Annotated in this window: 349 protein-coding genes and 1 riboswitch; of the genes, 155 read left to right on the forward strand and 194 right to left on the reverse strand. The window is 66.3% G+C overall.

Features of this window, described 5'->3' with window-relative positions:
* Window positions 1-131: 131 nt before the first annotated feature.
* From RA164_RS14810 to RA164_RS14820, 3 genes are all read right to left on the reverse strand, one after another.
* Window positions 132-359: a YdcH family protein gene (locus RA164_RS14810; RefSeq protein WP_329741604.1), complete on the reverse strand. Its 228-nt coding sequence runs from the start codon at window positions 357-359 to the stop codon at window positions 132-134.
* A gap of 290 nt (window positions 360-649) precedes the next feature.
* Window positions 650-1,312 (reverse strand): hypothetical protein, encoded by a 663-nt coding sequence (locus tag RA164_RS14815; protein ID WP_329741605.1) that lies wholly within the window; start codon window positions 1,310-1,312, stop codon window positions 650-652.
* Window positions 1,309-2,034 carry a DUF4398 domain-containing protein gene (locus RA164_RS14820; protein WP_329741606.1) on the reverse strand — a complete coding sequence of 242 codons (726 nt, stop codon included), beginning with the start codon at window positions 2,032-2,034 and terminating at the stop codon, window positions 1,309-1,311. The genes RA164_RS14815 and RA164_RS14820 overlap by 4 nt, the downstream gene beginning before the upstream one ends.
* 82 nt (window positions 2,035-2,116) lie before the next feature.
* Here RA164_RS14820 and RA164_RS14825 point away from each other — a divergent pair, with 82 nt between their 5' ends.
* Window positions 2,117-3,241: a PilT/PilU family type 4a pilus ATPase gene (locus RA164_RS14825; RefSeq protein WP_329741607.1), complete on the forward strand. Its 1,125-nt coding sequence runs from the start codon at window positions 2,117-2,119 to the stop codon at window positions 3,239-3,241.
* A gap of 56 nt (window positions 3,242-3,297) precedes the next feature.
* On the opposite strand, the gene maiA is transcribed toward RA164_RS14825, so the two are convergent.
* Window positions 3,298-3,966, reverse strand: a complete 669-nt coding sequence (maiA, locus tag RA164_RS14830) for a maleylacetoacetate isomerase (RefSeq protein ID WP_329741608.1) — start codon at window positions 3,964-3,966, stop codon at window positions 3,298-3,300.
* Window positions 3,967-4,100: 134 nt separating this feature from the next.
* On the opposite strand from maiA, the gene RA164_RS14835 reads away from it, so the two are divergent.
* The 10 genes from RA164_RS14835 (at window position 4,101) to RA164_RS14880 (ending at window position 16,491) form a co-directional block, all read left to right on the forward strand.
* Entirely contained in the window at window positions 4,101-5,261 is a 1,161-nt protein-coding gene (locus RA164_RS14835; protein WP_412731113.1) for a phosphoglycerate kinase, read from the forward strand.
* A gap of 5 nt (window positions 5,262-5,266) precedes the next feature.
* Window positions 5,267-5,902: an HAD hydrolase-like protein gene (locus RA164_RS14840; RefSeq protein ID WP_329741610.1), complete on the forward strand. Its 636-nt coding sequence runs from the start codon at window positions 5,267-5,269 to the stop codon at window positions 5,900-5,902.
* A gap of 253 nt (window positions 5,903-6,155) precedes the next feature.
* Window positions 6,156-6,863 (forward strand): FadR/GntR family transcriptional regulator, encoded by a 708-nt coding sequence (locus RA164_RS14845; protein ID WP_329741611.1) that lies wholly within the window; start codon window positions 6,156-6,158, stop codon window positions 6,861-6,863.
* A 5-nt stretch (window positions 6,864-6,868) separates the two neighbouring features.
* A complete protein-coding gene (locus RA164_RS14850) occupies window positions 6,869-7,801 on the forward strand; it encodes a 2-dehydro-3-deoxygalactonokinase (protein ID WP_329741612.1) in 933 nt (310 codons plus the stop codon).
* Entirely contained in the window at window positions 7,795-8,418 is a 624-nt protein-coding gene (locus tag RA164_RS14855; RefSeq protein ID WP_329741613.1) for a 2-dehydro-3-deoxy-6-phosphogalactonate aldolase, read from the forward strand. Before RA164_RS14850 ends, RA164_RS14855 begins: the two co-directional genes overlap by 7 nt.
* 138 nt (window positions 8,419-8,556) lie before the next feature.
* Complete coding sequence (gene dgoD / locus RA164_RS14860) at window positions 8,557-9,705, forward strand: galactonate dehydratase (protein ID WP_329741614.1); 1,149 nt, start codon at window positions 8,557-8,559, stop codon at window positions 9,703-9,705.
* Between the two features lie 5 nt (window positions 9,706-9,710).
* Entirely contained in the window at window positions 9,711-10,478 is a 768-nt protein-coding gene (locus RA164_RS14865; protein WP_329741615.1) for an SDR family NAD(P)-dependent oxidoreductase, read from the forward strand.
* Entirely contained in the window at window positions 10,475-11,380 is a 906-nt protein-coding gene (locus RA164_RS14870; protein ID WP_329741616.1) for an SMP-30/gluconolactonase/LRE family protein, read from the forward strand. The genes RA164_RS14865 and RA164_RS14870 overlap by 4 nt, the downstream gene beginning before the upstream one ends.
* A gap of 59 nt (window positions 11,381-11,439) precedes the next feature.
* A complete protein-coding gene (locus RA164_RS14875; RefSeq protein WP_412731046.1) occupies window positions 11,440-12,831 on the forward strand; it encodes a sugar porter family MFS transporter in 1,392 nt (463 codons plus the stop codon).
* An 807-nt stretch (window positions 12,832-13,638) separates the two neighbouring features.
* Window positions 13,639-16,491: a TonB-dependent receptor gene (locus tag RA164_RS14880; protein WP_329741617.1), complete on the forward strand. Its 2,853-nt coding sequence runs from the start codon at window positions 13,639-13,641 to the stop codon at window positions 16,489-16,491.
* Here the strand turns inward: RA164_RS14880 and RA164_RS14885 are convergent, their stop codons facing one another.
* A complete protein-coding gene (locus RA164_RS14885) occupies window positions 16,492-16,623 on the reverse strand; it encodes a hypothetical protein (RefSeq protein WP_329741618.1) in 132 nt (43 codons plus the stop codon). It abuts the gene before it with no gap.
* A 91-nt stretch (window positions 16,624-16,714) separates the two neighbouring features.
* On the opposite strand from RA164_RS14885, the gene RA164_RS14890 reads away from it, so the two are divergent.
* From RA164_RS14890 to RA164_RS14905, 4 genes are all read left to right on the forward strand, one after another.
* Window positions 16,715-17,920 (forward strand): glycoside hydrolase family 27 protein, encoded by a 1,206-nt coding sequence (locus RA164_RS14890; protein ID WP_329741619.1) that lies wholly within the window; start codon window positions 16,715-16,717, stop codon window positions 17,918-17,920.
* Window positions 17,921-18,001: 81 nt separating this feature from the next.
* Entirely contained in the window at window positions 18,002-18,856 is an 855-nt protein-coding gene (locus RA164_RS14895) for an aldose 1-epimerase (protein WP_412731047.1), read from the forward strand.
* Window positions 18,857-19,040: 184 nt separating this feature from the next.
* The gene (locus RA164_RS14900) at window positions 19,041-21,902 is read left to right on the forward strand and encodes a beta-galactosidase (protein ID WP_329741621.1); all 2,862 of its coding nucleotides are present in this window, start codon (window positions 19,041-19,043) and stop codon (window positions 21,900-21,902) included.
* A gap of 345 nt (window positions 21,903-22,247) precedes the next feature.
* Window positions 22,248-23,600: a DNA polymerase Y family protein gene (locus RA164_RS14905; RefSeq protein ID WP_329741622.1), complete on the forward strand. Its 1,353-nt coding sequence runs from the start codon at window positions 22,248-22,250 to the stop codon at window positions 23,598-23,600.
* Window positions 23,601-23,621: 21 nt separating this feature from the next.
* Here the strand turns inward: RA164_RS14905 and RA164_RS14910 are convergent, their stop codons facing one another.
* Window positions 23,622-25,769, reverse strand: coding sequence for a beta-agarase (locus RA164_RS14910; protein WP_329741623.1), 2,148 nt, complete (start codon window positions 25,767-25,769; stop codon window positions 23,622-23,624).
* A 71-nt stretch (window positions 25,770-25,840) separates the two neighbouring features.
* A complete protein-coding gene (locus tag RA164_RS14915; RefSeq protein ID WP_329741624.1) occupies window positions 25,841-27,175 on the reverse strand; it encodes an APC family permease in 1,335 nt (444 codons plus the stop codon).
* 225 nt (window positions 27,176-27,400) lie between these two features.
* On the opposite strand from RA164_RS14915, the gene dinB reads away from it, so the two are divergent.
* From dinB to RA164_RS14930, 3 genes are all read left to right on the forward strand, one after another.
* Window positions 27,401-28,450: a DNA polymerase IV gene (gene dinB, locus RA164_RS14920; RefSeq protein WP_412731114.1), complete on the forward strand. Its 1,050-nt coding sequence runs from the start codon at window positions 27,401-27,403 to the stop codon at window positions 28,448-28,450.
* A 59-nt stretch (window positions 28,451-28,509) separates the two neighbouring features.
* A complete protein-coding gene (locus tag RA164_RS14925; RefSeq protein ID WP_329741626.1) occupies window positions 28,510-28,971 on the forward strand; it encodes a MarR family winged helix-turn-helix transcriptional regulator in 462 nt (153 codons plus the stop codon).
* A gap of 144 nt (window positions 28,972-29,115) precedes the next feature.
* Window positions 29,116-29,541, forward strand: coding sequence for an organic hydroperoxide resistance protein (locus tag RA164_RS14930; RefSeq protein WP_329741627.1), 426 nt, complete (start codon window positions 29,116-29,118; stop codon window positions 29,539-29,541).
* Window positions 29,542-29,604: 63 nt separating this feature from the next.
* On the opposite strand, the gene RA164_RS14935 is transcribed toward RA164_RS14930, so the two are convergent.
* On the reverse strand, window positions 29,605-29,931 hold the full coding sequence (locus tag RA164_RS14935) for a hypothetical protein (RefSeq protein WP_329741628.1): 327 nt from the start codon (window positions 29,929-29,931) through the stop codon (window positions 29,605-29,607).
* Between the two features lie 119 nt (window positions 29,932-30,050).
* Here RA164_RS14935 and RA164_RS14940 point away from each other — a divergent pair, with 119 nt between their 5' ends.
* Together RA164_RS14940 and RA164_RS14945 are read left to right on the forward strand one after the other, a co-directional pair.
* Entirely contained in the window at window positions 30,051-30,626 is a 576-nt protein-coding gene (locus RA164_RS14940; protein WP_329741629.1) for an RNA polymerase sigma factor, read from the forward strand.
* A complete protein-coding gene (locus tag RA164_RS14945; RefSeq protein WP_329741630.1) occupies window positions 30,623-31,087 on the forward strand; it encodes a hypothetical protein in 465 nt (154 codons plus the stop codon). The genes RA164_RS14940 and RA164_RS14945 overlap by 4 nt, the downstream gene beginning before the upstream one ends.
* A gap of 68 nt (window positions 31,088-31,155) precedes the next feature.
* Here the strand turns inward: RA164_RS14945 and lpdA are convergent, their stop codons facing one another.
* The 10 genes from lpdA to RA164_RS14995 form a co-directional block, all read right to left on the reverse strand.
* Window positions 31,156-32,916 carry a dihydrolipoyl dehydrogenase gene (gene lpdA / locus RA164_RS14950; protein ID WP_329741631.1) on the reverse strand — a complete coding sequence of 587 codons (1,761 nt, stop codon included), beginning with the start codon at window positions 32,914-32,916 and terminating at the stop codon, window positions 31,156-31,158.
* A gap of 20 nt (window positions 32,917-32,936) precedes the next feature.
* On the reverse strand, window positions 32,937-34,028 hold the full coding sequence (locus RA164_RS14955; protein WP_329741632.1) for a mechanosensitive ion channel family protein: 1,092 nt from the start codon (window positions 34,026-34,028) through the stop codon (window positions 32,937-32,939).
* Window positions 34,029-34,041: 13 nt separating this feature from the next.
* On the reverse strand, window positions 34,042-35,679 hold the full coding sequence (gene aceF, locus RA164_RS14960) for a dihydrolipoyllysine-residue acetyltransferase (protein WP_329741633.1): 1,638 nt from the start codon (window positions 35,677-35,679) through the stop codon (window positions 34,042-34,044).
* Between the two features lie 294 nt (window positions 35,680-35,973).
* Window positions 35,974-36,852: a mechanosensitive ion channel family protein gene (locus RA164_RS14965; protein WP_329741634.1), complete on the reverse strand. Its 879-nt coding sequence runs from the start codon at window positions 36,850-36,852 to the stop codon at window positions 35,974-35,976.
* Window positions 36,853-37,381: 529 nt separating this feature from the next.
* Entirely contained in the window at window positions 37,382-38,605 is a 1,224-nt protein-coding gene (locus RA164_RS14970; RefSeq protein ID WP_329741635.1) for a low temperature requirement protein A, read from the reverse strand.
* 140 nt (window positions 38,606-38,745) lie between these two features.
* The gene (locus RA164_RS14975) at window positions 38,746-39,177 is read right to left on the reverse strand and encodes a hypothetical protein (RefSeq protein ID WP_329741636.1); all 432 of its coding nucleotides are present in this window, start codon (window positions 39,175-39,177) and stop codon (window positions 38,746-38,748) included.
* A gap of 108 nt (window positions 39,178-39,285) precedes the next feature.
* Window positions 39,286-40,050: a DUF2884 family protein gene (locus RA164_RS14980; RefSeq protein ID WP_329741637.1), complete on the reverse strand. Its 765-nt coding sequence runs from the start codon at window positions 40,048-40,050 to the stop codon at window positions 39,286-39,288.
* Window positions 40,051-40,191: 141 nt separating this feature from the next.
* Window positions 40,192-40,746, reverse strand: a complete 555-nt coding sequence (locus RA164_RS14985; protein ID WP_329741638.1) for a hypothetical protein — start codon at window positions 40,744-40,746, stop codon at window positions 40,192-40,194.
* Window positions 40,746-41,033 carry a hypothetical protein gene (locus tag RA164_RS14990; protein WP_329741639.1) on the reverse strand — a complete coding sequence of 96 codons (288 nt, stop codon included), beginning with the start codon at window positions 41,031-41,033 and terminating at the stop codon, window positions 40,746-40,748. The genes RA164_RS14985 and RA164_RS14990 overlap by 1 nt, the downstream gene beginning before the upstream one ends.
* 10 nt (window positions 41,034-41,043) lie before the next feature.
* Complete coding sequence (locus tag RA164_RS14995) at window positions 41,044-41,505, reverse strand: hypothetical protein (protein ID WP_329741640.1); 462 nt, start codon at window positions 41,503-41,505, stop codon at window positions 41,044-41,046.
* A gap of 220 nt (window positions 41,506-41,725) precedes the next feature.
* Here RA164_RS14995 and RA164_RS15000 point away from each other — a divergent pair, with 220 nt between their 5' ends.
* Window positions 41,726-42,139, forward strand: a complete 414-nt coding sequence (locus RA164_RS15000) for a universal stress protein (RefSeq protein ID WP_329741641.1) — start codon at window positions 41,726-41,728, stop codon at window positions 42,137-42,139.
* A 118-nt stretch (window positions 42,140-42,257) separates the two neighbouring features.
* Window positions 42,258-43,079, forward strand: a complete 822-nt coding sequence (locus tag RA164_RS15005) for a ferritin-like domain-containing protein (protein ID WP_329741642.1) — start codon at window positions 42,258-42,260, stop codon at window positions 43,077-43,079.
* Between the two features lie 21 nt (window positions 43,080-43,100).
* On the opposite strand, the gene RA164_RS15010 is transcribed toward RA164_RS15005, so the two are convergent.
* The 3 genes from RA164_RS15010 to RA164_RS15020 all read right to left on the reverse strand — a co-directional run bounded on the left by RA164_RS15010 (window position 43,101) and on the right by RA164_RS15020 (window position 45,349).
* Window positions 43,101-43,556 carry a DUF6491 family protein gene (locus tag RA164_RS15010; protein WP_329741643.1) on the reverse strand — a complete coding sequence of 152 codons (456 nt, stop codon included), beginning with the start codon at window positions 43,554-43,556 and terminating at the stop codon, window positions 43,101-43,103.
* 60 nt (window positions 43,557-43,616) lie between these two features.
* Window positions 43,617-44,372 (reverse strand): hypothetical protein, encoded by a 756-nt coding sequence (locus RA164_RS15015; protein ID WP_329741644.1) that lies wholly within the window; start codon window positions 44,370-44,372, stop codon window positions 43,617-43,619.
* Between the two features lie 77 nt (window positions 44,373-44,449).
* Window positions 44,450-45,349 carry a LytTR family DNA-binding domain-containing protein gene (locus tag RA164_RS15020; protein WP_329741645.1) on the reverse strand — a complete coding sequence of 300 codons (900 nt, stop codon included), beginning with the start codon at window positions 45,347-45,349 and terminating at the stop codon, window positions 44,450-44,452.
* 144 nt (window positions 45,350-45,493) lie between these two features.
* On the opposite strand from RA164_RS15020, the gene RA164_RS15025 reads away from it, so the two are divergent.
* The 4 genes from RA164_RS15025 to RA164_RS15040 all read left to right on the forward strand — a co-directional run bounded on the left by RA164_RS15025 (window position 45,494) and on the right by RA164_RS15040 (window position 49,846).
* Entirely contained in the window at window positions 45,494-47,326 is a 1,833-nt protein-coding gene (locus RA164_RS15025; protein WP_329741646.1) for an FAD-binding oxidoreductase, read from the forward strand.
* Between the two features lie 106 nt (window positions 47,327-47,432).
* Window positions 47,433-48,695 carry an MFS transporter gene (locus RA164_RS15030; RefSeq protein WP_329741647.1) on the forward strand — a complete coding sequence of 421 codons (1,263 nt, stop codon included), beginning with the start codon at window positions 47,433-47,435 and terminating at the stop codon, window positions 48,693-48,695.
* Between the two features lie 87 nt (window positions 48,696-48,782).
* Entirely contained in the window at window positions 48,783-49,451 is a 669-nt protein-coding gene (locus RA164_RS15035) for a glutathione S-transferase family protein (protein WP_329741648.1), read from the forward strand.
* Between the two features lie 77 nt (window positions 49,452-49,528).
* On the forward strand, window positions 49,529-49,846 hold the full coding sequence (locus RA164_RS15040) for a hypothetical protein (protein WP_329741649.1): 318 nt from the start codon (window positions 49,529-49,531) through the stop codon (window positions 49,844-49,846).
* Window positions 49,847-49,934: 88 nt separating this feature from the next.
* Here RA164_RS15040 and aceE read toward each other — a convergent pair whose 3' ends face one another.
* The 5 genes from aceE to rsgA all read right to left on the reverse strand — a co-directional run bounded on the left by aceE (window position 49,935) and on the right by rsgA (window position 57,853).
* Window positions 49,935-52,628, reverse strand: a complete 2,694-nt coding sequence (gene aceE, locus RA164_RS15045; protein WP_329741650.1) for a pyruvate dehydrogenase (acetyl-transferring), homodimeric type — start codon at window positions 52,626-52,628, stop codon at window positions 49,935-49,937.
* A 188-nt stretch (window positions 52,629-52,816) separates the two neighbouring features.
* Window positions 52,817-55,108, reverse strand: coding sequence for an NADP-dependent malic enzyme (locus RA164_RS15050; RefSeq protein WP_329741651.1), 2,292 nt, complete (start codon window positions 55,106-55,108; stop codon window positions 52,817-52,819).
* 193 nt (window positions 55,109-55,301) lie between these two features.
* The gene (locus RA164_RS15055; protein WP_329741652.1) at window positions 55,302-56,567 is read right to left on the reverse strand and encodes a flavohemoglobin expression-modulating QEGLA motif protein; all 1,266 of its coding nucleotides are present in this window, start codon (window positions 56,565-56,567) and stop codon (window positions 55,302-55,304) included.
* Window positions 56,564-56,791 (reverse strand): hypothetical protein, encoded by a 228-nt coding sequence (locus RA164_RS15060; protein ID WP_329741653.1) that lies wholly within the window; start codon window positions 56,789-56,791, stop codon window positions 56,564-56,566. Before RA164_RS15060 ends, RA164_RS15055 begins: the two co-directional genes overlap by 4 nt.
* Window positions 56,792-56,797: 6 nt before the next feature.
* Window positions 56,798-57,853, reverse strand: a complete 1,056-nt coding sequence (gene rsgA, locus RA164_RS15065; protein ID WP_329741654.1) for a ribosome small subunit-dependent GTPase A — start codon at window positions 57,851-57,853, stop codon at window positions 56,798-56,800.
* A gap of 151 nt (window positions 57,854-58,004) precedes the next feature.
* Between rsgA and RA164_RS15070 the strand changes: the two genes are divergently transcribed.
* The 3 genes from RA164_RS15070 to grxD all read left to right on the forward strand — a co-directional run bounded on the left by RA164_RS15070 (window position 58,005) and on the right by grxD (window position 60,856).
* Window positions 58,005-59,249 carry an aminotransferase class I/II-fold pyridoxal phosphate-dependent enzyme gene (locus tag RA164_RS15070; protein ID WP_329741655.1) on the forward strand — a complete coding sequence of 415 codons (1,245 nt, stop codon included), beginning with the start codon at window positions 58,005-58,007 and terminating at the stop codon, window positions 59,247-59,249.
* A 9-nt stretch (window positions 59,250-59,258) separates the two neighbouring features.
* Window positions 59,259-59,864 (forward strand): SGNH/GDSL hydrolase family protein, encoded by a 606-nt coding sequence (locus RA164_RS15075; RefSeq protein WP_329741656.1) that lies wholly within the window; start codon window positions 59,259-59,261, stop codon window positions 59,862-59,864.
* 86 nt (window positions 59,865-59,950) lie between these two features.
* Window positions 59,951-60,856: a Grx4 family monothiol glutaredoxin gene (gene grxD, locus RA164_RS15080; RefSeq protein ID WP_329741657.1), complete on the forward strand. Its 906-nt coding sequence runs from the start codon at window positions 59,951-59,953 to the stop codon at window positions 60,854-60,856.
* A gap of 65 nt (window positions 60,857-60,921) precedes the next feature.
* Here the strand turns inward: grxD and RA164_RS15085 are convergent, their stop codons facing one another.
* Window positions 60,922-61,713: an AMP nucleosidase gene (locus RA164_RS15085; RefSeq protein ID WP_329741658.1), complete on the reverse strand. Its 792-nt coding sequence runs from the start codon at window positions 61,711-61,713 to the stop codon at window positions 60,922-60,924.
* A gap of 189 nt (window positions 61,714-61,902) precedes the next feature.
* Here RA164_RS15085 and RA164_RS15090 point away from each other — a divergent pair, with 189 nt between their 5' ends.
* Together RA164_RS15090 and RA164_RS15095 are read left to right on the forward strand one after the other, a co-directional pair.
* Window positions 61,903-62,847, forward strand: coding sequence for a DegV family protein (locus RA164_RS15090; RefSeq protein WP_329741659.1), 945 nt, complete (start codon window positions 61,903-61,905; stop codon window positions 62,845-62,847).
* Between the two features lie 64 nt (window positions 62,848-62,911).
* On the forward strand, window positions 62,912-63,550 hold the full coding sequence (locus tag RA164_RS15095; RefSeq protein ID WP_329741660.1) for a DUF4124 domain-containing protein: 639 nt from the start codon (window positions 62,912-62,914) through the stop codon (window positions 63,548-63,550).
* A gap of 117 nt (window positions 63,551-63,667) precedes the next feature.
* Here RA164_RS15095 and RA164_RS15100 read toward each other — a convergent pair whose 3' ends face one another.
* Window positions 63,668-64,450 carry an SDR family oxidoreductase gene (locus RA164_RS15100; RefSeq protein WP_329741661.1) on the reverse strand — a complete coding sequence of 261 codons (783 nt, stop codon included), beginning with the start codon at window positions 64,448-64,450 and terminating at the stop codon, window positions 63,668-63,670.
* Between the two features lie 81 nt (window positions 64,451-64,531).
* Between RA164_RS15100 and RA164_RS15105 the strand changes: the two genes are divergently transcribed.
* Both RA164_RS15105 and RA164_RS15110 read left to right on the forward strand, forming a co-directional pair.
* Window positions 64,532-64,753 (forward strand): hypothetical protein, encoded by a 222-nt coding sequence (locus RA164_RS15105; protein WP_329741662.1) that lies wholly within the window; start codon window positions 64,532-64,534, stop codon window positions 64,751-64,753.
* Window positions 64,754-64,818: 65 nt separating this feature from the next.
* The gene (locus tag RA164_RS15110) at window positions 64,819-65,649 is read left to right on the forward strand and encodes an ABC transporter ATP-binding protein (RefSeq protein ID WP_329741663.1); all 831 of its coding nucleotides are present in this window, start codon (window positions 64,819-64,821) and stop codon (window positions 65,647-65,649) included.
* 57 nt (window positions 65,650-65,706) lie between these two features.
* Here RA164_RS15110 and sppA read toward each other — a convergent pair whose 3' ends face one another.
* Entirely contained in the window at window positions 65,707-67,596 is a 1,890-nt protein-coding gene (gene sppA / locus RA164_RS15115; protein WP_329741664.1) for a signal peptide peptidase SppA, read from the reverse strand.
* Between the two features lie 66 nt (window positions 67,597-67,662).
* Window positions 67,663-69,066 carry an MATE family efflux transporter gene (locus RA164_RS15120; protein ID WP_329741665.1) on the reverse strand — a complete coding sequence of 468 codons (1,404 nt, stop codon included), beginning with the start codon at window positions 69,064-69,066 and terminating at the stop codon, window positions 67,663-67,665.
* Between the two features lie 117 nt (window positions 69,067-69,183).
* Here RA164_RS15120 and RA164_RS15125 point away from each other — a divergent pair, with 117 nt between their 5' ends.
* Window positions 69,184-70,338 carry a DUF3667 domain-containing protein gene (locus RA164_RS15125; RefSeq protein WP_329741666.1) on the forward strand — a complete coding sequence of 385 codons (1,155 nt, stop codon included), beginning with the start codon at window positions 69,184-69,186 and terminating at the stop codon, window positions 70,336-70,338.
* 447 nt (window positions 70,339-70,785) lie between these two features.
* Window positions 70,786-72,960: a primosomal protein N' gene (locus RA164_RS15130; protein WP_329741667.1), complete on the forward strand. Its 2,175-nt coding sequence runs from the start codon at window positions 70,786-70,788 to the stop codon at window positions 72,958-72,960.
* A 92-nt stretch (window positions 72,961-73,052) separates the two neighbouring features.
* On the opposite strand, the gene rpoH is transcribed toward RA164_RS15130, so the two are convergent.
* Window positions 73,053-73,910: an RNA polymerase sigma factor RpoH gene (rpoH, locus tag RA164_RS15135; RefSeq protein WP_329741668.1), complete on the reverse strand. Its 858-nt coding sequence runs from the start codon at window positions 73,908-73,910 to the stop codon at window positions 73,053-73,055.
* 538 nt (window positions 73,911-74,448) lie between these two features.
* Here rpoH and RA164_RS15140 point away from each other — a divergent pair.
* The 3 genes from RA164_RS15140 (at window position 74,449) to RA164_RS15150 (ending at window position 77,843) form a co-directional block, all read left to right on the forward strand.
* Entirely contained in the window at window positions 74,449-75,771 is a 1,323-nt protein-coding gene (locus tag RA164_RS15140; protein WP_329741669.1) for an ABC transporter permease, read from the forward strand.
* Between the two features lie 25 nt (window positions 75,772-75,796).
* Window positions 75,797-77,026, forward strand: coding sequence for an ABC transporter permease (locus tag RA164_RS15145; protein WP_329741670.1), 1,230 nt, complete (start codon window positions 75,797-75,799; stop codon window positions 77,024-77,026).
* 142 nt (window positions 77,027-77,168) lie between these two features.
* Window positions 77,169-77,843, forward strand: coding sequence for a Fe2+-dependent dioxygenase (locus RA164_RS15150; protein ID WP_329741671.1), 675 nt, complete (start codon window positions 77,169-77,171; stop codon window positions 77,841-77,843).
* Window positions 77,844-77,864: 21 nt separating this feature from the next.
* Here the strand turns inward: RA164_RS15150 and ung are convergent, their stop codons facing one another.
* The 5 genes from ung to RA164_RS15175 form a co-directional block, all read right to left on the reverse strand.
* On the reverse strand, window positions 77,865-78,584 hold the full coding sequence (gene ung, locus RA164_RS15155) for a uracil-DNA glycosylase (RefSeq protein ID WP_329741672.1): 720 nt from the start codon (window positions 78,582-78,584) through the stop codon (window positions 77,865-77,867).
* A complete protein-coding gene (locus RA164_RS15160) occupies window positions 78,581-79,423 on the reverse strand; it encodes a response regulator (RefSeq protein WP_329741673.1) in 843 nt (280 codons plus the stop codon). Before RA164_RS15160 ends, ung begins: the two co-directional genes overlap by 4 nt.
* A gap of 115 nt (window positions 79,424-79,538) precedes the next feature.
* The gene (gene ftsX / locus RA164_RS15165; RefSeq protein ID WP_329743569.1) at window positions 79,539-80,489 is read right to left on the reverse strand and encodes a permease-like cell division protein FtsX; all 951 of its coding nucleotides are present in this window, start codon (window positions 80,487-80,489) and stop codon (window positions 79,539-79,541) included.
* A gap of 29 nt (window positions 80,490-80,518) precedes the next feature.
* Window positions 80,519-81,196 (reverse strand): cell division ATP-binding protein FtsE, encoded by a 678-nt coding sequence (ftsE, locus tag RA164_RS15170; RefSeq protein ID WP_329741674.1) that lies wholly within the window; start codon window positions 81,194-81,196, stop codon window positions 80,519-80,521.
* A 111-nt stretch (window positions 81,197-81,307) separates the two neighbouring features.
* Window positions 81,308-83,074 carry a DEAD/DEAH box helicase gene (locus tag RA164_RS15175; protein ID WP_329741675.1) on the reverse strand — a complete coding sequence of 589 codons (1,767 nt, stop codon included), beginning with the start codon at window positions 83,072-83,074 and terminating at the stop codon, window positions 81,308-81,310.
* A 430-nt stretch (window positions 83,075-83,504) separates the two neighbouring features.
* On the opposite strand from RA164_RS15175, the gene trxA reads away from it, so the two are divergent.
* The 6 genes from trxA (at window position 83,505) to RA164_RS15205 (ending at window position 90,482) form a co-directional block, all read left to right on the forward strand.
* The gene (gene trxA / locus RA164_RS15180; RefSeq protein ID WP_329741676.1) at window positions 83,505-83,831 is read left to right on the forward strand and encodes a thioredoxin TrxA; all 327 of its coding nucleotides are present in this window, start codon (window positions 83,505-83,507) and stop codon (window positions 83,829-83,831) included.
* Between the two features lie 145 nt (window positions 83,832-83,976).
* The gene (gene rho / locus RA164_RS15185; protein ID WP_329741677.1) at window positions 83,977-85,710 is read left to right on the forward strand and encodes a transcription termination factor Rho; all 1,734 of its coding nucleotides are present in this window, start codon (window positions 83,977-83,979) and stop codon (window positions 85,708-85,710) included.
* A 150-nt stretch (window positions 85,711-85,860) separates the two neighbouring features.
* Entirely contained in the window at window positions 85,861-86,526 is a 666-nt protein-coding gene (locus RA164_RS15190; RefSeq protein WP_329741678.1) for a response regulator, read from the forward strand.
* Window positions 86,495-88,006: a sensor histidine kinase gene (locus tag RA164_RS15195; RefSeq protein ID WP_329741679.1), complete on the forward strand. Its 1,512-nt coding sequence runs from the start codon at window positions 86,495-86,497 to the stop codon at window positions 88,004-88,006. Before RA164_RS15190 ends, RA164_RS15195 begins: the two co-directional genes overlap by 32 nt.
* Window positions 88,007-88,072: 66 nt before the next feature.
* Window positions 88,073-89,440, forward strand: coding sequence for a glutamate--cysteine ligase (locus RA164_RS15200; RefSeq protein WP_329741680.1), 1,368 nt, complete (start codon window positions 88,073-88,075; stop codon window positions 89,438-89,440).
* A 100-nt stretch (window positions 89,441-89,540) separates the two neighbouring features.
* Window positions 89,541-90,482 (forward strand): hypothetical protein, encoded by a 942-nt coding sequence (locus RA164_RS15205; RefSeq protein ID WP_329741681.1) that lies wholly within the window; start codon window positions 89,541-89,543, stop codon window positions 90,480-90,482.
* Between the two features lie 115 nt (window positions 90,483-90,597).
* Here RA164_RS15205 and dcp read toward each other — a convergent pair whose 3' ends face one another.
* The 3 genes from dcp to bioD all read right to left on the reverse strand — a co-directional run bounded on the left by dcp (window position 90,598) and on the right by bioD (window position 94,046).
* The gene (gene dcp / locus RA164_RS15210) at window positions 90,598-92,820 is read right to left on the reverse strand and encodes a peptidyl-dipeptidase Dcp (protein ID WP_329741682.1); all 2,223 of its coding nucleotides are present in this window, start codon (window positions 92,818-92,820) and stop codon (window positions 90,598-90,600) included.
* A 139-nt stretch (window positions 92,821-92,959) separates the two neighbouring features.
* Window positions 92,960-93,310 (reverse strand): hypothetical protein, encoded by a 351-nt coding sequence (locus RA164_RS15215; protein ID WP_329741683.1) that lies wholly within the window; start codon window positions 93,308-93,310, stop codon window positions 92,960-92,962.
* A 61-nt stretch (window positions 93,311-93,371) separates the two neighbouring features.
* Entirely contained in the window at window positions 93,372-94,046 is a 675-nt protein-coding gene (bioD, locus tag RA164_RS15220) for a dethiobiotin synthase (RefSeq protein ID WP_329741684.1), read from the reverse strand.
* 311 nt (window positions 94,047-94,357) lie between these two features.
* Here bioD and RA164_RS15225 point away from each other — a divergent pair, with 311 nt between their 5' ends.
* A complete protein-coding gene (locus tag RA164_RS15225; RefSeq protein WP_329741685.1) occupies window positions 94,358-94,849 on the forward strand; it encodes a GAF domain-containing protein in 492 nt (163 codons plus the stop codon).
* 20 nt (window positions 94,850-94,869) lie between these two features.
* Here RA164_RS15225 and yihA read toward each other — a convergent pair whose 3' ends face one another.
* Window positions 94,870-95,496, reverse strand: a complete 627-nt coding sequence (gene yihA / locus RA164_RS15230) for a ribosome biogenesis GTP-binding protein YihA/YsxC (RefSeq protein ID WP_329741686.1) — start codon at window positions 95,494-95,496, stop codon at window positions 94,870-94,872.
* 175 nt (window positions 95,497-95,671) lie between these two features.
* On the opposite strand from yihA, the gene RA164_RS15235 reads away from it, so the two are divergent.
* From RA164_RS15235 to RA164_RS15255, 5 genes are all read left to right on the forward strand, one after another.
* Complete coding sequence (locus tag RA164_RS15235) at window positions 95,672-96,427, forward strand: c-type cytochrome (protein WP_329741687.1); 756 nt, start codon at window positions 95,672-95,674, stop codon at window positions 96,425-96,427.
* Window positions 96,428-96,493: 66 nt separating this feature from the next.
* The gene (locus tag RA164_RS15240; protein WP_329741688.1) at window positions 96,494-97,372 is read left to right on the forward strand and encodes a thiol:disulfide interchange protein DsbA/DsbL; all 879 of its coding nucleotides are present in this window, start codon (window positions 96,494-96,496) and stop codon (window positions 97,370-97,372) included.
* A gap of 99 nt (window positions 97,373-97,471) precedes the next feature.
* On the forward strand, window positions 97,472-98,137 hold the full coding sequence (locus RA164_RS15245; RefSeq protein ID WP_329741689.1) for a thiol:disulfide interchange protein DsbA/DsbL: 666 nt from the start codon (window positions 97,472-97,474) through the stop codon (window positions 98,135-98,137).
* A 54-nt stretch (window positions 98,138-98,191) separates the two neighbouring features.
* Window positions 98,192-98,983 carry an endonuclease/exonuclease/phosphatase family protein gene (locus tag RA164_RS15250; RefSeq protein WP_329741690.1) on the forward strand — a complete coding sequence of 264 codons (792 nt, stop codon included), beginning with the start codon at window positions 98,192-98,194 and terminating at the stop codon, window positions 98,981-98,983.
* A gap of 2 nt (window positions 98,984-98,985) precedes the next feature.
* The gene (locus RA164_RS15255; protein WP_329741691.1) at window positions 98,986-99,396 is read left to right on the forward strand and encodes a hypothetical protein; all 411 of its coding nucleotides are present in this window, start codon (window positions 98,986-98,988) and stop codon (window positions 99,394-99,396) included.
* On the opposite strand, the gene RA164_RS15260 is transcribed toward RA164_RS15255, so the two are convergent.
* Together RA164_RS15260 and RA164_RS15265 are read right to left on the reverse strand one after the other, a co-directional pair.
* Window positions 99,322-100,911 carry a glycoside hydrolase family 17 protein gene (locus tag RA164_RS15260; protein WP_329741692.1) on the reverse strand — a complete coding sequence of 530 codons (1,590 nt, stop codon included), beginning with the start codon at window positions 100,909-100,911 and terminating at the stop codon, window positions 99,322-99,324. The two genes, RA164_RS15255 and RA164_RS15260, sit on opposite strands and share 75 nt — an antisense overlap.
* A 228-nt stretch (window positions 100,912-101,139) precedes the next feature.
* Window positions 101,140-104,058, reverse strand: coding sequence for a TonB-dependent receptor (locus RA164_RS15265; RefSeq protein ID WP_329741693.1), 2,919 nt, complete (start codon window positions 104,056-104,058; stop codon window positions 101,140-101,142).
* A gap of 680 nt (window positions 104,059-104,738) precedes the next feature.
* Here RA164_RS15265 and RA164_RS15270 point away from each other — a divergent pair.
* From RA164_RS15270 to RA164_RS15290, 5 genes are all read left to right on the forward strand, one after another.
* Window positions 104,739-106,832 carry a transglycosylase SLT domain-containing protein gene (locus tag RA164_RS15270; RefSeq protein ID WP_329741694.1) on the forward strand — a complete coding sequence of 698 codons (2,094 nt, stop codon included), beginning with the start codon at window positions 104,739-104,741 and terminating at the stop codon, window positions 106,830-106,832.
* Window positions 106,829-107,767, forward strand: a complete 939-nt coding sequence (locus RA164_RS15275; protein ID WP_329741695.1) for a complex I NDUFA9 subunit family protein — start codon at window positions 106,829-106,831, stop codon at window positions 107,765-107,767. Before RA164_RS15270 ends, RA164_RS15275 begins: the two co-directional genes overlap by 4 nt.
* Window positions 107,768-107,845: 78 nt before the next feature.
* Entirely contained in the window at window positions 107,846-109,072 is a 1,227-nt protein-coding gene (locus RA164_RS15280) for a multifunctional CCA addition/repair protein (RefSeq protein ID WP_329741696.1), read from the forward strand.
* A 108-nt stretch (window positions 109,073-109,180) separates the two neighbouring features.
* On the forward strand, window positions 109,181-110,875 hold the full coding sequence (locus RA164_RS15285; RefSeq protein WP_329741697.1) for a glycosyltransferase family protein: 1,695 nt from the start codon (window positions 109,181-109,183) through the stop codon (window positions 110,873-110,875).
* Window positions 110,876-110,897: 22 nt separating this feature from the next.
* Window positions 110,898-111,455 carry a YfhO family protein gene (locus RA164_RS15290; protein ID WP_329741698.1) on the forward strand — a complete coding sequence of 186 codons (558 nt, stop codon included), beginning with the start codon at window positions 110,898-110,900 and terminating at the stop codon, window positions 111,453-111,455.
* 99 nt (window positions 111,456-111,554) lie between these two features.
* On the opposite strand, the gene RA164_RS15295 is transcribed toward RA164_RS15290, so the two are convergent.
* Window positions 111,555-112,748, reverse strand: a complete 1,194-nt coding sequence (locus RA164_RS15295) for a class I SAM-dependent methyltransferase (RefSeq protein WP_329741699.1) — start codon at window positions 112,746-112,748, stop codon at window positions 111,555-111,557.
* 147 nt (window positions 112,749-112,895) lie between these two features.
* Entirely contained in the window at window positions 112,896-115,058 is a 2,163-nt protein-coding gene (locus RA164_RS15300; RefSeq protein WP_329741700.1) for a TonB-dependent receptor, read from the reverse strand.
* 175 nt (window positions 115,059-115,233) lie between these two features.
* On the opposite strand from RA164_RS15300, the gene RA164_RS15305 reads away from it, so the two are divergent.
* The 3 genes from RA164_RS15305 to RA164_RS15315 all read left to right on the forward strand — a co-directional run bounded on the left by RA164_RS15305 (window position 115,234) and on the right by RA164_RS15315 (window position 117,696).
* Window positions 115,234-115,941 carry a hypothetical protein gene (locus tag RA164_RS15305; RefSeq protein ID WP_329741701.1) on the forward strand — a complete coding sequence of 236 codons (708 nt, stop codon included), beginning with the start codon at window positions 115,234-115,236 and terminating at the stop codon, window positions 115,939-115,941.
* Window positions 115,942-116,011: 70 nt separating this feature from the next.
* Window positions 116,012-116,758, forward strand: a complete 747-nt coding sequence (locus RA164_RS15310) for a pteridine reductase (protein WP_329741702.1) — start codon at window positions 116,012-116,014, stop codon at window positions 116,756-116,758.
* 110 nt (window positions 116,759-116,868) lie between these two features.
* Window positions 116,869-117,696, forward strand: coding sequence for a 20S proteasome subunit A/B (locus RA164_RS15315; protein ID WP_329741703.1), 828 nt, complete (start codon window positions 116,869-116,871; stop codon window positions 117,694-117,696).
* A 3-nt stretch (window positions 117,697-117,699) separates the two neighbouring features.
* Here the strand turns inward: RA164_RS15315 and RA164_RS15320 are convergent, their stop codons facing one another.
* The 7 genes from RA164_RS15320 to tsaD form a co-directional block, all read right to left on the reverse strand.
* The gene (locus RA164_RS15320) at window positions 117,700-118,647 is read right to left on the reverse strand and encodes an alpha-E domain-containing protein (RefSeq protein ID WP_329741704.1); all 948 of its coding nucleotides are present in this window, start codon (window positions 118,645-118,647) and stop codon (window positions 117,700-117,702) included.
* Window positions 118,647-120,092: a circularly permuted type 2 ATP-grasp protein gene (locus RA164_RS15325; protein ID WP_329743570.1), complete on the reverse strand. Its 1,446-nt coding sequence runs from the start codon at window positions 120,090-120,092 to the stop codon at window positions 118,647-118,649. Before RA164_RS15325 ends, RA164_RS15320 begins: the two co-directional genes overlap by 1 nt.
* 121 nt (window positions 120,093-120,213) lie before the next feature.
* Window positions 120,214-120,699, reverse strand: coding sequence for a 2-amino-4-hydroxy-6-hydroxymethyldihydropteridine diphosphokinase (gene folK / locus RA164_RS15330; RefSeq protein WP_329741705.1), 486 nt, complete (start codon window positions 120,697-120,699; stop codon window positions 120,214-120,216).
* Window positions 120,699-121,967 carry a mechanosensitive ion channel family protein gene (locus RA164_RS15335; RefSeq protein WP_329741706.1) on the reverse strand — a complete coding sequence of 423 codons (1,269 nt, stop codon included), beginning with the start codon at window positions 121,965-121,967 and terminating at the stop codon, window positions 120,699-120,701. The genes folK and RA164_RS15335 overlap by 1 nt, the downstream gene beginning before the upstream one ends.
* Window positions 121,968-122,193: 226 nt before the next feature.
* On the reverse strand, window positions 122,194-123,057 hold the full coding sequence (locus RA164_RS15340) for a DUF6159 family protein (RefSeq protein ID WP_329741707.1): 864 nt from the start codon (window positions 123,055-123,057) through the stop codon (window positions 122,194-122,196).
* Between the two features lie 69 nt (window positions 123,058-123,126).
* Entirely contained in the window at window positions 123,127-123,486 is a 360-nt protein-coding gene (folB, locus tag RA164_RS15345) for a dihydroneopterin aldolase (protein WP_329741708.1), read from the reverse strand.
* Window positions 123,487-123,517: 31 nt separating this feature from the next.
* A complete protein-coding gene (gene tsaD, locus RA164_RS15350) occupies window positions 123,518-124,543 on the reverse strand; it encodes a tRNA (adenosine(37)-N6)-threonylcarbamoyltransferase complex transferase subunit TsaD (protein WP_329741709.1) in 1,026 nt (341 codons plus the stop codon).
* Window positions 124,544-124,640: 97 nt separating this feature from the next.
* Between tsaD and rpsU the strand changes: the two genes are divergently transcribed.
* The 4 genes from rpsU to RA164_RS15370 all read left to right on the forward strand — a co-directional run bounded on the left by rpsU (window position 124,641) and on the right by RA164_RS15370 (window position 128,121).
* A complete protein-coding gene (gene rpsU, locus RA164_RS15355; protein WP_008208668.1) occupies window positions 124,641-124,856 on the forward strand; it encodes a 30S ribosomal protein S21 in 216 nt (71 codons plus the stop codon).
* A 160-nt stretch (window positions 124,857-125,016) separates the two neighbouring features.
* Complete coding sequence (locus tag RA164_RS15360; RefSeq protein WP_329741710.1) at window positions 125,017-125,463, forward strand: GatB/YqeY domain-containing protein; 447 nt, start codon at window positions 125,017-125,019, stop codon at window positions 125,461-125,463.
* A 211-nt stretch (window positions 125,464-125,674) separates the two neighbouring features.
* Window positions 125,675-127,405, forward strand: a complete 1,731-nt coding sequence (gene dnaG, locus RA164_RS15365) for a DNA primase (protein WP_329741711.1) — start codon at window positions 125,675-125,677, stop codon at window positions 127,403-127,405.
* Window positions 127,406-127,488: 83 nt separating this feature from the next.
* Window positions 127,489-128,121 carry a DedA family protein gene (locus RA164_RS15370; protein WP_329741712.1) on the forward strand — a complete coding sequence of 211 codons (633 nt, stop codon included), beginning with the start codon at window positions 127,489-127,491 and terminating at the stop codon, window positions 128,119-128,121.
* Between the two features lie 46 nt (window positions 128,122-128,167).
* On the opposite strand, the gene mgtA is transcribed toward RA164_RS15370, so the two are convergent.
* The 6 genes from mgtA to RA164_RS15400 form a co-directional block, all read right to left on the reverse strand.
* The gene (mgtA, locus tag RA164_RS15375; RefSeq protein ID WP_329741713.1) at window positions 128,168-130,816 is read right to left on the reverse strand and encodes a magnesium-translocating P-type ATPase; all 2,649 of its coding nucleotides are present in this window, start codon (window positions 130,814-130,816) and stop codon (window positions 128,168-128,170) included.
* 153 nt (window positions 130,817-130,969) lie between these two features.
* On the reverse strand, window positions 130,970-131,179 hold the full coding sequence (locus tag RA164_RS15380) for a hypothetical protein (RefSeq protein WP_329741714.1): 210 nt from the start codon (window positions 131,177-131,179) through the stop codon (window positions 130,970-130,972).
* Window positions 131,180-131,476: 297 nt separating this feature from the next.
* Window positions 131,477-132,379, reverse strand: a complete 903-nt coding sequence (gene cyoE, locus RA164_RS15385) for a heme o synthase (RefSeq protein WP_329741715.1) — start codon at window positions 132,377-132,379, stop codon at window positions 131,477-131,479.
* On the reverse strand, window positions 132,376-133,554 hold the full coding sequence (locus tag RA164_RS15390; RefSeq protein ID WP_329741716.1) for a COX15/CtaA family protein: 1,179 nt from the start codon (window positions 133,552-133,554) through the stop codon (window positions 132,376-132,378). The genes cyoE and RA164_RS15390 overlap by 4 nt, the downstream gene beginning before the upstream one ends.
* Window positions 133,554-134,126, reverse strand: coding sequence for a hypothetical protein (locus tag RA164_RS15395; RefSeq protein WP_329741717.1), 573 nt, complete (start codon window positions 134,124-134,126; stop codon window positions 133,554-133,556). Before RA164_RS15395 ends, RA164_RS15390 begins: the two co-directional genes overlap by 1 nt.
* Window positions 134,113-134,862 carry an SURF1 family protein gene (locus RA164_RS15400; RefSeq protein WP_329741718.1) on the reverse strand — a complete coding sequence of 250 codons (750 nt, stop codon included), beginning with the start codon at window positions 134,860-134,862 and terminating at the stop codon, window positions 134,113-134,115. The genes RA164_RS15395 and RA164_RS15400 overlap by 14 nt, the downstream gene beginning before the upstream one ends.
* Before the next feature lie 59 nt (window positions 134,863-134,921).
* Between RA164_RS15400 and RA164_RS15405 the strand changes: the two genes are divergently transcribed.
* A complete protein-coding gene (locus tag RA164_RS15405; RefSeq protein WP_302072923.1) occupies window positions 134,922-135,137 on the forward strand; it encodes a twin transmembrane helix small protein in 216 nt (71 codons plus the stop codon).
* Between the two features lie 127 nt (window positions 135,138-135,264).
* Here RA164_RS15405 and RA164_RS15410 read toward each other — a convergent pair whose 3' ends face one another.
* The 5 genes from RA164_RS15410 to RA164_RS15430 form a co-directional block, all read right to left on the reverse strand.
* Window positions 135,265-136,152 (reverse strand): cytochrome c oxidase subunit 3, encoded by an 888-nt coding sequence (locus tag RA164_RS15410; protein ID WP_329741719.1) that lies wholly within the window; start codon window positions 136,150-136,152, stop codon window positions 135,265-135,267.
* A 65-nt stretch (window positions 136,153-136,217) separates the two neighbouring features.
* Window positions 136,218-136,397 carry a hypothetical protein gene (locus tag RA164_RS15415; RefSeq protein ID WP_329741720.1) on the reverse strand — a complete coding sequence of 60 codons (180 nt, stop codon included), beginning with the start codon at window positions 136,395-136,397 and terminating at the stop codon, window positions 136,218-136,220.
* Between the two features lie 16 nt (window positions 136,398-136,413).
* Complete coding sequence (ctaD, locus tag RA164_RS15420; protein ID WP_329741721.1) at window positions 136,414-138,030, reverse strand: cytochrome c oxidase subunit I; 1,617 nt, start codon at window positions 138,028-138,030, stop codon at window positions 136,414-136,416.
* 58 nt (window positions 138,031-138,088) lie between these two features.
* Complete coding sequence (gene coxB, locus RA164_RS15425; RefSeq protein ID WP_329741722.1) at window positions 138,089-139,027, reverse strand: cytochrome c oxidase subunit II; 939 nt, start codon at window positions 139,025-139,027, stop codon at window positions 138,089-138,091.
* 21 nt (window positions 139,028-139,048) lie between these two features.
* The gene (locus tag RA164_RS15430; RefSeq protein ID WP_329741723.1) at window positions 139,049-139,534 is read right to left on the reverse strand and encodes a DUF2244 domain-containing protein; all 486 of its coding nucleotides are present in this window, start codon (window positions 139,532-139,534) and stop codon (window positions 139,049-139,051) included.
* Window positions 139,535-139,735: 201 nt separating this feature from the next.
* Between RA164_RS15430 and putA the strand changes: the two genes are divergently transcribed.
* Window positions 139,736-142,924 carry a bifunctional proline dehydrogenase/L-glutamate gamma-semialdehyde dehydrogenase PutA gene (putA, locus tag RA164_RS15435; RefSeq protein ID WP_329741724.1) on the forward strand — a complete coding sequence of 1,063 codons (3,189 nt, stop codon included), beginning with the start codon at window positions 139,736-139,738 and terminating at the stop codon, window positions 142,922-142,924.
* A gap of 87 nt (window positions 142,925-143,011) precedes the next feature.
* On the opposite strand, the gene RA164_RS15440 is transcribed toward putA, so the two are convergent.
* The gene (locus tag RA164_RS15440; RefSeq protein WP_329741725.1) at window positions 143,012-143,419 is read right to left on the reverse strand and encodes an ArsR/SmtB family transcription factor; all 408 of its coding nucleotides are present in this window, start codon (window positions 143,417-143,419) and stop codon (window positions 143,012-143,014) included.
* A gap of 108 nt (window positions 143,420-143,527) precedes the next feature.
* Here RA164_RS15440 and RA164_RS15445 point away from each other — a divergent pair, with 108 nt between their 5' ends.
* Window positions 143,528-144,274: an SDR family NAD(P)-dependent oxidoreductase gene (locus tag RA164_RS15445; protein WP_329741726.1), complete on the forward strand. Its 747-nt coding sequence runs from the start codon at window positions 143,528-143,530 to the stop codon at window positions 144,272-144,274.
* Window positions 144,275-144,374: 100 nt separating this feature from the next.
* Window positions 144,375-145,790: a coniferyl aldehyde dehydrogenase gene (locus RA164_RS15450; RefSeq protein ID WP_329741727.1), complete on the forward strand. Its 1,416-nt coding sequence runs from the start codon at window positions 144,375-144,377 to the stop codon at window positions 145,788-145,790.
* A 117-nt stretch (window positions 145,791-145,907) separates the two neighbouring features.
* Here the strand turns inward: RA164_RS15450 and RA164_RS15455 are convergent, their stop codons facing one another.
* Window positions 145,908-147,344 (reverse strand): OmpP1/FadL family transporter, encoded by a 1,437-nt coding sequence (locus RA164_RS15455; protein WP_329741728.1) that lies wholly within the window; start codon window positions 147,342-147,344, stop codon window positions 145,908-145,910.
* A gap of 196 nt (window positions 147,345-147,540) precedes the next feature.
* On the opposite strand from RA164_RS15455, the gene RA164_RS15460 reads away from it, so the two are divergent.
* Together RA164_RS15460 and RA164_RS15465 are read left to right on the forward strand one after the other, a co-directional pair.
* A complete protein-coding gene (locus RA164_RS15460; RefSeq protein WP_329741729.1) occupies window positions 147,541-147,834 on the forward strand; it encodes a YcgL domain-containing protein in 294 nt (97 codons plus the stop codon).
* 60 nt (window positions 147,835-147,894) lie between these two features.
* Window positions 147,895-151,359 carry an ankyrin repeat domain-containing protein gene (locus RA164_RS15465; RefSeq protein WP_329741730.1) on the forward strand — a complete coding sequence of 1,155 codons (3,465 nt, stop codon included), beginning with the start codon at window positions 147,895-147,897 and terminating at the stop codon, window positions 151,357-151,359.
* Window positions 151,360-151,407: 48 nt separating this feature from the next.
* Here RA164_RS15465 and RA164_RS15470 read toward each other — a convergent pair whose 3' ends face one another.
* A complete protein-coding gene (locus RA164_RS15470) occupies window positions 151,408-153,246 on the reverse strand; it encodes a monovalent cation:proton antiporter-2 (CPA2) family protein (protein ID WP_329741731.1) in 1,839 nt (612 codons plus the stop codon).
* A 114-nt stretch (window positions 153,247-153,360) separates the two neighbouring features.
* Here RA164_RS15470 and RA164_RS15475 point away from each other — a divergent pair, with 114 nt between their 5' ends.
* On the forward strand, window positions 153,361-154,146 hold the full coding sequence (locus RA164_RS15475; protein ID WP_329741732.1) for a glutaminyl-peptide cyclotransferase: 786 nt from the start codon (window positions 153,361-153,363) through the stop codon (window positions 154,144-154,146).
* Between the two features lie 36 nt (window positions 154,147-154,182).
* Here the strand turns inward: RA164_RS15475 and RA164_RS15480 are convergent, their stop codons facing one another.
* The 3 genes from RA164_RS15480 to hemB all read right to left on the reverse strand — a co-directional run bounded on the left by RA164_RS15480 (window position 154,183) and on the right by hemB (window position 157,414).
* Window positions 154,183-155,130, reverse strand: a complete 948-nt coding sequence (locus RA164_RS15480; RefSeq protein ID WP_329741733.1) for an alpha/beta hydrolase — start codon at window positions 155,128-155,130, stop codon at window positions 154,183-154,185.
* Between the two features lie 155 nt (window positions 155,131-155,285).
* Window positions 155,286-156,338 (reverse strand): dihydroorotase, encoded by a 1,053-nt coding sequence (gene pyrC / locus RA164_RS15485; protein ID WP_329741734.1) that lies wholly within the window; start codon window positions 156,336-156,338, stop codon window positions 155,286-155,288.
* An 83-nt stretch (window positions 156,339-156,421) separates the two neighbouring features.
* Window positions 156,422-157,414, reverse strand: a complete 993-nt coding sequence (hemB, locus tag RA164_RS15490) for a porphobilinogen synthase (RefSeq protein ID WP_329741735.1) — start codon at window positions 157,412-157,414, stop codon at window positions 156,422-156,424.
* A gap of 476 nt (window positions 157,415-157,890) precedes the next feature.
* Between hemB and glk the strand changes: the two genes are divergently transcribed.
* Both glk and RA164_RS15500 read left to right on the forward strand, forming a co-directional pair.
* Complete coding sequence (gene glk / locus RA164_RS15495) at window positions 157,891-158,910, forward strand: glucokinase (protein WP_329741736.1); 1,020 nt, start codon at window positions 157,891-157,893, stop codon at window positions 158,908-158,910.
* Window positions 158,911-158,992: 82 nt separating this feature from the next.
* Window positions 158,993-159,676, forward strand: coding sequence for an HAD family hydrolase (locus RA164_RS15500; RefSeq protein ID WP_329741737.1), 684 nt, complete (start codon window positions 158,993-158,995; stop codon window positions 159,674-159,676).
* Window positions 159,677-159,718: 42 nt separating this feature from the next.
* Here RA164_RS15500 and RA164_RS15505 read toward each other — a convergent pair whose 3' ends face one another.
* The 3 genes from RA164_RS15505 to secB form a co-directional block, all read right to left on the reverse strand.
* A complete protein-coding gene (locus RA164_RS15505; protein WP_329741738.1) occupies window positions 159,719-162,739 on the reverse strand; it encodes a DEAD/DEAH box helicase in 3,021 nt (1,006 codons plus the stop codon).
* A 104-nt stretch (window positions 162,740-162,843) separates the two neighbouring features.
* A complete protein-coding gene (locus tag RA164_RS15510; protein WP_329741739.1) occupies window positions 162,844-163,869 on the reverse strand; it encodes an NAD(P)H-dependent glycerol-3-phosphate dehydrogenase in 1,026 nt (341 codons plus the stop codon).
* A gap of 15 nt (window positions 163,870-163,884) precedes the next feature.
* Window positions 163,885-164,391 (reverse strand): protein-export chaperone SecB, encoded by a 507-nt coding sequence (secB, locus tag RA164_RS15515; protein WP_329741740.1) that lies wholly within the window; start codon window positions 164,389-164,391, stop codon window positions 163,885-163,887.
* A gap of 290 nt (window positions 164,392-164,681) precedes the next feature.
* On the opposite strand from secB, the gene rpmB reads away from it, so the two are divergent.
* The 3 genes from rpmB to RA164_RS15530 all read left to right on the forward strand — a co-directional run bounded on the left by rpmB (window position 164,682) and on the right by RA164_RS15530 (window position 165,754).
* Entirely contained in the window at window positions 164,682-164,918 is a 237-nt protein-coding gene (gene rpmB, locus RA164_RS15520) for a 50S ribosomal protein L28 (protein ID WP_329741741.1), read from the forward strand.
* An 11-nt stretch (window positions 164,919-164,929) separates the two neighbouring features.
* Window positions 164,930-165,097: a 50S ribosomal protein L33 gene (gene rpmG / locus RA164_RS15525; RefSeq protein ID WP_302071823.1), complete on the forward strand. Its 168-nt coding sequence runs from the start codon at window positions 164,930-164,932 to the stop codon at window positions 165,095-165,097.
* A gap of 132 nt (window positions 165,098-165,229) precedes the next feature.
* Entirely contained in the window at window positions 165,230-165,754 is a 525-nt protein-coding gene (locus RA164_RS15530) for a DUF3016 domain-containing protein (protein WP_329741742.1), read from the forward strand.
* A gap of 86 nt (window positions 165,755-165,840) precedes the next feature.
* On the opposite strand, the gene RA164_RS15535 is transcribed toward RA164_RS15530, so the two are convergent.
* On the reverse strand, window positions 165,841-167,034 hold the full coding sequence (locus tag RA164_RS15535; RefSeq protein ID WP_329741743.1) for a DesA family fatty acid desaturase: 1,194 nt from the start codon (window positions 167,032-167,034) through the stop codon (window positions 165,841-165,843).
* A 168-nt stretch (window positions 167,035-167,202) separates the two neighbouring features.
* Here RA164_RS15535 and RA164_RS15540 point away from each other — a divergent pair, with 168 nt between their 5' ends.
* The 6 genes from RA164_RS15540 to RA164_RS15565 all read left to right on the forward strand — a co-directional run bounded on the left by RA164_RS15540 (window position 167,203) and on the right by RA164_RS15565 (window position 172,286).
* Window positions 167,203-167,955, forward strand: a complete 753-nt coding sequence (locus RA164_RS15540) for an ABC transporter ATP-binding protein (protein WP_329741744.1) — start codon at window positions 167,203-167,205, stop codon at window positions 167,953-167,955.
* The gene (locus RA164_RS15545; RefSeq protein ID WP_329741745.1) at window positions 167,952-168,737 is read left to right on the forward strand and encodes an ABC transporter permease; all 786 of its coding nucleotides are present in this window, start codon (window positions 167,952-167,954) and stop codon (window positions 168,735-168,737) included. Before RA164_RS15540 ends, RA164_RS15545 begins: the two co-directional genes overlap by 4 nt.
* Entirely contained in the window at window positions 168,737-170,092 is a 1,356-nt protein-coding gene (locus RA164_RS15550) for a GldG family protein (protein WP_329741746.1), read from the forward strand. The genes RA164_RS15545 and RA164_RS15550 overlap by 1 nt, the downstream gene beginning before the upstream one ends.
* Window positions 170,089-170,583, forward strand: a complete 495-nt coding sequence (locus tag RA164_RS15555) for a hypothetical protein (RefSeq protein WP_329741747.1) — start codon at window positions 170,089-170,091, stop codon at window positions 170,581-170,583. Before RA164_RS15550 ends, RA164_RS15555 begins: the two co-directional genes overlap by 4 nt.
* A gap of 27 nt (window positions 170,584-170,610) precedes the next feature.
* On the forward strand, window positions 170,611-171,438 hold the full coding sequence (gene mutM, locus RA164_RS15560) for a bifunctional DNA-formamidopyrimidine glycosylase/DNA-(apurinic or apyrimidinic site) lyase (protein WP_329741748.1): 828 nt from the start codon (window positions 170,611-170,613) through the stop codon (window positions 171,436-171,438).
* Between the two features lie 248 nt (window positions 171,439-171,686).
* Window positions 171,687-172,286, forward strand: a complete 600-nt coding sequence (locus RA164_RS15565; protein ID WP_329741749.1) for a nitroreductase family protein — start codon at window positions 171,687-171,689, stop codon at window positions 172,284-172,286.
* A gap of 73 nt (window positions 172,287-172,359) precedes the next feature.
* Here RA164_RS15565 and RA164_RS15570 read toward each other — a convergent pair whose 3' ends face one another.
* Genes RA164_RS15570 through RA164_RS15580 form a run of 3 tightly spaced genes read right to left on the reverse strand, consistent with a single transcriptional unit; the run spans window position 172,360 to window position 175,221 of the window.
* Window positions 172,360-173,127 (reverse strand): hypothetical protein, encoded by a 768-nt coding sequence (locus RA164_RS15570; RefSeq protein ID WP_329741750.1) that lies wholly within the window; start codon window positions 173,125-173,127, stop codon window positions 172,360-172,362.
* Window positions 173,128-173,185: 58 nt separating this feature from the next.
* Window positions 173,186-173,836 carry a thymidine kinase gene (locus tag RA164_RS15575; protein WP_329741751.1) on the reverse strand — a complete coding sequence of 217 codons (651 nt, stop codon included), beginning with the start codon at window positions 173,834-173,836 and terminating at the stop codon, window positions 173,186-173,188.
* A 53-nt stretch (window positions 173,837-173,889) separates the two neighbouring features.
* Window positions 173,890-175,221 carry an NAD(P)/FAD-dependent oxidoreductase gene (locus RA164_RS15580; protein ID WP_412731048.1) on the reverse strand — a complete coding sequence of 444 codons (1,332 nt, stop codon included), beginning with the start codon at window positions 175,219-175,221 and terminating at the stop codon, window positions 173,890-173,892.
* A gap of 118 nt (window positions 175,222-175,339) precedes the next feature.
* Between RA164_RS15580 and RA164_RS15585 the strand changes: the two genes are divergently transcribed.
* The gene (locus tag RA164_RS15585; protein WP_329741753.1) at window positions 175,340-177,319 is read left to right on the forward strand and encodes a UvrD-helicase domain-containing protein; all 1,980 of its coding nucleotides are present in this window, start codon (window positions 175,340-175,342) and stop codon (window positions 177,317-177,319) included.
* Here RA164_RS15585 and RA164_RS15590 read toward each other — a convergent pair.
* On the reverse strand, window positions 177,309-177,545 hold the full coding sequence (locus RA164_RS15590) for a hypothetical protein (RefSeq protein ID WP_329741754.1): 237 nt from the start codon (window positions 177,543-177,545) through the stop codon (window positions 177,309-177,311). The genes RA164_RS15585 and RA164_RS15590 overlap by 11 nt on opposite strands.
* Here RA164_RS15590 and RA164_RS15595 point away from each other — a divergent pair.
* Both RA164_RS15595 and RA164_RS15600 read left to right on the forward strand, forming a co-directional pair.
* Window positions 177,483-178,961: a tetratricopeptide repeat-containing sulfotransferase family protein gene (locus RA164_RS15595; RefSeq protein ID WP_412731115.1), complete on the forward strand. Its 1,479-nt coding sequence runs from the start codon at window positions 177,483-177,485 to the stop codon at window positions 178,959-178,961. The genes RA164_RS15590 and RA164_RS15595 overlap by 63 nt on opposite strands.
* Window positions 178,958-180,601, forward strand: a complete 1,644-nt coding sequence (locus tag RA164_RS15600) for a tetratricopeptide repeat-containing sulfotransferase family protein (protein ID WP_329741756.1) — start codon at window positions 178,958-178,960, stop codon at window positions 180,599-180,601. Before RA164_RS15595 ends, RA164_RS15600 begins: the two co-directional genes overlap by 4 nt.
* Before the next feature lie 55 nt (window positions 180,602-180,656).
* Here the strand turns inward: RA164_RS15600 and RA164_RS15605 are convergent, their stop codons facing one another.
* Together RA164_RS15605 and RA164_RS15610 are read right to left on the reverse strand one after the other, a co-directional pair.
* A complete protein-coding gene (locus tag RA164_RS15605; protein ID WP_329741757.1) occupies window positions 180,657-183,539 on the reverse strand; it encodes a TonB-dependent receptor domain-containing protein in 2,883 nt (960 codons plus the stop codon).
* Between the two features lie 278 nt (window positions 183,540-183,817).
* A complete protein-coding gene (locus RA164_RS15610; RefSeq protein WP_329741758.1) occupies window positions 183,818-184,837 on the reverse strand; it encodes an AI-2E family transporter in 1,020 nt (339 codons plus the stop codon).
* Between the two features lie 181 nt (window positions 184,838-185,018).
* Between RA164_RS15610 and RA164_RS15615 the strand changes: the two genes are divergently transcribed.
* From RA164_RS15615 to plsB, 3 genes are all read left to right on the forward strand, one after another.
* Window positions 185,019-185,939 (forward strand): 5'-nucleotidase, lipoprotein e(P4) family, encoded by a 921-nt coding sequence (locus tag RA164_RS15615; RefSeq protein WP_329741759.1) that lies wholly within the window; start codon window positions 185,019-185,021, stop codon window positions 185,937-185,939.
* Window positions 185,940-186,217: 278 nt separating this feature from the next.
* Window positions 186,218-187,198, forward strand: coding sequence for a hypothetical protein (locus tag RA164_RS15620; RefSeq protein ID WP_329741760.1), 981 nt, complete (start codon window positions 186,218-186,220; stop codon window positions 187,196-187,198).
* 35 nt (window positions 187,199-187,233) lie between these two features.
* Entirely contained in the window at window positions 187,234-189,867 is a 2,634-nt protein-coding gene (plsB, locus tag RA164_RS15625) for a glycerol-3-phosphate 1-O-acyltransferase PlsB (protein ID WP_329741761.1), read from the forward strand.
* A 43-nt stretch (window positions 189,868-189,910) separates the two neighbouring features.
* Here plsB and RA164_RS15630 read toward each other — a convergent pair whose 3' ends face one another.
* The 4 genes from RA164_RS15630 to RA164_RS15645 are packed head-to-tail and all read right to left on the reverse strand — an operon-like array spanning window position 189,911 to window position 193,057.
* The gene (locus RA164_RS15630; RefSeq protein ID WP_329741762.1) at window positions 189,911-190,867 is read right to left on the reverse strand and encodes a c-type cytochrome; all 957 of its coding nucleotides are present in this window, start codon (window positions 190,865-190,867) and stop codon (window positions 189,911-189,913) included.
* Window positions 190,864-191,532, reverse strand: a complete 669-nt coding sequence (locus tag RA164_RS15635) for a c-type cytochrome (protein ID WP_329741763.1) — start codon at window positions 191,530-191,532, stop codon at window positions 190,864-190,866. Before RA164_RS15635 ends, RA164_RS15630 begins: the two co-directional genes overlap by 4 nt.
* Window positions 191,529-192,482: a substrate-binding domain-containing protein gene (locus RA164_RS15640; RefSeq protein WP_329741764.1), complete on the reverse strand. Its 954-nt coding sequence runs from the start codon at window positions 192,480-192,482 to the stop codon at window positions 191,529-191,531. The genes RA164_RS15635 and RA164_RS15640 overlap by 4 nt, the downstream gene beginning before the upstream one ends.
* Before the next feature lie 38 nt (window positions 192,483-192,520).
* Window positions 192,521-193,057, reverse strand: a complete 537-nt coding sequence (locus RA164_RS15645; protein WP_329741765.1) for a DsrE family protein — start codon at window positions 193,055-193,057, stop codon at window positions 192,521-192,523.
* A gap of 134 nt (window positions 193,058-193,191) precedes the next feature.
* On the opposite strand from RA164_RS15645, the gene ubiE reads away from it, so the two are divergent.
* Both ubiE and RA164_RS15655 read left to right on the forward strand, forming a co-directional pair.
* Window positions 193,192-193,941 carry a bifunctional demethylmenaquinone methyltransferase/2-methoxy-6-polyprenyl-1,4-benzoquinol methylase UbiE gene (gene ubiE, locus RA164_RS15650; protein WP_329741766.1) on the forward strand — a complete coding sequence of 250 codons (750 nt, stop codon included), beginning with the start codon at window positions 193,192-193,194 and terminating at the stop codon, window positions 193,939-193,941.
* Window positions 193,942-193,952: 11 nt separating this feature from the next.
* On the forward strand, window positions 193,953-194,588 hold the full coding sequence (locus RA164_RS15655; RefSeq protein WP_329741767.1) for a Pr6Pr family membrane protein: 636 nt from the start codon (window positions 193,953-193,955) through the stop codon (window positions 194,586-194,588).
* Window positions 194,589-194,594: 6 nt separating this feature from the next.
* Here the strand turns inward: RA164_RS15655 and RA164_RS15660 are convergent, their stop codons facing one another.
* Window positions 194,595-195,287 carry a glutathione S-transferase family protein gene (locus RA164_RS15660; protein WP_329741768.1) on the reverse strand — a complete coding sequence of 231 codons (693 nt, stop codon included), beginning with the start codon at window positions 195,285-195,287 and terminating at the stop codon, window positions 194,595-194,597.
* A 25-nt stretch (window positions 195,288-195,312) separates the two neighbouring features.
* Window positions 195,313-196,233 carry a DMT family transporter gene (locus tag RA164_RS15665; RefSeq protein WP_329741769.1) on the reverse strand — a complete coding sequence of 307 codons (921 nt, stop codon included), beginning with the start codon at window positions 196,231-196,233 and terminating at the stop codon, window positions 195,313-195,315.
* 126 nt (window positions 196,234-196,359) lie between these two features.
* On the opposite strand from RA164_RS15665, the gene RA164_RS15670 reads away from it, so the two are divergent.
* The 6 genes from RA164_RS15670 to RA164_RS15695 all read left to right on the forward strand — a co-directional run bounded on the left by RA164_RS15670 (window position 196,360) and on the right by RA164_RS15695 (window position 202,430).
* On the forward strand, window positions 196,360-196,854 hold the full coding sequence (locus RA164_RS15670) for an Lrp/AsnC family transcriptional regulator (RefSeq protein ID WP_329741770.1): 495 nt from the start codon (window positions 196,360-196,362) through the stop codon (window positions 196,852-196,854).
* A 51-nt stretch (window positions 196,855-196,905) separates the two neighbouring features.
* Window positions 196,906-197,859 (forward strand): prolyl aminopeptidase, encoded by a 954-nt coding sequence (pip, locus tag RA164_RS15675; protein ID WP_329741771.1) that lies wholly within the window; start codon window positions 196,906-196,908, stop codon window positions 197,857-197,859.
* 130 nt (window positions 197,860-197,989) lie between these two features.
* Entirely contained in the window at window positions 197,990-199,282 is a 1,293-nt protein-coding gene (locus RA164_RS15680) for an APC family permease (RefSeq protein ID WP_329741772.1), read from the forward strand.
* Window positions 199,283-199,507: 225 nt separating this feature from the next.
* Window positions 199,508-200,662 (forward strand): DUF6624 domain-containing protein, encoded by a 1,155-nt coding sequence (locus RA164_RS15685; protein WP_329741773.1) that lies wholly within the window; start codon window positions 199,508-199,510, stop codon window positions 200,660-200,662.
* A gap of 4 nt (window positions 200,663-200,666) precedes the next feature.
* Entirely contained in the window at window positions 200,667-201,653 is a 987-nt protein-coding gene (locus RA164_RS15690; RefSeq protein WP_329741774.1) for an alpha/beta fold hydrolase, read from the forward strand.
* A 201-nt stretch (window positions 201,654-201,854) separates the two neighbouring features.
* Window positions 201,855-202,430 (forward strand): sterol desaturase family protein, encoded by a 576-nt coding sequence (locus RA164_RS15695; protein WP_329741775.1) that lies wholly within the window; start codon window positions 201,855-201,857, stop codon window positions 202,428-202,430.
* A gap of 9 nt (window positions 202,431-202,439) precedes the next feature.
* On the opposite strand, the gene RA164_RS15700 is transcribed toward RA164_RS15695, so the two are convergent.
* The 5 genes from RA164_RS15700 to ttcA all read right to left on the reverse strand — a co-directional run bounded on the left by RA164_RS15700 (window position 202,440) and on the right by ttcA (window position 207,094).
* Window positions 202,440-203,012 (reverse strand): methyltransferase family protein, encoded by a 573-nt coding sequence (locus RA164_RS15700; protein WP_329741776.1) that lies wholly within the window; start codon window positions 203,010-203,012, stop codon window positions 202,440-202,442.
* Window positions 203,013-203,117: 105 nt separating this feature from the next.
* Complete coding sequence (locus RA164_RS15705; protein ID WP_329741777.1) at window positions 203,118-203,888, reverse strand: M48 family metallopeptidase; 771 nt, start codon at window positions 203,886-203,888, stop codon at window positions 203,118-203,120.
* Between the two features lie 132 nt (window positions 203,889-204,020).
* Window positions 204,021-204,938 carry a recombination-associated protein RdgC gene (locus RA164_RS15710; protein WP_329741778.1) on the reverse strand — a complete coding sequence of 306 codons (918 nt, stop codon included), beginning with the start codon at window positions 204,936-204,938 and terminating at the stop codon, window positions 204,021-204,023.
* A gap of 66 nt (window positions 204,939-205,004) precedes the next feature.
* A complete protein-coding gene (locus RA164_RS15715) occupies window positions 205,005-206,207 on the reverse strand; it encodes an amino acid aminotransferase (protein WP_329741779.1) in 1,203 nt (400 codons plus the stop codon).
* A gap of 5 nt (window positions 206,208-206,212) precedes the next feature.
* Window positions 206,213-207,094 carry a tRNA 2-thiocytidine(32) synthetase TtcA gene (gene ttcA / locus RA164_RS15720; protein WP_329741780.1) on the reverse strand — a complete coding sequence of 294 codons (882 nt, stop codon included), beginning with the start codon at window positions 207,092-207,094 and terminating at the stop codon, window positions 206,213-206,215.
* A gap of 98 nt (window positions 207,095-207,192) precedes the next feature.
* Here ttcA and RA164_RS15725 point away from each other — a divergent pair, with 98 nt between their 5' ends.
* Window positions 207,193-207,399, forward strand: a complete 207-nt coding sequence (locus tag RA164_RS15725) for a YdcH family protein (protein ID WP_329741781.1) — start codon at window positions 207,193-207,195, stop codon at window positions 207,397-207,399.
* Between the two features lie 13 nt (window positions 207,400-207,412).
* On the opposite strand, the gene pssA is transcribed toward RA164_RS15725, so the two are convergent.
* The 10 genes from pssA to RA164_RS15775 form a co-directional block, all read right to left on the reverse strand.
* On the reverse strand, window positions 207,413-208,813 hold the full coding sequence (pssA, locus tag RA164_RS15730) for a CDP-diacylglycerol--serine O-phosphatidyltransferase (protein WP_329741782.1): 1,401 nt from the start codon (window positions 208,811-208,813) through the stop codon (window positions 207,413-207,415).
* Between the two features lie 79 nt (window positions 208,814-208,892).
* The gene (locus tag RA164_RS15735) at window positions 208,893-209,486 is read right to left on the reverse strand and encodes a hypothetical protein (protein ID WP_329741783.1); all 594 of its coding nucleotides are present in this window, start codon (window positions 209,484-209,486) and stop codon (window positions 208,893-208,895) included.
* Window positions 209,483-209,977: an RNA polymerase sigma factor gene (locus RA164_RS15740; protein WP_329741784.1), complete on the reverse strand. Its 495-nt coding sequence runs from the start codon at window positions 209,975-209,977 to the stop codon at window positions 209,483-209,485. The genes RA164_RS15735 and RA164_RS15740 overlap by 4 nt, the downstream gene beginning before the upstream one ends.
* Before the next feature lie 5 nt (window positions 209,978-209,982).
* Entirely contained in the window at window positions 209,983-210,735 is a 753-nt protein-coding gene (locus tag RA164_RS15745) for a hypothetical protein (protein WP_329741785.1), read from the reverse strand.
* Between the two features lie 59 nt (window positions 210,736-210,794).
* Window positions 210,795-211,571: a sulfite exporter TauE/SafE family protein gene (locus tag RA164_RS15750; protein ID WP_329741786.1), complete on the reverse strand. Its 777-nt coding sequence runs from the start codon at window positions 211,569-211,571 to the stop codon at window positions 210,795-210,797.
* Window positions 211,572-211,598: 27 nt separating this feature from the next.
* A complete protein-coding gene (locus tag RA164_RS15755; protein WP_329741787.1) occupies window positions 211,599-212,606 on the reverse strand; it encodes an HlyD family secretion protein in 1,008 nt (335 codons plus the stop codon).
* A gap of 26 nt (window positions 212,607-212,632) precedes the next feature.
* Entirely contained in the window at window positions 212,633-212,833 is a 201-nt protein-coding gene (locus RA164_RS15760; RefSeq protein WP_329741788.1) for a DUF1656 domain-containing protein, read from the reverse strand.
* Window positions 212,823-214,949, reverse strand: coding sequence for an FUSC family protein (locus tag RA164_RS15765; RefSeq protein WP_329741789.1), 2,127 nt, complete (start codon window positions 214,947-214,949; stop codon window positions 212,823-212,825). Before RA164_RS15765 ends, RA164_RS15760 begins: the two co-directional genes overlap by 11 nt.
* A 3-nt stretch (window positions 214,950-214,952) precedes the next feature.
* Window positions 214,953-215,447 carry a MarR family transcriptional regulator gene (locus RA164_RS15770; protein WP_329741790.1) on the reverse strand — a complete coding sequence of 165 codons (495 nt, stop codon included), beginning with the start codon at window positions 215,445-215,447 and terminating at the stop codon, window positions 214,953-214,955.
* Window positions 215,448-215,650: 203 nt separating this feature from the next.
* A complete protein-coding gene (locus RA164_RS15775) occupies window positions 215,651-216,067 on the reverse strand; it encodes a DUF4156 domain-containing protein (protein ID WP_329741791.1) in 417 nt (138 codons plus the stop codon).
* A 349-nt stretch (window positions 216,068-216,416) separates the two neighbouring features.
* On the opposite strand from RA164_RS15775, the gene RA164_RS15780 reads away from it, so the two are divergent.
* The 7 genes from RA164_RS15780 (at window position 216,417) to RA164_RS15810 (ending at window position 221,370) form a co-directional block, all read left to right on the forward strand.
* Complete coding sequence (locus RA164_RS15780; protein WP_329741792.1) at window positions 216,417-216,623, forward strand: hypothetical protein; 207 nt, start codon at window positions 216,417-216,419, stop codon at window positions 216,621-216,623.
* Between the two features lie 34 nt (window positions 216,624-216,657).
* Window positions 216,658-217,125 carry a tRNA (uridine(34)/cytosine(34)/5-carboxymethylaminomethyluridine(34)-2'-O)-methyltransferase TrmL gene (gene trmL, locus RA164_RS15785; RefSeq protein WP_329741793.1) on the forward strand — a complete coding sequence of 156 codons (468 nt, stop codon included), beginning with the start codon at window positions 216,658-216,660 and terminating at the stop codon, window positions 217,123-217,125.
* Window positions 217,126-217,173: 48 nt separating this feature from the next.
* Entirely contained in the window at window positions 217,174-217,836 is a 663-nt protein-coding gene (locus RA164_RS15790; RefSeq protein ID WP_329741794.1) for a ubiquinone biosynthesis accessory factor UbiJ, read from the forward strand.
* Complete coding sequence (ubiB, locus tag RA164_RS15795) at window positions 217,833-219,485, forward strand: ubiquinone biosynthesis regulatory protein kinase UbiB (protein WP_329741795.1); 1,653 nt, start codon at window positions 217,833-217,835, stop codon at window positions 219,483-219,485. Before RA164_RS15790 ends, ubiB begins: the two co-directional genes overlap by 4 nt.
* Before the next feature lie 80 nt (window positions 219,486-219,565).
* Entirely contained in the window at window positions 219,566-220,276 is a 711-nt protein-coding gene (locus RA164_RS15800; protein ID WP_329741796.1) for a pseudouridine synthase, read from the forward strand.
* Window positions 220,277-220,360: 84 nt separating this feature from the next.
* Complete coding sequence (gene arfB / locus RA164_RS15805; RefSeq protein ID WP_329743571.1) at window positions 220,361-220,783, forward strand: alternative ribosome rescue aminoacyl-tRNA hydrolase ArfB; 423 nt, start codon at window positions 220,361-220,363, stop codon at window positions 220,781-220,783.
* A gap of 68 nt (window positions 220,784-220,851) precedes the next feature.
* Entirely contained in the window at window positions 220,852-221,370 is a 519-nt protein-coding gene (locus RA164_RS15810) for a 1-acyl-sn-glycerol-3-phosphate acyltransferase (protein ID WP_329743572.1), read from the forward strand.
* 77 nt (window positions 221,371-221,447) lie between these two features.
* Here RA164_RS15810 and RA164_RS15815 read toward each other — a convergent pair whose 3' ends face one another.
* Entirely contained in the window at window positions 221,448-222,458 is a 1,011-nt protein-coding gene (locus RA164_RS15815) for a LysR family transcriptional regulator (protein WP_329741797.1), read from the reverse strand.
* 145 nt (window positions 222,459-222,603) lie between these two features.
* Here RA164_RS15815 and aceB point away from each other — a divergent pair, with 145 nt between their 5' ends.
* Window positions 222,604-224,196 carry a malate synthase A gene (gene aceB, locus RA164_RS15820; RefSeq protein WP_329741798.1) on the forward strand — a complete coding sequence of 531 codons (1,593 nt, stop codon included), beginning with the start codon at window positions 222,604-222,606 and terminating at the stop codon, window positions 224,194-224,196.
* A gap of 106 nt (window positions 224,197-224,302) precedes the next feature.
* Complete coding sequence (aceA, locus tag RA164_RS15825) at window positions 224,303-225,598, forward strand: isocitrate lyase (protein WP_329741799.1); 1,296 nt, start codon at window positions 224,303-224,305, stop codon at window positions 225,596-225,598.
* Between the two features lie 74 nt (window positions 225,599-225,672).
* Here the strand turns inward: aceA and RA164_RS15830 are convergent, their stop codons facing one another.
* From RA164_RS15830 to RA164_RS15860, 7 genes are all read right to left on the reverse strand, one after another.
* Window positions 225,673-227,487, reverse strand: a complete 1,815-nt coding sequence (locus RA164_RS15830; protein WP_329741800.1) for a sensor domain-containing diguanylate cyclase — start codon at window positions 227,485-227,487, stop codon at window positions 225,673-225,675.
* A gap of 451 nt (window positions 227,488-227,938) precedes the next feature.
* On the reverse strand, window positions 227,939-229,753 hold the full coding sequence (locus RA164_RS15835; protein ID WP_329741801.1) for a sensor domain-containing diguanylate cyclase: 1,815 nt from the start codon (window positions 229,751-229,753) through the stop codon (window positions 227,939-227,941).
* Between the two features lie 23 nt (window positions 229,754-229,776).
* Entirely contained in the window at window positions 229,777-230,076 is a 300-nt protein-coding gene (locus RA164_RS15840; RefSeq protein ID WP_329741802.1) for a hypothetical protein, read from the reverse strand.
* A 198-nt stretch (window positions 230,077-230,274) separates the two neighbouring features.
* Window positions 230,275-231,099, reverse strand: a complete 825-nt coding sequence (locus RA164_RS15845) for an SAM-dependent methyltransferase (protein WP_329741803.1) — start codon at window positions 231,097-231,099, stop codon at window positions 230,275-230,277.
* Window positions 231,100-231,220: 121 nt separating this feature from the next.
* Window positions 231,221-233,008: a cation:proton antiporter gene (locus RA164_RS15850; RefSeq protein WP_329741804.1), complete on the reverse strand. Its 1,788-nt coding sequence runs from the start codon at window positions 233,006-233,008 to the stop codon at window positions 231,221-231,223.
* Window positions 233,009-233,255: 247 nt separating this feature from the next.
* Window positions 233,256-234,755 carry a YifB family Mg chelatase-like AAA ATPase gene (locus RA164_RS15855; RefSeq protein WP_329741805.1) on the reverse strand — a complete coding sequence of 500 codons (1,500 nt, stop codon included), beginning with the start codon at window positions 234,753-234,755 and terminating at the stop codon, window positions 233,256-233,258.
* Window positions 234,756-234,896: 141 nt separating this feature from the next.
* A complete protein-coding gene (locus RA164_RS15860; protein ID WP_329741806.1) occupies window positions 234,897-235,154 on the reverse strand; it encodes an accessory factor UbiK family protein in 258 nt (85 codons plus the stop codon).
* A 184-nt stretch (window positions 235,155-235,338) separates the two neighbouring features.
* Between RA164_RS15860 and glnK the strand changes: the two genes are divergently transcribed.
* Window positions 235,339-235,677, forward strand: coding sequence for a P-II family nitrogen regulator (gene glnK, locus RA164_RS15865; RefSeq protein ID WP_329741807.1), 339 nt, complete (start codon window positions 235,339-235,341; stop codon window positions 235,675-235,677).
* 20 nt (window positions 235,678-235,697) lie between these two features.
* Here the strand turns inward: glnK and RA164_RS15870 are convergent, their stop codons facing one another.
* Both RA164_RS15870 and gpmA read right to left on the reverse strand, forming a co-directional pair.
* Complete coding sequence (locus RA164_RS15870; protein WP_329741808.1) at window positions 235,698-236,240, reverse strand: DUF1453 domain-containing protein; 543 nt, start codon at window positions 236,238-236,240, stop codon at window positions 235,698-235,700.
* 122 nt (window positions 236,241-236,362) lie between these two features.
* On the reverse strand, window positions 236,363-237,106 hold the full coding sequence (gene gpmA / locus RA164_RS15875) for a 2,3-diphosphoglycerate-dependent phosphoglycerate mutase (RefSeq protein WP_329741809.1): 744 nt from the start codon (window positions 237,104-237,106) through the stop codon (window positions 236,363-236,365).
* Window positions 237,107-237,252: 146 nt separating this feature from the next.
* Here gpmA and RA164_RS15880 point away from each other — a divergent pair, with 146 nt between their 5' ends.
* The gene (locus tag RA164_RS15880) at window positions 237,253-237,903 is read left to right on the forward strand and encodes a DUF4097 family beta strand repeat-containing protein (RefSeq protein ID WP_329741810.1); all 651 of its coding nucleotides are present in this window, start codon (window positions 237,253-237,255) and stop codon (window positions 237,901-237,903) included.
* A 99-nt stretch (window positions 237,904-238,002) separates the two neighbouring features.
* On the opposite strand, the gene hemF is transcribed toward RA164_RS15880, so the two are convergent.
* Window positions 238,003-238,935, reverse strand: a complete 933-nt coding sequence (hemF, locus tag RA164_RS15885; protein WP_329741811.1) for an oxygen-dependent coproporphyrinogen oxidase — start codon at window positions 238,933-238,935, stop codon at window positions 238,003-238,005.
* A 136-nt stretch (window positions 238,936-239,071) separates the two neighbouring features.
* Here hemF and RA164_RS15890 point away from each other — a divergent pair, with 136 nt between their 5' ends.
* Genes RA164_RS15890 through RA164_RS15900 form a run of 3 tightly spaced genes read left to right on the forward strand, consistent with a single transcriptional unit; the run spans window position 239,072 to window position 241,826 of the window.
* On the forward strand, window positions 239,072-240,265 hold the full coding sequence (locus RA164_RS15890) for a beta-ketoacyl-[acyl-carrier-protein] synthase family protein (RefSeq protein WP_329741812.1): 1,194 nt from the start codon (window positions 239,072-239,074) through the stop codon (window positions 240,263-240,265).
* A complete protein-coding gene (locus tag RA164_RS15895) occupies window positions 240,262-241,059 on the forward strand; it encodes a beta-ketoacyl synthase chain length factor (RefSeq protein ID WP_329741813.1) in 798 nt (265 codons plus the stop codon). Before RA164_RS15890 ends, RA164_RS15895 begins: the two co-directional genes overlap by 4 nt.
* Window positions 241,056-241,826, forward strand: coding sequence for a glycosyltransferase family 2 protein (locus RA164_RS15900; protein WP_329741814.1), 771 nt, complete (start codon window positions 241,056-241,058; stop codon window positions 241,824-241,826). Before RA164_RS15895 ends, RA164_RS15900 begins: the two co-directional genes overlap by 4 nt.
* Before the next feature lie 55 nt (window positions 241,827-241,881).
* Here RA164_RS15900 and RA164_RS15905 read toward each other — a convergent pair whose 3' ends face one another.
* Window positions 241,882-242,784, reverse strand: coding sequence for an LpxL/LpxP family acyltransferase (locus RA164_RS15905; RefSeq protein WP_329741815.1), 903 nt, complete (start codon window positions 242,782-242,784; stop codon window positions 241,882-241,884).
* A 126-nt stretch (window positions 242,785-242,910) separates the two neighbouring features.
* Window positions 242,911-243,180, reverse strand: a complete 270-nt coding sequence (locus tag RA164_RS15910) for a phosphopantetheine-binding protein (RefSeq protein WP_329741816.1) — start codon at window positions 243,178-243,180, stop codon at window positions 242,911-242,913.
* A gap of 162 nt (window positions 243,181-243,342) precedes the next feature.
* Here RA164_RS15910 and RA164_RS15915 point away from each other — a divergent pair, with 162 nt between their 5' ends.
* Window positions 243,343-244,266, forward strand: a complete 924-nt coding sequence (locus RA164_RS15915; protein ID WP_459553951.1) for a chorismate transformation enzyme, FkbO/Hyg5 family — start codon at window positions 243,343-243,345, stop codon at window positions 244,264-244,266.
* A 48-nt stretch (window positions 244,267-244,314) separates the two neighbouring features.
* On the opposite strand, the gene glmU is transcribed toward RA164_RS15915, so the two are convergent.
* The 21 genes from glmU to tal all read right to left on the reverse strand — a co-directional run bounded on the left by glmU (window position 244,315) and on the right by tal (window position 266,694).
* Window positions 244,315-245,691, reverse strand: a complete 1,377-nt coding sequence (gene glmU / locus RA164_RS15920; protein WP_329741818.1) for a bifunctional UDP-N-acetylglucosamine diphosphorylase/glucosamine-1-phosphate N-acetyltransferase GlmU — start codon at window positions 245,689-245,691, stop codon at window positions 244,315-244,317.
* 94 nt (window positions 245,692-245,785) lie between these two features.
* Window positions 245,786-246,310: an energy transducer TonB gene (locus RA164_RS15925; protein WP_329741819.1), complete on the reverse strand. Its 525-nt coding sequence runs from the start codon at window positions 246,308-246,310 to the stop codon at window positions 245,786-245,788.
* A 153-nt stretch (window positions 246,311-246,463) separates the two neighbouring features.
* Window positions 246,464-246,889 carry a F0F1 ATP synthase subunit epsilon gene (locus RA164_RS15930; RefSeq protein WP_329741820.1) on the reverse strand — a complete coding sequence of 142 codons (426 nt, stop codon included), beginning with the start codon at window positions 246,887-246,889 and terminating at the stop codon, window positions 246,464-246,466.
* Between the two features lie 95 nt (window positions 246,890-246,984).
* Window positions 246,985-248,418 carry a F0F1 ATP synthase subunit beta gene (atpD, locus tag RA164_RS15935; protein ID WP_329741821.1) on the reverse strand — a complete coding sequence of 478 codons (1,434 nt, stop codon included), beginning with the start codon at window positions 248,416-248,418 and terminating at the stop codon, window positions 246,985-246,987.
* Between the two features lie 124 nt (window positions 248,419-248,542).
* Window positions 248,543-249,460: a F0F1 ATP synthase subunit gamma gene (gene atpG / locus RA164_RS15940; protein ID WP_329741822.1), complete on the reverse strand. Its 918-nt coding sequence runs from the start codon at window positions 249,458-249,460 to the stop codon at window positions 248,543-248,545.
* Window positions 249,461-249,502: 42 nt separating this feature from the next.
* Window positions 249,503-251,053 carry a F0F1 ATP synthase subunit alpha gene (gene atpA, locus RA164_RS15945; protein WP_329741823.1) on the reverse strand — a complete coding sequence of 517 codons (1,551 nt, stop codon included), beginning with the start codon at window positions 251,051-251,053 and terminating at the stop codon, window positions 249,503-249,505.
* Between the two features lie 112 nt (window positions 251,054-251,165).
* A complete protein-coding gene (locus tag RA164_RS15950) occupies window positions 251,166-251,699 on the reverse strand; it encodes a F0F1 ATP synthase subunit delta (RefSeq protein ID WP_329741824.1) in 534 nt (177 codons plus the stop codon).
* 3 nt (window positions 251,700-251,702) lie between these two features.
* Complete coding sequence (locus RA164_RS15955) at window positions 251,703-252,173, reverse strand: F0F1 ATP synthase subunit B (protein WP_329741825.1); 471 nt, start codon at window positions 252,171-252,173, stop codon at window positions 251,703-251,705.
* A 77-nt stretch (window positions 252,174-252,250) separates the two neighbouring features.
* A complete protein-coding gene (gene atpE / locus RA164_RS15960; RefSeq protein WP_329741826.1) occupies window positions 252,251-252,550 on the reverse strand; it encodes a F0F1 ATP synthase subunit C in 300 nt (99 codons plus the stop codon).
* 45 nt (window positions 252,551-252,595) lie between these two features.
* The gene (gene atpB, locus RA164_RS15965; protein WP_329741827.1) at window positions 252,596-253,408 is read right to left on the reverse strand and encodes a F0F1 ATP synthase subunit A; all 813 of its coding nucleotides are present in this window, start codon (window positions 253,406-253,408) and stop codon (window positions 252,596-252,598) included.
* A 3-nt stretch (window positions 253,409-253,411) separates the two neighbouring features.
* On the reverse strand, window positions 253,412-253,777 hold the full coding sequence (locus tag RA164_RS15970; protein WP_329741828.1) for a hypothetical protein: 366 nt from the start codon (window positions 253,775-253,777) through the stop codon (window positions 253,412-253,414).
* 210 nt (window positions 253,778-253,987) lie between these two features.
* On the reverse strand, window positions 253,988-254,377 hold the full coding sequence (locus tag RA164_RS15975; RefSeq protein ID WP_329741829.1) for a phasin family protein: 390 nt from the start codon (window positions 254,375-254,377) through the stop codon (window positions 253,988-253,990).
* 141 nt (window positions 254,378-254,518) lie between these two features.
* A complete protein-coding gene (gene queD, locus RA164_RS15980; RefSeq protein WP_329741830.1) occupies window positions 254,519-254,893 on the reverse strand; it encodes a 6-carboxytetrahydropterin synthase QueD in 375 nt (124 codons plus the stop codon).
* A gap of 27 nt (window positions 254,894-254,920) precedes the next feature.
* Window positions 254,921-256,165 (reverse strand): glycoside hydrolase family 57 protein, encoded by a 1,245-nt coding sequence (locus RA164_RS15985; protein ID WP_329741831.1) that lies wholly within the window; start codon window positions 256,163-256,165, stop codon window positions 254,921-254,923.
* Window positions 256,162-257,481, reverse strand: coding sequence for a glycosyltransferase family 4 protein (locus RA164_RS15990; protein ID WP_329741832.1), 1,320 nt, complete (start codon window positions 257,479-257,481; stop codon window positions 256,162-256,164). The genes RA164_RS15985 and RA164_RS15990 overlap by 4 nt, the downstream gene beginning before the upstream one ends.
* Window positions 257,482-257,608: 127 nt before the next feature.
* Window positions 257,609-258,361 (reverse strand): 6-phosphogluconolactonase, encoded by a 753-nt coding sequence (pgl, locus tag RA164_RS15995; protein ID WP_329741833.1) that lies wholly within the window; start codon window positions 258,359-258,361, stop codon window positions 257,609-257,611.
* A gap of 30 nt (window positions 258,362-258,391) precedes the next feature.
* Window positions 258,392-260,710, reverse strand: a complete 2,319-nt coding sequence (locus tag RA164_RS16000; protein ID WP_329741834.1) for a glycoside hydrolase family 15 protein — start codon at window positions 260,708-260,710, stop codon at window positions 258,392-258,394.
* A complete protein-coding gene (gene zwf / locus RA164_RS16005) occupies window positions 260,707-262,152 on the reverse strand; it encodes a glucose-6-phosphate dehydrogenase (protein WP_329741835.1) in 1,446 nt (481 codons plus the stop codon). The genes RA164_RS16000 and zwf (RA164_RS16005) overlap by 4 nt, the downstream gene beginning before the upstream one ends.
* A gap of 113 nt (window positions 262,153-262,265) precedes the next feature.
* Window positions 262,266-263,321 carry a phosphogluconate dehydrogenase (NAD(+)-dependent, decarboxylating) gene (gene gnd, locus RA164_RS16010; protein WP_329741836.1) on the reverse strand — a complete coding sequence of 352 codons (1,056 nt, stop codon included), beginning with the start codon at window positions 263,319-263,321 and terminating at the stop codon, window positions 262,266-262,268.
* Window positions 263,318-265,624: a glucose-6-phosphate isomerase gene (pgi, locus tag RA164_RS16015; RefSeq protein WP_329741837.1), complete on the reverse strand. Its 2,307-nt coding sequence runs from the start codon at window positions 265,622-265,624 to the stop codon at window positions 263,318-263,320. Before pgi ends, gnd begins: the two co-directional genes overlap by 4 nt.
* The gene (gene tal, locus RA164_RS16020; protein WP_329741838.1) at window positions 265,621-266,694 is read right to left on the reverse strand and encodes a transaldolase; all 1,074 of its coding nucleotides are present in this window, start codon (window positions 266,692-266,694) and stop codon (window positions 265,621-265,623) included. The genes pgi and tal overlap by 4 nt, the downstream gene beginning before the upstream one ends.
* Window positions 266,695-267,215: 521 nt before the next feature.
* Between tal and RA164_RS16025 the strand changes: the two genes are divergently transcribed.
* The 5 genes from RA164_RS16025 (at window position 267,216) to RA164_RS16045 (ending at window position 276,527) form a co-directional block, all read left to right on the forward strand.
* On the forward strand, window positions 267,216-269,543 hold the full coding sequence (locus RA164_RS16025; protein ID WP_329741839.1) for a TonB-dependent receptor: 2,328 nt from the start codon (window positions 267,216-267,218) through the stop codon (window positions 269,541-269,543).
* 154 nt (window positions 269,544-269,697) lie between these two features.
* On the forward strand, window positions 269,698-272,121 hold the full coding sequence (locus RA164_RS16030; RefSeq protein ID WP_329741840.1) for an alkaline phosphatase family protein: 2,424 nt from the start codon (window positions 269,698-269,700) through the stop codon (window positions 272,119-272,121).
* 40 nt (window positions 272,122-272,161) lie between these two features.
* The gene (locus RA164_RS16035; RefSeq protein ID WP_329741841.1) at window positions 272,162-273,553 is read left to right on the forward strand and encodes a cytochrome-c peroxidase; all 1,392 of its coding nucleotides are present in this window, start codon (window positions 272,162-272,164) and stop codon (window positions 273,551-273,553) included.
* Between the two features lie 373 nt (window positions 273,554-273,926).
* On the forward strand, window positions 273,927-274,799 hold the full coding sequence (locus RA164_RS16040; RefSeq protein ID WP_329741842.1) for a GGDEF domain-containing protein: 873 nt from the start codon (window positions 273,927-273,929) through the stop codon (window positions 274,797-274,799).
* A 105-nt stretch (window positions 274,800-274,904) separates the two neighbouring features.
* Window positions 274,905-276,527, forward strand: a complete 1,623-nt coding sequence (locus RA164_RS16045) for a tryptophan halogenase family protein (RefSeq protein ID WP_329741843.1) — start codon at window positions 274,905-274,907, stop codon at window positions 276,525-276,527.
* A 16-nt stretch (window positions 276,528-276,543) separates the two neighbouring features.
* Here the strand turns inward: RA164_RS16045 and RA164_RS16050 are convergent, their stop codons facing one another.
* On the reverse strand, window positions 276,544-277,383 hold the full coding sequence (locus RA164_RS16050; protein WP_329741844.1) for a helix-turn-helix transcriptional regulator: 840 nt from the start codon (window positions 277,381-277,383) through the stop codon (window positions 276,544-276,546).
* Window positions 277,384-277,476: 93 nt separating this feature from the next.
* Here RA164_RS16050 and RA164_RS16055 point away from each other — a divergent pair, with 93 nt between their 5' ends.
* The gene (locus RA164_RS16055) at window positions 277,477-278,385 is read left to right on the forward strand and encodes an SDR family oxidoreductase (protein ID WP_329741845.1); all 909 of its coding nucleotides are present in this window, start codon (window positions 277,477-277,479) and stop codon (window positions 278,383-278,385) included.
* Window positions 278,386-278,414: 29 nt separating this feature from the next.
* On the opposite strand, the gene RA164_RS16060 is transcribed toward RA164_RS16055, so the two are convergent.
* Together RA164_RS16060 and RA164_RS16065 are read right to left on the reverse strand one after the other, a co-directional pair.
* Window positions 278,415-279,791 carry a sigma-54-dependent transcriptional regulator gene (locus RA164_RS16060; RefSeq protein WP_329741846.1) on the reverse strand — a complete coding sequence of 459 codons (1,377 nt, stop codon included), beginning with the start codon at window positions 279,789-279,791 and terminating at the stop codon, window positions 278,415-278,417.
* A gap of 9 nt (window positions 279,792-279,800) precedes the next feature.
* A complete protein-coding gene (locus tag RA164_RS16065; protein WP_329741847.1) occupies window positions 279,801-281,567 on the reverse strand; it encodes a sensor histidine kinase in 1,767 nt (588 codons plus the stop codon).
* Window positions 281,568-281,831: 264 nt separating this feature from the next.
* On the opposite strand from RA164_RS16065, the gene RA164_RS16070 reads away from it, so the two are divergent.
* The 10 genes from RA164_RS16070 (at window position 281,832) to RA164_RS16115 (ending at window position 290,150) form a co-directional block, all read left to right on the forward strand.
* Window positions 281,832-282,938 (forward strand): porin, encoded by a 1,107-nt coding sequence (locus tag RA164_RS16070; protein WP_329741848.1) that lies wholly within the window; start codon window positions 281,832-281,834, stop codon window positions 282,936-282,938.
* A gap of 1 nt (window position 282,939) precedes the next feature.
* Entirely contained in the window at window positions 282,940-283,440 is a 501-nt protein-coding gene (locus RA164_RS16075) for a type 2 periplasmic-binding domain-containing protein (RefSeq protein ID WP_329741849.1), read from the forward strand.
* A 188-nt stretch (window positions 283,441-283,628) separates the two neighbouring features.
* Entirely contained in the window at window positions 283,629-284,435 is an 807-nt protein-coding gene (locus RA164_RS16080) for an iron-containing redox enzyme family protein (protein ID WP_329741850.1), read from the forward strand.
* Window position 284,436: 1 nt separating this feature from the next.
* Window positions 284,437-285,096: a tetratricopeptide repeat protein gene (locus RA164_RS16085; RefSeq protein ID WP_329741851.1), complete on the forward strand. Its 660-nt coding sequence runs from the start codon at window positions 284,437-284,439 to the stop codon at window positions 285,094-285,096.
* Window positions 285,097-285,108: 12 nt separating this feature from the next.
* Entirely contained in the window at window positions 285,109-285,255 is a 147-nt protein-coding gene (locus RA164_RS16090; RefSeq protein WP_329741852.1) for a hypothetical protein, read from the forward strand.
* Complete coding sequence (locus tag RA164_RS16095) at window positions 285,252-285,572, forward strand: lipid-A-disaccharide synthase N-terminal domain-containing protein (protein WP_329741853.1); 321 nt, start codon at window positions 285,252-285,254, stop codon at window positions 285,570-285,572. Before RA164_RS16090 ends, RA164_RS16095 begins: the two co-directional genes overlap by 4 nt.
* Complete coding sequence (locus RA164_RS16100; protein ID WP_329741854.1) at window positions 285,566-285,847, forward strand: lipid-A-disaccharide synthase N-terminal domain-containing protein; 282 nt, start codon at window positions 285,566-285,568, stop codon at window positions 285,845-285,847. The genes RA164_RS16095 and RA164_RS16100 overlap by 7 nt, the downstream gene beginning before the upstream one ends.
* Before the next feature lie 36 nt (window positions 285,848-285,883).
* Window positions 285,884-287,410, forward strand: coding sequence for an ArnT family glycosyltransferase (locus RA164_RS16105; protein ID WP_329741855.1), 1,527 nt, complete (start codon window positions 285,884-285,886; stop codon window positions 287,408-287,410).
* Window positions 287,411-287,444: 34 nt separating this feature from the next.
* Entirely contained in the window at window positions 287,445-289,376 is a 1,932-nt protein-coding gene (asnB, locus tag RA164_RS16110; RefSeq protein WP_329741856.1) for an asparagine synthase (glutamine-hydrolyzing), read from the forward strand.
* Window positions 289,377-289,619: 243 nt separating this feature from the next.
* Window positions 289,620-290,150 (forward strand): acyloxyacyl hydrolase, encoded by a 531-nt coding sequence (locus RA164_RS16115; protein ID WP_329741857.1) that lies wholly within the window; start codon window positions 289,620-289,622, stop codon window positions 290,148-290,150.
* 25 nt (window positions 290,151-290,175) lie between these two features.
* Here RA164_RS16115 and RA164_RS16120 read toward each other — a convergent pair whose 3' ends face one another.
* From RA164_RS16120 to RA164_RS16150, 7 genes are all read right to left on the reverse strand, one after another.
* Window positions 290,176-292,305, reverse strand: coding sequence for an FUSC family protein (locus tag RA164_RS16120; protein WP_329741858.1), 2,130 nt, complete (start codon window positions 292,303-292,305; stop codon window positions 290,176-290,178).
* A gap of 12 nt (window positions 292,306-292,317) precedes the next feature.
* On the reverse strand, window positions 292,318-293,847 hold the full coding sequence (locus tag RA164_RS16125) for a DHA2 family efflux MFS transporter permease subunit (protein WP_329741859.1): 1,530 nt from the start codon (window positions 293,845-293,847) through the stop codon (window positions 292,318-292,320).
* Window positions 293,848-293,883: 36 nt separating this feature from the next.
* Window positions 293,884-295,416, reverse strand: coding sequence for a DHA2 family efflux MFS transporter permease subunit (locus tag RA164_RS16130; RefSeq protein WP_329741860.1), 1,533 nt, complete (start codon window positions 295,414-295,416; stop codon window positions 293,884-293,886).
* A 45-nt stretch (window positions 295,417-295,461) separates the two neighbouring features.
* The gene (locus RA164_RS16135) at window positions 295,462-296,658 is read right to left on the reverse strand and encodes an HlyD family secretion protein (RefSeq protein WP_329741861.1); all 1,197 of its coding nucleotides are present in this window, start codon (window positions 296,656-296,658) and stop codon (window positions 295,462-295,464) included.
* A gap of 10 nt (window positions 296,659-296,668) precedes the next feature.
* Window positions 296,669-298,153 (reverse strand): efflux transporter outer membrane subunit, encoded by a 1,485-nt coding sequence (locus RA164_RS16140; protein ID WP_329741862.1) that lies wholly within the window; start codon window positions 298,151-298,153, stop codon window positions 296,669-296,671.
* Between the two features lie 35 nt (window positions 298,154-298,188).
* Complete coding sequence (locus RA164_RS16145; protein WP_329741863.1) at window positions 298,189-298,647, reverse strand: MarR family winged helix-turn-helix transcriptional regulator; 459 nt, start codon at window positions 298,645-298,647, stop codon at window positions 298,189-298,191.
* Window positions 298,648-298,828: 181 nt separating this feature from the next.
* Window positions 298,829-299,068: a hypothetical protein gene (locus tag RA164_RS16150; RefSeq protein ID WP_329741864.1), complete on the reverse strand. Its 240-nt coding sequence runs from the start codon at window positions 299,066-299,068 to the stop codon at window positions 298,829-298,831.
* Between the two features lie 279 nt (window positions 299,069-299,347).
* Between RA164_RS16150 and RA164_RS16155 the strand changes: the two genes are divergently transcribed.
* Window positions 299,348-300,208, forward strand: a complete 861-nt coding sequence (locus RA164_RS16155; protein ID WP_329741865.1) for a helix-turn-helix transcriptional regulator — start codon at window positions 299,348-299,350, stop codon at window positions 300,206-300,208.
* 22 nt (window positions 300,209-300,230) lie between these two features.
* On the opposite strand, the gene RA164_RS16160 is transcribed toward RA164_RS16155, so the two are convergent.
* Together RA164_RS16160 and RA164_RS16165 are read right to left on the reverse strand one after the other, a co-directional pair.
* On the reverse strand, window positions 300,231-301,091 hold the full coding sequence (locus tag RA164_RS16160) for an alpha/beta hydrolase (RefSeq protein WP_329741866.1): 861 nt from the start codon (window positions 301,089-301,091) through the stop codon (window positions 300,231-300,233).
* A gap of 93 nt (window positions 301,092-301,184) precedes the next feature.
* Window positions 301,185-303,218 (reverse strand): S1 family peptidase, encoded by a 2,034-nt coding sequence (locus RA164_RS16165; RefSeq protein WP_329741867.1) that lies wholly within the window; start codon window positions 303,216-303,218, stop codon window positions 301,185-301,187.
* Between the two features lie 191 nt (window positions 303,219-303,409).
* On the opposite strand from RA164_RS16165, the gene RA164_RS16170 reads away from it, so the two are divergent.
* Window positions 303,410-307,837: a DEAD/DEAH box helicase gene (locus tag RA164_RS16170; RefSeq protein WP_329741868.1), complete on the forward strand. Its 4,428-nt coding sequence runs from the start codon at window positions 303,410-303,412 to the stop codon at window positions 307,835-307,837.
* Window positions 307,838-307,946: 109 nt separating this feature from the next.
* Here the strand turns inward: RA164_RS16170 and RA164_RS16175 are convergent, their stop codons facing one another.
* The 8 genes from RA164_RS16175 to RA164_RS16210 form a co-directional block, all read right to left on the reverse strand.
* Window positions 307,947-308,954 (reverse strand): DegV family protein, encoded by a 1,008-nt coding sequence (locus RA164_RS16175; protein ID WP_329741869.1) that lies wholly within the window; start codon window positions 308,952-308,954, stop codon window positions 307,947-307,949.
* 285 nt (window positions 308,955-309,239) lie between these two features.
* The gene (locus RA164_RS16180) at window positions 309,240-309,770 is read right to left on the reverse strand and encodes a DUF2894 domain-containing protein (protein WP_329741870.1); all 531 of its coding nucleotides are present in this window, start codon (window positions 309,768-309,770) and stop codon (window positions 309,240-309,242) included.
* Complete coding sequence (locus tag RA164_RS16185; protein ID WP_329741871.1) at window positions 309,760-310,428, reverse strand: OmpA family protein; 669 nt, start codon at window positions 310,426-310,428, stop codon at window positions 309,760-309,762. The genes RA164_RS16180 and RA164_RS16185 overlap by 11 nt, the downstream gene beginning before the upstream one ends.
* On the reverse strand, window positions 310,425-312,521 hold the full coding sequence (locus RA164_RS16190) for a DUF802 domain-containing protein (RefSeq protein ID WP_329741872.1): 2,097 nt from the start codon (window positions 312,519-312,521) through the stop codon (window positions 310,425-310,427). Before RA164_RS16190 ends, RA164_RS16185 begins: the two co-directional genes overlap by 4 nt.
* Window positions 312,522-312,532: 11 nt before the next feature.
* Entirely contained in the window at window positions 312,533-313,186 is a 654-nt protein-coding gene (locus RA164_RS16195; protein ID WP_329741873.1) for a DUF3348 domain-containing protein, read from the reverse strand.
* Window positions 313,187-313,279: 93 nt separating this feature from the next.
* The gene (locus tag RA164_RS16200) at window positions 313,280-313,651 is read right to left on the reverse strand and encodes a nuclear transport factor 2 family protein (protein ID WP_329741874.1); all 372 of its coding nucleotides are present in this window, start codon (window positions 313,649-313,651) and stop codon (window positions 313,280-313,282) included.
* Window positions 313,652-313,784: 133 nt separating this feature from the next.
* Window positions 313,785-315,368 carry a S10 family peptidase gene (locus RA164_RS16205; protein WP_329741875.1) on the reverse strand — a complete coding sequence of 528 codons (1,584 nt, stop codon included), beginning with the start codon at window positions 315,366-315,368 and terminating at the stop codon, window positions 313,785-313,787.
* Window positions 315,369-315,461: 93 nt separating this feature from the next.
* A complete protein-coding gene (locus RA164_RS16210; RefSeq protein ID WP_329741876.1) occupies window positions 315,462-316,307 on the reverse strand; it encodes an EamA family transporter in 846 nt (281 codons plus the stop codon).
* Window positions 316,308-316,492: 185 nt separating this feature from the next.
* Between RA164_RS16210 and RA164_RS16215 the strand changes: the two genes are divergently transcribed.
* Together RA164_RS16215 and RA164_RS16220 are read left to right on the forward strand one after the other, a co-directional pair.
* A complete protein-coding gene (locus RA164_RS16215) occupies window positions 316,493-317,095 on the forward strand; it encodes a DUF2239 family protein (protein WP_329741877.1) in 603 nt (200 codons plus the stop codon).
* A gap of 79 nt (window positions 317,096-317,174) precedes the next feature.
* Window positions 317,175-318,461: an MFS transporter gene (locus RA164_RS16220; RefSeq protein WP_329741878.1), complete on the forward strand. Its 1,287-nt coding sequence runs from the start codon at window positions 317,175-317,177 to the stop codon at window positions 318,459-318,461.
* Between the two features lie 3 nt (window positions 318,462-318,464).
* On the opposite strand, the gene eda is transcribed toward RA164_RS16220, so the two are convergent.
* The 4 genes from eda to zwf (RA164_RS16240) form a co-directional block, all read right to left on the reverse strand.
* A complete protein-coding gene (gene eda, locus RA164_RS16225) occupies window positions 318,465-319,112 on the reverse strand; it encodes a bifunctional 4-hydroxy-2-oxoglutarate aldolase/2-dehydro-3-deoxy-phosphogluconate aldolase (RefSeq protein WP_329741879.1) in 648 nt (215 codons plus the stop codon).
* A 46-nt stretch (window positions 319,113-319,158) separates the two neighbouring features.
* Window positions 319,159-321,006 (reverse strand): phosphogluconate dehydratase, encoded by a 1,848-nt coding sequence (gene edd, locus RA164_RS16230; protein WP_329741880.1) that lies wholly within the window; start codon window positions 321,004-321,006, stop codon window positions 319,159-319,161.
* Between the two features lie 67 nt (window positions 321,007-321,073).
* Complete coding sequence (pgl, locus tag RA164_RS16235) at window positions 321,074-321,769, reverse strand: 6-phosphogluconolactonase (RefSeq protein WP_329741881.1); 696 nt, start codon at window positions 321,767-321,769, stop codon at window positions 321,074-321,076.
* Window positions 321,769-323,241, reverse strand: coding sequence for a glucose-6-phosphate dehydrogenase (gene zwf / locus RA164_RS16240; protein ID WP_329741882.1), 1,473 nt, complete (start codon window positions 323,239-323,241; stop codon window positions 321,769-321,771). Before zwf (RA164_RS16240) ends, pgl (RA164_RS16235) begins: the two co-directional genes overlap by 1 nt.
* A gap of 190 nt (window positions 323,242-323,431) precedes the next feature.
* Between zwf (RA164_RS16240) and RA164_RS16245 the strand changes: the two genes are divergently transcribed.
* Both RA164_RS16245 and RA164_RS16250 read left to right on the forward strand, forming a co-directional pair.
* A complete protein-coding gene (locus tag RA164_RS16245; protein ID WP_329741883.1) occupies window positions 323,432-324,184 on the forward strand; it encodes a GntR family transcriptional regulator in 753 nt (250 codons plus the stop codon).
* Window positions 324,185-324,319: 135 nt separating this feature from the next.
* Complete coding sequence (locus tag RA164_RS16250; protein WP_329741884.1) at window positions 324,320-325,867, forward strand: tetratricopeptide repeat-containing sulfotransferase family protein; 1,548 nt, start codon at window positions 324,320-324,322, stop codon at window positions 325,865-325,867.
* 131 nt (window positions 325,868-325,998) lie between these two features.
* On the opposite strand, the gene RA164_RS16255 is transcribed toward RA164_RS16250, so the two are convergent.
* Window positions 325,999-329,160: a TonB-dependent receptor gene (locus tag RA164_RS16255; protein ID WP_329741885.1), complete on the reverse strand. Its 3,162-nt coding sequence runs from the start codon at window positions 329,158-329,160 to the stop codon at window positions 325,999-326,001.
* A 364-nt stretch (window positions 329,161-329,524) separates the two neighbouring features.
* Window positions 329,525-329,758, forward strand: a riboswitch (cobalamin riboswitch).
* A gap of 134 nt (window positions 329,759-329,892) precedes the next feature.
* Here RA164_RS16255 and btuB point away from each other — a divergent pair.
* Window positions 329,893-331,800: a TonB-dependent vitamin B12 receptor gene (btuB, locus tag RA164_RS16260; protein ID WP_329741886.1), complete on the forward strand. Its 1,908-nt coding sequence runs from the start codon at window positions 329,893-329,895 to the stop codon at window positions 331,798-331,800.
* Between the two features lie 270 nt (window positions 331,801-332,070).
* Window positions 332,071-335,241, forward strand: coding sequence for an efflux RND transporter permease subunit (locus RA164_RS16265; protein WP_329741887.1), 3,171 nt, complete (start codon window positions 332,071-332,073; stop codon window positions 335,239-335,241).
* Between the two features lie 115 nt (window positions 335,242-335,356).
* Here the strand turns inward: RA164_RS16265 and glnA are convergent, their stop codons facing one another.
* The 4 genes from glnA to RA164_RS16285 all read right to left on the reverse strand — a co-directional run bounded on the left by glnA (window position 335,357) and on the right by RA164_RS16285 (window position 339,441).
* Window positions 335,357-336,766: a type I glutamate--ammonia ligase gene (glnA, locus tag RA164_RS16270; RefSeq protein ID WP_329741888.1), complete on the reverse strand. Its 1,410-nt coding sequence runs from the start codon at window positions 336,764-336,766 to the stop codon at window positions 335,357-335,359.
* Between the two features lie 198 nt (window positions 336,767-336,964).
* Complete coding sequence (locus tag RA164_RS16275; RefSeq protein WP_329741889.1) at window positions 336,965-338,266, reverse strand: ammonium transporter; 1,302 nt, start codon at window positions 338,264-338,266, stop codon at window positions 336,965-336,967.
* Window positions 338,267-338,340: 74 nt separating this feature from the next.
* On the reverse strand, window positions 338,341-338,679 hold the full coding sequence (locus tag RA164_RS16280) for a P-II family nitrogen regulator (protein ID WP_329741890.1): 339 nt from the start codon (window positions 338,677-338,679) through the stop codon (window positions 338,341-338,343).
* Window positions 338,680-338,733: 54 nt separating this feature from the next.
* Window positions 338,734-339,441 carry a TorF family putative porin gene (locus RA164_RS16285; protein ID WP_412731049.1) on the reverse strand — a complete coding sequence of 236 codons (708 nt, stop codon included), beginning with the start codon at window positions 339,439-339,441 and terminating at the stop codon, window positions 338,734-338,736.
* A gap of 691 nt (window positions 339,442-340,132) precedes the next feature.
* Between RA164_RS16285 and RA164_RS16290 the strand changes: the two genes are divergently transcribed.
* Window positions 340,133-340,927, forward strand: coding sequence for an undecaprenyl-diphosphate phosphatase (locus tag RA164_RS16290; protein ID WP_329741892.1), 795 nt, complete (start codon window positions 340,133-340,135; stop codon window positions 340,925-340,927).
* A 160-nt stretch (window positions 340,928-341,087) separates the two neighbouring features.
* Here RA164_RS16290 and RA164_RS16295 read toward each other — a convergent pair whose 3' ends face one another.
* On the reverse strand, window positions 341,088-342,095 hold the full coding sequence (locus tag RA164_RS16295) for a LysR family transcriptional regulator (RefSeq protein WP_329741893.1): 1,008 nt from the start codon (window positions 342,093-342,095) through the stop codon (window positions 341,088-341,090).
* Between the two features lie 146 nt (window positions 342,096-342,241).
* Here RA164_RS16295 and RA164_RS16300 point away from each other — a divergent pair, with 146 nt between their 5' ends.
* From RA164_RS16300 to RA164_RS16310, 3 genes are all read left to right on the forward strand, one after another.
* On the forward strand, window positions 342,242-343,516 hold the full coding sequence (locus RA164_RS16300) for an efflux RND transporter periplasmic adaptor subunit (RefSeq protein WP_329741894.1): 1,275 nt from the start codon (window positions 342,242-342,244) through the stop codon (window positions 343,514-343,516).
* A 179-nt stretch (window positions 343,517-343,695) separates the two neighbouring features.
* A complete protein-coding gene (locus RA164_RS16305; RefSeq protein ID WP_329741895.1) occupies window positions 343,696-346,881 on the forward strand; it encodes an efflux RND transporter permease subunit in 3,186 nt (1,061 codons plus the stop codon).
* A gap of 148 nt (window positions 346,882-347,029) precedes the next feature.
* Window positions 347,030-348,493 (forward strand): TolC family protein, encoded by a 1,464-nt coding sequence (locus tag RA164_RS16310; protein ID WP_329741896.1) that lies wholly within the window; start codon window positions 347,030-347,032, stop codon window positions 348,491-348,493.
* On the opposite strand, the gene RA164_RS16315 is transcribed toward RA164_RS16310, so the two are convergent.
* The 5 genes from RA164_RS16315 to RA164_RS16335 form a co-directional block, all read right to left on the reverse strand.
* Window positions 348,490-349,587, reverse strand: coding sequence for an AI-2E family transporter (locus RA164_RS16315; RefSeq protein WP_329741897.1), 1,098 nt, complete (start codon window positions 349,585-349,587; stop codon window positions 348,490-348,492). The two genes, RA164_RS16310 and RA164_RS16315, sit on opposite strands and share 4 nt — an antisense overlap.
* Window positions 349,588-349,658: 71 nt before the next feature.
* A complete protein-coding gene (locus RA164_RS16320; RefSeq protein ID WP_329741898.1) occupies window positions 349,659-349,949 on the reverse strand; it encodes a hypothetical protein in 291 nt (96 codons plus the stop codon).
* Window positions 349,946-350,446: an ABC transporter ATP-binding protein gene (locus tag RA164_RS16325; protein WP_329741899.1), complete on the reverse strand. Its 501-nt coding sequence runs from the start codon at window positions 350,444-350,446 to the stop codon at window positions 349,946-349,948. The genes RA164_RS16320 and RA164_RS16325 overlap by 4 nt, the downstream gene beginning before the upstream one ends.
* Window positions 350,447-350,475: 29 nt before the next feature.
* On the reverse strand, window positions 350,476-350,841 hold the full coding sequence (locus RA164_RS16330) for an ElaB/YgaM/YqjD family protein (protein ID WP_329741900.1): 366 nt from the start codon (window positions 350,839-350,841) through the stop codon (window positions 350,476-350,478).
* A gap of 74 nt (window positions 350,842-350,915) precedes the next feature.
* The gene (locus RA164_RS16335; RefSeq protein ID WP_329741901.1) at window positions 350,916-351,071 is read right to left on the reverse strand and encodes a DUF1328 domain-containing protein; all 156 of its coding nucleotides are present in this window, start codon (window positions 351,069-351,071) and stop codon (window positions 350,916-350,918) included.
* Window positions 351,072-351,317: 246 nt separating this feature from the next.
* Between RA164_RS16335 and RA164_RS16340 the strand changes: the two genes are divergently transcribed.
* Together RA164_RS16340 and RA164_RS16345 are read left to right on the forward strand one after the other, a co-directional pair.
* Entirely contained in the window at window positions 351,318-352,790 is a 1,473-nt protein-coding gene (locus RA164_RS16340) for an AAA family ATPase (protein ID WP_329741902.1), read from the forward strand.
* An 11-nt stretch (window positions 352,791-352,801) separates the two neighbouring features.
* Window positions 352,802-353,014, forward strand: a complete 213-nt coding sequence (locus RA164_RS16345) for a DUF3820 family protein (RefSeq protein ID WP_329741903.1) — start codon at window positions 352,802-352,804, stop codon at window positions 353,012-353,014.
* Between the two features lie 42 nt (window positions 353,015-353,056).
* Here RA164_RS16345 and RA164_RS16350 read toward each other — a convergent pair whose 3' ends face one another.
* From RA164_RS16350 to RA164_RS16380, 7 genes are all read right to left on the reverse strand, one after another.
* A complete protein-coding gene (locus RA164_RS16350; RefSeq protein WP_329741904.1) occupies window positions 353,057-354,559 on the reverse strand; it encodes a sensor histidine kinase in 1,503 nt (500 codons plus the stop codon).
* Entirely contained in the window at window positions 354,516-355,268 is a 753-nt protein-coding gene (locus tag RA164_RS16355) for a response regulator transcription factor (protein ID WP_329741905.1), read from the reverse strand. Before RA164_RS16355 ends, RA164_RS16350 begins: the two co-directional genes overlap by 44 nt.
* Window positions 355,269-355,308: 40 nt before the next feature.
* Window positions 355,309-356,826 (reverse strand): alkaline phosphatase family protein, encoded by a 1,518-nt coding sequence (locus tag RA164_RS16360; protein WP_329741906.1) that lies wholly within the window; start codon window positions 356,824-356,826, stop codon window positions 355,309-355,311.
* A gap of 98 nt (window positions 356,827-356,924) precedes the next feature.
* The gene (locus RA164_RS16365) at window positions 356,925-359,318 is read right to left on the reverse strand and encodes a TonB-dependent receptor (protein ID WP_329741907.1); all 2,394 of its coding nucleotides are present in this window, start codon (window positions 359,316-359,318) and stop codon (window positions 356,925-356,927) included.
* A gap of 144 nt (window positions 359,319-359,462) precedes the next feature.
* A complete protein-coding gene (locus tag RA164_RS16370; RefSeq protein WP_329741908.1) occupies window positions 359,463-360,470 on the reverse strand; it encodes a YheT family hydrolase in 1,008 nt (335 codons plus the stop codon).
* Window positions 360,467-361,243, reverse strand: a complete 777-nt coding sequence (locus RA164_RS16375; RefSeq protein ID WP_329741909.1) for a lysophospholipid acyltransferase family protein — start codon at window positions 361,241-361,243, stop codon at window positions 360,467-360,469. Before RA164_RS16375 ends, RA164_RS16370 begins: the two co-directional genes overlap by 4 nt.
* Window positions 361,244-361,331: 88 nt before the next feature.
* A complete protein-coding gene (locus tag RA164_RS16380) occupies window positions 361,332-361,841 on the reverse strand; it encodes an Lrp/AsnC family transcriptional regulator (RefSeq protein WP_329741910.1) in 510 nt (169 codons plus the stop codon).
* 147 nt (window positions 361,842-361,988) lie between these two features.
* On the opposite strand from RA164_RS16380, the gene phhA reads away from it, so the two are divergent.
* Window positions 361,989-362,885, forward strand: coding sequence for a phenylalanine 4-monooxygenase (gene phhA / locus RA164_RS16385; RefSeq protein WP_329741911.1), 897 nt, complete (start codon window positions 361,989-361,991; stop codon window positions 362,883-362,885).
* 27 nt (window positions 362,886-362,912) lie between these two features.
* On the opposite strand, the gene RA164_RS16390 is transcribed toward phhA, so the two are convergent.
* From RA164_RS16390 to RA164_RS16425, 8 genes are all read right to left on the reverse strand, one after another.
* Window positions 362,913-363,602 carry an RES family NAD+ phosphorylase gene (locus tag RA164_RS16390; RefSeq protein WP_329741912.1) on the reverse strand — a complete coding sequence of 230 codons (690 nt, stop codon included), beginning with the start codon at window positions 363,600-363,602 and terminating at the stop codon, window positions 362,913-362,915.
* A 151-nt stretch (window positions 363,603-363,753) separates the two neighbouring features.
* Complete coding sequence (locus RA164_RS16395; protein ID WP_329741913.1) at window positions 363,754-364,146, reverse strand: MbcA/ParS/Xre antitoxin family protein; 393 nt, start codon at window positions 364,144-364,146, stop codon at window positions 363,754-363,756.
* Window positions 364,147-364,231: 85 nt separating this feature from the next.
* Window positions 364,232-366,040: a chloride channel protein gene (locus tag RA164_RS16400; protein ID WP_329741914.1), complete on the reverse strand. Its 1,809-nt coding sequence runs from the start codon at window positions 366,038-366,040 to the stop codon at window positions 364,232-364,234.
* A gap of 122 nt (window positions 366,041-366,162) precedes the next feature.
* Window positions 366,163-367,926, reverse strand: a complete 1,764-nt coding sequence (locus tag RA164_RS16405) for a DUF885 domain-containing protein (protein ID WP_329741915.1) — start codon at window positions 367,924-367,926, stop codon at window positions 366,163-366,165.
* An 88-nt stretch (window positions 367,927-368,014) separates the two neighbouring features.
* Window positions 368,015-368,719 carry a helix-turn-helix transcriptional regulator gene (locus RA164_RS16410; RefSeq protein WP_329741916.1) on the reverse strand — a complete coding sequence of 235 codons (705 nt, stop codon included), beginning with the start codon at window positions 368,717-368,719 and terminating at the stop codon, window positions 368,015-368,017.
* A gap of 32 nt (window positions 368,720-368,751) precedes the next feature.
* Window positions 368,752-369,276 (reverse strand): cupin domain-containing protein, encoded by a 525-nt coding sequence (locus RA164_RS16415; protein WP_329741917.1) that lies wholly within the window; start codon window positions 369,274-369,276, stop codon window positions 368,752-368,754.
* A 58-nt stretch (window positions 369,277-369,334) separates the two neighbouring features.
* Window positions 369,335-369,544, reverse strand: a complete 210-nt coding sequence (locus RA164_RS16420) for a hypothetical protein (protein WP_329741918.1) — start codon at window positions 369,542-369,544, stop codon at window positions 369,335-369,337.
* A 10-nt stretch (window positions 369,545-369,554) separates the two neighbouring features.
* The gene (locus tag RA164_RS16425; protein ID WP_329741919.1) at window positions 369,555-370,160 is read right to left on the reverse strand and encodes a DJ-1/PfpI family protein; all 606 of its coding nucleotides are present in this window, start codon (window positions 370,158-370,160) and stop codon (window positions 369,555-369,557) included.
* Window positions 370,161-370,366: 206 nt separating this feature from the next.
* On the opposite strand from RA164_RS16425, the gene RA164_RS16430 reads away from it, so the two are divergent.
* On the forward strand, window positions 370,367-371,389 hold the full coding sequence (locus tag RA164_RS16430; RefSeq protein ID WP_329741920.1) for a class 1 fructose-bisphosphatase: 1,023 nt from the start codon (window positions 370,367-370,369) through the stop codon (window positions 371,387-371,389).
* A gap of 63 nt (window positions 371,390-371,452) precedes the next feature.
* On the opposite strand, the gene RA164_RS16435 is transcribed toward RA164_RS16430, so the two are convergent.
* A complete protein-coding gene (locus RA164_RS16435) occupies window positions 371,453-372,328 on the reverse strand; it encodes a 2OG-Fe(II) oxygenase (protein ID WP_329741921.1) in 876 nt (291 codons plus the stop codon).
* 111 nt (window positions 372,329-372,439) lie between these two features.
* A complete protein-coding gene (locus tag RA164_RS16440) occupies window positions 372,440-374,500 on the reverse strand; it encodes a M3 family metallopeptidase (RefSeq protein WP_329741922.1) in 2,061 nt (686 codons plus the stop codon).
* A 118-nt stretch (window positions 374,501-374,618) separates the two neighbouring features.
* Here RA164_RS16440 and RA164_RS16445 point away from each other — a divergent pair, with 118 nt between their 5' ends.
* Both RA164_RS16445 and RA164_RS16450 read left to right on the forward strand, forming a co-directional pair.
* Entirely contained in the window at window positions 374,619-376,337 is a 1,719-nt protein-coding gene (locus tag RA164_RS16445; RefSeq protein ID WP_329741923.1) for a patatin-like phospholipase family protein, read from the forward strand.
* A gap of 40 nt (window positions 376,338-376,377) precedes the next feature.
* The gene (locus RA164_RS16450; RefSeq protein WP_329741924.1) at window positions 376,378-376,911 is read left to right on the forward strand and encodes a gamma carbonic anhydrase family protein; all 534 of its coding nucleotides are present in this window, start codon (window positions 376,378-376,380) and stop codon (window positions 376,909-376,911) included.
* Window positions 376,912-377,002: 91 nt separating this feature from the next.
* Here RA164_RS16450 and RA164_RS16455 read toward each other — a convergent pair whose 3' ends face one another.
* Entirely contained in the window at window positions 377,003-378,772 is a 1,770-nt protein-coding gene (locus RA164_RS16455; protein ID WP_329741925.1) for a peptide-N4-asparagine amidase, read from the reverse strand.
* A 142-nt stretch (window positions 378,773-378,914) separates the two neighbouring features.
* Window positions 378,915-379,739 carry a shikimate dehydrogenase gene (gene aroE / locus RA164_RS16460; RefSeq protein ID WP_329741926.1) on the reverse strand — a complete coding sequence of 275 codons (825 nt, stop codon included), beginning with the start codon at window positions 379,737-379,739 and terminating at the stop codon, window positions 378,915-378,917.
* 141 nt (window positions 379,740-379,880) lie between these two features.
* Here aroE and RA164_RS16465 point away from each other — a divergent pair, with 141 nt between their 5' ends.
* Window positions 379,881-380,135, forward strand: a complete 255-nt coding sequence (locus RA164_RS16465; protein WP_329741927.1) for a hypothetical protein — start codon at window positions 379,881-379,883, stop codon at window positions 380,133-380,135.
* Between the two features lie 173 nt (window positions 380,136-380,308).
* Here RA164_RS16465 and RA164_RS16470 read toward each other — a convergent pair whose 3' ends face one another.
* The gene (locus RA164_RS16470) at window positions 380,309-381,793 is read right to left on the reverse strand and encodes a RimK family protein (protein WP_329741928.1); all 1,485 of its coding nucleotides are present in this window, start codon (window positions 381,791-381,793) and stop codon (window positions 380,309-380,311) included.
* A 203-nt stretch (window positions 381,794-381,996) separates the two neighbouring features.
* Between RA164_RS16470 and RA164_RS16475 the strand changes: the two genes are divergently transcribed.
* Window positions 381,997-382,473, forward strand: coding sequence for a GNAT family N-acetyltransferase (locus tag RA164_RS16475; RefSeq protein ID WP_329741929.1), 477 nt, complete (start codon window positions 381,997-381,999; stop codon window positions 382,471-382,473).
* On the opposite strand, the gene mtlD is transcribed toward RA164_RS16475, so the two are convergent.
* Window positions 382,470-384,656, reverse strand: a complete 2,187-nt coding sequence (mtlD, locus tag RA164_RS16480; RefSeq protein WP_329741930.1) for a bifunctional mannitol-1-phosphate dehydrogenase/phosphatase — start codon at window positions 384,654-384,656, stop codon at window positions 382,470-382,472. The two genes, RA164_RS16475 and mtlD, sit on opposite strands and share 4 nt — an antisense overlap.
* 503 nt (window positions 384,657-385,159) lie before the next feature.
* Window positions 385,160-385,849, reverse strand: a complete 690-nt coding sequence (locus tag RA164_RS16485; RefSeq protein WP_329741931.1) for a hypothetical protein — start codon at window positions 385,847-385,849, stop codon at window positions 385,160-385,162.
* Between the two features lie 113 nt (window positions 385,850-385,962).
* Between RA164_RS16485 and lptM the strand changes: the two genes are divergently transcribed.
* The 9 genes from lptM to RA164_RS16530 all read left to right on the forward strand — a co-directional run bounded on the left by lptM (window position 385,963) and on the right by RA164_RS16530 (window position 393,692).
* Entirely contained in the window at window positions 385,963-386,187 is a 225-nt protein-coding gene (gene lptM / locus RA164_RS16490; RefSeq protein WP_329741932.1) for an LPS translocon maturation chaperone LptM, read from the forward strand.
* A gap of 13 nt (window positions 386,188-386,200) precedes the next feature.
* Window positions 386,201-387,049 (forward strand): diaminopimelate epimerase, encoded by an 849-nt coding sequence (dapF, locus tag RA164_RS16495; RefSeq protein ID WP_329741933.1) that lies wholly within the window; start codon window positions 386,201-386,203, stop codon window positions 387,047-387,049.
* A 70-nt stretch (window positions 387,050-387,119) separates the two neighbouring features.
* Window positions 387,120-387,806 (forward strand): DUF484 family protein, encoded by a 687-nt coding sequence (locus RA164_RS16500; RefSeq protein ID WP_329741934.1) that lies wholly within the window; start codon window positions 387,120-387,122, stop codon window positions 387,804-387,806.
* An 8-nt stretch (window positions 387,807-387,814) separates the two neighbouring features.
* Window positions 387,815-388,720, forward strand: a complete 906-nt coding sequence (locus RA164_RS16505) for a tyrosine recombinase XerC (RefSeq protein WP_329743573.1) — start codon at window positions 387,815-387,817, stop codon at window positions 388,718-388,720.
* 127 nt (window positions 388,721-388,847) lie between these two features.
* Window positions 388,848-389,417 (forward strand): ATP-dependent protease subunit HslV, encoded by a 570-nt coding sequence (hslV, locus tag RA164_RS16510; RefSeq protein ID WP_329741935.1) that lies wholly within the window; start codon window positions 388,848-388,850, stop codon window positions 389,415-389,417.
* A gap of 67 nt (window positions 389,418-389,484) precedes the next feature.
* Entirely contained in the window at window positions 389,485-390,825 is a 1,341-nt protein-coding gene (gene hslU / locus RA164_RS16515; protein ID WP_329741936.1) for an ATP-dependent protease ATPase subunit HslU, read from the forward strand.
* Window positions 390,826-390,862: 37 nt separating this feature from the next.
* Complete coding sequence (locus RA164_RS16520; protein WP_329741937.1) at window positions 390,863-391,477, forward strand: hypothetical protein; 615 nt, start codon at window positions 390,863-390,865, stop codon at window positions 391,475-391,477.
* 165 nt (window positions 391,478-391,642) lie between these two features.
* On the forward strand, window positions 391,643-392,539 hold the full coding sequence (rbsK, locus tag RA164_RS16525) for a ribokinase (protein ID WP_329741938.1): 897 nt from the start codon (window positions 391,643-391,645) through the stop codon (window positions 392,537-392,539).
* Between the two features lie 76 nt (window positions 392,540-392,615).
* Window positions 392,616-393,692, forward strand: a complete 1,077-nt coding sequence (locus RA164_RS16530) for a threonine aldolase family protein (protein WP_329741939.1) — start codon at window positions 392,616-392,618, stop codon at window positions 393,690-393,692.
* 34 nt (window positions 393,693-393,726) lie between these two features.
* Here the strand turns inward: RA164_RS16530 and mnmE are convergent, their stop codons facing one another.
* The 4 genes from mnmE to rpmH form a co-directional block, all read right to left on the reverse strand.
* Window positions 393,727-395,070 carry a tRNA uridine-5-carboxymethylaminomethyl(34) synthesis GTPase MnmE gene (gene mnmE, locus RA164_RS16535; RefSeq protein WP_329741940.1) on the reverse strand — a complete coding sequence of 448 codons (1,344 nt, stop codon included), beginning with the start codon at window positions 395,068-395,070 and terminating at the stop codon, window positions 393,727-393,729.
* 74 nt (window positions 395,071-395,144) lie between these two features.
* The gene (gene yidC / locus RA164_RS16540; RefSeq protein ID WP_329741941.1) at window positions 395,145-396,881 is read right to left on the reverse strand and encodes a membrane protein insertase YidC; all 1,737 of its coding nucleotides are present in this window, start codon (window positions 396,879-396,881) and stop codon (window positions 395,145-395,147) included.
* A gap of 61 nt (window positions 396,882-396,942) precedes the next feature.
* Entirely contained in the window at window positions 396,943-397,323 is a 381-nt protein-coding gene (rnpA, locus tag RA164_RS16545) for a ribonuclease P protein component (protein WP_329741942.1), read from the reverse strand.
* Between the two features lie 14 nt (window positions 397,324-397,337).
* Window positions 397,338-397,472 (reverse strand): 50S ribosomal protein L34, encoded by a 135-nt coding sequence (gene rpmH, locus RA164_RS16550; protein WP_008211413.1) that lies wholly within the window; start codon window positions 397,470-397,472, stop codon window positions 397,338-397,340.
* Window positions 397,473-397,679 lie beyond the last annotated feature (207 nt).

Raw genomic sequence — 397,679 nt, forward strand, 5'->3', positions numbered from 1 at the left:
GATCCGTGATGATAACCGAGCCCCCGTCGGCAAGCGTTTCACACGCGCTGACCCTGAAACGCTCGCGGCCCCGCCAACCTTCCATTCCGGAAAGGCCGCGGGGCCGCGTTACAGGATCAAGCCGTGCCGTTTCAGTGGATGAGGTGCGCCTTGGTGTCCCACATGCGCTGCAGGCGTTCCTTGGCCTGGAGCTTCTCGCGTTTCATGCCCACCAGGGTTGCATCATCGATGGGAAGAACGCCGATTTCGGCATCATGCACCTTGCTGTCGAGCTCCTTGTGGCGCTGGTAAAGCCGGCGGAATTCCGCATCGGCCTTCATCAGGGCTTCGACATCGTCACGCGGCTGGCTTTCGAACATATCCGACCTCCTCGCAATGGGACGGCGGGCGCCTGACCGGGGCGCCCTGAAAACTGGAAAAGCACGCACCCGCCCGCGCACCGCGCCTGCCACGGCAGATTCGGTGTACCGGAAATGGAAGGGGACTGGGGCATATTTCAGGTCGATGACCCGTGCGGCACAAATGCCCCACGGGTATTCGACCCTACTCCCCGGCCGTGACGTGCGCAAGCGTCATGCGACAGTCCGACCGCGCCCGTCAATTCGCGTGAAAAACGCGTAAAACCAGAGGCTTGGAGTGCCTGCCAGAATCAGTGCTGTGCGTCGTGATGCAGCTTCTTGGTCTTGTGCTTTTCGCTGGGCGCAGACGTCGTGCCGGCATCTTTCTGCAACTGCGTGCGCATCGCGCGCGCCGCCTCGGCAGCCAGGGCGGCCTCGTGACGGGCAGCCCGGGCGACGCGACTCTGCGCCGCGGCCAGTCGGCGGGCACGCTCGGCCTCGGCCTGCGCGGCCTGGGCCTGGCTGGCTGCCATTTCGCCCTGCTGCTGCAGGCGCACGGTCTCCTGCTGGGCCATCTGGTATTGCATGCGCTGGAACTCCAGTTCCTTGCGCGCCGCATCCGCCTCGATCTGGCTCCGCTGCAACAGCAGCCGGTCATGCTCGCTCGAAAGGTGGCCGAGCTTGGCCTGGGCGGCGGCCAGTTCGGCCGATGCGCGGGCCTGATCGACACTGCGTTCGGCCATGTACAGCGCATGCGGCCGCTCGTGCGAGCTGGCATCGGCCAGGTTGGCGATGGCATTGCGGGCCAGCGCCTGCTCGGCCTGCGCGTAACCGCCCAGGGTCGGGTCGCTGGACAGCTGGCTCAGGCTGTTGGTCAGGCGCGTGATGTCCATGTCGTCCTTGCGCGCCATCGCCGAACCACACACGGCCAGTCCCAGCAGCATGGTGGCGAGCAGGAAGTAAAACCGCTTCATGGCTGGCCTCCGGGGTTGGTCGAGGAACTGCTGGCCGGCGCCGGGGGCGGCGTATTCTGGCTTGCATCGGGCATGGTCTGGAAACCGTTGCCCTGGGAGATCGGGGCACCCAGCACCGAAGCCGACGGCGCCGGCATGGTCTGCTGGATCGGCGCCTGCGCCGGCAGTGCCGACGAAGCCGGAGCCGCCGGCGCTGCCGTGGCAGCCGGCGCGGCGGCAGACGACGCGGATGCCGGCTGGCCCGCCGCAGCGGCGGCGGCAGCGGCCTGCTGCTGCGCCAGCTGAGCCTGCTGGGCCGCTTCGTGCTGGGCGTTTTCGGACTTGGCTTCCGCGTTCTCCGCGCTCAGCCGCTGATTGGCCTGGGACTTCTGCAGAATCAGCGCACGCGCCGCACCCAGCTGCGCCTTGGTACGGGCCAGCACGGCGTCGGCATTGGACTCGGCAGCCAGGTCGGCGGCCTGCGTGTACTTGCGGTTGGACATGGCCATCTGCGCCAGCTGGAACTTGTCCTGCGCGTTGCCCAGGTCGACCGGGTCATAATCGGCCGCACCGGCCTGGCGGGCCGACTGCAGTGCCGTTTGCGCCTGATTCATGGCAGCATCGGGCGGCGGCACGCTGGCGCAGCCGCCCAGTGCGAGCACCACGGCAGCAAGCAACAGGCCGGCTGCCGTTGCCGCATCGCGGCGGCGGCACCCGGGCAACAGGGTGAATCTGTGGGCCATCACTCAGTCCTTATCCCATATCAAGGCATATTGTGGAAGGGCATAATCCACGATTGCAACGCGCACAAACAGGGGTCACACGGTGGATATCGGTTACTTCCTCAAACTGATGGTCGACAAGGGCGCTTCGGACATGTTCCTGTCCACCGGCGCGCCCGTGAACATCAAGGTCGAGGGCAAGCTCTACCCGCTGGGAAATACCGGCCTGCCCAGCGGCATGGTGAAGAAAATCGCGTATTCGCTGATGGACGAAGGGCAGGTTCCGCAATTCGAACGTGACCTGGAACTGAACATTGCACTGGCGGTGAAAGAAGCTGGCCGCTTCCGCATCAACGTGTTCAAGCAGCGCGGCGAAGTGGGCATGGTGATCCGCGCCATCAAGAGCGAGATCCCCAACATCGACCAGTTGCAGCTGCCCAGCATCTTCCGCGAGCTGATCATGGAGCCGCGCGGGCTGATCCTGGTGGTCGGCGCCACCGGCTCGGGCAAGTCCACCACCCTGGCGGCGATGCTCGACCACCGCAACTCCAATTCGCCCGGGCACATCCTCACCATCGAGGACCCGATCGAATACCTGCACCGGCACAAGCGCTCCATCGTCAACCAGCGCGAAGTGGGGCTGGACACGCACAGCTATCACGAGGCGCTGAAGAACGCGATGCGCGAGGCGCCGGACGTGATCATGATCGGCGAGATCCGCGACACCGACACGATGGAGGCGGCGATCGCCTTCTCCGAGACGGGCCACCTGTGCCTGGCCACGCTGCATTCCAACAATGCCGACCAGACGCTGGAACGCATCCTCAACTTCTTCCCCGAGTCGGCACACAAGAACGTGCTGATGAACCTGGCCCTGAACCTGAAGGCCGTGATCAGCCAGCGCCTGGTGATCGGCAAGGACGGACGTCGCCTGCCGGCGGTCGAAGTGCTGCTGAACACGCCGATGATCCGCGACATGATCCGTCGCGGCCAGGTGCAGGACATCAAGGAAGCGATGGACCGCAGCCTGCAGGAAGGCATGCAGACCTTCGACCAGTCGCTGTACAAGCTGTACAAGACCGGCCGCATCGAGCTGGACGAAGCGCTCGCCAAGGCCGACTCGCGCGACGGCCTGTCACTGAAGGTGCGCCTGGCCGAAGGCGGCGGCAACGAAGCAGCCGGCGCCGACGTGGAATTGAGCAACGACCCCTACGGCATGGGGTTCTGAAAGCAGGCGTGAGCGAAGAGGAGTGAAGAGAATTCGCGCAGCTTTTCTCTCACTTCTCACCCCTCGCTCTTCGGCGCATCCGCCTGCGCCTCCGGCACGGCGGCACGGAACGCCTCCAGTGCGCCGCAGGCTTCGTCGATACGCCTGATGGTGGGGTAGTCGTCCATCGGCAGACCCCAGCGACGCGCGTTGTAGCACTGCGGCACCAGGCAGGCGTCGGCCAGCCCCGGCGTGTCGCCGTGGCAGTAGCGACCGGTGGCCGGGTCCCGCGCCAGCATGGTTTCCAGGGCACCGAAACCGGTGGCGATCCAGTGCTGCATCCACGCGGTGACCTGTTCGTCCTGCGCGCCGAATGCCGCACGCAACTGCTGCAGCACGCGCAGATTGCCCAGCGGATGGATGTCGCAGGCCACGGCCTGCGCCAGCGCACGTACCCGGGCCCGGCTGCGCGCGTCACTGGGCAGCAAGGGCGTCTCGGGATACATCTCTTCCAGGTATTCCATGATCGCCAGCGACTGGGTGAACGTGCGCGCCCCGTCGCGCAGGCTGGGCACCAACTCCTGCGGGTTCAGCGCGGCATAGTCGGGAGCATGCTGCTCGCCGCCATCGCGGACCAGATGCACCGGGCGGCCTTCCCATGCCAAGCCCTTCAGGTTCAGCGCGATGCGCACGCGGTACGCGGCGCTCGAGCGCCAGTAGCCGTAAAGTACGAGTCCGGACGTCATGGGCCACCCCCTCTGGTCGAAAGCACGCAGTGTAATTTGCATCGCCCCGGAGCGGGCAGGACAATGCTCGGCTCTGGCCGCCGCCGCGGCCCCGCCGACCACCCACGGGAGTTTCCGACGTGACCGTCATCCGCATGAGCGACCTCGACCTGCGCGGCAAGCGCGTGCTGATCCGCGAAGACCTGAACGTGCCGATCGACGATCAAGGCCGGATCACCTCCACCCAGCGCCTCGACGCCGCCCTGCCCACCATCGAGGCCGCGCGTGCTGACGGCGCGAAGGTCATGGTGATCTCCCACCTGGGCCGCCCGAAGGAAGGCAGCTTCGACGAGGCGTCCTCGCTGGCACCGGTCGCCACCTGGCTGGGCGGCAAGCTGGGCACACCGGTGCGGCTGGTCCGTGACTACCTCGACGGCGTGGACGTCGCCGACGGCGAGGTGGTGGTGCTGGAAAACTGCCGCATGAACGTGGGCGAAGGCAAGGACGACGAAGCGCTGGCAAAGAAGTACGCGGCGCTGTGCGACATCTTCGTGATGGATGCCTTTGGCACCGCGCACCGCGCGCAGGCGTCCACCCACGGCGTGATCAGGTTCGCCCCGGTGGCCGCGGCCGGCCCGCTGCTTTCGGCCGAACTGGACGCCCTGGGCAAGGCGCTGGAACAGCCAGCGCACCCACTGCTGGCCATCGTGGCCGGCTCCAAGGTGTCCACCAAGCTGACCCTGCTGGAGAACCTGATCGGCAAGGTGGACCAGCTGATCGTGGGCGGCGGCATCGCCAACACCTTCATCGCCGCGATGGGCCATTCGGTCGGCAACTCGCTGGTCGAGGCCGACCTGGTAGACGCCGCCAGGAAGGTCATGGCCGATGCCCGCCGGCGCGGCGCCGAGGTGCCGATGCCGGTCGACGTGGTGGTGGCACCGGCGTTCTCTGCCAACGCCCCGGCCACGGTGAAGGCGGTCGATGCGGTGCAGGACGACGAAATGATCCTGGACATCGGCCCGGAGACCGCGAAGCAGTACGCCGAACTGATCGCCAAGGCCGGCACGGTGGTCTGGAACGGCCCGGTCGGCGTCTTCGAATTCGACGCCTTCGGCAAGGGCACCGAGACGCTGGCGCGCGCGATCGCCGCCTCGAAGGCGTTCTCCATCGCCGGTGGCGGCGACACCTTGGCGGCGGTGGACAAGTACGGCATCGCTGCCGATGTTTCCTACATCTCGACCGGTGGCGGCGCCTTCCTCGAGTTCCTCGAAGGCAAGGAACTGCCGGCGGTGGCGGCGCTCAAGGCACGCGCCTGAATCCCATGCTCTGCCTGTTCGACCTCGACGGCACGCTGATCGATTCGGAACCGGGCATTACTGCCTGCATCCATTACGCGCTGGACCGGCTCGGCGTTCCCACGCCCGCCGACCTGCGCGGATGGATCGGCCCACCCCTGAGGCACAGCTTCGCGCCGCTGCTCGACCACGACAGCGCACGCATCGAGACGGCCGTGGGGTTCTACCACGAGCGCTTCGCCACACAGGGCTGGCGCGAACACAAGGTGTACCCCGGCGTGGCCGCATTGATCGAACGCCTGCGTGGCGCCGGGCACCGCCTTGCCGTGGTCACCAGCAAGCCGCTGCAGCACGCCACCCCCATCATCGAGGCCCTGCCGTTCGGCCGCGCCTTCGACAAGCTTTACGGCCCCGACCCGCGTAGCGCGCATAGCGAAAAAGCCAGCATGATCGCCACCGCACTGGCCGATTTCGGTGCGGCGCCCACGGCGACTGCGATGATCGGCGACCGCCACTTCGATATCGAGGGTGCGGTCACCAACAGCGTCGCCGGCATCGGCGTACTCTGGGGCTTCGGCCATCGCGAGGAACTGCAGCAGGCCGGCGCACAGGCCATCATCGCCACGCCCGAGGCACTCGGCGACTACCTGCTGGGCAACTGAGCCTGCGTCCCTGTCGATCACCACCTGCTGCACGGCGGCAGGCGATCGCGTACCTGTGCGCGGTATCTTTGGCGAGCCTTGCTGCAACGCACTTCCACAGCGCGAAACAGATGACGCTGCACAAGCAACCTGATATAAGATAAAAAGTATTACAAATAAGGGCGCAGACTTGGCCGGCGCGACGCCGGAGCCTGCGATGGGGCAACGAAGCCGGCTGCGACCACCGTAGCGGCCAGGTCTTAAGGAGAGGGGCGTGGTGAAGCCGATAGCCGTGCGGAACCTGCACAACCAGGTAGTTCACGAACTGGGGCGCCTGATCGTCGGCGGCGAACTGGTGCCCGGAGAAGTCCTGCCGCGGGAGGAACTGCTGGCCGAACGCATGAGCGTGAGCCGTACCGCACTGCGCGAGGCGATGAAAGTGCTGTCGGCCAAGGGGCTGATCGAGTCGCGTCAGAAGACCGGCACCCGCGTGCGCGACACCATCCACTGGAACCAGCTCGACGCCGACGTGCTGGCCTGGCGCTGCGCCTCGATGCCTACCGAGGATTTTGTCGAGAAGCTGGTCGAGATGCGCGAGATCATCGAACCGGCTGCGGCGGCCGCAGCGGCGCGGCGGCGCAGCGCGGAACAACTGGCACGCATCGAGACTGCCTACGCGGCGATGGACGCGGCCACCACGCTGGAGCAGTGGACCGAAGCCGACCTCGCCTACCACGAGGCCATGCTGCACGCGACCAACAACGAACTGATGACTTCGCTGTTCTCGGTGATCGAAACGGCGCTGGGCACCTACTTCACGTTGTCCGCACGCACCGCCACCAACTTCAAGTATTCATTGCCTCACCACAAGAAAGTGCTCGATGCGATCCGCCGGCACCAGCCGGAAGTGGCACGTCAGGCGATGAACAAGATGGTGACCGACTCGCGCAGCAACATCCGCCGGCACACGAGGAAAGCCTGAACGCGATGAACGGCCTGATCGGACTCGACTGGGGCACCTCCAGCCTGCGTGCCTACCGTTTCGACGCGACGGGCCACATCGCGGAGACACGGGCCCGCCCGTGGGGTATCCGTCACCTGCCGGCAGGCGGCTTCGACGCGGCGCTGACCAGCATCACCGAAGGCTGGCCCGCGTTGCCGCGGCTGGCCTGCGGCATGGTCGGCAGCCGTGGCGGCTGGCAGGAAATGCCCTACCTCGACCTGCCGGCCGACGCAGCGCAGCTTGGTGGCGCCATCGGCACCCTGCGCGCGGCCGATGGCCAGGACGTGAACCTGGTGCCCGGCCTGCGCGACCCGCATGGCCCGGACGTGATGCGCGGCGAGGAGACCCAGCTGGTCGGCGCACTGACGCTGGACGCCGCTTTCGCGGCAGCTGCCACCTTCATCCTGCCCGGCACCCACAGCAAGTGGGCGCGGGTACGCGACGGCGCCGTCGTCGCATTCCGCACGCTGATGACCGGCGAGCTGTACGCCGTGCTTCGACAACACTCGATTCTCGGTGCCGGCGGCGCCGAAAGCGTCGACAGTCCCGACGCTTTCGCACGCGGCGTGGTTGCCGCACGTGACAGCGCTGCGGCCGGCGCGTTCAGCCGTCTGTTCTCCGCCCGCGCGCTGATGCTCGATGGCGTGCTGGAAGCCGCTGCCGTGCCCGACTATCTGTCCGGCCTGCTGGTGGGCGAGGAATTCCGCGCCGCGCTGGCCGACGGGCTGGCCCGGCGCGACCGGCCGTTGCAGCTGATCGGCGACCCCGTCCTGTGCGAGCGCTACCGTCGCGCCGCCACGCTTTTCGACATCGACCTGGCCCCATCGCTGGAAGACGCCGCGGCCCACGGCCTGTGGCGGCTGGCGGCACAGGCCGGCCTGGTCCGGCCCGTTTCCGAGGTAACCCAAGCATGCTGACTCCCTGGCTTTCCCCGCTGCCGCTGGTGGCGATCCTGCGCGGACTGCGTCCCGACGAGGCGGTGGCCACCGGTCGCGCCATCGTCGATGCCGGCTTCCGCATTTTGGAAGTACCGCTCAACTCGCCGCAGCCGACCGACAGCATCGCCCAACTCGCCGCAGCACTGGGCAACGACGTGCTGGTCGGCGCCGGTACGGTGATGTCGCCCGACGACGTCGCCGCGGTGGCCGCTGCCGGCGGGCGACTGATCGTGATGCCGCATGCCGACGTCACGGTCATCCGTGCCGCCAAGGCCTCCGGCCTGCTCTGCGTCCCCGGCGTAGCGACGCCGACCGAGGCGTTCGCGGCACTGGCCGCCGGTGCCGACGGCCTGAAGCTGTTCCCCGCCGAACAGGCCGCCCCGGCCGTACTGAAAGCCTGGCGCGCGGTACTGCCACGCGACGTTCCGGTACTGCCGGTGGGCGGCATCAGCCCCGACAACATGGCGCCATGGGTTGCCGCCGGCGCGGCCGGTTTCGGCATCGGCTCGGCGCTGTTCGCACCGGGACGTTCGCTCGACGACACCGCAGCACGCGCACGCGCCTTCGCACAAGCCTGGCGCGACCTGGCGACATGATCGCGGAACGCGCCGCATCACCGTCGACTGGCCGTATGGCCCCACCCTTCACCGACCTTTTTTCCATCGTCTTTCCATGGCTTGCGCGCCGACAACTTGTGGCGCGGAGCGCTTGAAGATCACCAGCAGGCTCCCAGCATGAAGATCACCGCGATCACCACCTTCCTTGTTCCGCCGCGCTGGCTGTTCGTGCGCATCGATACCGACACCGGCCCCAGCGGCTGGGGCGAACCGGTTGTCGAGGGCCGCGCACACACCGTGGCCGCCGCCGTGGAAGAGCTTTCCAGCTACCTGATCGGCAAGGACCCGCGCCATATCGAAGACCACTGGAGCGTGCTCTACCGCGCCGGCTTCTACCGCGGCGGACCGGTACTGATGAGCGCCATCGCCGGCATCGACCAGGCGCTGTGGGACATCAAGGGCAAGGACCTCGGCAAGCCGGTGTACGAGCTGCTGGGCGGCCCGGTGCGCGATCGCATTCGCGTGTATTCCTGGATCGGCGGCGACCGTCCTGGCGATACCGCACGCGCCGCGAAGGAAGCGGTAAGCCGCGGCTTCACCGCGGTGAAGATGAACGCCACCGAGGAAATGCAGTACGTCGACACCCATGACAAGGTCGAGCGCGTGCTGGAAAACGTGCAGGCCATCCGCGACGCCGTGGGGCCGAACGTCGGCATCGGCGTGGACTTCCACGGCCGCGTGCACAAGCCGATGGCCAAGGTGCTGATGCGCGAGCTGCTGCCGTACAAGCTGATGTTCATCGAAGAGCCGGTGCTGTCCGAATACCTGGAGGCGATTCCCGAGCTGGCCGCGATCTCGCCGGCACCGATCGCGCTGGGCGAGCGGCTGTATTCGCGCTACGACTTCAAGCGTGTGCTGACCACCGGCGGCGTCGACATCATCCAGCCCGATCCCTCGCATGCCGGCGGTATCACCGAGACGCGCAAGATCGCGGCGATGGCCGAGGCCTGGGACGTGGCGGTGGCGCTGCACTGCCCGCTCGGACCGATCGCACTGGCCGCCAACCTGCAGCTGGACGCGGTCTGCCACAACGCCTTCATCCAGGAACAGAGCCTGGGCATCCACTACAACGCCGCCAATGACCTGCTCGACTATGTCACCGACCGCAGCGTATTCGCCTACGCGGACGGCTATGTGAGCATGCCCAGGGGCCCCGGCCTCGGCGTCGAGGTGAACGAGGAGTACGTGATCGAGCGCGCCAAGATCGGTCACCAGTGGCACAACCCGGTGTGGCGCCACCAGGACGGTAGCGTGGCGGAGTGGTGAGCACGATGACGTCTTCCTATGCGACCTACCCCAGCCTGCGCGACCGCGCCGTCCTGATCAGCGGCGGCGCCACCGGCATCGGCGCGGCCTTTGTCGAACACTTCGCCCGCCAAGGCGCCAGGGTGGCCTTCCTCGATATCGACGAGGCCGGTGCTGAGGCACTGCTTGCCGGTCTCGGCGAGGTGGCGCACACCCCGGCATTCTTCCGTTGCGATATCACCGACCTCGATGCGCTTGAGAGCGCCATCCGCGCCGCGCGCGCGCATGTCGGCCCGATCGCGACACTGGTCAACAATGCCGCCAACGACGTGCGCCATGCACTGGCCGACGTGGACGCAGCCGGCTTCGAGCGCAACGTAGCGGTGAACCTGCGCCATCAGGTGTTCGCCACCCGCGCAGTGATCCCCGACATGCAGGCCCTCGGCGGTGGCTCGATCATCTGCCTGGGTTCGACCGGATGGATGAAAAAGAACAGCGGCTACCCGCTCTACGCGATGGCCAAGGCCGCCATCCACGGCTTCGTCAACGGCATGGCCCGCGAGCTGGGACGGCAGAACATCCGCATCAACGCGCTGGTGCCCGGCTGGGTGATCACCGAGAAGCAGCGCGCGCTGTGGCTGGATGCCGAGGGCGAGGCCGAGATCGCCCGCGTGCAGTGCATGCCCGGCTACCTGATGGCCGATGACCTGGCGCGCGCCGCGCTGTTCCTCGCCGCCGACGACAGCCACATGTGCACCGGCCAGGATTTCATCGTCGACGGCGGCTGGGTATGAACGGTACCGCTATCCGGGCCGTGGTGGACGCGGGCAACGTGCTGGGTGAAGGCGTCACCTGGTGCGACCGCGCGCAGGCCCTGTACTGGACCGATATCCAGGCCGCCACGCTGTGGCGTTACACCCCAGCCGACGGCGAGACGCGGCAATGGACCCTGCCCGAACGCCTGGGCTCGTTTGCCTTGTGCGAGACGGACGGCTGGCTGCTGCTGGCACTGGCCTCGCGGCTGGCGTTCTTCCGTCTTGCGGACGGTGCGCTGCACACGCTGTGCGAGATCGAACCCGGACTGCCCACCCGCAGCAACGACGGTGCCTGCGACCGCCAGGGCCGCTTCGTCTTCGGCACCCTGCACGAACCGCAGGACGGTGGCGCGAAGCAGCCGATCGGCAGCTTCTGGCGCCTGGATGCCGACCTCACCTTGCGGCGCCTGCCGCTGGAAGGCGTGGCGATCAGCAACAGCATCGCCTTCAGCCCCGACGGCGGCACGATGTACTACTGCGATTCGCCGACCCGTTCGATCCGCTGCTGCGACTATGGCGACACGGTGAGCAACCCGCGCACCTTTGTCGACCTGCGCGGCATGACCGGCGAACCGGACGGCTCGTGCATTGATGACCATGGTGGGCTGTGGAATGCCCAATGGGGCATGGGCCGGGTGGTGCGCTACCGCGCGGATGGCCGTCCAGACCGCATCGTGCTTGTACCCGCACGCCAGCCGACCCGGCCCGCCTTGGGCGGTGCCGCACTCGACACGCTCTACATCACCAGCGCCCGCGACGGCCTCGACGACAAAGCACTGGCCGCCGACCCGCAGGCCGGCGCGCTGTTCGCCGCATCGGTCGGGGCGCATGGACTGCCTGAACCACGCTTTGCGGGCAAACCGCCGGCTGATCGGGCATGATCCATATCTCGTAGCCATCCAATAGAGCCGCCCAGACGGCAAATCACGGGGAGAGATCGATGAATGCCACCACCGCAACTCCGGTTGCCAGTCACTCGAAGGCCACCGCGGTCTTCGTCTGTATCCTCGCCGCGTTGGCGGGCCTGATGTTCGGACTGGACATCGGCGTGATTTCCGGCGCGCAGCAGTTCATCCAGAAGGAATTCGCGGTCAGCGACGAAACCATCGGCCTGATCGTCAGCATCATGATGGTCGGTGCCGCCGCCGGCGCGCTGATCGCCGGCTGGCTGTCGGGCCACCTCGGGCGCAAGCGTTCGCTGATTCTCGGCGCGGTGCTGTTCGTCGCCGGCTCGCTGCTGTGCAGCGTGGCCTGGACACCGGACGTGCTGATCGCGGGCCGGCTCGTGCTGGGCGTGGCGATCGGCCTGGCCAGCTTCACCGCACCGCTGTACCTGGCCGAGATCGCGCCGGAGTCGATCCGCGGCGCGATGATCTCGCTGTACCAGCTGATGATCACCATCGGCATCCTGGTCGCCTTCCTTTCGGATACCGCTTTCAGCTACTCGGGCAACTGGCGCTGGATGCTGGGCGTGATCGCCATTCCCGGCGCGCTGTTCCTGCTGGGCGTGGTGTTCCTGCCCTACAGCCCGCGCTGGCTGATGATGCGTGGCCGCAAGCCGGAGGCCGAGCACGTGCTGCACAAGCTGCGCGGCAGCCTGGACACCATCCAGAAGGAAATCGCCGACATCGAGGAACAGCTGAAGACGCCGCAGCGCGGCATCCACATGTTCTTCCAGAACTCGAACTTCCGCCGCTCGGTGTATCTGGGCGTGCTGCTGCAGGTCATGCAGCAGCTGACCGGCATGAACGTGGTGATGTATTACGCACCGCGCATCTTCCAGGGCATGGGCTACGACACCGCCTCGCAGATGTGGTTCACCGCGGTGGTGGGTCTGGTCAACGTGCTGGCCACCTTCATCGCCATCGGCCTGGTCGACCGGCTGGGCCGCAAGCCGATCCTGTATGTCGGCTTCGTGGTGATGGCGATCGGCCTCGGCGTGGTCGGCACCATGATGCATCTGGGCATCCACACCCACGCCCAGCAGTTCTTCACCGTCGGCATGCTGCTGATCTTCATCGTCGGCTTCGCGATGTCGGCCGGCCCGCTGATCTGGACGCTGTGCTCGGAAATCCAGCCGCTCAAGGGCCGCGACTTCGGCATCGGCTGCTCCACCCTCACCAACTGGGTCGCCAACGCCATCGTGGGCTGGTCGTTCCTGCCGCTGCTCAACAGCATCGGCGACGCCAAGACCTTCTGGCTCTACGCCGCCTTCAACGTGGTGTTCATCGGCCTCACCCTGTGGCTGGTGCCGGAGACCAAGGGCGTCACGCTGGAACAGATCGAGCGCAACCTGATGGCCGGCAAGCCGCTGCGTCGGATCGGGCAGTAACAAGGCCCGGAGAGATGAGAAGAAGCCTGCCGATCGGCAGGCTTCTTTTTTTGTGCCGAATCAATCGAACCGGCTACACAGACTTGCGACAAGCATGCTGTTGCCCGGGTTCACCTATTGATTGCTGCCAGTCACGCAACGCCGTCACTGGTTGACTCCTGATAGACGCCAGTGACCAGGGCCGCCAGCCAATCCGGCGCTCGAACTCCTGCAGCCTGACTCCACCGCCATCCATTGAGACTCACGTCTCTGGACTATGGCGTTCGGCGGCATCCTGCACCACCGGGCGGCCCATGACAAAAACTGGCCGTCAAGCTCCATACGACTGCCATCCCTCCCTCGTCAACGGGTAGCCCGCCGGACTCCAGGCACAGCCGCACATTCGGCGCCCCTCGGCACACTGGGACCACGCCCCCCCCGCAAGACTCATAAGTCCATACGCACCGCGATTCTGGGCATGTGCTGGCTCATCTGCAGGCTACCGATGCACATCGCGCCAGCTAACAAGCGAAAGCGGCATATGGATGTTGCGGCGCAGCTTGACGCCATACGATCAAATCGTTTTATCTTAAAATACTACTTAATGATGAGCGATACGAAGGAGCCGCTCAAAGTAGCTTGGAAAGGTTCTGTTGGATTTGCTTCAAAACTAGTGAGTAGCCGCCACATAGCAGCGGCATCTGAATCGCGCGACTGAGGGGTAGCACGACTCGATTCGAACAAAAGGCCTGGCGCCGCGCGACACCAGGCTCATCGTTCACGAATTCACATACATGTCCACGAGCATTTCGCATTTAGGGGAAATCCATGCAACGAACAAAACTGACGTTCTCAGTGTGCCAAGCACTTGCCATCATGGCGGGAGCCGGCGTACTCGGCTATAGCATGCCTAGTTATGCGCAGACCGGCGCATCCGCCGCCGCCCCCAGCGCATCCGTCACGTCTTCCCACAAGACCACGAGTACCAAGAACAACAAGAAGAAGAAGGTGGTCAATCTGACGGCGATCAGCGTCACGGGCCAGCTCGCGGCGATTCAGCGTGCCGAATCCATCAAACAGAATGCCGTCAACGTCGTCGACTCCATCTCTGCGGAAGAAGCAGGCAAGTTCCCGGACCCCAATGTCGCCGACGCACTGCAGCGTGTACCGGGCGTATCGGTCAATCGCAGCGGTGGTGAGTCCAGCCAGATCGCAATTCGAGGCTTCGGCCCCAACTTCGTCGCGGTGACGATCAACGGCCGCCAGATGGCTACTGCTTCGGGTTCACGCGCTTTCGATTTCGCGGTGCTTCCGTCGGACATCATCAGCGTCGCACAGGTCAACAAGACTTCGTCCGCTGATATCTCGGAGGTCGATATCGGTGGTGTCGTGAACATCCAGACAGCACGACCGCTGGACTTCAATGGCTTTCACGCAACAGGCAGCGTTGCAGGCGTCAACAACAATCTGACCGGAAGCTGGTCCGGGAAGACCACACCCAATGCATCGGGCCTCGTCGGCTGGACGAATGCGAAGCACACCTTCGGCTGGTTGATGTCAGCGCAGTACTACAGGCGTGACGATACTCAAATCAACACCCAGGCAAGCTCCTGGTATGCGAACCAGGACATTTCAAAGCTTTCCGGGTTGAGCAACCCCAACTACACGCATGTCGCCATACCGGAGACGCTGGCAAACAACGTCATCAACGAGCAACGTACGCGCAAGAGCTTCACCGGCGCCATCGACTGGCAACCGATTGATCGCCTCACCATCCAGTTCGACACCCTATATGCGAGCTACCACATCAATCCGCTGGAGCACGAATTCGGCGAGTACGGCAACGCAGGCGACATCCAGTCACTCACCACGGACAGCAACAACACCGTGTTGAACTATGTTCGGAAAAATACCGGCACGATGTCGAACGATTATGTCGTTTCCTACAATCCAAGCGACGAGTTCATGCAGCAGAACGGATTGAACTTCGCATTCAATGTCGACCCTTCGACCACGGTCACACTGGACGTTTCCAAATCCAAGGCATGGAACAAGCAGAGCCCCAACGGATACTTCTCGGTGATCGGCACACGCAATGTTGGCGTCAATCCGACCTGGACAAACAATGGCAACAGCAGTCCACCGAGCTATACCAATATCCTTTCCACCACCAACATGGGGGATCTGTATGCGCACTGCTGCAATGAAGGCGGCCAATCCAACAATGTCACTGACGGCATCACCGAATATCAGCTGAACCTCTCGAAGGATTTTGAGAGCGGACTTCTTTCCACTTTGGAATTCGGCGTACAAGAAAACAAGCAGTACAACAAATCCGTCCAGTGGGTTACTCCCCAGGGCATACTCTGCAATGCCTACTGTGGTTATGCGGTGTCGGTGCCTGCCAGCGCCGTCGGCGCCTATATCTACACACCACCTTCGCCAATCAGCGGCGTTTCGCAGCCGGGCCTTCCAAGACAGTGGATTCAGTACAACGCCCTGGAATACATGAAGTGGCTGACAACCCCCGCGGCCTACAATCAGCTGACTCCGGACAAGCGTGCGGCCCTGCTTGCGGCACTTGCCCAATACGGCAGCTTCGGACCCAAGCTCAATCCGGGCAGCTTCAACGAAGTGCAAGAAACCGACAAAGCCGCTTTCGTCAAGGCTGTTTTCGAAGGCTCGATGTGGGAGATGCCATGGACTCTCGATGTCGGTGCGCGATATATGCACGTGAGCTCCGTATCGCAGGCGATCTTTCAAGAGCCCATTAGCTACTACGTCGATCCCAATGACAGCAGTGCGAGCCAGGTCACATTCGGACCATTGAAGCCGCAGTCCGCGACCGGCGGTTATCACAAGTGGCTCCCTTCCATCAACTTCAAGCTGAACTTGCTTGACAACCTGATCTATCGTCTGGCGTTCTCCAAAACGCTGACTCCTCCGGCACTGAACAATCTTTATTACAACCAGAGCTTCGGTACTCGTCCGGAATCGCTGACGATCTCCCAGGGCAACCCCAATCTTCAACCGTATACATCGATCAACTACGACACCGGCCTGGAGTGGTACATCAACGACTCCAGCTATTTGGCAGTTGAAGGTTTCTACAAGAAGGTCAGCAACTTCAGCACGATCGTAAGCACTCCCGTACAGTTCCTCGGCCAAACATGGTCACTGAGCGAACCGATCAACCTGAATTCGGCAAATATCTATGGTGAAGAACTGACCTTCAACTATCAGTTCAATCATCTTCTTCCCGCACCGTTCGACGGCCTCGGCATGGCCTTCAACTACACGCACGTCAGCAGCAGCGCCAATCTCAATCCTGGAACGATTGCCGCCTCCGGCAAGTTTGCAGTACCGGGTATCGGTGATTCGGCGAACCTCAGTGGGTACTACGAAAAGGGCCGCTGGCAAGTGCGCCTGGCCTACAACTGGCGCGGTAAATATCTGGAAAGTCTCGCTTATGGATCAGGTGCCCAGCCCGCCACGCGTACCGCCTATGGAGAGCTTGACCTGAGTGCTAGCTACAAAATCAACCATCACGTCTCGCTGTTCGTGTATGGCACGAATCTGACCCAGTCGCATCTTTACGACTACTCCGTGTATCCGAACCGTTTCCTGTACGCGGAAGCTGACGGCACGGTGTATACCGTGGGCATACGCGGCACATTCTAACTAATGGCGCTCCCCAGCCCGTGCGCCGGTTCCAGGTACCGCTTCGGAACCGGCGTCTTTTACTTCTGCAACGGATACTTCGTCATCTGCATGCCAGAGCATCCCATCGACCATGGCCAGCTTGAATTCCATGACCACCGTGGCAGCGCAACGACATGAATGTGTCTAGGCACGAACACTCCGGCATCTGCCGACCTCATCACTACAAGGTGGAGAGAAATCGATGAATCGCTTCCTACGCTGCTTGCCAAAGGCGGCAACACCGCTTGTCATTACCATTACGATCGCTATGGGTGCTACACCCGTCATGGCCGCACAGAGCGCACCCGCGCTGCCACAGATGGGCTTCAACAACTGGAACTCCACTCACTGCCGCCCTGCATTCAATGAAAAGATGATCCGGGGCATCGCCAATAAATTCATAAGCCTTGGTCTGCGCGATGCAGGCTACCGTTACGTCAACATCGACGACTGCTGGGCCAACTGGAAGCGTGACAAGAACGGCAGGCTCGAAGCGAACCCCAAGCGCTTCCCGAGCGGCATCAAGGCCCTGGCCGACTACATCCACAGCAAGGGTCTGAAGTTCGGCCTGTATTCGAGCGCAGGCACTTCCACCTGCCAACCATTGGAAGAGAACCGTGGATTTCCTGGCGGTCTGGGACACGAGAAACAGGATGCCGCGACGTTCGCGTCCTGGGGCGTGGACTACCTGAAGTACGACAACTGCAACAACCAGAATGTCCCTGCGTTGAAGCGCTATACCGCGATGGCTGAAGCACTTCGTGCGACTGGCAGGCCTATATTCTTCAGCGTGTGCGAGTGGGGCGAGAACAAGCCGTGGCTTTGGGCCGGAAAGCCACCGGTCGACGCTGGATCGTGGCGCACCACTGGTGACATCAGCGACAACTACGCTTCGATGTTGAAGAACTTCAAGCAGAACGTGGTACTCGCCAAATACGCCACACCTGGCCACTGGAATGATCCGGACATGCTCGAGGTGGGCAACGGCGGCATGACCGATGTCGAATACCGCAGTCAGTTCAGCCTCTGGTCGATCATGGCCGCACCACTACTCATTGGCACCGACCTGCGCACGATCAAGCCGGACGCGCTGAAGATTCTGCTCAACAAGGATGTGATCGCGGTAGATCAGGACCCGCTGGGCGTACAAGGCAGACAGGTGAGCGACACGAATGGCATCCACGTCATCGTCAAGCCACTCGAGGGTGGCAGTGAAGCCGTGGCGGTATTCAACGAGACCGATACTGCACGCAAGGTGAGCATAAGTGCCTCCGAGATAGACCTGAAGAAGGGTATGAACTATCGCTTCCGAAATCTGTGGACGCACAGGGCTCGGACGGGCGACGGCTCCATCAAAATCGACCTCCCAGCGCATGCGACTGCGATGTATCGCATCAGCCGCCTTTGAAATGCAGGCGATGACTGATTCGCACATGCCTCCACGCCGTAGTGACCCATCGTGCTGCAAATAAAAAACAGGTCACTCAGTGTGCAGGTCCTTGCCGAAGCCGGCGGTGGCATCGCCGGCTTCGACTGGCATGGCCGCAACGAACCGATTTCCTTGATGCGACGTTACAAGCCTTCAGGGCATCGTATCGACCCCAACCAACTTTCCTGTTTTCCCCTGGTGCCCTGGAGCAATCGCATCTCCGACAACGGATTCGAAGTGGAAGGCCGCTGGATACCTTTGTCGAGCAACCGCGAAGATGAACCCTGGCCCATCCACGGCAGTGGCTGGCAACGTGCATGGCAAGTGACGTCACATACAACCCACGAAATAAGGCTTTCCCTGACGCAGCGCTCTGCCACGGCTTATTGCTACGAGGCGAGTCTGCAATACACCTTGCTCGAAGACGCCCTGCAGGTCGATATGGCTGTCACCAACATCGCCTCGCTATCGATGCCCTTCGGGCTCGGACTGCACCCATTTTTTAACCGTGGCGACAGCGTGCGCTTGATGGCGCCGGCATCCAATGTTTGGCTCAATAACGGTCAAACGCCTCTGCCGACCCAATATGTCGATATTCCACCGGAGTGGGACTTTCGCGCCGAACGCGCATTACCGGAACAAGGTATCGACAATGCCTTTCAAGGCTGGACGGGCGAAGCTGTGATCCATTGGCCTGGATCGCAGCTTGGGTTGCGGATCGACGCCGGAACCGATGCTTTCGTGCTCTATACGCCAGCCGACCGCGACTTCTTCTGCTTCGAACCGGTCGACCATCCCATCAACGCCGTGCATCTTCCAGGAGGACCGGACAAGCATGGGATGACGATGCTTTCGCCACGAGCCACGCTTCAACGTCGATTCGTGTTCAGCGTGCTCGATATGCCGAAAGACTGATCGGAACGGATAAGTTGCGCATGAAATTTCTTTCTACTGCCACGAACTACTGCCACGAACACTTTCATCAACTCTCACCATCAGGCATCGCCCACTTCGCTGAAACACACGTCGATGAATCAGCAGCGTCCCGAAGTGCAGGTGCAATGTCAGATCGATTGATCTTTATATGAGGAAGATGGCAATGACGCGTACTCAATGGATCAAGGCTGCACTGATCGCCAGCAGCCTCGCGCTCACGGCGGCGGCCCCGGCCAGCACCGACACCAGAGCGGCAGCATCCGCACCGAAGACCCACCGCATCACCTTCGACAAATACAGCTTCCTGATCGACGGCAAGCGGACCTATATCTGGTCGGGCGAATTCCACCCCTACCGGCTGCCGAGCCCCGGGTTGTGGCCGGACATCTTCCAGAAGATGAAGGCGGCCGGGTTCAACACCGCATCGATCTATTTCTCCTGGGGTTACCACTCGCCGCGCGACGGCCAGTACGACTTCAGCGGCGTGCGCGATCTCGACAAACTGCTCGACGACGCACGCGACGCCGGCATCTACGTGATCGCTCGTCCCGGTCCCTACATCAACGCCGAGGTCGACAGTGGCGGCTTCCCGCTGTGGCTGACCGAGAAACCGGTCAGGAACCGCAGCCCGGACCCGGCCTACCTCAAGCTTGCCGACCAGTGGATGACGCAGATCGACCGTATCCTCGCCCGGCATCAGCTCACCGACGGGCGCGGCACGGTGATCGCCTACCAGGTCGAGAACGAGTACTACAACGGCTCGCCTGCGGGCCGTGCTTACATGCAGCACCTTGAGGACAAGGCGCGTGCCGACGGCATCACGGTGCCGCTGGTCGGCAACCATAACGCCACCTTCGTCACCGGTAAGGGCGCCGTCGATGTCAGCGGCTGGGATTACTACCCGCAGGGCTTCGACTGCTCGCATCCGTCGCAGTGGAAACCGGCGCCCGACATGGCCGCACATCACTTTGCCGGCGAGCCGCTGTTCACCGCCGAGTTCCAGGGCGGCGCGTTCGACCCGTGGGGCGGTCCGGGCTATGCCAAGTGCGCGCAGCTGATCAACGACCGCTTCGCCAACGTCTTCTACAAGGAAAACATCGCTGCCGGGGCCACGGCCCAGAATTTCTACATGCTCTACGGCGGCACGTCGTGGGGCTGGCAGGCGATCCCGCAGAACTACACGTCCTACGACTACGGTGCCGCCATTACCGAAGGGCGGCAGTTCGACCCCAAGTATTACGAGGACAAGCGGATCGGCTATTTCCTCCACGCCGTCACGCCGATCACCAAGACCAACCCGATGCAGCCGGGACGGCTCGACGACCCGCGCCTGATCGACCGGGCACGGATCAATCCGGACACCGGCACGCAGTTCCATCTGGTGCGCCACGGCGACACCACCGCGTCGAGCGTCGAGCAGGCGCACCTGACGCTGTCATTGAAGGAAGGCCGTTTCAGCATCCCGCAGCAAGCCGGCACCACGCTCACCATCGATGGCCGCGAGAGCAAGCTGCTGCTCGCCGACTACACGTTCGACGCGACCCGGATGATCTATTCGACGTCCGAACTGATGACCATCGCGACCATCGGCAGCCGCGATGTCGCCGTGCTCTACGGTCGTCATGGCACCGACGGCGAGACCCTGCTCGGCTTTGCCGCCAGGCCAAAGGTGACCGTGCTTGCAGGTCATGTGACATCGCACTGGGAACAGCATGGACTGCGGCTGGACTACCGACATGACGGCCTGGCGCAGGTGCTGATCGAGGGCGGCAGCAAGCCGCTGCTGCTGCTGATCGGCGACAACCGGGCCACCCAGTCGATCTGGCGGCAGGACACGTCACGCGGTCCGGTGCTGATGATCGGCTCGCACCTGCTTCGCAGCGCACATTACGACGACGGCACCCTCGCGCTGACCGGCGATGGCGACAGCGACACCCATGCATGGCTGTTTGCCGGCGATGCAAGCCGGGTCACCTGGAACGGTCGCCCGCTGTCCGCCACCCGCACGGCATCCGGAGCCCTTGCGCTGACCCTGCCGGCACCGCGACCGGTCGTGCTGCCGACACTCGACCACTGGACGCGCCGCACCGGCGCGCCGGAGATCGCCCGCAACTTCGACGACGCCCATTGGAAGATCGCCAATCGCACGACCACCAGCAGCGTCACCAAGCCCGGCACGCTGCCGGTGCTGTTTGCCGACGATTACGGTTTCCACACCGGCAACACCTGGTACCGCGGCCACTTCACCGTCAACACCGGTCACGTCGCCCCTACCGGGCTCAAGCTCAAGGTCATGAGCGGCGGCAAGGCGGGCGCCTTCACGGTGTGGCTCAACGGTCATTTCCTCGGCAGCGTGACAGGCAGCGAACTGGGCGCCTTCAGCTTCCCCAGCCGCATGATCGTGCCGGGTGACAACGTCGTCTCGGTACTCACCGTCGACATGGGACACGAGGAGGATTACGACTCCACCGGCGAGAACCGCACCGCCCGCGGCATCGTCTCGGCCGAACCGGTCGGAGCCACGGCAAACGCGATTACCTGGCGACTGCAGGGCGCGATCGTCGACGAGAGCCCGCTGCGTGGTCCCTACAACTTCGGCGGGCTTTACGGCGAGCGCAGGGAATGGCCGATCAAGCCCGGCAACCCGGCCGACTGGCACCCCGCCACGCTGCCGGCCGACACCAGCACGCCCGGGGTGACCTGGTATCGCACCAGCGTTCCGCTCGACCTGCCCAAGGGCCAGGACACCTCGCTGGGTCTGCAGATCAAGGACCCGCCGGGCCGGCACTATCGCGCGATGATCTTCGTCAACGGCTGGCAGATGGGCAATTACGTCGCCGACCTGGGACCGCAGCACCGCTTCCCGATTCCCGACGGCGTGATCGACCCCCACGGCAACAACAACATCACCATCGCCGTGTGGAAGACCGATCGCACGCCGGGCGGCCTGGGCCGCGTCTCGCTGGTCGACTTCGGCTCGTACACCTCGCCGATCGACGTAAGCACGATCCCGGCGGGGAAGTGACATGCCCGGAGCATCGCGCTGCAAGACAGGCATCGGAATGAAGCCGCCTGCACTTGTCGCGCCGATGCTCCCGGGCACCCCGGCACCGGCGGTCAAGGGACCGTCCGCCGCAGATCCCGGACAGGGCATCTGCGGCGGCACCCGGTCGCCAACCCGGTCCATCGCGGACATGGCCAGCTGATATTCGAGCAGCCGGCCAAGGCGATCGCGGTTGTCGCCATCGTGCACAAATTGCGCTACCGGCAGGCGCGGCCAGTGCCGTGCCTGCCGGTAGCCAGTAACGGCTGTCTCTGCCTGCGCGACAGGAGCAAGCTATACATACCGGACCGCCCCGGAATCCGTGTCATGAGCCTGCGCAGCCTGTTCGTCGACTTCAACAGCTATTTCGCCTCGGTCGAGCAGCACGAGACGCCGTCGCTGCGCGGCCGGCCAGTGGGCGTGGCGCCGGTGGACGCGGAAACCACCAGCCTGATCGCCGCCAGCTACGAAGCCAAGGACCGTGGCGTCGGCACCGGCACGATGGTGCGCGAGGCACGGCAGCGCTGCCCCGGCATCGTCATTGTCACGGCACGCCCGGACCGCTACGTGGCCTGGCACACCACGCTGAAGCAGGCGATCGACCGCGCCATTCCGATCGCCCACGTCGGTTCGATCGACGAAATGGCGTGCGAACTGATCGGCCGGCAACGCCAGCGCGAAGTAGCCGAACAGATCGCCCGGCAGGTGAAGCACGAGATCGCCAAGGTCGCGCCTGGCGGTGCGATCCGCTGCTCCATCGGCATCGCGCCCAACGCCTTTCTCGCCAAGACCGCTTCGGACATGCACAAGCCCGATGGGCTTACCGTGATCGAGCAGGCCGACCTGCCCCAGGCCCTGCACGGCCTGGCACTGCGCGACCTGTGCGGCATCGGCGCGTCGATGGAAGCACGCCTGCAGGCCGAGGGCATTTTCACCGTGGCGCAGCTCACCGCCGCCTCGAAACTGCTGCTGCGACGTGCCTGGGGCGGCATCGAAGGCGAACGCATGTGGAGCCTGCTTCGCGGCGCCTGGCTGACCACGCCCGAAACCGAACGCAGCTCACTCGGTCACTCGCACGTGCTCGGCCCCGAACTGCGCCACCCCGAGGGCGCCCGCGCCGTACTGAAAAAATTGCTGGTGAAAGCGGCGATGCGGCTGCGCCGCGACGAACTGCTGGCCGGCGCCATGGCGGTGCGCATCCGCTTCGTCGGCATCGACGCGCGCTGGGAACGCGACCTGCGCTTCGAACCCACCGGCGACAGCCGCGAACTGCTGCATCTGCTGACCATGGCGCTGGACGGCCGCCATCCCGGCCGACGTCCGCTGCCCGGTCCGGCGCGCGCGGTGCCGCTGTCGGTCAGCGTCACCCTGTACCAGTTGGTCGAACGCCGGCACAGCACCGGCTCGCTGTTCGCGCCTGCCACGCAGCGCCCCGGCGTCGACACGGTGGTCGACCGCATCAACGCGAAGTTCGGCCTCAACAAGGTCTACTTCGGCGGCATGCAGGCCGCGCTGGCACAGGATGCCGCGCCGATGCGCATTCCCTTCAGCCGCATTCCCGATGCCGGCAGCGAAAAGGAAGCCGAACACAACGCGCTGTGGCTGCAATCGATCAACCGCTTCAAGGCCATCGCCGAAGGCAGTCACCGGCAACGCGAGAAGGAACGCAATCCGCGTTGACGCGACAACCGACTGCCACGGCTAATGTCGTCCCAGACCGTCCTGCACACGCCGGTTGGTCTGCCGCACCGCTTTCACGAAACCGGCGAATGGTAGGTCGGTGACGCCGACCAGGCCGATGTGGCTGTTCTCGCCGTCGAGCAGGCGCCCGGCGACGGGTTCGTCCACGTATTCGAACCAGTGCGCACCGACGATCAGGGGATCGGCCGCGGCGGCCTGCACGTAGCGCGCATAGGCCTGTCCGCGCTGAGCTTCGGTCCACACCGACGCCACGCCCTTGCCGAACGGCCCGCGGTCGTCGGAGCCAAAGTGGAATTCGGTGATCAGCACCGGCTTGTCCAGCCGGCGCAGCGCAGCCTCGTCGAAGCCGTGTTGCGGCAGGTCGGCGTAGATGTTGAAGCTCACCACGTCGCAATACCGCGCGCAGGCCGCCACCGCTTCCGGCGTGTTGACCGCGAAGCGGCCGCCCAGGAACAGGTGATGCGGGTCGTCATGATGGATCGCCTGCGCCACGATGCGGAAATAGGTGTCGGCGTAACGTCGCAGCCATGCGCTGTAGTCGCCGGCGATGGCCGGATGCGCCGCGTCCGGCAGCGGCGCCGCGAAACCGGCAGCGTCCAGCGCCTGCCACGCACCCAGTGCGATGCCCCAGGCGGCGGCCAGTTTCTGCGGCGTGCCGTACTCTTTTTCCAGGTCCGCGATGAACGCCTGCTTGGCCGGGCTGCGCGGCCCGCCGCGCAGGGTGCCCAACGCCAGCCCCCAGCGGCCTTGCGGGCCGATGCTGGCCCAGGCCAGTTCGTTGTCTGCGAAGTAGCCGAGCAACCAGGGATCGTTGCGCACGCCCCGCGTCGCCTTCGCCACGGCGGCGGCCGCTGCCTGCGCGAAACGCGGGTCGAACGGATCGGGCATGCGGCCCCAGTAGTCGTAGCCGCTGGAGACATGGGCGAAATCGCCCCGGATGTTGATCGGCAGTGTGTACGCCAGCCGGTGCATCACGCCCAGTGCCGGGTCGCTCCAGTTGCCGAGCGTGTTGAACCCCCAGGCCTTCAGACGTTCCAGGGTCAGCCGGCGCCAGGCATCCAGCCAGCCGGGGCCGTCGATGCGGTAGAGGTTGGCGGCATAGAAGTCGAACCAGCGGCCATGGTTGTCGCCCATGCCCGCACTAGCGCCGCTGTCCGGCCGACGATCGTCGCCACGCCCCCAGAACGCGGCCCACGGTCCACTATCCGGCGGCAGGTCGCGGAACATGTAGGCACGTCCCTGCACATAGCTGCGCACCTGCTGCGCCGCCACGGCATTCACGCCCAGCGAGAAGAAGCCATGGCCGTCCGGTGTCACCAGCCACCAGCGACCGTCACGTTTCTGTGTGTGGAACCAGCCGGTCCTGCGCAGCAGGACATTCCGCAGCCCGCCATAGACGTCCAGGTCCTTGCCGGATTCGGCCAGCTCCGCTTTCAGCGCTGCAGCGGCCTTCGCGTGGGCGGCGCGCAGGGCCGCGTCGCTGGCGATTTTCTGCGGCCAGCTGCCACGCGTGTACTGGCCGTAGCGATCGACGATGTCGGCATAGGCCGCATGCAGCACGGCATCACCAGGCACCGTGCCCAGCCGGCCCAGCAGCAGCGTCTGTGCTGCCTGTGGCGCAGGTATCGACAGCCGCACCGCATGCACCGCCGCGAGGTCGATCGCGCCCCGCACCGTGGTCGCCAGCAGCATCGGCTGCCCGTGGTCGTCGAACGGCATCAGCGGCCCGACCTGCATGCCGAAGCGACGCGGCGAGATGGCGTGCAGCGGCACCACTACTGTCTGCGGCGGCCCGGCAGGCACGCCGACGGTGGTATCGAGATGTTGCCCCGACCCGCTGTCCACCGCGATCTGCACGGTGACCGCCCACGGCATCGCGTTCTGCAGGCGCAGGTGCAGTTCGCCCTGACCGCGCCAGTTCCATGTGCCGGCGTCGGGCCGGATCGTCAGCTGGGGATGTGGTGATGGCTGGAACACATAGCGTCGCTGCAGCACGCCGTCATTCGCGCGTTCGGGTGCTGTCACCGGCGACACCTGCTGCAACCCGACCCGTACCGATGACGTCGGACCGGCCAGGTCGACCCACTGCGTGGCCGAAGCCGGCGCTACCAGCCACATACCGAGCACACATGCACCGAGCCACTTCATGCCATGCATCACCGGACACCTCCGCGACGGAATCGATCGGGCATGTCTGCGCATGCCCCGAACCTTGTCTGTCAGTGCGCGCTGCGTCGCTGCCAGACTCGCCACAATGCATACACCGGCAGGCCCAGCGCGATGATCAGCAGGCTCATGCCGGCGTCCCCCGGCGTCTCGATCGTGGTGGCCACGATCACTCCCAGCACCGTCACCACGAACAGCAGCGGCAACAACGGAAACAACGGCACTCGGAACGGCGCCGGCTCGTCGACGAACTTCCAGCGGTACCAGAACAGCGTGCCGATACCGAACGCGTGACCGAGCCACTCGCCCACCGTGGTGTAGTCGACCAGCTGGCCGAAATTGCCCCACAGCGTGAGCACGACCGTCCATGCACCCAGCACGGCCAGCGCCACCTGCGGCGCGCGCGTGCGGCGGTCGATGTAACCCACGGCGCGAAACAGCATGCCGTCCGCCCCCATCGTCTGCAGGACCCGCGCGCCACCGGCGATGGCGATGCTGCAGTAGCCGAAAGTGGAACAGGCGATGCCCACTGCGATGACCTTGGCCCCGGTGCTGCCGAAGAGGTGACTCACCAGGTCGGCCGCCGGCGCCTGGCTGGCGGCAAGACCCGCATGCCCCAGCCCCGCCAGATAGGCCACGTTGGCCAGTACATAGGCCACCACCACGCCGGTCATGCCCAGCGCCAGCGCCCGTGGCAGGGTGCGCTGCGGATCGCGCACTTCGCCGGCCAGGTCGTTGAGGTAATGGAAGCCGCCGTAGCTGAACAGCACCGGCAGCAGTGCGCCGACGAAGGCGCCGCGCGATGCAGGATGCACGGTGTCCGCCGCCAGCACGCCACCCAGGTGACCGTGTGCCAGTGCCAGCCCTACCGCGACCAGCAGGGCGATCGCGCCCAGCTTCAGCACTGCGAAGATGTTCTGCATCAACGCGCCCGCGCGGATGCCGAACAGGTTGACCCCCACGATGAACACGATCGCCGCCACCGCCACCGGCTTCAGCCACAGCAGCGGCAGGCCGATGGCCTCGCAGAAATAGTCGGCGAAAGTGGTAGCCACCGCGGCCACGCTGCCGGGGTAGTTGATCAGCGCCATCGTCCAACCGAACAGGAAGGCCGGCACGTTGCCGAACGCCTCGCGCAGGTACAGGTAGATGCCACCCGCCTGCGGGCGCCGCGAACCCAGCTCGGCGTAGCACAGCACCCCGGCCAGCGTGAGCAGGCCGCCCAGCACCCACAAGGCCAGCAGCGGCAAGCCGGACGAGGTGCGTGCAGCCACCGTGGCCGGTGTGCGGAAGATGCCGGCGCCGATCACGCCGCCGATCACGATCATCGCGCCGTCCCATACGCCGAGACGGCGCAGGTAGGCGTTGGGACTGGTTTCGGTCGTCATCCGGCAACCATGCCTGAGCAGAGAGGTTTCGACCAGTCCCGACGGCGCTGTGCGTGACAGATGTCGGGAGCGTCCGTCCGCCGACGGGCCCGCATGCCGCAGCCACGCTGTGGACGGTTCGCAGGGGTGCGGTACGTTGTCCGGCATCGCGTCGATCTAGAATCGATCATCCCCGTCACACCGAAAGCCGTGAGTTCCCAGCCCCGCAAGATCATCCATGTCGACATGGACGCGTTCTACGCGTCGGTGGAACAGCGTGACGATCCCTCGCTGCGCGGCAAGCCGGTGGTGGTGGCCTGGCGCGGGGCGCGTTCGGTGGTGTGTGCCGCCAGCTACGAGGCGCGGACCTTCGGTGTGCGTTCGGCAATGCCGGCGATTCGCGCCGAACGGCTATGTCCGGATGCTGTGTTCGTGCCTCCCGACTTCGCGCGCTACAAGGCCGTGTCACGGCAGATCCGCGAGATCTTCGCGCGCCATACCGACCTGATCGAACCGCTGTCGCTGGACGAGGCCTATCTCGACGTCACGGCGAACCGGACCGGCCTGCCCTCGGCCACCGCCACCGCGGAAGCGATCCGCGCGGCGATCCGCGCGGAAACCAACCTGACCGCGTCGGCGGGCGTGGCGCCAAACAAGTTCCTGGCCAAGATCGCCTCGGACTTCCGCAAGCCCGACGGCCTCTTCGTGGTGCGCCCGCACGAGGTGCTGGAGTTCCTCACGCCGTTGCCGGCGAATCGCCTGCCCGGCGTGGGCAAGGTGATGGAAAGCAAGCTCGCCGCGCTGGGCATCGCGACCGTCGGCGAGCTGCGTGCGTTCCCGGCCGGGGAGATGGAAGAACGCTTCGGTCGCTGGGGCAGGCGCCTGCACGAGTTGTCGCTGGGCATCGACGAACACCCCGTGACGCCAGACCGGCCAACCCTGCAGGTATCCGCCGAAGATACCTTCGAGCACGACCTCAGGCTCGACGAACTGGAGCCGCACATCCGCCGTCTGGCCGAAAAGGCCTGGGCCGCACACCAGCGCGAGGCACAAACCGGGCGGGTGGCCCGCACCGTGGTGCTGAAACTGAAGACTGCCGATTTCCACACCCTCACCCGCAGCCTGACGCCATCCAGCCGGCCGTCGTCCGTGGTCGAGCTGGCCGATATCGCCTGCGCGCTGCGCAGCCGGGTGGAACGTCCCGCCGATAGCCGGTACCGGTTGGTCGGCGTGGGCCTGGCCGGCTTCGTCGATGCCGACAGTTACGCCGCCCAGCGCGACCTGTTCGATCAATAGAAACTCCACGAGACAACCATAGCTTGCAAATAAATAGTGCGCTATGTATATTGCGCACCATGACGACACGCCCCGCCACCACCAGTACCGATTCGCCTCTGCGGCTCGACCAGCAGGTGTGCTTCGCGCTGTATGCGGCCAACCTGGCGATGGGCAAGCTCTATCGCAAACTGCTGGCCGAGCTTGACCTTACATATCCGCAGTATCTGGTGATGCTGGTGCTGTGGGAGCGCGACAGCCTGACGGTGTCGGAGATCGGTGAACGCCTTTTCCTGGATTCCGCCACGCTTACGCCGCTGCTCAAGCGACTGCAGGCTGCCGGCCTGCTCGACCGCGTGCGTTCGACCCAGGACGAGCGCCAGGTCGTGATCAGCCTGAGTCCGGCCGGACGTGCACTCAAGAAACGCGCCAGCGCCGTACCCGGCGAAGTGTTGTGTGCATCCGGCTGTGAACCTGACGCCCTGCGCAAGCTCAAACGCGAACTCGACAAGCTGCGCGGCCAGATCGCCGCCACCCCTTGATGGAACCGGACTTCCGCATTCTCTTCCGGTCATATAAATAGTGCACGATTTATTATTGCGCAACATCTAACGGAGACGAGCCATGCGCCTCCGCAAGCACCTGATCCACTGCCTGACGCCTTTCACCCCAACGAGGTCACCACCATGTCCATCGAAAAAGTCCTGTATCGCGCCCACGCCAAGGCCACCGGCGGTCGCGACGGCCACGCCACCTCTTCCGACGGCGTGCTCGACGTCCAGCTGACCGTGCCGAAGGAGCTCGGCGGCAACGGTGCCACCGGCACCAATCCCGAGCAGTTGTTCGCCGCCGGCTATTCGGCCTGCTTCATTGGCGCGCTGAAATTCGTCGCCGGCCAGGAAAAGCGTGTGCTGCCGGCCGACACCACCATCGAGGGCACCGTGGGCATCGGCCAGATTCCCACCGGCTTCGGTATCGAGGTCGAGCTGAAGATCCATGTGCCCGGCCTGCCGCGTGAGGAGGTGGAAGCGCTGGTGCAGAAGGCGCATGTCGTGTGCCCGTACTCCAACGCCACCCGCGGCAACATCGACGTGACGCTGACCGTGGTCTGAGTCCGCGTTACTGGATGACAAGGAAAGCCCGGGCAAGCCCCGGGCTTTGTGCGCCTTCGCGAATCAGCGCAAGCGGCGCGAGATCGCGAAGAACGCCAGGTTGCCCAGACCCGTGGCGCCGGCCAGTACCGCGACCATGCCCGGGGTGACATCGTGCCAGCCGAACCACTGGATCAGCCCGAAGCCCAGCGCCACCGACAGCAGCACGATGCCCCAGCGCAGCGAAGACAGCCGGCGGCGCAGCTCCTCGTCGCGCAGCATCGCGTCAATCAGTTCGGTCGAGCCACCGGACTCGACCATGCGGCGGCGGACGATCGCCTCCACGCAGACCTTGATCGCGTAGGCGATGGCGACAAACAACGAAATCGGGACCAGAATGCCGAGATCCATGAACTTCTCCTGATGGCAGGTGGAAATGGGTAGGTTCGGGAACATGGATACAGCCCGCCGCCGGACGGTTGCAGCACGCGAGTTGCAACCGCAGCCCTGTTGCCTGCATCAGATGTCGCATGGATGACATCCACCACCCCGACCGCGCGCTGGTCGACGCCGTGCTGGCCAACCGGCCGGGGGCGTTCGAGCGCCTGGTCCACACGCACCAGCGCCTGTGCTGGCATCTCATCCTGCGCATGGTGCGCGACCCGGAAGATGCCCGCGAACTTTGCCAGGACACGTTCCTGCGCGTGCACCAGTGCCTGCACCAGTACCGCGGCGAGTGTGCGCTTAAGTCGTGGATCGGCCGCGTGGCCTACCACCTGGCCCTGCGCCACCTGCAACGCAAGCGCCTGCCGCTGGCCGGGACACACGACGACGACGGCGTGGCCCTGGTGGAAAACATCGGCGACGGCTTCGACCTGGAAGCCGCCTGCGCGGACGCGGAGATGTTGCATCACCTGCATGAGGCGATCGAGACGCTGCCGCCCTTGCAGCGCACCCTGCTGACGCTGTATCACCTTGAGGAGCTGTCGATTCCGGACATCGCCGAAATCACCGGCCTGCCCGTCGGCACCATCAAGAGTCATTTGTTCCGGTCGCGCCTGCGCGTGCGCGACGCACTTGCAACCCGGACAGGAGTTGCCGCATGAACCACGACGACAAAGCTTCGCTCGACCCGGCGCAGGAGCGCGAATGGCAGGCACAGGAACGCGCCCTGCGTGCCGAGCGGCTGGGCCTGGACCCGCGCGGCGACGATGTCCGCGTGCGCCGCTACCGCGTGCTGTCGAAAGCCCTGCGCCAACCGCCGGCGGAAGCCCTGCCCGCGGACTTCGCTGCGCAGGTGGCTGCGCTGGCAGCACCCGCCACGCAGCCCCGGAAAACCCGCCATGGCGCACTCGAAACCGCCCTGCTCACCAGCCTGCCGGGTATCGCCGTCGTCGCCGGTGCGGTGGCGCTGGGATATGACGCGCAGGCATGGCTGCCCGCCGTCCGTGTGGCCGTGCCGGCGGTCGACCCGCAGTCGCTGCGCTGGCTGCTGGCGCTTGGTGGCTGCCTGGGACTTTCCTGGCTGCTGGAGCGCTGGCAACGGCATCGGCAGACGAACAGCTGAGTGCCGGCTCCGTCAGCCACGAAAAAGCCCGGGCGAACCCGGGCTTTTTCAATGCCGGCATGCCTGGCTTACTTCTTCTTTTTCGGTATGTAGAGGTCGGTGATCGTGCCTTCGTAGACCTCGGCCGCCATGCCCACCGACTCGCCCAGGGTCGGGTGCGGATGAATGGTGAGGGAGATGTCGGCCGCTTCGCTGCCCATCTCGATCGCCAGCGCCAGCTCGGAGATCAGCTCACCCGCGTTCACGCCGACCACCGCACCACCGACGATGCGATGGGTTTCCTCGTCGAAGATCAGCTTGGTGAAACCTTCGGTGCGGGCGATGCCGATGGCGCGACCGGAAGCCGCCCACGGGAACTTGCCCACGCCGACCTTGAGGCCCTTTTCCTTTGCCTCGCGCTCGGTCACGCCGACCCATGCCACTTCCGGGCTGGTATAGGCCACCGACGGGATCACCCGTGCGTCGAAATGGCTCTTCTCGCCAGCCACCACTTCGGCAGCCACATGTGCCTCGTGCACCGCCTTGTGGGCCAGCATCGGCTGGCCGATGATGTCGCCGATCGCGAAGATGTGCGGCACGTTGGTACGCAGCTGCGTGTCGACGTTGATGAAGCCGCGCTCGGTCACCGCCACGCCCGCCTTGTCGGCGCCGATCTTGTTGCCATTCGGCGAGCGGCCCACCGCCACCAGTACGCGATCGAACACCGCGGTCTCGGGGATGCTCTCGCCCTCGTACTTCACCTCGATGCCTTTCTTGGTGGCCTTGGCCTCGGTCACCTTGGTCTTGAGGTGGATGCCCTTGAGCTTGCCGCCAAGACGCTTGGCCAGCGGTTTGACCAGGTCGGCATCGGCGCCGGGGATGATCTGGTCCATGAACTCGACCACGGTCACTTCACTGCCCAGTCCCGAATACACGGTGGCCATTTCCAGGCCGATGATGCCGCCGCCCACGACCAGCAGTTTCTTCGGCACGTCCTTCAGTTCCAGCGCGCCGGTGGAATCCATGATGCGCTCGTCGTCCCACGGGAACGCCGGCAAGCGCACCGCCTGCGAACCGGCGGCGATGATCGCCTGCTCGAAGCGGATCAGCTTGGTACCCTCGGCCGTCACCACTTCCATTTCGTGCGGCGAGACGAAACTGCCGGTGCCCTGCACGGTGCGCACCTTGCGCTGCTTGGCCATGCCGGCCAGACCGCCGGTGAGCTGGCCGACCACCTTGGTCTTGAAGTCGCGCAGCTTGTCGATCTCGATCTTCGGCGCGCCGAAGCTGACGCCATGCGAGGCCATCGCCTCGGCCTCGTCGATCACCGCCGCGGCATGCAGCAGCGCCTTCGAAGGGATGCAGCCCACGTTGAGGCAGACGCCGCCCAGCGTCGAATAGCGTTCGACCAGCACGGTGTCCACGCCCAGGTCGGCAGCGCGGAAAGCGGCCGAATAGCCACCGGGACCGGAGCCCAGCACAACCAGCTTGCACTCGATATCGGCGGTCCGGCCGGACGCGCCGGCAGCCTGCGGGGCCTTGACCGCAGCCGGCGCAGGCGCGGCTGCCGGAGCGGCGGCGGGAGCAGCGGGTGCCGGCGCGGTTTCGCCGGCCGCCTCGAGCACCGCGATCACGGCGCCTTCGGACACTTCATCGCCCAGCTTGACCTTGAGCGCCTTGATCGTGCCGGCCGCCGTCGACGGAATCTCCATCGTGGCCTTGTCCGATTCCAGGGTAATCAGGCTCTGGTCCTTGGCGACGCTGTCGCCGACGCTGACCAGGACTTCGATGATCGGCACGTTCTCGTGACCGCCGATGTCGGGAACCTTGATTTCGATGGTGTTGGCCATGGTTAGTTTCCTTGGGTTTCTCAGGACGCCGCAGGGGGGGCGCCCGAATCTCTGGCAGATGAGTCACCGGCCTGGTCGGCCCGTGTCTCGGCAATGTCGCGGACGACGTCACGCACGGCATCGTTCTCGCCTGCGCCGCCGCCAACCGGCCCCGGCCTGGGGCCGGTCACCGGGGTGGCCCAGCTGCGCACGTGCAGGTCGCGCTGGGGGAATGGAACCTCGATCTCGTATTTTTCCAGTGCCGTGTGCAGTGCCCAGTTGTAGGCAGCCGTCACGGAACCGGGATGACGCGTGGCGTCGGCATCCAGCCAGACCACCAGCTGGAAATCCAGCGAGGAGTCGCCGAACCCGACTAGCCACACCTGCGGCGCGCGCGGGCCTTCCATCGACAGCGTGAACGGCACCTCGGCGGCGGCTTCAAGCGCGGCCTTTTTCACCAGCTCCTTGTCGGTGCCGTAGGCCACGCCGAAAGGCACCTTGATGCGACGCGAAACCTCGCGCAGGGTCCAGTTCACCACGCGGCCGTTCACGAACTCCGAGTTCGGCACCAGGATGTCGATGTTGTCGTTGGTGCTGACGCGGGTGGCGCGGATGTTGATGTCGCGCACATGGCCGTGCAGACCCGACGACAGCTCGACGAAGTCGCCCACCTTGAGGCTGCGCTCGAACAGCAGGATCAGCCCCGAGACGAAATTGTTGAAGATCGCCTGCAGGCCGAACCCCAGACCCACGCCCAGGGCCCCGGCGAACACCGTCATCTTGGCCATCGGTATGCCGGCGATGCTGAGCGCCCACAACGCTCCGACCACCATCAGCAGATAGTGCAGCAGACGCTCGACCGTGTAGACCGACGAACGATTGATGTGCTCGTGCCGCTCCACGTAGCCGTGCAGCAAGCCCTTCACCACCCGTGCCACCACCAGGAACGCCGCGAACAGCAGCAACGCACCCAGCACGGAACCGACGGTGACGTCCACGCCACCGAAGTGGACGCCCAGGCTCAACCACTTGCCGATCTGCCCGATACCGTGGCGCACCGTGTCGGGCACCATCGCAGCCGGCGCGGCAAACCACACCGTGCTGCCGATGATGTCGGGCGCGGCACGCGTCATCGCCCCTCCGTGGTCAGAGCAGCAGACGGCGGATGTCGCCGAGCTGCCGTGCCACGAACACGGCGAAGCGCGCGGCCAGCGCACCGTCGATCACGCGATGGTCGTATGACAGCGACAGCGGCAGCATCAGGCGCGGCGCGAACTCCTTGCCGTTCCACACCGGCTTCATGGCCGCCTTGGAAACACCGAGGATCGCCACTTCCGGCGCATTGACGATCGGCGTGAACGCCGTACCGCCGATGCCGCCCAGCGAGCTGATCGAGAAGCAGCCGCCGGACATGTCGGCCGGACCGAGCTTCTTGTCGCGCGCCTTCTTCGAGATCTCACCGAGTTCGGCGGCCAGTTCCAGCAGGCCCTTCTTGTCCACGTCGCGGATCACCGGCACCACCAGGCCATCGGGCGTGTCCACCGCGATGCCGATGTGGAAGTACTTCTTCAGGATCAGCTTCTCGCCGGTATCGTCCAGCGAGGCGTTGAACTGCGGGTATTCCTTCAGCGCCGCCACCACCGCCTTCATCTGGAACACCAGCGGGGTGACCTTGAGGTCCTTGTTCTCGGCACCGAGCTGCTTGCGGAAAGCCTCCAGCTCGGTGATGTCCGCATCCTCATGCTGGGTGACGTGCGGGATCATCGCCCAGTTGCGCGCCAGGTTGGCGCCGGAGATCTTCTGGATGCGCGAGAGCGGCTTTTCCTCGATCTCGCCGAACTTGCTGAAATCCACCTTCGGCCACGGCAGCAGGTTCAGGCCGCCACCGGCGGCAACGGTACCGCCCTGCACCGGGCGCGCCCCCGAGGCCAGCGCATGCTTGACGTAGGCACTGACGTCCTCGCGCTGGATTCGGCCGCCACGACCGCTGCCCTTCACCTGATGGACGTCCACGCCCAGCTCGCGCGCGAAGGCGCGCACCGCGGGGCTGGCGTACGGCGCATCGCCCGGCATGACCAGGCCGGCATCGACCGGCGGACGCGGAGACGCGGCCGACGAGACGGCGGCCGGTTCGGCCCTGGCAGGCGACGGCGCGAGTGCGGGGGCCGGCGCAGCCTTGGGTGCCTCGGCCGGCGCGGGAGCCGGAGCCGGGGCAGCCGCGCCTTCGGCTTCGATCAGCGCGATCAGTGCACCCTCGGAAACCTCGTCGCCCACCTTCAGCTTCACGTCCTTGACCGTACCGGCAAACGGCGCGGGCACTTCCATCGTGGCCTTATCCGATTCCAGCGTGATCAGGCTCTGGTCCTTTTCGACGCGGTCGCCGGCCTTGATCATCACCTCGATCACCGGCACGTTCTCGTGACCGCCGATGTCGGGCACATGTACCTCGCGGACAGCCGGGGCCGATGCCGGCGCTGCGGCAGGAGTCGGCGCCGGGCTGGGAGCGGGTGCGGCAGCCGGGGCCGGCGCGGGTGCCGCAGCGCCCTCGGCCTCGAGCACGAGGATCAGCGCGCCTTCGGAAACTTCGTCACCGACCTTCAGCTTCACGTCCTTGACCGTGCCGGCGAACGGCGCAGGCACTTCCATCGTGGCCTTGTCCGATTCCAGCGTGATCAGGCTCTGATCCTTCTCGACCCGGTCGCCGGGTTTGATCATCACCTCGATGACGGGCACGTTCTCGTGACCGCCGATATCGGGTACGCGGACTTCTTTAAGGTCGGCCATGGGTTCTCCTGCGGATCAATGGCGGCCGCGGGGGATGGCGGTCGCAAGGCTTCCATGATAGCGAACCGGCCAGCGTTGCGGGTGCTTCTGGACGTCCAAATCATCCATCCGCATACGTATGCACGCGGAGTGGGGGCGCATCGCATGCGGCAAGCCCAGTCACGACAAGGCCTGACAGAGTCCGCAGGGAGTGCAGAGGCATCCGGCGACAGATTTCTCCTACATCGTCCGACCGGGCCGGAACGCCCAACGCGCGCGCAGCAGCACGCGCCAGGCGACCTCATGCGTGCCTGTTCAGCTGCCCTGCTGTGCGCCGACCGGCAGCACGCCCTGCACCACGGTCAGTTCACGCTGCGGGAACGGAATGCTGATGCCCTTGTCGTCGAAGCGCTCCTTGATCGCGCGCAGCAGATCGGTCTGCGTCGCCCAGATATCCGCACTGCGAGTCCACGCGCGGACCACCAGATCGACCGAGCTCTCGCCCAGGCCCTTGGTCCAGACACCGGGCTCCGGGTCCTTCAGGATGCGCGGGTCGGCCGCGAACAGTTCGCGGATCTCCGCCATCGCCGCACCGATGTCGTCCTTGTAGCCGATGCCTACGGTCAGCTCGAAACGACGCCGGCCGCGACGGTTGTAGTTGGTGATCGCATCGCCGCCCACCTTGCCGTTCGGCACGATCGCCTCGCGCCCGTCCGGCAACAGCAGCTGGGTGTGCATCAGGTTGATGTTCTCGACCGTACCGTCCACGCCGGCCACAGTGACGAAGTCGCCGACCCGGAACGGACGAAAGATGATCAGCAACACACCCCAGGCCAGGTTGCTCAGCGAGCCCTGCAGGGCCAGACCGACAGCCAGGCCGGCGGTACCCAGCGCGGCCACCAGCGGAGCCGACGGCACGCCAAGCACGCCCAGCGCCATCACCGCCAGCAGCGCAACCAGTACACCATAGACAAGATTTCGCAGGAATCCGACCAAGGTGGAATCGAACTTGGCGCGCCCCATCGCACGCTCGGCGAAATTCGCGAGGCGCCGGGCCAGCCAGATGCCGATCACCATCAGGACCAGCGCACCCAGCACATTCATGCCGATGCGCACGGCAATGCCGACGTAATAGGAAACAGTGCCTGCCGCCGCATTCGGCGGGATGAGGCTGGCGGGTAGAAGAAAATGCATGAATCACGTGCTCCGTGGAACGAATACCCGTACAGCCTAGCAGCGCAGGCATGAAGCGCACGCCTTCACCGGCACGCCAAAGAAAAACCGCACCAGCCGGCCAGGCATGATGCGGGACGTCCGTGCGCACAGATGGGGCGCACCCTGTCTTGGGGAGTTCGCCGACGATCGCTGAAACCGGTACGCGCAGTGGGCCGGCGCGTCCACGGTGGTTTCAGCGGCATCAGCGCATGGCGCGTTGCCTTGCCGAGTTGTCAGCGTCCTTGTGCGGGACGATCAGCCGAGCGGAGCGCCATCCGGCAGGCGAGCGCTTCGCTTTCGTTGCAACCCCGGCTGAAAGTGATACCGCCGGATTCGACGTGCACGTCGTCGCTGCTGTTGACGCCACGCATCCATCCTGTCGACAGGTTCGGTCCGATGCGCCCTGGGAACATGGGCCAGCGGTCATGCCCTGCCATCAGTCACGCACCTCGCACGGCACGAATGGCAGGGTGGGTCGTGACCGTACCGATCGGCGACGGCAATCGGTTCAGGCGTGCGGCTCGTCCGACGCCAGCTCGCGGCGCACCGAACGCAGCGAGGCGCTTTCCCACGCCGCCACCAGCACCAGCACCGCCGTGGTCGCCATGAACACGTCCGCCACCGTCAGCTTCTGTGCCAACAACGCCAGCAACCCGAGCAGCGCCAGGCCGACCATGTGGGAGAGCGGGAAATACGTGCTGTTGACGGTCTGCTTGAAGAGTGCGTTGCCCAGCAGATACAGCCCAGGCCCACCCAGCAATACCGCGAACGCGCCCGCGGCGGGCACCGCGTGCGGATGACCGAGCGCAAGGTCGTCGGCCACCGCGGCAACGATGATGCCCGCGACGATCAACAGGTGCAGGTAGGTGTAGGCCACCCTCGCCTGCCGACCGGGATCGGTCGAGCGCCGGATCGACCGGCTGCCCCGCTCGGCCCCAAGGTCGAAATAGATCCACCACATTGCCACGCTGCCTATAAAGCCGCCGACAAAGGCCTGCACGGTCGCGGCGTTCCAGCCCGCCTCGGCAAAACTGCTACCGGTGGCCAGCACCGACTCGCCCAGCGCGATGATCACGAACAGACTGCAGCGCTCGGCCAGATGCCCGCCTTCCACGTCCCAGTCGGCGGTGGTCGAGCGCCCCATGCCCGGCACCCGGAACCCCACGGCCGGCCCGAGGTATTCCACCATCAGCGCCGCCACCCAGCAGGCGGCGCGAAGCGGACCGTCGTGCCAGCCACCGGTCAGCCAGAGCACCCCGGATACCGAAAGCCAGAGCAGGATGCGCCGGAAATTCCGCGTGTTCGCCGGTGCCGCATCGCCCAGTGCCCACAGCGTGAAAAGCGTGCGTCCGACCTGCATGAACACATACGTCACCGCGAACAGCAGACCGTGTTCGCCGAACGCCTCGGGCAGTGCCGTGGAAAGCAGCAGGCCCGCCAGCATCATCGCCAGCAGCAGCAGCCGGACCGCCGGCCGTTCCGGATCCAGCCAGTTGGTCACCCAGCTGGTGAACACCCAGACCCACCACACCGCCAGGAACAGCAGCAGTACCTGCAGCGCCCCGGTCGCATCCAGCCGGTGCAGCAAAGTGTGCGACAACTGGGTCACCGCGTAGACGAACACCAGATCGAAGAACAGCTCGATGCTGGTCACCTTGTGATGCCCGGCCGTCTGACGTCGACGCATCAGACCGGCGGGGCGGGACACACTGGAAGCAGAGGTGTCGCTCATCGACAGCTCCTGGCGGGACACGCGCCATCTTTATCACGCCGCCATCGCAACGACCATGCCCAGGGCAAGGCAGTCATCGGCGGCGAGGAACCGGTGCCTGAAGAACGAGTGAGAGGAGTCGTCTGGACCGAACGCCCGCGTCAGGCGCCCGCCGCGCGTGCCAGCAGGCTCATGTCGCGATGGATCGCATCCAGCCGCGGCCATTGCCGGTCGAGCAGCGGAACGGCATCTTCCGGCGCCTGTGCCAACGCCGCTTCGAAGCTGCGCAGCAGGGCTTCTTCTTCGCGCGCCAGCAGGCGGATCCATTGCGCGTCGGTGCGCGGCGGGGCGCGCCAGTGCCATGTATCGACCCGACGCTGGAAACCCTGTCTCCAGCCGGATGGCGATTCCGGCTGGGCACGTCGATGCGTACGCCACTCGGCGATCAGCTCGTCCAGCAGGTCCGCATTCTCCGTCAGTACCGTGCGCAACCCGGGTTCGCTCACGGCATCGACGGCACGCGCATAGTCCGCACGCAGTCGCAGGCTGCGACGGATCAGATGGCGCCAGGGATGCGGCAGGGCGGGCGACACGCGGTCACTCCAGTGCGTGGTGAAACCGGGCGCCATCTTTGCGCGTGACCGCTTAGCCCAGGATTAATCCCGGCAGGCACCCCGACAGGCATCGGCAACGCGCAGCTGTCATGGCGCGCCTGCGTCCGTCACCTGCAGCAGATCCAGCATGCGTCCGTCGCCCGCCGGTAGGCCTTGCTGCAGCGTTGCCAGCTGCCGGATATCCGGGCACAGCGCCGCCACCTGCGGACGCAACACATTCATCCGCTGGCGCAGAAGCGCCGGACCGTCGGTCGCCAGCGCGGCGGCCCGATCACGCAACTCGGCTGCCCGCTGCAGGTCACCGCCCATCGCAGCCGTGAGCGCCTGCCGCCCGAGATCGGCAACGATCAACGGCACGATGTCGGAAGCCAGCTCCTGCTCGTACTGCTCGGCCACGGCTCCGTGCCAATCGTGCGTGCTGTAGCTGGCAGCGATGCGCTGCTTGAGGCTGACCGCATCCGCCGCCAGGCGCTGGTCCAGCTCGACGCGGGTCGCCGTATCCAGGCCAAGACTGGCCGCCTGGGAGCGCACCGTCTGCACCGCCACGTCGACCCCGTGGTCGGCCACTGCTTTCACCCGTGGCACGAGGGCTCGGAGCAGGCGCTCGAAGCGGGCCAGGCGCACGCGCTCGCCCGCGCTCAACGGCACGGTACGACCGTCCACGCGCAGCACTCCGTCCTGCAGCCGGACCCGCTGCGGTGCGGGAGAGGCACGATCGAACAACAGGTACGCGGGCACCACCGTTAGGTCATAACTGCTGCTGACATGACAGGTCGTCGCCAGATCCTGCGCATGCAGCGGCAGGACCAGCAACAGCGACAGCACGGGCAACATCACACGCAACGGACGCATCGGCGTTTCCAGGGGCACAGGTGGGTGCATGCGTAACGAGCGGTACGCCAACCGCCGCTGAATGTGCCCGGCCTGGCCGTTCGATCAGATCATTCAGCGGCCGCCACGCAGGGTCGGCAGCGGCTGCAGCGGGCTCGACGTTCAGCGACGCCGATGGAACTGCGCGCGGACCTGCGGCTGCCCCAGTCGCCAGGCCAGCCAAGCCAGCACCGGAATCGCGGCGAACTTCAGGCCGAGGCCGATCCGGTAACTGCGTCGCGCGTGGTCGAGCAACGCCTGCAACGCGAGCGTGGCCTGCGTACCGTCGGCGACCGCCATGTCGCTGGCCGACTGCACGAATTCATGCCAGCGCTCGAACATCCACACACCGCTGAGCGCCGACCATGCCGCCAGCACCACCGCCGCCACCTGCAGCGGAACCCGCGACCACGCCTGCTGCAGAATGCCGCCGGCACACAGCACGATCAGCACGAAAGCCGCCAGTAGATAAGCGATGTCCCAGGCCAGCTGCTGATGCAGGGAGGCGGTCACCGCCGGGCGCGGAGCCACGTTCGCATGCAGCAATGCCCACACGCCCTGCGCATGATGCACGTACTGCAGGCAGCCGAATGCCGACAGCAGCAGCACCAGCCACAGCACGATACGCCAGACCGAGAATTTGTTTGCGGAGGCACCCGTGCGCATCGTGAATGGCATCAGGAATACACCTTCTCGAAGCGCCAGGAATGTGACTCGAACCCAACCAGAGAAATGGCGTACCTGGCATGACGCTGTCCACCCATCGATGTCAGCGCGCCTTCGATGGCAACCGGCGAGGTTGGCAAAGCCGGAGCGCCGGACAGCGTCGTCGGCAGGACCCGTGCAATCGATAGGGAATAGCGGTGTATCACGGGCTCTCCGGTCAGCACATCAATAAACGCAAACCCGCAGTTTACGCCGGCGAACAGCAAAAGGCGCCCCGCAGGGCGCCCTTCGTGTTTCATGATGACAGGATCAGCGGCGAGTGATGGTGAACTTGCCGACCGATATACCCAGATTCACGCCTTCACCGGTACCGGCCAATGCCAACGAGGTGGTGCCCTTGGTCAGCACCTGGGCAGTGCCGCTCTTGACCACGCCCGCCTCGGCACCCGCCTCGACATAACTGCCGAACACGTCGTTGATGCTGCGCACGTGACTGATGTCGCCCTTGCCGTCGTCGATACGGAACTTGCCGGCGGTAAGACCACCACCGACCACGCTGATCTTCACCGGCGCCGTCTGACCGTTGTTGCAGGTGATGAAGCCCTTGCCTTCGGCATGCTTGTAGATCACCGACCAGCCGGACAGGGTGAATTTGAGATGGCATGCCACATCGGCCGATTCGGCGGCCTGTGCCGGCGCGGCTGGCAAGATCGTCATCGCGCCAGCGCACAGCAGCAGGGCGGCGGTCAGTCCAAGGGTGTGCTTGCTCATGGGATCGTCTCCTTGTGTGCGGCGTCATCGCCGACTGTCGATCAGTTTTGGCCGGGCAAGGTGAACGCTCGTACAAGAGACCCCGATATCGTTCAGCGTCGACGCAACTATGTGATGAAAGCGTCCATAGCGGACCCGGCGCTTTGTGTTGATCATTCGCTAACAACCCATCGCGCACACTTGCGCACGAACCCGCAACACATCGCAACGAGGAAACAGCATGCTGAAACATCTACTGGTCGGCTACGACGGCTCCGAATCATCGCAACAGGCCTTCCGACTGGCGATGGAAATGGCCCGCGCGAACCAGGGGCGCGTCCTGGTCGCATCGATACTGCAGGTCGTCGAAGGAGGCGATACCTGCGCCCTGATGATGACCGAGACGGCCGAGCAGCGTACCCGCGACCTGGTCGACGAACTGAAGGCGATCGCCCCCGACACTTCGAGCCTGGTCGATGCGGAAATCGCCTTCGGCAGCCCAGGTGACGTGCTGCTGAGCCTGGTCAAACAGCACCACATCGATCACATCGTGATCGGCCACACCGGCCGTGGCACGCTCGCGCGCTGGTTGCTCGGTTCGGTGTCCGACGATGTGCTGAGCCGTGCCCACGTACCGGTGACCGTGGTCAGATAAGTCACCGCAGACCGAGTCGGCGCATGTTCATGCGCCGACATTTTCAGGCCTTATGCTTCCCGACTGGATCTTTGGCACCTGGACGCTTTGACCCCGGGTGCACGCACGGGAGCAATGCTTGGACTACAACCCGACCTCATCCTGGAATGTCGAGCGTCTCGACTTCACACGCATCGATGTCGCCCGGGTGCGACACGACGAGGACATGTTCCTGCTGGTCTGCAGCGCATCGTTCGTGGAGAGCGGATCGGACCTGTACACCCGCAGCCTGATCGCACACTTCGAGCGCGACCGGGAGCTGCGCGACTGGCTGAGCCAGCACTGGGAACGCGAGGAATTGCAGCATGGCCGCGCACTGGCCACCTACGTGCGCCACGTCTGGCCCGAATTCGACTGGGACGGCGCATTCAAGGGTTTCTTGGCCGACTACGGCGCGATCTGCACTGCCGCCCAGCTCGAATCCAGCCGGGGCCTGGAACTGGCCGCCCGCTGCGTGGTGGAGACCGGCACGGCCAGCCTGTACCGCGCCCTCAACGACCTCGCCGACGAACCGGTGCTGCGCGAACTGACCGGCTGCATCAAGAGCGACGAGGTGCGCCACTACAAGCACTTCTACCAGCACTTCCTGCGTTACCGCGAGCAGGAAGGGCTGGGCCGCTACCGGGTATTCCGCGCGATCCTGCGGCGGGTCAACGAAATCCGCCGCGAAGACGCCGACATGGCACTGCGCCACGTGTTCAACCAGTGCTACCCCGGGCAAGGCGTGGACGAGGTGGCCTTCCGGCGCGTTGCCGCACGCACGCAGGCGCTGCTGCGGCAACACATGCCCGCCGAGATGACCATGAAAATGCTGCTCAAGCCACTGGCCTTGCCGGCACGGTTGCAGAACGCGCTGGAACGTCCATTGACGAGCCTGAGCAGGAAGCTGTTCCTGGCCTGACCTGCAGCCGGCGCCGCCGCTTCAGTCGCTCTTCGGCGCGGCCGCCGGCCGCGGCCTGCTGTCGATTTCGCGCTGTTTCGCCTGCTCGATCTTCAGCTTCGACACGTCGACCGGTCGGATATGCATGATGGTGCAGGGAATGTATCCCCGCCCCGTATAGACCCGGTCGAAGCGTGCCGACACCTGCCCGATGTACGAACTGAGGCCGATCGCATTGGCAAACTCCAGATTCTGGCAGGCGCCATCCAGATCGAGCAGCCAAGCCTTGTCCGGCCGGGTGTAGACCACCAGCCGGGTCTCGCTCAGCGGCTCCCACGACCACATCGGCGCGAAGAAACGGAAGCTGTCCACCGGCGCGCCTGCAGCCGCCTCGTAAGCGGCCAGGCGTTGCTGCTCGCGTTGTGCAAGCGGCACGCTCGAACAGGCGGCGACCAGGCCCGCCAACGCAACGGCGATCGTCAGACGCATACGTGACATCACGGTACCTCCTGGGGGAACCCTGCACACAACGCGCCAATCCGTCCGGCGTGTACGCGGTTATTTGCGCTTGGCCGCGTGCTTGTGCATGGTCACCTTCTGCCATTGGGATGGCTGGAAGCCTGCCACCTCGTAGGTGAGCGTTTCGTGCTTGTCGCCATCCTGCAGGACCACGTCCATGGTGATCTTCTTGGTCTTTTCCAGCGCATCAATGAAGGCCTGGTCATCGCGGATGAACACCGCCGGCTCGCCGCCGTCAGGCCGGTAGGCCCTCAACTTGCGATGCTTGCCATCGAAGGTGGCCGGAATCAGGCAGTTGCCCTTGCACGCGAAACCCTTGCCGCTGCCGAACAGGAACACGCTCTGGCCCCAGTCCGAGTGCCGGCGCAGCACCAGACGCACGGCATCATTGCCGGCCGGCGTGCTGCTGTAGATCGCGGCCGTGGACTGCGTACCGCCCTCCATCGGCCCCACCTGGTAGAGCCACAGTCCCTGCAGGCGGCGCGTCTCGCTGACAGCCTGCCAGCGCTTCTGCACCGCCGGTAGGCTCTGCGCCACTTCCTTGGCTGCCGCAGTGCCCGGGAAGCGGTCCTCGATGTCCTGTCCCAGCGACGAGGCCATCTGATCGTTCTTGATCTTCAGCAGCTCGCGGTAGGTGGACAGTTCCTTGGCGGCCTGCGCCTCTTTCGCCTTCGCCTGCGCCTGTGCGGCAGTCATCGAGGGCGCCCCGCTGCCCTGCTGCGAACAACCGGCCAGCGCCAGCACACCGCATACGGCGGCTGCCGTGAGAGAAAGACGAAAGGTCGACCTGATCATCGCTGCTGCACCCATGCGCGTGAAAAACAGCGCCTAGCTTGGAACGAGCCACCGCCGCAGCGCAACCGGCGCGACGATCAGGCCGCCGGCACCGGCTGGCCGAAGCGCTCGCGCAGCGCGCCGCGATAGCGACGGCTGCACGGGATCGTCGCACCATCGCGCAGGTGCAGCCGGGCATCACCGGTATCGAGCGGCTCGATCTCGGCAAGGTAGTCCAGGTTCACGGCGTAGCTGCGGTGCACGCGCACGAAACGCGCCGGATCGAGCCGCTCATCGATGCCGGCCATGGTGGCGCGCAGCGGGTAGTCGCGCCCGCAGACATGCAGGTTCACGTAGTTGCCAGCAGCCTGCAGCCACTCGATCTCGCTGGCGTTGACCAGGAATTCCTTGCCCAGCTTACGCACCAGGAAGCGCTCGGGCCGGTCTACCGGTTCCACTGGCGGCCCCTCGTCCGGCTCGGCGAGCAGCCGCGCCTCACCCTGCCAGCGCATCAGCACCAGCCGCCAGAGCATCACCATCGCGATGATGAAGAAGTAGGTGCGGATGTCCTTTAGATATTCGTAGCCGAAGTCGGGCCACCAGGCGCCACGCTCGCCTGGCCACCAGGCGCCGAACTGGTAGCGCTGGCCCATCGCGGCGTAGGCGAGCTTGCGCACTGCCACCATGCCGGCCACGTGGCACAGGCTGAAGGCCACGCTGGCGACTAAATGCCGCGCCAGATTGCCGGCCCAGCGGTCCCGCTGCAGCGGCCAGCGCCGCAGCGCCAGCAGCACCATCGGAATCAGCAGCAGGATCAGCAGCGCGCTGCTGCCCTCCCATACCCAGGGCTCCCAGCCGGGCAGGCGCGCGTTGTCGATCCGTGCCACCACGCCGTTGAACACGGTGTTGACCAGCACCAGCAGCACCAGCGCCGCGATGCCCGCCGGCCGCCGCCAGCGCTGGAAATCCTGGTAGGTGAAGCCGGAGCGGGTCTGCATCCGCGGCATTCTACGCGCCGCAGCCCACCCCTGGCCTCCGCCGTTCGTCCCAGCGGCGGCGCCGCCCGTCATCTGGCGATGGATCGGGGCCGCCGTCCGTTCCAGCATGGGCCTCCCGACGTCTCTGCTCCGGAAGGATTCGCCATGAATCGACGCGACCTGCTCAAAGCCGCCCTCGCCGCCCCACTGCTCCCGCTGCTGGCGCGGGCGGGCGCCCTGCTTCCCGAAACCGTCGGCGCCATCGGCGGCATCGGCGGCCCGGCAGGGCGCACCCTCGCCCGCATACGCCCCGGGCAGGCCAGCTGGCCGGCATCCGCCGAATGGGACGCGCTGCGCCGGGCCGTGGGCGGCCGGCTGCTGCAGCCGGTCTCGCCGTTCGCCCATTGCCCGTCCGACGCCTGCAGCGCGGCCCTGCACCAGTTGGACAACCCGTTCGCATTGGGGGACGACCCTGCGCTGACCCAGACCAGCGGCTGGGCCGACGCCTGGACCTCGCGTCCCAGCGCCTGGGCGGTGGCGGCCGAATGCACCGCCGACGTGGTCGCCGCGGTGAACTTCGCCCGCCAGCACCGCCTGCGGCTGGTGGTGAAGGGTGGCGGGCACAGCTATCAGGGCACGTCCGATGCCCCCGATTCGCTGCTGGTCTGGCCGCGTCACATGAACAAGGTGACGCTGCACGACGCCTTCGTACCCCGCCACGGCGCCGGCCAGGTGGCGCCGGTGCCGGCGGTGACGCTGGAGGCTGGCGCACTGTGGATCGATGCCTACCACGCCGTCACCACCCTGGGCGGACGCTACGTGCAGGGTGGCGGCTGCACGACGGTCGGCGTGGCGGGCCTGGTGCAGAGCGGCGGCTTCGGCAGCTTTTCCAAGCGCTACGGCAGCGCGGCCGGCAACCTGCTGGAGGCCGAAGTGGTCACTGCCGACGGCGTGGTGCGTGTGGTCAACGCCCACAGCGAGCCCGAACTTTTCTGGGCCATCAAGGGCGGCGGCGGCGGCAGCCTGGGCGTGGTGACCCGGCTGACCCTGCGCACGTTCGACCTGCCCGATTACTTCGGTGCCGTCTTCGGGCGCATCGAAGCCGCCACGCCGGATGCCTACCGCGCGCTGATCCGGCACTTCGTGGCGTTCTACCGCAAGATGCTGTTCAACCCGCACTGGGGCGAGCAGGCAGGCTTCCACAACGGCAACACCCTGAAGCTCGCGATGGTGTTCCAGGGCCTGACCGAGGCTGAGGCCAGGCAGACTTGGGCGCCGTTCCTGGCCTGGGTGAAGGCGCGGGGCGAATACACCGTCAGCGAACCACTGGCGGTCGCCGCGATTCCCGCGCGCCATTTCTGGGACGCGGACTACTTTCGCCGGCACGCGCCGCAATATGCCGTGCCCGACAACCGCCCGGGCGCGCCCGCCTATCACATGGTCTGGCGCAACGACGTGGACCAGGTGGGCTGGTTCATCCACGGCTACCGCTCCGCCTGGCTGCCCGCCGCCTTGCTGCGGCCTGCACGTGAAGCGGAGCTCGCCGATGCCCTTTTCGCCGCCTCGCAGCAGTACGACTTCGCGCTGCACTTCAACAAGGGCCTGGCCGGAGCCCCGGCCGACGCCGTCGACCGCGCACGCGACACCGCCACCCACCCGCACATGCTGGACGCCTTCGCGCTGGCGATCTGCGCTGACGGCGGAGCGCCCGCGTTCCCCGGCATGCCGGGCCCCAGCCCCGACCTGACCCGTGCACGCCGGCAGGCCACGAAGATCGACCACGCCATGGATGCGCTGCTCGAGGTCGCACCGGATGCGGGCTCGTACGTGTCCGAGAGCGACTATTTCCTGCGCGACTGGCAACAGCGTTTCTGGGGACCGAACTACCGGCGCCTGGCTGCCGCCAAGCGCCGCTACGATCCCGACGGCCTGTTCTTTGTGCATCACGGCGTCGGCAGCGAGGACTGGAGCGCGGACGGCTTCACCCGGCAGCGCTGAAGCGCGCATGCCGGCGTGCCGGCAGCGTCCGTCCGGTTTGCGGACGGACGTCCACTTGTGGCGCCTGCGCCAGCACCGATAATAGGCGCGCCCCGCAAGGATTCCCATGTCGCTCCCGTCCACGCCTTCGTCCGCGCTGCTGCGCAAACACCCCGCTTTCATCGCGTTCTGGTTCTCGCGCATTGCCTCCGGCTTCGGTTTCCAGATGCTGTCGGTGGCGGTGGGCTGGCAGGTCTATTCGATCACCGGGCGCGCCTTCGACCTGGGCCTGATCGGACTGGTGCAGTTCATCCCCTCGGTACTGCTGGCGCTGCCGGCCGGGCACGTGGCCGACCAGTTCGAACGGCGGCGGGTGGTGCTGATCGGGCAGATCGTGGAATGGACGGCCATCGTGCTGCTGGCCGCGCTGACCCTGCTCGGCCGCATCCACGAGCTGGGCATCCTGCTGCTGGTGTTCGTGATCGGCGTGGCCAAGGCCTTCGAGGCGCCGTCGATGCAGTCGCTGCTGCCGGCGCTGGTGCCTACCTCGATCCTGCCGCGCGCGGTGGCGGTGAGCGGCTCGGCGTTCCAGATGGCGATGATCCTCGGCCCCGCGGTGGGCGGCCTACTCTATGTGGCCGGGCCGGGCGTGGTGTACCTGACGGCCGCCGCGCTGTACCTGATCGCAGCGACCATGATGGCGGTACTGCGTTACGAACAGGCACCGCCGAAACGCGAACCGGCCACGATGAAGACGCTGTTCGCCGGCGTGCATTTCATCCGCGAGCGCAAGGACGTGCTGGGCGTGATCTCGCTGGACCTGTTCGCGGTGTTGCTGGGCGGCGCCACCGCGCTGCTGCCGATCTTCGCGCGCGACATCCTGCATACCGGCCCGTGGGGCCTCGGCCTGTTGCGCGCGGCACCGGCGGTGGGCGCACTGCTGATGTCGGTGTGGCTGGCCCGGCACGAGATGCAGCGCCGTGTGGGCATGATCATGTTCGTCTCGGTGGCCGGCTTCGGCCTGGCTACGCTGGTGTTCGCCGTATCGACCATGCTGTGGCTGTCGCTGGCAGCCCTGTTCGCGCTGGGGGCGTTCGACATGGTGAGCATGGTGATCCGCGGCTCCCTGGTGCAGCTGGACACGCCGGACGCCATGCGTGGCCGCGTCAATGCGGTGAACTCGATCTTCATCAACACGTCGAACCAGCTCGGCGAGTTCGAGTCGGGCATGCTCGCCGCCCTGGTCGGCGCGGTGAACGCGACGCTGCTGGGCGGCATCGGCACGCTGCTGGTGGTGGGGCTGTGGATGGGCATGTTCCCCAGTCTGCGGCGCAGACAATCGCTGCATGTGGCCACCGGCGATACGGAATCCAGTGCCGAAGTGATCTAAACGGCCATCGGCAACGTAACGGAAGCCATCACGGTCGCATCCCCGCCTGCCAGACCGGCAGCAGCGCCGTGAGCACCGGAGCCTGCCTTGATCGTCGTCCATCATCTGAACAACTCCCGCTCACAACGCGTCCTGTGGCTGCTGGAGGAGCTGGGCCTGCCGTACGAGATCAAGCGCTACCGGCGCGACCCGAAGACCATGCTGGCACCGCCTGAACTGCGCGCGGTGCATCCGCTGGGCAAGTCGCCGGTGGTCGAGGACAGCGACCTGGTGCTGGCCGAGTCCGGCGCCATCGTCGAGTACCTGGCCGATCGCTACGGTGCCGGCACCCTGATACCGGAAACCGGTACGCCAGCACGACTGCGCTGTACGTACTGGCTGCATTACGCCGAAGGCTCGGCGATGCTTCCGCTGATGTTGAAACTGGTGTTCCGCAGGGTCGAGAAGGCTCCCGCGCCATTCTTCGTCAGGCCCGTCGCACGCAGGATCGCCGCCCAGGTGCAGCAAAGCTTCATCGATCCGCAGATCGCGCTGCATCTGGATTACATGGAAGGCGAACTCGGCAAGACCGACTGGTTCGGCGGCGACCATTTCAGCGTGGCCGACATCCAGATGAGCTTCCCGCTGGAAGCCGCTGCCGCACGCGGGGGCCTGGACGCCACCCGGCCGCGACTGCAGGCCTTTCTGGAGCGTATCCACGCCCGCCCCGCCTACCGCCGCGCGCTGGAGCGGGGCGGCGAGTACGTCCTGGGCTGAGCGCTCACCCGCGCTGTTTACGTGTGGCTCACGCGGAGGCTGGCACCGTGGGCTTCCAACGAACAAGGAGCCTGCGCATGAGAAGGCAACGTGAACTGGAAAGCCACATGGAAGATCTCGGCGACCGTGTGCGTCGCCATGTCGACGACGCCAGCGACGCGGCGCGCGGCTGGGTGAGCAAGGGCCGCAATGCGGCAGCGCGCTTCGGCAACCGCGACTACGGGCGGCGCATCTCCAACGCGGCAGGAGACTTCGCCGACGAAGCGAACTACCGGTACCGCCGGTTGCGTCGCCAGGTGAAGCGCCACCCGGTCGCCACCACCGCCATCGTGGCGGGCACGGTCGGCGCCCTGCTGTTGTTGTGGCGTGCCTTCGGGCGCACCGACGAGGAATGATCGCCCCCTGTCGCACCGCCAACGAAAAAGCCGCCCGGATGGGCGGCTTTTTCGTTGCTGATCCAGATGGCTCAGACCAGACAAACACTCAGACCGTCAGCGGGTTGGGCTTGTCCGGATCGAGCTTGTACTCCTTGATCGCACGGGCCACGTCCTTAGCATTGACCTTGCCGTCCTTCGCCAGCGCCGACAGCGCTGCATGGGCGACCCAATAGCGGTCGACCTCGAAGAAATCACGCAGGTGCGCACGGGTGTCGGAACGACCGAAACCGTCCGTGCCCAGCACCGTGTAGCGCATGCCGTCGGGCATGAACGCACGGATCTGGTCCGCGTACTCGCGCACATAGTCGGTGGCGGCCACGGCCGGACCCTGGTGACCTTCCAGCAGGCTGGTCACGTACGGCACGCGCTGCTTGGCTTCCGGATGCAGGCGGTTCCAGCGCTCGGCGTCGAAACCGTCGCGGCGCAGCTCGATGAAGCTGGGCACCGACCAGATGTCGGCGCTGACGCCGAAGTCCTTCTCCAGCAGCTCGGCGGCAGCGATCACCTCGCGCAGGATGGTGCCGGAGCCCATCAGCTGAACGCGCGGCTCGCCCTTCTTCGGCTTGCCCGCATCCTTGAACAGGTACATGCCCTTGAGGATGCCCTCCGCGCTGCCTTCCGGCATGTCCGGATGCGCGTAGTTCTCGTTCATCACGGTGAGGTAGTAGTAGTGGTCCTCCTGGTCCTGGAGCATGCTGCGCACGCCGTCCTGCAGGATCACCGCTACCTCGTAGGAGAAGGTCGGGTCGTACGACTTCACGTTCGGGATCGCACCGGACATCAGGTGCGAATGGCCGTCCTCGTGCTGCAGGCCCTCGCCATTGAGCGTGGTCCGGCCGGCCGTACCGCCAACCAGGAAGCCACGCGCACGCGAATCGCCGGCAGCCCAGGCCAGATCGCCGATGCGCTGGAAGCCGAACATCGAGTAGTAGATGAAGAACGGCAGCATCGGCACGTTGCTGATGCTGTAGCTGGTTGCCGCCGCCATCCACGCGGCCATGCCACCCGCCTCGGAGATGCCTTCCTGCAGCACCTGGCCCTTCTGGTCCTCGCGGTAGTACAGCAGCTGGTCGGCATCCTGCGGGCGGTACTTCTGGCCGAACGGCGCATAGATGCCGATCTGGCGGAACATGCCTTCCATGCCGAAGGTGCGCGCCTCGTCGGCCACGATCGGCACCACGCGCGGCCCCACCTGCTTGTCACGCAGCAGCAGGTTGATGCCGCGCACGAATGCCATGGTGGTGCTGATTTCGCGCTCGCCGGTGCCCTTGGTGATCTGCTCGTAGGCAGCCAGGTCGGGGGCCTTGAAGCTCTCGTCGGCCTTGCGGCGACGCTGCGGCAGGAAACCGCCCAGCGCCTTGCGGCGCTCGAGCATGTACTGCACCTCGTCCGAGTCCTTGCCCGGGTGGTAGTACGGCACGTCCTTGAGCTTGTCGTCGGGAATCGGGATGTTGAAGCGGTCGCGGAAGTGCTTCACCGCCTCCTCGTCCAGCTTCTTCTGCTGGTGGGTCGGGTTCTGCGACTCGCCGGCCGCGCCCATGCCATAACCCTTCACCGTCTTGGCCAAGATCACCGTGGGCATGCCCTCGGTGTGCACGGCGGCGTGGTAGGCCGCGTACACCTTGTGCGGATCGTGACCGCCACGGTTGAGACGCCAGATGTCGTCATCGGACAGGTTGGCCACCATCGCGCGCGTCTGCGGGTACTTGCCGAAGAAATGCTCGCGCGTGTAGGCGCCACCGAAGGCCTTGCAGGCCTGGTACTCGCCATCGACGGTTTCCATCATCAGCTTGCGCAGCGTGCCGTCGGTATCGCGCGCCAGGAGCGGATCCCAATAGCTGCCCCAGACCAGCTTGATGGCGTTCCAGCCGGCACCGCGGAACACGCCCTCGAGCTCTTGGATGATCTTGCCGTTGCCGCGCACCGGGCCGTCCAGGCGCTGCAGGTTGCAGTTGATCACGAAGATCAGGTTGTCCAGCTTCTCGCGGCCGGCCAGCGCGATCGCGCCCAGGCTCTCCGGCTCGTCGGTTTCGCCGTCGCCCATGAAGCACCAGATCTTGCGATCGGACTTGGGAATCAGGCCGCGATGCTCCAGGTACTTCCAGAACTGCGCCTGGTAGATCGCCTGGATCGGACCCAGACCCATCGACACCGTCGGCACCTGCCAGTAATCCGGCATCAGCCAGGGGTGCGGATAGGACGACAGACCGTGGCCCTTGCCGGCCACTTCCATACGGAACAGATCGAGCTGCTCCGTGCTGATGCGGCCTTCCAGGAACGAGCGGGCGTAGATGCCGGGGCTGGAGTGGCCCTGATGGAAGATCAGGTCGCCCGGATGCTCGGCGCTGGGTGCGCGCCAGAAATGGTTGAAGCCCACGTCGTACAGGGTGGCGGACGAGGCGAAGCTGGCGATATGGCCGCCCAGCTCGCCCGGCTTGCGGTTGGCGCGCACCACCATCGCCATGGCGTTCCAGCGGATCAGCGTGCGGATGCGCCACTCCATCGCCGCGTCGCCCGACATCTTCGCTTCGTTGGCGGGGGCGATGGTGTTGACGTATTCGGTGGTGGGATCGAACGGCAGGTAGCCGCCGGAGCGGCGCGTGGTGTCGACCATGCGCTCGAGCAGAAAATGCGCGCGCTCGGTGCCGTCATGTTGGATCACCGCATCGAGCGAGTCGATCCATTCGCGGGTTTCGGTGGGGTCGATGTCCTGGTTGAGGATATCGTCGAGCTGATCCATGAAAGATTCTCCACGGCGCCATGCGGCGCAGCTGCTGATGTAAGGAGGCCGCCACCGGGGAATGCGGCAGTCTGACAACCAAGTCTAGCCCCCACGCGCGCGCCTGCCAATTAGACGTCCGTCCGTATAGCTCCATGCGCCCACGCATGGAAGCGCGCCAGCCATGCGGCCGGACGCGCTAGGAAAAATCACCCTCGCCGTTCGCCTTGTGCGGCACGGATCTGCGCATCCACGGCGGCGATCGCGGTCATGTTGACCACGCGGCGCACGCTGGAGGCCGAGGTGATGATGTGCGCGGACTTGTCCACACCCATCAGAATCGGACCGATCGCCACCCCATCGGTCATCACCCGCACCATGTTGTAGGCGATGTTGGCGGCATCCAGGTTGGGCATCACAAACAGGTTGGCCCGGCCCGACAGCGTGGTGCTGGGGAAGATGCGCCGGCGCAGCGTTTCGTCCCATGCGGTGTCGGCCTGCATCTCGCCGTCCATGTCCAGCTTGGGCGCGCGCTGGCACAGGATTTCGCGCACCTTGCGCATCTTCGCTGCACTGGCATTGTCGTGGCTGCCGAAATTCGAATGCGACAGCAGCGCCACCTTCGGCTCGATGCCGAACAGCTTGAGGCGATAGCAGGCCTGCATCGTGGCCTCGGCGATCTGCTCGGCACTGGGGTCGCACTGCACGTGGGTGTCGAGGAAGAACCACGCGCCCTTGTCGTTGATCACGCCGGTCATCGCCGAGGTGCACTGCACGCCCGGGTCCAGCCCGAACACGCTGCGCAGGTAGCCCAGTTTCTTGTGGTAGCGACCGACCAGACCGCAGATCAGCGCATCGGCCTCGCCACGCTTGACCATCATCGCGGCAATCAGCGTATGCCGCGAACGCATCAGGTTCTTGGCCGCGTCGGGGGTCACGCCACGGCGCTCCGTCATCGCGTGGTACTGCTGCCAGTACTCGTTGAAGCGCGGATCGTCGTTGATGTTGGTCAGCTCGAAATCCACGCCCTCGCGCAGGCGCAGGCCCAGCCGCTTGATGCGCATGTCGATCACGTCGGGACGACCGATCAGGACCGGGAAGGCCATCTTCTCGTCCACCACTGTCTGCACGGCGCGCAGTACGGTCTCTTCCTCGCCCTCGGCATAGACCACGCGCTTGCGGTCGGCGCGTGCACGCTCGTACACCGGCTTCATGATCAGGCCGGTGCGGTAGATGAACTGGCCCAGTTTTTCCTTGTAGGCGTCCATGTCGGCAATCGGGCGCGAGGCCACGCCCGAATCCATCGCCGCCTGCGCCACCGCCGGCGCCAGCATCACCAGCAGGCGCGGGTCGAACGGGCGCGGGATCAGGTATTCCGGGCCGAAGGTCGGGGCTTCGCCGCCATAGGCGCCGGCCAGGTCGCCGGCCTCCATCCGCGCCAGCTCGGCGATGGCGCGCACGCAGGCGGTCTTCATCGCCTCGTTGATGGTGGTGGCACCCACGTCCAGCGCGCCACGGAAGATGTACGGGAAGCACAGTGCGTTGTTCACCTGGTTCGGGTAATCCGAACGCCCGGTGGCGATGATGCAGTCGGGCCGCACCTGCTTGGCGTCTTCCGGCGAGATTTCCGGGTTCGGGTTGGCCAGCGCCAGGATCACCGGACGGTCGGCCATGCTGGCCACCATTTCCGGCTTCAGGATGCCGCCCGCGGACAGCCCGAGGAACACGTCGGCGCCAGCCACGATCTCGGCAAGCGTGCGCTTGTCGGTGTCGCGCGCGTAGCGCTGCTTGTCCGGATCCATCTGGTCGCGACCGGTATAGAGCACGCCCTCGCGGTCGTAGGCCAGGATGTTCTCCGGCTTCAGGCCCAGCGCCACCAGCATGTCCAGGCAGGCGATGCCGGCCGCCCCGGCGCCGGCCGTGGCCAGCTTCACGTCCTCGATCTTCTTGCCGACCACTTCCAGCGCGTTGAGCACGGCTGCACCGACGATGATGGCGGTACCGTGCTGATCGTCGTGGAACACCGGGATCTTCATCCGCTCGCGCAGCTTGCGCTCGACGATGAAGCACTCCGGCGCCTTGATGTCTTCCAGGTTGATGCCGCCGAAGGTCGGCTCCATCGCGGCGATGATGTCGACCAGTTTGTCCGGGTCACGCTCGGCCAGTTCGATGTCGAACACGTCGACGCCGGCGAACTTCTTGAACAGCACGCCCTTGCCTTCCATCACCGGCTTGCCGGCCAGCGGACCGATGTCGCCCAGGCCCAGCACCGCGGTGCCGTTGGTGATCACCGCCACCAGATTGGAGCGCGCCGTCATCTCGCTGGCTGCGTTCGGGTCGTCGACGATCGCCTCGCAGGCATAGGCCACGCCGGGCGAATAAGCCAGCGACAGGTCACGCTGGGTCAGCAGCGAGGTGGTCGGGCTGACAGTGATCTTGCCGGGGCGAGGATGACGGTGATATTCGAGCGCAGCGTGGCGCAGGTCTTCGGAGTGAGCCATCGGAGATGTCGGTTCGATGCGTAAGGAGAGGAGCCGCAGCCTCGCGGCGCGCGTCATGGTAGCACCTGGACACGGCATCCCGGACGCAAAATCACGCATCCGATGGCGCGATTCACATGCGAAACATCAGCGGCGGAAAAGACATGCAGCAGGCCCGCCGAGCGCGACCAGGAAGCCGCGCCCGGACAACGTGTCACACGCTGGCGGACAAGGTCTCCGGCTCCACGCGACCCATGCGGATGCCGTTCACGAACACCGAGAACGCCAGCTTGCCGGCCAGCCCCTGCGTCTGCTGCATCCAGGGCGGCAGCCAGCGCGGCGGCGCCAGGGTGCCGTCGAGGAAACAGGGCTCCAGGCTCAGCACATCCGCCAGTGCAAGCTTGCCGGCGAACAGGTAGCGCAGCAGGTCCATGCGCCGTGCGCGGAATGCCCAGCGGAAGAAGGTGTGCACCGTGAGCAGCCCCGACAGGTAGACATTGTCCTTGGCGAAGGCCGAGCCCCCGCTGACCGGCACGCCACGGAACACCCGCTGGGCGGACCGGAAGCTGTCGGCCACGCCTTGCCCACGTTCGTGGAAGAACCGGTAGACCTCGACGAAATCGGCACCATTGAGCGCCAGGTCGATCGCCAGGATGCGCAGACTGATGCGCTTGAGCCGTGCGATGTCGATGGCTCCCGACATCAGCTCGGCAAACACCGCCAGGCCTTCCTGGGTCGCGGTGACGCGTGGCGAGGTACGCGCCAGCGAGCCCAGCAGCGGCTGCGCGCGGCCGTTCAATGCGGTCAGCGAATGCACGAACGCCTCGTGCGCCAGCAGCTGGTGCCGGTCGTATTCGCTGAAACAGGTACCGCCGCGCAGGCGGATCCGGGTCGCGCCGGCGGCCGCCTTGGCGGTCAGCTCGGGATCGATGGTCACAGCGATCGTGCCCGGCCCGAAGAATGCGTCCAGCGCTGTGGCCAGCTCGTCGCGCAAACTGGCGGCCGGAATCTGCGCGCCGGCCTCGCGGCCGGGAAGGTCCGCACCCAGTTCGTCGGACAGCTCGACGAAATAGCGCGCCGCGTCCAGATTGCTGCGATCGCTACCGGGAATCGGGTCACCCGGCCTGCCGTACAGCGTGATCGAGGGTGCCGTGACGCCGCTGCTGCCGACCGCCTCGAGCATGCCGGCCGCGATACGCCAGGACTCGGCCGTGCGGCGCAGATAGGTGCACAGCGGGTCATCGCCGTCCGCGGCCTGCTCCACGGCGGCCAGCTCGGCCCGCGCCTCGGCCAGATCGGGACGCCGGTAGTCGACCTCGGGCAAGCTGTAACGTGCCTGTGCGTAGTCGGCGATCATCCGCTGCTCCAGCGACGCCGGCCAGGCCACCGTGCCAAGAATGTGGATGCCGCGCACCGCGGCGAGCAGGCGCCGGTCGAGCTCCGCGCAGCGTTGCGACAACGCGGCCGCGATGCCGCTCATGGCCGCTTCCTGTCGCTCTTGCGCAAGGTCCACCGCGCCATCGACGCGGCCAGCAGCGACATGGCGGCGGCCGGCACGATCACCAGCAACGGGCCATCCCGGTGTGCGATATCCCGCCAGGCGCCGAAGGCGACAAGCATGCCCAGCAGCAGCATGCCGATGCCGAAAACCCATGACATGCCCCCGGATATGCCCGAGGTCGCGCCGGCTCCGCCGCTGCGCATGGCCGGCTAATCCCGCTCGCGCTTGCCGCGTGGGCTGTGCGGCCGCTCGACCGGGCGGCCGCCGCGCTGCCGGCGCAGGCGCGCCTCCAGGGTGGCGGCCTGTTCCTCGCGCTCGTCGCGCAGCTTGAGATAGTTGCGCCAGCGCTCAGGTGCCAGCTCGCCGCTGTCCAGGGCGGCCTGCACGGCACAACCGGGCTCGCTGCCATGACCGCAGTCGGCGAAGCGGCAGCTCTCGGCCAGCTCCTCGATATCGGCGAACAGGTCGAGGTTTTCCTCGCCGGTGAGCTTCAGTTCGCGCATGCCGGGCGTGTCGATCAGGCAACCGCCCGAGGGCAGCGGCAGCAGCGCACGGTGCGTGGTGGTGTGGCGACCGCGACTGTCGTGGGCACGCACCGCACCGGTCGCCATCTTGTCGATGCCCAGCAGGGTGTTGGTGAGAGTGGATTTGCCGGCACCGGACGAGCCCACCAGCACCGCGCTGTCGCCCGGTTGCAGGTACTGCGCAAGCACCGCCACGCTGGCCGGGTCCTTGCCGTTGATGGCATGGATCGGCGTGCCCTCGGGCAGGCGTTCGCGCAATGCGTCGATGCGCCCGATGGCATCCGCGCTGGCATCCAGCTTGCTCAGCAGCACCACCGGCTGCGCGCCGGAATCCTCGGTCAGTGACAGATAACGCTCGATCCGCGCCGGATTGAAGTCGCCGTCCAGCCCGGTCAGCACCAGCACGTAATCGATGTTGGCGGCGATCAGCTGGCGCTCGTAGCGCTCGCCGGCGGCCGCGCGCGACAACACTGTGCGCCGCGGCAACACCCGCACGATATGCGGCGGCTGCCCCGGCTCGACCTCCACGAAATCGCCGACGGCCGGACGCTCCGACGGGTCCAGTCCGCGCTTCAGGAAATGGCCGGCCGGCTGCGCGCCGAAGCTGTGTTCGCCATCGTGCAATTCATAGCCGGCGCGGTGCTGGGCGGCGACCCGTGCAAGCCGCAGGCCGTCCGCCGGCAGGGGGCCGTCACGCCAGCCGATACGGCGCAGACGCTCGATGATCTGGTGCTCCGTCATGACGACGATCTTGCCTATTCACGGGTTGACCGAGAATAGCCCGGAATCACACTCCGCGTCGCCCCGCCAGCCCTCGCGCTGCAATGCATCACGCTGCTAGCATCGGCGCGCCGGCGATGGTGCCGGGCAAGCATCGTGAAGGATCCCGGCGTTGTCAGCGATAAGTCCCAGCACGCACCTGGCGGATGTGCGATACGAAATCCGCGGCGCCCTCACCCGCCGCGCCCGCGAGCTGGAAACCGCGGGGCACCCGATCATCAAACTGAACATCGGCAACCCGGGCCGCTACGGTTTCGAGACACCGGCCCATCTGCGCGAAGCGATCGCCAGCCACCTGCGCGACAGCGAAGCCTATGGCCACGAACAGGGCCTGGACGAGGCGCGCGCGGCGATTGCGGCACAACAGCAAGGCCGGGGCGCACGCCATGTGACGCCGGAGCGCATCTTCGTCGGCAACGGCGTCAGCGAGCTGATCGACCTGAGCCTGCGCGCCCTGCTGCAGCCGGGCGATGAAGTGCTGCTGCCCAGCCCCGACTATCCGCTGTGGAGCGCCGCGACGATCCTCAACGGCGGCTCGCCGCGCTACTACCGCTGCCTGGCGGAAAACGGCCACCTGCCCAACCCGGACGAAATCGAAGCCCTGATCACCCCGCGCACACGCGCCCTGGTCCTGATCAATCCGAACAACCCCACCGGCGCGGTATATCCGCATGCGCTGCTGGAACGCATCGTGGCAGTGGCGGCACGGCACGGCCTGCTGCTGATGGCCGACGAGATCTATGACGAGATCCTTTACGACGACACGCCATTCCAGCCGCTGGCCGAAGTGGCCGGTGAGCACCCCTGCCTCAGCTTCGGTGGCCTCAGCAAGGTCTACCGTGCCTGCGGCTACCGTGTCGGCTGGATGAGTCTGTCCGGCCAGCCGGCGCACAGCGCCGAATACCGCGACGCGCTGCAGCTGCTGGCTGCGTTGCGGCTGTGCGCCAATGTCACCGCGCAATGGGCGGTGCCCGCCGCGCTGACCGGCAGCCCGACCATCCAGGCGTTGACCGCACCCGGCGGCCGCCTGCACGAGGCCCGCCGGGTGGTGCTGGAAGGCGTCGCTGCCAGCGACTATCTCGACGTGGTCGAGCCGGCCGGCGCGCTGTACGCCTTCCCGCAGGTCCGCGCCGACCGCATCGAGACGTTCGACGACCAGGCCTTCGCCCTGCGCCTGCTGGACGAGGAATCGGTGCTGGTCGTCCCCGGCTCCAGCTTCAACGTGACCGCCAGCCGCCACCTGCGGCTGACCCTGCTGCCGCAACCGGCCGACCTGGCCGAGGTGTTCGTGCGCATGGAACGCGTGCTGGCGCGGATGGCGGCCGCGCAGTCCGAACGCATCACCGCCGCGGCCTGAACGACCACCATGAGCCTGCGCTACCTGGCCTTGGGCGACTCCTACACCATCGGCGAGGGGGTCGCCCCCGACGGACGCTGGCCCGAGCAGTTGGCACGGCGCCTGCGCGACGCGGGCGTGCCGCTGCAGACACCACGCATCCTGGCCACCACCGGCTGGACCACCGACGAGCTGTCCGCCGCAATGGATGCCAGTCGTCTGGAGCCGCCATACGACCTGGTCAGCCTGCTGATCGGCGTGAACAACCAGTACCGCGGACGGACCGCGGATGACTACCGCGCGGAATTCCGGCGCCTGCTGGCGCGGGCGACCGGACTGTCCGGCGGGCGTCCCGGGCGCGTGCTGGTGCTGTCGATTCCGGACTGGGGCGTGACCCCGTTCGCCCGCCAGGAAAACCGTGACAGCACGCGGATCGGCGCCGAACTGGATGCCTACAACGCGCTGGCCCGCGACGAAACCTGCCGCCACGGTGCGCACTGGGTCGACATCACCCCGATCTCGCGGCAATGTCCCGCGCTGCTCGCCACCGACGGCCTGCACCCCTCGGCGGAGCAATATGCCCGCTGGGCCGAAGCCGCCCAGAATGCCGCCCGCGAGGCACTGCAGTCGTCCTGAGCCGGCGTCGTCCGACCCGCGCTTGAAGCCGACCCGCTCCGCCGGCATATCGGCGGTATCATTGCGTTTCCCTGCCGGAGTCCAACATGTCCCTCGACACCCCCACCCGCGAACGTATCGAAACCCTGCTCAACGACCACCGCGTGGTGCTGTTCATGAAGGGCCACCGTGCGCAGCCGATGTGCGGTTTCTCCGCCGCCGCGGTCAACACACTGAACGAGCTGCTGCCGGACTACCACACGGTCAACGTGCTGGACGACCCGGCGATCCGCGAGGGCATCAAGGAGTTCGGCCAGTGGCCGACCATCCCGCAGCTCTATGTGGACGGCGAACTGGTTGGCGGCGCCGACATCATCCGTCAGATGTACGGCAGCGGCGAACTGCACCAGCTGTTCGGCGCGGCCGCACCGGACCGCACGCCGCCGGAAATCACCATCACCGACAAGGCCGCCGAGGCGATCCGCCAGGGCACCGCGAACGCCGAAGGACTGGCGCTGCATCTGGAGATCGGTCCGGACCACAGCGCCGGCTTCCAGCTCGCGCCAGCCAGCGAGCATGACATCGTGGCGCATGCCAACGGCCTCGAAGTGCACTTCGACCCGGCCAGCGCGCAGCGCGCCAAGGGCATCGTGATCGACTGGGTCTCCACCATGCAGGGCGAAGGCCTCAGCCTGAAGTTTCCCGGCGCGCAGGACGTGAAGTCGCTGGACGTGCAGGAACTGGGCCGCCGGCTCGATGCCGGCGACATCGTGCTGGTGGACGTGCGCCCTGCCGCCGCCCGCGCCATGCTGCCCGCGCTGGCGCAGGCCCGCATCCTGGAAGACGAAGGATACGAGGCCATCGCCAACCTGCCCAAGGACACCCCGCTCGCCTTCATCTGCCAGCGCGGCATCTCCAGCCAGGGCGTGGCCCAGCGCTTTGCCGCCCACGGCTTCAGCCAGGTGCACAACGTCGAAGGCGGCATGGAAGCCTGGAACGACCAGATCCACTGAACCTTCAGAAGCAGGCGTCACTGTGCAGGCAGGGGCCGTCGGCCCCTGCCTCGGCATGGCGGCCATCAGTCGACGTCGATGTCTTCCTCGAAGCGCAGGTGTTTCACGCTGCGCCCGTTGCGCCGCACCAGTTTCAACGCCTCGATGCCGATGCGGATGTGCGACTCGACGAAATTCGCCGTGACATTGCGGTCGCTGAGCTCGGTCTTCACGCCCTCGGGAATCATCGGCTGGTCCGACACCAGCAGCAGCGCACCGCATGGAATCTTGTTGGCGAAACCCGCCGCGAAGATGGTGGCGGTTTCCATGTCGATGGCCATGCAGCGGGTTCGCCGCAGGTAACTCTTGAAGGCGTCGTCGTGCTCCCAGACACGGCGGTTGGTGGTGTACACCGTGCCGGTCCAGTAGTCGTGCCCCAGGTCGCGGATCATGGTCGAGACGCCACGCTGCAACTGGAACGCCGGCAGCGCCGGCACCTCCGGCGGCAGGTAGTCGTTGCTGGTGCCTTCGCCGCGGATCGCCGCGATCGGCAGCACCAGATCGCCGATCTGGTTCTTTCTCTTCAATCCGCCGCATTTACCCAGAAACAGCGCCGCCTTCGGCGAAATGGCACCGAGCAGGTCCATTACGGTCGCGGCATTCGGGCTTCCCATGCCGAAATTGATCAGGGTGATGCCATCGGCCGTGGCATTGGGCATGGGCCGATCGCGACCCTTCACCTCAACGCCATGCCATTCGGCGAAAAGGTCGACGTAATGGCCGAAATTGGTCAGCAGGATGTGCTGGCCGAACTGCTCCAGTGGCGTGCCGGTATAACGCGGCAGCCAGTTGGAAACGATATCGTGCTTGTCTTTCATGGAATCTCTTGAGGTCGGCACAGCAAACCGGTCGCTGTGCGTTACCGGCGACGCCACGCCGGCGAATTGCCAAAAGATCGTGCGCACATCATAGACGCAGCAGGCAGCCGGCTGCATTCATTTTTGCGGATTCGCTCCACCGGTGTCGCGTGTTAAGGTTCGCCCCGCTGATCAAAGGGGGAACAAGCCATGCGCATGGGTGTAGCAATTGATGCATCCTGCGACCTGCCGCAGGCATTTCTTCAGGAGCATGACATCACGGTCATGCCCATCGTGGTGCGCGTCGACGATGCAACGTTCAAGGACGACCGTGCAACTGCCGAGATCCAGCGCTTCCTCGACCTGAAACTCGGTAGTCGCAGTCATTCGGCAGAAACCGTGCCCTGCTCGGTCGAGGACGTGCAGCAACTGTTCCTCGAGAAGCTGGTGCTGGAGCGGGACTGCGTGTTCTGCCTGACCATCAGTGCGACCCGCAGCCCGATCAACGAGCACGTGATCAAGGCCAGCTTCAACGTGCTGAAGAACTACCGCAGCGTACGCGAACCCGCCGGCATCAGCGGGCCGTTCCTGATGCGCATCGTCGATACGCGGACCATGTTCGCCGGCGCCGCACCGGTGATCGTGGAAGCCACGCGCCTGATCGCGGCCGAGCAGCCGCCGGCTGCGATCCGCGAACGGCTGGCGCACATCGCCAACAACGCCTACGGCTACATGCTGCCGCGCGACCTGTACTACCTGCGTGCCCGGGCCAAGAAGAAGGGCGACAGCAGCGTGGGCCTGTTCAGCGCGGTGCTGGGTTCTACACTGGACATCAAGCCGATCCTGCGCGGTTATCGCGGCGAAACCGGACCCGTCGGCAAGGTCCGCGGGTTCGAACAGGGCACGCAGGCGCTGTTCGGCTACGCCGCCAAACGGGTCCACGCCGGACTGCTGGTGCCTGCGGTATGTGTGAGCTACGGCGGCGACCTATCGGAGCTGGCCGAGCTTCCGGGCTACGAGCGGCTGCGTTACGCCTGCCAGGAATGCGGTGTCGAACTGCTCGAAGCCCCGATGAGCATCACCGGCATGGTCAACGTGGGCGAAGGCGCGGTGACGCTCGGGTTCGCGGCCGAAGAGCACGTCGTCGACTTCTGAATACCGTGACGCCGCGACCGATCGTCACGGTGTCTCGCCGGCACAACGCGCATAGAATGACCGCATGATCCGACCTGGCATGCTGCTCCTGCTGGCCCTGGCCGTTGCGTCGCCGGCAACGGCCACGACGGTCTACAAGTGCGTCGCCGGCAACGGCCAGGTGAGTTACCAGGGCACGCCCTGCCCGTCCGGCCAGAAGCAGCACACGCTCCAGTTGGTCAATCCACCACCGATCGAACCGGCGCCCGCGACGTCGTCGCCCGCTGTCGCGCAGCAGCAGGCCATGCCGACCAGCGCGCCGCCACCGGAACCGGCGACCCCGGTCACGCCACCACCGCAAATGTATCGATGCGTGCGCGCCACCGACGGCACGACTTACCTCAGCACGAACGGGCACCCGGCTCCGTACCTCGCGCCACTGGGCATGCTCGGCATCGTCCCCAGCTCGTTGGCCCAGACCTACAGTGCCGCCAACCACATGGGACACGGCAAGGTCACCGCCGGCCTGGTCGCCAGCCGCTACACCACGGTGCGCGACGACTGCCGCGCACTGAGTCCACGCGAAACATGCCAGGCCCTTGAGGATGCGTACAACGCCAACCAGGCCAAGCTCTTTCGCGCCTTCCACGACCAGGAAGCGAGCCTGAAGCAACGCCAGACCCAACTCGAATCGGAGCTCACGCACTGCCCCGGCAGCCACTAGTTCCGGCACGTTGCGCACTCTTTGCGCAATGCGATCCAAGGCGTTGTTACGCAAGGCGACCCGCGGATTGTCCACAGGCTTTTCACCAGGGTTTCCCCAGACGCTGTGGAAAACCCTTCAGAAGCCGTAGTTGAGAAATCCGCCGTCCACCGCCACCACCTGCCCGGTGATGTAGCTGGCAGCAGGCAGACACAGAAAGGCGATCGCCGCGGCCACTTCCTCCGGCTCGCCGATCCGACGCAGCGGCGTATGGTCCAGCACCTCGTCGAGGTAGTCCTCGTCCGCCAGCGCCGGCTCCGAGCGTTGCGTGCGGATATACCAGGGCGCCACCGCGTTGACGCGGATGCCGTCCACCGCCCACTCGACCGCAAGGTTGCGGGTGAGCTGGTGCAGCGCGGCCTTGGTCATGCCATAGGGCGACCCGGTGCGCACGTGGGTGACACCGGAAACCGAACCGACATTGACGATCGCCGCATGGGCGTGCTGCACCAGCTGCGGGTGTGCCAGCCGGCACATCTCGAAGGCGGAAAACAGGTTCTGCTCGAAGATCGAACGATAGTCTTCCGGCCGGTAATCGAGGGTCGCAGCCGGCCGGTTGCCACCCGCGTTATTGACCAGCAGGGACAGCGGCAGCCCCAGGTCGGCAACCCAGTCGAAGACCGCCATGCGGTCTTCCGCGTCACCCAGGTCAGCAGCGAAGCCCAGCACGTCGACCGATGGAAAATCGTCCGCCAGATCCAGCCTCACCTGCTCCAGATAATCCTCGTCGCGCGCCACCAGCAGCAGGTTCGCGCCCAGCCCGGCCAGCTCGCGCGCCACGGCGAGACCGATGCCCTTGCTGGCACCGGTGACCAGTGCGGTATGTCCGTGAAGTTGCCAGGCATCGGAGCGATTGTTCATGCATCAAGCTTACACGAACGGCTTGTCCGGCCGGTGCCGCAGCGACACACTTGGGTGCACCGACGAGATGGGGAACACACGATGAAAATCGCACTTCCGTTGCTATGCGTGACAGCGCTGGCGGCCTGCTCCGGCAAACCCCCGGCACCCCGCACCGAGACCGCTAGCCAGGCGCATGCCGCTTCCACATCCGCGCCCTGGGACGCGATGACGCGGGACGAACAGCGCGCCCGCGATGTGCAGACGCTGGTCAACAAACAGGCCGCCCGGCAGAACAAGCAGATCGAGCAGCAGACACAGTAGATATGCCCTAATCATTTGGACGTCCAAATCTTGCAAGCACGGGTGTTTGCGGGCATGGTTCCGACATGACAACCGACAACGCCGTTCGCGCAGACCCGGCCAGTGCGCCACTACTCGATATCGACAAAGCCAGCGTTATGCAGGGGAATCGGCTGATCCTCGACCGGCTGACCCTGCGGGTGAACGCCGGCCAGCACACCGCGATCCTCGGACCGAACGGGTCGGGCAAGTCCACTCTGGTGAAACTGGTTGCACGCCAGCTCTATCCGCTGGCACGCGGCGACGGCCGTGGACAGGTTCGCATCTTCGGCCGCGAGCGCTGGAACGTATCTGCGCTGCGCGGCCTGCTCGGCATCGTGTCGCCCGCCGTACAGCGCGACTACACCAGCGACATTCCACTGGAAGCGTTCGACGCGGTGATCTCCGGGTTCTTTGCCGCACGCGGACTGGGACTGGATCACCGGGTCACCGACGGCATGCGCGAGCGAGCCCGCGAAGCGCTGGAGCAGCTTGATGCGGGCCACCTTGCCGGTCGCGAAATGGCCAGCCTTTCGACCGGCGAGGCCAGGCGTGTGCTGATCGCGCGCGCGCTGGTGCACCGGCCTCGCGCGCTGCTGCTGGACGAACCATGCGCCGGCCTCGACCTGGCCAGCCGCCGCCGCTTCCTGGAAAGCCTGCGCGCGCTGGCCCGCAACGGCACCACGCTGCTGCTGGTCACCCACCATATCGAGGAAATCCTGCCCGAGATCGACCAGGTGGTGCTGCTGCGCGATGGCCGCGTGCAGCATCAGGGCAGCAAGGCGGACACGCTTGCCGATGCCGCGCTGAGCGAAACCTTCGGCATGCCCATCCATGCCCAGTGCCGGGGCGAGTGGTACACAGCCGCCGTCGACTGAGCTGGCCGGATCATGCCCGGCGCGTCCATCGGGGACGCACCGGACACCGCTCACCGGTCAATGCGGCGTGCAGAAACAGTAGGCGTAGATGTTCGGCTTGCCGGGCTTGGCCTGGCGCAGCAGGGCAAGATCCGGCGCCATTGCGTTCACCTGCGCCAGCCAGCGGGGCAGGCGGATGCCGTAGCTTTGCAGGGCCGAGACCATCGCATTGCGCCGCAGGCTCAGCATGAACCGGTCGAAGGTGCCCAACGGCGGCTGCATGTAACGCACCGGATAATGCGCCCCCAGCTTGGCCAGACTGGCGGCGTCGGCAATGGCCGTGCCCAACCCGCCGAGCTGGTCGACCAGACCACGCTGCAAGGCCTGCTTGCCGGTCCAGACGCGCCCCTGCGCGATCGCATCGATATCGGCAAAGCTCTTGCCGCGGGCGCTGGCCACGCCACCGACGAAGTCGCGGTACCCCTTGTTGATGATCGCCTGTATCACCCCGCCCACTTTGGGATCGAGCGGGCGCGTGATGTCGAACGCGCCGGCCATCGGCCCGGTTGCCACGCCGTCGCTGACCACGCCGAGCTTGGCCAGTGTGTCGGGCACCGAGTAGTACATGCCGAAGATGCCGATCGAACCGGTGATGGTGTTCGGTTCGGCCACGATGCGGTTGGCGTCCATCGATATCCAGTAGCCGCCACTGGCCGCCACGTCACCCATCGACACCACCACCGGGATACCCGCCTTGCGTGTCAGCTCCACTTCGCGACGGATCTGCTCGGCGGCAAAGACTTCGCCACCGGGAGAATCCACCCGCAACACCAGGGCACGTGTGTGCTTGTTCTCGCGCGCGGCACGGATCAGCGCAGCGGTGGATTCGCCACCGATCTCGCCGGGCGGCTGCCGGCCGCCGCTGATGTCGCCCTGGGCCACCACGACCGCCACACCGGGCGACAGCAGGTCGCGATTCACGGGCAGGCTGGCCATGTAATGCGTCATGTCGACGGCGCGTATGCCATAGCCGCGCGGACCGGCCGGCACACCCTGCTTGCGCAGCATGGCAATCAGCTGGGCGCGGGTGGCGATGCCATCGATCAGGTGCTCGTCAAGCGCGAGTTTGGCCAGATCCCCATCGGTGCTGGCGATCTTGGCCGGCAGGTCGTCGACGTCGCTGCGCAGGGTGGCCGGGTCGATCCCGCGCAACGCCCCGACCTCGCTGAGATACTCGTCCCATAGTCCGCCCATCCAGTAGCTGTCGGCCTCTTTCGACGCAGCCGAGGCATGGTCGAGGATGTACGGCTCGGCCGCGCTCTTGAACTGCCCCACCCGGAACAGGTGCACCTGCACCCCCAATTTGTCGAGCAGATCCTTGTAGAACAGCCGGTAGTCCGACAGCCCGGTGATCATCAGCTCGCCCTGCGGATCGAGCAGCACGCGGTTGGCATGCGCCGCCAGGTAGTACTGGTACTGGTCGAGACTCGGCGCCCACGCGATCACCTGCTTGCCGCTGGCACGGAAGCGATCGAGTGCGGCCCCGACCTCGCGCAGCGCGGCGAAACCGCCGCTGCGCAGCTGACTGGGATCGAGCACGATGCGACTGATGCGCGGGTCCTTCGCCGCGGCGTCGATCGCCGCGACCAGGTCTCGCATGCGCACCTGCTTCGGCGCCTCGCCCGACAGGCTGGCCAATGCACGCTGCAACGGCTGCACGGTGTACTGCTCCACCAGCTGCCCCTGCGGCCGCAGCACCAGCACGCTGTGGTCCAGCACCTTTTCGTTCATGTGGCTGCCGGCGTAGATGCCCAGCACCAGCAGCAGGATCAGGCCCAGTACACCGAAGAACACCACGTTGATGATGATCAGCCGCACCGCGTTGATACCGCGTCCGAACGTGCGCATGAACGCCCAGAATCCATTCGGCCGCCCTGGCCGGCGAAGAGGCGGTGGAGGCATGAGCATGATCCTTGCTGAGGAACGGCCAGCCTACCTGCTCACGCCACGGCCGTCAGCTGTCCAGTCGCGAGCTCAGGGCAAGGGCGGAATGCTGGGCAGTTCGTCCAGGCGGCTTTCGCCGACGAAGTGCGGATGCCGTGAGCTGCGCCAGAAGCGGGTGAACAGCAGCACGGCCGCCACGGTCAATCCGGCGATCAGGCCCATCCACATGCCGCGCGCGCCCAGGCCGTGACGGAAAGCCAGCCACCAGCCCACCGGCATGCCCACACCCCAGTAGGCGAACAAGGTGATCGCCATCGGCACGCGGGTATCCTTCAGCCCGCGCAGGGCGCCGTTCGAGACCACCTGGATGCCGTCGGAGAACTGGAACAGGCCCGCCAGCACCAGCAGCCGCGAGGCCAGCCCGATCACCCGTTCGTCGTGGGTGTACAGCGACGCGATGAAGTGGGGCGCGCCCAGCATCAGGCCGGCCGACAAAAGTTGTGAAACCAGGGTCAGGCCGATGCCGCAGAAACCCGCATAGCGCACCCCCATCGGATCACCCCGCCCGACCGCATGCCCCACCCGCACGGTCGTCGCCATCGCCAGGCCCAGCGGAATCATGAAGAATACCGAGGCCACGTTCAGGGCCACCTGATGGCTAGCCACCACGTCTTCGCCCAGCCGCCCGATCAGCAGCGCCGTGGCCACGAACAGCCCCGCTTCGGCCAGCAGGGTCACCGCCATCGGCAGGCCGATATGCAGCAGATGACCGATCGGCTTCCAGCGCGGCCACTCGAACCGGTCCAGCAGACCCAGTCCGCGGTAATTGCGATGGCACAGCACATAGGTGGCGAAGCCGAGCATTTCCAGCCACAACGCGATGGCCGTCGCGATGCCGCATCCGCGCGCACCCTGCGGCGCCAGCCCCAGCTTGCCGAACATGAACACGTAACCCAGCGGCACCAGCAGGAACAACCCGCCGAAGCTGAAGTACATCGACGGCCGCGTCAGCGAGAGTCCCTCGGACAGGCCGCGCAGAGCGAAATAGCAGGTCAGCGCCGGCGCTCCCCAGCTGATCGCATGCAGGAACTCGTTCACCGACACGTCTAGCGTTGGCGTCACCCCGATCAGCTGGATCAGCGGTTCGGCATGTCGCACCGCGAACCACAGCAGCCAACCCAGCGTCAGCGCCAGCCACAGCGCCTGACGGAATACCGCGCCGATCTCGTGTCGCCGCCCCGCACCATCCAGCTGGGACACCGACGGCGGCACCGACATCATCACGCCGATACCGCTGACCACTACCAGCGACCAGATGCTGGCACCGATCGCCACCGCGCCCAGCACATGCGCACTGTAGTGGCCGGACAGCATCGCATCGATCACGTTGCTGCCGATCGCGGCAAGCTGGGCCAGCATCAACGGAAGCGCGAGGCGCACGGTGGCGCCGATCTCGCGCACCATGCGGGTACGATCGGAAAAAATGGAGGTCATGGCAGCCGGCTCTTGAGCTGCGCGATTGTACCCGACCGGCGGTCCAGGGCTGCCTCCGCCGGACCCCTTGTGCCAAGATCGCGCGGCACGTCGCATGCATGCAATGGGGAAAAGGGAATGATGGAGCCGACGACGATCGAGGGTCTGCACTGCGCCAACTGCGGCGAGTTGCTCAAGGGCGAGTTCTGCCATCACTGCGGGCAGTCCGTGCACAGCGTGCTCAAGCCGGTGCACCACACCGCCGAGGAGATCGTCGAGACAGTGCTGCACGTCGACAGCCGCATCTTGCACACGCTGCCCGCACTGTTCCTGAAACCCGGCTTCCTCACACTCGAATACTTCGCCGGCCGGCGGGTACGCTACATCGCGCCGTTCCGGCTGATGTTCGTACTGTGCCTGCTGACCTTCTTCGTGCTGCATCTGGTCACCAACGAGAAAATATCGCGGACCTTCGAACAGCGGCAGACGACCGTATTGCTCGACCATGGCCAGGCGTTCGCACAGGCCAGCAATGCCGACGACGTCCGCAGCATCCTGCAGAACAAGCTCGACGCACTGAATGCCGTGCAGACTTTCGGCGACAGCAGCACATTCGCGCAGGCCGCCAAGGCCAAGCAACAGCTGCTGGAGGCCGCCAACCGGCGATTGGCCGAACTGCACGCTCCGCCCCTGCCGCCGTCTTCCGTTGCCGCGGAAGGACACCAGACATCATCGTTCGACCATCCGATCAAGCCGATCCAGATCGGCTGGCTGCCCGGCTTCGCCAATCAGCGTCTGACGTCCATGCTGCAGCACCTCAGGGACAACTGGCACACCTATCAGCACGGCGATCCCGTCAGCAGCGAGGCCGCCAAGGAGCGCATGATCAGCGGCGTGTTCGGCAAACTGCCTGGTGCCATGCTGGTGCTGGTGCCGGTATTCGCCTTGCTGCTGAAGCTCTTCTATCTGTTCAAGCGCCGGCTGTACATGGAGCACCTGATCGTGGCCCTGCACAGCCACGCGTTTCTGTTCCTGTGGCTCTTGCTGTGTACCCTGCTGGCCCTTCTGGCAGGTTGGCTGGAGCCGCATGCCGCCTGGACGGCCTACCCGTTCAACTGGCTAGAACGCATCCTGGTGCTATGGGCCCCCGTCTATCTGCTGCTGATGCAGAAGCGGATCTACCGGCAAGGCTGGTTGATGACCGTCGTGAAGTACTGGTTCATCGGCTGGCTTTATTTCTGGTTGTTGCTGGTCGTGCTCCTGGTCGCCGGAGCACTTGGCATCGCGCACTGACAAACAGCTGTTCGAACGCCGTCGCCGCGCCAGGCGAGATCGTTCGACACCAGGCTGCATGACTGGGAAGCCTCCGCTCCGGACCAGGGTTTTGCACAGCGAAACCTACTTGACACACGGGCTTGTCAAGCCCTGGAAGCATGCATGACGTTGTTTTGATGGCCCATGCAAGTCATTGATTGAAAAGCTTATTCATGAATGATTAAAACTTGCGCAAGCCGTCCCCGGGACCGCCCCCATGCGCCTTGGGACATGCTCTCCCCGTTACATCCACAGACTTATCCACAGCTTTTGTGGATAAGCTGAAAACCTGCGGAGACAGAGTGACTTATCGGTCTTTCATGAATTCGTCACGAGCTATCGGCGGCAAGCGCCCGCCGAGTGAGCTGGTTGCATGCTGACAGCGCCGTGCAGCGGCACGCTACACTGAGCCCTTCCGAGGTTTGCATGCCAGCCGTACTCCGCGTCGCCCTGCCGGTCCCCCTGCCCACCCTGTTCGACTATCTGCCGCCCGCCAACGGGCAGGCGGCTGTCGGCTGCCGTGTACTGGTGCCATTCGGCCGCAGCCGCATGGTCGGGGTGATCGTCGAAGTGGCCTCCGGCTCCAGTGTCGGCCATGCGCGTCTGAAGCCCGCACTGCGGATCCTCGACGACGAGCGATTGCTGGACAGCGAACTGATGCAAAGCCTGGCCTGGGCCGCCGAGTATTGGCTGGCCGCGCCTGGCGAAGCCTACGCCAATGCGCTGCCGCTGGCGCTGCGCGAAGACAAGCCACTGCCCGCCATCCACCACGAGGCATGGCAGCTGACCCTGGCCGGACGCAGCGCCATCGATGCCGGCAGTCGTCGCGGCGGCAGTCTGGCCTTGTTGAACGCACTGGCAACCGGGCCACTGGCAGCCGAGACCTTGACCGACCAGTTGCCCGGCTGGCGAGCTGCCGCCCGTCGTCTGGCAGAGAGTGGCCTGATCGAGCGCATTGCGCAGCACGTCACGACTGCCACGCCGACCGCACCGGGGCCGCCCCTCAGCAGCGAGCAACAGACCGCGGTCGACAAGGTCGCATCCGCCTTCGGTCGCTTCCAGCCGTTCCTGCTGGACGGGGTCACCGGCAGCGGCAAGACCGAGGTCTACCTGAGCCTGATCGCCAAGGCCCTGGCACAGGGTCGGCAGGCCCTGCTGCTGGTGCCGGAGATCGGGCTGGCGCCGCAAACCGTCCGCCGCCTGCGCGAACGGCTTGGCGTCCCGGTCGAAGTGCTGCATTCCAATCTCTCCGAAGGCGACCGCGCGCGCGCCTGGTTGCGTGCCGGCCAGGGCGAAGCGAGGGTCATCCTCGGCACCCGTTCGGCGATATTCACCCCCCTGCCGCAGGCCGGGCTGATCGTGGTGGATGAAGAACACGACAGCGCCTACAAGCAACAGGACGGCTTCCGCTACCACGCACGGGACCTGGCCATTGTGCGTGCACGGGCATTGGGCATACCGGTAGTCCTGGGATCGGGCACGCCATCGCTGGAGTCGCTGGCCAACGCCGACGCCGGCCGCTATCGCGCACTGCATCTGCGTGCCCGTCCCGGTGCCACGCGACCACCGCAGGTACAGATCGTCGACATGCGCGCACAACGGCTGGAACACGGGCTTTCGCCGACCCTGCTCGCGGCCGTCGCCGAGACCGTGGCGCGCGGCGAGCAGGTGCTGGTGTTCCGCAACCGCCGGGGCTATGCGCCGGTGCTGCTCTGCCATGCCTGCGGCTGGCACGCCGAGTGCCCGCGCTGCGAACATCCGATGACCGTACACGCCGGACGACGCAGCCTGATCTGCCACCACTGCGATAAGCGGATGCCTTTGCCAGAGCACTGCCCCGCCTGTAGCGCCGGCGAACTGAAACCCCAGGGTCAGGGCACCGAGCGACTGGAGGAGGCACTCGTCGCACGCTTTCCCGACGTACCGGTCCTGCGCATCGACCGGGAAACGACGCGCCGCCGCGACAGCTTCGAACAACTGCTGCAGAACCTGCGCGACACAGCCAGGCCGACCATCCTGGTCGGCACGCAGATGCTGGCCAAGGGCCACGACCTGCCCAACCTGACCCTGGTCGCCATTGTCGGCGTGGACGAAGGCCTGCACAGCCTCGATTTCCGTGCAAGCGAACGCCTGGCGCAGACCGTCGTGCAGGTGGCCGGTCGCGCGGGACGGGCGTCGAAACCCGGCCGGGTGCTGTTGCAGACCCACCACCCCGATCACCCGCTGCTGCGCCAACTGCTCGCCCAGGGTTACGCCACCGCCGCCCGCGAGCTGCTGACCGAGCGGCAGCTAGCCCAGTTACCGCCGTACGGCCACCAGATCCTGCTGCGTGCCGAGGCCATGCAACGTGCCGCCGTCGACAGCTTCCTGGCCGAGGCGGTCGCGATACTTCCGACGAGCCACGGCCTGCAACTGGCCGGCCCCATGCCCGCGCCGATGCCATTGCGAGCCGGCCGGCACCGTGGCCAGCTTTTGCTGGAATCGCAGAGCCGACAGGCCCTGCACGCCACGGCACGCCCCTGGATGATCGCGCTCGCGCAATGCCCCGCCTCGCGCAAGGTGCGCTGGTCGCTGGATGTGGATCCGATCGATCTTTACTGAAGCGGGGGTGCCGTCTCGCCACAACGGCCATCAAAAACGGAGACGGCCCGCATGCGGGCCGTCGATGGAACGTCTGCTGCAGAAGAAACGGCTCAGGCGGCGAACAGCCCGCGCATCTTCTTCATCGCATTGGCTTCGACCTGACGGATGCGCTCCGCCGACACACCATACTCATCGGCCAGATCCTGCAGCGTCGCCTTGTCCTCATTCAGCCAACGGCGCTGGATGATGTCACGCGAGCGGTCATCCAGATTCTGCAGCGCAGCCGAAAGCGTCTCCATCTGGTTGTCCGCCTGGTCGGCATCGGCCACGTTGTCGTAGGGATCGGCACCTTCGTCGATCAGGAACGCTTCCGGAGCCGGCTTGGCGTCGTCGTCGGCATCAGCCGGCGCCTCGAATCCGATATCGCGGCCGGACAGGCGCGATTCCATCTCGCGCACCGTGGCTTCCGGCACGCCCAGGTCCCTGGCCACCACGCGCACTTCCTCGGCATTCATCCAGCCCAGGCGCTTCTTGCTCTTGCGCAGATTGAAGAACAGCTTGCGCTGCGCCTTGGTGGTGGCCACCTTGACGATGCGCCAGTTGCGCAGGATGAACTCGTGCATCTCGGCACGGATCCAGTGCACGGCAAAGCTCACCAGCCGGACACCCTGGTCCGGATCGAAACGCTTCACCGCCTTCATCAGGCCGATGTTGCCTTCCTGGATCAGATCCGCCAGCTGCAGGCCGTAGCCCGCATAACCACGCGCGACGTGCACCACGAAACGCAGGTGCGACATCACCAGCTTCTTGGCTGAAGCCAGGTCGTCCTGTTCCTGGTAGGTGCGCGAGAGCGACTGCTCTTCTTCCTGGCTGAGCACCGGAATCCGGTGCACGGCCGAGATATAGGCGTCCAGGCTCCCGACCACGCTGGGGATCGGGAAATTGGCGGTCATCAGGGCTTGAGACATGTACGGAACCTCCTGAATGAGGGGTCAGCTTAGCACTCTGGTACTTCGAGTGCTAAAGGTCGCGAAAGTTCCCGCCACCCATTTAATAAACCAAATAGTACACGAAATGTATCTGCATGTCGAGATGTCCGTCGGCGCAATGGAGCAATGGCTGACGAACTCCAAACGCAAGCTCTCGCGACATGCCCTCAGACACATGTTTTACGGGTAACGGCCACGGGCAGATGCGTGTCGAGGAACGCGTGCACTCCCCCGCACTGATCCGGGAAATGCCCGCTACGCCGCTGGGCGCAAAGCGAAGCGCTGATCCGGCCAACTAATGGAAAGCGCCAACAGATTTTTCCGGTTTCACCATTGTCGCGCGCCACACCAAGCCCTCGGCGGACTTCGCGGACAGGTCCCGATTGACTGGACCTTGGCAGAACATGCCAAACTCCAGGCATCGGGGCTGCGCACCGGGTCGAATCGGTCAGTGACTGGAATCACTGCTGGCCACGGGTGCGCAGAGGAGTTCCAGGCAGCCGACCGAGGGGGTTTGATGATTGGGTACTATCTGGACTTGGCGCTCAACAGCGTCAAGCGCACGCCGATCCTTACTGCTTTGATGGTGCTGGCGATCAGTCTGGGCATCGGCGCCACCATGACGATGCTGACCGTGCTGCATGTCATGACGGACGACCCCATGCCCGGTCGCAGCGCGCATCTGTATACCCCGCATCTCGACCCCTTGCCGCTCAAATTCACGAGTATCGCGACAGGCCGTGATGTCTCCGCGAACCTTACATGGCCGGATGCCATGGCCTTGCTCCAGGCGCATCGCGCCACGCGGCAGGCAGCGATGGCGGGCGGCCATCTGCTGGTACGTTCCGCAGATGACGGCGCGAAGGTCCGCCCGTTCTATGCAGACGGCCGTTACACCACGAAGGACTTCTTCGACATGTTCGGTGTGCCGTTCGAACACGGTACCGGCTGGACATCGAACGACGACGCGTCGAGCGCGCATGTGGTTGTGCTGGCGGACTCGCTGGCACAGAAGCTGTTCGGCAGCCATGACGCCATCGGCAAGATGGTGCAACTGGGCGACAAGGATTTCCGGGTGATCGGCGTGACCGCGGACTGGCAGCCTTCGCCGATGTTCTATGCCGACGTCTCGTCCGACCACTACAGCAAGGGCGACCAGTTCTTCCTGCCGCTGTCCACCGCTGCCGACCTGGACCTGGACATCAACGGCAACATGGACACCTGGGTCGTCAGCCCTAGCGACGACTACATGCACAGCCCGACCGCGACCTGGCTGCAGTTCTGGGTACAACTGGACACCCCGGCACAGGTCGCCGCGTACAGGCGGTTCCTGCGCAACTATTCCGAACAGCAACGGTCGCTGGGCCGCTTCCAGCGACCGGCCAGCAATGCGAAGCTCTACAGTCTGATGGGCTGGCTAGCGCACGAAAATCTGGTTCCTGACGACGTCCGCCTGCAGCTATGGCTGGCGTTGAGCTTCTTGTTCGTCTGCATGGTCAATATCGTGGCGCTGCTGTTGGCCAAGTTCCTGCGTCGCAGTGGCGAAATCAGCGTACGCCGCGCACTGGGTGCCAGAAAGCGTGACATTTTCGTGCAGTTCGGCATCGAATCGGCGCTCATCGGCCTGGGCGGCGGCATGCTGGGCGTGTTGATCGCAGAACTGGGCCTGTGGAGCGTGCGGCATCGCCCCGACGACTACGCCCACATCGCACGAATGGATCTATCGATGCTGCTTCTGACCCTGGTGCTTGCCGTTGTCGCCAGTGTGCTGGCCGGCTTGTTGCCTGCGTGGCGAGCCTGTTCCGTAGCACCCGCACTGCAATTGAAGAACAGCCACTAGTCAGCTCGCACAGCACAGGACAATCATGGAATTGCGTCCGATCATCTCCAGCCTCAGGCACCACGCGCTTACAGCCGCCCTGTTGACACTGCAGGTTGCCCTTACCTGCGCCATTGTCTGCAACGTGGCCTTCATGATCGCCAGACGCATCCAGCAGGTGTCGATACCGACCGGCATCGCGGAAAACGAGCTGTCCGTCATCCGCAGCCATGGCACCGGCACGGACGATAATGCCGTTAATGCCGTTGCCCAGCACCAGACCGACCTGGCGGCGCTGCGCGCGATTCCCGGAGTCAGGTCGGTGGCGGCGGTGAGCTATGCGCTGCCCCTGAACAGGCAGGACGGGTTCGGCCTGGTCTGCACCACCCCGCAGCTGTCCCTGCACAGCAAGAGCTGCCAGATATCCAGCTTTTACGACGGCACACCCCACCTGATCGACACACTGGGCCTGCATCTGACCGCAGGCAGGGATTTCCGATCCGACGAATTCGTCTCGAAGGACAATGATCATCCTCACGTCGTGATCATCAGCCGTGCACTGGCCGACAGGCTGTATCCCGGCCAGGACGCCGTGGGCAAGATGCTTTACATGGGCAGGGGCCCCAACGCCCTTCAGGTGATCGGCATCGTCGCCGACTTGTTGCGCCCCCGACTGCGCGGCCCCGGCCAGAATCACCTGAGCCTGATCACCTCGCAATTGCCCAACAGCAACCGCGATACCTATGTGCTGCGAAGTGCGCCCACGGATCGGGAACGCATCCTGCAAGCTGCAACGAAAGCACTGTTCAAGACAGATCCCACCCGCATCCTCGATCCCAAGTATGTGCGGACGTTCACCCAGATTCGCGCCGCCTACTTTCAACGCGACACCACCATGATCGGCCTGTTTGTCGCGTCCGCCCTCGGCCTGCTGTTCGTCACGGCGCTGGGGATCGCCGGGCTGGCCAACTTCTGGGTACAGCAGCGACGGCGCAGCATCGGCATCCGTCGTGCCGTCGGCGCGACACGCAAGGACATACTCCGCTATTTCCAGACCGAGAACTTCCTGATCGTGACGACCGGCGTGGTGCTGGGCATGGCACTCGCGGTCACGCTGAACCTGCAGCTGATGAAGCACTACGAATTGCCCCGCCTTCCGCTGTGGTACCTGCCCATCGGCGCACTCGCACTGGAAGCGCTTGGCCAGATGGCTGTGTTCTTTCCGGCACGACGCGCCTCGCGCGTGCCGCCGCTGGAGGCCATCAGAGGACAGTGACCGGCCGCCGACGTGGTGGCCACACTCGCAAGCATGGGGCTGATGCGATCTAAGGCCGCATCTCCCCGCCTGATGCCCACCACCCTACAATGGGAAAACGTATTGCGCCCATCATGGGCTGGCCCAGCAAGGGGAGAGCGGCTTGATCATCTGTGTACCCAACGTCCTTAGCGCCCAGGAGCTGGCCACCATCGGCGGCGAACTTGAGCGTGCCAGTTTCGTGGACGGCTCGACCACCGCCGGTTGGTCGGCCCGCGAGGTCAAGCGCAACCAGCAGCTCGACTTCAGCTCCGCCGACCACACGCGGCTGGCCACCATGGTGCGCGAGGCATTCATGCGTAATGCAATGCTGCAGGCAGCCACCCTGCCCTCGAACCTGACCCAGGTACTGTTCAACCGTTACGCCAGCGGCATGCACTATGGACCGCACGTCGATGCCGCGGTGATGGGTCCGATGGAAAACGCGGTCCGCACGGATATCGCCATCACCATCTTCCTGTCTGATCCCAAGTCCTATTCGGGCGGCGAACTGACCGTGCTGAGCAACGGGCTGGGCTACGAGTTCAAGCTGGAAGCGGGTTCGGCCATTGCCTATCCGGCAAATACACTGCATCACGTCAAACCGGTCACCCACGGCGCACGCAACGCGGCCATCATCTGGGTACAGAGTCAGGTACGCGACCCCGCCAAGCGCGAAATCCTCTGGGACCTGGCCAATGCGAAGCACCAGGTCTTTACTCGCGAGGGCAAGAGCCCGACCTTCGACGCCGTCAGCAAGTCCCACGCGAACCTGATGCGCATGTGGGCGGAAACCTGACGCGGTTCCGGCAGATCCGGCTCAGGCGCTGCCGGCCTCGTCGGCCAGCGCAGCCCGCGACGGCAACGACCAGTCGATCGGCTCGCGGCCTTCCGCCTCGAGATACTGGTTGGCCGCCGAGAAGTGCCCGCAGCCGATGAATCCGCGGTGGGCCGACAGCGGCGACGGATGTACCGATTTCAGCACGCAGTGCCGGTTGCGGTCGATCAGCTGCCCCTTGCGCTGCGCATAGCTGCCCCACAGCATGAACACGATGCCCTCGCGCTCACGGTTGAGCGCGTCGATCGCCGCATCGGTGAAGCCCTCCCAACCCTTGCCCTGGTGCGAAGCGGCTTGCCCCCGCTCCACGCTGAGCACCGAGTTGAGCAGCAGCACGCCGCGATCGGCCCAGGGCGTCAGGCAGCCATGGTCGGGCGGCGCAGTACCCAGGTCGCGCTGGATCTCCTTGAAGATGTTCACCAGCGACGGCGGCGACGGTACCCCGGGACGCACCGAAAAGCACAGGCCATGCGCCTGGCCGGGGCCGTGGTAAGGATCCTGCCCCAGGATCACCACCCGCACCGCATCGAACGGCGTATGCGCGAAAGCACTGAAGATTTCCGGGCCCGGCGGATAGATCACCTTGCCGGCGCGCTTCTCGCTCCGCAGGAATTCGGCCAGCGCCCGCATTTCCGGGCGCTCCAGATAATCGCCGATACGGGCTTTCCAGGAAGGCTCCAGACGGATGTGGTCGCCGCTCACGCCGCCAGCTCACGCTTGCGCAGATGCTGCGCGACGCGCAGCTGGAACAACAGCTTGGTGATCAACAGCGTCTCCTCCACCGGCTTTTCCACCAGATCATTGGCACCGGCCTTGAGCAGGGCCGCCTGGTTGGCCGGATTCTCGTCGCCGGTCATGACCAGCACCGGCAGCTTGCCCTTGCCGTAGTCGAACTGGTTGCGCACGTGTTCGAGCAGGTCGCCGCCGGTCAGCTCGCCTTTCAGGCTGACGTCGGTGAGTACCACGTCGGCACCGACCCGCCCCTGCGCGCGCTCGGTCTCGAGCAGGGCCAGCGCGTCCTCGACGCTGACCACGTGGCGAACGGTCAGGCCGATCTTCTCCAGCATGCGCCGCGTGGCCAGCGCGACCACCCGACTGTCCTCGACGTAAAGCACCGTGCCCTCGGCCGAGTTGTCCGGCCGCACATAGCCGCGTATGAATTCGGCCAGCGCCTGGAAGCCCAGCGACTTGTCGAAGTAGTCGGTGACATCCTCGCCGAGGCTGCGTCGATGCAGCCGCGCGTCCACGTCGCCGGACACCACCACGATCGGCACGTAGACCTGCGGCGCCGACTCGCGCACGTAATGCGCCAGCTCCAGCCCGTCCATGTCGGGCAAGCGCAGCGCAACGGTGATGAAATCGAATGTGCCCTCACCGAGCAGGCGCTTGGCCTCCTCGCCGCTGCCACTCTCGACGACCTCGGCCTCGGGCAGCTCGGCGCGCAGCACACGCACGATGAGCTGCCGCACCACCCTGGAACCATCGACCACCAGCACCTTGGGTGCGGCACTGGCCATGTGACTGCTGATACTTCCGCCCATCCCCTATCCACCCGCCTGTTACGGACGTCCGTGCTGACCTGCCCCGCATCGACGTCATCCCGGCGTCGGCGCATCTCCACCGGCACCGCACACGGCGCCGGCGAACGTGCCTATTTCATGCTGCCCGGCGCAATTGCCAGGCACTGACCAGTCGCGCGCCCAGCCAGCCAAGCACGCCTGCGGCGACCGGCACGGCCAGCAGCAACCATGGCGGAAGTCCGCCGATATGCAATGCACCGCCGTACGCCTGGCTCAAGCTGGCGACCGGCCCTGCCAGCGCCAGCTCGACCAGCAACGCCAGCACCACGGCCAACATGCCACTGAACAGGCCATACCAGATGCCGGCGTACAGATAGGGACGGCGCACAAAGGCTCGGCTGGCCCCGACCAGCATCAGCACGCCGATCTCGTCAGTGCGGCTGGCAATGTCCACGCGCACCGTATTGCCCACCACCAGCAACGCTGCCAGCGCAAGCAGACCGGCGAGGATCAGCACGATGCGGTTGCCCACGTCCAGCAGCGCATCCAACCGCTGCCGCCAGGCCCCGCTGTCCTGCACCATGTCGACGCCGTGCAGTCCGCGCAGATCGGTCGCGAGACGACTCACGCCTGCCGCGTCCAGACTGTCCCTGGGCTGCACCTTGAGAACGTATGGCAAGGGATTGTCGTCCAGCGACTGCAGCGCGCTGGAGAAACCCTGCATCCTGGACAACTCGTCCAGGCCTTGCTGCGGGGTTTTCACCGTGACCCCCGCGACGTCGTCGTTCGCTTCGATCTGCTTGGCCAGCAACTGCGCCACACTGCCGGGCTGGCCGGGCTGCAGGAACACGCTGATCGCGGGGTTGCGGCCCAATGCGTCACCGAGATGCTGCACATTGCCCAGCAGCAGATAGAAAGTCAGCGGCAAGGCCAGTGCCAGACCCATCACGGCAATCGTGAGCAGGGTGCCGAACGGTCGCGACGCCAGTCGTCGCAGGCTCGCCGCGGCACTCCAGCCGTGGTGCTCGCGCCAGCTCGCCAGCGGCCGGGCACGGGTGTGGCGACTCTGTTCGCCGTCTTCCGGCACGCCGCCGGATGCAGTATCGACAGGCGCGCTCACAGCACCTCCTCGGCCGCCACGTCCGCCACCAGGCGGCCATGATCCAGTACCACCACGCGCTTTCTCATGCGCTTGATCAACGGCAGGTCGTGACTGGCGACCAGCACCGTGGTGCCTACCTTCTGGAAGCCGGCGAACAGTTCCATGATCTCCACCGCCAGTTGCGGGTCGAGATTGCCGGTGGGCTCGTCGGCGATCAGTACCGCCGGCCGCGTGACGATCGCACGCGCGATGCCGACCCGCTGCTGCTCTCCGGTGGACAGGGACACCGGCAGCTGTCGCTCATAGTCCAGCAGCCCCACCTTTTCCAGTGCGGCACGCACCCGGCGCCCGCGCTCCTGTGGCGTGATGCCGCCAATCACCAGCGGCAGCTCCACGTTGGCGAACACGCTGCGGTCCATCAGCAGCCGATGATCCTGGAAGACCATGCCGATGCGCCGGCGCAGCTTCGGAATTCCGGGCGCATGCACCTTCGCCAGCGGCTGACCGTCCAGCACGATATGACCATGCGTGGGCCGCTCGATCAGCGCCAGCAGCTTCAGCAGCGTGCTTTTGCCGGCACCCGAATGGCCGGTGACGAAGGCCATCTCGCCTTCCGCCACCTCAAAGGAAAGCTGCGAGAGCGCCTCATGGCCACCCTCGTAGCGCTTGCTCACTTGATCGAAGCGGATCACCGCGTGTCCCCGAACCCTAAGCCCGCAATGCCGCCAAGGATACGGGAGCACACGTGAAACCAGAACCATGCAGGTCGCATTCCGTCGATCCCGACGGGCGACCGCGACGGCTCAGCGTCCGCTGAACAGCCGGCCAAGCCGACGGAACAGACCGGGCTTCTTGGCCGGCTTGGCAGCACCGGGCTGCACCTCGACCTGACGCGAGGGGCGATGATGACCGTCGGCAGCAGCAGGTTGCTCCTGTACCGGACGCTCGGCACTACCGGAGCGCCGGCCGCCGCGCGTGCCTTTGGCTGGAGCAGCCGGTGTGGCGGCCGGGGTCGGGGTACCGGCATGGGCTGCGGACTGCTCGGCGCCCGTCTCGTTGCGCCGCCGGCCCCGTCCACCGCGACGGCGACGGCGCTTGGGCGCGCCGTCCGCCGACGTTGCCTCGGCAGGGTTCGGCGACGCCTCGCCAGTCACCCCAGCCGGCACGCCCTCGGCGGCCGTTTGCTGTCGTGCCTCGGATGCATGGTGCGCCTCGCGGGGCTTGTGTCCGTCGGACGCGTTGCGACCGCCACGGCCACCACCGCCGCCGCGACGACGCGAATTTCCGCTGCGCCCGGAGGGCTTGGCATCGCCACGCGCTTCCACCTTGTCGCCGAACGCAGCGCTGTCGGCAGCCGCCGCGGCCGCGAACTCGGGATCGACCTCGCGCGGCTTGGGCATCACCAGCATGTCCGGCTCGATCGTGGCCACCGGGATCTTCTGACCGATATAGGTCTCGATGTCGGGCAGGCTCATCGCGTAGAGGTCGCAGGCGAAGCTGATCGCGTCACCCTCGGCGCCCAGTCGCGCGGTACGCCCGATGCGGTGCACATAGTCCTCGGCATCCTGCGGCAGGTCGTAGTTGAAAACGTGGCTGACCTCGGGAATATGCAGGCCGCGCGCCGCCACGTCGGTGCACACCAGCATGTCGAGCTGGCTGTCCTGGAAACGCTGCAGCAGCTTCTGGCGCTTCAGCTGCGGCACGTCGCCGGACAGCGCGCCGACCCGGTAGCCCTGGCGCTTCACCCGCTCGGTAATGCGCTCGGCGGCAGCCTTGGTGTTGACGAAGACGATGCTGCGGCTGGGCTTCTCGCGCTCCAGCAGATTCAGCAGCAACGGCATCTTCTCTTCCTTGGCAGGGAAGTAGACCACCTGGCGGACCCGGTCGGCGGTGACGTTCTCGGTTTCCACCACCAGCTTCTCGGCTTCGTGCATGTGCTCGTAGGCTAGCTCCAGCACGCGGTGGCTCAGCGTGGCCGAGAACAGCAGCACCTGGCGCTTCTCGCGCGCCGGCAGGCGACGGAAGATGTAGCGCACGTCCTTGATGAAGCCGAGGTCGAACATGCGGTCGGCCTCGTCCACCACCATCACCTCGACGCCGTTGAGGCTGAACACCTGCTGCTTGTAATAGTCGAGCAGGCGGCCGGGCGTGGCGATGATGATGTCGCAGCCGTCATGCAGCTGCTGGCGTTGCTTGTCGTAATCGACGCCGCCGTAGATCAGCGCGGTCTTCAGCCCGGTATGGCGGCCGATGTTGCGCGCGTCCTTGTCGATCTGGATGGCCAGTTCGCGGGTCGGCGCGATCACCAGGGCACGCGGGTCGCTGTCCTTGCGCTCGGCCACGGCCGGGGTGGTCAGCAGCCGGTTCATCAGGGCGACCAGGAAGGCGCAGGTCTTGCCGGTGCCGGTCTGTGCCTGTCCGGCCACGTCGCGGCCGGACAGTGCCACCGGCAGGGTCAGTTCCTGGATCGGCGTGCAGCGCGTGAAGCCGGCCTCGTCCAGGCCTTGCTGCAGCAGCGGATGAAGGTCGAAATTGGCGAAGAAAGTATCGGTGAGTACGGTCTGTGACATGTAAGTGATGACTTGAGGCGGGTGGCCGACACGCGGCGCGCCCGGTTCGCGGGCCGAACGACCCGGAACGGGTGAATGGATGCGGCGCAGCACGGCGGCGGTGGCGCCCGGGCCCTCTTGAGGTGGCTTTCCGGACGACCGCGACGACCGCGGGCAGCGCCGCACGACGTGGACAGGTTCCCGCGTCGGCCCCGCTGGCATTGGCGAGGCGGCTGCACCGTCCAGCCGCCTCGCCAATGTCAACGGAACCATCCGCCCGCTGCCCTTGAATCGCTTGAATCGCGCCCCGAGTTACGCTGGAATGGAGGCCTGCCGCAACGGCATCCCTTTCATGAGATACGGCCGCTCTTGCGCAATCCGGGCGCCTGAGTGTAGCTGATGCCGGCCGCGTGGTCGTCATTCCCCCTTTACGCCCTCCACGGAGATCCCGATGAGCGACCTGATTACCCATGTAAGCGACGATGCCTTCGAACAGGAAGTGCTCCAGTCCGAGACCCCCGTGCTGCTGGACTTCTGGGCCGAATGGTGCGGCCCGTGCAAGGCCATCGCACCCGTTCTCGACGATCTGGCCAAGCAGTACGAAGGCAAGCTGCGGATCGCCAAGATCAACATCGACGACAATCAGAAAACGCCCCGCACCTATGGTGTACGCGGCATTCCCACCCTGATGGTGTTCAAGAACGGCAAGGTCGAGGCCACCCAGATCGGCGCCGTCAGCAAGGGCCAGCTGGCCCAGATGATCGACAAGGCGCTCTGACGCCCCACCCGCCGCGCCGCTTTACGACGCCGCGCGGCGGGTGTTAGATTCAGCAAGACCGTCGGGACCGTCCTGTCCCCTGCGCGCTCCGCGCGACGCTCAATCCCTCCTTTTTTCATCAACGGCGCCCCGCAGAGGTTTGCCCGTGTCCGATATCGAAAGCCAAGAACCGACCGACGCCCAGGGCGCCGAAGCCAAGCCTGCGAGCGAACCCCGCCCGCGCGCCCCGCGCAAGACCGCCGCCAAGGCCAGCAAGCCCGAGCAGGCCAGCCTGCCGGTAGAGCCTGCGGCCCCCGCGCCAGCCCCGGCAGCAGCGCCGGCCCCGGCACCGGCAGCAGCACCCGAACCCGCTGCGCCCGCGCCATCTGCGGAAAGCGCTGCAGCACCGGCATCGGAAGCACGCGAAGGCGGCAATCCACCGCCCGCGTCCCAGGGCAACGGCAATAGTGGCGGCAACGAGCGCCGCAACGAGCGCGATGGACGCGGCCGCCGCCGCCGCCATGAGCGCGGCCAGCGCCAGGGCAACCCGGGCAATCAGGGCAACGGCCACCCGCGCAACCCGCACGGCCTGCCGATGGACGACGACGAGAACGCCGACGCCGGCAGCAACGACCGCCTGATCAACCTCACCGAACTGAAGCGGATGAAGGCGCCGGAACTGCTGACCTTCGCCGAATCGCTGGGCATCCGCGAAGGCGTGGCACGCCAGCGCCGCCAGGACGTGATCTTCAACATCCTCAAGGCGCACGCCCGCTCCGGCGGCGGCATCTGGGCCGAGGGCGTGCTGGAGATCCTGCAGGACGGCTTCGGCTTCCTGCGCTCGGCCGACGAAAGCTACCTGGCCGGCCCGGACGACATCTACGTCAGTCCCAGCCAGATCCGCCGCTTCAACCTGCGCACCGGCGACTACATCACCGGGCGCGTGCGCCATCCGAAGGAAGGCGAGCGCTACTTCGCCATGCTGCGCGTCGACGACATCAACGGCGATCCGCCGGAGGCGTCGAAGAACAAGATGCTGTTCGAGAACCTCACCCCGTTGTTCCCGCGCAAGGCCTACAAGCTGGAGCGCGGCAACGGGTCGAGCGAGGACATCACCGGCCGCATCCTCGACCTGATCGCACCGATCGGCAAAGGCCAGCGCGGCCTGATCGTCTCCCAGCCCAAGTCGGGCAAGACGATGATGCTGCAGAACATCGCCCAGGCGATCCAGTACAACCATCCCGAATCGCACCTGATAATCCTGCTGGTCGACGAGCGACCGGAGGAAGTGACCGAGATCGCCCGCACCGTGCGCGCCGAGGTGATCAGCTCCACCTTCGACGAGCCGGCCGTGCGCCACGTGCAGGTGGCCGAGATGGTGATCGAGCGGGCCAAGCGCCTGGTCGAGCACAAGAAGGATGTGATCATCCTGCTCGATTCGATCACCCGCCTGGCCCGCGCCTACAACACCGTGGTGCCCAGCTCCGGCAAGGTGCTCACCGGCGGCGTGGACGCCAATGCGCTGCAGCGCCCGAAGCGCTTCTTTGGCGCCGCCCGCAACGTCGAGGAAGGCGGCTCGCTGACCATCATCGCCACCGCGCTGATCGACACCGGCTCGAAGATGGACGAGGTGATCTACGAGGAGTTCAAGGGCACCGGCAACATGGAAGTGCACCTTTCCCGCCGGATCTCCGAGAAGCGCGTCTACCCGGCCATCGACATCAACCGCTCCGGCACCCGCCGCGAGGACCTGCTGATCGATCCGGACCTACTGGCCAAGATCTGGATCCTGCGCAAGTTGCTGCATCCGATGGACGAGCTGGCCGCGATGGAGTTCATGCTCGACAAGATGAAGAACACCAAGTCCAACGACGAATTCTTCAACTCGATGAAGCGCTGAACACCCTGCGCACGCTGCGAACCACGAGGCCGGCCCCATGCCGGCCTCGTCGTTTCCGGATCGCGCATTTTGCCGCGCCATGATGTCGGACAGTCACGCCGGGGCGGTCCGGCTGCTAGCATCTGCGCTTCACATCCACCGATGGTCACCATGCGCATACTGCTTGTCGAAGACGACTCCCTGGTATCCGACGCCATCACCCGCGGCCTGTCCTCGGAGGGCTACGTGGTGGACGCTGTGGACAACGCCGAAGGCGTGCCCGCGCGGCTGGCGATCACCCATTACGACCTGGCCATCGTCGACCTCGGGCTGCCCGGCATGGACGGACTGGCCCTGGTCCGTCATCTGCGCCGTTCGGGCAGCTCGCTGCCACTGCTGATCGTGACTGCCCGCGACCGCCTGGACGACCGTGTCAACGCACTCGACCTGGGCGCCGACGATTACCTCACCAAGCCCTTCGCGCTGCCGGAACTGGCCGCGCGCTGTCGCGCCCTGATCCGCCGCGCCGGCGTGGCCGGGTCCAACGAACTGAATGTCGGCGCGCTGCGCATCGACCTGGCCGGCAAACGGGTCACCGGCACCGATGGCAAGGCGCTGGACCTGACCCGGCGCGAATGGTCCATCCTCGAATGCCTGAGCCTGCACAGCGGCCGCGTGGTCAGCAAGGAGCGCCTGATGCAGGCGATCCTGGGCGGCGACGAGGAAATCTCCGGCAACGCGATCGAGGTCCACGTCTCCCGGCTGCGTGCCAAACTCGGTTCGGATGCCACGGTGCGCAGTATCCGTGGCCTGGGCTATCGCCTTGAAGACGCCTGAGCGCAGCTTCACGCCCAGCATCCGTACCCGCCTGCTGGTCTACCTGCTGCTGCCACTGCTGGTGGTCATGGCCGCCAGCATCTGGATCGATCACCGCACCCTGGTTTCGCCGGTGTACGCCGCATTCGACCGCATGCTCACGCGGACGACCACCGAGATCGCCTCGCACATCACCCGCGGCCCGGACGGACGACTCGCCGTCCACTGGCCCCCGCAGCCGCCGTCGCACTATGGCTGGCACCCGCATCCCGACCCCGATGACGGCGACAGGCCGCCGTTCTTCCACATGCCGCTGTTCGGACATCCGCCTGAGCCACACCGGTTCCGGCCACTCGAGCACTTCCGCTTCCGGGTCAGCGCGCCGGACGGGCGCACGCTCGCCGGTACGCCCGACCTGGCCATCGCGCCGATCGGCAGACACGGCAGCGGTTACCTGGATACCGATTACCACGGCATGCCGGTACGCGTGCTCAGCATGCGTGCGACGGTGGCCGGTCAGCCGGTGGTGATTTCCGCCGCCGAATCCATGCTCTGGCGCAACCGCGTGATCAATCGCCTCGACCTGATGATCGGCATCAGCGACGGTCTGCAGCTGCTGCTGGTGCTGGCCATTGCCATGTTCGGCATCACCTTCGCATTGCGCCCGTTGCGCCGCCTGCGGGAAGAGATCGCCAGGCAGCCGCCCGAGGGACTGAAGCCGCTGACCATCGAACCGGTGCCGGCCGAGGTGCGCCCGCTGGTCGCCTCGTTCAACGGCATGCTGGTCACGGTGCGCGACTCGACCCGCGCCCAGCAGCACTTCCTGACCAATGCCGCCCACCAGTTGCGCACCCCCCTGACCGGCATCCGGGCCCAGCTCGACGTGCTGGCGCGCGAGCATGACCACGGCCCGCAGCACGCACGCATCGAAGCCATGCAGGAAGGCATCGACCGGCTGGCCCATACCACCAGCCAGTTGCTGGCGCTGGCGCGGGCCGAACCGTCGGCCCATCGCTCGGGCGACTTCACTGCATTGCAGTTGCCGACCCTGATCGGCGCGGTCGTCTCCACCATGCACGACCGCGCACTGGCCCGCGGTATCGACCTGGGCGCCGACTGTCGGCCCGCCCAGGTCGAAGGCATCTACTGGCTGCTCCACGAGCTGCTGGTGAATCTGGTCGACAACGCGATCCGCCATGCTCCGACCGGGGGCCAGATCACGGTACGCTGCGGCGTGGACGAAAACAGGCAGCCGTATCTGGAGGTGGAAGACGATGGCCCCGGCATCCCTCCGGCCGAGCGCGAACGGGTGCGCGAGCGCTTCTACCGCGCCAGCGGCCAGGGTCAGGGCAGCGGCCTGGGCTTGGCCATCGTCGAGGAGGTCGCCCGCCTGCACCAGGCGTCCCTGTTCATTCTCGATGGCGCGGAAGGCGGTGCACGCATGCGGGTGGACTTCCCCGCATCGACCGATCAAGGCGCAGCCGCCCGCCAACCCGGCTGACCGGCCGCACGTTGAATCCGCGTCGGCCGCCCCCATGCTGAGCGCTTCCCTGTAGAGGAATCCCCCGTGTCGATACCCAGCGCCGTGAAGAGCACCCCGATCCAGGGTCGTCAGCAGCTTGTCGACTACCTTGCCGCCGGGGAAAAGCCACGGGAAGCCTGGCGCATCGGTACCGAACACGAGAAATTCGGCTTTCGCACCGACGACCTGCGTCCGCCTGCCTTCGAAGGGGAACACGGCATCCGCGCGCTGCTCGAAGGCATCGCCAGCCGCTACGACTGGGCGATCGCTCGCGAAGGCGACGCGCCGGTCGCGCTGTCCCGAAACGGCGCCTCGATCACCCTGGAACCGGCCGGCCAGCTCGAACTTTCCGGCGCCCCGCTGGAAAGCATCCACCAGACCTGCTGCGAGGTGAACTCGCACCTGGACGAAGTGCGCTCGGTGGCCAGCGACCTCGGCCTGGGCTTTCTCGGCATGGGCTTCCAGCCCAAGTGGCGGCGTGACGAGATGCCCTGGATGCCCAAGGGCCGCTACAAGATCATGCGCGAATACATGCCCAGGGTCGGCCAGCTCGGCCTGGACATGATGACGCGCACCTGCACCGTGCAGGTGAACCTGGATTTCGCCACCGAAGCGGACATGGTGCGCAAGTTCCGCACCAGTCTCGCGCTGCAGCCGATCGCCACGGCACTGTTCGCCGACTCGCCGTTCACCGACGGCCGGCCGAACGGCTACCTGTCCTACCGCTCGCACATCTGGACCGACACCGACCCGGACCGCACCGGCATGCTGGACTTCGTGTTCGAAGACGGCTTCGGCTACGAGCGCTACGTCGATTACATTCTCGATGTGCCGATGTACTTCAGCTACCAGGACGGCCAGTACATCGACCTCGCCGGCCAGGACTTCCGCCGCTTCCTCCGTGGCGAGCTGCCCTCGCTGCCGGGCGTGCGCGCCACCATGAAGGACTGGGCCGACCACCTCACCACCGCCTTCCCGGAAGTGCGCCTGAAGCAGTATCTGGAAATGCGCGGCGCCGACGGCGGACCGTGGAACCGCCTGTGCGCACTGCCGGCGCTGTGGGTCGGTCTGCTGTACGACGACGAAGCGCTCGACGCGGCCTGGGACCTGGTCAGGGACTTTACCCGCACTGAACGTCATGCGCTGCGCGACGGCGTGCCGGAGCATGCGCTGAAACTGCCGTTCCGCCAGGGCACCGTGCGCGACCTGGCGCGCGAAACGCTGAAGATCGCGGCGCACGGCCTCAAGCGGCGCGCCCGACTCAACCGCAATGGCGCCGACGAGAGCATCTTCCTGGAGCCGCTGATCGAAATCGTCGAAGCCAACCAGACCCCTGCCGAACGCAAACTGGAACTGTTCCACGGCGCATGGAACGGCAGCGTCGATCCTGTGTTCCGGGAGTTCGCCTACTGACACTGACGACCGGTCGCGCCCGGCTGCGACAGTGCGCCACGCGGCAAACCATGGACCATGGTCTAGACTTTGCGACTTCCTCTGAACCGTTGTCCTCCCCATGTCCAACCACGCGCCCGGCACCCGCCTGCTGGCAGGTGCGCTATTCCTGATCCTGCTGGTCCTGCCCCACCGCGTCCTGGCCTGTGCCTGCGGGTGCGGCATCTTCCAGGTCGGCACCACCGGCATGTTGCCGACCACCATGCAAAGCGGCACCACGATCTACGCCCGCTTCGACGAACTGGACCAGAGCAAGGACTGGTTCGGCGACAGCAGCGCGCCCGCCAATGCCAACAGCGACCGGCACATCCGCACTCTGTTCCAGACCTTCGGCCTGCAGACGCTGTTCGGCCGTAACTGGGGTTTGCGGGTCGAGGTTCCCTACTGGCAGCGTCACTTCACCACTGCGGGCGATGCTGACCAACTCGCCAGCTATGACCATGGCGCACTCGGCGACATCCGTGTCACCGGCAGCTACACCGGCTTCTCGCCCGACCGCTCGACCGGCCTGCTGTTCGGCCTGAAGCTGGCCACTGGCGACTGGACGTACGCCCACTTCGACCGCGATACCGAGATCGGCACCGGCACCACCGACCTGCTGCTGGGCGGCTATCACCAGTGGCGGTTCGGCGCCAATGCGGGCTGGGGTGGCTTTGCGCAAGGCATGGTCGACCTTCCGACGGCAGGCCGTGCCGGCTACCGGCCCGGCAATGAGCTGGATGCCGCACTGGGCGTTTACCCTGTCGGCTGGAACCTGGCTCCGCGCATCCATCTCACCCCGATCCTGCAGGCACTTGTCTCGCTGCGCGACCACGATCGTGGCAGCGCTGCCGACCCGGCCAACAGTGGTTACCAGCGGGTACTGGCCTCACCTGCGCTGGAGCTGCAATGGTCCCGCCTGCGGGTGGATGCAAGCATCGCCGCGCCGCTTTACCAGCATGTGCGCGGCCACCAGCTGGTGGCTCCCTGGCAGAGTTCGCTGACCATCAGCTACATGCTGTAAATGCCGCCCGCCGGCATCGCTGCACCACGGATGCGATACCCCACAAAAGCACAGGCCCGCCATGAAGGCGGGCCTGTGTACGACTGATGTGTACGACTGAAAAGCGACGGATTGCTTACTTCTTCGGCGCGTCCTTCAGACCGCGGTCGATCAGCATCGGCTCGATGCTGGGGGCCTTGCCGCGCCAGTCCTTGTACATCTTCGCCAGGTCCTCGGTGTTGCCGCGCGAGAGGATCATGTCGCGGAAACGCTGGCCGTTGGCGCGGGTCAGGCCACCGTGCGCCTTGAAGTCCGCATAGGCATCGTCCGCCAGCATCTCGGTCCACAGATAGGCGTAATAGCCGGCGGCATAGCCGTTGCCCCAGATGTGCTGGAAATAGCTGGAGCGATAGCGCGGCGGCACGTAGCTGAGATAGACACCGTCCTTCTTCAGCGATGCTTCCTCGAACTTGTCCGCATCCTGCTTCGGCGCGCTGGCCGGCAGCATGTGCCAGTTCATGTCGAGCAGGGCCGCGGAGACCAGCTCGGTCATGTCGTAGCCCTTGTTGAACATGCCGGCCTTGCGCATCTTCTCGACCAGCGCCTTGGGCATCGGCTTGCCGGTCTTGTAGTTCACCGCGTAATGCGCGAACACCTTGGGGTTGGTCGCCCAGTGTTCGTTGAACTGCGAGGGGAACTCGACGAAGTCGCGGGCGGTGTTGGTGCCGGAAAGGGTCTGGTATTCCTCGTCGGCAAACATGCCGTTCAGCGCGTGCCCGAACTCGTGGAACATGGTGATCACGTCATCCATCGACAGCAGCGCGGGCTGACCCGGCGCGGGCTTGGTGAAGTTGGCGACGTTGTAGATCACCGGCTTGGTGCCGAGCAGCTTGGACTGGTAGACGAAGTTGTCCATCCAGGCACCGCCGCCCTTGTTGTCGCGCTTAAAGTAATCGCAGTAGAACAGCGCCAGAGGCTTGCCGTCCTTGTCGTAGACCTCGAACACGCGCACGTCTGGCTGGTACACCGGAATGTCCTTGCGTTCCTTGAAGGTCAGCCCGTACAGCTCGTGGGCCGCATAGAACACGCCGTTCTTGAGCACGTTGTCGAGTTCGAAGTACGGCTTGAGCTGGTTCTCGTCCAGGTCGTACTTGGCCTTGCGCACCTGCTCGGCGTAGTGCTCCCAGTCCCACGGCTGCAGCTTGAAGGTGGGCTTGTGCAGCTTGGCCTGGTCCTTGTCGATCTGCTTCTGAATCTCGGCAGCCTCGGCCTTGGCGCGTGCCACCGCAGCAGGCGTCAGCTTGGCCATGAACTTCATCACCGTGGCGGGGTTCTTGGCCATCTGGTCCTGCAGCTTCCAGGCGGCGTAGTTCGGGAAGCCCAGCAGCTTGGCCTCCTCGGCGCGCACCTTGGCCAGCTTCTCGATGGTGTCGCGGGTATCGTCCGGACCGCCCTTCTCGGCGCGGTTCCAGGAGGCTTCGAACAGCGCCTTGCGGGTCGCGCGGTCATCGAGGTCGCGCAGCAGCGGCTGCTGGGTGGTGTTCTGCAGCGGCAGTACCCACTTGCCGGTCAGGCCACGTGCCTTGGCGGCCTGCGCTGCGGCATCGATCTCGGCGTTCGAAAGGCCGGCCAGCTGGGCCTTGTCGTCGATCACCAGCGCGCCGTCCTTGGTGGCGGCCAGCAACTTGTTGGTGAACTGGGTGCTGAGCGTGGAGTCTTCCTGGTTCAGCTTCTTGAGCTTGGCCTTGTCCGCGTCGGACAACTTGGCACCGGCCATCACGAAGTTGCGGTGGACCACCACCAGCAGGCGCTGGGATTCGGGGTCGAGCTTCAGCGAATCGCGCTCGTCGTAGACCTTCTGGATGCGCGCGAACAGCTTGTCGTTGAGGTAGATCGCGTCCTGGTGCGCGGCAAGCCTGGGCGCTTCCTCTTCCTGCACCTTCTGCAGGGTCGGGTCGGTATTGGCGCCGGTGACGCCGTTGAACACCGCCATCACGCGGTTCAGCAGCACACCGGTCTTCTGCAGCGCCACATAGGTGTTCTCGAAGGTCGGCGGTGCCGGATTGTTGGCGATCTTGTCGACTTCGGCGAGCTGGCGCTTCATGCCCTCATCGATCGCCGGCTGGTAATCGCTGTCCTTGATCTTGTCGAACGGCGGCGCCTGGAACGGCAGCGTGCTGGCGGTGAAGAACGGGTTGCTGGCCGTGGCGTCGGCCACCGGTGCGGCAACGCTGGCCGCCTTGGCCGGCGCGGTGGAAGTCGGGGCGGGTGCCTTCTTCGCGGCGTCGCTGGAGTGCGGCTGCGAACAGGCGGCAAGGGCAATGGACGTGGCGATCACGAGCAGGCGCATGCGTGGCATGAAGGGTTCCTTTCATGAAGGCGCCCGCATGGCGGACGCGGTGAGTCGTAAACCTTCGACTGTACCCACCGCGTGCCGATCTTCCAAGGGCGAGCGCGGCAACGCCGCACTCGGCCAGTGTTTACGCGCCGCGACGCATTCAGGCCGCGCGCACGTCGTGCAGCTGCCAGTCGGCGCCGATAAGCCAGTTCAGGCGCTGGCGCAGCAGGCTCATCGGCAAGCTGGTGACCACATCCACGTCCACATGCAGGTCGGCCACCTGCGCGCGCACCTCGGCCTGCGCATCTGTCGCACCCAGTGCGGGGTCGATCTCGGCCGGATCGGGCTGCAGCGCACGCCAACGCTCGAACAGGATCGGGCTGCGCAGGGACTCCTGCAACGCGGCGGCGAAATCACCGGGACCGGCGCCGTCGTAGCTCAGCGAGGGCTCGCTGCCGCGGGCATGCGCCAAGTTGGCGACAGACAGGTAATAGTGGTTCCGGCTGATCATGCGTCCTCCTTGTGAATGTATCCATGAGCATGCGGCGGGCCAGGCATGCCAGGCGTGAATATCAGGCCTGCAGCACGGCCAGGTCCAGTCGCCCGGCGGCATCCGCCGGCGACACCCCGTGCGGAAGGATACCCATGCACGGTGCCGGCAACAGCTCGCGCAACGTGGCGATGTTCTCATCGACCGCATCCATGGCCGGATCGATGCGGTTACCGATCCAGCCGACCAGGCGACAGCCGTCCGCGACAATCGCTTCGGCACTGAGCAGCGCATGACTCAGGCAGCCCAGCCGCAGACCCACGACCAGTACGACCGGCAAGGCCCATTCCCTGGCGATGTCCGAGGCGAACAGTCCGGGCGCCAGCGGCACGCGCCAGCCGCCCACACCTTCGACCACGACGGCGTCGTGCGCGTCGCAGAGCGCCTCGAACGCGGCATGCAGCGGCGGCAATGCAATGGTGACGCCCTCATGCGCCGCTGCCAGATGCGGCGACAGCGGCTCGCGCAGGGTCACCGGATTGATGCTCGCATAGGGCAGCCTGGAATCGCCGGCCGCCAACAACGCCAGCGCATCCTCGTTGCGCAGGCCTTCGGGCGTTTCCTCGCAGCCGCTGGCCACGGGCTTCATGCCGCAGGCACGGCGACCGTCCGCGCGCAAGGCGTGCAACAGGGTGCAGGAGGCGTGGGTCTTGCCGATGCCGGTATCGGTACCGGCGACAAACAGTCGTGTATTCATTGCGGGTGATGGCATGTGTTGAAGGCGATGCCGGCACGGTCGGTCCCGTCGAGACGCCTGCAGAGCCGGCAGTGAAATCGTGGATGCGGCGAGCGGAATGTACAGCAGTCGCTCCGGAATGTCGGACAGGCTCCGTTACCCATCACCTCGGGCATCAATCACCAACGACACCGGGGTGCATGCACCGCATGACCCACGAACAGATCCGGGGAGCCGACCACGAAGCCCGGACCGTGCCGGGCCCTGCTCACCGCATCGCCCACCAACACGAAGCAGGCATAATACGGCCATTGTCCACACCGCCGAACCCCATGTTCGAGATCGCATCGCATACCTACGCCAGCAAGCTCGAGCACTATGCCGACCTGGCGGACCAGGCCCGCGGCCTGCTCGCCGGCGAGCACGACCTGATCGCCAATGCCGCCAATTTCAGTGCGCTGGTATTCCACAGCCTGCCCGACCTGAACTGGGCCGGCTTCTACCTGTATGACGGCAGCGAGCTGGTGGTCGGCCCGTTCCAGGGCAAGCCGGCATGCATCCGCATCGCGCTTGGCCGCGGTGTCTGCGGCGCCGCGGCGCAGTCGCGCCAGACCCAGCTGGTGCGCGATGTCCATGCCTTCGACGGCCACATCGCATGCGATGCCGCTTCGCAGTCGGAGATCGTGGTGCCGCTGGTGAAGCCGGACGGCAGCCTGCTCGGCGTATGGGACGTGGACAGCCCACAGGTCGCACGCTTCGACGACGACGACCGCGCCGGTATGGAAGCGCTTTGTGCCGTGTTCATGGACGCGTTTCGCGACTGAGCCGCCAGCGCCTATGGCTGTTATGCACTCGCCTGGTCGATACGACGACGACCAAGCAGCGCCACCACGGCCTCCCGCGCATCGTCCAGCCCGGTGCCCGCCGTCGACGAGAACGCCTGCACCGTCACGCCCTCGCCAAGCCCGCGGCGAATCGTCGCAAGCGATTGCGCGGCCTGGTTGCGCGACAACTTGTCGGCCTTGGTCAGCAGCAGATGACACGGCAGCGCGGTCGCTACGCAGAAGTCCAGCATCATCTGGTCGAACGCCTTCAGCGGATGCCGGATGTCGGCGATCAGCACCACCCCACGCAGGCTCTGTCGTCGGTGCAGATAGGCATCGATTTCGTGCTTCCAGTGCTCGCGCAGATCTTCCGGCACCTTGGCGTAACCGTAACCGGGCAGGTCGATCAGCCGCGCGGCGCTGCCATCCACCTGCAGCGGCAAGGTGAACGCCACCATCTGCTGGGTCCGTCCGGGCGTCTTTGACGTACGCGCCAGGCCCTTGTGGCCGGTCAGTGCGTTCAGCGCACTGGACTTGCCGGCGTTGGATCGCCCGGCGAAGGCCACCTCCGCCCCAAGGTCGGCGGGCAGTTGGTTGATACGATGGGCGGCGAGCGCGAATTGCGCGCCTTGAAGCGGGTTTGGCATGGTTTGACCGGTCGCGGTGGCACAGAGATAATCCAAGAGCTCTGCCAGTCATGGCGCGCAAGGCACTTGGGCGCGCTGCACAGCCACTAGCAGTTTTCCTGGAGACAAGTGTATGAGTTTTCGGCCTGCCGGTTCCCGATCCGTGCTTGTCAGCGCTGTCGCACTCCTCCTCGCCATGTCCACCGGCACGTTTGCCGCGACCGGAGCCAAACACCCGACCACCCAGCCCACCAGCGCCAGCACGGCCGCCAAGCCGGCTGCGGCCAGCAGTACGGCGACTGCCGCCGCGGCTCCTGCTGCCGCGGCCAGCACGACCAGCACGGCCGTCGCCGACCTCAAGCCCGGTGACCCCAAGGCTGGCCAGGGCAAGGCTGCCGCCTGCGGCGCCTGCCACGGCATGGACGGCAATTCCACCGATCCGCAGTACCCCAAGCTGGCCGGGCAGAATGCACAGTACATCGTGCACCAACTGGAAAACTTCAAGAGCGGCAAGCGGCAGAACCCGATCATGCTCGGCATGGCCACACCGCTGTCCGCGCAGGACATGCGCGATATCGCCGCCTATTTCGCCAGCCAGCACGTGAGCCCCGGCGTCGCCGACACGGCCCTGGTGGCCGAGGGCGAAAAGGTCTATCGCGAAGGCGACACCAAGCGCGGCGTACCCGCCTGCATGGCATGCCACAGCATGGACGGCAGCGGCAATCCGGGGGCGATGTATCCACAGCTCGCCGGCCAGCACGCACAATACGTCGAAGCCCAGCTCAAGGCCTGGCACGACGGCACCACCTGGGGCAGCGACGCGCACTCGCAGATCATGCCGATGATCGCGAAGAAGCTCGACGCCCAGGAAATCGCCGCCGTGGCCAGCTATGTCGAAGGCCTGCACGCCACCGGCTCCATCGCTGCACCGGCCTCGGCCGGCGCGCATTGATCGATATCGGGACCGCGATGCCTGCACGGCCCGCGGCCCATTCACGTTGAATCCAGAGGTAAGTTCATGCTGAAGCGTTTGCCGTTCCTGTGCACTGCCCTGCTGGCGCTCGCCGCCTGCAGCAGCCACAACAGCGACCAGACCGCCGCACCGGCGCCCGCACCGGCCGCGACCACCACCGCAGCCACTGCCGCCAGCACGGCCGCACCGGCCGCCGCTGCAAGCGCCAGCACACCGGCGGCCAGCAGCAGTGCCGCACCGGCAGCCAGCGCCTCCACCGCCAGCGCGCCCGCCAAGCCGCCGGCACCGGCCGAGCCGTTCGTCGACAACGGCAAATGGGTGGAAGGCAAGAACTACTTCCTGATCCAACCGGCACAGCCGACCGACCAGCCCGGCAAGGTGGTCGTCACCGAGGTCTTCTCCTACGCCTGCCCGGCCTGCAATGCCTTCCACCCATGGTGGGACCGCCTGGTCGCCAGCATGCCGTCCAACGTGGTGGAAGAATATGTACCCGCCTCGTTCCGTCCCGATGAGAACTGGCCGCTGTTCCAGCGCGCCTATTTCGCTGCGAAGGCGCTTGGCGTGGCCGGCAAGACCTATGACGCGATGTTCGACGCAGTGTGGAAGACCGGCGAACTGGCCTCCGACGATCTCACCACCGGCCGGCCGAAGCCGCAGTCCGAATGGCCCACCCTCAAGGACGTCGCCAAGTTCTACGCCAAGTACGGCGTCAAGCCGGATCAGTTCATCGGCGTGGCCAACTCCTTCAGCGTGAACCTGCAGATGAAGCGTGCCGACGACCAGATCAAGGCCTTCGGTGCCGACGAGACCCCGACCATCGTGGTGAATGGCAAGTATCGCCTTACGCCGATCAGCGCCGGCAGCTACAGCAAGACCATCGAGCTGGTGAAGTGGCTGGTGGCCAAGGAAACTGCAGGCAAGTAAGTCTCACGCTGCGCCCGACCTGCTCCGGGCGCAGCGTCCTATCCCCCGTCCCTTTCACGACCAGCGGCGTGCGCCCGCCGCCACCGCGGAGATTTCCCCATGTCCATACGATTCGCTTCCCTGCGCACGCTCATCCTGCTCGGCGGCTTGCTGCTGGCCAGCGCCTGCAGCGCCGCCACCCCGGGTACCGCTGCCGCGCCGTTCACCAACGGCAACCAGTATGTGACCCTGCCACAGCCGTACCAGCGCTACAGCAAGGCGGGCAAGGTCGAAGTGGTGGAGGTGTTCTCGTATGCCTGCATCCACTGCGCCGAGTTCGCGCCCTACGCCGAAAAGCTGCGCAAGTCGCTGCCGCCGGGCGTGGTGTTCAAGCTGGTGCCGGCGCCGTTCAACCAGTACTGGCTGCCGTTCGCACGCGCCTACTACGCGGCCGACAAACTGGGCGTGGTGTCGCGCACCCACCTGAAGCTGTTCCGCGAAAAATTCTTCCAGCACTACCCGCTGAACTCGCTGGACGACCTGGCCGACTTCTATGCGCGCGAGGGCGTGAAGCGTGATGAATTCCTGCGCATTGCCAACTCGCCGGAAGCCACCGCGGCGATGAAGGCCGATCTGGCGCTGATCCAGAAGTGGGGCGTGGACGGTACGCCGACCATCGTGGTGGATGGCAAGTACCGCAGCGCCAACGTCGCCAACTACGCCCAACTGGTGACGCTGACCCATTGGCTGGTCAAGCGCGAACTGGCCGCAAAGGGTGGCAAGTAAGCCGCCCTCGACCTGTTCACACCCGGCACGGCCCGCGCGGTGTAACGTGAACCGATGAACCGCCCCGCTTCTGCGCCCGCTGCCGTCCGCCGCCTGCGCCTGCTGAGTTGCAACATCCTCGCAGGCGGCAGCGTGCAGCGTTACCACGAATACGTCACGCGCAGCCTTACCGCCGTGCTGCCGGGTCGCAGCAAGCTGGACAATCTCGACCGCCTTGCCGGCCTGCTGCCGCAGTTCGACGTGATCGGTCTGCAGGAGGCCGATGCCGGCAGTCTGCGCTCGGGCTTTCTCAACCAGACGCGCTACCTCGCCGAAGCCGCCGGCATGCCGTACTGGAGCCACCAGCCGAACCGTGCGATGGCCCGGGTAGCGCATTCGGCCAACGGCCTGATCAGCCGGCTGCAGCCGGTCGAAGTGATCGACTATCCGTTGCCTAGCCGCATCCCCGGCCGCGGCGCCCTGCTGGCGCGCTTCGGCAACGACGACGACGCACTGGCCGTGATGATCGCCCACCTCTCGCTGAGCGCGCAGGCACGGGCGAAACAGCTCGGCTTCATCGCCGAGGTGCTGCAGGATCATCCCCGCGCGGTGCTGATGGGCGACCTCAACACCGATGCGCAAAGCACCGAGATGCAGCAGCTGTTCGCGCGCTGCAACCTGCAGCCACCCGCGCAACCCACGCCAACCTTTCCGAGCTGGCGGCCGCGCAAGGCGCTCGACCATATCCTTACCTCGCCATCGATCGGCGTGGACAAGGTATGGACCTTGCCGCGCGCCTTCTCCGACCACCTGCCGCTGGCGGCCGAGATTCTCCTGCCACTGGCTGCTCCGGCCGCACGCCGGTGACCATGCGCCAGACCACGCGACTGGCCCTGCCCTGGCTGCTGGTGATCGTGGCCGGCCTGCTGGCAGCCTGGCTGCGTTACGGCCTGGTGCAACCGCCTGAACTGGCGCACCGCTGCACTGCCGGCAACGGCCCGGCATGGTGCCTGCTGCGCCAGTGGGCGGTGACGGGCTTCCTCACGTATGCGTTCGGCTGGGCCGCGCTGGCGGCGGCCGTGCTGGCACTGTGCTGGCCGCGCATCATCGCGGCCTGGCTGGCCGCCGCGCTGGGCGCATTCGCGCTTTTGATGTACTGCCCCGAGGGCGGTGCACTGGCCCTGTTGACCGGCAGCCTGCGTCTGCTACGACTCCAGGCGCGACGTCCGGCAGTCCTGCAGCACAGGCAGCGCGATCGCCAGGCACAAGCCCAGCCATAGCCACGTCGATACATTCTGGCCAAGCGACTGCAGCACCATGATCGCGCCCAGCACAACTACCGCCAGGCCAAGGAAACGCTGCTCCAGTGACGGCCTCGCTGCGACCGGCCGCAGCAGCGCAAGCAGCAGATAACCAACGCACGGCAACGCGAACAGCCCCAGTGGAAAATCGCGATAGCGTCCGTCGAACACCTCCAGCAGGCTGTAGAAGGCGAGCCCGAACAGCCAGACAAAACGCCACCCCGCCCCGGGTGGGTGCGGACTGCGCATGCCGGCCAGCCCACTCGCCAGCGACTGCGCCAGCAGCACCCCCGTCAGCAACGACAACAACCAGGCCACACCGGCAAGCAGCCAGTCCCAGCCATCCACACAGGCATAGATCATCTGGCGTGCCTGCCAGGCCAGTGCGCAACCGCCGGCAAGGCCCGCGAGCACCAGCGCGGCCCAGCCACGCATGCCATGCCAGTCGCGGCGGCGGCCTGCCGACAACGTGAACAGCAACGCGCCAGCCGCGGCGGCAAGCCAACCCAGCCACCAGTCGGGATCTTCGGTCACCGGTCCGCGCATCGGAAACTTCGGCCGGGCATGTGCATCGAAAATGCCCCAGTAGCCGCCGACGGTACCTTCCTGCACTCGCTTCCAGGGCTGGTCGAAGGCTTCGATCACGTTGTACGGCATCTTCACCTTCGCCGCATAGGCGAGGAACTCGCGCAGGTAGCGCGCCTCGTTCACCACGCTGGGCACCGCCGCCCCACGCGGGCGCCCCTCGCTGGGCCAGCCGGTCTCGCCGATCATCACCCGCTTGCCGGGAAACGCGCGCTGGATCCGCGCGTAGACATCGGCCACGTGACGCACCGCATGTTCGGGCGATACCGGATCGTTTTCCCAGTAGGGCAGGATATGGATGGTGAGGTAATCCACTGCCCTGGCCATCTGCGGATAGCGCAACCAGTCCTCCCACACATCGGCGTAGCTCACCGGTACCGATGCCGGGATCGCCGCACGCACCTGGCGGATGTAGCGCGCCAGCACCTTCGGCGCCAGCTCGGTGCGCAGCAGCACTTCGTTGCCCACGATCACCCCGCGCAACACGTCCGGATGCGCGCGGGCATTGGCGATGCCCAGCGCGATCTCGCGCGCATTCGCCCTGGCATCGGCATCCAGCCAGATCCCCATCAGCACCTTCATGCCATAGCGCTGTGCGATCGCTGGCACCGCCGACAATCCCTGACCCTGCGAATACGTGCGCACGCAATCGAAACGCTGCGACAGCACACGCAGATCAGCCGCGATGCGCGCCGGGCTGATGAACGCATGCGGGTCATACGGCGTTTCCCCCGGCAGCCGGTATGGGGCGTACGACACGCATGCGATGCGCGTCGACGGCGCGTCGGGAAGCATCACCGGACGCCCCAGCGACCACCACCATGCCAGTCCCGCCGCCGCGGCCAGCACCAGCAACAGCCAGGCCAGCCGCATGGCCTGGCGAGATGGATTCACGGGCGATGGCGACATGGCGCTCCCGGGGCGCGTCGATGACAAGCCAGCTTAGCAGCGTGCCCCGGCGCAGCCTGAAACTCACCATGAATTGCGCTCGCGCGGGAACACCGGTCAGGAGCTCCCATGTTCCCCCGACGTCACACCCATCCGGGTACGGCCAGCCCCGCAACCTTCTTTTCCCGCAGGGATGGCGCGGTCCACTCGAAAGCAAGGCGGCACCGTTGTTGCGGTGCCGCCTTGGCTTTACAGCTTATAGCTGACGCCGAACAGGACGGTACGCCCCCAGGTGTCATACTCGAGCGGCATGCCAACCTGCACTCCATTCGGTAGACCCGAGACCTGTTCCGAACGGAAGGGCGTGTTGGTCAGATTGCTGATTTGAAGAAGCAGTGAGAGCCCCTTGTACCGGCCGCTGGAGAAGTCGTAGCTGGCCTGGAAGTCGGTCTCCTTGTTCGACAGGATCTTGGTGTAACCCAACTGGTCGAACAGGGCGACCGCCTCGCCCGTGTACGAGGAACGATAGCGCTCCGCCACTCGAACCGCGAAGCCGTTCCTTTCGTAGTACAGCGTCAGGTTGGCGACCTTGCGAGACAGGCCAGGCAGTGTCTTGGGACCACCCGGAATACTGGCCAGCGTGCTCTGTGGGATCGAGCTGTTGGTCAGCGAGAAATTGGCCTGGGCCCCGAAGCCGTCGAGCGCATCGGCCACCATTCCGCCTTCCAGACCACCCTGCAGCTCCAGGCCTTCCATGCGGCCACCGGTACCGTTTTCCGGCGTAGTGAACGAACCGATATTGCTGGTGGGTGTCAGCGTCGGGTTGGTGTTGGTGTAGCCGGAGAAGTCGTAGTTCACGACCGTCTGCGTGTAGATGTAGTTCAGCAGATTCTTGTTGAACACATCGACGCCGACATAGCTGGCCTTGCCGAAATACTTCTCCCAGGAAAGATCGGTACCGACGGCAATGTAAGGCTTGAGGCGCGGATTGCCACCGCTTCCCGACCACAACACCCGGCCGGCCGCCGGGCCGCTGGTGATCTGCGACACGCCGGCCGAGCTGGCGACCTTCTCGTCGTCGATCCGGCCACGCGCCATCTCCTTTGCGAAACCAAAGCGCAGGTACTGACGATTGCCGAGATCGGCCACCAGGTTCAGGCTGGGCAGGACATTGTTGTAGGTCGTACCGCCCCTGAGCGTGCCAGCCACCTGGCTGCCGGTGGTCTGGTAGGCCACCGACGACTGGTCGGTATGCACGTACTGGACACCGACATTGCCGCGGATCGGCACGTCGCCGAGCATGGTGTCGACGTTGAGCATCAGGTAGCCCAGCGGCACCTTTTCTTCAACGGAGTAGTTGCGGTTCCAGTCGTTCTGGCCATTCTTCTGGGTCAGGTAGAACTGGCTGGCCAGTGCGCCCAGCACACTGTAGTTGACGATGCCCGGAATGCCGCCGTAGCCCAGCGAGGTCGAGCCATACAGGTTGCCGGAATTGATCGGCATACTGTAGGTATTGCTGTAGGTCCCCTGGGTGGAACCGTTGCCATTCAGCCAGGCAAACAGCACATTCGCATTCTTGGTCTTCTTGCGATCGGAATAATCGAAACCGATGTCGACGCTGTCGAAGATCCAGCCCATCTCATGCACGAAGTCCAGACGCACGGACTTGATCTTGTCGGTCTGGTGGTCGAACTCCTCGCGGCCGTTGTAGCCGTAGTTGTCCGGATCGGTGAACACGACATTGGACGGGTTGGCGAGATTGACGCCTGGCGAGAAGGTTGGATAACCGTAACCGGTTGGCAGATTGAACTGCGCGTTCATCGTGCCGCCGTTGGCCAGGCCCGTGAACAGGTAGGCATCGTGCAGGTTCACACGGGCGCTCGAATACGACAGGTCGGTGGTCGTCGACCACCCGCCGGGTAGCTTGAACTCGTTCTTCCAGCCCACCGAGAACAGGTGGTCCTTCTCGTGGGTGTCCTCGTTCTGCATGATCGGCTTCAGCCCGTTGAGCGTACCGGAGGTGATCAGCGGATACGGCTGGAAGCTGCTGGTTCCCGGATTACTGTAGGAAATGCCGTCCCACGGCGTACTCGACCACTGCAGGCCATTGATATAGCTGCGCTTGTCGAACGTCGAATAGAACAGGTCCAGCGTGGACGTGAAGTCGTTGCCGGGTTGCCACTCGATCACGGACATCAGGCTGTTGCGCAGCTGGTTTTCCGAACGCGCGCGCAGTTGCATGCCCTCTTGGGTGAGCGCGTTGTCGGGAAGCCCCGCCGTGTGCGGCCCTCCCCAGTTCTGGTCGATGCCAGCCGAGCCATTGTCGACGCTCCACCACCAGGACTGGTACTGCTTCTGCTGCACTGGGGTCGCCAGCTGCGCGAAGCCGACCGCCACACCCAGGGTGTGATCCAGGAACTGGTCGATAAAGGAAATGCTGGCGCGATGTCCGGTATTGGCGGAGGCCGCGCCCGCATGCTGCGAACCGTTCGAATTCCACTCGCCGCGCAGGTTGGCGGCCAGCTCCATCTTCTTGAAATCCAGCGGCCGGATGGTGTGCAGGTTGATCGTGCCAGACAGGCCCTGGCCGACCAGAGTGGCGTCCGGTGTCTTGTACACCGTCACGCCACTGATCAGTTCAGCTGGGTACTGGTTGTAGTCCACGCCGCGGTTCTCGCCGGTGGACGCCTCCTCGCGGCCGTTGAGCGTCGTGCCGACAAAATCGGACGACATGCCACGGATGGAAATCTTGTTGGCCATGCCGTCGGCGCCACGCTGGGTGGCCAGCCCGGGCAACCGGGACAAGCTTTCAGCAATGCTCGCATCAGGTAGCTTGCCGATATCCTCGGCAGTGATCACTTCGACGATGTCGTCGGAGTCCTGCTTGATCTGCAGCGAGTTCTCGATGCTGCCGCGAATACCCGTGACCACCACCGCATTGAGGGTGGCGATCGGTTTCTTCTTCGCTTTCTCCTTCTTGGCCTGAGCCGCGCTGGCGTTGCGGGACTGCCCGGCTGCTGCCAAAGCACCCTGTGGCGCATCAGCGGCTGCAGCTGCAGCTGCAGCTGCACCGGACATCGTGATGAGCAGGCAGGCCACCGCCAACGGACACCGACGCAAGCCATGCCGACGCGTGCCCGTCGGCTGATTAAACCTAGAGTTGTCCATGATCCCTCTCCGCATCCGTTCTCATGAATGATTTTCTGCGATGACCGCCCGCACGAGTCGACAGGCGGATTCCTTCCGCAACCAACTGGCTCCACTGTCAAACCAAATGAAAATCACGCCTGCGCTTTCGATCCCCCTGCAGACTCCTTTCGCCGACTTTTCGAAACGGAGTGAGCGTCACTCAAAAAAGTCAACGTCGGTGGCGCTAGCTTTACATCGCAATGCATCGCCTCGCAATGAATCCCGCACCACAAAACACCCTGACTCGCTGTGTACGGCACCGGATTTACGGATTCTTCCGACACCCCAAAAGCGGGCTCACGAACCGAAGCTTTTGATGGCCATCACCGATATCGCAGCACGCGTGGCACAACAATGGCCATGCGCACCGGTCCAGCCAGCAATGAAGCATGACAACCTGAGTGGAGGCTAGGTCCGCGCTGCAGCCCCGTCGGGCCACGGCACATGGCGCTCGCGGGTGATGCGCAAAGGGCGATGCTGGGCATCAGCCAGGCAAACCTCAACGCCAAACGACAGGGCCCGGCGAGGCGAGTTCATAGGCGGCAGTGGCATGGTGCTTCCTGCGTGCACCGGCGGCACACCGGCCTGAAAGTGTGTCCCACCGCAGCCTGATACGTCCCATGAATTACACTCGCGCGGGAACACCTGCAGGAGCACCCATGTTCCCCCGACTCCCCGTCAAAAACCGCGCTCGTCACCTGCTGACCGTCCTGTTTGGAAGTGTCTGGCTGACCGCCTGTGCCACCGCGCAATCGAGTTCACCCGCGGCTCATTCGCTGGATGCCGAGCGTGCCGCCTTCAGGCAGGCATGGGATGTCGCCAGCCGGGAGGGCGGCGATAGCTGGCGCCCGCTGGCCAGCGGCCTGCACGACTACCCGCTGTACCCGTACCTGCCGTTCGCCGCGCTCCAGCACGACATCCGCCAGGTCGACCTGGCGACCGTGCAAGCCTATCTGCAGAAGTATCCCGGCCTGATTCCGGCCGATGACCTGCGCCGCGAGTTCCTCGAAGAACTGGCGCGCCGCAAGGACTGGGCGGGATTCCGCACGCTGTACCGCCCCGGCATCAACCTCACCCTTGCCTGCGACGCGCTGCAGGCCGGCCTCGCCGACGGCAAGAAGCTCGACTTCCAGCGCGACCTGGCCCAGTTGTGGTCGCACCCCAGCCTGCCGGGGGCGTGCGACCCCGTGTTGCAGGCCGCCCACGACCAGGGCCTGCTGACCAACGCCCGGTTGTGGTCGCGCATCGACGACGCCGTCGACGCCGGCCGCGGTGGCACGGTGGCCGAGCTGGCGGCCTGGCTGCCCGCGCATCAGGCCGAGACCGCCCGCAAACTGGCACTGGCACTGCGCAACCCCGCCGCCGCCGCGAAAGCCGCAACCGACTGGCCCGACACACCGCGCCTGCGCCGCGCCGCCGCCATCGCGATCCGGCGCCTGGCTTACCGCGATACCGATAGCGCCGACAGCGCCTGGCAGAAGCTGCACACCCGCTTCCGCTTCACGCCCGCCCAGCGCGACGACATTCTGCACGCGTTGGCGCTCTACCACGCGGCCGATTTCGACCCCGGCTCGCTGGCGCGCCTGATCGCACTGCCCGCAGCCGCACAGAGCGACGCCACCCGCGCCTGGCGTGTGCGCCTGGCCCTGGCGAAACAGGACTGGGCCGCCGTGCTGGCCGCCATCCAGGCGATGCCGCCGGAACAGCAGGACGACGGCCAGTGGCGCTACTTCCGCGCGCGCGCCCTGGGTGAACTGGGCCAGGCCAATGCCGCCCAGTCGGTGTATCGCGCGCTGGCGCAGCAGGCTACCTATTACGGCTTCCTCGCCGCCGACCGGATCGGCGCACCGTATGCCATCTGCCCGCAACAGCCGCCCCATGAACCGCAACGCGAGCGCGCCTTGCTGGACATGCCGGGGCTGGAACGCGCGTTCGAGCTGTACGCGGTGAACCTGCCCCGCTATGCGCGCAGCGAATGGAACCGGGCACTGCGCGACAGCGACAGCACCACCCGGCAGCTGGCGGCGGAACTGGCCCACAGCAAGGGCTGGTACGACCGCGCCGTGTTCACCTTCAGCCACGGCGACATGCTGCATTACTACGACCTGCGCTTTCCGCTGGCACGGCAGGACGGCTTGGTGGCGCAGGCCAGACAGGCCGGCATCGACCCGGCCTGGGCCTACGGCATCCTGCGTTCGGAAAGCGCATGGGTGACCGATGCGCAGTCGGGTGCCGACGCGCGTGGCCTGATGCAGCTGCTGCCCAGTACCGCGGCGGCCGTGGCACGCCGCAACGGTCTGGCCTGGAGCGGCGGCGACTCGCTGTACGACCCGGCCGTCAACATCACCCTCGGGACGCGCCACCTGGCCGAACTCGCCGCACGCTTCGGCAATGCGCCCTGGCTGGCCAGTGCGGCCTACAACGCCGGCTCGGCCAAGGTGCGGCAGTGGGTCGAGGCCCGCGGCCAGCTCACCCCCGATGTATTCATCGCCACCATGCCGTACAAGGAAACCCGCGAATACGTGGCCCGCGTGATGGCCTTCAGCGTGATCTACGACTGGCGCCTGCATGGCAATGTCGCGCCGATGAGTTCGCGCATGCCTGCCTATGTCGACCCACCGGACACCCCAGCAGCCATGATAGCCGCACCGGCCCAACCCGCGCGCAAATCAGTCGTCTGCCCCACCGACCAGACGCCCGCACCGGCATCCTCGGTAGCCCGCCCCGCCAGCAGCGGCACGGTGCAGCCATGAAGGCACGTCAGCTGGTCGTGCTGGGCGGAACCGGCTTCGTGGGCAGCCACCTGCTGCCACGTCTGTCCGCCCAGGGCCACCGCATCACCGTACTGTCACGCAATCGCGAACAGCACCGCGCGCTGGCCGTACTGCCGGGCGTGAGCATCCGCAGTGCCGACATCTACGACGACGCAGCGCTGCGCAGTGCGCTGGCCGGCGCCGATGTCGCGATCAACCTGGTGGGTATTCTCAACCCGCACGGCATGAACACGTTTCGCCGCACCCACGTAGACCTGACCCGCCGCCTGATCGCCGCCTGCGTCGACAGCGGCGTGCCCCGCCTGCATCAGATGAGCTCACTGAAAGCAGGCCAGGGACTGTCCGACTACCTCAAGACGCGCGGCGAGGCGGAAGCGTTGGTCAAGGCTTCCTCCCTGCACTGGACGATCTACCAGCCCAGCGTGATCTTCGGCGAAGGCGACGGCCTGGTCAGCCGGTTCGCCGCGCTGCTGCGGCAGGCGCCGGTATTGCCGCTGGCGCGTGCGCAATCGCGCCTGGCACCGACCTGGGTCGGCGATGTGACCGAGGCGATCGCGCGCTGTGTCCGCGACGACCACCCGGCGCGCGGACACAGTTACGAACTGTATGGCCCCGAAGTGCTCACGCTCGGCGGGATCGTGCGCGCCATCCGCGATGCCGCGGGCCTGCATACGCCGATCCTGCCGCTACCCGACAGCCTCGGCCGCCTGCAGGCCCAGGTCGCCGGCATGCTGCCCGGAAAGCCGTTCTCGATGGACAACTTCCGCTCGCTGCGCACCGACTCGGTCGGCAAGACCGACGGCTACGCCGCGCTCGGCATCGTGCCCCAGCCGTTTACCCCATGGCTGCCGCTGCTGCTGCAGGGCGCCGCACGCCAGCATCGCCTCGACGACATGCGCAAACGGCAGCGCTGACACGGACGCCACATCCAGGCACGCGGCGGCGCCGGCAGATCGCCTCCGCTGCGCACGCGCCATGCCACAATCCCACGCATGGATATCTATCTCGTCGGCGGCGCGGTCCGCGACAAGCTGCTGGGACGGCCGGTGGTCGATCGTGACCATGTCGTGGTCGGCGCCGGGCCTGATGAGCTTCTGGCGCGCGGCTTCAAACCGGTAGGCAAGGACTTTCCGGTGTTCCTGCATCCGGATACCGGCGAGGAATATGCGCTGGCGCGCACCGAGCGCAAGAGCGGACGCGGCTATCACGGCTTCCTGTTCCAGGCCGACCCCACGATCACCCTGGAACAGGACCTGGCGCGGCGCGATCTCACCATCAACGCCATCGCCGAAGACCAACAGGGCACATTGGTCGACCCCTATGGCGGCGTAGCCGACCTGCAGGCCCGCGTGCTGCGGCATGTGTCCAACGCCTTCGTGGAAGATCCGGTGCGCCTGCTGCGGGTGGCGCGCTTCGCCGCGCGTTTCGCCCCGCTGGGTTTCCGCGTGGCCGACGAAACCATGGAACTGCTGCGGCAGATGGTGCATGACGGCGAGGTGAACCACCTGGTGCCCGAACGGGTTTGGGCGGAAACGCGTCGTGCACTGGGCGAAGCGCAGCCTTCGGCCTTCCTGCGCGTGCTGCGCGAAAGCCATGCGCTGCGCGTGCTTTTCCCCGAAGTGGACGCACTCTACGGCGTACCGCAACGCGCCGAGTATCACCCCGAGATCGATACCGGCATCCACCTGGAAATGGTGCTGGATGCCGCCGCCGCGATCGCCCCTGGCGACGACCTCGTCGGCTTCTGCGCGCTGACCCACGACCTCGGCAAGGCACTTACCCCCACCGACGAACTGCCGCGCCACATCGGTCACGAACTGCGCGGCGTGGCACCACTGCGCGGACTGGCGGCACGACTGAAGGTTCCCACCGAACACCTTGCGCTGGCGGAGATCGTCTGTCGCGAGCACCTCAACGCGCACCGTGCACTCGAGCTCAAGCCGGCCACCGTGCTGCGCCTGCTGGGTGCGCTGGATGCACTGCGCCGGCCGCAGCGACTGGATGCCTTCCTCGCTGCCTGCCTGGCCGACAAGCGCGGGCGGCTGGACCACGAACACGACGATTACCCGCAAGCCGATTACCTGCGCCGCGCCCGGGACGCGGCCAACGCCATCACGGCGGCACCGTTTGTCGCGCAAGGCATGCAAGGCCCGGCCATCGGCGCAGCCATGGAACGGGCGCGCATCTGCTCGATTGCGGCGGCCAAGACCGCCCCCTGAAACATTGCCCACACCAGTTGGCGCCCGTTCAATGCAGCCATGACAAATGGCTGCGCATTGCCCAGACTTGTCAGCCATCAAGTTGCCACCCGCCCCGGAATACATCCTATGCAGGTCCAAGGAAGACTGGCCGCACTGCGCCGCGAGCATCCTTTACTCGCATTGTCTCTGGCCCTCTCGGGGCTGTGGCTGCTTCTCTATTCGCCATTGCTGTTCAGTTCCCACGTACTACCGTGGGATGCGATCGACGAGTTCTATCCCACCGCATATTTCAACGCGCACAGCCTTCGCATGGGGCTCGCTCCTTGGTGGAATCCCTATATTTACTCGGGCTTCCCACAAATTGCGGACCCTCAGGGCATGCTGTTCTCGCCGCTATTGATGGCATGGATGCTGTTGCGGCAAGCGCCTGGTGCCCACTGGTTCACATGGGCCGTAGTTCTGCATCTGCTGATGGGGGGCCTCGCTATGCTGGCGCTGTTGCGCCGAAGCGGCGCTCGCGACTTCGGCGCACTGACCGGGGCGATGGTATTCATGGCCGGCGGCGTCGCCTCATCGCGGCTCGAGCACGTTCCCATCGTGCTTGCCTATGCCTATGCACCCGTAGCGCTGCTTGCGCTACGCCACTTTCTCGCCGAACCGGGCCTGCTCCGTGGACTCTTGCTTGGCCTGGCCGCAGGGGCGTTGGCCACGAACCTGGTGCAGGTTGCCTACCTGTTCGCACTGATGATCACCGGCTATGCGCTCATCGCTAGCTTATGGCACTGGCGTCATTACGGTACCCAAACGCGCTGGCGTTACGGCATCGGGATGATCGCAGCCGTATGGCTGGCCGTCTGCATTGCCCTGCCGCAATTGCTGTTCAGTTGGGCCTTTATCAGCTTGTCCAACCGGAATGTGATGCCGCTGGCGGCCTCAGCAACCTCATCCCTGCCGCTGCGAAGCCTGGTCAGCCTGCTTGACCCCAATGTATGGCATGCACTGAGTGGCCCCTACACGGGACCTGCCGACCGCGTCGAAGCATACTTTTACATCGGCGTCATGCCACTGCTGGTGCTATGCGGATTGGGAGCCGCGTGGCGATGCCCCGCACAGCGGCGACAACTGCTGTTTTTCGCCATCGTTGCCGTCGTGGCGACTCTTTACATGCTTGGCCTGCATGCGCCGTTCTACGGCTGGCTGTACCGCTGGATGCCCGGCATCCAGCATTTTCGCAGACCATCGGATGCGGCCTATCTGCTGAACTTCGCCCTGGCGATATTTACCGGCCTGTCGGCCAGCCATTTCAGGCTGGACTCGAAGCGGTACGTCGGCATCTTGCTGATCATCGCTACCATCGGGCTGGTGTGGGCCAGCTCGCAACTGCACGGTACCGAATCGCCATGGCGGGCTCATTCGCTGATTGCAGCACTCTTTGCCGTACTCGCCTGGTGGCGACTGCAACGCCTCGGAAGCCGTACCCGCACGGCGACATGGTTATTGCTATTACTGGTCGCCGACTACAGCTGCTTCAACCTCAACGGCAGTTTCAAAAGCTACCACAACATGGCACGCATGGTTCATGCGCGACGATACGGCAACTTTCCTGGCGCACCAATTGCAGAATGGGCATGGGTTCCTGAAGCCTCGCATCGAGACTATCGATGCACATGTATCCTGGGACAATTACGTCGTGTTGCGCGACATCCCTTCGACACAGGGCTACAACCCACTCCACTATGCGCTGTACAACCAATGGTATGGCGCCCGGGACAACGGCAACCTGCCACGCGTCGATACCCCGTACAACCCATCTCCGGCTAGCCCTCTCAGTGACCTGTTGAGCGTGAACTATCTAGTCAAGGGCAAGACGCCTCAGGCAGCACCCTGGTCGCCTCCATCGGGTTACGTGCTGGTTTTCTCCGGGAAAACCACCGATGTGTGGCGCAATACCCGCGCCTACCCACGATTGCTCACGCCAGTCCGGGCAACCATCACCGCTCCTGGCAATGCCCCCGCTCCGCGGACCTTTGCCGAGACGAACTTTCGCAACCTCTTGTGGCTCACGCCGCGTGACGACGCCGACGCCCGCACGGCCCAGGTAGCGGCAACAACCTGCATCGGACGTATACGAGTGCTCTCCGCGCAGGCCAAGCCCACCCGTATTACGGTGGAGACACAAGGCAACGCCCCCGGTTGGCTGGTGCTCGGTGACATCGACTTCCCTGGATGGCAGGCTGATGTCGACGGCACTACGACCCCGATCCATCGCGCCAACACCATGTTCCAGGCTGTATGCGTCCCGGCCGGCAATCACACGGTCACCTTTGCCTTCCATCCCTGGCATATGGTGGCCCTAGCGATGCGCCAAGCATTTCATCAACGCGGCAACCGATTTCTATAACCGACGTATTCAGCGCTGGCGCCTGTCCAGCTTGTGCCCCACCCACACCAGCACATTCGCGCAGCGGCGCGCGCAACAACTACAGCGCCAGCGTTTAGCTCAAAGACGTCCGCCCTGGTCAGCCGCCAGCAGCTCGGTCGATAGCGGCAGGACATCCAGACCACGCGCCAGGAGCATGGCCTGGAAGCGTTCGCCCATCTGGTCCGGCATGGTAAGCCGCTTCACTTCCTGCGCCAGCCGATAGCGGACGGCTTCGTCAGTCGCCTGAAGATAGGCGTCCTCGAAGGCCTGCGGCAGTCCGCTGCCGATCAGGAACTGGGATTGCGGCAGATAGGCGGCCACACCGAACCCTGCGCTGTTGCCGGCCTCGGCCAGCGCGGTGAAGTCGACCGATGCGGTGAGGTCGTTGAGGCCCGGCAGCCACAGCGGGTCTGAATGTGCATAGTGGCGGTAATGCGCCATCAGGGTGCCGTCGCGACGTTCGGGCAGATAGAACTCGCGACGCACGTAACCGTAGTCGACGAACAGCATCACCCCATGGGTCAGCGTGCCGGCCACCGCCTGCATCCAGTACGGCAGCTGCGGCAGCACTTCCGAACGGTAGCCCTCGGCGAACGGCTCTCCAAGATCGCGCTCGACGTGACGCACGGCACCAGCGACCAGCGCATCCGCCGGCCGATCGACGCGCAGCAGCGCGCCCTCGCCGCTCAGCGCCACGTGTTCCTCGTAGACCTCGCCCTCGCGGATCGCGAAACGGGTGGTCGGCAGGGCGTCGATCACCTCGTTGGCGAACAACACGCCCCGCCATTCCTGTTCGGGCGGACGGTCCAGCCAGGCCACACGCGCCGCCACGGCCGGCGGCAACGTTGCGGCAAGACGTTCGCGCTGCCGCTCGCGCAGGTCGGCGCTAGGCTCCAGGATCAGGTAACGACGCGGCATCGGGCCGTCGGTATCGAATGCTTTCAGCACGGCTTCGGCAAATGCGCCGCTGCCACCGCCCAGCTCCAGGAAATCCGCATCGTCTCCCAGCGCGTCAAGCACCGGACGCAGCGTGTTCGCCACGCAGCGCGCGAACAGCTCGCCCAGCTCCGGCGCGGTGACGAAGTCGCCGGCTTCGCCGAACTTGGCCTTGCCCGCGCTGTAATAGCCCAGCCCGGGCGCATACAGGCAGCGCTCCATGTACTGCGCGAACGACAACGGGCCCTGCGATACGATCAGCTCGCGTACGTGCTGCAGCAGTCGCTCGGAGTGGTCGCGCTCGTCGGCGCCGGGTTCGGGAAGGCGGGAGGACATGCGTTGCGCCATCGTCTGCAAAGACGTCAAGGATAGCCGATGCACCCGCATGCCCACCTGCATGACCGGCAAAGCGACGCCCGTCACCGGCAACGCTCCCGGGGGAGCGGGGCGCGTTGCCGGTGATGGGACGTCAGGGGTGAACGGTCAGAAGTCCTTCTGCAGGCTCAGGTACAGGCCACGCCGTGGCCCGAACTGCGGCGCACCCACGCCGATGCCGGTACCGTCGCGCAGCTCGTAGCTGCGATCCAGCGCATTGATCAGCGCCAGCTGGGTGTGCAGCTTGCCCGTGCTCCGGAAGTCGAAGTCGTGGGACACGCTGAGGTTGAGCTGGAAATAGTCCGGCATCGAGGCGCCGTTCGGCACCGAGCTGTCGCGGCGCAGGCCGGTGCCGAACAGGTAGTCGGCGCCGACGCGCGTGGCATCGCCCAGCGCGTAGTTGATGCCGCCGGACGAGGTATACGTCTGGTTGTGGTCGAGGAAGATGTAATGGTCGGCGATGTAGGCCAGGTCGACCGGGTCGAAGTTGTACTGGCTGGTGATCACGCGCTCGCCCATGGCCTGGCTGGCGGCGAAGTTGAAGTAGGCGCTGAGCGGACCGCTGTCGTAGTTGGCGGTGAACTCCACGCCCTTCACGCGCCCCTTGGCGTAGTTGAAGGTGGAGTACACCAGCGCCGCACCGAACTGGCCTTCGTCCTGCAGCCGGTGCACCCGACGGTAATAGGTGTCCAGCCCCAGCGTGAGGCCGTTGCCGAACTGCTGCTGGACGCCGGCGTCGAAGTAGTCGCTGCGCTCGGCCAGCGGCGTGTTGTCGCCGTTGTCGGACAGCGCATTGGTGGTGCCCGCGAACTTCTGGATGTTGGCGGTGGTGATCGCCTCGGTGGCCGGCGGCGTGAAGTAACGCGAATAGCCCGCGTGCAGCGTGGTGTTGGCGCCAGCCTGGTAGACCAGGCCCAGCCGCGGGCTGAGCTGGCTTTCGGTGCGGAATGCCTTGTACATGTCGCCACGCAGGCCATAGTTCACGGTCAGGTTCTGGCCGATGCTCCATTCGTCCTGCACGTAAGCCGACCAGGTCTTGGCGACAACACGGTTGGTGTCGATGATGTCGAGTGGGGTGGTGCTGGTCTGGTTGCCGGCGGCATCGGCCGGGAATACCCATGAGTCATTGACGCTTGGCGCACTCTCGTAGCTGCCGTACAGGCCATAGCGCAGGGTGTGGTCGTCGCCCAGCGGCGTGGCGAAATCGGCCTGCATCGTGCTGGCGCGGTTGCTGCGGGAAATGGCCGAGGCCACGCCGTTGAACATCAGGTCACCGACCACGTCCGGCGAAAAATCGAGACTGGAATAACGCTGGCCCAGCGAAACCTGATAATCGGTCGCTCCCAGCTTGCCCTGCAGCGACAGTACGCCGAAACGCGTCTGCTCCTGCTGCTGTTCGTTGAGATTGGCCGAATTGAAGCCGGTGCGGTCCAGGTACTGGAAGGCCGGCTGCTGGTTCGGGTTGTCGGGAATCTCGAACCGGTTGTTGGCCATGCCGAACATGAAGCTCAGGCGCGTGTCGTTGTCGATCAGGTAGGAGATGTCGCCGAACGCCTTCACCTGGTTGGTGTGGTCATGGATGGCCTTCCGGCTGGAGGTCGGATTCTCGATGCCGGCATCGTTCTCCATGTAGTTGGCGGTCAGGAAATAGCTCCAGCGGTCGTGGCTGCCCCAGACCGAGGCGTTCGGGTTCAGCGTGCCAAACGAGCCACCGGTGATGCCCACGCTGCCGCCATTGCCAAGGTCGTGGCCGCTCTTGGTGGTGATGTCCACCACCGCCGCGGTACGCAGGCCGTACTGTGCCGGCAGGGCGCCGTCGAGCAGCTTCACGCTCTGAATGGTGCGCGCGTCCAGGGTCTGGCCGAAGCCGGAGATCGACTCGGGAATGATCACGCCATTGATGCGGTACTGCAGGTTCGCATGGTCGCCGCGCACATGCAGGCCACCATAGGAATCCTGCACCACGCCCGGCGCCTGCAGCACGACCTGGTTGAGCGGCGTGGACGCGCCCAGCGGCAGCTGCTTGATCGCCTTCTGGTTGATCACGTACTGGCTGGAGCCAGTGTCCGGCGAGAGGGCATTGCGCTCCTGATCCAGCGCTGCGCTGACATCCACCGTGGTCAGGTTCTTCGCATGCTGCGGAGATGCCGGGCTGCCGACCGCAGCGGATGGGGCCGATGGGGCGGCCACGGGAACCGTATCGGAGGTGGCGGCGAAAGCAGGCGCCCCAAAGACAAGGGCGAGACTCAAGGCGAGCGGGGTGAGTTTCATGTGGGGGAAGTTCCAGACAGGACGGGGCAACAATTGCAATGTTATAACATTGCCATCATGCCGCCATAACCGCCTGTACCGGAAGTCACATCCCGTACATCTGCTGCCGTTCGAGCGTCCTTCACACCCAATGGTCCAGCATGAGGCTCCTTTACCGCCGCCTGCTGGACACCGCATGTCCAAACCGCCCGCATCACCCACGGCCTCCCTGCCTGCCGTGATCGACCCGGACGACCCCAGCAGCCGGGTCACCCGCGCGATCCTCGATTTCGTCAGCCACATCCCCGACAGCGGGGTGCATGGCAATCCGCATCCCGAAGTGGAGGCGCGACGGCTGGCGAATCGCGCGGCCCAGTGCGCGGCGCTCACGGCCGGCTCGCTCGCGCTTCCGCCAGGACCGCTGGGCTGGCTCACGGTACTGCCCGAGCTGCTGGCCATCTGGAAAATCCAGGCGCAGCTGGTCAGCGATATCGCCGCCGCCTACGGCCGTCATGCCGAACTGGGGCGCGAACAGATGCTGTGGTGCCTGTTCCGCCACACCACCGCGCAGGCCTTCCGCGACGTGGCGGTCCGCATGGGCGACCGGCTGCTGTTCCGCCCGTTGTCGTACGGCATGATCGAGCGCATCGCCAAACAGATCGGCGTGAAGCTCAGCCGTCGCGCGCTGGGCGAGGGTCTGTCGCGCTGGATGCCGGTCGTCGGCGCACTGGGCGTGGGTGCCTATGCCTACTACGACACCGGCCAGGTCGCGGCCACCACCATCGCGATGATGAAGCAGGGCTTCGATGTGATGGATACCGCTGCGGACACGCAGCCCGCAGCCACGACAAAACACGTCCCCGCAAGGAAAGCCCAGCGTCGCGGCAAACCGGACGCGAAATAGCACCTGCAGATGACGCACCCGCCGCATTGCGGCAAGCTGCCTGTCTGAACCAACGTCGCAGGAGTTCCACATGAAGCCAGGCCAGCAGCGTCCCGTCGTGCTGATCACCGGCGCGGGCAAACGGGTCGGCGCGGCGATCGCGCGCACCCTGCACGCTGCCGGCTACGACCTGGCCCTGCATTGTCGTCGATCGGTCGCCGAGGCCGAGGCACTGGCTGGCGAGCTGGAGCAGCAGCGTGCCGACAGCACCCTGGTGCTGCAGGCCGAACTGGCCAACATCGATGCCTTGCCGGCGCTGGTCGACGTGCTGCTCGCACGCTTCGGCCGGCTGGACGGGCTGGTCAACAACGCTTCGGCGTTCTATCCCACCCCGGTCGGAACCGCCACTGCGGCCCAATGGAACGAACTGTTCGCGTCCAACGCGCAGGCACCGTTCTTTCTTGCCCAGGCCGCGACACCCGCACTGCGCGACAGCGGCGGCGCCATCGTGAACCTGGTGGACATCTACGCCGAACGCCCGCTCGCCGACCACCCGCTCTACTGCATGGCCAAGGCCGCGCTGGCGGCGATGACCCGGGCGCTGGCGCTGGATCTGGCACCAGTTGTCCGCGTGAACGGCGTGGCACCGGGCGCCGTGCTCTGGCCCAGCGAAGGCAAGACCTACGACGATCAGGACGCGCTGCTGTCGCGCACCCCGCTGAAGCGCAGCGGCTCGCCCGACGATGTCGCCGGCGCGGTGCTGTGGCTGCTGCGCGACGCGCCCTTCGTCACCGGCCAGATCCTGCCGGTGGATGGCGGCCGCACCCTGTCTGTATAGCCCTTCCGCAGCCATCTGGAGATCCCGCGATCGGCGCGGTAGCGGAACGGGGTCCGCCCGACGCGCGACCTGCAATACAATGGCTGCGAATTCCCTCGGAAGCCCGCCCCATGACTTACTGCGTCGGAATCCAAGTCGAAGAAGGCTTGGTTTTCGCCTCGGACACGCGTACCAGCGCGTCGTTCGACGACGTGCGCGTGCACACCAAGATGCACGTCTTCGATTTTCCGGGCGAGTGCAGCTTCGTACTGATGTCGGCGGGCAACCTCGGCACCACGCAGGCCGTCGTGTCGCGTCTGCAGCGCGACCTGGACGACGGCGCAGCCGTGTCCCTGCGTACCTTCCGGCACCTGTTCGAGGCTGCCGAGTATGTGGGCCGCGCGCTGGTGGCCGCCCAGGCGCAGGTATCCGTCGCCGCACAGCAGAACGGCGTCAGCGTGGAATCCACCTTGATTCTCGGCGGCCAGATCGCCGGCGAATCGCCCGGCCTGTTCCTGATCTACCCGCTGGGCAACTGCATCGCCGCGTCGCCGGAGACGCCTTACCTGCAGATCGGCGAGTCGAAGTACGGCAAGCCGATCCTGGATCGCATCATCCGCAACGACACCACGCTGGAAGACGCTTCGCGCTGTGCCCTGGTCTCGCTCGACTCGACGATCCGCTCCAACGTATCGGTGGGCCTGCCGATCGACCTGGCGCTGCTGCGCGCCGGCGAACTCAAGCTGGGCGAACGCATGCGGCTGGATGCGGACACCCCGCTGTACCAGGAGATACACGAGAACTGGTCGCTCAAGTTGGAAGCCGCCGTGCGCAGCCTGCCCCACTTTCCGTGGGAGCGAGCCGCGGGCCTGCCTGACACGCCACCGGCCCAGGCCCAACGTCCGGCCACGCCAAACGAAGAAGCGATGGCCAACCAGGCCGCGCAGCAACAGCAGTAACGGTCACCCCAGGAAATAGGACGCGCGTATCGTCTCGTCCAGGGCTGCCATCTCGATCTGCAACTGATCCATGAACGGGCCCGGACCTGCCGCGTCATGCGTCAGGCGAACCGGGTCGGCGTCGAACACCGCGCCGAGGGTGCGGTTGAGCGCCTGTCGTACCGGCTGGCGTGGCGGCATCAACGGCAGGATGCCCTGGATACGTGCCAGGCAGAACAGGATGCTGCGCGGAAACTGGTGGTCCTTCAGCAGGAACTGCAGGGCCTGCTCCGCACTGACTCGCTGGCGCAGGTGACGCCGGTACATCTGGTAGGCGGCCAGTGCCTGCAGTGCGCTCATCCACTGCATCGCGCGAAACGCCTCGATGCCTTCGTCACTGCGCGGCTGGATCAGGCCGGCAGCGGCGGCATCGATGATGCGCGAGGTCATGTCGGCCTGCTCGATCGCCGTGCCCAGCCGCAGGAACTGGAAACCGATGTCGCGGCTGACGTTGGCCGAAAGCAGCGCCGAAACACGCAGGCAGCTGTCGATCACACGGTCCAGGAACTCCTGCCGGTAGCGGCGACTGCCCGCGCGATCGGCATTCGCCTCGATATACAGGTACAGGTCGTTGATGGCCACCCAGCAGTCCTGCGGCAGCGTTTCGCGCACGCCGCGCAGCAGTTCGCGCGCGTGTCGCACCACCGCATGCAGCGACAGCTGATTGTCCTTCTCGACCAGCAGGAAGCGCACCACGTCGCCGTCGCCGGGCGCGCCTTCGGCATGGCCGCACAGGCGATCGAATTCCGCGCCCGCACCGAGCGTATCCACCAGCGGACGCCAGCTGAAGCGCGCGGCGCGCGGCAGATCCAGCTGCAGCAGGCTTCCGACATTGACCAGCCGGGCCAGGTTTTCGGCGCGCCGCACATAGCGACTGAACCAGTACAGATTTTCCGCAGTACGCGACAGCATCAGCCCACCTCGTCCATGTCGACCACCCAGGTGTCCTTGGCCCCGCCACCCTGTGAGGAATTGACCACCAGTGAATTCCGCTTCATCGCCACCCGGGTCAGCCCGCCGGTGGTCACATAGACGTCCGCACGCGAGAGGATGAACGGGCGCAGGTCCAGATGACGCGGTTCCGGCCCTTTCTCGCCAAGAATCGGCGCGGTGGACAACGACAGCGTCGGCTGCGCGATGTAGTTGCGCGGATCGGCCTCGATCAGCTTGCGGAACTGCTCGCGCTGGCGCCGCGTCGAGCGCGGTCCGATCAGCATGCCGTAACCGCCCGATTCGTTGGCCGGCTTGACCACCAGCTCGTCCAGGTGAGCGAGCACATGGGCGCGCTCGGCCGGATCCTCGCACAGGTAGCTGGGCACGTTCGGCAGGATCGGCTCCTCGTCCAGGTAGTAACGGATCATCTTCGGCACATAGGCGAACACCACCTTGTCGTCGGCAACGCCAGCACCCGGCGCATTGGCCAGGGCCACCTTGCCGGCACGCCAGCTGCGGATCAGCCCGGGCACCCCGAGTATCGAGTCGGGACGAAACACCTCCGGATCGAGGAAGGCGTCGTCCACCCGACGGTAGATCACATCCACCCGGCGCGGCCCGTACACCGTGCGCATGTGGCAGACGTCGTCGTCGTCGACGAACAGGTCGCCACCCTCGACCAGCTCGATGCCCATCGCCTGGGCCAGATAGCAGTGTTCGAAATAGGCGCTGTTGTAGACCCCGGGCGTGAGCAGCGCGATCACCGGTGTCTCGCCCGGCCGCGGCGAGAGTGCGGCCAGCGTGTCGTAGAGCTGTGCGGGATAGTCGTCCACCGGTAGGATCGCGCTGGTATCGAACAGCTCGGGAAACACGCGCTTGGCCACCATGCGGTTTTCGATCATGTAGGACACGCCGCTGGGAATGCGCAGGTTGTCCTCCAGCGCATACAGCACACCGTCGCCGTCGCGCACCAGATCGGAGCCGCAGATGTGCGCCCATACATCCAGCGGCGGCCGGATACCCACGCACTGCGGCCGGAAATTCACCGACGCCTTCAGCAGCGAGGCCGGAAACACCTTGTCCTTGACGATCTGCTGTTTGCCGTAGATGTCGCCGATGAACAGGTTGAGCGCCCGGATGCGCTGGCGCAGGCCGGCTGCGGTGCGGTCCCACTCGGCGCGGGAAATCACGCGGGGAATCAGGTCGAACGGCAGGGTGCGGTCGACGTTGCGCCCTTCCGTGTAGACGGTGAAGGTCACGCCCATGACCCGGGCCGCGACGTTCGCCGCAAGCTGGCGCTCCGCCAATTCGCGGCGACTGAGCCCCGCCAGGTATTCGACCAGCGGTCGGGCCGAGGCGCGCGGACTCCCGTCGGGACCGATCAACTCATCCCAACCAGGCGAACGATAATGGGTCCACTCCATGTCCATGCGCTCCTCCGCATCGTGCGGTCACGGGCATCAACGCCCCGGCCATATGTTGCATCGCAACATGCACGGATCGGACAAGGCCGTCAAGCGCGTTGTTATTCAGTCACTTGCCACCTTACAGCGAAACCGGCGTCAGTGACTCCTCCTGCGCACGCGGAAACGCGGCCCACAGTTCGGCCATCGTCCGGCCATCCACCGGATGCGGCAGGTCCGGCGCGATGTCTGCCAGCGGCTTCAGCACGAAGGCATGCCTGAGCTCCTTGCGCGGGATCTGCAGGTGGCCCGGGCCATCGATCACGCAGTCGTCGTACAGCACGATGTCCACGTCCAGCGTGCGGCTGCTGTAGCGCGGCTGGTCGCGGCGGCGGCCGTGACGATCCTCCAGCGCATGCAGCCAGTCGTTCAGTTCCACCGGAGCAAGCCTGGTGTCCAGGCCCACGGCAAGATTGACGAAGTCGGGACCATCGAAGCCCACGGCCCGGCTGCGGTAGGCCGGCGACACATCGATCCGGCCGAAATGCTGGCGCAGCTCGTCCAGCGCCAACGGAAGATAGCGCTGCGGCTCCAGGTTGGAGCCCAGGCTGAGATAGACACGGGCCATCACGATCCCGACAGGTGGGGAGACGGCGATTCTGCACGGCCGGCACCGAACCGCGCCAGCCCCTGCTGCACATCGTGACCGGACGGCTGCTGGTACAGACGCAGGCCGAACTCGGGCAACACGGCGAACAAGTGCTCGAAGATATCGGCCTGGATCCGCTCGTACTCCGGCCACACGGTAGTCGCGGTGAAACAGTACAGCTCCAGCGGGATGCCCTGCGGACTGCTGTCGAGCTGACGCACCATGCAGGACATCCGCGGATGGATGTCCGGGCTCGCCTTCAGATAGGCCTGCGCATACGCGCGGAACGTGCCCAGGTTGGTCAGCCGACGGCGATTGGCCTGCACGCTGTTGGCACTGCCCAGGTTGTCGTTCCAGCGGGCGACCTCCTCGCTCTTGGTCGCCACATAGTCGTGCAGCAGGCGCAGGCGCCCCAGCCGCTCGATATCGCCTTCGTCCAGAAAACGCACACTGGCCGCATCCAGATGCAGCGCGCGCTTGATCCGACGCCCACCCGACTCGGTCATGCCACGCCAGTTCTGGTAGCTCTCGCTGATCAGCTTCCAGGTCGGCACGGTGACGATGGTGTTGTCGAAATTGCGCACCTTCACCGTATACAGCGTGATGTCGATCACCTCGCCGTCGGCGGCCGCGCCGGGCACCGTGATCCAGTCGCCCACGCGCAGCATGTCGTTGGATGCCAGCTGCACACCGGCCACGAAACCGAGAATGGTGTCCTTGAAGATCAACAGCAGCACGGCCGACATCGCGCCGATGCCGGACAGCAGCAGGCCGACCTGCTGGCCGGTGATTTCGACCACGATGACCAGCCCGGCCACGATGAACAACACCAGCTTGATCAGCTGCACCAGGCCCTTGAGCGAGCGCCGGCTGCCGTGCGGCGTGCGCCGGTACAGGTCTTCCACTGCCGACAGCGCCGCACTGAGCGCCATCACCAGGAAGAACACCATCAACGCCATCATCACGTTGTCGACCATCCGCTGCCGGTCCGGCGAAATGCCGGGCACCAGCCTGATGCCGAACTGCACCACCACCGCCGGCACCATCCAGGCCAGCCATCTGAACACGCCATGGTCGAACAGCGCGTCGTCCCATTTCCATTCGGTGCGACGGGTGACCGTGCGCGCCACGCGCAGCAGCACGTAGCGACTGGTCACCCCCAGACCCCAGGCCGCGGCCAGCAGCACCAGCACGCCGACCAGGGTCGGCATACCGGGGTTTCGCAGCAGATCGTGCAGGGCATTCATGTCGTGGAACACTCCTCCGTGTGGGTCGTCGATGCAGCCACGGTAGAGCGCGGACGACGGCAGGCCATCCGGAACCACCGGAGACCCGTGCAGAAAAAGGCCGGCCGGGGCGGCACGGCGAGGGCATGGCAGCAAGCCACGCGCACCGGATCCTCAACGCGCGATGCGCCGAACCCAGTGCACTTGATGATAACGCGCCGTTCCTGCGCCGTCCCTGCGCGCCGGCTCAGGTCCTGGGCAGGAATGCGTTGTCCAGCACGTTCGCAGTGAAGCCGTCACCCGCTTCGCCGTCGGCCGCGTAGCGGTACAGCGCGGCCACGAACACCCCCTGCAGCGAACTCTGCACCAGACCTACCGCCAGCAGCCCCAGCACGGTCAGCACCAGGAACATCGCCCCCAGGCCCGCCATGTGATGGGTAAACCCATGGTAGGCGAGGAACCCGCCCAGCAGGCCGACAACCGCCATGGCCAGGAAACAGACGAAGCCGATGCCGGCATTGCCGACCATGTCCTCGCCCCAGGTGCTGCGGATCAGCGCCGTGCTGCGCGAGATCGCCTGGAAACCGCCCACGTACTCCGCCGCAAGTACCGGCACCACCAGCGCCACGGCCAGACTCCACGCCACCCCGATGAGGCCGATCACGATGCGTCCGATCAGGCCCATGCGCTCGCTCAGTACCCGCAGCAGCATGCCCACCGTCGCGGCGATCAATGCATACCCGAGGATCGGCAAGGCCTTGGCACCGGCCGCCGCCATGCCATCGCGCACCGTCACCGTCTCGCCACGCAATACGGCCAGGGCACAGAAGGCCAGCCCGGTCTGGAAAAACGTGATGATGAAGTACTGCACCACGTAGAACGCGAACGCACCCAGGTAAAGACCCGGCATGGCCGCCTCCCGCAACGTGCCCGGCGTACTGCTGGCAAGCACGCCCATGCCCGCCAGCGGCACGAAGAAACTCAAGGACACCAGCAGCAGGCAGGTGCCCGATACCAGCGGGAACACCAGCAGCGAGCGATGCGTGCGCAGTACCGCCCAGCTGGTACGCATCAGCGCGATGCCGCGATCGATCCGTTCGAAGAAACCCATGACACGCCCCCTGCCCATTGGTCCTGCGACCAGTCTAGCGACGCGTCCGGCGGCCTGCAGCCGCCCTGATCACGCAGGCCGCGTACCGCGTTCGATGCGCACGCCAACGGCCTTCGCACCCCGTACGGCGCCCGGCTTGGAAAGCTTCAGGCGCACCCAGGCCACGCCGAATTCGTCGCGCACGATCGCCGCACAGCGCTCGGCCAGCGTCTCCACCAGGCCGAAGCTGGAAGCGCCGACATATTCGATCAGACGCTTGGAGACGTCCTTGTAGTTCAGCGTCAGCGCGATGTCGTCGCTGGCGGCGGGCACGGTGTTGTCGAACGCCATTTCGATATCGAACGACAAGGTCTGTCGCACGCGGCGCTCCCAGTCGTAGATGCCGATGACGGCTTCGATGCGCAGATCTTCGATGAAAACGATGTCCATCGCTAAAGGGTCCGCGATGACGCGCCGGCGATCAAGCCGCCGGCGGCAGGGTTTCCAGGTTCCAGCGGGGCAGCACCTGCACGGTTTCGTCCTGCTGCTGCCCGGCAGCAAGCCGGATCGCGCCGGCCAGCGCGATCATCGCGCCGTTGTCGGTGCAGAACTGCAGCCGCGGGAAATAGGTGCGGAAGCCGTCCCGTTCGCCGGCAGCCGCCAGCTCGGCGCGCAGCCGCCGGTTGGCCCCCACGCCTCCGGCGATCACCAGCCGCTCGGCGCCGGCGGCATCCAGCGCGCGCCGGCACTTGATCACCAGGGTGTCGACGATGGCCTCCTCGAAACCGCGGGCGATATCGGCACGCGTCTGCTCCGACTGGTCGGACTGCTGCCAGGCCAGCAGCACCTGGGTCTTCAGGCCCGAAAAGCTGAAATCCAGTCCGGGCCGGTCGGTCATCGGCCGCGAGAAACGGAATGCCCCCGGCCGTCCCTGCTCGGCCAGCCGCGCCAGCGCCGGGCCTCCCGGGTAGGGCAGCCCCATCAGCTTGGCGGTCTTGTCGAACGCCTCGCCCGCGGCATCGTCCAGGGTATCGCCCAGAATGTGATATTCGCCGATGCCCTTCACCTGCACCAGCATCGAGTGCCCGCCGGAAACCAGCAGCGCCACGAACGGCGGCTTGGGCGGGTCGTCCTCCAGCAAGGGCGCCAGCAGGTGGCCTTCCATGTGATGCACGCCGATCGCCGGCACGCCCAGCGCCCAGGCCAATGCCCGCCCGGCGGAAGCTCCCACCAGCAGCGCGCCGACCAGGCCCGGCCCGGCGGTATAGGCCACCCCGCCCAGGTCGGCCGGGGTCAGCCCGGCCTCGGCAAGCGCCTCGCGCACCAGCGGCACCAGCTTGCGCACATGGTCGCGGCTGGCCAGCTCCGGCACCACGCCACCGTAATTGGCATGCAGTTTGACCTGGCTGTACAGGGCATGCGCCAGCAGGCCGCGGCCGGGCGCATCAGGCTCCCAGCGCAGCACGGCGACGCCCGTCTCGTCGCAGGAGGATTCGATGCCCAACACGGGCTTTGAAAAATTTCTGGTATCCACGCTATACTTCGCGGCTCGCCCTATTCAACAGGCTCGTCAGGTACGGGCCAGTCTAACACCCGGAGTCTTCATGCCTAGCGTAAAAGTCCGCGAGAACGAGCCGTTCGAGCTTGCCCTGCGTCGCTTCAAGCGCACCTGCGAAAAGGCCGGCGTGCTCGCCGAAACCCGCAAGCGCGAGTTCTACGAGAAGCCGACCCAGGAACGCAAGCGCAAGCGCGCCGCCGCGGTGAAGCGCCATATGCGCCGCCTGTCGCGCGACGTAACGCGCAAGACGCGCCTGTACTGAGCCCTGCAAGTCCGCGCCCCTGCGCGCGGACGCGGCCGCCCCGACGGGCGACCACAGGCTTGGCCAAGGCGCGTGGGCCCGCAGCCGCGGCCATAAAGCACTGCATCGGCCGGCGTTGCCCGCAAGCGACGCCGGCTTTCTGCATTTCCGGAGCACGACCATGACGCTCAAGCAGCAGCTTACCGACGACATGAAAACCGCCATGCGCGGGGGCGACAAGCACCGGCTTGGCGTGATCCGGCTGGTGCTGGCCGCGATCAAGCAGCGCGAAGTGGACGAGCGCATCGAGCTGGACGACGCCCAGACCCTGGCCGTGCTGGAAAAGATGCTGAAGCAACGCAAGGACTCGGTCAGCCAGTACGAAGCGGCAGACCGCCAGGATCTGGCCGACGTCGAGCGCGCCGAAATGACGGTGATCGAAGCCTACCTGCCCGCCAAGCTGGATGACGCCGAGCTGGATGCCCTGATCGCCGCAGCCATCGCCGAAACTGGCGCCAGCGGCCCGCGCGACATGGGCAAGGTGGTCGCCGCTGTGAAAGAGAAGGCAGCCGGCCGCGCCGACATGGCCGTTGTCTCGGGCAAGATCAAGACCCGGCTGGCAGGCTGAGCCGGTCACCGGCCCGGTGCCGGCTTCTTCACGCCCGCTCCACGCCGGCACCAACGCATCATCGCGGTGGCGCCGCCATCTTTCTCGCCATCATCAGTCCCATCAGCGGCGTGACCGGCCTCATCGCGCGACGCAGCGACCATGCGGCCAGATGTGCCTCACCGGGCTGCGAACACCCGTCAGGCACAACAGGCTCTAAACTAAGCGGCTCATGCGCGGCCTGATTCCCGACAGTTTCATCGACGAACTGCTTGCCCGCGTCGACATCGTCGACGTGATCGAGCGGCGCGTGCCGTTGAAAAAGGCCGGCCGCGAATGGACCGCCTGCTGCCCGTTCCACGACGAGCGCACGCCCTCGTTCTACGTCAGCCCGACCAAGCAGTTCTATCACTGCTTCGGCTGCGGCGCGCATGGCAGCGCGATCAAGTTCCTGATGGAGTACGAGCGTCTGGAGTTTCCCGACGCGGTGGAGGAACTGGCGCAGTCGGTGGGGCTCACCGTTCCGCGCGAAGGCGGCAACGACCGCCCGCGCGAGGACAAGACCGACCTCTACGCACTGCTGGACGCCAGCACCCGCTGGTATGAGGAACAACTGCCGCGCAGCGCCGAGGCACAGGCATACTGCAAGAAGCGCGGACTGGATGCCGACACCGTCGCGCGTTTCCGCCTCGGCTGGGCTCCGGCCGGCTACGACGGCATCATCAAGGCGCTGGGCAACAACCCGCGACGGATGGAACTGCTCGGCGAGGCCGGCATGGTCTCCACCGGCGAACGCGGCAGCAAGTACGACCGCTTCCGCGAACGGCTGATGTTTCCCATCCTCGACCGCCGCGGCCGGGTGATCGCCTTCGGCGGCAGGGTGCTGAGTTCGGAGCAGTCGCCGAAGTACCTCAACTCGCCCGAGACTCCCCTGTTCCACAAGGGCCGCGAGCTGTTCGCGCTATGGCAGGTGAAACAGGCCAACGCGAACCTGCAGCGGATCGTGGTGGTGGAAGGCTACATGGACGTGATCGCGCTGCACCAGGCCGGCCTGCCGATCGCGGTGGCCACGCTGGGCACCGCCACCACACCGGAGCACACCGAACTGCTGTTCCGCGCCGCACCCGACGTGGTGTTCTGCTTCGACGGCGACCGCGCCGGCCGCGCTGCCGCATGGAAGGCGCTGGATGCGGCGCTGCCGCGCCTGCGCGACGGACGGCAGGCGTATTTCCTGTTCCTGCCCGAGGGCGAGGACCCGGACACGCTGGTGCGCAAGGAAGGCAAGGAGGGCTTCGAGCAGCGCCTGAAGAACGCCACCCCGCTGTCGGACTATTTCTTCGCCGAACTGGCACACGACGTGGATACCTCCAGCCTCGACGGCCGCGCACGGCTGGCCGAGCGTGCACGGCCGCTGATCGCGCGACTGCCCGACGGGGCCTTCCGCGACCTGATGGCCGACGAGCTGGAAAAGCGCACCGGTGCCCGTGCCACGCTGCAGACGCCAGCCAACGCGCAACGACCACTGCAGCGACCGGTCGCCGTGCAGCGTTCGCTGGTACGCAGCGCCATCGCCCTGCTGCTGGCGCAACCGGGCGTGGCCGACACCGTGGAAAAGCCCTACCGCTTCCTGCGCCTGGACAAGCCCGGCGTGGAGCTGCTGGCCGAGCTGCTGGACACCGCCCGCGCCCGTCCAGGCATCAACCCGGCGATGCTGGTCGAACATTTCGCCGAACGCCCCGAATATCCTGCGCTGCAGAAATTGATGAGCGCACTGGTACCGGGCGAGCCGGACATGCAGGCCACCGAGTTCTTCGATGCGCTGGCCAAACTGGAACGTGAAGCCGTGGTGCAGCGCAAGGCCGAGCTTATGTCGAAGCAGCGCAGTCAGCTCAGCGACGAAGAGAAAACCGAGCTGCGCGACATCCTGTCCATTCGCATCAGCCCACTTCCGGGCCGTCCATGATCGCGCCTGCACCCGCCCCCACCACGAGACACCCGGATGCTGCAAGAATGGCCCGTGTCATGTTTTTCGTCTAAAAGACTGCAATGGACCTGCTTCAACGACTGATCACCATCTTCGCGCAGAACGGCTATCTGGCCGTGTTCATCGCGTTGATGATCTGCGGCGCCGGCCTGCCGCTGCCCGAGGACGTGACCCTGGTGGCCGGCGGCGTCATTGCCGGACTGGGCTTCGCCAACGTGCACGCCATGTTCGGCCTGTGCATGTTCGGCGTGCTGCTGGGCGACTCCGCGATCTTCATGCTTGGCCACCATTACGGCGCACGCATGATGCGCTGGCGCCTGGTGGCCAAGGTTCTGACTCCCGCGCGCTATGCGATGGTGCAGCGGAAATTCGAGCGTTACGGCAACCGCATGCTGTTTTTCGCACGCTTCCTGCCCGGCATGCGCACCACCATCTACGTCACCGCCGGCGCCACCCATCGCGTATCCACGCTGCGCTTCCTGCTGATCGACACCCTGGCCGCACTGATCAGCGTGCCGTTCTGGGTCTACCTGGGTTACCTGGGCGCGAACAACCACCAGTGGCTGGTGATGTGGATGCATCGCAGCCAGGCCAGCCTGTGGCTGGTGGTCGGCGCGGTGCTGGTGATCGCCCTGGTGCTGTGGTGGCGTTACCGGCGCCGTCAGGCCGACGAAGCCGAGGGTTGCGACGACTGACCCGGCACGCGGGCGGCAAGCACACCGCCCGCACCACACCGCTTGTCTACAGCCAGCGTCCGTAGCGACGCATGTAGAGCATCTTCATCCCCTGCGTCAGCGCGCAATAGGCAAGCACGGTCACCGCCAGCCAGCCGAAATAGGCGGACGGCATTTCCACCATGCCCAGCTTGGTGCCGACCACGGTGTACGGAATGGCCACGCCGATCGCGATGATCGCGGTGGTCAAGCCCAGCACCGGTGCCGAAGCGCTGCTCTGCAGGAACGGGATCTTGCGGGTGCGGATCATGTGCACCACCAGGGTCTGCGTCAGCAGGCTCTCGATGAACCAGCCCGACTGGAAGAACGCCTGATGTGCCGGCCCGTTGGCGCCGAACACGAACCACAGCAGCGCGAAGGTAGTGATGTCGAAGATCGAGCTGGACGGCCCCATCCACAGCATGAAACGACCGATGTCGCTGGCGTCCCACTTGCGCGGCTTGCGCAGGTATTCGACGTCCATGCGGTCGAACGGAATCGACAGCTGCGAAATGTCGTACAACAGATTCAGCACCAGGATCTGCAGCGGCAGCAGCGGCACGAACGGCAGGAACAGGCTGGCGATCAGCATGCTGAGCACGTTGCCGAAGTTCGAGCTGGCCGTCATCTTGATGTACTTGATGATGTTGCCGAAGGTGATGCGCCCCTCGATCACGCCCTCTTCCAGCACCATCAGGTTCTTTTCCAGCAGGATGATGTCGGCCGACTCCTTGGCGATGTCGGTCGCCGTGTCCACCGAAATGCCCACATCCGCCTCGCGCAGCGCCGGGGCATCGTTGATGCCGTCGCCCAGAAAGCCCACCGTATGCCCCTGACGCTGCAGCGACTTCACCACCCGCGCCTTCTGCAGCGGCGACATCTTGGCGAACACCGTGGTGCGTGCCACCAGTTCATCCAGTGCGGCATCGTCCAGGGGCTCGATATCGCGCCCCTGCGCCGAATGCTCCACGTCCAGCCCCACCTCGCGGCAGATCTTGCGCGTCACTGCCTCGTTGTCGCCGGTAATGACCTTCACCTCGACACCATGGTGGTGCAGCGCGGCGATGGCGGTGCCGGCCGAGTCTTTCGGCGGGTCGAGGAAGGCAAGGCAGCCGACCGCCACCAGATCGCTTTCGTCGGCGATGCCGTAGGCCCGGTCCGTCGGCGGCTGGCGCTTGATCGCCACCACCAGCACGCGCAGGCCATCCTCGTTGAGGCGGTGCGTCATGGTGCGGATCTCGCCGCGCAGCTCGTCCGTCATCGGCAGCACCTCGTCGCCGATACGCGCGGACTCGCAGATCGTCAGCATCTCCTCCACCGCGCCCTTGCATACCAGCAGGTGCTGACCACCCTGCTCGCCCAGCACCACCGACATGCGCCGGCGCTGGAAATCGAACGGGATCTCGTCGACCACGCGGTAACGGGCGGCCATCGGTTCCAGGTCGCGGTGCGCCAGCACGGCCTTGTCCATCAGGTTTTTCAGGCCGGTCTGGAAATGGCTGTTGAGGTAGCCGTATTCCAGCGCGTCGTCGGACTCCTCACCCGCCAGGTCGAGATGCCGCTCCAGCACGATCTTGTCCAGCGTGAGCGTGCCGGTCTTGTCGGTGCAGAGCACGTCCATCGCACCGAAATTCTGGATCGCGTTGAGCCGCTTCACCACGACCTTGCGCTTGGACATCGCCATGGCGCCCTTGCCCAGATTCGCGGTGACGATCAGCGGCAGCATTTCCGGGGTCAGGCCCACCGCCACCGACAGCGCGAACAGCAGCGCTTCCCAGAAGCCCTGCTTGTACCACTGGATGCCCAGCACGATGGGCACCATCACCAGCATGAAGCGGATCAGCAGCCAGCTGACGCTTTTCACGCCACGGTCGAAACTGGTCTGCACGCGCTCGCCCACCAGGCTGCGCGCCAGCGAACCGAGATAGGTACGCGCCCCGGTCGCCACGACCACCGCGGTGGCGCTGCCGCTGACCACGTTGGTGCCCATGTAGCAGACGGTGGCCAGGTCGAGCGGATTCGGGGTGAGGTTTTCCGGATGACGCGGGCCCGGCGCCGCCTTCTCCACCGGCAAGGACTCGCCAGTGAGGATGGCCTGACTGATGAACAGGTCCTTCGCGGTGAGCAGGCGCAGGTCTGCAGGCACCATGTCGCCCGCCCCCAGATGCACGATATCACCGGCCACCAGCTCGCCGACCGGCACCTCGATGCGCTCGCTGTGCCCGTCCGACGCACGCCGCGTCACGGTAGCCGTGTTGCGCACCATCGCCTTGAGCTGTTCGGCCGCCCGGCTCGAACGGAACTCCTGGGTAAAGCTCAGCACCGCGCTGATCGCCACCATCACCGCGATGATCAGTGGTCCGGTGAGGTCCTCGGGATCGGTCGCCAGCTGCACCCCGGCCAGCACCAGCAGGACCACGATGAACGGATTCTTGAACGCACGGAACAGCTGCAGCGACCAGTGCGGCGGCTTTTCGTGCGAGACCTCGTTGACGCCATCGCGGTCCAGCCGTTCGCCGATCTGCGTCTCGTCGAGTCCGCCCAGGCTGGTGCCCAGCGTGTCGAGCAGTTCGTCATTGCGGCGATACGCCAACTGCGTCGCCAGTACCTGCGGAGCAGCAGGTGCCCCCTTGCCGGCCACCTTGGCCACGGCCCCCTGGATGGTTTGCTTGTTCATGCCCGCTTCCGTCTGTCACTCGATCCCATCGCCGGCGCGGGCAGCGGATTCAATCCGCCCGTCCGCCTCGCCGCGGTACATGCAGCCACCTCAAGGGTGGCCGCGCGGAACACGCAGGTGGTGGAGGCCACCCCTTGCGTGGCAGGGTCTGCTTCACAGCCCCGCCGCCAATGCGTATCGCGGTGGTTCGTCGGCCGCAGCCGACGGCTGGGATTCCGCCTCGGAACGGTGCAGCTCGACCACGTTGTCGGCCGGCGCCAGCGGGGCCGGCACAGTCACGGTGCGCGGCATCGGTTCACGGCGACCGGACAGGGGAAACCGGCCTACCGCAGGCAGATGAAAAAAATCGCGAAGGAGCTTCATGGCCCATCTCCTCGTAACGGTGTCAGCGACACCGCAGGGAGAAGGCCGGACTTCCCTAGTCGAGGAAAGCGCCGGCCGACCGCTGGCGGTCGCCGCAGACGATCAGCTTGTTATGCGACGCCGGCACCCGATGCTCGCGGATGTCGACGTTGCGACTAGGGTAAACGTCCATATGCCTTGGTTAGTCAGGACAGGAAACCGATCGGGCGCAGCGCGCCGGTCGGCGCGCGAATTGTCGTGCTGCGCTGCGAAAGTGTCAAGCGGGCCGATGAAGAAATCGGGCGACCGCGCAGCGACTCATGTCGCCGCGCGGAACACCAGCGCCGAAGCCGGCGTCGGCGCCATCAACCAGTGGTCGAGCAGCAGCAACGCGAACAGCGCCATCAGATAGACCACCGAATATTTGAACACGCGCATGGCGAAGTATTCGTCCGGCGGATTGAGCAGGCGGATCGCGTAGTACAGGAAGCCGGCATCCAGCACCACCGCGCCGCCCAGATAGAGCAGGCCGCTGCATCGCGTGATCGCCGGCAGCAGGGTCACCAGCACCAGCAGCACGGTGTAGAACAGCACCTGCCAGCGCGTGTAGGCCACGCCGTGAGTCACCGGCAGCATCGGCACACCGGCACGTTCGTAATCGTCGCGGCGGAAGATCGCCAGTGCCCAGAAGTGTGGCGGCGTCCACACGAAGATGATCAGGCACAGCTGCAGCGCGAACGGGTGCAGCGCACCGGTAGCGGCGGTCCAGCCCAGCACCGGCGGCACTGCACCGGCCAGACCGCCGATCACGATGTTCTGCGGCGTGGCGCGCTTGAGGTATGCGGTGTAGACCAGCGCATAGCCGATCAGCCCGGCGAAGGTGAGCCAGGCGGTCAGCGCATTCACCAGCAACACCAGCACCAGCATCGAGGCGACACCCAGCACGATGGCGAACAGCAGCACCTGGCGCGGCCTGAGCTGACCGGTCGCCAGCGGCCTGCGTGCGGTACGCGCCATCAGCTTGTCGATGCGCTCGTCGATCAGGTGATTGAACGCGGCGGCCGAGCCCGAGGCCATCCAGATGCCGAGTGTGCCGAACACCAGCGCACGCCACGGCGGAATGCCCGGCACCGCCAGAAACATGCCGATCACCGCGCAGAACACCAGCAACGCGACGACGCGCGGCTTGGTGAGCTGCAGGTACTCGCCCACATGACTCATTGCAGGGGTCTCGCAGCGGACGTCATCAGGCGCCCCGGACGCGGCTGCGTCCGCGCAAGGTTCGCGACCAGCACGAACAACAGCAGCGCCGCGCCGCCGTTATGCATGGTGGCCACCGCCAGCGGCAACCCGAAATACACGTTGCTGATACCCAGCGAAACCTGCGCGACCAGGGCCAGCACCAGCGCGATACTGCCCAGCCGCAGGCCTCGCTTGAACAATCGCCAGGCCAGCGCGAGCAGGTAGCAGCTCACCACCAGCGCACCGGCGCGATGGACCAGCTGGATCGCGGTACGCGCCGGCTGGTCGAGAATGCCGCCCTGGTAGTCCACGCCGATGCCGCGCCACAGGATGAACCCCTGATGGAAATCGGTGGGCGGCGCCCACTGGCCCAGACACTCGGGGAACGAGCCCGGGCCGTAGCCGCAAGCCAGCGCCGCATAGTTGGACGACGTCCATCCACCCAGTGCGATCTGGCAGCCCAGCAGCACCAGGCCGATGATCACCGCCTTACGCAGGCCGGCGAGGCGATCATCGGTCGCGCCCACACCGGCGAAACGCAGCGCGACCCAGGCCAGCAGGGCGAACGTGGTCATGCCGCCCAGCAGATGCCCCAGCACCACGATCGGCTTGAGCAGCAGGGTCACCGTCCACATGCCCAGCATCGCCTGGAAAATGATCACACCCAGCGCCAGCACGCTGACCCGCCAGGCGCCGGGCCGATCCAGCATCAGGGCCGTGGCCAGCGGCAGGAAGATCGCCAGCACGGCCAGCACCGAGGAACCGACGTGTTCGCCGTGCATGTACATCGTCAGTCCCGCGGCCGCGAGTATCGCCGCGCCGATCAGGGTCAGCCGCGCCCAGCGTCTTCGCCAGGCCGCCAGCAGTGCCATGACCAGGACCGCCACGCCCAGCGTCCCGGCCAGCATGCGGTGCACCTGCTCGCGCCACGCCTTGTGCGCCTGGTACGGCCGTCCCGGAAACGCCGCATCCGCCTTCGCCACGGCCTGGGCATGCTGCGGCCAGGTCACCTGGCCATAGCAGGTCGGCCAGTCCGGACACGAAAGGCCAGCATTGGACAGGCGCACGAAAGCGCCAAACATCACCAGTCCGAACGCGAATACCGCGGCGAACAGCGACAGGCCACGCAGAACCGTGGTTGAACGATCGGACATCAGTGGATCACCTTGCGCATGTCTTGGAGCAGACCGGATACATCGAATCCGGCAGGATAACGCGACAACACGGTACCGTTGGACTCCACCAGCAGCGCGCTGACGCTGTCGGGCCTCCGCGGGCGGTACGCATCGAGCCGATGATCGACATCGGAGCCGAGCTGCCAGTAGTTCTTCATGGCCGTCACTGCCGCCGGGTCGGCAGGCGGCATGCCCACGTACAGCAGGCGCAGCCGGGACCGGTTGTTGGCAAGCATCAGGCGGGCCTTGGCCATGCCGGTCAGCGCCGCAAAGCACCGGTCGGCACACGTCGGCCCGGGCAGTGCGACCAGGGTAAGCCGTGGCGTGGCGGCACGCCACGGCCACATGCCGCCACCGTCCAGGGCCACCTGCAGGTGCTCGCTCTGGAAGTTGCGCTGCGGCAGCACCGGCAGACCATGACTCTTCACGCCCGGCTGCCAGCCGGCATGGAACAGCAGCCAGGCCGTCGCGGACGGCGCGGCGAAGATGGCCAGCACCAGCAACAGCTTCAGGCGGCCGATGCGCACGGCCCTGGCGTCAGGTCGATTCATCGCGAGGTCTCCCGGGTGCGCGCTTCTTGCGGTGCAATACCAGAAAGATCACCACCGCCACGAACGCGAAAGTGAACCACTGGAAGGCATAGGCGCGATGCCGCGCAGGCGTCATCGCGCCGAAATCGAGCCGGTGTCTGCGCATGTAGGCGGTGGCCGGCTCCGGATCGAGCACGAGCAGCCGCGGGAACAGCACATGCTGCAGATCCGTGGCAACCTGCTTCATGTCCAGGTAGATGGTGTTCTTGGGCCAGTGCGACTGGCGTGCCAGCGCGTCACCGCCCATCTCCAGGCCATGCCCGGGCGAAGGCTGGTACAGCCCCTGCAACGTTGTCGGCCCGACCGGAAGCGGTGGCGGCAGCGGCCTTCGGCGAGTGCCGTTGCCGGGCAGGAACCCGAGGTCCACCAACAGCAGCCGGCGATGCCCGTCCGGCAGGAATGGCGCATAGACCTCGATTCCCCCGCGCTCATCGTGCATCGGGTTGTCCAGCAGATAGACGCGGTCGACCAGGTAGTGCCCGTGCACCCGCACCCGCGGATACGTATCCGCCGACAGGTGGTCGACGACATCGTCGAAACGCTGCACCGGCGCTGCAGCGGCCGCGGCATACCGTCGCAGCAACCCGTCCTTGTAGTCGGCGCGGTGCAGCTGCCAGAAACCCAGTCGCACGAACAGCAGCGCGCCAGCCACGGTCAGCAGCACCGACCACCATGCCGGACGACGCATCCAGCTCACGCGGGCACCCCGTTTCGGCGGGCTATACTGCGGCGGTCGAAGGCGTTCAGGCGATACACGTGGAAACCATCTCAAAGATTGCGCTGGTGGTCATGTTCCTGGTGGTCGTGTTCAACCTCGGCCAGGCCCTCTATTTCATGATGACCGACAAGGACGACGACCGGCGCACGGTGTGGGCGCTGACCCGGCGCATTGGCCTGTCACTGGTGCTGATCGCCATGGTGATCGTCGGCTACAAGCTGGGCTGGATCCACCCGCACGGCGTCGGCCAGTAAGTCTAGCCGGCCTGCCACGCAGGCCGAAGTGCCTGCGTCACCGCGTACGGCCATGTGCCAGCCTGCAAAACGCATCGCCCGCCTTGCGGCGGGCGATGCACGTTGACGCGTACGGCACAAAGCCGAATCAGAGTACGTAGACGAAAAGGAACAGGCCCAGCCAGACCACGTCAACGAAGTGCCAGTACCAGGCCACGGCCTCGAAACCGAAATGGTGTTCCTTGTCGAAATGGCCCGCCAGTACGCGCAGCCAGATGATCGCCAGCATGATCGTGCCCAGAGTCACGTGCAGGCCATGGAAGCCGGTCAGCATGAAGAAGGTGGCGCCATACACACCGGTGTGCAGGGTCAGGTGCAGCTCGCGGTAGGCTTCCATGTACTCGTTGGCCTGGCTGAACACGAAGCAGGCACCCAGCAGCACGGTCACGCCCAGGAACACCAGCACCTTGCCACGGTGGCCTCCGCGCAACGCATGGTGCGCAATGGTGACCGTCACGCTGGAGCTCAGCAGTATCAGCGTATTCAGCAGCGGCAAGCCCCACGGCACCACCGTCTGGAAGTCGCCACCGATGTGGTCGGGCCCGTTGCCGCCACCCGCACCCCACGACGCGGCATAGTGGCTCCACAGGTACTCGTGCGTCAGCACGCCGTGCCCGTGTCCGCCCAGCCAGGGCACCGAGAAGGTCCGCAAGTAGAACAGCGCGCCGAAAAAGGCGCCGAAGAACATCACCTCGGAGAAGATGAACCACATCATGCCCATGCGGAACGACGTGTCCACCTGATGGTTGTAGCGACCGGCAAGCGACTCGCGGATGACCGACCGGAACCAGCCGAAGAACATCAGCAGGACCCCGATCGCACCGACCAGTATCACCGTCTTGCCGAACCCCGCCTCGCCCGGCTCGGCATTCAGCCAGTGCGCCGCCCCGAAAACCGTGAGGAAGAGCACCACCGCCGCAACGATCGGCCACTGGCTCTTGCTCGGTACGTAGTAGATGTCTTGCTGCTGACCCATGGCGATTTCCCGTGGATGTGCGAGTGACTTCCGGTTACCGGGCCCGTTCCGGCGTGCAAATGCGGTTAGCGCAGACCCAGATGCTGGATCCACAACAAATGGACAATCGACAACACGAAGAACGACACGGCCACCGCCCCGGCAATCATGGCCGTACGTCGCGCCCGCCGCAGACGTACGGCCTGCGACGGATCCAGCGCCTGCCGGTTCAGCGTCACGCGAGCGTTTTCGGGCTTGCCGGACATCGAACCGTCCATCGGATCAGTCCTCGACGTGCCCGTGAGCGAGCTCGTCGTCGCGGATGATCGGCGCGACCGCGAACGTGTGGTGCGGCGCCGGCGAGGGCACCGTCCATTCCAGCCCTCTGGCACCGTCCCAGACGCGGTCGGTGGCCTTCTTCTTGGACAGGAACACGCCGTGGATCAGCACGCCGACGAAGATCAGCTGCGACGCACCGAACAGGAAGCCGCCGATCGAGCTGATCATGTTGAAGTCGGCGAAGGCCACGTTGTAGTCGGCCACGCGCCTTGGCATGCCGGCCAGGCCCAGGAAGTGCTGCGGGAAGAACAGCACGTTCACCCACACCACGCTGTTCCAGAAGTGGATCTTGGCCCAGGTTTCCGAATACATCCGTCCGGTCCACTTCGGCAGCCAGTAATAGACGCCGGCAATGATCGCGAACGCGGCGCCGGTCACCAGCACGTAGTGGAAATGCGCCACCACGAAGTAGGTGTCGTGGTACTGGAAGTCGGCCGGCACCAGGGCCAGCATCAGGCCGGAGAAGCCGCCAATGGTGAACAGAATGACGAAGGCCACCGCGAACAGCATCGGTGTCTCGAAAGTCATCGAGCCGCCCCACATGGTCGCCACCCAGTTGAACACCTTCACTCCGGTCGGCACCGCGATCAGCATGGTGGAGTACATGAAGAAGATCTCCGCCCCCATCGGCAGACCCACCGTGAACATGTGGTGCGCCCAGACGATGAACGACAGGAAGGCGATCGAGGCGGTGGCCATCACCATCGCCTTGTAGCCGAACAGCGGCTTGCGCGAGAACGTCGGGATGATCTCCGAGATGATCCCGAACGCGGGCAGGATCATGATGTACACCTCGGGGTGCCCGAAGAACCAGAAGATGTGCTGGTACAGCAGCGGATCGCCGCCGCCGGCCGCATTGAAGAAGTTGGTGCCGAAATACTTGTCGGTGAGCAGCATGGTCACCGCACCGGCCAGCACCGGCATCACGGCGATCAGCAGGAAGGCCGTGATCAGCCAGGTCCACACGAACACCGGCATCTTCAGCAGATCCATGCCGGGGGCACGCATGTTGAGGATGGTCGCGATGATGTTGATCGCGCCCATGATCGAGCTGATGCCCATCAGGTGGATCGCGAACACCGTGTAGGACAAGGCATTGCTCTGCAGCGACAGCGGTGCATAGAGGGTCCAGCCGCTGGCCTCGCTGCCGCCGGGAAGAAACAGGGTGGAGAGCAGCAGCGTGAAGGCGAACGGCAGTATCCAGAACGACAGGTTGTTCATGCGCGGCAGCGCCATGTCCGGCGCGCCGACCATCAGCGGGATCATCCAGTTACCGAGGCCGACGAAGGCCGGCATGATCGCGCCGAAGATCATCACCAGCGCATGCATGGTGATCATCTCGTTGAAGAAATAAGGCTGCACCAGTTGCAGCCCAGGTTTGAACAGCTCGGCGCGGATCACCATCGCGAAGCTGCCGCCGATGAAGAACATCAGCAGCGCGAAAACCAGGTACAGGGTGCCGATGTCCTTGTGGTTGGTGGACATCACCCAGCGTTGGAAGAAGCCTTTTGGCGCGCCGTGGTGCTCATCGTGATGATCGTGGGTGGCTTCGTGGGCCATGGCCTTGCACCTCTACCTGTGATTCGTTCGCGTGGAAACGTCTCGAAATAGCGGAAGATCAACCCTGACCGGCTGGTTGCGGCGATGAGACCTGCGCTGCCTCCGGTGTGGCGGCGCTGGCGGCCGGCGACGGCGCCGCGGCCTTCTCCTTGGCTGCCAGCCACTTGGCGAAGTCCTTCCTCGACACCGCCTTCACAACGATCGGCATGAAGGCATGGTCCTGGCCACAAAGGTAGGCGCACTGACCGCGATAGACACCCGGCTTGGTGATGTTGGCCCATGCCGTGTTGATCATCCCGGGGATGGCATCCATCTGCCAGCCGAAGGCGGGCACGAACCACGCGTGGATCACGTCGCCCGAGCCGATCAGGAAGCGGATCTTGGTATGGATCGGCACCACCAGCGGGTGATCGACATTGAGCAGATAGGTGTTGTAGCCGTTGGTCTTCACCGCGTACGGATCGAGGCCGGAATCCAGCTGCCGGGTCTCGTTGCTGAGCTCGTCCAGCTTGGACATGAAGCCGACGTGGGAGATCGGCTTGCCCTGGTAGTCGAGGTAGTCGTAGCGCCATTTCCACTGGTAGCCGGTGACCTTGATGGTCATCTGCGAGCCGCTCAGGTCGTAGAACTTGCGCATACCTTCGGTGGACAGCCACGCCAGGCAGACCAGGATGATCACCGGAATCGTCGTCCAGATGATCTCGACCATGGTGTTGTGGGACCACTTCTCCGCCACCGCGCCACGCGACCTGCGGAAGCGGAACATGGCGACGAACATCGCGCCAAAGACCAGCACGCCGATGACCGTGCACACCGACAGCGAGATCATGTTCAGGTCATAGGGGATCCGCGAGTAGGTGGTCACGCCCTTGGTCATGTTCATCTGCCAGGGCACCGGGTTGGCCCGGAGCGACCCGGCCGCCAGCGCGAACATACCTGCCATCACCACCGCAATCACGTGCTTTGAGCTGTGCTGCCTGATGCCGCCAGATGTCATGTCTTGCACCTTGTGTTGGACTTACCTGTGCAGCCGGCCGTTCAGCCTGTCCAGCAGCACCTCGAGTTTCCGGGACAGCTCGACACGTTCCCCGTCGGAGAGGAAAGCACCGATCTCCAGCTCGCGCCCATGCGACGACAGTAACAGGTGACGCCGCCCGTTGCCGGACTTGAGCCGCACACGTACCCAATATGTCTGAAACTGCGTACTGCGCTTCGTCGGCAACGACTGCACCAGCAACGAAGCAGCATCCAGCACAATCCGTTCGCCACGATCGCCTGCGCGCCATGCCACGCTCAAGGCAATGGCCAAAGCGCATGCCTCCAACAAGGCGAACAGCGGCGCAAACACATTCCCCTGCCAGGCCCCCAAGCCTGCCGTTGTCAGCACCAGTGCCACCGTGACCCCGATCAGGCGACGCAGACCGCGGCGGCTCAGGGCGCGGTTGGGCTGGAGCCACAACGTCACGCAGGGCGAGCCGGGAACGGCTGGTCGAAGCACGATCATGGAAGTCCGGCGTGCCTGGAACGACCCGATAATAGGATGGGCCGCCGCAGCGGGCAAGAATGCCGCAGAAGCTTGATCTGCGACGAGTTCTTGCCGGCGCAAAACGGGGCGTGCAGGGGACCGCTGGAATGCACATGCGCGCGGGCTTTTTCTGAGCGTACAATCGCGCGATTTGCCCCACCCCCACTCGGTTTCGCCCCCGTGACACAAGCCATTCTCAGCCCCGAACTCCCTACCTCCATCGAGCCGGCCCGCGTGCGCATCACCGCCGCCTGGCTGCGCGACGAAACCGAAGCAGTCAACGATCTGCTCGCCCAGGCCACCCTCCCTCCGGCCGAGCGCGAGCTGGTGATCGACACCGCCGCCGGACTGGTCTCCCGCGTGCGCGTGCGAGCGAAGGATCAGAGTGCGGTGGAATCCTTCATGCGCCAGTACGACCTCTCGTCCGAGGAAGGCGTCCTGCTGATGTGCGTGGCCGAAGCGCTGCTGCGCATTCCGGACAAAGCGACCGCCGACAAGCTGATCCGCGACAAGCTGGGCGACGCCAACTGGAAGCGGCACCTGGGCCAGAGCGAGTCGCTGTTCGTCAACGCCTCCACCTGGGGTCTGATGCTCACCGGCCGTCTGGTCAACCTGGCCGAGGAAACCCGGCACGACGTCACCGGCGCGCTGCGGCGGCTGGTCGGCCGCGCCGGTGAGCCGGCGATCCGCCTGGCCGTACGCCAGGCCATGCGCATCATGGGCTTCCAGTTCGTGATGGGACGCAACATCGGCGAGGCGCTGGACCGCTGCGCCAAGAAGGAAAACGCGGTCTACCGCTATTCCTACGACATGCTGGGCGAATCCGCGCTTACCGCCGGGACCGCCGAGCGTTATCAGGAAGACTATCGGCGGGCAATTGCCGCGATCGGCTCCCGCGGGCCGTTCGCCAACCACACCGACGCACCATCGATCTCGGTCAAGCTGTCCGCGCTGCATCCGCGCTACGAGGTAGCCAAGCGCGAGCTGGCCCGCCGCCAGCTCACCGAGAAGCTGCTGGAGCTGTCGCAACTGGCCATGAAGCAGGGCATCGCGCTCTCCGTGGATGCCGAAGAGGCGGACCGCCTCGAACTCTCGCTCGACATCATTGGCGACGTATTCGCTCATCCCTCGCTCGAAGGCTGGAACGGTCTCGGCATCGTGGTGCAGGCGTATTCGAAGCGTACGCCGTTCGTCATCGACTGGCTGATCGAGACCGCACGTGCGACAAAACGCCGCTGGTACGTGCGTCTGGTCAAGGGCGCCTACTGGGATGCCGAGATCAAGCGTGCGCAGGAACAGGGGCTGGCCGGCTATCCGCTGTACACGCGCAAGCCGAACACCGACGTGTCCTATCTCGCCTGCGCACGCAAGCTGTTCGATGCGGGCAGCGACCTGATCTATCCGCAGTTCGCCACCCACAACGCCCATTCCATTGCCGCAGTGCATCACATCGCGCGCGGCCGGCCGTTCGAGTTCCAGCGCCTGCATGGCATGGGCACCGACCTGTATGCCGAGGTGATCGGCAAGGACAAGCTGGACGTGCCCTGCCGCGTGTATGCACCGGTCGGCTCGCACGAGGACCTGCTGCCCTACCTGGTGCGCCGCCTGCTCGAGAACGGTGCCAACACCAGCTTCGTCAACCGCGTGGTGGACGAGAGCCTGCCGGTGCGCGAGCTGGTCGCCGACCCATGCGAGACCGTGCGCGGCTTCACCTCCATCCCCCATCCGCGCATCCCGCTGCCGGTCAACCTCTACGGTGACAATTCTGTGCTTGCGCAGAACGCCACTTCGATAACTCGGAAGAATTCCATGGGCGTCAACTTCTCCAACGACAACGAACTGAAGGCCCTCGCCGAGGCCGTCAACGCCAACAGCGGTACCTGGACCGCCGCGCCGCTGGTGCCCGGTGCCCAGCCCGCCGGCCCGGTGATCCAGGTGACCAACCCGGCCGATCGTCGCCAGCACGTGGGCAGCTACACCAGCGCCGACGCTGCGACCGTCGACATCGCCCTGGCCAATGCCGTGGCGGCCCAGCCCGACTGGGACCGCCTGCCCGCCGCCAGCCGTGCCGCGATCCTCGAACATGCCGCCGACCAGCTCGAGGCACGCCGCGGCGAATTCATCGCGCTGTGCGTGCGCGAGGCCGGCAAGAGCCTGCCCGACGCCATCGCCGAGATCCGCGAGGCTGCCGACTTCCTGCGCTACTACGCCGCCATGGCGCGGCGCCTGTTCGGCCAGCCCGAACAGCTGCCCGGCCCCACCGGCGAGACCAACCAGCTGTTCCTCAACGGTCGCGGCGCATTCGTCTGCATCAGCCCGTGGAACTTCCCGCTGGCGATCTTCGTGGGCCAGGTCAGCGCAGCGCTGGCTGCCGGCAACAGCGTGATCGCCAAGCCCGCCGAGCAGACCTCGCTGATCGGCTATGCCGCGGTGAAGCTGCTGCACGAGGCCGGCGTCCCGCAGAACGTGCTGCAGTACGTGCCCGGCGACGGCGCCGTGGTCGGCGTCGCCCTGACCCGCGACCCGCGCGTGGCCGGTGTGGCCTTCACCGGCTCCACCGACACCGCCTGGGCGATCAACCGCGCCCTGGCCGCGCGCAACGCGCCGATCGCCGCCCTGATCGCCGAGACCGGCGGGCAGAACGCGATGATCGCCGACTCGTCCGCCCTGCCCGAACAGATCGTCAAGGACGTGGTCGCCTCGGCCTTCCAGTCGGCCGGACAGCGCTGCTCGGCCTCGCGCGTGCTGTTCGTGCAGCAGGACATCGCCGACAAGGTCATCGGCATGCTGGCCGGTGCGATGGCCGAGCTCAAGGTGGGCGACCCTGGCCAGCTCAGCACCGACGTGGGCCCGGTGATCGACGAGGACGCCCGGCAGATCCTGGTCGACCACGCCGCACGCATGGACAAAGAAGCGAAGCTGATCGCCGAGGCGTCGATCGACGCCGACGTGGCCGCCCACGGCACCTTCTTCGCCCCGCGTGCCTATGAAATCCCTTCGCTGGACGTGCTCAAGCGCGAAGTGTTCGGCCCGGTGCTGCACGTGATCCGCTGGAACGGCGAGGATCTGCCCAAGGTCGTCGAGCAGATCAACGCGACCGGTTACGGCCTGACCCTGGGTGTGCACAGCCGCATCGACGACACGGTGGAATACATCCACAGCCACGCGCGCGTGGGCAACTGCTACGTCAACCGCAACCAGATCGGCGCCGTGGTGGGCGTGCAGCCGTTCGGCGGCGAAGCCCTGTCGGGTACCGGTCCGAAGGCAGGCGGCCCGCACTACCTGCTGCGTTTCGCCGGCGAACGCACGCTGACCATCAACACCACCGCCGCGGGCGGCAACGCCTCGCTGCTCACCATCGGCGAATAAGCACGGTTTCCGTGGCGGGTCATTCTGACGGCCCGCCACGACACGGAAGACATGCGTTGCGGACTGCTTCGCGATCCCGACCGGCAGTCAGCGACCGCCGGTCCGCTTTTTCGCATTCGCGGCACCCGCCACCGTCTTGCGGGTGGTCCGGCGTGACGGCGACGCCTGCGTCGACTGCACCCGGTGCGCCGCCAGAATGGCGGGAATCAGACCGGGGAAGCGCTGCTCGATTTCCTTGCATCGCGTGGTGCTGCGCATTTCCACACCGGCGCGCTCGCTGTGGATCAGGCCAGCGTCGCGCAGCACCTTGAAGTGCTGCGACAGGGATGACTTGGGAATGGTGCGGTCAGACACCTGCTGCAAGGCCGTGCAGGTCGCCGCACCGTCCAGCGCCGCCAGCTTGGCGTAGATGGAGACCCGCACGGGATCGGACAGCGCATGGAGGATGCCCTCCACCGTGATGTCGTCGATCGCTGGATGAAACAGTGGACGCATGAGGTCATTTTACTCGCCCCTTGAATGCAGGCTCCATAGTTCATATATCTTGAACTACAGCAGTAAAGAACCCAGTTCGCCCACGTCATCCCACGCAGGAAACACCCCATGAACAAGCTCCAGGGCAAGACCGCTCTCGTCACCGGCGCCTCCAAAGGCATCGGCGCAGCCATCGCCAGGGCACTGGCCGCCGAAGGCGCGGCGATCGCGGTGAATTATGCATCCGACAAAACCGGCGCCGATGCCGTCGTCGCCGAGATCGTCCAGGCCGGTGGCAAGGCATTCGCCGTGCAGGGCAGCGTTGCCGACGCCGCCGGAGCGCAAGCCATCGTCGCGCAGACAGTCGAACAGTTCGGCCGGCTCGACATCCTGGTCAACAACGCCGGCGTCTACGAGTTCGCGCCGATCGAAGAGATCACCGAGCAGCACTACCGCAAGCAGTTCGACGTCAACGTGCTGGGCCTGCTGCAGACCACCCAGGCGGCTGCGAAATATCTCGGCCAGGGCGGCAGCATCATCAACATCGGCTCGCTGGTCAGCCGCATCACGCCGCCCGGCTCGGCGGTGTACTCGGCCACCAAGGCAGCGGTGGAAGGCATCACCGGCGCGCTCGCCCGGGAGCTTGGGCCGCGCGGCATCCGCGTCAATGCGCTCAACCCTGGCCTGGTGGAAACCGAGGGCACCCACAGCGCCGGCTTCATCGGCTCCGACTTTCACCACGGCGCGGTGGCGGAAACGCCGCTTGGCCGCACCGGCCAGCCACGTGACATCGCCGCGATAGCGGTATTCCTGGCCTCCGACGATGCCGGCTGGCTCACCGGCGAGAAGCTCTACGCCAGCGGCGGCATGCGCTGAGGCAACGCTGTGGCGGAGCACCTGAGCAAGGCGCTCCGCCGACATACCTGCACGCGTCCTGTGTCACCATCGTGCCTTCGCATCGTGGTGCCACCCGACCATGCCATCCGCACGCACAACCGAGCTTTCCGACACCTTGCAGCACCTGCGTAATGCGCAGTCCCGTGCGCCGATGCCCGACTGGCCGGTCCGCGCGCAGCGCCTGCGGCAACTCGAGGCACTGCTGCTGCGGCATCGCAAGCAGATCATCGACGCCATCCATGCGGATTTCGGCCAACGTCCGGCCGAGGAAACCGAACTGCTCGAGCTGTTTCCGAGCATCTCGGCGATCCGTCACGCACTGCGCCATGGCAAGCGCTGGATGAAGCCGCGACGGCATCTCGCCGACTGGTTGTTCCTGCCCGCGCGCACCGAACTGCGCCCGCAACCGCGCGGCGTGGTCGGCATCATCGTGCCGTGGAACTACCCGCTTTACCTGGCGGTCGGCCCGCTGGTCGACGCCCTGGCCGCCGGCAACCGCGCCATGGTGAAAATGAGCGAATACACCCCACGCTTTTCCGCGCTGTTCGCGGAGCTGGCGGCAGGCTGCTTCCAGCCCGACGAAGTGCAGGTCATCACCGGTGACGCCGACGTGGCACAGGCCTTTGCCGCACTGCCGTTCGACCACCTGCTGTTCACCGGCTCGACCGCCGTTGGTCACCACGTGATGCGCGCCGCCGCCGACCATCTCACCCCGGTGACGCTGGAGCTGGGCGGCAAGTCGCCCGTCATCGTGGGGCCCGGGGCACGCCTCGATCACGCCGTCGAGCGCATCCTGTTCGGCAAGCTGGTGAATGCCGGGCAGACCTGCATCGCGCCCGACTACGTGCTGCTGCCGCGCGGACAGGTCGAAGCCTTCACGACCCTTGCCCGGGCCGCAGTGGCCAGGCTCTATCCCGACATGGCGCGCAACCCGCAGTACGCCAGCATCGCCACCGACCGGCATTTCGAACGCCTGGCCGGACTTCACGACCAGGCCGTGGCAGCCGGCGCGCGCAGCGTCGCACTGACCGATGCCGCACGCGACGCCGACCGCCGCCTGCTGCCGCCGATGCTGCTTGCCGACGTGCATGACGACATGACGGTGATGCAGGAAGAGATCTTCGGCCCGCTGCTACCGCTGGTTCCCTATGACAGCCTGGATGAGGCGATCGCCTATGTCGCTGCCCACCCGCATCCTTTGGCGCTGTACCTGTTCGAGACCGACCGGACCCGCATCGACACAGTGCTCTCGCGCACCCACGCCGGCGGCGTCAGCGTGAACGACACGCTCTATCACATCGCCCAGCACCGCCTGCCGTTCGGCGGCGTGGGCTCGTCGGGCATGGGCGGTTACCACGGCGAAGCCGGGTTCCGCACTTTCTCACATATCAAGCCGGTGTTCCGGCAGGCGCGCTTCAACGGCGCGGGACTGCTCAACCCGCCGTATGGCGCACGCTTCCGGCAGATGCTGGGATGGCTGCTCGGGCGCGATTGATCCCGGCGCACCAGTCAGGCATCCACGCGGCCCGGCGCGTCCGGTCAAACGCCATGCACAAAAAAACCTCCCCGCGAACGGGGAGGTTTTTGCGCAAGAATCCGTTCGCCGTAGCGATCAGAACTTGTATTGCGCCGACAGGCTGAACAGGTTGCCGTAGTCGTTGTAGCTGCCGGTGAGCACATCCCCGGTGGAACTGGACGAACCGTCGAGGTGCGCCGCATTCACGAAAATGTGCGCGAACGAGGCATCGATCTCGAAGTGCTGGTTGGCCTTGTAGCCGATACCCACGGTGACAAACTGGCGGGTGGAATCGGGTACGCGCGGGTCGCGGTTGCTGGCACGGGTCGGGGTGGTGTCCACAGCCAGGCCGCCACGCAGGGTCAGCTTGTTGGTGAGGTAGTAGTCGCCACCGATCGAGGCGTACCAGGTGTTGTGCCAGTTGAACGGCTCGACCGTGGTCGGCTGCGCCGCATTGGCATAGTGCACCACCAGCTGCTTGAACACGTTCCACTGGGTCCAGGACAGGTCGATGCCGATGCCGAACTTCTGGGCCTGGTGCCAGTAGCTGGCCGTGGCCGTGGCCGGCGTGGTCAGGTTGGCCGTACCGGTGGTGTGCTGGAACGGTACCGCGCCATTGAGCAGCGCTGCCACCGTCGGCGTGCTGAGCAGGTAGGCCACGTTGTCGGGCACGGTGAAATTTGCCGAGCCGCTCAGCTTGTGCGTGATCTTCGAGTGGTAGTCGAGTGCAAAACGGTCGTTCGGGGTCAGCCTCCACAGGCCACCGAGCTGCCAGCCGTAGCCCCAGTCGTTGCCCTTGATGTCGGCATAGCCGTCGCTGCCCGCCGGTACAAGCGCACCGATCTGCTGCGCCAGCGCAGACGCCTGCGCAGCGGGAATCAGGCCCGCGGCCACACCCTGCTGGACCAGACCCTGGCCGACCATGTTGTAGTTGATCGCCGAAGACAGCTCGGCGCTGGTGCGCTGGGCGATCAGGCTGGCACCCAGGCTGAAGGTATCGGTCACGTCATAGGACGCCGAGAACGTGGCGTCCAGCGATTCCAGCTTGGTCTTGATCGCGTTGTAGCGGCCGACCCAGTTGCGGTCGTACTCGGTCTGGAAACCGAACGGCACGCTGAGGCCCGCACCGATATGCCAGCGCTGGCCAACCTGGGTGGCGATGAAGAAGGCCGGCACCGGCAGCGTGGTACCGGCGTCGCCGCCGTTGCCGCCGCTGATCGGGTTGCCTGCCGCATCGTGCGCCGTACCGCTGAACTTGGCACTGAAATTGATGGCCGTGACATCGGCCTGGAAATAGGTGCCGTGCAGCTCGGACATGGCCGCGGGATTGTTTGCCACGACCGAGACGTCGTCGCCCGCCGTGGCCGAGCCCGCATAGGCGCGGCCCATGGCCTTGGCGCTGTCTTCCTTCAGCTGGAACGCGCTGGCATGCGCGCTCATCGGCACACCAAGGCCCGCGGCAACAGCCAGGCTCAGGGCGGCCAGCGCGAGCGGCCGCGCCGCACCGGTGATAGGACCGAAAGACTTGTACATCGCGTGCTCCTGCAGATCGTTGGGCGACTTGGTATAAAGCAAGGATACTTGCTGCGCATTGATTCATACGCGCGTTTGATCCCCGTGGGCGGCACTCTGCCGACTCCAGCGAGGGCATGCAAGTGCGGTTGCAGCAAACGACAGACGTACAGACTGCTACCCTTCCACCCAGGTCACCCCACTCGCGGATGCCGCCATGCACAGTTATGTCTACGCCAGCCTGCGCAAGGCCGATACCTATCTGTGGCTTGCCCGACGCGACCAGTTCGACGTGATCCCGGCCTCGCTGGCATTGATGCTGGGCGAACTGCGCTTCGCGCTGGAAGTCGAGCTGACCGGCGAACGTCGTCTGCCGCACGAAGACGTGAGTGTAGTGATCGAGCACCTGCGCACCCAGGGCTGGCACCTGCAATTGCCACCGAACGCCACCCTGGCGACAGCCAACCATCTGCCTTACCAGACCGGACCGACGGATCGCCGCGACGAATGATGGTTTCTTGTTAACAAAGGATTACCGTCTGTTGTTGCAACGCTTTCTATACTCGCCGTCATGCCTCCTTCCAAATCGCACCGGCGCCCGGCGCCCTTGTTGTCTTCGCTCGCATGGTTCGTGCCCGGGTTGATCGCTGTCGCGATCGCCGCCATCGGCGCACATCCCCTTGCGCTCATTCCTCTGCTGCTGGCCAACACGCTGACCATGGCCGCCGTCTGCCATGCCATCGGATTCGATCCCGAGCCCCATTTCGGGCGGACCGTGCTGCGTCGTGGCGCGGCCCATCTGGTGATGTTCACCACCTACGCGGCGCTGGTATTCCTGCTCGTCGCTTGGCCGATGCTGTGGCTGAGCCAGCAGCACAGCCTGGGAGCGACCGTCGTGCTGGCCGCCGTGCTAGTTGTCGCGCTGGCCGTGCAGTGGCGGTTGTGGCCCGCATTCGGCCTGGTGTTCGTGTGGGACGACGCGTACCCGGCCCAGGGGCAGCATGAAGGCTCGTGGATCTTCACCGCCACCGCCCGCAGCATCGCGTTCGGACGCCACCTGTCGCGCGAGGAACGCTTTTTCAGCCACTTCCTGCCTGCCGCGCTGTCGCTGCTGGTGATGGCCTTCACCGCCATCGCGCTGAGCGGGCTTTACGGCGTGCTGCCGGCAGAACTGCGTACCGCGGCGCTGGCCGTGTACGCCATCGTCATCATGCCGCTGGGCTGCCTGATCGTGGCCAACCGCACGCTGCGCGCGCTGCTGTGCGAGGGACGCCAGGCCCATCGCGCACAGGCGCATCGACAGCAGGCGCAAGCCGCCGAACCCGCGCCCGTCGCCCTGAGCGACGAGGAACGCGCCGCCGGCACCCCGGAGCAGGCCGCCGCCCTGCTTGCCGCTGCCCGCGCCGGCGATATCGAACGCGCGCTTGCCCTGCTCGACGCCGGCGCATCGCCCGATGCCGCCCCGCTCCCGGGCGACCGTGACCAGCGCCCGGTACTGATGCTGGCGGCGCTGCTGCCGGACACCCGTCTGCTGCGCGCACTGATTACCCGCGGCGCCGACCTCAACCGTGCCAGTGGCGGACTCACGCCACTGCTGGCGGCCACCCGTGACAGCCGCGCCGGACGTGCCGACGCGGTGATGACCCTGCTCGCGAACGGCGCCAGCCCGCTGACCACCGACGCCGAAGGCAACACCCCGCTGCACGGCGCCGTGCTCAGCGAGGAACCGATCGTCGCCGCGATGCTGCTGGATGCTGCGGCACCGGTGGACGCGCTCAACCAGGCCGGCCTCAGTCCGCTGGCCGTCGCCTGCCGGGCCGCCAACTGGCCGCTGGCGAAATTCCTGCTGGAGCGCGGCGCCAAGCCGGCCCCCAGCAGCGGCGAGCCCGCCCTCGTGGCCGCCGCCGGCATTGCCGACGACGATCCAGAAGGCGTGAAGCTGCTGCTCAAGCATCGCGCCTCCGTCAACACCGTGGATGCCGACCACCGCAGCGCGCTGATGACCGCCGCCGCCGAAGGCCATGAACAGATCGTGCGGGCCCTGCATGCCGCCCATGCCGACGTGAACCTGGCCGACCGGCATGGCAGCACCGCACTGATGGAGGCTGCCCGCACCGGTGTCCCGGGCATCATGCAGCTGCTCGCCGAGGCGCAGCCCGATGCTCGCGCACGCGACAAGCACGGTCGTGACGCACTCACCCTGGCCTGCCAGTCGCCACACGCACACGCGGATACCGTGCGCGCACTGCTGGCCCTTGGGGCCGAGCCGAAAACACCCGGCAGCGATGGCCGCAGCGCACTCGACCATGCCGCTGCCGCCGGCCGCTGGGACCTGGTCGCCCTGCTCGACCCCGACACACCGCTGCCCTCCACCCTTGAGCCGGACACCCTGCTCACCGAAGGTGCCGATACCCCGGCACACCTGCTCGACGCATTGCGCTTCGGCCACTGGGCCGTCGTGTCCAGCTTTGCCACCCGCGTGCGCGAGTGGTCCCAGGCCGAGCGCGCGCAGCTGTACCTCGACCTGTCCGATGCAGGCCTGAGCACCGCGCGCCGCTGGCTGCTCGACCACGGCCTGGACGCGGAAGCCCGTCTGGCAACCGGCGCGTCCGCAGTACCGGCCGACGACGAGACAACACCGGTCACCCCAGCCGGCCTGCGTCTGTTCGACGCCCTGCTGTCGCGCCTGCCCGCATCGACCGAAGCGGTGGAGGACCTGATGGCCGCCGGCGCAACGCCCGCTGGCGCCGACCTGCTCGCGCTCGCCCTGAACCATCTGCAGGGCTCCGCACAAGGCGCCGCGCTGCCGCTGGCGATGCTGGAACGCGGTGCTGATCCGTTCGGCCCCGACGTCCAGGGGCGCACACCGCTGCACCTGGCTGCGGAAACCGGCCTGCTGCCGCTGCTGCATACCCTGCTGATGCGCGGCTGCAATCCGAACGTGCGCGATGCCAGCGGTCGCACGCCGCTGTTCGCGGCGCTGGGGCATGGCGCGCAGGCGCTGCCGCTGGTGCGCGAGCTGGTCGCCCACGGTGCCGATGCCGAGGCGATGGACGCCCATGGCGAAACCCCGCTTGGACTGGCACTGGAACACCCCGAGATCGAGCGCTGGCTCGATTGGGGCGAGTGGTCGCGCCCCAACCGTCCCCTGCGCGCCGCCGACCTGCCGGCCGCCGCCAAGATCGGAGCGGTCACCGCGGTGGAGCGCCTGCTCGAGCTCGGCTTTGCCGTGGACACCCGCGACGCGCATGGTGCCAGTGCCCTGCTTCATGCATGCGGCGCCGGCCACCACGAGATCGCGGCACGCCTGCTGGATGCCGGCGCCGATGCCGGACTGGCCACCAGCAACGGCATGACGCCGCTAGCCGCCGCTGTCGGCGCCCACCGTGAAGGACTGGTTTCGCTGCTGCTCGAACGCGGCGCACCGGTCGATCAGCGGCTTCCCGGCGAGGCCACCGCCCTGATGATTGCCGCCGCCATGGGCCATGCCGACGTCATCGAACGCCTGCTCGGCGCCGGTGCGGAACTCGGCGCGACGGACTCGCGCGGACGCGATGCCCTGCACGCCGCCGCGCAGTTCGGCTTCGAACATAACGACAGCCTGCGCGCCCGCCGCCTGTTCGATGTGCTGCTGAAGCACAAGGCCGAGGTAAACCGCGCCGACCAGGAAGGCAAGACTCCACTGTTGTTGTTGCTGGGCGCGCACATGCGACCGGGCAGTGATTGCGACGCCACCCATATCGGCGCGCTGCTGCCGGTGCTGCTGGACGCCGGTGCCCAGATCGAGCACGCCGACCAGCGCGGCGTCACCGCTCTGCACGCCTGCGCCATGCACGCCCTGCTGCCGCCGGCACGGGTACTGCTCTCGCGTGGCACCGACCGCAATGCCGCCGATGCATTCGGTCGCACCGCCGCCGATGTGGCGCGTCAGCTGGGTTATGTCGACATCGCCCACGAACTGGCACCACGCAGCGGCACCGGCGCGATTCCCAGCGTGCGGCAGACCCTGCGCCAGCCGGCACAGCCGGCGGAGTAAGCCCCATCGATCCGGGCGCGCGGCAGCGACGCCGCCCGGACTTCGCGCTCAGCTTTCGTCGGTCAGCGGACGACCGGCATCCTGTTCGCGCAGCTTTTCCGATTCGGGCGACGCATCGGCCTCGAACAGCTTTTCGAGTTCGGACAGCGCTTCGCGCGTCGTCTGCATCAGCTTGGCCTCGTCGTCGTAGACCAGGTATTGCGTCTTGATCAGTTCGGCATCCTGCCGGCGGAAGCGCTCCACCCGGTCGATGGCACGCTCGGACGACATGCCCAGCGCGACCAGGGCCATCTTGGTCATCTTCAGGCTGGAATACAGGGTCTCGCGCACCGGCTCGTCGATGCCCATGTCCATCAGTCGCCAGACGTGCTGGCGATTGCGCGCGCGCGCCACGATCTTCAGGTGCGGATACATGCGCTTGACCACGCGGGCCACGCGCAGGTTCGCCTCGGGATCGTCGTTGGCCAGCACGAAAACCTCGGCCTTGTCGGCCTGTGCGGCGCGCAGCAGCTCCGGCCGGGCCGGGTCGCCGTAGAAGATGTCGTTCCAGTTGCCGAAACGGCGCACCATGTCCATCTGCTCGATGGAGTGGTCCAGCGCCACGAACGGAATGCCCTCGGCACGCAGGATACGGCCCACCACCTGACCCATGCGACCGAAACCGGCAATGATCACGCGCGGCGCCCCGGTTTCGATGGTGTCGTAGGCGCGCGCCGGCTTCTTTGCCTTGTCGTTGCCGAGCAGCTTCGCCAGCAGGGCCACCAGCAACGGCGTCAATCCCATCGACAGGGTGATCGCCAGTACCAGCACGCCGTCCTGCTGGGGAGCGAGCAGCCCCTGCGCGCGAGCCAGCTTGAGGGTCACGAAGGCGAACTCGCCGCCGCTGGCCAGCAACACCGCCAGGCGCAGCGCATCGCGACGTTCCAGCCCGCCCACCATCCGCCCCAGCGGCCACAGCAGCACGCCCTTGACCAGCATCAGCAGGGCCGTGAGTCCGAGCACCTGCAGCGGAATCTTCAGCAGCAGGCCGACCTGCATCGACATGCCCACGCTGACGAAGAACATGCCGAGCAGCAGCCCCTTGAACGGTTCGATGTGCGATTCCAGTTCATGGCGATATTCCGAATCGGCCAGCAGCATGCCAGCGAGGAAGGCACCCAGGGTCACCGACACGCCGGCCAGCTCCATCAGCAGCGCCACCCCCATCACCACCAGCAGCGCCGTGGCCGTGGACACTTCCACCGTATCGGCCTTGGCCACGAAGCGGAACACCGGGCGCAACAGGTAACGGCCGCCGACCACCACCGCGACGATCACCCCGACCGTGCGCAGTGCCGCTGCCAGATCGAACCCATGGTGCGTCGAGGATCCCGCCAGCAGCGGTATGGCCGCGATCAGCGGAATCGCAGCCAGGTCCTGGAACAGCAGGATCGCGAAGGCCTGCCGGCCATAGGCCGAACCGGCCTCCTTGCGCTCGGCGAGAATCTGCAGGCCGAACGCCGTGGACGACAGCGCCAGACTACCGCCGATGATCACCGCCGCGCGCCCGGGCAGCCCGAACAGCGCCCATGCGACCGCGCCGATCACCACGCTGCTGGCCACCACCTGCAACAGGCCGGTGCCGAACACCGAGCGGCGCATCACCCACAACCGCTGTGGCGACAGCTCCAGGCCGATCACGAACAGCATCAGCACGACGCCGAATTCGGAAATCGACGCAATGCCGTCCACATTACCCACCAGGCGTAGCACCGACGGCCCGATCACCACGCCAGCCAGCAGGTAGCCCAGCACCGAGCCCAGCCGGAAGCGCTTGGTCAGCGGCACCGCGATCACTGCTGCCAGCAGCAGTACCACCGCCGTCTCCAGGAAATGATGTCCGTTCACGCCCGATCAGCCTCCTTCAGTCTGAGGCTGATTATTCCACGCACCGGCCATACATGAACCACGACCCGCAACACGACTCACATCCGGACCCCAACCGTGGGATCATCGGCGCCCATGAAAGCCATCTACGCTCTGCTCGCCCTGCTCGTCGTCGCCACCGCGCCATGCGCCACGGCTCACGAGTCCATTCCGGTCTACGGCTACACCGTGGTGCACGCCTACCCGCACGACCCGAAGGCCTATACCGAGGGGCTGCTCTACCTGCACGGGTACCTGTACGAAAGCACCGGCCAGGTCGGTGAATCCACCGTGCGCAAGGTGGACCTGGACACCGGCAAGGTGCTGCAGAAAACCAGCACGCCCTGGCCCGACTACGGCGAGGGAATCGCGGTATGGCAGAACCGGCTGATCCAGCTGACCTGGCGCAGCCACCAGGGCTTCATCTACGACCTCGCCACGCTGAAACCGCTGGCGCGCTTTCCGTATCCCGGCGAGGGCTGGGCGCTCACCAGCGACGGCAGCTACCTGTACATGAGCGACGGCACGCCGGTGATCCGCCGGCTCGACCCGAACACGCTGAAACAGGTCGGCAGCATCAAGGTCACCGCCAACGGCAAGCCACTGCAGAACATCAACGAACTGGAGTGGGTGAAAGGCCAGATCTTCGCCAATGTATGGCTGACCAACCGCATCGCACGCATCGACCCGGCCACGGGCAAGGTGGTCGGCTGGATCGACCTGACCGGCCTCGCACCCAAGCCCGACACGCTGGCCGACCCGGTCAACGACGTGCTCAACGGCATCGCCTACGATGCGAAGCACGACCGCCTGTTCGTCACTGGCAAATGCTGGCCTAAGCTCTATCAGATCAGGCTGACCGGACCGAAGCGCCGGAGCTGACGCTTCGCCCTGGCGGGTTCCGCCGCTGGCAGCTCATCACCGCCGTGCATCGGGAATCACCCCGATCCGGCGCATCCACGCATCGGCGAGCTTCGGCCAACCGGTAATCGGGAGCCGCGTACGGCGCAGGCCGAAGGCGTGTCCGCCATGCGCATACAGATGCATCTCCGCCGGCACGTGTGCCTTGGCCAGTGCCATGTAATAGACCAGCGCCTGGTTCACGCCGTCGACGTAGTCGTCTTCCGCCTGCACCAGGAAGGTGGGCGGTGTGCCACGCGAGACCGGCACATTCGGATTGAGCTTGTCCGCATCACTGGCCAGATGCCCCGGATAGATCGCCATCGCGAAATCCGGGCGATCGCTTTGCCGGTCCGCCGCATCCACCGGCGGATAAAAACGACGCTTGAACAGGGTGCTGGTTTCCGCGACCAGGAAGCCGCCGGCCGAAAAGCCGATCACCCCGACCTTGTGCGGATCGATGCGCCACTTCGCGGCATGGGAGCGCACCAGTCGCAAGGTCCGCTGCGCATCCTGCAGCGAAGGCAGCGACACGGCGAAATCGTCGGGCCGGCACTTGCAGTGCCAGTCGTAGGGCACGCTGGGCACGCGGTACTTCAGCAGCACGCAGGTGATGCCCTCGGAGGTCAGCCAGTCGCACACCTCGGTGCCTTCCAGATCGATCGCCAGCCCCGCGAACCCGCCACCCGGAAACACCACGACCGCAGCGCCGGTGTTCCGGCCGCTGGGTGCATAAACCGTCATGGTGGGACGTGCGACGTTGTAGACGCCGGTGATCGGGCGACCGCCATAGAGCTTGTGTCCGGTCTTGCTGTACTCGGGGCCGGGCATGCGGTGCGCATCCGGTGGCGTGCCCGGCCAGATCGGTATCTGCACATGCCCGGCCGACGGTTGCCAGGCACTACCCGCCGCATGGGCGATGCCGCCCATGGCCAGCAGACAAACCACAATGACCCAACGCTTCATGACACACCTCCGCCCCGGCACACGGCCAGGATGCATGATCAGGACGAGATACCGCGGAACCCCTCATCGCCATCATGCACGCTCACCCGGACATCCGACCGGCGCGGCTGTGCTTTTTGCGGGCAAGGACGATCACCCGCGGATGCCCCGACGGGTCAGTGCGCCGTGTGCCCCACCACCGACCACGCAATGGATTCGCCGGCACGCATCGGCTTGCAGGTCGCACCGGCCAGCGGGTATTCCTCCGGCACGGTCCAGGCCGTGCGTTCCAGCACGATGCGATCCTGGTTGCGCGGCAGGCGGTAGAAGTCCGCGCCATGGAAACTGGCAAAGGCTTCCAGCTGGTCCAGCTTGCCGGCCTGCTCGAACGCCTCGGCATACAGCTCGATCGCGGCATGCGCGGTGTAGACGCCGGCACAGCCGCAGTCGGACTCCTTCGCGGCACGGATATGCGGTGCGCTGTCGGTACCCAGGAAGAAGTGCGCATCGCCGTTGGTCGCCGCCTGCAGCAGCGCGGCACGGTGCGTTTCGCGCTTGAGAATCGGTGCGCAGAAATTGTGCGGGCGAATGCCGCCCTGGAACAGGGCGTTGCGATTGAGCAGCAGATGGTGCGCGGTGATCGTCGCCCCCACGTTGGCCGGCGCGGCGCGCACGAAGTCGACCGCATCGCGGGTGGTGATGTGCTCCAGCACCATGCGCAGCTCCGGGAAGCGCTCGCGCAGCGGCATCAGGTGGCGCTCGATGAACACGCGTTCGCGATCGAAGATGTCGATCTGGGCATCGGTGACCTCGCCGTGCAGCAGCAGCGGCAACTGGTGGCGCGCCATCGCCTCGATCACCGGATACACCCGCGACAGCTCGCGCACGCCGGACTGCGAGTTGGTGGTCGCTCCGGCCGGGTAGTACTTCACCGCGAACACGCTGCCGCTGTCCTTTGCCCGCGCGATTTCCTCCACCGGCGTGTCCTCGGTCAGGTACAGCGTCATCAGCGGCTGGAAGCGCGCGCCCGGCGGCAGCGCAGTCATGATCCGGGCGCGGTAATCCTCGGCCTGGGCCACCGTGGTCACCGGCGGCTTGAGGTTGGGCATGACGATGGCCCGCGCGAACCGCTGCGCGGTATGGCCGATCACCGAACCCAGTGCATCCCCGTCGCGCAGGTGCAGGTGCCAGTCGTCGGGACGGGTGATTTCAAGGCGCGTGGAAGTCATCGGTTCGCGTTCTCAGCAGATTGAATCGGGGCAGCATGATAAAGCCAGGAGGAAAACACGCCGGCAGTAGCGGGCGCGGTTCGCTATTCCCCGCGCAACCAGCGCGCCGCATCCACCGCGAAGTAGGTCAGGATGGCATCGGCACCGGCACGCTTGAAGGCCGTGAGGGTTTCCAGCACAACCGCCTTTTCGTCCAGCCAGCCGTTCTGACAGGCGGCCTTGAGCATGGCGTACTCGCCGCTGACCTGATACACGAAGGTCGGCATGCCGAAGGCATCCTTCACCCGGCGCAGCACGTCGAGATAGGGCAGGCCCGGCTTGACCATCACCGCGTCGGCGCCTTCGCTGATGTCCAGCTCGACCTCGCGCAGAGCCTCGTCGCTGTTGCCCACGTCCATCTGATAAGTGTGCTTGTCGCCCTTGCCGAGGTTGGCGGCCGAACCCACCGCATCGCGGAACGGGCCGTAGAAGGCCGAGGCGTACTTGGCCGAATAGGCCAGGATGCGGGTGTGGATATGGCCAGCAGCTTCCAGCGCCTCGCGGATGGTGCCGATGCGGCCGTCCATCATGTCCGACGGCGCCACGAAATCCATGCCGGCTTCCGCCTGCGCCAGCGACATCTTCACCAGCGCCTCGACGGTGGGCTCGTTCATCACATAGCCGTTTTCGTCGATCAGTCCGTCCTGCCCGTGCGTGGTGTAGGGGTCCAGTGCCACGTCGCCGATCAGGCCGAGTTCCGGATATTTCGCCTTCAGTGCGCGGGTGGCACGCTGCATCAGGCCATCGGGGTTCCACGCCTCGCGGGCGTCCTCGCTCTTCACGCCGGCGCCGGGCGACGGGAACAGGGCCAGCGCCGGAATGCCCAGCCGCACACACTCGCCTGCAAGCTCCAGCAAGGCATCGATCGACAGGCGCTCCACGCCGGGCATCGAAGGCACCGGCTCGCGCTGGCCTTCGCCCTCGATCACGAAAGCCACCATGATCAGGTCGGACGGCAACACGGTGTGTTCGCGCATGAGAGCGCGCGCGAAGGCATCACGGCGCATGCGACGCATGCGGATGGCAGGAAAGCTCATGGCGGGGACTCGTCGATCGGTACTTCGCTATTGTAACGCCGACCGTCAGGCGCGCCGCCGCCGCGGACACTTTGTCACGCCGGACCACATCCACACCGCATCAGCGGCATGCCTGCAACGCATCCGCAAGACGTCCATACGGCCATCCGTCATATCGACGATGGAACATGGCACACCAGCAGACCTGATGGCATGCATCCCGAGACGACCACGGCGCATGCAACGAGCACCCGGCCCACCGGGCACAGTCAGGCACCGCACAGGTCCCGCACGGCCTTGCGCAAGCCTGATTCCGAAAGGATGCGGGGATTGCGTACCGATATCGTCAACGTCGCTGAAATGACGCCGGACGCCGCTAAGCACGACCGCACAGGACCCGCAAACCCGACGCACGCCATGCGCATGCGCATGCTCGCCGGACTGGACGTAACGGCCACATCGCGGCACGCTGTACGGATTTCCCTGCCTGGATCGTCATGAGTTCCCAGCACGCCATCCCGACCCTGCTCGCCGACCTGGGCGGCACCAATGTCCGCTTCGCCCTGGCCGACACGGGCCATCCGAGCCCGTTGATGATGGACAGCGTGCGCCGCTACCGGGTGCGGGATTTCGAGACCCTGGCCGAGGCGATCCAGCAGTACTTCGCCGACACCGGCCATACCGCGCGCGCCGCCGTCATCGCCGCAGCGGGACGCATCGCCAACGGCGAAACGGTACAGATCACCAACAACCCCTGGGCAGTATCCGCACGCAACCTCGAACAGAAGCTCGGGTTTGGCAGGGTCAAGCTGGTCAACGACTTCGCCGCGCAAGGCATGGCGGTTCCGCTGCTGGGCACCGCGCACCTGACGTCGGTGGGCCCGCAGTCGCTGCCGCGTCGCAGCGATTCGCCGACCCAGACCTACGTGGTGATGGGGCCGGGCACCGGGCTGGGCGTGGCGGGCCTGCTGCTGCGCGAAGGCCACTGGGTGGTGCTGGAAACCGAGGGCGGACACGCCGGCTTCGCCGCGCACACCGCCGAAGACGTGGAAATCCTGCACCGGCTCAATGCGCGCTTCGGGCGCGTGTCCAACGAACGCATGATCTGCGGCAACGGCCTGGTGAACCTCTACCTCGCGCTGGCGGACATCGCCGGCCAGCCGGCCGAGCAGTACAACCCGGAAGACATCACCGCCCGCGCCGAGAGCGGCGGCGACCCGCTGTGCGTGCGCACGGTGGAAACCCTGGCTGGCATCTTCGGCAGCGTGGCTGGCGATCTGGTGCTCAGCCTGGGCGGCTGGAATGGCGTGTACCTCACCGGCGGCGTGCTGCCGATCCTGCTGCCGTGGCTGCAGCACGGCGGCTTCCGCGAACGCTTCGAGGCGAAGGGACGCTTCCGCGAAACCATGGAACAGGTGCCCACCGTGGCCGTGATGCACCCGGAGCCCGGCCTGCTGGGCGCCGCCGCACTGGCCGTGCTGGACGCAGGCTTGCCACTGCAGCCCGCGACCGACTGACCCCGGGCGGCCCACCCCACCCATCGCATCCGGGTCACGTCGCAACCCGCATACTTGTCGCCCCGCCATACCGGAGAACCCCATGTCCCGTACCCGGACCGCCCTGCTGTTCGATCTGGATGGCACCCTCATCGACAGCGTCTACCAGCACGTGCTGGCCTGGAAGGAGGCGCTGGATGCGGAGGGCATGAACCTTTCCGTGTGGCGCATCCACCGCAAGATCGGCATGAGCGGCGGGCTGTTCGCCAACATCCTGCTGCGCGAGACCGGCCTGGACATCACCGAGGAACGACTGGAGCGCCTGCGCATCCGCCACGCCGAGGCGTTCAACCGCTATCACGCCCAGGATGCGGTACGCCCGTTGCCCGGCGCACGCGAACTGCTGGCCTACCTCACCGAACAACGCATGCCGTGGGCGATCGCCACCAGCGGCCGCATGGAAACCGCCGCACACAACCTCGCCGCACTGGGCGTCGACCCGGCCAAGGTGCCGGTGGTGACCCGCGACCAGGTCCGTCACGCCAAGCCCGACCCCGACCTGTTCCTGGCTGCGGCCGAGCGATTGGGCGTGGACATCCACCACGCCCTGGTCATTGGCGACAGCATCTGGGACATGCTGGCCGCGCAACGGGCCCGTGCCCTGGGTGTCGGCCTGCTTTCCGGTGGCTACGGCCAGGCCGAACTGGAACGTGCCGGCGCATTCCGCGTCTACGACGATCCGGCCGCCCTGCTGCGCCACATCGACGAAGTGGCCGCGCGGGACTGACCCTGCAGCAGTCCGGCCTCCGCCGAAACGGACCTTGCCGGATCAGCCCGGCGCCAGCAGCGCGTCCAGGTCGTCCTGATCGAAGCTGAGTTTCTCGCGGGTGCCGCCGCCTTCCAGCACAGCCTCGGCCAGCTCGGCCTTGCGCGCCTTCATGTCCTCGATGCGCTCTTCCACCGTGCCGGTGGTGATCAGCCTGAACACGAACACCGGTTTGTCCTGGCCGATGCGATGGGCGCGATCGCTAGCCTGCGCTTCGGCGGCCGGGTTCCACCACGGGTCGTAGTGGATCACGGTGTCGGCGCTGGTGAGGTTGAGGCCCACCCCGCCGGCCTTCAGCGACAGCAGGAACAGCGGCACCTCGCCGTCCTGAAAGCGACGCACCGGTTCGGCGCGGTCGCGTGTTTCGCCAGTGAGCATCACGTAGCGGATGCGCCGCCGGTCCAGCTCGCCGGCGATCAGCTTCAACATCTCGGTGAACTGCGAGAACAGCAGCACTTTGCGCCCTTCGGCAAGCAGCGCCGGCAGCATGTCCATCAACAGGTCGAACTTGGCCGAATCGCGTACCCCGCGCGCGGCTTCCAGTTTCACCAGGCGCGGATCGCAGCAGACCTGACGCAGTTTGAGCAGCGCATCCAGCACCACGATGCCGGAGTGCTGGATACCGCGCTGGGCGATCACCTCGCGCAGCTCGTCGGCCAGGGTCAGGCGCAGGCTTTCGTACAGTTCGCGCTGCCGGCCGTCGAGCACCACGCGCCGGGTGATCTCGGTCTTCGGCGGCAGCTCCGACGCCACCTGTGCCTTGGTGCGTCGCAGGATGAACGGCGCCAGCCGGCGATTCAGCCGCGCCTGGCAGTCTTCGTCGCGCTGCTTCTCGATCGGCACCCGGTAATGCCGGCGGAACGCACCCTCATCGCCAAGCAGGCCCGGCACCGCCAGGTCCACCTGCGACCACAGTTCGCCCAGGTGGTTTTCCAGCGGCGTGCCGGTAAGACAGATGCAGCGCGGCGCGCGCAGGCTCAGTGCGGCACGGCGGGCCTGGGTGCGCGGGTTCTTCACCTGCTGCGCTTCGTCCAGCACGATCAACGCGAACCGCTGCTTGCGCAGCGTGACCACGTCGCGCGGCAGCAAGGCGTAGCTGGTGAGCACGATGTCCTGCTCGCCGATCTGCGAGAAATCGGCACTGCGCTGCGGGCCGTGCAGCGCCAGCACCTTCAGTGCGGGTGCAAAGCGCGCGATCTCCGACTCCCAGTTCGGGATCAGGCTGGTCGGCACCACCACCAGCGCGGGCTGCTCCAGCGCGCCGCGCTCCTTGAGCGCCAGCAGGTGGGTGATCAGCTGCAGGGTCTTGCCCAGTCCCATGTCGTCGGCCAGCACGCCGCCCACACCGGCCTCGGCCAGTGCATTGAGCCAGCGCAGGCCTTCGCGCTGATAGGCCCGCAGTTCCACCGTCAGGCCGGCGGGCACGGCGTCGCTGGCGCGCTCGGCGGCATCGCGCAGGCGCGCGGTGAAGCCGCGCAGTTTTTCGGGCGCCTGCAGTTCGCTGTTGCCGGGCAGCGCTTCGGCCAGTTCGTCCAGACGCCCCGCCTGCACCCGCGGCAGGTGCAGCTTTTTCTTGGGCTTTTCCAGGTATTCGGCCAGCGGCGCCAGCAGCCCGCGCAGTTCGCGCAGGCGCACCGGCACGCGTCGCCGCTCGTCCACCGGGGCATACCACACCGCGTCTTCGGGCTCGTTTTCGGCCGGCCGCAGGTTGAGCTGGTGTTCGGCCAGCGCCTGAGCCACCGCGGGCAGCAGGTTGTGGCGCTTGCCGTCCACCTCGATGCCGATCTCCAGATCGAAAGCGTGGTCGTCGGCATCCTCCACCGCATTGCCGTACCACTGCACCGGACCGTCGAGCACTTCGAACGGGAAGCTGCTGGCGTAATCGAGCTGGAAACCCTCGCCCTCCAGCTTCGGCCGCAGGGCCAGCCAGCGTGCCGGCGTGTTCACTTCCAGCGCGCCGGCATGTCCTGCGCCCGGGAACAGCCAGGCGTCTTCGGGCAGTGTGTCGGCCAGGTCCCAGGGCAGCCCCTCGGTATCCACGGCCGGGGTCAGGCCGGCGCGCTCGAGCTGTTCCATCGCGGCGAGTTCTTCGGCGCGGCGACGGGTGATCTCGACCAGGCGCCCGTTGCGCACGCGCCGCACCAGCGGCTCGCCACCACGACCGGGCAGCCGTTCGCCGGCATAGTCGAAGGCCAGCCGCGCGTAGGCCAGCGGCGGCGTGCCCGCGGCCAGCCGCGCATGCCGCGCCAGTGCATGCAGGGTGAGCACGGGCTTGGGCGTCAGTTCCTCGCGCTGGAGTTCGCCCAGCACCTGCGGCAGCGGCACGCGGTGCGCCAGGCGGCTGTCCGGCAGGGTTTCGGCCAGCGCGGGCGCTTCGTCGTACTTCAGCAGCGGCAGGTCGAGCCAGTGCGCCTCCTCGGCCGGCGCCTCGAGATGGCCCAGCTCGGCCCGCTCGGCGTCGAGGTACCACAAACCTTCCAGCCGCAGCGCGCGCTGGCTGTGGTTGAGCGCCGGCTGCAGCCGCTGGCTGCCGTCCTGCTCCAGTTGCCAGTGCCAGTTGAGCTGATGCGAACGTCCACGCGAGAGGCGCAGCCCGGCGATGCCGCCAAGGAAACACGGTGCGGTATCCAGCATCTCGGCCAGCAGGGCGTCACCCACATGTCCCGACAGCCGGGCGTAGCTGCGCCCCTTGCGCAGGGTCTGCGGCAGGCCCAGCACGGTGGTAGCCAGGCGCCGCTCGTGGGACGGCAGCAGGGTGTGCACCAGTTGCTTGCTGTCCAGCGGCGCGGGCCGGACCAGTCTGCCGTGTTCGGCGACGGTGAGCATGACCGGCGCCACGTCGAGCCAGGCACATGCCGCGCCGGCATCGGAGATCACTTCGAAAAAGAAGCCGAGCACGCCCTGCTCGCGCGACTCGGCGGCGGCCGGTGCGGCAAGCAACCGACGCCACGCCACCGGCAAGCGGGTGCCGTGCGTGGAGGCCGGGGCCGGTCCGGCGCGTTGCTTCTCGTCCGATGGCGGCATGCGACTGCGATCCGTGGGCGATGAAACTTCCGAGCTTAACAGCCTCGCGATGGTTGGCTGCAAGCGGATCGCAGGATTTCGGAAAGCGTACTGCCCTGAAAGGGTCAGCCCGCGCCGAACAGGCCTTGCGGATACTCCGGTTTGCGCTCGCGCGCCATCAGTGCCTTCAGGCCTTCGACCGGAGTCACTTCGCCATGCAGCACGGCGCGCACGCCGGCGGCGATCGGCAGATCCAGGCCGTGTTTGTCGGCCAGCCGCATGACTTCGTCGGCCGTCACCACGCTCTCGACCACCTGGCCGATCTGGCGCACCGCCTCGTCGATGGCGACACCACGTCCCAGGGCCAGACCGAGACGACGATTGCGCGAAAGATCACCGGTGCAGGTGAGCACCAGGTCGCCGAGACCGGACAGACCCATCAGCGTTTCCGGCTTCGCCCCCAGCGCCACGCCCAGTCGCAGCATCTCGTTCATGCCGCGGGTGATCAGGCCGGCCCGGGCATTCAGGCCCAGACCCATGCCATCGGCGACACCGGTGGCCACCGCCAGCACGTTTTTCATCGCCCCGCCCAGTTCGGCACCGAGCACGTCGTTGCCGGAATAGGCGCGGAAATCCGGAGCGTGCAGCATTTCGGCGAGCTGCTGCGCGAAAGCCGGGTCTTCCGAATGGACCGTGACCGCGCTGGGCATGCCGGCGGCCACTTCCTTGGCGAACGAAGGCCCGGTGATGACCGCCGCCGGGCGACCCGGCAGCTTCTCGGCCACCAGTTCATGCAGGAAGCGCCCGGTACCGGGCTCGAAGCCCTTGGTTGCCCAGGCGATCGCCGCGTCGGCATCGAGCAGCGGTGCGATCTCGTCCAGGATCGACGCGAACGCGTGGCTGGGCACCACGATCAGCACGACCCCGGCACCGCGCAAGGCGGCGCCGAGATGACTTTCGTAGACCAGCGCTTCCGGCAGCTCCAGCCCCGGCAGGTAACGCTCGTTGCGCCGAGTGGCCGCCATGCCCGCCAGCGCCGCGGCATCGCGCCCCCACAACCGGGTCGGGGTACCGTTGCGCGCGGCCAGCGCGGCCAATGCGGTGCCCCAAGAGCCGGCACCGAGGACGGCCAGGGTCGACTTTTCAGCCATGATCGACGATGGCGCTCAGCTGTTGAGGGTCGGGGCCTCGCCGCCACCCATGGCGCGGCGCTGCTGCTCGGCCGCGAACAGCGCGTCGAAATTGATCGGCTGCAGCAGGAACGGCGGGAAACCGCCTTCCAGCACGAGGTGCGAGATCATCTGGCGGGCATACGGGAACAGCAGGTTCGGGCAGTAGCTGCCGATAATGCCGGCGTGCTCGGCCTCGCTGAAACCAACGATGCCGAAGACGCCCGCCTGGTGGACTTCGGCCAGGTAGGCCGTGCGCTCGCCCAGGGTGCAGGTCAGGGTCAGGCTGAGCACGACTTCGTACTGGTCGTTGCCCAGTTCGCTGGCGGTCTGGCTCAAGTTGAGCTGCACCTGCGGCTGCTGCTCGGTCTCGCCGATTTCCTGGAAGATCTGCGGTGCGTTGGGCGCCTCGAACGACACGTCCTTCACATAGATCTTCTGCAGCATCAGCTGCGGCTGGCCGGGCTGGCCATCGGCCAGATCCAGGTGGGTGACTTCTGCCATCGGAAAACCCTCGTCGTGAATCGTTGCGGATATGCGAAAGGGTCGATTGTTCCATACATCCCCGCCCGCCGCCACGCCGTTGCGCCCTGGCGATTGCGCACAGCCCTGTTTTTGCGGGATAATGCGCGGCTCGATCCCTGCCAACCCGTCCATTCGGGTGTGCCCGCTACGCGATGCGGCTTCGGGCAGCGACGAAATGTTCCATCTCCAGCATCGCGTGGCGCCCCCGGCGTCGCTGGGCCGATGTCGCCCTGGCCAACGGGCGGTCAACAGAATCTACGGAGGTCATCATGGCCCGTGTATGCCAAGTCACCGGAAAAGGTGTGCAGACCGGCAACAACGTCTCGCACGCAAACAACAAGACCCGTCGCCGCTGGTTGCCCAACCTGCATGAGCGTCGCTTCTGGGTTGCCAGCGAAAACCGCTGGGTGAAACTGCGCGTTTCCAGCCACGCGCTGCGCACCATCGACAAGAAGGGCATCGAGGCCGTGATCGCCGAGCTGCGTGCCCGTGGTGAGAAGGTCTAAGGAGAATCGTCATGGCTAAGGGTGCAAACGACAAGATCCGCCTGATTTCTTCGGCCGGTACCGGCCACTTCTACACGACGCAGAAGAACAAGAAGAACACGCCGGACAAATTCGAGTTCAAGAAGTACGATCCGGTCGTGCGCAAGCACGTGATCTACAAGGAAGGCAAGATCAAGTAATCGATCGCCGCCTCGCAAGAAAGCCCGCCTCCATGGCGGGCTTTTTTGTGGCTGGTGCACCGTGACGCCGGAACCACGTTCCTGGTGGTAGCTTGCCGCTGACGGCAAACGTGCAGACTGCAGGAGAACGCGATGAAAAGCCGGTTTGTGATGATCGCCCCATTGCTTGCGGCCCTCGTCCTGGGCGGCACCGCCATGGCTGCAACGACGACAACGCCGAATACGGTCAGCGTGACCTACGACCATCCGGAAAATTTCTCGGAGGCGATCAAGGAGCGCAGCTTTGCCCCGTCGCGCGAGAGCGACACATACCTGAAGACGCTGCGTGTCTACATGGAAAAGCGGGCGGCACGGATACTGCCGCCCGGCGAACGCCTGGACATCGTGGTGACCGACATCGACCTCGCCGGCTCGTTCGAGCCGTGGCACGGCATACGGATGCAGGACGTGCGCATCATCCGGAGCATCTACCCGCCGCGGATCGACCTACACTTCCGCCTGCTCGGCGCGGACGGCAAGGTGCTCCGCGAAGGCACCCGCAAGCTGCGCGATCCGGGCTTCCTCGACAGCGGCATCACGACCATGCAGAACACGCCGCTGATCTACGAAAAGGTCATGATCGACCGCTGGTTGCGCAAGGGACCCGACAAGCTGTGAGCCGCAGGTTTTAGAACGGCATGCGCACACGAAAAAGCCCGCCTTTCGGCGGGCTTTTTCGTGTGCGACCGGAAAGCTGTGCGCAATCAGGCGCTGGCGAGCTTGTAGCCCTTGAGTCGCACGGCGAAGTCCTGCAGCACGCGAATGCCGCTTTCCTCGGCCTCGCGAATCCACTGCTGCAGACCCTTAAGCGACTGCTCGGCGCCACGCTGCTCCATCAGCGCTGCCAGGCGCGTACGGAACTCGCACACCGTCTTCAGGGTGGGACGCTTGGCCAGCACGGCCTGCAGGCGCGCACTGCCCTCGCTGTCCAGCCAGCGGCCGCCATCGGCCATCGCGCGGCGCAGTCGACGCGGCACAGCCTTCAGGTTGTCGCCGGCATGGGTCGCCTCTTCGCGCAGGGTCGGCACGATCACGCCACGATAGAAATCGGTCATCGCCTGGAAGCGATGGGTCAGCACGGCCTTCAGCGTGTCCGCGTCGGGCAGGTGCACGTTGGGACGCACGTCCAGCGTGGGCGCCACGCGCAGCACCTTGGCCAGACCCACGGACTGCAGCATGCGGATCGCCACCCAGCCGATGTCGAACTCCCACTTGCGCAGGGCGAACTTGGCCGAGCTGGGGAAGGCGTGATGGTTGTTGTGCAGCTCTTCGCCACCGATCCAGAAGCCCCACGGCACGAGGTTCGTGGCGGTGTCGGAGCTCTCGAAATTACGATAGCCCCACCAGTGACCCAGGCCATTGACGAAGCCCGCGGCCCAGAACGGGATCCAGGCCATCTGCACCGCCCATATCGCCGCGCCGATCACGCCGAACAGCGCCACGTTGACGATCAGCATCAGCGAGATGCCCCAGTACGGGCGACGGCCATAGACATGGCGCTCGATCCAGTCGTCGGGGGTGCCGCGACCGTACTTCTCCATGTCGTCCGGGTTGAGCGTGGCTTCGCGATACAGCGAGACGCCATCCCAGAACACCTTCTTGATGCCGTGGATCTGCGGGCTGTGCGGATCTTCCTCGGTCTCCACCTTGGCATGGTGCTTGCGATGCACGGCAACCCACTCCTTGGTGACCATGCCCGTGGTGAGCCAGCCCCAGAAGCGGAAGAAATGCGAGGGAATCGCGTGCAGGTCGACGCCACGATGGGTCTGGCAACGGTGCAGGTACAAGGTCACCGTGAAGATGGTCAGCTGGGTGACCACCAGCACGTAGACCAGCAGACCGACCCAGCTTGCGTGAACCACGCCGTGGGCAAGGAAGTTCAGAACGGCATCAAACATCGGTAAGGCACTCGAGGGGTTTAAAGGCAGTCTAGATGAGGGATTTCCGTACCCGCCAGCACGGAAAACCCTTTAATCCTAGGTCACTTGCACTTGCGCTTTCGTTAAATGAAGGAAGCGTGACCGTTGACGGTTGTTAAACAATGGGGGCGCCGTGACAATCAGGCAATGATCGCGCCAACTGCCGCTTCATCCCCCGTACTGCAACTGGACCACCTGTCACGACGCCGCGCCGGGCGCCCGGCCGTGCGTGATCTCGACCTTGAGCTGTCGCGCGGCCAGGTGCTTGGCCTGCTTGGCGTCAACGGCGCCGGCAAGTCCACCACCCTGGCCATGGTGGCCGGCGCATTGCGGCCGGACAGCGGTTCGATCCGGTTGCTGGGCGAGGACTTTGTGGAACACCCCGAGCTGGCTCGCCAGCACATCGGCTGGCTGCCCGAACGTGCCCCGCTGTGGCCGGAACTGACCGTGGCGGAACATCTTGCCGCACATGGCCGCCTGCGCGGCCTGCATGGCGCCACGCTCCACCAGTCCCGGCAACGCATCGTGGAACGGCTGGAACTACAGCCGCTCCTGCGCCGTCTCGCCGGTGCACTGTCGCAAGGCCAGCGCCAGCGCCTGGGACTGGCCTGCGCCCTGCTGCACGAACCGGCGCTGCTGGTACTGGACGAACCGGCCAACGCGCTCGACCCCGTACAGTCGGCGAGCCTGCGCAGCCTGATCCGCGAACAGGCGGCCGCGGGCACCGCGGTGATCCTGTCGACCCACCTGCTCACCGAAGTGACGGCCGTATGCGACCGCGTGGCGATCCTGCACGAGGGCACGCTGCGTCATCATGCTGCAGTGGACGACCACGACCACGGAGCACTGGAACGGCGCTTCTTCGAGATCGCGATGGCCGGTGAGGTGCGCGCCGCATGAGCATGTCAGCCGTGATGCGCCTGGAACTCCGTCGCCTGTTCGTGCGCCCGCTCGGCTGGGTGCTCGCAGCCCTGACCCTGGCCGAACTCGGCTGGCGCTTCGTACTGCTGCTGGGCAATTTCCTGGCGATGCAGGTCCGCCTGGCGGCGCTGCCCAGCGGCCCGGGCTTCACCGACATGGCCGCCGTGCCGCTGCTCAGCAGCCTGCTCACCGGCGGCTTCATTCCGTTCGGGCTAACCGAGCTGGCGCTGATCGTGGTGCCGCTGCTGGCCATGTCCAGCCTGGCCGGCGAACGCAGCAACGGCACGCTGCCGCTGCTGTTCGGCGCGGGCCAGTCGGCCCGTGCCATCGTGCTGGGCAAGTACGCCGCGCTGATGGTCTGGCTGCTGCTGTGGCTGGCACTCACGCTGCTCATGCCGCTGTCGCTGGCCCACGCCACTCATCTCGACTGGGGCAAGCTGGCGGCCGCCACGCTGGGCATGGTGCTGCTGCTGGCGGCACTGGCCGCGATCGGCATGGCCTGCTCGGCATTCGCTTCGCACCCGGCCATTGCCGCCACCGCCGCGATCCTGCTGACGTTGGCGCTGTGCTCGATCCAGCTCGGCGCGCAGACCGCCGGCGTCAACAATGGCGTAATCAACTGGCTGGCGCTGCCCACTCATCTGGAACCCCTGCTGCGTGGACTGGTATCGACCAGCGATATCCTCTGGTTCGTGTTGCTGACCCTGGTGTCGCTGGCGCTCGCGATCCGTCGCGTCGCCACCGAGAAGGAGCGCGACTGATGCTTCGCCGCGACCTGTTCCGACGCCTGGACGGCTGGCTGTTCGCCCTGTTGCTGCTTGTTGGCGCGGGCGCACTGGGATTTCTGGGCACGCAGTTCAGCCATACCGCCGACTGGACCGCGGGCGCCCGCGCCAGCCTGACACCGCAGAGCCGGGCCATCCTGCGCAAGCTGCATGGCCCGGTGCGCATCGTCAGCTACGCCAACCCGCAGGGCAGCCTGCGCCAGACCATCGCCGACTTCATCCAGCGCTACCAGCAGGTGAAGCCCGACCTCACGCTGCGCTTCGTCGATCCGGAAAAGGACCCGGCCAGGATGCGCCAGCTCGGCATCACCGTGAACGGCGAACTGGTCGTCCATTACGGCAAGCGCGAGCAGCGGCTGGATGAACTGTCCGAAGACAGCCTCACCAACGCGCTGGAGCGTCTGGCCCGCGGTGGCGACCGGCTGGTGGCCTTCGTCACCGGCGACGGCGAACGGCTGGCCGACGGCAAGGCCAATGCCGACCTCGGCACGTTCATGGGCCAGCTGGAACAGAGCGGCCTGCGTGCCGTGCCGCTGAATTTCTCGCAGGTCACCGCCGTACCGCAGGGTACCGACCTGGTGGTACTGGCCAGCCCGGCACAGGCGCTGCCCGCGGGTGAGATGAAGGCGCTGACCGACTACCTCGCCGAAGGCGGCAACCTGCTGTGGCTGACCGACCCCGGCAACCCGGTAGCGCAACCGCTGACGCATGCCCTGGGCCTGCGCGTGCTGCCCGGCATGCTGGTGGACGGCGCCGGCGCCGCGCTCGGCCTGAAGGACCCGCGCATGGTCGCGGTCGGCACCTACCCGCCGCAGACGATCACCCATGGTTTCGCGCTGGCCACGCTGTTCCCGGAGGTCTCGGCGCTGGCCGAGGCGAACGACAGCCAGTGGAAGATCCAGCCGATCCTGCGCTCCAGCGTGCAGAGCTGGACCGAGCTGAAGCCGATCGACAACACGCAACCGTCGACCATCCGCTACGACGCGTCCAGCGGTGACCTGAAGGGCCCGCTGGATTTCGGCTTCGCCCTGTCCCGCCTGTCCGCCAACCCGGACAAGACCCAGCAGCGCGTGGTGGTGATCGGCGATGGCGATTTCCTCTCCAACAGCTTCCTCGGCAACGGCGGCAACCGCGCCCTGGGCGAACGCATCTTCGACTGGCTGCTCGGCGACGACGTGCTGGTGGACCTGCCGCCACGTGGCGCACCGGACCGTGTGCTGCACCTGTCGCAGGGCGGCCTCGACGCACTGAGCCTGGGTTTCATCGCCGGTCTGCCGCTGCTGCTGCTGATCGTCGGCAGCCTGATCGCCTGGCGCCGTCGCCGCGCATGAAGCGCGCCGCCCGCCAACGGCTTGGACTGCTGCTCGGGGCTGGTGTGCTGCTGGCACTCGCGCTGTGGCAATGGCAGCGTGACCGCGCCGAGGCACCGGGCACCCTGCTTTCGCTCGATCCGTCCCAGGTCACCCGGATCGAGCTGAAGGTTGGCACGGCGGCGCCGAAGCACTACAGCCACCACGACGGCCACTGGTGGCTCGAGCATGACGGCACCGCCACGCGGGCAGACGATGCGCGCGTCACCGCACTCGCCGCCATTGCCGCGGCGCCGGTGGAGCATTGGCGCAAGGCCAGCGATTTCGACCTGGCCAGGATCGGCCTCGCACCGCCTGGCACCATCCTGACGCTGGATGGCCGAACGCTGCGCTTCGGCGCCAGTGCGGCGATCGGCTACCGCTGCTACGTGCAGGTCGGCACGCGGATCGCGCTGATCTCCCTGCGCTACATGCCGCAGCCACCGCAGGATCCGACGCTCGACCTGCATTGACCCCCCTGCTGCGGCGATAATCGTCCCGTGCCCGAACTTCCCGAAGTCGAAACCACCCGCCGCGGCATCGCGCCGCACCTGATCGGCCGACGCGTCACCGCGGTGACCCTGCGCCGCGGCGATCTGCGCTGGCCGATCCCGCGCGAAATCGCCGACATCCTGCCCGGCCAGCGCATCGATGCGGTGGAACGCCGGGCGAAATACCTGCTGCTGCACACCGTCGCGGGCAGCGCGCTGCTGCACCTGGGCATGAGCGGCATGTTGCGCGTGCTGCCGCCCGACGCCCCCGTCGGCAAGCACGACCATGTCGACATCGCACTGGAACGGACGGCCAGCGAAGGGCCGCGGGTGCTGCGCTTCACCGACCCGCGCCGCTTCGGCTGCCTGCTGTGGCAGCCGCCTGGCGCGACGCACGCACTGCTCGCCGGCCTGGGGCCCGAACCGCTGACCGATGCCTTCGACGGCGACCTGCTGTGGCATCTGTCACACGGGCGCAGTGCCGCGGTGAAGCTGTTCCTGATGGACAACGCCGTGGTGGTGGGCGTGGGCAACATCTACGCCAGCGAAGCCCTGTTCGCTGCCGGCATCGATCCCCGCCGCCCGGCCGGCAAGGTGTCGCGCGTGCGCTACGCGCGGCTGGCCGCCGAGGTGAAGCGCATCCTCGCCTGGGCCATCGAGCGTGGCGGCACCACCCTGCGCGATTTCCTGAACCCGGACGGCGCGCCGGGTTACTTCTTCCGCGAACTGATGGTCTACGGCCGCGCCGGCGAGCCCTGTCGCACCTGCGGCACGCCCATCCGCCAGGTCGTGCTGGGGCAACGCTCCACCTTCTGGTGCCCCCGCTGCCAGCGCTGACGGCGCCACGTCGTTTCCCGGGGGAAACGGAGTAACCACGGATTACCGGCTACCCAAGGCGCCCGCGCTGCCTAACATGGTTGCTGTGAATCGCACGGGCCCGTGCCTGCAGCGATGTCCTTGCGACATCGCCGGACCATCGGAAGCGCGACAACCGGCAAACCCCCTGTTTCCCGGATGCGCACATTGCGGACCGGAACCGCGCGATTCGAAGGCCGCCCCCCCCCTATTCGCCCGAGGATTTCGCCATGAGCAGCACCCTTATCGAATCGCTCAAGAAACGCCGCACCCAGTACGCACTGGGCAAGACCCTTCCGCTGGACAAGGCAGCCCTGACCGGCCTGATCAAGGAAGCCATCAAGCACACGCCGTCGTCGTTCAACTCGCAGAGCTCGCGCGCGGTGATCCTGTTCGGCGACGAGAGCGTGAAGTTCTGGGAGCTGACCAAGGAGGCGCTACGCAAGATCGTGCCGGCCGAGGCCTTCGCCCCGACTGCCGCCAAGCTCGACAGCTTCGCCGCCGGTGCCGGCACCGTGCTGTTCTACGAAGACCAGGACGTGGTGCAGGACCTGCAGGAGAAGTTCGCGCTGTACGCCGACAACTTCCCGGTGTGGTCGGAGCAGGCTGGCGGCATGGCGCAGTTCGCCGTGTGGCTGGCCCTGACCGAGGCCGGCATCGGCGCCAGCCTGCAGCACTACAACCCGGTGGTGGACGACTCGGTGCGCGCTGCCTGGAATGTACCGGCATCGTGGAAGCTGCGCGCACAGATGCCGTTCGGCTCGCACGAGGGCGGTTTCGGCGACAAGGCCTTCATGGACGACGCCCAGCGCTTCATCACGGCGGGCTGATCCCGGTCGGCTACGCCGACAGCGACACACGAGAAGGGCGGCACTGCGGTGTCGCCCTTCTCGTTCCAGGCCATCACGCCGGCCAGTCGAAGGCCACGCGGGTGTTGTTGAACTGCGGGTCGTCCATGCCGCCACCGAGGTGCGCCACCAGGCCACCGGGCAGGCCGTCGACGTCGATCGACTGACCATCGCCAAGGCGCCCGCCCAGCGCCTGCAGCTCGGCCAGTTGCAGGCACACCGCACCGGCGCGGTCGAGCTTGGCGACGGGCACGCCGTGCAGGCTGATGTCGGGACGACCGAACTTGCGCATCCCGCGGGTATGGATCCAGCTGCGCCCAAGGCCGGTATCGTCGTCGCGCAGGATCAGCAGATGGTTGCGGATCGGTGCGCCGCCTTTCACCAGGTAACGGCTCCGCCATTCCTCGGCATCGAACAGGGTGAGAATCTGCGGGTCGAGAATCGCCACGCCGCCGATATCGAGCAGGCCGGCCAGCACACCCAGCGTGTCGCGCAGGTAGCCGGTGTCGCCCTGGTCTGCCAGGGTCCCGCGCACGACCAGCACTTCGGGCGCGTCCACGGCCTGTCTGTAGGCCTCGGGCGCATCATCCTTGAACATGCGTCCAAGCTCACCCTTGAGCGGATAGCCTTCCCACTGGCGCAGCGCCGCGTGGTGATGGCTGGTCAGTTCCACGCCGGCCGGCAGCCCGGCACTGCCGTAGGCGTCCGAGGGCACACGCACCGTCTCGAATTTTCCGAACACGTAGAACTGCAGGACGATCTGCTCGTCACTGGCCTGCCAATGCGGGCGCTGCCAGGCGGTAAGAGGGGTCCGGGTACTCATGGGGATACGTTCCTTGGTTGAAGAATGCCGCCGTGGCAGGGGCCCTGGCAGCTTGCGCTCAGACCGGGGCGGAGCCGTCATCGCGGCCGCTCAGCGGCAGCACGGCCTGCTGCAGCTCGATGCGACCGCGTCCTTCGGTGATCTTCTTGAACTCGGCCCGGCTCACCGAGACATAACGGTCGTTGCCGCCGATCTCAACCTGCGGCCCGTCCGTGACGGCGCGCCCCTGCTCGTCCACCCGCACCACCATGGTGGCCTTGCGGCCGGAATGGCAGATCGTCTTGATCTCTTCCAGGTTGTCGGCCCAGGCCAGCAAGTAACGGCTGCCTTCGAACAGCTCGCCGCGGAAGTCGGTGCGCAGGCCGTAGGCCAGCACCGGAATGCCGAGCCGGTCCACCACATCGCCAAGCTGCCACACCTGCGCCCGGGTCAGGAACTGCGCCTCGTCCACCAGCACGCAGTGCAGCGGGCCGTGCGCGGCGATGTCCGCCTCGACCAGCGCCAGCAGGTCGTCAGCGCCGGCGAAACGTCGCGCGTCCGCCTTGAGGCCGATGCGCGACGCTACCACGCCCGCGCCATAGCGGTCGTCCAGCGCGGGCGTGAGGATCAGCGTGCGCATGCCACGCTCGTGATAGTTGTAGGCGCTCTGCAGCAAGGTGGTGGTCTTGCCGGCATTCATTGCCGAGTAATAGAAATAGAGCTTGGCCATGGCGCATTCCGGTTCGGACCGGCCATGGTACCGTCTCCGGCCCGCAGGCGGCTTCAGGCATCGTCCGGATCGTCGTCGAAACGCTCGCCGGCCTGTGCCAGACGGCGGCGCCGGTCGGCTCGCCAGCCCTGGCGATCGTGCAGCACGCAGACCAGGTAGATCAGCCGGAACAGCTGGATGCGCCACCACACGGCGAAGCTGTCGAACACGTCGCCGGCCAGCATGGAAGTGACGCCCTGTTCCAGCCTGAAGCGCCGACTGGGATGGCGGAACAACCACTGCATGGCCGGCCCGTTGAAGCGGTAGATGAAGAACGCGAAACGACGCATGCCGCGCCGCTGCTTTCGTTCCAGTGCACGCAGCAGGCGCTTCTCGCGACGTGGCGCACGCAGCGACGCATCGATCATCGCCGCCGCGCGCTCGGCGCCGCTCATCGCCAGGTACACGCCCGAGGAGAACACCGGATCGAGAAAGGCGAACGCATCGCCGACCAGCACCCAGCCCGGCCCGCCCATGCAGGCCGCGTCGTAGGCGTAATTGCCGGTGGCGTGCACCCGGTCATCGATCAGTTCGGCCTGTTCGAGGCGCTGCCAGAGCGCCGGACTTGTGCGCAGGGTGGCCAGCAGGAAGTCCTTGATGTTGCCGCTGCGCTGCCTCAGGTGGTCCGGCGCGCATACGGCGCCCACGCTCATCACATCGCCGGGCAACGGAATCATCCACATCCAGCCGTGCGCGAAGCTGTAGATGCTGATGTTGCCCGCATCCACGCCCTCGCGCCGTACCGCACCCCGGAAATGCCCGAAGATCGCAGCGCTCTGGTGATGGGCATTGCGGCGCTTGAGCCGACGCCGGCCGGCGAGGAAGGTGTCGCGACCGCTGGCGTCCACCACGTAGCGTGCCCTGACCCGGTAACCGTCACCCTGCTCGTCGCGGATATCCAGCCATGATTCGCGCACACCGACCTGCTCGACTGCGCGCACCTCGTGCCCCTCATACGCGTCCACACCGTTTTCGCGGGCATGCTCGAACAGTATCTGGTCGAAGTCCTGACGCGGTACCTGGAAGGCATGCGGCGGGCTGTGTCCGACCACCTCGCTGAACGCGTAGGTGTGATAGCCCTGCGGGTTGTCCGCCTCGAAATCGGCGCCGGCCTTGTACACGCCCAGCGCACGCACCTTGTCCAGCACGCCGAGCCGCTCGAAGACCGGCAGGTTCATCGGCAGCAGCGATTCGCCGATATGGAAGCGCGGGTGCCGGGCCTTTTCCAGCATGACCACCTGGCGTCCCTGGCGGGCCAGCAGGGTGGCCACGGTGCTGCCGGCGGGACCGCCGCCGATCACCGCCACATCGTACGTCGCCACGTGCGGCGCATCCTTTCGATCCATCGGTTCTCTCCCTGAATAACGCCGCCAGCCTGGCAAGGTCGCGGGTCGATTATGGCCCAGCCGGCATCTTCCGTGGCTCTGTTACCATCACCCGCCGCCTTACGTCCGGCTTCGACCCATGCTCAATCCGCAACAATTGGCCGCCGTCGAACATTGCGATACGCCGTTGCTGGTGCTCGCCGGCGCCGGCTCGGGCAAGACCAGCGTGATCACCCAGAAGATTGCCTACCTGATCCAGCGGCGGAAGCTGCCGGCGTCGAAGATCGCTGCGATCACCTTCACCAACAAGGCCGCGCGCGAGATGCGCGAGCGCGTGGGCAAGCTGATCAGCACCGAAGATGCCGCGGCACTCACCGTCTGCACCTTTCACGCGCTGGGCCTGAAGTTTCTGCAGATCGAACACGAACGCGCCGGCCTGCGCCGCGGCTTCTCGGTGCTGGATGCGGACGACAGCGAGGGCATCGTCAAGGAGCTGGCGCCCAAGGGTGCCAAGCCGGACGTGCTGTGGGGCATCCGCAACCTGCTCAGCCGTGCCAAGAACGCCGGCCTCTCGCCGGAAGAGGCACTGGCCGCCGCGCGCAGCCCGAAGGAACTGGAGGCGGCAACCCTCTACGACCTCTACCAGCAGCGCCTGGCCGCCTTCAACGCGGTGGATTTCGACGACCTGATCCGGCTGCCACTGCGCATTTTAGAAAGCGATACCGAGTGCCGCGATATCTGGCGCGAACGCCTGCGCTATCTGCTGGTGGACGAATACCAGGACACCAACGATGCGCAGTACCGCCTGCTGCGTGTGCTGGCCGGCGAACGCGGCCGTATCACCTGCGTGGGCGACGACGATCAGTCCATCTACGCCTGGCGTGGCGCCAACCCGGAAAACATCGACCAGCTCGGCCGCGACTGGCCCGAACTGCGCGTGATCAAGCTGGAACAGAACTACCGTTGCGGCAAGCGCATCCTGCGCGCCGCCAACAGGCTGATCGCCAACAACCCGCATCTGCACGAAAAGAAACTGTGGAGCGAACACCCCGAAGGCGCTCCGATCCGCGTGCTGGAGTGCAAGGATGCCGAACACGAGGCCGAAAAGGTCGCATCCATCGCCACCACGCTCGCCGAAAAGCACAAGGTCCGCTGGCACGACATCGCCATCCTCTATCGCGGCAACTTCCAGGCACGTCCGCTGGAAAAGGCGCTGCGGCTGGCGCGCGTGCCCTACCACCTCACCGGCGCACTGTCCTTTCTCGACCGCGCCGAAGTGAAGGACCTGCTGTGCTACCTGCGCCTGCTGACCAACCCCAGCGACGACGCCGCCTTCCTGCGGGTGGTCAACGTGCCCAAGCGCGAGATCGGCGCCACCACGCTGGAAAAGCTCGGCCAGTTCGCCCAGTCGCGGCACTGCTCGCTGCTGGAAGCCACCCGCAGCGATGGCGTGCTGCGCCAGCTCAGCCCGCGCCCCGCCGCCGCGCTGGCCAGCTTCGCCGAACTGATCGACGAACTCCGCAGCGCATCGCTGCATGAGTCCGCGGCCGACCTGGTCGAACGCGTGCTCAAGCGCACCGGATATGCGGCGCAACTGGCCGCCGCCACGCCCGACGTCAGCGTGCGCGAACGCAAGCTGGGCAACCTGCGCGAACTGACCGACTGGTTCCGCGCCATGCAGAAGGACGGCAACAGCACCGGCGACCTCGCCTCGCAGCTGGCGCTGCTCAGCCATGCCGACCGCGACGATCCCGGCAACGCCGTGCGCATGATGACCCTGCATGCCGCCAAGGGCCTGGAGTTCCGCTTCGTCTTCATCGTCGGCTGCGAGGACGGCACGCTGCCGCACGATGGCGCCATCGACGAGGGCCGCATCGACGAGGAACGCCGCCTGATGTACGTGGGCATCACCCGCGCCAAGGAAGTGCTGACCCTTTCCTGGTCCGCGCGCACCCGGCGCTACGGCGAGATCCACGCCAACCAGCCCAGCCGCTTCCTGCAGGAACTGCCTCAGGACGACCTGCACTGGCAAGGCAAGGACCCCGAAGCCGACAAGGAAGTCGCACGCGAAACCGCCGAGTCGCACATGGCCAAGATCATGGCTCTGCTCAATACATGACATGCATCGTGGCCATCGTGTATAGATCCATGTCGATCCGCGCCGACTCGGAACATTCGCGATGAGCCCGCAGGAAATCCATCGGCTTCTGCAGGTTGCCGGTCACGCACTGATGCATCGTGAATGGGATCGTCTCGCCGTGACGACGGACACCATTCTCCGGATGCAGCCACAACATCCGTCCGCGAGATACCTCCGTGGCGTAGCCGCCCTTGAGTTGCAGCACTACCGATCGGCCCTGGAACATCTATCGCAGGCATGCCGTCTAGCGCCACGCCAGGCATCGTTCGTGGCAGCACATGCCCGAGCCCTCGCTGCGGTGAGACAGGACCGGGACGCATTGGCCGCCGCCGAATATGCCTATGCACTAGGCCCCGAGGACCCCGATACGCTGGATCTGCTCGGGCAGGTTTTCTCTCAGGTCCGGCACTTCGAACGCGCCGCCGATGCTTATCGTGCCGCGTGCAGACTTGCGCCTGACCGGGCCGCATGTCACTACAACCTGGCCACCGTGTTCATAGCACTGGGTGATACCGATGCCGCAGAGCAGGCGGTAACCACATGCTTGCAGTGCGACCCATGCTTTTGGAGGGCTCATCTGACACGGGCCCATTTGAAGCAACACGATGCCGCCAGCAATCACGTGGCCCCGCTCGCCAGCCTGCTTGAGCGGCACGGCAACGATCCACTGGCCAGGATCTGCCTGAACTTGGCACTGGCCAAGGAATACGAAGACCTGGGCAGATATGCCAATGCCTTCCGCCACCTGGTTCTCGGCAAGACCGCCAGCCGCGAAGAAATCACCTACGAATCCGGCCAGGACACTCGACTGATCGATGCGATGATCCGGGCGTTTCCCGGCCCCATCGTCATCGAGCGAACGCACGACGCACGTTCACCGATATTCATTCTTGGCATGCCGAGAACCGGCACCACCCTTGTGGAGCGCATACTCGCCAGTCACCCCGAGGTTCGCTCGATCGGAGAACCCCAGGCTTTCGGCATGGCAGTTGGCCAGGCCTGGGGCACGCGCCCCACGTTCGCCGGAGCAGTCGATCCGACGCCGCACATGAACACCCTCGACTGGCAACTGATCGGCGACCGTTACCTCGCGATGACCGGGCAGAATGCTGACGGAGGCCGTTTCATTGACAAGTTCCCGCAAAACTTTCTCTACGCAGGTTTCATCGCGCATGCTTTTCCACATGCAAAGCTGATCTGCCTGCGCCGGCATCCACTGGATACCTGTCTCAGCAATTTCCGCGAGCTGTTCGCGGAGAAGCTACCGTACTATCACTACTCGTTCGACCTGATGGACATCGGTCGATACTACGTCGGCTTCGATCGCCTTATGTCGCACTGGCAACGCGTGCTGCCCGGACGCATTCTGGAAGTGCGCTACGAGTCACTGGTCGCCGAGCCGGAACTGGTGGTGCGCCAGTTGCTGGATCACTGCAGTCTCCCGTGGGATGCCAACTGCCTGGCTTTCGAAAGGAACGAGACGCCAGTGGCCACCGCAAGCGCCCTGCAGGTGCGGCAGCCGCTCTATCATGAAGCCGTTGGACGCTGGCGCCGCTACGAGGCGGAACTGGCCCCCCTTAGCGCGCTGCTGCGCCAATCAGGAGTGGACATACCATCGTGACCGATACGATTGCAGGAAAGCCCGGCCCTGGCGTTACCACCACCGGCCCATCCGGCCATTCCCTCGCCAGGGAGCTCGATGCCCTGGTCTCCGCTTTCAACCGACGCGCCTGGCCCGAAGCACTGCAGTTGTCCGGCCAACTCTTGAATACCGGCGCCGGGGTGCGTCAATCCACGGTCCACTATGTTGCAGGGGTGGCAAACCTGGAGCTGCAACGCATGCCTCAGGCACTTCAGTGCCTTCGCGAAGCCACACGGCTGGAGCCGGACCGTAGCGATTTCTCCGTGCAGTACGCGAAAGCACTCTCGCAGGTTCGCCACGACCGCGATGCACGCACCGAGGCCGATCGCGCACATGCACTCGGGCCCTCCGATCCGGTGACGCTCGATACGCTCGGTGTCGTCTATACGCGACTTGGAGCAAGGGAGCTGGCGGTCGAACTGTTCGCAAAGGCCTGTGCCGCAGCGCCACACATTCCGCTCTATCGTTACAACCTGGCCGTCGCCCTCATGACCGCCGGACGTATCGCGGAATCGGAAGAATCGATGGAGCAATGCATCGCTCTCGACCCGCATCACTGGTCCGCCCACTTCATGCTTGCCCAGTTGCGTCGACAGACGCCAGACAGCAACCACGTCGAACGCCTGCTGGCGCTGGTTGATTCGGTGCCGCCCAACAGCGATAGGCAAGCCATGGTCTGCCTCAACATGGCCCTGGCAAAGGAACTGGAGGATCTCGGCGACTACCCCCGTTCGCTGTCCCACCTGACCGCCGGAAAGAGGGCAAGCGGCGTACATCGACGCTACTCGTTCAAGCAGGACGAGGAACTTTTCGAGGCATTGACCGAGCGCTTTCCGACCACTTCGACTGCAGCCGAAGGCCTGCCGACCGAGGAGCCCATCTTCATCATCGGCATGCCGCGCTCCGGCACGACACTTGTCGAGCGCATCATCTCCAGCCACCCGTCCGTTTATTCGGCAGGAGAGCTGATGAACTTCGGCATGGCGCTCAAGTTTCTTGCACAGAGCCCCTCTCGACGCCTTGTCGACCCCGAAACCGTGCGACGCACTGAAGGCGTCGACATGAAACTGCTCGGGCAGACCTATCTGGCGAGCACCCGTCCCGTGACAGGGCATCTGCCGCGATTCATCGACAAGCTACCGCATAACTTTCTCTATGTCGGCTTTATCGCCCAGGCCCTGCCCAGAGCAAAAATCATCTGTCTTCGACGCAACCCGATGGACACCTGCCTGAGTAATTTCAGGCAGCTTTTTTCGCTCGAATCCTCGTACTTCGATTACTCATTCAACCTGATGGATACCGGCAGGTATTTCGTGCTTTTCGACCGGTTGATGGCCTACTGGAACAAAATGTTCCCGGGCAGGATTCTTGAAATGCAGTACGAGGACCTGGTCGAGAATCAAGAGCCGTGTTCGCGCCGCTTGATCGAATTCTGTGATCTTCCGTGGGATCCGGCCTGCCTTCGCTTCCACGAAAACAAGTCTTCGGTGGCTACCGCCAGTGCCGTACAGGTGCGCTCGCCGATGTACCGCACTGCCCTGGAGCGATGGCGTGCATACGGTGATGCACTGGACCCGCTCAGGGATCTGCTTCGCTCCTCCGGAATCGACATCGAGTGAGCAACGAAAAGCCCCGCGAATGCGGGGCTTTTCGCTTCTTCGTCACCAGGAGAATTTACTTGCTGAACTTATAGTTCGCCTCCAGGTACATGGCACGTCCGTACACGTTGTAGTTAAAGATGTTGTAGGGCGTACCCGTCGTGCCCGGATAGCTGCCGTCCTTCGGAGGCATCTTGTTGAACAGGTTGTTGACCATGAAAGACAACGACAGGTTCTTCAGCACGTTGTACTTCACACTGGCGTTGTAGATGATCCACGGCGCCAACGTCCCGTCACCGGTCTTGGCATAGCTGTCGTCCACCGAGGCCTTGTAGTTCGGCGTGCTGCCGTAGCGGTTGGCATACAGGGTGGCCGACCACTTGTCGCGACTCCATGTCAGCGAAGCGTTGACCTTCGACCTGAAATCCGTGCTCCAGCCCGGGTGACGCAGCAGGTCGATCGTCGGATCCGTCGGGTAATCCTGGTAGGTGTGCTTCAGCAGGTCCGAATAGGACAGGTTGAACATCAGCCGCCCCGCGGAACCCAGGTCCTGCAGATACTTCACCCCTGCATCGATGGCGTTCACCTCTTCGTTCGCCACGTTGAACTTCAGTGTGGTGATGTTGGTGATGTTGCCGAGCAGAGCAACCCCATTGGCCGTCTTGCCAGGGCCCCGGGTGATGTATTCGAAGGCGCGGGCACAGGTCGCGGAATTCGAATCCAGAATGCCCGCTTCGCACTGATATTCGTTCAGTGACAACTGGTCGGCGCTGACTTGGTTCACTTCGTTGCTGATGCCGAAGTGCAGATAGTCGACGTTGAACGACAGCTTGGGCGTCGGCGACCATACAACGCCGTAGGTCCAGACCTTGGCCGTGATGGGCTGCAAGGCCGGATTCCCGTATGTCTCGCCCTTGTACTGGACACTGTTGTATGGCGAGGGACAGCTGGTGATGTTGGACGGGTCGTATCCCAGGCGCGCGCAGTTGAGGTAGTCCGGAACGCTGTTGTAATACGCGCTAGGACGCTGGAACTCATCGGACAGGGTCGGCGCCTTGAACGCGGTACCGTATCGGGCACGCAACAGCAGACTGCTGAACGGCCGGTATTCGACACCGATGTTGTAGGTCTTGTGACTGATTCGCTGGTTCTGCACTCCATAGCTGTCATAGCGACCCGATATATCGAAGGTCAACTGACTGAACACCGGAAGGCGCATCTCGGCGGTGGTCGCATAACGGGTCCGGTGGCCGGCACCAGGGGTAGCACTGGTACCCCATACGTAAGGCACCATCGTGCCATTCCAGTCGACCTTCTCCAGCAAGCGGGGATCGGGGGTGATATCCCAACCCTCGTTGCCTGCCTCCGCGACCAGCGCCACGCCTGCGTCGCCGCCCGGCAGGGTGAACAGTGCATCATTGGTGAACTGCACACGCACCAGATTGTCCCAGGTCTTCGACCGGGTATCGGTGTAACCGGTGAACTTCCGGAAGTCGGAGTTCGAAACGGGATTGTAGAGACCGGCGTAATTCGGCTCGTAGACGGGATACCCGTAATAGGTACCCAGCATCGGTCCCATCACGTGGTTGGCGAAGTACGTCTCCATCGGTGTCGTGAACCGCTGGAAGTCACGATCAAGCAAGTGGTCGTCCGAATGCGTGAACGAAGCATCGTAATCCCAGTTGGACTGGCCAAACGTACCGCGGCCACCCAGGGTGAGCATGTAGGCGTTCTCGGTCTCCTTGCTCATGATTGACTTGTAGCCGCCCACTTCTTCGGGCGAGAACGCATGCTGCAACAGCATGAAGTCGTTCATGCGGGGGTCCCAGAAATAACCGCCACCCGCTGCTGCTGCCGCGACCGAACTGCCCCACCATGTGGTGCTGGCTCCGTTGGTGTATTTCTGCTCCTCGTAGGTGTAGAGCAGGTCGCCGTAAAGCTGCAGATTGTCGTTCACATCGAACGTGGAGTGTGTATAGAAATTCACCTCCTTCTTGCCCGTCGTCAGCGTGCCGTAGCCGGGGGTATACATGCTTCCACAGTAATAACCGCTGCCCTTGCGGTATTGCTTGCGCTCGGTGCCGTACCACTGACCGGTGAGGCCCGAGCAGTTGTTCGGATCCAGGAACAGGTAATGGCTGAAGTAACCCAGCACCAGGTAATCGCGGGATGCGGTCTGCGGCCCGGTACCGTCCTGGTTGAATTGCCGGGTCAGCGAGCGGTCACGCCGCCAGATCGGCTGCTGGCTCTCGAATTGCACGCCGACAAGACTGTTGAAACGCCCCTTGTGGAAGCTGTCCGCGAACGAGACGCGGCGATCGGCACCGCCACCATCGGAATCCCAGCCATAACGGAGGTCCACGGCCGGTGCATCGACATGCTTCTTCAGCACGATATTCACCACGCCGGCGATGGCATCCGAACCATAGATCGAGGACTGCCCACCCGGAAGGATGTCGATGTGATCGACAAGATCCGTCGGGATGCCGTTGAGCGAATTGAAGGTATCGCTACCGTTGTACAGACCCGGGAAGTTCCCCATTGGCCGGCCATCGATCAGATACTTAACGAAGCCGACCGGTAGCCCGAACATGCTCAGGGTCTGAGCCGTCGGTGTGAACGAGTTGGTGAACTGCGATCCCTGCACGCTGCCGGTGGCGAACGAGGACTGCTGCAATGCTTCGGCGACCGTCGCGAAACCATTCGCCTTGATGTCCTCGGCGGTAATGGTCGTTACCGGCGTGGATGTCTCTATCTCCGACTGCGGAATCAGCGAGCCGGTGACGACCACTGTCTGCAGCTTCTTTGCCTTCTTGGTTTGCGTTGCCTGCGCTTTGGCAGACGAAGCATCCTGTTGCGTGGAGACTGTCGACTGCATTCCCAAGTCATCGGCATATGCAGATGTGCAGCCAAGCGCCAAGGCCGCCACCACGGCCAGCGTGAGCTTCGATTTCAGCATTTTTGTTCCCCTAAATCCCTGTAGTTGATGAGCAAAGCCCTTGAACCGGGCTCCATCGATCGACCTGCTGACTGACTTCCCTACTCCAATTTATCGAACTGAAGCGGCGTGCATGAACCCGTAACATCCCCCGAAGGATTAAAGTCCGTGCAATCGGTTCTTAACACGGTAGTCACATTTATCGCAAGATCACGCGGCCGCGTAATGCCTCGATAGGCACCACGGCCCACTAACTAATTAATACAGTGGTTCTGCATTGCACCGCGGGCCCAGGCCAGCTACGCCAGGCCCGACGCCTCCAGCTCGCGCTTCAGGTAGGCGTAGTAGATTGGTGCGGCGATCAGTCCGCTCAGCCCGAATGCGGCTTCGAGCACCAGCATCGCCATCAGCAGCTCCCAGGCGCGGGCGCGGATCTGGGTACCCACGATGCGGGCGTTGAGGAAGTACTCCAGCTTGTGGACGAGCACCAGGAACCCGAGCGCAGCCACGCCTACCCACAGCGACACCGACAGCGCCGCGATGGTGATCGCGGTGTTGGAAACCAGGTTGCCGATCACCGGCAGCAGCCCGACCATGAAGGTGACGACCACCAGCGTCTTCGCCAGCGGCACATGGATTCCCAGCAGGGGCAGCACGCCGATCAGGAACACGGCGGTCAGCACGGTGTTGATCAGCGCGATCTTGATCTGCGCGAACACGATGTCGTGAAATGCGTTGCCGAGGCGCAGGCTGCGCTCGCGCAGCATCGCCGCCAACGGCTTCTCGTTGTGTGCAGTGCGCGTATGGCTCAACGCCACCATCGCCCCCAGCACCAGGCCGATAATGATGTGGAGCAGGGTTCGCGCGGTCTCCTTGCCGGCCATCTGCAGACTACCGGCGTGCTTCTGGGTCAACTCCGCCGCCATCGCCCGCAGCTCGTAGACGCTGTCGGGCAACCAGCGGGTCAAAGATGCCGGCAGTTGCAGGCGCGCCTTGTCGACCAGCGGCATCAGCTGGTCCTGCCACAGCTGTTCGGGATTGCCGATTTCGTGACGGATCAGACTGATGGTGCCGAGTGCCAGCAGGATCAGCAGGCCGGTTACCACGATACCCAGCGCGGCGACCACCAGCATGCGTGCGCGCTCGCCCGAAATGCGACGCCCAAGCAAGGGTACAGCCGACTGCACCAGCTCGTAGACCAGCAGCCCCGCCAACAGCGCAGGCAGCAGATGTAGCCAGAGCACCAGCAGCAGCGCAAGGCCGGCCAGGACGGCACTTGCCACCTGGACACGGGAAGAAACGGACGAAGTCGATTCCATGCGCACACCGGCTCCAGAACAGGGAAACGCCTGCAGTCTGTCAGTCAACCGGCGGCGCGGCCAGCCCATCAGCTAACGCCTGTCGTCGCAGGTTCATACGAATCCCTTGCGTCGTTACATCGGATGGTCACGTTAGACTTCGATGATGAACGCTTTCCGCGACACATCCCGAAGGTTCACCATGCCCCGTCTCCTGCCGACGTTGTTGAGCGCATCCCTGTTGCTGGCCGGCTGCGCCAGCGCGCCTGTTCCGCACCTGCCCGCGCCCGCGGCTCCAGCGGCACCGGTCCTGGCACCGAAAGCGGCTGCCGCACCGGCGCCGACCACTCCGCCCGACGACAGCCTCGACGCGGTGGCCTGGGTGCAGACCGCGCTGGAACACAACCTGGTCTACCTGGAGACCTACCGCGATGCCCAGTCGCAACTGCTGACCGCACTGCACGACCCGCACTGGGATGCGCTGGCGAAGAACGACCGCGTAGTGCCGCTGAACCGGCACCTCAAGCCCGCCGTGGTGCTGGATGTGGACGAAACCGTACTGGACAACTCGCCCTACCAGGTCCGCCTGATCAAGCGCGGCGCCGAATTCGACGCAGCCACCTGGAGCGCCTGGTGTCGCGAGGCCAAAGCCCGTGCATTACCCGGCGCGGTGGCATTCACCCAGTTCGCGGCCAGGCACGGCATCGCCGTCATCTACATCACCAACCGCGATGCAAGCCTGAACCAGGCGACCCTGGACAACCTGCGCAAGGACGGTTTCCCCGTCTCCGGCCCGGATGCCTTCCTCGGGCTGGGCATCGCGGTGCCGAACTGCGAGCAGATCGGCACCCAGAAGGGTTGCCGGCGTCAGCTCATCAGCCGCAAGTACCGGGTGCTGATGCAGTTCGGCGACCAGTTGGGCGACTTCGTCGACATCATGGACAACCGTGATGCCGGACGCGCCCAGGCCATGGCGCCGTACATGAAATGGATCGGCCAGCGCTGGTTCGTATTGCCCAACCCCACCTACGGCAGCTGGCAGCCGGCCCTGTTCAACAACGACTGGAGCCTGCCCCGGCAGCAGCGACGCCGCGACATGATCAAGGCGCTTCACGATCAATAAATTCAATAAAAACAATGTTTTTTAGAATGAAACATAAAGTGTTGCCTTAGGTTTCACGACCCGCTAACATTTGTTCCGCCGAGTCCTGTCGATCCATACCTTGGCGACACAGGCAAGGCCATTTCCCTTCCGGCTCTGCCGGCATGAGCCCCGCGAGACGATCCGTCCGTGGGGTTTTCTTTATGCGCCATCCTCCTTACCCTGCGCGCGACATCGCATCCGTTCCGGGTGTGCCATCCCGCCGGCGCTCTGGCGCCCCCAGCCGCGAGATACCTCCAATGCGCTTTCCTTCACTGCATCGCGTCCTGCTGCCTGTCGCCGCCGCCCTGGCACTGGCGGCATGCCATCACGAGAACCCTGCCAACCGCTCCGGCGGCAGCACGCCCGAGGCGATGGTTCAGGAGTCCGCGCAGCTGATCAAGGAAGGCAATTTCGCCGGCTTCTGGAAGCACGCCCTGCCGCCGGCCGACTACGCCAGCATGCGTGCCGACTGGAAGCAGCTGTCGAAAGAACAGCCACCGATGAGCCCGGACGAGCAGGCCCGCTTCATGCAGACGGTGAAGCAGCTCACCGCCCCCGGTGCGAAGGCCAAGTTGTATGCCGAGATCCAGCCGAAACTGACCCGGCTGGAAACGCAGTACAAGGACCAGGTGCCGGTTGCGGTAGGTATCGGCCAGGCCATTGCGAGCACCGCGATCGCCCAGGCCAAGAGCCTGACCGACGCCGAGAAGAAAGAAGCCAGCGACGTGCTGTCCGCCCTTCTGCCATGGGCACAGAAGGCGCCCTGGTTCGACCAGACCAAGGCCCAACAGGCCGTCGGCGTGGTCGTCACCACCGCCCGCAAGCTGGATCTGAAGAGCCCGAACGAACTGCGCACGCTGGATTTCGACGCGGCCATGGCCAAGTACGCCCAGGTCTTCGACGGCCTGAAGCAGGCGCTGGCCATCTACGGCCTGTCGGTCGACGACGTGCTGGATTCCGCCAAGGCCACCACCGAGTCGATGGATCACGGCCATGCGCATGTGCAGATCAATTACACCCTGCTCGGCAAGTCGCTGACCCTCGACACGCACATGATGCTCGACAACGGCCGCTGGTATGACCAGACCCTGGTCGACGAAGTGCGCCAGGCCCATCAGCAACTGCTGGCGCGCGAGGCGGCGGCCAAGGCGGCCGCAACGCCGGCACCGGCCGGCAGTGCGGCTCCGGCTCCGACGGCCAGTGCTGCCAAGCCGGCCAGCGCGTCAACGGCGCACTAACACGGACGCCAAGGCCAAACCGCTACAATTGACCGATGCCGACGTCCCATACCATCGCTGCGGACCACCCCGCACGCAGCCGCGTGCCCTGGTGGTTCCGCCTCAGCGGACAGCTGCTCGAACCCTGGGTCCGGATCCGCCGTGAACCGGCGGAACCGGCCAGCCTGCTGACGCCCGGCGTACCGGTCTGCTACGTGATCGAGCGCGACGGCTTTTCGGACGCGCTGATCCTCGAGCGTGCCTGCCGCGAAGCCGGCCTGCCCAGCCCGATGCAGCCGTTGACCGGCGCGCGACGACGACGCTCGGTCTTTGCCCTGGCCCGTCGCGACGGTGCCCTGCTGGGCCGCGACCGCCACCGCTCGCCGAACGAGCCGCTGGGCCAGCTGGCCCGCTCGCTGGAGGCCGACCCCGAGCGCGACATCCAGATCGTGCCGGTGTCGATCTACGTGGGCCGCGCGCCGACCCGCGAATCGGGCTGGTTCAGCGTGCTGTTTTCCGAAAACTGGGTGGTGGTAGGCCGCTTCCGCCGCCTGCTGGCGGTGCTGCTGAACGGCCGCGACACCGTCGTCCACTTCTCCGCGCCGGTGTCGTTGCGCGCGGTACTGGACGAAGGTGGCGATATCCGCCCCGAACGCTTCGCCCGCAAGATCGCCCGCGTGCTGCGCATCCACTTCCGGCGCATCCGCGCAGCGGTGATCGGCCCCGACCTGTCGCATCGCCGCACCGTGGTCGATGCGGTACTCAATGCCGAGCCGGTGCGCGCCGCCATCGCCGCCACCGCGGCGAAGGAAAAGATCAGCCCGGCCAAGGCCTGGCGCAACGCGCACAAGATCGTGCTGGAGATCGCCGCCGACTATTCGCACCCGGTGGTGCGCTCGGCATCGTTCCTGCTGTCGAACTTCTGGAACAAGCTGTACGACGGCATCACCATGCACCACTTCGACAAGGCCCGCGCCGCCGCGCCCGGCCACGAAGTGATCTACGTGCCCAGCCACCGCAGCCATGCCGACTATCTGCTGATGAGCTATCAGCTGCACATGTCCGGCGTGGTGGTGCCACACATCGCCGCGGGCGTGAACCTCAACCTGCCGGTGATCGGCCCGATCCTGCGCCGCGGCGGCGCGTTCTTCCTGCGGCGCACCTTCAAGGGCAACGCGATGTATTCGGTAATCTTCAACGAATACGTGGCGCAGTTGATCGACCGCGGCGTGCCGATGGAATACTTCATCGAGGGCGGCCGCTCGCGCACCGGCCGCCTGCTGGCGCCACGGGCCGGCATGCTGCTGATGACCGTGCGCGCCTTCCTGCGCGCGCCGCGCCGACCGGTGCTGTTCCAGCCGGTCTACATCGGCTACGAGAAGCTGATGGAAGGCAAGTCGTACATCGGCGAACTCAGCGGCAAGCCGAAGGAGAAGGAATCCCTGCTGGGCCTGCTCAAGGGCCTGAAGGTGCTGCGCCAGCGCTACGGCCACGTGTCGCTGAACTTCGGCGAGCCGATCGAACTGAACCCGCTGCTGGATGCCGCTGCCGCCGACTGGCGCAGTGCCGGCACCGACCCCGATGCCAGACCCGAGTGGCTCAACGGCGTGGTGGATCGCCTGGCCGAGCAGATCCACATCAACATCAACCGCGCCGCCGACGTCAATCCGATCAACCTGCTTGCACTGGCCCTGCTGGCCACGCCCAAGCATGCGATGGCCGAGAACGACCTGCTGACGCAGCTGGAGCTGATGAAGGCGCTGCTCGAAGACCAGCCGTATTCGGACCGCGTCACCGTCACGCCGCTCGAACCGACCGCCATCGTGGCCTACGGCGAGCAGATGGGCTGGATCCGCCGCATTGCCCACCCGCTGGGCGACGTGCTGGTGGCCGACGACGAGCCCGCGGTGCTGCTCAGCTACTTCCGCAACAACGTGCTGCACCTGGTGGCCACCGCGGCATGGGTGGCGTGCTGCTTCCTCAACAACCGGCGCATGACCCGCGCCTCGGTACTGCGGCTGGGCCGGATCATCTACCCGTTCATCCAGGGCGAGCTGTTCCTGCCCTGGGACGAGGACGGCTTCGTGGCACAGCTGCAGGCCACCATCGACTTCTTCGTGCGCCGCGGCCTGCTGGAAGCCACCGGTGAAGGCCGCGTGCTGGAGCGTGGCCCGGGTCAGGAAGATGGCGCGTTCCAGCTGCGCATCATCGCGCGCGGCCTGATCCAGGCCTTCGAGCGCTACTACATCGCCATCGCGGCGCTGGCCAAGCACGGTCCGCATGCAATCACTGCCGCCGAGTTGGAGAAGGCCTGTACGCTGGCGGCGCAGCGTCTGTCGCTGCTCAACGAGCTGTCGGCACCGGAGTTCTTCGACAAGGCACTGTTCCGCGGCTTCATCCAGAAGCTGCGCGAACGCAAGGTGGTCTGGACCGACGACGACGGCAAGCTCGACTACGCCAGTGCGCTGGAAGACATGGTGCGCGATGCCCGTGTGATCCTGGCCCGCGACATGCGCCACTCCATCCTCAAGATCACCGCGGGCGACGACAAGGAGGCGCCGCGCCCCTCGCCACCCGAGCAGCCGCCCGCCGAAACCAGCGGCACCGGCAACACCGGCAGCGAACTGCACGAACGGCACGTCGAGGCGGAACGGCACGAACACGACGCCAAGATTGCAGGCAAGCACTGACACGACTTGGCGGCCCCGTAGCGTCGTGCGGGGCCGCGGAAGCTCAATGCGCCGACGTACCCTGGCCCAGCAGCTTGCCGTTGACCACGGTGCCGTACAGCGACTGCGCCGAATGGTGGTATTTCGCGCGGGTCGCCGGAATCGAGCCGTTGAAGCGCGGGTCCTGCGGACGCTCGTGGGCATCCATGAAATAGGCCACGTCCCACGCATCCTGATCGGTAAGCGTGTTGCCGCGACCCAGCGGCATGTTCGCCTTGATGAAGCCCGCCGCGGTGTTCACTTTGTGCATGCCCGCGCCCCAGTTGAACGAGTGCGGCCCCCACAGCGGCGGGAACACGGTGCGACCGGCCACCTGCTGGCCCTGGCCGTCAGCGCCGTGGCACAGGGCGCAATGACTCTTGAAGACCTGCTCGCCGCGGGCATAGTCCGGCGCCATGGCCGGCTTGGGCAGCTTGGGATAGCCCCGACCCGGCAATGACGCGCCTTCCGGCGCGCCCTGCGACATCCAGTAGGCATAGCTTTCCAGCGCCACCAGCACCGGACTGCCAAGCGGCGGCGCCTTGCCGTTCATGCTGAAACGGAAGCAGCCCTGCATGCGCTCGCCGAAGGTATTCACGTGACCGTTCTTGCTGCGATAGGCGGGAAACGCCGGGTAGGCCGCCCACATCGGCGCCGCGTTGGCGAGCCGACCCGCATCGATGTGGCAGTTTTCGCAGCTGAGCCGATTGCCGACATAGGCCGACGCATAGGTGCCGGTTTCGGTGAAGATCCTGTGTCCCAGCGCCACTTCCTTGCCGAAAGGCGTGTCGGGAATGGCCGACAAGGGCGGCGGCACGAAACGCGTGTTCGCCGCAGCCGCATGTGCCAACGTGCTCGATGCAGCCGGCGCATGTGCGGTCGGAGCCTGGCCTTGCCGGGCCTGGCCCTGGTGGCTCCGGTCGCAGGCCGCTAGCAGCAGCCCGGCGCCGGCCAGCGCGGTCAATCGAAGCAACTGTCTCATGGACTTGCCCCTCCCTTGCCGGTCGCCGGCTGCGATGCATACCACGCGCTGATCGCCGCGATATCCGCCGCGTCCAGCTTGCTGGCAACCGTCTTCATCAAGTGCAGCGGATCGTTGTGGCGGGTGCCGTGCTGCCATGCGTGCAGCTGGTTGGCGATATACACCGCAGACTGCCCGGCCAGCGGTGGAAAGTGGTCGCCCACACCCACGCCACCGGGGCCGTGACACTGCGAGCAGGCCGGCAGCCCTTTCGACCAGCGTCCCTGCGTGGACAGCGTTTCGGCCAGCGCCTTCGACGCGGCATCCATCGGCGCCGCCGGGGCTGCCGGCGCAGGCACCGGCAGCGTGCTGTAGTAATCCGCCATGAGCTTGCGTTCGGCCGGGCTCAGGCCGCTGGCCACCGGCTGCATGGTGGCATTGCGGCGCGCTCCGCTGGCGAAATCGTCGAGCTGCTTCAACAGATAGGCCGCCGGCAGGCCAGCCAGTCGCGGAAACCCGGCAGCGGCCTGACCGCTGCCGTTGGCGTTATGGCAGGCCGCACACGGCGCCACGCCATGACCATTGCCCAGCCGGGCAATGCTGGCACCGTCCGGCTGCGTACCGGCCAGGGCGCTGGCCGTCAGCGCCCAGCCCGCCGCAAAGGCCAGCAGGCGCGGCGCGTTCATGGCTTGACGGCCTGGAAACCGTACTTGCGGTACACCGCCTGCGCGGCGGGCGACTGCATGAAGGCGAAGAAGTCCTTCGCCGCCTGTGCGTGGGGCGCGTCGGCCATGCGTGCCACGGTGTAGGTCGCCGTTACGTTCTGCGCCGCCGGAATCGTCACGGTGTCCACCGGGCGATGCAGGATGTGCTGCTGGAAATACGCCTCGGTGGCCCATACCGGCGCCGCGTCGGATTTGCCCTGCAGCACCCGCAACGGCGACTGGCGATGGTGGATGTGGGTCAGGAAGGTGCTGCCGTCCTTCACCTTAGTGACCATGATGGTGTGCACCAGCGCCTCGCCACCGGCCTTGCGGTAGCTGGCCTCGATCTGCCGCGCGATGCCCTCCCAAGCCGGATTGGGCATGCTGACGCGGACATCCGCACGGCCAAGGTCGCGCAGGCCCTCGACGTGCTTGGGATTGCCCTTGGCGACCAGGATCGCCAGCGGGTTGCGCGCATAGTCGGCGGTGGCAGCAAACCAGTGATGATGCTTCTGCCGCTGGGCAATGCTCGCTTTGCCTGCCGTGAAGATGTCCGGTTTCAGCGCAATGCGCAGGTTGCCCATGACCAGCGAGCCGGTCTCGATCTGCCTGGCCAGGATGCCCGGCGGCAGGGTCTCCACATAGATGCGCTGATAGCGCGGGTAGGCCTTGCGGAAAGCGGCCAGCAGATCGTGCACCACCATGAACTGGTTGCCCGCGAAGAACACGGTGAGCTGCGGATCGACCACATCGCCGTGCAGGTCGGCGATCGCATCCACCGGCGGCACGCTGAAGTGCTCGCCGCCCGCCGGCGGCGGATTCCACGGTGGCAGGTAATCATCATGGGCCTGGCCGGCGTAAGCACCGGCACAGGCCGCAAGCAGGGCGCCGGCGAACCAGGCGCGACACCAACGGAAAGAACGGTTCGACATGACGGTCTCCTTGGTCGTGCCTGGTCAGCCGGAATGCCTTACAGCGGCATCAGCGCATAGCCTTGCTGCTGCAACCCGATGACAGTGGTGAGCCCCGACAGCGCAATCTTGACGTCCTTTGCGATCCAGGCGTCCTGGAAGTGGCTTTCGATCACGGCCTGCCCGCACACGGCCACCGTGATACCTGCCTTGCGCAGCTGCGCAATCACCGGCAGGTTGGGATTCGCCACGCCGAACTTCGCACGGTAGTGGGCATCATCCAGGGTCAGCGCGGTCGCCGGACCATAGGCGATGGCGACGAACTTCAGATGGCTGAGCGGCACGCCCGAAGCGGCGAACAGGTTCACCGCCCGCGCCACGCGCTCCAGCGCCGGGTTCACCTGGTCGGGCTTGGCGCTCGGCTTAGTCATCGCGAACACCGCCTTGTAGATCCGCTTGCTGCTCGGCACGTAGGCGGCGTGCGGTACCTGATGAAAATCGCCGGAGGCCGTGATGGCCTGGGACGGCGCCGCGGCGGCACCCGCACCCAGCAGCAGACCAAACGCGCACACAACAGCCAGGATGGAACGTTTCATGACGGCCTCCTCCTCTGAAAATTCAGGAATGTGAGGCAACGCTACGCCCGATCAGGCGATCAGGCCACTTCATGTTGCGTATACAGCGCATAAGCCGCGCTTATGGCCGTGACGATCCTGTAGCATGGCGCCCCATGAGCGAACAGCAGACCACCCATTTCGGCTTCCGCGACGTGCCCGTCGGCGATAAGCAGAAGCTCGTCGGCCAGGTATTCACCTCGGTCGCACGTAGCTACGACCTGATGAACGACCTGATGTCGTTCGGCATCCACCGCCTGTGGAAGCGCCATTTCGTGGCGGTGAGCGGGGTACGTCGCGGCGACCGCGTGCTGGATCTGGCCGGCGGCACCGGTGACATCGCCGCGCTGCTCAAGCCGGTGGTCGGCACCGAGGGCGAAGTGGTGGTGGGCGACATCAACGCCGCCATGCTCGGTGTGGGCCGCGACCGCCTGACCGACCGCGGCCTGGTCGCCGGTCTGCGCTGGGCCCAGCTCAACGCCGAATGCCTGCCCTTCCCCGATGCCAGCTTCGACGCGGTGACCATGGCCTTCGGCCTGCGCAACGTCACCGACAAGGAGAAGGCACTGGCCGACATCTGCCGCGTGCTCAAGCCCGGCGGCCGTGCCCTGGTGCTGGAGTTCTCCAAGGTGCAGAGCGAGCTGTTCAGCAAGCTCTACGACTTCCACTCGTTCAAGGTACTGCCCAAGCTCGGCCAGCTGTTTGCCGGCGACGCCGACAGCTACCAGTATCTGGCCGAATCGATCCGCAAGCACCCGGACCAGGAAACCCTGAAGGGCATGATGGAACGTGCCGGCTTCGGGCGCGTCGAGGTCCGCAACCTCAGCAACGGCATCGTGGCGATTCACCGGGCCTACAAGCTCTGAGGCCCGGCGGCATGCGGCCTTCCCTCCGCATCCTTGCCGCCCTCAGCGCGTTGACCGGTGCATTCGCGCTGACCCTGCAATACCTGCTGTCGACGCGACTGACCACCGCGGACGGTCGCGGCTGGCTGCCCGGGCTGTGGCTGTGCCTGGGTTACTTCACCATCCTGACCAACCTGTTCTGCACCGTGACGCTGGCCGCGGCGGCGATCGCGCCGCAGGAACGGCGTGGCTGGCTGCGACACCCGGGCACCGCCACGGCAGCAGCGATTAGCATCGTGATCGTGGCGCTGGTCTACCAGGTGCTGCTGCATGCGCTGTGGCATCCGCACGGCTGGGCCCTGCTGGCCGACCTGCTGCTGCACCGGGCCATGCCGCTGCTGTTCCTGCTGTACTGGTGGCTGGCCGTGCCGAAAGCGGCGCTGGGCTGGCCGCAGATCGGCACATGGCTGCTCTACCCCGCCGCCTATTTCGTCTACGCACTGGCCCGCGGCGCGATCGACGGCTGGTATCCGTACCCGTTCCTCGATGTCGCACATCTGGGCTATGCCCGGGTACTGCTGAATGCCTGTGCGATGCTGCTGGCCTTCGTGACGGTGGCGCTGGTGCTGTTGGTGCTGAGCCGCTGGCAACACCGCCGCCTCGGCTGAAGCCGTCTAGGACGCGCGCAGGTCCTCCAGCCAGCTGCCGACGCGCCGCGCATCGGCCTCGTGTCCGGGCTCGCGCCAGGTTTCGGCCAGTGCCGCCTGGTACCAGTCGCGCATCGCGGGCAGCTCGAGCAGGCGCCGCGCATACGCCATCGACAACGGGTCGAGCGACAGGCCATAGGTCTGGATGCGGAACGCCACCGGCGCGTAGAACGCATCCACCGCAGTGAACGCCGCACCGGCCAGGAACGGCCCGCCGAAACGCGACAAACCATCGTTCCATAGTTCGGCGACGCGCGTCACGTCCGCCTGCAGTGCCGCATCATCGGGTGCGGCAAGGCGTACGCGGATGCCGCAGTTCATCGTGCAGTCGCTGCGCAGCGCGCCGAAGCCCGAATGCATCTCGGCGGCCGCGGAACGTGCCCAGGCCCGAGCATGCGGGTCGGACGGCCAGACCCCGGCGTGCTGCTCAGCCAGATACTCGGCAATGGCCAGCGAGTCCCACACCGCCAGCTCTCCATCGTGCAGGCACGGCACCTTGCCGTTGGGCGAAAACGTCCGGAACGCATCCCAGTTCGCGCCCACGCCCCCGTCGAACGGCACCAGCTTCTCCTCGAACGGCATGTCCAGCACGCGCATCAGCACCCACGGCCGCAGCGACCACGAGGAGTAATTCTTGTTGGCGATGTAAAGCGTGTACACGACAGCATCTCCCGCAGTGGATCGATCAGGACGGCTTGCATGCATCAGGCAGCGGCGACGCCGGCAGCCGCGCGCGACGACGCGCGTTCGCCAGCACCACGCCGGCGATCACCACGACACCGCCCAGCAACACTCCCGGGCCGGGAACCTCGTGCAGCCACAGCCAGCCGATCAGGATGGCGATCGGCGGCGACAGGTAGATGAAGCTGGATACCCGCGAGGCACTGGCGCGATGCATCGCCGTATTCCATGCCAGGTATCCGACAAAGCTCGGCGCCACGCCCAGCCAGAACAGGGCGCCGATCCGCGACCACGGCGCCGCCGCCAGCGCCCACGGCAGATGCCAGCCGAACGGTACCGTGCCCAGGGTGGCGGCGAAGAAGGTGAACGCAGTGACCGTCAAGCTGCCGTAGCGGGCAGACAGCGGCTTCTGCCCCACGAAATAGATCGCCGAGGCCAGCACGCAACCCAGCACCAGCAGCGCGCGCGGATCGGCTTTCACCTGCTGACCGCTGGCCAGCACCACCAGCACGGTGCCGGCCAGCGCGATGCCCAGGCCGAGCCAGGTGCGCCGGCTCAGCCGCTCGCCCAGCCACAGCGCGGACAATGCCGCCGTCGCCGCCGGCACCAGCGAAATGATGATCGCCGCGGTACCGCCGGCGATCTGCGTCTCCGCCGTATTCAGGCACAGGTGGTACGCGGTCAGGCCCACCACGCCAAGCACCGCCAGCTTTGGCAGATCGCGCCACGCCGGCAGCGGCGTGCGCCGCACCAGCAGCAGCACCGCAAAGCACAGCGACGCGATCGACAGCCGCGCCAGCGCCAGCTCGCCCGGCGAAAACGAGGGCAGCGCGTAGGCGATCGCGGCATACGCCGACGACCAGGTCAGCAGGGCCACGGCGATGCTGGTCAATGCGCCAGCATCGAGGTGCTCGGAGGTACTCATGGGGTGCTTTCCAGTGGATCGGGGACGTGGGCATCGTAGTCTTGCCGTCGATGCCGGTGAATAATGGATCACTATGCCGGCGACTCGTTTCGCCGTCGAACGAAACGCTAGTCGGAGATATGCACCTTGGCTTCGAAACCGGATCTAGACCACACCGACTGGCAGCTGCTGGAGGCCCTGCAACACGATGCCCGCCTGGGCTACGCCGAACTGGGCCGCAAGGTGCGGCTGTCCGCACCGGCAGTGGCCGAGCGGGTGAAACGGCTGGAGGAGGCCGGCGTGATCAGCGGCTACCGCGCCACGGTGGAGCCGAAGCGGCTGGGCTATGCGATCGACGCGATGGTACGGCTGCGTTGCGACGGCGGCATCTGCGCGCGCATCGGCAGCATCGTGGAAGACATTCCCGAGGTGCTCGACTGCCGCCGGCTCGCCGGTGAGGATTCCGCCCTGCTGCACGTGGTGGCCATGTCCATCGCGCACCTGGAAAGCGTGCTGGACCGGCTGCTGAAGATCCACGCCAGCGTCAGTACCACGACCCTGGTGGTGCTGCAGACGCCGCATGCCAACCGCCCGATCACCCGCACCATGTGGGATGCCGCCCGCGCCCTGTCGCGCGACTGAACGGCGCAGCGCCCCCATTCCCACTCTCCCCGACTTGCCACGGAGCACACCATGCGCCAGCTGTACCCCGAGATCGAACCCTTCCGCACCCGCCGTCTGGCGGTGGATAGGCGCCACACCCTGCATGTCGAGGAATGCGGCAACCCTGACGGCCTGCCGGTGGTGTTCCTGCACGGCGGCCCCGGCACCGGGGTGGCGCCGTACCATCGTCGCTTCTTCGACCCGGCACGCTGGCGCATCGTGCTGTTCGACCAGCGCGGCTCGGGACAATCGACCCCGTTTGCCGACCTGGTCGACAACACCACGGCACACCTGGTCGCCGACATCGAGACGATCCGCGAAACGCTGGGTATCGAGCGCTGGGCGGTATTCGGCGGATCGTGGGGATCGACCCTGGCACTGGCCTATGCCCAAGCTCACCCGGAGCGCGTGCTCGGGCTGGTGCTGCGCGGCATTTTTCTGGCCCGTGACGAGGAGCTGCGCTGGTTCAACGAAATGGATGGCGGTGCCCGCTACATCTTCCCGGAGCGCTGGGCGCACTTCCGCGACTTCATTCCCGAGGCCGAACGCGACCAGATGATCGAAGCCTACTGGCGCCGTCTGAACGACGCCGACGAAACCGTCCGGCTCGCCGCCGCACAGGCATGGAGCGACTTCGAAGGCGGTGCCACCACGCTGGAACACGACCCCGAGGGTGCGGGCGACTTCGCCGACCCGCAGGCGGCACTGAGCGTGGCCCGGCTGGAAGCGCACTATTTCCGTCGCGGCATGTTCCTGGAACCGAACCAGCTGCTGCGCGACGTGGACCGGATCCGCCGTATCCCGGGCACCATCGTGCACGGCCGCTACGACATCATCTGTCCGGTGAAGACGGCACTGGACCTGCACCAGGCCTGGCCAGAGGCCGAGCTGCGCATCGTGCTGGCCGGACACAGCGCGGCCGACCCTGCCATCACCGACGCCCTGGTCGAAGCCACCGACCGGCTGGCCGACCGTTACGTGTGAGTGTCCGCACAGGAAACCGATATCCCCCGAAAAGCCTGCGGATACGTCCACACCGGCCACAGGTCGGCATGACATGCATGCACCCCGATGCGACACTGCACGCTTTGCTAGGCAGGCGCGGGACACGCGAATGGGAAAGACGGGCGACGGCAAGCTGGGACTGTGGCCAGTGGTGGCCATCGGTATCGGCGGCATGGTCGGCGGCGGTATCTTCGCGGTACTCGGACTGGCGGTGCAGATGGCCCACGGCGGCACGCCCGCGGCGTTCGCGGTGGCGGGGGCGGTGGCTCTGCTGACCGCGTACTCGTATGCGAAGCTCTCGGTGGCGTTTCCGAGTCGGGGTGGCACCGTCACCTTTCTCGACCGCGCCTTCGGGCCGGGCATGTTCACCGGCAGCCTGAACGTGCTGCTGTGGTTGAGCTACGTGGTGATGCTGTCGCTGTACGCACTGGCATTCGGCAGCTATGGCGCCACCTTTCTTCCGGCCGCCTGGCAGCCTCTGGGCAAGCACGTGCTGATCACGCTGGGCGTACTGCTTCTCACCGGCCTGAACCTGCTCAGCGCCGAGTGGATCGGCAAGGCGGAAAGCTGGATCGTGGGGCTGAAGGTGGCGATCCTGCTGGTGTTCGTGGTTGCTGGTCTGGCAACGGTGCACGCGACACGGATCGAACCCGCCAGTTGGGCGCCGTCGATGCAGCTGGTCGCCGGCGGCATGATCATCTTCCTCGCCTACGAGGGCTTCGAGCTGATCGCCAACACCGCGCTCGACGTGCGTGACGTGCAGCGTCTGCTGCCGCGGGCGTACTACATTTCGGTCGGCTTCGTGATCGCCCTGTACGTGCTGGTGTCGCTGGTGACCGTGGGCAACCTGCCGGTGGCGCAGATCGTGGCAGCCAAGGATTACGCGCTGGCGGAGGCAGCTCGGCCCTTCCTCGGCCAGGCCGGGTTCGCCCTGATCGCCGGTGCGGCGATGCTGTCCACGGCTTCGGCGATCAACGCCACCCTGTACGGCACCGCGCGGCTGAGCTACAGCATCGCGCGCGACGGCGAACTACCGTCGATGCTGGAACGCAAGGTCTGGGGACAGCCGGTCGAGGGGCTTCTGATCACCGCCGCGCTGACCCTGGTGATGGCCAACGGTTTCGACCTGCGCAGCATCTCCACCCTGGGCAGTGCGGGCTTCCTGCTGATCTTCGCCGCGGTGAATGCCGCCAACCTGCGCTGCGCAGACACCACCGGCGGACGCCGCTGGCTCTCCACATCCGGCATCCTCGCCTGCCTTGCCGCACTCGCCGCGCTGATCGTACAGACCGCGCACAGCGCCCCCGCCAAACTGTGGGTGCTCGCGGCGATGCTCGGCCTGGCGGTGCTGATCGAAGGCGGCTACCGCCTGGCCGGCAGGACGCTTCGACTGCCGCGCTAGAGAGCCATCAGCTCAAGAGCCCTCCACCGGCAATGGCATACTTGGAGCCTGCAGGCTTGTTGGCGCGCAGCTTGGACAATGGCATCCGACTGCGCTTCAGTCTCGCCATGTCCCAGCTGGCCGAGTAGTCGTCCGCCGGAAGCGGCACTCGCGATTACGCGGATGAATTCCGCGATGACGCCGATCACACCTGTTCATTTACATGCCACGGAAGGAGCCGACCTAATGCACCGTTCCAGCTTCGCCATGCTGCTGTTGATGACCCTGACCGCAGCCTTTGATTTACATGCGGCGGAGATGAACATCCGCATCGATCCGTCGACCATCAGGCAACCGGCACTGCACCGCAGCTTGCTTGAGCTCGATCGCCAAGGACATGGCACGCTGGATAGCCCCGCGCTCACGGCGTTCAAGATGCTGATTGCCCGCTATGGCTGGCCCACGGTTCCGGCGGCAGGGCGCAAAGGCGTCGATGCAGCTGGCGACCTCGCCCTCCGTGCCAAGGGCGACTATGACTTCCAGAGCGCCCTGGAAAACGCCATGCAGTCGCGCATCGGCATGGACATAGATGCACGCGCTTTCGCACGACTCAACGATCGTATCGAAATACAACATGGTCATCCCCAGCAATTCGGCAGTCTGCTGGCGCTGGATCACGGCAAAGTCGTTACGAGCCCGCATGAGTCTGCCGCGAATGCCAATCCTTATCGCGATAGCACGGGGTTGCCGCTACTAGGCCCGTGGCTACGCCAGGTACAACGTGCTGTCGATGCCGGCAACACCTTGCAGGCCATCGTAGCCACGCCGTCGCTGGCCACGCCGTTGCACCGCGTGACATTGCCGAGGCTGCAAGCGGAGCTGGCCGCGATGGCCCGGGCCGATCAGCATTCGCGAAGTGCCTGGATGAGCACGGGATTCAAGCGTGGCTCGCCTGAAGAGGCGAATATGGAGCGACTTGATGCGGCACACCTGCAGCGGCTGCGAGTGATCCTAAAGCATCACGGCTTTCCGGATGCAACAGAAGTGGGCCGGGACGGCGTAGAGAATTTCTGGCTGCTTTCTCAGCACGCCGTTAGTGATACCCCCTTCATGACCAAGGTGCTCGATCGCGCGCGCCCATTGATGCTGCGCGGCGAACTGTCGCATCACGACTACGCCTTGATGGTCGACCGTGTTCGGGTACAACAGGGCAGGAAGCAGATCTACGGCACGCAGACATCGATCCAGGATGGTCATTTTGTCCTTTATCCTATCGAGGATGCAGCTCACCTCGCTCAACGGCGTGCCCGCATGGGGCTGATGCCAGAGGCCGAATATCTGAAAATGGGCGAGCAAATGCTCCGCCACTCCCACTCCACATCCAACGCCAGGAAATCCTGAGCCCATGTCTGCAACCCATCCGCCCCAGCGTCCTCTCTGGCAGCGCATGCTGCTGCGCCGCCTGAAGTTTCTCGCCGTCGTGGCGGTGCTGCTGGCTCTTCTGCTTGGTGGCAGCTACCTGTTCGCCCCGCGCCTGCTGATGCGCGCGGATACGGCGCGCAAGGCCATGGCCGCGCACCTGGAAGAGAAGTCGATCCAGGCTGGCGACACGCGCTGGTCGTACTACGAGGGTGGCACAGGGCCGACCATCGTGCTGCTGCATGGCTTCGATTCGGACAAGCAGGTCTGGCTGCCGGTGGCACAACTGCTGACACCGCACTTCCACCTGATCATTCCCGACCTGCCAGGCTGGGGACGTTCCTCGCGGATACCCGATGGCAACTATGACATCGATGCGCAGGCTGCACGGCTGCAGGCCTTCATGCAGGCACTTGGGGTCGGCCAGGTGCTGCTGGTGGGCCATTCGATGGGCGGCGCCATCGCCGGCGTCTATGCCGCGGAACATCCCGCGCACGTGGACGGACTCGCGCTGCTGGACAGCTTCGGCCTGAAGTCCCGCGAAAACGCCTTCGACAAGGCGGCTCTGGCGGGCCAGGACCCGTTCGCCTACACCGACCGTGCCGGCTTCGAACGTGCCCTGGCCCTGGCCTTCGACACGCCGCCGCACATTCCCGGCCGTTTCGTGGACGCCCTGGTGAAGCAGAACACCCAGCGCCACGCCTTCATCCAGCGTACCTTCGACGCCCTGCGCCAGCCGGACCAGGCACTGTCGCTGCAGAACCGCCTGGGCCAGCTGACCATGCCCGTGCTGGGCCTGTGGTGCCACGACGACCGCATCGTCGACATCTCGGCAATGGACAGCCTGCGCAGCGGGTTGACCCACGCCAGCGCGATCAGTTCGACCATGCTGATCGGCTGCGGCCACATGCCGATGCTGGAGAAGCCGCAGGAAACCGCGCAGGCACTCACCGCCTTTGCCCTGTCGCATTGAGCGTGCTTGCGGCATGATACCCACCATACCCGTAAGCATGGACGAGACCCCTGCTCACGCGGGAGTCAGCCTGACTATGGGCATCATGTAGGGCTCAAGGATGGCAGCGCCAGGGGGAATCCGTGCAACGGTTCCGCGGCAGGCGCGTTTTCTGACGAGAAGACGAGAGCTATGCAACAGCAGTCAAGCAAGCGGAACATCATGCACAGTACCCTGGATGCCATCATCCGGATGTCATCCACTCGGGCCAATTACTGGGCCGAAGTGGTGCTGGACGCCATTCTGGGCATGGTCCTGCTGGTCGCAGGCTGGCATCACAGCGACAGCCTGGCGGTCGTCGCCCTGGCCGCAGCAACTGGCCTGCTGGCCTTCAGCTTCATCGAATATTTCTTCCACCGCTGGATGTTCCATACGCGGATCCCGCTGTTCACGCAGGGGCACAACAAGCATCACGAGCATCCGCTGGGTTACGACTCGCTGCCGTTCTTCCTGCCCGCGGCGGTGCTCGGCGGCCTGACCGCGTTGTGCCTGCTGCTGCTGCCGACCGGTTTCGCGCTGGTGATGCTTGGCATGGTGACCTTCGGCTACGTCGCCTACGGGGTCAGCCATTTCGTGATCCACCATGTGCGCTTCAAGAGCGCGCTGATGCGTCGCTGGGCCGCCAGCCATCACGTCCACCATTACCACCCGCACAGCAACTTCGGCGTCACTTCGCCGCTATGGGACCATCTGCTGGGCACCCGCTACGTGCGCCAGCCACGTCAACCGCAGACCTGACGACACGCCTTAAAGCAGCCAGGGAATCAGGGCCTTCGTGCGCCGCATGTAATCCTCATAGACGGCACCGAACACTTCGCGCATCCAACGCTCCTCGTGGCGCAGCTTGTACCAGAAACTGCCCGCGACCAGGGCCAGCGCCAGCAGGTCGCGCCACTGCCCCAGTGCCAAGGCGGTTCCGGCCAGCCCCAGCAGCATGCCGGTGTAGATCGGGTGGCGTACCCAACGATACGGCCCCTGCTGCACCAGCTCGTGATCCTGCTTGACCTGCACGTCGGCGCTCCAGTTGCGCCCGAGCACCACCCGCGCCCAGCAGGCAAAACCCAGTCCGCACAGCAGCACCAGCATGCCCACACACCACCATGCCGGCGAAGCGGGCAGGAAGCGGCCGTAGAACTCGCTGGTACGTGGTCCGTGCATGAACAGGATGACGAAAGCCAGCACCATCGGCACGCGATAAAGCAGCTGCGAGCCCATGCTGTCCTCGCGTGCCGGCGCCTTCACGCCACGCGCGCTCCAGGCCCAGTAGAGCAGCCATGCGACCCAGACCAGCGCGACAGCGGTGTCGTCAACGGATGCCATGACGGATGCCCCAGCAGCGGTGAGGCCAACATCTTGCACGCTGTCGACCCGGCGATCGAGTGACGATTGTCAGCCACCTTCCGGCCACGCCATGGCCCGACCGGCTCAGTCGGCCACGTCGGCCACCAGCCGGTCCAGCTCGGCCTTCAGGCTGGAGCCGTTCACCCGCAACCAGTCGCGCTGCTCGCGCCAGTCGGGATAGAGGCTCTCCACCAGTGCCCAGAATCGCGGCGCATGACTGCGGACTCGCAGATGACACAGCTCGTGCACCAGCACATAGCGCAGCGCCGCAGGCGGGGCGAGTGCCAGCGCCAGATCGAGATTGATGCGGTCGCGCGTATCCAGGCTGCCCCACAGGCTCTTCAGCGGACGCACCCGCACGGCCGTGGGCGCCAGCCCGAGCCGCGGCACGTAACCGGCCAGCCAGCGCGACACATCACGCCGGATCAGCGCCTCGAAGTGCGAGGCCAGCAGGCCACGCGCCACCGGCAGGGCCCGGGTGTGGGGACGCGGAATGACCAGGGTCAGGCCGCCATCGAACGGCTCGATGCGCGGGTACGGCCCCTCTGCCCAGTCCAGCGTGGCGGACTCGCCGCGCAGGGGAAAGTCGACCGCATGCCCCAACCGCAGCGGCGGCAGCGGCTTCACGATCAGGTTCAGCTCGTCCAGTTTCTGCTCCAGCCACTCGGCATGGCTGCGCAGGAAGGCGCTGACCTGCGCCGGATGGGTACCATGCGGATAAGACACCCGCGCGCCCTTGGGTGTCACCGTCAGCCGCAAGCGGCGTGCACGCGGATGCGCGGCCTTCAACACCCGGATGGTGTTGCCGCGCGCCGTCGCCAGTTCCAGCCAGTCGCCTTCGAGATGCTGCGCCATGTCGTGTGCCCAAACCGCCGGTGCGCTTCGCAGGTCGAAAACGCGTCCGGGACGACAGTATGTGGGGAAGCGCCCACCCTTGCGCAAGGGTCTCGCACAGGACGGCCCGGCAGGCCTTGGCAGGCGCGAATCTCAGCCGTCGCTGGGACGCGGCAAACCGAACCATTCCTCGAGCTTGGCCAGCAGCCGCTCCAGTTCCAGCGTCAGCAGGGCGAAGCCCGCGTCCGCCTCGGCGGCGGCATCTTCGTGACTGTCGCCCAGCTCGTCGGTCACCACATCGAGGAATTTCAGCTTGCGCACCACCAGATCCTCGCCCAGCACGAAACTCATGCGATCGTCGAACACCAGGCCAAGCTGGAACACCTGCTTGCCATTGCGCAGGTGCTCCTTGACCTCGTCCGCATCCAGGTCCTGACGGCGGCACCTGGCAATGGCACCAGTGGCGCTGGCCGGGTCGCGCAGCTCGCATTCGTCGCCCAGCGCCAGGCCTGCCGGCAGGTTGCCACCGGCCAGCCAGTCGGTCATCAGCACGCGCGGACCTTCCTCCGGCGCCAGCGGTACGGCCGGAAAACTGCCCAGCGCCTCGCGGATCTGGGTCAGCGCGTTCTCCGCCGACTTGCGGCTGGAGGTGTCCAGCACCAGCCAGCCGTTTTTCGTATCCACGTAGGCGGACAGCCGCGAGTTGCGCACGAAGGCGCGCGGCAGCAGTTCGTTGAGCAGGTCTTCCTTCAGCCGCTTGCGCTCGCGACCGCCGACCTTGCGGCCTTCCTCTTCGGCGATCTTGCGCACCTTGCGCTGCAGCTCGTCGTTGACCACCGCCGACGGCAACAGCTTGTCCTCGCCACCCACGGTGAGCCAGGTGCAGTGCTTCACCGCATGGGTCAGCGCGGCCTCCTCACCCCGGCCGATCGGCGGCACAAAGCCGCGCGTGGCCATTTCCTGCGGACCGCAGGGGCGCAGGCGGTGTTCACCCAGCACCTCGTCGAGGCGCTTGAGATCGTCGGCAACGGCAGGGGAAAAGCGGAACAGCGTGAGGTTGCGGAAGAACATGCGATTTCCATGAAGATGCGAAGGCCGCCTTGCGGCGGCCATGCGCAATAGAACGAACCGGATCGATCAGGCGCAGACGGCGGCGACAGCCCGCGTCACATAGTCCAGATTGCCCGTATTCAGGGCCGCCACGCAAATGCGGCCGCTGGACAGCGCGTAGATGGCGTATTCCTCGCGCAGGCGATCCACCTGCTCCTTGGACAGGCCCGAGTACGAGAACATGCCCGCCTGGCGGTTGATGAAGCCGAAATCCGGCGCGCCCAGGGCCGCCAGCTTGTCCACCATGCCGGCACGCATCGCGTGGATGCGCTCGCGCATCGCGCCCAGTTCCTGTTCCCAGCGCGCACGCAGTTCCACGCTGCCAAGCACGCCGGCCACCAGCTTGCCGCCATGCGTGGCCGGGCTGGAGTAGTTGGCGCGGATGGTCTGCTTGATCTTCGAACGCAGCCGATCGGCCTCTTCGCGATCCGCGCCCACGAAGGACAGCGCGCCGACCCGCTCGCCATACAGCGAGAACGACTTGGAGTACGAATTCGCCACCACGAAAGCCTGGATGCCCGAGTCGGCCAGCAGGCGCACGGCGGTGGCATCGGCATCGGTGCCCTTGTCGAAGCCCTGGTAGGCCATGTCCACGAACGGCAGCAGGTTGCGCTCCTTCAGCAGCGCGATCACCTGGCCCCACTGCGCTTCGTCGAGGTCGACACCGGTGGGATTGTGGCAGCAGGCGTGCAGCAGCACCACGGTGCCGGGCTCCAGCTTGCCGAGATCCTCCAGCATGCCGGCGAAATCCAGCCCCCGCGTCGGGGCGTGGTAGTAGCGGTAATCGAGCAGCTTGAAGCCCGCGGTACGGAACACCGCATGGTGATTGCCCCAGCTCGGGTCGCTGATCGCCAGGGTGGCCTTGTCGCCAAGCACCTGCTTCAGCAGGTCAGCCCCCACCCGCAGTGCGCCACTGCCGCCGATGGTCTGCGCGGTGGCCACGCGGCCGGCTTCCAGCAGCGGCGACTCCTCACCGAACAGCAGCTTCTGGGTAGCCAGGTTGTAGGCCGGCAGGCCATCGATCGGCAGATAGCCGCGCGGCTGCTCGTCGCGCGCCAGCGCCTGTTCAACCTCGCGCACCGCCTGCAGCACGGGCACCCGGCCCTGCTCGTCGACGTAGATACCCACGCCCAGATTCACCTTGGTCGCACGCGGATCGGCAAGGTAGCGCTCGGTAAGTCCCAGGATCGGATCGCCCGGGGCCATTTCAACGGATGCAAAAAGGGACACGGCTTCTACTCGTCTTCGAATGAATGGATGGATGGACGTATGGACGTCCGATTATCGCCGGTATTGGCGTCTTCGCGACACCCCTCGGCGCGCAACGACGCGAAATCGAACAGGCTGCGGTCAGCCAGTTGCGAGGGAGCCACGCTGCCCAGCGCGCGGAAAATGGTCTCGCTGCGCCCCGGATGCTGCGCATCCCACTCGTCCAGCATGCGCCGCACCTGCCGGCGCTGCAGGTTTTCCTGCGAGCCGCAGAGATTACACGGAATGATCGGGAAGCCGCGCTGGCCCGCGTACTCGGCGATATCGTCCTCGCGGCAATAGGCAAGCGGGCGGATCACCACGTGCCGGCCGTCGTCCGAGCGCAATTTGGGCGGCATCGCCTTGAGGCTGCCCTGGTGGAACAGGTTGAGGAAAAAGGTGGCCAGGATGTCGTCGCGGTGATGACCCAGTGCGATCTTGCTGATGCCATTGGCCGCCGCCCAGGCGTACAGCGCGCCGCGTCGCAGCCGCGAGCACAGCCCGCACATCGTCCGGCCCGCGGGAATGACCCGCGTCACCGTGCTGTAGGTGTCCTGCTCGATGACATGGAACGGCACCCCGCGCTGGCGCAGGTAGTCCGGCAGCACATGCGTGGGGAAACCCGGCTGCTTCTGGTCCAGGTTGACCGCGATCAGCTCGAAGCGGACCGGCGCCTTCGCCTGCAGCGCCAGCAGCATGTCCAGCAGGGTGTACGAGTCCTTGCCCCCGGACAGGCAGACCATCACCCGGTCGCCGTCCTCGATCATGCCGAAATCGCCGATCGCCTGGCCGGTCAGCCGCTGCAGGCGCGCAGCAACGCGGCCGGCATCGCGCGACACGGGAGAAGCAAGGGCGGAATCGGCGGACATGACTCGGGACAAGCGGAAAAGGTCACCATTGTAGCCCGCTCGCTGGTTGTCATCCGGCGGCGTTACACTTGCCGACCATCGCCCCTGCCGTTCATGCCATGCAAGTCCAGGATCCTACCCAGCTTGCCCACCTGCTCGCCGAGCTGCGGGTGGAGCATCGCGACCTGGACACGGCCATCGACCGGCTCGCCACCGCCATCGGCAGGGACGAGCTGCAGCTTACCCGCATGAAGAAACGCCGCCTGCTGCTGAAAGACACCATCGCGCGGCTGGAAAGCAAGCTGATCCCCGATCTCGACGCCTGAACGGCCTCGCCTCTCACAGCAACCGGTTCACCAGCCGGTCCAGCCGGACCCGGCTCAGCCGGCGCAGCAGCCGCTGCACTTCCGGTGGATAGCGGCGCAGGCTCTGCAGCTGACGGTAATCGGCCACGGTCACGGCATGCCGGTGCAGCGCCTCGCGCTCGGCACGGTGCTGCGCCAGCAACTGGCCTGCGGGGTCGCGCAGCAGCAGCGCGTTTTCCAGGTCCAGCGCCCAGGCGCGCGGGTTGAGGTTGTGACCGGTGAGCAGGGCGTACTCGTCGTCAACGAACAGGCCCTTCAGGTGGTAGCTGTTGTCCCCGTCGCGCCATAGACGGACGACCAGCTGACCCCTTTCCAGTTGCCGGCGATGCGCACGCATGTAACGGCGCAGGTTGTTCTCGTACAGGTAAGGCAGCAGCCCGATGGTGCGGAACGGCTGCGGCGGCGGAATGTAGAAGTCGCTGGCAGTCTTGTCGCCGACCATGATGTCCACGCGGCAACCGCGCCGCAGCGCCTGACCGATCGCCACACGCACCGGCTTGGGCAGATTGAAATAGGGTGTCAGCAGCACGATCTCGCGCTGCGCGCTGCGTAGCAGCGCCAGCATCGCGGCATTCAGCGCATTCTCGGCCCGGCCGAAACCGAGCAGGGGCGTGACGGCCACCTGCCCGTCCGTCAGCGCGGGAAGCTGCGGGCGTGCATACGAAGCCTGCTGCAGCTGCGCGCGAAAGGCCCGGATGGACGGCAACAGGCTGCGCGTCGAGGGCGGATCGGGCAGGTCCAGCCGTCGCACCGCCTCGCTGCCGTGGAACTGTCCCCGCACGAACCCGGCCATGCTGTCCGCCAGTTCGCGGTCGCGGATGCAGTGATAGCGGTCCAGCCGATAGCGCCCATGCGTGGCCAGATACACGTCGTTGAGGCTGGCGCCGCTGTACAGCACCGTGTCGTCGAACACGAAGCCCTTGAGGTGCAGCACGCCGAACAACTCACGGCTCTGCACCGGCACGCCCCAGATCCGCACGCCTGCCCCGAACCGCTGCGCGTATTCCCTGTACATCGCCGCATTGCCCGGACTCTTGTGCTTGCCGATCAGTCCGCGCTGGGCACGATGCCAGTCCACATAGATGTCGATCTCCAGTTCCGGATGCCTGGCACGCGCCGCATACAGCGCATCCAGCACCTCGTGCCCTGCGTCGTCATCCTGCAGGTACAAGGCCACCATCACGATGCGCCGCGTGGCCTGCGCAATCTGCGTCAGCAGGGCCTGGCGGAACGCCGCCGGCTCATGCAGTGTCTCGATGGCCTGTGCGGGCACGGCGAATCCGGGCAGGGACTCCAGCCACGCACGCGATTTGCGGCGCAATGGCGAGACAAGACGGCGGGCGATCCGCCGGGGCGCACTGATCAGCTTGTTCATGGAGGCAGGATACGCAAAGAACGCCAGCAACAGCGGCCAAGCTTGCCTTGTTTGCGCCGATACCGGCAATCCGCCCCAGTCAGCTATCCTCCTCGCGCAACAGCGCTTCCACCTGGCGCAGCCGGCGTCGCTGCCGGCGCAGGAAGAACACGAAGAACACCAGCGCCACCAGGAAGATCGTCCCGCAGAAACCCACGTTCAGTATCAACATGTGCCGGAACGCGGGATCGTGACGCCAGCGCGACGGCGCCAGCCAGGGCGCGGCGATCGGCAAAGTGATCGCCAGCAGCAGCGGTATGCTGAGGATGTTGATCCACGCGATGCGGATACCCGCCCGCGCCCGGCGCGCAGTCAGCCGCAGCAGGTCGGACACGCTCCCGGTCGGCGCACGCCAGGTACCCCGGCGTACGCGCAGAGACAGGTACGGCGTCGGCGCGATCAGCACCACGAACACCAGCACCGCCCACAGCTTCCAGCGGGCATCCGCGGCCGGCATGAACAACACGCGCACCAGCTGGCCCGCAGCCACCAGCGAAACGAGCCATTCGAACGCGATCACCATACGCATTTGCCACAGCTTGCGTCGCACCCGCGCGCGCAGGCGACCCAGGTCGACCGGCGGCTGGCGTTGCCAGTCCTCGCCCCAGCGGCTCCAGTCGTCGTGCGGAATCATGCGGATTCTCCCAATGCTGTCTTGAGCGCCTTGCGCGCGCGGTTTAGACGCACCGCTGCGTTGTTCGCGCTAATGCCCAGCGCGTCGGCGATTTCCTGCTGGCTGAAACCTTCCAGCGCCAGCGTCACCGCTTGGCGCAGGGTCAGCGGCAGGGCGCGCACCGCGTCCTGCAGGCGCAGACGCTTTTGTTCCAGTTGCGCGTGCGACTCCGGACTGTGCGCCGGATCCGCCAGGTTCTCGTCGAGCACGTGCGTCGCGGGGTGCCGTGTACGGCCGATCACGTGGCTGGCGCCACGGTTGTGCGCCACGCGCGCCACAAAGGTCTTCAGCGCAGCCTCGCCGCGCCATGCCGGCAAAGCCTTCCACAGCGCCAGCGTCATGTCCTGCAGCAGATCGTCGCGCAGCGACGGATCGGCCTCGTAGCTCGCTGCGATGCGCGACAGCAAACCGGCATGCTCGCGCAGCAGCGTGTCGAACGCCCCCTGCCCCATCGTCCTCAGTCCGCCACGACCGGAGTCGGCACCACCGACCGCAGATCGCGCCACACCACGTACGTGCTCGCCATCGACCAGGGCACCACGAACGGCAGCATGACGAGCATAGTCCAGCCTGTGGACAGCATCAGCAGGAACAGCGCCAGATCGATCAGCAGCAACACGCCGAAAGGGGAGGCATGGCGCAGCACCATGCGCACGCTGCCGGTGATCGAGCGCCACGGTGACTGGCCGTCGAACAGCAACAGACACGGTGCCAGCAGCAGCAGGATTGACACCAGCACGCCCGGCAGCAGCAGTACCCGCATGAACGTCAGTGTCATCAACTCCCGGTGGGCCATGGCATGCCCGAGCAGCACTGCGTCCACCGCCGGCCAGCCATACACCAGCCAGGCCACAGCCTGCTGCACGGCGAACACGCCTAGCCCCCACATCGCTGCCAGCGCCAGTACCGGCCACAACTCTCGACGGCACATGCCATCCAGCAGACACGACCAGCGCAGGTGCCCTCCCCTCGCCCGTTCATCCAACCCGAGCAAGATACCCATCAGCAGAACAGGAACGACCAGCTTGGACAAGGCCACACCGATCCACGGGATCAGCTGAAGGATAGTCTCGACGAGCAGCTGCAATGCACACAGCACGAACAATCTGAATGGCGCGCGCCACCATAAGCGCAGGCCATCCAGGCACCAGTACAACGCCCGGCGTGCAGGCACTGCAGCGACCGGCAGGCTTTCGGGTACGACGGACATGGCGACAACCTCACGCGTGGTGATGACCTCTCTCCTAGTCCTCACGCGCCACCAAAAACTTACACGCGCCCTATCTCGCGCCAGAGCATGAACACGCCGACCACCGCGATCACCACCGCCAGCAGCCGGTTGAGCACGCCGCGCTTGCGCGCGAGGCGCTGGGCACCGAGTGCACCGATCCAGCCGCCCACCAGGCCGCCGGCGAGGAATTCGGCGGCGATGTGCCAGTCGATCAGGCCCGACGCAGCGTAGCTGGCCGCGGTGGTGGCGCCGAACATGCCCACCGCGAGCAGCGCCGAGCCGATCGCCTCGATCACGTCGAGACCGCCGGCGAACATCAGGCCCGGCACCACCAGGAAACCGCCGCCGATACCGAAGAAGCCGGACAACCCGCCCGCGAACAGGCCGGTGCCGCTCAGCCACGGCAGCGGATGCGGCCGGCGCACCGGCGCCCGCGAGGCGCGCGGATGCCACATCAGCGCAGCCACCACCAGCATCAGAATCGCAAAGAACACCAGCAGACGCTGGCCATCGAGCCACTTGCCGAGGCTGGCACCGGCGAACGCGCCGGCCACGCCAGCCACACCGAACACCGTCGCCTCGCGCCAGCGCACGTGGCCGGCCCGTGCATGCGGCACCAGGTTGGCGAAGGCATTCAGCGACACCGCCAGCGCACTGGTGCCGATCGCCAGGTGCGGGTCGTGCACGCCCACCACATAGAGCAGCAGCGGCGTAGCGAGGATCGAGCCGCCGCCCCCGATCAGCGCCAGCGAGGCACCGACCAGCGCACCACAGAACAGGGCCAGCAGATCGTGCGGAGCAAGGATCGCGTCCATGCCCCGTAGCCTAACGCGAGTCGCGTGTCAGTGCTTCGCGTGCGGTTTCACTTCGATCGTGGCCGTCATGCCCGCTGCCAGCACCATGCCCTTGGGCACGCTGGCGGTGTCGATGGCGATGCGCACCGGCACGCGCTGCGCCAGGCGCACCCAGTTGAAGGTGGGATTTACGTTGGCCAGCAGGTTGCTGCCGGTCGGGTTGTCGCTGTCGGTGATGCCCCGGGCGATGCCGGTGATGGTGCCCTTGAGATGCACGCCGCCGGCCATCAGCCGGATGTCGACCGGATCGCCCACGCGCAGCTGCGGCAGCTTGGTTTCTTCGAAATAGCCGTAGATGTAGTAGCTGTGGCTGTCGATCAGGGCCAGCCGGGCCACGCCGGTGGTGGCGTAGTCGCCGACGCGCACGTCCAGGTTGGTGACATAGCCGTCCGCAGGCGCACGCACTTCCGTGCGCCGCAGGTTGAGCTTGGCCACATCCACTGCGACCTGCGCCTGCTGCACGGCAGCCAGCGCCTGCTGCGCCGAGGCGCTGGCCTGCTTGCGCGAGGCCTGCGCGGCGCGCAGGTCGGCGCGGGCATTGTTCGCGGTATCCACCGCATTCTGTCGCGCTTCTTCGGAAATAACGTTGCGCTCGGCCATGCGCAGGCGACGCGCGGCCTGGGCCCTGTACATCTGGTATTCGCTCTCGCGCCCGGCAATGGCCGCCGCCGCTGCCGCAGTACCGGCGCCGGCCGCCCGTGCATTCGCCTGAGCGGCATCGAGATTGGCCTCCGCTTGCTGCAGCGCGAGTATGTAGCGCTGCTGGTCAATCACCATCAGCACGTCACCCTTGTGGACGAACTGGTTGTCCTTCACCTTCACCGCGGCCACCAGGCCGGACACATCGGGCGCCACCTGCACCACGTTGGCACGCACACGACCGTCGCGGGTCCAGGGCGAATACAGGTAGTGCTTCCACAGCGCGTGGCCCAGCACGATGGCGATCACCACCACCAGGGCAGTGAGAATGAAGCGCGGAAGCGAAGTCTTGTTCATGGTCGAAACCTGGTCTTGTACGCAGCTCAGCGAAGCAACAGCAAGGCCGCCAGACTGAACAAGCCGGCGAACACGGCCAGGCGGAACAGCGGCGGATGCCATACGAAACGGTAAAGGCCGTAGCGGCCGATCAACGAATCGATCAGCCACATCAGCAACAGACTGCCGATGAACACCGGCAGCAGGCCGGGCATCAGCACATCGGAAAGAGCGATCTCACGCGGCATGGGCGGACTCCATCGGGTCGGCCTGCTGGTAGGCCGCCATCGGCGATTCCTCGTCGCGCAGCGCACTGCGCAACTGATGCAGATAGGGGCGCAATGGTGCGGCGCCGTGGCCGGCCTCGACACAGCCCTGCAACGCCAGCTGCACGGCTTCATCGGCACTGCGCCAGCGCACCGCATCCGGCTGGCTGAACAGCCGCGCCACACGGTGCACGGCCGTATCGACCGCCAGTCGAAGGTCGGGCGACACGGCACTGTCCTGCAGCTCCCGACGCAGTTCGATCAGCGCGCGACCGCATTCATGCACAGCCAGCGCCCAGGCCAGCAGACGCCGCGCGTCCCCGCTGCCCGGCCGCGTGTGCGCGACCAGCTGCTGGAACAGGTCACGACTGACGCTTTCGAAATGCCAAGCCAGCCCGGGAAGCGGCTCGGTCGCGGCCAGCATCACCTGGCCACGCAGCCGGCGCATCTGCCGCATGCGCTGCCAGCCGCTGCCGGTCACTGCCGGTATGAACACGAAGGCGACGCCGGTCAGCGCCACGCCAGCCAACTGCGCCAGTGCATCGTTGAGGGTGTGGACCGGGTCGTAGACCATCGGGTTCTTCAACGACAGCAGGTAGACGAAACCGATCGCGTAGCCGCCGCCGATACCTGCCCAGCGCGGTCTTGTGCTCAGCCACGGGCCGATCATCAGGAACGGCACGATCACCGCCAGCAGCATCACGAAGCCGTCGCTGCCGGGCAGCATCCAGTACATCGCCACGAACGCGCAGACCATGCCGGCGGTATAGCCGATCAGCATGTCGAACGTGGACGCGAACGGGTTCGGCGAGGCGGCGAACAACCCGCTGAAGATGGTGGCGAGCAGCATTGCGCTGGCACCGTAGGGCCAGCCGCTGATCACCCAGAACACACTCAGCGTGATCATCGTCAGGAAGGTACGCAGCACCGCGACGACGGCGCCCGCATGGTCGTTGCCGCGATGGAAATGCGCACGCTCCACATTGCCACGCTGGACGCCGGCCCGCAGCGCGATCTCGGTTGTCGTGAATTCGTGCAGCTCGGAGGCGAAGCGGCGCAGCAGGGTGTCGCCGGTATCGAATTCGAGCTGAGCCGCCGGATCGGTCAGGGTGGCACGCAGCGATTCGGCGTGCACCGGCAATGCTTCGACGCAGGCGCGCAGCCGCGGCGCCAGCACATCCGGATCATGGCGCTGCGCGGGTGCGGGCGCCAGCGCCGCACCCAGCGGGCGGTACAGTGCGATCAACGCATCGGCCACCGACGTTCGCTGGTTGCGCAACAACCGGTTGATCAGGTGATGCAGTGACTGGAAGCTGGTCGACGCAGCCATGTAGTGCTGGTTGAGCAGCCGCATGCGGGCACTGCGGGCGCGTGCCTCCGGGTCTTCGAAGATCACCGAGGCGCGCAGGTCTTCCAGCTGCACCGCCGCACGCACGAATTCCAGATGTGCCTTGGCCATCTCCGCTCGCGGGATCGCCCCGCCCGTACTGCCGCGGGCAAAGTCGATGAAACGTGCGAACTGCTCGCGCGCGCTCTGCCGCAGCACCATGCGCAGGCGCTCGGGGACCACCACATCGCTGACCACGCCGGCCACGAAAATGCCGAGCAGCACCTCACTGACGCGCATCAACGCCGAATTGAACACATCCAGTGGCGAACTCACCACCGGCAACGCCACGATCGCCGCCGTGTAGCCGGCCAGCACGAAACCGTAGGCCATGAAGTTGCGGTACAGCATGGCCCCGCCCGCACACAGCGCCACCCACAAGGACAGGCTCAGCAGGAACAGCTCGCGTTGCTGCGGGAACACGCACAGCAGAACCAGTCCGCACAGACTGCCAGCCAGGGTGCCGATGCCGCGGTAGAAGCTCTTCGCCAGCACCATGCCGCTTTTCGGATGCATCACGATGGCCACGGTGATCATGGTGGTGGACGGCTGTTCCAGCCGCAGCCACATCGCCAGCCACGCGCCCAGGCACGAAGCCAGTACCGACTTGCCCACGAAGATCCAGGCGCGCCCCTCGCCGGCAAAAGCCTCGGTCAGCCACGACGCGCCCGACGTGGCCTGGGAATGCTGGTTCAGCGACGCGGACGTCATGCTTCAGGCCTCGTCGAGCCCGTTCAGGAATTTCTTCAGCAGCGTCTCCAGCTGCATGCTTTCGGCTGGTTTCAGGCAGGCCGCCTGCCGCTCCAACAGGGTGCAGATGGATGGCAGGAAAGCCTCGATCATCGCCAGGCCTTGCTTGCTCAGGGTCAGCGTGACCTTGCGTCGGTCCTCGTCGCTGGCGGTGCGTTCGATCAGCCCCTTGTCGCACAACTGACTTGTAAGGCGCGTGATGTTGGCAGATTTCTCGCCCGCGGCGTCGGCCAGCTGCGAGGGATTCAGCGAATACGCCTCGGTGCCGTACATCATCATCAGGATGTTGTACTCCGGATGGCCGATCCCCCACGGCTTGAGGATCGCATTGGCGTCGTCATGCACCCGCTTGTGGATGTGCTTGACCAGTCGCACCAGCACAGCCGGTTCACGCGGAAACGCGGGATAGCGGCGGCAGGTAACCGCCAGGCGTTGTTCGGTGAGTTCGAAGCTGCTCATTATTTAGTACATAAATGTAATATCAATATGTGAATTGTATGCCTGCCTGTTGCGCTGCGCAAGCGCACGGCCGGACCGGCCAGTGCTATATAGCGCCGGCATTCAGGCAAACGGAAACCACGACCATGCGAAGGCATCGCATGACCCCGAATGGAATTCGCTACAGATCGAACCCGCCGGACGACACCCGGGGGTGGGGCGACTCAACCGCCCTGGATCGGGTAGGTCTTGAAGGCACCCGGTGCCGACGATGCAGCGGGCGGATTGCCGGCCGGAGCCTGGCCGGTGGCCGGTGTCAGCGGACGGGTACCGCACTGGTAGGCACCCCAGGTCTGCGACCCGTCGACCGGCTGGCTCAGCGGCTTGATGGTGTCGGCCTGCATGCCGACCGCCTCGTTGCGAGCCATCACCTGCAGCTCGTCGCGCACCTTGATGCCGTTGCGGTCGATCGGCCCGACGTGATTGAGCACCGAAACCGTGATCTTGCCCAGGTCGTGACAACCCGACACGTCGCCGTTCCATGCCGTGCGCACCTCGCGCGATGCCGGCGTCGGCGTGATGCCCCAGGTGCAGCCCCCGAGCAGCAGGGCAGGGACGAGCAGCAGCACGGTCTTGCGCATGAGGGGCTCCACGAAATGACAGGCGGTATGGCGGGCGGATGAAGGCCGGCACGGCACCGGGCCCGCGACATCGTAACGCGTGGATGCGAAAGCGTCCTGTATGCCGGCTTACTTGAGGTGCCGATGCACGCTGCACGCCACACCACGGTCGGCGACGGCACCGCCCCGCATCTGCGTCCGCAACACTGTCCGGCAACGGGCGCGCACTGTCCGCGGACAGACAGTCCGCACGACAAGACCCAACAAAAAACACGCAATATCAAAAGCCTACAAAGAAGCGACACGCTGGCACGGCCCTTGCCATACCTCCAGTGCAGGCCATCCAGGCCCCCTACCCGGAGATACGGACATGAAATTCGAAACCTTGCTGCTACGCGGACTGTTCATCGCCACCCTGCTCGCTTGCTGCATGACCGTCGTCGGCATGGCACGCCCGACCACGCATACGCGTCAATTCGCGCTGGCTGCACCGGCCACCGCCGTGGTCTCGGCAAACCAGGTCGCCTGCGCACTGCCCGCCGACGGCGTGCTGTGCCCGCTGAAGCCGGTAGGCTGAGCGCACGGCGACGGTATCCGGCGATAATGGGCGGATGCTGCATGTCATCCTGTTCAATCCCGAGATACCGCCGAACACGGGCAACGCCATCCGCCTGTGCGCCAACACCGGCGCCGCGTTGCACCTGATCCGTCCGCTGGGCTTCGCGCTCGACGACACGCGACTGCGCCGTGCCGGACTGGACTACCACGAATACGCACGCGTCGACGTGCACGACAGCCTCGACGACTGCCTGTCCGCGATCGGCCATCCGCGCGTGTTCGCCTATTCCACCCGCGGCACGGTCGCGCACACCGACGCACGCTACGTCGAGGGCGACGCACTGTTGTTCGGCTGCGAGACCGCCGGACTGCCCGCCGCCGTACTCGACAGCATTCCGGCCGCACAGCGGCTGCGCCTGCCGATGCGGCCGGACAGCCGCAGCCTGAATCTTTCCAACGCCGTGGCCGTGGCCGTGTACGAGGCATGGCGGCAGCTCGGCTTCGTCGGCGCCGCCGGCTGAGTGGCGGTTCGACACCGGAAACACGGACAGCCCGGCTACAATCGCGGGATGAATGCCCCCGCTCCCAATGCCTGGCTGCCACGGCCGTTGCGCACGCTCGCCGGCCGCGCCCTGGAAACCGCGCTCAATCATGTCCTGTCGCTCGACCCCGACACCCAGCAGGCGCTGACCGCACTGGACGGCCGCCGTGTACTGCTGCATCTGCGCGGACCGGAACTTGCGCTGGCGGTCACCGTCGACGGCAACCAACTGCGGGTCGGCCCGCCGGACGCCGACGCCCCCGACGGCGGCACCCTGCGCGTCGCCTCCACGCCCGGCAGCCTGCTGGCAATGGCGCTGCGGCGCGACGACGACGGCGTGGCGCCGGGCAAGGTGGAGATCGCCGGCGATGCCGACCTGGCGCGCCGGCTGCAGAAACTGGCCGACCGCTTCGCCCCGGATTTCGAGGAAGCCTTCGCGCGCACCTTCGGTGATGTGCTCGGCGTGCCGGTGGCCCGGGCGATGCGTGCGGCACTGAGCCACGCCCGGACATCGGCCAGCCACTTCGTCGAGGATGGCGCCGCATGGCTGCGCGACGAGACCCGCGTGGCGATGGCCCCGGGCGAAGTCGAGGATTTTCTCGACGGCGTCGACCTGCTGCGCGAACGCAGCGAGCGGCTGGAAGCCCGCCTCGCCCGGCTCGAACGGCGGCTCAGGGGTACCTCCGCATGACCCGGCTTTCCGCCGTGCCGCGCCTGCTGCGCGTCGCCACCATCCTGCTGCGCTACCGGCTCGACGAACTGGTCGAGGCCACCCATCTGTTCCGCCCGCTGAAGCTGGTCCGCCCACTGCTGGGCCGTCCCGAAGTGGACGTGCGCACGCTGTCGCGCGGCGAGCGGCTGCGCCTGGCACTGACCGAGCTGGGGCCGATCTTCGTCAAGGCCGGCCAGGTCCTGTCCACCCGGCGCGACCTGGTTCCTGCCGACGTGGCCGATGAGCTGGCCCTGCTGCAGGATCAGGTGCCGGCGTTTCCCGGCGCGCTGGCAAAAGGCATCGTCGAAGCGGAACTGAAGCAGCCGATCGGACGCATCTACGCCCGCTTCGACGAAACCCCGCTGGCCTCGGCCTCGATCGCCCAGGTGCATGCGGCCACGCTTCACGATGGCCGCGAGGTGGTGGTGAAGGTATTGCGTCCCGGCATCGACGCGAAGATCGCGCGCGACGTGAAACTGCTGCGCTCGCTGGGCGAGCTGGCCCAGCGCTGGCATCCGAATGCCGACAAGATCCGCCCGCTCGACGTGGTCGCGGAAGTCGAGAAGATGTTGGAGAACGAACTCGACCTGCAGCGCGAAGGTGCCAGCGCCAGCCTGCTGCGCCGCAACTTCGCCAGCGGCGTCGATCTCTACGTGCCCGAGGTGCACTGGGATTTCACCGCCGCACGCGTGCTGACGCTGGAACGGGTGCACGGCGTGAGCTGCGACGATATCGCCGCCATCGACGCCGCCGGCATCGACCGCAAGACGCTGGCAGCCAAGGGCGTGCGGCTGTTCTACGAACAGGTGTTCCGCGACAATTTCTTCCACGCCGATGCGCACCCGGGCAACATCTGGGTCGACCCCGCACAGGTGCACGAGCCACGCTTCATCGCGCTGGATTTCGGCATCATGGGCTCGCTGCCCGAAGCCGACCAGTACTGGCTGGCGCAGAACTTCATTGCGCTGTTCGAACGCGACTACGCGCGCATCGCCAAGCTGCATGTCGACGCCGGCTGGATGCCGTCCAACGTGCGCCTGGACGAACTGGAAGCCGCGGTGCGCACCGTGTGCGAACCGTACTTCACCCGCCCGCTGTCGCAGATCTCGCTGGCCGAACTGGTGGTCAAGCTGTTCCAGACCGCGCGCCGTTTCGAGCTGACCATCCAGCCGCAGCTGATCCTGCTGCAGAAGACCCTGCTGAACATCGAGGGTGTCGGCCGCATGCTCGACCCGGACATCGACATCTGGGCGGTGGCGCACCCGGTGCTCAAGCGCATCCTGCGCGAGCGCTACAGCCCGCTGCGCACCTTGCGCGAAGTGCGCCGACGGCTGCCGGAGTGGTTCCACATGGCACCGCAATTTCCCGAGCTGGTGCACCATGCACTGCAGGCTGCCGCCAGCGGCGAACGCCGCCTGGTCGCCGACGCTGGCGCGCTCGAACACCAGGCCCACCTGATGCGCCGGCTGCTGCATACGATGGCCAGCGGGCTGCTCGGCGCCGCGCTGATCGTGAGCGCCGCGCTGCTCTGGGCGCTGGCACCGCAACACGGCCCGTGGCCGCCGCTGGGTCTTGGCGTGATTGGCCTGCTCGCATTCGCCTGGGGCTGGCGCCGGGGACGCGCATGAGAGAAGTGAGCGAAAGCCCGCCGGATGATCGGCTCTCTCTCACTTCTCACTCCTCTTCACTCGCTTCCCGCTCCATCTCCATGTCCATCGAGATCCTTTATCAAGACGATGCCCTGCTCGCGGTGAACAAGCCGGCGGGCCTGCCCGTGCACCGCTCGAAAATGGTGAACGACGCCGAGCGCTATCTGGTCGACGTCCTGCGCGAGCAGGTGGGCGGCAACGTCCATCTCGCCCACCGCCTGGACCGCGCGACCAGCGGCGTGCTGCTGGTGGCGCGGTCCAGCGAGGTCGCCGCCGCGCTGGGCGAACAGTTCATGGGCCGCGACGTGCGCAAGCAGTACCTTGCCGTGGTGCGCGGCTGGCCGGAGCCGACCGAGGCGCTGGTCGACTACCCGCTGCCCGGCTCACGTGAAACCGGGCCACGGCGCGAGGCACGCACACACTATGCGCGACTGGCCACGGTCGAGGTGCCGATCGAACTGGGTCGCTATCCGCAACAGCGCTACGCACTGGTCCGGGCCGAGCCGGAGACGGGTCGGTTCCGTCAGATCCGCAAACACATGGCGCACATCCATCACCCGGTGATCGGCGACTGCCAGCACGGGCGTGGCGACCACAACCGGCTCTACAAGCAGCACTTCGGCTGCCACCGCATGCTGCTGCATGCATGGCGGCTGGATTTCGCGCATCCCGTAAGCGGTGTCCGGATGACGCTGGAAGCACCGCTGGACGACGCCTACGCCGCGCTGCTGGCGCGCTTTGGCTGGACCCTGGATGCGCCTGCGGAATGAGTGACACATAAGGACCGCAGCATGGCGGGCGCATTTGCCGCATCGCGCCACGTGATTCCGCCACCGATCCCGTACCATCGCGCCATGCTGACGATCAGCCGCACCCTTTCCCTGCCCGAGTCCGAACTGACCGAGCGTTTCCTGCGCGCGGACGGTCCCGGTGGCCAGCACGTGAACCGCACCGAGAGCGCGGTCGAGCTGCGCTTCGATGTGGCCCATTCGCCATCGCTGCCGGACGCGGTGCGCGAACGACTGCTGGCCCGCCGCGACCGACGCCTCACCGATGACGGCGTGCTGGTGATCCAGGCCCGCCGCTTCCGCGACCAGGGCCGCAACCGGGACGATGCACGCGAGCGACTGGTGGAGATCATCCGCGGCACCCTGGTGCCGCCCAAAAAGCGGGTGGAGACCAAGCCCACCCGCGCCTCCAAGGAACGCCGCCTGGCCGGCAAGCAGCAGCGCGGCCGGATCAAACAGGGCCGTTCTCGCGACTGGAGCCGCGAGTGAGCGACGCTTTCCTGCCCGAACTGCCACCCCAGGCACCGCGCCGCCACGCCCGTTTCTGGCCGTGGCTGATGCGTCACCTGCTGCGGCTGTCCGGCTGGCGGCTCGTCGGCGAGCTGCCCGACGAACCCAGGCTGGTGGTCATCGGCGCGCCGCACTCGTCCAACTGGGACGGCGTCTGGGGCCTGATGATGAAGATCGCGTTGAACATCGACGTGAACATCATGATCAAGCGCGAAGTGATGGACAGTCCGCTCGGCATCATCCTGCGTCCGCTCGGCCTGATCCCGATCGACCGCAAGGCCGCGATCAATATCGTGGGCCAGATGAAAAAACGCTTCGCCGAGCACGAGCGGATGTGGCTGGGGATCACGCCCGAGGGCACCCGCAAGGCCGTGACCCAATGGAAGAGCGGCTTTCTGCGCATCGCCCATGCGGCCGACGTGCCAATTCTGCCGGTCTTTTTCGACTACCCCAGCAAGACCTTCACGCTGGGCACGCCGGTGCGCGCCACTGGCGACTTCGATGCCGACATGGCCCGTATCCGCGGCCTGTTCCGGAACGCGCGCGGCAAGCACCGCAACGCCTAGCGACTTCCCTGAACCGGCGCGCTGTTGATGTCCGCCGAAACTCTGCCTGGATGGGCATCGAGCCAACGCCCGGGTCTTCAACGCTCCGAGTGGCCGGACTCGTCGTAGTCGCGATGGGTCAACAGGCCCGGACGGATCAGGTCGATGAAGGCTCGCGCCTCGGCGCCCAGGAACTTGCCCTTGCGCATCACCACGCCATAGCTGCGCTGCGGGAAATAGCGCTTCATGTTGTGCACGGCCAGACGCGTGCGATCGGCCTCGGTGATGCAGATGCCGGTGACGATGGAAATACCCAGCCCCATGGCCACGTATTCCTTGATCACATCCCAGCCGCCCACCTCGATCGCCACCTGGTACGGCACCTGGTTCTGCTGGAACACCAGGTCGACCAGGCGGTAGGTGGACAGCCGTTGCGGCGGCAGGATCAAACCGTAGGGGGACAGATCGCGCAGACTCACCGCGTCCTTCGAGGCCAGCGGATGATCCGGCGGCGTGATCAGCATCGGGTCGTAATGGCGCACCGGGGCCCAGGCGATGTCGTTCGGCACGTCCAGCATCGATCCCACCGCGAAATCGGCCTTGTCCTCGCGCAGCATCGCCAGGCCGTCCCGGCCGGTGACATTGGCCAGCTGCAGCTGCACCGCCGGAAAGCGTTCGCGGTAACGGCGCACCAGATCCGGCAGAAGGTACTGGATGGTCGAGGTGCCCGCGGCAATGACCAGCTTGCCGGCCTGCAAGCCCTGCACCTTCGAATGAAAGTCACGGTCCAGCGTGTCCCAGCCTTCCACCAGCGGCCGCGCCAGTTCGTACAGTGCCTCGCCGGCATCGGTCAGGTTGATGCGGCGGCGGCGACGCTCCAGCAGCGTGGCGCCAAGCTCCCGCTCCAGCGCCTGCAACTGCAGGCTCACCGTCGGCTGCGACAGGTACAACGCCTCGGCGGCACGACTCAAGGTACCCAGCTTGACGATGGCGACGAAGGCGCGCAGCTGCTTGTGGCGATTGCCCTTGTAGTAGTAACGCGCCGCCTCGTCGTCCTTGCGGACATGCTTCCCGGGAGCCGCCCGGGCCGATTTTGCAGGTGTCCGCATCGTGATGCCCATCCTTTCAAGGCTTTCTTTTCAATACTTTGCATAAAGTATTCAAAAATTCAATATGAATAATTGAAACATTTGCTTTGTCAAACCACTTTTCCCGGACGTAGCTTCGATCCCACACCGACATGTGGAGAAGCTCATGGCCGTACCCCAGGAAAAGCTCGCTCCGGCAAGCGTCCAGATCCACGCAGACGCCACCGGCTACGAGGACATACTGACCCCGCAGGCGCTGGACTTCCTCGGCCGGCTGCACCGCCTGGTCGAGCCACGCCGGCAGGCCCTGCTCGGGGCACGGCGGCAGCGCCAGGCGCACTGGGATGCCGGCGAGCTGCCGGACTTCCGCGCCGACACCGCCGGCATCCGCGCGGCCGAGTGGATGGTGGCGCCGATTCCCGCCGCGCTGCAGGACCGCCGCGTCGAGATCACCGGCCCGGTCGAGCGCAAGATGATCATCAACGCGCTGAATTCCGGCGCCAAGGTGTTCATGGCCGACTTCGAGGACTCGTCCGCGCCCACCTTCGCCAACCAGCTCGACGGCCAGCTCAACCTGCTCGACGCGGTAGCCGGCACGCTGGAGTACACCTCGCCCGAGGGCAGGCACTACCGCGTCAACCCGAACCCCGCCGTGCTGGTGGTGCGCCCGCGCGGCTGGCACCTGCCCGAGCGCCATATCAGCGTGGACGACGAAGCCATCGCCGGAGCACTGGTGGACTTCGGGCTGTTCGTCTTCCACAACGCCCGCGCGCTACAGGCCACGGACCGTGGCCCGTATTTCTACCTGCCCAAGCTGGAGGCGATGGAAGAAGCCGCGCTATGGGACCAGGCGATGGCCTTCGCCGAGAACGAGCTCGACCTGCCGGACGGCTGCATGAAGGCCACCGTGCTGATCGAGACCCTGCCCGCCGCGTTCCAGATGGACGAGATCCTGCATGCCTTGCGCGGCCGCGCCGTCGGCCTGAACTGCGGGCGCTGGGACTACATCTTCTCGTACCTCAAGACCCTGCGTGGCCATCCCGACCGCCTGCTGCCCGAACGCGGTCAGGTGCAGATGACGGTGCCGTTCCTGAAGGCCTACTCGGAACTGTTGATACGCACCTGCCATCGGCGCGGCGCCTTCGCCATGGGCGGCATGGCCGCGCAGATTCCGATCAAGGGCGACCAGGCCGCCAACGACGCCGCACTGGCCAAGGTGCGGGCCGACAAGCTGCGCGAGGTGCAGGCCGGCCACGACGGCACCTGGGTGGCGCATCCCGCGCTGGTGCCCGTGGCACAGGCGGTGTTCGACCAGCACATGCCCGGCCCCAACCAGCTGCAGCGCTTGCGTGACGATGTCGAAGTCACTCGCGAGCAATTGCTGGCGCCGTGCACCGGCACCATCACCCGCGCCGGCTTCGACAACAACGTGGAGGTGGCGCTGCGCTACACCGCCGCCTGGCTGGGCGGACAGGGCTGCGTGCCGATCCATCACCTGATGGAAGACGCCGCCACCGCCGAGATCGCCCGTGCCCAGCTGTGGCAATGGCTGCACCACGGCGGGGTCGAATTCAGCGACCACGCACCAATCGACTTCGCCCTGTTCGACCACGCACTGGCCAGCCACGCCCACCGCCTGCGCGACAGCGACGTACCCGGTGCCGACCACGTGGACGAAGCCGCCCAACTGCTGTCGAGCCTGACCCATGCCGCCAGCCTCGGCGACTTCCTGACCCTGCCGGCCTACGACCGGCTTTGACGGAGCACCCGCCTCCCACCGGAGGCGCGCCCCTGGACCACCTGCAAGCCACTTCACCCAACCCCTCGGCCAGCCGCGGAGGGGCCCGACACCACGGAGTCATGCCATGAAGAGCACCTTGCCCACCGCCGAACAGATCCGCCTGGACTGGAGCAACAACCCGCGCTGGCGCGGCATCCAGCGTCATTACAGCGCCGAAGACGTGATCCGCCTGCGCGGCACCGTGACGGTGGAACACTCGCTGGCCCGCCACGGTGCCGAGCGCCTGTGGACGTCGCTGCACAGCGAGGATTTCGTCAATGCCCTCGGCGCACTCACCGGCAACCAGGCCATGCAGCAGGTGAAGGCCGGCCTGCAGGCCATCTACCTCAGCGGCTGGCAGGTCGCCGCCGACGCCAACGTGGCCGGCGAGATGTATCCCGACCAGTCGTTGTACCCGGCCAACTCGGTGCCGCAGGTGGTCAAGCGCATCAACAACACCCTGCTGCGTGCCGACCAGATGCATCACGCCGAAGGCAACGACAGCATCGACTGGCTGGTGCCGATCGTGGCCGACGCCGAGGCCGGCTTCGGCGGCGTGCTCAATGCGTTCGAGCTGATGAAGGGCATGATCGAGGCCGGCGCCGCCGCGGTGCATTTCGAAGACCAGCTCGCCGCCGTGAAGAAATGCGGCCACATGGGCGGCAAGGTGCTGGTGCCCACCCGCGAGGCGGTCGACAAGCTCAACGCCGCGCGCCTGGCCGCCGATGTCAGCGGCGTGCCGACCCTGATCATTGCGCGCACCGACGCGGATGCTGCCGACCTGCTGACCTCGGACATCGACGACAACGACAAGCCGTTCGTGACCGGCGAACGCACCGTCGAAGGCTTCTTCCGCACCCGGCCCGGCCTGGACCAGGCAATCAGCCGCGGCCTGGCTTACGCGCCCTATGCCGACCTGATCTGGTGCGAGACCAGCAAGCCCAACCTGGACGACGCGCGCCGCTTTGCCGAGGCGATCCACGCGCGCTTCCCGGGCAAGCTGCTGGCCTACAACTGCTCGCCCAGCTTCAACTGGCGGAAGAACCTGGACGACGCCACCATCGCCCGCTTCCAGCGGGAACTGGGCGCCATGGGCTACAAGTTCCAGTTCATCACCCTGGCCGGCTTCCACAGCCTGAACTACGGCATGTTCGATCTGGCGCACGGCTATGCGCGCCGCCAGATGAGCGCCTTCGTCGAGCTGCAGGAAAAGGAATTCGCCGCCGCCGATCGCGGCTTCACCGCAGTCAAGCATCAGCGCGAAGTGGGCACCGGCTACTTCGATGCCGTGACCCAGGCCATCCAGCAGGGGCAGTCGTCCACCACCGCACTGAAGGGCTCGACCGAAGAGGCGCAGTTCAGGCAGGCCTCGGCCGCATAAGGTTCGTTAGCGGCCACGCCACCACCAAGGCGCGACCTGTGCGCGATACCCGGACGGTATCGCGCACAGGTCTCTCACGCCGTGAAAGTGACCCGCTCTCGCTTCGTCCGCAGGCCTTCGGTCGCCTCGTCGCAGGCTTCGGTCACCACCTGGTTGCGACCGCCGTCCTTGGCGCGATACAGCGCCGCATCCGCCTCGACCAGCAGCTGTCGCAGGGTGTGCGCGGAACGGGCACTGCAGGCCATGCCGAAGCTTGCGGACACCCGTAAAGTCACCTGGTCATCGATCACCATCGGTGTCGCGGCCAGGGCTCGGCGAATGCGGTCGGCAACGCTTGTTCCGCGCTCGTGCGGACACGCCGGCAGCAGGATCCCGAACTCTTCGCCACCCAGCCGCCCCAGCAGGGCGGTGTCGCCCAGCTGCCGGCGGACGACCAGCACCGTGCGTCGCAGCACCTCGTCGCCGACCGCGTGTCCGTGCGTGTCGTTCACGCGCTTGAAGTGATCCAGGTCCAGCACTATCAGGCAAGCCGCGGAACCTTCCCGGTGCAGGCGTCGCAGGACCCGTGTCGCGGAGCTGAAGAAGTGTTCGCGGTTGTACGCGCCGGTCAGCCCGTCATGGCGGGCCATGCGGCGGAAGCGCAGCTGTGATCGCCACAGCCACAACGCCGCCAGGGATATGAAGCCGATCGCCACCAGCAGCAGCGCGATCAGCAGGCGGCTGGCTTTCTGCTCCTGGCGAGCCAGCGTCTGGCGCAGCTGCAGAATCCGGTTCCGCTTGCCCAGGGTCGCCAGCTTGAGTTTTTTGGCCTCCAGTTTCTGCCTGACCATCTGGTAGGCCAGTGCGCGCGCCTTGGCGTCGTCCAGCGATGCCTTTTCCAGCACGTCGTACTTTTCGTCGTAATCCAGCGCGGCCGCCGCATTACCGACCTTCTTTTCGGCTTCGTAGAGCACCTTGTAGGCCGCCTGCACAGTCCAAAGCGGGCTGTGTGCGCCGGTAATGGCAAGGCTGTCCAATGCGGACTGGATCGCCTTGCTCAACTCGCCCAGCTTCATATAAGCCTGCGCCCGCGTGACCGGCAGCGATGCCAAATACGGGATGTAATGCGTCTGCCGAACAGAGGGGGCGATCCGCTGCAGGAAGGTCATCGCCTGCGCGGCATGCCCTTCGTCGATCATCGCACTGGCCTGGTCCAGACGCAGTGCAGTGGCCATGCTCAGCGAACCCGAGGCAAGGCAGGTGTCGATGGCGGCATCGAACATGGGGCTGCTCGACCTCAACTTGCCCGCATAAAGCAGTGACTGCGTTTCCAGCCCGCGGCCGTAACACTGCCCCTTGGCCGACGTTATTGTCGCCTGCATCTCCCGGGCATAGGTCTGCGCCAGGCTGTACTGCCCCACCGTCACCTGATCCAGCATGGTGATGAGCGAAATCATGCTGGACATGCGGGCCCGTGCGTCCTTGACCCCGGGAAGCTCGGCCATGACGGTATTGGCCAACGCATAGGCTCCAAGGTAATCGCGTGTCCGAAAGCGCTCCTTGATTAGCTGTGCTTGCGCACGAACCACCAGGGCCGGATCGCCGGAGTGATCGATGATCCTGTGCAGTGCGGATTCGACCTTGGCGTCATCGCCGTTGGCCATCGGCTCGTGCGTGTCCAGCAAGCGCAGGTACCAGCGCTGCGTGGCTGTCAGTTGCCGCTCTTGCTGGTGCAGCTGCGCCAGCAGGCGATCGAAGCGCGGCATATCGTCGGGCCAGGCATCGTCCGCCTGCATCAACATGACCGAGGCCGACGGGGCACCGGATACCGCAGCCGTTGCATTGGCACACAGCAACATCGTCGCCACGACGACAGCATCAGCCAGGCAATGCGGCCAGCTACGTGCCATGCCCCTTGCCCGCTTAGCGGTTACGACCGACAGAGGAAAAGAGAGGGCGGGTCATCGGCACCTATCGGCACCCCTCGTGGCTCTGCCGGGAACCCGTCCGCAATCGGGACAGCAGAAGCCGGCACGATCATGCCACCGCACCTGACATCTAGACAGCAGCGCCGTTCCGGCGCCGCTCTCTGCCCGCAGCTCAACTGCGTCACACATAGCCACCCCCTTGATCCGTCATGACTGGCAACATCCGTTAGCCCGGATAAACGTAATAAGCGTTCAGCCCCGGACAGCACCACCGAAAAGTCGGCGCCCTCTGCGAATGCCACGCACGACATGCTCCTGCGTTATCGCGCAGCCTACCACCTCACATGAAACCATATGATATTGAATATCTTTTTTAACGGACGAGCCCACTCAGGAGCACCTGTCCGCACAGACAGAGCGCACGCGCCGGCATCTACACCGTGAGGGTGGCCCGCTCGCCCTCGGTTGGTTGGTCCTCGGTCGCCTCGTCGCAGGCTTCGGTCACCACCTGGTTGCGACCGCCGTCCTTGGCGCGATACAGCGCCGCATCCGCCTCGATCAGCAGCTGCCGCAGGGTGTGCGCGGAACGGGCGCTGCAGGCCATGCCGAAGCTTGCCGACACCCGCAAAGTCACCTGGTCGTCGATCACCATCGGTGTCGCGGCCAGGGCTCGGCGAATGCGGTCGGCAACGCTTGTTCCGCGCTCGTGCGGACACGCCGGCAGCAGGATCCCGAACTCTTCGCCACCCAACCGCCCCAGCAGATCGGAATCGCCCAGCTGCCGGCGGATGACCAGCACCGTGCGTCGCAGCACTTCGTCACCGACCGCGTGTCCATGCATGTCGTTCACGCGCTTGAAGTGATCCAGGTCCAGCACTATCAGACAGGCCGCAGCGCCCTCCCGGTGCAGGCGTCGCAAGACCCGTGTCGCCGAGCTGAAGAAGTGTTCGCGGTTGTACGTGCCGGTCAGCCCGTCATGGCGGGCCATGCGGCGGAAACGCAGCTGTGACCGCCACAGCCACAGTGCAGCAAGAGAGATGAAGCCGATCACCACCAGCAGCAGCGCGATCAGCAGGCGGCTGGTTTTCTGCGCCTGGCGGGCCAGCGCCTGGCGCAGCTGCAGAATCCGGTTCTGCTTACCCAGGGTCGCCAGCCTCAGCTTCTTGGCGGACACTTCCTGCTTGACTTCCTGGTATGCCAACGCCTGCATCTTGGCCCCGTCCGCAGACTCCTTGTCCAGGGCTACGTACTTTTCGAAGTAGGCCAATGCGGCGGCGTCATGGCCGGCTCGTTTCGCCACCTCGTAGAGCACTTTATCGGCTTGCTGCACGACATAGCTGTAGCTGCCGGGGCTGACAAGCGTCAGGGCAGTCAATGCGTATTTACGCGCATCGGCATCATCGCCCTGTCTGGCATAGGCCATGGCAAGGGTGACCGGCAACTGGGCAATGTGAAACTGGTACCCGGATTCACGGATGCTTGGCGCGATTCGATGCAGCAGCGCGATCGCACGCTGCGGCTGGCCATCGGCAATAAGCTGGCTCGCAATATCCAGGCGCAGCGCATTGGCAAAAATAGCCTGGTGCGACACAAGGCATGCATCGATCGCATCTGCATATTCATGGCTGCCCGAATCCAGCTTGCCGGCATACGCCAGCGTCTGCGCCTCATAAAGCCCACCCTGGCATTGCCCTTTGGCCGATGGAAATGTGGCTTTTATCTCCCGCGCATATTTCAGCGCCAGGTCGAATTGCCCCACGGAATTCATCATCTGAATGATTTCGCTCAAGGCAAGCAGGCGTGCCGCGGGATCGGTCACGCCGGGCAGGTCGGCGATCAGGGCACCCGTCAACTCGTAGGCACGATCGTAATGGCGCCTGAGGAATTCGACTTGAATCAACAGTGCCGTCGCTCGCGCCGAAAGTGCCGGGTCACCGGAATGCTCGATGATGTCCCGCAGCAATGGTGAGGCCTTCGCGTTTTGAGCCGCGAAAACCCATCGCAGCGCGTCCAGAAGCTTCAGATGCCAGTGCTGTGCGGGAGTCAGCTGCCCTGCTTGCTCGTGCAGCTGCTTCAGAATGCGGAGAAATCGGTGTTGATCGGACGAGTAGATCTGGTCGGCCTGGGACAACAGGACAGCGGTTGCCGGTGACTCGACAGGGCGATCAGTCGCACTCGCATCAATGCAGAACAAGGCCACCACAAAAACGGCGACCTGTGCACAGTAGCTGGCGACGCACCGTTTCATCAGGCATGACTACACATACGGACTCAGGACTCGTGTTCGCCTTCGCCGGTGTCGTTGTCGCCGCCATGACCCGGATGGTCATCACCTGCATCGCCATCTTCGCCTTCGTCACATCCTCCGGTGGTGGGGCTCTGCGAAGGTGGAGGGCTGGCTCTGCCACCCAACTCCTGCAATAACGCGCCTTTGTCACCGGATGCTGCTGCCACCCGCACGCCTTCACTGGCATCGAATCCATCCAATGCACGCTTCAGGGCATCGGGCGAAGCCCAACGCAACGATGCATTGCTTCCGATAGCTTCCAACAACTCGATCGTGTCGGACATATTCCCCCCGTTACTTTTATCCCTTTAGCCCTTGCGCGAAAATGAGAACCATCTTCACGGAGGACAAAACACTTGGCACATCAGGCTCGTTGATCTTTCTTTTTTTCCATCACGCTTTGCCCCATCACAAAGCCGTATTATCCTGCGCCATTGCGAAGATTAGCACTGATCTACAAGCCATGTGGGCAGCTTCAGCCCCTAATTTGACTGTATGACCGATTGATCCAGAGCAGCCAGCCGGGCACGTACGCCGTGGTTGCTGCGCAAGCGCGATGCCGGCGGCAGGATCACGGTCTCCTCGGCACTTATCGCGGTTTCCGGCAGGTCGCGGAGAGGCACGCGACGAATACGCGGCTGTTCGATCGGCAGGGTCGCACCTCGATAGATGATCACCTCGTGGTCCAGCGGGTAATCCCGGCTCAGCACGTCCACTAGCACCTGGCGATACTCGGGACCGGTGGAAAAGCGCTTCATGGAGCGGTCGCCCACCAGGCCGACCTGCCACAGCACAAGGCAGGCACAGGGGTTGAGTGGCGTTTCGTAGAAAAGCAGCTGGCTCGCTTCGTAGTGCTGGCAACCGAAGCGACCCGGATCGATGCCGACATCGGCATACAGGCAGTCTTCGGCCGAGATACCCGGTTCCATGTGCGCCGCGTAGCCCTCCGCACGCGCCTGCTTGATCACCTCGTGCGGCGACCACGCGAAGATGCCTGGGTGGCCGTAGAACACCGCGCAGACACGCTTGCCGGCGCGCACCTCGGCCATCATGACCTCGACCCATTCGCGGTAGGTGATCGCACGGGACTTGTCGCCCTTGCCGTAGTACGGCTGCAGACTGCGCACATCCGGATGCATACGCTCCAGCCACAGCTCGACGACGCCGTCGGAGAGTGCCGCGAAGACTACGTCCGACTGCTCGATATGGCTGCGTGCCAGGGGTGTCAGATGCGAGCCCAGGGTCATGCCCAGCCCCACGCAGGCGATGCTGCCGCGTGCTTCTGATGTTTCAGGCGTTTCAGGCATGGGTGCCGCGTTCAAGGTCATGAAGGTATCCGGTAGTGGAAAAGGCAGGCCTGGCGTGCACGCGCCGCAGACAGCGGCTGAAGACTATAGGCAGCTACCAGCCACAACGCCACACCGGCCATCACTCGGCGCTGGGCGGTACCAGCACGATGACCGTCCAGCCGGGGCGCGGCTCCAGTTCGCGCGTGGCCGAAGCCACGCGCAGCGCACCACGCTCCTCCAGACCGAACAGCAGCACACTGTCCGAACCGTACTGCTCGACGAAATGCGGCCAGTCGAAGGTGGCGCTGAGCCGGGTCGACTTGATGCGCCAGCCTCGCGCCAGCAGTTCGGCGAAACGCATGTGGGTCATCGCCTCATCGAACAGCGGCGGCGCCAGCAGGTTGTCGGCCAGCGCCGCGCGCTCGGTGTTTTCGTCCAGCGACAGATTGCGCAGGCGATAGACCTTTTCGCGGCCGAACTCCTGCCGGTAGTGCACGCACGCCAGGGTGTTGCGCTCGCGGTGGGTGGACATCGCCAGCAGCCGGCCGATGCCGGCAAGGTCGAGGTGGCGTTCGGCATGCGGCGAAGCCGGGTTGCCGAAGAACGTAACAAGGCCCTCCATGCGCGCACGGCGGATGCCATCCCAGTCGTCGTCGGCCAGCATCACGCGGACGTCGGCCTCTTTCAGCGCGCGCCCGACCGCGCGGGCCACCGCATCGGAGCCGAAGATCAGCACGCCGCGAGGCTCCGGCTCCGCCACTTTCAGCCACTTCGCCAGCGGCCGCGCCGTGGCGCTCTGCACCACCACCGTGCCGATGATCAGGATGAACACCAGTGGCACCAGCGCCTCAGCACCGTCCAGCCCCAGCTCGCCCAGACGCAACGCGAACAGTGCCGAGACCGCCGCAGCCACGATGCCGCGGGGCGCCACCCACGCGATCAGCGCCCGCTCGCGCCAGTTGAGCGCACTGCCCATGGTCGCCAGCACCACGGTAAGCGGCCGTACCAATAGCTGGGCCACCACGAAGATCGCGATACCCGCGCCCAGCATGCCGTCGGGCAGCGGCCACGACAGGCGCGCCGCCAGCAGGATGAAAAGGGACGACACCAGCAAGGTGGTGAGGTTTTCCTTGAAATCGAGAATGTCGTCGATATGCACGCCGCGCATGTTGCCCAGCGCAATGCCCATCACCGTCACCGCCAGCAGGCCCGACTCGTGGGTCACCGCGTTGGACAGGCTGAAGGCCAGCAGCACCAGCGCCAGCGTGGCGTAGTTGTGCAGGTATTCCGGCACCAACTGGCGACGCAACATGAAGGCCAGCAGCCAGGCCGCCAACGCGCCGATCAATGCGCCGCTGCCGACCATGGTGACGAACACGCCGATGGTATGGCCCTCCTGGCGCGACACGATCGCCTCGTAGATCAACACCGCGAACAGCGCTCCCAGCGGATCGATGACGATGCCTTCCCAGCGCAGCGTGTTGGCGACGCGTGCGGTGGGCCGCAGCGTGCGCAACATGGGCGCGATCACGGTGGGGCCGGTCACGCAGGCCAGGGCGCCGAACAGCCAGGCGATCTCCCAGCGCAGGCCGGCGATCCAGTGCGCGCAGGCCGCCAGCAGCAGCAGCGCGATCACCGCGCCATAACTGACCAGGCCGCGCACCGCGCCACCGATGCCGCGCAGTTCATGGAAGCGCAAGGTGAGGCTGCCCTCGAACAGGATCACCGCCACCGCCAGGGAAACCAGCGGAAACAGCAGGTCGCCAAGCAACGCATCGGGCTTCAGCAGGCCACTGACCGGCCCCAGCAGAATGCCGGCCAGCAACAGGAACAGGATCGCCGGCAACTTGACCCGCCAGGCCAGCCACTGCGACAGGAAGCCGACCACCAGCAAGCCGGTCAGCATCAGGCCGAGTTCGATGGGCATGGGCGATCCTTGTCGGCGGTCGGATGGGACGCCTTTATCGGAGCATGCATGCTCCGGTACGTCCAGCCGCATCGAGGAAAGGCCAAGCCCCGGTATCGGTGCGGGGGGGGAGGGGAACCGATACCGGGGTGGCGGGGGGCGCGTTCAGTTAATGAACTTGCCGGTGCAGATAATACGCGCCTACGCGGCCAAGTCAATACTTTTCAGTTCACTATTTCGCCAGTCCCGCGATACGACTCGAAACCGGTCAGAGCCGGCGGTATTGCATGGCCTCGGCCAGATGCTTGCGGTCAAGTGCAGCCACGCCGCCGTCGAGATCGGCGATCGTGCGGGCCACCCGCAGAATCCGGTGATAGGCCCGCGCGGACAGCCCGAGCCGCTCCAGCGCCGCTTCGAACCAGCGGCGCTCGGCCGCACCGAGGGCACAATCGCGCTCCAGTTCACGAGTCGTGATTTCGGCATTCGGCCGCCCCGCACGCATCAATGCATGGTGCCGCGCCTGCACGACGCGTACGCGTACGGTCGCCGAGTCCTCGTCATGGATGCTCCTGGGTGCGCCCAGCTCAGCCAGCGGAACACGCGGCACGTCGACACAGAGATCGATCCGGTCCAGCAGCGGACCGGAGATCCGCGCCAGGTAGCGGGCGATCTGGTCCGGCGTGCAATGGCAGCGCCCGCGCGCGTCGCCGGCATAGCCGCAGGGACAGGGATTCATCGCGGCGACCAGCTGGAACTGCGCGGGAAAGGTGGCCTGCCGGGACGCCCGGGAGATAACGATACTGCCGGACTCCAGCGGCTCGCGCAGTACGTCGAGCACATGCCGGCTGAATTCCGGCAGCTCGTCGAGGAACAACACCCCGTTGTGCGCCAGCGAGATTTCGCCCGGCCGGGGCTGCGAGCCGCCGCCGACCAGGGCGACCGCCGACGCGGTGTGGTGCGGCGAACGAAACGGACGGCGACGCCAGTGCATCGGATCGACCGGCTGCCCGGCCACGGACAACACGGCACAGGTTTCCAGCGCCTCGGACTCGGTCAGCGGCGGCAGGATGCCGGGCAGGCGTTCCGCGAGCATGGTCTTGCCCGTGCCGGGCGGCCCGGACATGAGCAGGTGATGCCCCCCGGTCGCCGCGATCTCCAGCGCGCGGCGCGCCTGCAACTGACCACGCACATCGATCAGGTCCGGCCCGGAACCGGCATCGTCGCAGGCCCCCGTCTGCGCCGGCGAAGCCAGGTCCTGCGCACCGCGCAGCCAGCCGCAGACCTCGGCCAGGCTGTCGGCGACACGCACATCGGCATCGCTCACCAGCGCCGCCTCGGCCGCGTTGGCACGCGGCACCACGACCCGTCGCCGACGCGCGCGCGCGCGCAGCAGCGCAGGCAGCACGCCGGAAACGCCGCGCAGCTCGCCGGACAGGGCCAGCTCACCCAGGAATTCGCAGTCATCCAGCCGCTCGCGCGGCACCTGGTGACCTGCCGCCAGGATGCCCAGTGCAATGGCCAGGTCGAAGCGACCGCCGTCCTTGGGCAACTCCGCAGGCGCGAGATTCACGGTGACCTTGCGGCTTGGATACTCGAACGCCGTATTCTGGATGGCGACGCGCACGCGATCACGGGCCTCGCGCACCGCGGCTTCCGGCAGACCGACGATACTGGTGCCCGGCAGGCCGCCAGACAGGTGCACCTCGACCATCACCTGGGGTGCGGAGACCCCTTCCTGGGCACGACTGAGGGTTACGGCCAGGCTCATGCGCTAAGGCGGAGGCCGGCAACGGGTTCGTCGCTGATCAACGCTTGCATCGAGCGACTCCGCTGGACTGCTGAGGAAATGACCGGCCCCGATCGCTCTTGGCGTGCGTAGCGACTGATCGGGGACCGCTCCCGGGCGTGGTTATTCCCCGCGGGAAGTCGCCAGGGCCTCGAGTTCGGCCACGCGCTTTTCCAGTTCGTCCACGTTGGCGCGGGTACGCGCCAGCAGCTGGCTCTGGACTTCGAATTCCTCACGGGTGACCAGGTCGAGACGGCGTAATCCTTGAGCCAGGACATCGCGGAAGTTGGCACGCAGATCCTTCTGTGCATCCGCCAGCCCTGGCGGTACCAACGACGCAAGCCGTGAGGCTATCTGATCGATATCCAGCCGTTCCATCATGGAAGGCGCCTCGAACTCGTCGGGAGGCAGTGTAGGGGTCGGGAAAGAAGAGGCACCATCGGCTCGCTCCACTGGGTGATGTAGGAATTCTCTTACACTTGGCGTACGCATGGCGACAGACCATGCGTTGACGGGCAAAATGCACTCTCGGCGTCATCGGCGGCGCCTGTATCGAGGACTATGCATGAAACTGGTGGTGGCGATCATCAAGCCGTTCAAGCTCGACGATGTGCGCGAGGCGCTGGCCGAGGCCGGCGTGCAGGGCATCACAGTCACCGAGGTCAAGGGCTTCGGTAGGCAGAAGGGTCATACCGAGCTGTATCGCGGTGCCGAGTACGTGGTCGACTTCCTGCCCAAGATCAAGCTGGAAGTGGCCGTGGCCGACGAACAGCTCGATCGCGTCGTCGAGGCCATTTCGCAATCGGCACGCACCGGCAAGATCGGTGACGGCAAGATTTTCGTCAGCAACCTGGACCAGGTCATACGCATCCGCACCGGTGAACTGGACGGCGACGCACTCTGAGCTCCCGCCCCCGCTCCGCCTCAGCCGGCCTGCGCGCGCTGGAAGCGGCGGTGATGCACAAGCAACCCGGCGAAGTAGACGATGTAGTAGCCGATCAGCAGCCCGAACACCAGCAGCGTGAGCGGGCTCGACTGGTACTCCATAGCGACAGCGCCGCCCGGCGTCTGTGCCGCCAGCGAGCCAGCCTGCTGCATCTGCGGCCAGAGCACCATGAAGCGCCACGCCAATCGCCCCAGCAGCAGGGCCACCAGTAACGCGCCGACCCACGGGTTGGGCACATAGCAGTCACCGCGTACCGGATCGACCTCGAAGCGGGTCAGGCGCAAGCCGACGAAACCCAGTGCACCGCCCAGCACCACGCCACCTGCCAGGCCTTCGGCCAGGCGTACGTCGTGGAGTCCGGCCAGCGAGATCAATACGCCTAGCGCGGCAAACACCGCCACGCGCGCGATCATCCGCTTGCGCCGGATCGGCTGGCGACCGAACTGCCGGCCGATCCGGCGCCAGACGATCAGCACCAGCAACGGCACCATGACCACATAGCTCATCAGGTGTGGGGACATCGGTCGGACCTCGTTGCGGAGAAATACCGTGACACCAGACTAGCGGACCCGGCCGGCGGGCACGATTGACGCCCGCCAGGCGGCGCGCATGACGCCTGTCACACCCGACGGCTCGCGCAGGCCTACTTCGCCTTGCCCTGGTTCGCCACTGCGGCCAGCTTGGCCTCGATCGCCGCGGCATCGCCCAGATAGTAGTGACGCAACGGCTTCAGCTCGTCGTCGAACTCATAGACCAGCGGAACGCCGTTGGGAATGTTGAGCTCGACGATGGCCTCGTCGGATATGTCGTCCAGGTATTTCACCAGCGCGCGGATCGAGTTGCCGTGCGCCGCCACCAGCACGCGCTGGCCCGACCTGATCGCCGGCGCCAGCACTTCGTGCCAGTACGGCAGCACGCGGGCCACGGTGTCCTTGAGGCATTCGGTGTCCGGAATCTGCGCCGGGTCCAGCGCGGCATAGCGCGGATCGTGCACCGCCTCGTTCGCGGAGCGCTCCAGTGCCGGCGGCGGGGTGTCGTAGCTGCGGCGCCAGACCTTCACCTGTGCCTCGCCGTACTTGGCCGCCGTCTCGGCCTTGTTGAGGCCGGTGAGCGCACCGTAGTGACGCTCGTTGAGGCGCCAGTCGGTCAGCACCGGCAGCCACATCTGCTCCAGCGTGTCGAGCGCGCCCCACAAGGTACGCACGGCACGCTTGAGTACCGACGTGTGCGCCACGTCGAAGGCATAACCTTCCTGCTTCAGCAGCGCACCCGCCTCACGTGCCTCGGCAATGCCTTGCTCGGTGAGGTCGACGTCGGCCCAGCCGCTGAAGCGGTTGTCGAGGTTCCATTGCGATTGACCGTGACGGATCAGGACGAGCTTGTGCATGGCGCGGGGTTCCGTGTGACTGCTGGGAAAAGGAAATGGTGGAGCGCCCATCCGCCGCCGTCAAATGACGACCCTGCCATAGGTCACGCTAAACCGTGCCGGCCGCGCGCGCATCATAAGCCTGCACCCATTTCATGGAGATTCCCATGCGCCGTGTCCTGCTTTCCCTCGCACTTCTGCTGCCGCTCTCTGCAGTTGCCGTCGCCCATGGCGTCGACAAGGTCAACGGCGACGTGCATGTCGCCGCCGGCCAACCTGCCGGTGACGCCAGCTCGGTCAACGGCGATGTCGACATCGCCGATCATGCGGTGGTCGACAAGGCCAGCACCGTCAACGGCGCGGTGACCCTGGGCAAGCAGGCCCGGGCCGGCAAGCTGGTGACCGTCAATGGCGCCATCCAGATCGACAACGATGCCCAGGTCAGCGGCAAGGTGGAGGCGGTGAACGGCGCCATCAGCCTGGCCGATGGCGCCCAGGTGGACGGTCACCTGTCCAACGTCAACGGCACCATCACGCTGGACAGCGCGCATGTGGCTGGCGGCATCGAGACGGTAGCCGGCGACATCACGATCGGAGCCGGTTCGCATGTCGAAGGTGGCATCCTGGTCGACCGGCCGCACAACGGCTGGTTCCACTTCGGCAGCTCGCACACGCCGGTGATCGTGATCGGCCCGCATGCCGTGGTGCAGGGCACGCTGGACTTTCGCCGTACCGTCGTACTGAAGGTGAGCGACAGCGCGCAGATCGGCCCGGTGAAAGGCGCGACAGTAGAGAAATTCAGCGGCGCCACACCCTGAGCGCAGGCAAGGCTAGGGGTGAGTGGAGAGAAGTGAGAAGTGAGAAAAAGCTGGGTCGCGGCCTGCTGTTGCTCTCGCTCACTTCTCATTCCTGGCTTATCACTCCTCGGCCCAGTCGCGTGGCCGCAGGTAGTCGGCCAGCCGCGCTTCCGGCGAACCCGGTTCCGGCTGGTAGGCGTATTCGAAACGCACGCGTGGCGGCAAGCTCATCAGGATCGACTCGGTACGCCCGCCCGACTGCAGCCCGAACAGGGTGCCGCGGTCGTAGACCAGGTTGAATTCCACATATCGCCCGCGGCGATAGAGCTGGAACTCACGCTCGCGATCGCCCCACGGGGTGTCGCGACGACGCTCCGCAATCGGCAGATAGGCATCCAAGAATCCCTGCCCCACCGCTTCGGTAAAGCCGAGGCAGCGCTCGAAGCCGCCCTCGTTGAGATCGTCGTAGAACAACCCGCCCACGCCACGGGTTTCGCCACGATGCTTGAGGTAGAAATAGTCGTCGCACCACTTCTTGTAGCGCGGATACACCTCCGCGCCGTATGGCGCGCACAGCTCGCGCGCCACCGTGTGCCAGTGCCGCACATCCTCGTCGAACGGGTAGAACGGGGTCAGGTCGAAGCCGCCGCCGAACCACCACACCGGTTCCACGCCTTCCTTGCCGGCCTCGAAATAGCGCACGTTGGCATGCGTAGTGGGGATGTAGGGATTCTTCGGGTGCAGCACCAGCGACACCCCGGTGGCGACGAAACGTCCGCCGGCCAGTTCCGGTCGATGGGCGGTGGCGCTGGGCGGCAACTGATGCCCATGCACGCGCGAGAAATTCACCCCGGCCTGCTCGAATACTTGACCGTCGCGCAGCACGCGGGTCCGCCCACCGCCGCCCGCCGGACGGGTCCAGGCGTCCTCGACGAAGCGTGCACCACCGTCGAGCTGCTCGATGGCTGCACAGATACGGTCCTGCAATCCGCGCAGGAAGGCTTCGGCCCGATCGGCCTGCAAGCTGGTCAGCGGTTGATCGATGGCATTCATGGTCGCGCAGCTTAACAAGAGGCGCCGGCCTTGCCGATGCTGCCCCCGTGCCTGCCGGTGAATGCTGCGCAACATGGCCCGCAGCGCCCTAGGCAAGCCCGCCCCGGCTGGCTAGGCTGATTCGATGGTTTCCCCGATGTCTCCACTCGCCATTTGCGCCACTACCGTGACCTCGGCACTGGGACGCGGCCTGGCGGCCCATCGGCATGCGCTCGCGCAGGAGGACGGCGGCCTGCGCCCGAACGACTTCAGCTCCGCGCCGCTGGCCTGCTGGATCGGCCGCGTCGATGGGGTCGAGGATGCACCGCTGCCTGCCGACCTGTCCGGGTGGGACTGCCGCAACAACCGGCTGGCCTGGCTCGGACTGCAGCAGGACGGTTTCGTCGAGCAGGTCCGCGCGGCACGCGCACGCCATGGCGCCGGACGCGTGGCCCTGCTGCTGGGCACATCGACGGCAGCGGTCGGCGACACCGAACAAGGCTATCGCAGGCTGGACCCCGACGGCCGCCTGCCCGCCGACCTCGATCGCCCGGCCATCCACTGTCCGCACTCGCTGGCCGGCTTCGCCGCCGCCGCGCTGGAACTGGACGGGCCCTGCCTGACCGTTTCGACCGCCTGTTCGTCCAGTGCCAAGGTGTTCGCCAGCGCCGAGCGGCTGATCCGGCTCGGCCTGGCCGACGCCGCCGTGGTCGGCGGTGTCGACAGCCTCTGCGACAGCGTGCTGTTCGGCTTCAATGCACTGGAACTGGTTTCTGCGGAAGCCTGTCGTCCGTTCGATGCCGCGCGCAGCGGCATTTCGATCGGCGAAGCAGCCGGTTTCGCCCTGCTCGAACGGGTGGCATGCGCGCCATCGGCACCGCGTCTTCTCGGCTGGGGCGAATCCAGCGATGCCCACCACATGTCCGCACCACATCCCGACGGACTTGGCGCCGCGCTGGCCATCCGCGACGCGCTGGCCCGTGCCGGACTCGATGCCGCGCAGGTCGACTACGTCAATCTGCACGGTACCGCCAGCCGCAAGAACGACGCGGTGGAAGCCGTCCTGCTGACACGGCTTTTTCCCCCTACCACGCGGGCCAGCTCCACCAAGGGCTTCACCGGGCACACGCTGGGCGCTGCCGGCATCGTCGAGGCGGTCATCAGCCTGCTGGCCATGGCGCACGACCTGGTGCCTGCCAACCTGGGAACCCGCACGCCCGATTCCGCCTGCGGTCCGCAGTTCGCATGGCAGCACGAACGACGCCCGATCCGGGTCGCCATGAGCAACTCGTTCGGCTTTGGTGGCAACAACGCCAGCCTGGTGTTTGCCCGCGCGGAAACGAATGCATGAGCGCACTCGTCGTCCATGTCGAAGGCATCGGGTTGTGGTCGCCAGGCTGGAGCGACTTCCAGGCCTTGTGTGCGCAGCCTGCAGGCAGCACAGCATGCGCAGACGCGACGGGACGCCCGCCGGCACTGACCCTGCCGGCCACCGAGCGTCGGCGTGCCTCCAGCAGCGTCCTGCTCGCGGTGGAGGTCGCCGCACAGGCTGTCGCGATGAGCGGGCGGGACCCGACCACCCTGGCCTGCGTTTTCGCTTCCGCCCACGGCGACCTGCTCACCACCGACTACCTGTGCGCCACCCTCGCGCGTGCGCCGGACGAACTCTCGCCAACCCGCTTCCACCACTCGGTGCACAACGCACCGGCCGGCTACTGGACCATTGCCAGTGGATGCCACGCGCCATCCAGCGCGGTCTGTGCCGGCCCCGCGACCGCCGGCGCCGGCCTGCTCGAGGCGGCCACCCTGACCTGTGCCGAACAATGCCCCGTGCTGCTGGTGTGCAGCGACATCCGCGGGCACGGCCCCCTGGGCGAAATCGCCGGTTGCCGACACGATTTCGGCTGGGCGCTGGTGCTGTCGCCGCAGGCCGGGCCACGCAGCCGTGCACGACTGATGTTGGGACTTCTCGACGCAGCGTCCACTTCGCCGTCACCGATCAACGCTTGCACTGGAGACACGCCGGACAACCCTTCCGCCGCCGCCCTGCCGCTGCTGACCGCACTCGTCGACGGGCATGGCGAGCTGATCCTGCCAGCGGCGACGGCACTCGGCCTGCATATACGCATGGAGCGCCCGCTATGAACCCGACCCCGCGTTGGTGCGTCATCATCCCCTGCCTCAACGAGGCGTCGACGATCCACGACATCGTGTGTTCGGTGCTCGCGCTGGGCGCGCCGCTGATCGTGGTGGACGACGGCTCGGACGACCGCACGCCCGATATCGTCGGCGCGCTGCCGGTGACCCTGTTGCGTCATCCGCAGCGCCGCGGCAAGGGCGAAGCCCTGCGCACCGGGTTCGGCGAAGCGCTGCGCCAGGGTTACGACGCGGTGCTGACCATGGATGGCGACGGCCAGCATCTGGCCAGCGACATTCCGCGTATCGTGACGGCAGCGCGTCGCTGGCCCGGACAGATCGTGATCGGCGCGCGACTGCTCGACCGCGCGCAACAGCCCGCCGGTCGCCATCTGGCCAACAGCTTTGCCGACTGGGGCATCTCATGGGCCTGCGCGCAGCCGGTTGCCGACACCCAGAGCGGGCAGCGCTGGTACCCACGCGACGTGCTCGACCTGGCCAAGCTGCCGGCCGACGGCTTCGTGCTGGAAGCGGCCCTGTTGATCGCCGCCTCGCGCGAACGCGGGATCAAGGTGATTTCGGTACCGATCGCATCGCGTTACCAGGGCACGTTCCGGCTCAGCCACTTCCGCCCGATCCGCGACGTGGCACGAATCACCGCGTACACCATCGGCCGCGTGATCCACTACGGCAACGTGCGCGAAAGCTATCGGCGCTCGCGTGCGGCGCCACGGGTCACCGATGCGGCTGACCCGTCCTCGATCACCCGACCCTGATGCGGTCACCGGTCATCGAGTCGTCGTGACAAGGCGCTGGTGCGCAGGCGAACGCTCAGGCGCCCGTTTTCCATACATCGTGGAAGTTGAACCAGTTGTACGGGTAGCTGCGCGCATAGTGCTCGACCCGCGCGACATAACGCGCGATCAGGCTGTCCAGCACGATCTCGCGGGCCTCGCGCGGGACCACCACCGGATCGGCGAACGGCTCGAACACCAGCCGGTAGCGGTTGCCGCCCAGGTACAGGCCAAAACACAGCAGCACCGGCACCTGCAGCGTGTTCGCCAGCAGCCAGGGGCCGGCCGGCCACGGCGCAGGCCGCCCCAGGAACTCGACTTGCCGCAGCGCTTCGTGTTCGCGGGCGCGGTCGGCGAGCAGCGCCACCATGGCGCCCTGGCGACAGGCCTCGGCCACCGCCAGGGTGATCGCCACGCCGCCACGCGAGGTGTCGATCACGCCCGCCCCCACGTCCGGCGCCAGCGCCTCGAGCAATTCGGTCATCGCCGGGGTCTTCTGCTTGTCCAGCAACACCCGCAGCGGTACGTCGGGCCGTCGCCCGCTGATGGCACGCAACGCCTCGAAGCTGCCCTGGTGCGAACCCACCAGCAGGACGCCGCGACCTTCGGCCATGGCCTCCTCCAGCACGGGCAGCCCGTCGATCGCAATATCGAAGCCGCGTTCGCCGTGGGCCAGCAGAAAAATGCGGTCCAGCGTGGTTGCCGCATACGCATGCAGGTGCCGGAACACCTGCCGCCAACCCGGCGGGCGGCCTAGCACGCGTTCGAGGAACTGCCTCGAGGCCGCACGTTCTTCCGCGCGCCGCAGCATGAAATACAGCGTGACCGGATACAGGCACAGCCGTCCCAGGCGGCGTCCGCCACGCAGTGCGATGGTGCGGATCAGCCACAACGCAAAGCGTCCGCCGCCCTCGGGCCGCTCACTCCAGTGACCGCTCATGCCGTCATCGCCACACCAGAGGGCTGCCGGGTTGCGGCAGAGGATACGTAACGCGGGCCGGCAAGGCCGAGCATTGTTGCGGAGCCGGACCCGCCGTCCGCCCGTCGCCACGTCGCCGGCGCGGCATCAGGCCGTCCGCTGCTGCTCGACGTAGTCACTCAGGTGACGGAGGCTGGAGAACACGCGCTGGTTGTCCGGACTGTCGGAGCGCAGCGTGAAACCGTAGCGTTTGGAAACGGCCAGCGCGATCTCCAGCGCGTCGATCGAATCCAGCCCAAGCTCGCCACCGAACAGCGGCGCGTCCGGGTCGATCTGCGACGGCTCGACGCCTTCGAGGTTGAGGCAATCCACGATCAGGGCAGCCAGTTCATGCTGCGCGGCGGTCTGCTCGGCCATGCGGGTTTCGGGACTCCGGAGACATGCAATTCGTCCCGTCGGGAACGGGCGCGGAGTGTACCATAGGGGTCTTGTCGTTCCCGGTTACACCCAATGGTTCAGGGATGTGAAGATCGACAGGTCGAATCCGACCTGCCCCGCGCTCCGCGCGTTTCCTATCGCATGACCGATGCCCGCACGCTGCTGGATAACCCCGGCACCTTGGCGGTCATCGGCTTTGGCAAAGGCACTGCCGCCGTCGACGATCCGCGCTGGCTGCGGGTCGAGCTGGAGTCCTTCGATGCGCCGGCCCCGCTGGAGCTTTGGCAGGTGGAGGCGGAGGTCGCGCACGGCCAGGTCGACGACCTGCGCTGGTCGATCGGCGGTGGCTGGCTGTTCGCCGCGATCGAGGTGGACGAAGACGCGTACGGCGGCCCCGCCGGTGCCGCACGGCACGCCTACGCCAGCCTCCGTCGCTTCCTGGGCGAGCGCAGCGAGCAGCATGTACTGCGGATCTGGAACTACATCGGTGCGATCAATCACGGCGAGGGTGACCAGGAACGCTACAAGCAGTTCTGCGACGGCCGCGCCGAGGGCCTGGGTGACTTCTTCGCCAACGGCTATCCTGCCGCTACCGCGATTGGTCATCACGGCGACGATGCGCGTCTGCAGATCTACCTGCTGGCCAGCGCGCATGCCGGCGCGCGCGTGGAAAATCCCCGCCAGCTCAGCGCCTGGCGTTATCCGCGCCAGTACGGCCGCACCTCGCCGGGCTTCGCCCGCGCGATGACGCTGCCGGCGCAGGACGTATTGGCGATCTCCGGCACGGCCGCCATCGTCGGCCACGCGTCCACCCATGAAGGCAACCTGGACGCGCAGCTCAACGAGACCCTGACCAATCTCGAAGCCCTGCTGGCCAGCGCGGACATGCCCGCCGGCTTCGATACGCACTCGCCGCTGAAGGCCTACGTCCGCCACCCTGCCGATGCGCCGCGCGTGCGCGACCTGTTGCATCAGCGCCTGCCCGGCGTACCGGTGCTACTGCTGCACGGCGACGTCTGCCGCAGCGAGCTGCTGGTGGAACTGGACGGCTGGCGTTACGCCTGAGCTGCGTGCCTCAGCCCACCGGATAGCTACCGGGCCGGGGCCGCAAACTCACGCCGTCGGCTTTTTGGTCGGCCGCCGCCAACCGCGTACGGTGGCCTGACCACCACGTGCCAGTGTCAGTTCGTGTGGCGGCGCGTTCTTGGTGATCACCGAGCCGGCCCCGATGGTGGCGCCCTCGCCGATCGTCACCGGCGCGACCAGCGCGCTGTTCGAACCGATGAAGACATCGTTCTCGATCCGGGTGACGAACTTGTTCACACCGTCGTAGTTGCAGGTGATGGTGCCCGCACCCACGTTCACGCCCTGACCGATCTCGGCGTCGCCGAGGTAGCTCAGGTGATTGGCCTTGCTGTTCCGGCCGATGCGGGTTTTCTTGACCTCGACGAAATTGCCCACGTGCACGCCGGCTTCCAGCTCCGCGCCGGGACGGAGCCGCGCGAACGGACCGATCACGCACGGACCATGGGTCACCACGCCTTCCAGGTCGCAATGGGCCAGTACCTGCGTGCCGGCTGCCAGACGCACGTCCTTCAGGCGCGTGAACGGCCCGATCCGCACATCTTCGCCCAACGTCACCGCCCCTTCCAGGATCACGCTGACATCCAGTTCCACATCGCAGCCAGTCTCGACTGCGCCGCGCACGTCGACGCGTGCAGGATCAGCCATGCGCACTCCCGCATGCAGCAGTTCACCCACCGCGCGCTGGCGATATTTCGCCTCCAGCCCGGCCAGCTGCTGCGGGTTGTTGGCGCCGGCAGCCTCGGCCGGATCGTCGCTCTCGATGCACAGCGCCGGCCGATGTTCGGCCGCGGCCATGCCGAAAATATCGGTGAGGTAGTACTCGCCCTGCGCATTGTCGCGGTCGAGCCGACCGACCCAGCGCGCCAGCGCATCGGCGTCACCCGCCAGGATGCCGGTGTTGACCAGGTTGATCGCGCGCTGGCTGTCGTCGGCATCCTTCTCCTCCACCACCGCGCGGACCCGCGCGTTACCGTCGCGGAACACGCGCCCGTAGCCGGCGGGATTGTCGACACGAGTCACCAGCAGGTTCAGCGCGGCGTCCGCTTCGACCAGACGCTGCAGCGTGGAACTGCGGATCAACGGCACGTCGCCGTAAAGGACAAGCACGCGCGCATCGCCCGGGACATCGCGCAGCGCCTGCCCGACCGCGTGGCCGGTGCCAAGCCGCTCGGCCTGCAGCACCCAGTTCAGGCCGGCGTATCCGTCGAACGCTGCCAGCACCTGGTCGCCGCCGTGCCCGTAGACCAGATGGATCGCTGCCGGCTGCAACGCCTGGGCCGTGTCCAGCACGTGCGCCAGCAGGGGGCGGCCGGCCAGCGGCATCAGCACCTTGGGTTTTTTCGACTTCATCCGCTTGCCTTCGCCGGCGGCGAGGACGATGACGTGCAACGGAGCGTGTCTCATGGGCGTCTGCCTTGACCTTTGCAAGCGGGGAGCTTCAAAGCATGGCAGACGCGGCTGCCGGCGTCACGAGCGACGCCGGACCGGCCGCGTCGACCTAGCCGGCTGCGGGAGACGGCAGATCCGCGTTCGTTGCGGTCCCGACCTTGCCGTCATGGCAGGTGAAGCTGAATTCGTAGGGCAGGCTGAACGGCTTGGTGACGGTTTCGACCGGGTGCGTGTCGCCATTGGCATCGGAAGCCCAGCGACTGATGGTCAGCGGGGAGAACGTCCATTGCATCGCCGCGGCACGCACCGCCTCGACAAAGGCAGTCGGCGCAGCTGGTGATGGCGTCGCGCGTACAGCATCCACTCGGCCATGGGCATCGACGATCAGTAGGGCCCGGAGTGTCACCCTGGCCGGACAGCGGGCCAGCCACGATAACGGATATACCGGGTCGGGATGGTCGACCGGGGTCGCGCCGATCGCGGTCGAACCCAGCGCCAGTGCATAGCGCTGCATATGGCGACCCGGCAACGTCCGGAAACTGGATTGCCCCTGGTGTGTCGATGGCGGTGCCACGACCCGCTGGCTGGCGCAGCCGCCCAGCAGCACCAGCAGAGCCGCAGTGCTTGTTCGCATGCATCGTGTCATGTTGGCTTTCCCTGCCCGTTCGTACCGCCGGCACGGCAAGGGTTGCCAATGTAGTCCATCAGCGTGCCACCGATCACCCGAAACGCAGACGCCGGCACGAGGCCGGCGTCCGGATCAGCGTCAGGCGGATGCGCGCCCGGATCAGTGCTTGAGGTTGCGGCGCAACCGCTCCAGCGCCTGCAACTGGGCCAGTGCCTCGGCCAGCTTGGCCTGGGCCTCGGCCACCTCCAACTCGTCGCTGCGGCTGGCCAGGGCGTCCTCGGCTTCCTTCTTCGCGCGCTGGGCAGCGGCTTCATCCAGGTCGGCGGCGCGCTTGGCGGTGTCGGCCAGCACGGTGACCACCTGTGGCTGCACTTCGAGAATGCCGCCGGAGACGTAGAACTGCTGGCGCTCGCCACCAGCCTGCAGCACCTCGACATGGCCGGGCTTGAGGCGGGTGATCAGCGGCGCGTGGCGGGGCGTGATGCCCAGCTCGCCCAGCTCGCCGGTGGCGATCACCATCGTCGCGTCGCCGTGGAAAATCTCGGCTTCGGCGCTGACGATATCGACACGAATGGTGTGTTCCATGACGGTTCCAGTATGGCCGGGACGCATTGCCCCGGCGTGTTGCTGCCTACGCTGCCCACCGGCCGAAACCGGCGTGGCCATCCATCATCGGTCGATCAGGCGGCCTTCTTGGCGCCCATCTCCTCGGCCTTCTTGATGGCCTCGTCGATGCCGCCGACCATGTAGAACGCCTGCTCCGGAATGTGGTCGACTTCGCCGTCCACGATCATCTTGAAGCCGCGGATGGTCTCCTTCAGCGTCACGTACTTGCCCGGCGCGCCGGTGAACACCTCGGCCACGTGGAACGGCTGCGAGAAGAAGCGCTCGCACTTGCGCGCGCGGGCCACGACCTGCTTGTCCTCTTCGGACAGCTCGTCCATGCCCAGGATCGCGATGATGTCCTTCAGTTCCTTGTAGCGCTGCAGCATGCCCTGCACGCGACGGGCCACTTCGTAATGCTCCTGGCCCACCACCTGCGGATCCAGCTGGCGGCTGGTGGAGTCCAGCGGGTCCACCGCCGGGTAGATGCCCAGCGAGGCGATCTGGCGGCTCAGCGTCACGGTGGAGTCCAGATGCGCGAAGGTGGTGGCCGGCGACGGGTCGGTCAGGTCGTCCGCGGGCACGTACACGGCCTGGATCGAGGTGATCGAACCGGTCTTGGTCGAGGTGATGCGCTCCTGCAGCACGCCCATTTCCTCGGCCAGGGTCGGCTGATAGCCCACCGCCGACGGCATGCGGCCCAGCAGCGCGGACACTTCGGTACCGGCCAGCGTGTAGCGGTAGATGTTGTCGACGAAGAACAGCACGTCCTTGCCCTTGCCGGACTCGTCCTTCTGGTCGCGGAAGTACTCGGCCATGGTCAGGCCGGTCAGGGCGACGCGCAGGCGGTTGCCCGGCGGCTCGTTCATCTGGCCGTAGACCATCGCCACCTTCGACTGCGGCAAGTTGTCGAGCACCACCACGCCGGCGTCCTGCATCTCGTGGTAGAAGTCGTTGCCTTCGCGGGTACGCTCACCCACGCCGGCGAACACCGACAGGCCCGCATGCTGGGTCGCGATGTTGTTGATCAGCTCGAGCATGTTCACGGTCTTGCCCACGCCGGCGCCGCCGAACAGGCCGACCTTGCCGCCCTTGGCGAACGGGCAGACCAGGTCGATCACCTTGATGCCGGTTTCCAGCAGCTCGTTGGCGATGGCCTGGTCGTCGTAGCTGGGTGCCTCACGGTGGATCACCCACTGGTCTTCGGCGTTGATCGGACCGACTTCGTCGATCGGGTTGCCGAGCACGTCCATGATGCGGCCCAGGGTCGCATTGCCGACCGGCACCTTGATGCCCTCGCCGGTGTTGCGTGCGATCAGCCCGCGCTTCAGGCCCTCGGTGGAACCCAGCGCGATGGTGCGCACCACGCCGTCGCCCAGCACCTGCTGCACTTCCAGCGTGATGTCGGTGCCGTCGATCTTCAGCGCGTCGTATACCTGCGGCACCTGATCGCGTGCGAACTCGACGTCGATGACCGCGCCGATGATCTGAACAACTTTACCCTGGCTCATGGATGTGCTCCGGATGGATCTTTGTGATTTCGTATCAGCGCCGACGAAGCGTCGCTCTATTTAAATAGTGCAACCACGGATGGTTGCTTTTTGATCTTGCTCTTGCAGGCATGGATGCCTGCACTCATACCGCGGCGGCACCGCCGACGATCTCCGAGATTTCCTGCGTGATCGCCGCCTGACGCGCCTTGTTGTAGCTGAGCGTCAGCGTGTCGATCACCTTGCTGGCGTTGTCCGACGCGCTCTTCATCGCCACCATGCGCGCCGCGTGTTCGCTGGCGAGATTTTCCAGCACGCCCTGGTACACCACCGACTCGATGTAACGGCCGAGCACGTGCTCCAGCACCGTCTGCGCGTCAGGCTCGTACAGGTAGTCCCAGTCGTGGGCCTGCTCCAGCTTCACGCCGGCATAGGCCGAATCGCCTGCCGTCTCCTGTGCCTTCAGTTCCGACGCTACCAGCGGCAACGGCAGCAGCGCGTCGATCGACGGCTTCTGCGTCATCGTGTTGACGAAGTCGTTGTAGGCGAGGAACACGCGATCCAGGCCATTGGCGGTATAGGCGTCCAGCACCACCTTGATCACGCCGACCAGCTGCTCCAGCTTCGGCCGGTCGCCCAGATGGGTCACGCTGCCGGTCAGGTTCACGCCCTTGATGCGGCGGAAGAACTGCACGGCCTTCTGGCCCACGGCCACCACATCGACCTGCGCGCCCTTGTCCTGCCACTCGCGCACCTGCGCCAGCGTGCGGCGGAACAGGTTGGAGTTCAGGCCGCCGCACAGACCGCGGTCGGTGGACACCACGATGAAGCCCACGCGGGCCACGCTCGAACGCTCGGTCAGGAACGGGTGGCTGAACTCCGTGCTGGCCTGGGCGACATGCGCGATCACCTTGCGCATCGAGTGCGCGTAGGGGCGCGAGGCCTTCATCAGATCCTGCGCCTTGCGGATCTTCGAGGCCGAGACCATCTCCAGCGCACGCGTCACCTTGCGCATGTTCTGCGTGCTCTTGATCTTGGTTTTGATTTCGCGTCCGCTTGCCATCGTCTTCTATCCGACAGGGACGGGCCGAAGCCCGTCTCGTGATTACCAGCTACCGGTCTTCTTGTACTCGTCCAGGCCCGCCTTGAAGCTGGCCTCGATATCGCCGTTCCAGTCACCGGTGGCGACGATCTTGTTCATCAGTTCGCCGTAGTTCTGGTGGAAGAACGCGTGCATGCCCTTCTCGAAGGCCAGCACCTTGTTCACCGGCAGGTCGTCCAGGTAGCCCTTCTCGGCCGCGTACACCGACAGCGCCAGCTCGGCGATCGACAGCGGCGCGTACTGCGCCTGCTTCATCAGCTCGGTCACGCGCTGGCCGCGGTCCAGCTGGGCGCGGGTGGCCGGGTCGAGGTCCGAGGCGAACTGGGCGAAGGCCGCCAGTTCGCGGTACTGCGCCAGCGCCAGCTTCACGCCGCCGGACAGCTTCTTGACGATCTTGGTCTGCGCCGAACCGCCTACACGCGACACCGAGATACCGGCGTTCACGGCCGGGCGGATGCCGGCGTTGAACAGGTCGGTCTCGAGGAAGATCTGGCCGTCGGTGATCGAGATCACGTTGGTCGGCACGAAGGCGGACACGTCACCGGCCTGGGTTTCGATGATCGGCAGCGCGGTCAGCGAGCCGGTCTTGCCCTTCACTTCGCCGTTGGTGAACTTCTCGACGTAGTCGGCCGACACGCGGGCCGCACGCTCGAGCAGGCGCGAGTGCAGATAGAACACGTCGCCCGGATAGGCTTCGCGGCCCGGCGGGCGCTTCAGCAGCAGCGAGATCTGGCGATAGGCCACGGCCTGCTTGCTGAGGTCGTCATAGATGATCAGCGCGTCCTGGCCGCGATCGCGGAAGTACTCGCCCATGGCACAGCCGGAGTACGGCGCGATGTACTGCAGCGCGGCCGACTCGGACGCCGACGCCACCACCACGATGGTGTTGGCCAGCGCGCCGTTTTCTTCCAGCTTGCGCACCACGTTGGCGATGGACGAACGCTTCTGGCCGATCGCCACGTAGATGCAGAAGATACCCGAATCTTTCTGGTTGATGATCGCGTCGATCGCCAGCGCGGTCTTGCCGGTCTGGCGGTCGCCGATGATCAGCTCGCGCTGGCCACGGCCGATCGGGATCATCGAGTCGACCGACTTGTAGCCGGTCTGCACGGGCTGGTCCACGCTCTGACGCCAGATCACGCCGGGCGCGACCTTTTCGATGGGCGCATTCAACTTGGCGTTGAGCGGCCCCTTGCCGTCGATCGGATTGCCCAGTGCATCGACCACGCGGCCGAGCAGCTCGGGACCGACCGGCACCTCGAGGATGCGACCGGTGGTCTTGGCGGTATCGCCTTCGCGCAGGTGCTGGTATTCGCCCAGCACCACGGCACCGACCGAGTCGCGCTCGAGGTTCAGCGCCAGTGCGAAGGCGTTGCCCGGCAGCTCGATCATTTCGCCCTGCATCACGTCGGCCAAGCCGTGGATGCGCACGATGCCGTCGGACACGCTGATGATGGTGCCCTCGTTGCGGGCCTCCGCGCCGAGCTTGAACTGCTCGATGCGGCTCTTGATCAGTTCGCTGATCTCGGACGGATTCAAGGTGGAGCTGGACATGGTCGTTATCCTAAAGATCTAGAAACGAGTTAAGAGGAGTGAGTGGTGAGCAAGAGCGGCGTGGCAGATGGCTTTCCACTCGTTTCTCACTTCTCCCCACTCTTTTCTGCTGTCAATGCGTAAGCGCGCCGGCCAGACGCTCCAGGCGTCCGCGCGCGGAACCGTCGATCACCTCGTCGCCGGTGTCGATCACCACGCCGCCCAGCAGCGTCGGATCGACAGCCGTTTCAAGCTCGATCTCGCGCTTGAAGCGGCGCTTGAGCGACGCCTTGAGCTGCTCGGCCTGCGTGGCATCCAGCGTCATCGCGCTGGTCACCTTGACCAGCAGCTGCGACTCGGACTCGCGCTTGTACTGCTCGAACAACTCGGCCACCTCGGGCAGCAACTGCATCCGCCGATGCGCCGCCAGTTCGCCCAGGAAACGGGCGAACGGCGCGTCGTCGGTCATGCCCTGCGGCAGATGCAGCGCCACCAGCTGTGCAGGCTGCACGCGCGGATCGTTGGCCAGGCTGGCCACGTGCGGATCGTTCGCCACGGCCGCGGCGAACGACAGTGCCTGCGACCATGCCGCCAGCGCGCCCGCCGCATGGGCCAGCTCGAATGCCGCACGTGCGTAGGGTCGGGCGAGGGTGATTGACTGGGCCATCGATCAGATCTCGGCGGCGAGCTGGTCGAGCAGCGCCTTGTGCGCGGCCGGATCGATCTCGCGCTGGACGATCTTGCTGGCGCCCTGCACGGCCAGCGTGCCCACGCGCTCACGTAGTTCGTCACGGGCGCGCTGTGCCATCGAGGCGATCTCGTCCTGCGCCAGCGCCTTCTGCCGGTTCACTTCGGAAATGGCGTCGGCACGAGCCTTGTCGAGGATCTGATTGGCCTGCTGCTGGGCCTTGTCGATGATCTCGGCCGCCTTCTGGCGGGCGTCGCGGATCTCCGCGGCCACCTTGGCGTCGGCGTCCTTCAGTTCGGCATGCGCGCGCTCGGCCGCACCCAGGCCGTCAGCGATCTTGCGCTGGCGTTCCTCGATGGCCTTGTTGAGATGCGGCCAAATGAAATGGACGCAGAACCAGATCAGAATGGCGAACGAGATCATCTCGCCAATCAGGGTCGCGTTGAATTGCATCGCTGCGTTACCTGTGCATGCGGATTACGGATGGCACGGGCGCCTGGCGCCCGTGCCGGACGGTTGCTGCAGACCGGTCAGTGACCGGCGGCGGCCTTGGCGGCGGCAGTGATCGCCGAGGCCAGCGGGTTGCCGACCGCGAAGTACATGGCCAGCGCCACGCCGATCAGGAACGCCGCGTCGATCAGGCCGGCCAGCAGGAACATGCGACCCTGCAGCAGCGGCATCAGCTCGGGCTGGCGGGCAGCGGCTTCGAGGAACTTCGAACCCATGATGCCGATGCCGATACAGGCACCCAGCGCGCCGAGGCCAATGATCAGGCCGATGCCGATGGCGGTAAGGCTCTCAACCTGAGCAAGATGAGCGATAAGGTCCACGGTGGTCTCCTGGAAAAGAAAAACGTTTGTTGTGATGGGTGGAAATCAGTGGTGCTCTTGGGCCATCGAGATGTACACGACGGTCAACACCATGAAGATGAACGCCTGGATCGAGATGATCAGGATATGGAAGAGGCCCCAGATGGTGTAGCCGACCAGTCCGAGACTGTACAGGGCCACACCGCCGGCGCTGAACAGGCCCGCGATCAGGATGAACACCAGCTCGCCGGCATACATGTTGCCGAACAGTCGCATCGCCAGGCTGACCGGCTTGGAAACCAGCTCCACGAGGTTCAGCGCGAAATTGGGGATCCACAGCAGCGGATTTTTTCCGAACGGCGCGGTGAACATTTCGTGCATGTAGCCGCCGAAACCCTTCGCCTTGAAGCTGTAGAAGATCATCAGCAGGAACACCGTGATCGACATCGCGAAGGTGGTGTTGATGTCAGCGGTCGGCACCGGACGGAAATGGCCAAGGCCGCACTTTTCGGCGATCAGCGGAATCAGGTCGACCGGCAGCAGGTCCATGAAGTTCATCAGGAATACCCAGACGAACACGGTCAACGCCAGCGGGCCGATCACCCGGCGGTCACCGTGGAACACATCCTTGACCTGGCCATCGACGAATTCCAGCACGATCTCGACGAACGCCTGGCCACGCGACGGCACCCCGGAGGTGGCCTTGCGCGCCTTCAGCCAGAACCACAGGCAGAAGATCACGCCCAGCACCAGCGACACCGTTATCGAGTCGACGTTGATCGACCACGTCCAGAACCCGCTGTGGCTGACACGCGGCAGCGACAGGAAGGTCAGGTGGTGCTGGATGTATGCGGTAAAACCGCCCGGCTCGCTTGCCATCATTCAACCCTTGAATCTGAATGCCATCAGATTGACCGCATAAGCCGCCACCAGCCCCGAAATGGCGGCCAGCGGCGGCAACTTGTATTGAACCAGGATCATGATCAACCCTCCGAGGACCACGATCCATTTGAGAATCAGGCCGGTAAGCAGATGCACAAGCGCACTGCCACCATTGCCCAGCCCGCTGAAGGTACGTGCCGACATCAACGCCGTACCCAGCGCCACGATGACCACACCCGCCACTGCAGCCAAGGCCTCGCGGCGCCCCCACGCCAGAAAGGCCAGGCCGACCAGCAAAGCCGCAACCAGCTGCCAGAGCAGCATGCGCAGCGCGAGGCGACGACCGGAAGCTAGACTGTTGAGCACGTGAGGTTTCCGCGCGGTTCGCACCAGGCAGTTCCAACCAGCCACGGGCTACGATTCAATCTGTTGAAGTATATCAGTGCGTCTTTTCTTGCGGCAAGCTGGACGACCGGAAACAGCATCACGCAGCGCACAAAAAACGGGCCGAACTGGGGAGTTCGGCCCGGAGGTATCGCGGAAGGGGAGAGTCGCGATCAGTACGGTAAATACGAATTACTTGGCGGCAGCCTTCTTGGCGGCGACGGGTGCAGCGGCCACGGCATCGTTGGCAGCCTGTTGCTGAGCCTGAAGGAGCGAGCTGAGCGACTCAGCCGTCTTCTGGGTCACAGCCATGATTTCGCGGCTCACCGCCACAGCCTCTTCGGCCTGGTCACGGGTCAGGCTGGCGCCCTTTTCCCAGATTCCGCGCAGCGCTTCGAGATCGCGCACTTCGGAAACCTGGGCCACGTAATCGGCGGTGCTGCGCGCCTGCTTTTCGAAAGCCTTCAGCTGAAGCTCGGTCACCTGCTCCAGCCCCTTCAGGGCCACTGCCTGCGCCTTGAAGGCGTTGTCGGTGAACTGCTTGGCGTAAGCGAAAGCTTGAGTGTTCAGTTGCTGTGTCATGGCTATGTCCCTCACAAGGGATGTCTGGGAGTGAGACAAAGCCTAACAAGCTTTTTTGTGCAATGCAATATATTTTTTCTGAACGAAGCGATTTTTTTTGAATTACGCTTTTGTTTCATATACTTGACACCGAAGCGTCAGTCATCGCGCCGCGTCAAAATCTGCTTTCGAGCAACTGGCGCCCGACGTACAGGTCTCGTGGACCACGACTTTGTCCAGACCGGGGAGGCTCGGTACCAGCTTTTGCCAGATCCAGCGCGACAACATCTCGCTGGTGGGATTCTCCAGCCCTTCGATGTCGTTGAGGTAATGGTGATCGAGCTGCTCGAACAGCGGCGCGAAAGCCGCCTTCACATCGGCGAAGTCCATCACCCAGCCCATCTGCGGGTCCGGCTCTCCCGCCACGTGGATCTCCACCTTGAAGGAGTGCCCGTGCAGGCGCGAGCACTTGTGCCCCGGCGGCACGTTCGGCAGCCGGTGCGCCGCCTCAATGTGGAATGTCTTGAAGATATGCATGCGCCCATTGTAAGCGCTTGCAGCACTTCAAAGCGGCCGCGGCGCGGGCGCACCGACACGCGCAGCCAGATCCGCCAGCACATTCATGTAGTTGATACATGCATCGTAGGGTGACTCGAACGGGCTGAAGTACTGGTGCACGTCGCCATCGGCCCAGTGCTTGGTGGACATGTAATAGGCATGGTCGCTGGTCAGCAGGCGCCGCCAGTCTTCCAGCGTGGCGACAGCATCGGCCGCGTGGCGGGCGTGATGGCGACGCACGAACGGCTCCAGCGCGAAAGCCTCGGTCAGTGCGGCACGCTGGATCGCATTGCCGTCCCAGGCGGAGATATCGCGTTCCTGATCCGCCCACGAAAACGGCGTCGGCATCGACAGGCCAGCGGCATCCGCGGGAACGTGTGCCAGCGCTTCGGAGGGCTTGATGAAGCGGAACCCTCGCCGTTTCAGCAACTCGCCGGGCAAGGCCCGCATGAAGTCGAAGATGCCGGTGTCGGCCCACTGGTGCTCGCCAAAGGTCTCGTAGTCCATGAACAGGCCGAGGAAACCGCGCCCGTGCGCCTCGGGCGGCAGTGCCTCGGCCTCGCCCTGCAACCAGTCGGCATAACGCTCGACGCTCAACGGCCAGGCTGTCCAGCGACGATCGGAAAAGCGGAATGCGATGTCATCGCTGAGCCGGTAATGCCGAGGCAGCGCCACCAGCGACGGGGCTGCCGCGAAACGATAGGGCGTGGTCACGCTGCGCCAGCCGAACAGCTTGTCGGCACCCTCGATGCACAGGCCGCCATAACCCAGCGCCGCCACCTGTGCCGCCACCGCGTCGCTGGTGATCAGTTCGGTATTGCGGAACACGCGCCCGGTCGCACCCAGCAGGCGCCGGCAGACCGCGCGATGATGGCGCACCTGAGCAGCGAACTCGCGAGGGCTGTAGAGCGCCGCCAGGCTGTGATGCGATGTCTCCGCGAGCAGTTCCACCTGCCCGGTGGCGAGCAGGCGACGGTACGACGTCAGCACCTCCGGCGCGAACGCGGCCATCTGCTCCAGCGCCGTGGCGGTGATCGAGAACGCCACGCGGAAATGCGGGCGATAACGCTCGATCAGCTCTGCCAGCAGCGCATTCATCGGCAGATAGCACTTCTGCGCCACCCGCCGAAGGATCTCGGCATTCACGGCGGCATCGAAATAATCGTGACTGTGCCCGACCTCACGGAACGGGTAGCGCCGCAGTCGCCACGGCTGATGCACCTGGAAATAGAAGCAGATGTCCAGGCTCATGCGCCCGTATCCGCACGCGCGGCCACGTCGATCTGTACCACGCGCGCATAGGCATCCGCGACGCGCTGCGCCGATTCGTCCCATGACAGGCGGGCCAGCTGCGCGCGGCCCTCCTCGACCAGTTGCCGCGCCAGTACAGGCAGGCGCAGCACGGCCAGGATCTGGTCCGCCAGCTTTTCGTGATCCCAGAAATCGACCTGCAGGCTGTGCCCGAGCACCTCGCGCACGCCGGACTGCCGCGACAGCACGACCGGCGTGCCCGCTCGCAACGCCTCAAGCGCCACCAGCCCGAACGGTTCGGACACGCTGGGCATCACCAGCAGACTGGACTGCGCCAGCAGACGATCGACCGCGCCGGGTGTCAGGAAGCCGCGGAACTCCACGCGACCGGCCAGACCAAGATCGCGGACCTGCTGCTTCAGCGCATCGAGCATGTCGCCGCTGCCGCACACCAGGAACCTGGCCGCGGCATCCAGCCGCGCGACCTCGGCCGCCGCACGCAGGAAATGGTCCGGGCCTTTCTGGAACGTGAGCCGGCCCAGGAACACCACCCAAGGCTGCCGTGTGTCCGGTTCGAACGGAGCCGGCGACGGCAGGTCTTCCGCATCGGGCGCGTTGTAGACCACGCTCACCTTGTCCGGCTCGATGCCGTAACGCGACACCAGGATGCCGCGTGTGTAATCGCTTACCGCAAACACATGATCGGCGCGCTGGCAGGCTTCCCGCTCGATCGCCGCAATGCCCGGATGGACCCCTTCGCCACTGCGGTCGTATTCGGTGGAGTGGACATGCAGGAACAACGGACAGCGCAGGCGTTCGGCAGCCGCCATGGCCGCCGGGAAGGTCATCCAGTCATGCGCGTGGACAAGATCCGCGGACACTTGTCCGGCGATCGCCGTCACGCGTTCGGCAAAATGCGCCACCTCGTCACCGAGATTGGCGCCATACAAGGCTGACGCGTCGCCCACCGTTTCGTGCCCGCCGCCTGCGGCGGGCGGGTGCGCGGGCAGCGACGCCACCGCATCCGCGGGACGCGCATACGGTCGCAGCCTTGCCGTCACCCCCAGCAATTGCGATGCACGTGACTTGCGCATCGTGCGCGCACCGTGGTCAAGCAGCCACTGCCGCGCACCGCTGACCTGCAGACGCGTATCCGCCTGCGACCGTCTGAAACGCGGCAGCACGAACAACACCTCCGCGCCCAGGTCCGTGAGCCCGCGCGCAATTCCCTGGCTGGCTTTGCCCAGACCACCGACGAAACGGGGCGGGTATTCCCAGCCAAGCATCAGCACGCGCACGGGGTCACTGCGGATCAACACGATCTCCTGAGGCAAGGGATTCGATGACAGGCACGTCCGTCAGGGGGAACGACGCGCCAATCACCACGCGGACCATCACTTCCGAACGAACACGACGCTGATGGTGAAACGCCGCCGCGAGGAATTACGACATCGGCGACAACGATGCGGCGGCCGCACGATCAAGCCACCAGGCGTAGGCATCCGCCACCGGGGCGATGTACTGCATCGGCAACTCGTCCGGGCGGTACGGGCCGTGCAGCACACGCGCAAGCACGTCGGCCTTGCCGTCGCCATCGGCCAGCAGCCACACCGCCGCCGCCGCGTTGATCACCGGCAAGGTCATGGTCAGCCGCCATTCCTGCTGGCTTTCCACGTACTGCGCACACACCGGCTGCTCGCGTTCGCGCAGGCAGGCGCAGCCCGGAAACAGCGAGGCGGTATGGCCGTTGTCGCCAATGCCCAGCAGCACCAGATCAAGCTGCGGCCACTCGCGCCGGAACACGCTGCGCAGCGTCTGTGTGTAGCCGAGAGCCGCCTGTGCCGGCTCGTCCTCGCCACGCATGCGATGGACGTTCGCCGGTGGCAACGGCGCCTTCGACAGCAGGGCATCGTGCGCCATGCGGTAGTTGCTGCGCGCCGTGTCCGGCGGTACACAGCGCTCGTCGCCAAAGAACACATGGATGCGCGACCAGTCGAGCCGATCCCGATAAGGTGATGTCGCTAGCCGCTCGTACAGCGGACGTGGCGTCCCGCCACCCGCCAGCGCCACGCTGAACCCGCCTTTCGCGGCCACCGCCGCCTGTGCCCGCGCCACCAGGGCATCGGCCACCGCGCCGATCATCGCGTCGGCATCGTCGTGCACATGCACGCGGGGTTGCGGGGATATCGAAGTCATGTGTGCGTTCCGTTCGTCCCTGGTCGTTGTCTAGGCGTGCCGGTCCGGTGCCGCCAGCGGCACCAGCTGAAGCACCCAGTCCCTGCCTTCCCAGCCCCGTTCGCCCAGGAAGCGGCGCGTGAACTCCAGTGTGCGCTGCGCGCCCAGTGATGCCACCTCGAGCCGCACGCCGTGCATGCCGAAGGCCGTGGGCTGGCTGGCGTGTTCGTCCACCTGCTTCCAGCCGTCCCGCCCAAGATGCAGCACGAACGGCGACGCGGCTTCGACAAGCAGCGTGCCCTTGCGGTTCACGGTGTGGCAAGGCACCTGATCGCGCCAGTGCGCCACCCCGGGAAGGCGCGGCCTGGCATAACGGTCGGCCACCGCACGCAGGCATTCCACGGCGTGGCCGCGATGTATCGCCACGACCAGCTTGATCAGCTCCGCGTGCGCCCAGACCAGCGGCATGGCACTGCCAGTGGGGCGCCCGGGCAACAGGTTGCGCTCGGGAATCGGCGCCGCGTCCCAGACCTGCTCGGGCAACATGCCACCCTGGCTGGCCGAGCTGAGCATGGCATCCAGATACGGTCTGGGGTCTTCGCCGGCCAGCAGGGCGTAATGCGCACGCTCGCCGCTCAGCAGCGGCCATGCGCGACCGATGCCCGTGCCATCAAAGGAGCGGCCGTCTTCGTGTTCGCCGTAGCCGTCCTGGTTGTAGCGGTGATAGTACGGGCCACCGGGCAGCTCCACCCGCAGCTCGGCGTCGACCAGCCGCGTGGTGTCGCGGATGCGCGGATCGTCCGGCGCGCGCAGGCCAAGACGGACGAGATAAAGGTATTCGAGGCCAAGCAATTGTCGCGCCGGAATGTTTTCGCGACCACGGTTGCGCAGCGCCACGTCGCCGCTGTCCGGCGTCTGTCCGGGCGGCACGATGCGCACGTAGTGCCCGCGCGTTCCGTGCTTGCGGTCGAGCTCGGTATCTCGCGCATAGGTCCAGGATTCGACCCGTGCGTTCCAGTCGTCGGCCAGCGACAGCGCGTAGGTCGCATCGGCCTTGTCCAGGAAGCCGTGTGCGGCTCCGGCCGTCAGCGCCGCGATGGCGGTGGCCAGGGTGAACGGGTTGATGCCGGCGTTTTCTTCCCAGCGGTCCTGCGCACTGAGCGGCCCGTTGCGTACCACGAAACGCAGTGCCCGGCGCACCATCACGGTGGCCTCGGGACGCAGGTCGCCCAGCTGGTCGAGTTCGTCGAGGCGCGCGGCCAGCAGCACCGGCAAGGCCGCCTCGTCGAGCTGGATGCCGGCCCAATAGGGGCGGCCATCGGCGTAGAAATTCTGCAGCCAGTGCCCGTCCGGTTGCTGGGTGGCGATCAAGTAGGCGAGCATGGCGCGCGCCTCGTCATGATGCGCGCAGGCCAGCATGGCAAAACCGGATTCCACCGCATCGCGCGGCCAGACCAGGTGATAGCCGCCGGGATCGTCGCGCGTATCGCCCCAGGGCACGCTGAGGCTGGCCACCATGGCGCCGGGGAAGTCGCGGTCGTTGTGGGTCTTCAGCACCATGGCCGCACGCCGCACCGCCTGCTGCAATGCCGGATCGATGCCTTCGCACTGCAGATGTCCGGCCCATGTCTTCCAGCCTGCCACGAACTGCTCGCGCGCAGCCTCGAAACCGCAGGCCAACGACGACAGCGCCAGCGTGCGCGCACCCTCCACAGTGTCCGCGAAGCCGAGTCCGAGTACGCCTTCGTTGTCGGCCAGTTCGCCCATCAAGGCCACGTTGCCGTTCGGCGCGCTGTCGTAATGCCAGGTCATCGCGCCGTTGTGTTCGAAATCCTGCCAGCCGTCGGATGTCCCGACATAGCCGGCGCTGGCCCGGCTGAAACCCCCGTCGGCGGCCAGCAGCAACGCGGCGCCGGGCTTCACCGCCGCCAGGCCGTGCGGCTGGACCTCGGCGGTGTTGTCGTGCCCCGATCCGTCCAGGTGCGGCGCCAGCAAGGCGTACAGCCGCAAACCCTTGCCTTCTAGCCGGTAACGCACCAGCACGACGTCGCGATGGGGATCGGCCAGCACTTCCAGCTCGAGGCGATAGCGCTCGTGCCGATGCACCACCTTGGGCAAGGGCACATCGGGTGCCGGGGTGCTGAGTTCGTACTGCTGTTCGCGCTTCACCTCGGACCAGAAATCGTCGCCCGCGACAATGAAGCCGAGGTCGCGGATCTGCGGCGTGCTGCAGGACGGCCAGTACACCTCGTCGAGGACGCCGTAGCCCAGGGTGTACCAGACCCGCCCCGGGCCGAGCGCGGTACCGACGACGTCCTTGTCGCTGCTCGACCAGGTCGGTGCGAGTCCGGGCCACCCCGGCGCGTTCACGCGACGTCCCCATCGACCAGGCTGACCGAGCGCCAATGCTGGCCACGGTCGAGCAGCCGCTTCTGCGTGGACGGCCCCTCGGAGCCGGACGCATAGAAATCGGGCGAGCCTTCCTGCCAGTGGCGCAGCACCGGTTCGAGCAGGCGCCAAGCCCATTCCACTTCATCGAAGCGCAGGAAGTGCGAGCGGTCGCCCTCGATCGCATCCATCAACAGCTGCTCGTAGGCGGAAAACTCGTTCTCGCCCGCCTGCACATAGGGCGCGCTAAGGGTGACCTGATGTCCGTCCAGCTCCAGACCGGGCAACTTGGCGTTGGCCAGCAGGTGCATGCCCTGCTCCGGCTTCATGCGGAACACCATCCAGTTGTTCTGCGCCTTCACGCCACCGGGCAGCGCGCCCGGCACGTCGTGGAACTGCACCGCGATCTCCGAGCAGTTGCTGGCCAGCCGCTTGCCGCTGCGCAGGTAGAACGGCACGCCCTGCCAGCGCCAGTTGTCGATCTCCAGCCGCAGCGCGGCGAAGGTCTCGGTATTCGAACCGCGCGGCACGCCGGGTTCGCGCCGATAGGCCGGCACCTTCTTGCCGTCCACCGTACCGGCACGGTACTGCCCGCGCACGGCATGTTCGTCGACGTTGCGCGCCGTGATCGGCCGCACCGAACGCAGCACCTCCACCTTGTGGTCGCGCAGCACATCGGCATCCCAGCAGGAAGGCGGTTCGATCGCCGTCAGGCTGAACAGCTGCATCAGGTGGTTCTGCAGCATGTCGCGCAGCGCACCCGCATGGTCGTAGTACCCGGCGCGCTTCTCCACGCCCAGCGTTTCGGCGTAGGTGATCTGCACCTGCGCGATGTGGCGGCTGTTCCACACCGGCTCCAGGAAGCGGTTGGCGAAACGGAACACCATCAGGTTCTGGGTGGCTTCCTTGCCCAGGAAGTGGTCGATGCGCAGGATCTGCGATTCATCCCAGTGCTGGTGCATCTGCGCGCGCAGTTTCTCCGCCGAGGCGAGGTCGGTGCCAAACGGCTTTTCCACCACCAGCCGGCGCCAGCCACCGCGCGGCGCGACATTAAAGCCGGCTTCGCCCAGCGCTTGCGAGGCGGTGCCGAACAGCGGCGGCGGCAAGGCCATGTAGAACAGCGTGGCGGGCGTCAGCTTGTGCTTGATGCGCTCGAGATCGGCGGGATCGAGCCGGCCACCCACGTAGTCCAGCTGCTTGCGGAAGCTGTTCCAGTTGCGCGCGCTGAAGTCCGGCGCGAAGGCCTTGAGCGCATCGTGGATATGCTTCTCGAAATGCGCGCGGGTCCAATCGTCCATCGCGTAGCCGAGAATGCGCAGGCCCGGCGTGAGACCGAGCCGGTGCAGCCGGTACAACGCGGGCATCAGCAGCCGCTGGGTGAGATCGCCGGTGGCGCCGAGAATGACCAGGGTGGTGTCGCTCATGACTGCTGCCTTCTCCTTTTTCGATGTCTCCACACGAACCGCGCCAGGCACACCCGGTCGCGGCCGCCGCTAGCCCGGGCCAGGACAGCGGCGGCGCGAGCGCGACGTGACGCTTAAGCCTTGTCGTCGGCCGCCTTCTCGTCGTGTCCGCCGAACGCGTGGCGCATTGCAGACATGACCTTGTCGGCGAACTCATCGTTCCCGCGCGAGGCAAATCGGCCGAACAGCGCCGAGGTCAGTACCGGCGCGGGCACGCCTTCCTCGATCGCGGCCAGCGCGGTCCAGCGCCCTTCGCCGGAGTCGGAAACGCGACCGGCGTAATGCGCCAGGGTGGCGTCGCGATTCATCTCGATGGCGGTCAGGTCGAGCAGCCACGAACCGATCACGCTGCCGCGCCGCCACACTTCCACCACGTCGCCCAGCGGGAAGTCGTACTGGTAGCGGTCGGGATGCTCCAGCGGCGTGGTTTCGGCGTCGACTTCCTGCTGCTGCCGTCCCACGTTGGCGTGATGCAGGATGTTGAGGCCCTCCGCATAGGCCGCCATCAGGCCGTATTCGATGCCGTTGTGGACCATCTTCACGAAGTGGCCGGCACCGTTCGGACCGCAATACAGGTAACCCTGCTCGGCCGGCGAAGGTGTGCCCTCGCGACCGGGCGAGCGCGGCGCGGTGGCCACGCCCGGCGCCAGCGCGGCGAAGGCGGGTTCGAGGTGCCGATAGGCCTCTTCGGGCCCGCCGATCATCTGGCAGTAGCCACGCTCGCGGCCCCACACGCCGCCGCTGACACCGACGTCGACGTACATGATCTTCTTGCCGGCCAGTGCCTTGGCGCGGCGCAGATCCTCGACGTAGTGCGAGTTGCCGCCGTCGATCACCATGTCGCCGGCGCCGAGCAGCGGCACCAGGCCATCGAGCACCTTGTCCACCACCGCGGTGGGCAGCATCAGCCACACCGCGCGCGGACCTTTCAGCATGCCCACCATCGCCTGCAGCGAGTCGGCGGCCTGCGCACCGGTCGCGGCGGCCGCCGCGCGTGCCTCGGGGTTGGTATCGAACACCACGCACTCGACCCCGGCGTCCTGCATCCGGTGCACCATGTTGAGCCCCATCCGGCCGAGGCCGACAAAACCCAGCTGCAAGGTGACTTCCGTTCCTTTTGCCGCACTCATGCTTCGTTCTCCCAAAGCCGGAAGCCACCCGCGAACGCATTGGCGTTGTCGCCACGGCGCACGCCGTCGGGCAGCTTGTCGAGATGATCCACGTTGCCGCCGCCGAGCACGACATAGTCGGGCTCCAGCGCGGCACGCAAGGTCGCGATTTCCTCGAGCACGTTCGCCTGCCACTTCTTCTTGCCGTGGCGCTGGCGTGCCTTCTCGCTGACGTAGTGCTCGTAGGTGTGCTTCTTGTAGGGCAGGTGCGCAAGCTCCATCGGTTCGAGCCTGCCGTCGGCGATCATCGCCGAGCCCAGCCCGGTACCCAGCCCGAGGAACAGCATGCGACCGCCCGCGTAGCTGCCCAGAGCCTGCATCGCGGCATCATTGACCAGCTTCACCGGGCAGCCGAAGGCCTTGCCGAAATCGAAACCGGCCCAGCCCTTGCCGAGGTTGAACGGTTCGCTGGCAACGCGCCCGTGCACCACCGGCGCAGGGAAGCCGATGCTCACCACGTCGTATTTCCAGCCGCGCAGACGCTTGCGCAAGGCAGCCATCATCAGCGCCGGGGTCATCTCGGGGCCGGACTCGATCTTCACTTCCTGCCGCCGGCCGGTGAGCATGGCCTTGACGTGGGTGCCCCCCACGTCGAGCACCAGCACGCGGCGGCGACTCGGCACCGGAGCCTCGCCCGCCCTGCGGCGCGCACGCCGATACCAGCGGATGGCCGCGTTGGTGGACGCGTCGTGCGACAGCGGCTTGCGCGGCGACTCGATTTCATCGGCCACGCGCAGCGCCAGCTGCTTGCCCAGCTCGACACCCCACTGGTCGAACGGATTGATGTCCCAGATCGCCGCCTGGGTGAACACGCTGTGCTCGTACAGCGCCACCAGCGCACCCAGCGCGGCGGGCGTGAGCTGCTCGGCCAGCAGCAGGCTCGACGGACGATTTCCGTCGAAGACCTTGTGCGGCACCAGCTTGGCCGGCACGCCCTCGGCGCGTACCTGTTTCGCGGTCTTGCCCATCGCCAGCGCCTCGGCCTGGGCGATGACATTGGCCAGCAGCAGGTCATGATGGCGACCGAGCGGATTCAGCGTCTCGCCGAAGGCGATGAAGTCGCAGGGAATCAGGTGGGTACCCTGGTGGATAAGCTGGTAGAACGAGTGCTGCCCGTTGGTGCCCGGCTCGCCCCAGAACACCGGCCCGGTGGCGTAGTCCACCGTCTTGCCTTCCAGCGTCACGTGCTTGCCGTTGGACTCCATGGTGAGCTGCTGCAGGTACGCTGGGAAGCGCTTGAGATACTGCTCGTAGGGCAGTACGGCGACCGTGGCGGCATCGAAGAAGTCCGCGTACCACACGGTCAGAAGACCCATGATGGCCGGCAGGTTGCGTTCCAGCGGGGTGGTGCGGAAATGCGTGTCCATCGCATGGAAACCGGCCAGCATTTCGCGGAAGCCGTCGGCACCGATCGCGATCATGGTGGACAGGCCGATGGCGGAATCCATCGAGTAGCGTCCGCCCACCCAGTCCCAGAAGCCGTACATCTGCTCGGTGGGAATGCCGAATGCGTTGACCGCCTTCTCGTTGGTGGACAGCGCCAGGAAGTGACGACCCACTGCGGCCTTCGCATCCTTGCCCGCACTGGCCAGCAGCCAGTCGCGCGCGGTGTGCGCGTTGGTCATCGTCTCCAGCGTGGTGAAGGTCTTGGAAGCGACGATGAACAGCGTCTCGTCGGGCCGCAGGCCGTGCACGGCTTCGGCGAAATCGGTGCCATCGACATTCGAGACGAAGCGCAGCTGCAAGCCGCGGTCGCTGTAGTGGCGCAGCGCCTCGTAGGCCATCACCGGGCCGAGGTCGGAGCCGCCGATGCCGATGTTGACGATGTTACGGATCGGCCGGCCGCTGTAGCCCTTCCATTCGCCGGCGCGGATCGATTCGGCACAGGTGGCCATGCGCTGCAGCGTTTCCTGCACTTCCGGCACCACGTTCACGCCGTCGACCAGGATCACGCTGTCGGCCGGCGCGCGCAGCGCCACGTGCAGGGCGGCGCGGTGCTCGGTGGCGTTGATCTTCTCGCCCGCGAACATCGCGTTGCGCTTCGCTTCCAGCCCGCGTTCGCGGGCCAGCGCGAACAGCCGCTTCATGGTCTCTTCGGTGATGCGGTGCTTGGAGTAGTCCAGCCGCCAGCCGGCGGCTTCCTGGGTGAAACGCTCGGCGCGCGCTTCGTCCCTGGCGAACAGATCGCGCAAGTGAAGCTTCTGCACCGATTTGTAATGCGCCTCCAGCGCTTTCCAGGACCGACTCTCGCGCAGCGCGCTCATGCGGCCTTCTCCATGCGCTGGCGGATCGCGTCGAGCAGGTCGTTCCAGGATTTGACGAACGAGGCGGCGCCTTCGTCCTGCAGCGCCTCGGCCAGTTCGTCGACACGCAGGCCACGCTCGGCGAAGCGGTTCTGTACCGCGCGGGCCGCGCTGTCGTCGGCGCTCATGCCGTCACCCGGCTTGCCGTGGTCGGCGGTCGCGAGCAGGGTCTTTTCGGGCAGCGTGTTGACCGTCAGCGGCGCCACCAGGTTGTCGACATAGAGCGTGTCGCTGGCGTTCGGGTCCTTGGTGCCGGTGCTGGCCCAGAGCAGGCGCTGCGGACGGGCGCCGGCATTCATCAAGCGCTGCATGCGCGGCGATTCCAGCACGGCGCGATAGCTGGCGTAGACACTGCCGGCAACGGCCAGGCCCAGCTCGTTGTGCATTTCCTCGGGGACCGCCTTGGCCACCTTCACGTCCCAGCGGCTGATGAACACGGACGCCACCGACGCCACGTCCAGCGACAGGCCTTCCGCCAGGCGCCGCTCGAGTCCCTTGATGTAGGCCTCGGCCACGGCCCGGTACTGCTTGGCCGAGAACAGCAGCGTGACGTTGATCGGCACGCCGCGATAGATCAGCTCCTCGATCGCCGCCGCGCCGGCGGTGGTGCCCGGCACCTTGATGTAGAGGTTGTCGATGCCGGCACGCTGGTGCAATGCCAGTGCCTGCTCGATGGTGTGCGCGGTGTCGTCGGCGAGCAGCGGCGAGACTTCCAGCGAGACCCAGCCGTCCACGCCACTGGTGCGTGCGTGCACCGGCTCGAAGACTTTCGCCGCCTGGCGCAGGTCGTCGATGGCCAGGCCGAAGAACACCGCCTCGGGGTCGGTGCTGCCGTCGGCGCGGATCGCCTCGTCGTAGTCACTGCCGCCCTTGATCGCGTTCTCGAAGATGGTCGGGTTGGACGTCAGGCCGGTCACCGCGCATTCCTCGCGGTATTTCTCCAGCGTGCCGGCGCGGAGCATGCCGCGCGTGATGTTGTCCAGCCAGAGGCTCTGGCCGAGCCCGTTGAAGATGCGGGCCATGTCTTGCATCGCGAAACTCCTTTAACCGGATGGCGCGAAGAGCGGGCCATCGGCTTCACCGGCGTCGGCGGGATCTTCGCGGTTGTGGTGGGACGCGCAGGCGGCGCCTGCAACCGACCGTAGGTTAGGCCGCCACCACGGATACTCGCAAGGCGAGGCTTATGACGTGTTGTGTCGAACGGGGAACATGGGGTGCTTTTTGGGGTTTTCCGACCCGCTGCCTTGCAGGCCCGTTTCCGGAGATTTCGGCAGCGGTGTCCGCCTAGCCTGTCGTGATGCGTGTCAACTCCGGATGAAACCGGTGTAACGGCGCTGGTCGCCATTCAGCGAACCGTCTGCTTCACCATACGCTTCGTCGCCTCGACATCGAAATGTCACATCAAGCGGCTCCGCATGCGCTGACTTTCATTCGCGTGTAGGCGCAGCTTCACAATGCAGGCCCAGCATGACGCGGCCGTCCCCGACGGTATTCCCGTTCCCTCATACGCATGGCGACACCGCCTCAGGGTCGCCGCGAAGGATGCCTGCGCATGTTCACTCGTCGTACCTCGATCCAACTGTCCGGCCTGGCCCTGGCCATTCTGGCGACCCTGCACGGCAATCCAGCCCGCGCTGCCGATACCGCCGCCAGCGGTGCACCGGCACCGGCCGCCCTGCCATCCAAGGACAAGGCCAAGTCACTGCAGACGATCTCGGTGGTGGCAACCGGCCAGACCCGTCAGGTGCAGACCATTGGCCAGGAAGACATCCGCGCCGCGCCGCCAGGCACCAGCGCGCTGAAGGTGCTGAACGAACTGCCGGGCGTGAACTTCCAGTCGTCCGACCCGTGGGGTGCCTATGAATGGTCCACCTCGATCAGCCTGCACGGCTTCGACCAGAGCCGCCTGGGCTTCACGCTGGACAACATTCCGCTGGGCACGATGTCGTACGCCGTGACCAACGGCCTGCAGATCACCCGCGCGATCAGCTCGGACAACATCGCATCGGTGCAGCTGGCACAGGGTGCCGGCGCCCTGGGCACGCCGTCCAGCTCGAACCTGGGCGGCACGGTGCAGTTCTATTCGGCCGACCCCGACGAGAAGGCCGGCATCCGCGTCGACCAGGCGATCGGTTCGGACAATACGCACCGCACCTATGTCCGTCTGGATACCGGCGACTTCCACGGCTTCTCGATGTACGTGTCCTACGACCACGCCAACACCGACAAGTGGAAGGGCTACGGTTCGCAGCGCTCCAACCAGGCCAACCTGAAGGCGGTCTACCAGTGGGGCAACGGCAACCGCATCAGCCTGTTCGCCGACAGTTCCAGGCGCAAGGAATACGACTACCAGGATCTGTCGCTGACCAGCCAGCGCGTGCTGGGCTGGAACTTCGACTACTACCAGCCCGACTGGAACAAGGCGGTGCAGGTTGCCAAGGCCTACCAGACCACCGGCCAGTACAACGGCGTGGCCAACGGCTACCCGGACTCGCTGGCCGGCCTGCCCGCCAACTACGACTGGCTGGACGCCGACTACTACGCCGGCGGTGGCATCCGCCACGACAATCTGGCCGGACTCAGCGGCAGCTTCAACTTCGGCGACAACCTGACCTGGAACGTGGGCACCTACTACCACGGTGATCGCGGCGAGGGCCAATGGGTCACGCCGTACACGCCGTCGCCCGCATCCGGGCTGCCGCTGTCGCTGCGCACCACCGACTACGGCCTGGACCGCTACGGCCTGACCAGCTCGCTGCAGTACACGCTGGGCAACAACGACATCGAAGTGGGCGTGTGGGGCGAAAACTCCAGGAACAACATCGAGCGCAACTATTTCGACCTGTACGGCGCCTACACCGACCTGTGGACCATCTATGACGGCCAGGCGCCGTTCTACCGCGCGTTCCTGCAGCACTACACCTACGACACGCGGATGGCCTATGCGGAGGACACCCTGCACCTGATGGACGATCGGCTGACCGTGAACTTCGGCGCCAAGTCGCTGCGCTCCACCACCACCTCGACCTCGCTGGTGCCCACCGCCGCCTATGCGCAGGGCAGCATCAAGGCCAGCAAGGGCTTCCTGCCACAGGCCGGCGTGGATTACCGGATCGACAGCTACCAGGACGTCTACGCTTCCTACAGCAAGAACATCGACGCCTATGGCGCGCTGCCGTTCGCCACCTCGCAGACAGCCTTCGATGCCAGCAAGCACACGCTCAAGCCGGAGGGCTCGCAGACGCTGGAAGCCGGCTACCGCGTGCGCGGCAGCACCTACGAGGCGGCGGCCGACCTGTACTACACCCGCTTCAGCAACCGTCTGCTGCAGACCACGCCGTGCTCGGCCGTGCAGACCTGCGCCAGCCAGCTCAACAACGTGGGCAGCGTGGACAGCCGCGGCGTCGACCTGTCGCTGATCTGGCGTCCCGTCCAAGGCGTGCGCTGGCTCAACACGTTGTCCTACGACAGCTCGAAGTACCAGGACGACTACCTCAATGGCGGCGTGGTCGCGACCAAGGGCAAGTATGTGGTGGGCATTCCCAGCTGGATGGCCACCTCGGCACTGAGCTACCGTTTCGGCGGTTGGGATTTCACCCTGGACGGCAAGTACACCGGCAAGCGCTACATCACCTACACCAACGATTCGTCGGTGCCCTCGTATGTGCTGTTCAACGCCGGCCTCAGCTACGACCTCGGTGCGGTGGCAGGCTTCCGCGATATCCGCCTCGCGCTGAATGTGACCAACCTGGCCGGCAAGCACTACTTCGCCACCACCGGCACCAACGGCTACGTCGCGTCCGATCCCTACGGCTACAACCAGACGCTGCAGGCGGGCGCCCCGCGCCAGGCGTTCTTCAACGTCAGCGCCAGACTCTGAGTCCGCCCCACTGCCCGTTGCCATGGCCGCATGGCAACGGGCCCGGCGGAATCCGCCTGTCACATCCGCGCGTCACCATGGGCGCGCGTCGAATCCTTTCCCGTCATCCGCGCTACGCTGGTGACGGACATCTACCAGCCTGCCGAGACCCACGATGAAACGTAGCCTGCTGCCCCTGGCCCTGATGCTGTCGCTTGCCGCCTGCCACCACGGATCGTCTTCGACACACGGCACGGTGCATGTCGCGCTGAGTGGCGTGGTCGGCGGCGCCGTGCCGGTCGCCGGCGTACCGGTGACGGCCACCGACCACGCCGGCCACCACACCGTGTCCGGTGTGACCGACGCGCAGGGTCGCTTCTCGCTGGTCGTGGACGGGCCGGGCCCGTTCGTGCTGACCGCGCCGGGTGCCGACAGCAACGGCGCACCGGTCACGCTGTCCGCGGCCTTCGCCCCCGTCGGCGGGCAGGCGCACGCAGTGGTGAACATCAACCCGATCACCGCACTGCTGACCCAGCGCGTGCTGGGCACCTTGCCGCAGGGCGCGCCCGACGCGGCACAGATGGCAGACATTACCGACGCGCGCATCACCGCCACCAGCAAGGACGTGGCCGGTGTGCTCGCGCCGCTGTACAGCGCGTTCCACGTGCCCGCCGCCGTGGCGGCCGATCCGGCCGGCGTTGCCGATTTCCGCGTCGCCGCGCGCACACCGCTGGCCGAGCTGCTTTCGGTCGTGCATGTCGACCTGCACACGGGCAGCCTCAGCGTCGGCACCGGCGCCAGCCATGCCGTGGTGTCCATTCCCGCCCACGGCGCGCTGTCCGCCGCCGTGCCCGCCGCCGCTGCCGCGTCGGCGGTGGCGCTGGCGAACGGACCGACCACCACGCCGATCCAGCACGTGATCGTGGTGATCGGCGAGAACCAGACCTTCGACGCCCTGTTCGGCGGTTACGTGCCGCCGAAGGGGCAGACCGTGAAGAACCTGCTGTCCGAGGGCATCATCAACGCCGACGGCACGCCCGGCCCGCATTTCGCCCTGGCCGAGCAGGACCGCGGCACCGCGCAGAAGACCTACACCATCCAGCCGCAGCGCGCGGGGCCCTATGCCACGCTGCCGCAGCCCGAGCAGATCGGCGTGCTGAATCCGGTCACCTTCCAGAGCGGTGGCGGCGTGCCCGACAAGCGCTTCCCTGCCAACCTGCCGGACGGCCCGTTCCAGATCACCCGCTACGTGCCGTACATCAACGCGGACAAGCACGGCCTGGCGGCGGCGGTGCGCACTGGCGACCCGGTGCACCGCTTCTTCCAGATGTGGCAGCAGACCGGCGGCGACAACCATCGCCTGGACATGTTCACCTGGGTCGCCGACACCACCGGCCAGGGCGGCGACACCAAGGGTGTCAGTCCGTCCAACCCGGCGCAGGGCGGCGAACTGATGGGCTTCATGAACATGTCGACCGGCGACGCACCGCTGTTCGATACGCTGGCGCGGCATTACGCGCTCAGCGACAACTACCACCAGTCGATCATGGGCGGCACCGGCGACAACTTCTTCGCCATCGCCACCGCCGACGTGCCCTACTTCGAGCAGGACGGCAAGCCGGCGGTGCCACCGGCCAACCAGATCGAGAATCCGGACCCGATGCCGGGCACGGCGAACTTCTACACCCGCGACGGCTACCAGGGCGGTTCGTATGTCGACTGCTCCGACCCGAAGCAACCCGGCGTCGCGCCGATCCTGGCCTTCCTCAAGGCCCGCCACATTCCCAGCAAGTGCGCGCCCGGCACCTATTACCTGGTGAACAACTACAACCCGGGCTACGACATGGACGGCAAGCCGCAGCCGATCGGTCCGGACAACTACAACTACCCGCCGCAGACCGTGCCGACCATCGGCGAGGCGCTGGCTAAAAAGGGGGTCAGCTGGAAGTGGTACACCGGTGCCCGCGACGCGGCCGACGTTGCCGCCGAAGCGGCTGCCCTGCACATGCCCGTGCCCAAGGCGCAGATGCTCCAGTACAACAATCTGGGCGATGCGCTGACGGCATCGGCCAGGGTGATGGGCACCCCGGCACTCAAATCACAACTGGCCGGCCTGACCACGTTCTACAACGACATCGCCAACCACACCCTGCCGGCGGTGTCGTTCGTGGTGCCGAAGAACCTCGACAGTGGCCACCCAGGCTATTCGGCGCCGGCCTGCTACGAAGCCTTCCTGAAGACCCTGCTGGCCAAGGTGCAGGCCGACCCCACGCTGTGGGCGCACACCGCGATCCTGATCACCACCGACGAGGGCGGCGGCCATTTCGACAGCGGCTACATCCAGCCGCTGGACTTCTTCGGCGACGGCCCGCGCATCGCGATGCTGGCGGTCTCGCCGTATGCACGCAGGGGCGTGGTCGACCACGCCTACGAGGACCACGCCTCGATCCTGAAATTCATCGAGCGCAACTGGCGCCTGCCGCCGCTGTCGGCACGCAGCCGCGACAACCTGCCCGATCCGGTCGCGCTGCCGGGCAAGCCGTACCGGCCGATCAACGGCCCGGCGGTGGGCGACCTGATGTCGATGTTCCAGTTCTGAGCGGAACGGCGCGGGCCACCGCCCGCGGCCGGACGCTACGATGCGCCTGATGTCGATGCCCTGGCGTGATGCACGAGCAACCGCGGTGCTGGCGACGGCGGTAGCGGCGATCGCCGCCGCCGTGTACCTGCTGGCGACGACCGCGGGACACGCCCAGCCGGCCGGTCCCGCGACGGCCTCCACGACAGGCCGTGTGGCCGCGACCGACGTCCGCATGTGGGTGCGCTACCCGGCCGTACCGGCCCGGTTGAGCCCGACGGCCGCGCTGGGCCGTCAGCTGTTCTTCGACACCGCACTGTCGGCCTCGCGGCGGATGTCCTGCGCCAGCTGCCACAGCCCGGCCCACGCCTATGGCCCGCCGGACGGGCGCGCAGTGCAGGACGGCGGCCCGCACCTGCAGCTGCCCGGCACGCGCGCGGTGCCTTCGCTGCGCTATCTCGATCACACGCCGCTGTTCAGCCTGAACTTCTTCACCCCCGGCTCCGAAGATGCCGAGTACGAGGGGCCGACCGGCGGCTACACCCGCGACGGCAGGGCCGCCTCGCGCCAACAGCAGGCGGCGATCCCCCTGCTGAACCGCAACGAGATGGACAACGCCAGCCCGCAGGCCGTGGTCGCAGCGGTACGCGACGGACCCTACGCGGCGGCGTTCCGGCGGGTTTTCGGCCACGACATTTTCCGGCATCCACGGCAGGCCTTCGCGGATGTCGGCATGGCCCTGGCCGCTTTCCAGGCCGAGGACCCGAGCTTTCATCCCTACACCAGCAAGTTCGATGCGGTGATGTCGGGCCATGCCCATTTCACGCCGCAGGAACTGCGCGGCTATGCGCTGTTCAACAACCCGCACAAGGGCAACTGCGCCGCCTGCCACATCGACGTGCCCGGGCCGGGCGGTCGCCCGGCGCCATTCACCGATTACTCGTATGCCGCGCTGGGGGTGCCGCGCAATCCGGCGATCCCGGCCAACCGCGATCCGCACTATTACGACATGGGCCTGTGCGGTCCCTACCGGCACGACCTGCGCCGGCAGACGCAGTACTGCGGCATGTTCAAGACCCCGACGCTGCGCAACGTCGCCACCCGGCACGTGTTCTTCCACAACGGCGACTTCCACAGCCTGACGCGGGTGCTGCAGTTCTACGTGCAGCGCGATACCGACCCGCGCAAGTGGTATCCGGTGGTGCACGGCAAGGTCGTCACCTACGACGACCTGCCGCCACGTTATCGCGGCAATGTCGATCACTACGACGCGCCGATGAACCGGCAACCGGGCCAGCGCCCCGCACTGGATGCGCGCGAGATCGCCGACCTTGTCGCGTTCCTGAAGACGCTGGACGACGGCTACTCGGCAACGCCCGGCGGCCCGCCGATCCATCGCAGCGCAGCGCCCTCGCCGGCCCACGCGAAGACGCGCCGAGCAGCCGCCAGATAGCCGACCGTGAGGCTACGGTACGGACAGGTACGGCGTCGAAGGCCGCGCTGGGTTACCCTCTGCGTCCTGGGAACAGGGGGAATGCGTGTTGGGAGCGGGATGGCGACCGACGCTGTGGCGTCTGACATTTTCGATGCTGGCCGGCAGCCTGGCCTGCCCCATGCTTTTCGCGCAGGCCCTGCCGCTCCGACGCCCGCCGCCACCGCTGCAGCGTCCGCTGCCGCCTGACGCCCGGCCTGGACTTTATCCTCGCCCGCTCCCACCGGGCTGGCGTCCGGGCGATCCGCTGCCGCCGCCACCGCCGCGCGGGCTGCTACCGACCGTGCCGACGCTCCACGCCACACCACCGTATGCGGCACCCGCGGCCGCACCAATGCCAGTTGCCACACCGCCGCCCGCCACCGGCGCGGCGACGAGTCCGCCCTCGACGCAGCCCGCCAAGGCGCCGGCCTTGCCGGACATGCCGAACCGCTCGCCACTGGCCAGTGGTGCTCCGTCCGCCATTCCGAACACAACGCCGAACCGGCACGGCTCGCTGCACTGGACGATCGCCGCATTCCTGCTCACGCTCGGCGGCGCCTGGCTGCTGTGGCGCCGCAACGAGCGCCTGGCCCGCGAGTCCCAGCGCATGGCGCGGCAGCAACGCGCACTGCAGTCGGCCAACACCCGTCTGCAGGACGAATCGCGGCAGCTGCGGCAGCTGGCGACCAATGACCCGCTGACCGGCGTGCTCAACCGCCAGGCTTTCGCGACGGGACTGCGCGAGCGGATCGCCCATCTTTCCCACTACGACCGTCCGCTGAGCCTGATCGTGCTGGACCTGGACCACTTCAAGTCGATCAACGACCGCCTCGGCCACCTGGCCGGAGACAGTGCGCTCAAGCTGGTGGCCGGTGTCGTGCACGAGCACCTGGTGAGCGACGACTTGTTCGGCCGCTTCGGTGGCGACGAGTTCCTGATCGCCTGCGCCGAGCGCACGCCGGAGTCCGCCGTGGAACTTGCCGACACCATCCGCGCCGCGGTGGCGCTGGCGGCGCCCACCCACGCGCCGCCGTTGCCCGGCCTGACGCTGAGCATGGGCGTCGCCACCGCCGATGCGACCACCGGCTATTCGGCCGACGCGCTGTTCGCCCGTGCCGACGCCGCGCTCTATGATGCCAAGAGCCGGGGCCGCAACCGGGTGGTACAAGCGGACGACGCGACGCCCACGTTCGCCGGCACCGCACCCGGCAGCCGGCATCTCTGATGCACCCGCGCACCGACCACGCTCCCCGCGGGAAGCGGCATGCCGCACGGCCGCTCATGCATCGCCACCTGCATCCATCCAGCCCACAGCACCGGTAGATCATCCATGGCCGACGTCGCCACCGTCTTCAACCAGAACATCGTTCCCTACTCGCCGGGACCGCGCACCGATGCGGCGCCACCGGTGAAGCGGATCGTGGTGGTCGGTGGCGGCACCGCCGGCTGGATGACGGCATTGCTGCTCGCCAACTCCGATTACGGCCCGCGTCTGGAAGTCACTGTGCTGGAGTCGCCGCAGGTGGGCACGGTCGGTGTGGGCGAAGGCTCCACACCCTGGCTGCGCGGCTTCTTCGACAGCCTGGGCATCGAGGAATCGGAATGGATGCCGGCCTGCCATGCCACCTACAAGAACGGCATCCGCTTCGACCACTGGTGCACCAGGCCCGGTCACGAAAGTTATTTCCATCCGTTCGCGTCGATGCTCGACAACATGACGATGACCCAGTTCGTCGACAATGTGCACCGGCGCCTGGAGGGCGAGGACGTCGAGGCGCATCCCGACCGTTTCTTCATTGCCACCCGGCTCGCGCGCATGGGCCTGGGCCCGCGGCCACGCCACGATTTCCCGTTCGACGTGTGGTACGCCTACCACTTCGATTCCAACCTGCTCGGCGCCTTCCTGCACAAGAAGGCAGTCGAGCGTGGCGTGCGGCACATCTCACGGCACATGCATGACGTCACCCTGGACGCGCAGGGCGACATCGCCGCGCTGAAGCTGGATGGCGACGAGACGCTGGCGGCGGACTTCTTCGTGGACTGCACCGGTTTCGCCTCGCTGTTGATCGGCAAGGCGTTGCAGACACCCTACGTGTCCTACGCCGACAACCTGTTCAACGACGCCGCGGTGGCCCTGCCCTCGCCGTCGGACGGACATGCCGCGCAACCGCTGATGTCGCAGACCGTATCCACCGCGCTGCGTCACGGCTGGGCATGGAAGATTCCGCTTACCCACCGCTACGGCAATGGCTACGTCTACAGCACCGCGTCCTGCTCGGCGGACCAGGCCGAGGCGGAACTGCGCGCTCACCTCGGCCTGCTCGACGACCCTACGCCGGCACGCCATCTGCGCATGCGCGTGGGCCGGGTGACCCGGCACTGGAACCGCAACTGCGTGGCGGTGGGTCTGTCGCAGGGGTTCATCGAGCCGCTCGAGGCGACCGCGCTGCTGTTCGTGCAACGCACCGCGTCGCTGCTGGTGAAGGCGCTGGAAAGCGGCGACCTGGGCGAGCGCACCCGCACCGCCTTCAACGAAGCGATCAACGAGCGCTTCGAAGGCACCCGCGACTACATCGTCACCCACTACAAGACCAACACGCGTACCGATACCGAGTACTGGCGCGCGAATGCCGCCAACGTGAACCTGTCGCAGCCGCTGCAGCGGCTGTTGCGCACCTGGCTGTCGAGCCGGCCGATCGTGGGCGGACTGCAGCAGGGCACTTATGGTCGGGGCTATCCGACCATGTCGTGGTACTGCCTGCTCGCCGGCATGGGCCTGTTCCCGGAGGCGCAGGCCATGCACTCCACCCCGCCCGGCAAGCTGCGGCACGACCTGGCCGCGATCGACAACCTGCTCGAACGCAGTGCCGCGAACTTCCCCGAGCATCGCGCCCTGCTGGCCGATATCCCGGCGCGACCGCGCGAGACCTCGTTGCAGCTGTACCTGTGGTGATCGTGGCGGAGCCGCCTCAGACAGAAACGGGCTGCGCCATGAGCGCGGCGATACGCTCCAGGTCGGCCTGCTCCATCGGGTTGTAGACCACCATGCTGAGGTCGGGCCGCCCATCGACTGCGAAGGCCGAGTGTTCGAAGGCGAGTTCGCCCAGCACCGGATGACGCAGGTGCTTCACCGCCTCGACAAAGTGGCTCACCTCGTTGTCGTGCCACATCGCCTTGAACTCGGGGCTGCGCCGGCACAGGTCCTCGACCATCGGTTCCACCTCTGCCGCCGCGCCGGCACGGGCCGCGTCCACCCGGAAGGCACCCACCACGAAGCGCGCCACGCTCTCCCAGTCGTACTGGGCCGCGCGTGCATGCGGGTCGAGGAAGATGAAGCGCAGGATGTTCCGCTGCTCCGGCGGCAATGCGGCGTAGTCGGTCAGCATCACAGTCGCCGCCCGGTTCCAGGCCACCACGTCCCAGATGGCGGTACGAATGATGGCCGGACACGGTTCCAGCGTGTCGAGCACGCGCTGCAGGCGCGGCGTGACGCCCTCGTTCCCGCGGTAACGCACCTCGGGCGGGCGGCCAAGCCCGAGCAGGAACAGGTGTTCGCGCTCGACCTCGGTCAGCATCAGCGCATGCGCGATCCGGTCGAGCACGTCGGCGGACGGCGCGCCACCACGGCCCTGCTCGAGCCAGGTGTACCAGGTGGGGCTGATATGCGCGCGCTGCGCCACTTCCTCGCGGCGCAGGCCCGGCGTGCGGCGACGCTGACCGCGGAAGCCGAACGCGGCTGGGTCGAGCTTCGCCCGGCGATCCCGCAGATAGGTACCCAGACGGTTTTCCTTGCCGGCGTGCGTGCTCATGCTGTTGGTCTTATTACCATGATAACGACACTACTTTACCGGGATACATCGGCCGATCGATAGTCGCCCGCAGTCAATCCACGGAGACATCGCATGCGTGTATTTGTGACCGGAGCCACCGGCTTCATCGGCATGGCCGTCGTCAGGGAACTGGTCGCGTCGGGCCATCAGGTACTGGGCCTCTGCCGTTCCGACGACAAGGCAGCAGCACTGGCCGCGGCAGGCGCCGAGGTGCATCGCGGCTCGCTGCAGGATCTGGAAAGCCTGCGCGATGGCGCCGCCCGCGCCGATGGCGTGATCCATCTCGCCTTCAATCATGATTTCTCGACCTTCGCGGCGAACTGCGAGGACGACCGGCGGGTGATCGCCGCCCTCGGCGCACCGTTGGCCGGATCGACACGGCCGCTGGTCGTGACCTCGGGAACCGGCATGGCCAGCAGCGTGCCCGGTCAGCTGGCCACCGAGGACAGCGCGCCGGTCAGTGCGCAGGTGATCCCTCGCGCGGCCTCGGAAGAGACGGCCATGGCGCTTGCGGCCGCTGGCGTGAATGTCGCGGTGGTGCGCCTGCCGCAGGTGCACGACACGGTGAGGCAGGGCCTGGTCAGCTACGTGATCCAGGTCGCCCGCGAAAAGGGCGTGGTCGGCTATGTCGGCGACGGCCACCATCGCTGGCCTGCCGTGCATGTGCTCGACGCGGCCCGGCTGTACCGGCTGGCACTCGAAAAGGCTCACGAAAAGGCCGAACCCGGCGCCATCCATCACGCCGTCGGCGAAGAGGGCATTACGCTGAAGGACATGGCGGAAGTGATCGGCGCGCGTATCGGTCTGCCGGCCCGTTCGATCGCAGCGGACCAGGCTGAGGCCTACTTTGGCTGGCTGGCCATGTTCGCGGCTCACGATGCTCCGGCCAGCAGCGCGCTGACCCGCCGCCGGCTGGGCTGGCAACCGTCCGGCCCCGGCATGCTGGCGGACCTGGCGCAGCTGGAGCTGCCTGCAGCCTGAGGGCAGGCCCCACGCCGGCGGACGCGGCGCTAGATGCCGTAACGCTTGAGCTTGTACCAGAGTGCGCGCTCGCTGATCTCCAGCAGGCGCGCCGCGGCGGCCTTGTTGTCGTCGCTGCGCGCCAGTGCGGTGGTGATCAGCTGCCGTTCCAGCGCTTCCACCTGCGTCTTCATCGACAACGATGCCGGCGCTGTCGCGGCGGGTTCCGGGCTCACCGGCGTGCTGTCCCCGGCCACCTGTCCGTTGGCGATCTCGGCCGGAAAATGCGCCAGGCCGATCTCGTCGCCGCGGCACAGCACCACGGCACGCTCGATCAGGTTTTCCAGCTCGCGCACATTGCCGGGCCAGGCGTAGGCCTCCAGCCGCTGCAGCGCTGGCGCCGACAGCCGGGGCGTGGACCGGCCGAGCTCGCGCGCGTACTTCTGCAGGAAATGCGCGGCCAGCAGCGGGATATCCTCGAGACGTTCGCGCAGCAGCGGCACATCGACCCGCACCACGTTCAGCCGGAAATACAGGTCGCGGCGCAGACGCCCTTCCTCCACCGCCTGCAGGGGGTCGCGATTGGTCGCCGCGACCACGCGCAAGTCGACCGTCACCGGCGTGTTGGCACCCAGCCGCTCGATGCTGCCTTCCTGCAGCACGCGCAGCAGCTTGGCCTGCAGCGCCGGCGGCATTTCGGTGATCTCGTCCAGGAACAGGGTGCCGCCGCTGGACAGCTCGCACTTGCCCACGCGATCGCTCAGGGCGCCGGTGAACGCACCCTTGGCGTGGCCGAACAGCTCGCTCTCCAGCAGATCGGCCGGGATCGCCGCGCAGTTGATCGGCACGAACAGGCCACTGCGTCCGGACGCCTGGTGCAGTGCCCGCGCCACCAGTTCCTTGCCGGTACCGGTCTCGCCCACGATGAACACGCTGCTGCGCGCCGGCGCCACCTGCTCCAGCAGGCGATACAGCGTCCGCATGCGTTCGCTGGTGCCGATGAATTCGCCCCAGCCCCTGGAAAGCTCGTCGCGCAGGAAGCGGTTCTCGCGCTGCACCGCCTGCAGCGCCAGCACCCGCGTGACCGCGATCTCGACGGTCTCCATCTCGAACGGACGGATGATGTAGTCGGCAGCGCCGAGTTTCATCGCGGTGACGGCGGTCTCGATGGTGCCGTAGGCGGTCAGCATGATCACCGGCACGTCATCGCCACGCGTGCGCAGGGCATTCAGCAGCCCGATGCCGTCGAGCCGCGGCATGCGCAGGTCGGTCAGCACCAGGTCGTAGGTTTCGCTTTCCAGCGCTGCCAATGCCTCTTCGCCGTCGGCGGCCTGGCCCACCTCGTGCCCCATGTTGCGCAACGACAGTTCGAGGATGCGCCGCATCTTCGCCTCGTTGTCGACCACCAGGATCCGTTTCGCATTCATCGTCACCGCCTATCGCCTGCCGAAGCGCAGCTCGAACGCCGCGCCGCCCCATTCGCTTTCGCCCACTTCGATCTCGCCGCTGTGCACCTGGACGATCTGCTGCACGATGGTCAGCCCGAGACCGATGCCGCCCTCGCGCCGGCTGAAGAACGGGTCGAAGATGCTCTGCCGCATCGCCGGCGGCACGCCGGGGCCGCTGTCGGCCACCACCAGCCACGGGCCTGTGGGGTCGCGACCGGCACTGACCACGATGCGTCCGCCGGACGGCACGAAGGACAGTGCATTGAGCAGCAGGTTCAACAGCACCTGCATCAGCTGCTCGCGATCGCACTCGAACAACAGCTCTTCGTCGCCGAAACGTCGGCTCAGCGCGACACCAGCATGTTCCGCACGCGAACCCAGCAGGCTGATCACACTGTCGACGATCGCATGCAGATCGTGCGGGCGGAAGTCCGGCGGCGTGGGGCGCGAGCACTCCAGCAGCATGGTCACCAGCCGGTTCAGGCGCTCGGTCTCGCTGAGGATGAAGCCGATCAGCTCCTGCTCCTTCTCGCCCAGGTCCGGCTGGCGCTGCAGCAGCTGCGCCGAGCTGCGCAGGATACCCATCGGCGTGCGCACCTCGTGCGCCATGATCGCGGCCATTTCGCCGACCACCGCCAGCTTGCCAGCACGCACGATCTGCTCGCGCGACAGCTCCAGCGCCTCGATCATCTCGACATAGGCGCGGTGCAGCTCGTCCACCTCCGAGATCGCGCTGGGCGGCACCTCGGGCAGGCTGCTTTCGCCCTTTCGGAAGCGACGCGCGAACTCGGTCAGGGCGACGATCGGCCGGGCGATGCGGCCGGCCATGCGTGAGGAAATCCACACGCCGACTCCCAGAGTTAGCAGCAGCACCACCAGCATCGCCCACAGCAGGCGCCATACCGGACCGAACGAGACCGAGGTCGGCTCGATCATCACGATGTGCCAGCCCAGCCCGCGGAACTGCTGGTAGCCGCTGGACGTGGCCGCGCCGACCAGCAGCGCGTGATAGCCCAGCGCCCGGCCGTTGTGGATATACGTGGTCGCCCCACGGTGAGGCAGCACCCAGCTTTCCAGTTGCAGCTGCGCCAGATCGATCCGATGGCGCAATGCGCTGGAGGCCGCCACCGCACGCCCGCGGCGGTCGAGCAGCAGCAGGCCGCGCGGCCCGTTGCCGACAGCCTCGTCCAGCAGCGCCTGCACCGAACGCCAGTCGAGCAGCACGTAGAGGTAACCGATGTCGCCCTTGCCGAAGGCGTTGGGGATCGATGTCCGCAGCAGCACGACATTGCCCTGCCGCAGGTGCACCGGCACGATCGACACGTTGTCCAGCCGCGTGCCGGGAATCGGTCGCCACTCGGCGGCCACCGGCGCCATGCGTCCGATCATCGCCGGATCGCTGGCCGCCACGATGTGCCCGTGCGTGTCGGTGCACAACAGCGCGCGGTAGACCGTCCCCTGGCCGGCCCGCAGGTCGGACAGGAAGTGCGACAGACGCTTGTCGACGTCGTTGACGCGGATGTCCTGCATCACTTCCAGCCCGCGCCACACCCGCATGTTCTCCACATGCGAGAACATGAACGTGTCGATGCGCTGCATCACCGTGCTGGCGCCGAACTGCAGGTTCGTGGCGATCTCCGACTGCAGTGCGCGGCGGAACTCGAAGAACGACACCGCACCGACCACCGCGGTGGTACCCAGCAGCATCCAGAACAGCAGCCGCAGAAGGGCCGAGCGTGTCGTTACGGGGCGCATCCGACGACACCGTTGGCAGAGCGAATGATCATGAAAGGTCCGTTGGGCAGACGGCCAGCCTAGCCGCCCATCGTACTGGCGCGAGTGTGGCCGAGCCGGACCGCCGGCGGCAAGCGCACCGGACCGCGGCTTTGCGCGGCAACGCCGTTATGGCGCAGAATCCGCCGCGTCGTGCCAGGCCGCCGGCCCCCGGTCACGGCATTGCGCGATCACGCATCGATGCGGCTGTACTCGCCTCCCTTCCGCTTCCCCAGGCATCTCCCCATGAGCAGGCCACTTCACAACCGGGTGATTCGCCACGGCGCGCTGGTCGCGCTGGTCACATGCCTGTGGCTGGGTTTCGCGCCGCGTTCGCAGGCAACCCAGGACAGCTGGCAGATGGCCCCCTACACGCTGGGCCAGGGTCTGTACTTTCCGCAGCAGGGCTTGCGCATCGGCGGCTATGCCGACCTGCACTACTACGACATCCAGGACCAGCGCGCCACCTACAGCGTGCGCGACATCAGCCTGTTCGCGACCAAGGACCTCGGTACGCGCTGGCAGCTTTTCGGCGAACTGGACGCCGGCAACACGGTCGACTTGTCGGCGGGTCACGCCACGTCGTCGGATTCCGAACTGGACGTCGAGCGCCTGTATCTCGACTACCACGCGAGCCAGTCGGTCAGCTTCCGCTTCGGCAAGTTCCTCACCCCGTTCGGCGAGTGGAACCTGATCCACGCCGACCCGCTGACCTGGACGGTTTCGCGTCCGCTGACCACCTCCGCCGCGTTCGCGCGCCACGCCGCCGGCGCGATGATGTACGGCACCGTGCCGGTACACGGCAACGATCTCGATTACTGGGTCTACGGCGACGACAGCACCGACCTGGGCGTCGGCCAGGACCAGGACCGTGCATACAGCGCATTCGGCGCCGACGGCACCGTGCGCAACAATTTCCGGCGCGCGCTGGGCGGGCGGCTGCTCTACCACCTGCTCGGCGACCGGCTCGGCATCGGCATGTCGGTACTGGACTACGAACTGCAGCAGCCGCGGCAGCACTACCGTCTCGCCGGCCTCGATTTCAACTGGAACGGTCGCTGGCTGGACCTGACCGGCGAGGCCATCCGCCGCAGCGGGGGCACCACCGGACGGTCCGGCGACAAGGGCGGCTTTGTCGAATTGGAGGTGCCGTTGCGCCAGCGCCTGTATCTGGTCGGCCGCTACGAACGCTACAGCAGCGCGGTCCTGGAACAGACCAGCACCATTCGCACGCTGGGCCTCAACTACCGTCCGATCCCGGGCATCGTGCTCAAGCTGGAACACCGCAGCGGGAACCACAACCTGGAGCTGGCGCCCACCGGCTGGCTCGCCTCGGTGGCGGTGCTGTTCTGAGATGCGGCTGCGGGATCGCCACCTGCTGCTCGCCCTGACCTGGTTGCTGGCAACCTGCGTCGCCAGCCTTGCGCAGGCCGGCGCGCCCGTGCGCATAGCGGTGATCGTCGGCGCCACCGCACCCAAAATGGCGCTGAACCGCGACGCCCTGCGCGACATCTACCTGAAGAAGATCTTCGTCGACGATGGCGGCCACCGGCTGATTCCGGTCAACCTGCCGCCCGCCTCGCCGCTGCGCGAGGCTTTCACGCACAGCCTGATCCGCATGCCGGACAACCTGCTGCAGAATTACTGGAACCGCCAGTACTTCCAGGGCGTGAGCCCACCGTACGTACTCGCCTCGCAACAGGCCGTGGTGCGCTTCGTTGCATCCACGCCAGGGGCGATCGGCTACATCGCCAGCTGCTTCGTGAAGCCGGGCGTGCATGTCGCGCTGTGGCTGACGCTGCCCGCAGACAGCCCGGCCTTCGACGACGGCTGCCCCGCGGCGCCGACGCACTGAACCGCATCTACCCGGCGCGTCCCGGACCACCGATTTCCTACGATTTGTGCAGACCATTCTTGCGCACTGCAAGGATGGTATGGCCCCGCCGCACCCTTCGCATCGCAGGTTTTCGCGCAGAATCATGCAGTTGCCGGGTTGGCACGGATATCGCCTAGGAAAGGCACGACTTTCCCGATCCATGCGTGATGGTTCACTTCGCTCCGACTTCCGACAGCGCCCCCGACATCGAGCCGGTACCGCAGGCGTTGCCGTGCGAACCGCGGCAGCATCGCGCGTCATTCCGCGCGGCAGCGGGACGGTCGTTGACGCGTCCCGGTCCGTCATTGTCGACCCACGAACGCCTGGTTCTTGAGACCGCGGCGGCGCGCGAGACACTGCTGTCGATCCCGATCATCCGCCGCACGCTCGGTGGCGACGTCGCGCGCGCCGAGTACCTGCTGTTTCTGCAGCAGGTGTATCACCACGTGCGCCATACCGTGCCGCGGGTGATGGAGATGCGCCATCAGTTGCCCGAACGCCTGCGCTGGATGCAGCCGGCCGTCGCGGGGTACATCGCGGCGGAGAGCAGCCATGAGCAGTGGATTCTCGACGACATCGCCGAAGCCGGCGGTGACGCCGCAGCGGCGCGCCAGTCCACGCCGCTGCCCGCCACTGAGATGATGATGGCGTATGCGCACGACACCATCCAGCGCGGCAATCCGGTCGGATTCCTGGGCATGGTGTTCGTGCTGGAAAGCGCCAGTGCCGCGCTGTCCATGCTGGCCGCCGGTGCGATCCAGCGCGCGCTGAACCTGCCCAGGACCGCGCTGCGCTACCTGAGCTCGCACGCCGTACGGGATCTGGCACACGTAGGTTTCTACCGGGATCTGGTGAACCGGATCGATGACGAAAGTGACCGCCAGGCATTGATCAATGCCGCCGGGCGCTTCTACGAACTCTACGGCGCCATCTTCCACGCGATCGACGACGCCGGCCTGCACGGAACCTGCTGACATGAGGATATGGCGCCCGGTCCACGTGCTGTTGCTGCTGCTCGGGCTGGTCGCCTGGCCGGCCGTCGCCGGCACACCCGCGACCGCGCCTGATGCGGAACTGTTGTCCATCGCACACCAGTGGGCGCACATCACCTACCAGCTGCCCAGGAACCAGCGCGATGCGGCGTATGCGGCACTCGAAAGCCGCACCGCTGCATTGATCAGGCAATACCCGCAGCGCGCACGACCGAAGGTGTGGCTGGCGATCATCCTGAGCACGCACGCCACCATGCATGGCGGACTGGACGGCCTGTCGATGGCCAAGCGCGCACGCGATCTGCTGCTGCAGGCACAGCAGATCGACCCCGCGACCATGCACGGCGCTATCTACACGACCCTCGGCACCCTATATGATCGGGTTCCGGGGTGGCCTTTGGGGTTCGGCAACGAAACCAGGGCGCGCGTTATGCTGCAGCGGGGGCTGCGGATCGATCCGAACGGCATCGATGCCAACTATTTCTATGGGGATTTTCTTTATCGCAACGGCGACAAAGCCGCCGCGCTCGCGGCGCTCAACAAGGCGCTGGCCGCACCGCCGCGTCCCGACCGGCCACTGGCCGACCAGGGCCGACGCAAGCAGGTGCAGGCGTTGATCCGCACCATCATCGACAGCCACTGAAGGAGACAGACGATGAGTCTTCAGGGCAAACGCATTCTGCCGATGGGTGCCGCAAGTGGTCCAGGCCTGCGGATCCATGCCGAGCTGCCCGGCACGACGAACCATTCGCTGCGCAAGCAGGTGCAGGTGCTGGCGCGTTACGCGCGGGGGGCGGCATGACCGATATGCTGAGCCAGGCGATGCTCGCCCTGCAGTCACACGGCTGGCTGCTGCTTGGCGCCATCGGACAGGCGGTGTTTTCCTCCCGCTTCGTACTGCAGTGGGTGTACAGCGAGCGCCGCGGTCAAAGCGCGATTCCCATGCTGTTCTGGTACGTCAGCATCATTGGTGCCGCCTTGCTGCTGGGCTATGCGATCCATCTGCGCGACCCGGTTTTCATCACCGCGCAGAGCGGCGGCATGCTGATCTACCTGCGCAACCTGCAGTTGCGCCGCCGCGAGGCGCGGGAGACGGCAGCGGAGGGCAGCTCATGCTGACACCCGCCCAGATCGATGCCTGCTGGATTGGCGCGGGCTTTCTCGCGCAGGCGCTCTTCGGCGCACGCTTCGTGGTGCAGTGGCTGTACAGCGAAGCGCGCGGCCGCAGCGTGGTGCCGACTGTCTTCTGGTACTTCAGCGTGGCCGGCGGCGCGATCCTGCTGGCCTACGCCATCCACCGCCGCGAGCCGGTCTTCATCGTCGGCGAAGCGACCACCCTGCTGATCTTTCTGCGCAACCTGCAACTGCTGCGTCGTCGCGGCAACCGTCGCTGAGTGCGTGCCTCCGTGTCTTTGCCAGGATCCTCCTACATGCCTGACCCTTTTGACGCCAAGACCCGCGCGCAGGCTTCCGCCACCCGATCGCGACGGACGCTGCTGGCGCTGCTGCTGCTCGGCCTGGTGCTCGGCTTCGCCTTCCAGGGCTCGCGCGGACTGTGGAGTCCGGACGAGGGCCGCTACGTGGATGGTGCCGTGCAGATGCTCGACTCGGGCAACTGGCTGGCCCCGGCCTACAGCCCCGAGCGCCTGAACTTCTCCAAGCCGCCGGTGACCTACTGGCTGATCGCCAGCTCGCTGAAGGTCTTCGGCCGCAACACCTGGGCGGCGCGCACGCCCTATGCGCTGGCCTTCGTCGCCACCCTGCTGCTGCTGTACGGCATGGGTCGCACGCTGGTGCCCGACCGACCATGGCTGCCGGCGCTGGTCTATGCGCTGGCGCCATTGCCATTCCTTGCCGCCAATGGTGTCAGTACCGACGCCTTCCTGGCGCTGTTCGAGGCACTGGCCATGCTGGGTTTCGTGCGCGCCGCGTTCGGTGCGGAAACGAAACCGCCGCTGCACTGGATCGTGCTGATGTGGTGCGGTTTCGGCCTGGCCTTCCTGACCAAGGGACCGCCGGGGCTGATTCCGTTGCTGGGCGTGCTGCCCTTCATCCAGCGCCGGGACGGCTGGCGCGGACTCGGTCGCTACTTCCACCCGGTCGGCCTGGCCGTGTTCCTGGTCGTCGGCGGTGCCTGGTACGTGCTGGCCATGCAGCGCTATCCGTGGTTGCTGCACTACTTCCTGCACCGCGAGGTCTACGACCGCATGTTCACCGCCGTGCAGCGGCGTCACCCGGGGCCGTTCGGCTGGATCGTGGCCTACGTGCCGACGCTGGTTATCGGCTCGCTGCCGTGGTGGCCGATGCTGCTGGGGCGCAAGGCACGCAGCGCGCTGGCCGATGCATGGCGCGAGGTACGTGCCCGTCGCGACAGTCCCGGGCGCTTCCTGCTGCTGTGGCTGCTGCTGCCGTTGCTGGTGTTCTGCCTGGTGCAGTCGCGCCTGCCGCTGTACATCCTGCCGCTGTTCGTGCCGCTGAGCCTGCTGCTGGCCCGCGCCCTGCGCGATCACGTCGACCTGCGCAGCACGCGCCAGCGCTGGGTGCTGGGCCTGTGGTTTGTCGCGCTGCTGGCGATCAAGGCCAGCCTGGCCTGGTTCGTCCACCTGCCGACCGACGATCGCGCGACCGCCGGCCAGCTGGCCGCACTGGGCAAGGGCCACGCCTATGGCGCGATCACCTTCGTGCAGGACACCGCGCAGGACTACGCCATCGAGGAACGCACGCCGTGGGGGCTGCACCTGTACCTCGGCAAGCCGATCTACGGCGTGGCCTGGCACAAGCCGCAGGCGGCGGCGCGACTGTGCCAGCTGGTGCGCACGCACGGCCCGATGATGCTGGTGCTCGATCCGACGCTGCGTCCCGCGGTGATCGAAGGCGCCGTCTCCGCCTGCGGACTGCACATCGCTAGTCTTCCCGACCGCTGGCGCCGCGGTGCGCTGTTCCTGGCCGGCCGCTGAGCCGCAACACCCTAATCGAGGATCAAACGTCGTCATGTGCGGAATCTGCGGCATCGTCACCCGGACTACAGACCACGACGCAGCTGCGCTGGAGCAGGCTGCGCAGCAGATGCTCCGGCAGCTGGCGCATCGCGGCCCGCACGGTGATGCACTGAGCGTGCGCGGCACGGCGGCGATGGCCGTGAACCGGTTGGCGATCCGCGGCGTGGAGGAAATGCAGCCCCCGCTGATCGAGCTTTCCGACGGCATCCTGGTGGCCTGCAACGGCGAGATCGACAACCATCGCGAGCTGCGCCGCTTCCTTGCCCAGTGCGGGCATGAAGTGCCGTTCAGCACCGACGTCGCCGTGATCGCGCCGCTGTATCTGGAAAAAGGCCTGTCCTTCGTCGAACACCTGCAGGGCGTGTTCGCGCTGGCGCTGTGGGACACGCGCCGGCAGCGGCTGATCCTGGCCCGCGACCGGGCCGGCGAACGCCACCTGTATTACAACGTCGATGGTTCCACGATCCGTTTCGCATCCGAGCTGGCCGCGCTGGCGGACCCGGCCGCGCCACTCGACCACGAAGCCATAGCGCAGTACCTGCAGTCCGGCTATTGCCCGGCACCGCACAGTTTTCTGGCCGGTCACCACAAGGTATGTCCGGGCGAAATGATCGTGTTCGAGCCGGAGGAAACGCGCCACGTCCGCTACTGGCAGTTTCCCCAGCGCCCGGCCACGGCCACCACGCCCGCGCCGCGCTCGTTCGACCATGTCATGCGCGAGGCCGTGCATCGGCAGAGCGAGGTCGACGTGGACTTCGGCGTGCTGCTGAGCGGCGGACTGGACTCCGCCTTGATCGCCGCGATCGCACGCAGCCTGCGCCCGGCGCGGACCTTGCCGGCCTACTGCATCCGCTTCGCCGAGGCCTCGTACGACGAGGGCAGCGATGCCGAGCGTACCGCCGAACGCCTGGGCTGCCCGTTCGTGCCGGTCACCGTTTCCGCGGACGACGTGCCGACGACCCTGCGCGAACTGATCACGAGCACCGGCGAGCCGCTGGCCGACCCCGCCTGGATCCCGCTGGCGCAGGTGACCCGCCGCGCCTCGCAGGACGTCCGCGTGGTGTTGGCCGGCGAAGGCGCCGACGAATTGTTCGGCGGCTATCCCACCTATCTGGGTGCCCAGTTCGCCGGCCGCTACGCACACCTGCCGGCAGGACTGCGCGCCGGGCTGCGCCACCTGATCGAACGCCTGCCGCCCAGCGACCGCAAGGTCACGCTCTCGTTCCTGCTCAAGCGCTTCATCAGCGGGCAGGAGCTGGACGGCCTATCGCGACACCGGCTGTGGACCTCGCACATCGCACCGGACTGGCTGCGCAAGCTCGGCATCGAACCGCCGGTGTGGACCAACGACACTGCTGCGGCCGGCACCCTGCTGGACACCGTGCAGCAATTCGATTTCACCCACTCCCTGCCCGAGGCCCTGCTGGCCAAGGCCGACCGGGGCGGCATGCTGCATGGCGTGGAGATCCGCGCACCCTTCCTCGATTCGACGGTGATCGAGTTTGCCGCGGGCCTGCCGGCACGGGCACGCGTGCGCGGGCTGACCACCAAGGCCTTCCTCAAGGACTACGGCCGGCTCTACCTGCCGCGCTCGGTGACCCACCGCCGTAAGCGCGGGCTCTCGGTACCGCTTGCCACCTGGCTGCGCGGCCCCCTGCATGACTGGGCGAAAGCACGCCTGTCGGCCCCGGCACTCGCCGAGGCAGGCGTGCGCGTCGAGACCGCGCTCGAACTGCTGGACGAACATGCCTCGCGCAGGAACGACCATGCCCGCGCGATCTGGACCCTGCTGGTACTGGCCGAATGGCTGGAGTGGCGGGTGCAGATGCAGGCCAGCGCCAGCGATCGCTCCGTGTCGACCGCACCGGCAGCTGCCGCAGCGATCACCGCGAACAATCTAGCCGCGCGCGCCGCAGCATCCTGACCCCGGCGGCACCCGCCGCCCTTCAGCGCCCCGACGAGCGTCATCGTCTCGACGACGCCGCCCGGGCCCGTGCTCACGTGTCCGGCACGCAGCCCGGCGTATGTCTGCGCCTGCGGGAATCACCCCAGCCATCGTGCGTACAGCGCAACACTGCGTTGCGCATATACGCCTTATGTCGATACGCCGGTGCTTGCCGTATTTAGTAAACTACTAAGTACAATATGGACCAACAGGGGCAACACCATGCGCAGCCACACGCGCTCACTCAAACTCACCCTTCTTGCACTGCTTTCCGTAACCACCCTGCCCGCCGTCGCATCGACCCGCATCGAAGTACAGGCCGGTCGCAGCTACATGGACACCCACGGCACCAATGCCGCCTTCATCGAAAGCGTGTTCGCCGAACATCCGCTCGGTGACAGCCGCTTCACCCTGTCGCCCGACATCACCGCCGGCTGGGTCGAAGGCCGCGACGTGGTGCGCTACCGTGACTCGCGCTACACCACCGGCGACGACGTCTGGCTGGTTGCCGCAGGTGCACGGCTGCGCTTCCGCGATGCGAATGCGTGGTACCGGCCGCTGTTCTTCAGCTTCCAGCCGGCGTACCACAGCGGCCGCACCCAGGCGCTCAGCAGCAGCTACGAATTCGTCAGCACGCTGGGCTGGGAGATGAAACACTGGAGCGTCGAGATCCGGCACATCTCCAACGGCGGCATCCACGAACCGAACCGCGGCGAGACGATGGCGCTGGTCGGCATCGCCTTCAATATCTGACCCGGTGCATCGGCCGTCGCCGCTCTCAGGCCGACGGCCGCTGGGCACCGCCCAGCGTATAGGCCGCGTCGCGCAGCTGGCTGCGCAGCAGATGCAGCTGCACCAGCAGCGGACGGCGCCCGGACGGGGCATCGGCAACGGCCAGTCGCACGGCTTCGTCGAGCGCGGCCAGAGCCTTTCGATGCGCGTCCGTTCCCGGCGTGCGGAACAGCTGTGCGAGTCCCGGCAGCACCAGATCATCCAGCACCACATGCAATGCCGGCGGTAATGCAACGACACGCATCCGCTCACGCAGATCGAGCACGCCACGCCCCACATTCATGACCAGCTGCGCCCAGCGCACGGTCTGCGCAGCAGTCTCGGGCGTGGCCCCGGGCTGGGTCAGCAACTTCTGCAGCAGGTCGCGCGGTGCCGTCTCGAAACGCGCACGCTGCCCAGCCAGCGGTGCGCTGCAGGCGGCCACCGCATAACCTCGCAGCCGCAGCAACATGCGGGTGCGCAGCCAGTAACCGCCCGCCGGCATGATCGTGGATAGCAGCACCAGCGCAAGCAGCACGCAGGACAGGTCTGCCAGCACGCCATTCAACAGACCCGCCCAATCGTAGACCTGGGTGGACTGCACACCCATGGCATCCACGAAAATGATGTTGAACCCCGCACCGACCGAGGCCAAGGCGGGACGCGTCAGCATGTAGCTGCCCACCATCAGGAACGGCACCTGCGCGCAGCACAGCATCGTGAAGCCGTCGGCCTGCGGCAGCAGCACCGTGTCGCAGAACACCACGCACACGGCCGCGATCGAGAAACCCGTGACCAGGTAGCGTAACGAGGCCACCGGATTCGGGCTGGAACCGAACAGCGCCACGAACACGGTCGCAAGGATCACCATGTCCAGGCCGCTCGGCCAGGCGGTAAGAATCCAGATTGCAGCACCGACCAGCAGGGCCAGCCCCGCACGCAGGCCGGCCACAAGGTCGACCACGGTATCGGTGTGCGGTACGAAGCGGTGTCTACGGTCGCCGCTCATCCGCGGCGCGCCCGTGAGCGGTGCAAGACGCAAGGCCGCGTAGGTCGATGCATAGCGATGCATCGCACGGGCATAGTCCTCCAGCAGTTCCAGCGCCACATCCAGGCCTGCTGCAGCGACATCGTCCTGACCCTGGCGCAAGCTGGCCGCGTGGCCGGGCAAGGTGGCCACGAAATGGGTCAACCGCTGTGCCATCGTCCGCGCATGCTCGCCGGTGTGCGATCCAAGCTCCACCGCCAGAATTGCAGCCAGTGGCTGGTACAGCGTCTCCACCGGTGCCACCACCGCGGCCGCACCCGGATCACCGTTGTCGCGACGCAGACGCAGGCGATACATCCAGTGGTGCAGCCGCAGCAGCCGCGTGTTTGCATCCATGAACTCCAGGTTCAGGCGCTCCACCATCGCACTGCGGGCGCGGGTCTGCGGGTTTTCGAAGATCGTCGAGCTGCGCTGCGCCTCCAGCCCGATCGCCTCCATCACGAAATCACGCCAGCGCGTCTCGATGCGGGCATGATCGTAGGCCCCCGTCAGCGCGTCGTGGCTGTAGCGGGTAAACGTGGCGAAGCGCGCACGCACGCTCTGCACCAGCACATCACGCAGGCGGCGTGGGAAAACCACGTCGCTCACCACACCGGCGCACAGGATCCCCAGCATCACTTCCGATACGCGCGCCACCGCGTCCTGGAAAATGCCGCCGGGCGCATCCACCGCGGGCAGGCCGATGATGCAGGCGGTGTAGCCGGACAGCACGAAGGCATAGGACGCGAAGTTTCGGTAGCGCGCCGCGCCGAAGGTGCACGCACTGACCCACAGCGCCAGGCCCAGCAGGAACAGCACGCGTTGCTGCGGCACCACGGCGTACAGCAGCAGGGTGGCCAGGGCGCCGGCCAGCGTACCCAGCGCGCGGTAGAAGCTCTTGGCCAGCACCACGCCGGACTGTGGCCGCATCACCACGAAAACCGTGAGCATGGCCGTGTAGGGCTGCGGCAGGTCGAAGCGCAGCGCCAGCCACAGCGCGAGCAGGCCGGCAAACAGATTCTTCGCCACGAACAGCCAGGCCAGGCCCTCGTCACGCAGGAAGCCGGCCCAGGCGATATCGCCGGCCGACGTCCTGCGCTTCCCGTTCATGCCAAGGTCTGCTCAGTGTCCGCCGCTGGCGGCAGGGCCACCCTTGGCCACGAACGGCGGCTTGGCCAGCCAGATCACCACGATCAGGCCGATGAAGATCCAGCCCAGTGCGTGGAAGATCTCGTTGAACGAAATCTGGAAGCTCTGCTGGGTGATCATGCCGTTGATGATGCTGCCGCCCAATTGCGGGTTGCCATGGCCAAGGTGCTGCATGGCGCTCTGCGCGATAGGGTTGTAGGGTGTGATGTGCTCGGCCAGCTGTGCGTGGTGATCCACCGCGCGACGCGTCCACATGAAGGTGGTGATGGAGGCCGCGAAACTGCCGCCCAGCGTACGCAGGAAGGTGGCCACGCCCGAGCCCGATGCGATCTCGTTCTGCTGCAGGTCCGACAGCAGGATGGTCAGCACCGGCATGAAGAACAGCGCCACGCCCAGGCCCTGCCACAGCTGCACCATGGCCACGTGGTAGAAGTCGATGCCCAGGTAGAAGTCGGAACGCATGAAGCAGGTGCCGCCCATCACCAGGAACGCGGCCGACGCCAGCAGGCGCAGGTCCATTCGGGTGGCGTACTTGCCCACGAAGAAGGTCAACAGCACCGGAATCACGCCCAGCGGCGCGCTGGCGAAACCGGCCCAGGTCGAGGTGTAGCCCACGTTCTGCTGCAGCCACAGCGGCACCAGCAGACCGATCGAGAAGAACGCCGCATAGGCCAGCACCAGCGCCAGCGTGCCCGCACTGAAATTGCGGTGACGGAACAGCCGCAGGTCCACGATCGGGTCCTTGTCGGTCAGCTCCCAGATCAGGAACACCGCCAGCGAAATCGCCGACACCACGCTCATGATGATGATGAAGCTGGAATGGAACCAGTCGGCGTCGTTGCCCTTGTCCAGCACCACCTGCAAGGTGCCCACGCCGAGCACCAGGGTGATCAGGCCCACGTAGTCCACGCGCGGACGGGTCAGCGTTTCCAGCTTGCCGCGCAACTGGTTGGCCACCACCATGCTGGCGAAGATGCCGATCGGCACGTTGATGAAGAAGATCCACGGCCACGAATAGTTGTCGGTGATCCAGCCGCCCAGGATCGGTCCGGCGATCGGCGCCACCACCGTCACCATCGACAGCAGCGCCAGTGCCATGCCGCGCTTCTCGGACGGATACGTGCCGATCAGCAGGCTCTGGGTGATCGGGTACATCGGCCCGGCCACTGCGCCCTGCAGGGTACGGAACAGCAGCAGCATGCCCATGGTCTGCGAAATACCGCACAGGAACGAGGTCAGCGAGAACAGCAGCGTGGCCCACACGAACAGCTTCACCTCGCCGAAGCGACGTGTCAGGAAGCCGGTCAGGGGCAGGGCGATCGCGTTGCTTACCGCGAACGAGGTGATCACCCAGGTGCTCTGGTCGTTGCTCACGCCCAGGTTGCCGGCGATGGTCGGCAACGACACGTTGGCGATGGTGGTATCCAGCACCTGCATGAAGGTCGCCAGCGACAGACCGATGGTGGTCAGCGCGAGATTCGGTGGACGGAAATGGGTGCTCATGGTTGAACGCTCACAGGGAAGGGGGCAGGGCGATCGTCAATCGGCTTCTGCGGCCGCGACGGCGCGCTTGTGCGCCATGAACGGCGGCCGTGCCAGCCACAGCACGGCAATCAGGCCGATGAAGATCCAGCCAAGGACATGGAAGATTTCGTTGAACGCGATCTGGAAGCCCTGCTGGCCGATCGAGCGGTCGAGCAGTGCCAGCGATCGTAGCCGCTGCGCCGGTGCCAGGCTTTCCAGGCGCGGCTGCAGCAGCGGGTTGTACGGGTTGATCTGTTCGGCCAGGCGGGCGTGATGCAGCACCGCGCGACGGTCCCACGCGAAGGTGGTGATCGACGCCGCGAAGCTGCCGCCCAGCGTGCGCAGGAACGTCGACAGGCCGGAGCCGGCGGCAATCTCGTGCGGCTGCAGGTCCGACAGCAGGATGGTCAGCGTGGGCATGAAGAACAGCGCCACGCCCAGTCCCTGCCAGAACTGCACCATCGCCACATGCATGAAATCGATCTGCATGTCGAAATCCGCACGCATGAAACACGTCACGCCCATCACCACGAACGCGGCAGCGGCCAGCATGCGCAGGTCGAAGCGATGCGCGTACTTGCCCACGAAAAAGGTGAGCAGCACCGGCAGCACGCCGATCGGCGCGGTGGCGAAGCCGGCCCAGATCGCGGTGAAGTGCAGGTTGCGCTGCAGCCACAGCGGCATCAGCAGGCCGATCGCAAAGAACGCCGAATAGGAGAACACCATGACCAGCGTGCCCGCGGTGAAATTGCGATGGCGGAACAGGCGCAGGTCGACGATCGGGTCCTCGTCGGTCAGCTCCCAGATCAGGAAAACCGCCAGCGCGATCGCCGACACCACGCTCAGCACCACGATCAGGTGCGAGTGGAACCAGTCGTCGTCGTTGCCCTTGTCGAGCACCACCTGCAATGCCCCCACGCCGACCACCAGCGCCACCAGGCCCATGTAGTCCATGCGCGGGCGCTCGATCCGCTCCAGTTTTTCGCGCAACTGGTTGAACGCGACCATCGCGGCGAATACACCTACCGGCACATTGATGAAGAAGATCCAGCGCCAGGAATAGTCGTCGGTGATCCAGCCACCGAGGATCGGTCCGGCGATCGGCGCCACCACCGTCACCATCGCAAGCAGCGCCAGCGCCATGCCCCGCTTGGCCGGTGGATACACCGCGATCAGCAGGCTCTGGGTGACCGGGTACATCGGCCCGGCCACCGCACCCTGCACCGCGCGGAACAGCAGCAGCATGCCCATGTTCTGCGCCAGTCCGCACAGGAACGACGACAGCACGAACAGCAGCGTGCACCACACGAACAGCTTCACCTCGCCGAAGCGCCGGGTCAGGAAACCGGTCAGCGGCAGCGAGATCGCCATGCACACCGCGAACGAGGTCACCACCCAGGTGCTTTGCGACACGCTCACGCCGAGGTTGCCGGCAATGGTCGGCAACGACACGTTGGCGATGGTGGTGTCCAGCACCCGCATGAACGTCGCCAGCGAGAGGCCGATCGTGGTCAGTGCGAGATTGGGCGGGCGGAAGTGGCTGCTCATGCGCTGGGGAAGGCGCCCGGGCCATAGGAACCGGGCGCCCTTGCCTCACTTGCTCTTGCTGCCAGCCATGTTGGCGTGAATGATCTGCGCGATCTGCGTGTTCGCATGGGCCAGCTGACGCTGGTAGACGTCGGTGCTGAAGGCCGGCTTGGTCGGCGGCTGCTGGGACAGCATCGGACCACTCTGGTCATGCAGGTTCACTTCCACGTTCAGCGACATGCCGATGCGCAGCGGGTGCTTGTCCAGCTGTGCCGGGTCGGTGAACACCACGCGCACCGGAATGCGCTGCACGATCTTGATCCAGTTGCCGGTGGCGTTCTGCGCCGGCAGCAGCGAGAACGCGCTGCCCGTGCCCACACCCAGGCTTTCCACCTTGCCCTTGTATTCCACCGAGCTGCCGTACACGTCTGAGGTGATCTCCACCGGCTGGCCGATGCGCATGTGGGTGAGCTGGGTTTCCTTGAAGTTGGCGTCGATCCACACCTGATGCAGCGGCACCACCGCCATCAGCGGCGTACCCGGCGCCACACGCTGGCCCAGCTGCACCGAGCGCTTGGCCACGTAACCGGTCACCGGTGCCACCAGCGTGGTACGCACGTCGTCGAGATAGGCAGCGCGGTACTTCGCCGCCGCGGCCTGCACGTCGGGCTGCGACGCGACCACGGTATCGTCCACCAGCACCTTGTTGGTCTGGTAGTCCTGCTCCGCGGTAACCAGCGCGCTCTGCGCGGCGATCAGCTCGTCGCGGACGTGGGCCAGTTCCTCGGTCGAGATCGCACCGGACTTGGCCAGCGCCACGCGGCGGTTGTAGTCGGACTGTGCCTTCTGCACCGCCACCTTGCGCGCCGCCACGATGGCCTGCGCGCCGTTCACGCTGCTGTACAGGCCACGCACCTTGCGCACGGTAGCGGCAAGGTTGGCCCTGGCCTCGGCCAGCGCCACGTCGGCGTCGGCCTTGTCCAGGGTGACCAGCATGTCGCCCTGCTTCACCAGGTCGCCATCGTCGGCACCGATGCTGACGACGGTACCCGGGATCTGCGGGGTGATCTGCACCACGTTGCCGCCCACATAGGCGTCGTCGGTGGCCTGGTACCAGCGACCATCAAGGAAATACCACAGTGCCCAGCCGATCAGGCCGAGCAGAACGATCACGCCGAGCAGGCGCAACAGGAAGCCGCGCCGGTTGTTCTTCGGCGGCTGGGCGGCCGCACTATCGGCCGTGGGGGACATCTGGCTGGACATGGGGGCTGCCTCAGGAACGATTATCGGTAGAAGAAGATGTGTGCGCGGATGCGTGGGCCGTGGCCGGCGGCACCTGCCCGTTGCCGGGGGTGTAGCCGCCGCCCAGGGCCTGGATCAGCTGCACGGACTGGTCGGACTGCTGGGCCTTGAGCGCGGCCATGCGCTGCTCGGCGGCGAGCAGCTGCTGGCGCACGGTCAGGGCTTCGAGATAGCTGCCCACGCCGGCCTTGTAGCGCTGCTCGGCCAGGGTCCAGGCCTCGCGCGCGGCGGCCAGCGCCTGTGCTTCGGCGGCGACCTGCTGCCGTAGCGAGCGCAGCGCGTCGACGTCATCGGCCACTTCGTTGACGGCACCGACCAGCGCCTGGTTGTACTGCGCCACGGCTAGGTCGTACTGCGCGTCCTTGCCGCGCAGGTTGTTGCGCAGCCGGCCACCGTCGAAGATCGGCAGGCTGAGCGCCGGCGCCACGGTATAGAAGCGCGATGGCAGATCGAGGATGTTGCCGCCACCGAAACCGATCACACCGGCCAGCGCGGACAGACCCAGGTTGGGTAGGAACTCGGCCTTGGCGGCCTTGATGTCCTTGCCCGCCGCCTCCACCCGCCAGCGTGCGGCGACCAGGTCGGCGCGATGGCCGATCAGGTTGGCCGGCAGGTCAGCCGGCACCGCCAGCTTCGACGGCGGCAGCAGCTGCGGCCGGGCGATCTTCAGCCCGCGGTCCGGCCCCTTGCCGAGCAGGGCGGCCAGCGCATTGCGCGCCGCGTCGATGGCGTTGCCGGCCTGCGCCAGCTGCTGCTTCGCGGTCGCCACTTCGGCGTTCGACTGCTCCAGCTGGATCCGGTTGTCGATGCCGGCATCCACCCGTTGTCGGGTCAGCTTGCGGGCCAGGCGGGCACGTTGCAGCTCGGCCTTCGCCACATCGTGCTGATTGTAGGCGTAACCCAGCTGCACATAGGCGCGTGCCAGGTTGCCGGACAGTTCGATCCGGGCTGCATGCGCTTCCACTTCGGCCGCACGGGCCTCGCCCACCGCCGCCTGCCAGGCAGCACGACGGCCGCCCCACAGATCGGGATTCCAGCTGAAGCTGGCGTAGGCGTACTTGGCCAGGCCGAAGTGGCCGTTGCCGAGCGCCGGCACGCTGGCCGGCAGACGCGCGCCGGCCACGCTGGCGCCGGCATTCACGCGCGGCAGCAGGTCAGCATGGGTGACGCCCGCCGCGGCCTGGGCCGCGCGCACACGCGCATCGGCCACAACCAGGCTGGGATTGTTCTTCAGCGCTTCGGTCATCAGCGCGTCGAGCTGCGCGTCGCCCAGCCCGACCCACCAGTCGGTCTGTGGCCAGCTGGCTTCGGACGCCGACACCTGCGCCAGGCTTTGCTGGGTCGCCAGCGAAGACGGATCGATCGGCGCGCCCTGCGGATGCAGCCCTCCGCTCGAGGCGCAACCGGCCAGGGCGAGGGTCAATCCGACGGCTGCCACGGGTAGATGCAGACGCATGAGTTTCAGTCTCGGGGTAGGGGGTGGAAACGGTTTCAGTCTTTGTCGCGCAGTGCGCTTAGCACGCGCTCGAGATAGGTGTGCAGGCGCTTGCGCTCGGCATCGCTCAGCGAGCGTTGCGCCGCAGCCAGCACGCGGTCGTTGCAACTGGTCAACTCCTGCCACAAGGCGTTGCCTTCGGCAGTCAGCTCGATGCGCAGCGCGCGACGGTCCTGTTCATGCGGGCAGCGACGCAGATAGCCCTTGCTCTCCAACTGGTCGAGCTGACGTGTCATCGCACCGCCGTCCAGCTCCACCGACCGGGCCAGCTCGGTCGCGGTCATCGGACCCAGTACCGCCAGTCGCTTGAGGATGATGAACTGGATGTAGCGCAGGTCCATGCCCTTGGCCGCGATCTGTGCCTCCATCGCGCGCACCAGTTCGGTGCGGACCAGCCCGAGCAGGATGCCCAGGCTTTCCTTGGGAGCGTCAGTTGAGGCGGAAGACGGGTTCATGGCCGTGCATTCTATTGCCGGAAGTATAATTGTCAAGGCAAATATATTTCCGGCAGTGTTTGCCTTGGCAAAATCTGACGGCCCACACGGCAAAACCCCGGGAAACCGGCGCCGGCATGCCTGCCCGGAGCTTTCCGGACACGCTCGGCGCCGGCATCACCGCAGTGACCGGCCGGCCACATCACGCCTGGCGGGTCGCCAGTTCGTCGTTGACCAGCGCGGCCAGCGCCGGATCGCGGATCGTGAACAGCTCGAACACGCCCATCGCCTGCATCACCGGCAACAGCGACAGCAGACGAGGTTCGGCTTCGCGGCGAACCGTCTCGGGAGTGACCGGGTCGAGCATCAACTGCGCATGCACGACGAAATCGGTCAGCGCATCGGTCGCCGATACTTCATGATCAGTCAGCAATAACGACATGTCGGTCTCCTTGGGATCGTTACAACACAGGGACGTTGGAGGGAGCCGCGACGTTACGAACGAGGTGCCGGACAGGCCATCCGGTTCATGCGTTGCGGGGGATTTTCTCGGGCGACTGGGCTGCGCATTGCACGCAACCGCGGGATGTCCCGGCCTATCGGGGCCATCCATGCTGGATGGGCCGGGACATCCGTTGGATCGTTGGGGATCTCAAGATTAAACGCGACGCGTTACCATAGGCAGACAATTCCGACTTCTGGTACTCACACCACCACCCGTATGCCGTCATCCCGGCAACGTACCGAACTGAAAGCGTTCCTGCGCGCGCGCCGTGCCGCCGTGTCGCCCGAGGCGGCCGGTCTGCCGCGCGGGCAGCGCCGGCTCACGCCCGGACTTCGGCGCGAGGAAGTCGCGGTGCTGGCCGGGGTCGGCGTCACCTGGTACACGTGGCTGGAACAGGGACGCGCCATCAACGTGTCCGCCGCGGCGATGACGCGGATCGCCCAAGCGTTGCAGCTGACGCCCACCGACGAAGCCTACCTGTTCCACCTGGCCAACCTGCCGCACGCCGAACCGGTGACCCGGCGCATCGAACTGCCGCCCTCGCTGCAGGGGCTGCTCGACCTATACCAGGCCCCGGCCTTCGTCGTCGATCCGCTGTTCGACGTACTTGCCTACAACGCCATGGCAGACCAGCTCTACCGGTTCGAGGCCGGCCAGGGCCGCTTCGCCCGCAACCATCTGTGGAACGCGTTCACCAACCCGGAACGCCTGGAGCTGTATGCCCCGTGCTACGAACCGGGCATGCTGAACCTGCTCGGCGTGTTCCGCATGAACCATGCCTCGCATCCGGACGATCCGCGCTTCGATGTCCTAATCGAGGCGCTCACCGAGGCCAGCCCGCTGTTCGTGAGGCTGTGGGAACGTCGCGAAGTCGCCCCGCTGCGCGCCTGGACCGCACACTTCCACCACCCAGGCCACGGCGAAATGCGCGTGCACTCGAATCGCCTGCCGCTGCGCGACGGCAAGGCCGACGGCGCCGTGGCGTTCTTCTTCGTGCCCGAGGACGAGGCCACGGCGGCCAGCTTCGCGCGCATGGCCGAACAGCTGCGCGAGGGACGCGAAACCGCCGGCGCCTGAGCCAAGGCCGAAGCGCCCCTCGCTAGAGCCGGGTCTGCGACAGCCAGTCGTCCAGTTGCTTCAGCACCTGGCTGCGTCCCGGCTCCGCCTCATTGAACAGTTCGTGGTACAGCGTGTCGAAAAAGCGCGCGGTGAGGCGCCCGGTCGCGCGCGCGCCGGCGGCAAAGGCACGGCTGCCGGAAGGGTCGACCAGCTTGTCGCTGCCGGCTGCCAGCAGCAGGGTCGGCACGTCCAGGTGGCCGGCATCGGCAATGCACGCCGGACCGGCGCGAAAGATGAAATCCGCCAGCCGCGGCGTGATCCGTGCCGTGCGCAGCGCATCCATCTGGTACGCGCCCACCACGGCGGGATCATGCGAGGTGGCGGATGCCGGCAGGCCGTTGTGCAGGGGCAGGTTGGGCACAACGCGGGCCAGCCCGTGCGCCAGCCGCTGCAACCACCGGGGCGAATGCGCGCGCAGCGCGGGCGACGACAGCACCAGCGCGGGTGTCGACAGACGCCCGTCGAGTACCGTGCGCAACGCCACCAGCCCGCCCATGCTGTGACCGAGCAGCAGCGGCGCATGCGCCGCCGCGTCGGCATAGTGCCGATAGACCGTGGCCAAGTCGCTCAACAGGTCGTCGTCATGGGTCAGCGCACCACGCGCACCCGGCGAACGGCCATGGCCCCGATGGTCGTAGCCGCGCACCGCGTAACCGTGCCGGCGGAACCAGTCGGCCAGTGCCTGGTAGCGACCGCTGTGTTCGCCCAGCCCATGCACCAGCAACACCGCGCCACGGGCATCCGCCAGCGGCCAGTCGCGCACGTACAACGCCAGGCCATCGGCCATGGTCAGCCGCATGTCATCGCTTTCACCGGCGGCAAAACCCGGCTTCGCCTGCATCCGTTGTTCCACTCGTCTCCCTGTCATCGGTCGGTCGGCAGCGTTCCATCAGGCCAGATCGCCGGTTGCCATCGCGTGAACCGGCGCACGCTCTCAGTGCTCGCTCACCCGCATGTTTTTCGTCAACCGCGCCAGCCTGGCTTTCATGAAGGCCTGCGGATGGCGACCCTCGATACCGTAGAACACGGAATACAGCACGGTGGGCGACGCCACGCCCGGCTGCGCGACCACGGCGTTGATCTTCATCACATCGTCGTCGTCGCGCGCCACCCCGTCATAGGGATGCTCGCGGCGGGACACTTCGCGCCACTGGCTCTGGAAGCTGTCGTCGAGATCGGCCGGCGGCTGCATGAAGCGCTGGACGGTGACCCGGTTCATGTCGTTCGGGTCGCGGTTCTTCCACACCCGTACCGCACCGACATCCCACACCGGCCGGCCATGGTCCTCGAAGTAGCTGAAGCCCAGCGTTAGCAGGCTGTCCGGCTCGATCTTCTGTACCGCCGGCGTGAACGAGAACGCCAGGCGCTGCGAGGAATAGCTGAAGCGGTGGCCGTAATCGAAGTCGATGTGGATGTTGCGGAACGCGTCCGGAAGCAGTGCCTTCTGCGCCAGGAAATCCTTCCACTGCGCCAGCGTGCCCTCGTAATCCACATAGACGAAGTCGGTCAGGGTCTTCAGGTCCAGCCGGTTGTCGTGCGCGTGACCCGGCGGCAGGCTGCGCGCCAGCATCACGTAGCCGTCCGGTACCGGCAGCGCCATCACCAGCATGCGGACGTCGGCAAACGGCAGCGACCATTCGGCCATCTTCCAGTGCCGCTGCCAGCGATCGGTATAGGTCGACTCGTCATACGGCTTGCCGAGCGAGGTGATCTTGATCCGTTCGGGACCGATCGTGCGATGGAACAGGCCGGCCTTGGCCATCTGCGTCATCGCTACGCCCAGATCGGCATAGAACGGACCAGCCGGCAGGCTATCCGGACGGCGCAGGTGGAACAGTGCCGTGTGCCCCATGTGGCCGACCGCGATATAGCCGTTGTCCGCCAGCGTGATGCTGCGTGCCTGCTGGCCCGCGCGTCCCCAGATGCCATTGCTGTTGCGGGCGATCAGCGACGGAAAGTCCGTCAGCCACGGCTGGCCGTAAAGCAGCTGGCGCGAACCGTCGCCCTGCGGGAACAGGTGCGGTGCCGCATCGGAAAGCAAAGCCTTCAGCTGCGCATCGCTGTTCGCGTCGCCCAGCTTCTGGAAGGCGGCGCTGAAACCGGCATAGCTCAGCGGCAAGGCGAACGTGGCCTTGAACCGGCTGCTGTGCACCGAATCCAGCACATCGAGCTGGTAGCTCGTCAGGGTATCGATCACGGCCTTGTGCGGCGGCGCGTTCAGCACCTCGCCGATCGGCAGCGCGTAGTTGAGGTTCTCGTTGGCCGACTTCATCAGCACCACGCCGATCACCTTGCCGCTGTGGTCCAGCAGCGGGCCGCCGCTGTTGCCGGGCGAGGCCGCCGCCGAGAAGCGCATCCATTTCCAGCGCCCGTCCAGTGGCTCCGGCGTATTGGAGGTGTACAGGCCGTCGCGGATCACCACCCCGGTACCCAGCGCGTTGCCGACCGCGTAGACCACCTGGTTGAGCGCCGGCTTCACGTCCACCGGCAGCGCCGCCGCGCCGGGTGGCTGGGTGGCCAGCGAGAACACCACGAAATCGCGGCGCAGGTCGAACTTCTCGATCTTGTCGATCGCATAGACGTGGCCCGCGCTGTCACGCAGTTCGGGCGCCCCCCACAGGCCGCCCAGCCCTGCCAGCAGCACGTGGCCGGCGGTGACATAACGGTTGTGGCCGAGCGCGAAGGCGGTACCGATGGAGTAGTACTTGTCGGTGCGCTGCTGATACGGCAGCAGGTCCATCGGCAACGGCTTTTCGTAGGTCAGCGGATCGTGCAGCGGCTTGGCCTCGACCACCTCGAAGGTGGCGGCCTGCACGGTCGGCAACACCGCCGGATTCAGCGTGGCGGCAGCAGCGACGCGCAGCATGCAGAGCCCGATCACCATCGCCAGCAGGCCCGACCATCCCGGCCGCGAACCCTTTTTCGTCGCGCGCGCGACGACCGGCACCGCCCTGTTCCGTATCCTCATGCTCCATTCCCCTTTGACGACGCATGTGACAGCAGTCCTTCCATACTGGCACGCTGACGCGGCTTTGAGGAACATGGCGGGACACTCCGCCCGACGGCACGGATCGCAATGGCCCGGATCGCAGCACCTGCGACAGGCTTGATGCACCATCCGTGCGGATACGACACTCCAGGCCCGAACCGCAGACCGGCATGCCGCGTACCCCGCCAGCCAACCCGTCGCATGATCCGCTGGATGCTTTCCATCCGGCGGTGAGCGCATGGTTCCGCAGCAGTTTCCCCGCCGCGACGGCGGCGCAGGCGGCGGCGTGGCCGGCGATCCGCCGTGGCGAACACACCCTGGTCGCGGCGCCCACCGGCTCGGGCAAGACGCTGACCGCCTTCCTCGCCGCCATCGACGCGCTGGTGCGCGAAGGCGTGGCGCAGGGCGGCACGCTGCCGGACGAGACGCGGGTGGTCTACGTGTCGCCGCTGAAAGCGCTGTCGAACGACATCCAGGTCAACCTGGAGGCGCCGCTGGAAGGCATCCGTGCCGAACTGGAAGCGGCCGGCCTGCCCGACGTGACGATCCGCACCGCGGTGCGCACCGGCGACACGCCGCAGGCCGAGCGCAACTTGATGCGCAAGCACCCGCCGCACATCCTGGTCACCACGCCGGAGTCGCTCTACATCCTGCTCGGCTCCGACTCCGGCCGCACGGCGCTGAAGCATGTGCGCGAAGTGATCGTCGACGAGATCCACGCCCTGGCCGACAGCAAACGCGGCGCGCATCTGGCGCTGAGCCTGGAGCGGCTGGAAGCGCTGTGCCAGCGTCCGCTGCTGCGCATCGGCCTGTCCGCCACGCAGAAGCCGATCGAGGCGGTGGCGCGCTTCCTGGTCGGCGAGGGCGCCAGTGCCGCACTGGCGCCGCTGGCCGACGACACCGTGCCGGAGGCCGGCAACACCCCCGCCTGCAGCATCGTCGACATCGGCCACACGCGGGCGCGCGACCTCGCCATCGAAGTGCCGCCGGTGCCGCTGGAAGCGGTGATGTCCAACGATGCCTGGGCGCTGGTCTACGACCGACTCGCCGCGCTGGCCCAGGCGCACCGCACCACGCTGGTGTTCGTCAACACGCGACGGATGGCCGAACGCACCGCGCGGCACCTGTCCGAACGGCTGGGCCAGGAACAGGTTGCCGCGCACCACGGCAGCCTGTCACGCGAGCAGCGGCTGGACGCCGAGCAGCGGCTCAAGCGCGGCGATCTGCGCGCGCTGGTCGCCACCGCCTCGCTGGAGTTAGGGATAGACATCGGCGACGTCGACCTGGTCTGCCAGCTCGGCTCACCGCGCTCGATCGCTGCCTTCCTGCAGCGCGCCGGGCGCAGCGGTCATGCCGTCAGCGGCACGCCCAAGGCACGGCTGTTCGCCACCTCGCGCGACGACCTGGTCGAATGCGCGGCCCTGCTCGACTGCGTGCGTCGCGGCGAACTGGACACCCTGGTGCAACTGCCTCAGCCGCTCGACGTGCTGGCGCAGCAGATCGTCGCCGAAGTGGCCTGCAGCGAGTGGAACGAAGACGCGCTGTACGCGCTGGTGCGCCGCGCACATCCGTACCGCGCGCTGGCCCGTAGCGACTTCGACGCCATTGTGCGCATGCTCGCCGACGGCTTCACCACTCGCCGTGGCGCGCGTGCCGCCTACCTGCACCGCGACGCCGTGCACAAACAGCTGCGCGGCCGGCGTGGCGCACGGCTCACGGCCGTCACCTCCGGCGGCACCATTCCCGACACTGCCGACTACATGGTGGTGCTCGAACCGCAGGCGACCATCGTCGGCACCGTCAACGAGGATTTCGCGATCGAAAGCCTTGCCGGCGACGTGTTCCAGCTCGGCAACACCAGCTACCGTATCCTGCGTGTGGAGCCCGGCAAGCTGCGCGTGGAAGATGCCAGGGGTATGCCGCCGAACATTCCGTTCTGGCTGGGCGAAGCGCCGGGGCGCAGCGACGAACTGTCGTTCGGCGTTTCGCGCCTGCGCGAAGAAGTGGGCGCGCAGCTCGCCGCCGCCGGCGTGGACGCGGCAAAGGCGTGGCTGCACGACACCCTGGGCTTGAACGAACCCGCCGCCCGGCAGATCGCCGACTACCTCGCGCATGCCCGTGCCGCGCTGGGCGAGCTGCCCACGCAATCGACCATCGTGTTCGAGCGCTTCTTCGACGAATCCGGCGGCACCCAGCTGGTCATCCACACGCCCTACGGCAGCCGGCTCAACCGCGCCTGGGGCCTGGCGCTGCGCAAGCGCTTCTGCCGCCAGTTCAATTTCGAGCTGCAGGCGGCGGCCACCGAGGACGCGATCGTGCTGTCGCTGTCCACCAGCCACAGCTTTCCGCTGATCGAAGTCGCCGGTTACCTGCACGCCTCCAGCGCCGAGCACGTGCTGACCCAGGCGCTGCTGGACGCACCGCTGTTCCCCACGCGCTGGCGCTGGGCCGCGGTCACCGCACTGGCGTTGCCGCGCTTTGCCGGCGGCAAGAAAGTACCGCCGCAGCTGCAGCGCATGAAGAGCGAGGACCTGCTCGCCACGGTGTTCCCCGACCAGGTCGCCTGCCTGGAGAACATCGTCGGCGAGCGCGAGGTGCCCGATCACCCGCTGGTCAACCAGACCCTGCACGACTGCCTGCGCGAGGCGATGGACACCGATGGCCTGATCCACCTGCTGCACGGCATGGAAGACGGCCGCATCACGGTGGTCGCGCGCGACCTCGCCGCGCCCAGCCCGCTGGCCAGCGAAGTACTCACCGCCGCACCCTACGCCTTCCTCGACGACGCGCCGCTGGAAGAACGCCGCACCCAGGCCGTGCAGACGCGACGCTGGGGCGACGTGGAAGACGCCAGCGATCTTGGCCGGCTCGATCCCGATGCCATCGCCGCCGTGCGCGAGGAAGCCTGGCCGCAGGCGCGCGACGCCGACGAAATGCACGACGCACTCACCGTGCTCGGCGGCATCACCGACAGCGAAGTGGCGGTGAACGCCGGCTGGGACGCGCACCTGCGCGCGCTGGCGAAAGCGCATCGCGCTACCCGCCTGAACCTCGCGCCCGACACTGCCGTGTGGGTCGCCGCCGAACGCCTGCCGCTGTGGCAGGCGGTGCATCCGCAGGCCGCGCAGCAACCGGCCATCGACGCCCCCGCCGAATACGCCGCGCAAACCTGGACACCCGAAGATGCCCTGCGCGAGCTGCTGCGCGGCCGCCTCGGCGGGCTGGGCCCGACCCCGGTGCCGCCGCTGACCGCCGCGCTGGGCGTGGACAGCGGCGACATCGAACTGGCACTGATCCGCCTGCAGTCCGAGGGCTACGTGATGCAGGGGCACTTCAGCCCCGACGCGCCGGCTGTCGAATGGTGCGAGCGCCACCTGCTGGCGCGCATCCATCGCTACACGCTGGGCCGGCTGCGCCGCGAGATCGCCCCGGTAAACCGGCGCGACTTCCTGCGCTTCCTGTTCGACTGGCAGCACATCATCCCGGCCACGCGCATGAGTGGCCCGGACGCGCTGCCGGCCGTGCTGGCGCAGCTGGAAGGCTACGAAGCCGCCGCCGGCGCGTGGGAAGGCGAGCTGTTGCCCGCCCGCCTCGACGACTACGGCAGCCGCTGGCTGGACGAACAATGCCGCGCCGGCCGCATCGGCTGGAGCCGGCTGCGTCCCGGCGGCAGCGGCGGCGGACCGGTACGCGCCACGCCCATCGTGCTGCTGCCGCGACGCCAGATGGGCGTGTGGGCCTCGGTCGCCGAACGCGACGACGCCGAAGCCCCCGCGCTGTCCTCCCGCGCGCAGGCGGTGGCCGATGCACTGCGCGACGAAGGCGCGCTGTTCTTCGACGAGCTGATGGCCAGCACCCGCCTGCTGCGCACCGAACTGGAAGACGCGCTGGGCGAGCTGGTCGCCGCCGGCCGCGTCACCGCCGACAGCTTCGCCGGCCTGCGCGCCCTGCTGCTGCCCGCGGCCAAGCGCGATAACCCGCGCCATCGCCGCGTGCGCCACCACAACCTGAGCACCCTGGAAGACGCCGGCCGCTGGGCACGGGTGCGCGCCCGCGCACCGCGCGAGGCCAGCGACGAGGCGCACCGCCGCGAGCAGGTCGAGCACGTCGCCCGCACGCTGCTGCAACGCTACGGCGTGGTGTTCTGGAAACTGCTGGAACACGAAGCCGCCTGGCTGCCGAGCTGGCGCGAACTGCGCCAGGTCTACCAGCGGCTGGAAGCGCGCGGCGAAATCCGCGGCGGCCGCTTCGTCGACGGCCTGGTCGGCGAACAGTTCGCCCTGCCCGACGCGATACCCGCCCTGCGCGCCATCGCCCGCCGCGAAGCATGCGGCGAGCTTGTCGTCATCAGCGGTTGCGATCCGCTCAACCTCACCGGCAGCGTGCTCCCCGGCGAGCGTGTCCCCGCCGTGATCGGCACCCGCATCCTGTTCGAGGACGGCGTGCCAGTGGCCGCGTGGGTCAGCGGCAAGGTGCAGTGGTTGGTGGAAGGGAGCGCGGAGCAGCAGCGGCGGTGGCGGGAAGTGTTGAGCGTGAAGGGCTCCGCCAGCCGGACCTGGCTCCGGGCGCTGCCACCCGGATCCGCGGCGCAGCTGTGATCGCCGACAACCTGGCGCACTCATCCTGACGATCGACAGGTCTAGCACGGCGCGCAGGTTGTCTGGCCGCCACTTGAACGGGCGTCAGGCCTCACCAGGCGGCAAGCGACTAGAAATCAGGCGCGTGCTCGGGTGCCGCGAAGCCGATGGAGATCGACTTCTTGCCGGTGATGAGCATGCCGGTGATGCTCATTACCGACTCGTGCAGGGTGACGCCTTCGTTTGCGCACGCGTAGACCAGTTCCGAATAGCCGGACAGGGAACGCAGTTCCTCGAGCGAACTGCCGTAGCTAACGACCATGTGCGGCGTGTTCAGGCCGCGCTGGACCTGCCTGGCGACAAAGCGGAACAGTTTCTGGTGCGCGGGATCGCGACCGCGGATTTTCGCGACCGGGCCGGTTTCGCCCAGGCGCCCGCGGATCACCGGCTTGATGTCCAGCGCGCTGCCGACCATCGCGTTCATGAAGCTGATGCTGCGGTCGCCCTTGGCGCGTGCGCGGGCCCGCATGTACTGCAGGTCGTCGGGCATCACGTAGACACAGGTCGAGTCGATGACCTCGAACAGGCGCGTGCGGATTTCGAAGGGCGGCACACCGCGCTTGAGCATGTCGTCCAGCGCCAGCGCGATCACGCCCTGCGCGGCGAACGCGGTCTTGGTGTCGACCACGCGAAGCTGGAACGGGCGGTTGATCTCCGCGTTCTGGCGGATCACGCGCGCCTCGCGGCCGATGAAGGCACTGGCCCGCATCGCGTGGTCGTAGATCGGGCTGCGGCTGGACGAGACGGTGAGGCAATAGACGCTGTCGTAGTCGAGCACGAACCGTTCCAGGAACATCGCGCTGATCTCGCGCTCGCTCATCGGAATGGTTTCCGCGCTGGCGGTGGCGTCGCCGAACTGGCCGCTCAGGAACTGCGCCGTGGCGCGCGGATCGTGCTGGTCGATCAGCCGGGTATTGTCGATGCGCACGGTAATCGGCATGACCGCCACATGCGGGCTCTTGAAGAACGTGTCCGGCAGGTCGCAGGCTGCGTCGACGATCAGCGCGCTGCGAAGTCTACGCGGCACCGCACTGAGCTTTACGGCGCTGTCGATGGATACGTTGTCGGACATGCTCATTGCGGTGTGCCTTGATGATGGTTCTGCCGTGGAAAAATGCTTCCGGTTAGCCGGTGATGTCAGCTTCCGCGTTATTTGGATCCGTTTAAATCAGAAGCTTCTGACTTTGTTTTGTGGCCTGTGTCCCGGAAAAATCTGACGCTGCTGGTGCACTGGCAGGAACGTCCACGCACCGGCCATCGCCGTCCGCAGGACGCGGCAGACCGGCGCGCTGTTGCGGGAACAGCACGTTCGCGGCCCGGCGTGGCCGGTCCATGGTGATCAGCAACAGGTGCCGCGGATCGCTTATGCGCGCGGCTTGCGGGCAGCCCGTTTCCTGGGGGTCTGCGGCGTTGCCGCGGGCATGGCGCCGGCAAGCTGTTCCAGCCACGCGAGATCGTCGACATAGCCGAGGAAGGCGTGCAGATAACCGGGCGAGAGCTCGCGCATCATGGCGATGGCACGACTGGCCAGCGCAGCGGAATTGAGCGGGCCGGCACCGGTCGGCGCGTGCGCCACCGATTGCTGCAGCCGGCTGTCGGCGCGCAGAGCAGACCAGCGCTGACGGAAGTCGGCCAGTGCGGGCAGTTCCGGGTAGACACTGCGCTCGGGCGGGTTGCGCCGTGCAAGTCCTTCGAGCAGCTCGCCCAGCGGTCCGGGTGACGACGTTGCGGCAGCACTGCCGGGTGACTCGTCCACGGTTTCGACATGGCGCTCGCGCAGCTCGGCCAGCCGTGCGTCGAGCATGCGTTTCGCCGTGCCATCAAGACCGGCCGCACGCTGTTCGAGCGCGGCGATCAGTTGTCTGCGCACGGCCGTGGCGGCGTCAGGGCGCATGACCACCGGTACCGGCGCCTTCCGGCGCGGCATTGGCGGCGGACGAACGGGGAATCGGCGCGATCTCCACGCGACGGTTTTTCGCACGGCCGGCGGCATCGGCATTGGAGCTGACCGGCTGCTGCGCACCAAAGGCCGCGGCGAACACTTCACCGGCCGGCACGCCCGCGGCGATCAGCGCACGGGTGACGGTGAGCGCGCGCTGTGCGGACAGCTCCCAGTTGTCGGCGAAGCGGCGGTTGTCTCCGTGCACGGGCTGGTTGTCGGTGAAGCCGCTGACCATCAGCAGCTCGTCGCGTGACTGCAGGTACTGCGTCAGCGGCTGCGCCAGACTCTGGATCAGCTGGCGCCCCGCGGGCTGCAGCTGGTCGGAATTGAGCGCGAACAGCAGGTTGCCGCGAATGCCGATGCGTCCGTTCACCAGGGTCACGCGGCCCTGCGCCAGCGGCGTGGCCAACGCGTGTTCGAGTGCCGCGCGACGACGCAGTTCCAGCTGATGCTGCTGCTCCACCCGCTGCAGCTTGTGCGAAAGCTGCAGCTGCATGCCGATGACGCCGACCAGGATCAGCACGAAGGCGCCAAGCAGGACCGACATCAGGTCGCCGAAGGCCCAGATCGGGGCCGTGGATTCGGCGGTGAGTTCGACTTCGTCGGTCATGCCTTGGCCGCCCTGGCCGGTGCGCGGCGGCCGGCGAGCTGCTGCATGTCGTCGATGATCTGCTGCTGCGAGAGCACGCTGAGTTCGACCACTTCCTTCGCCTGCGCCACGTAGTAGGCAAGCTGCTCGTCGCTGCGCGCCAGCGAGGCATCGAGCGCACCGGCGATCTGCTGCAGGCGTTCCATCAGGGCATCGCCGGTCTGGCCGAACTGCGCCACGCCGGCACCGAAGGCCTCGCCCAGGCTGGCGACTTCGTGGGCACTGACGGTGACCTGCGCGGCGGCGGTGTCGAGCTTGCCGGTCTCGCTTTCGATCTGCTCGGCGAAACGGCTGCCGACGCGGTCGAGCAGATCGGCCGAGGTGCTGACCAGTGCATCGACCGCGGTGCGCTGCTCGGTGGACGCGTGATTGACCGCATCGAGCAGGGTTTCCAGCGTCGCCAGCAGGCGGCTGCGTTCTTCCAGCATGGCGGTGTCGCGCACCATCGAGTCGGACAGCTTCTGGCGCAGCTCGCCCACCACTTCGGCGGCCACGCGCGGCGCCTCGGATGCGGCTTCGACCAGCCGACCGATGTCGGCGAGGGTCTGGCTGGCGTGGGCTTCGCCCTGCGCGGCAATGCGGCTGGCGGTCTGTTCCAGCGTGTCGCAGATGGCCTGCTGGCGATCGGCGGTGGCCTCGCCGACCGTTGTCCATTGCGCACCCAGGGCGGCGGCGATGGCATCGAGCTTATCGGTCCAGGCCGCCAGGCGGGCTTCGTCGCTGCCAGCCAGTGTCGACTGCAACTGGGCATGCGAGCGGTCGACCGTCTGCACCAGGGCGACGGCCTGCGACTGGAAGGTTTCGCTGGCGGCAGCCCAAGCCTGCTGGTTGCGACTGGCGAGTTCGACGTGGCTGGCATCCTGCCTGGCCAGCGCGCCGTTCCAGGCTTCGGCCGAGCGTTCGGCGCTGGCATCGAGACGGGCGCTGACACCGTCCAGCAACGCGGCACTGCGCTGCTCGAAGGTGTCGGTAAAGCGGGCCAGCGCATCGCCCAGCGCCTGCGCATGCGCCTGATTGGCCTGGCGATGCTGCACCAGCGCGTCGTTCCAGATGCCGGTGACGCTGCGCGCGGTATCGTCGAAGCCGGTGGCAAGGCCGTCGAGCTGGCGCTGCACGGCTTCGCCCACGCTGGCCTGGATCGCCGCCGATTCACGGGCCAGGCTGGCCAGGGTCGACTCCACCGCCGGCTGCAACACGCTGCTGGCGTTGCGCGCACTGTCGGCCACGCTGTCCTTCAGCGACTGCTCGACCGACTGCGCCAGGCGCGCGTAGGCCTCTTCCGTATGCCGGTGGAACGCCTGCTGCGCGGCCTGCTGGCGCTCGTGCGCGGCGGCGCTGTGCTGCTCCAGCGTGGTGGCCATCGCCTGCAGGCGGTCGACGATCGCGGGCATCGCCGCGGTCTGCTGCTGCAGCAGGCGGAAGGCCTCGTCGCGCTGATGCGCCTGCGAATGGACCCGCAAGGTGGTGGCGATGCGGGCGTCCAGCGCCTGCACTGCCTGCAGCCGCTCGCGCCGGACCAGGGCCGACAGCAGGCCCAGCATGGCCGAACTGGCGACACCGGCGATCGAGGTACCGAAGGCGAAGCCCAGGCCGTTCACCGGCGCGGCCAGCGAACCGCGGATCGCCTGCAGGTCGGTAGCGCTCTGCAGTGCCATGCCGGTGCCGCGCAGCGTGGCCATCATGCCGAGCAGGGTACCGAGCATGCCCAGCAGCACCAGCAAACCGACCAGGTACGGCGTCATCGCCGGCGCCGGCAGCGCAACGCGTTCGCCTTCCACGCGCAGGCGCACCGCGTGACGCAGACCGGGATGCAGGCGCTGCAGCCAGTGCCCGAGTTCGTCCGGCGGCTGCTCCAGCTCGCCCACCGCCTGGCGCAGGGTGGCGGTGGCCTGGGCATAGCGGAACAGCTCGAGCGTGCCGGCGAGGTAGCAGGTGCCGATCAGCAATGCGACGGCCATGCCCAGCGGGTTGTTGCCGGCATAGCTGACGACGATCCAGCCGATGGCGGCAAGGCCCAGCGCGAAGACGGCGAGGTGGAGAAGTTTCTTGAACATGGCGAACTGCGTCAGTGGGTACGAAGCGCGGCAAGCAGCGCGTTGACCGGTTGAAAACGAACATCCAGCTCTGCCAGCAGCACGCTCTGCATGTCGCGGCGGAAGCCATCGAGCCAGGGGGTTTGTTGCGCCACGCGCAGGCGCTCGTAGCGCTGCTCCAGCAAGGCCGGCACCTGCTCCAGCAGCCGGTGCTCGCGCGGGGTCAGTGCCGCCTCCATCACCGCATCCACCTCGGCCAGCCGTGCGGCATCGACCGAGCCGCGGGCCAGCGCGTCGCGCAGCCGGCCGCGCAGCCGGCCGATGCTGGCCTGCATCGCACGCTGGCGGGCCAGGCAGGCCTGGCGGAACGGCCCGAAATCAGGCTCGTCCGGCACGTGCGCTCCCGCGGCGAGCTGCGGGTCGTGCTGGATCGCATGCGTCAGCGTCGCACGCGCCTGGGCGCATTCGGCGTGCAGCTCATCGGTCGCGTCCACGGCCATGTCCGCAACATCCGGGCGGCCATCCAGCGCGCTGGACAGCGCCAACGCATGTTTCCAGTCCAGCCACTGGCCCAGGTGATCGGGCAGGGTCGCGCCGGGCGGCGCCACATCGGCACGCGCCAGGCGTGCCAGCAGGCGGATGAAGGTGGGCCCGCGGACCGCAGCTTGGGGGCGTGCTTGCGCCATGTGTCCCCTGGCAAAACCGGCAGTTTACCGCGACAGCAGCGGCCCGGTCCGCTTCCGCGCTGAACCGGACAGCCGGGCACATCCCTGCCGGATTTACTCGCTGTGATCGGCGATGTAGACCAGCAGGCCGTCGAACACGCGGTATTCGGAGCGTCCGGGCATGGCGATGCGCTGGCCGGCGCGGATGCCGTTGGGCAGGTCGAGGGCGAAGGTACCGTCGAACTGGATCTGCGCCCAGGCGCTGTCGCCCTGCTCGCGGTACGCGGTGATGACCTGGCGGCGTGCGCTGAACAGCGGCTGGGTGCTGCGCGCCAGCCGTTCGAAGTCGAGCAGGCCCTCGGTGCGCAGCGCGCGCTGGCCACCGGCGTAGTTCTCGAACACGATCGCCGGATGCAGGGTCAGCAGCATCGCATCGACGTCGATGCGGTTGTAGGCGTCGATGTAGCGTTCGATCAGGGGGCGCATGGCTGGACGGCTCGGGTTGCGGATGACGATATCGCGCCATTATCCCGGGCCTGCCGGCATGCCGGTAGTCGCCCGACGGAATGCGGTCCATCGCGGATCGACGGGGCGGGCCGCGAACGGCCCGCCCGCGCGGTCACTTCAGGTTGTCGGTGGCCCGGATGAACGCCGCCACGTTGTCGTGCAGTTTCTTCATCGACGGCTCGTGCGCGTAGATCATGTGACCGGAGTCGTACAGCGCATAACTGATGTTCTTCTGCAGCGATGCGGGGATCGGCAGGTGGTGCATCTCGTACTGGCCTTCGTAGAACGGCGTGGCCAGGTCGTAGTAACCGCTGTTGAGCATGACCTTGAGGCCCGGATTGGTCTTCATCGCCATCGCCAGGTCCGGCATCACGTTGAGCGTGTGGTGGCTGCCGTGGTGGGTCATGTCCCAGTGGTCGATATCGGCCCACAGGCGATAGGTGCGGTTCTGGCCGAACTTCAGGTCCTTGCGCACGTAGTTGTTGAACACGGCGACATAGGCGGAGCTGATCGCCGACGACTGCGGGTCATACTCGGCGCTCTTGCCCATCGGATCGATCGAGGGGCCGGAGAAACGGGTGTCGAGACGGCCGGTGGAATCGTCGGCCTGGCTCAGCAGCTCGTGCTCGAACATGCCGCCGCTGACCCGCAGGTTGGCCTTCAGCAGATAGGCCACCGGCAGACCGGTGTACTGGTGTAGCTGTTCGGCCACCGCCTGCGCGCGCGCGGGGCTGAGCGTGGAGCCGGCCATCAGCGCGCTGGCGTATTCGCCGGTGGCGTACTGTTCCACCTGCTTCAGGAACGCCGGCAGGTCGGCCGGCTGCGACGGCAGCTTGTGATGGTAGTAGGCCGTGGCCGCATAGGTCGGCAACGCCAGCTCGTAGGGCAGGTCCACGCCGGGGTTGCGCTGCGGGCCATCGATGCTGAGGCCGAAGTTGAGGATCTGCGAGAGCAGCACCACGCCGTTGAGGTCGACGCTGTCCTCATTCTCCAGGTCGTTCGCCACCACGGCCGAGCGGGTGGTGCCGTAGCTTTCGCCGAGCAGGTATTTCGGCGAGTTCCAGCGGCCGTAGCGGGTCAGGAAGCGGGTGATGAACTGGGCGAAGGCATGGCCGTCGCCGTCCACGCTGTAGATCTGCTTCTTGCGCTCGGCCATCTGCTTGGCGCGCTTGGCCGGGTCCTTGTCGTTGGCGATCAGGCGGCTGAAGCCGGTGCCCGGTGCATCGATGAACACCAGGTCGGAAGCGTCGAGCAGGCTGTAGTCGTTATTGATCAGCGGGTACGGGGCCGCCGGCGTATGGGTATGGTCAGCGGTCACCACGCGGCGCGGCCCGAACGCGCCCATGTGCAGCCAGACGGTAGACGAGCCGGGACCGCCGTTATAGATGAAGGTGACCGGCCGCTTGCCCGGCGCCACGCCCTTCTTGAAGTAGGCGGTGTAGAACATGCTGACCGTGGGCACGTCGGACTTGTCGCCGCGGCCGTGCAGCACCAGCGTGCCGGCCACTGCGGTGTAATCGATGCGCTTGCCTTCCACCGTCACCGAGCCTTCGGTGGTGGACGACTGCGGAGTCGTCAGCATCGCCTGCGGCGATTCGGGCGGTACCGCCTTGCCTTGGTGCCGGTCGCCACCGGCCATGGCGGTGGCGCTGAGAAGCAGGGCAGCCAGGGTGGCGGCCAGGGGAAGCTTGCGCATGTGCGGGATGTCCTCGACGAATGAAGCGTGGAACGCGGATACACCGGAGCTTAGGTGCCGCGCAGCCTCGCCTTCACAGCCCAGAAGTCATGCTCAGCCGTGCGTGAGCAGGCCCACCGCCACCAGCGCTAGTGCCAGGGCGGCCAGGTTGAGCCGGCTCAGGCGTTCGCGGAACAGCAGCAGACCGGTCAGCGCACCCAGTGCCACCACGCCCAGGTTCATGCTGGCGAAGACCAGTGCCGGATTGCCCGGCAACGCGCGGTGCGCGCGCAGGTAGAACAGGATGTTGCCGAAGTTGCACAGGCCCAGCAGCACGCCACCCAGCAGGCCCTGTGTCGTGAAGCGCGTGCGGCGGGCCAGCACGATCGCGAAGGCCACCAGCATCGACAGCGCGAACATCGACAGCAGCGCGGTGCCCAGCGGGATGCCGGCCGCGGCCACCCGCTTGAACAGGATGTCGATCACGCCGAAGCCGGCGAACACCAGCAGTGGATAGACCCAGCGACCGCCGCCGGCCACCGGACCCGTCCGCTCGGCACGCCAGATCATGCCGGCCATCGCCAGCAGACCCAGCACGCAGCCGGCCGCCTTGATCGCGTCCAGCTTTTCGTTGAACAGCACGAAGGCCGCCAGCAGCGAGATCAGCAGCGACAGGCGCTGCGCCGCGTCCGAACGCACGATGCCGGCATGCCGCACCGACGCACCCAGCGCCAGGAAGATCGTCGGCAGCAGCACGCCCAGCCCGAGCAGCGCCACCCACGGCACCCCCGACGAACGCAACGGCGCCAGCGACGGATGCAGGGTCGACAACGCCAGCGCGCCAGCCACCACGTAGTTCCATGCCACCGCCTGGCCAACGTCCACCCTGAAATGCTTCGCCAGCTTCAGCAACACCGACACGCACACGCTGCACAGCACGCTCAGCCACACATAGATCATCGAACGATTCCGCAATCAGACGGCTGGCGAGGGTACACCCGACAGGTCCGGCGCCTGGGCCGGGATATCCCCCTGGCAGGCCCATGTCGCCTGCGTGTGCGCTTCGCCGATCGCGCCCCTGAGCATGGATTGACCTTTATTATTATCCGGGCATAATTCAGGCGCCTTCGTCACCGGCCATCGCCATGACCCACACCCTCCATTCCGGTTGCACCGCCTTCGACGGACATCGGCTGATCGCAAGCGGCCCGTTGCCCGAGGTGGCACTGGCCGCCAAACAGGCGCTCGATGCCGGTACGCAAGGGCCGCTATTGGTGTTCGATGATGCCACCAGCGAGCCGGTCGAAATCGATTTCCGCGGCAGCCCGAAACAGGTGCTGGCGCGGCTGGCCCGCACCACCGCCACGCCGGCCCCGGCCGCCGCACCACGGGGTCGCGGCCGGCCGAAACTGGGGGTCACCGCGCGCGAAGTGACCCTGCTGCCGCGTCACTGGGACTGGCTCAACCAGCAACCCGGCGGTGCCTCGGCCACCCTGCGACGCCTGGTCGAGGAGGCCCGCCGCGCCGGTGGCACCCGCGAGCAGGCGCGGCTCGCCAGCGAATCGGCCGACCGTTTCATGCGCGTGATCGCTGGCGACCTGCCGCACTACGAGGAAGCCTCGCGCGCATTCTGGCGAGGCAACCGCAAGGACTTCGCCTCACGCATCGAAAAATGGCCCGTGGATGTGCGCAACCACCTGCTTGGCCTGGTGACACGCGCGTGGGATGCGATGACCGCTGCCGGCTGATCGGCATCGACCCTGCATCGCTTCGCGCCATATCGACATCACTCCTGCTGCATCGACATCACTTCTCATGGATCGAACCATGCCGCCTTCTTCCGTCCACCCCTTGCGCGACAACACCAATTTCCGGCTGCTGTTCGCCGGCGGCACGGTGTCGGCCTTCGGCGACCAGTTCACCCTGGTGGCCCTGCCCTGGCTGGTGCTCAAGCTCACCGGAAACCCTGCCGCGCTCGGCCTGGTACTGGCGGCCATGGCGGTGCCGCGCGCCGTGTTCATGCTGATCGGCGGTGCCGTGGTCGACCACTTCTCCGCGCGCAATGTGCTGCTGATCGCACGCGGCGCCAACGCGCTGATGGTCGCCGCGCTGGCGGCACTGGTGCTCACCGGCGGGATCACCATGCCATGGGTCTACGCACTGGCGCTGGGCATCGGCCTGGCGACCGCCTTCGCCTACCCGGCCAGCACCGCGCTGATGCCCTCGATCGTGGCTCCGCAGCAGTTGCAGCAGGCCAATGGCGCGCTGATGGGGATGCGCCAGCTCAGCCTGTTCGTGGGCCCGGCGCTGGCCGGCCTGGTGATCGGCACCGGAGCACACGCAGCCGCGCACGGGCTGGCGGATGCGCACGGGCTGGGCCGCGCCTTCGCCATCGACGCGACCAGCTTCGTCTGCTCGCTGGTGACGCTGGCGCTGATCCGCCTGCCGACTGGCGCGAAGCGTGCCGGCGCCATGCCCGGGGTGTTCGGACAGGTGCTTGGTGGCCTGCGCAGCATCGCCGCCGACCCGCCGTTGCGCGCCTTCATGCTCTACGCGGCGGTGGTATCGATCTTCGTCACCGGCCCCACCCAGGTCGGGCTGCCGGTACTGGCCGACACCCGGCTGGACCATGGCGCGACATCGCTCGGCATCGTGCTGGCCGCGAACGGTGGCGGCATGCTGCTGGGCGGATTGCTGTCCGGGATCGTGGCGCGACTGGTACGTGGCCACCTCGGCACCATGATCCTGTGCTTCGACACCTGCGTGGGGCTGGTGCTGGCCAGCCTGGCCGGTGTGCATGCCACCTGGCTGGCAGCCACGCTGCTGGCGATGACCGGGCTGCTCGGCGGTGTGGTGCAGATCACCCTGGTCAGCTGGATCCAGCGCCGGGTAGCGCCGAACATGCTCGGCCGCACGATGAGCGTGCTGATGTTCACCTTCCTCGGCCTGGGACCGCTGGCCGCGGCAGGCGCGGGCGCACTGCTCAAGCTGGTGTCGCTACCGGTGTTGTTCGTCGGTGCCGGCCTGACGTTGTCGACGATCGCGCTGGGTTGCCTGGCCAGCCCGGCACTGCGCGACATCCGTTCGCAGGATGCCGCGCCACGTACCGCGTGATGCTCAGCCGCGCAGTGCGGCTGCTTCGCGAGCCAGCAGTTCGATGCCGGCCCAGTCGCCGGCCTTGAGCTTGTCGGCCGGGGTCAGCCAGGAACCGCCCACGCAGGCCACGTTGGGCAGCTTCAGGAAATCGGGCGCGCTGGACAGGCTGATACCGCCGGTGGGGCAGAAGCGGATCTGCGGCAGCGGGCTGGCCCAGGCACCCAGCAGCTTGTGGCCGCCGACCGGCACCGCGGGAAACAGTTTCAGGTGGCGATAGCCGCGTTCGAGCATGCTCATCGCCTCGCCCGCGGTCGCCACGCCCGGAAGCAGCGGCAGCTCGCCGGCATCGGCGGCATCCAGCAGCTTGGGCGAGGCACCAGGCGACACAGCGAAGCGTGCGCCGGCCTGGCGCGCGGCCTCGAGCTGGAAACCGTCCAGCACGGTACCGACGCCAACCACGGCGCCTTCGACCTCGGCGGCAATCGCGCGGATCGCGTCCAGCGCGGCCGGCGTGCGCAGGGTCACCTCGATTGCACGGATACCGCCGGCCACCAGTGCACGCGCCATCGGCACGGCATGGGCGACCTCGTCGATGATCACCACCGGCACCACCGGGGCAAGGGCGAGGATCTCGGCGAGTTGCTGCTGCTTGGTTTCCTGCGGGGTCATGGCAAAGGCTCGTATGAAAGGGGTGTAAGGCCAGGAGTGAGGGATGTCAGACGTCGGCGGCGTGATGGCGGTCGTGCACGCGGAACACACTGGCGCCCGAGGCGGCGGCACCGACCGCGTTGCGCAGCGGGGCAAACAGTTCGCGGCCCATGCCGACGTGGTGTGCGGAAAGATCGGCATGCACCTGCTCGCGCGTGGCCCACTCGGCCGCGTCGACCTTGGCCTCCAGCGTGCCGGCAATGACATCGAGACGGACGATATCACCGTCGCGCAACTTGCCCAGCGGGCCGGCGTCGATCGCCTCGGGGGTGACGTGGATGGCGGCCGGCACCTTGCCGGATGCGCCGGACATGCGGCCGTCGGTGACCAGCGCCACGCGATGGCCGCGCGCCTGCAGGATGCCTAGCGTCGGGGTGAGCTTGTGCAGCTCGGGCATGCCGATCGCCTTCGGACCCTGGAAGCGCACCACGGCAACGAAGTCGCGGTCCAGCTCGCCACGGTCGAAGGCGGCCTTCACGTCGTCCTGGTCGTGGAAGATCACCGCCGGCGCCTCGATCACCAGGCGGTCGCCCGGCACCGAGGACACCTTGATCACCGCACGCCCCAGGTTGCCCTTCAGCACGCGCAGGCCACCGTCGGCACGGAACGGTTCGCTGGCCGGACGCAGCACGTCCAGGTCGGCGCTGGCCTCGACCTTGTTCCAGCTCAGCTCGCCAGCGGCATTCAGCGCCGGCATGCTGCGGTACGCGTCCATGCCCTGGCCCCACACGGTGCGCACGTCGCCATGCAGCAGGCCCGCATCGAGCAGCGAGCCGATCAGGAACGGCATGCCGCCGGCCTGGTGGAAATGATTCACGTCGGCGCGGCCGTTCGGGTAGACGCGCGCCATCAGCGGCACCACGCCGGACAGCGCGTCGAAGTCTTCCAGGGTCAGCACGATGCCGGCCGCGGCGGCCATCGCCACCAAGTGCAGCAGATGGTTGGTGGAGCCGCCGGTGGCGTGCAGGCCGATCACGCCGTTGACGATGGTGCGTTCGTCGACCATCCGGCCCAGCGGCGTGTAGTCGTCGCCCAGCGCGGTGATCGCCGCCGCACGCCGGACCGCGGCAACGGTCAGCGCTTCGCGCAGCGGCGTGTTCGGATTGACGAAGCTGGCACCCGGCAGGTGCAGGCCCATGATCTCCATCAGCATCTGGTTGGAGTTGGCGGTGCCGTAGAAGGTGCAGGTACCCGGCGCGTGATACGACGCGGACTCCGCCTCCAGCAGCTCGGCGCGGGAAGCCTTGCCCTCGGCATAGCGCTGGCGCACCGCGGTCTTCTCGTCGTTGCTGATGCCGCTGGGCATCGGTCCGGCAGGTACGAATACCGCCGGCAGGTGGCCGAAGCTGAGCGCGCCGATCATCAGGCCTGGCACGATCTTGTCGCAGATGCCGAGGAACAGCGCGGCATCGAACATGTCGTGCGACAGCGCCACCGCGGCGGACATCGCGATCACCTCGCGCGAGAACAACGACAGCTCCATGCCGGCACGACCCTGGGTCACGCCATCGCACATCGCCGGCACGCCACCGGCCACCTGCGCGGTGACGCCCGCCTCGCGCGCCACGCGACGGATCAGTTCGGGATAGCGCTCGTACGGCTGGTGCGCCGAAAGCATGTCGTTGTAGGCCGTGACGATACCGATGTTGGGCGTGACGGTACCGCGCAGTGCAGCCTTGTCGTCGGTGCCGCAGGCGGCGAAACCGTGCGCAAGATTGCCGCAGGACAGCTGGCGACGGTGCGTGCCTTCGCCGCGGGCGGCGTCGATGCGCGCCAGGTAGGCGTCGCGACCGGGGCGGCTGCGCTCGACGATGCGCTGGGTGACTTCGGCAACAACAGGGTGCAAGGTACTCATGACGAACTCCTGGTCGCGCGGAGATCGGCGCGACCGGCAACAAAAACGTGGACGGAGTGCGTGCCCATTACGGGCACCACCAGGGTTCCAGCTGCGGCGCAGCGCGCAACACCGCGCCCATCGGCAGCGTGCTGCCGGGCTCGCATGCCGTGTCGAACACGCTGCGCTTGGCCTCGCCTTCGATGTGCAGGAACAGCGCGCGGCTGTCCAGCAGCGCGGGCAGGGTGAAGGTGATGCGCGGCTCGCCCGCGCCCTCGGCGCGCATCGGCAGCACGCGCGCGGTGCCCTTGAGATCGAGCGCCTCGGCCAGACGGTCGCCGCCGGGGAAGAACGATGCGGTATGGCCGTCGCCACCCATGCCCAGGATCACCACGTCGAAGGTCGACGGCAGTTCACCGAGGCGCGCACGCAGGGTGGCGATGGCCGCTTCGGGCGTGGGTGCGGCGACGTACAGCGGCACGAAGTTCGCCTCCGCCGCCTGGTGCTGCAGCAAGGTGACCTTCACCAGCCGCGCATTGGAACGCTCGTTGCTCTCGGGCACCCAGCGCTCGTCGACCAGGGTGACGGTGACCCTGGCCCAGTCCAGTGGCATCTGCGAAAGCTGCTCGAAGAAACGCTTCGGCGTACTGCCGCCAGACACCGCCAACAGCGCCTTGCCGCGAGCGTCGAGTGCCTCGCGCAGTTGCGCCGCCACGCGTGTGGCCAGCCCCTCGGCCAGGGCATCGGCATGGTCGAAGCGGTGCAGGGCGAACGCTTCGGGCATCAATCGTTGTCCTCGTGCCAGGTGCGTCCATCGCGCTCGATCAGGGCAACAGCGGCGCTCGGCCCCCAGCTGCCGGCGGTGTACGGCCGCGGTCCCTCGTTGCTGGATGCCCAGGCGGCCAGGATCGGATCGGCCCATTGCCAGGCGGCCTCGACTTCGTCTCGGCGCATGAACAGGGTGGGGTTGCCGCGGACCACGTCGAGGATCAGTCGCTCGTAGGCGTCCGGCTGCTGCACCCCAAAGGCTTCGGCAAAGCTCATGTCCAGCGGCACGTGACGCAACCGCAGGCCACCCGGTCCGGGGTCCTTGATGGTCAGCCACAGCTTTACGCCCTCGTCCGGCTGCAGGCGCAACACCAGCTTGTTCTGCACCAGCGGACCGGCGCTGCCCTCGAAGATCGAATGCGGTACCGGCTTGAAGGCCACCACGATCTCGGACACACGCTCCGGCAAGCGCTTGCCGGTGCGGAGATAGAACGGCACACCGGCCCAGCGCCAGTTGCTGATCTCGGCCTTCAGTGCCACGAAGGTCTCGGTGTCGGACTTGGCGTCTTCGCCCAGTTCCTCCAGATAGCCCGGCACGCTCTGGCCCTCGACGGCACCCGCACGGTACTGGCCGCGCACGGTGAGCTGGCCGGCATTGGCGGCGTCGATCGGCTTCAGCGCACGCAGCACTTTCAGCTTCTCGTCACGCACCGCATCGGGCGACAGCGAGGCCGGCGATTCCATCGCCACCATGCACAACAACTGCAGGATATGGTTCTGCACCATGTCGCGCAGCGCGCCGGCGTGGTCGTAGTAACCCGCACGACGGCCCAGGCCGAGGGTCTCGGCCACGGTGATCTGCACGTGGTCGATGTGACCGGCATTCCACAGCGGCTCGAACAGTGCGTTGCCAAAGCGCAGCGCCAGCAGGTTCTGCACCGTTTCCTTGCCGAGGTAATGATCGATGCGGTAGGTCTGTGATTCGGCGAAGACCCGGCCAACGTCGTCGTTGATCTTGTTCGCGCTGGCCAGGTCGCGGCCAATCGGCTTTTCCAGCACCACGCGGCTCGCGCCCTGGTTCAGGCCCAGCTGGCCCAGCCGTTCGCAGATGTCCACGAACAGGTCCGGCGAGGTCGACAGATAGAACACCCGGATGTTGTCCGGCCGTTCGCCGAGCAGCTCGCCCAGGCCTGACCAGCCCTCGTCCTTGCGCGCATCGAGCGGGCGGTACGCGATCAGGTCGAGGAAAGCCTTGCACTGGTCCGGCGTGTCGTCCGCCAGGGTGCCCAGCGCTTCGCGTACCAGTACGCGGTAACCGTCGTCGCCCATCGGCTCACGGGCCACACCGATGATGCGGCTGCCGGCGCGGATCTGCCCGGCCAGATAGCGACGGAACATGGCCGGCAGCAGCTTGCGCACGGCCAGATCGCCGGTGCCGCCGAAGATCACCAGGTCGAACGGGTCGACCGGCAGAGAGGCTGGAGTCACATCGCACCTCGAACACTTGGGGGCAGGTGGCAGTAGGCCACTTGCCGTGGGTCCCCTGATCGTACCAATGAAATACCAGACGATACCAGTCCTTTGCCCGGTTCATTTTATGACGATCGGTCCCATCCATGGCGAATTTCTTGCCGCATCATGGATTGTCCCAGTGGTGTGCTATTGGTATGTTTTACGTATGCAAAGCGCCCTTGCCGACGAATACCACCGCCTCTGCCGCGATCCGGCCACGCATCAGCCGCTGGCCTACCTGCGGCTGCGGCGCGCCATTCGCAATGTGATTGAGCAGCGCACCATTGAGCCTGGCCAGACCCTGCCCAGCGAGCGCGACCTGGCCCAGATCCTCAGCCTGTCGCGGGTGACCGTGCGTAAAGCCATCGCCGGCCTGGTCGAGGAAGGCGTGCTTACCCAGCGCCATGGCGCCGGCACCTTCGTGGCCGAACGCATCATCAAGCCGATGTCGCGACTGACCAGCTTTACCGAAGACCTACGCGCACGCGGACTCAACCCGCGTTCCGAATTCTTCGAGCGCGACGTGGGCGAGGTGACGCCGGAAGAGTCGATGGCGCTCAACCTGTCGCCCGGCGTGCAGGTGGTCCGCCTGCATCGCGTGCGCTACGCGGGTGACGAACCGCTGGCGATCGAACGCACCGTGGTACCCGCCAGCGTGCTGCCCGACCCGATGCTGGTACACGACTCGCTGTACGAAGCGCTGGAAACACGCGGCTGCCGTCCGCGCCGCGCCCTGCAGCGCCTGCGCGCCGTGCTATTGAACCCGCGTCACGCACGGCTTCTGCACGTGCCGCCGAACAGCGCCGGCCTCAATATCGAACGCCGCGCTTTCCTCGACGATGGCCGCGTGGTCGAGTTCACCACCTCGTGGTATCGCGGCGACATCTACGACTTCGTGGCCGAGCTGCAGACGGACTGAGGTCCTTGCGCCAACCCGGATGCACTACTCTGACCGGGTCAGCCCTGTCACCCGTGCATGCCGAAGCCGGGACCCAGCCGCTCATGCGTTTCACGCCAGCCCTATCGCACCCTCATGCCAACGCATAACCTAAGCTTGAACCCCTCGCTGCAGCGGCAGCTGGCCGAAGCCGGCAAGGCGCTGAGCCAAGGCCAGGTGCAGCAGGCACGACAGACGCTGCGGCAGGTGCTGGCAGGCGCGCCAGGACACCCCAACGCCCAGTTCCTGTACGGCGTGGCGAGCCTGATGGCCGGCGACGGAGCCGAAGCCTTGCGCTTCCTGCGCAAGGCCGCAAGCCAAAGTACCAATGACGCCACGATCCAGATGTACCTGGGCATGGCCCTGCACGATACGGGTGCGACCGTTGAGGCACTGGCCTGCCTGCGCCGTGCCTGCGAGCTGGCTCCCGGCCAGGCACCGACCTGGTACAACCTGGGCAAGGCGCTGAAGCAGGACGCCATGCTGGACGATGCCAGCGAAGCCCTGCAGCGGGCTGTGACACTGGACGAGCGCCATCTGCTGGCCCACATCGCCCTGGCCGACATCGCAACCATGCAGGGCCGGATCACCCAGGCCGTCTCCGGCTATCGGCAGGTACTGCGCCTGCAGCCCGATCATGCCCAGGCCTGGCATGGACTGGCCAACCTCAAGACCGAACCGCTGAGCCCGGCCGACACCGCCCACCTGCGGCAGGCACTACAGCGCCCCGGCATCCATCCGGATACCCGCGTGGCACTGGGCTTCAGCCTCTTCCGTGCACTGGAAGACCAGCAGGACTATGCGGCGGCCTTCGAGGCGTTACGCCAGGCCAACAGCGACAAGCGAAAGCTGGTGGACTGGGATGCCGCGGCTGAACATCAGCGCATCGGGCACATCATGGAGGCCTTCCGGCCAGCGTTGCCACCGCCCCGCGATGCCACGCTGGGCCACGAAGCCATCTTCATCGTCAGCATGCCGCGCTCGGGCTCGACCCTGGTCGAGCACATCCTTGCCTCGCACAGCCAGGTCGAAGGTGCCAACGAGATTCCGGATCTGCCCGCCGTCATCGAAGACGAGTCTCGCCGCCGCAACCAGGCGTTTCCGGACTGGGTCGGCGCGGCGTCCGCGGACGACTGGCAGCGACTTGGCCAGGATTACCTTGCGCGTACCGCCCGCTGGCGCACGCAACATCCGCGTTTTACCGACAAAGGTCTGCTGAACTGGCCGCTGGTCGGCGCCATCCGGGCAATGCTGCCCGGAGCCAGGATCATCCATTGCCACCGTGACCCGGTGGAGAACTGCTTCGCCTGCTACCGTCAGCTTTTCGGTCACGGCATGCATTTCAGCTACGACCTCGGTGACCTAACCGCGCATTATCGCGACCATCAGCAGCTTGCCGGCTACTGGCAGCAGCGGTTCCCGGGACAGTTGCTCGACTTTTCCTATGAAACGCTGCTGGACGATACGGAAGCGCAGATCCGCCGGCTTCTCGATTTCTGCGGGCTGCCGCTCGAGCCCGCCTGCCTGACCCCGCACCTTGCCAAGCGCGAGGTGCGCAGCACCGCCAGCGCGGCCCAGGTGCGCCAGCCCATCGCCAGGACCACGCCTCACGGCGAGCTCTACGGGGATTTGCTGCTGCCGCTGCGGCAACGTTTGGATCTCTAGTCCACCCTGTCAGCCACGCAACAAAAAGGCCACTGGATAACCAGTGGCCTTTTGCTTTCTTTGCTTTCTTGCCAGTCGTTCGCCAGCCATCGCCACCTTTGACCGTGGCGATGACCGGAGAGCGCTTCGACTTACCAGTCGTACTTCACGCTGAACTCGGCGTAGCGCGGCAGCTCGACCGCGTAGCCCGTTACACCGCCGATCGGCAGCTTGTAGTTCGGATCCGGTGCGCCACCCACACCATCGTGGGTAACGACGTAAGCCGTGTCCTTCTGCTCGTTGAACACGTTCTGGACCTGTACCTGAAGCGTCAGGTGCTTGCCAGCCCATTCCGGGATATAGCTGACCGACAGGTCGAGCTGATGGGTCCACGGCGTATGGCCCGCCTTGCCCGGAGGCGACGGCATACCATTGCACCAGTGATAAGCCTCGCCATAACCGTCCGCATCGACCTGGTTCGGGCCATAGGAACCCAGGCAGGTGATCGGCGCGCCGGACTGAACGATGTACAGACCACTGAGCAGCCACTCGGGGGTGATCGCATAGGTGCCGTAAGCCTTCAGCGTGTGGCGATGCGAATTGGGCAGTTCGCCGTTCGAATACTGCATGAGCGTCGGGAAATCCCAAGCCTCGCTGATCGAACCGGACTGACCACCACCCGCGGCGGCAGAGGCGTTGCTGGTCTGGCCGAGCGGCGAGTAGGTCGGGCCTTCCGTGGTGCCGTAGCTCTTGGCGAACACGTAGTCGATCTTGCCCATCCACTTGCCGTCCCACGGATGCTCAAGCGCCTCTTCCAGGCTGTAGTACTTGCGGAACGCCTTCGGGAAACCGCAGACCGTTCCGTCGCAGGCCGTGTGCGGGTTCCAGATGTAGGTGCTGTAGGTACCAGAATTCGTCAGATAGCGAATGACATTGCTACGGCCCGGGTTGACCAGAATGTCAGTCTGGTAGGCAATCGGATTCGCATCGGCCGGCGGATTGGGAACGGTGCCGGTATCATCGATGATGTTGTTCATCCGCGAGTAGGTCGCCTGCGTGGTCCAGACCAGCGACTGGCCGAACGCGTGGAGGGCCTTCTGGAAGCCCAGCACGTACTCGTCCTGATACATCGGCTTCAGGTCCGCGGCAGCAATCGTCTTCGGATCCTTGGGCGTACCGTATTCGCCGTCGGGCGAATATGGGGTTGCCGTCGTGGGAACCTGGGTCAGACCCTGCGGCAGGCCGTTGGAGTCGATGGACGAGTAGGTGTAGTACTCGTTCAGGTAGGCGTTGGCACCGGCCATGCGCACGCCCAGACCGGTCGGCAGGGCCAGGTAGTAGCGACCCACGTTGCCGTACAGCTTGGCGCTGCTGTCGCCGAAGATATCCCAGCTGAAGCCCAGACGCGGCTGCCACTGCGGCGTGGTTTCCCTGATGTAGGGCTGGTTGCCGGCACTGTAGTTGGTGAACTGGTCGTTGCGCAGGCCAAGGTTCAGCAGCAGGTTGGGCGTGATCTGCCAGTTGTCCTCGATGTACTGCGCCTTCTGCTCCACCGTGAACGAGGCCACGCCGCCATACGTCCGCTTGATGACGTAATAGCTGGTAGCGTTGGTGCCGGTACCTACCGCGCCACCGTTCGGGTAATTGACCGGGTTGGCGACGCACTGACCCAGCGCATTGCACTGCAGAGTGGGCGACGACAAGTTCTTGGAACCTTCCTTGCCGTAGATCCAGTAATACCCCGGACCCGCACTCTGGCTACCGTCGCTCATGTCGGTGCTGCGCATGTTGTCGATACCGAACTTCAGGTCGTGGTTGCCCAGCTTCCAGTCCAGATCCATGCGGAAGTTGTTCTCGGTGGACCTATGGTCCGGCGAGGGGATGGTCAGCGCATTGTTGTTCGTGTTGCCATAGCCCGCGACAGTCGGGTTCTGGTTGTAAGTCGAGGCCACGCCCGCCATTCCCGGGTTGAAGCCCGGATAGGACTGTTGATAGCTGTAGTACGTGCTCTTCATCTTGCCGGCCAGCACGCTCAGCGTGAGGTTGTCGGTGATGTACGAGGTGTACTTCAGGATGCCGATGTTGAACTTGCTCGAATACAGCGGATTGTTGATGCCGGCGTAGCTACCCACGCTATTCGTGCTGTAGTCGTAGTTGTACGCATTGTTCGACAGATCCTCGAGCTTGCTCGAGGCATAGGTGGCTTCAAGAATGTTGTTGTCGTTGATGTTCCAGTCGACCTTGGCGTACAGCTTCGGCAGGCTGGTGCTGTGCGAGTTGTAGTAGGGCGAATTGACCGAACCGGTGGACTTGCTGCTGTCGTGCTGGGCCTCGGCCGTGATGTAGAAGAACAGCTTGTCCTTGATCAGCGGTCCCGACAGGTAAGCGTCATAGACCGTGCTCCAATCCTCGTTCTTCTGGCGATTGACGAACATGTCGCCAACCTCTTGCCCCGGGGTGGTCGACTGCGGGTTCGCGTAGTGGATGTTCTTGTAGCCGCTCTGCGCCCAGGTCGGGGCAAAGGTGACATAGACACCGGCATGGAACTGGTTGCCACCGCGGTGACCGATCTGGCTGATCACGCCGCCGGTGGAACGGCCGTATTCTGCGCCGTAGCCGGAGGTGATGGTCTGCTGTTCGGCGATCGCGAAGTACGGCAGCGCGATACCACCGGCGTTACCCACCGGGTCGGTGGTGTTGAAGCCGTTGATGTAGTAGGCGTTCTCAGCAGTCGAATCGCCACCGAAGGAGATCAGCGGGGTACCAGCCGGGCCCGTACCGAGGCTGGCGTTGCCGCCGGCGACGCCAGGCGCGAGGATGGCGATGGACTCGGCGTTGTGGGCCAGCGGCAGCTGCTTCAGCTGGGCGGCGGTGATCACCGAGGTCTGGCGGGTGGAGGACACGTCGATCGCAGGCAGCGAGTTGGCGGTCACGGTGATGCCCGACATGTTCTGGGCATTCTGGGCCGATGCTGCGGCAGCGAACGGCACTGCGGTGCCCGCGCCCACGCCCACATGCACGTTTTCCTTGGTGGCAACGGCAGAGCCATTATTCATCAGGGATACGGTGTAGTCACCGATCGGCAGGTTGATAAGGGTGTAACGGCCGGTCGAATCGACCGCCACCGAACGGGTCAGGCCCGTCTGGGTGTTGACGGCCTGGACGGTCTCACCAGCGGACACCGGTGCGGTACCGTAAATGCTGCTGGTCGTGGCCTGGCCATAGGCAAGCCCGGTGAAACCGAGGCTCACGGCCATGGCGGCAGCGAGTGCATTACGGCGGTAGTGCGTGCCCCGCTCGAAGCGCTTATTCATCAGTAATCTCCCCAAAAACAGCCCATCACGGGCAATTGGACAACGGCCACGCCAACCTGCCTGTCAGACAGTGCTGGCGATAATCTCCAAGGAATCCGAAGCTGACTTGACAACCCGCAAACCGCAGTCCCGCGACGCTTGGGTAACACTTCGTCCGGGAAGTGCACCATCGCTGGACTTCGGCCGTAAGCCCCTCTATCAACTCTTCGGTCCCTCTGACGCTCGAACTTAGTTTGTCCGCTTGTGACTGTCAACACTTTCTTAGCAATTCCGATATACATGGATTATGTAAAAAATCGCCGTGCAAAGCGGACTCCAATCCCTTTCATTATTAAATAATTGTTTAACAATGTTCGCGCAGGTTAAAATCAAGCGCGATTCGGGTGTTCCCCGGCCAAATCCGGCCGGGGGATGAAACGGGAAGCCGGTGCGATGTGTCTTCGACACGACAAACCCGGCGCTGCCCCCGCAACGGTAAGCGAGTCATCGGCGCGACTACTTGATGCCACTGTGCCCTGCACGGGAAGGCGTCGCGTCCAGGTGTGTCCAGTACATGCCGCTCGCGAGTCCGGAGACCGGCCCGATTCGATGTCCTGGTGGCTCGCGGTGGGCGAGGCCGAACCGCGCGATGGCACCTGTTTTCGGCCCTTTCGTCGTTCCGAGCTGATCCCGACGCACCACCAGCCCCCGAACTCATAGGCCGCGCGGGGACGCACGGCTGGGACTGGAACGATGAAAAGAACTCTGCTTGCTGTTGCGCTGCTCGGATGCCTGACGACCAGCGCCGCCTCCCTGGCCGCCCAGGCCAATACCACTCTCGACCCGGTGATCGTCACCGCAACACGTACCGCGATCAGTGCCGACGACGCCTTGTCCTCGGTCACGGTCATCACCCGCGCCGACATCCAGCGCCTGCAGCCGGTCTCGCTGGTGGATCTGTTGCAGGGACTACCGGGCATCACCATCACTCAGGCGGGCGGGCTCGGCGAGCAGACCTCGCTGTTCATGCGCGGCACCAATTCTACCCATACGCTGGTGCTGGTGGACGGCATCCGGATCGGTTCGGTGACCGCCGGCCTGCCCGCGCTCGAACAGATTCCGGTGAACGAGATCCAGCGTATCGAGATCGTGCGCGGGCCGCGTTCCAGCCTGTATGGCGCCGACGCCATCGGTGGCGTGATCCAGATCTTCACCCGGCACGGCTCGCAGCACGGCGGCCTGACGCCCTCCCTGTCCGTCACCACCGGCAGCCATGGACTGGCGGGCAGCCAGGTGGGCCTGTCCGGCGGTGACCGGCACGCCTGGCTCAACCTCAGCCTGGGCGGCGAATACACCCATGGGTTCCCGTCGTGCCGCATGGGCGCGGCCGAGGCCGGCGCGGGCTGTTTCGCCGACGACCCGCGCAACGATGCCTATCGCAACTGGAACGGCCTGCTCGATGCGGGCTACCGCTGGGACAACGGCACCGAACTGGCGGTGACCGGCCTGCGCAGCCGCAACGATGTCGAATACGGCGGCACACCCTACGGCGGCAACCGGGCGATCAACGAGCAGCAGCTGGCCGGTGCACGCCTGAGCTTTTCGCCGCTGGAACCCTGGAAAGTTACCCTGAGTGCCGGACAGAGCCGCGACCTGGCGTCCACGTTCTATCAGGGCACCTACTACGGCACGTATTACCCGCTGACGCCGACCGGCTTCTACAACTCGCGGCGCAATCAGGCGTCGTGGCAGAACGACATCCGCCTGGGTGCGGACCAGTTGCTCACCGCGGGCGTGGACTACCGCCAGGAACACATTTCCAGCAGCACCGGCTACCTTGCCAGCCAGATCGACGACACCGGCAGTTTCCTGCAGTACCAGGGCAGCTTCGGACGCAACGAGCTGCAGCTGTCGGCCCGACACGACCACAACGGCCAGTTCGGCGGCCACGATACCGGCGCCGTAGCCTGGGGCTACCACTTCGACCACGGGCTGCGCCTGATGGCCAGCTACGGCAGTGCGTTCCACGCACCGACCTTCAACGACCTTTATTATCCCCCGTACTACGGCATTCCGTCGGCCAACCCCCACCTGAAACCGGAAACCTCGCGCAGTGCCGAGCTGGGCCTGTCGCAGCAGGGCCAGGGCTGGAACTGGGCACTGAATGCCTACCAGACCCGCATCCACGACCTGATCGCGCTGAACAGCAGCTATTACCCCGAGAACATCAGCCGCGCTCGCATCCGTGGCCTGGAAGCGCAGGCTGGCACACGCCTGGCCCACTGGAACGTGCACGGCTACCTCACCCTGATGCGGCCGCAGGACGTCGGCGGCGCGGACGACCCCAACAACGGCAACCTGCTGGCACGCCGGCCGGAGAAGACCTTGCGCGTGGACGCCGACCGCCAGTTCGGTGCCTTTGGCGTGGGCGCGACCTTCTATGCCGCCGGCATGCGCTACGACGATGCGGCCAACCAGCACCGCCTCGGCGGCTATGCCACCACCGACCTGCGCGCCAGCTACGCCTTCACGGCGGACTGGACGCTGTCGGCTCGCCTGGCCAATGTGTTCGACCGCCGCTATGCAACCGCGTGGTACTTCAACCAGCCCGGACGCAGCTGGTTCCTGACCCTGCGCTACAGCCCTGCAACACACCACTAAGCAGGGAAGACCGACGCGGCATACGGCCAGCCCCGCATGCCGCGTCGCGCAAGCCTTGCCGGCAGCTTACAAGGAGCGTACTGGCACCTGTCCTTGCTTCTCCATGCCTTTCGGCACGGAGCGACTTCAGGCACATTCATGGCCTGGCCGTAGAAGGCATAAAGGCGTCATGACCCCGCTTTTCCGCAACGACGCAGACGCCGCCGCGCTGTTTTCGCGCCCGGTGTCGCACATGGAAGTCGAATCGACCCGGACTGGAGCGGGGCGCGCATGAACCTGTTCGCACCGATGATCCGCCGCCCGGTCGGCACCTCGCTGCTGGCGATCGGCCTGGCCATCGCCGGCTTCTGCGCCTATCTGTTGCTGGGCGTGGCCGCCTTCCCGTCGATCGAATTCCCGTTCATCGCGGTATCGGCGCAGATGCCGGGAGCGAATGCGGAAACCATGGCCACGACCGTCATGGCTCCGCTGGAGCGCTATCTGGGCCGTATTCCCGGCGTCAAGGAAATGAATGGCACCGCGTCGGACGGCTCGGTCCAGATCGGCCTGCAGTTCGACTTCAGCCGCAATACCGACAAGGCCGCGAACGACGTGCAGGCGGCCATCAATGCGGCCCAGGCCGATCTGCCGCAGCTGCCCTCGCCGCCCAGCTATTTCAAGGCCAACAGCTCCAATGCACCGGTGCTGCTGGTTGCACTGACCTCGACCAGCCTGCCGCCGGACCAGCTGTACGACCTGACCGACCGGCTGCTGAAACCCGCCGTGGCACAGATACCGGGGGTGGCCCAGGTCGGGCTGGGCGGCAGTACGCCGCATGCGATACGCATCGCACTCGACACCTCGGCCCTGGCCAACCTGGGCATCACGGCGAATAACGTCGCCAATGTGCTGCGCGCGGCCAACGTCACGGCACCCTTGGGCATCCTGAGCGACGGCATCACCCAGGCGACGGTGATGACCAACAGTTCGCTGCAGACCCCGCACGACTTCGCCAGGCTGGTGATCGCCAACCACAACGGTGTGCCGATACGGCTGTCCGACGTGGCCACCATCCGAAGTGGCCCGCAGGACCGCTACGCGGCCGCCTGGTTCAATGACCACCGCTCGGTGCTCATGCGCATCACCAAGCGCCCCGAGGCGAATGCCATCGCGGTGGTGAAGGCGATCAAGGCGCGCCTGCCGCAGCTGGCCGGACTGATGCCGGCCGACGTGCGCATCGTGCCGATCTTCGACCTCACGCCCACCACCGAATCGGCGCTGCACGAAGTGGAGGTGGCACTGCTGATGAGCGTCGTGATGGTGGCGCTCGTGATGCTGATTTTCCTGCGCCGCATCCGCCCCACGGTCATCGCCATGTTCAGCGTGCCGCTGTCGCTGGCCGGCGCGCTGATCGTGATGTGGGCGATGGGCTTCACGCTCAACATCTTTTCGCTGGTGGCGCTGGTGCTGTGCGTGGGCTTCGTGGTGGACGACGCGATCGTGGTGATCGAAAACATCGTGCGCCACATCGAGAAAGGCGTGGCGCCGCTGCCGGCGGCATTGGCCGGCGTCCGCGAGATCGGCTTCACGGTGATCTCCATCACGCTGTCGTTGATCGCGGTTTTCGGTCCGATGGTATTCGGCGACAACATGTTCACCCGGTTGATGAGCGAGTTCTCGGTCACCCTGATCGCCACCATCGTGATCTCGGCGATCGTCTCGCTGACGCTGACCCCGGCACTGTGCGGCCGCTGGTTGAGTGCCGAAAACCACGCACAACGCACCCCCGGCCGAATGGAGCAGAGGGCCGAGCGATTCGACCATTGGGTACTCGGCATCTACGCGCGCGCGCTCGACTGGGCCATGCGCCACCGCCGCATCATGCGCTGGCAGCCGCTGATCCTGCTGGTGCTCACCGTGGTGCTGGCAGTGCTGGTGGGCAAGACCGCGGGCGGCGGCCTGATGCCGAAGGAAGACACCGGACTGATCCGCGCGCACATCACCGCCGACGCCAACATCTCGCCCGACCTGATGGCCAAGCGCACCAAGTATGTATCGGGTGTGATCCAGGCCGATCCGGCCGTGCTCGACGTGTCCGCCTTCCTGGGTGGCAACAACGGTGGCGCGGTCGGCAACACGGCCAGCCTGTTCGTCGACCTCAAGCCGGTCGGCGATGGCCCCGGCGACCGCCAGGCTTCGGCACAGCAGGTCGTGGACCGGCTGGAGAAGCACTTCAAGCAAGTGCCCGATATCGAGGTCAACATCAGCGCCCTGCAATTCATCAACATGGGCGGTGGAAGCGGCAACGGCGTCGGCCAGTATTCATTCCAGCTCGAAAGCACGGGCGGCGAACAGTTGCAGCAGCCTACGCTGGCGCTGGCGCGCATCATGCGCGGCATGAAGCAGTTCCGCGATGTCACCAGCAGCTTCGATACGGTCGGCAAGCAGCAGATGCTGAAGGTGGACCGCAGCCTGGCGTCGCGCCTGCATATAGGCATGGCCCAGGTCGACAACGCATTGTCCAAGGCCTTCGGCCAGAGTGTGGTATCCACGATCTATTCCGAAACCAACCAGTACCGCGTCGTGCTGACCGCGCAGAGCGACAAGTCGCTCAGCCCGTCCACGCTGTTGAACACCTATGTCCGCAGTACCACCGGGGAGATGATCCCGCTTTCGGCGCTGGCGAAAATCCAGCCGCAGATCGCACCGGTCGATATCGAACACCACAACCAGATCGAGTCGTCGACCATCAACTACAACCTGGCCAAGGGTGTGACCCAGGCCGAAGGCCTGCGGCTGGTCGACCAGGCGATATACGCCGCCAACCTGCCTGCCGGAATCCAGAAGCGCTATTCGGGCGAGAACAAGAACCTGATGGAGGCGCTGAGCAACGCCCTGATCGTGCTGCTGGCGGTGATCCTGGCGATGTACGTGGTGCTGGGCATTCTGTACGAGAGCCTGATCCATCCGCTGACCATCATTTCGACCCTGCCGGCCGCGGGCATGGGTGCCTTCCTCGCCATGCTGGTCACCCATACCCAGCTCACCATGATGTCGGTGATCGCGGTGCTGATGCTGATCGGCATCGTGAAGAAGAACGCTATCCTGATGGTGGACTTCGCGCTGGTCGCGGAGCGCGAGCACGGAATGAACCCGGTCGAAGCGATCCGCGAAGCGGCGCTGGTGCGTTTCCGCCCGATCACCATGACCACGCTCGTGGCGATGGGCGCGGCACTGCCGCTGGCGATCGGCTTCGGCCAGGGCTCGGAAATGCGCCAGCCGCTGGGTATCGCCATCCTCGGCGGCCTGCTGGTGTCGCAGCTGCTGACCCTGCTCAGCACCCCCGCGATCTACCTGTGGCTGCACGACCGGCGCGAACGCAAGGCGAAGCGACGCGCTCTGCGCGAAGAGATCCGCCGCCAGCGCGAGCTCACCAAACGGATGCCGGCGCTGCCCAAATAACCCGCCGGGACGCGAACGGCGCTCGTGCGTCGATCTGCCGGGGCGGGCGGTCCGGACCCATACAAACGACAACGGGCGCCATGGCGCCCGTTGTCCCGTCCAGCTGACGCTGCGATCAGATCGCGTAGTACATCTGGAATTCCAGCGGATGCGTGCTGGCGCGGTACCGGGTCACTTCCTGCATCTTCAGCGCGATGTAGCCGTCGATGAAGTCGTCGGTCATGACGCCGCCGGCCTTGAGGAACTCGCGGTCCTTGTCCAGCGCTTCCAGCGCGGCATCCAGGCTGGCGCACACTTGCGGGATGTTCTTTTCTTCTTCCGGCGGCAGGTCGTACAGATCCTTGTCGGCCGGCGCACCCGGGTCGATCTTGTTCAGGATGCCGTCGAGACCCGCCATCATCAGCGCGGTGAAGGTGAGGTAGCCCGACTGCATCGGATCGGGGAAACGCACTTCGATACGGCGGCCCTTCGGGCTGGACACGTACGGGATGCGGCAGCTCGCCGAGCGGTTGCGCGCCGAGTAGGCCAGCATCACCGGCGCCTCGAAGCCCGGCACCAGGCGCTTGTAGCTGTTGGTGGTGGAGTTGGCGAAGGCGTTGATCGCCTTAGCATGCTTGAAGATGCCGCCGATGTACCACAGCGCGGTCTGCGACAGGCCGCCGTACAGGTCGCCGGCAAACAGGTTCTCGCCGTTCTTGCTGAGCGACTGGTGCACGTGCATGCCGCTGCCGTTGTCGCCCACGATGGGCTTGGGCATGAAGGTGACGGTCTTGCCGTTCTGGTGCGCCACGTTCTTGATCACGTACTTCAGGGTGATCAGCTCGTCGGCCTTCTTCACCAGCGTGTTGAACTTCACGCCGATCTCGCACTGGCCGGCGTTGGCCACCTCGTGGTGATGCACTTCCACTTCCTGACCCAGCGACTCGAGCACCTTGCACATGTCGGCACGCAGGTCACCCAGCGAGTCGACCGGCGACACCGGGAAGTAGCCGCCCTTCACGCCGGGACGGTGGCCCATGTTGCCGTCCTCGTACTTGAAGCGCGAGCTCCAGGCGGCCTCTTCGGACTCGATTTCGTAGAACACGCGGCCCATGTCGTTCTGCCAGCGCACCGAATCGAAGATGAAGAACTCGGGCTCCGGTCCGAAGAAAGCAGTGTCGGCCACGCCGGTGGACTTCAGGTACGACTCGGCGCGCTTGGCGATGGAGCGCGGATCACGGCCGTAGGCCTGCATGGTGCTCGGCTCCAGCACGTCGCAATGGATCACCATCTGCGGGTGTGCGCTGAACGGGTCCAGATAGGCGGTTTCCGGATCGGGCATCAGGATCATGTCCGACTCGTTGATGCCCTTCCAGCCACTGATGGAGGAGCCGTCGAACATCTTGCCGTCCTCGAAGGTCGACTCGTCGATGGCGTGCGCCGGAAAGGTGACGTGATGGTGCTTGCCGAGCATGTCGGCAAAACGGAAGTCGACGAACTCGACCTCGTGTTCCTGGATCAGGTCGAGCACTTGCTGGGCATTCATGGGGAACCTCGACTGGAGTAGATGACTGGTTAGGGATAGCAAGCGCCATGCCATCAACGGAATGGCGCCATGCCTTTGATCTGGCGGGCCATCACGCCGGATGGCCCGCTTGCACTCGCATCATAACCGGGCGAACACGGAGAAGTATTGCACCAAAATCGGGCACGCCACATCGCCCCCTGGGCGTGCCCGATGGCATCAGCTTTCGTAAGCGGTCTCGCCATGCGAGGTGATATCCAGGCCCTCGCGCTCCGCCTCGGTCGATACCCGCAGGCCGAACAGCAGCTTGACCACGAAATAAGCCGCCACGGAGACCAGACCGCTCCACACCAGGGTGATACCCACACCGAGCGCCTGCACGCCCAGCTGCTGCAGCATCGTGCTGTTGCCGCTGCCGAAACCGGTACCGCCAAGGGCCGGGGCACTGAAGACGCCGGTCAGCAAGGCGCCCAGAATACCGCCGAGACCGTGCACGCCGAACACATCGAGCGCATCGTCGGCACGCAGAATCTTCTTCAGGCCAGTCACACCCCAGACGCAGACCACGCTGGCCAGGGCACCGATCGCCAGCGAACCCATCGGCCCGACCGTGCCACATGCCGGCGTAATCGCCACCAGCCCGGCCACTGCACCGGACGCTCCGCCAACCATCGACGGCTTACCCTTGGTGACCGCCTCCAGCCCCAGCCAGGCCAGCACCGCCGCCGCCGTGGCGAGCAGGGTGTTGATGAAGGCCAGGCCCGCACCCGCGTTGGCTTCCAGGTTGGACCCCGCATTGAAGCCGAACCAGCCCACCCACAGCAGCGAGGCACCGATCATGGTGAAGGTGACGTTGTGCGGCTTCATCGACTCGCGCCCCAGGCCCAGGCGCGGCCCGACCATGTACGCGCCGACCAGGCCCGCGATACCGGCGTTGATGTGCACCACCGTACCGCCGGCAAAGTCCAGCGCGCCCTTGGCGAACAGGAAGCCGTTCGGGCCACACCACACCATGTGCGCGATCGGCAGATAGGCAAAGGTGAACCACAAGGCGGTGAAGGCGAGCACCGCACGAAAGCGCATGCGCTCGGCGAACGAGCCCACGATCAACGCACCGGTAATACCGGCGAAAGTGGACTGGAACACCACGAACACCTGCTCGGGCAACGCGACCCCGGGCGTGAAGGTGGCGGCCAGGCTGTCCCTGGTGACTCCGTGCAGGAACAGCTTGTGCAGGTTGCCGATGAAGGCGCCATCGCCATTGAACGCCAGGCTGTAGCCATAGATGGCCCACAGCACCAGGATCATCGAAAACACCGTCATCACCTGCATCAGCACCGAGAGCACGTTCTTCGAACGCACCAGGCCACCGTAGAACAATGCCAGGCCGGGCACCGTCATCAACAACACCAGCAGGGTGGATGTCAGCATCCAGGCGACGTCGCCCTTGTCGACGACCGGTGCCGGCGTTGCCGCATGGGACATGGGCGACACCATCCACATGGCGAATACGACGAACATCAACGTCCACGCCGGTAGCGCTCGAGCGGATCGGGAAAGCATGATCTGTTTCATGGAAACCTCGCGGGTGAGGATCAGAGGGCGTCGGCGTCGAGTTCGCCGGTACGGATGCGGATGACCTGGTCGATCGGGCTGACGAAGATCTTTCCGTCGCCCACGCTGCCGGTCCTGGCCGATTGCTGGATCGCCTCCAATGCGCCTTCCAGCAGTTCATCCGTGACCACCACTTCCACTTTCAGCTTGGGCAGGAAATCCACCACGTATTCCGCCCCGCGGTACAGCTCGGTATGCCCTTTCTGGCGACCGAAACCACGGACCTCGCTGACCGTGATGCCGCTTACACCTGCGGTCGTGAGCGCGTCACGTACCTCGTCGAGCTTGTATGGCCGGATGATGCAACTGATCAGTTTCATGCCAGTCTCCCCTTGTGGGACGGCGGCACCACGGCCACCGCCGTGAATCCGGAATCAGAACGATTTGGCGAGCGAGAGAATGCCGGTGGCACGCCCCAGGTAATGCCCGTAGGCATTGGTGTAGACGCTGCGCGAGGCGTTGGTGTCGTAATAGCCCAGCGATACCGAATAACCGTGCGCGAAGGCACGCGTCACCCCGACTTTCCAGTCGCTGTACGACGCGCCGGCGACATTGCGCACATCCTGATGGCCAACGTGCAGATTGAGCGACCAGTCCGGGCTGAATTCGACGTTGTAGGAAAGGTCGATGTAACCGGAGTTCTTGCTGCCCGGGAAGCCGAACAGGTTGGTGAACGCATGCGAGTACTTCAGCGTGACGCCCTTGTAGCCCAGCGAGCCATAGGCTTCGGTGGTGTAGGGACGGGTGAAGCCGGAAGGGTAGGTCCCCGGGTAGTAGTACTCGTACAGGCCTACGTCGTAGCTCCAGTCGCCATGGAAGCTGCCGCGAAAACCGGTGTACAGATCGAGCTCGAGGCTGCTGGAAATCGGCGCGGCGTCGGTCGAACCGTCCGACAACCAGCTGATGTTGCTGCCCCACGCACCAGCGTACCAACCGCTGGCCTGGTCGTATTCGATACCCGGCTGCACCGCCGGTTTCCAGTTCGTCTGCGAAAGACCGCGAAACAGATAGTCGTTGACCACGGCCACGCTACCGGTCACTGCACTCTGCGGTGCGTCGTCTGCCATCGTGACGGACGACAACAACGCCGATCCAGCCAACACTCCCCATACCACTCGTCGCATTCGTCGCTTCATCGGTTGCCTCCTCGTGCCAGAGTGGGCTCGCCGGAAAGTTCGAAGACCTGCCGACGAACATTGCGCAAGCACCCAACGCCCCGGAAGGGTGCGTGGACATACCTGCCGATTACCGAAAAGAAGCAGCGCTGACGGTTTCGTGCGGCACAGCCGGACACAATGCCCGGGCCCGAAGGCGACGGCGACGTCAGGAACCTATGACAAGCAGCCGGCCCATGCGGCCGGTGAAACAGGACGGAGCGCCGGTGGCGAGCCGTATGCAAGACATACCGGGGAGAGACGCGGACGACAGCGGTTAGGCTGCCATCGTGCGTTTCGCGGACAAGCTGGCGTGTTCCCCGTCTGCGGATTCATCACGACCGATGGCGCGTAGTAGTCGCTGCCTCAGGACACGAAATGAACCTCGCTTGGATTTGATCCTGCCGCAACGAATGATGCATTGCAATATGATGACTTCGGCTTTTTTATTGCCATTTCTCACATATGTTCCGCTTCGCAGCATACGGACGCCAGCATCGGGGTTTCGTCTGACTCCTCCATTCGGCCCTTTTCGCACAGCGCTTTTACCCGATAGCACACGTATGCTTTGCGCTCCGAGGCGATCGCCGTGGTCGTCATTCCATAGAGGCCTGTACACGTGACCGACCTGTTCCACGTCATCCTGCTCGGCATCATCGAGGGGATCACCGAATTCCTGCCGATCTCGTCCACCGGACACCTGCTGATCGCCGAACACTGGCTGGGCGCACGCTCCGACCTTTTCAACGTAGGCATCCAGGCTGGTGCGATCCTGGCGATCACGCTGGTGTACTGGGAACGCATCTGGCAGCTGCTGACGGGCTGGCGCGAACCGGCGCTGCGCAGTTACCTGCTGAAGCTCGCGGTGGCCTTCCTGATCACCTGCGTGCTGGGGCTGATCGTCACGCACTACGGCTTCAAGCTGCCCGAAACGGTGACGCCGATCGCCTGGGCGCTGGTGATCGGTGGCGTGTGGATGATCGGCGCGGAACAGATCGCCGCACGCAAGCCCGACCGCAAGGAGGTGACCTGGACGGTGGCGATCCTGGTCGGCATCGCGCAGATGGTCGCCGGCATCTTCCCGGGCACCTCGCGCTCGGGCGCCACCATCTTCACCGCACTGCTGTTCGGCACCAGCAACCGCCCGGCGGCCACCGAATTCTCGTTCCTGGTCGGCATCCCGACGATGTACGCCGCCACCGGTTACGAGCTGCTGAAAGTGCTGCACAGCGGGGCCGCGGCGCACGAGGACTGGAGCGCGCTGGGTGTGGGCTTCGTAGTGTCGCTGATCGTGGCTTTCATCGCGGTGAAGTGGCTGCTCGGCTACATCCGCACACACCGTTACACGGCCTTCGCGGTCTACCGCATCGCGCTGGGCCTGGCATTGCTGCTGCTGATGCCCAGCGGGTCCTGATGGCATCGCAACGTCGCATGCGTTGACGTCGGTTGGAGTGGGCCGGCCTCGGACACGGCCTGCACTCTGCATCGTCGAATCGGTGCAAACCAGCAATAAATAAACCAGCGCTACCGATGAAGGGTGCTAACGGCTGCGATACACCGCTACCCGGTCAGCGCTATCCGTTCATCGGCACGGCATTCGTCTGCCCGCGTGAATTCTTGGCTCTGGCCGGGAATGCTGGCGACATGCCCGGACCCGGCACCAACGTGCCGGCCCTGCATGCCGGCACGTTGGTGCGCTGGAACAATTCGTGCACCCATTCGATGAAGGCCTGTACGCGCGCCGACAGGTGCTTCTTCTGCGGATAGACGATCCACACCGGAGACCCGGTGGAGATCGTGTCCTCCATGATCACCTTCAGCTTGCCGTAGCCGATCGCGCTGGCCGCCAGCCAGTGCGGCACCTGGATGATGCCGAGCCCCGCCATGGCCGCCTGGATCACCGACTCGCCGTCGTTGATCAGCAGGTGTGCATCGACATCCAGGGCACGCTTGCCGTCGGCCGTGTCGAACTGCCACTGGTAAGGCCGTCCGCTGGTGGGATACACATAGTTGATGCAGCGATGCTGCTTCAGCTCGTCGATCGTGGTCGGCGTGCCATGGCGTTCCAGATAGGCCGGCGCCGCACACAGTACGTTGCTGAAATACCCCAGCTTGCGTGCGATCAGGTTGGAGTCCTCCAGCTCGCCCATGCGTATGGCACAGTCGATGCCTTCCTCGATCAGCCCGATGTTGCGGTCACTCATCGACAACTCGAGCCGGACATCGGGGTATTTCGCCTCGAAATCGGCCAGGTTGGGGATCAGGGCCGCGCGTCCCACCGATACGTTCACCGCCACGCGCAGCTTGCCGGACGGTTTGGTGCGCGCGTAATTCAGCGCTTCCACCGCCTCGCCAAGATCCGCCATGATGTCCTTGCAGCGCAGATAGAACGATTCGCCATCGTCGGTCAGTCGCAACGCGCGAGTGCTGCGGAACAGCAGACGCACACCGATCTGCTCTTCCAGCCGCGACACGGCACGACTTACACCGGAAGGCGTCATGCCCAGCTGAGCGGCTGCCGCCGCAAAACTTTTCGCTTCGACCACGCGGACGAAGCTCGATATAGCAGAAAAATCTTCCATAGCCGTCACCGTGCCGTCATTCGTGACTGGCAGTCACGATTGGGATGCGTTTGAAGTGGGTTAACTGTACCGTACAGTATTTATATTATCACGCCCTCTGTCGTGCTGCGCCGCGGCACGACCTCCCATCCCGGAGAGCGTGACGGATGAAAAAGAAACTGATCTTGGCCGGCTTCGTCGTCGTGGCGATAGCCGGCAGTTGGGCCCTACTCGGCGACCATGGCAGCAGCCATGCCCAGGTCGTGGCGGGCGGCCCGCCGGAAGTGACCGTGGCCCGGGCCCTGCTGCGCCCGGTCAGCGATAGCGCACAGTTCACCGGGCATGTGCAGGCGGTCGACAGCGTGAATGTGCGTCCGCGTGTCAGCGGCTACATCGACGCGGTGACGTTTACCGAGGGCGCCCTGGTGCACAAAGGCCAGGTGCTGTTCCGGATCGACCCGCGCCCGTTCCAGGCCCAGGTGGACCGCCTCGCCGCCGAACGCGAGCAGGCCCGTGCGAACCTGAAGTTGGCCCGCGACAACGCCGACCGCGCCCGCCGCCTGCTGGCCCAGCATGCGATCGCCCAGGCCGAGGCCGATAGCGAGACGACTGCCGCGCGGAGTGCGCAGGCGGCACTGGCGGCGGCCGATGCCGCACTGGCGGCGGCCAGGCTCAACCTTGGCTTCACCAAGGTACGCGCACCGATCGATGGGCGTGTCAGCAACATCCGCATCACCCAGGGCAACCTGGTGACCAGCAGCGACGTGCTGACCAGCGTGGTGTCGGTGAACCCGGTGTACGTCTACTTCGACGTCGACGAACAGACCTGGCTGAAGCTCGACCACCTGCGGGCCAGGGCACGCAGGGAAGGCCGCTCCGCACATATCGGCGCGTCGATGGAGCTGGCCGACGAAACCGGTTACCCGCATCCGGGCCGGCTCGACTTCGTCGACAACCAGCTGCACACCGATTCCGGCACGATGCGCCTGCGCGCGGTGTTCGACAACCGCAGCGGCCTGTTCACGCCCGGCCTGTATGCGCGCGTGCGCCTGCAGAGCGGTGCGCCGGTGCCGCGTATGCTGATCGACGACCGTGCCGTGGGCACCGACCTGAGCAACCAGTTCGTCTACGTGCTCGACAAGTCGCACAAGGTCCAGTACCGCCGTGTCACCACCGGACCGCTCTACCACGGCCTGCGCGTGGTAGACAGCGGACTGGAACCCGGCGACGAGGTGGTGGTGAACGGCCTGCAGCACGTGCGTCCGGGCGTGACCGTGTCCCCCCGGCAAGTGGCCATGACCTACCGGCTCGACGCGCGTGACAAGGCGCTGGTGGACGCGCCCGCATCCCCCGGCCGTGCCGCGAACACCGCCCAGGTCCATGGTGCCGGCATGCCGGTCGCATCCGTCGCCAGCACGGCGAAGGCGGCGTCCGGCGGTTGATCCGTCATCACCCGACCGTTCCGAAGCTTCACCGAATCCTTCCCGCCCAGCGAACGCTGTTCGTGGCACCGCCATCCGCCACGACGCCGGACGGGTTTCATCGCACAACCCGGCAGCTCCCGGGTTGCTTCCTGACGGGAGCGGGCCAGTTGCGCCCGGCGTGACCACAAGGTAATCCCATGAAAAACATCGCCCAGTTTTTCGTCGACCGGCCGATCATGGCCGCCGTGCTTTCGCTGCTGTTCGTGATCACCGGCAGCATCGCGGCGTTCAAGCTGCCGATCAGCGAATACCCGCAAGTGGTTCCGCCCACCGTGGTGGTGCGTGCCAACTATCCCGGCGCCAACCCGAAGGTGATCGCCGAAACCGTCGCCACGCCGCTGGAAGAACAGATCAACGGCGTGGAGGGCATGCTGTATTCGTCCTCGCAGGCCACCAGCGACGGCGTGATGACGCTGACGGTGACCTTCGCCCTCGGCACCAACATCAACACCGCCGAAGTGGAGGTGCAGAACCGGGTGGCGCAGGCCTTGCCGCGGCTGCCCTCGGAAGTGCAGCGGCTCGGCGTGACCACCCAGAAGAGCTCGCCTGATCTCACCATGGTGGTGCACCTGGTCTCGCCCGACCATCGCTACAACATGCTGTACCTGTCGAACTACGCGCGGCTGCATGTGAAGGATGTGCTGAACCGTCTCGACGGCGTGGGCGACGTGAAGATCTTCGGTGCCGGCCAGTACTCGATGCGGGTCTGGCTTAACCCGGACAAGCTGGCCGAGCGCGGCCTCACCACCGGCGATGTGGTGAACGCGATCCGCGAGCAGAACGTGCAGGTGGCCGCCGGCGCGCTGAACGCGCCGCCCGGTCCCGGTCACGCCGCGTTCCAGCTGAACATCAACACGCGCGGCCGACTGAGCAGCGTGGACGACTTCCGCAACATCATCGTGCGTACCGACCCGGACGGCAGCGTGGTTCATCTGCGCGACGTGGCGCGGGTCCAGCTGGGTGCCGACCAGTACGCGCTGCGCAGCCTGCTCGACAACCAGCCTGCCGTGGCGCTGCCGATTTTCGCGCGGCCCGGTTCCAACGCCATCCATATCTCGGACGAAGTGCGCGCCACCATGGCGCGGTTGAAGAAGCAGTTCCCGCAGGGCGTGGACTACCGCATCGTGTACGACCCCACCGTGTTCGTGCGCGGTTCGATCGAGGCGGTGGTGCACACGCTGTTCGAGGCGATCCTGCTGGTGGTGCTGGTGGTGATCCTGTTCCTGCAGACCTGGCGCGCCTCGGTGATCCCGCTGATCGCCGTACCGGTATCGCTGATCGGCACCTTCGCGGTGATGTACCTGATCGGCTTCTCGCTCAACGCACTTTCGCTGTTCGGCATGGTGCTGGCCATCGGCATCGTGGTGGACGACGCCATCGTGGTGGTCGAGAACGTGGAACGGCACATCGAGCTGGGCCAGTCGCCGAAAGAGGCCACGCGCAAGGCGATGCACGAGGTGACCAGCCCGATCGTGGCCACCGCGCTGGTGCTGTGCGCAGTGTTCATCCCCACCGCCTTCATCAGCGGGCTGACTGGCCAGTTCTACCGCCAGTTCGCGCTGACCATCGCCATCTCGACGGTGATCTCGGCGTTCAACTCGCTGAGCCTGAGCCCGGCGCTGGCGGCGATCCTGCTGAAGAGCCACGACGCACCGAAGGACCGGCTCACCCGCGCGATCGACCGCGGCCTGGGCTGGCTGTTCCATCCGTTCAACCGGCTGTTCCACCACGGCGCGGCGCGCTACGTGAAGGGCACCCGCTACATGCAGGGCAAGGGACCGGCAGCGTTGCTGCTGTATGCCGGGCTGATCGCGCTGACCTGGTTCGGCTTCGCCCATGTGCCGACCGGCTTCGTGCCGATGCAGGACAAGCAGTACCTGGTGTCGTTCGCGCAGCTGCCCGACGCGGCATCACTCGACCGCACCCAGGACGTGATCCAGCGCATGTCGGCCATCGCCCTGAAGCAGCCGGGCGTGGAGAACGCCGTGGCCTTCCCCGGTCTCTCGATCAACGGCTTCACCAATTCCACCAACGCCGGCATCGTGTTCGTCACCCTGAAACCATTCGACCAGCGGCGCAGCGCCAAGCTCTCCGCGGGAGCCATCGCCGCCGCGCTGAACGCGAAATACGCGGCGATCCAGGATGCCTACATCGCGGTGTTCCCGCCGCCGCCGGTACAGGGGCTGGGCACCATCGGCGGTTTCCGCATGCAGATCGAGGACCGCAGCCAGCTCGGTTTCGACGCGCTGTACCGGCAGACCCAGAAGCTGATCGCGGCCAGCCACAAGGTGCCCGCGCTGGCGGGGCTGTTCTCCAGTTTCCAGGTCAGCGTGCCGCAGGTCGATGCCGACGTGGACCGCGAGAAGGCCAAGGCCGAAGGCGTGAACCTCAACGACGTGTACCAGACCCTGCAGGCCTACCTCGGCTCGCTCTACGTCAACGACTTCAACCGCTTTGGCCGCACCTACCAGGTGAACGTCTCGGCCGAACCGGCGTTCCGCCACGACATGGCCGACATCGGCCAGCTGAAGACGCGCAATGCCAAGGGCGAAATGGTGCCGCTGGGATCGTTCGTGACCGTGAAGCGCGGCGCCGGCCCGGACCGCGTGATGCACTACAACGGCTACCCCACCGCCGAGATCAACGGCGGGCCCGCACCGGGCTTCAGTTCCGGCCAGGCGCAGGCGGCGATGGAGAAGCTGGCGGCGGAGAACCTGCCCAACGGCATGGGCTTCGAATGGACCGACCTGACCTACCAGCAGATTCTGGCCGGCAACACCGCGATCCTGGTGTTCCCGCTGTGCGTGCTGTTGGTGTTCCTGGTGCTGTCGTCGCTGTACGAAAGCTGGTCGCTGCCGCTGGCGGTGATCCTGATCGTGCCAATGGTGCTGCTGTCCGCGATTGCCGGCGTGTGGCTATCCGGCGGCGACAACAACATCTTCACCCAGATCGGCCTGATCGTGCTGGTGGGCCTGGCCTGCAAGAACGCGATCCTGATCGTGGAGTTCGCCCGCGAACGCCAGCACGAAGGCATGAGCCGCCACGAGGCGGTGCTGATCGCCGCACGCCTGCGCCTGCGCCCGATCCTGATGACCTCGATCGCCTTCATCATGGGCGTGGTACCGCTGGTCACCTCGCACGGCGCCGGTGCCGAGATGCGCCATGCCATGGGTGTGGCGGTGTTCTCCGGCATGCTCGGCGTGACCATCTTCGGACTGATCTACACCCCGCTGTTCTACGTATTGATCCGCGCCCTGGTCGAACGCCGCGAGGCGCGCAAGCGCGCGCAGGCGGAAGCGCTGCCGGCGCTGGAGGGTCATTGAGATGAATGTATTCCCGTTGTCCACGCCACGACACAACAATGCTGCCCGTCACCCCGACGACTCTCAACGGCCTGAGGAGCGTTCAAGCCGAGGGCCGGTGACTCTCGCTTCGACGGTCCAGAGGCACTGGGTTCCTGCTTTCGCCGGCATGACGGGCAGGGCGGCGCGCCGATCGCTGCTGTTCGCCGCCATCGCACTGGCCGGCTGCGCCAGCGTGGGGCCCGACTACAAAGCCCCGCATACGCCCTCGATGCAGGTGCAGGGCTTGGACCTGGCCCACGAGAGCAACGCACGTTTCCAGGCGCAATGGTGGAAGCAGTTCGGCGATCCCACGCTGGATGCGCTGATCCAGCGTGCGGCGGCCAACAACCTCGACCTGCGCATCGCCGTGGCGCGGCTGGCCGAGTCCCGTGCCCTGCTCGGCGGCGCCAGGTCGCAGCAATGGCCGACGATCGACACCGGCATCGACTACAGCCGCAGCCGCGAGCAGCAACCCGGCTACAGCGACCAGCGCCACACCGTGACCAGTTACCAGGCCGGTTTCGATGCTTCGTGGGAACTGGACCTGTTTGGCGGCATACGTCGCTCGGTGCAGGCCGCACATGCCGACCTCGGCGCCAGCGAAGCCGCCCTGCAGGACGCCCAGGTCAGCCTGTTCGCCGAAGTGGCGCGCAACTATTTCACGCTGCGCGGCACCCAGCAGCGCATCGCCATCGCCCGGCGCAATATCGCCAACCAGAGCGACACGCTGGCGGTGATCCGCGCGCGCGCCGAAGTGGGTACCGCTTCCGAGCAGGACGTGGACAGCGCGCGGGCCCAGCTCAGCGCCGTGGAAGCACAGCTGCCCCTGCTCGACATGCAGGCACGCGCCAGCGAATACCGGCTGGCCGTGTTGCTGGGCGAACGTCCCGGTGCGCTGGATGTGGACGTGTCGCCGCGCAGCTTCCACCCGATCGATACAGTGCTGCCGATCGGCGACGCCGGCAACGTGCTGGCGCGGCGCCCTGACATCCGCGCCGCCGAGCGCGAATACGCCGCCGCCACCGCACGTATCGGCGTGGCCAAGGCGGACTTTTTCCCGCATGTCTCGCTGGGCGGCTTCCTTGGTTTCCTGGCGGGTCGCAGCAACGACTTCGGCAGCCCCGGCACGCGGGCCTGGTCGATCATGCCCAGCATTACCTGGAACGGGCTGAACGTGCAGCGCGTGCGTGCCGAGCTGCATGCCAGCGAGGCCCGCGCCGATGCGGCACAGGCGAATTACCAGCGCACCGTGCTGGAGGCCATGGAGGACGTGGACAACGCGATGGTCGGCTACAACCAGCAACGTGCCAGTGTCGCGAAGCTGATCGACCAGGCCCGCGACAGCCGGCGCGCCGCCGACCTGGCACGCATCCGCTACAAGGCCGGCGCCACCGGCTACCTGCAACTGCTCGACGCCGAACGCGTGCAACTGTCCGCCGAAAACGCGCTGGCGCTTGGCGAGACCGCGATCGATACCCGTGCGGTGGCGCTGTACAAGGCGCTGGGCGGTGGCTGGCAGGCCTGTGGCGACACGCAGTGCAGCGGGGTCGCCGCAGCGGAGCCGTCAGCGGCGGCACACGCGCCCGGTTAGCGCTGTACCAGGTGCGCGAACCATTCCCAGCCGCGCATGCGTTCGGCGATGAGTTTCGCGCAGGTCAGCATCGGCACCGCGAGCAGCGCGCCGGGCACGCCCCACAGCCAGCCCCACAGCAGCAGCCAGATCAGGATCGCGATGGGGCTCAGGCGCATGCGGCGGCCCAGGATCATCGGCGTGATCAGGTTGCCTTCGAACGCGGTGAGACAGGCGAAGCACAACGCCGGCAACAGGGCACTGCCGAGCTGGTTGAACTGGATCAACCCAACCAGCAGCAGCACCGTGGTGGTGACGATGGCGCCCACATACGGAATGAAGTTGGCCAGCATCGCCACCGCGCCCCACAGCAGGGGGTCGGAGACATGCAGCAGCCACAGCATGCCGGCTGTCAGCGCGCCCAGCGTGGCGTTGATCAGCACCGTGGTGAGTATGTAGCGCGAAACCTCGAGCTGGATGCCGCGCACGATCGATACGGCATGACGCTTGGAACGGAAATCGGGCCCGATCTCGACCAGCCGGCGCAGCATGCTGTCGCCGTAGACCAGGAAGAAGAACACCAGCAGCACCACCGTCAAGATGGCCGCCAGCACCTTGGGCGCGTTCGACACCACGTCCCATGCACTGATCGCCACATCGGCCGGATGCGCCACCACCCGAGACGGATGGCCGTTGACCAGGGTCTGGGTGGCGCGGTTGGCCGCTTCCAGCGGACGGGTGAGGTGTTCCAGTTTCGGCACAAAGCTGCGGATCGCCCGCGGCGCATCGTGGAACCAGCCCAGCGCCGGCTGCGTCAGCAGGCCGATACCGGTGCCGATCGCGCCGATCAGGCCGATCATCAACACGCTGGCGCCGATCGCGCGCGGTATGCGGTGACGCGAGGCGAAGGCGACGATGGGGTTCAGCGCGAGCCCGAGGAAGGCGGCCAGCACCAGCGGAATCAGCAGCGCGCGGATCAGCGTGGCGGTATACAGCAGGGCCAGCAGCAGGAAGGTGTTGAGCAGCACACGGATGCCGCGCAGATGGCGACGGACTCCGCGGGCATTGTGCAGGTCCAGCCGCCGATGAGGCCGGTGCACGGGTGCGGCCGGCATGCCCTGTTCCGACGCGGAACGCGACTCCGGCCCCGACGTAACCGGGGCGGCTGGCAACGACTCCGGCATGTTCATGTCGTTTCGTCGTCGGCCAGGCCCAGCTCGGCCATCAGCCGTGCACCATGCGCCACGGCCTCGGCCAGCCCGCTGCTCAGCAGCGCACCGACGCCTGGCAGACGCAACGGGTGCACGTTCAACTGTCCCAGCACGAAACCGGCGCCGGCCGCGGTACCCAGCGCAGCCAGCGGATGACGGTGACCGCGCGCCAGCAACGCGGCGGCCGGCTGGGCAAGTTCATCGCGATGCTTCGCGACGCGTGCCTGCGCCGCGCGTACCTTGTCGATCTGTCGGAAAAGGCTCATTCCCGCGTGCCCCCATCGCTTTGCGCAGCCGCGTCGTCCGCGATCCGGCGGTCGGCACGCTGACGCGTCTCACGCATCATCGCATGCCATTCCCCGCGCGTAGCAGGCAGGCTCATCCAGTGCATGCAGCGGCGAAACAGCAGCACCGCGCCGGCCAGGCACAGCGCCTGCAGCAGCACCAGTACCAGCAGGGCCGCTATCCACGAATGGAACCAGCTGGCCAGCAACACGCCGATCAATCCGAGCAGCGACAGTGCCAGCCCGACACCGGCGATCGTGGCGACCAGACCGGCCGTCAGCAGCCACGACACCGCGCGTCGCGCCAGCCCGAGCTCGGCAGCCAGCAGGTGCAGCTGAGCGCCGAACAGCTTGCGCAGCGCGGCGGCAAGCTGCGCCAGTTCCGCCAGCAGGCCTTCGGCCTTGGCGTCGGGTGGGATGTCGCCGGACGATGCGTCGGTCGACGCTGTCGCTTCGTCCCCGCCTTCGGGATCGCGCATTCGCACTTCTCGGATCGGTGGAATCGGCGTCAGCGACGGAACATGCGGCCGAGCAACCAGCCCGCACCGACAGCGATGGCAACCGCCTGCACCGGTTTCTCGCGGACGAAATCACGCGCCTGATCCAGCCATTCGTCGGCGCGATCCATGCTGCGGTCATACGCTTCGCGACCACGACCGCCCAGCTCGCTGGCCTTGTCGCTGGCCCGGGTGGCGGCGCCTGCGGCCTTGTCGGTGGCGTGGTGCAGCCCTTCTTCGACGCGGTCGGCGGCGCGATTCACTGCGTCCCTGGTCGAGGCCACCGCATCGGACGTGGCCTGCTTGATACGTTCGGCTCCTGCCTCGATGCGCGTGTTGGCGCCGTCGGCATCGTTCGTCTGGACTTGCTTGTTCATGGCGTTCTCCGATGTCGGGGTGATCCACTCTAACGTGTTGTCATCGCCATCGGCGCACCTGTCCCGCTGCCTGTTCAGCTGGTTCGGCGGAAGTAGGCGACCACCGCCAGCACCAGGAAGATGACGAACAGCACTTTGGCGATCCATGCGGCGGTGCCGGCAATACCGGTAAAGCCGAACAGCGCCGCGATCACGGCGATGACCAGAAAGACGATGGCGTAGTGAAGCATGACTGGGTTCCTCGATGACGCCGGAGCGCCCCCCGCACTCCACGCCCCTATTTCCCCACAGTCCATGCGCGCCCAGCGTGAAGGCTGATTGCAGCCACGTCCACGCGCAGACCACATTTGTCCTATGCCGACACCGCCGGATTCAGCGAACAGGTGCCCACCCATTCCGCTTCCGCCAGCACATGAGCTTGCATGGCAGCGCGCAACGCGGCTCTGCTAACGTGACGCCCTTCGCAGGGAGGACGCATGAGCGAACTGCAGGACCTCACCACACTGGTGCGCGCGGCCACGCCGTTGCTGGTGATCGAAACGGTGGACGAGCAACGGGTGGTGGACTGCTTCCGTCACGTGATCGCGCAATCGCTGCGCCCGCTATGGCGCTGGACCCTCACCGACGGCCTGGGCCGGCTTGATTTCGTCGGCGGTGGCGACGTGGCACCCGACGCCACCGCCACGCTGGACGCGATCCGCGACGCCACGGCGGCTGGCATCTACCTGCTGTTCGACTTCCATCCGTTCCTGCGCTACGCGATGAGCCTGCGCCTGCTGCGCGAGATCGTGCAGCGCCAGCGCTCGGCCGCGCACACAGTAGTGCTGGTCGGCGCCCGGATCGAGCTGCCGGACGAACTGGAGGCGCTGGCCCTGCGTGTACCGCTGTCGCTGCCCGACCTGAAGGAACTGGCCGGCATCATGCGCGGCGAGGCGGCCGCCTGGCAGCGCGAGTACAACCGCCGTCTGGAGGTGGACAACGACGCCGCACGCACTATCGTGCGCAACCTGCTCGGCCTGTCCGCGCCGGACGCACGTCGCATCGTGCGCAAGCTGATCTACAACGACGGCGCGCTCGGTGCGGCCGACCTGCCCGAGTTGATGCAGTCGAAGTTCGACCTGCTCAACCGCTCCGGCCTGCTGCACTACGAATACGCCACCGCCAGCTTTGCCGACATCGCGGGTATCCGCCAGGTACGCGAATGGGTCCGGCGGCGGCGGGCGGTGTTCCTGGCGGCCACGCCCGACCCGATGCTCGACCCGCCGAAGGGCCTGCTGCTGCTGGGCGTACAGGGTTGTGGCAAGAGCCTGGCCGCCAAGGCCATCGCCGGCGGCTTCGGCGTGCCGCTGGTGCGGCTGGACTTCGGCACGCTGTACGACAAGTACCAGGGCGAGACCGAGAAGAACCTGCGCGAGGCGCTTTCCAGCGCCGGACTGCTCGCGCCCTGCGTACTGTGGATCGACGAAATCGAGAAGGCGCTGGCCGGCGGTGGCGAGGACAACGGGGTGTCGCGCCGCGTACTCGGCTACCTGCTGACCTGGATGGCCGAGCGCAAGACCAAGGTGTTCGTGGTGGCCACCGCCAACGCGGTGCAGGAGCTGCCGGCCGAACTGCTGCGCAAGGGCCGCTTCGACGAGATCTTCTTCGTCGACCTGCCCCGCAAGGACGTGCGCGAAGAGATCTTCGCGATGCATCTGGCGCGACGCAAACTGGAACCTGCCGGTTTCGACCTGCCCGCGCTGGCCGCTGCCAGCGAAGGCTTTTCCGGCGCCGAGATCGAGCAGGCCATCGTCAGCGCGCTGTATGACGCGGCCGGTAGCGGCGGCCCGCCGGACCAGGCCATGCTGCTGGACTCGCTGGCGCGGACGCGTCCGCTGTCGGTGCTGATGCGCGAACAGGTCGAGGCCCTGCGGGCCTGGGCGCAGGACCGCTGCGTGGCGGCGGACTGAGCGCGCCGACGATGGAAGCGGATGACCTCAAGCGCCTGGTGACCCAGCGCATGCCCTTCGGCAAGTACCAGGGGCGCCTGCTGGCCGACCTGCCTGGTGCCTATCTCGCCTGGTTCGCGCGCAAGGGTTTTCCGGCTGGCGAGCTGGGACGGCTACTGGCGCTGATGCTGGAGATCGACCACAACGGCCTGAAACGACTGCTCGATCCGCTGCGCCCACGCTGAAACAGCTTCGGCGCGCCCCCCGGACACCCCGAACGAATCTGCTCAGTCCGGATGCCCGGACAAGCCTGCATGCAGACCCGCTGCGGGAGCGACCCGTTGCGTGGCATGACGCAGCACCCGGCCCGTGCGTGGCCGCGTCGTCTCTGCCGCAACGGCGAAAACCAGATTCACGCTCAGGCCCGGCCCGGCATCTTCCAGCAACAAGACGGCGCCATGCAGTTCGGCCACCGAGCGCACCAGGGCCAGCCCCAGCCCGTTGCCTTCGGTATGCCGGCTGCGATCGAGACGCGCGAACGGCTGCAGCACCTGTCCGCGGGCCTGTGCCGGAATGCCGGGACCATCGTCGTCGACGCCAGCACGCACATGCCCATCGACCTGGCCCAGCCGCAGCGTGATGACGGTTCCTTCCGGCGTATGCCGGATGGCGTTTTCGATCAGGTTGACGAACACCTGCACCAGCAGCTCGCGATCACCGTACACCGGAGGCTGCGGGTCGATCTCCGCCCGCAGTCGATGCGCTTCGGCCTCGGCCACCGGTGCGTAGATGTCCAGCAGCTCCTCCAGCAACACGGCCAGGTCGACCGGCGCGAAACCGCTGCGCGGCTCGCCGGAATCGACCCGGGCGATGCGCAGCAGTGCCTGGAATACGTTGAGCAGTTCATCGATCTCGCCCAGCGCGCCGTCCACCGAGGCTTCCAGCGGAACGTCCTGGGCCATCGCCGGGTGACGGTGCAGGCGCTCCAGCCGCTGGCGCAACCGGGTCAGCGGCGTGCGCAGGTCATGCGCGATGTCGGCGCCCAGCCGGCGCACGTCGGCCAGCAGCGAAGCGATGCGGTCCAGCATCTGGTTCACCGTCAACGCGATCATGTCCAGCTCGTCGCCGTTGCCGCGTACCGGCATGCGCTGCGCCAGGTCGCCATCGCTGATCCGCTCGGCCGCGTCGGACATCGCACCGACCCGCCGCATCAGCTGTCGTCCGATCAGCCCGCCGACCACCAGCGAGACGACCACGATCAGCAGCAGGGCGAATACGAAGATCCGCGCGGCCACGTCCTTCATCTGGTGGATGTAGTAGCTGTCGCGCCCCACCACCAGCCAGCCGCCGCGATCGGTACGCACGGTGTACAGCGTCAATAGGTGCGAACCCGACGTGGGCAGGCGAGTCGTGGTGCGCGGTGTGAATCGCTTCACCGACCAGCCTTCGCGCAGCGGGTGGTCGTCCAGATTGCCGGCGAGCTTGATTCCGTTGGCGGCATACAGCGCATACCAGCGCGGCAGACCGGCGCCCAGGATGGTGCGCTCCTCGATCTCGGTACTGAGCCCGTCCAGACCCTGCTGGTAGGACAGAAGCACCAGGTCACGCGCATCGGCGCGCAGTTCCTGGTGCTGTTCCTGGCGCGCTTCGCGCTCGGTGCCCAGCCACAGCACCGACGCGGTGAGCAAAGAGAACAGCGCGAACATGCCCGCCAGGATCAGCGCAAGGCGGAAGGCGCTGGTCTGTCTATGCCTGACGTGTTCGGGCCTGAAGCCGATAACCGTAGCCACGAACCGTCTCGATAAGGCTTTCGCCGCCGCTCACGCGCACCTTGCTGCGCAGCCGCGACATGTGGGTTTCCACCACGCTGGTGCGTGGGTTGAAATGAAAATGCCAGACCTGCTCCAGCAGCATCGAGCGGGTCACCACCTTGCCGGCATGACGCATCAGGATCTCGAACAGGCGGAACTCGGTGGGCGTCAGCTCCAGCGGTTCGCCCATGCAGGTGGCCGCGTGCCGCGACAGGTCCAGCGCCAGCGGCCCCCATTCCAGGGTCGTCGATTCGCGGCTGAGCGCCGGCCGGCGCGACAGCGCGCGCAGCCGCGCCACCAGTTCGGCCATCGCGAACGGCTTGCCGAGGTAATCGTCGGCGCCGGCGTCCAGGCCCTCGATGCGCTGGCGGGTATCGCACAGCGCGGTGAGCATGATGATGCCGGACTGCACATCCGCACTGCGCACGGTACGGATGAAGCTGATGCCATCCAGACCGGGCAGCTTGCGATCCACCACGATGGTGTCGAAGCCGCCCTGCACCGCGAGGGCAACGCCCTCGCGGCCGTCGCCGACCGACTGCGTGACATAGCCTTCCTCGAACAGGCCGCTGTCGATCCAGTCACGGGTTTCGCGGTCATCCTCGACGATCAGAACACGCAAGGCAGCCTCCGGCTCGAACCCGTCGGCATCGGTATCGGGCCGGCCGTCGGCATGGGGACAGTTCACGGTAGGCGGTAATTGTGACGGTCCAATGAAACCCTCCGGCTCAATGCGCCGAACGGACATGCCGGGCCGCCAGCCGCTCCCAGGCGACGCCGGGCAACAACGGCGTCTGCTGCTCGCGCACCGCCTGCAGTGCGTCCGGATTCAGGCCCAGCGCCGCCAGCATGGTCGGCGCCACGTCGGTGGTCGATACCGGCATGTCCAGGCGACGACCCGGGTCGGGCAGCATCGGTCCGGACACCAGCAGCGCCACATGCGTGTCATCCATGTCGAAGCCGCCGTGCTCGGCACGCTTGGTGGCACCGGCCTTGGCATAGATCACGCCCGGCTGCGGAATCACGATCAGGTCCGGCGTGCGCACGTCGTGCTTCGGCGACGGGAACAACAGACCCAGGCGACGCCCCCACAGCACGCGTTCGATACCCAGCCGCTTGCGATCGGCCAGCAGGGTACGCGCCACGGTGCCGGTCATGTGCTGGTCGTGCAGCCAGATCAGCGCGCTGCGGTCGGTGGTGAGCTGGGCCGGCTCGCCGCCCGCGGCCGCCGCGATCACCGCGCGCAGCCAGCCGGACGGCACGTGCCGCAGCTGATCCGGATCGATCGGACCGTTGCCATGCTTGGCGGTCACGATCACCAGCGTGTCACGATCGAGGTGGCGCTTGACCAGTGCGTGCATCAGCTGGCCGATCAGGTTGTCCACATGGGTCAGCGCCGCATCCAGCGACGGCGTGGGCGTGCCGTCGGCGTCCTGGTAGCCGGCCAGCTTCTCGGCCACGTTCACGCTCTGCAGATTCAACCCGAACAGGGTGGGCACCGGCGCACGGGTGGTGCCGTCGTGACGGTAGCCGTCCACTTCGTGGATCACCGCCTGCATCTTGCCGGTGTCGTAGGTTTCGGTGCGGGCGATCGAAGCGGTAATCGCATCGGTATCGGGGTGGCCTTCGCCGTCCAGACCGATTTCCGGCGTGTAGAGATCCTCCACGCCATTGCCGGACGGACCCTGAACGATCGCATAGGCCGGGTGCTTGTCCGCCCACGCGGTATAGCCGCCGGCCGCACGCACCACGTTGAACACCGTGTTCACGCGCAGGTACTGCCAGGGATAGACCGGCCGGCAACCATGCGCCGGATCGCGCGGCAGTTTCGACGCATCGATGCCGTGCCCGCCGGGGGCGTCCACTTTCTCGTTGTACAGCACGTGCGCACCGACGGCGCTGCACGGCCCGGTCGGCGGCGCCAGCGAGCGGTCCCAGGTGTTGTCGTAGTAGACGCCGGTCACGGCCGGGGTGCCGCCGGTGACCAGGGCCAGCAGACCCGGGAAGGAATCGGCCGGCACTACGGTGTTGGCGCGGGTGTATTCGATGCCGCCCTTGGCCAGCGCGGCCAGGTTGGAATCGGGATGGATGCGGATGTAGTTGCGCAGGTCCAGCGCGTGCAGACCGTCGACGCTGATCAGCAGCACATGGCGGATCGGCGCGGCGGTGGCCGGCATGGCCATGGACAGGCCACCGCAGAGTGCGGACGCAGCCACTACGGCACGGGCGATTTTCGATAGGAACATGGAGCGAACTCTTCAATGACGACGTCTGCCACAACTCATGTGGCAGACGTCCGGTGGAATGGGTGGGGGCGCCATGGCAGGCGCGCCCCGGGTGGCGCTCAGCGCACCGGAATGTCGAAGCCGAACATCACGCTGCGACCGGCCTGGGTGAAGAACAGCGGCACGCCATTGCCGGTGTAGCCGCCCAGATCGTCCAGCGTCCGGTTGTCGGTCAGGTTGTGCACCTGCAGGCTGAGCTTGGTGCCGCGCGGCAGCAGCGCTGCCTTCGGCAGGGTGTAGTTCACGGCCAGGCTGGTCATCGTGAACGGGTGGAAGCGATAGATGCCGATCGCATTGCCATTGGCGTCCTGCCCGATGTCGCCGGCGTCGGCACCGGTGTACTTGGCGATCAGCGAGGCGTTCCAGGCACCCTGGTGGTAGATCACCCCGGCCGCACCGGTGTAGCGGGGCACCATGGCCAGCTGCAACCCGTTGGAGTTCTGCGTCGCCTTGTTGTCGCTGGCATTGCCGTACAGGCTGAAACCGCCGCCGACCAGGTAGCTGGCCTCGATCTCGGCGCCGCGGTACTTGGTGCCGCCGAGGTTGGAGAAGATCGTCACGCCACCGATCTTGTGCTTGGTCACCTGGTTGGTGAAGTTGATCGCGTACACGTCGGCGGACAGGCTCAAGCGGTCGCTCTGCCATACCGTACCGAGCTGGTAGTTGGTGGTGGACTGCGGCTTCACCTTCTGGTCTGAAACCAGCGGGTTCGGCACATAGAACAGGTTCTCGTTCGGCGCCAGGTAACCCTTGGCGGCCTGCAGGTAGGCGGTCCAGCCCGACTGGATGCGGTAGTGCAGGTCGATCGCCGGCAACAGGGTGCGCCAGCTCTGCTGATAGTCCTGCGCCGCACCGACCTTCTGCTGCACCGGCGCCACGTCGTGTCGGCGGAAATACACGTACTTCAGGCCCGGCGTCACGGTCAGTGCATCGGTGACATGCCAGGCGTATTCGAGGTACGGCTGCACGGTGAGGAAGGTGCCGTCGATACGGCGGTCGGTCGCCGCCAGCGCACTGGATGCGTTGTAGGCACCACCGTTGGTGAAGTCGATCTCCGCCTTGTAGCGATGGTAGAGCTGCTTGTTCACCCACAGGCCGTAGCGCAGTTCGCCCGGACCGAAGTCCTGCGTGAAGCGCAGCATGTCGCCCCAGTTGCGGTACAGGTTGTACATCTTCTGGCCCGGCACGTTGTTGCTGCCGTAGATGGTGCCGTTGGTGCTGCCTGCCCCGGCCGGGACGGTACCGTCGCCAGCCGAGCCCGAGACGCCGTTGAGGCTGCCGTAGTCGTAGTTGCCGCCGTTCGGGTCGTTGCCGTTCCAGCCGTGGTGGTAGTACGCGTAGGTGTAGAGCTTGTTGTCCACCGTCACGTCGCCGAGGTCGCTGTGCAGGCCCACGTACTCGAAGTCCGAGTTGATCACGTCACCGTTGTAGCCGCTGAAGGCCTGGCTGTTGGGATTGCTGGACAGGCCGTAGTTGGAGCCGAGCTGCTGCATCTGGCCCGGCAGGTCGCTGGTGAACGGCGCCGTGCCGTTGTTCACCGCCACGTAGGGATACGAAGTGGCGCCGACGATCGCGGTATTGCTGCCGCTGTCCTGGTTGGTCATCGCCACCACGGTCAGCTCGGTGTGCTCGCCCAGCGGCTTGGTCGCCTTCATGAAGAAGTTGTGGCGGTCGAAGTTGGCGCCGGTGAGGTAGCCGTTGGACTTCACCTGGCGATAGTCGACAAAGGCGCGCAGGTCGCCGAGGTCGTGCAGGGTGCCGGTATCGAAGGAGCCGCCCAGCAGGCGCGTGGCATAGCTGCCGTAGCTGCCGTAGACATGGCCCACGGCCTCGGCGTCCGGCGCACGCGTATTCATGCCCACCGTGCCGCCGAAGGTGGCGAAGCCCACCGTGGACGCGTTGCCCGGACCGCGGTCGACATTGATCGAACCGAGGTCCTGCGACATGAAGTAGTCGGTCGAGTGGTGGGTGAAGTCGTTCGGGTCGCCCACCGGGATGCCGTCCATGGTGAGGTTGAACTCGCCGTCCTTGAAACCGCGGATGCTCATGTCGCGGCTTTCGGTAAGACCCGCACCGTTCGGCTCGCGATCGCTCACGCTGGGCGTGATGGCGATGATGTCCGCGTAGGTGGCCGTCGGCGAGGTGTTGTTGAGGATGTAATCGCGGTTGATCACCGAGGTTGGCTGGGTGACTTTCAGCGGCGTGGTCGCCGGCACGTGGTGCAGCGACAGCGTGGCCGCCGTGACCGTTACCGCCGACATCTGCTTGACCTTGTGCTTGCTCAACGTGTTGGCCGAGAAATCGGTGCTGGCAGCGGCGCTGCCGGCCATGGTATTCGCCGTATGGGCGGCGACAGCAGGCTGGGTGGCGGCGGCAGCGGCCATGGGCAGCAGCACACAGCCAACGGCCAGTGCCAGAACGGTGGGCGAGGGAAAGCGACGGCGCAACGACATGGGAAGGTCTCCGCAGGGACTCGAGAATTCCCGCCATGCTGGCCATCGGGTATGGCGCTGGCTTTACCGGCAGCTGCCGATCCACGCACGAAAACCTTGCGGAACCGCAAGACAGCGCATCCGGGCTGACGCCCGGCGCAAGACTCAGTCGCGATCGACCAGCGCGTTGAAGCGCGCGGCGATGTAGTCGTCGGTGAAGCTGGTCATGTCGCGGCCGCGGATGAAGCCGCAATGACCGCCGTGTGCGGCGATATCCAGTTCCACGTTGGCCGGAAGATCCAGCCGCTCGAAGGCGTCGACCGGAATCACCGGATCGTCCCGCGCAGTGAGGATGGTGGCGGGAATGGCCATCGCCTTGAGCGCGCTGCCGGCCACCGAGTAGCCATCCAGATACGCCTGCAGGGAACCGAAATCGGTATGCCGCAGAACCAGTGCTTCGGTAAGACCGCGCAGGTTCTGCTTGAGTTCGGCCAGTTCGAAATAAGTCTGCTGCGGAAACGCCGCCTGCTTCAGGCGCAGCGACTGCCGCCACTTGCGCATGAAGTAGGCCTGGTAGAACCAGGGCGCCGACTCCTCCAGCGAAAACAGGCCCTCGCCCGGGTCGATGATCGGACACACCGCCAGCGCGTAGCTCAGCGGAATGCCCGCCGCGGGTGCCGCCAGTGCGGCCCGCAGCGCGAAGTTGCCGCCCAACGAAAAACCCGCCAGCGCCATCGGTCGCGCCGGCCAGCGCTGCGCGATGTCGCCCAGCGCGTGCACCACTTCGTCGAGCCGGCAGGAATGGAACAACGCCTCGTTCAGGCGATGGCTGTCGCCGTGGTCGCGGAAGTTCAGGCGGAACACGTCCCAGCCATCGGCCAGCAGGCGGCTGCCGGTCTGCAGCACGTAGGTGGAATCCACGCTGCCTTCCCAGCCATGGAACAGCACGGCCAGCCCGCGCGCCTGCGGCAGCGCCTTCTGCGCAGTGAACGCACCGCTCAGCCGCACGCCGTTGCCGCCATCCACGGTGACCGTCTCGGCCCCTTCGCGCACCGCCCTCGCGGCGGTCGGCAGCATCAGCCGGCGCACGCCGCTGGACGAGAGCATGGTCTGGATGTGGCCGTTGGTCAGTGGCCAGGGTGGCCGGAAGTCCTCTCCGCGCGGCAAACTCATGATGCCCGGTCTTCCAGCGCCGTCGCGATGCGCTCGCGTGCCAGTTCGGCCATCTTGCGCCGGCCGTCGGTACTGACCGGCACCGGCGTCAGGAAATGCACTTCCGCATCCATCGGCGCACCGCCGAGCAGGCGCAGGAAGTTCTGCATGAAGTTTTCGTCCTCGCGGAAACCGGCATCGACGATGCGCCGCCCTCCGCGTGCGAAGCGCAGCCCCACCGGCTGCACCGGCACCCCGGCATCCACCGCGGCCTGCAGGATGCGGGCATGGAACACCTTCAGCACGCCGTTGTGCCCGGTGCCGCCCTCGGGGAACACCGCCACCGACCGGCCGGCGCGCAGGCGGTCCACCATCACCTGCATCACCGCCGACAACGAATGGTTGCTGCCGCGACGATGGAAAATGGTGCCGCCACTGGTGGCCAGCCAGCCGACCAGCGGCCAGCGCGCGATCTCGGCCTTGGCCACGAAACAGGCCGCCCGCTGGCTGTGCAGCAGTTCGATGTCGATCCACGAGGTGTGGTTGGCGACGAACAGCACCGGGTCGGCCGCCGGCTGGCCGAAGCGCACCGAACGCAGTCCGAAGATGCGCATCAGCATGGTCGACCACCAGCGGATCACCCGGTGCGCGAACGGCTCGCGGCCGTTCTTCATCACCCGGTCGCGATTCCAGCTCATCACGAAGGCCGCCAGCAAGATGCCCAGCAGCACATGCAGCAACAACAGCGGAATACGCCAGAAATAGCGCAACGGACGCAGTGGATCGCGGGTCATGGCAGTTCCGGTACTCATGAACTGGTTAGTTTACCGTTAGCCGGCGCGTACGTGTTTACGCTCGACGCTTTTGGTCCCGGCACCCGCTTCAGGCGCCACGCTCGGCACGTTCCCGGCTGCCGCGCTGCTCGAGCTGTGCCAGCGGCAGCGAGGGCGAGCGCTTCACCGTGCGCAGTACGAAACTGGAGTTGAGGTCGGCCACGCCGGCGGCATTCAGCAGATGGTCGAGCAGGAAGCGCGAGAAATCCTGCAGGTCGGCCACGTACACATGCAGCAGGTAATCCATGTCGCCGGTCAGCGCATGGCAGGCCACCACCTCGTCCCAGCCATTGATCTGCGCGACGAAGTGCTCCACCGCCGCCGCCTCGTGCCTCACCAGCTGCACCCGCACGAACGCCTGCAGGCCCAGACCCACCGCCTGCGGGTCGACCTGGGCGGCATACCCGGTGATCACCTTGTCCGCCTCCAGCCGCTGCAGCCGGCGCAGGCAGGCCGACGGCGAAAGACTCACCCGCTCGGCCAGTTCGGCATTGGTGATGCGGCCCTCCGATTGCAGGACGGCAAGCAGGCGAAGATCGGTACGATCCAGGGTGTTCATGCACTTTTCTCCCTTATTCAAGCAATCCTTCGCATGAATGTTGCTCCAGTTTGCTTATTCGTCACAACATCACAACCTTCATGCACGTCATCCGCCGTATGCTGTTGCGCATCGAATGACCTCGCAGCCGCATCGATCGGGTAGCCCATGGACCACGCCAGCACACCACGCAAAGTCGAACACCAGCAGACCGACCGCGGTTACGTGCCGGTCTATGCCACCGGCGTGGTCGAGCAGCCTTGGTCCAGCTACAGCCGCACCGACCACGAGGTGTGGGACACCCTCTACAAGCGCCAGCGCGAGCTGCTGCCCGGCCGCGCCTGCCAGGAATTCATGGACGGCGTGACACGCTTCGGCCTCGGCGACGGCGGCATTCCCAGGTTCGACGACCTCAACAAGGTGCTGGCCAAGAGTACGGGATGGGAGCTGGTCGCGGTCGAGGGCCTGCTGCCTGACGAAGTGTTTTTCGATCACCTGGCCAACCGCCGTTTTCCGGTGAGCTGGTGGATCCGCAAGCCCGACCAGTTGGATTACCTGAGCGAACCCGACCTGTTCCACGACCTGTTCGGTCACGTGCCGCTGCTGCTCAACCCGGTGTTCGCCGACTATATGCAGGCCTACGGCCGCGGTGGCATGAAGGCCTTCGGCATCGGCCCCGAGGCGCTGATGAATCTCACGCGCCTGTACTGGTACACGGTGGAATTCGGCCTGATCAACACCGCCGCGGGCATGCGCATCTACGGTGCCGGCATCGTCAGTTCCAAGGGCGAGTCGATCTACAGCCTGGACTCGGCCGCGCCCAACCGCATCGGTTTCGATCTGGAACGCGTGATGAGCACGCGCTACCGCATCGACACCTTCCAGCAGACCTACTTCGTGATCGACAGCTTCGAGCAGCTGTTCGAGGCAACCCTGCCGGACTTCACGCCGATCTACGCGAAACTCGGCACGCAGCCCGCCCATGCCGCCGCCGACGTGCTGGACCACGACCGCGTGTTCAACCGCGGCACCCGCGAAGGCTTCGCCGACAACGCCGATACCTGAGCGAGCGCCCGGCACTGGCGCGGCGGCTCAGCGACCCCGCTGCCATTCGCTGACTTCGAGCACCTGCGCAATGCGCCGGCCGTCCCACCGGTACACCAGGTGGCGCTCCTGCACGCACGGCGCCACCTGGTCGGGGTAGAACGCGGCGATGCATTCGCCACCCGGATCGCGCACGCTGTCGAAAACCAGCCCGTTCGAGCCCGCCGCATGCAGCACGCGGGCCAGCGCGACACTGGCCGCATAGCTGTTCGGATCGTGCGCGCGCTTCCAGCCGCCACGGATGTCGTGCAGGCGACAGTCGAAATGCGTGCGGTAGCAGCGCATCTGGATCTCGCAGGCCGGCTCGGCCGTCATCGCCAGGAAGCGTTCGCGGTGATAGACCGTCTCCTCCACCGCGGTGGCCACGTTGTGCCCGGCATAGAACACCCCCCAGCTGCCATCGGAGAACCGGTTGCCGGCCGGATCGATGTGCGTGAAGGCCGCCATCACCGGCGTGCTGCCCGGTCCGCTGATGCGCCGTTGGCGGGGTATCAGCGCCAGCGCACCGGCTTCGTCACGCAGCCGCGGATTGGTCATCGCCTCAATCGCGAAGACCGCGTCCAGGTCGGCCGGGTCGGCGACGCGGTCGAACACCCCTACTGTCGGGAAGCGGCTCGGCACGATGCGGTACGCATGACTCCAGCGAATGCGTCGTACGGGGGGCAGTTCGGGGGGCATCGACGACTCCATGGGTACATCCTGTCGCTGGGCGGGTCAGCTGGCATGGCTGGCGAACCATGGTCCCGGCCATTCCGGATGCCGGCCTGCCGGAGCGACGAACATGCCGGACAACAATCTCGCGCGGCGCGACCGACCGTGCGCGGCAGACTCAGCCGCGCTGCGCATCGAGATACTGGCGCACCACGTACAGGTCGGCCACGTTGCCGGACAACATTCGCTGCATGGCCGACTGTCCGCCGAACAGCGCTGCCGCATTGGGCTGGTGCAGCCAGCCATCGGCCTGTGCCGGATCGGGAAACAGGATCTGCAGATCCTTCCAGATGCCCAGCAGGTAGCTGATGCGCTCCAGTACGTCGCGGCCGGGGCTGCCGTCCTGCTGGCGCTTCCATTTGTAGAAGGTCGACTCGGGCGGCTCGCCCAGCAGCGTGCGCTGGTCGGCCACGCGCAGGTCCCACGCCTCGGCCATGCGAAAGAAGCTGCGCAACGCGGGGCCGCCGAGATCGTTGGCGATGAGCTTGCCGGGCTTTGCCTGTGTCTGCATCGAAGCTTCCTCAGTAAAGCTTTACTGCACTTTACTGCAAATATGCAGTCATCATCGCGCGGCATGCGCGCACTCGGCCGCAGCGTCAGTCGGCGCCGGGACTTTCGCGTTCCAGGGCGCCGGAAAGGTTGGTGCTCTCGACCAGGTCTTCCCGCGTCACCACGCCGAGAATGCTGTCCACGCCGTCGAGCGTGCCGTCACGGGTCATCACGGCGTTGCGCAGGCGCCTCTCGCGCAGCACGGCGATCAGGTCGAAAACCTGGATCGATCCCTTCACCACCACCACCCGGGTATCGGCCAGCTGATGCAACGGTGTATCGGCCGACATGCTCCGGAAGGCCGCCTGCAGGATGCGCGCAGGAACCACGCCCACCAGCACGCCGTCCCGCAGCAGCACCACGCGCGGAGTGCGGTGCTGGCGATGTGCCATTACCTCAGCCAGCGGCGCATCCGCATGCATGCACACATATGGAGCACCGACGAATTCCAGCGCATCGCGCGCCAGGTACAGCGGACTCTGGATGGCGCTGGGAATGTGTTGGCCGCGCCGGGTCAGCTTGAGCGTGTAGATCGTGTCGCGCAGCAGCAGGCGACGCATCGAATACGCCACCGAAACGGCAATGATCAGCGGGATGATGACGTGATAGTCGCGCGTCATCTCGAAGGTCATCACCACCGCGGTCACCGCGGCTCCGGTACTGGCACCGACCATGCAGGCCATGCCGATGACGGCGGCGCTGACCACGTTCACATGCACCCCCGGCAGCAGCGCGTGCACGCCCGCGGCGAACGCGGCACCCAGCGTGGCACCGATGAACAGGGCCGGCGAGAACACGCCGCCGGACGCGCCCGAACCCAGGGTCAGCGCGGTCGCCAGCAATTTCAGCAGCGCCAGCAACGCAAGTAGCCCGACCGCGGTCAGGCCACCGTTGAGCACGTCCTGGATGGTCGCGTAGCCGACGCCTTCGATGTAGTAGTGCCCGGCGTGTCGCAGCAGCAGGTACATCATCAGGCCGACCAGCAGCATGCCCAGCGCGTGACGCACGTAGTCGCCGCCCGGCACGCGCCTGAAGATGTCCTCGAAACCGTAGATCGCACGCGTGTAGACCATCGCGCCCAGACCGATCAGAAGGCCCAGTACGATATAGGCGAGCAGGGTCGGCACTGGCATCAGCGCCGGTGGATCGAGCGTCAGCGGCGGCACCACGAAGGACGGATGGCTGCCGAAGAACGCGCGCCCGACCAGGCTGCCGGTACCGGTGGCCAGCATCACCGGGATCAGGGTGCGCGCGCTGATTTCCACCAGCAGGATCTCGGCGGCGAACAGCACGCCACCGATCGGCGTGTTGAAGGTGGCGGCGATGCCGGCGCCGCCACCGCAGGCGATCAGCACCAACCGCTGCCACTCGGGAATCCGCGTCCATTGCGCCAGCACCGAGCCGAACGTGGCGCCGATCTGGATGATCGGCCCCTCACGGCCGACCGCGCCGCCCGAACCGATCGAAATGGACGAAGCCAGCGCCTTGATCAGCGCCACCGGCGCACGGATCACGCCCCGGTTGAAGTGCATCGCGCCGATCACTTCCGGCACGCCGTGGCCACGTGCTTCCGGTGCGAAGGTACACACCAGGAAGGTCACGATCAATGCACCGAGCACCGGCACCAGGATGATCGCCATGCCCCAGGGACTGGCGCCGGCATGTTTCAGTGCGTCGTAGGCCACGCTCGCATGGCCGAACAGGAACAGGTTGTGGAACAGCGCGATCAGCTTGCGGAACGCCACCGCGCCCAGCCCGGCCACCACACCGACGGCCACTGCCATGGCCAGCATCGCGCTCTCCAGGCGCGCTTCCCCCCACAGATTGCGCCGGTCCGCGGCGATACCCGTTTGCACGTGTCTCATTCCTTCGGCAGCTTGCGGCCTGCACGGTGACGGCAGGCCGCCCTATCCTCTGCCTCGGGCACGGGCAATGCAAACGATGCGTCGCGAATTGCGCCCCACGACGCCGCGGTCGTTCAGTGTGCTGCCGGGGGACGGCGGTCGAGCCGCGCGTAATCCGGCTCCGGCCCGCCGGCTGCGATGAAGCGGTCGATGCGCTGCGCCAGTACCGGCAGCGGCACCGAGCCGGTCGAGAGCACGGTGTCGTCGAAGGCACGGATGTCGAACTTCGCGCCCAGCGCCTTTTCCGCCTTGTCACGCAGCGCGAGGATCTTCAGGTAACCCAGTTCGTAGGACAGCGCCTGGCCCGGCCAGCTGATGTAGCGGTCCACCTCGTTGGCGATCTCCAGCTTCGAGAGCGCGGTGTTTTCGGCCAGGTAGTCGATGGCCTGCTGGCGCGTCCAGCCGAGATGGTGGATACCGGTGTCCACCACCAGGCGGCAGGCGCGCCACATCTGGTAGGTGAGGAAGCCGAACTTCTGGTAGGGCGTCTTGTAGATGCCCATCGCATTGCCCAGGTATTCCGAATACAGCGCCCAGCCCTCGCCGTAGGCCGAGATGTAGCTGTCGCGGCGGAACGCGGGCTGGCTGTGGTCCTCTTCGGCCAGTTCCAGCTGCAGCGCATGGCCCGGATAGCTCTCGTGCAGGGTCAGCGCCGGCATGTTGTAGAGCGGACGCGCCTTCAGGTCATAGGTGTTCACCAGGTAGACGTCGGGGCCACCGCGGCCGGAGGTGTAGTACGGCGCGATCGCCGCCGGCACCGGCTCGATGGTGAAGCGCTCGCGCGGCAGGTGGCCGAAGAACTTCGACAGCTGGCCGTCCACTTCCTTGGCCACCCAGGCGGTCTTGTCGAGCAGTTCCTGCGGGGTCCTGGCGTAGAAGCGCGGGTCGGTACGCAGGAAATGCAGGAACTCGGCGAAGCTGCCCTTGAAGCCGGTCTGCTTCATCACCGCGACCATCTGCGCGTGGATTTTCGCGACTTCTTCGAGACCCATCCGGTGGATCTGGTCGGGCGAGAGATCCAGCGTGGTGTATTCGCGGATCTGCTGGCGGTAATACGCCTTGCCGTCGGGCATGGCTTCGGCGGCCAGGGTGGTGCGCGCCTGCGGCACGTAGACGTCGTCGAAGAATTTCAGCAGCTTCGCGTAGGCCGGGATGACGCCATCGGCGATGGTCGCTCGCGCCTGCGCCCTGAGCTGCGCGGCCACCTTGGCGGGAATGCTGGCGGGCAGGTGCTCGAACGGCTGGTAGAAACTGCTGCGGGTGGGGTCCTTGAGCTCGGCGACCGCCGCGATGGAGCGGTCGCGTCCGTGCAGCACCGCGCGTGGCACGCTGAAACCGCGCTTCAGGCCCAGCTGCATGTTGGCGATCTGCTGGTCGAAATAGCGCGGCACCTGGCCCAGGCTGGTCAGGTAGTGCCGGTAGTCCCTGACGGTATGCAGGTCACTGGTATCCAGGTCGTAGCCCAGGTCGCTCCAGAATGCCGAGTCGCTGTTGAACGGCATTTCCCACTGCTTGAACTGCTGGTCGGCGATGAAGTTGCGGATCTGCTCGCGATACACCGCGTAGTTCACCTGGTCGGCCGGGGTGAGCTGCTTCACGTCGATCGCGTCGAGGCGGCGCATCACCTTGCGCCAGTAGTCGAGCCGCTGCTGCTGGCTGGCGGCGTCGACGCTGTCCAGTCGTGCGTTGTCCGGTTTCGCGTCGGGGCCTGCATGGCCGGTGCGCCATGCCCATTCCTGCCGGTAGATCGCACGGAAGCGGTCGTCCACCGTGCCCGCCTGCGCGCATGCGCACCATGCAAGCCCCGCCAGCAGCAGGCCACCCAGCCATCGGTTCATCGTTTTGTCTCCGCACCACGCAAGCTGCCGATCATCGCATCGAACGCGCACGCTGCACCGTGCCGATGGATGGGTACGCCATGCCCACCTACTCCATGCCCGCGCCGTAACCGCGCACGGCCTGCAGGTAGGCATCCAGGTCGCGACCGGCGACTGACGCGAACACCTCGCCGGTCTCGTCCAGCACGCCGATGCGGTCAGGGCGGAAATTGCGGAAGTCGGCACGCAGCCGACACCACGCACCCAGCGTCCACTTGCCACCCCAGAACGCCAGGCACAACGGCTCGATCTCGCGCTTGCTGGACTCTCCGCCCTCGTCGCAATAGTCCAGCCGCAGCACCCGGCTGTCGCCGATCGCCGCATGCAGGCGGTCGATCAGTGCAGCGAACGCGTTGCTCTGCTCGTCGCGCCAGGTCGGTGCGTAGATCCGCGTGCGCGCGGCGCGCTCGCGCAGCTCCGGCGGCAGCACCGCCTCGATCTTCAGCAATGCGGCCTGCGCCCCGGCGGCCAGCCGGTCACCGGCAAAGGCCCGCACGAAACGGGTGCCGACCACCAGCGATTCGAGCTCGTCGGCGGTAAACATCAGCGGCGGGATGTCCGAGCCCTTGCGCAGCACGTAACCGACCCCGGCTTCGCCTTCGATCGGTACGCCCGACAGCTGCAGGTCGGCCACGTCGCGGTAGACCGTGCGCAGCGAAACACCCAGCGTCTCGGCCAGGCTGCGTGCGGGCAGCGCGGTGCGGCGCCCGCGCAGGGCGTGGATGATGAGGAACAGACGGTCAGCGCGACGCATGCGAGCATGATGACCCGGCCCCGGCGCGATCGCTACTCGCCTTCCCAGTAGTCATGCGTCTCCTCCATGCGGCCGACATAGCGGAACCCCTGCGGCCGGCCGTCGGCATCGCGACCGGACGTGTGCATGACCGCGAACTTGCCCGAGTCGGGGTATTCGCAGATCTCCGGCGTCTGGTTGCTGGACACCGCCAGGTAACGCAGCGGCTGGTCGCCGGTGTTGGCGATCTGGTGCGCGGTCTCGGGCCCGCCCGGCGGACAGCAGATCACGTCGCCGGCGCGGATCGGATGGACCGCCGCACCGATGCGCGCCTCGCCGGTGCCGGCGAGCACGAAGAACATTTCCTCGTTGACGCTGTGCGAATGGAACGGAAACCCGCGCTTGCCCGGCGCAAGTTCGGTGAGGTTGTAGCCGAGCTTGCGCGCACCCAGCCGCGACCCGATCGGCGCCATGCCGCCGCCGATCCGCGCAGGGGGGGGCTGGCTGCCGAACTGGCGGCTCAGGCGCTCGAACGGAATCAGTTCGAGATCGCCGATATTGAGGATTGGTGTGGTCATGGCATGTCTCTCGTCCAGGTGGTGTTTCGCGGTCGACGTCTCCGCCAGGCGCGCAGACTCAGGGCTGCCTGCGCTGCCGGCCGAAAGGGTGCTGCAGCCCGGTCAGCGCAACCAGCAGGCCAAGCCGGCGCGGTACCGACCCGACCGATGGCGACTGCGTCGGCGCAGATTCGGCCGACGACGGCAGGCGGTACTGGCCATCCCGCAGCAGGCCATTGAGATACATCGGGCGGTAGGCCTGGAGAACCCGGTGCAGGGCAGGGTTCATGGCGTTCTCCTCAGGCCGCCGCCGCTGCGCCAGCCATCCACGGTGGCTGGGCATGCTTGAACAGGCGATACCAGTCCTCGCGCTCGGCCGGGCTGTACAGGTCGAGCGTACGGATCACCTCGCGCGCGAATTCCACGCTGCCGAGATGACTGGCGGTGATGGTGCCGCCGTCGCTAACCGCCAGCACGTCCGCGTCGTACTGGTCCGCACCGGCGTAGCTGGGCGCCCTGCCGGCAATGTGGCCCGGCCAGTTGCCGGTATGCCGGCAATGATCGAGCAGGCTGGCCCGTGCCAGCGCCAGCACGCCGCTGTCGATGCCCGCCACCACCGCACCGGCTGCATGCAGGCGGCGCAGTACCGCCACCACCGGCTCGCCTTCGCCGCGTTGCCACAGATGTCCGCCCGGCACGATCAGCATCGCGGCGCGGTCGACATCGAGCCCGGCCAGCGCCAGTGCGGGCTGTACCGCAAGGCCGCCCATCGACATCACAGGCGCCAGGGTCAGGCCTACCGTGCACACCCGCCAGTCGCCCGGACGGCGGATCTCGCACAGTGCCAGCGCCGCCTGCCAGTCGGCGAAGCCGTCGAATACCAGCATGTAAACCGTGTCGCGCATGTCGTTCCCTCCATCGTGAAAACCCCGCAGGCCGCCGCCGCTTCCGCAGGCCGGAAGCAGCGCCCGCCATTACGACGGTCCGGCGCCTCGCGATACGACACAGCATGCGTGCCTGCTGCTGCCAACGTGCTGTCAGCAGCAGGGCGGACGCTGGCGCCGGAGAGCCGGAGCCGGGACAATGTGCGTTTCCCCGCCATGGATTCGACATGAAGCCGATCTCGCTGATCCAGTTCCTGATCGAGGAACGCCGCGCCGGTCATATGAACCCCGAGCTTTCCCTGCTGATCGAGGTGGTGGCGCGCGCCTGCAAGCGCATTTCGGTGGCGATCGGCAAGGGTGCGCTGGGTGGCGTGCTGGGCGAGGCCGGCAGCGACAACGTGCAGGGCGAGGCACAGAAGAAGCTCGACGTGATCTCCAACGAGATCCTGCTGGAGGCAAATGCCTGGGGCGGCCATCTCGCCGCCTGCGCGTCGGAGGAAATGGAAGACCCGCAGCCGATCCCGGACATGTATCCGAAGGGCCAGCACCTGCTGCTGTTTGATCCGCTGGACGGCAGCTCCAACATCGATGTGAACATCTCGGTGGGCACCATTTTCTCGGTGCTGCGCTGCCCCGACGACGTGACCGAACCGCGCGTCGAGCACTTCCTGCAGCCGGGCACCACCCAGCTTGCCGCCGGTTATGTGGTGTATGGCCCGTCCACCGTGCTGGTGCTGACCTTCGGCCACGGCACCCACGAATTTACGCTGGACCGCGAAGTGGGCAGCTTCGTGCTGAGCCGGCGCGACATACGCATCCCCGAGGCCACCGCCGAGTTCGCCATCAACATGTCGAACCAGCGCCACTGGGAAGCGCCGATGCAGCGCTATGTCGGCGAAATGCTGGCCGGCAAGGACGGCCCGCGCGGCAAGGACTTCAACATGCGCTGGGTGGCCTCGATGGTGGCCGACGTGCACCGCATCCTCACCCGCGGCGGCGTGTTCTTCTACCCGATGGACGCCAAGATCGCGGCCAAGGGCGGTACCGGCAAACTGCGCCTGATGTACGAGGCCAACCCGATGGCCTTCATCGTGGAACAGGCCGGCGGCGCGGCCACCACCGGCCGCTCGCGCATCCTCGAGGTACAGCCCACCGCGCTGCATCAGCGTGTGCCGGTGTTCCTCGGCTCGAAGCAGGAAATCGAACTGGCCACGCGCTACCACGTCGATGCCGACCAGGCCCAGGGCTGAGCCCCGCATGGCGATGCACTGCCCTGTCCCGCCGGCATCGCCGACGGGACAGGGCCCGACCGCTCACGCCATGCCGTAGCGGCGCTGCCGCATCCACTTGGTGACGATCCACTTCTCGCCGCGCAGCACCGGCGCGCCTGCATGCAGGGTGCGGTGGTCGAGCTGGCCGTGGCTGTTGGCGTACTCGAAATAGACCGCTGCGCCCTTCTTCGGCACCACCGACAGGCCCAGTTCCGGAAACACCGTGGCGCCGCCCTCGTCCACCTCGTTGAGATACATCACCAGGGTCGACACGCGCTGGCCGCCCAGCGTCATCTGCGCGACGCTGCCCGGATCGTTCGGCGGAAAGTAGTCGTAGTGCGGCTTGTATTCGCCGCCCGGGCCATAGTGCAGCACCTGCAGACCCTCGCCGTTTTCCACCGGCAGGTTCATCAGGGCGGCGATACGCGCATCCAGCCGGGCGATGAAATCGTCGGCATTGATCGGGAAGAAGGTGCCCTCGCTGCTGCGGTCGGCAATGGTTTCGTGCTTGCCGGTGACCGGGTCGACGATGGTGGAGCGACGGAGCTTGGCGGCGGCGCGCCGGATCAGCTCGTCGCACTCGCCGTCGTCGAGCAGGTTCTCCAGCACCGCGACCATCGGCCGTTCCAGCCGCATCGCCACGTCCACCACGCGGTCGGCCGCGTGGATGCGGTTGCCCGCCGCCAGCCGCGGTGCCTCGTAGGCATAGGCATCCCGCTGCACGGCCGCGACGGCATCGTGTGCGGGTGCCGGCTGGCGCATGCCGGCCAGCATGTCCTGCACGCTGGCCGCGGCGAAGACCGGATCGAAATGGTTGCGCACCATGTCCTCGACCAGCGACTGCGTGGCGCAGCCACGCGTCAGGTTGTCGCGGATCCAATCGCGCCATTCCGGCGCAAGCTGTGTGACGGTGTTCATGCCAAGCCCCCCTTGGACCCGGTCACGATAACCGCATGTGCCGCTGCATGCCACGTCACAGGCTCACGGACGTGAGCCTGTGCCTGGCGGGTCGCTGCGTGAAGCCGCCGCTCAGCCGGCCAGGCCGTGACTGCGCAGCAAGGCTTCCGGCTCGGGCCGGCGACCGCGGAAAGCCACGAAGCTCTCCAGCGCCGGACGGCTGGCGCCCACCGAGAGGAATTCGCGGCGGAAGCGCTCGCCGGTGGGGTGGTCGATCACGCTGCCGCGCACCCGCGCCGCTTCCTCGAATGCGCCGAAGGCATCGGCGCTGAGCAGCTCCGCCCACAGATAGCTGTAGTAACCCGCCGCGTAGCCGCCCGCGAAGATGTGGCTGAAGGCATGCGGGAAACGCTGCCAGGCCGGCGGATGCAGCACCGCCACTTCGTTGCGCACGGCTTCGAGCACCTCCATCGGACGCGCGCCGCTGGCAGGGTCGTAGCCCAGGTGCAGCAGGAAGTCGAACAAGGCGAACTCGAGCTGGCGTACCAGGAACAGACCGGCATGGAAATGCCGGGCGGCCAGCATGCGCTGGAACAGTTCGTCGGGCAGCTTTTCGCCGGTCTGCCAGTGCCGCGCGAACAGGTCCAGCGCCTCGCGGTTCCAGCCGAAGTTCTCCATGAACTGGCTGGGCAGTTCCACCGCGTCCCACTCCACGCCGTCGATGCCGCCGATCGACGGCAAGGCGATCTCGGTGAGCAGGTGGTGCAGGCCGTGACCGAATTCGTGGAACAGGGTCAGCACGTCGTCATGGGTGAGCAGGGCGGGCCTGCCGTCGGTGGGCGGCGCGAAGTTGCAGGTGAGGAAGGCCACCGGCAGCTGCCGGGCATCGCCGTCGTCGAAGCGCGCGCGGCACACGTCCATCCAGGCGCCGCCGCGCTTGCCGCTGCGTGCATACAGGTCGACATAGGCACCGGCGAACACGCGGCCGTCGGCATCCTTCACGTCGTAATAGCGCACGTCCGGATGCCACACGTCGACATCCTCGCGCGGAGCGAGGGTGATGCCGTAGAGCCGCTGGGTGATCGCCCACAGCCCGTCGATCACCGCCGGCAGCGGGAAATAGGGCTTGAGCTGTTCCTCGTCGAGCGCGTATTGGCGCTGACGCAGTTTTTCCGAGGCGTAGCCGACGTCCCACGATTCCAGGTTGTCGAGCTTCAGCTCCTGCTGTGCGAACTCGCGCAGCGTGGCCAGTTCGCGGCGCGCCACCGGACGCGCACGGGCAGCGAGGTCGCGCAGGAAACCCAGCACCTCGTCGGGCGAGCCGGCCATCTTGGTTGCCAGCGATTCCTCGGCCGCATTGGCGAAGCCGAGCAGCTGGGCGGCTTCGTGGCGCAGCGCCATGATCTGCTCGATGCGCGCGGAGTTGTCGTACTTGCCGGCATCCGGTCCCTGGTCGGAAGCGCGGGTCTGGTAGGCCCAGTACACGCGCTCGCGCAGTTTACGGTCGTCGGCATAGGTCAGCACTGCCTGCACGCTGGGCTGCTTCAGGGTGACCAGGTAACCCTCCAGGTCCTGTTCCTTCGCATACTGGCGCAGCACGGCGCGGCCGGATTCGGGAATGCCGGCAAGGTCGCGCTCGTCGGTGATGTGTTGGTGCCAGGCGTCGGTGGCATCGAGCACCGCGTTGGAGAACTCGGTGGAAAGCTTGGAAAGCGCCACGCCGATCTCGCGGAAACGCGAACGGGCCGGTTCTTCCAGCGCCACGCCGGAAAGCTTGAAGTCACGCAGCGCATGTTCGACCAGTGCCCGCCGGGCGCGCGGCAGGCGGTCGAAGTCCGCGGCATCGGCCAGCGCCTGCACCGCCGCGTAGAGGTCGCGGTTCTGGCCCAGCTCGATGGCATGGTCGGTGAGCTTTTCCTCGGCCGGACCGTAGACCTTGCGCAGGGCTTCGCTGTCGGCGACCGAATGCAGGTGCGACACCGGCGCCCAGGCGCGCGCCAGGCGCTGCTCCAGACGCTCCTGGGTCAGCATCACGTGGTCGAAATCGCGCGCTGCATCCGGGGCGGTCAATGCATCGATGCCGGCACGGTAATCGGCCAGGAGGGTATCGATCGCCGGTTCGACCTGTTCCGGGCGGATGTGCGAGAACGCCGGCAGGGTGTCGTCGGCGAGCAGAGGGTTTGCTTGGCTCATGGAGGCTCCTTTCAAGCCCGCAGCGTGGCGACGGCGACCGGCGAAATCAAGCTCGGCAAGATGACAACGCAGGGCACTGCTGTCGCAACCGCGCGGCGCGGGCGTAACATCGATGCTCATGTTTCCCGCGCATTTCGCCGGAATGATCGCCCGCACGCCGATGTTTGCGCATCTGGACGACGCGCAGCGCGACGCGCTGACACAGCACCTGTGCTGGTTATGCCTGCCCGGCGGACAGTCGCTGTTCCGTCCCGGCGAGCCGTCGGATGCGCTGTACCTGCTTTGCAGCGGCAGCCTCGGCGTGTTCGACGGCCCTACCGTGCGGGTGCATCAGGTGGTGGCCGGCGAGTGCGTAGGCGAACTGGGCCTGCTCAGCCGGCGGCCGCACCGCTACACGCTGCGCGCCCTACGCGACTCGGAACTGCTGCGGCTGGACCGCGCCGCCTTCGAAAGCCTGCTCGAACATCACCCCGGCCCGATGCTCGGGGTAGCGCGGCACGCGGTCGAGCGTCTGCTGTATCCCGATCGCCGCAACGTGGCGACCGACCGGCCGCGCACGTTCGCCATCCTGCCGGTGGATGCGGATACGCCGGCACGCCCGCTGGCGGCCAGGCTGGTACAGGCGCTCGCGCCCTACGGCTCATGCGCGCTGATCGACGCGGCCACCGCCGCCGGCCACGGTGTCGACTGGTTCGCCGAACGCGAAGCCGCCATGCGCTTCGTCATTTACCTGGACGACCGCGGCGATCCGGCCTGGCGGCAACGCTGCCTGCGCCAGGCCGATGTGCTGCTGTTGCCGGCCCGCGCCGAATGCAGCGCGCACCCCTGGCCCGAGGCGACACCAGGTCATCCGTCGCGGGCCCGGCATCGCCCGCGTCACCTGCTCCTGCTGCACCCCGGCCAGCATGTGACGGCAGGGGCGGCACGCCGCTGGCTCGCGCAGTTCAGCGGCGAGCTGCAGCACCACCACATCTGCAACGACGACGACGTCGCGCGCATGGCCAGACTGGTCAGCGGACACGGCCGCGGCCTGGTGCTTTCCGGCGGCGGCGCACGCGGCCTCGCCCACCTGGGTGCGGTGCGGGCGCTGCGCGAAGCCGGTTACCGCTTCGATGCGGTCGGCGGCACCAGCATCGGCGCGATCGTCGGCGCCGGCGTGGCACTGCACTGGGACACCGAAACCATGATGGACCGCTACCACGAGGCGTTCGTGCGTGGCCGGCCGGTGTCCGACTGGACCCTGCCGCTGGTGGCGCTGACCCGGGGCGGGCGCGCGTCGGCGATCCTGCGGCGCGCCTTCGGCGAGATCGACATCGAAGACATGCGGCATCCGTTCTTCTGCGTCTCCACAAACCTCACCCGCGAAGGACGCGCGGTGCACCGGCGCGGACCGCTGTGGCAATGGCTGCGCGCATCCAGCGCGATACCCGGCATCTTGCCGCCGGTGCTTCACCACGGCGACGTCTATGTGGACGGCGCCCTGGTCGACAACCTGCCCACCGACGTGATGGCCGACGACGGCATCGCGCACATCACCGCGGTCAGCATCCGCGCCGACGTGCGCATGCGCACACGCCTGGATGCCAGCACCACGCCACCATGGTGGAACCTGCTGGCACACCGGCACGACGAGCGCGACTGGCCCTGGCTGGTACCCACGCTGACCCGCGCGGCGATGATCAACAGCGAGGAGATCAGCGCCGGCTGCCATGCCCTTGCCGACCTGTTGATCACGCCGCTGCTCGAGCACACCGGCCTGCTCGACTGGAAGGACTGGAGCCACGCGGTGGACGCGGGTTACCGCGAAGCGCAGCGGGTACTCGCCGGCACCCGCTGAGGCCGCAGCGCCCATCCGTCACCCGCCCTACAATGCGCTCATGCATACCTTACGCAGTTACAAGGGCATCGCGCCCACCCTCGGCCAGCGCGTCTATGTCGATCCCGCCGCCAGCGTGATCGGGGACGTGGTGCTGGGCGACGACGTATCGATCTGGCCCGGCGCCGTGCTGCGCGGCGACGTCAACCACATCCGCGTCGGCGCGAAGACCAATATCCAGGACGGTGCGATCGTCCACGTGGCCCATGCCGGTCCCTACGGTCCGGGCTTTCCCTGCCTGATCGGCGAGGGAGTCACCGTCGGCCATGCCGCCGTGGTACATGCCTGCAGCATCGGTGACTACGCCCTGATCGGCATGCATGCCACCGTGCTCGACGGCGCGGTGATCGGCGACTACGGCTTCGTCGGCGCCGGCGCGGTGATCCCGCCGGGCAAGGTCGTGGGCGAACGCGAGCTGTGGCTGGGCAACCCGGCGAAGTGCGTGCGCCTGCTCAGCGACGTCCAGGTCGAACAGCTGCGTTACTCCGCTGACCACTATGTGCGCGTGAAGGACGAATACCTCGGCGCCGGCTGAGCGCCGGACCCGCCGCCCGCTTCAACACCTGCCAAGGAACGACCCGGCGTCATGCGCGACACCGGGCCGGGTCCGTCAGCGGTCCGCTGCGTTACCAGTCCAGCAGGCTGCGGCCGAAGCTCGGCGAACCGTCCGGATGGGTGAACCACAGCACGTGGTTGATTCCGTCGGGGCAACCCCTGCCACTGTTGTAGGCCGTGACCACACCGCCCGCCGAAGCGACGCTGGCGCGGTAGCAGCTGCCCAGCGAATCGTGGAACGCGAACGCCTGGGTGCTGGCCTGGCCGGAATGGCCGGTGTAATTGAAGTTGGCATCGAAATCCAGCGTATCGGCACTTTTCACCGTGTTGTCCACCGAGGCGGTGTACAGCGTGATTCCCGCCAACTGCTGGATCGTATGCTGGCGATAGCCCTGGCTGACCGTGGTGGTCACGCCGATGCTGCCGTCGCTGGCCACCACCTGGTCATAATCCAGATACAGCGGATAGCGCAGCTGCTCGCGGAAGCGGTTGGTGACGAATTGGCCGATACGGCTGGTGCTGCTGCCATCCATCGAAGTCAGCTGGTTAACCACCTGACGGTAGGTGGTGCCGTTGATGGTGAAGCCCTGGGTATCGGCGAAGCCGACGGTCTGGTCCACCGTGGTGTCGACGCGGCCGTGCGAGGTGTCGACATAACCCTCGATCACGAAGTGGCGACTGAGCTTGGTGGTGATGTTGCCGCTGACGTTGCCGCTCTTGTCGGTTTTCAGGGTATCGCCGATGGTCGGTGTGGGTGCCTGACCGACCAGCGTATTGCGGGTGACGCCGCCGGTGACCTGCGTCGCATGCGGGTCGAGGTAGACCAGCAGGCTGGCGGTGGCCGAGAAATAATGGGCCGCGCCGGCCACGCTCACCGCCACGGTATGCGGCGCGCCATCGCTCAGGATGCCGGCGAACGGCGTGAGGTCGACCCGGTAGGGCATGAAGTTCAGCGTCTGCACACCGGTCACCGGTCGCCACAGGTAGGGGTCGATGCCGCCGGTGTAGATCCACGGATAGATCGGCGCCACCCCGGCTGGCTGGCCGTCGATGCTGACTTCGGCTTCGCGGAAATTGCCGCCGCCGCATTCCTGCACTTCGTTGGCGTACTGGTCGGGCACGCAGGTGTACCAGAACTCATCGGCGTTCTGGCTTTGCGCGAACACGTCCAGGTAGGCCCGCTCGACGTTGCGCGGCAGGGTCAGCGTCTTGGCCAGCTGGCTGCTCGAGGTGTTGAGCGCGGTGGTGCTGCCCACCGGGTCGCTGCCCAATGGATAGACCGCATCCGGCACCTGGCCGGCCGGCGCCACGATCGAGGCCGGATAGAACAGCAGCCTGGCGCTGCCGTGGATGACACCGGTATAGGTGCTGTTGACCAGGTTCGCCAGGATCGCCTGGCCCTGGCCCGCATTGCGGAACAACGCGCTGTAATCGGTCAGGTCACGTTCCACGTGCCAGCTTGGCGCCACCGTCGAGGACGGCTCCTCGGTGGTGCCGAAATACAGGTTCACGCCACCCAGCCAGATCGATGCGGTGCGGTCGAACTGGCGGCCGGCTGTTACCGAGAAATCGCCCTCCAGCACCACCTTGGACCAGTGCGTGCCGCATCCTGCGGGAGGCGTATAGCTGAAGGGTCGGGTGCCGAAATCGTTGAACGTGTCGTTCTGGAACAACTGCACCACACAGGGCGTACCTGGTGGACGCGGCACGGCCGGATCGGCCGTGGTGACGTTGGACGAACCGACCGGACTGTCCCCACTGCCGGTGGCGAAGGCACTGCAGACTAAGCATGCGAGCCCGGCAACCGCCACGGCTCGACCGAAAATCCCTATACGCAACATGCGGCTTCCCCTCATGTCTGGCCATCCCCCTGTAGGCCGGACGCTAGCACGGGTTCCTTTTAAACGCGCCAAATAAACGCGCCGAATCCCAAAGCAGCGGGGAACGCCTGCCGGCCGTGCCGCAGGCAGTAGCCGGCGCCGGTCAGCGCAGTGCCCGGTACACCGGCTCGGTTTCGGGGCGCCGGCCGTGCCACAGCTCGAACGCATCGGCCGCCGTCTCCACCAGCATGCCCAGGCCGTCGTAGGCGCGGTACGCGCCCGCCGCCTCGGCCCAGCTTAGGAACGGAATCGCGGCCGTGCCATAGGCCATGTCGTAGCAGACCGCACGCGCACCGACCAAGGCCATCGGCAGGCCCAGCGACTGTTGCAGCACACCGGCCGAGGTGGCATTGACGATCAGGTCGAAGCTGCCGATGCCGCCCAGGTCTTCCCAGTAGCGGGTACGTACCCGGGCCGGCTCGCCGATCGCGTCGGCCAGTGCGTCGGCCGTGGCCGCGGTGCGGTTGACGATGGTGAGCGAGGCCACGCCCGCGTCCAGGAACGACCACGCCACGCCGCGCGCCGCGCCACCGGCGCCCAGCAACAGCATGTCGCGGTCGCGCAGGTCCACGCCGTGGCGCTCGGTCAGGTCGCGCACCAGTCCCGCACCGTCGGTGTTGTGCGCGGCCAGGCGGCCGTCGTCCAGCCGGGTCAGCACATTGGCGCTGCCGGCACGCACGGCAGCCTGGCTGCGTTCGTCGGCCAGTGCGAAGGCGGCGGCCTTGTGCGGCAGGGTGACGTTGGCCGCATGTCCGCCGTCGTCGTGGAAGAACCGCCGCACCGCATCGGCGAACGCATCCGGGGCGGCGTCGATGGTGCCGTAGCTCAGCGCGATACCGAACTGTTCGGCGAACAACTGATGGATGCGCGGCGACTTCGAGTGACTGATCGGGTGACCGAAAACGGCGTAGCGCGAGGTTTGCGTCATGGATTCGCTCCTGTTCTGGCCACGCATTGTACGGGCAGAGCCGCATCGCTTTGCCGGCCCGGAAACCGCCTGCGCATGAAGTCGCAGTCCGTGAGATGGCGAGCCGGCAGGCTGTCGCCACGTCATCGAGGAACCTTGTCCATGCGCCCGACTGCGATCGATCCCGCCCGTCGTTTCCACCTGCTCGCCATCGCCCTTTCGTGGCTGGCGATCGGCGTCGTGCTGCTGTTGACCACCCTGGTTCCGGCGCACACCGCGCTGCTGGGCTGGGCGCCGATGCTGTGGTTGCTGGGTGCGCCGCTGGCCATGCTGCTGGTGCTGGAGCCGGCCCTGCCGATGCGCCTGCTGGGCCGCTCGCGCCGACGCCCGCGAAGCGCACATCACGGCTGGCGCTGACACCCCGACATCGCGGTGCGGTTACCGCCGCATCGTCCACCGTATCCATCTGGCAGTGGGTACCGCGACCGGGACGGTCGCGCATGGAACCGGCCGCGACGACGTCTGCCCCGTCATCGCCGCGGTCATGCGAAGGAACGCAGCGGGCCGGACCACCACGGACGGTGGCCCGGTCAGCGACTGATGCCCAGTCGCTTGTGCTCCATCCGACGCAGGAACTCCTGCATGATGCGGCGGTAGAGATCCTCGCCCAGGTAGACGTCCTCCACGCCGGCGTCGATCGACGGGTTGTCGTTCACCTCGATCACCACCGGCTTGCCGTTGACCTGTTTCAGATCCACGCCATAGAGCCCGTCGCCGATCGCCGTGGTGGCCTTCAGCGCCAGCTTCACCACTTCGGACGGCGCGTCGCGCACCGGGATGGTCTCGAAGCCACCCGACTTGGCCGTGCCCTTGGCGCCGTGGTTGTAGATCTGCCAGTGGCCGCGCGACATGTGGTACTTGCAGGCGTACAGCGGCTCGCGGTTGAGCACGCCGATGCGCCAGTCGAACTCGGTGTAGACGAACTCCTGTGCCAGCAGCAGGGCGCTGTGCTGGAACAGTTCGCCGGCCGAGCGCATCAGCGCCGCTTCGTTCTCCACCTTCACCACACCGCGCGAGAACGAGCCGTCGGGAATCTTCAGCACCAGCGGGAAGCCGAGCCGCTCGACCACGTCCCGCGTGCCCTTGCTGTCGTCCCGGTACAGGATCTCGGTGCGCGGCACCGCCAGCTTGCGCGCCACCATCAGGTCGTTGAGGAAGATCTTGTTCGTGCAGCGCAGGATTGAGGTGGGGTCGTCCATCACCACCATGCCTTCCTTCTCGGCGCGATGGGCGAAGCGGTAGGTGTGGTTGTCGCTGGCGGTGGTTTCGCGGATGAACAGGCCGTCGTACTCGGCCAGCCGCTGGTAGTCGTTCTTGCCGATCGGATCGACCTCGATGCCCAGCTCCTTGCCCGCCGCGATGAACGACTTCAGCGCCTTCTTGTTCGACGGCGGCATCGCCTCGTTGGGGTCCACCAGCATGGCCACGTCGTAGCGGTAGCGCCTGCGCGTGCGCGGTTTGCGCCAGAGCTTGCGCGAGAAACGGTCGAGCGCGGTGGCGAAGGCGTCTTCCTGCGCGTCGTCCAGCGTGTGCAGACCCACCGGCCGGATCGAAGCCACCTGCCACACCCGCTCGCGCTCGAATTCGATGCGCAGCAGCGGGCACGGGAACATCTCGAACACCTGCCGCGCCAGGTCCTGCAGCGCGGGATAGGCGGTCTCGCCGAAATAGACCAGGATGCCGAAGTCGGTGGTGTCGCGACCGCCGGCGGGCAGGAAGTGGGTGAGCTTCTGGTTGAGGTCGTCGATGTCCAGGCCGTACAGCGAGCGGCGGCGCAGGTCGTTCACCGTGCGCACCGAGGGCATCACCCGGTGGCCGCGCGCTTCCGCCAGCAGCGACACGTAATAGCCCGCGCCCAGATACCTGTAGCTGCGGCACAGGTTGATGACGTGGGTGCGCTCCTCGCCGCCACCGGCCGGTTCGCGCAGATAGTCCATCGCGCTCACCACGTCCACGGACGGATAGTAGGAACCCCAGTCGGAAGCTTTCTCGACAACGACGACGAGACGGGTCATGTCACACTCTTGGGCGGCAAAAGGCCATGCAGGGACACGACCGTGGCGCGCAGTGTGTGCCCAGCCCGGCGGGCAGACAAGAGCACCTGCTTAAGCGGGATTAAACGACGGTGTCGAGGCGATTGTCGGTCCGGTACCGGACCACTACAGTCTCGCGATCCCGTCGACCGGTTCCGTCGACACCGCATCGCCCAGGATTCCCGATGCCGCCCATGCCAGCCACGGCCGCCGTACGCATACGTCGCGCCGATATCACCGATCTCGACGACCTCGTCGCACTGGAACAGACCACCTTCGACAGCGACCGCCTGAGTCGCACCCAGTACCGGCGCCATCTCGACAGCGACAGCGCCCTGGTGCTGGTGGCCATGGCCGACCACCGCCATCTGCTCGGCTGCGCCGTGGTGTTCTTCCGCCGCGGCAGCCGTGTGGCCCGGCTGTACTCCATCGCCAGCCGGGACGAAGCGCGCGGCAGGGGCGTGGGCACGGCACTGCTGGGCGCCGCCGAAACCGCGGCCCGTCGGCGGCACTGCCGCGAAGTGCGGCTGGAAGTGCGCGCCGGGAACACCGACGCGATCCGCCTGTACGAGCGCCATGGCTATCACCGGCTGGGCCCGTTGCCCGGCTACTACGAGGACGGCACCGACGGTTGGCGCTACGGCAAGCCGCTGCAGATCTAGGCCGGCAGCAGAGCCTCCTGCGGCGTGTCCAGGTAACGCAGCGGCCAGCTCCAGTGATCGCTGTCCGGATCGAGCAGACGCCGGAAGTGCCCGGCGATGCGCTCGATCAGCGCGGCATCGGCCGCCCGGTCCAGGCCCGGATAAGGCTGCCCGTTGTAGCTGCCCTCAAAGGCCAGCACGTCGGCCACCGATTCGCGTCGGGCGTACACGTCGCGGATGATTTGGCTTTCCTTGCCGACCGGGGCCCCCACGCGGATCGCGTAAAGCATGCCCAGCGCCGCGCCGAACTCCAGTGCATCGCTGCGCAGGCCGTGCTTGCGGGCCAGTTCGATGTTGCCGAACACCCGCTCCTTGCGCTGCAGCTTGCGCAGCGGATCGCGTCCGACCCGCACGCACGGATCGCGATACGAGGTCTTGCAGCGTGCGATGAAGGTCTGGATGAAGGGCGATACGTCCGGCTCGATCGCCGGGTTCTCGCGCAGCATCGCCGGCTCGATCTCGTGCTTGATCAGGCTGTCCATCAGCGCCGCCACGCGTTCGTCGCCCATGCCCTGGCCCAGGGTCTGGTAGCCAAGCAGGTAGGCATACCAGGCGACGATCGCGTGGGTGCCGTTCCAGAGACGGTTCTTGATGGTCTGGATCTGGCCGATGTCCTCGACCGTCTTGACCTGTCGCAGCCGCGTCAGCAGGGGGCTGCAGCGTTCGGCATACAGCAGCATGTCCGGCTCGCTGTGGAACAGGATGAGATTGAGATGTCCAAGCGCGTTGGCGGTGATCGAAGCCTGCCTGAACTTCTCGGCATACTGCGCGAGCTGCGACGGGACGCCGTTCTCCACGTCCTTCACCGCGACGGCCTGCGCACGCCGCTTGCCCGCGCGCACGTGTTTCTCGAAGACACCCAGCTTGATGCGCGCCTGGCGCAGCAGGTTTTCCCTGGGCAGTTTGGACACGATGCGGTTGACCACCGTTTCCGGGAACTGCGTCTTGCGCATGATCTCCTCGCACAGCTCCGGCGTCACCTGTTCGGCTAACGCCTCCTGCACGCATTTGCGCACGAAACGGCTGCCGGCGATCTTGTTCAGCACGGTGAGCACGACCAGCTCCTTTCCGTTGCGCTCGTGCCGCGCCAGCAGTCCGCTGGCGATCAGCGGTGCCTGCTGGCGCACCGCGTGCTCGGGCAGGCACAAGCCCACGATCTCGGCGGTCGCGTACATGCTGCGCACCGCCTCGTGATCCTCGATGTCGATCAGACGGATGTGTTCGATGGTCTGGTCGAAGGCCGGCGTGGCATAGCGCGTGCTGAATTTGCCGAAGGCGTTGACCAGTTCGCGCAGCACCGCATTGCCGGTGGTCGCGATGATTTCCTTCGGCCGCGTGTAGCCGTCCCAATGCGACAGGATCTGGGTGAGATAGCCGCCGCCCATCGCACCGAAGCCATGGATGCCCACGCGAGTGTGGTTGAGCGTGGTGGGAAGCGGTTCGGTCAGGCGCGGCGGCGGCAGCAGCGGCGTACAGGCAGAAAGCTCGTCCAGGAAATCCAGCATCGAGTCGTACGACTGGAATGCCTTGCGCCGGACATCCTCGCGTGGCGCCTTGATGTCCTTGATCAGGATCGGCAGTCCACCAGCCTCGGAAGCTGCCAGCAGGCCGTTCTCCGAGTCTTCCATGATCAGGCAGCTGGCCGGCGGGTTGTTCAGCTCGCGCGCCGCGCGCAGGAAGATGTCCGGGTGCGGCTTGCCGCGTTTCACTTCGTCGCCGCAGACGGTGATGTCGAAATACTTCAGCACGTTGGCGTTGATCAGGTATTCCTCGGCGATGGCCCGGCGGCTGGACGTGGCCACGGCCATCGAAAGACCGCTGCGACGCAGGCGCTCCAGTACCTCCATCAAGCCGTGCTTCACCGGTACGCCGTGTTTGCGCACATGCGCCAGCTCCAGTTCGTCGGCACGCTTGCGGATCGCCTTGTACGGAAAATCGTCGCCGTTCTGTTCCCTGGCAAGCGCCTCCGCACGCACGGCGCTGAGACCGAGCGAGCCCATCAGCGTCTCGTCCCGTATCGGCGTGCCGTAGATTTCTATGGACGCCTGGCGAATGGTCTCGAAGCGCAGGCGTTCGGTATCGAACATCGTGCCGTCCATATCGAAGATGGCGGTGTGGATGCGTTTTCCCTTGAACTCGATCATGCGGTACCCCTATTCGGTTCCGTCATCCGCACACCCATCCGGAATGCGCGGACATGGGTCCGTAGGCGCCATGGCGCAACGGACAGGCCGGGCCAGAAGCCCGGACGAACGGCATGGATGAGGATCGCCATGCCCGAAGGGCATGCGCATGGTCGCGATCAAAACACGGCACGGGACGTAGGGGACCCGCGCAGCCTGCGCGACATACGGCACTCATGTCATGGCCACCAGCCATGGACCCGCCGACTCACGCGCAAACCCGCACGACGCCGCAGGGAAAATTCACCTGAACGATGCCGTGCGCTTTTACCTTAGTACAAAATCACTGCATTGTCCCGGCTACTCGTTTGGACGTCCAAACGTCGATACGTCCATGCTGTTGTCGGCATCCATGTCGGGCAACGTAAACATATACAGCCATGACATGTGCTGCACAGAGCATGCGGAAAAGCCTGCGCGAATGTCGCTTTCGTCACTGCCGCGCCCGATGAAGCAGGCACCCGCTAACCGCCCAGCGGCATGCCGATCTTCTGCCTGGTCGCCATATCGGGCCGCGCCACCAGGGCGCCGGTGCGCATCAGGTCCACCGTGTAATGACCGCCGTCGACCAGTGGCAGGAACACGCCGCTGCCATAGACCGTGTCCACTTCGGGCAGCCAGCGGGCATAGCGACGACGGAGATCGAGCAGGTCGAAGCGGCCGGCCTGGTCGAAGTCGATCACCGTGCGTGGCGCATGCGCTTCCTGGCCTGCATCGTCATAACGGCCTTCCAGCCGGTCCAGCCGGTACAGCGGCGGCACGCCGGCCAGCATCGCCGGCAGCTTCCACTTGAGCACGACCGCCTCGAGCCGGAAGTCGTCGCCCGTCAGTCGCACCTCGCGGGTGGCACCGTCAGGCCAGGTCAACCGCAACTGCCAGCGTTGCGGCGACAGGATGCGCGCGTCGATCTGCACGACCGGCAGCTCTTCGCCCAGGAAGCGATAGCCACGCAAGGTCAGGCCCAGACCGCTCAGCAGCAGCGTCATCGCAAAAACCAGCAGCAGTATCAGACCGTGACCGCCGGCAGCGAGATGACGCCGGTCGAGCAGGCGCCGACGCACCACGAACAGCTGCAACAGGGTCAGCAGCAGGGTCAACGCAGCCAGCATGAACAACAGCGTGGCCGGCAGGCGAAGCAGCGCATTCCAGTCCATCAGGCACTCCGTCGGGCACGACGCCGGGTCATGCCGATCATAGCGGTGCAGGCTCACGGCAGGCGCTGCCCGCTTGGCTATACTGCGTGCGAATTCCGCGGAAGTCCCTGCCCATGCGCCGATCTGTCCTGCTGCTGCCGTTCTGCCTTGCCACCGCCGCCCTCGCCGGCTGCGGCAACAAGGGGCCGCTGTACCTGCCAACCCGCCCGGCACCGGCCGCGCCAGCCGTCACTTCCTCGGCACCGGCGGCCGCCGCCTCGGCGACCCTGCCGGCAGCGGCGTCGACTGCAACCTTGCCGGCTACGGCCGGCACGTCGTCGCCGGTCAGCGGCGACTGACCCAGGCAAGCTCATGGCACTGCGCTTCACCAAGATGCATGGCATCGGCAACGACTTCGTGGTGCTGGACGGCCGCCACGCCGATCCCGCCCTGCCGGTATCGACGATCCGTGCGATGGCCGACCGCCATACCGGCGTCGGCTTCGACCAGTTGCTGAGTGTCGAACCGCCGCGCGATCCGTCCTGCGCTTTCTATTACGGCATCTGGAATGCCGACGGCTCGCCCTCCGGACAGTGTGGCAACGGCGTGCGTTGCGTGGCGGCATGGCTGCACCGGGCCGGCGAGCTGGCGATCGGTGAAACGTTCCGGGTGGAAAGCCCCTCGGGCGCGGTCGCCATCCGCCTGCTGGCCGCCGACCGGGTGGCGGTGGACATGGGCGAACCGCGCTTCGCGACGGCGCAGATTCCGTTCGATGCGGCGCACGAAGCCGATAGCTACCCACTCGCCGTCGCCGGCGGCAGCGTCGATGTCGGCGTGGTCTCGATGGGTAACCCGCATGCCGTGATGCTGGTCGACGACCTCGCGTCGCCCGCACTGCTGGAGCTGGGCCCGGCCATCACCGCGCACCCCCGTTTCGCCGACGGCGCCAATGCCGGCTTCGTGCGGAAGCTGGACCGGCAACACCTGCAGCTGCGCGTGCACGAACGCGGTGCCGGCTGGACCCAGGCCTGCGGCACCGGTGCCTGCGCCGCCATGGCGGTGCTGCGCCGCCGCGGTGCGGTGGATGCAAGCGTGCAAGTGGCGCTGCCCGGCGGCAGCCTGCAGATCGACTGGTCCGGCCCCGGCCACACCTTGTGGATGACCGGACCGGCCGCCTTCGTATTCGACGGCGAATGGCTGGCGTCCGCATCGATGGATTGAAGCGCGGCGCCGACCATCGCACACTCGGGGGCAAGCATACGGCGCTCACCGTTGTCCGAGGATCCCGCGCATGACCGAAACCCAGCTCGACGACCACCTTAAGGCAAGCGATGTGGCCGCCTATCTCAAGCGGCATCCGCAGTTCCTGAGCCACTATCCGGAACTGGCCCGGCACCTTACGGTACCGCGCGAACAGGGTGCGGTGGCTTCGCTGGCCAGCTACCAGCTGCATCACCTGCGCGAGAAGACCGCCGAACTGGAGCGTCGTCTGGCCGAGCTGATGTCGATCGCGGCCGACAACGAAAAGCTGATGCAGCGGGTGCACGAACTCAACGTGACCATGCTGCGAGCCAATACGCCCGCGATCGCGGCGCGCAGCGTGATCAACCGGCTCGACGCCGATTTCCATATCGACCATGTCCGGCTGGTGCTGTTCAGCAACCGGCTCGACCTGCCGCCGGCCCACTGGTTGATGGTGATGGATCGGGGTCGCGCCGCACTGCCCGAGTTCTCGGACTTCCTGGCCCACCACGAACCGATCACCGGCCGCCTGGCGCCCGAGCGGCTGAAACGCCTGTTCGGCGACGAGGCCGACGACGTGCAGTCCGCCGCGATCATGCCGCTGGGTGAACTGGGCTTGCTGGCCCTGGGCAGCGCCAACGCGGATCACTTCCAGCCCGGCATGGGCACGCTGTTCCTGAAGATGATCGCCGCCACCGTCACCGCCGCACTGATGCGCGCGGAGGACGGCGCCTGAACATGGCCGTGTCGCCACGCACGCAGGTCGAGGCCTGGCTGGGCCGCCTCGCCAGCGAGCGGCAGGCTTCACCGCATACCGTCGCCGGCTACCGGCGCGATCTGGAGAAACTGCTCGGCTGGATGGACAACCAGGACATCGCCGGCTTCGACACACTGCAACCGCAGCAGCTGCGCAGCTTCATCGCCGCCGAACATCGTGCCGGACTCGCGCCGAAGAGCCTGCAACGACTGCTTTCTTCCTGCCGCAGCCTGTTCCGCCAGCTCACCCGCGAAGGCCTGCTGGCACACGACCCTGCCGCCGGCGTGCGCGGGCCCAAGGTGCACCGCAAACTGCCCGAAGTACTGGACGTGGACGAGGCCACCGCGCTGGTCGAAAGCGGCGGCGAGGGCAGCCTGGGCCTGCGCGATCGCGCAATGCTCGAACTTTTCTATTCGTCCGGACTGCGCCTATCCGAACTCACCGGACTGCGCTGGTGCGATCTGGATCTGGCCGAGGGCGAAGTCCGCGTGCTCGGCAAAGGCCGCAAGATGCGGCTGGTCCCGGTAGGCCGGCAGGCGGCGACAGCACTGCGCGCGCTGGGCAGCGCCGAGGGCAGCGCCCCGGAAAGCCCGGTGTTCCGCGGTCGCGGCGGCGCCCCGATCAGTCCGCGCACAGTACAGGCGCGACTGAAGCGCCTGGCGCTGGAACACGGCTTCGCCAAGCGGGTGCACCCGCACCTGCTGCGGCACACGTTCGCCAGCCATATGCTCGAATCCTCCGGTGACCTGCGCGCCGTGCAGGAACTGCTCGGCCACGCCGACATCGCCACCACCCAGATCTACACCCATCTGGATTTCCAGCATCTGGCCAGGGTGTACGACACGGCCCACCCCAGGGCACGGGCGAAAGCGGGTAGCAAGCCGACCAAGTAACGCGTGCCGGCGCCATCGCGCGCTGTCCCCCTGTCCCACGCGTGTTGCCCGAACCACCTGCCGTAGGCGCGTGTGTTGAAGCCCCGCCGGTTCGTCCCCATCTGGGGCGTTCAACCCTGGAGCTTTTATGGAATCCTTTCACGCCACCACCATCGTCAGCGTGCGCCGCAACGGCAAGGTCGTGATCGGCGGCGATGGCCAGGTCACGCTGGGCAACATCGTGGCCAAGGCCAACGCCCGCAAGATCCGCCGGCTGGGCAAGAACGCCAATGTGCTGGCCGGTTTCGCCGGCGCCACCGCCGATGCCTTCACCCTGTTCGAACTGTTCGAGCAGAAGCTCGACAAGCACGGCAACAACCTCACCCGCGCCGCGGTGGAGATGGCCAAGGAGTGGCGCACCGACCGTCGTCTGGGTCGCCTCGAAGCGATGCTTGCCGTTGCCGACCAGAGCGCGTCGCTGCTTATTTCCGGCAATGGCGACGTGCTGGAACCCGAGCACGGCCTGATCGCGATCGGCTCCGGTGGCCCCTACGCGCAGTCCGCCGCCCTGGCGCTGATGGAAAACACCGACCTGGATGCACGCAGCATCGTCGAGCGTTCACTGAAGATCGCCGGCGACATCTGCATCTATACCAACCACAACACGTCGATCGAAGAGCTGGAGACGGGCGCTGCAGCAGAGGAACAGGGCGCGTAAGTCGCCGTTTCCCGCACGCCCGAGCTCATCTGGCTCCCGTACCTGTTTCCCTTTTCCGGCTAGGCCCATGTCCGAACTCACCCCCCGCGAAATCGTCAACGAACTCGACCGCTACATCATCGGCCAGCACGACGCCAAGCGCGCCGTGGCCGTGGCACTGCGCAGCCGCTGGCGGCGCATGCAGCTCGACCCGGCGATGCGCAACGAGATCACGCCCAAGAACATCCTGATGATCGGCCCCACCGGTGTGGGCAAGACCGAAATCGCGCGCCGCCTGGCCACCCTGGCGAATGCGCCGTTCGTGAAGGTCGAAGCCACCAAGTTCACCGAGGTGGGTTATGTCGGCAAGGACGTGGAGTCGATCGTCCGCGATCTCGCCGACGTGGCCTACAAGCTGACCCGCGAACAGGCCGTGCAGCGTGTGCGCAGCCAGGCCGAGGACCGCGCCGAGGACCGGATCCTGGACGCCCTGCTGCCGCGCCGCCAGCAGCCGAGCGACTGGAGCCACGATGCTCCGCCGGCACCGGCGATCGACAGCGATACCCGTCAGAAGCTGCGCAAGCAGCTGCGCGAAGGTGCCCTGGACGAACGCGAGATCGAACTGGACTTCGCGCTGAACATGGGCGTGGAGATCATGTCGCCGCCCGGCATGGAAGAGATGGGCGCGCAGCTGCGGCAGATGTTCCAGAACATCGGCGGCGCCAAGACCCAGAAGCGCAAGCTGGCGATCAAGGCGGCGCGGCCGCTGCTGATCGACGAGGAAGCGGGCAAGCTGCTCAACGACGAGGAAATCCGCGCCCGCGCCGTCGAGGTTGCCGAGCAGAACGGCATCGTCTTCATCGACGAGATCGACAAAGTGGCGCAGCGCAGCGACTACGGCCATTCCGGGGTCAGCCGCGAAGGCGTGCAGCGCGACCTGCTGCCGCTGGTCGAAGGCTCCACCGTGTCGACCAAGTACGGCCCGATCAAGACCGACCACATGCTGTTCATCGCGTCCGGCGCGTTCTCGCTGGCGCGTCCCTCGGACCTGATCCCCGAGCTGCAGGGTCGTCTGCCGATCCGGGTCGAGCTGTCGGCGCTGTCGGTGGACGACTTCAAGCGCATCCTGCGCGAGCCGCACAATGCGCTGACCAAGCAGTACGTAGCCCTGCTCGGTACGGAAGGCGTCACCGTCGAATTCGCCGAGTCCGGCATCGACCGGCTGGCCGAGGTGGCTTTCCAGGTGAACGAGCGCACCGAGAACATCGGCGCCCGTCGTCTGCACACCGTGATGGAACGCCTGCTGGAAGGCATCTCGTACGAAGCTGCAGACAAATCCGGCGAAAAATACCTCATCGACGCCGAAAGAGTGGACAAGAATCTCGGCACACTGGTCCAGGACGAAGACCTGAGCCGCTACATCCTGTAAACAAAGCCGGCGCGTCCCGTCTGTTAAAATAGCGACCATGGGTAATGTGATCGAACTGAAGACCACCAGCCGCCGGGCACAACTGCGCGAGGCGCAGGAGAACCGGCAGCTGGTGCGGTTGTGGCGGGAAGGGCTGGAACACGGCAGCTTCTGCGGCTACGTCGGCGGCGTGGGCCGCGAATTCGTGCTGCTCTGGGTGGTGGGCGACACCATCACCTACGACGGGCTGTACGTGATGCGCCATCGCGACATCACCGAGCTGGAGGCCCCGGACAAGCACCATGCCTTCATGGAGAAGGCGCTGGCCCTGAAGCAGCTGGCTCCCCGCATGCCCAAGGCGTTTCCACTGGATTCGATCCGCGACGTGGTGCAGGCCGCCGGTCGTGCCGCCACCGTGATCGGAGTGCACGTGGACAGCGAGGACGAAGCCGAGGTCTGCTACATCGGCCGGCTGGTCGGTGTCGAGGACGATGGCTTCACCCTGCAGGAAGTCAGCCCCGATGCCGAATGGCTGCGCGAAGCCTCGTTCTTCGCCTGGGACGAAGTGTCCACGGTCAGCATGGAAGACGGCTATGCGCAGGCCCTGCTGGCCGTCGCCGGCATGCCCCCGCCGCTGACCCAGGGAGACTCCGGTGTGGGCCACGCGCACTGACGCCAGGTCCGTATAACCCGTATGGATTGTGGATTGCCCGACGCCCGCCCTTGCCCGGCGGGCGTCTTCGTTCTGGCGTCGCCCCACCCGATCGGGATACCTTCGCCAAGCCCATAGCGATTACGCTGCAGTCCTGGAACCACCCACTCGCGTCAAGGGAACCGCATGACCCGCATCGCCGTCGTCGGCAGCATCAATATGGATCTGGTCACCGTGTCGGCACGCTTTCCGGCGCCCGGCGAAACCCTGCTTGGCGAGCGCTTCCTCAGCGTTCCGGGCGGCAAGGGCGCCAACCAGGCGGTGGCGGCGGCCCGGCTCGGCGCCGAGGTGACCCTGGTCGGCGCATTGGGCGACGACAGCCTCGGCACGCAGTTGCGCGATGGCCTGCACGATGAGGGCATCGACACCACCCACGTGGCCCGGCTGGACGACTGCGCCAGCGGCACGGCCTCGATCAGTGTGGCTGGTGGCGAAAACCAGATCGTGGTGGTACCCGCGGCCAATGCGCGGGTGACACCGGCACAGGTGGAAGCCGCACACGCGGCCATCGGCGCTGCCGACGTCGTGCTGGTCCAGATGGAGATTCCGCTGGAAACCGTCGAAGCGACCTTGCGACTGGGCCAGCGCCTGCAGGTGCCGGTGATCCTGAATCCGGCACCCGCGCAACCGCTGCCACTGGCGTGGCTGAAGCTGGCCCGCTATGTCACGCCGAACCAGCTCGAACTGGCCACCCTGCTGGGTGCCGACCCCGCCGAGGATTTCCGTGCGCTGATGCGGCACGCACCCTGTCCGGTCGTGCTCACCCGTGGTGCCGAAGGTGCGTGGTACCGCGAGCAGGGCGAACCGGTCCACCAGCCCGGCTTCAGCGTCGAGGCCGTCGACAGCACCGGCGCCGGCGACACCTTCAACGCCGCGCTGGCGGTGTTCCTGCACGAAGGTCTGCCGGTCGCGGTACGCAAGGCCTGCGCGGCCGCGGCACTGGCCGTGACCCGGCTCGGCGCGCGCAGCGGCATGCCCAGCAAGGACGAACTGGATCGACAACTCACACGATCCAGCGCGTGATGCATGCCGACCGGCGCATGCCCCGTCATGGCCAGCCGGGCACAATGCCGGATCGACCCAGACATCCCGTGCTCCCATGACCGATCCCGCACTCAAGCAAGCCTGCCGTTTCGTCCTCTCGCGTCTGCCTGCACCACCCGTCGCCGAGACCATGGCGCAGCTGGCCGCGCATCCTGCCGCACAGGACGCCGTGGACGAATACGGCGCGGGCGGCGCCGTGGCGCAGCTGGAAGCGGCGACCGCAGCGCGTCTCGGCAAACCGTGCGGGCGGTTCTTCATCAAGGGGGTCACCGCCCAGCTGTGCGTACTGCAGGCCTACGCGGACCAGCGCGGTTGTCGCAATGTGGCGATCCACCCGTTGAGCCACATGGATGTCGACGAAGCCGGCGCGGTGGAGCGGGTCACTGGCCTGCATGCGATCCGGCTCGGACGTCATAGCCCCTTTTCACTGGCTGCGCTGCAGGCGGTCACCGAACCGCTGGCCGTCGTGGTGGTGGAGCTTCCGCTGCGTCGCGCGGGCTTCCTGTTGCCGCCGCTGGATGAACTGCGCGCGATGTCGGCGTGGTGCCGCGAACAGGCGATACCGCTGCATTTCGACGGTGCGCGCCTGTGGGAAGCCGCTGCCGGCTACGGCATCAGCGAGGCCGAACTGGCCGCGCTCGCCGACAGCGTCTACGTTTCGTACTACAAGGGACTGGGCGGCCTGGGCGGCGCGCTGGTGGCCGGGTCGGCGGATTTCATCGCGTCCCTCGGTGTGTGGAAAAACCGCTACGGCGGCAATCTGGTCACTGCCTGGCCATACGCGATCAGTGCACTGGATGGCCTCGACCGCTTGGCGCCGCGCATGCCGGTGTTTGTCGAAAAGGCGCGCGCACTGGCCGCGGCATTGAACCACCTGCCGCAGCTGCGGGTGCACCCGCAGCGACCGCATACCAATGCCTTCCAGCTGTGGCTGCCGGGCCAGCCGCAGGTGCTTGCCGCACGTCATCGCCGCATGGCCGAAGCGGGCGAATGGTGGCTGTTCGACGGCTTCGCCGAGGCGCCCCTGGATGGCTACACGATGGTCGAAGTCCAGATCGGGCCAGGCTCGGATCTGTGGAGCGTGGCGCAGGCCACCGAGGCTGTGCGGCAGTTCGTGGCGGAAGACCGCTGAGCACAGCTGTCCGGCTGCGCACATTCGCAGCGGGTTACTTGCCGATGCAGAAGCTCGAGAAGATCGCGCCGAGCAAGTCGTCGCTGCTGTAGGCGCCGGTGATTTCGCCCAGCACATGCTGGGCCTGGCGCAGCTCCTCGGCAGCCAGCTCGCCAGCACGGACTGACTGGAGCACGTCGGCAGCCTGATCGAGGTGCCGGCCGGTGGCCTCGAGCGCGAGTACATGGCGGCGGCGCGCACTGAACGCACCTTCGCCGCCACCGGCTCCGGCCATCTGTCTGAGGCGTTCGCGCACGGCATCGAGCCCGGCTCCGGTTTTCGCCGACATCCACAGCCAGTGCGTACCGTCCCGCTGCAGCTGTCGCGGCGCGCCCTGGGCCAGGTCGATCTTGTTGACCAGCACCAGCCGTTCGGTCCCGGCCGGCAGGCCATCGAACAAACCAAGATCGGCATCGGCGTGCGCGTCGTCGGTGACCAGCACTGCCACATCGGCGCGTTGCAGTTCGCCCTGCGCGCGGCGCACGCCCTCGCGTTCGACCTCATCCTCGGTATCGCGCAGGCCGGCGGTGTCCGCCAGTTCCAGCGCAATGCCGTCGAGCACAAGACTTTCGCGCAGTACGTCGCGGGTGGTACCCGCGATCGGGGTCACGATGGCGCGTTCGCTGCCGGCCAGCGCATTGAGCAGGCTGGACTTGCCCACGTTGGGACGACCGATGATCGCTACCCGCAGACCGTCGTTGAGGCGCAGGCCACGCCGCGCCTCCTGCAGCAGTGCGGTCAATGCCTCGCGCAGTGTCTGCAGCTGGCTGGTGATCGCCGGGTCGGCGAGGAAATCGATCTCTTCCTCGGGGAAATCGATCGCCGCCTCGATATGCACCCGCAGGGCGATCAACGCCTGCAGCAACGCCTCGACCCGCTGCGAGAACACGCCTTCCATCGATTGCAGCGCCGCACGGGCGCTGGCCCGGGAACGCGCAGCGATCAGGTCGGCGACTGCCTCGGCCTGGGCCAGATCGAGCTTGCCGTTGAGGAAGGCGCGCTCGGTGAACTCGCCGGGACGGGCCAGTCGCGCCCCCAGTCCGCAACACCGTCGCAGCAGGCTGTCCAGCAGCACCGGGCTGCCGTGTCCCTGCAGCTCGAGAACGTGTTCGCCCGTATACGACGCCGGTGCGGCGAAGTAGAGCAGCAGGCCACGGTCGATCAGCTCGCCATCCGCATCGCGAAACGCCACGAAATGGGCATGCCGTGAGCGCGCCGGACCACCGAGGAAGGTCTGCGCGATGTCCGGCACGGCCGGCCCCGACACGCGCACGACACCGACGCCAGCCGCCCCGGGTGCCGTGGCGATGGCAGCGATGGTGTCAGTGGACGTGGCCATGCGGGGACTCTATACGATCCGGCCGCGCCGGTGACCCGAGCGCGGCCGGTTGCAGGCAGGGCCTGCGGTCAGGCTCAGGCGGCCTTGGCCTTGGCGGCGTCCAGCGCATCCTGGCGGCGCATCACCCACCACTGCTGGAACAGTCGGCACAGCGTGTTGACCACGTAGTACAGACACAGGCCCGCAGGGAAGAACAGGAAGATCACCGCGAAGATGATCGGCATGAACTTCATCATCTTCGCCTGGGTGGGGTCCATGCCGGCGGTGGGCGGCATCAGCCACTGCTGCAACAGCATCAGCACCGCGTACAGGATCGGCAGCACGAAGTACGGGTCGGCGGCGGACAGGTCGTGGATCCAGCCGAAGAACGGCGCCTGGCGCAGCTCCACGCTGTCGCGCAGCACGTGGTACAGGCCGTAGAAGATCGGAATGGTGATCAGCACCGGGAAGCAGCCGCTGATCGGGTTGATCTTCTCCTTCTTGTACAGCTCCATCGTGGCCTGCTGCAGCTTCTGCTTGTCGTCGCCGTAGCGCTCGCGCAGGGCATCCATGCGCGGCTTCAGCTTGCGCATCTTGGCCGCCGAGGCGTACTGCGCATTGGTCAGCTTGAAGGTCGCCAGGTTGATCAGCAGCACCAGCAGGATGATCGACACGCCCCAGTTGCCGGTGAGCTTGTCCAGCTTGGCCAGCACCCAGTGCAGCGGCGCGGCGATGATCTTGAACATGCCGTAGTCGACCGTCAGCTGGAAGCCCGGTGCGGTGGCCGAAAGCACTTCCGGCAGTTTCGGACCGACGAACAGGCGCGCGCTGGTCTCGCCCTGCTTGCCGGGAGCCACACTGATCTGCGGACCGACGCTGCGGATCAGGTAATGCGGCGTGCTGCCGTCGTTCACCACGGCAGTAGAGAAGGTGTCGTGTTCACCCGCCGGTGGAATCCAGGCACCGACGAAGTACTGCTCCATCATCGAGATCCAGCCGCCCGCGGCACTGACGCTGAGCGGGTCCTTGCTGAACTTGTCGAAGGCGAGCTTGTTGAACTTCTGGTCCGGCGTATACCAGGCCGCGCCGAAGAAGCCGAACCGCGACTGGTCCGAGATCCGGGCCAGGAAGTTGCTGTAATGCGGTGCCGGCGGTTCCACCCGCTGCAGCTGGCGATAGGCGTTGCCGGTCCAAGCCTTGGCACTGCCGTTGTCGATCTGCTGGGTGAGGTCGACCACATAGCTGCCGCGATGCACGGTATAGCGCTTGACGACCTTGATCCCCGAAGGGTCGGTCCAGGTCAGGTCGACGGCCAGCGTGTTCTTGCCCGGCGCCAGCGTGTACTGGGTCTGGCTGGCCTGGAACAGCGCACGGTGGTCGGGCGCGGCGCTGCCGGCACTGACCAGTCCATCCTGGGCCGCGAAGTAGTGCGAAGGATTGTCGTCGAGCAGACGGATCGGCGCCGGGTCCGGATCTTTCTTGGTGCGCGGCGTCACCGGATAGTCCAGCAGCTCGGAGCGGACTACGGTGCCGCCGCGGGTATCCACGGTGAGTCGCAGCACATCGGTGGTGATGGTGATGAGCTTGGCCGGGGCCGCCTTGGCCGGCGCAGGACCATTGGCGATGGCCGGTGCGGACGTCGCCGGGGCGACGGATGTACCCGACGCCGTGGGCACGCTGCCGCTGGCACTGCCGCTCGAAGTCGCCGCCGGCGTGCTCGCTGCCGGGGCCGGAGCAGGCGGGTGGGGGCCGTAATCCTTTTCCCAGGCCAGGAACAGGAAATAGGCCACAGCCATCAGGGCAAAAAGAAGGAACGTGCGCGTCTGATTCATCGCCGAACAGATCCGGTCATGGATGCCGCGACAACGGGCCGCGGAAAATGGGAGGGCAGGGTCAGCACGCCATTGTGGCGGCCGCGCCGTCTCGCTTCAACGGTGGAAGCTTGCGCCAGAGCGCATCGATCTCGGCCAGCAGCTCCGGTCCCGGCAGGCCGACGGCGATTTCGCGCGCCATCACCAGCAGGTCCATGGGCGGCAATCCGGCACGGTGACGCCGGAAGGATTCGCGTACCAGTCGCTTGATGCGATTCCGGTCGACTGCGCGCTTGGAAACGCGCTTGGAAATGGCCAATCCCAGCCGGGGCTGGCCTACGCTGTTCGGTCGATAGCGCACAGAAAAGCAGCGGCCGCCAAGGCGGCCGCTGCCCTGTCGCATAGCGGCGAAATCAGCGGCGCGGCGAAGCCGCGCATCGCGCGGCAAGCCGGCGGCACGCATGATCTGCAGGCCGCTTACGGGATCAGGCGCTTGCGACCCTTGGCGCGACGGGCGTTCAGGATCTTGCGGCCGTCGGCAGTGGCCATACGGGCGCGGAAGCCGTGGGTACGGGCGCGCTTGAGCTTGCTGGGCTGAAAAGTCCGCTTCATGGCGTACTCCGAGTTGGTCGATGAAAGACGAAAAAGGTTTGCGATTATGCGGGGTTGGCGACAAGAGTGTCAAATACGCCCGATACCGGCATGTGGACAGCCTTGTGGACAGAGGTGTGGATATCTGCACGTAAGCAGGGCCGCTCCTGCTAAACTTACCCGTCCACTTAAGCGCGCAAGCGCCCCTGCCGTGGCTGGACGAAATTC

It is taken from the genome of Dyella sp. A6 (assembly GCF_036320485.1).
Classification (GTDB): domain Bacteria; phylum Pseudomonadota; class Gammaproteobacteria; order Xanthomonadales; family Rhodanobacteraceae; genus Rhodanobacter_A; species Rhodanobacter_A aluminiiresistens.

Excerpts from the sequence above, each read along its gene's own strand:
- RA164_RS14810 (WP_329741604.1), bottom strand. The coding sequence starts at position 359 with ATGTTCGAAAGCCAGCCGCGTGACGATGTCGAAGCCCTGATGAAGGCC.
- RA164_RS14815 (WP_329741605.1), bottom strand. The coding sequence starts at position 1,312 with ATGAAGCGGTTTTACTTCCTGCTCGCCACCATGCTGCTGGGACTGGCC.
- RA164_RS14820 (WP_329741606.1), bottom strand. The coding sequence starts at position 2,034 with ATGGCCCACAGATTCACCCTGTTGCCCGGGTGCCGCCGCCGCGATGCG.
- maiA (WP_329741608.1), bottom strand. The coding sequence starts at position 3,966 with ATGACGTCCGGACTCGTACTTTACGGCTACTGGCGCTCGAGCGCCGCG.
- RA164_RS14835 (WP_412731113.1), top strand. The coding sequence starts at position 4,101 with ATGAGCGACCTCGACCTGCGCGGCAAGCGCGTGCTGATCCGCGAAGAC.
- RA164_RS14840 (WP_329741610.1), top strand. The coding sequence starts at position 5,267 with ATGCTCTGCCTGTTCGACCTCGACGGCACGCTGATCGATTCGGAACCG.
- RA164_RS14850 (WP_329741612.1), top strand. The coding sequence starts at position 6,869 with ATGAACGGCCTGATCGGACTCGACTGGGGCACCTCCAGCCTGCGTGCC.
- RA164_RS14855 (WP_329741613.1), top strand. The coding sequence starts at position 7,795 with ATGCTGACTCCCTGGCTTTCCCCGCTGCCGCTGGTGGCGATCCTGCGC.
- dgoD (WP_329741614.1), top strand. The coding sequence starts at position 8,557 with ATGAAGATCACCGCGATCACCACCTTCCTTGTTCCGCCGCGCTGGCTG.
- RA164_RS14865 (WP_329741615.1), top strand. The coding sequence starts at position 9,711 with ATGACGTCTTCCTATGCGACCTACCCCAGCCTGCGCGACCGCGCCGTC.
- RA164_RS14870 (WP_329741616.1), top strand. The coding sequence starts at position 10,475 with ATGAACGGTACCGCTATCCGGGCCGTGGTGGACGCGGGCAACGTGCTG.
- RA164_RS14875 (WP_412731046.1), top strand. The coding sequence starts at position 11,440 with ATGAATGCCACCACCGCAACTCCGGTTGCCAGTCACTCGAAGGCCACC.
- RA164_RS14880 (WP_329741617.1), top strand. The coding sequence starts at position 13,639 with ATGCAACGAACAAAACTGACGTTCTCAGTGTGCCAAGCACTTGCCATC.
- RA164_RS14885 (WP_329741618.1), bottom strand. The coding sequence starts at position 16,623 with ATGGAATTCAAGCTGGCCATGGTCGATGGGATGCTCTGGCATGCAGAT.
- RA164_RS14890 (WP_329741619.1), top strand. The coding sequence starts at position 16,715 with ATGAATCGCTTCCTACGCTGCTTGCCAAAGGCGGCAACACCGCTTGTC.
- RA164_RS14900 (WP_329741621.1), top strand. The coding sequence starts at position 19,041 with ATGACGCGTACTCAATGGATCAAGGCTGCACTGATCGCCAGCAGCCTC.
- RA164_RS14905 (WP_329741622.1), top strand. The coding sequence starts at position 22,248 with ATGAGCCTGCGCAGCCTGTTCGTCGACTTCAACAGCTATTTCGCCTCG.
- RA164_RS14910 (WP_329741623.1), bottom strand. The coding sequence starts at position 25,769 with ATGAAGTGGCTCGGTGCATGTGTGCTCGGTATGTGGCTGGTAGCGCCG.
- RA164_RS14915 (WP_329741624.1), bottom strand. The coding sequence starts at position 27,175 with ATGACGACCGAAACCAGTCCCAACGCCTACCTGCGCCGTCTCGGCGTA.
- dinB (WP_412731114.1), top strand. The coding sequence starts at position 27,401 with ATGGACGCGTTCTACGCGTCGGTGGAACAGCGTGACGATCCCTCGCTG.
- RA164_RS14925 (WP_329741626.1), top strand. The coding sequence starts at position 28,510 with ATGACGACACGCCCCGCCACCACCAGTACCGATTCGCCTCTGCGGCTC.
- RA164_RS14930 (WP_329741627.1), top strand. The coding sequence starts at position 29,116 with ATGTCCATCGAAAAAGTCCTGTATCGCGCCCACGCCAAGGCCACCGGC.
- RA164_RS14935 (WP_329741628.1), bottom strand. The coding sequence starts at position 29,931 with ATGGATCTCGGCATTCTGGTCCCGATTTCGTTGTTTGTCGCCATCGCC.
- RA164_RS14940 (WP_329741629.1), top strand. The coding sequence starts at position 30,051 with ATGGATGACATCCACCACCCCGACCGCGCGCTGGTCGACGCCGTGCTG.
- RA164_RS14945 (WP_329741630.1), top strand. The coding sequence starts at position 30,623 with ATGAACCACGACGACAAAGCTTCGCTCGACCCGGCGCAGGAGCGCGAA.
- lpdA (WP_329741631.1), bottom strand. The coding sequence starts at position 32,916 with ATGGCCAACACCATCGAAATCAAGGTTCCCGACATCGGCGGTCACGAG.
- RA164_RS14955 (WP_329741632.1), bottom strand. The coding sequence starts at position 34,028 with ATGACGCGTGCCGCGCCCGACATCATCGGCAGCACGGTGTGGTTTGCC.
- aceF (WP_329741633.1), bottom strand. The coding sequence starts at position 35,679 with ATGGCCGACCTTAAAGAAGTCCGCGTACCCGATATCGGCGGTCACGAG.
- RA164_RS14965 (WP_329741634.1), bottom strand. The coding sequence starts at position 36,852 with ATGCATTTTCTTCTACCCGCCAGCCTCATCCCGCCGAATGCGGCGGCA.
- RA164_RS14970 (WP_329741635.1), bottom strand. The coding sequence starts at position 38,605 with ATGAGCGACACCTCTGCTTCCAGTGTGTCCCGCCCCGCCGGTCTGATG.
- RA164_RS14980 (WP_329741637.1), bottom strand. The coding sequence starts at position 40,050 with ATGCGTCCGTTGCGTGTGATGTTGCCCGTGCTGTCGCTGTTGCTGGTC.
- RA164_RS14985 (WP_329741638.1), bottom strand. The coding sequence starts at position 40,746 with ATGCCATTCACGATGCGCACGGGTGCCTCCGCAAACAAATTCTCGGTC.
- RA164_RS14990 (WP_329741639.1), bottom strand. The coding sequence starts at position 41,033 with ATGAAACACGAAGGGCGCCCTGCGGGGCGCCTTTTGCTGTTCGCCGGC.
- RA164_RS14995 (WP_329741640.1), bottom strand. The coding sequence starts at position 41,505 with ATGAGCAAGCACACCCTTGGACTGACCGCCGCCCTGCTGCTGTGCGCT.
- RA164_RS15000 (WP_329741641.1), top strand. The coding sequence starts at position 41,726 with ATGCTGAAACATCTACTGGTCGGCTACGACGGCTCCGAATCATCGCAA.
- RA164_RS15010 (WP_329741643.1), bottom strand. The coding sequence starts at position 43,556 with ATGTCACGTATGCGTCTGACGATCGCCGTTGCGTTGGCGGGCCTGGTC.
- RA164_RS15015 (WP_329741644.1), bottom strand. The coding sequence starts at position 44,372 with ATGATCAGGTCGACCTTTCGTCTTTCTCTCACGGCAGCCGCCGTATGC.
- RA164_RS15020 (WP_329741645.1), bottom strand. The coding sequence starts at position 45,349 with ATGCAGACCCGCTCCGGCTTCACCTACCAGGATTTCCAGCGCTGGCGG.
- RA164_RS15025 (WP_329741646.1), top strand. The coding sequence starts at position 45,494 with ATGAATCGACGCGACCTGCTCAAAGCCGCCCTCGCCGCCCCACTGCTC.
- RA164_RS15030 (WP_329741647.1), top strand. The coding sequence starts at position 47,433 with ATGTCGCTCCCGTCCACGCCTTCGTCCGCGCTGCTGCGCAAACACCCC.
- RA164_RS15040 (WP_329741649.1), top strand. The coding sequence starts at position 49,529 with ATGAGAAGGCAACGTGAACTGGAAAGCCACATGGAAGATCTCGGCGAC.
- aceE (WP_329741650.1), bottom strand. The coding sequence starts at position 52,628 with ATGGATCAGCTCGACGATATCCTCAACCAGGACATCGACCCCACCGAA.
- RA164_RS15050 (WP_329741651.1), bottom strand. The coding sequence starts at position 55,108 with ATGGCTCACTCCGAAGACCTGCGCCACGCTGCGCTCGAATATCACCGT.
- RA164_RS15055 (WP_329741652.1), bottom strand. The coding sequence starts at position 56,567 with ATGAGCGGCATCGCGGCCGCGTTGTCGCAACGCTGCGCGGAGCTCGAC.
- RA164_RS15060 (WP_329741653.1), bottom strand. The coding sequence starts at position 56,791 with ATGCGCAGCGGCGGAGCCGGCGCGACCTCGGGCATATCCGGGGGCATG.
- rsgA (WP_329741654.1), bottom strand. The coding sequence starts at position 57,853 with ATGACGGAGCACCAGATCATCGAGCGTCTGCGCCGTATCGGCTGGCGT.
- RA164_RS15075 (WP_329741656.1), top strand. The coding sequence starts at position 59,259 with ATGAGCCTGCGCTACCTGGCCTTGGGCGACTCCTACACCATCGGCGAG.
- grxD (WP_329741657.1), top strand. The coding sequence starts at position 59,951 with ATGTCCCTCGACACCCCCACCCGCGAACGTATCGAAACCCTGCTCAAC.
- RA164_RS15085 (WP_329741658.1), bottom strand. The coding sequence starts at position 61,713 with ATGAAAGACAAGCACGATATCGTTTCCAACTGGCTGCCGCGTTATACC.
- RA164_RS15090 (WP_329741659.1), top strand. The coding sequence starts at position 61,903 with ATGCGCATGGGTGTAGCAATTGATGCATCCTGCGACCTGCCGCAGGCA.
- RA164_RS15095 (WP_329741660.1), top strand. The coding sequence starts at position 62,912 with ATGATCCGACCTGGCATGCTGCTCCTGCTGGCCCTGGCCGTTGCGTCG.
- RA164_RS15100 (WP_329741661.1), bottom strand. The coding sequence starts at position 64,450 with ATGAACAATCGCTCCGATGCCTGGCAACTTCACGGACATACCGCACTG.
- RA164_RS15105 (WP_329741662.1), top strand. The coding sequence starts at position 64,532 with ATGAAAATCGCACTTCCGTTGCTATGCGTGACAGCGCTGGCGGCCTGC.
- RA164_RS15110 (WP_329741663.1), top strand. The coding sequence starts at position 64,819 with ATGACAACCGACAACGCCGTTCGCGCAGACCCGGCCAGTGCGCCACTA.
- sppA (WP_329741664.1), bottom strand. The coding sequence starts at position 67,596 with ATGCTCATGCCTCCACCGCCTCTTCGCCGGCCAGGGCGGCCGAATGGA.
- RA164_RS15120 (WP_329741665.1), bottom strand. The coding sequence starts at position 69,066 with ATGACCTCCATTTTTTCCGATCGTACCCGCATGGTGCGCGAGATCGGC.
- RA164_RS15125 (WP_329741666.1), top strand. The coding sequence starts at position 69,184 with ATGATGGAGCCGACGACGATCGAGGGTCTGCACTGCGCCAACTGCGGC.
- RA164_RS15130 (WP_329741667.1), top strand. The coding sequence starts at position 70,786 with ATGCCAGCCGTACTCCGCGTCGCCCTGCCGGTCCCCCTGCCCACCCTG.
- rpoH (WP_329741668.1), bottom strand. The coding sequence starts at position 73,910 with ATGTCTCAAGCCCTGATGACCGCCAATTTCCCGATCCCCAGCGTGGTC.
- RA164_RS15140 (WP_329741669.1), top strand. The coding sequence starts at position 74,449 with ATGATTGGGTACTATCTGGACTTGGCGCTCAACAGCGTCAAGCGCACG.
- RA164_RS15145 (WP_329741670.1), top strand. The coding sequence starts at position 75,797 with ATGGAATTGCGTCCGATCATCTCCAGCCTCAGGCACCACGCGCTTACA.
- RA164_RS15160 (WP_329741673.1), bottom strand. The coding sequence starts at position 79,423 with ATGGGCGGAAGTATCAGCAGTCACATGGCCAGTGCCGCACCCAAGGTG.
- RA164_RS15175 (WP_329741675.1), bottom strand. The coding sequence starts at position 83,074 with ATGTCACAGACCGTACTCACCGATACTTTCTTCGCCAATTTCGACCTT.
- trxA (WP_329741676.1), top strand. The coding sequence starts at position 83,505 with ATGAGCGACCTGATTACCCATGTAAGCGACGATGCCTTCGAACAGGAA.
- RA164_RS15190 (WP_329741678.1), top strand. The coding sequence starts at position 85,861 with ATGCGCATACTGCTTGTCGAAGACGACTCCCTGGTATCCGACGCCATC.
- RA164_RS15205 (WP_329741681.1), top strand. The coding sequence starts at position 89,541 with ATGTCCAACCACGCGCCCGGCACCCGCCTGCTGGCAGGTGCGCTATTC.
- dcp (WP_329741682.1), bottom strand. The coding sequence starts at position 92,820 with ATGCCACGCATGCGCCTGCTCGTGATCGCCACGTCCATTGCCCTTGCC.
- RA164_RS15215 (WP_329741683.1), bottom strand. The coding sequence starts at position 93,310 with ATGATCAGCCGGAACCACTATTACCTGTCTGTCGCCAACTTGGCGCAT.
- bioD (WP_329741684.1), bottom strand. The coding sequence starts at position 94,046 with ATGAATACACGACTGTTTGTCGCCGGTACCGATACCGGCATCGGCAAG.
- RA164_RS15225 (WP_329741685.1), top strand. The coding sequence starts at position 94,358 with ATGTTCGAGATCGCATCGCATACCTACGCCAGCAAGCTCGAGCACTAT.
- yihA (WP_329741686.1), bottom strand. The coding sequence starts at position 95,496 with ATGCCAAACCCGCTTCAAGGCGCGCAATTCGCGCTCGCCGCCCATCGT.
- RA164_RS15235 (WP_329741687.1), top strand. The coding sequence starts at position 95,672 with ATGTCCACCGGCACGTTTGCCGCGACCGGAGCCAAACACCCGACCACC.
- RA164_RS15240 (WP_329741688.1), top strand. The coding sequence starts at position 96,494 with ATGCTGAAGCGTTTGCCGTTCCTGTGCACTGCCCTGCTGGCGCTCGCC.
- RA164_RS15245 (WP_329741689.1), top strand. The coding sequence starts at position 97,472 with ATGTCCATACGATTCGCTTCCCTGCGCACGCTCATCCTGCTCGGCGGC.
- RA164_RS15250 (WP_329741690.1), top strand. The coding sequence starts at position 98,192 with ATGAACCGCCCCGCTTCTGCGCCCGCTGCCGTCCGCCGCCTGCGCCTG.
- RA164_RS15255 (WP_329741691.1), top strand. The coding sequence starts at position 98,986 with ATGCGCCAGACCACGCGACTGGCCCTGCCCTGGCTGCTGGTGATCGTG.
- RA164_RS15260 (WP_329741692.1), bottom strand. The coding sequence starts at position 100,911 with ATGTCGCCATCGCCCGTGAATCCATCTCGCCAGGCCATGCGGCTGGCC.
- RA164_RS15265 (WP_329741693.1), bottom strand. The coding sequence starts at position 104,058 with ATGGACAACTCTAGGTTTAATCAGCCGACGGGCACGCGTCGGCATGGC.
- RA164_RS15270 (WP_329741694.1), top strand. The coding sequence starts at position 104,739 with ATGTTCCCCCGACTCCCCGTCAAAAACCGCGCTCGTCACCTGCTGACC.
- RA164_RS15275 (WP_329741695.1), top strand. The coding sequence starts at position 106,829 with ATGAAGGCACGTCAGCTGGTCGTGCTGGGCGGAACCGGCTTCGTGGGC.
- RA164_RS15280 (WP_329741696.1), top strand. The coding sequence starts at position 107,846 with ATGGATATCTATCTCGTCGGCGGCGCGGTCCGCGACAAGCTGCTGGGA.
- RA164_RS15285 (WP_329741697.1), top strand. The coding sequence starts at position 109,181 with ATGCAGGTCCAAGGAAGACTGGCCGCACTGCGCCGCGAGCATCCTTTA.
- RA164_RS15295 (WP_329741699.1), bottom strand. The coding sequence starts at position 112,748 with ATGTCCTCCCGCCTTCCCGAACCCGGCGCCGACGAGCGCGACCACTCC.
- RA164_RS15300 (WP_329741700.1), bottom strand. The coding sequence starts at position 115,058 with ATGAAACTCACCCCGCTCGCCTTGAGTCTCGCCCTTGTCTTTGGGGCG.
- RA164_RS15305 (WP_329741701.1), top strand. The coding sequence starts at position 115,234 with ATGTCCAAACCGCCCGCATCACCCACGGCCTCCCTGCCTGCCGTGATC.
- RA164_RS15310 (WP_329741702.1), top strand. The coding sequence starts at position 116,012 with ATGAAGCCAGGCCAGCAGCGTCCCGTCGTGCTGATCACCGGCGCGGGC.
- RA164_RS15315 (WP_329741703.1), top strand. The coding sequence starts at position 116,869 with ATGACTTACTGCGTCGGAATCCAAGTCGAAGAAGGCTTGGTTTTCGCC.
- RA164_RS15320 (WP_329741704.1), bottom strand. The coding sequence starts at position 118,647 with ATGCTGTCGCGTACTGCGGAAAATCTGTACTGGTTCAGTCGCTATGTG.
- RA164_RS15325 (WP_329743570.1), bottom strand. The coding sequence starts at position 120,092 with ATGGAGTGGACCCATTATCGTTCGCCTGGTTGGGATGAGTTGATCGGT.
- folK (WP_329741705.1), bottom strand. The coding sequence starts at position 120,699 with ATGGCCCGTGTCTATCTCAGCCTGGGCTCCAACCTGGAGCCGCAGCGC.
- RA164_RS15335 (WP_329741706.1), bottom strand. The coding sequence starts at position 121,967 with ATGAATGCCCTGCACGATCTGCTGCGAAACCCCGGTATGCCGACCCTG.
- RA164_RS15340 (WP_329741707.1), bottom strand. The coding sequence starts at position 123,057 with ATGGGTTTCTTCGAACGGATCGATCGCGGCATCGCGCTGATGCGTACC.
- folB (WP_329741708.1), bottom strand. The coding sequence starts at position 123,486 with ATGGACATCGTTTTCATCGAAGATCTGCGCATCGAAGCCGTCATCGGC.
- rpsU (WP_008208668.1), top strand. The coding sequence starts at position 124,641 with ATGCCTAGCGTAAAAGTCCGCGAGAACGAGCCGTTCGAGCTTGCCCTG.
- RA164_RS15360 (WP_329741710.1), top strand. The coding sequence starts at position 125,017 with ATGACGCTCAAGCAGCAGCTTACCGACGACATGAAAACCGCCATGCGC.
- dnaG (WP_329741711.1), top strand. The coding sequence starts at position 125,675 with ATGCGCGGCCTGATTCCCGACAGTTTCATCGACGAACTGCTTGCCCGC.
- RA164_RS15370 (WP_329741712.1), top strand. The coding sequence starts at position 127,489 with ATGGACCTGCTTCAACGACTGATCACCATCTTCGCGCAGAACGGCTAT.
- mgtA (WP_329741713.1), bottom strand. The coding sequence starts at position 130,816 with ATGAACAAGCAAACCATCCAGGGGGCCGTGGCCAAGGTGGCCGGCAAG.
- RA164_RS15380 (WP_329741714.1), bottom strand. The coding sequence starts at position 131,179 with ATGAAGCTCCTTCGCGATTTTTTTCATCTGCCTGCGGTAGGCCGGTTT.
- cyoE (WP_329741715.1), bottom strand. The coding sequence starts at position 132,379 with ATGAGTCATGTGGGCGAGTACCTGCAGCTCACCAAGCCGCGCGTCGTC.
- RA164_RS15390 (WP_329741716.1), bottom strand. The coding sequence starts at position 133,554 with ATGTCCGATCGTTCAACCACGGTTCTGCGTGGCCTGTCGCTGTTCGCC.
- RA164_RS15395 (WP_329741717.1), bottom strand. The coding sequence starts at position 134,126 with ATGAATCGACCTGACGCCAGGGCCGTGCGCATCGGCCGCCTGAAGCTG.
- RA164_RS15410 (WP_329741719.1), bottom strand. The coding sequence starts at position 136,152 with ATGGGTCAGCAGCAAGACATCTACTACGTACCGAGCAAGAGCCAGTGG.
- RA164_RS15415 (WP_329741720.1), bottom strand. The coding sequence starts at position 136,397 with ATGTCCGGCAAGCCCGAAAACGCTCGCGTGACGCTGAACCGGCAGGCG.
- ctaD (WP_329741721.1), bottom strand. The coding sequence starts at position 138,030 with ATGGCCCACGAAGCCACCCACGATCATCACGATGAGCACCACGGCGCG.
- coxB (WP_329741722.1), bottom strand. The coding sequence starts at position 139,027 with ATGACATCTGGCGGCATCAGGCAGCACAGCTCAAAGCACGTGATTGCG.
- RA164_RS15430 (WP_329741723.1), bottom strand. The coding sequence starts at position 139,534 with ATGATCGTGCTTCGACCAGCCGTTCCCGGCTCGCCCTGCGTGACGTTG.
- RA164_RS15440 (WP_329741725.1), bottom strand. The coding sequence starts at position 143,419 with ATGCGTCCACTGTTTCATCCAGCGATCGACGACATCACGGTGGAGGGC.
- RA164_RS15445 (WP_329741726.1), top strand. The coding sequence starts at position 143,528 with ATGAACAAGCTCCAGGGCAAGACCGCTCTCGTCACCGGCGCCTCCAAA.
- RA164_RS15450 (WP_329741727.1), top strand. The coding sequence starts at position 144,375 with ATGCCATCCGCACGCACAACCGAGCTTTCCGACACCTTGCAGCACCTG.
- RA164_RS15455 (WP_329741728.1), bottom strand. The coding sequence starts at position 147,344 with ATGTACAAGTCTTTCGGTCCTATCACCGGTGCGGCGCGGCCGCTCGCG.
- RA164_RS15460 (WP_329741729.1), top strand. The coding sequence starts at position 147,541 with ATGCACAGTTATGTCTACGCCAGCCTGCGCAAGGCCGATACCTATCTG.
- RA164_RS15465 (WP_329741730.1), top strand. The coding sequence starts at position 147,895 with ATGCCTCCTTCCAAATCGCACCGGCGCCCGGCGCCCTTGTTGTCTTCG.
- RA164_RS15475 (WP_329741732.1), top strand. The coding sequence starts at position 153,361 with ATGAAAGCCATCTACGCTCTGCTCGCCCTGCTCGTCGTCGCCACCGCG.
- RA164_RS15480 (WP_329741733.1), bottom strand. The coding sequence starts at position 155,130 with ATGAAGCGTTGGGTCATTGTGGTTTGTCTGCTGGCCATGGGCGGCATC.
- pyrC (WP_329741734.1), bottom strand. The coding sequence starts at position 156,338 with ATGACTTCCACGCGCCTTGAAATCACCCGTCCCGACGACTGGCACCTG.
- hemB (WP_329741735.1), bottom strand. The coding sequence starts at position 157,414 with ATGAGCTTTCCTGCCATCCGCATGCGTCGCATGCGCCGTGATGCCTTC.
- glk (WP_329741736.1), top strand. The coding sequence starts at position 157,891 with ATGAGTTCCCAGCACGCCATCCCGACCCTGCTCGCCGACCTGGGCGGC.
- RA164_RS15500 (WP_329741737.1), top strand. The coding sequence starts at position 158,993 with ATGTCCCGTACCCGGACCGCCCTGCTGTTCGATCTGGATGGCACCCTC.
- RA164_RS15505 (WP_329741738.1), bottom strand. The coding sequence starts at position 162,739 with ATGCCGCCATCGGACGAGAAGCAACGCGCCGGACCGGCCCCGGCCTCC.
- RA164_RS15510 (WP_329741739.1), bottom strand. The coding sequence starts at position 163,869 with ATGGCTGAAAAGTCGACCCTGGCCGTCCTCGGTGCCGGCTCTTGGGGC.
- secB (WP_329741740.1), bottom strand. The coding sequence starts at position 164,391 with ATGGCAGAAGTCACCCACCTGGATCTGGCCGATGGCCAGCCCGGCCAG.
- rpmB (WP_329741741.1), top strand. The coding sequence starts at position 164,682 with ATGGCCCGTGTATGCCAAGTCACCGGAAAAGGTGTGCAGACCGGCAAC.
- rpmG (WP_302071823.1), top strand. The coding sequence starts at position 164,930 with ATGGCTAAGGGTGCAAACGACAAGATCCGCCTGATTTCTTCGGCCGGT.
- RA164_RS15530 (WP_329741742.1), top strand. The coding sequence starts at position 165,230 with ATGAAAAGCCGGTTTGTGATGATCGCCCCATTGCTTGCGGCCCTCGTC.
- RA164_RS15535 (WP_329741743.1), bottom strand. The coding sequence starts at position 167,034 with ATGTTTGATGCCGTTCTGAACTTCCTTGCCCACGGCGTGGTTCACGCA.
- RA164_RS15540 (WP_329741744.1), top strand. The coding sequence starts at position 167,203 with ATGATCGCGCCAACTGCCGCTTCATCCCCCGTACTGCAACTGGACCAC.
- RA164_RS15545 (WP_329741745.1), top strand. The coding sequence starts at position 167,952 with ATGAGCATGTCAGCCGTGATGCGCCTGGAACTCCGTCGCCTGTTCGTG.
- RA164_RS15550 (WP_329741746.1), top strand. The coding sequence starts at position 168,737 with ATGCTTCGCCGCGACCTGTTCCGACGCCTGGACGGCTGGCTGTTCGCC.
- RA164_RS15555 (WP_329741747.1), top strand. The coding sequence starts at position 170,089 with ATGAAGCGCGCCGCCCGCCAACGGCTTGGACTGCTGCTCGGGGCTGGT.
- RA164_RS15565 (WP_329741749.1), top strand. The coding sequence starts at position 171,687 with ATGAGCAGCACCCTTATCGAATCGCTCAAGAAACGCCGCACCCAGTAC.
- RA164_RS15570 (WP_329741750.1), bottom strand. The coding sequence starts at position 173,127 with ATGAGTACCCGGACCCCTCTTACCGCCTGGCAGCGCCCGCATTGGCAG.
- RA164_RS15575 (WP_329741751.1), bottom strand. The coding sequence starts at position 173,836 with ATGGCCAAGCTCTATTTCTATTACTCGGCAATGAATGCCGGCAAGACC.
- RA164_RS15580 (WP_412731048.1), bottom strand. The coding sequence starts at position 175,221 with ATGGATCGAAAGGATGCGCCGCACGTGGCGACGTACGATGTGGCGGTG.
- RA164_RS15585 (WP_329741753.1), top strand. The coding sequence starts at position 175,340 with ATGCTCAATCCGCAACAATTGGCCGCCGTCGAACATTGCGATACGCCG.
- RA164_RS15595 (WP_412731115.1), top strand. The coding sequence starts at position 177,483 with ATGCAGCCACAACATCCGTCCGCGAGATACCTCCGTGGCGTAGCCGCC.
- RA164_RS15605 (WP_329741757.1), bottom strand. The coding sequence starts at position 183,539 with ATGCTGAAATCGAAGCTCACGCTGGCCGTGGTGGCGGCCTTGGCGCTT.
- RA164_RS15610 (WP_329741758.1), bottom strand. The coding sequence starts at position 184,837 with ATGGAATCGACTTCGTCCGTTTCTTCCCGTGTCCAGGTGGCAAGTGCC.
- RA164_RS15615 (WP_329741759.1), top strand. The coding sequence starts at position 185,019 with ATGCCCCGTCTCCTGCCGACGTTGTTGAGCGCATCCCTGTTGCTGGCC.
- RA164_RS15620 (WP_329741760.1), top strand. The coding sequence starts at position 186,218 with ATGCGCTTTCCTTCACTGCATCGCGTCCTGCTGCCTGTCGCCGCCGCC.
- plsB (WP_329741761.1), top strand. The coding sequence starts at position 187,234 with ATGCCGACGTCCCATACCATCGCTGCGGACCACCCCGCACGCAGCCGC.
- RA164_RS15630 (WP_329741762.1), bottom strand. The coding sequence starts at position 190,867 with ATGAGACAGTTGCTTCGATTGACCGCGCTGGCCGGCGCCGGGCTGCTG.
- RA164_RS15635 (WP_329741763.1), bottom strand. The coding sequence starts at position 191,532 with ATGAACGCGCCGCGCCTGCTGGCCTTTGCGGCGGGCTGGGCGCTGACG.
- RA164_RS15640 (WP_329741764.1), bottom strand. The coding sequence starts at position 192,482 with ATGTCGAACCGTTCTTTCCGTTGGTGTCGCGCCTGGTTCGCCGGCGCC.
- RA164_RS15645 (WP_329741765.1), bottom strand. The coding sequence starts at position 193,057 with ATGAAACGTTCCATCCTGGCTGTTGTGTGCGCGTTTGGTCTGCTGCTG.
- ubiE (WP_329741766.1), top strand. The coding sequence starts at position 193,192 with ATGAGCGAACAGCAGACCACCCATTTCGGCTTCCGCGACGTGCCCGTC.
- RA164_RS15655 (WP_329741767.1), top strand. The coding sequence starts at position 193,953 with ATGCGGCCTTCCCTCCGCATCCTTGCCGCCCTCAGCGCGTTGACCGGT.
- RA164_RS15665 (WP_329741769.1), bottom strand. The coding sequence starts at position 196,233 with ATGAGTACCTCCGAGCACCTCGATGCTGGCGCATTGACCAGCATCGCC.
- pip (WP_329741771.1), top strand. The coding sequence starts at position 196,906 with ATGCGCCAGCTGTACCCCGAGATCGAACCCTTCCGCACCCGCCGTCTG.
- RA164_RS15680 (WP_329741772.1), top strand. The coding sequence starts at position 197,990 with ATGGGAAAGACGGGCGACGGCAAGCTGGGACTGTGGCCAGTGGTGGCC.
- RA164_RS15685 (WP_329741773.1), top strand. The coding sequence starts at position 199,508 with ATGCACCGTTCCAGCTTCGCCATGCTGCTGTTGATGACCCTGACCGCA.
- RA164_RS15690 (WP_329741774.1), top strand. The coding sequence starts at position 200,667 with ATGTCTGCAACCCATCCGCCCCAGCGTCCTCTCTGGCAGCGCATGCTG.
- RA164_RS15695 (WP_329741775.1), top strand. The coding sequence starts at position 201,855 with ATGCACAGTACCCTGGATGCCATCATCCGGATGTCATCCACTCGGGCC.
- RA164_RS15700 (WP_329741776.1), bottom strand. The coding sequence starts at position 203,012 with ATGGCATCCGTTGACGACACCGCTGTCGCGCTGGTCTGGGTCGCATGG.
- RA164_RS15705 (WP_329741777.1), bottom strand. The coding sequence starts at position 203,888 with ATGGCGCAGCATCTCGAAGGCGACTGGCTGGAACTGGCGACGGCGCGC.
- RA164_RS15710 (WP_329741778.1), bottom strand. The coding sequence starts at position 204,938 with ATGTTCTTCCGCAACCTCACGCTGTTCCGCTTTTCCCCTGCCGTTGCC.
- ttcA (WP_329741780.1), bottom strand. The coding sequence starts at position 207,094 with ATGTCCGCCGATTCCGCCCTTGCTTCTCCCGTGTCGCGCGATGCCGGC.
- RA164_RS15725 (WP_329741781.1), top strand. The coding sequence starts at position 207,193 with ATGCAAGTCCAGGATCCTACCCAGCTTGCCCACCTGCTCGCCGAGCTG.
- pssA (WP_329741782.1), bottom strand. The coding sequence starts at position 208,813 with ATGAACAAGCTGATCAGTGCGCCCCGGCGGATCGCCCGCCGTCTTGTC.
- RA164_RS15735 (WP_329741783.1), bottom strand. The coding sequence starts at position 209,486 with ATGATTCCGCACGACGACTGGAGCCGCTGGGGCGAGGACTGGCAACGC.
- RA164_RS15740 (WP_329741784.1), bottom strand. The coding sequence starts at position 209,977 with ATGGGGCAGGGGGCGTTCGACACGCTGCTGCGCGAGCATGCCGGTTTG.
- RA164_RS15745 (WP_329741785.1), bottom strand. The coding sequence starts at position 210,735 with ATGTCCGTCGTACCCGAAAGCCTGCCGGTCGCTGCAGTGCCTGCACGC.
- RA164_RS15750 (WP_329741786.1), bottom strand. The coding sequence starts at position 211,571 with ATGGACGCGATCCTTGCTCCGCACGATCTGCTGGCCCTGTTCTGTGGT.
- RA164_RS15755 (WP_329741787.1), bottom strand. The coding sequence starts at position 212,606 with ATGAACAAGACTTCGCTTCCGCGCTTCATTCTCACTGCCCTGGTGGTG.
- RA164_RS15760 (WP_329741788.1), bottom strand. The coding sequence starts at position 212,833 with ATGCCGCGTGAGATCGCTCTTTCCGATGTGCTGATGCCCGGCCTGCTG.
- RA164_RS15765 (WP_329741789.1), bottom strand. The coding sequence starts at position 214,949 with ATGACGTCCGCGTCGCTGAACCAGCATTCCCAGGCCACGTCGGGCGCG.
- RA164_RS15770 (WP_329741790.1), bottom strand. The coding sequence starts at position 215,447 with ATGAGCAGCTTCGAACTCACCGAACAACGCCTGGCGGTTACCTGCCGC.
- RA164_RS15775 (WP_329741791.1), bottom strand. The coding sequence starts at position 216,067 with ATGCGCAAGACCGTGCTGCTGCTCGTCCCTGCCCTGCTGCTCGGGGGC.
- RA164_RS15780 (WP_329741792.1), top strand. The coding sequence starts at position 216,417 with ATGAAATTCGAAACCTTGCTGCTACGCGGACTGTTCATCGCCACCCTG.
- trmL (WP_329741793.1), top strand. The coding sequence starts at position 216,658 with ATGCTGCATGTCATCCTGTTCAATCCCGAGATACCGCCGAACACGGGC.
- RA164_RS15790 (WP_329741794.1), top strand. The coding sequence starts at position 217,174 with ATGAATGCCCCCGCTCCCAATGCCTGGCTGCCACGGCCGTTGCGCACG.
- ubiB (WP_329741795.1), top strand. The coding sequence starts at position 217,833 with ATGACCCGGCTTTCCGCCGTGCCGCGCCTGCTGCGCGTCGCCACCATC.
- RA164_RS15800 (WP_329741796.1), top strand. The coding sequence starts at position 219,566 with ATGTCCATCGAGATCCTTTATCAAGACGATGCCCTGCTCGCGGTGAAC.
- arfB (WP_329743571.1), top strand. The coding sequence starts at position 220,361 with ATGCTGACGATCAGCCGCACCCTTTCCCTGCCCGAGTCCGAACTGACC.
- RA164_RS15810 (WP_329743572.1), top strand. The coding sequence starts at position 220,852 with ATGCGTCACCTGCTGCGGCTGTCCGGCTGGCGGCTCGTCGGCGAGCTG.
- RA164_RS15815 (WP_329741797.1), bottom strand. The coding sequence starts at position 222,458 with ATGCGGACACCTGCAAAATCGGCCCGGGCGGCTCCCGGGAAGCATGTC.
- aceB (WP_329741798.1), top strand. The coding sequence starts at position 222,604 with ATGGCCGTACCCCAGGAAAAGCTCGCTCCGGCAAGCGTCCAGATCCAC.
- aceA (WP_329741799.1), top strand. The coding sequence starts at position 224,303 with ATGAAGAGCACCTTGCCCACCGCCGAACAGATCCGCCTGGACTGGAGC.
- RA164_RS15830 (WP_329741800.1), bottom strand. The coding sequence starts at position 227,487 with ATGGCACGTAGCTGGCCGCATTGCCTGGCTGATGCTGTCGTCGTGGCG.
- RA164_RS15835 (WP_329741801.1), bottom strand. The coding sequence starts at position 229,753 with ATGAAACGGTGCGTCGCCAGCTACTGTGCACAGGTCGCCGTTTTTGTG.
- RA164_RS15840 (WP_329741802.1), bottom strand. The coding sequence starts at position 230,076 with ATGTCCGACACGATCGAGTTGTTGGAAGCTATCGGAAGCAATGCATCG.
- RA164_RS15845 (WP_329741803.1), bottom strand. The coding sequence starts at position 231,099 with ATGCCTGAAACGCCTGAAACATCAGAAGCACGCGGCAGCATCGCCTGC.
- RA164_RS15850 (WP_329741804.1), bottom strand. The coding sequence starts at position 233,008 with ATGCCCATCGAACTCGGCCTGATGCTGACCGGCTTGCTGGTGGTCGGC.
- RA164_RS15855 (WP_329741805.1), bottom strand. The coding sequence starts at position 234,755 with ATGAGCCTGGCCGTAACCCTCAGTCGTGCCCAGGAAGGGGTCTCCGCA.
- RA164_RS15860 (WP_329741806.1), bottom strand. The coding sequence starts at position 235,154 with ATGATGGAACGGCTGGATATCGATCAGATAGCCTCACGGCTTGCGTCG.
- glnK (WP_329741807.1), top strand. The coding sequence starts at position 235,339 with ATGAAACTGGTGGTGGCGATCATCAAGCCGTTCAAGCTCGACGATGTG.
- RA164_RS15870 (WP_329741808.1), bottom strand. The coding sequence starts at position 236,240 with ATGTCCCCACACCTGATGAGCTATGTGGTCATGGTGCCGTTGCTGGTG.
- gpmA (WP_329741809.1), bottom strand. The coding sequence starts at position 237,106 with ATGCACAAGCTCGTCCTGATCCGTCACGGTCAATCGCAATGGAACCTC.
- RA164_RS15880 (WP_329741810.1), top strand. The coding sequence starts at position 237,253 with ATGCGCCGTGTCCTGCTTTCCCTCGCACTTCTGCTGCCGCTCTCTGCA.
- hemF (WP_329741811.1), bottom strand. The coding sequence starts at position 238,935 with ATGAATGCCATCGATCAACCGCTGACCAGCTTGCAGGCCGATCGGGCC.
- RA164_RS15890 (WP_329741812.1), top strand. The coding sequence starts at position 239,072 with ATGTCTCCACTCGCCATTTGCGCCACTACCGTGACCTCGGCACTGGGA.
- RA164_RS15895 (WP_329741813.1), top strand. The coding sequence starts at position 240,262 with ATGAGCGCACTCGTCGTCCATGTCGAAGGCATCGGGTTGTGGTCGCCA.
- RA164_RS15900 (WP_329741814.1), top strand. The coding sequence starts at position 241,056 with ATGAACCCGACCCCGCGTTGGTGCGTCATCATCCCCTGCCTCAACGAG.
- RA164_RS15905 (WP_329741815.1), bottom strand. The coding sequence starts at position 242,784 with ATGAGCGGTCACTGGAGTGAGCGGCCCGAGGGCGGCGGACGCTTTGCG.
- RA164_RS15910 (WP_329741816.1), bottom strand. The coding sequence starts at position 243,180 with ATGGCCGAGCAGACCGCCGCGCAGCATGAACTGGCTGCCCTGATCGTG.
- RA164_RS15915 (WP_459553951.1), top strand. The coding sequence starts at position 243,343 with ATGACCGATGCCCGCACGCTGCTGGATAACCCCGGCACCTTGGCGGTC.
- glmU (WP_329741818.1), bottom strand. The coding sequence starts at position 245,691 with ATGAGACACGCTCCGTTGCACGTCATCGTCCTCGCCGCCGGCGAAGGC.
- RA164_RS15925 (WP_329741819.1), bottom strand. The coding sequence starts at position 246,310 with ATGCGAACAAGCACTGCGGCTCTGCTGGTGCTGCTGGGCGGCTGCGCC.
- RA164_RS15930 (WP_329741820.1), bottom strand. The coding sequence starts at position 246,889 with ATGGAACACACCATTCGTGTCGATATCGTCAGCGCCGAAGCCGAGATT.
- atpD (WP_329741821.1), bottom strand. The coding sequence starts at position 248,418 with ATGAGCCAGGGTAAAGTTGTTCAGATCATCGGCGCGGTCATCGACGTC.
- atpG (WP_329741822.1), bottom strand. The coding sequence starts at position 249,460 with ATGGCAAGCGGACGCGAAATCAAAACCAAGATCAAGAGCACGCAGAAC.
- atpA (WP_329741823.1), bottom strand. The coding sequence starts at position 251,053 with ATGTCCAGCTCCACCTTGAATCCGTCCGAGATCAGCGAACTGATCAAG.
- RA164_RS15950 (WP_329741824.1), bottom strand. The coding sequence starts at position 251,699 with ATGGCCCAGTCAATCACCCTCGCCCGACCCTACGCACGTGCGGCATTC.
- RA164_RS15955 (WP_329741825.1), bottom strand. The coding sequence starts at position 252,173 with ATGCAATTCAACGCGACCCTGATTGGCGAGATGATCTCGTTCGCCATT.
- atpB (WP_329741827.1), bottom strand. The coding sequence starts at position 253,408 with ATGGCAAGCGAGCCGGGCGGTTTTACCGCATACATCCAGCACCACCTG.
- RA164_RS15975 (WP_329741829.1), bottom strand. The coding sequence starts at position 254,377 with ATGACACAGCAACTGAACACTCAAGCTTTCGCTTACGCCAAGCAGTTC.
- queD (WP_329741830.1), bottom strand. The coding sequence starts at position 254,893 with ATGCATATCTTCAAGACATTCCACATTGAGGCGGCGCACCGGCTGCCG.
- RA164_RS15985 (WP_329741831.1), bottom strand. The coding sequence starts at position 256,165 with ATGAGCCTGGACATCTGCTTCTATTTCCAGGTGCATCAGCCGTGGCGA.
- pgl (WP_329741833.1), bottom strand. The coding sequence starts at position 258,361 with ATGACTTCGATATCCCCGCAACCCCGCGTGCATGTGCACGACGATGCC.
- zwf (WP_329741835.1), bottom strand. The coding sequence starts at position 262,152 with ATGAGCGACACCACCCTGGTCATTCTCGGCGCCACCGGCGATCTCACC.
- gnd (WP_329741836.1), bottom strand. The coding sequence starts at position 263,321 with ATGAGTGCGGCAAAAGGAACGGAAGTCACCTTGCAGCTGGGTTTTGTC.
- pgi (WP_329741837.1), bottom strand. The coding sequence starts at position 265,624 with ATGAGCGCGCTGCGCGAGAGTCGGTCCTGGAAAGCGCTGGAGGCGCAT.
- tal (WP_329741838.1), bottom strand. The coding sequence starts at position 266,694 with ATGCAAGACATGGCCCGCATCTTCAACGGGCTCGGCCAGAGCCTCTGG.
- RA164_RS16025 (WP_329741839.1), top strand. The coding sequence starts at position 267,216 with ATGTTCACTCGTCGTACCTCGATCCAACTGTCCGGCCTGGCCCTGGCC.
- RA164_RS16030 (WP_329741840.1), top strand. The coding sequence starts at position 269,698 with ATGAAACGTAGCCTGCTGCCCCTGGCCCTGATGCTGTCGCTTGCCGCC.
- RA164_RS16035 (WP_329741841.1), top strand. The coding sequence starts at position 272,162 with ATGCGCCTGATGTCGATGCCCTGGCGTGATGCACGAGCAACCGCGGTG.
- RA164_RS16040 (WP_329741842.1), top strand. The coding sequence starts at position 273,927 with ATGCCAGTTGCCACACCGCCGCCCGCCACCGGCGCGGCGACGAGTCCG.
- RA164_RS16045 (WP_329741843.1), top strand. The coding sequence starts at position 274,905 with ATGGCCGACGTCGCCACCGTCTTCAACCAGAACATCGTTCCCTACTCG.
- RA164_RS16050 (WP_329741844.1), bottom strand. The coding sequence starts at position 277,383 with ATGAGCACGCACGCCGGCAAGGAAAACCGTCTGGGTACCTATCTGCGG.
- RA164_RS16055 (WP_329741845.1), top strand. The coding sequence starts at position 277,477 with ATGCGTGTATTTGTGACCGGAGCCACCGGCTTCATCGGCATGGCCGTC.
- RA164_RS16060 (WP_329741846.1), bottom strand. The coding sequence starts at position 279,791 with ATGAATGCGAAACGGATCCTGGTGGTCGACAACGAGGCGAAGATGCGG.
- RA164_RS16065 (WP_329741847.1), bottom strand. The coding sequence starts at position 281,567 with ATGCGCCCCGTAACGACACGCTCGGCCCTTCTGCGGCTGCTGTTCTGG.
- RA164_RS16070 (WP_329741848.1), top strand. The coding sequence starts at position 281,832 with ATGAGCAGGCCACTTCACAACCGGGTGATTCGCCACGGCGCGCTGGTC.
- RA164_RS16075 (WP_329741849.1), top strand. The coding sequence starts at position 282,940 with ATGCGGCTGCGGGATCGCCACCTGCTGCTCGCCCTGACCTGGTTGCTG.
- RA164_RS16080 (WP_329741850.1), top strand. The coding sequence starts at position 283,629 with ATGGTTCACTTCGCTCCGACTTCCGACAGCGCCCCCGACATCGAGCCG.
- RA164_RS16085 (WP_329741851.1), top strand. The coding sequence starts at position 284,437 with ATGAGGATATGGCGCCCGGTCCACGTGCTGTTGCTGCTGCTCGGGCTG.
- RA164_RS16090 (WP_329741852.1), top strand. The coding sequence starts at position 285,109 with ATGAGTCTTCAGGGCAAACGCATTCTGCCGATGGGTGCCGCAAGTGGT.
- RA164_RS16095 (WP_329741853.1), top strand. The coding sequence starts at position 285,252 with ATGACCGATATGCTGAGCCAGGCGATGCTCGCCCTGCAGTCACACGGC.
- RA164_RS16100 (WP_329741854.1), top strand. The coding sequence starts at position 285,566 with ATGCTGACACCCGCCCAGATCGATGCCTGCTGGATTGGCGCGGGCTTT.
- RA164_RS16105 (WP_329741855.1), top strand. The coding sequence starts at position 285,884 with ATGCCTGACCCTTTTGACGCCAAGACCCGCGCGCAGGCTTCCGCCACC.
- asnB (WP_329741856.1), top strand. The coding sequence starts at position 287,445 with ATGTGCGGAATCTGCGGCATCGTCACCCGGACTACAGACCACGACGCA.
- RA164_RS16115 (WP_329741857.1), top strand. The coding sequence starts at position 289,620 with ATGCGCAGCCACACGCGCTCACTCAAACTCACCCTTCTTGCACTGCTT.
- RA164_RS16120 (WP_329741858.1), bottom strand. The coding sequence starts at position 292,305 with ATGAACGGGAAGCGCAGGACGTCGGCCGGCGATATCGCCTGGGCCGGC.
- RA164_RS16125 (WP_329741859.1), bottom strand. The coding sequence starts at position 293,847 with ATGAGCACCCATTTCCGTCCACCGAATCTCGCGCTGACCACCATCGGT.
- RA164_RS16130 (WP_329741860.1), bottom strand. The coding sequence starts at position 295,416 with ATGAGCAGCCACTTCCGCCCGCCCAATCTCGCACTGACCACGATCGGC.
- RA164_RS16135 (WP_329741861.1), bottom strand. The coding sequence starts at position 296,658 with ATGTCCAGCCAGATGTCCCCCACGGCCGATAGTGCGGCCGCCCAGCCG.
- RA164_RS16140 (WP_329741862.1), bottom strand. The coding sequence starts at position 298,153 with ATGCGTCTGCATCTACCCGTGGCAGCCGTCGGATTGACCCTCGCCCTG.
- RA164_RS16145 (WP_329741863.1), bottom strand. The coding sequence starts at position 298,647 with ATGAACCCGTCTTCCGCCTCAACTGACGCTCCCAAGGAAAGCCTGGGC.
- RA164_RS16150 (WP_329741864.1), bottom strand. The coding sequence starts at position 299,068 with ATGTCGTTATTGCTGACTGATCATGAAGTATCGGCGACCGATGCGCTG.
- RA164_RS16155 (WP_329741865.1), top strand. The coding sequence starts at position 299,348 with ATGCCGTCATCCCGGCAACGTACCGAACTGAAAGCGTTCCTGCGCGCG.
- RA164_RS16160 (WP_329741866.1), bottom strand. The coding sequence starts at position 301,091 with ATGCAGGCGAAGCCGGGTTTTGCCGCCGGTGAAAGCGATGACATGCGG.
- RA164_RS16165 (WP_329741867.1), bottom strand. The coding sequence starts at position 303,218 with ATGAGGATACGGAACAGGGCGGTGCCGGTCGTCGCGCGCGCGACGAAA.
- RA164_RS16170 (WP_329741868.1), top strand. The coding sequence starts at position 303,410 with ATGCCGCGTACCCCGCCAGCCAACCCGTCGCATGATCCGCTGGATGCT.
- RA164_RS16175 (WP_329741869.1), bottom strand. The coding sequence starts at position 308,954 with ATGAGCATGTCCGACAACGTATCCATCGACAGCGCCGTAAAGCTCAGT.
- RA164_RS16180 (WP_329741870.1), bottom strand. The coding sequence starts at position 309,770 with ATGCGCCCTGACGCCGCCACGGCCGTGCGCAGACAACTGATCGCCGCG.
- RA164_RS16185 (WP_329741871.1), bottom strand. The coding sequence starts at position 310,428 with ATGACCGACGAAGTCGAACTCACCGCCGAATCCACGGCCCCGATCTGG.
- RA164_RS16190 (WP_329741872.1), bottom strand. The coding sequence starts at position 312,521 with ATGTTCAAGAAACTTCTCCACCTCGCCGTCTTCGCGCTGGGCCTTGCC.
- RA164_RS16195 (WP_329741873.1), bottom strand. The coding sequence starts at position 313,186 with ATGGCGCAAGCACGCCCCCAAGCTGCGGTCCGCGGGCCCACCTTCATC.
- RA164_RS16200 (WP_329741874.1), bottom strand. The coding sequence starts at position 313,651 with ATGCGCCCCCTGATCGAACGCTACATCGACGCCTACAACCGCATCGAC.
- RA164_RS16205 (WP_329741875.1), bottom strand. The coding sequence starts at position 315,368 with ATGCGCAAGCTTCCCCTGGCCGCCACCCTGGCTGCCCTGCTTCTCAGC.
- RA164_RS16210 (WP_329741876.1), bottom strand. The coding sequence starts at position 316,307 with ATGATCTATGTGTGGCTGAGCGTGCTGTGCAGCGTGTGCGTGTCGGTG.
- RA164_RS16215 (WP_329741877.1), top strand. The coding sequence starts at position 316,493 with ATGACCCACACCCTCCATTCCGGTTGCACCGCCTTCGACGGACATCGG.
- RA164_RS16220 (WP_329741878.1), top strand. The coding sequence starts at position 317,175 with ATGCCGCCTTCTTCCGTCCACCCCTTGCGCGACAACACCAATTTCCGG.
- eda (WP_329741879.1), bottom strand. The coding sequence starts at position 319,112 with ATGACCCCGCAGGAAACCAAGCAGCAGCAACTCGCCGAGATCCTCGCC.
- edd (WP_329741880.1), bottom strand. The coding sequence starts at position 321,006 with ATGAGTACCTTGCACCCTGTTGTTGCCGAAGTCACCCAGCGCATCGTC.
- pgl (WP_329741881.1), bottom strand. The coding sequence starts at position 321,769 with ATGCCCGAAGCGTTCGCCCTGCACCGCTTCGACCATGCCGATGCCCTG.
- RA164_RS16245 (WP_329741883.1), top strand. The coding sequence starts at position 323,432 with ATGCAAAGCGCCCTTGCCGACGAATACCACCGCCTCTGCCGCGATCCG.
- RA164_RS16255 (WP_329741885.1), bottom strand. The coding sequence starts at position 329,160 with ATGAATAAGCGCTTCGAGCGGGGCACGCACTACCGCCGTAATGCACTC.
- btuB (WP_329741886.1), top strand. The coding sequence starts at position 329,893 with ATGAAAAGAACTCTGCTTGCTGTTGCGCTGCTCGGATGCCTGACGACC.
- RA164_RS16265 (WP_329741887.1), top strand. The coding sequence starts at position 332,071 with ATGAACCTGTTCGCACCGATGATCCGCCGCCCGGTCGGCACCTCGCTG.
- glnA (WP_329741888.1), bottom strand. The coding sequence starts at position 336,766 with ATGAATGCCCAGCAAGTGCTCGACCTGATCCAGGAACACGAGGTCGAG.
- RA164_RS16275 (WP_329741889.1), bottom strand. The coding sequence starts at position 338,266 with ATGTTCGTCGTATTCGCCATGTGGATGGTGTCGCCCATGTCCCATGCG.
- RA164_RS16280 (WP_329741890.1), bottom strand. The coding sequence starts at position 338,679 with ATGAAACTGATCAGTTGCATCATCCGGCCATACAAGCTCGACGAGGTA.
- RA164_RS16295 (WP_329741893.1), bottom strand. The coding sequence starts at position 342,095 with ATGGAAGATTTTTCTGCTATATCGAGCTTCGTCCGCGTGGTCGAAGCG.
- RA164_RS16300 (WP_329741894.1), top strand. The coding sequence starts at position 342,242 with ATGAAAAAGAAACTGATCTTGGCCGGCTTCGTCGTCGTGGCGATAGCC.
- RA164_RS16305 (WP_329741895.1), top strand. The coding sequence starts at position 343,696 with ATGAAAAACATCGCCCAGTTTTTCGTCGACCGGCCGATCATGGCCGCC.
- RA164_RS16310 (WP_329741896.1), top strand. The coding sequence starts at position 347,030 with ATGACGGGCAGGGCGGCGCGCCGATCGCTGCTGTTCGCCGCCATCGCA.
- RA164_RS16315 (WP_329741897.1), bottom strand. The coding sequence starts at position 349,587 with ATGCCGGCCGCACCCGTGCACCGGCCTCATCGGCGGCTGGACCTGCAC.
- RA164_RS16320 (WP_329741898.1), bottom strand. The coding sequence starts at position 349,949 with ATGAGCCTTTTCCGACAGATCGACAAGGTACGCGCGGCGCAGGCACGC.
- RA164_RS16325 (WP_329741899.1), bottom strand. The coding sequence starts at position 350,446 with ATGCGCGATCCCGAAGGCGGGGACGAAGCGACAGCGTCGACCGACGCA.
- RA164_RS16330 (WP_329741900.1), bottom strand. The coding sequence starts at position 350,841 with ATGAACAAGCAAGTCCAGACGAACGATGCCGACGGCGCCAACACGCGC.
- RA164_RS16335 (WP_329741901.1), bottom strand. The coding sequence starts at position 351,071 with ATGCTTCACTACGCCATCGTCTTTCTGGTCATCGCCGTGATCGCGGCG.
- RA164_RS16340 (WP_329741902.1), top strand. The coding sequence starts at position 351,318 with ATGAGCGAACTGCAGGACCTCACCACACTGGTGCGCGCGGCCACGCCG.
- RA164_RS16345 (WP_329741903.1), top strand. The coding sequence starts at position 352,802 with ATGGAAGCGGATGACCTCAAGCGCCTGGTGACCCAGCGCATGCCCTTC.
- RA164_RS16360 (WP_329741906.1), bottom strand. The coding sequence starts at position 356,826 with ATGTTCCTATCGAAAATCGCCCGTGCCGTAGTGGCTGCGTCCGCACTC.
- RA164_RS16365 (WP_329741907.1), bottom strand. The coding sequence starts at position 359,318 with ATGTCGTTGCGCCGTCGCTTTCCCTCGCCCACCGTTCTGGCACTGGCC.
- RA164_RS16370 (WP_329741908.1), bottom strand. The coding sequence starts at position 360,470 with ATGAGTTTGCCGCGCGGAGAGGACTTCCGGCCACCCTGGCCACTGACC.
- RA164_RS16375 (WP_329741909.1), bottom strand. The coding sequence starts at position 361,243 with ATGACCCGCGATCCACTGCGTCCGTTGCGCTATTTCTGGCGTATTCCG.
- RA164_RS16380 (WP_329741910.1), bottom strand. The coding sequence starts at position 361,841 with ATGAACACCCTGGATCGTACCGATCTTCGCCTGCTTGCCGTCCTGCAA.
- phhA (WP_329741911.1), top strand. The coding sequence starts at position 361,989 with ATGGACCACGCCAGCACACCACGCAAAGTCGAACACCAGCAGACCGAC.
- RA164_RS16390 (WP_329741912.1), bottom strand. The coding sequence starts at position 363,602 with ATGCCCCCCGAACTGCCCCCCGTACGACGCATTCGCTGGAGTCATGCG.
- RA164_RS16395 (WP_329741913.1), bottom strand. The coding sequence starts at position 364,146 with ATGCAGACACAGGCAAAGCCCGGCAAGCTCATCGCCAACGATCTCGGC.
- RA164_RS16405 (WP_329741915.1), bottom strand. The coding sequence starts at position 367,926 with ATGAACCGATGGCTGGGTGGCCTGCTGCTGGCGGGGCTTGCATGGTGC.
- RA164_RS16410 (WP_329741916.1), bottom strand. The coding sequence starts at position 368,719 with ATGCGTCGCGCTGACCGTCTGTTCCTCATCATCCACGCCCTGCGCGGG.
- RA164_RS16415 (WP_329741917.1), bottom strand. The coding sequence starts at position 369,276 with ATGACCACACCAATCCTCAATATCGGCGATCTCGAACTGATTCCGTTC.
- RA164_RS16420 (WP_329741918.1), bottom strand. The coding sequence starts at position 369,544 with ATGAACCCTGCCCTGCACCGGGTTCTCCAGGCCTACCGCCCGATGTAT.
- RA164_RS16425 (WP_329741919.1), bottom strand. The coding sequence starts at position 370,160 with ATGCGCGACACGGTTTACATGCTGGTATTCGACGGCTTCGCCGACTGG.
- RA164_RS16430 (WP_329741920.1), top strand. The coding sequence starts at position 370,367 with ATGAAGCCGATCTCGCTGATCCAGTTCCTGATCGAGGAACGCCGCGCC.
- RA164_RS16435 (WP_329741921.1), bottom strand. The coding sequence starts at position 372,328 with ATGAACACCGTCACACAGCTTGCGCCGGAATGGCGCGATTGGATCCGC.
- RA164_RS16440 (WP_329741922.1), bottom strand. The coding sequence starts at position 374,500 with ATGAGCCAAGCAAACCCTCTGCTCGCCGACGACACCCTGCCGGCGTTC.
- RA164_RS16445 (WP_329741923.1), top strand. The coding sequence starts at position 374,619 with ATGTTTCCCGCGCATTTCGCCGGAATGATCGCCCGCACGCCGATGTTT.
- RA164_RS16450 (WP_329741924.1), top strand. The coding sequence starts at position 376,378 with ATGCATACCTTACGCAGTTACAAGGGCATCGCGCCCACCCTCGGCCAG.
- RA164_RS16455 (WP_329741925.1), bottom strand. The coding sequence starts at position 378,772 with ATGTTGCGTATAGGGATTTTCGGTCGAGCCGTGGCGGTTGCCGGGCTC.
- aroE (WP_329741926.1), bottom strand. The coding sequence starts at position 379,739 with ATGACGCAAACCTCGCGCTACGCCGTTTTCGGTCACCCGATCAGTCAC.
- RA164_RS16465 (WP_329741927.1), top strand. The coding sequence starts at position 379,881 with ATGCGCCCGACTGCGATCGATCCCGCCCGTCGTTTCCACCTGCTCGCC.
- RA164_RS16470 (WP_329741928.1), bottom strand. The coding sequence starts at position 381,793 with ATGACCCGTCTCGTCGTCGTTGTCGAGAAAGCTTCCGACTGGGGTTCC.
- RA164_RS16475 (WP_329741929.1), top strand. The coding sequence starts at position 381,997 with ATGCCGCCCATGCCAGCCACGGCCGCCGTACGCATACGTCGCGCCGAT.
- mtlD (WP_329741930.1), bottom strand. The coding sequence starts at position 384,656 with ATGATCGAGTTCAAGGGAAAACGCATCCACACCGCCATCTTCGATATG.
- RA164_RS16485 (WP_329741931.1), bottom strand. The coding sequence starts at position 385,849 with ATGGACTGGAATGCGCTGCTTCGCCTGCCGGCCACGCTGTTGTTCATG.
- lptM (WP_329741932.1), top strand. The coding sequence starts at position 385,963 with ATGCGCCGATCTGTCCTGCTGCTGCCGTTCTGCCTTGCCACCGCCGCC.
- dapF (WP_329741933.1), top strand. The coding sequence starts at position 386,201 with ATGGCACTGCGCTTCACCAAGATGCATGGCATCGGCAACGACTTCGTG.
- RA164_RS16500 (WP_329741934.1), top strand. The coding sequence starts at position 387,120 with ATGACCGAAACCCAGCTCGACGACCACCTTAAGGCAAGCGATGTGGCC.
- hslV (WP_329741935.1), top strand. The coding sequence starts at position 388,848 with ATGGAATCCTTTCACGCCACCACCATCGTCAGCGTGCGCCGCAACGGC.
- hslU (WP_329741936.1), top strand. The coding sequence starts at position 389,485 with ATGTCCGAACTCACCCCCCGCGAAATCGTCAACGAACTCGACCGCTAC.
- RA164_RS16520 (WP_329741937.1), top strand. The coding sequence starts at position 390,863 with ATGGGTAATGTGATCGAACTGAAGACCACCAGCCGCCGGGCACAACTG.
- rbsK (WP_329741938.1), top strand. The coding sequence starts at position 391,643 with ATGACCCGCATCGCCGTCGTCGGCAGCATCAATATGGATCTGGTCACC.
- RA164_RS16530 (WP_329741939.1), top strand. The coding sequence starts at position 392,616 with ATGACCGATCCCGCACTCAAGCAAGCCTGCCGTTTCGTCCTCTCGCGT.
- mnmE (WP_329741940.1), bottom strand. The coding sequence starts at position 395,070 with ATGGCCACGTCCACTGACACCATCGCTGCCATCGCCACGGCACCCGGG.
- yidC (WP_329741941.1), bottom strand. The coding sequence starts at position 396,881 with ATGAATCAGACGCGCACGTTCCTTCTTTTTGCCCTGATGGCTGTGGCC.
- rnpA (WP_329741942.1), bottom strand. The coding sequence starts at position 397,323 with ATGCGTGCCGCCGGCTTGCCGCGCGATGCGCGGCTTCGCCGCGCCGCT.
- rpmH (WP_008211413.1), bottom strand. The coding sequence starts at position 397,472 with ATGAAGCGGACTTTTCAGCCCAGCAAGCTCAAGCGCGCCCGTACCCAC.